Genomic DNA, 461,373 nt, shown 5'->3' with positions numbered 1-461,373 from the left:
GCACCCTGCCCTTCGCTTTCCTGCTGCGAAAGACGAGCGGTCAGTAGCAGCGCCGAGGTAAGATAGGCTTCGAGCAGGTCGTTGCGGCCGCCACGGCGATTGGCGAACTCGCCGCCGAGCCGCTTCAAGGTTCCGGCGACATAGGCCGCATCTGGATCACTCAGATTGAGCCGCGTCAGATGCGGCGCGGCCAGCCATTCGCCAAGCCGGCTGCGATCACCCGGCGCGGCCTTCAGATGCGAGATCAACACGGTGATGACCAAGCCGTCGATATCCCTGGAAAAACGGAAACCATGATTGAGGCGCGGCGGGATGGTGATGACCGCGGGCGGTATGATGGCGTGGCTCTCGCCGTCAAAGATCGCATCGCCAGAGCCGGCATCTATGCACAGGATCTGAAAGAAGCTTTCGTGGCGATGTGGTCGGATTTCCCAATGATGGAGGCTGCTGCGCGATGGGATTGTCTCGCAATGCAGCCAGAAATCCGGCCCTTTTCCCGTATTTTCGCCGTAGAGTTCATAGGTCGGCACTGGTTTCGACAAAGCTACCTCCCTCCATCATGTTCGATTTGTGCAATTAGTTGGGTGAAATGTCCATTGTTGGCGCCCTCGCCGCCGCGCAGAATTGGGAAAAAAGACGAAGCGTGGGAGGACATCATGCGCACTCAGGTCGCCATTATCGGTTCGGGTCCGTCCGGCCTGCTCTTGGGGCAGTTGCTGACGGAGGCCGGGATCGACAACGTCATCCTCGATCGCGTCGGCAAGGACCATATCCTCGGACGCGTTCGCGCCGGCGTCCTGGAAGAAGGTACGGTAGGGCTGATGGACAAGGCGAAATCCGGCGCGCGTCTGCATGCTGAGGGCTTGCCGCATAACGGCTTTTCACTTGCCTTCGACGGCCGCGATCATCGCATCGATCTCCATGATCTCACCGGAGGCAAGCGCGTCACGGTCTACGGCCAGACGGAACTCACCCGCGATTTGATGGCACATCGCGAACAGAGCGGCGCTTTAACAATCTACGAGGCCGTCAATGTTCAGCCGCATGATTTCGACGGAAGCTCACCTTATGTCACCTACGAGAAAGATGGGGTAACCCACCATATTGATTGCGATTTTATCGCTGGCTGTGATGGTTTTCATGGCGCGGGTCGCAAATCGGTTCCGGAGAAATCGATCCGCAGCTTCGAGAAAATCTATCCTTTCGGCTGGCTCGGTCTGCTCGCCGACGTTCCGCCGGTCAATCACGAGCTGATCTATGCCAATCATCCGCGCGGATTTGCGCTCTGCTCCATGCGGTCGATGACGCGCAGCCGCTATTACATACAATGTCCGCTGGATGAGAAAATCGAGAACTGGAGCGACGACCGTTTCTGGGACGAACTGCGCCACCGTCTGCCCACGCATCATGCCGAGGCGCTGATCACCGGGCCTTCATTTGAGAAATCGATCGCGCCGCTGCGTTCCTTCGTCGCCGAGCCTATGCGCTTCGGTCGCCTGTTCCTCGTCGGCGACGCGGCCCATATCGTGCCACCGACCGGGGCCAAAGGCCTGAACCTTGCGGCGAGCGATGTGCATTATCTCTTCTCGGGTCTTGCCGAACATTATCAGGATCGCTCCAATACCGGCCTGGACGCTTATTCAGCCCATGCGCTCGCTCGCGTCTGGAAGGCGGTGCGCTTCTCCTGGTGGATGACGACGGTGATGCATCGTTTTCCCGACACCAGCGATTTCGACCAGAAAATACAGGAGGCGGAACTGGATTATCTCACCCATTCCCGCGCCGCCTCGACCGTGCTGGCGGAGAATTATGTCGGCCTGCCCTATTGAGACGGCCTAGCTCTTCTTTGCCACCTCGGCCGCCGCTTCCCGTATCGTCTGCATCAGGATCGATAGCGGCATGGTGGGGATGGCGTCGGTGCGCATGGTGAGGCCGACGGGGCCTCTGGTCTCGCTGGTATCGATCGGCAGCAGGCTGAGCAGACCGTCCTCGACATCGCTGGCGACGACGCCGGTGGAGATGATCCAGATGGCGTCGCTCGATCGCACAAAGGCGCGGCCGAAGGAATCCGATACCGTCTCGATCTGGTTCGGCAGGCTGGCAACGCCGTTGGCGATCAAGAAACTCTCGACGAAGGGACGTATGATCGAGCCGCGCGTCGGCATCAAGACCGTGTATTTGCCGAGATTGGAAAACAGCGATTGTTTCACCGCCAGCAGCGGGTGCCCTGCCCGCACCACGAAGACGACCTGCTCGGAATAAAGATGCTCAAAGGAAAAGCCGGCCATCTTGTCGGGACCGGCCAGGCGGCCGACGACGAGATCGAGATCGCCGACACGGAGTTGCTCCAGCAGCACCGCGTTTTCGCCGGTGACGATCTTGATGCGGCTCCAGGTTTCCTCCTTCAGGAATAACTCCATCGCCCGCGGCATGATCCGCGTGGAGACCGTAGGCAAGGCACCGATCCGGATCGGCGGCGCTTCGCCGGAGCGCTCCTGCGAAATGGAGTCGAATCCCTGTCTGAGCGCAGTCAGCGCCGCCCCGGCATGGCGCAGGAAGACTTCGCCGTAACGGGTAATCTTGATGCCGCGCCCGTCACGCTCGAAAACCGCGACGCCCAGCGCCTCCTCCAGCTCGCGGATAGTCTTGGTCACCGCGGGCTGGCTGACATGCAGGAGTTCGGCCGCCTTGATCACGCTTTTCTGGCGCGCGACCTCGACAAAGGTCTGGAGATGGCGGAATTTGACGCGGGAGTCGATCATGGTTTTCATAACTCATAGGTTATTGAAAAGCCAAGAAATATCATTTTACCTAACCAGATTAAACCTCCAATCTCGTTGTTAGAGGAGATTTCCAGTGCAGTTCGCCCGTATCAATGATGTCACGATCCACTATCAGATCATCGGCGCTGCCGGCGATAAGCCAGTGCTTGTCTTTGCCAATTCGCTCGGCACGGATTTCCGGATCTGGCGTGATGTGATCGTTCGGCTCGCAGGCGATTTTGCCATCGTTCTCTATGACAAACGCGGCCATGGCCTGTCCGATCTTGGCCAGATGCCCTACACGATGGAGGATCACGCCACCGATCTCGCAGGGCTGCTCGATCTGCTCGCGGTGAAAGATGCCGTTATCTGCGGCCTCTCGGTCGGCGGTCTGATTGCGCAATCGCTCTATCAGCGGCGGCCGGATTTGGTGCGGGCGCTGATCCTTTGCGATACGGCACATAAGATCGGTACGGTCGAGAGTTGGAACAACCGCATCGCCAGGGTCGAGGCCGAGGGCATCGAGTCGATTGCCGACGGCGTGCTCGAACTCTGGTTCACGCCCGCTTTTCGACGTCCCGAGAACACTGCTTTCGGCGGTTATCGCAACATGCTGATCCGCCAGCCGGTGGAAGGTTATGTCGCCACTTGCGCCGCTCTTCGTGATGCCGATTTCACCGAAGCGGCGAAAAGGATTGCAGTGCCGACCATCTGCATCGTCGGCGATCAAGACGGTTCGACGCCGCCGGAACTAGTGCTGTCGACCGCCAAGCTCATTCCGAATGCGCGTTACGAAGTCATCAAGGACGCAGGGCACATCCCTTGTATCGAGCAACCCGAGGCCCTGACCGCGGTCATCCGCGCTTTCATCGATTTTGCCTTGCATGGAGAAAAAGGCCCATGAATGACCCCTCCGAGCGCTACCTTCAGGGCATGGCGACGCGGCGCGCCGTTCTTGGCGACAGCCATGTCGACCGCGCCCAGTCGGGATCGACGGATTTCGACCGGCCATTCCAGGACCTGATCACGGAGGCCGCCTGGGGGCACGTTTGGTCGCGCCCGACGCTCAGCAAGCGTGAGCGCTCGATCGTGACGATCGCACTTTTGGCAGCGCTGGGTCAGGATGAAGAGGTAGCGATGCATGTTCGCGCCACGAGCAACACCGGCGCGACGCGCGACGACGTCTGCGAAGCATTGTTGCATGTGGCGATCTATGCCGGCGTGCCGGCTGCCAATCACGCGATCAAGATCGCCAAGCAGGTTTTCGAACAGATGGACGCCGAGAAAGCGGCCTGAAACGAGGCAGACATGTCCGACAAAACCAATAGCAAACCGGAGACCGGCGCTTTTTTCGCCCGCGACCGTGCCTGGCATCCACCGGCCTTTACACCCGGCTACAAGACCTCGGTTCTGCGCTCGCCGCAGCGGGCGCTCCTCTCACTGGATGGAACGATCTCCGAAATCACCGGGCCGGTATTTGGGCATTCTATCCTCGGCGAACTGGACAACGACCTGATCCATAACTTCGCCAAGCCGGGCGAAAGCGCGATCGGGGAGCGCATTATCGTGCATGGCCGCGTGCTGGATGAGCGGGGCCGGCCGGTTCCTGGCGTTCTGGTGGAATTCTGGCAGGCCAATGCCGGTGGGCGTTATCGCCACAAGAAAGAGACCTACCTTGCCGCTATCGATCCGAATTTCGGCGGCTGCGGCCGCGCCATCACCGACGAGGAGGGCCATTATGCCTTCCGAACGGTACGGCCGGGGGCCTACCCCTGGCCGAACGGCGTTAATGACTGGCGGCCGGCGCATATTCATTTCTCAATCTTCGGTCACGGCTTTGCGCAGCGGCTGATCACGCAGATGTATTTCGAGGGTGACCCGATGATCTGGAAATGTCCGATCGTGGGCACGATCCCTGACAAGGCGGCTATCGAGCAACTGATCGCTCCGCTTGACTGGGGCAACACCATTCCGATGGATGCGCGCGCCTATAAATTCGATATCGTACTGCGTGGCCGCCGCTCGACCCTGTTCGAAAACCGGCTGGAGGGAAACTGATGGTGCAGCAAATCGGCTACCTCAAGGAGACGCCGTCGCAGACGGCCGGTCCCTATGTCCATATCGGCCTCACGCCGAACTATTGCGAGATCGGTGGTATCTACGACACCGACCTCGGCATATCCATGGTCAACGACAAGACGCTTGGAGAGCGCATCACGCTCAAGGGCCGGATTCTAGACGGTGCCGGTGTGCCGGTGAAGGATGCCGTCGTCGAGATCTGGCAGGCAGACAGTGCCGGTCTCTATAACAGCCCTGCTGAAATGCGCGGCACGGCCGATCCGAACTTCACCGGTTGGGGCCGCTGCCCGACCAGCGCCGAAGACGGCGTTTTCCGCTTCGAAACCGTGAAGCCCGGTCGCGTTCCTTATAAGGACGGACGCCGGATGGCGCCGCATATCACCCTCTGGATCGTCGCACGTGGCATCAATATCGGATTGCATACGCGCATGTATTTTCCGGATGAGGCCGAGGCCAATGCGGAGGATCCCCTGCTTGCCCGCATCGAACATCGCGACCGCGTCGCCACCCTGATCGCCCGCAAGGAAGGATCGGTCTATACGTTCGACGTGCATTTGCAGGGCGACAAGGAAACAGTTTTCCTCGATATATAGGCCATGAGTATTTCCGCCTTCGATCACCCGTTCCTCTCCGGCCTCCTCGGCGATGAGGAGGTCTCCGCTTACTTTTCGGCGGAAGCCGATATCCGGGCAATGCTTACCTTTGAGGCGGCGCTCGCGAAAGCCGAGGCGCGGCACGGTATCGTCCCGCAGGAGGCGGCGCAGCGGATTGCCGAGATCTCTACCAGTTTCCAGCTCGATATTTTCAGCCTCAAATCCGCGACGGCGACGGATGGCGTCGTCGTTCCGGATCTTATCAAGCAATTGCGCAAGGCAGTCGGCGACGAAGCCGGGCAGCATGTGCATTTCGGCGCTACCAGCCAGGATGTCATCGACAGCAGCTTGATGATCCGTCTGAAGGCGGTAGCCTTTCTGCTCGCCGGCCGTCTCTTCGCCGTTGCGGCGGCGCTTGAAAAACTCGACAAGCAGCATGGTTCGAACCGCCTGATGGGCCATACCCGGATGCAGGCCGCTATTCCGATTACTGTCTCTGACCGCCTGCGCGCCTGGCGCGATCCGCTGGACAAATATCGCGATCGGCTGACGCAGGAGACCTTTCCAATCCAATTCGGCGGCGCGGTCGGCACGCTGGACAAGCTCGGATCCAAAGCTGCGGACGTTCGAGCGTCGCTGGCACAGGAGCTTGACCTCACTGACGAGCCGCAATGGCAGAGCCAGCGGGCAAGGGTTGCTGAACTCGCCGGTCTGTTCTCGCTGATTTCGGGCAGCCTCGGCAAGATCGGCCAGGATATCGCCCTCCTTGCACAGGCCGGCGACGAAATCGAGCTCGCCGGCGGTGGCGGCTCTTCCGCCATGCCGCACAAGCAGAACCCGGTCGCCGCCGAAGTCCTCGTATCGCTTGCCCGCTTCAACGCCGTTCAGCTTTCCGGCATCCATCAATCCCTCGTGCACGAGCAGGAACGCTCGGGCGCCGCCTGGACGCTCGAATGGCTGCTATTGCCGCCGATGGCGATGGCGACGGCCGCGTCGCTGCGATTGGCGCGGGAGCTGATCAGCAACGTGAGGCGATTGGGAGCGGCTGCTTAGCTCAGGACCTCAAGGCCGTGTTTCTGCACGATCGCCAGCAGTTTCAGCGCCATACCGCTCGGCCGTTTGGTGCCGCTTTCCCATTTCTGCACGGTCGACTCGCTAGTATTGAGATAGCGCGCGAAAACCGGTTGGCTGACGTGATTTTGTTCGCGTAGCGCTTTGATATCTGCCGGCTCGAGCGCTGGCGGAACAGCAAGGCAATCCTCGTCAAAGGAGCGCAATGTTTCCTTGTCAATCGCGCCAACCTTGTAGAGGGCTTCGGCGGAAGTGTGGATCGCCTCAAAGGCATCACTTTTGTATTTACGTGTTTTTGTCATTGCCGATCTCCACAAAATGTCCGATTTCCACCAAACGCTGAAGCTGCTCTTCGGAAAGGCTGGCATATGATTTGGCGAGCTTCCGAAATTTGAGCAATTCATCGTTTTCGATGTTTGCTCGATCCTGTTTCGCGAACAGATATTCGTAGACCCAAAACGTCCAGCGTTTGCCAATATGATCGAGCGATGCATATTGTCGTTCAACCGCTTTTTGAAAACACCGCCTCCGAGATCATCGACCTTGCCTTCGGCAACTTGTTTGATCGCCTTTAGAAGCTCGGTATCCGAAATATGGGCTTTGCGCGCGGCCTTGCCGAACCAACTCGTTTTGAATACTCGGGCGATCATGGATTTATGTAGCACCTGGTCCTACCGAATTCAACAATAGCGATTTCAAAATTTCGCTTCTCGCCCTATGCTTTCCGTCATCCAGAAACATAACTCATAAATTATGAATACGAGCATTTATTTCATTTTACATCACCATTTCACATGCCAGATTGGCAGTTGAAGCGGTTCATCAAGGCAAGCTGGTCCGGGAGCAGGCTGGCTGCGGGAGGAGAAAATATGAGACGGTTCGTTCTGGCCGCGATCGCGGCTATTGCCATGGGCAGTGCGGCCTATGCAGACACGATCAAGATCGGCGTCATCGGTCCTTTTTCAGGTCCGTTCGCCCTGCAGGGTAAGAACTTCAAGGCCGGTATCGACGCCTATATGGCAATGCACGGCAATAAGGTCGGCGACAACGAGATCGAAATGATCTATCGCGATGTCCCGCAAGCCGATCCGGCACAATCGAAATCCTCGGCGCAGGAACTGGTCGTCAAGGAGCATGTGCAGTATCTCGCCGGCTTCTATTTCACGCCGGACGCCATGGCCGTGACGCCGATTCTCAAGCAAGCCAATGTGCCGATGGTGATCTTCAACGCCGCGACATCGGCGATCGTCACCAAGAGCCCGCTGGTGGTGCGTACGTCTTTCACCACCTGGCAGACCTCGACGCCGATCGCAAAGGTCGCGCATGACAGCGGCGTCAAAAAGGTCATCTCCGTCGTCAGCGACTACGGTCCGGGCATCGATGCCGAAAATGCCTTCAAGGCAGGCTTCGAGAAGGCAGGCGGCCAGGTTGTCGAGGCTGTCCGCATGCCGCTGTCGACAAATGATTTCAGCCCGATCATGCAGCGCATCAAGGATTCAGGCGCACAGGGCGTTTTTGCCTTTCTGCCCTCGGGTCCGACCACGCTCGGTTTCGTCAAGGCCTACAACGAAAACGGCCTGAAAGGCGCCGGCATCAAACTGTTTTCGCCCGGCGACCTGACGCAGGAATCCGACCTGCCGGCACTCGGCGATGCAGCGCTCGGCATGCAGACAACGTTCCACTATTCGATCTCGCACGACTCTCCGGAAAACAAGGCCTTTGTCGCTGCCGCGGGCAAGGCGATCGGCAATCCGGCCGAACTCACCTTCCCGGCCGTCGGCGCCTTCGACGGCATGTATGTCATCTACAAGATGATCGAGGCGACCGGCGGCAAGCAGGATGCCCAGAAGGCCGTCGATGCGGTGAAGGGGCTCTCCTGGGTCAGCCCTCGCGGCCCGGTCATCATCGATCCGGAGAGCCGCCATATCACGCAGAATATCTATCTGCGCGAGGTCGCCAAGACGGCTGATGGCACATACATCAACAAGGAAATCCAGACCTTCGAAAAGCAAGGCGATCCGGGCCTTGCCGCAGCGAAATAAGGTCTGCCTTCATTTCATTCTCCCGGTTGCGCAGGAGTGGGCGGATTGCGTCCGCTCCGGTGGAGAAGGATCAAGGCAGGACCAGAAAAGGTAGTCGGACCAGCATCATGCAAACCGTGCTTAGCATAGCAGTGGATGCCCTCGCCTACGGCATGGTGCTGTTCGTGATTTCCATTGGCCTCTCCATCACCATGGGGTTGATGCGCGTCGTCAATCTGGCGCACGGCGCCTTCGCCATGATCGGTGGCTACATCGCCTCCTATGCCGCGCGTGATCTTGGCATCGGCTATGCGGCTGCGGTGCTGCTTGCCGTGGTGGGCACGGTGATCATCTCCATCCCGATCGAGCGGCTGCTTTATCGGCGCATCTACGGGGCGCCGGAATTGACGCAGGTGCTGATGACCATCGGCATCACCTTCTGCATCATCGGTATCGCCAACTATGTCTTCGGTCCGACTTTGAAGACCATTCCCTTGCCGAACGAGCTGCAGGGTTCCGTCAATCTCGGCTTCCGCACCATCGGCACGCATCGTCTCTTCGCGATCGTCTGCGGGCTGATCGTCGCGTTGGCATTGTGGTACACGATCGAAAAGACCTCGTTCGGCGTAAAACTCCGCGCCTCCGTCGACAACGCTTCGATGGCGGCGGCGCTCGGCGTGCGCACGGAGATCGTTTATGCCGTCAGCTTCGCCATTGCCGTCGGGCTTGCTGCTTTCGGTGGCGTTGTCGGTGCCGAGCTGTTGCCGGTCGAGCCCTATTATGCCCTGCGTTATATGGTGACCTTCCTCGTGGTCGTTTCGGTCGGCGGGGCCGGCTCCATTTCCGGGGCGCTGCTGGCCTGCCTCGTCCTTGGCTGCATCGATACGACCGGCCGCTATCTGATGCCGGAATATGGCGAATTCTTCTTCTATCTCGCCGTGATCGCCATCGTCTGTGTCTTCCCACGCGGCCTAGCCGGAAGGGCGAAGTGATATGGCACTGACCATGGATAGCGCGGCCATCGCTGCCGCCAGCAAACGCCGGGCACTTAGTCGCGATGCCGTCGCCATAGCGATCATCCTCGTGTTGGCAGCAGCCGGTTATCTGTTGTTTCCCGACAATCTCGCACTTCTGACGCGGTTGATTGCCATCGCCCTGCTGGTTTTGTCGCTTGATCTGGTGACCGGTTATTGTGGCGTGGCGACGCTCGGTCATGCGGCCCTGTTCGGGGCCGGCGCCTATGCCGCAGGTATCGCATCGGCGCATTACGGCATCAACGATCCCCTGGTCATGACGCTTGCCGGCATCGTCGGCGGTGCAGTCGCCGGATTGATCTGTGGCATCGTCATCCTCAGAGCACAGGGCTTGCCGCAACTCGTGCTGTCAATCGCGCTGATCTATCTCTTCCACGAATTCGCCAATAAGGCCTCGGATTGGACTGGTGGCAGCGATGGACTTTCCGGCATCTCCGCCGATCCTCTGTTCGGTCTGTTCGAATTCGATCTCTATGGGCATACGGCTTATATCTATGCTGTAGCACTTTTATCGATCATATTGATCCTGCTGCGCTTTATCGTACGCTCACCCTTCGGCATGCTCTGCCGCGGTATCAAGGAAGACCCCTTGCGTATCCGCGCCATGGGCGCCTCGCCAAAGATGGTGCTGATCAAGATGTATGTCATCTCGGGCGCTGTCGCCGGCGTCGGTGGCGCGCTGAACGCAATCTCCACTCAGGTTGTCGGCCTCGACAGCCTCTCCTTCACACAATCGGCCGAGGCGCTGGTCATGCTTGTGCTCGGCGGCACCGGTTCCCTGTTCGGGGCGCTCGCCGGCACGCTGATCTTCATGCTGTTCGAAGATTATGTCTCGGCCGCCAATCCCTTCCATTGGCTGACCATAGTCGGCCTGCTGCTGATCGTCGTCGTGCTGTTTGCACCGAAGGGCATCTACGGCACGGCCGCAGCCTATCTCGCACGCAGCCGGGAGGCGCGTTCATGAGCGCGATTTTCGAGGTTGATCATCTGAACAAGGCTTTCGGTGGACTGACTGTGACCAACGATGTCAGCCTGTCGATGGCGCCGGGCGATCGTGTGGCGCTGATCGGACCGAACGGTGCCGGCAAGACCACTTTCGTCAATCTGGTCACCGGCAATCTGCGGCCAGATTCTGGTGCCGTCCGTCTTGGCGGCGAGACAGTGACAAAGGTCGACGCCATCGGCCGCGTCCGGCGCGGACTGGTGCGCTCGTTCCAGGTAACGCGGCTTTTTCAGGACATGACGCCGGCCGAGCATGTCGGTCTTGCCATTTTGCAGCGCTCCGGCCGCTCCGGCCGTATGTTCGGCAATTTCCTGGCCATGCGCGACGTTATGGCGGAGACCAGCGATCTGCTCGGCACCTTGGGCCTCGGCGATCTCATGCACCGCAAGGTCAGGGAGATTGCCTATGGCCAGCAGCGGCTGTTGGAGATCGCCGTTGCCATGGCGTTGAAGCCGAAAGTACTGCTACTCGACGAGCCCGCCGCCGGGGTCCCGCAGAGCGATACCGGCCGCATCGAGCAGGCGCTGGCCGATCTGCCCGGCGATCTCGCCGTGCTGATGATCGAGCACGACATGGATCTGGTCTTCCGCTTCGCCAAACGTGTCGTGGTCCTGGCCGCCGGCACCATCATTTTCGACGGCTCGCCCGCCGACGTCACCAGGGATAAGCGGGTACGCGAGGCCTATCTGGGGAGCTACGCCAATGCCGGCCACGCCGCTTGAAGTGGAAAATCTGTGCGCCGGCTATGGGCCGACGCGGGTGCTCGAAGGTGTTTCCTTTTCCGTTCCCGCCGGTGCGCGGCTTGCCGTGCTAGGCCGCAACGGCATGGGCAAGACGACACTGCTTGCAACACTCGCCGGCCAGACGCGCCGCTATGACGGCCGCATCCGGATGGGGGCGGCCGACGTGACTGGCCTTCCGAGTGCCAAACGAGCGCATCACGGTCTCGGCTATGTGCCACAGACGCGCGACATCTTCCCGACGCTGACGGTCGAGGAAAACCTCTCTGTCGGTTTGAAGGGTCGCCCGAAGACCGCCTTGCAGGAAGCCTACGACATGTTCCCACGCCTCAAGGAACGCCGCAGAAATCTCGGCAACCAGCTCTCCGGCGGAGAACAGCAGATGTTGGCGACGGCACGGACTATCCTTGGCCGCCCCTCCGTGCTCCTCCTCGACGAACCACTGGAGGGTTTGGCGCCCGTGATCTGCGAAGAACTGATGGCCGCCTTCGCCAATCTCGCCAAGACTGGCGATATGACCATCCTGCTGGTCGAACAGCGCATTCAGAGCGCACTCGATTTTGCCGATCAGGTGATCATCCTTGAGCGCGGACGGCTAGCCTGGCAGGGAACGCCTGACGCTCTTTCCCAGGATCATAGTGCCGTTGAACGCCTGCTTGGTGTCGGCGACCTGCACTAAACAATCCCCCTGGCATTGCCGCGAACAAACCAGCCTTGAGTCGGATTCATCGTTGACGATAAAACATCGACGATTTATCGATATTTTATAATCGAAATTCGGGCGGTTTTGATGGAGGCGGTCTTGTCGGGCAGCGTAGCGGGTCATTGGGATTTCTGGATTGATCGCGGTGGCACTTTTACCGATATCGTCGGACGCGATCCCGCGGGAGAACTGCACGCGCGGAAGGTCCTTTCGGAAAATCCGGAGGCTTATCGCGACGCCGCCGTGTACGGCATCCGTCTACATCTCGGCCTGACGAATGGCGAGCCGATCCCCGCCGGCTTGATCGGCGAGGTGCGCATGGGCACGACGGTTGCCACCAATGCGCTTCTGGAGCGCAAGGGCGAGCGTCTGGCGCTCGTGACGACGCGGGGGTTCCGTGACGCGCTGCGCATCGGCTATCAGGAGCGCAAGAAGATCTTCGCAACCGAAATCATCAAGCCCGAAGCGCTCTACGATGATGTGGTGGAGATCGAGGAGCGCGTGCTTGCCGATGGCACGGTGGAGCTCGCCCTCAACGAGCAGGCAGCGGAAGCGGCGTTGCGCGATCTGCGCGCCAAAGGCTATCGCGCCATCGCCATCGTCTTCATGCATGCCTATAAATTCCCGGCGCATGAGGCAGCCGTTGCCAGGATCGCAAGGCGTCTCGGCTTCGAGCAGGTCTCGGTCAGCCATGAGGTCTCGCCGCTAATCAAGCTGGTCGGTCGTGGTGATACGACCGTGGTGGATGCCTATCTCTCGCCGGTGCTCGGTCGTTACATTAGCCAAGTCTCGGAAGAGCTTGATATTGCTCGCACGGGCGCGCGCGTCATGTTCATGATGTCGTCCGGCGGATTGACCGCTGCCGACATGTTTCAGGGCAAGGACGCCATCCTCTCAGGCCCGGCCGGCGGTGTGGTCGGTCTTGCCAAGACCGGCGAGCAGGCCGGGTTCGCCAATGTCATCGGCTTCGATATGGGCGGCACGTCGACGGATGTAGCGCATTTCGACGGCGAGTATGAGCGCGCTTTCGAGACGGAAGTTGCCGGTGTCCGCGTCCGCGCGCCGATGATGCTGATCCATACGGTGGCGGCCGGCGGCGGCTCGATCCTGCATTTTGATGGCGACCGTTTCCGCGTCGGCCCGGATTCTGCCGGCGCTTTTCCCGGCCCCGCCTGTTATCGCAATGGCGGCTCCTTGGCCGTGACCGATGCCAATGTCATGACCGGTAAGCTGCTGCCGGAATTCTTCCCGGCGATCTTCGGGCCGAACCAGGACCAGCCCCTGGATGTCGAAACGGTGCGCGGCAAGTTCGCCGAACTGGCCGCCGAGATCGGCGATGGCCGCAGCCCGGAAGAAGTGGCTGATGGTTTCATCCGCATCGCCGTTGCCAACATGGTCGAGGCGATCAAGAAGATTTCGGTGCAGCGCGGCTATGACGTGACGCGCTATGCCCTCAACTGCTTCGGTGGCGCCGGCGGCCAACATGCCTGCCTGGTTGCTGACGCGCTCGGCATGAAAAGCATTCTCCTGCATCCGATGTCCGGCCTGCTCTCGGCCTATGGCATGGGCCTTGCCGATATCAGGGCTACGCGACAGAAGGCGCTTGGCGTGCCGCTTGACGATACCGCGCCGGCCGCCATCGCCGCATTGGGCAAAGAATTGCTGGGCGAATGCGTGCCGGAGCTACAGGCGCAGGGCGTCGCCACAGGCGATATCCGCACCGTCGAGCGCGCTCATATTCGCTATGCCGGTACGGATACGATGCTGGCCGTCGAGGTCACCTTCCCCGAGATCGACAATTCTGCGCGACTGCGCAGCGAATTCGAAGTGCTGCACAAGCGCCGCTTCGGTTTCGTCGCCGAGGATAAGCCGCTGGTGATCGAGGCGGTCGAAGTCGAGACGATCGGAGGTGCAGCCGCCGAAGTCGACGCCGAGCGGACAGAGGCAGGTCAAGGCGAAGCCGATGCCACTCGCCGCACATCCTTCCATTCCCAGGGCGAAAGCCATGACGCGGCCGTCGTACTGCGCGAGGCGATCCTGCCCGGGCAGACAGTGACCGGGCCTGCCATCGTCATCGAGCCGAACCAAACCATTGTCATCGAGGATGGTTGGCAGGCGATGTTGACTGCGAAGGATCACATCATTCTGACCCGCATCAAGGCCTTGCCGCAACGCACGGCGATCGGCACGAAGGCTGATCCGGTGATGCTGGAGATCTTCAACAATCTCTTCATGTCCATCGCCGAGCAGATGGGCGTGACGCTGCAGAACACCGCTTACTCCGTCAATATCAAGGAGCGGCTGGACTTCTCCTGTGCCGTCTTCGATGCCGAGGGCAATCTCGTTGCCAATGCACCACACATGCCGGTACATCTCGGCTCCATGGACGCCTCCGTCGCGACTGCCATCCGCGAAAACCCGGTCATTCATCCCGGCGACGTCTTCCTGATCAATGCGCCCTATAATGGCGGCACCCACCTGCCGGACCTGACTGTCTGCACGCCCGTCTTCGACGATACCGGTAAGGAGATTCGTTTCTGGGTCGCCAGCCGCGGCCATCACGCCGATATCGGCGGCATCTCACCCGGGTCCATGTCGCCCCTTGCCACCCATATCGAAGAGGAAGGGGTCTATATCGACAATTTCAAGCTCCTCGATCGCGGCCGCTTCTGCGAAAACGAGCTGGCGAAGCTTTTGACTGGAGCCCGCTATCCGGTGCGCACGCTGGCGCAGAACATCAACGACCTGAAGGCGCAGGTCGCCGCCAATGAGAAGGGTGTCGCCGAGCTGAAAAAGATGATCGTCCACTTCGGCGAAGAGGTGGTCGATGCCTATATGGGCCATGTCCAGGACAATGCGGCCGAAAGCGTGCGTCGCGTTCTCGATCGCCTGCCGGATGGCGAGTTCAGTTATGAGATGGATCAGGGCTGCAAGATCGTCGTCAAGATTTCGATCGACAGAAATAAGCGTGAAGCGACCGTGGATTTCACCGGCACCTCGGAGCAACGCGCTGACAATTTCAATGCGCCGCAGCCGGTGACCCGTGCTGCCGTGCTCTATGTTTTCCGCGTGCTGGTCGAAGCCGATATCCCGATGAATGCCGGCTGCCTGAGGCCGGTCCGGATCATCATCCCCGACGGGACGATGCTGACGCCGAAATATCCGGCTGCCGTCGTTGCCGGCAATGTCGAGGTCAGCCAGGCCGTCACCAACTGCCTGTTCGGTGCCGTCGGCACGCTTGCCGCGGCACAGGGGACGATGAACAATCTTACCTTCGGCAATAATGCCTATCAATATTACGAGACGATCTGCTCCGGCGCGCCGGCCGGTCCGGGCTTCAACGGTGCCGATGCGGTGCATACGCACATGACCAATTCACGCCTGACCGATCCGGAAATTCTCGAGACCCGCTTTCCCGTCGTGCTGGAGGATTTCCACATTCGCCCGAACTCCGGCGGACGCGGCAAGTGGAACGCCGGCAACGGAACGCAACGGACCATCCGCACCCGCGAGAAGCTGGAATTTGCGATACTCTCCGGCCATCGCCGCGTCGCGCCGTTCGGCGTCAAGGGTGGCGAACCGGGCCAGACCGGCCGCAATTATGTCCGGCGCAACGATGGTGTGATCGAGGAGTTGATAGGCGCCGCCCATACGGTGCTGGACGTCGGCGAAGCTTTCACCGTCGTCACACCGACCGGCGGCGGTTACGGCAAACCGGGGGCATAAAGACGATTGCCAACAATTGAATCTTATCGATAATTTGTTGACAAAATGCCTTTGTCACATAGTCTGCCTGACGCACTTCAATCCGGATATGTGAGAGCTCTTTGGGCAAGTCGAAGGAACGGAAATCTTCCCGCGAATTGATCGTGTCATCCGCTCATTTGGCGGTTGGCAGTTCTCCGGCCCTCTCCGAGCTGGAGTATGGATTGATCCTCTTTTCGCACGCGTTTAACCGCTGGATGGTGCGCTGCATGGCGGCTGCCGGCGTGCCCAGCCTTTCCCCGATTGAAATTCTGATCATTCATTCGGTGCGGCACCGGGGCCGGCCGAAGACGTTGTCCGATCTGTGCCTCGTGCTCGACATCGAAGACACCCATGTCGCCAATTACGCCGTGAAGAAGCTGGAGGCTGCCGGTCTCGTCAAGACGGGCAAGGCGGGTAAGGAAAAGATGATCCAGGTAACCGACAAGGGCCTGGAGGCACTGACGCGCTATTCCGAAATCCGCGAACGGCTGCTGGTCGAAGCGACCAAGGTTTCCGGCCTCTCTCAGGACGATCTTTCCGACATGGCATCACATTTGAGAGCTCTGTCGGGCTATTACGAACAGGCAGCAAGGTCGGCGGCAACCCTCTGAGCTTGCCGACTGGGACCTGAAGGCATACCGACAACAATCCAACGACATCCATTGCAGGTGTGACTTTCTGCTGTCTCGCCAACACCGAATACCGCTTCACATCGAGGCTCATCACTTGTTGTTCGAGGCTTCATCCTTTTTTTGTCGCATCATACCTATATTAGCTCTGTGCGTTCCGTTGCTGAACATTGGCCGAAGCATTTTGCGTCGATGAAACGGCGGGATTTAGTTTTCACGAGAGTCTGACTTTTGCGAAAATTGCTGGCTTCGCACGATAGGAAAAGTGTGCTTACGTTGACGAAAGGGGAATGGTGTCAAAACTTCTATGAAAAACGATAGTTTCGAGCTTAAATTCTGGGGTGTGCGAGGAAGTGTTCCCGTATCGGGACCGGAATTCGAGCGTTACGGCGGGAATACATCCTGCATCGAATTGCGGCATGACGGCAGGCACATTATTTTCGACGCCGGAACCGGCGCACGCGAGGCTGCACTGTCACTTGCCAAGCAAGGTGTCCGCGACGTCGATGTCTTCTTCACGCACTCGCACTACGATCACATCATAGGTCTGCCTTTTTTCAACCCGATCTATGATCCGAAGGTCAGCGTCGATCTCTGGACGGGTCATCTCGCCGGCAAGACGACGACGCGACAATTGATCGGCCAGTTCATGCGGCCGCCTTGGTTTCCGGTGGAGCCCGATATCTGCCGGGCAACGATGAACTTTCGCGATTTCGCGGCCGGTGACACGCTGAAGCCGCATCCGGGTATCGTCATCCATACGGCCAAACTCAATCATCCAGGCGGCTGCATCGGCTACCGCGTCGAATGGGCGGGCCGGGTCATAGCGCTGGTCTACGATACCGAGCACATGGCTGGCCAGACGGATGAAGCAGTGCTTTCGCTGATGATGGATGCCGACCTCGCCGTCTACGACACGACCTACACCGAGCCCGAGATGGCAAAGCATATAGGCTTCGGACATTCCACTTGGAAGGAAGGCGTCAAGCTGGCGAAAAAAGCGGGCGCAAAGCGTCTCGCCCTCTTTCACCATGCGCCGGCACGCACGGACAAGGAACTGGACGACATGCAGCGAGATGCGCGAGCGAGCTTCCCGGGCTCCTTTGCCGCGTTTGACGGTCAGTTGCTCGAGCTTTGATGCACCTGTCCCAAACTGCAAACAGGTTTTGGGGTAAGATGATGCGTGCTGCTGCTAACCCATGAAGTCGCCGACGTGGCGCCAGTCGATGGCCGCGTGAGCAGCCGTCTCTTCGAATAGCGTTGCAATGAAATCCCACGCCAGCGCGTCATGGACGAGGTGATGGGTGAGGATACCGATCGGCTCGCTATTGCCGTCGAAGCGGTTTTGCAGTTCCCGCACGAGATAACCAACCAGCTCGGCATGCGGCCAGCCGCCATGGGTCCCGTGCCAATCCATGATATCGACATGGGTATTGATCAACGCGATTGGCTGATCCGGCTTTGCCAATCCGTAGACGGAAACAGCACGATATCCGAAAGCGGCCAACCCGGGCAGCAGCGCCTTGTCGATCCGGTTCCACGGCGGGACCAGCATCGGCGCGAATTGCTGGGGATAGAGCGCCTTCAGCTTGTCAAAGCCCTGGCGGAGTTCATCGAGGATGATCGCGTGCGGGCGATGCGGGCCGAGTTCCTGCTTCTTCGCCTCGTCCGGCGCATAATTGTGATGCGTCCAGCCATGCACGGTCACCGTCAAATCTTTCTGGCTTGCCAGTCGCGTCGCTAGCGGCTCGCCCGTATGGGCGGGGATTACTGCCAGGGCGACAGGTACGGAATAATGATCCGAAAGCGCCAGCAACCGGTCGAGCGCCTCGGTCGGATCGATGGCGTCGTCGTCGCGAAACCATAGTTTCGCCCTGCGGCCGGCATCGGCCCAGCGCTGCAATTCATCGCGCAGGGGCTGCCATGCGGCTCTATCGCTCATAATAGGAATCTCCCAAATGCTTTCGCAGGATGGCTTCAAGTCGTTTCGAAGCGGCGGTCAAGGACCGCTCGTGATGAACGAAGCGGTAGGCCGCCTTGCCCATCGCCCGCCGCTTCTGGTCGTCGCCAAGCAAACGCGCAATCGCGTCGGCCTGGGCGCTCAAATCACCTTCGGGTGTCAGAAACCCGGTGACACCATCCACCACCACTTCCGGCACGCCCGCGGTCGCCTGCGCGATGACGGGCAGGCCGGCGGCCTGTGCTTCCAGATAAGCAAGGCCGTAGGCCTCGCCACAGCCCGGCCAGACATAGATGCCCCCTGTCCGCAACGCGGTGACGATCTCGGGCGTTGAACGCTCTCCGAGCCAGGTGATGCGGTCGGCATCGAAGGCGGAGAACAGCGTCCGCACCTCCCCTCGCATCGGCCCGTCGCCGATGACGGTCAGCGTCCACTCGCGATCCCGGATCAGTTCCAGCGCCTGCGCAAGCATCACATAGCTGTCGAACTTGTCGCCGCGCCGCATCATCGCGACGGTTATCAGCCGGTGCGGAGCGGCTTCATCGGCCGGCGGCCCAAAGTGCGCCGTATCGATGAACGGCAGGAAGCGCTCATAGCGCCCCTCGGGAACGGCGTCCAAAAGGCCGATCCGGTCACGCTCGGTAAAACACAGATTGACGGCAGCCTGCCGAACTGCTTCGGCAATCAGGCGCTGGTTTTCGCCCCAGCCGCCGTCATCATGCCGCCTGCTATAGGATGCTTCGGCCGTGACGTAGGGAATGCCGAGCGACGCCGTAACCGGCGGGCCGATCAGGTCGGGCGTCTTGTAGTAGGGATGGTAGGTAAACCATAAATCCGGCCGCGGCTCTGCCCGCCATTTCTCCAGCAATCTGGCCGTCTCATCCGCCGCTTTCCGAGCGATCTCGGCAGACGATGCGTCCTGCGGCGTCGGCCTGAAACTGCGCAACTCGGAGGCGATCTCGACCTTATGTCCTGCCATCTCCAGGGCCGCGATGATCAGGCGCGCCATCAGCCGATCACCCGACGGCACCGGATGATTGGGCGATTTCAATGGAGCATAGAAGGCGATCTTCATGGCACAAGCGAATAGTTGACAAAAACGTGATAGTTTGGCCCGGAAATTGCCTGAATTCCGACAGGTTGCTTGACAATAAGGCTCCCGCTTCAAAAGCCGCATCCTCGACAGCATGCGGCATTGGAGCTAGATGATTTAGGCGATAACCGCTTTCCGTTCTTTTGTGAACGGGCAATATGATCTGGATTTGATGACCACCGAGGCGAGAAAACCCATCATCTCCGATCGTCTTGCGCGAAAGTTCCGCCTCGGCTCCGGTTTGATCATTTTCGTCTTCGTGATCATGCATCTGGCCAATCATTCGCTCGGATTGATTTCGCTGAGCGTCGCCGATCACGCGCAGCACTGGTTCATGGCCGTCTGGCGCAATCCGGTGGGCACCGTTCTTCTCTACGGCGCGCTGATCGTTCATATCCTGCTCGTCCTGCGCATGCTTTACAAGCGCCGCACTCTGGTCATGCCGGCCGGTGAGGCCTTCCAGATCGTCACCGGTTTGCTGGTTCCGGTTCTTTTGATCGACCACATCATCGGTACGCGCATCCTGCATGATATCTACGGCTATCAGGACAATTACCGCGCTATCGTCCACAGTCTCTGGATCACATCGCCGGCAAACGGCGTGCGCCAGGCGGTCGTGCTGGTGGTCGTCTGGATCCATGGCTGTATCGGTATCCATTTCTGGCTGCGATATCGCTCCTGGTATACGGCTATCGCACCCCTCATGCTGTCTTTCGCCATCGTCCTGCCCGTTCTCGCTTTGCTCGGTTTCGCCGCCATGGGCCGAACAGTGTCGCATGAGGCGGCGCAGAATGACGAACGCGGTTTTCGGGGCGGTTATTACAGCGACATGCGCAGCTATGGCGAAGGCGGGTCCATACCCGGCAGGCAGATGGTCAGCGCCATATGGCCCTATCGCGTGGGTTTCTACGGCGCCTTCAGCGCATCGATCATCAGCCTTTTCGCTTTCCGCACTCATCGCAAGCTGCGCGAACGGCAGCATCAGTTCGCGGTCCGCTATGCCGGCGGCGAAGTCGTGTATGCGCCCCGCGGCTTCACCGTGCTCGAAGCAAGCCGCCTCGGCGGCATCCCGCATTATTCCGTCTGCGGCGGCAAGGGCCAGTGTTCCACCTGCCGCGTCCAGATCATCGAGGGCGCGGATAATCTGCCGCCGCCCGAAGCGCTGGAACAGAAGACGCTGAACCGCATCGGCGCCACGCCGGACGTCCGCCTCGCCTGCCAGTTACGTCCGACAGGAAACGTCAGCGTCCTGCCCCTTCTGACGCCGATGGCGGAATCGAACATTCCCGTCTACAGCCAAACGGCAAGCCCTGGCCGCGAGCGTGAGATCGTCGTCTTTTTCTGCGATCTGCGGCATTTCACGACGCTGACCGAATCGCGCCTGCCCTTCGATATCGTCTTCCTGCTCAACCGCTATTTCGCGATCGTCGGGCGTATTATCGAGAGTAATGGCGGCCGGATGGACAAGTTTATCGGCGACGGCGCCATGGCCTTGTTCGGCCTGCGCACCACGCCGCAGGAAGCCAACCGGCAGGCGCTCAAAGCAGCCGCCGAGATCATCAGGGAGATCGGCAAACTCGGCGAGGAGCTGGCAGTCGAGCTATCGGTCCCCCTCGAAGTCGTCGTCGGTCTTCATACTGGCTTGGCCGTGGTCGGTTCGATGGGCTATGGCAACGTCAAGAACGTGACGGCGATCGGCGACACCGTCAATGTGGCGAGCCGCCTGGAAAGCGTCGCCAAAGAATTCAGCCGCGCCCTGGTCTTCTCCGAGCCGGTGGCGACCCTTTCCGGCATCGATATCGCCGGCATCGAAAGCCGGGAGATCGCCGTTCGCGGCCGCGGCGAGCCTTTGCGCGTCTATATCGTTCCGAAGGAGGAGAGCGGTCGCTTTGCATAGGCCGTTCGGGCGTGTAGGGATGGCCACCATGTCCGACCGTAAGATTTTGACCGCCAAGTACTGGAGACGAACCCTTCGCAAGATCAGGGATCGCATCGCCACACGCTTATTCGATACACGTCTCGGCCGTGAGATCCTGATCAGCGCCATCGGCCCGCGCGTGAAGACGATGACGGTCGATTGCGGTGATCATGTTCTAACCTTCTCGCCCGCTGACTACATCGGCCGTAAAGTGTTTCGCAAGGGCCATTTCGAGCGCGACCATGTCGACCGGTTGCTGACGATTCTGCGCGAGAGCGGTCTGCTGAGAAAGGGCACGGTGCTGCTCGAACTCGGGGGCAATATCGGCACGCAGACCAGCTATTTCGCCCTAAGCGGCGCGTATCGCCATATCGTTACCATCGAGCCGGACCCGCGTAATTTTCGGCTTCTGTCCGTCAATATCGCCGATAACGGCATGCAGGATATGGTCACGGCGGTCAATTGCGCCGCTGGCGATCGCGAAGGACAGCTCGATTTCTACCTGAGCCATAAGAACCACGGCAAAAGCAGCGTCTTTCGCCAGAGCGCAAGTGACGAAAAGATCTCCGTACCCGTCCGTCCCGTCGCCGATATTCTTGCCGATGCCGGCGTCGAGGCCGCCGATATCGGGCTGATCTGGATGGATATCGAGGGCTACGAGCCCGTTGCCGTCAGGTCGATGCAGGCGTTGATGGCCCGCAAAGTGCCGCTCTATATGGAGTTTACGCCCACCTTTTACGGCCGGGATCAGGCGATCACCTTCGTCGCCGATCTCGCCGGCTATTACGCCGAATGCCTCGTCTTTTTCGAGGACCGCAGCGTGGCGATGAAGGTTACCGACCTGCCGGTCGAAGGCGACCAGTTCGACGTGTTGTTCCTGCGCTGACGGCTATCTGCGGCGATAGATGAAATAGCGCCCCTCTTTCACACCTGACGGCAAGGACAGTGCTTCGAGATCGGGATGATCGAGCGGCAGGCCGCTGACAGCGAGACCATGCGATGCGAGAACACCGGCCATGATTTCGGGCAGCCAAGTCAGTGTCACCGCGTCCTTGTCCTCGTAACCTGTGCCGATATCGGCATGGGCGAGCGACGCGCCGATACCGATGAAATCTCTGGCGGTATCCTTGATTTCGCCGAGCACGAGATTGCCGTCCTCCGGCATTGACGAGCCGTATGCATGGGCAGCCCGATCGAAGGCGACGACGCGGCGGTCCGGAAAAAGCTCGCGCAGATGATCGAAGGTGCGGCCGTTGCCGAGCCCAAGCTCCAATACGGGGCCGTCCAGCGCTTTGACCTCATCGACAACGGCATTGAGAATATCCCGTTGTGCGGTCAGGCGGCGGATGAAACTATCCAGGCGGCTCATTCGTATACGTCCTTGGCGTCGTGGTGTCTCTCCCGCAGCCGGAGTAGCATGGCGAATGATACCGCGTCGACCGCCTGCTGGTTTTTCGATGCAGTTGTTGTAGGGATATGCGTCGCGCGCTTAAGGGGGATGTCATGGCCGATCTATCGAACGACGATTTCTTCCGTACGTTGCCGGTTTTCACCGATTTCGAAGGCGTCACCGACAGCAATAATTATCAGCCGCTTCCCGATGACTGGCTCCTGGCAGTGGCCGATATCGTCAGCTCGACCAAGGCGATCGCATCGGGCCACTACAAATCCGTCAACATGGCTGGCGCCAGCGTGATTTCAGCCGTGCTCAACGCGCTGGACAATGGCGACTATCCCTTTGTCTTTGGCGGCGACGGCGCTCTGGTGGCCATTCCTCCCTCCGGTGAGGATCGTGTGCGGCAGGCACTGGCCGCGGTGCGGACATGGGTCACGGAGGAGTTGGAGCTCAGCCTGCGTACCGCGCTGGTGCCGATGGCGGACGTTCGCGCCGAGGGGCTGGATGTGCGGGTCGCCCGCTTCAGCCCCAGTGACTTTGTCTCCTATGCCATGTTTTCCGGCGGCGGCGCGAGCTGGGCGGAAAAGCAGATGAAGGCGGGACGCTTTGCGGTCGAAGCGGCGCCACAGGAGACGCGGCCGGATCTGACCGGTCTCTCCTGCCGATGGAATCCGATCGACGCGCATAATGGCGAGATCGTCTCGATCATCGCCGTTCCCGATGCTGCCGGCAACGGCCCCGAATTCCAACGCCTCGTTGCCGATATCATCGCCATTTCCATGGAGCAGAACCGCGGCGGCCATCCCGTGCCGGTCGAAGGGCCGACACCGGCACTTGCCTTCGAAGGCGCCGATATCGAGGCCCGCGCAACGGCGTCGGTCGCCAATCGCTGGCTGCGGAAACTTTCGATCGCCGCCCAGATCGTTGTCATCTATATCCTCGACAAGTTCGGCATTCGCGCGGCAACCTTCGATGCCAAGATCTACCGGCGTGACCTTGCCGCAAATTCCGATTTTCGCAAATTCGACGATGGCCTGAAGATGACCATCGACGTGGACGCCGCGCATCTTTCCCGGATTGAAGCTCGGTTGCGCGAGGCCGAAGCCGCAGGCGTCTGCCGCTACGGCCTGCATCGGCAGCAAAGCGCACTGATGACATGTTTCGTGCCGACGCCGCTGATGCGCGATCACATGCATTTCATCGACGGGGCCAGCGGCGGCTATGCGATGGCGGCTATGGCATTGCGGGAAAAGTTGTGTGCCGCCGTTTCCCCGGCGTTGGATGCACCGCTGGCCTCGCCCGGCACACCATGAGGTTCTTCTCTATGGGAAAATTTTCTTGGATCGCATCGTTTTTGGCCATTGTTTCAGCGGCATGAGAGGCTTATCTAAACAAGAACAAAACGAGAGCCGGCAGTTCTGGCGGCCCTTTTTTGTTGTGCCATGTGTCCACCAGGACGCGTAGAAGGCGCAGCAAATTTTTCACGGCGCCGGCAAAACTCAAACCTTCTGGGAAATGTGCCGTCGTCTGTTGCATGGTTCGCTCATTCGACCTGTGCCAAAATGCTTGGACACGACCTTAACGCCGCGCCCATATCATTTGGTAGATGGCGCGTTGCCGGGTCGGAGCATTTGGGATTGCAAGGAATAGGCCACGGGATGATGACCGTTCATTCGAGTGTTTCCGATATTTTTCTCGACAAGGTCGCCGAATGGCTGACACAGTCGGCGCTGACAGGCGAAAATCTGGAGAGCATCGTTCGCGGCTTTTGCGAACGCATCGCCGCTTCAGGCCTGCCGATCGCCCGCGTGCACCTGACCTTCTCGATGCTGCATCCGCTCTATGATGCCCTCGGCTTCACTTGGCGCCGCGCCGGTGGCCTGACGATCGAAGGCTATCGGCATGTGAACGACAAGCCGGAGCGCTTCGTGCAGAGCCCCTATTATTATCTGCTCTCCAACAATCTCCTGCACCTGCGCCGTCGCGTCGATGTCGACGGGCCGCTGGAGTTTCCCGTCTTCGAGGACCTGCGCAAGGAAAAGATCACCGACTATATCGCCTTCGTGCAGACCTTCGGCGCCGGTTCCGCCCAGGGCATGATGGGCTCATGGTCAACCGACAGCATCAGCGGCTTCAGTGAGGAGATGATCGGCGCGCTGATGCGCATGCAGAATCATCTTGCCATGGCCGCCAAGATGGCGGTGCTTGGCAAGCTCGCCAACAATATGCTCACCACCTACCTCGGCGGCGACGCCGGCAAGCGCGTGCTGAATGGGCAAATCCGCCGCGGCGACGGCGAGACGATCCGCGCCGCCCTCGTCATGGGCGACATGCGGCAATCGACCCTCTATGCCGAGAAAGAAGGGCGCCAAGCCTATATCGATACGCTGAACGAATTCTTCGACGCCATCGCTGCGCCGTTCAACCGTAACGGCGGGGAGATCTTGAGTTTCCTTGGCGACGGTTTCCTTGCCGTCTATCCCTGCGGGCGGCACAAGGACCCCTCCAAGGTCGCCTGCGAGGCGGCACTGTCAGCCGTTTTCCATGCGCAGGGCCGTGTTGCCGCCCTCAACAAGGATCGCAAGACGCGGGGCCTCAGCGAAGTGCGCTACGGCATCGGTCTGCATGTCGGCAATGTCATGTTCGGCAATGTCGGGCTGAAGGATCGCCTGACCTTCTCCGCCTTCGGCGCCGCCGTCAATGAAGTGCAGCGGCTGCAATCGCTGACCAAAAAGTATTCGACGGAGGTGGTCGCAAGCCAGGCCTTTGCGGGCTACACCGGCGGCGAATGGGTAACGCTCGGCGAAGAGAGATTGCGCGGCGTCCGCCAACGCTTCACGGTCGTACATCCGAAAGCCATAGCCGATGCAAATGGGACGACGGAAGTCTTTCATGATGTGGCCGCCGACGGCTTGTCGGAGGCGGAACAGGTCATCCTGCTGCACCGGGATGCCAAGAAGTTCGAGAACCGCCAGCAAGTCGAGAAGTTCATCCAGTGACATTCAGGAGCTCATAGTTGAGCATCCTCCTATAGATCACTGGAAAAGCGACAGTTTTTTAACGGTTGATGCACAGCCCTTTGACTAACTGGACACCCGTTATGGGCTACGTTAGTGTGCCATACGGGGCCATAAGGTCGTGTAAGCGGGAACTACTATAGTATGGCGTCAGGGACTGATTTATTGCGTATCGAGAACCTCGACGTCTCGTTCTCGATCTACGGCGACAAGTTGCGGGTGGTCAAAAGCGCCAATCTCCGGGTGCTTCCCGGTAAGGTAACGGCGCTGGTGGGCGAGTCCGGTTCCGGCAAATCGATCATCAGCCAGTCGATCATGGGTATCCTGCCGACCCCGGCGAAGGCGACGGGCCGCATTCTTTTTACTGATCCGCTCGATGGCGTGACAACCGACGTTCTGCAGTTGCCACGCGACAGCATGGAGATGCGCCAGCTTCGCGGCGCGCGTATGGCCAATATTTTTCAAGAGCCGATGACCTCGCTCTCGCCGCTGCATACGGTTGGCAATCAGATCAGCGAGGCGCTTCGCATCCATAATCCGGCCATCAGCAAGGCCGAGCAGCGCGAGAAGACCGAGGAGATGCTGGGCCTCGTCGGCTTTCAGAACCCGCACCGCACCTTCGACATGTACCCGTTCGAACTGTCCGGCGGCATGCGTCAGCGCGCGATGATCGCCATGGCGCTGATCTGCAATCCGGCGCTTCTCATCGCCGACGAGCCAACGACGGCATTGGATGTTACGATCCAGGCGCAGATCCTCGGCCTGCTACGCAACCTGCAGCAAAAGTTCAACATGGCCATACTGCTGATCACCCATGATCTTGGCGTCGTCGCCAATATGGCTGACGAGGTCGTGGTCATCTATCATGGCGAGATCATGGAGGTCGGACCGGTCGATACGATCTTCCGCCAGCCACAGCATCGATATCTGAAGGCGTTGATGTCGGCGGTGCCGCATTTCGACATGAAACCCGGGGAGCGGCTGAAATCGCTTCGCGACGTGCCGGTCAATATCGGCACGTTCTCGGGCAAGAAGAAATCGGCCAAGACCAACGGCGACGCCGCGCAGATGCTGCTCTCGGTGCGCAATCTCACCAAGACCTATACCTCGAAAGGAAGGGGGCTGTTCGGACGGCGGGCGGGCACGAAGTTCCGCGCCGTCGACGATGTCAGCTTCGACATCCGCCGCGGCGAATGTCTGGGCCTCGTCGGCGAAAGCGGATGCGGGAAGACGACGATCAGCAAGATTTTGATGCGCGCCGTCAGCGCGGATGACGGTTCGGTGACGTTCGACGACGGCGACGGCAAGATCGATGTGCTGGCCGTCAAGGGCGACGATCTCATGGAGCTCCGGACCAAGATCCAGATGGTGTTCCAGGATCCGGTTTCATCCCTGTCACCGCGCATGACCATCCGCAATATTCTGAGCGAACCCCTTGAAATCCATGAGCACGGCGACAGCAGTGAGCGCAAGGAGAAGGTCAAGGGACTTATGCAGGCGATCGGGCTCGACCAGCATTATTTGAGCCGCTACCCCCACAGCTTTTCCGGCGGCCAGCGCCAGCGCATCGGCATCGCCCGCGCCCTGGCGCTCGGGCCGAAGCTCCTGATCCTCGACGAGCCCGTTTCGGCGCTCGACGTCTCAGTTCAGGCGCAGATCCTCAATCTTCTCAAGGATTTGCAGAAGGAACTTGGCCTCACTTATCTATTCATCTCGCACAATCTCGCCGTCGTCGACTATATGGCGGACCGCATCGCCGTCATGGCCCGCGGCCGCATCGTCGAAATCGCGCCGCGGGAGATCATCCTGCGCGATCCTGTCCATCCCTACACCCGCTCTCTGCTCGCAGCAGTCCCCTTCCCCGATCTCGACCGGCCGCTTGATTTCTCCGCCTTGAATGCCGAAGGTCCGGCCGCCAAGCAGAGTTGGGGACCGCAATTTGCAGAGGACGAAGGCGGTGACCTCGCCTACGCCGATCTTGGCGGCGGTCATTTCGTGCGCGCTCGCCGCGGCGCCGATGTTCAGGAATTACGCACGTGGTAACCCGTCGAACCTTTCTCGGTTTTCTTGCATCTTCCGTGTTGCCGCTGCCGGCTGTCGCGGCGGATGCCGACAATGAACCCGACTTCCTGCACGACTGGCTGCGGGCCGGCCAGATGCCGCCGCTGGCGCAGCGCCTGCCGAAGATGCCCCGTATCATCAATCTCGCCGCACTCGGTCGCGAGCCCGGCCGCTATGGCGGCTCGATACGCATGCTCATCGGCGGCCAGAACGATCTGCGTCTTATGAATGTCTACGGTTATGCCCGTCTGGTGGGTTATGATCAGACGCTGACGCTGCAGCCGGATATCCTCGAATCCTACACGGTTGAAAACGACTGTATTTTCACCTTCAAGCTGCGTGAGGGTCATAAGTGGTCGGACGGCCATCCGTTCACATCAGACGATTTCCGCTATTGGTGGGAAGATGTCATTCTGAACAAGAAGTTGACGCCGGGCGGTGGCGCGCTGGAGCTGCGTCCGCATGGCGATCTGCCGCGCTTCGAAGTCATCGATGAGCTGACCGTGCGTTATAGCTGGGACCAGCCCAATCCGTATTTCCTGCCAAATCTTGCCGCGCCGCAAGCCTTGGTGCTGGTCGGCCCCAGCCATTATCTCAAGCAGTTCCATCCGAAATATCAAGACGATATCCGCCTTTCGGCGCTTATGAAGCAGTATCGCGTCAAGAAAGTCGCTGACCTGCACATCAAGATGGCCCGCGTCTATCGTCAGGAAAATCCCGAGCTGCCGGTGCTGGATCCCTGGCACAACACGACCGCACCGCCGGCCGAGCAATTCGTGTTCGAGCGCAATCCCTATTTCCATCGCATCGATGAAAACGGCAAGCAATTGCCGTATGTCGATCGCTTTGTTCTAAACGTCAGCTCATCCGCGATCATTTCGGCCAAGGCCGGCACCGGCGAAAGCGATTTGCAGGCGACCGGTATCGATTTCGACGACTACACCTTCCTGCGGGACGCGGAGAAACGTTATCCGATCAAGGTCAATCTTTGGAAGGCGACGCGCGGGTCGCGCGTGGCGCTGATGCCAAACCTCAATAGCGCCGATCCGGTCTGGCGGCAGGTGTTGTGCGACGTGCGGGTGCGCCGCGCCTTGTCGCTGGCTATCGACCGCCACGAGATCAATATGGCGGTTTTCTATGGCCTCGGCACCGAAAGCGCCGACACCGTGCTGCCGGAAAGCCCGCTCTATAAGCCGGAATATGCCAAGGCCTGGATCGCCCATGATCCGGCCCAGGCCAACACCTTGCTCGATGCCGCCGGCCTCGATAAGCGCGATGCGGACGGCATTCGCCTGCTGCCGGATGGTCGACGGGCAGAAATCACCGTTGAGACCGCCGGCGAAAGCACCCTCGACACCGATGTGCTGGAGCTCGTCATCGACCACTGGCGCAAAGTCGGCATCGCGCTCTTCACCCGCACATCGCAGCGCGACATCTTCCGCAGCCGCGCCATGGGCGGGCGCGTCATGATGTCGATCTGGTACGGCCTCGACAATGGAGTGGCGACCGCCGACATGAATCCCGGCCAGCTTGCGCCGACCATGGACGACCAGATGCAATGGCCGCTCTGGGGCATGTATTATCTCTCCCGCGGCACTCAGGGCACGGCACCCGATCTGCCGGAGGTCAAGAAGCTCGTCGAGCTGCTGGGAAAATGGGGCGAGTCGACTTCATCCTTCGAGCGGGCCGGAATCTGGCATCAGATGCTGGAGCTCTATACCGATCAGGTCTTTTCCATCGGCCTGATCAATGGCACGCTGCAGCCGGTCGTGCGTGCGTCACGTTTGCAGAATGTGCCGGAAAAAGCGCTCTACGGTTTCGATCCGACCTGCTATCTCGGCGTCTATATGCCTGACACCTTCTGGCTGAAGGAGGATCAACCGCGTGTTTAAATATATCCTTTGGCGCCTTGCGGTGATGGTTCCGACGCTGCTCGTCATCTCGATGTTGGTCTTCACCATCATCCAGTTGCCGCCAGGCGATTTCTTCGAAAGCCAGATCGCCGAACTTCGCGCGCAGGGCGAGAGTGCCAATCTGCAAGAGATCCAGGATCTTCGCCACGAATACGGGCTCGATAAGCCCATTGCCTTGCAATATGTCTATTGGGTCGCCGGCATGCTGCATGGCGATTTCGGCTATTCCTTCGAATATCAACTGCCGGTCTCGGAGGTCGTCGGCGACAGGTTGTGGCTGACGATCCTTGTTTCGATGACGACGATCATGTTGACGTGGCTGGTCGCCTTCCCCATCGGCATCTACTCCGCCACCCATCAATATAGCTGGGGTGACTACGGCCTGACTTTCCTCGGCCTGCTCGGCATCGCAATTCCGAATTTCATGCTGGCGCTGATCCTGATGTATTTCGCCAATATCTGGTTCGGCGTCACCATCGGCCATCTGATGGATCAGAAATATCTATCGCAGCCGATGAGCTGGGAAAAGGCGCGCTCGATCCTCTCGCATCTGTGGATTCCCGTCATCATCGTCGGCACTGCTGGCACCGCCGGCATGATCAGACGCCTGCGCGCCAACCTGCTCGACGAAATGCAGAAGCAATATGTCATCACCGCCCGCGCGAAGGGGTTGCACCCGCTCCGGGCACTGGTGAAATATCCACTGCGCATGGCGCTTAATTTCTTCGTCGCCGATATTGGCTCGATCCTGCCGTCGATCATTTCCGGCGCCGAAATCACCGCCATCGTGCTGTCTCTGGAGACGACCGGGCCGATGCTGATCAAGGCGTTGCAAAGCCAGGATATGTATCTCGCCGGCTCGTTCCTGATGTTCCTCGCTTTCCTGAACGTTATCGGCGTGTTGATCTCCGATATCGCCCTCGGCTTCCTCGATCCCCGCATCCGCTTGCAAGGCAGGAGCACAAAGTGAACGCACCCCTGCCGCGCCCAGGCGCCCCGCTAGAGCATTACGTTTCAACCGCCGCCTTCGATCCGGAGCAGTTCGAGGCCATGTCGGCCGGTCAGGCGCGTTACTACCAGGCCTCGCAGAAGCGGCTGATGTGGTGGAAGTTCAAGCGGCACAAGCTTGCTCTCGCCTCCGGCATCTTCCTGCTGCTGCTTTACGCCATGATTCTGATTTCGGAATTCCTGGCGCCCTACGGCCTGCATACCCGCAATGTCGAATACATTCATTCGCCACCGCAGAGGGTGCATTTCTTCAACAACGGCGAATTCGTCGGCCCCTTCGTCTATGGCCGCAAGATGACGCTCAATCTCGATACGTTGCGGCGGATCTATACCGACAAGACTGAGGACGTGCAGCCGATCCGCTTCTTCTGTCATGGCGACGCCTATCGTTTCTGGGGTCTTGTGGACGCGAACATCCATCTGGTCTGCCCCGCCGTCGGCGGCCAAATGTTCCTGCTCGGCACCGACCGACTGGGTCGCGACGTACTGTCCCGTATCATCTATGGCGCGCGCATCTCCCTGACGATCGGACTGATCGGCATCGCCATCAGCTTCGTGCTCGGGATCGTCATCGGCGGGCTCGCGGGCTATCATGGCGGTGTTTTCGACCTTCTCGTCCAACGGGTCATCGAAGTGCTGCAGTCGTTGCCGAGCCTGCCCTTGTGGATGGCGCTAGCGGCGATCATGCCGGTGACCTGGAGCCCCATCATCGTCTATTTCGGCATCACCATCATCCTCGGTATTCTCGATTGGACCGGACTGGCACGCGCAGTTCGTTCCAAGCTCTTGTCTTTGCGCGAAGAGGACTATGTACTTGCTGCACAATTGATGGGTGCAAGCTCGCCGCGTATTATTGCGCGTCATCTTATACCAGGCTTCATGTCGCATCTGATCGCGACGGCGACGATTTCGATCCCCAGCATGATCCTTGGCGAAACCGCGCTGAGCTTCCTGGGGCTCGGTCTTCGCCCCCCGATCACAAGTTGGGGCATTCTGCTGACGGAGGCAAAGAACGTCAGCGTCATCGCATTTTACCCGTGGCTCCTTTTCCCGATGGTCCCGGTAATTTTGGTCATTTTGGCGTTCAACTTTTTAGGAGACGGCTTGCGCGACGCGGCCGATCCCTACAAATAGCGGAAAGCGTGGCCAGAAATGAGTTGCAATTCGAAGAGCGGCCGCGGACGTCGTTTGCTGACAACGTGCGAAAATGACTTTCATTCCTGAGGTTTTGCCCATGAAGCGGCGCTTAGAAGATGCTCGAATCCTCATGTATAGTCATGACACGTTCGGTCTCGGTCACCTCAGGCGGTGTCGAACCATCGCGCACGCGCTTGTCGAGGATTATCGCGGGCTGAACGTCCTGATCGTTTCCGGCGCGACGATCGCCGGTGCTTTCGATTATCGAGCGCGAGTCGATTTCGTGAAGGTGCCGAGCGTCATCAAACTGCGCGACGGTGAATATACGTCGATGGCAAGCCATATCGATCTTCAGGAAACGCTGAAGATGCGCCAGTCGATCATCCGCCACACCGCGGAGACCTTTCAGCCCGACATCTTCATCGTCGACAAGGAGCCGATGGGCCTGAAGGGCGAGGTCGAGGAGACCCTGCAATATCTGAAGGCGCGCGGCACGACGCTCGTGCTCGGCATGCGCGACGTCATGGACGCGCCGCACCTGTTGGAAGCGGAGTGGAAGAAAAACAACGCCCTGCAGAAGATCGATCAGTTTTACGATCGCGTCTGGGTCTATGGCCCGCCGGATTTCCATGATCCGCTTGTCGGCCTCGATGTGCCGCCCGGCGTGCGCCGGAAGATGGAGTTCGTCGGATTCCTGCAGCGTAGTGTATCCACCTTGGGCACGAAGTCGGAACATGTGCCTGACGAGGATTACATTCTGGTCACGACCGGCGGCGGTGGCGACGGCGCCGATCTGGTCAGCGATGTCATCGGCGCTTTCGAGCATGACAATACGCTACAACACAAGACGTTGATCGTGCTTGGTCCCTACATGCCGGCCAAGGAGCGTAACCAGTTGCTGGAGCGCGCGAGTAAAATTGCCTGTCTGCAGGTGATCGAGTTCGACAACAAGATGGAAGAGCTGATCGCCGGCGCCAAAGGCGTCGTCGCCATGGGCGGCTACAACACCTATTGCGAGATACTGTCCTTCGACAAGCCGGCGCTGATCATTCCGCGTACGCGCCCACGCGAGGAACAGTTGATCCGCGCTCAGCGGGCAAGCGAGCTCGGCCTTGTCGACATGCTGCTGCCGGAGGAGTCTGCCGATCCGAAACAGCTTGCGGCGGCGCTAAAGCGCTTGCCAACCCGCGCACCACCATCGGCGAGCGGCGGGAACATGCGGCTGGAAGGTCTGGTCCATATTTCCCGCATCGTCGGCGAATGGTTTGACGACCGCGACCACTATCCGCCACTGTCGATCGTCGCCGAATAGAGCATCGGAACCGATCGATGCGGAAAAAAATCCTGGTGGTCCTCAAGGGCTACCCCCGCTTGTCCGAGACCTTCATCGCACAGGAGCTGCTTGGCCTGGAGCGAGCCGGCTTCGACCTGACGCTGATCTCGATGCGCAAGCCGACGGACAAGAAGCGCCATCCTGTCCATGATGAGATCAAGGCGCGGGTCGTTTACCTGCCGGAATATCTGCACAACGAGCCGCTGCGCGTGCTGCGCGCCTTCCTGGCCGGGATCAGAAAGCCCGGTTTCAAGCCATTGCTGAGGCAGTTCTGGGCCGATCTCAAGCGCGACATCACGCCGAACCGCGTTCGACGTTTCGGCCAGGCGCTGGTGCTGGCGCATGAATGGCCCGACAATGGCGAGTGGCTGCATGCGCATTTCATCCATACGCCAGCCTCGGTGACCGCCTATGCCAGCATCATGACGGGTATTCCCTGGACGTGCTCGGCGCATGCCAAGGATATCTGGACCTCGCCGGACTGGGAGCTGTCGGAAAAGCTCGAACGCGCCCGCTGGACGGTGACCTGCACGCGCAGCGGCTTTGAACACATGTGTGATCTGACCGCAATGCCCGAGAATGTACACCTCAGCTATCACGGCCTCGATCTCGCACGTTTCTCGCCCTTCACAGGCCACCACTCCGATCGCGATGGTTCGCAGGCACTGGAACCCGCTCTGCTGCTCAGCGTCGGGCGTGCGGTGGAGAAGAAGGGTTACGATGTGCTGCTGAGGGCATTGGCGCTGCTGCCCGCCGATCTCCATTGGCGCTTTACCCATATTGGCGGCGGCGATGGGCTGGCGAAGCTGAAGGCGCTCGCCGAGACGCTGGGCATTACCGACCGCATCACCTGGAAAGGCGCGATGGCGCAGGAGGATGTGCTGGCACAATACCGCCAGGCGGATCTCTTCGCCCTTGCCTGCCGTGTGGCGGCGGATGGCGACCGCGACGGTCTGCCGAACGTGCTGGTCGAGGCGTCCAGCCAGCGCCTGGCCTGCCTCTCCACCAATATTTCCGGCGTGCCGGAGCTGGTGACCGATGGCGAAAATGGCTTCGTCGTGCCGCCGGAAGATCCGAAGGCGCTGGCGGCGGCAATGGAACGGGCGATACGCAACCCGGCGCTGCGCCATCGGCTCGGCGACGCCGCCGAGAAACGGGTGCGCGAGCATTTCGACCATCATTCCAGCATCTGGCAATTGACGCGACTGTTCGAGGATCAGTGGCAAAAAGAAGAGCAATGGCGCAAATCCGCATGACGCCCCTCCACACGTCGTCCCCCCGCGTTTTTTTCTATGTTCAGCACTTGCTCGGCATCGGCCATCTCGCCCGCGCCAGCCGTATCGCCAGCGCCATGGCGAAGGATGGTTGCGAGGTAACGGTCGTTACCGGCGGCGTGCCGGTGAACGGCTTTCCTGGTCCGGATGTCACCTCCGTCACCCTGCCGCCGGTGGTGGCCAGCAGCGCCGGTTTCTCCGGACTCGCCGATCAGTTGGGAAATGCCGTCGGCGAGGACTTTCTGGCCGCGCGCCGCGACCAATTGCTGGATGCTTTTCGGACGGCTTCGCCTGATATCGTCATCATCGAGGCATTTCCTTTCGGCCGCCGTCAAATGCGCTTCGAACTCCTGCCGCTGCTCGATGCCGTCGCGAGAGCCAATCCGAAGCCGAAACTCTACACCTCGGTGCGCGATATCCTGCAGCAGCAGAAGAAGCCGGGGCGCGATGAAGAGACGGTGGCGCTGCTGCGGGATCATTTCGATGGCGTTCTCGTCCATGGCGATCCCAATTTCGTTCGACTGGAGGAGACATTTCCGCTCACCTCGGCGATATCCGACAAGATCACCTATACCGGCCTGGTAGCGCCGCCACTGCCGCCCGAGCCGCCCGAGATCTTCGACATCGTGGTTTCCGCCGGCGGCGGTGCCGTCGGGCACGACCTGATCCGCGCCTCGTTGGAGGCGGCAAGCCGCGTGGCCGTCGATCGCCGCTGGCTGCTGGTCACGGGGCCGAACCTGCCGGAGCAGGATTTCGCGGCATTGACGGGGGATGCGCCCGGCAATGTCGACCTCGTCCGTTTCCGCAAGGATTTCCCGTCCTTGCTGAGGGGGGCAGAACTGTCGATCTCGCAGGCGGGCTATAACACGGTCGGCGATCTCCTCGTCACCGGCTGCCGCTCCATCCTGGTTCCGTTCACGGCGGGCGGCGAGACGGAGCAATCGGTGCGCGCCGAGCGGCTGGAGAAGCTCGGGCTAGCACTGGCCTTGCCGGAAGCGGGGTTGACGACGGATCAGCTCGCCGATGCGGTGGAGACAGCGCTGTCGAGGCCGAAACCGTCAAACCCTGATATCGATCTTGCCGGCGCCGAGCGAACCTCGGCGGTCATTCGCCAGAGATAACGGTTGCAGCAATGAATCCGTCACAATACCTATCGTTTTGCCCCCTCGTTTTCTGCGATCCTGTGATATAAATTGAAAAATCAATGAATCGGAAGGGCGCCTGGACGAAAGACCGGGCGACGTTTCGTTTTCAAGATGGGGCGCGCATTCACGATGAACTCCTCCCGCACCTCTGCAACATCGGCGTCAACACCGGCGGCGAAGACTGTTGAATTTGGAAGCATGCAATAAGCGATGGAAAAAAGTCTAGCGCGTTACATCTGGTCGAATACCCGGCTGGAGCAAATCTGGATCCTGACGATCGTCGCCGCTTCGATGATCCCTTACTTTCTGTCCTTCGACTTGCCGAAGCAGATCGTCAATGGGCCAATCCAGGGCAAGGGTTTCGAACGTCCGGGTCAAACCCAGACCTTCATGCACATTTCTTTCGACGTGCCGCTGCTCGGGCACTTCGAAGTCTTTCAGGGCCTGCAGCTCACCCGTTTTTGGATGCTGATCGCGCTCAGCCTGGTCTTCCTGGCGCTTGTTATCCTCAATGGTCTCTTCAAGCTTTATATCAACACCTATAAGGGCCGGCTGGGCGAGCGCATGCTGCGCCGCATTCGCTTCGAGCTGATCGACCGCGTGCTGCGTTTCCCGCCCGCGCATTTCAAGCGGGTGAAGCCGGCCGAAATCGCCACCATGATCAAGGACGAGGTGGAGCCGATGGGCGGCTTCACTGGCGACGCTTTCGTGCAGCCGGCGCTTCTCGGTGGCCAGGCGATCACCGCGCTCGTGTTCATCATCATGCAGAATTTCTGGCTGGGCATGATCGCCGCGGGCATCGTCGCAGTGCAGGCGGTCGTCATCCCGCGCATGCGCAAGCGGCTGCTGGAACTTGGACGTCAACGGCAGCTCACTGCGCGCGAACTGTCCGGCCGTGTCGGCGAAATCGTCGAAGGCATAGGCACCATCCATGCCAACGATACCACCAACCTGGAGCGCGCCGACATCGCCTATCGTCTCGGGCTGATCTTCTCGATCCGCTACGACCTCTATCAGTGGAAGTTCCTGGTGAAATTCATCAACAACTTCCTCGCTCAGGTCACGCCCTTCCTGTTCTATTCCATCGGTGGCTTCTTTGCGCTGCAGGGCCGGCTCGATATCGGCCAGCTCGTGGCTGTCATCAACGCCTACAAGGACCTGCCGGGGCCGCTGAAGGAACTCATCGACTGGGATCAATCGCGCCAGGACGTGCAGGTCAAATACAATCAGGTCGTCGAGCAGTTCAGCGTGGATGGCCTGATCGAACCGAAGATCCAGGTTATCTCGCCCGCGCCCGCCGGCCGCATCACCCATCCGCTGGTCGCAACCAATCTCACGGTGATCGACGACAGCGGTGCCCGCGTGCTGGATCACGTCTCCGTCGAGATCCATCCCGGCGAAACGGTCGCGATCGTCGGCGACAGCGGCGCCGGTGGCGAATACCTTGCCGAAGCGCTCGGTCGACTGGTCTGGCCGGATACCGGCCGCATCTCCATCGATGGCCGCGACTTGCTGGAACTGCCGGAATCGCTGACGGGGCGGCGTATCGCCTATGCCTCGTCGGACACCTTCTTCTTCCACGGTACGTTGCGCAACAATCTTCTCTATGGCCTGAAGCATGCGCCGCTGACCGCGGCCGATTATGACGACGAGGCGGCCACCAAGCTCAAATGGCAGATGGCAGAGGCACGCCGCGCCGGCAATCCAGAGCTGGATCTCAGCAGCGACTGGGTCGATTATGGCGCTGCCGGCGCCACCGGTCCGGATGATATCTATTCGGTCATCCGCCCTGTTCTCGATGCTGTCGCCATGTCCCAGGATATTCTCGACATGGCGCTACGCTCGAATGTCGATACGACCGCGCATGATGATCTTACCTCTCGTATCGTCGAGCTGCGCCAGGCGCTACGCGTCAGACTGCAGGAGGAAAATCTCGACGGGCTTGTCGTGCCGTTCGAATTTGACACCTACAATCCGCAGGCAACCGTCGGCGAAAACCTGTTGTTCGGTACGCTGAAGCGGCCGCTGATGACCAACCGCAAGCTCGCCGCTCATCCCTATTTCCAGAAGCTGTTTACGGATACCGGCCTCGAGACCGACCTCTACGACATGGGCCTGGAGATCGCCGAGAACGCCGTCGAACTCTTCACCGATCTGCCGCCGGATCACCCCTTCTTCCAGCAACTCACCTTCATGACCGCGGAGGATATCCCGACATACGAAGCGTTGCTGCAGAAGCTGAACGGCAAGGGCTTCAGCGCCGCGACGCCCGATGAGCGAGTGGCCATCATCCGCCTCAGCTTCTCCTACATCGAACCCCGTCACCGCTTCGGTCTCCTGACGCAGACGCTGATGGACAAGATCGTCAAGGCGCGCGCCAAGTTCCATGAACATATCCCGGCTGATCTCGCGCGCGTGATCGAGCGCTACGACCCCGAGCGCTTCACCGCCTCGGCGACATTGATGGACAACGTGCTTTTCGGCCGAATTGCCCACCAGCAGGCCGATGCGCCCGAGCGTATCCACACCATCCTGTATGATGTCTTCGAACGGCTGGGCATGCAGGATAGCGTATTGTCGATCGGCCTCGATTTCGACGTTGGTTCCGGCGGCAAGCGGCTGACCAACGTGCAGCGGCAGAAACTCAATCTTGGCCGCGCCTTGCTGAAGCGGGCAGATTACATCATCTGCAACCGGCCGCTGCCGGCGCTCGACCATCGCGTTCAGGATCAGATCGCCCGCGCTGTCCTGACGGGGCTCGACAGAAGCGAATATGCGCCCGCCGTCGTCTGGGTCCTATCCAATCCGGGCTTTGCGGAGCTGTTTGATCGCGTTCTGGTTTTCGATCGCGGCAGCCTGGTTGAAAGCGGCACCTCCACCGATCTTTTAGAGAAAAACGGTATGTTCAAAGAACTGTTATCGTAATATCCTATTGCAACGGTGGTATCTGGGGCCCGACACTGGGGGTTTGAAGCTCATGCTTCTGAAAGACGAAGTTGAAATGCTAAAGCGGGTGCCGATTTTTTCGCGCATCGCACCCGCAAAGTTGAAGCTTTTGGCATTCACGTCGGATCGCGTCAGCTACAATGCCGGTCAAGTTTTGTTTCATCAGGGCGACCAGGGCGATGCCGCCTACGTTGTTCTTTCCGGAACTGCTGATATTCTTGTCGATAGCCCGGCTGGAGAGATCAAGGTCGCCGAAGTCGACATCAACTCCATCGTCGGTGAAATCGCCATTCTCTGCGACGTCTCCCGCACCGCTACCGTCAAGGCGACGTCGCGGCTGGAGGCGCTGAAGATCAGCAAGGAGCATTTCCTGAAACTGCTCAGCGATTTTCCCGAAATGGCCGTCGAAATCATGCGCGTCCTCGCCGACCGCCTCAATCACACCACCTCCGAACTCACCGCCGCCCGCAGCCGCCAGAACCAGCAGCAGTCAGTGTCGACGCATTGAGATTGAGCCGTTGTGCCGACCTTTTCAGGTCTCGCGCGAGTGCATACTTCATCCGCAAGCACCCGCTTTGATGGGCACCTTTCCCTTTACTCATAGCTATGGGCGAGATGATGCTGCGTGCCGCTACCTCCATCGCATGACCACATAAGGAAGGCTTTCCCCTAACGTATGTCTTAGCGGGTGAGGTTTCGGATCTTCGGTCCCATATTTCCTACAACCTTCATACGGATAATGGATGGCTCATTGCCTTGATTGTCACGTTGTCCTTAGTATTCGACGCGCTCAAATTCTCTGATGCAGTAAGGACAGGTCATGGTGTTCATGGCTTTCATCCTTTGCGATCGGAACTATAGAGCGATGACCGAGCGTGAGAAACAGATTGAATTGGATCGCCTCATAGAGATACTTCGGGACGACGGCATGCCCTATCCCAGAACAAGCGGTATGCTTCTCTCCGGCGCTATGCTTGACAAGACGGTTTCGGAGTGTCGCCGGCTTGTGTCGATATCGCGGCGATCTGGACCACATGTTGGATCTTTGGAGCAAAGCCCTGTGCAGCCATACAGCCTTTGAGTGCTTTGTTGGAGGCGCTGGCCCGACAATCCATAGGCTAGCGGCGGCTACTTGGGTTTCTGAAGCATGGCCGTAGCAAATCACCTTTGATTGCTCAAACCGTACCTCCTTTCGCCTGGGTATTATGGCAGCCGAGTCTCCCTTCACGTCTCCATCAAATCAGCCCACGCCCAGCCAAATTGCGCATCAAATGCGACGTTCCAAACGTCCAGGGAGTGCATTCCGTCGACAACAGCACCCGGTTCTTCAATGCGCCGAGCTTGTCGTTCGAAATGGTGACGATATCGCCGACCTTGTGGGTGAATCCCTGACCGGGCGTGTCGCGATCTTCGACGGGTGCAAAGAGCGTGCCCATGAAGAGGACGAAGCCGTCCGGGTATTGGTGATGGCGGCCGATGGTCTGGGAGACGAGATCGAGGGGATCGCGGCTGATTTCCTTCATTGATGAGCGCCCATGCAGCACATAGCCGTCCTCGCCTTCAACCTTGAGGTCGAGATCGGCATTGCGCACGTCGTCGAGTGTATAGGTCTCGTCAAACAGGCGGATGAAAGGGCCGATCGAACAGGAGGCGTTGTTGTCCTTCGCCTTGCCGAGCAGCAACGCCGAGCGCCCCTCCACATCGCGGAGATTGACGTCATTGCCGAGCGTTGCGCCCTTGACACGGCCTTGGCTATCGACAGCCAGCACGATTTCCGGCTCGGGATTGTTCCACTTTGAGATCGGGTGCAGGCCGACATCGGCACCCGTGCCGACAGAGGACATGACCTGCGACTTGGAGAAGACCTCGGCATCCGGGCCGATGCCGACTTCAAGATATTGCGACCAGACGCCCTCCTCGATCAGAGCTGCCTTCACCTTGGCAGCTTCCGGTGAACCGGCCTTCAGGTTGCGAAGACTGTCGCCTATCAGGGCGGTGACCTTGCCGCGGATTGCCTCCGCAAGATCCGGATTGCCGGCGGCGCGCTCCTCGATCACGCGCTCCAGCATCGAGCGGGCGAAGGTGACGCCGCAGGCCTTGATCGCCTGCAGGTCAACGGGGGCAAGCAGATGGAAGACTGACAGGTCGGCTTTGGTGGCAAGCAGATCATCGAGCTTGGCGACGGCTTCGCCCTTTTGTGCGCGGATAAAACCGACCGGATCGTCCTTCTCGAGGAGGTCACGCACGGTCGGCGTGTCTTTCGAGGTGATGTCGTAGAGCGCGCCGTCACGGACGACGACAACAGCCGGGCCTTTAACATCAGGACGCCAGATGCGGCCGACAAAGATTCCCGTGCTGAAAATGTCAGAACTTGCCATGTGTTTGCTCTCTCCCAGGTTCACCCCGTTTTTTTAGCGCAGGCAGAGAGGCTTTGCCACCTTGGATCGGCTCGAAGGATAGCAGGGTTTTGGATTTTCACCTTCTCCATGACGACAAAAAAGCAAGGCCCCGCAGCGATGCTGCGAGGCCTTTCCGGCCGCAAAACCGGGAGAGTGGTTTCAAGCGGCCTGAACCTTGCGGTCGCTGCGCGCCCATTCGGGCAGCCAGGTGCCATGGGTGGCCAAAAGCTCGTCGACCAGCGACCAGATCTGGTCGAGATCCAGCTCGGCGGCCGTGTGCGGGTCCATCATCGCCGCATGATAAATGTGGTCACGATTCTCGGTCATCAAGGCCTGTACCGTCAGCTCCTGCACGTTGATGTTGGTGCGGATCAGCGCGGTCAATTGCGGCGGCAGGTCACCGACGAAGGTCGGCTGGATGCCGGAGGCGTCGACCAGGCATGGAACCTCGGCGGCGCAATTATAGGGCAGCGAAGTGATGCAGCCATTATTGCGGACGTTGCCGTAGATGACCGAAGGTTCGCCGGTCCAGATCGAATTGATGATCGAGGAAGCATATTCCTTCGATTGGCTCACTTCTATCTTGTCCGCGCTGCGATATTCGTCGGCCTGGTTCTTCCAGCGTGCGATCTGCTCGATGCAGCGCTTCGGATACTCATCGAGCGGGATACCGAATTTCTCGATCAGGTCTTCGCGACCTTCCTTGATGAAATAAGGCGTGTACTCGGCGAAATGCTCCGAACTTTCGGTGACGAAATAGCCGAGCCGGGTCAGCATCTCATAGCGGACCTTATTAGGGCAACGCGGGTTCCAACCGGGCTTCGGCGCCCGCCCCTCGCGATAGGCGCGCACGAGATCGGGATAGAGATCGCGATAGGAACCATCCGCCTGGCGATGCTCAAATTTCAGGTAGAAGGCCATATGGTTGATGCCGGCCGAGCGGTAGCGGATTTCGTCATAGGGAATATCGAGATCCTTGGCCAATTCCATTGCCGTGCCCTGCACGGAATGGCAAAGGCCGACCTGCTTGATCGTCGGAAATTTCTCGGCGATTGCCCAGGTGTTGATCGCCATCGGGTTGACGTATTGCAGCATGACCGCCTCGGGGCAAACGGCGAGCATGTCCTCGCAGATCTTCCAGAGATGCGGCACGGTTCTAAGTCCGCGCATGATGCCGCCGACGCCGAGCGTGTCGGCGATCGTCTGGCGCAGGCCATATTTCTTCGGCACCTCGAAATCGGTCACGGTGCAGGGCTCGTAACCACCGATCTGAAAGGCGACGACGACGAAATCTGCTCCGTCCAGGGCCTTGCGCTGATCGGTAAAGGTCTCGACAACGGCCGATGCGCCAAGCGTCGAAGCCAGTTTGCGGGCAACGATGGCGCTCTCTTCCAGCCGCTGCGGATTGAGATCCATCAGCGCGATTTTCGCGCCCGTCAGCGCCGGGCGTTGCAAAACGTCGCCGATGATATTCTTCATGAACACGGTCGAACCGGCGCCGATAAAGGTGATCTTGGGATTGCCTGCCATGTGAAAGTCTCCTGAATGCTTATGAAGCTACCTCGAACGCCGCCTTCACGAGGCGTTCGGTGTAAGCGGTCTTGGGATGGGAAAGTACGTCGTCGACCGGCCCCTCTTCCATGATCTTGCCGTGCTGCATGACGATGACGCGATGGCAAAGGGCGCGGACGACCTTGAGGTCGTGGGAGATGAAAAGATAACTCAGACCCCGTTCGTCCTGCAGCTTGCGCAAGAGATCGATGATCTGCGCCTGAACGGAGAGATCGAGCGCCGAGGTCGGCTCGTCGAGCAGGATGAATTCCGGCTCGAGCGCGATAGCCCGCGCAATGGCGATGCGCTGGCGTTGGCCACCGGAGAATTCGTGCGGAAAGCGCGACAGGATATTCGAGGGCATGCCGGCGCTGACCAGTGCTTCCTTCACCCGCTCCAGCCGCTCCGCCTTGTTGGTACCGATATTGTTGACCACCAGCCCCTCGGCAATGATCTGGCCGATCGGCATGCGCGGGTTGAGCGAGGAGAACGGGTCCTGGAAAACGATCTGCATGCGTGAGCGCAACGGCCGCATCTCGGCCCGCGAACGGCCGTGGATGGCCTGCCGGTCGAAATAGATTTCACCGCTATCGGCGTCGATCAGCCGCAACAGGGCTTGGCCGAAGGTGGTCTTGCCGGAGCCGGATTCGCCGACGAGCCCCAGCGTCTCGTGCCGGCGGAGCTCCAGACTGAGGCCGTCGACGGCGACCAGTTCACGCATATCCGGTTTGAGGAAGGTGCCGTGGCGCAGCATGAAGGCAACCTTGACGGATTTGCCTTCAAGGATGGTGTCGCAATCCGGTGGCAACGGCTTTGCCTGTCCCCTCGGTTCGGAGGCGAGCAGATGCTGCGTATAGGAATGTTGCGGATGGGCAAAAAGTTCTTCCGTCGTATTGTGCTCGCGCATCTCGCCGTGCTGCATGACGTAGACATAGTCGGAGAACTGCCTGACCACGGTCAGGTCGTGGGTGATCAGGATCACCGCCATGCCGAGTTGCTTTTGCAGGTTGCGGATCAGATTCAGGATCTGAGCCTGCACGGTAACGTCGAGCGCGGTGGTCGGCTCGTCGGCGATCAGCACATCCGGATCATTGGCGAGCGCCATGGCGATCATAACGCGTTGGCGCTGGCCGCCGGAAAGCTGGTGCGGGTATTGTTTCAGCCGTGCCTCAGGATCGGGAATCTGGACTTGCTGCAGCAGCGCCAGCGCCCGCTTCTCTGCCTCGCGGCGGCCGATCCTGCGATGGACGCGGATTGCCTCGACGATTTGGCTGCCGATTGTGTAGATCGGGTTCAGCGAGCTCATCGGCTCCTGGAAGATCATCGAGATGCGATCGCCGCGCAATTGCCGACGGGCGCGTTCGGAAAATTTCAGCACATTCTTGCCGTCGTAGCTGACGGTGGATTTTTCCGAGACGACGGCGCGTTTGGTAAGCAACCCCATCACCGTGCGGGCGGTCACCGATTTTCCCGAGCCGGATTCACCGACGATAGCGATGGTTTCGCCACGGTAGAGCTGGAAGGAGATATCCTTGACGGCGTAGACGATGCCGTCCTCCACCTTGAATTTGACGGCGACATTGCGGGCGTCGATGACGGGCGGCACGGTCTTGTTGGCCGCATCAAGCCTGATATCGGGGGCAAAGGGATTGACGAGTGCGAGAGCCATTGTCCGTCTCCTCTCAATAGGGATCGATGGCGTCGCGCAGACCGTCGCCAAGCGCATTGAATGCAAAGACGGTGACGAGCACGAAGGCGACGGGCGAGAGGATCCAGGGATAAGAGCCGATGACCGAATAGGTGGACGTATCCTGCAGCATCAGCCCCCAGGAAATCAGCGGCGGCTTGACCGCGAAACCAAGGAAGCCAAGGAAGGATTCGAGCAGCACGACGCTCGGAATTGCCAGCGTCACAGTGACAATGACATGGCTCATCACGTTCGGGAAAATGTGCTGCAGGATGATGCGCCAGTCCGTCGCCCCTACCGCCATGGCGGCGCGCACATAATCGATCCGCGCCAAGGCCAAGGTCTTGCCGCGCACCTCGCGCGACATCTGCGCCCAGCCGAGCGCCGACATGACGATGATGACGAAGGCGAGGAAGACATTGGTCGGCGCCGTCACGGGGATCAACGAGGTCAGCGCCAGATAAAGCGGCAATTGCGGAAAGGCGAGCACCAGCTCGACGAAGCGCTGGATCCAGGTATCAAGCGTACCGCCGAAATAGCCTGAGACCATGCCGACGGTGGTGCCGACGATCGTGACAATGAAGACGACTGTCAGTGCAATCATCAGCGAGATGCGCGAGCCGTAGATGGCGCGGGAGAGCACGTCGCGGCCGAACTTGTCGGTGCCGAGGAAATGCACGGGCTGGCCGTCGACCGAGCCGAAGAGGTGGCGATTGCCGGGGATCAGGCCAAACAGGTTATAGGGCGCGCCCTTGACGAAAAAGCCGAGCAGACGCGGGTTGTTGTAGTCTGGCCCGACCACCGGCTGAAAGGTGACCGGATCGAGCTCGTCGGTTTCGGCCAGCGCATAGACGCGCGGCTGGAAGAAGAAATTACCGTCCTTGTCGTGGAAGCTGATCACCTGCGGCGGTGCAAAGCCGGTGTCGGTAGCCTTGGGATCGTCTGGGGCGACGAATTCGGCAAAGAGCGACATCAGCAGCAAGAGGATGACGAGGATGAGGCCGCCCATGCCTGTCCAGGAGCGCTTCAGGCGTCGCCAGACAAGCGCGATGTAGCTCTCATTGCCGCTTTTCGATTTGATCTTGTTGTCATCGAGCGGTGGCGCGGATGTACTGAAGGCGAGCATCAGTGGATCCCTCCCTGTTGGCGAACGCGGGGATCGAGCAAGGCGAGCAGCATATCGGCAATGATGTTGCCGATGATCAGCGTCGCCGACAGCACCATCATGAAGGTGGCGGTGACGTAGACATCGCCGACCGCCATCGAGCCGACGATCGCCGGCCCTACGGTCGGCAGCGCGAAAATAATGGCGGTTTCGATCTCGCCGGTCAGCATATAAGGCAGCACGACACCCTGATACATGACGAGCGGATGCAAGGCGTTCGGCACCGCATGGCGCATGACGACGGCGCCGCCGGAGAGTCCTTTCGCACGCGCGGTCTCGACATATTGCGCATTCAGCGTGTCGAGCAGATTGCCGCGCATGACACGCATGTTGTAGGCGAGCCCCCCGAAAGTGGCGATCGCCACGACCGGCCAGACATGCTTGACCAGATCGACGAACTTAGCCCAGGACCACGGCGCGCCGCCATATTGCGGCGAATAGAAGCTGCCGATTTCCGAGACGTTGAGCTGAAAGACGAGGATATAAACGATGATCAGCGCCATCAGGAAGCGCGGCACCGTCATGCCGAGAAATGAGATGCCGGAAAGCAGGCTGTCGATCCAGCTATATTGCCTGGTAGCGGCCCATATGCCGAAGCCGATGCCGAGAACGGAAGCGAAGAGATGGCAAACAAGCGCGAGCGCCAGGGTGCGCGGCAAGCGTTCGCCGACGACATCCGCGACCGGCTTGTTGTAGAACATGCTGTAGCCGAAATCACCCTTGGTGACGATGCCGCCGATCCAGTTGAAGTATTGCACGACCAGCGGCTTATCGAGGCCGTGTTCGCGACGGTAGATTTGCGCTTGCTCATCAGCCTGGGCGAAGGACGCGCCGCCCTGGTTCATCAACTGCGAACGGATGAAATCTGCATAGTCCCCAGGCGGCGCCTGGATGATGGCAAAAGTCACCACGCTCAGAATGACGAGCACAGGTATGGCAGAGGCTATGCGCACGAGCAGGAATCGCAACATGGGACGGTTCGCTTCTCTTCTTGCCGCCGGTGGTCTGCATCCTCTGAGGATAGCACGGACCGGCTGGGTTCACCCTTGCCCGGCTGCACCGCGATGCAGCCGGAATTTTTGCTTGGTTAGCGGGTAGCCGGCCCGTGGGGCCGGCTACCGTTGCTCCGTTAGTTGATCGGGCCAGCGCTGCCCGGCGCACCCGGAAGCTGCTGCGGGAACAACTCGTATTTGCCTTGCTTGTCGGCCGCGACCCACATGCGCTCGCGAATGATGGAGTCTTCTGCCCAGTTGAACATGAAGATCGGCGTGCCCGGAGGAACGTTCGAGAAGCGCTTGTTGATGATGAGCGCGCCCGGATATTCCGTCAGACCGATATTGTAGAGATGCTCGGTCGAGACTTTCTGGTACTGCTTCATCAGGGCCACACGCTCGTCGCTATTCTGCGAGGTCGTGAACTTATTGACAACATCGACCATCTCCTTTTCGAAAGGCATCAGGTCCAACTGGCCACTTTCGGGCGCGCGGTGGTTCCAGCTCGTGCGCGGGCCGACCGGGGCGAGCTGTTCGGTGTTCTGCACGACGGAGGCCAGCTCCGTGGTGTTACGCCGGACCATCCAGTCGAAGCGGCCGCTATAGTTGGCGTCGTCGCGCTTCGGTCCGTCGAGTGCATTGATGATCACGCGAAGCCCGAGCTTTTCCATCTGGGCCACGACGCCCTCGGCAAGGCTCTTGTCCGTGGTGTAGTCATTGTTGACCAAGAGCGTGATCTCGACATCCTTACCGCCGGCGGTGCCGGCCGGGAAGTTGACGATGCCGTCACCATCCGTGTCCTTGAGGCCCGCCTTGGCAAGCAGTTCCTTGGCACCCTTCAGATCGAAGGGATAATAGACGGTCGAGTTGCGATCATAGAAGCTGGTGCCCGAAGAAAGGCCGCCCGGATAGATCGCCGTGAACGGCCCCTTGACCAGGGAGTCACCGATCGCCTTGCGGTCGAGCGCCATGGTCACGGCCTTGCGGAAATCCTCGTTGCGGTTCAGCTCGCGGATTGCCTGGCCGCGTGGGTCCGGGTTGCCCCAGCCATTGGCGGAGAAGTTCATCTGCAGGTTATAGCCGATGAGGCGCGGTCCGAAGGCGAGACGCGCGGGAGCGTCCGGCTGGGCAGCGCGCTTCAGCGAAGCGACGAAGTTTTCCGGCTGCTCCAGATTGGAGAGGTCGCCGGAGCCGGCCACCGCCTGCACGTCGCGGTCCGCCCAAGTCGAAAGCTTATAGTGCAGCTCGTTGAGGTAAGGCAGTTGATTACCCTTCTCGTCGACCTTCCAGTAATAGGGATTGCGGCGCAGGACGATAATGTCATCGGATCGATACTCGACCGGCACCCAGGCGCCCATGACCGGAATGTTCATATATTCCGGTGGGAAAGCATTCTTGAACTGGTCGTAGGTGTTCTTCGAATATTTCGGATGCTGCGGCTTCAGGATGTGCGATGGGCCTGGGCAGAAATTGGGATAGGCCATCGTGTAGAGATATTGTTTCGGGAAGGCATCCTTGAAGGTCCACTCGATGGTGTAATCATCGATCTTCTTGAGGGTCGTGCCCTCGCCGAAAGCTTCCGGCGATGCGCCGCCACCGAGCGGCGAGACGTTCGGATCGATGACTTCGTCTTCCCAATAGAACATGATGTCGTCGGCATTGAAGGGCACGCCGTCGGACCATTTCGCACCTTCGATCAGGTGCATGGTGAGCTTGTGGCCGTCCGGCGACCATTCCCAGCCCTTGGCAAGGTTCGGCAGCGGTTCGGTGTCCTTCGCCTCGACCTGGAACAGCGGCGCGGTGCGCGTCAGGCACTCGGAGAGGCCGATATCGATGCCGCCCCACCCTTGCGTCTGGCCGGCGCCATAGTTCCAGCCTTCCGGCCGGCCGCCGATGACATGGCGCAGCGTATCGCCATAGACGCCGGTGCCGTCAGGCATGTTGCCGGTCTTGAAAACGAGCGGTTCCTTCGGCAGGCGATCCTTGACCGGCGGCAACTTGCCGGTCTTGACGAATTTCTCGGTAACCCAGTCCGGCTCGTGATATTCCGGCAGCGTCTTGAACTCCAGGATGGAATCGCGTGCCACATATTTGATCTTGCCTTCGGCCGGGAAAACTGGCGGTACGGGCGGCACCGTCGGTTCGGACGCGTAGGCGCTCATGGCGATCGCGGATGTGGCAATCGTCAACGCCGCAAGAATGCTGATCGGTCGAAAATGTCTCATCGTTTTCTCTCTCCCATTGTCGCGAGCGCCCCGCGGGTGCGCCGCACTCCTCCATCGAACGGGAACCGGTTGGCTTTGCGCGACGGGCCTCCTCCTGAAAGTCCCGCCGCAGCCAACCTGTCCCGAATGTCCATTCGCTAGCCAGCCTGCTTCACGGCTGCTTTTTCCGCTCTCAGCTCCTCGATCGAGCGTACGTTGCGGCTGGCCGCACCCTTCCAGTCGCGGGTTTTCACCTTGCCGCGCGACAGGCGGTCCTTGGCGCCTTCGACTGCATCCGCATATTGCGGCAACCAGCGAGCTTCGGCCACAATCATTTCGTCCACCATCTGCCAGACCTCTTCCGGTGTCGATACGGCGCCGACCAGCGGATCGTGCAGAACCGCGAGTTTCAGCAGGTCGAGATCGCCGCTGACGGCCGCATGAACCGACATACGCTGAACATTGATCGAGGAAATGCAGGTCGCGGCGCAGGCTTCGGGCAGCGTGATGCCTGCCACCATGTTGATGCCGAAGCGATCGACGAAGCCGGGCGATTCGATGATGGCGTCTGCAGGCAGATTGGTGATGACGCCATTATTCTTGACGTTGAAGTGGCCGCGATAGACGCGGTTGGTCTCCAGCGCTTCGAGAATATGGCTTGCATGCTCGTTCGAGCGCTTGGCGGGGTCGATCGGCTTCGAGGCGCTCTCGAGGATCTGCGGGAACTCCGTCTCGAACCAGTTGCGGGTCTCCGTCGAATGGCGGAGATAGCCGCCCGTCTCGCCGTGGATCCAGTCGGACATGTCGATCCACTTGTTGATCTCGTCCGGCCGCTTGCGATACCAGGGCAGGTATTCCGAAAGATGCCCGTTGCTTTCGGTGGAATAGACGCCGAAGCGCTTCAGCACATCGATGCGCAATTTCTCCTGCTGCGAATAGACCGGATGCGCCTCGAAAGCGGCAATCAGCTCGTCCTTGCCGATCTTGCGGCCGTTGAGACGCAGGTCGACGAACCAAGTCTGGTGATTGATGCCCGAGCAGATATAGTCGAGTTCCGACTTGTCCTTGGCCCCGAGAACTTCGGCGATCTGCTCGGCCCCGTGCTGGACGCCATGGCAGAGACCAATCGTATCGACCTTGCCGTATTCGATCGCCGCCCAGGTGTTCATCGCCATCGGGTTGGCATAGTTCAGGAACTTCGCGCCTGTTTCAGCGACTTCGCGAATATCCTTGCAGAAGTCGAGAATGACGGGAATGTTGCGCTGGCCGTAGAGAATGCCGCCGGCGCAGATCGTGTCGCCGACGCATTGGTCGATACCGTATTTCAGGGGGATGCGGATATCTTCGGCATAGGCTTCCAGCCCACCGACGCGCACGCAACTGATGACGTAGCGCGCGCCATCGAGAGCCTTGCGCCGTTCTGTCGTGGCCGTCACCCGCGTCGGCAACTTGTTCGCCTCGACGATCTTGTCGAGGATCGCCTTGATCATCGTAAGATTGTGCTCGCTGACATCGGTCAGCGCGAATTCGACATCCCGGAACTCCGGCACGCAGAGAATGTCGGTGAACAGTTTTTTCGTGAAGCCGACGCTGCCTGCGCCGATGATGGCGATTTTGAAACTCATGATCCTCACCTTAAAGTCGGTCGAACAATCAGCAGCGGAGAAGAGGCTGGTGTTTTCATTCTATGATCGCAGAGACAGCGCGACACAGTAAAATCAGCACCTTCTCCTCCTTCTGCCGGTCCTCATCGGCAGGTGCATGCTGTTTTCTGAGAGGAATTATGCCTATAATCGTCGGGCCGACCAGAGAACTATTATGCTTTCAAGGGTAATTTTGTGCTGCAAGATTTGATCGCCAACGGCCAGACCATGCGGACCGTCTCATTGCCGCGTGGACGCCACCGGCTGCACGCCATGCCGACCAGCGCGGGCTACGAAATAAGGGACAACGAGCTTTACGATTGGGATGGACGCAGGCGCGGCCAGACGCCATTTACGGTGCTGCAGCACACGATCGGCGGCAGCGGCCGGCTGCGCTATGAAAACCGCAACTACCGTGTCGGCCCCGGTGACACGCTGTTGGTGCTTGTGCCGCACAACCATCGTTACTGGTTGGAAAAAGGTGAGCGGTGGGAATATTTCTGGATATCGATGAATGGCGAGGAGGCGCTGCGTATTCATCGCCTGATCCTCACCGCCGCCGGGCCGCTCCTGAAACTGCAGCAGTCGACGATCGATCATCTTGCCGATTGCAGCCTCCGGCTCGTAAGGGGCGCCACGACGCCAGCCTCTGCCTCGGCGGTGGCCTATGAAGCCGCGATGGCGCTCTATGACGATGTCTTTGGTTCGCATGCCATCGCCGCCGATCGATCCGCCATGCAGACGGTGATCGACTATATCGACGCCAATCTCGACAAGCCCTTGCCGGTCAGCGACCTTGCCAGGGTCAGCGGCCTCAGCCGCGCCCATTTCTCGCGTGTCTTTGCCGACAGCGAGGGTTTGCCGCCGGCGGAATTCGTCCTGCAGCAACGCATGCAGAGGGCCGCCAAGCTCCTGACCAAGGCAGCGTTCATTCCGGTCAAGGAAGTCGCGATCATGTCTGGCTTCGACGATGCCAATTATTTCTCGAAAGCTTTCCGGCGCACCTACGGCATCAACCCTACGGAATTCCGCACCACCGGCATGTACGCGGCAGTGCGGAGCCCAGGAGAGGACATCAAGAATGCGCGGACAAGATAGCTCCGCCTATGCGGAATGCGGATGCAGGTCGTCGTTACCAGGCGTTTCCAGCCGCACCAGCTTTCCTTCTTCCGCCTTGTAGAAATATTGGCTCGCCACCAGCCAGCCCTTCAACGGACGCAGCGGCGGGATGCAGGTGAGCAGCATGAACGGCAGCGTCGTGAAGGCATGCACCCAATAGGGAGCCTGGAAGGCGACTTCGAGCCAGACGGCAAGCGCGACGCTTGGGATGCAAGCGAAGCAGATGACGAAGAAGGCCGGACCATCGGCCGGATCGGCAAAGGAATAGTCGAGGCCGCAGACCTCGCAGGACGGCCGGAGCGTCAGGAAACCTTTGAACAGATGACCTTGCCCGCAGCGCGGGCAGCGGTTGCGCAAACCGGTCTGGAGCGGGGGAAGCGGCGGCCATGAATCTTCGGATGACATTGTTTTGTCCCTTCCAAGAACCGGGCATTCGCTCTGGAGCGCATTGCCCGAGAGCCTCGCGGGCGAAGCGCCCCATGCGGATCGTCCCGAAGCCGGACGGCACTGTGGGCGACCTTCAAGCCGCCTGCCGTCCTGTTGGAAGATGTATGGCACAACATGCATACATTGTCAATTATTGTATGTATATTGTTCAAGTATCTCATGCGGGCGCGGCAATTTGTCCGATCAGATGACGATCGCCGAAGCGGCCGGTGTCTCTGCCAGCAGATCGGCGACAATGCCGAGGCTCTGGCGAAGATGGTCGCGATCTTCCGCAACGCCGAGCCCAAGGCGGACCGCTTCCGGCGCCGGACCAAGGGCAAAGGCATCGCTCGCGACGACGCCAATGCCGGCAGAGCGCAGTCGCGCCGTGAATTCGCCGCGCGACCATTCGGACGGCAGCCGCAGCCAGGCATGGAAGCCTTCCGGATCGACAAGCAGATTGGCGGCAGGCAGCAATTCCGCCGCAATCGCCTGCCGTGCCTTCGTCTCCTGGCGGATCGCCGCCAGCACAGCCTCGGCCGTACCGTCTTCGATCCAGCGGCTGGCGATCGCGGCGGAAAGCGGCGAAGCCATGGCGGCGGTCGCGCGGATGATGCCGGCAAGCTTGGTTGCCGCGCGCAGATCCGGCACAGCGAGATAGGCGATGCGCAGCGCGGGCGACAGACACTTGGCGAGGCCGGCGATGTGATAGACCCGCTCCGGCGCAAGCGCCGCCAGCGGCGCGACCGGCTGTATCGGCAGCGCGCCATAGGCATCGTCCTCGATAACAGCGACATCGTAACGGGCGGCGATGTCGAGAATGGCCTTGCGCCGCGACAGCGGCAACGTGATCGTCGTCGGGTTGTTGATGGTGGGATTGCAATAAAGCGCCTTTGGGCGCCTACTGAGGCAGAACTCCTCAAAAGCTTCTGGAATCAGACCTTTATCGTCGGTTTCTATAGCAGCAACATTAAGCCGCAAATGCGCCGCCACGGAGAGGAAGCCCGGATAGGTCAGCGCCTCAGCGCAGACTGTGTCGCCAGGGGCCGTCAGCGTGCGGGTGATGGCGAGTATCGCGCCCTGAGCGCCGGGGCACACGAGAATACGTTCCGGCCCGATACCGGGCAGCCGGCCTGAGAGCCATTCCGCTCCGGCCGCGCGGTCCCGGACGGCGCCGCCTGGCTGTTGGTAGCGCAGCAGCAGGTCCAGCCCATCGCTGAATTCCAGCCCGCTGATCCCCTGCCACATCCGCTCCGTCAGGGCTTCGTCATCGAAGCGCGGCGGCAGGTTCATGCTCATATCGACCAGCCCGCTGGGAATGGATTTTTGGCGTGGCGGCGCTGCCCGGCCCTGGCTGACATAGGTCCCCTGCCCGACCCGGCCTTCCACCAAACCCCGTTTGCGCGCTTCGGCGTAGGCGCGGGTGACGGTGGTGAAATCGATGCCGAGCGCCTCGGCTAGCGCGCGCTGCGGTGGCAGGCGCGCACCGATCGCCAAGCGGCCGGCGCGGATGTCGGCCTGCAAGGCATCGGCGATCGCCAGATAGACCGGCCCGGCCACCCTGCTGATAGAGGGTGCCCAGAAGGGCGCTGCCTGATCATCGCTCATATCGGTATCTCCAAAGGAATGTATGCATATTGTATGGTTTTTGCGCCGCGAGCAAGAGGGTGACCACCGGGAAATGCCGATCCGGGATCCGATTTCGTTGCACCATCGCGACAGGCCTGTATAGATATCGCCCGGCTGCGACCATGCTTCGCATCGCAACCGCGCCTTTTCCAAGCAATACGCGTTCGTCCAGGCTGCGACGGGCTCCATCGATAGGAATGAACATGCGCTCTGTTGTCGCTTTCAATGAATCCTGGAGTTTTCAGGAAGGTTTTTCGCTTGCCGAAGTTGGCCATCTTCAGGCAGGACAGCCCGTCACCTTGCCGCACACTGCGGTTGAGCTGCCATTCAACTATTTCGACGAGAAATCCTATCAGCGCGCCTTCACCTACCAGAAGATCCTGCCCTGGAGCGCCGATTTCGCCGGGCGCGAAATGTCGCTGGTGTTCGATGCCGCCATGGCCGATGCGGTCGTCTATCTCAATGGCGAGGAGATCATCGCTCACAAGGACGGCTACACACCCTTCGAAGCGCGGCTGACTGGCCGCCTGCGGGAGGGCGACAATCTCCTCACCGTCAAGATCGACGGCAGCGAGAACCCGGAAATCCCGCCCTTCGGCGGCCGTATTGACTATCTCACCTATGCCGGTATCTACCGCGATGTCTGGCTGAAGGTGGCAGCGCCCGTCTCGATCGCCAACATCAAGGTCGAGACCGGCAATGTGCTTGCCGCTGCAAAATCCGCGACCGTTCGCTGCGACATCGCCAATCCGCAGGGCCTCGCCTTCAACGGCGCGATGGAAACCCGCCTCTGCGCAGCGGATGGCACGGTGCTGGCCTCGGCAGTCGCCGAGATCTCGGGCGGCAGCGTTACCTTCGCCTTCGACAATCTGACCGGCATCTCGCTGTGGGAACTCGACAATCCCGTGCTCTATACGATTGATGCCGAGCTGAAAACCAACCATGGATCAGATCGGTGCGCGGTAAATTTCGGCTTCCGCACTGCCGAGTTCACCGCCGAAGGTTTTCTGCTGAATGGCCGCAAGCTGAAGCTGCGCGGTCTCAACCGTCACCAGGCCTTCCCCTATGCCGGCTATGCCATGGGCCGCTCCGCGCAGGAGCGTGACGCCGAGATCATGAAGCACACGTTGAAGTGCAACGTGGTGCGCACATCGCATTATCCGCAATCGACCTGGTTCCTCGATCATTGCGACCGCATCGGCCTACTGGTCTTCGAGGAAATCCCCGGTTGGCAGCATATTGGCGGCGAAGAGTGGAAACAGGAATCGATCCGAAACGTCCGCCGCATGATCGAACGCGACTGGAACCATCCCTCGATCATCATCTGGGGCGTGCGCATCAACGAATCGCAGGATTCCCATGATTTTTACGTCGAGACCAACAGGCTTGCCCGCGAACTCGATCCGACGCGCCAGACCGGCGGCGTGCGCTACATCACCGAGAGCGAGTTGCTCGAAGACGTCTATACGATGAACGACTTCATTCTCGGCAACGAGGAGCTGCCGGGCGCCAACCGCCCGCGCACGCCTCTCAGATCGCAGCAGGAGAATACCGGCCTCTCTAAGAATGTGCCCTATCTGATCACCGAATTCGGCGGCCACATGTACCCAACGAAGATCTACGATCAGGAACAACGGCAGGCCGAGCATGTGCGCCGGCATCTGGAAGTGCTGAATGCGGCCTATGGCGACCCGTCGATATCAGGCGCCATCGGCTGGTGCATGTTCGACTACAATACCCATAGCGATTTCGGCTCCGGCGACCGCATCTGCTATCACGGCGTCATGGACATGTTCCGCGAGCCGAAATTCGCGGCCTACGCCTATATCAGCCAGTGCGAGCCTTCCGACGAGGTCGTTATGAAGCCCGTGACCCAATGGGCGCGCGGTGAGCGCAACATTGGCGGCGTGCTGCCGCTAATCGTGCTCACCAATTGCGATGAAATCGAGCTGCGCTACGGCTCGCTCGTCAAGCGTATCGGCCCGGACCGGGAGAATTTCCCGCATCTACCGCACCCGCCCGTCGTCTTCGACCATCGCCATTTCACGAAGGACGAATTGGGCGTCTGGGGCATGGAATGGGAGGACGCGCATTTTACCGGGTTTATTGGTGGCAAGGCGGTGGCAACGCTGCACATGGTCGCCAATCCCCTTCCGACGACGCTCGAGGTGAAGGCGGACAGCCTGACGCTTCGCGCCGGCGATCGCGACACGACGCGTATCATCGTCCGTGCTCTTGACCAGGCAGGCTCCCGCCTGCCCTTCCTTAACGATGTCGCGACGATAAAGGTCACCGGCCCTGCTGAGGTCATCGGCCCGCAGACGATAGCCTTCCAGGGCGGTACCACCGGCTTCTGGCTCCAGTCGACGGGCGAAGCGGGGGCAATCATCGTCGAAGTTTCATCCTCGCGCTTTGCGACGCGAACGGTCACGCTGGCGGCGAAGTGACGACCTAAAAGCAGGCTCAGGCGATGACGGGATAGCCCAACGTGATCGCCTGCCGCTCCAGCTCGGCCAACGCCTCATAATCGGCATCGCCAAGCACCTCAAAGCGCCGCAACGACAAGGTATCGCGGACATCCGCAAGCGTGGGCTCGCTTGCGATGCCGGAGAGAATTTGGCGCAGCAGCGTCAGTTCTTCCGCCGAAGTTTCCATGCCGGTGATGAACGGCAAGCCCGGCCCGCTGACCGTTTCCGCCAGAATGCGGACACCGGCGACACGGTGGGGATCAAAGCGGTTGGCATTGCCGAAGGTGACGCAGTCAATCGCTGCGACATCAGCTCTGCCGTCGGTCACGGCATCGATACTGCGCAGATGCCCGCCGGTTTCGATGACGCGACCGAAGAAGCTGCTGCCTTTAGCGAGCGGCGCGATGGCCGCACGGAAGAGATTGGAGCCGGAATTGCTGCCGGGATCGTTGATGGCGGCGGTCAGTCCGCGAAGATCGGCAAGCGCCTCTATTGCCGAGTCCTTGCGAACAATGATGAAGCTGCGCATCGACGGGCCATCGCAACCCGGCAGGTCATAGACCGGCGTCGCCACAAGCTGGACCCTGCCTCGCAGGTATTTGACATAGGGAAAGCCGCAAGTCTGCGCCAGCAGCAGCCCAGGCTGCACCCAGGCCTCGTCATGCGTGATGCCCTTCTCCAATGTCTCGGGGACATCCGCCACGCCCGCTTTTCGCAGCCGGTCGCCGATATAGGCCCAGAGAGCGTCCGTCGCGGCAACAAGCGGCGGCTGACCGGTATACATGGCAATGTTGCTGAGGCGCATAACGGGATATCTCAAGAGATCGGCAGGACTTGCTGATCCCATACACCGCTCCGAATGCTGGCGCATCCCGGAAAGTGCATTTGCTTCGTCGAGGCGTCCGCCTTCAATAGTCGGGCACGTCAAGCGTGCCTTCGCCCTGGGGAAAAATGCCTTTCCTCATCGGCATCATCGACATCGGGTCTGGCATCCTCGAGCGCCTGCAGAACTTTCGCGCGCAGCCATGCATCGTGGACAGCGCTGTTGCTGACGAGTTCGAGTGGCAGGGCGCCCTCATTCGCCGTACGGGTCAGCAGGATGCGGATGGCATCCGAGACCGTTAATCCCATGGTCTCGAGAACGGCCGCTGCGCGTTCTTTGATTTCAGCGTCGATTTGAGTCTGGACCATTACATCCGATGCCATTTCAGCCTCCCTCGGCTGAGGAACAATGTCATGCATTTCGAATGACATCTTCCAGTGGCCGAATATAAATCAAAAAGTCGGCGCGTGCACCGTCACCGGGTCGGTCGTGGCGACGCGTTGCGGCGTTTCCGCTGCCGGCGCTGGGAACTGTCCCTCGAACAGGCGTTGGATGGCAGCGGTGCTCCGGTCGTTGCGTGGCAGAACCGGTTTACGTGCCAGCAATTCCTCATCGATTATCGCCTGCATGCCTGTCGTGAAATTGCGAAGGCTGAATTGAGCCGCATGCGCGCGCAGCACGTCCGGACGGAAAGCATCCTCGTGATCTTCGAAATCATGCACCGCGTCCACCACTGCTTCCACGGATTGCTCCCCGAACAATATACCGCTGAGGCCTGGAACGACCGTTTCCAGCGCGCCGCCGCTGCCAAAGGCGATGACGGGACGGCCGCTGGCCATGGCCTCGACCGGAACGATGCCGAAATCCTCTTCGCCCGGGAAAATCAGTGCGCGGCAGCGAGCCAACTTCTCCTTCAGCACCGAGAACGGCGCACGGCCGAGGAAGGTAATGGTCGGTCCGGCCAAACGTTTGAGTTTCTCCATTTCCTTGCCCTCGCCGATGATGACCAGATTGCGGTTCATCTTGGTAAAAGCCCGGACAGCGAGGTCGATCCGCTTGTAGGGAATGAGCTGGCCGGCGCAGAGGTAGAAGTCCTCCGTTGCCGCCGCCGGGATGAAATCGTCCACCGAGACCGGCGGGTAGAGCACGGTTGCTGGGCGACGGTAATATTTGCCGATGCGGGCGCTGACATGGTGGGAGTTGGCGATGAAGCGATCGACGCGCAAGCTGGTGTTGACGTCCCAGGTCCGCAACAGCGGCGCCAGCACCGGCAACATCAGCCGCGAGGCAAGGCCGGCATTGGAGCGATAGAAATGATAGTGGTCCCAGAGGTAGCGCATCGGCGAGTGGCAGTAGCAGACGTGCGTTGCTTGCGGCGGCGGGATAATGCCCTTTGCCGGGCCTGATTCGCTGGAGATGATCAGATCGTAACCGCTGAGATCGAAGCTCTCCAGTGCGAAGGGCATCAGTGGCAGCAGTGACTGATAGCCTTTGATGGCGCCGGGGATGCGCTGCAGGAACGATGTCGTGACCTTGTGTCTCCTGATCTTTTCGGAGACGCGGCTCTCATCATAGACGAGCGTGAAGATATCGGCGTCCGGATACATGTCGCAGAGCGCTTCGACCACTTTCTCGCCGCCCCGCATCGACACCAGCCAATAATGAACGATGGCTACCCGCATCCTTCTTCCTCCGCCGTTGATCGAGACATCATTGTGCGGGCGGCGGGCAATGCGACAGAACCCACATCGGTCCTCCATCGCATCCAAATGGTGGAAGGTCATGACCAAAAGGTCTAGGCGGCCAAAAACAGTTTAAACTCAATGTTATATTCGCTGTTACCCGAACGCTGAGCCCCACCCATTCCTTCCTCAGAAGGGATTAGCCGTAACCCTACGGCAGGGGATTTACTCGAAAAGCGTTCAAGGGATGATCTCAGTCCATAGCGCTGCGGCAGGGTTGGCGGTGGCGCGACCGACACGAAAACGAGATCGCGCCTCATGTTGACAATTTCTGCTCTTCACGCACAAGCCCGCCGGAAGACGCCGGGCACCATCCTCGGCCTGTTCCTCGCCCTGGCACTTTCGGGAACCGCCTTTATCGACAAAGCGAGTGCCGCATCGGACGATGTCTATCACATCAAGCCTCAGACGCGGATGAAGGTAGCGATCGTCGAATGGGTCGCCGCGACCGGCGAATATAAGGAATGGACGGCGCTGAACGGCGAATATGTCGTTTCGCAATCCGGAACGATCTCCATCCCGATGATCGGCGAGATGACGGTCCTCGATAAGACCACTGTAGGTGTCTCCGCAGAAATCGGCGATCGGCTGAAGCAGATCACCGGGCTTGCCACCGCTCCGACGGCGTCCGTCGAAGTGGTGAAATATCCGATGATCTACGTCACCGGTTCAGTCGAGAAGCCGAGCGAGCTGGAATTCCGGCCGGGGCTGACAGTCAAGCAGGCCGTTGCTATGGCCGGCGGCCGCGAGCGCCGCACCAGTCCGACCGGCGAATATAACAATGCGCAGCAGATCAGCTATGCCGGCGAGATTAACCGGATGGAGCTGCAATTGAAGCAGCTCGGCGCTCGGCGCGCCCGGTTGATGGCTGAGCTGAATGACCAGACGACCATCGATTTTCCGATGGAAATCAAGGCGGCGCCCGAAGGCTCGGCCATCAAGCAGATCATGACCAGCGAAATCGATGTCTTCAATGCCAGGGCCGAGGCGATGCGCCAACAGCTTCAAGCTGCCGCCGAGCTCGAAACCTTGCTGCGCAACGAGATCGACATTCTCGACGAGAAAATGACATCCCAGGACGAGCAGGTGAAGATCGCCCAGGACGAATTGCAGGACATTTCCAAGCTGGTCGACACGAAGATCCTCACCACCTCGCGCAAGACCTCCCTGGAACGCGTCGTCGCTGACATGCAGAGCGGCAAGCTCGATCTCGTCGTCGCCTCGATGCAGGCCAAGCAAAAGCTCAGCGAGACCCAACGCGATGCGCTGAACCTCAAAGGGCAGCGCAAGACCGAGGTCGGACAGCAATTGCAGGCGACCGAAACCGAAATCGAAGACACCAAGCTGAAGCGCAACACGACGCTGCAACTGCTGCAGATCGCCGGCGCTTCGCTGTCTCGCTCCCAGAGCATGAAGGCGATCGATCTCCAGCCGCTCGAATATTGGATCACGCGCGGCGGCGATGCAGGCACCACAACCGAGGTGCAAGAAACGACGGAGGTGCAGCCGGGCGATGTGCTGGATGTTCGCTACAACGTTTCCGGCAGCCTGGACGGCACGGTGCTGTCCTCGATCGATCCCACGCAATCCCAATAACCACCATCAAAAGCAAGGTCGGGCGGAAGTATCATGGCAGTTCACGAGATTGGTAAAAGCGTACCCGGAGCTCAATCCGAGGCCAAGCGATCAAACGGAAGCGAATATATTTCCTTTCGCGATATTTGGCGGTTCATGCAGCGTCATGTGCTGATCTTCATCACCTTTACCGCGATGGGGCTCGGCATCGGCTCATACTACGTGATGACCACCCAGCCGATCTATCAGGCTACAACCCGCCTGGTGATGGATCCGGAACAAGGCCGCATTGCGTCCCAGGACGCCTTCAGCGGCACGGTCATCATCGAGGCTGCGGAAATCGCCAGCCAGGTTGAGATCGTCAAATCGGAGGCCATCGCCCGCGCGGTGATCGAGAAGCTCAATCTCAGTGAAGACCCCGAGATCGTCGGGGGCATGTCGTGGCAGGGAGCCCTGCGTGACAAACTGCATAGCATCAGCGCCTATTTCACCCACAGCCACGACGAAGAAGTAAAGCCTGTCCCGACCCAAGACGATCTGATGCGCCGCACTATGGCCTCGTTTCTCTCCAGGGTCTCGGTCAACCGTGTCGGCCAATCCTACATTCTGGAAATCGGCTATAGTTCCACCGATCCGCGTAAGGCGGCACTGGCGGCGAACGCGATCGCCGCCGCCTATATCCGCACGGGGCTGACCGAGCGCGCCTCCGCCGCACAAAGCGGCGCGAAATGGTTGGAGACGCGGCTGATCGAGGTCGGGCGGCAGGCCCGCGAGGCCGCAATGAGCGTCGAAGAGTTCCGTGCCAAGAACGGCATCATGGAAATCAGCGCCTCCTCCTCGCTCGATCAGCAGCAATTGTCCGAAATCAGTAGCCAGGCGCTGGCAGCCCGGGCACAGACGGCCGCAGAATCCGCCAAGCTTGCGACGCTCACCCGGCTTATGGCCGGCGAGAAGGTCGAGGGCGATGTCGACGAGACGATCAACAATCCGCGCATACAGAAACTGCAGGAAGATCTGAGCACTGCAACGACCAAGCTCAACAACCTGACCAGCCGGTATGATGCCGGCAACCCGGCAATCGCGGCTGCGCAGGACGAGATCAATCGGCTGAAAAGCGAGATGCAGAGGGAGTTTTCCCGCATCCAAGCGGTCTATCGCTCCAATCTGGAAGTAGCCCAAACCCGGGAGAAGCTGCTCAACGACGAGCTGGCCGCGCTGACGGAAACCGGTACCGACAAGAACCTGGCGCGTGTCGAACTTTCCGAAATGGAGAGCCGCGCAACGACCTATCGCCGCATGTATGAAAGCATCCTGCAGCAATTGATCGGCGCGCTGCAGAAGGAATCCTTCCCGCTCGGCAATGCCCGCATCGTGACGGCTGCCGCCGTGCCGCTGACGAAGAACTGGCCGAAATCCTCGATCGTCATTCCTTTCTCCGCCATGCTCGGCCTTGCCTTGGGACTTGGGATGGCGCTGCTGCGTGACGGCATGGACCGGCGCGTCAGCTCCAGCGAAAAGCTGCGGCGCGAACTCGGCATCACCTCGCTCGGCCATGTGCCTGTCTATGCCGGCCCGTCCTTCGTGCCCGGCCATATCGTAGGCGGTGGCTCGACGTGGCGACGAACCATGTCACCGCTGAGATCCGTGCTCGATACACCCTACTCGCAATTTTCCGAAGCCTTGCGTGGCGTAAAACATTCGGTCGACTCCGCCTTCCAGCCGAATGCGCCGATGGTGATTGGTATCACTTCGGTCGGCACAGGCGAAGGCAAGACGACGATCGCGACCAATCTCGCTCAGCTCTATCAGAACGAGGGCACATCCGTGGTGCTGGTCGACGCCGATTTCCTCAATGCCCGCCTCAGCGGCGTGGCAATGGAATCGGGCGCGGATTTCGGCATGGATCTGCTGCGCATGAACGAAGTGCCGCGGCGTTATTCAGTCGCACATGAAAACGGCTTGTCCATCGCAACGATCGATCATGATCCGGAGATCGACAGGCTGTCGTCGCAGCCCTATGGCAGCGGCATTCCCGTCGTCACGGTCGACGAGACGGAGAAATCCGTTGCCGCATTCCAGCGCTATGGCCATCTGCCGGCGCTCAAGGCGGAAATCGATCTGCTGCGCCGGCGCTACAAGGTGGTCATCGTCGACATGTCGGCCTTCGAAGACTCCGCCGATACACGCGTCATCTGCTCCTATCTCGAAGGCATCGTCGTCGTTGTCGGCCATACCAACAAGATGACGGTGGAGCGGCTGTCCGACGCGCTTGCAAGCTTTGGTACGACGCCGATCAATATCCTCGGCATCATCGCCAACCGCAGCAGCGAAAAGCGCCGGCATGCCGAGCGCCATCACTGGTGGCGCAAGCCGCAGCCGCGCGAAACCCGCTTTTCCGCCAAGCGGCTCGAAGGCCGTCCGGCTGGCCGCCCGCTCAAGCTGGTCGTCGGCATCGCCAGTGCCGGCCGGCGGGACATCCTGTCCTCGATCCTTCCGCATATGGCGCGCCAGACGCGCAAGCCGGACGAAGTGGTCGTCTGCCTCGCCTCGCCGGAGGACATCGATCCGAGCTGCCTGCGCGATCTCGATTTTCCGGTGCGCGTGCTGATTTCCGAACGGGGACTCTGCCGCCAGCGCAACCGGATCCTCGACAACATTCCCGATTCGGACGTCGTCCTCTTCGTCGATGATGATTTCCTGATGACGCCGAACTACCTCGAGGAGACGGAACGGCTGTTCCAATTCCATCCGGACATCGTCATGTGCACCGGCACGGTGCTTGCAGACGGGATCACCGGCCCCGGCATCTCCGTTCGCGACGGGCTGCGAATGGTGGAATCGAAGAGCCGGCGGCGGTCGGATCCGACGGCCCAGTTCCAGCCGGTCTACAACGCCTATGGTTGCAACATGGCGGTCCGCACCACGATCATCAAAGCCGGCAATCTGCGCTTCGACGAGAACCTGCCCTTCTATGGCTGGCTCGAGGATGTCGATTTCAGCCGGATCGTCGCCCGCTACGGCCAAGTGGTCAGCGCCAAGCAGTTGGAAGGCGTGCATCTCGGCACGAAGGTCGGCCGCTCGGCCGGCGTCCGGCTCGGTTATTCGCAAATCGCCAATCCCGTCTATCTCATGCGCAAGCGAACCATGAGCGTCCGTCACGCGTCCATCCAGATCGGCCGCAACCTAGCCGCCAACCTCGTCAAAGCCTGGCGGCCCGAGCCGTGGGTCGACCGCAAGGGACGGCTGAAGGGCAATGCGATGGCCTGTCTCGATCTGCTGAAGGGCAGGCTTGCGCCGCAAAACGTCGAAGCGCTGGAGTAATCTCGTGAGGCCACCCCGTCCCGATCGGGTCGTCATCATCAACGATCGCTCCGTCAAAGTTGGCGGAGCATCGAATCTGGCGATCCTTTCTGCCGATCTATTGCAACACGCTGGAATTCCAGTCACCTATTTCGCCGGCGACACCGCCGGCGACAATCCGCCGGCGTTGGACACCATCAATCTCGATGGCCTGCCACTGACCCAGCAAGGCCGGATGAACGCCCTCGCCAGCGGACTATACAGCAAGAGCGCCTATACTGCGCTGCAGGATCTCATCACCCGAAAGGACACGCCAGCTACGATCTACCATGTACATGGCTGGTCGAAGATCCTTTCGCCGTCGATCTTTCGGGCGCTGTGGCCGGTGCGCGAGCGGGTCGTGCTGCACGCCCATGACTATTTCCTATCCTGCCCGAACGGCGGCTTTGCGAACTATCGAAAAAACGATGTGTGCCGCCTCACGCCGATGTCGATGCAATGCCTGACGACGCAGTGCGACAAGCGCGGTTATCACGAGAAGGTCTGGCGATCGGCGCGGCATGTGCTGCGGGAGCACTTTTACCCCACTCATCAAACGCCGGCCAATATCGTCATCGTGCACCAGCGCATGCGCGACTATTTCGACCGTAGCGGTATCGAAACAGACAATATCGAGATCATCCGCAATCCGGTCGAACCCTTTCTGAAGCAGCCGATGCAGCCATGGAAGAAACGCGATTTCTTTTTCGTCGGTCGGCTCGAACCGGAAAAAGGATTCGAGGATGCCGCCATGGCGGCGCGGCTTGCCGGCATAAGTCTCCACATCATCGGCGACGGCGCGGGCCGCGCGCTGCTGGAGCGCGACTATCCGGAGGTGGTCATTCACGGCTGGAAATCCAAGGAGGAGATGCGCGACATCATCGGCAATGCCCGAGCACTCGTCGTTTCCTCGCGCGTTCCGGAGCCTTTCGGGCTCGCCGCGCTGGAAGCGGTGACCAGCGGTATTCCGGTCATCCTTCCAGACGCGGCGCTTCTCGGCGACGAAATTGCCGAGCTCGGCTGTGGACTGACCTTTCAAAGCGGCAAGGTAGAAACGCTTGCCGGCGCGATGCGCCGCCTTGCAGGCGATAACATGTTGATCCGCCTGATGAGCGTCAACTGCATGCGCCGGTCCAGTGGTCTTGCCCATACACCGGCCTCCTGGCGGGACGCACTGATCACCCTCTACGACCGCATTCTCGAGCGCACGGCCGCCTCCGCTGCCCTCGCCGAGGACTATCCGGAAGCTGCTGGACAATCACCAATCGGTTAGTTGAGTAGACGAATTACCTGCCGACCTAGCCGTGCTTTCCCGGCTTTACGTCAATGGGACTAGGGCAATACCCGCAGGGTCAATTGTCAAGCTTGAGGGCAACTGGCAGCTTTGTGAAACGGTTCGGCAATGTCGAGAGGTTCAAGAGATGCTGTCGGCTTTTGATGGCTATGCTCATGATGAGCAACCGCTTCGTGATTTGAAACAGACAGCAAGGCGCAGCCGCGCCAAGCGTAGCGTCGATATACTGCTTTCGGCCGTAGGCCTGCTGTTTCTCGCCCCGGCGCTTCTTGTAATCGCCATCGCGCTGCTATTGGTCGATGGCCGCCCCATCATCTACCGCCATACCCGCGTCGGCCGAGAGGGCCGCCCGTTCCAATGCCTGAAGTTCCGTTCCATGCGCAAGGATGCAGACAAGCGCCTGGCTGAGTTGCTGGAGCGGGAGCCGGAACGGAAGAGGGAATGGCTGGCCACGCAGAAGCTGATGAACGATCCGCGCGTCCACTGGCTCGGCAAATATCTGCGCATGAGCAGCGCCGATGAACTGCCGCAGCTTCTCAACGTGCTGCGTGGCGAGATGAGCTTGGTCGGGCCACGCCCGGTGGTGGCCGCGGAACTTGAGCGCTACGGATCGCAATTGTACTGCTACCTGGCACTACAGCCCGGCATCACCGGCCTATGGCAGGTCAACCGCTGCGCCGACACCTCCTATGAGGAGCGGGTACAGTTCGATGTCGACTACTACCATGCATGCTCATTCTGGACGGACGTCGCCATTCTCTGGAAGACCGTCGGCGTCGTGCTGCTTGCCCGCAATGAAAAGGAACGACTCACCAAATGAAGAAGATGGCGACCGCAGCCCAGACCGCGAGACAAAACAGTATCAGCAGCCAACGGAGCACGAATTTCCGGCGCGGAAAGCGCCGGCGCCCGGCTGCCGTGCGATCGGGATCGACGTCCTTCATAACCTGTTCTGCATGTTGTCTCATGACAGTTTACGAAAAACCCTCTGTTGGGCGAACACCAACCAAAAACATCTTCTCAGGCCCAGGTCGCAACTTACGTAACGTTAGGCCGTTCAACGCCAGTTTGCTTAGTTTTTGGAGCGTTCCCCTTGGCGCAAGATTGTGTTCCGAATGGGAACGTTACATGATTTATCTTAAGAAAATCTGGTTTTTCTTAAAGAAACCCACACAATATTATGGGGCCGCGATGAGTCAGCGGTGGAAAAACGGAGGGGTTTTGCCTTTCTTTTCTCCGACGCAGGCGGTGCGCTGATGGACGGGATGCCCCTTCCCCCTCCATCTTCCGGCCGATTCGGTTTGCCGCGATGGCTTCGCCTGCGCTTGCCGTCCGTCATCGGCGACGGTGCTTCGACCTTGGTTTCGAAGATCGTCTCCCAGGTCGTGCAGCTCGTCGTTTTCCTCGTCGCAGCGCGTGTGCTGGAGTCTGCCGAATTCGGCCTCTACGCCTATAGCTCCGCCATCGTGATCCTGCTCGTCGTTGTTGCCGAGGGCGGCTGGGGCGAGTTCATCATGAAAACGGAGTGCACGCGGGACGAGCTCGACCAGGTCGGCACGATCTCGGTCATCTCCGGAATCCTGATAACGATCGTCGGCCTCTCGATTGCCGCGGTCGTCTGGTTTGTCTTCCATCAGCCCTGGGAAGGCATGCTGCTCTGCCTCTTCAGTTGCTGGTTCCTGCCCTCCTCGCTTTCAGTCGTCTATGACGGACTGCTGGTCGCGAGGGGGCAGTTGCGCAAACAGGCGGCAATCCGTATCGCATCCGAGCTTACCGGGCTGGGCGTGACTATGCTCGGCCTGTGGATAGGTTGGAACGTCTTCTCCCTCGTGGCGGGAAGGCTTGCGACACTGCTCGTCGGCGTATTCGCCTCTGCCATCGTCGCACGTTGGTATCCCAAACCACGCCTCACCTTTCCGTTCGCGCGCGAAATCCTCGAGTTCTCGCGTCATATTCTGGCAAACCGGCTGATCATCTTCCTGCGCTCCTATTCGGGCACACTGGCGATCGGCAGCTTTCTCGGTCTCGCGGAAGCCGGTTATTATCGCGTTGCCGAACGGATCATCGCCGCCTTCTCCGAACTCATCGGCGAGCCGGCGCGCATGCTCGCCTGGACGTTGTTCCGCCGGGCGACCGTCAAGATCGATGCCAACGGCAAAACATCCCGCGATGTCGGTCCCGCCGCGACCACCTTCATGACCCTTCTGATGGCGATCTCGGCGCCGATCTATCTCGGGCTGTCGCTGATTTCATCCAGCTTGATCGACGTGGTGCTCGGCGACAAATGGGCGCCGGCAGCGATCCTCGTGACGATCCTCTCGGTCAAGCAGGTGCTGCTGACGCCCGGCTATGTCACCGAGCCGCTGCTTTCTCTGTCCGGCAATATCAGGCATATGCCTGCCGCGCTGTTGCTCAACGGCGCTATCTCGGTCGGCCTGATCGTTCTCTTCGCGCCCTTCGGCGTCGAGGCGGCGGCTGGTAGCCAATGCCTGGCATCGCTGATTTCCTTTGTGGTATCGATGCATCTGCAGCGCAACTATGGCGGCCTCGCATGGAGGCGGGTGATTAGCGACTGCGCCTACGTTGCCGTTGCCATCGCAGCCATGGCGGCAACGGTCTATTCGCTCGGTTATCTCGCCGAAGCGTCTGCGCTGCGGCACCTGGCAACATTGGCGATCCAAGTGGTGTCCGGCGGAGCGACCTACGTTCTCACCCTTGCGATCCTTCAGAAATTGATAGGGATCCCGATCCCGATCTTTGCGGTCGGCCGACGATAGGCCTGACAATTTTCAAAACGAGAAAGGCCGTTCGAGGCCAGTTGAGGACATGACAATGGCGACGGCATCTTTGTCAGAGAACAAGCGCTCGATCCTTGGCGAAACGGTCCGCAGTCTTGGCCGGTCTTTGTCGCCGCTGCGTGCGGCCGGCGGGCGCCTGCGGTATCTATCGCCATTTCCGCGGCGATTTACCGGAGCTTACAGTTCCTACGAAGCTGCCTTTGCCGCCGCCAAGACCATGCCGATGGCCGGTTACGACCACGAGGAAATCACCAATGTCGGCTTTTCCAAAATGTGCCAGGTCTTGCCATGGGACTATCCGGTGATGTTCTGGATGCGCAACCTGATGCAGGAGGTTGACGGTGTAATCGACGCCGGCGGCCATATGGGAACGAAATACAGGGCTTTCCGGCCGTTGTTGCAGTTCGACGACTCCTTCCGTTGGGTCGTCTACGATCTTCCCTCCTTCACCCGCGCCGGACGGCGCTTGGCGGAGCGCGATGGTCTGACCGGCCTCACCTTCGTCGACCGCATCGAGGAAGCCGCCGGCATACCGCTTTTCCTGGGCTCCGGCTTGATGCAATATCTGGATGTGCCGCTCTCCAGCCTGCTGCAGCGCCTGCCGGCGTTGCCCCGGCATGTGATCCTCAACAAGGTCGCCCTCCACAAGAGAGGCACGGTCGTGACGCTGGAACGAATAAGCGGCGCCTATGTGCCTTATCAGATGCGCGACGAAGCCACCTTCCTCGGCGATTTGACACAGCTCGGTTACACGCAGGTCGACCGCTGGGCGATCCCATCTCTGTCTCACCTCATCGACACCCATCCGGAATTGGGACGGAGCGAAAGCGCCGGCTTCTATTTCCGCCTCGGCTAGAGATATTCCCGGAACGCAGTCAAGGGGGTGGCGAGAGCCGCCCCTTCGTGCATGGATCAAATCAAATAGTATTGACTAATCGATTAGTCCTTGCTATTTGATTTCTCATGATCGAAACCGACACCATAACTGCCGTCATGCGCGCCCTTGCCGATCCCACCCGGCGGGCCGTGTTCGAGCGCATCGTCAATTCCGACGAGATCACCGTGGTCGAATTGACCCGCGGCAGCAGTGTCACGCAGGGCGCCATCTCCCAACATCTCAAGTCCTTGAAACAGGCTGGCCTTGTCTGCGAGCGCCCCGAGGGTCGCAACGTCTATTATCGTGCCCAGCCAGATGGCCTGGAGCCGCTGGTCGACTGGATGAGCCACTATGGCGTCTTCTGGCGCGAACGCTTTGCCGATCTGAGAAACCTGCTGAAGGAAATCGACCCATGAACCAAGCCGTGAGTAAAGACACGCAGGCCATTGTGGCCGAAGAAGTTTTCCCGCATGCGCCGGCGATCATCTGGAAGGCCTTGACCAGCGGCGAACTGATCAGCCGCTGGCTGATGGCGCCGAAGGGTTTCGAGCCTGTGGCCGGCTGCCACTTCACCTTTCAAACCACGCCCGCAGGCGAATGGGACGGCACCATTCACTGCGAGGTGCTGGAGGTCGTGCCGAATGAGCGGCTGTCCTATGCCTGGAGGGGCGGCCATGCGGCCAATGATGGTTACGGCTCAAAACTGGACACGGTGGTCACCTTCACCCTCTCCAAGGCCGAGGCGGGCACGCGCCTGCGCCTCGTCCATTCCGGCTTCGTGCTTCCGAAGAACGATACCGCCTACCGCAACATGAGCGAAGGCTGGAAAAAGGTGGTCAAGAGGCTCGACATGGTGGTCGCCGAAGAGGCGTCTTCGCAAACATCGCATTGAAGCAATAGGAGAACGACATGAACAAGCTCTATGTCGGCGGCTGCGCCTGCGGCGCGATCCGCTACGAAATCGCCGGCGAACCAGCCGTCATGGTTGACTGCCAGTGCCGGCAATGTCAGCGCGACAGCGGCACCGGCCATCAATCGCATCTGACTTTTGTTGCGGCTGAGGTGAAGGTCGAGGGAGAAGCGTCGCACTGGCAGACCGTTGGTGACGGCGGAACCGTGAAGCGGCGCGGCTTCTGCCCGACATGCGGCTCGTCCGTCTATATGACGTTTCCCGACATGCCGGATGTGTTCATCGTCACGCCAGCAAGCCTCGATGAGCCAAGCCGCTATGAGCCGCAATTGGTATCCTGGACCGCGGCCGGATATGCCTGGGATCACCTCGATCCTGCACTGCCGAAATTCGACAAGATGCCACCGAGGTGAGACAGCTTGAACCTGAAGATCAATAGAGACATCAGACTGTCTTCACCATGACCGACGATAATCCTTCAGCAATGACATAGGGCCTCTCGATTGCATGCCTCGCCTTAAGATGATCGGCGAGGCGGACTGCCAGCGTCAACAGCATCAATGTCGGATTGGCGTGCCCGCCCGTCGGAAAGACCGAACTGCCTGCGACGAACAATCCGTCGACACCATGGACCATCGCGTTCGGATCGACGACGCTGGTCGCGCGATCGGTTCCCATGCGCGTCGTGCAGGATGGATGCGCCATATCCATGAAAGCCGCGCTGCCGTCGTCATCCATGGCGATCCAGTCGGCGAGTTGCGGCCGCGGCAAGCCGATGCGGCCGAATTCCTTTGAAATCACTTGCGCCAGTCGCTTTATGCTCTTGATTTCGCAAGGCCCTATCTTCCAATCCACTCGAGGCAGAGGCCTGCCGAAGCGATCACGTGTGTGCGAAAGCGTGACCCGGCTTTCGGGGTCAAGCTTTTGCTCCGCCATGACGTCGAAACGCAGCTCGGTCGACCGGTGCGGCAAGCCGCGTTTGCGGATCAGCCTGTTGTAGAGGCCGGATGCGATCATTCCGGGCGATCGTCCGATGGCCGAAAGATCATGCGCCAATGTCCGGTGTGAGCCGTGCGCCACGCGCTTCAGCGCAACCCACGGGTCGTCGTCAGCGTGGATCTGGACCGGATAGGCCGCGCAATTGGTAAGACCTTCCCGCACCTGCATGTCCGGACTGAGAGACAGTCCCTGCAGATAAAAATGCGTTCGCCCTTTATGCGACAGACCATAGAAATTGAAATGCCGGGCGATCCGATCGATATCGCGCCCGGTGACGCGGGCAAGCGACGTGCGGGGATGATCGGCAAGATAGCGGCCGACGACATCCCGGCTGTTGCCAATGCCGGACCTCATCAACGTGTTTGAGGCCAGCAGCAATCGGGCATTCTCAATGCCGCCGCCGCAAAGTACAATCGTCCTGGCGTCGACGATGGCCTTGTTTCCTTCAAGGCTCGTCACATTCAAGGACGTGGCCCGGCGGCCATTGTGGTCGAGAACGACCTCCGTCACCGTCGCATGTGTCAGAAAATCGATATTCGTCGCATTGATCTTGCGCGCGCATCTGTTGAAGCGCATCGGTTCGCCGCGCCGATTCCGCTCATGGCTGAATTGCCAGAAGAACGGACGGAGAAGATCGCTGTTCATGCCAAGATCGGTCGGGCGGGAATGCAGCCGTTCATAAAGGCGCTCGTCGTAAAGATTGGGTCCGAGATTGAGGAGGTCGCCGGCACGATCCAGCGCTATCTGCAGCTCATCGCGCCCGATCGGCCAGCCGGACAGCGACAGCCACGGCCGCCTTGCGAAATCGATCTCGTCGAAAGCAGCACATTTGCCGACCCACGTATGAGTGCTGCCGCCGAGAAGCCGGTTGCGCAGCTCGAAGGCCGGTATCTCGTTCAACCACTCCAAGCCGCCGCTGTAACCGCGCCCAACCGGCTCGATGCCGGCGCGCGCAACAGGCTCGCCGATATTTTCGACCGCGTTCAGTGTCTGCAATTCGGGCTCGTAATCGAGGCCGCCGCTATCGATGACGAGGATGCGAACTGGCGTATTTGCAAATTCCTGTGCGATGGTGATGCCCGCGGGACCACCGCCGACGATGGCGATATCGGCATGTAGCAGCGTATTGTCCCGGGCTGATCTGAGGTCTCGGATCGCCATGATAACATTCTCCCACAATTCCTTGTTTTTCTATCGGAATCGCGGCTTCGCGGATAATCGTCCAATCAGGCATAGATGCGTATGTGAGCTACCGATTTTGGATAGGTCGATTGGCTCTGCACCAAGCCTTTCTGGCCGGAAAGCCATGCTGAAAACAGAGCGAACGGGCGCTAGGCTCAAAGACGAGAGCCGCTGATTTCATCGGGAGCGAAGATATGGCTAAAGTCGGATTGCGGGAATGGATGGCGCTTGCGCCGGTATTTGCGTCGGGAAAATTGGCGCGCTATGGCGACGACACAGGCGGTCCCCTATTGCGGTTCGAGGCCGATTTCTGCGCCAAGTTCGGCGTACAGCATGCGCTGACGATGAGCAGCGGTACCGGGGCGCTGATTTCAGCGTTGGTCGCGGCCGGCATCGGCCCCGGCGACGAAGTGCTGGTGCCCGCCTATACCTGGATCGCCACCGCCGCCGCGCCTCTGGCCGCCGGCGCCGTGCCGGTCCTGGTCGACATCGACCAGACATTGACGATGGACCCTGCCGACATCGTCCGCAAAATCACCCCGCAGACGAAGGCGATCATTCCCGTGCACATGTCGAACATGGTCTGCGACATGGACAGCATCATGCACATCGCCCGCGAGCATAATCTGCTTGTCATCGAGGATGCCTGCCAGGCCGTCGGGCTGACCTACAAGAACAAGCGGACGGGCACGATCGGCGACCTCGGCGCTTATAGCTTCAACCAGTTCAAGAACATGAATATCGGCGAAGGCGGCGCTGTCGTTACCAACGATCCGCAGCTTTTTGCCCGGGCGCGCATGTATCACGACATCGGCTCGCTGTTTCGCGGCCATCTCGATAATGCCAACGAACCGCCGATGCTCGGCGTGAATTTCAAGGCGAGCCAAATCCAGGGTGCCATGCTGCGCGTCCAACTGAAGCGGCTCGATCCGATGATTGCGCGCATGCGCAAGCGCTACGACATGATGACCGAGATCCTGTCGAAGAGTGACAGGATGCGCATCGGTCCGCACAATGATGTCGCCAACGCCGCCGGCTTGCATGTCATCTTCGAAACGCCCGACGACGCCAGACAGTTTGCCGAGGAAAACAGGCGTGGCGTCTATCGACTCTACGATTCCAGCCGCCACGTCTACACCAATTGGCAGCCGGTGCTGCAACAGCGCAGCGGCCACCCTGCAATGAACCCCTATAATTGGACGGATCGAAAGATCGAATATACGCCTGACATGTGCGCGCAGACGCTGGATATCCTGAAGCGCACTTGCCGCATCAGCCTGGGCGAGAACTATCCGGCGGCGCTGATGGCATATTTGGCACGGCGCATGGTTCGCCAAGGCCCGACCGCCAGCGGCAAGCTCTCCTATGCAACAACCTAGTTTCGAAATCATCGGTCCAGACGTTATCGACGTCTGGACCTGGAGCCTCGATGCGACGCCATCTCAGCTCGATGGGTTCGCAGCGCTCTTGTCCGCTGAAGAGCTCACAAGAGCTGCGCGCTTCGTGCGCGAACGAGACAGACAACGGTTCATAGTTGGAAGGGGACGGTTGCGATCCATCCTCGGGCAGTATCTCGGCCTGTCGCCGCAAAAAGTGTCCTTCACGTATAACGACTATGGCAAGCCTTACGTCGCTTTCCCTGGCGGCACTCCCCTCCACTTCAATCTGAGCCACAGCGCCGATCTTGCGGCGCTAGCGATCTCTGATCGCTACGAGCTCGGCATCGATGTCGAGGAAATCCGCTTCCTCAAGGAAGACATCGCTGGTCGTTTCTTTTCCCGTAAGGAATGCCTGACCCTGCGGGCACTGCCGCCGGAGGCCTATCTCGACGGTTTCTATCGCTGCTGGACGCGCAAGGAGGCCTTCGTCAAGGCGCATGGCGAGGGGCTCTCGCTGGCGCTCGACAGTTTCGACGTAACATTCGATTGGACAAGTGAACCGAGACTGGAGCGGCTAGAGGGCGATCCAGACGCGCCTTTCAACTGGCGGATTCTCGAGCTTGAAACACCGGCGACGTTCGCCGGCGCTGTTGTTGCTCTCACAAAGGGTCGTCCGGTCGGCCTGCGCTATCGCAGCGATGAGGATGAGACGCCTAGAGCGCATCGCGATCTCTGGGATTCGCTCCGCGCGCTTTAGGTTCTTTATTTTACGCGTGTCGCTATTGCAAAACCGCGTTTGCCGCCACGAAAGAATTGCCCATCAATCTCCGACATTGAACATTTCAGCCGCGTCGGGCAGTACGGTGTCCGAGTGCAAAAGCAATCGCACGGCGTCTTGCATGATGAGCGGCGGAGCCATCTGTGAGGCGAGCTCGATTATCCGCGCCTGCAGTTTCTGGACCATTTCGGGGTTCTGATCGGCAAGGTTTGTGGTCTCGGACGTATCCTTCGAAAGATCGAAGAGTTCGAGTTTCGGCGGCAACGTCGCCTTCCACACAAGCTTCCAATCGTCCTGGCGGACGGCGGCCGTCATTGGTTCGATGTTGTAGACGATCTCGGTGCGTGGCGATGGCTTTCCTTCGCCAAGCATCGGCCACATGTCCATCCCGTCCAGCGGCTTGTTCTTGCCGAGCTTGGCACCGGCCAGAGCCGCCAAGGTCGGGTACATGTCAACGACATGCATCATTCCGTCGGCGGTAGCAGGCTTGATCTTTCCCGGCCAGTTGACCAGGCCAGCGACGCGGGTACCTCCTTCATAGGTCGTCCCCTTGCCCTCCCGGTAAGGACCGTTGTCGGCCGGAAGCTTGCCCTTGACGTCGCTTTCCCCTGCAAAGAAAGCATTGACCACGCCGCCATTGTCGCACTGAAAGACAATGAGCGTATTCTCGCGCATGCCGCGCATTTCGAGAGCTTCGATGACTCTGCCGATGCCATCGTCCATCACCGAGATCATCGCCGCATAGTTTCGTCGGCTCTCGTCGGCGATATGGCTGTTGCGTTCAATTCCTTCGGCGCCTGGAAGGGCGTATGCGGCGATGTGAAGGCCAGATACAGGAACAAAGGCTTCGACTGATCGTGCTCGTTGATCACTCGCACGGCTTCGGTGGCGAAGAGAACGTTGTCGAATCCTTCCTCCTCGATGGCTTCGTTGTTCCGGTACCAATCCGCATTGCCGTTCGCCGACTTATGCGTGAAGTGATCGATCTCGCCAAGCAGAGCGCCATAGAATGAATCGAATCCGCGCTGGCGCGGCCAGAATGCCGTTTTGGCGTGACCGAGGTGCCATTTGCCGCTCGCGGCGGTGGCATAGCCTGCTTCCTTCAACATTTCCGGCAAGAGATAGTCATCGAGCGCCAAGCCGTAGGTACCGCCCTGGGGAATGACGGCAGTCTGCATGCCGTACCGGAACGGGTAGCGGCCCGTCATGAACGCCGCCCGGGTCGGCGTGCACATGGGCTGGGCGTAGTGTTGCTCAAGCCGGGCGCCTTTTTCCGCCAGTTGGTCGATATTTGGCGTCTTTATGTCAGAGCCGTGAAATCCGACATCCTTCCAGCCCAAATCGTCGGCGAGGATAAAAACAATGTTCGGCTTGGTTGACTGTGCCATCGCGGCCGTTCCGGAAGCAAGCGCTGCGGCCAATCCACCCACGCCCATCCTGCCAGCAATTTGCACCGCCGCCAGTGAACCGCCAGTCGTGAGCACCGCCCGGCGCGTAAACCCTTGTGGGCCGACATGATCGGCCTTGTTGTCAACGTCCTTATCCATCAGTTCTGCCTCCCCCTCGCTGGGCGGCCTTTGTCCAGCATTTCGTGCAAGAACAGTTCGTTGATGATCATCACCCGCGCGACAGGCTTTAAATGCTCAATCTCGCATCCATGATATAGCGCCCGCCCGCTGCATCGAAATGATGGCAGCCGAGAAGCCCGGTCTTGAAGTCCGGCGTGATCGTGCGGATGCAGCGTTCGCGATAATGATCGAGCGTGAGCTCTTCGATTTCCATGATGTTCAGCCCATAACCGTAGAGGCCATGGGAATTTCGCTGCGACGGCCTGTAGATCTTGCCATCCCGCTCGAAGATGCGCCCGGCATTGCGGGCCACGGTGCTGCCGATGACGACGGGATTGCGTTTATGCGGCACGACGCGCTTCAGCTCCGGACCATCGACCTCGAAGACATAGAGCTCGTTACAGTGATCTTCATAGGCGTGATGATCCGAGAGATTGGTGAAGAGCCACCATTTGTTGCCGTGATGCGTCAGAATGCTGTCGGCAGCCGATTGGCCTTCGAGGGCGGTGGAATAAAGCTCCCATTTCAATGGGAATTCGGTGCAGCGCCAGATCTCGAGCCGATGCGACTGATGCGCCTCCGGCATCATGAAGATGTCGTCGCCGTCGCGGAACACGAACGGATAGGAGAGATGGTGCGGGCAATCGAGCGCCACGCCGAGCCGCTCAATCTTGTCGCCGTTGAAGCGGCCAACCGCGATATGCGCCTTGCGGTCGCCGTCCGCATAGGCTTCGTAAAACAGATAGCACTCGCCATCGTGCTGAAAGAGGAAGGGATCGGCCTTGATGTCGCCCTTGGTCGGCGGGATTTCGATCGCCTGGCTAGGATCGAAATCATCTATCCGCCCGCGACCGGTATAGAGCGTCCAGATTGACGAACCGAAACGCAGCTTTGATTTCAATACCTTAAGCGCTTTTCCTGAGAGATAACCTGACAATGCGCCGGTATAGCGGAAGAGATCGCCGAATGATGGGGCTGAAGTGACTGGCGGGCGCGCCAATGCCGTTGTGTCGAGCTGACGCGTATCGGCCAAACGCCCAAGTTCGCGCATCAAAAGCGTCACGCCACGCTCCCGCACGAAAGCGGCATTGCGCGCCGCGCTGAATTTGATGTTGAACGAGGAGGTAGCAATCTGGGCAAGCTGTGTTTCATCGCCGCGCTTGGCATAAAGCGTCAGGTCCGTCACCGGTGCCCTGGCAATGACATCGGCATAGCTATACCAATCGGCATGTTCCGATCGCTGATCGGAGAAATTGAAGGCCCATTCGCCAAACGGCAGTGCCCGGATCGCATCGTCGGGCAAGCCCTCCGGCGTGGTGCGTATGACCAGATCGAGATCGAGACGCTTGAGTAATGCGGAAGCGACGCTGCCATCGGTCGTGTTGCGGCCGCCAATGGCTTCGAGATAGTCGACGCGCTGGCGGCCGGCATCGAAATGCTTCGGGATATAGGCGGGCTGCCGGGCGAGCAGTTTACCCTCCAGCCGTGCTTCCAAGGCAAACAGCGACGACGTCTTCCGGTTACCGAAAGCACGCGGATGAACCAGCAGCGTGACGAGCTCGAAGCGCGGATCGGCAAGAACCCGGTCAAAAACCATCAGCTCCCAATTCTCAAAGCCGTCCTTATGCCCGGCAAGAACACCGATCCTCAAAGGCTTGGTCATATCCATAGTCGCGTTTCCTGTGCGGTTTCGCCGGATATTTTTCGAAGCGGCGCCTTAGGCGCCGCCGAACTTCTTGGAGATGACCGATGCCAGTTCGGCCACCGAGTCCTCATGCCAGCCATCGATATCGAGAACGGTCGTATCTGCCGCCACCGCATCGCCCCAGCCGAACAGCAATTTGCGGGCGCGGGGATGGTTGGCCTGGCTGCGCAGCAAGATAACCGAAGGATCCTTGTTTTGCGCCGGCTTATAGCTGCGCGCAGCCTCCACCAGCAGATCCGTCACCGCCGCATTGGCCTCTTCCTCAGGGGTATATTTCCCAGCCTTGACGCCGAACATTTTCAGGAGCGAGAGCGAGAAATTGAACTCCTTGAGGAACACGATCAGAGGCATCCGGCCCGACAGTACCTTCTTCGTGAAGTAGACGAGGCGTTTGACGCGCCGCTCCCTGTTCCACCGCTTCTGCTCCCTTTTCGGCAGCGAGCGGAAGTAGCCTGGCGCCCATGTATCGATGATCGCAGTAAAGCTGACATCAGCCCCCTTCTCCCGCAACTGCCGGGTTACCTCCATAGCCAGCGTCCCGTTGACGCAGAGCCCGGCGAGGCCAACAGGCCCGGCGCTGACATCGATCTGCATGGCATCGACCGCAAAGCGGGCAATATCCTCGAGCCGCATACCAGCCAGATTTCCGAGATCGGTATTGAACATGTTGACGTTGTGAACCGACACCGTATCCGGCAATTCGTTTGCCAGGCGGTAATAGAGGAAGGGATGGTTGAGCGTGTAAACCGAAGCCGGTCCCGTGCCACGTTTGCAGGTGATCATTTCCCAGGGGTTGGCGATCGCGGCGGCGGGTTCCTCCGCCTTCGGCGTGTCGAAGATCGCGGCGGCAAAGCCTTCAAGCGTCGGCTCCTTGAACAGAAGTTCCAGCGTCGGCTTGACGTTGAATTTGTCCCGCACGGCCGACAGCAGCCGCAGCGCCAGCAGGGAATGACCGCCGAGCGCGAAGAAATCGTCCTTCGGCCGTACCTGCGGAACTTGGAGAATGTCTTGCCAGAGGGCCGCCAGCGCAGCCATCTTCTTCGCCACCGGCGTATCGGCCGAAGCCTGGCTCGCGGAAAGCTCGGTTGCCGATGCGTCCTTGGCGGCAGCAACTGCATGCCGTTCGGGCACGGTCAGGGATGATAGCATTGCCTCGGGATGGTCGAGGGCGATCTCATACGCCTTCTGCCAGAGCTGCAGCAGGCTTTCGATCGTGCGTGCATCGAAGAGATCGGCATTGTATTCGATCGACATGCGCCAGCCCGTCGGCCGGCCGATCATGATGAAGCTCAGATCGTAGATGACGCCGGGCGATTGCGATGGTGAGCTGATCAGCTCGAAGCCGCCATAGCGATGATCCTCCAGAAACGCCTTCTGCAGGTTGAAATTCACCGAAATCAGCGGATTGCGCGAGGGATCGCGGACCGGGTTGATCAGCTCTACCAGCTTGTTGAACGGCATGCGCTGGTGGTTCAGCGCCCCCTCCACCGTCTCGCTGACCGAATGGATATGCTGCGCGAACGAGATGTCGGAAGAAAAATCGAAGCGCAGCACGAGATTGTTGATGAAGACGCCGATCAGGTCTTCAAGATCGGAATGTTCGCGGCCTGCCACCTGCGAGCCGAACATCACGGTCGCGGCATTCGTCAACCGATGCAACATGGCGCTGATGATGGCGGCGCCATAGCTGTATTGCGAGACGCGATGAGCGCGTGCGGCAGCATCCATGCGCTCGCTGAAGGCGAGAGGCTGCGCGACGGAGAGAATATTGCCGTGATTGGTCTTCACACGGCCGCGCGGATGGTCCGGCGTCACTTCGAAGTAAGGCGCGCCGGTGAGCTTCTCCCGCCAGAAGGTCTTCTCCGTCTCGAAACCGTAGCTCTGCAGATATTCCTGCTGCCAGAGAGCATAGTCGCCATATTGGAGCGGCAAATCAGGGAGGACAGGCTGCCGGCCGGCATCGATGGCGGCGGCGATTTCCCCCACTTCCCGTCCGAGCACGCGGATCGACCAACCATCGAAGCAGCTCTGGTGGGCGGTGATGAGGAGAACCCCGCGGTCATTTTCGGCCATCAGCAGCGAGACGCGAAAGAGCCCGGGCTTGCTAAGGTCGAAAGGAGCCTGTGCCGTCTCCTCGCCGATCGACAGGATTCTTGTCTGGCGCTGATCGGCCGCCATGCTGCGAAGATCGATCACCGACATCTTGAAATCGATCCGGTCCACCGCCTGCTGGAAGGGGCGCCCTTCCCTTTCGATGAATCGCGTCCTCAGAATCTCATGACGCTGGATCACCTTGCGAAAGGCCGCCTCGATGGTCGCGGCTTTGAACGCGCCGCGAATTTCCCAGCGAACCGCAACATTGAGCGCTGGATTGCCGGGGAGCAACTGGTCGAGAATCCAGCAGCGCAATTGCGTCTGCGTGCAGGGAAACTCGCCGATGATCTCCAGAGCGGCAACCTGGCCTACGGGGCTGTTTTCAACACTACTCATATTGCCCTCTCCAATCCGCGGCGTGCGCCGTTACGGAAGTCTTTCAATGATGGAACGTGGAACTGAGCCGGGTCAGCCTTGATCTCCCCTTGGCTGTCGGCAAAGGCCGCCAGCTCGGCTACCGAGGGATGACGCAGCAGATGCTTCGCCTCCAGTGGCAGGCCGGTGTCGAGCATGCGGGCGGCGATGCGGAAGATAGTCAGCGAGTCGGCACCCAGCGCGTAGAGATTGTCGTCGACGCTGATATCCCCGAGGTTCAACACCTCCTCCCAGATTGTCAGGATCCGCCGCTCGGTCTCTGTCTTGGGTTGAACCTTGACGACTGCAGCCTCGCGCTGCGGCACGCCGCGCAACTGCAGGGTCTTCCGGTCGAGCTTGCCATTGGCAGTCTGCGGCAGCTCGCTTTCAGTCACCCAGAAGCTCGGCACCATATGGCCGGGAAGATTGGCCTTGGCATGTGCGGCAAGATTGGCCGGCGAAAGCTCGATGCCGCTGATCGTGGGTACGACATAGCAGACGAGAGAGCGGTCGCCCTTCTGGTTCTCCGCCGCGACGACGGCGCATTGGCGAACGCCTTCGGCTTTGGAGACCACGGCTTCGATATCGCCAAGTTCGATGCGGAAGCCGCGAAGCTTTATCTGCTGGTCGCGTCGTCCGAGCAGTTGCAGCGACCCGTCGGCCAGGCGCCGGCCGACATCGCCGGTCTTGTAGAGACGTTTCGGCCTGCCGGTAGCGAAGCAGAATGGCACGAAGGCTTTCTCGGTCAGGTCAAGCCGGTCGAAATAACCGTTCGCCAGGCCATCGCCGCCGATATGCAGCTCGCCGGTTACGCCAATCGGCGCGATGCTGTTGTTCTGGTCGAGAATATAGAGCTGGGTGTTGGCGATCGGGTGGCCGATGGTGATCGGCTGATCCGCATCGGTGATCCGCTGCAGCGAAGACCAGATCGTCGTCTCCGTCGGGCCATACATGTTCCAGAGCTCGCCCCCGATCGCCAGCAGCGATTTCGCCAGCTCCTTCGGCAAGGGTTCGCCGCCGCAGAGCATCTTCAGGTTCGGCCGCTCCTTGAGGCCCGCCTCCGTCAGCATCTGCCAGAGCGTCGGGGTTGCCTGCAGCACCGTCGCATTATGCTCATTGATCAGCCGCACCAGCGCGAAGCCATCCTGCACCTGCATCCGGTTGGCGACGACGACCTTTCCGCCCGATATCAACGGCAGGTAGATTTCCAGCCCGGCGATATCGAAGGAGATCGTCGTTACGGCAATCAGCGTGTCATTGGCGGTGAATCCCGGCTCCTTCGCCATGGAAAGGAGGAAGTTCGTCAGCGCCCGGTGGGACACTTCGACGCCCTTCGGCATGCCGGTCGAGCCGGAGGTAAAGATGATATAGGCCGGAGCCGTGGTGTCGGTCGGCAGGCTCTTCAGGGTGGCCCCTGTCATCGAGCCGATCGCCTTCGCGTCCTTGTCGGTACGGATGATCGGCGTGCCTGAGGCTGCAAGTCGTGCCATCTCGTCGCTATCGCAAATCAGGCCGCCGACGCGGGCGATATCCAGCGTCTGACGCAACCGCGGCTCAGGATGGGCCGGGTCCATGGGCACATAGGTGTGCCCGGCCTTCATGACCGCCAAGAGAGCGACGATCATTTCCAGCGAGCGCTCGACGAGAAGCGCGATGCGCTGCCCGGGTTCGGGGATCGCCATCTGCAGATAGAGGGCAAGCTGGTTGGAGCGGGTTTCGAGTTCGCCGTAGGTGATCGTATGGCCGTCATGTTCGGCGGCGATGGAATGCGGATGTTCTGCTGCCTTGCGGGCGAAGAGCGAGAAGGCAAACTCATCATGATTGTAGTCCATCGCCGTATGATTGAGGCTTTCGATCAGCCAGGATTTCTCGTCCGCCGTCAGCAGCGACAGTTCGGAAACCTTGCGCTCCATATCTTTCGCGAGTGCCGCAGCCAGCGTCGAGAAATGGCCTATCCAGCGCTCGATGGTGGCGCGGTCGAAGACGTCGGCATTGTAGTCGACGTCGATGCGAATGTGATCCGCGGCCTCGATCATGTTGAAGAACATGTCGAAGTTGGAGAAGGCCTTCGCATTCGGCTCGATCGTCGGCTTCAGGTTGCCGAAGGCGCCGCCGCCGGCCATCCGCTCCAGGTTGAACTGGATCTCGGTGAGCGGCAGGCGCCGCGAGTCGCGCTTGATCCCGAGTTTGCGCACCAGCGTGCCGTAGGTGTAGTCCTGATGCTCGAACGCCTGGAAGACCAACTGTTGCGTTGCCTTCAGGTGGGTGACGAAGGATTCTGTTGACGTCACGGTCTGACGCAGCGGCAGGAGGTTGACGCAGTGGCCGACGAGGATCTGGTCACCGACCAGGCTCTGGCCAGCCGAGGGGATGGCGATGACCATGTCCTCCTGGCCGGAAAGCCGCGAGATCGTTACCTGCAAGGTGGCAAGCAGGGTAGAGAACAGCGTCGCACCCGATTTTGCTCCTGCCTTCTTCAGGGCCTTATAGACTTCTTCGCCGATGAAGCCGGTGCAGGTTCCGCCGGCAAAGCTGCGATATTCCGGGCGCGGCCGATCAAGCGGCATTTCCGGCAGATCGGGAACCGTCTTGAACTGGTCGAGCCAGAATTGCTCCGTAGCCCCTGATTTCTCCGGCTTCGGTGCGAAGTCGGTCGAATAGGCGGCGAAGGACAGAGCCGGTTCGAAGTGCGGCATGTCGCCCTGTTGGTAGGCAGCATAGGCGGTCGACAACTCATCGACGAACACGTTGATCGACCAGCCATCGCAGACGATGTGGTGGCCCGTGAAGACGAAGACATGCTTGTCGTGACCGAGCTTCACGATGCTGGCACGGACCAGAGGACCGTTCACGAGGTCAAAGGGTGTCAGCGCCTCATCTTCGATGATCTGACGCAGATGGGCTTCGTTGGCACCATCGACCAGCGGCAGATCGAGTTTGAAATCCGGAATGAAGTGGAAGAACTGGCCGCTGCGATCAAAACGGATATGGAAGGCATCATGACGATCAACGACGGTATCGATGGCTTTGCGGAACGCTTTCTCGTCGAAAGCGCCTTCGAGCTTCAATGAAAAGGATTCGTTGAACGAGCACGAGGCTTCGTCGCCGGCCTGTGCCGCCAGCCAGATTTCCGTCTGCGCCTCCGTCAGCGGTGCGGATTGCGGCCGCGGAGCGCGCGCTACCACGGGTACTTTCGTTTCAACCGATGAGGCTGGTCTATCTTCGGCAGGGGCGAGGATTCCCACCGACTGCAGCGCGTCGAGAGTGTCGCGGAAGGCCTTGGCGATCGTCTGGAAATCGTCTTCGCTATGGGCCGTGGTCAGGAAGCATGGATAGCCTTCCTGGATGTGGACGCCGTTCAGGCGCATCTGGGCGTAGAACAGCGACCCCAGCGAATCCTGGCTGCTGAAGTCGGCGGCGAACCAGCTCTTATAGCCGTGAACGACATCGGCAATGCCGCGCCTTGCGAGTTCCGCCTTCATTTCGGCGACGAGTGCCTGGGTTCGTTCGGCGACGCGTCCATAAAGCTCCGCACCCTCACCCTTGATGTGATGCAGGACGGCATGTGCCGCGGCAAGCACCAGCGGGTGACGTACGAATGTGCCGGCAAAAAAAGTCGGGGCGGTCATGGGAACGGAGTCATCGCCGTAATTCCAGTGGCCGCCGTCGAGAGCATCCATGAAACGTGCGCTTCCAACCAAGACTCCGATCGGCATGCCGCCGCCGACAACTTTGCCATAAGTCGCCATATCGCCCTTGATGCCCCAGATCGCCTGCATGCCGCCGGGATCGACGCGGAAGCCAGTGACGACTTCATCGAAGACCAGGGCGAATTCAGACTTGGTGGCGACATCACGCAGCTCACGAACAAATTCGATCGGCTGCAATTCCGGATGGCGGCTTTGGATAGGTTCAATGATAACGGCCGCAATTTCCTCAGCATTGGCGCGGATGAAATCGAGGCTTTCCGGTGCGCCGTAGCGCAGCACGGTCATGTTGGATACCGAGCCCATCGGAATGCCGGAAGCGATCGGCAAGGCGATCGGCCGGTCGGCCCGATTGCGGCCCTTGACCAGCACTTCGTCGAACTGGCCGTGGTAGTCATTGGCGAAGACCACGATGCGGTCGCGGCCGGTGACGGCACGGGCGAGACGCATGGCGGCCATGACGGCTTCCGAACCGGTGTTGCAGAAGGTGACGCGCTCATGACCGGTCACTTCGGCGATCATTCCGGCGACCTCGCCGGCGAGCGGCGTTTGCGGGCCGATGGCAAAGCCGATATCGGCCTGGGCCTTGATCGCATCGATGACGAAATCCGGGGCGTGACCGAAGGCGGTCTGCCCGAAGCCGTTGACTAGATCGACGTATTTGTTGCCGTCGACATCCCAAATATGTGCGCCCTTGGAATGGTCGCAGACGATCGGGAAAACCATTTCCTTCCAGTCGGCGCGGAAGCCCGAAGCCGTGCGCGGGTCGGCAAGCCAATGGCGATTGTCCTTGGTGAAGGCCTTGGATTTAGCGTTCTTCGCTTCATAGGCGGCGGTCAGGTCGGCGATGAAGGCCCGCTTCGCGTTGGACATTTCCGGCGCAAGGCTCTTTGCGCCCGGACGATAGAGCTTGATGCGTTCCGTGCCGAATTCGGTTTCTGTTGCATCCGTCGCCGGCTTGAGGGCTGCTGGAGCGGCAGCAGGAGCGATGACGGGCGCCGATACCGGCGGCGCGACGGCTGGGATTGCCGCAGCGGCGGCCGGAACCAGCGCCGTACCGCCCTGCAGGATCAGCAACTGTTGGGCAAATAGCGACTGTGCGAGCTGGATCTGCGATTGCAGCACGGCTGCCAAATCCGTCGAAGCGGCAGATATCATCGGCATCGACGCGACGGGAAGAGCCGCCGGAATAGCGATTGGTGAGGGTGCCGCTGCAGCCGGCGCAGCGGGAGCGACAACCTGCGCCGCTACCGGTGCCGCGACTGGTTTCACGGCATCCGGCGGCATCTGCTGGTCGAGATGGAGTGCCAGATCGGCGACCGAGGGAATGTTGCTGAGCAGCTCACGGAAGGAGAGTTTAACCTTGTATTCCTTCTCGATACGCTGCGCGAACTGGCCCACGAACAGTGAGTCGAAACCGAGTTCGAGGAAAGTCACGGCCCGCTCGGTAACCCCCAGCGTCTCCCCTGACATTTCGCTGAGCAAGGTCAACAGGGAGGTTTCAAGTGTGAGGACGCGATCGGAAAGGGAGAGTGGTGTTACGACGTTCATGGCTTTGTTCTCATCGACAAGGTTGACATCGGCTGCGAAAGAGGCAGCGGGCACAGGAACTTGAGCGGGCAGAGCCGGTTGGCTCGCCGCGCGGCGGGAGGATTGCGGAGCGTCGATCCAGTGACGCTGGCGCTGGAACGGATAGGTCGGCAGGCCCAGGCGCTGCTCGGCGCTGGCGGGCAGAGCCGGCCATTCCACCGGGTAGCCGGCCATCCAGAGTTTTCCGTGTGCTTCCGCCAGGGTCTCGGAAGCGGCAAAAGCACGGTCATGCTCAGGCAAGGACTGCACGATGGCGGCAACACCGTCACGGGCAATCGTCTGCGCGGCAAAGACGGATAGCGTTCGGCCGGGGCCGACTTCAAGCAGCACCGGTTTGCGGCCGCGGCAGAGCGTCATGAGCCCGTCGGCGAAGTGAACTGCGTCGCGGCAATGCGTTGCCCAATAGTCCGGCGAGGTTCCGCGTTCACCGGTCTGCCAGTCGCCGGTGACGCAGGAAATATACGGCATGGTGGCAGTGCCATAGGTGGTCTTTGCCGTCTCTTCGCGCAGGGCAATAACGGCTTCATCCATCATCGCCGAGTGGAAGGCATGCGAAGTATGCAGCCGGCTGAAGGCAATGCCGGCGGATTCGAGCACGGTGCAGACCGTATCGATATCTTCGAACGGCCCCGAAATGACGGAGAGTTTCGGGGCATTGATCGCAGCGATCTCGACCTTGCCCCGCAGATGCATGGCGACGGTTTCGGCATCGGCGCGAACCGACACCATTGCACCCTGCGGCTGGTTCTGCATCAGCCGCCCCCGGTTGGCGACCAGCCGCAAGCCGTCTTCGAAGGAGATGACATTGGCGAGCGTTGCGGCGACGAATTCGCCGACGCTATGGCCGATCATCGCATAGGGCTTGACGCCACGGCTCATCCACAGCCGCGCCAGCGCGTATTCGACGAGATAGAGGCAGGGCTGAGCGATGCGCGTCTCACGCTGCTCGTCGGCCATGGCCTGGGTCACCGGACCGGTGTGGCAGATATAGTCGCGCAGATCGACGCCGAGTGTCATCTTCAGCAGCTCGGCGCCGCGGTCGATCCAGCGAGCGAATTCCGGCTCCGCGCTATAGAGGCCGGCGCCCATGCCGGCATATTGAGCGCCCTGCCCCGGAAACATGAAGGCGACGGGTGGTTGATCCGCGGCAACGAGCGGCTGGTAGCGCTCCGCCGTCAGGCGATCGATCGCCTCTTCCGTAGTGCTGGCGGCAATGGCAAGGCGATGATTGAACTCACGCCGGCCGGTCTGCAGCGTATGAGCCACCTGCGCTAGAGGCAGCCCGGGATTCTTGGCGAGATGGTCAGCGAGGTTAGTGCGCATGGCCGACAGGGCGGCCGGATTGGATGCCGAAAGCGGCAGAAGATATGGTCCTTCCTGCTCATCGACAGACTCATCGTGACGAACCGGCGGCTCCTCGACGATGACGTGAATGTTCGTGCCGCCGACACCGAACGCACTGACGCCGGCGCGGCGCGGCCCTTCCGTTTCCGGCCAATCGATCATTTCTGTCGGAATGTAGAAGGGGCTGTGATCGAGATCGATGCGCGGATTCGGTTTCTCGTAGTTGGGCATGGGTGGTATTTTTGCCTTGCCCAGCGCCAGCGCGGTCTTGATGAGGCCGGTAACGCCGGCGGCGGCGTCCGTGTGGCCGATATTGCCTTTTACCGATCCAAGCGCGCAGCTTGCCGGCGCGGGCGGATCTTCCGAAAAAGCACCCTTGAGACCGCTGAATTCGATGGGGTCGCCGAGCGGCGTCGCGGTGCCGTGGCATTCGACATAGCCGATGGTTGCTGGTGAGACGGCGGCGTTGGCAAAGGCTGCCGAAATCGCTTCGGCCTGGCCTTCGACGCTCGGTGCGACGAAACCAACCTTGTCGGAGCCATCATTGTTGACGCCATAGCCTCGGATAACCGCATAAATATGGTCGCCATCCCGCAGCGCATCTTCCTGGCGCTTCAGAAGGACGACGCCGGCGCCGCTCGCGAAGACTGTCCCGGCGGCGTTCGCATCGAAGGGGCGGCAGGTGCCATCAGGCGAGGCCATGCCGCCTTCCTGATAGATATAGCCACGCCTTTGCGGAATGGTGATCGAGACACCGCCGGCAAGCGCCATGTCGCAACTATAGGTCAACAGGTTCTGGCAGGCTTGCGACACGGCCAGCAGCGAGGTCGAGCAGGCCGATTGCAGCGTGAAGGCGGGGCCACGCAGATTGAATTTATAGGCGATGCGTGTCGCAAGCGTGTCGTTGAGTGCACCGACAAGATGTTGGAAGCAGCCGATCTGATAGTTGGAGGTAAATTCCTCCGCCTTGGCGCGATCGCCGAGAACATTGTTGATCAGATAAGTCGGCATCGAGGAGCCGGCGAAGACGCCGATCATTCCCGGATAACGCTGCGGATCGTAGCCGCCATCTTCGAGCGCTTCCCAGCAGATTTCCAGGAAGACCCTGTGCTGGGGATCAGTCAGCGCCGCTTCGCGCGGATACATGCCGAAGAAATCAGCATCGAACAGCTCGACATCACGAAGATGCGGCCGGGCCGGAACAAAATTCGGCTGCGCGCGCTCCTCGTCGGTAAAGGCATCTTCGAGTTCTTCCGGCGAGAATTGCGAGAAGGCATTCCGCCCTTCGCAAATCAATTGCCAAAGCGCTTCTACCGAAGGCGCTCCCGGAAAGCGACCGGACATGCCGATAATTGCGATACCGCCCGAATCCTGATTGTCCCAATCCTGATTGCTATCGAAATCACTCTCATCGCCATTGGCATGACCGGTTTCATAATCTCTCGTCATGAAGAACTCCTGCGGAATTGGGACATGGTCTTTCTCTGAAGAGCTGCGCGCTGGGCGGCGGCGATTGCCCGTGCCGAACCCGAAGCCTTGCCGTCGACGTGGCGCGCCAATTCGCGGATCGTCGGATGCTTGAACAAGGCAACGACGTCGACGGAACGTTCGAGCTCGGCCTCAAGGCCTGCATGGATTTCCATGAGCTGCAGCGAGGTTCCGCCGAGGTCGAAGAAGTTTCTGTCGAGATCGATTTTTCCCGTGCCCAGCGCGTCCTGCCAGAGCCTTGTTAGAAGTGTCTCTGTCTGGCTCTTGGCGATGGCATCAGGCGCAATCTCGATCTGCTCCATAGGCGGCGGCTGAAGCTTGGAGCGATCGACCTTGCCGGCCGGCGTCAGCGGAAATGCGTCGACGACCACGGCCGCGCTCGGGATCATGTAGGCTGGAAGTGCCGCGCGTAGCGCTGCCATGACGCTTGGCACGAAATCGGGACCTGCGCTCCCCTGACGGGGGCACAGGTAGGCGACGATGCGCTTCAGCGTCGCGCTTTGGACGTGGCAAAGGACGATGCCGTCGGCAAGGCGCGGATCGCGTCTTAGCGTGGCCTCGATTTCATCGAGCTCGATACGTTTGCCATTGATCTTGACCTGCCGGTCGCGACGTCCCTTGAAGGCGACCATGCCGTCCGCATGCAGAACGGCGAGATCGCCGGTCAGATAGTACCGCTTTTGTCCGTTGTTCGTGCCGATCGTCACGAACTTCTCCGCGGTCATCTCCGGACGTTTGAAATAGCCGATCGCAAGCCCGTCGCCCGATATCGCTAACTGCCCCTCGGTCCCGTACGGAACCTCCCGCAATTCCTCGTCGAGAACGGCAATGCCCGTATGTGCGATGGCTCTGCCGATCGGCAATTCCTGCCCTGAGAAGTTCGGAGGCACTTCGAATGCTGTCGCGAAAACCGTCGTTTCGGTCGGTCCATAGGCATTTGTGAGCTTGCAGCCTGGAAAGCGGTCGAGAAAACGGCGCGCATGAACTGCCGATCCGACGTCGCCGCCGAACAGGACATGGCGAAGCTGCGGCAGGTCGCCGTCCGCATGATCGGCAAACACGTTGAAGAGCCCTGTCGTCAGGAACATGATGCTGACGCCGGTTTCGCGTATGAGGTCGCAGAGCCGAGCGACGGAGAAGCTGGTATCCGGCATGCCGACAAGCATGCTGCCGTTGAGCAATGCCCCCCAGATCTCCAGGGTCGCGGCGTCGAAGGCGATCGTTGCAGTGTGCAGGACCACATCATCCGGCCGAAATTCGACATAGGTCTGATCCAGGACGACGCGGGCGATACTGCGATGTGCGATCGCGGTGCCTTTCGGGCGGCCGGTCGACCCGGAGGTGTACATGACATAGGCCACATCATCGCCGCCGATCTTGACGGACGGCCGTGGCTGGGGCGGACGGATGGTCATTTCCGCAATGATGGCGCTCGCCTCGATGACGCGGCCGCGCATGCTGGGAACGATGCTGATCTTGTCGCCGTAGGCCGAATCGACAAAGACCACCTTCGGCTCGCATTCGCCGATGACATGATCGAGGTGCTCGATCGGAAAAGCGGGATCGAGGGGAAGATAGGCGCCGCCGGCCTTGAGAATGGCGAGCTTGCAGACGATGGCATTGAGGCTGCGCGGCAGGAACAGGCCGACGATGTCGGCCTTGCGGATGCCGAGTTTTACGAGATAGGCCGCCAATGAGTCGGAGAGCCGGTCAAGTTCGCGGTAGCTGAGTGCCGAATCGCCGAAAACGACTGCGGTGGCGTGCGGCGCGGCCAGGGCCTGTTCATGCACCATGTCATGAAGGTTGCGGTCTCGGTCGTAATGCATGATTACGGGAGAATTGGCTTTCTCTTCAGAATCGAAATCGATCATCGCTGTGCTCCGGGCTACGTTTGCTGCCTGCGACGGCACGATATCTGTGCCTTATCGTCGCCTGCAGAATTTCACGCTGCCGGAAAATCACCAGTTGATCATTGGGATGACTGCCCTCCTCCACGAAAGTCTTAAGCCTTAGCCGACGTAGACATTTCGTCGGAGGAGGCCGCCGAGGCGGCCGCGAGCTGGCCAAAAGCATTACGGGCGAAGGAGACCGGGCGGGTCGTGCGAACGCACCCCGCCTCAAAAGGAAGATTCTTTATTTCCGCGCATATTAAGGAGTGCAGGCTACGGGGCGCCTCTGCAGAGAAAATGCACCAAGGCCAGGCGCCTATTTGAATTGATAGGCCCTGACATAATCGACAAACATGAAGCAGGGATCCGGGGCGACCATTTTGGTGACGCTGTCGACGATGCCCAGATTCAAAAGAATATACATCGGCTGGCGATGTTCCGGCAGGACTTTGGTCTTCCAAACGAATTTGCCGTCGAAATACATGCGTATGAAATCGGTATCGATCTTTACGCCGTAGGTATGCATGTCCGTCGGGCTTGTCGTTTCATAGACATTGATGCGCGAAAAATCGGACTCATGCTTGCCGCCGCGGTGCCAGACATGCACAGTGGAGGAATAGGCGCCCGGCTTGTCGCCATAATATTCGATGACATCGATTTCGGCCGTGGATTTCGAGCGGTCCTTGCCGATCAGCCAGAAGGCCGGCCAGACACCGGGGCCGTCCGGCAAGCGGGCGCGCATTTCGAAATAGCCGTATTCCTGTGAAAAGCCGTTGCCCTTCGCATCGACCGAAGCGAGCAGACCGGAGCGCCACTCGCCTTTGCCGTCGCGCGCCGCCGTGATGCGCAACATACCGTCTTCCGTCTTGAAGGGGAAATCGCCCTTGGGGTCGGTAAAGCGCGCGCCGCCGAAATCGCCGTTCCAGGGTGTGTGCGCGATCCAGCGGGTGCCCGGCCCCCAGGGTGAGACGCTGAGGCTATCGAAATTATCCTCGAAGGTCAGCGTCATATTGCTGATGTCGAGCGCGTCTCCCGTGTCGCCCGCTTGCGCGGCAAGATCGCTGCCGAGCAATGCAAGCGTGGCGCCAAAGCCTGCACGCAGAAATCCGCGGCGGCCGATCGACCATGATCGTCTATGTTTGAACAAGTGATCCATGCTCTGACGCTAACGCGGCGGCGCCTATCCGGTACAGAACCCATTTCGGTTTATGCGGTACCCCAAAGGGCTTAAGCGCGGCGGAAATACAAGCCAGCCGGCGCCGTGATAGTTTTTGTCCTGATGAAATAGACGATATTTCGGAGCGGACGGCATATGAATTTCATGGGTTTACTAACGTTTGTCGTCGGCGTGGCCATGCTGGCTGCGCCCGTTCGATGGTCGTTTACCGTCATGATCCTGTCTACGGTGTTCGGCGCGGCTGCCGCCTTCAGCGTGCCGGGCCTTGGCGGCGCATCGGTTCTGGTGCCGAGCCTTTTTCTGCTGTTCTTCGGCATGCGCTTGTTCCTGGCCTATGGCGAAGGACCGCTCTTTGCTGCCTTGGCGCCGCCGCGTCCCGGTTTCTGCCTTCTGGTGCTGACCCTCTTCGGCTTGGCAACAGCCGTCTTTTTCCCAAGGCTGTTCCAGGGCATGACGGAGACGATGACCGTCGAGCGGGCGGTAGGCGGGCGCAACTTCATTTCGCTGGTGCCGCTGAAGTTTTCGTCAAACAATATCACTCAATCCGTCTATGCGATTGGTGGCCTCGTCTGCTTTGCGGCCACTTTCGCCTTCATTCGCAAAGGCGGCACTCCCACCAATCTGATCAATGGAATGCTGGTGGTCGCCAGCGTCAATCTCGGTTTCGCCCTTGCTGACATTATTACGTATTTCAGCCACACGGAATTCCTTCTCGGTTTCGTGCGAACCGCCAACTATGCGCTGCTGACCAACGCCGAGAAAGGCGGACTGAAGCGGATCTCGGGGACATTTCCTGAAGCGTCGGCCTTTGCAGATTTCACGCTCGTGCTTTTTGCGATGACGGCCAGTCTATGGCTAAGCGGCATCAGATCCCGCGCGACCGGCATTATCGCCGGCCTGCTTCTGGTGGCCCTGATCCTCTCGACATCGGCGACAGCCCTCGTCGGCCTTGGCCTGGTCCTGCCGGTGCTTTGCCTGCAATCTTTCCTGGCTTCGCGCAACGAACCAGGCACCGGGCGGCCCGTCATGATCGTCGCCATCATGGCGGCAATGCCGCTTGTCATTCTCTTCGTTCTGATCGCCATGCCCGATCTTGCCAACGGCTTGCACGACTTCCTCGACGAGATGCTGTTCTCGAAAGCCGACAGCCAGTCCGGTCGCGAACGCTTCATGTGGAATTCCATGGCCTATCAGACATTCATCGACACCCAAGGCTTCGGCGCGGGACTGGGCAGCGCGCGTGCATCGAGCTTCGGCCTCGTGCTGCTTTCCAATCTCGGCATTCCCGGCGCGCTGATCTTTGCGCTCTTCGTGCTGCTGATCCTGAAAGCCGATACCCGGGCCAGGAACCTGCCATCCCGGGAAGCCGCGGCCGTTGCCCGGGCCGCGAAGGCCGGGTTCATCACCGTGCTGGTGTCCGCGGCCACGTCGGGCACCGTCTATGATCTCGGATTGATGTTCTACATTCTCGCAGGCAGCGTCTCCGCCCTCACGGTCCCAACTCTGGTGCGCACGAACGACGCGCCGGTGGCGCGCATGCGGCAAATTAGTGCTGTCGGGAGATTGCCGTGAAGATTGTCGTATTCAACGTCAAATACAGCGAAAATCTTGGAGACGGTCTGCTGGCGCAATGCGTCGAGGCTGGGCTGACCAAGGAAGGCGGCCATATCGAGGTGGAGACGATCGATCTCGCCGGACGGGAAGGTTTCGGGACGAGCGGAGGAAGCGGCCGGCGTCAGCAGGCTCTGAAGGTGCTGCACCGGCTGCCCGCCTTCGCACGGCGTTGGGCCGTAGGCTATGTTCTCGGGCGCTCGCTTCGGAAATTGCGAGGCCGATGGGATGCCAAGATCGCCGCTGCGGATGCGGTGGTGATTGGCGGCGGCAATCTCTTTCAAGATGACGATCTCAATTTTCCCCTGAAGGTCGGCACCGTGCTCGATAGCGTCCGGCGCCACAATCGGCCATTGGCGATCTATGCAGTCGGTGTCAGCGGCCATTGGTCCGCACCGGCGGCGCGCCTCTTTGGCCGGCTGAAGCAGACCAATCTCGTCCACCTCTCGGTGCGCGACAGCTTCGCCCAAGACAGTTGGCGCCGGCACTTTCCTAATGGGCCGGAAGCGACGGTCGTTCACGATCCAGGATTGCTCGCTCGGACGCTCGTCAGTGATGATTACAGTCCAGCGTCGCCGAAGCGCCGGCCAATCATCGGCCTGTGCGTGACGGAGCCGGTCATTCTGCAACGGCATGCCAGCCAGAAGGCCTCTGCCATTCCGCTGCAGGACATCGCCGAATATCGGGATCTCATTCGACTGTTGGTGCAGGATGGATATCGCGTGTGCTTGTTCTGCAACGGCGCCAGCGAGGACCAGATCTTCGCCCAACGAATAATGGACGAGGTCCTGATGCACCGTCTCGCCCTATCCGGCGCGCTGCAGCTCGCCCCGCGTCCACGCGCGCCGGAAGAGCTGATTCGGATCCTTCGGTCGGCCAATGTCATCCTTGCCCATCGGCTGCATGCCTGTATCGCCGCCTATTCCCTGGGGATTCCTCATGTCGGGCTGGGCTGGGACAAGAAGGTCGAGGGCTTCTTCCGATCGGTTGGCCGGCAGTCCTACTTCCTCAACGGCAGTGGGACGTCGGTATCCGATATTGCCCGATTGTTAAGGGCGGCTGATTCGGAAGGAATCGAATCGCACTACCATCGGGTGATTATGGCCGAGGCAGAAGCTGGAATTGCCGATATGCGTCGGAATCTCACCCGGAGGGATCAGAATATCGCCGCCGAGATGTCATCCGTAATACGAAATGATCATCGCGCAACGGCGTCGAATTAATACTAAGAAATTCCGGGGTAATTACCATGTATAATGAGCGATGTTAGATGCTTTAATCATATGACAGGCAAATTAACCGCCGCGTGATTTCGAAGAGAATTCACATAAGCAATATAGACTACGAGCCACGCCGAAAGTTGCGTGCTATATACTTGCCATACGTAACGTGATATACCTTCAAGGGACAGGTTATTGAGAACCTTCCCGATATGGTATTTGGTTCGGGGGCACGTATGACAACGCAGGTTTCCATAGGGCGTCTACAACAGGCCGTGAGTCCTGATCTATATCGTCAGAAATCAGAACTGACGGGCGGCATTCCGCGCACATATGCCCCCGGTGAAACCATCTACGATTATGACGACGATACGCCGCGTCTTCTTTTTCTCGTCAGCGGATGGGCGGTTTCCAGCAAGATGCTGCCAAACGGCACGCGCATCGTCATCGAGTTTGCGCTCCGTGGTGACATGATCTCCACTCCTTCGGTAGAACTGGCGCGCGAGACGGTACAGGCTCTCTCCAAAGTCACCGTCATGGAATTCCCGGATTTCACCTCCCATACAACCCTGGACGTTTCTTCGCGACTCTATCGCATCGTACTCACCGAGATGATGCGGCGGCAGGCGCGCATGTCCGAGCGGCTCGCTAATATCGGCCGCCGTGACGCTCTGGAGCGCACTGGCCACCTGCTGCTCGAGCTGGCGACCCGGCTTGGTCCGTTGCGGCTAAAGCCGAACTTCGATGGTTTCGAATGCCCGCTGACGCAAGCCGATATCGGCGATGCCGTCGGCCTGTCGACGGTACATATCAACCGCGTCCTCAGGGATATGAGGTTGGGCGGACTTTTGTCGTTCCGCAATGGCATCGTCGAATTTCTCGACCGCCACAAGCTCGCGGAACTCGTCGATTTCGACGAAACCTATTTCACGCCGCATATGATTTAAAGCCCGGCGCGAGCGCGCTCGCGTTATTTCAAGTCGATAACAATCGTGAGGCGAATATTTTTAGACTTTATTAACATATGTTAATGTCCGACTAAATAGAATCAGCGATTATCCTTCTTGTGATCAGGTAAGTTACATTTCAAGGACAGGAGGAATGCTATGAGTCAACACGAAATTTATCGGTTTGGTTCGGTATATCTATTCAGTTACTTTGAAATAATACCTACTCATATGGATTCTGAAGAATAGAGGCCAAGTGTGGAGTAAGGAGTAACGGCCATGGACAGGCAGTCTTTAGCGAATGAGAAATTTGGGACAGAAACAGCAACCCGTCTTATTTCAGTCCGCGCGTCGGATTCATTGCGGGCTTTCACCGCGGCAGGCGCGGTAAGCACCGACGAATGCGAGGACTATCTTCTCCTAATCGATGCCCGAGCTTTGGACAGGGAATGCCTGTCCCGGAGCCTGACGGAATATGACGAAAGCATGAATATCGTCACCGTCGGATCATTCGAAGAATGGCAGAAGCGCCGTATGCAGAGCGAACCGTCCGCAATTCTTTTCATGATCGGCGGACGCAAGGTTTCGGATGCAGACGTCTGCGATAAGATCTCCGCCCTTGCGGAGAGGTTCAAGGCAAGCCCCGTTATTGTCGGGGCTGAGAGCGACGAACTTGCGCAACTTCTCAAAGCGCTGGAATGCGGCGCTCGCGGTTACATCCCGACCAGCGTCGGAATCAATGTCGCCGCCGAAGCCGTAGCGCTCGCCCGTGCAGGCGGCGTGTTCGTGCCGGCCAGCAGCATTCTCGCTGCCAAGGAGGTCATCGCCTCTGTAACCAGCGGAACACGCTGCGCCGACAGTCTGTTTACGCCGCGTGAAGTCGTCGTCGCCGAAGCTCTTCGGCGCGGCAAGGCCAACAAGATCATCGCCTATGAAATGGACCTTTGCGAAAGCACGGTCAAAGTACATATCCGCAATATCATGAAGAAACTGAATGCGACGAACCGGACGGAAGTCGCCTACAAGATCAGGGAATTCGTGAGATAGTATCAGCTTCGCGCCAACAAGCTTCGCCGGTGCCGTTTAAACGCGGCGCTGGCGAAATATTTTTTAACCTCGAATATTCGGAACGCTTGAACCTACAGCCTCGCTTGAATTCTGCGGAATGGATTGCAGCAGCGTCTGTCGCGCCGAGGCAAGATGGGTGCGGCAAGCCCTGTCGATCCGCTCCAGATCGCGGGATTGCAACGCCTCGATATAATCGAGATGTTCGGTGATGGCGCGCGCATTGCGCTCTCGAGCGAAGGCCTTGTTCCACTGATAGTGATAGTGAAAAACGATGGCGATCGCGTCGTAGAAATCGGCGATGAAGCGGTTGTTGGAGGCGCGATGGATGAGAAGGTGAAAGCGCTCGTCGAGCTGCGAGAAATCGCGATAACGCGCGTCGAAATCCTCTTGCAAGTCATAGTGCTCTTGCTTGATGGCCGCCAGAGCGGCCCAGGCCGGATGCCCTGCCGGCAGGCGCCCGAACTCGGCAGCCGAATGCAGCTCGAACATTTCGCGCACCTCGGCAAGCTCCAGAGCGAATTCGCTGGTAAACCCCTTCAGGATCCAATGACTGTTCGGCCGCTTTTCGATCAGACCGAAGCGGCTGAAGCGGATGAGGAATTCGCGCACGACAGACGTTCCCGTGCCGATTTCGCGCGCCAGCTCCAATTCGTTGATCTGCATTCCGGGCTGCGCTTCGTCGGAGAGGATGCGCAGCATGAAGCTTCGCTCGATGATGTCGTGCAGCGAATTGGTCTCTTCTTCCGGAAAGAAATCGGCTTCGGTCGGCTGACGCAGCACGGTCTTCTGCCGCTTGTTCCAGCGGATGATGCCAGCGTCACTTAGACGCAGCAGAATGGCGCGCGCCGTGCTGCGGCTAATGCCAAGCTCGGCAGCGATTTCAGGCTCGGTCGGCAAGGCGGCGTCCAGCTTCAGTCCGGCGACATAGCGATTATACGCATCCTTGAAGAGCGTGTTTTGTCTCGCCATTTTCCCCCTCTTTTATAGTCCGCGGCTCCACGTCGACGGCGATGTCTGACCCATGCTCGAGTGGCAGTCAAATTCGGGAATCCCGCCGGATGCGCCGCGGTCGTGTCCTCTCCTGTCGCGCCCGACCTCCTCCCAGGTTGGTGAGCGATTTCCTCGTTGACACCAAAATGTTTATTGTAGATAAAAAACAAAATCAATCGGCAATGGCCTCCAAGCCAACGCCGAAAAACAAGATTGTTCAGGGAGAGGACATTGAACAGCCAACCTTGGATCCTTCTGTCGGAAGGCGACAATGTTGCGGTGGCGACGGCCGCGATTGCGGCTGGTGCTACGGTCGCCAATGGGGTTGTGACACGCGACAAGATCGATCCCGGCCATAAGTTCGCCATTCAAGACATCGCCATCGGCATGCCCGTCGTGAAATACGGCCAGGCAATTGGCCGCACGACGGCCGAGGTCAAGGCTGGCGATCATGTCCACAGCCATAACCTTCACTTCGAAAATGATCGCCTTGCTGCGACCGCCAACGCGGCGCCGGAAGCAGCAACTGAGGCCGACAAGGCTCGGACGTTCATGGGCTTTCGCCGTGCCGACGGCCGGGCGGCAACGCGCAACTATATCGGCATCATTGCCAGCGTGAACTGTTCCACAACGGTTTGCCGCGCCATTGCAGAAGAGGCAAACCGGACGCTCCTGCCCCATTATGACGGCATCGATGGTTTTGTGCCGATCGTCCACGACCAGGGTTGTGGCATGAGTTCGACCGGCGACGGCATGCAGACGCTGCATCGCACGCTTGCCGGCTACACCCGTCATGTGAATTTCGGCGGGGTGCTGATGATCGGCCTCGGCTGCGAGGTCAACCAGCTCACGCTTTATGGCCAGAGCGGCGCCGGCGCCAGCAAGCGGCATTTCAACATTCAGGATGCCGGCGGCTCGCGCCGTGCCGTGGCGCTTGCCATGGGTGTCCTGAAGGAGATCGCTGAGGAAGTGGGTCAGGCCCGTCGCGAGCCCATCTCGATCAGCGAGATCATCGTCGGCCTGCAATGCGGCGGCTCCGATGGTTTCTCTGGCATCACCGCCAATCCGGCGCTGGGTGCCGCGGCCGATTTGCTGGCGGCTGCGGGCGGCACAGCGATACTGTCAGAGACCTCCGAAATTTATGGTGCGGAGCATTTGCTGCGCAGCCGCGCGGTTAGCGACTCAGTCGCCGCCAAACTCGATGCGAAGATCGACTGGTGGGAAAAATATGTCGCCATGCACGGCGCCTCGCTCGACAACAACCCCTCACCCGGCAACAAGCGCGGCGGGCTTACGACCATTCTGGAAAAGTCGCTCGGCGCTGTCGCCAAAGGCGGGCGCTCGCAGCTGACCGCCGTCTACAGTTACGCCGAACGGGTAACGGACCATGGCCTCGTCTTTATGGACACGCCCGGTTATGATCCAGTTTCGGCAACCGGCCAAGTGGCGGGCGGAGCGAACATGATCGCCTTCACGACCGGCCGCGGCAGTTGTTTCGGCTCTCGTCCGGCGCCATCATTCAAGCTGTCGAGCAATTCGGCGCTTTACCATTCCATGGAAGAGGACATGGATATCGATTGCGGTACCATTGCCACCGGCGAGGCAACGATATCAGGCAAGGGCCGTGAGATCTTCGAACTAATCATCGAGATCGCATCGGGCAAGAAGACGAAAAGTGAAGCCTTCGGCTATGGCGACAACGAATTCGTGCCGTGGCATCTCGGAGCGACGCTTTAGACAAGCAGTGCATGCCATGCCGCGGCGCCCAGGCTCCTCGATGAGCCAGGTGCGGCGGAACCGAACGACAGTCATCACAAGGGAGAGGTGATGAAGAGAAGAAGAATCGGCAGGACAAGCCTGGAGGTCACCGAATTCAGCTTCGGGGCCGCAGCGCTCGGCGGTCTTTACCGCACCTGCCCACGTGACCAGGCCATGAACACCCTGCAGGCGGCGTGGGATAGCGGCATCCGCTATTTCGATGTTGCGCCTTGGTACGGCTTCGGTCTCGGTGAACGCCGCGTCGGCGATTTCCTGCGCGACCAGCCGGAAGACAGCTATGTCCTTTCGACCAAGGTCGGGCGGCTGATGCGGCCGGTTGCGAGCGACAAGGTCCCGAACTACGGCTATGTCGACCCCCTGCCCTTCGATGCGGATTACGATTATTCCTACGACGGTATCATGCGGTCGGTCGACTTCAGCTATGCCCGCCTCGGCCTCAACCGCATCGACATTCTCTACGTCCACGATATTGGCGGCTACACCCACGGCAAGGCGCTGAATGAATATCACCTCGGCCAGCTCCTGGGCTCCGGGCTGAAGGCATTGGAGGAGCTGAAGTCCTCGGGCGCGATCAAGGCTTATGGCCTCGGCGTCAATGAAGTGCCTGTCTGCCTCGACGTCATGCATGAGGCCGACATCGACTGCATTCTTCTTGCCGGCCGCTATACCCTGCTCGACCGTTCGGCGGTGGCCGAGCTGCTGCCGCTCTGCGAGAAGAAGGGCACGTCGCTTGTGGTTGGCGGCGTCTTCAATTCCGGCATTCTGGCGACCGGCCCCGTGCCCGGCGCGCATTTCGATTATCTTCCGGCGACAGCGGATGTTCTGGCCAAGGTCAAGACGATGGAAGATATCGCCCGCCGCCATGACTTGCCGCTTGCCGCACCGGCGATCCAGTTTCCGCTTCGCCATCCGTCGGTGGCTTCGGTGCTGATCGGCACGGCGAAACCGGAAAGTCTCATCCGCAATATGCAGCTCGTGGAGCCTGAGCTTCCGGCCAGCTTCTATGCGGAATTCGAAGGATTGACCCTGGTCGCGCCACCCTTGGGAGACGAAGCTGTCCGGGTTTGAAAAAGAATAAGGAGCTATCGGGCCGCCGCGAGAGGCGGCTCCGAGGAGGAGGAAAGCCTGTTTTGGCGTGGATGGTACCGCGTGGTCCCGAAAAATATGAGGATTGCGCAACGAACATCTCCGCGATGCGTGAGCCCGTCAGGGCTCACGATACCGAGCCGCAAGCGTTCAACGGCCGGTATGCAGGAGCAGAGCGCGTTGAGAGGAGAAATCAATGAACATCGCCAAATCCCTTCTGTCCCGCCGCACTTTTGCCGGTCTTGCCGGCGCGGCGATCATTGCCGTCGCCATGCCGGTGCAATCCTTTGCGGCCGATGTGACCATCCCGATCATCGTCAAGGATACGACATCCTTCTACTGGCAGATCGTTCTTGCCGGCGCTCGCCAGGCGGGCAAGGATCTTGGCGTCAAGGTGCCGGAACTCGGCGCCCAGTCGGAATCCGACATCAACGGTCAGATCAGCATTCTCGAAAACGCCGTTGCCGGCAAACCGGCAGCCGTCGTGATCGCGCCGACCGAACGCAAGGCACTCGGCAAGCCGGTGGATGAGGCCGCGAAGTCCGTGCCAGTGGTCGGCATCGACTCGGCCGCCGATTCCAAAGCCTTCGTATCCTTCCTGACGACCGACAATACGGCCGGCGGGCGCATCGCCGCTGACGGTCTTGCCGCAGCGATCAAGGGTATGACCGGCAAGGAAGAAGGCGAAGTTGCCATCATCACCAGCCTGCCGGGTGTCGGCTCGCTCGACCAGCGCCGCCAGGGCTTCCTGGACGAGATCAAGAGCAAGTATCCCGGCCTGAAGGTCGTCGCCGATAAATATGCCGACGGTCAGGCCACGACCGGCCTCAACATCATGACCGACCTGATCACGGCCAATCCGAAGCTTGTCGGCGTCTTCGCCTCGAACCTGATCATGGCGCAGGGCGTCGGCCAAGCGATTGCCGAAAACAAGCTCGGCGACAAGATCAAGGTCATCGGCTTCGACAATGACGACAAGACGGTCGGCTTCCTGAAGTCCGGCGTTCTCGCCGGCCTCGTCGTCCAGGACCCCTATCGCATGGGTTATGACGGCATCAAGACGGCGCTCGCCGCCTCCAAGAAGGAAAAGGTCGAGGCTAATGTCGACACCGGCGCAAACCTCGTGACCAAGGCGAATATGAGCGATCCGAAGATCGACGCCTTGATCAATCCGAAGGTCAAGTAACCAGCTGAGGGTCGCGCCTGGGAGGCCGGGCGCGGCCTGTTTTCATTCCAGCTTCGTTTGCGGAGACGAACGGAGCGAGTGATCGGTTAAGGGAGGAGAGCCATGACGAACCTCGAAGAGATCAGTCATCGACACGATGACAATATCCGGACGGAAGCAAACCGCGTTCCGGCGGGTTCGCCCATCCTCGAACTCAGAGGCCTGCAGAAGCGCTATGGCTATGTCGAGGCGCTGAAGCCCGCGACGATCACCTTCCTGGCGGGCGAGATCCACGCCATTGTCGGCGAAAACGGCGCGGGGAAGTCGACGCTTATCAAACTCCTGACCGGCGTCATCACCAGGACGGCGGGTGAAATATTCTGGTGCGGTCATCCGGTCGGACTTTCCAATCCGAACGAGGCGATCGCCCGCGGCATCAATGCCGTGCATCAGGAGGTGGTGCTCTGCCCCCATCTGACCGTCGCGGCCAATCTTTTTCTTGGCGATGAGGTCAATCGCTTGGGGCTGATGCGCAAGAAGCAGATGGAGAAGCTGGCGCAGACCGTGCTTGACGATCTTGGCTTTGGCCTGCCGGCAGCCGCGCTGCTAAGCTCGCTCACCATCGGCCAGCAGCAGCTCGTGGCCACCGCCCGCGCCGCAATGCGCGGTACCCAATTCCTGATCTTCGACGAGCCGACGGCTTACCTTACCCGCAAAGAATCCGCGCAGCTCTTCAAGCTGATCCGCCGCCTGCAGGCCGAGGGCGTCACCATCGTCTATATCAGCCACCGTATGGAAGAGGTCTTCGAACTGGCGGACCGTGTCTCGGTCTTGCGTGACGGCACCCATGTCGGCACGCGCGCGGTCGGCGAGACCAATGAGGACGAGTTGATCAAGCTGATGATCAACCGCTCGATCGAGCAGATCTATCATAAGGAAGAGATCCCGATCGGCGAGACCATCCTGGAAACCCGCGGTCTCTCCGGTCCCGGCTTTGAAAATGTCTCACTGAGCGTCCGGGCCGGCGAGATCGTCGGGCTCTATGGCTTGATCGGCGCCGGCCGCAGCGAATTCGCGCTTGGGCTTTACGGCCGTCAGCCGCTGTCGGCGGGCGAGATCTACTGGCACGGCCGGAAGGTCGATATTCGCAGCGAACGGGATGCCATGGACCTCGGTATTGCGCTCGCGCCGGAAAGCCGCCGCGATCAGGGGCTTTGCCTCAACCTGCCGATCGGACTCAATATCAACTTGCCGGTGTTTAAGCGACTGAGCCAGGGGCCTATCATCAACAATAGCAGCGAAGCGGCCAATGCCGATCGGCAGATCCGCGATCTCAGCATCAAGACGCCGAGCCGGCGGGTTCTCGTTTCAGCCATGTCTGGCGGCAACCAGCAGAAGGTCGTCATTGGCAAGTGGCTCAGCCACGGCGCCAAGCTCTTCATTTTCGACGAGCCGACCGTGGGCGTCGATGTCGGCACCAAGGCGGAGATCTACCGGTTGTTCGCCAAGCTCTTGCGGGGTGGCGCGGGCATCATCGTCATCTCCTCCTACCTACCGGAGGTCTACGAGCTCGCCGACCAGCTCCATGTCTTCCGCCGCGGCCAGCTCGTCGCCAGCCATGATTTTCACGCTGCCACGCACGAGGAAGTCCTCGGCGAGGCGATCGGCGTCTGAACGACACATAAGATAAGAATAGAAAGAGGGAGAACAACAATGGCCGCAAATACTACAGAAGGCCCCACCGTCGCACCGCGGCGCAAGATGAATATCCTCTTCAGCTTGACGCTAATCCTTCTTCTACTTGCTCTTTGGGTCGTCCTGGGCTTTTGGACCGACAAATTCTGGACGCCGCTCAACATCACCAACCTGATGCGCCAGGGCTCGATGACGGCGATCCTGGCCCTCGGTCAAACCTTCGTCATCATCACGGCGGGCATCGACCTATCCGTCGGCGCCATTGTCGGCTTCTGCACCGTTATCATCGCCTGGCTGCTGCAGGCCGGATTTCCGGTTTCCGCCGCCATTCTCATTACGCTGGCCTTCGGCGTGCTGATCGGTGCATTCCACGCCTTCGGCATCGTCCGCATGGGCCTGCCGCCGTTCATCATCACGCTGGCGACATTGACGTCCCTGCGCGGCATCGGCCTGCTCATCACCAACGGCTCGACGATCAACATCGTCAACGACGATTTCACCAATTTCGCCGTCGCCGATTTCTTGGGGATTCCGAGCCTGTTCTGGATGGTCATCCTCGTGGCGATACCGGCTTTCATCTTCCTGCATCTCAGCCGCTGGGGCCGCTATCTCTTCGCCGTCGGTTCGAACCGCGAAGCCGCGCGCCTCTCCGGCGTAAACGTCACCTGGATGATCTACCTCGCCTATATTTTGTCAGGCACCTGCGCCGCTTTCGTCGGTGTCCTGCTCGCCTCGCGCATCGCCATTGGCAATGCGACGCAGGCGGATGGCTGGGAATTGCAGGCAATCGCCTCTTCGGTCATCGGCGGCACCAGCCTTTTCGGTGCCGTCGGCTCCGTCTACGGCCCACTGATCGGCGCCTTCATCCTCGCCACCATCAACAACGGCGCCAACCTGCTGAACCTGAATTCCTTCTGGCAGCGCATCATCACCGGCGTGCTGATTATCGTGATCGTCTATTTCGATCAGTTGCGGCGGCGGCGTCTCTGAGGACTGTCAAAATCGAATAATAGTGTCGGCGGGCCGAATGGCTCGCCGATTCACGTTGGCATCACGTGGTCAAACATTTCGAAGATGCGGCTACCAGCGTCACCTAGGCGAGCGACGGCATGGGCTATAGCTCCTCGGCCCCTCGACATCGAGGGATTTGCATCCCCTAGCGAATGACATCCGGCATCAGATTGAGACTAAGGTTTGAGCATCGATCACGCCGGCGATGGGCGTGACCTTTGCCAGCTCAAGTTCCTCAACAGATTGCGGAGCGGCTTTTCGACCGCTTCGTAGGCGCAGATGCCGAGTAAGGTACCCGAGATGACGCCGAGGAACGTCGCGACGTCGTAGGGCATCTGCGTGGACGCAACCATTTTGATGACCACCGAGATCGCCAGCGTGTGCCAGAGATAGATCGAATAGGAGCTGTTGCCGAGATAGGTGAGCAGCGGAATATTTGGCAGCTTACCGCTTCTCTCTAGCGATACCACGCCAAGCACGAGCGCCACGGCGAGCGGTGCGCAGGTCACTTCATTGAAGTCGAGGCCGATAAGCTCGATGGCGGCAAAACCCGACAAGGCGGCGATCGCCAAGGCAAGGCCAAGGCCGGCGCCGGGTGTTCTCCCCGCTAGCCACAGCCGGCCAAGGACTGCACCGGCGACGAACTCCAGGATGATTGGCTGCGTATAGGTGATAAACAGGGAGGATTGCGGATTGAAAATGTTGCCGGCGAGGACGAAGGCGAGGAAGATGGCGGCCATGCTGGCAAGCTGCAGACGGCGCGGCAACAGCAAGGTCGCGGCGAAGATGACGTAGAAGAACATCTCGAAATTCAACGTCCATCCCTGCACGAGAACCGGCCAGATCTCTCCATTGCTCGGCGAGCGCACGGGGATGAAGAACAGCGAGCCTAAGACATGCCCGGCCGTCAGCTTCATATTCGGAAACAGGCCGGCAAGCCCACCCGCGATCATGATGCTGGTGACGATCCAGTAAGACGGGGCGATGCGCTGCAAGCGATCGAGCAGGAAACGCAATGGCGTCACCGGCCGGCGCTCGCTCATCGTCCACATGATGAAACCGCTGATGACGAAAAAGACGTCGACGCCAGCCGCCCCAATGCGGAAATGGCTGCCGGTGCGCTCTGCGGCGTGGAACAGGACCACGGCGAGAGCGGCAAAGCCGCGCAGATATTGAATGCCGTAGAGGGTCTTCATCTGCTGATCCGCGGCTCCCAATTCATCGATGGCGTAAACTCCATCCGATCGTCGGGAATGAGCGGGGCGGCCTTCGGCGCCCGCGTCTTCATCGTCAGCTTGCCCGCGGTGAAGTAAAACAGGAACGAGCCGATCTGGTAGGGATTGAGAATGTCGATCTCGACGAAGGCGCGGATCAGAAGCAGCGTCGCAATGCCGATCAAGACATAGGATTCATCGTTTCTAATGTCGTTCAAAAATCGCTTGAGATGGCCAACGAGGGCGGTGAGCAGCATCACGGCGAGCAGGGAGACGCCGATCAAGCCAGTCTCGACGGTTGTTTCGATGAAGGTGTTATGGAAATGGAAGCCGGTGCGGGAAGCTATGTAGAATTCGTCCCACAACCGCTCCGGCTCGGAAAAGCCCTGCACCCAATAGGCCTGATAACCGACGCCAAAAAAGGGATGCTGCGCGGCCGCTTCAAAGCCCTGTTGCCACAGATAGGTACGACCCGTCAGTGTCGAGTCCTTGCCGAAGGCACCGAGCACGAGATCGACGCCGCCGAAATTGACGCCGGCGACAGTGACCGCGAGACCGGTTATGGCCAAGACGGCAAACAGCCTCTTCCGCTGCCGAGGCGACAAAAACAGGATGGCCCGCAACCCGATACCGAGCACGACGACCAACCCCGTCGTCAATACCGAGGTCGCCGATTGCGAAGCCAGCAGACAATAGGCCGACAGCAGACCGGAAACGCCCGCCCCGACCAGCCAGATGCGGCGCTCGCCGAGGATAAAGACGGCGGCGAAGGCGAAATAAATGCCGAGCGAGGCGTAGAAGCCAAGCTGGTTCTTTGAATCAAAGGCGCCGACGAAACTGTAGGTGTTGTCGAGCGGGTCATAGGCGTAGTAGCCGAAGAGGATCGAATAGAGCAGCACGAGCACCGCTCCGGCAATTGCACCGCGTGTTAGCGTGCGAATATCGAGCGTGCGCATGGCGATCAATGCGCAAATGATATGCGTCATATACTGGATCGCAGCACGAGACGTAATCGAGGGTACGGCAGACCAGAAGATGGAAAGGCAGGCAAACACGCCGAAAGCGAAGAGCCAGAGCTGCCTTTGATAGTTGCCGAGCGTGCTGCGATAGCCGACCAGCACCAGCGGAAACCAGAGGCCATAATAGGCAAGGATGGAGACCTGCCCGAAACGGGAGGAATAAGCGAAGACAAAGAAAGAGAGGGCAACAGCCACCGTGCCGAAGGTGGCGTTGCTACCTGGACGAATAAAGGTCGATTTCGCGATCTGCATCGACCCTCCTCAGCGCATGGCAAGACCGGTGCTGACCTTGATGAGGTCGCCCGGCAGAACCTGGGTGTTCTCTTCCGCCGGAATTTCCTTCGCCTGGCCGTTGTCGTCCCGCACGATGGTATAGACGATGTTGACGTTCTGCCCGTTGGCATCGAGGTTGCTGGCATCGGCCGATTGCGCGACCGCTTCCTGCATCAACGCCTGGCTCGTGGAGAGCTTGAGTTGCAGTGTTTCCAATTGGGTATCGGTGTCTTGCAAATCCTGCGCGAGCGAGTTTTGCCAGTCGTTGCGCAGCGTATTTTCATCCTGGTCGGCCTTGCTGATGCTCTGCTTGGCATTCAGCGATGCCGTATCGGTATCCAGCAGATTGGTCTCCACGTCGGAGGCGCGCTGTTCGGCAGAGATCCTGCGGGAGGCAAGCTCCAACCCTCTTTCGGCCAGACTCTCGACCTTGTCGCGGTCCGCCTTGGCCAGGTCAAGCTGGCGGCTTAGCGTATCGGTCTTCTTTCCAAGCGCCTCGACCTCGCTTTGCAGCAGCACTTTCAGGTCTGCCAGCGCCTGCAACTGCGTCTTCATGCGCTGGCTGCGCGTTTTCATCAGGGCCTCTTCGCTGGCGAGCAGGTCGGCCGATTGCGGCAATTTCTGCAGCTCAGGGGGAACATCGATCTGATCTTTGCCGGCAACTTCCGCCAGCAGACGCGCCTTGCGGATCAGCAAGCGCCCACGCTCGGCCATGAGGACGACGGCATCGCCCTTGGCATTGATGTAGTCCCGGGCAAAGCGCTGGCCGGCATCAGCGCGGTGCAGGCCGCCGCCAAGACTGACCGCCTTAAGGACAGTGAGGTTGGGCACAAATGGAAATTGGCCCGGATTCTGAATCTCGCCGGTGAGATAGATGGGCCGGAACTGCGAAAGCTCTACGGAAGCCGAAGGCCGGTCGCGCAGGCCGAATTGTTTTTGCAGCCCGATGCCGATCGCTTCGGCGATTTCGTCCGTCGTCTTGCCGCTGGCCGGCATATCCCCGATGAAGGGAATGGAAACCGAGCCGGAGGGGCCGACGGTGTAATCACCCGATATCATCGACCAATCGCGGACCGAGCCCTCCGCGGTCTGCCATTCGGCAACGCGAATGTGCAGCTTGTCCATGACTCCCAGGTGATATCCAGGAAGATTATCGGCACGGGCATTACCCGACACCATGCACAGGCTGAGAAGCATAAGAGCTGCGCAACGAAAAGGTGTGGCCGCACCAACGGACTTACCAGGAGATTGAATTTCAATCATGCAGGATCTTCCCTGTTACTTGTTTGCAGCCCGCAGTAGCGGGAAAACCGCAGGCGCTTCCCTGCGGTATCTGCGTTCGTCATCAGTAGCTGCCACGCGATAGGCAGACTGCAGGAATGGTTTTGGCGATGATGACCACGTCGCTGCTGAGCGACCAGTTCTTGACGTAATGCGTATCGAAGGCGACGCGGCTGGCATAGGACACGTCGTTACGACCGCTGACCTGCCAAAGGCCTGTCAGGCCGGGGCGGGACTGGAGGTAATAGATCGCCGAGGTTTCGTAGAGTTCCAGCTCGTCTTCGACGACGGGACGCGGCCCGACGACGCTCATTTCACCGCGAATGATATTGATGAGCTGCGGCAGCTCATCAAGGCTGAGTTTGCGAAGCACCGCGCCGACAAGGGTGACGCGAGGATCGTCCTGCAGTTTGCGTGTTGCACGCCATTCTTCCATTGCTCGGGGATTGGCCTGCAGATAGGCCTTCAGAACCCTGTCGCCATCGACGACCATGGTGCGGAACTTCAGGCAACGGAAGGTCTTGCCGTTATGTCCGATACGGCGATGTCCGTAAAAGACCGGACCTCGATCCGAAAGCTTTACCAGGAGCATAAGCATTAGGAAGATGGGGCTGATGAAAATCAGCGCCGTCAGAGCGGTTGTGACGTCGAATGTCCTCTTTAGGATTCCACCTGTTGGCGGAAAGACGTCGCTTTCCGGAGCGCTGAAAAAAGCCGATGTGGCCGATCTCGTCGCAGACTTCATAGAGATGACTCCATTCATGTTGGCGAATTGGTCGGAAATGTCTCGGGCGCCTAGTTAGGGCTATGCAGTGAGGAGTGTAGGTGGCGATTATGATTTTTTAAGCCAAATTTTTGTGGCGATGCGGAATCGCGGCAGGGTTTTACCCCCAATGCATTAGATTTCTTAAGTTTAGACATTCCTTATATAGGATTTATACTAAAGAAGGTATTGTATAAGAGGCTGGAAAAAGGGCATCTTACGTTACGGGTGGCTGCGGGACAGAATGTTAACGGCTATAGCTCCGATTTGTTCATCCGGTCTTGTTGGAATAGGCTTTGCTCACTCTTGATCGTTCATGCACAATCTTGATTTTTCATCGAAAATATTGCGTTGCAGCACCATATTGCGGCGCACATATTGGCGGCCGCGAGATCCGAACTTTGTAATAAAAGTTGATTGAATTGATTAAATTCTGAATCGGTTGCACTAAATCGCTAACATCATTATAATTGTATATGCTTACAAACAATACAACTTAAATGAGAAACATGGAGAAAGTGAAAAGAGATGGACTGCAATTGCACGTATTATGGAGGAGTAGTTTTAACAGGTGATGCGCTAAAGTCGTATTCGTTCAAAATCGTAAACAGACCGCCGTCATTTAGTTGAATCTAAAAGATTCATTAAATATATTTGGCGTGTGGGTCTATTAAGGGAGGCAAGACCTTGATCGCTCTTTTCCTGATGACTGTGGGCGCGAGGTAACATCATGTATGCGCCACGCGTTTTCATCAGCATGCTCGGCGCCTTGGCCGTATTTGGCATCGCGACCTACTTCCTGACGCAATCTTTTTCGACAACGTTGATCGAAACGGTAATTTGCGCCGTGCTGCTCCAGATCGGCTACTTTATCGGCATCCTCTTCCTCGTCTGGAAGGAACGCAGTGCCCGACAGGCATTATCGCGTCAAAACGCGGCTGCCATGCCGTTACGTGATGATGACAAGGTTACGGGCCTGCCCGCCGCAAATCTCAATCGCACTGAGCGCTTCAATCCCTGAGGTCGGCGCCAGCGCATCTTTTGACGATGGCGTGGTTGCCTATGGCTAATGTCGTCCTAAGTCTCCGGCAGAATAATGGAGGCTGATGTGACTGACAGTGCCGATAAGAATGTCTGCGTAATTATTGCCGCGAAGAATGCCAGCGACACCATCGGTCTTGCCGTCGCTTCCGCACTCCGCGAGCCTGAGGTGGCCGAAGTCGTTGTTATCGACGATGGTTCGATAGACGGCACCGCCGCCTCCGCTGGTCTTGCCGACGACGGCAGCGGCCGTCTGATCATCCATGTATTCGAGAAAAATCGCGGCCCAGCGGCGGCACGCAACCATGCGATCAAGGTTTCGCGCGCTCCCCTGATCAGCATCCTCGACGCCGACGATTTCTTTTTCCCGGGGCGGTTCAAGCCATTGCTCGCGAGCAATGATTGGGATTTCGTCGCCGACAACATTGCCTTCGTCAATGCCGATACGGTTCCGGACGCGATTACAATGCTTGATCATTTCGATCCGAAGCCGCGTTTTCTCGATCTGGTTGCTTTTGTGGAAGGCAACATTTCCAAGCGCGGCGTTCGCCGCGGCGAGATCGGTTTCCTGAAGCCATTGATGCGCCGAACGTTTTTGGATGAGCACGACCTGCGCTACAACGAAGCCCTGCGCCTCGGTGAGGATTACGATCTCTATGTGCGGGCGCTTGCCAAGGCTGCGCGCTATAAGGTCATCCATAGCTGCGGTTACGGCGCCGTGGTGCGCAGCAACTCCCTGAGCGGCCAGCATCGCACTGAGGATCTGCATCGGCTTTACCAAGCCGATCGGGCGATCCTCGCCGCCGGTGGGCTCTCACCGGCCGACGCAGCCGCCATCCGCCGCCATGAGGAGCATGTTCGCAGCCGCTACGAGCTGCGGCGTTTTCTCGATATCAAGGGACAATCGGGTCTGGCTGCGGCCGCCTCTTACGCATTGGCCAAGCCCGCCGCCATTCCGGCCATTGCCGGCGGCATTTTTGCCGATAAAACGGAACGTTTCCGCAAGGGCGGCGGCGTGCCGATTGCACATTCGGGAACGAACGGCCTGCGCTATCTGCTGCAGGCCGCTCCTGAATAATGCTTCTCTATATCAGAAGTAGTCGCGGCGTACGCCTTCGATAACGTCGAAGAAGCGTTGCTTGCGGCTGGCAAGTGCGGCGTCGGCGCTCAGTTGCGGCTTCGCCTTACTGGCCTGCCAAAGTGCAAGCGCCGAGGGCACAGCAAGCGCCTGCTTCGCTATCACCCGGAGACGGGTCTGCTCAGGGTCGGCGAGTACCATCGTTCCTCCTTGCCGATCCTTTTCCAGCTCTCGGACGCTCTGCTCGTCGCGTTCGAAACCAACCCCCCAGAACCGCGCACCCTTGGCGATCGCTTCCGCCCGGGTGGAAACCGGAATGTGTTTTGGCGCATAGGTGACGCCGAGCGAGCGAGCCCAGTCGTTCCACTTGAAGCTATTGATCGCCCGTGACGTACTGACGGCGATCCACGGTACCCGGAAGGCATCGGCCAGGATCGCGCCATGCATGGACTCGGCGACGATCAGCTCGGAAGTCGCGATCTCGCGGATCACAGCTTTTGCCTCGCCGCGCGGATCGAGATAGGAGAGGCCGACGGTCTTGCAGATTTCCGGCCAGAGACCGGCTGCCGCCGACTCCCAATGCGGCACGAACGTGCGGCGATTGGTTTTCGGCAGGTTTTTGAATTCCGGCATTTCGGTCACCATCGCGGCCGGATCGATGATGCCCATGTCCTTCGGAAGGCCTACCTTTTCCGCCGTCAACGGACCGCGAACGCTGCGAATATCCCATTTGGTCTTATCGCCCATCTCCGGAAGCGAGCCGTAGCCGAAGCCGCTGCCGATCACGAGCTTATGGCCGTCGAGCGGCAGGATCAGGGTATTGAGAACAGTGCCGACCCCGACAAGCAATGTTTCGTTATGCACGTCGCGCAAGCCCGGGAGCAGAAAATCCCAGAGCCAGAGATTGAGATCGTCACCGAAATTGCCATGGGTGGATTCCCAGTGGAACGGCTTCATACAAGTCTCCTTGGTAATTTTGGTAATGGCCTAACACACTGGCTCTGTAAAAATCCGGGGCATGTCAGCTTTGCTGCAGTGCGAAAGCTAGGGCGTAAACTTGCTCACGGCAAGCTGCACCGCACTCTGCAATATGGCAGGATCGCGCCATGCCCATTTCGCCAAAAGCCCGAATTGCGGAAATCGCCGCCGGCGCAACTGTCCCACCTGACTCCATATCGCCTGTCTTCGGGCGCGATTTTTGTACGAGCGGATGGACGCAATGTCCTGTGGCCGCTGTGAAAATCGTTGTTCCAGCGTGTTAAGTGCCGTCCAAGTGTTGAACTGCTGTCGCAGGAACTGCGGCGAGGCGCTATCGATACTGTGAAAAATATTCATTCCTTCCCCACGCAAGGCACCCACATCTTCGCAGAGCAGCACGCGCTTGGCAGCCAGAATGCAATCACAGAAGAACAGCACATCCTCGGCCGCCAACCGCAGCTCGGCCTCGAAACGGATTTTTTCGAACAGCGGGCGTCCGATCACCATGCAAGACAGGTGCAAAAAAGCCCAGTCTTTCAGCATCACGCTCGCGACGTCGGGGACTTCGATCAGCGAAGGCTGAGCGGAAAGCCTGGTGGCATCCGGCGATTTGGCCAACTCCGCGATGCCGAAATGATAAGAAAACCCCTCCCCGCCTTCGATCGAGCCCCAATAACAATCGGCGTCATAGCGTGTCAGCGCTTCAAAGGCGTTGCTCAGGTGCAGCGGTGCCCATTCGTCGTCGGAATCGAGGAAGGCAATAAAACGGCTTGATCCCGGCACATTGTCGAGACCAGTATTGCGCGCGCCGCCCGGACCTGCGTTGGCCTGACGGATGACCCGAATTCGCGCCCGATCCTTGTCCCCAAGCGTTTGAAGTTCGTTTTCAGCCGGAAGCGGCGATTCATCGTCGACTATGAGAATATCGAAATCCTGAAACACTTGCTTGGATATCGACGTCAACGCACGCTGCAAAATACCTGCCTGTCTTTGGTAAAAGGGAATAATAATCGTAATTGCCGCCATTTTTGAGCCTGTACGGTTTTTCAACAAAGAGTTTGTGGTCCCTTTTTTATAGGGACCGGCATTTTCGACAATCCATCGCTGATTTTCAGCCGGTCCCGAGAGACAGGATGTCGCCGTGGCCCCAACAGTTAGTGCCCGATCGGTTCGGAACAATGACGGGTGATGCGTTTTATCGAAGACGAGAGCATTTACCCTCGTCGGCGTCGTAACCGTCGTCGGCTGATGCAGAATATTAAAAGCGGAATAGCAACCAGTAAGTGAGCTACCTTATTTTCACTTTCTCAAAAGGCTTGTATCCTCGCCCCATTTTCATCACGATTGATCGCGGCACCTGCGGCAATGCAAAAAAAATCCTGGGCAAGTGGAAAAAATTTTGGTGCTGCTAGAGCGTGTAATTCCATGCCATCTTGAGAATATGACACTCTCCTTAAAACCATTTAATACCAAACACCTATACCAGAATTAATCCGATTGAATTAGAGATTTGTTGATCTCTTTTCGTCGCGGAAGGAGAGGCCCGCGGAGGCGTCCACACCGGTTTTTTGCTGCAGCGCCATATTTCCTTTCACCAGACCGCCCTAGCTTACGTCTGCGGGCTCAAGTCTGCTCTGGTTGAAACGGCCGCAGGGGGGAGCGGTCCGAAAAAGGGGTGACTGATATCGTGAATGTGACTGCCAACGTGTCTTCGCGGATCAATCTCATGCGTATCGTGCTCATCTCGGGCATCGTATTTGTACATATCCCGTTTGATACGGATTCCAGCCCATTCAACGGCGCCTACGGCCTCTTTGACTGGCTTCGGGTCTTCCTGCGCGACAGTGTGTTTCGCGTCGGCGTTCCCTGCCTAAGCGTCATTTCCGGCTATCTGCTTTTCCGCAACGGCGCCGCGCTGGACTATGGCAGGACCATTCGTCGCAAGACAAGGACCGTCCTTCTGCCATTTCTCTTGTGGAACTCCGCCTTCTTTCTCTTTGTGCTGATCCTGCAAAACAACGGCGTCGGCGACGGCTATCTGCCGGATCTGACGAACGTCAGCCCACGCACCCTCGCTACACTTCTGTTTGCGACCGAAGGTGCACCGATTGATTTGCCGCTCTATTTCTTGCGCGACCTCTTCGTTTGCATCCTGCTCTCGCCGCTGCTCGCGATGTTTATCCGGCGCTACCCAATGCCGACGCTGGTATTTTTGCTGCTGCTTGCGGCCTTGCCAATATCGCTTGGCATCGTTCTCAGGAACTCCATCCTCTTCAGCTTCAGTTTCGGTATCTATCTCAGTCTTCATCGCATCGATCTGACAATTCTTGACCGATACGCGGCCTTCATCGGCGCAGCCTTTCTGGGGCTCGCGGCTCTGTGGACCACGGTGGCGTATATGACCGCCCCAGAACCGCCTGCATGGCTCGAATTCAGCCGAGATATGATGGTACTCGCTGGCATTCCAGGTTTTTGGGCGCTTTCGGCAATTCTGATCAAAAGCAAACCCGGTCAGCGGTTGGCGGAAACCGGCAGCTTGAGCTTCTGGATCTTCTGCGCCCACCACCCGGCGCTGTTGACCCTCTGGATTTTGTGGAACCGCACGGGCGCGGATCTTTATCCCGTCTTCTACCTGTTGGCGGCCGCCATCACTCTGACGGTGCTGCCCTTGACCAACGGCATGGCGCGTTACGCCCTGCCCTCTTTCTACAACCTACTGACGGGCAGCCGCACGCGGCGGCTCGCCGAAACCCTGGCCGTTGATGGCCGGCGGGTGACCTCCGAGTAAAGGTGACACATGACGAACTCGATCTTCCCTTCGCGTGGACTTAACCTTGTTTCATTCGCAATCCTGAGCGTCGGCCTCATCCCTTGCGCGGTTTCCGCGCAGGAAGATCAGCCGAACGGCAAATCTTTCGTCGACAACTTCGACAAGATCGACAACGGCCGGTGGTACATTTCGGATGGCTGGAATAATGGCCCGCACCAGAACTGCAGCTGGTCTAAGAAAGAGGTCCGTGTTGAGGGCGGCATCCTGCAGCTTCAATTCACCCAGGCCAAGACCGGCCAACGCGATTACGCCTGCGGCGAGATCCAGACGACCAAGACCTATGGCTATGGCACATATGAGGCGCGTTATCGCACCGCGACTGGCTCCGGCCTTAATTCGGCTTTCTTCACCTATATAGGTCCGACCGACAAGAAACCGCACGACGAAATCGATTTCGAAGTGCTCGGCAAAAATCCCGCACAGGTTCAGCTCAATCAATATATCGGCGCAAAAGGCGGCAATGAAAAATTTGTCCCGGTCGCCGGTGGCGCCGATCAAGGCTTCAACGATTATGCCTTCGTCTGGGAAAAGGACCGGCTCCGCTATTACGTGAACGGCAAGCTTGTCCAGGAGGTCACCGATCCTTTGAAGATCCCGACGCATGCCCAGAAGATCTTCTTCAGCCTTTGGGGCACTGACACGTTGGGCGACTGGATGGGCAAGTTCAACTATGGCGGCGCGCCGGCGACCATGCAGATCGATCGCGTAGCCTTCACGGCGGCGGGCGACAAGTGCCAGTTCCCGGAATCGATCGCCTGCAAGACCAACTGAAACATTCCGGCTGCGACGCGATTTCGTAGCCGGGGAACCTGATGTGACACGAACGAAACGAGGCGCCTGGCATCCGGCCGGGCACGAAGCGGAAGTTTTCATGCTGCATATTCTTTATTTCGTCCACGATCTCGCCGATCCCGCCGTCCGCAGGCGGGTGCTGATGTTGCAGGCGGGTGGGGCGAAGGTGACGCTGGCGGGCTTTCGACGCGATGACAACGCATTGGCCGCCGTCCACGGTGTCGAACCGATCGAACTCGGCCGGACGCGTGACGCGCAGTTCGCGCAGCGTATCGCCGCCGTTGCCAAATCCGCTCTGCGACTGCGTGGATTGCTTCGTTCGATCGAAAAGCCGGACGTGATCATCGGCCGCAATCTTGAGATGCTGGCCGTGGCCAAGCGCGCCAAGTCGATCTTCGGCGGCGATATGCCCGTTGTCTACGAATGCCTCGATATTCACCGGCTGCTGCTGCGTAAGGACGTGTTTGGCAACGCTCTTCGTGGCATTGAGCGCCGTTTCGGCGCGGATGCGGCGCTGCTGCTGACCAGCTCGCCGGCTTTCGTCGAGCATTATTTCCGCTCTCGTTCCGGCCTCGACCTGCCGATCCTCCTTCTCGAGAACAAGGTCCTGGCGATCGAGGGTATGAGAGCTGAAATTGCCATTACTCCCCGATTGCCGGCAGCCAACGAGCCCTGGAAAATCGGCTGGTTCGGCGCGCTTCGGTGTCGCAAATCTCTGGAAATGCTTGCTGAATTTTCCCGCCAGATGGAAGGCCGCTTCGAGATCATTTTGCGCGGCCGGCCGGCCTATTCAGAGTTCGGCGATTTCGATGGCTTCGTGCGCGATGCGCCTTTCATGCGCTTCGGCGGTCCCTACAAAAATCCCGAGGACCTCGCGGCGATTTATGGAGAGGTACAATTCTCCTGGGCGATCGACTTCTTCGAAGAGGGACTGAATTCCAGTTGGCTGCTGCCGAACCGTCTTTATGAAGGCGGCCTGCATGGCGCCGTACCGATCGCCGTCGATGGCACCGAGACTGCACGGTTCCTGGCAAAGCGAAAAATCGGGCTGACACTCGAAAAGGCGGATGCTGCCCACCTTGTCACTCTCCTGGGCGACCTAAATAAGGACCGCTACCTCGCCGCTTTCAACGCTTCGGCCGCGCAGGATCGCAGGCAATGGATGACCGATCGCGCCGAATGCCAAGGGCTGGTGCAGCGGCTGGCGTCCCTTACCCACGCCAGCGGCCAAATCGCCGAATTAAAGGCCCTCCCACAAATGCATCGCAATAGAGGTGGATTGCAATGAAGACCGGAATTCCGATGGATATGCGTTGCTTAATCGTTATCCCCTGCCTCAATGAGGAAAAGCATATCGAGCCGCTGATCGCCAAGCTCGGTAGTGCTCTGGACGAACTTGATGCCCGAATCGTGGTTGCTGATGGCGGCAGCACGGATAGAACGCGCGACATCGTCAAGGAGATCGCCGCGGCCGATCCGCGCATTCTCCTGCTCGACAACCCGAAGCGGCTGCAAAGCGCTGCGATCAATCTCGCCATCCAAACCTTCGGCCGCGACTACGATTATTTCATTCGCATCGACGCCCATGGCGATTATCCCAGCGATTACTGCCAGATCCTGGTGCAGGAGGCGCAAGCGACCGCCGGAGCGGATTCCGTCGTCGTCGCCATGCGCACCATGGGCTTCAGCGCTTTCCAGAAGGCGACGGCGGTAGCGCAGAATTCTAAGCTTGGCAATGGCGGCTCGAAGCATCGCGAAGGCGCCAAGGGGCATTGGGCCGATCATGGCCATCACGCGCTGATGCGCGTCACTGCCTTCCGCGCGGTCGGCGGCTATGACGAAGCCTTCAGTCATAATGAGGATGCCGAGCTCGACTATCGCCTGCGGAAAGCCGGCTATCGCATCTGGCTCACCGACAAGACGGCAATGACCTATTATCCGCGCGCCAGCGTCCCGACGCTTTTCCGACAATATCTCGGCTATGGCCGCGGGCGCGCGCGCAATATCCTCAAGCACCGCAGCATGCCGAGTGTCCGCCAGATGCTGCCGCTGGCCGTGGTCCCGATCTTCGTCGGCGCATTTCTGGCAATCCTCAATTGGATCGCGGTCGTTCCCGTTAGTATGTGGGCTTTTGCCTGCGTAGCCTATGGCTTCTGGATCGCGCTCGGCGAGCGCAATCCTTACGGACCTCTCGCTGCCGTCTCGGCCATGGTCATGCATTTTGCCTGGTCGATGGGCTTCTGGATGGAAGTCCTTAGCTTCCGCGGACGCAGGGTGATATCATGACACCGAACCGAGAGCGCCGACCCGTGATTATCGATATCGCCGTCTGCACCTATCGTCGTGTCGAATTGGACCAGACACTGCTGTCGCTGGCGGTCTTGACCGTGCCAGCAGGCACTGTCGTCCGTATCATCGTTGCCGATAATGACATCACGCCGAGTGCGCGCGACCGCGTCGAAGCCATGCGTTCGGCGGTGCCTTTCGAGATTTCTTATGTGCATTGCCCCGCGTCGAACATTTCGATCGCCCGCAATGCCTGCCTCGAGCATGCGACCGGCGATTTCGTGGCCTTCATCGACGACGACGAGACCGCGTCCGAGGGTTGGCTGGCCGAATTGCTTGTGACGGCGGATACCACCGGCACCGACGCGGTGCTCGGCCCCGTGCGCGCCGTCTATCCGAATGTCGCGCCAAGCTGGATGCGGCAAGGCGATTTCCATTCGACATTGCCGGTCTGGGTCTCCGGCGATATCCGCACGGGCTATACCTGCAATGTCCTGCTGCGACGCAATGCGCCGTCGCTCGCCGGCCGCCGCTTCAACATCGCACTGGGTCGCAGCGGTGGCGAAGACACGGAATTTTTCGCTCACATGCACAGGGCCGGCGGAAAGATCGCCTTTGCCGAGGATGCCATGGTCTATGAACCCGTGCCAAACGGGCGCGCGACGTTTAGCTGGCTCACGAAGCGGCGTTTTCGCATGGGCCAGACGCATGGGCGGATGCTGCGGGAGACGTCGGCCGGCCTTGGCCGGTGGAAGGCAATTGCGCTAGCCGGCGCCAAATCCGGCTATTGCTTTGCCGCCGCCGCGCTTCTCGCCGCCTTTCTCGTACAGCGCTATCGCTACGGCCTGCGCGGCATCATGCACGCCGGTGTCGTCAGCGGCCTGTTCGGTGTCCGCGAAATCGAACAATACGGAAGTTTGGAGAAAGCACCGCAATGACGGATTTCATCCCTGATGTCAGTTTCGTCATCGCGGCCTATAACGCCGAGGACACACTGGAGCGCGCCATTGACAGCGCGCTGGCGCAGGGTGCCGTCAGCATGGAGGTCATCGTCGTCGACGATTGTTCCAGCGACAACACCCCGACGATTGCCGGCAACCACCCCGATCCGCGCGTTCGGCTGGTTGCCATGCCCCGCAATGGCGGTCCCGCCGCGGCACGCAACGCCGGCCTTGAGGCCGCACGCGGCCGTTGGGTGGCCGTGCTCGATTCCGACGACGCGCTGCGCCCGGACCGTATGGCACGGCTGATTGCACGAGCCGAAAAGGCAGAGGCCCAGATCGTCGTCGACAACCTAGATGTCATCAGGGGAGCGGATGAGGCGGCGGGCACGATGTTTCCGGAGGCCGTACTCGCGCGCCTGCCGGTTCTGACGCTGGCGAAATTCATTATGTCGAACATGATTTTCCGCTCGGAGCATAATTTCGGCTACATGAAACCCGTCTTCGAGCGCGCCTTCCTCGAGAAGCACCACCTGCGCTTCGACGAGGCACTCAGGATCGGCGAGGATTATATTTTTCTGGCCTCCGCATTGGCCAAAGGCGGCATCTGCGCCGTCGAGCCGACGGCCGGCTATCTCTATTACATTCGCGAAGGTTCGATCTCGCGCGTGCTGAGGCGGCAAGATGTCGAGGCGATGATTGCCGCCGACCAGCAGTTTTTCTCTACACATCCTTTCGGTGCCGCCGCTCTGGCCGCCCAACGGCGACGGACGCGCAACCTGAAAGAAACACTATCCTTCCTGATGCTTGTCGACAGCCTCAAGGACGGTTCCCTGGCGAACGCGCTGAAAATTGCCTGCTGCAATCCAGGCGCTGTTCGTCATTTGCGCATGCCGATCGCGGCCCGTCTTCGTCGCCTTGCCGCCCTTTTCCGGGGCAGCGGCGAGACAACCGTCCTTCAGGGCGGCGGCGAAGTGGCGGCGGCATCTCCGATCTCCCCCTCCCTCCCCAGTTTGGGCGCAGGCCCTCACTCTAACAAAGGATAGAGCTATGGACCCTAAGCATCGTGTGAGAAAAGCAATCATCCCAGTTGCCGGCAACGGAACCCGTTTCCTGCCAGCCACCAAGGCGATGCCCAAGGAAATGTTGACGATTGTCGATCGTCCGGTGGTGCAATACGCCGTCGATGAGGCCATCGAGGCCGGCATAGAGCACATCGTCTTCGTCACCAGCCGCAACAAATCGGCAATCGAAGATCATTTCGACGACACGCCGGAGCTTATCTCCTCGCTGCACAGGGCGGGCAAGACAAAGCAGGTCTCGGAACTCGAACGTCTTCTGCCGCAGGCCGGCTCGATCAGCTTTACCCGCCAGCAGGCGCCGCTCGGCCTCGGCCATGCCGTATGGTGCGCGCGAGACCTGATCGGTAATGAGCCCTTTGCGCTGCTGCTTCCCGACATGGTCTGCCATGGCCTGCGCGGCTGCATGGCCGGCCTGATGGAACTCTATGACGAAGTCGGCGGTAATATCGTCGCGGTCGAGGAATGTGCACCGGAAGAGACCTCTAAATACGGCATTATCGGCCGGGGAGCACCGGTTCGCCACGGCTTCGGTGTGACCAAAATGGTTGAGAAGCCACATCCTTCGGAGGCGCCTTCTAACTTTTACCTCAATGGGCGCTATATTCTTCAGCCTGAGATCTTCGATATCCTGGCGCGGCAGGAACGCGGCGCCGGCAACGAGATCCAGCTAACCGACGGCATGCTGCGCCTGTCTCAAACACAGGGCTTCCATGCCCAGGCCTATGGCGGACGGACTTTCGATTGCGGATCGAAGCAAGGCTTTATCGAGGCGAACGTCGCCTTCGCGCTGGCTCGTGCGGATATCGGCGGCCTGGTTTACGACTCGATCCGAAGCTTGGTTCTGTCGCACGAAGCGCAGATGACCGCAGCTTAAGCCGCTTCACACTTTCGCCTGCGGTCTCGATGGCCGCAGGCCATTGCCGCTATTCATTCAGGCTTCTCCGACAAGGTGGTCGCCATGCATCAGAAGAATTTCACCTTCCACAGCGCTCTTCCAAAGGAGGAGCAGGATGGTTTCATTGACCTAGACCGGCTGATGGCGGTCATTATCCGCCGCATCCGCACCATCATTACCGGTGTGGTCATCTTCGTCGCACTGGCGATCGCTTATCTGTTGACCGCGCCTTCGACCTATACGTCAGCGACACAGGTATTGCTCGACGAAACCATGACCAAATATGCGGAGGACCAGCCGCCGCAGGCCAGCAGCCAGCAGGCTGATATGGAGATTGCCAGCGCCGTCGAAATCCTGAAATCCAACGAAATGGCGTTGCGCGTCGTCGATGCGGCTGGCCTAGTCAACAATGATGCGATCCTCAATCCACCGCAATCGCCGGTAGCGCTGATCAAATCCGGCGTGAAGCTGATCGCCAGCGCTTTCAAACCGGCGAAGCCGCCGCGAACAGCCGATGAGGCGCGCGAAGCGCAGCGTCAGCAAATCGCCGCGACATTGCAGGACGCTCTGAAAGTGGAGCGCGTCACCCGCAGTTCCGTCGTCTCCTTATCGTTCGGCTGGACCGATCCGCAATTGGCGGCCAAAATCACCGCCGCCTATGCGGACGCCTATCTGACGGATCAACTCAATGCTAACTTCGATGCGACCGAACGGGCATCCGTATGGCTGCAGGAACGGCTGAACGATCTGCGGGAGCGTTCGCAGCAGGCGGCGCTTGAGGTCGAAAAATACAAGGCCGAGAACGGCTTGACCTCGACCGGCGGCGAGCTGATGTCGGAGCAGCAAATCTCCGATCTCAACAAGCAACTGATCATCGCTCAGGCCGACACCGCCAGCGCCTCGGCACGCTATTATCAATATAAGTCGATCATCGATCAGGGACCGGACAATGCGGTGAAAAACGCGACGATCTCGTCCAGTCAGACCGACAATAGCGTATTGCAGGATCTGAAGACGCGTTATCTCAATGTGCAGAAGCGCGAGCAGGACGTGACGCAGAATTTCGGCGCCAATCATCCCCAGGCCGTGGCGCTGAAGGCGGAGCGCGAAGACATCACGCGGCAGATTTACCAGGAACTGCAGCAATTGACGGCGAGCTACAAGAATGAATTCGACGTAGCGCAGTCGCGTGCCACGTCGCTGCGCAACAGCATCGAGGGCGTGGTCGGAAAGAACTCCGAGGCCAATAAATCCCTCGTGCAGTTGAACGCGCTTAACCAGAAAGCGACGGCGCTGAAGACGCTCTACGAATCCTATCTCAGCCGCTATGAGGAGGCATCGCAGCAGCGCTCATTCCCGATCGCCAAGGCGCGCGTCATCTCCGCCGCCGGCGTGCCGACCGCGCCGTCCAGCCCGAAAAAGACGCTCGTTCTGGCACTTTCTATCGTACTCGGCTTGATGGCCGGTGGTGCGTTTGCCGCCCTTCAGGAATTCCGCGACCGCTATTTCCGGGTCGAAGCCGATGTGCGTGCAGCGCTCGGACTTAAATTCCTCGGGTATCTGCCGTTGCTCGGCCAACAGACCCTCGACAAGAAGAAGAAGGGTCGCAGGCTTAAAGTCGGGCCGGCAACGGCCGAGGATGCCGAGACCGGTGTCGCTTTCGAACGGATCATGCGTGTCTCGGTCGAGGCCCCGCGCTCGATATTCGCCGAAACCCTGCGCAACGCCAAACTTGCCAGCGATGTCATGCTGCAAGGACGGGCTGACCGCGTGATCGGCGTTGTCTCCGCATTGCCCGGCGAAGGCAAGTCGACGACGGCCGCCAATTTTGCCGCCCTGCTCGCGAGCAGCGGCAAACGCACGCTGCTGATCGATGCCGACTTGCGCAATCCCGGTTTGAGCCGGATGCTGAAATCACCGCCGCAGACAGGCCTCATCGAGGCGGCTCTCGGCGAAATTCCCTGGGCAAGCGCCGTCAGGGTCGATCCGCGCACTAAGCTTGCTATTCTGCCGGTGGTTCTTCGCGATCATCTGCTGCATACCAGCGAGCTCCTGTCTTCTCAGGGCATGCTGAACCTGATGGAAAGCGCGCGGAAGATGTTCGACTACATCGTCGTCGACCTTGCGCCACTGGGCCCGGTCATCGACGCCAAGGCATTCGCGCCGCAGGTGGACGCTTTCCTCTTTGTTGCCGAGTGGGGTGCGACGCCGACCAATCTCGTCAGGGATTTGCTGGAACAGGAGCCGCAGATCAATTCGCGTGTTCTCGGTGTGATCCTCAACAAGACGGACATGTCGGAACTGTCGCGCTACAGCGACTTCGGTGGCACGGAGCGCTACCGACAGAAATACACCAGCTACTACACCGAGGAACAACCGAAGGCAGAAATCGACGCCTAGAGCAATCCAGGAAAGTGCGAACCGGTTTTCCGTCCGGAATGCGTAAAAACAAAGTGATAGAGCGGGAAGGCGATTCCGTAAAACGCTGAACCGCTCTCCCTACGCTTTCAACGTCCTGGCACCGGCGCGTGCCAGGACGTGTTCGCGCCAAATCGTGAAGATGCCCGCGGCCACGACGATGATGGCTCCTATCACAGTATAGACATTGAGCGTCTCGCCGAAGATCGATACGGCGATGATCGCCGAGAATACGAGCTGCAGATAAGTGAGCGGCTGGATCACCACCGCGTCGAGAAGGTCATAGGCGCGAATGAGAAAATAGTGGCTCGACATGCCCGTGAGGCAGAGCACACCCAGGAAAGCCCAGTCATACGGCACAACCGGTGCCCAGAAGAACGGTCCGACGCAGCTCATGGCAACGGCGCCGACGACACCGGTGTAAAGGAAGCTCGTCATCGCGGAATCGTCCCGGCTGACATAGCGGGTGAGAACGACATACAGCGAAAACAACAGGGCACCGGCAAGCGGCAGCAGGAAACGAATGTCGAAAAAGCCGCTTTCCGGCTTCAGGATCAGCAGCACGCCGACGAAGCCGATGCAGATCGCCAGCCAGCGCCGCCAACCGACCCTTTCGCCAAGGATCGGCACGGACAACAACGCGACCATCAATGGTCCGGATGAGAAGATCGCCTGCGAACGGGCAAGGCCGACGACGACGAAGGACGAGATGGCGACCACGATCTGCGCGGCTAGCAGCAGCCCTCGGGCGATCTGCAGGCGCGGCCGTTTGGTGCGGATGGCGACACGCAAGCCGCCGGGTGAGCGCGATGCCAACGCGACGGCAAAAAGCATGAAGGCCCAATAGCGGATCATCGCCACAAAGAGCGGCGGATAGGCACTCACCAGATGTTTTGAGATGCCGTCTTGTATGGCGAATATGCTGATCGCCAACAGCGTGAAGACATAACCGGCAGTATTGGATTTCATTTCGGCTCGAAGGAAGGATGGTATGCGGCCCCGGAAGCGCCGGCCGAACCGACGCTGCCGATCACAATAGGATATTCGATCCTTCGATCATAGGCTCCCGCATCTGCCTTACTACACGAAATGTGTCGATCAGCTTTTTTGCGTGCTTTCGATAAAGGCGGCGAAACCCTCGACGAAAGCGGCGAGGTTCTGCTTCACTTTCTCGTCGACGATTTGACCTTCCGCATCGAACACGCTGCCGGCGCGAGACACCATCAGCCGGCCGCCGAACCAGGGATTGGCGCCGAGCGTGCGCAGAACGGGCAGCCAGGCAGTCTGGCTAAGGATGGTGCCGAAATTGCCGGGCGAGGCGCCGAGAACGGCGACGGGTTTTGCCCGGAAGACGCGGGGAATATCGCTGGGTGGCCTGCTCATCCAGTCGATCGCGTTCTTGAAGACGCCTGGAAGCGAATTGTTGTATTCCGGGGTGAACAGGATCAGGCCGTCGGAGGCTGCGGCCAGCTCCTTGAGGTCGCTCACCTTTTCCGGAATACCTTCGGCCTCGACATCCGCGTCATAAAGCGGAATGCCATGGATCGTCCCGGCGATGAGTTCAACGCCGGGCGGCGCGAGCGCGACAGCGGCGTGCAGCAGTGCCGTGTTGAATGAGCCCTTGCGAAGGCTGCCTGATATGCCGAGAATTTTCATCGCGTCCCCCATAAGAATTGGATGGGGAGAGATTTATAGCTCGATACCATTCGTCAAGGACCGATGCTCATGTGAATGCGGATAGCCCAAGTCAAATATCGCCTGCCCCTCATATATCGATGAAAACGGCGCCGTTTTCGACCTTGACGGGATAGGTTTTGAGGTTGACGCAGACAGGGGCGCCCTTGGCCTCGCCGGTGCGGTAGTCAAAGCGGCCGTTGTGCTTAGGACATTCGATGATGTTGTCCATCACCAGCCCGTCGGCAAGATGGACCTGCTCGTGCGTGCACAAACCGTCGGTGGCAAAATAGTCGTCTTCCGGACTGCGATAGATGGCGAAGGTCTTGCCGCCATGGTCGAAGCGCATGACGTCCTCCTCGTCGATCGCATCCGCCGCACAGACCTTAATCCAGTTGCCGCTCATTCCTGCCTCCCTGTATGTGCCGTTGTATATGCCGTTCTGGCTGAGGTTGTTGCCTGCGGTTATTGTGCCGCTTCGGCAAGCCCGGTGTGGAATTCCTCGCGATAGGGCCTCGCCGTCGGCGGCAGGTCGCGCTTCAGGAAATAATCCTCGTTGCGCAACTGCCGCAGGAAGGCCGGGATCATCTCGCGGTAGCCCGACCAGATCGACGGATTGGGCCGCGGCAGATCGTGTTTGATCATCGCATGCAGCTTCGGCAGCGCATGATAGGGCACCATCGGGAACATGTGGTGTTCGACATGGTAGTTCATGTTCCAATAGATGAAGCGGCTTACCGGGTTCATCAGCACCGTGCGGCTGTTCAGCCGGTGGTCGATGACATTGTCGGCAAGCCCGCCATGCTGCAACAGGCCGGTCAGCACATGATGCCAGGCGCCATAGAGCCGCGGCAGGCCGATCAGCACCAGCGGCAAGAGCGAGCCCATGGCAATAGCGGCGGCAATCGTGGCGATATAGATGAGGCTCCAGATGCGGGCGATACGGATCGCCTTCGGCTGCTCCATCTCGGGAATGAAGGTCTTCTCCGTGGCGCTGATGATGCCGAAGGCATTGCGGACCATGTCGAGCATCGCATAGAAAACATCGACGATGCCGAAGAAGTTCAGGACCAGGCGCACGAGATCCGGCGGCCGCATGACGGCGATCTCCGGATCGCGGCCGACGATGACGGTGTCGGTGTGATGGCGGGTATGGCTCCAGCGCCAGGTCACCGGATTGCGCATGATCATGAAGCAGGCGATCTCGTAGACCGCATCGTTCATCCAGCGGGTCTTGAACGCCGTGCCATGGCCGCATTCGTGCCAGCGGCTATCAGAGGCCGAACCGTAAAGCACGCCGTAAGCCAGGAAGAAGGGGACACAAAGCCAGGAGCCCCAGAAAAAGATGCCAAGGCCGGCGAGGATCGCCATGCTGCCGAGCCAGATGATCGTGTCGCGGATGGCGGCCGCATCGGAGCGCTGCATCAGCGCCTTCATCTCCTTGCGGGCAATCTCGGTATGATACCACTCCGCCGCCGCCAGTCCGGCTTCGACCGCCAGCCGGCTGCTGGGGCCAAGCAGGCTGTAATCACGCTTTCCCGTCTCGCTCATTCCTGCCTCCCGCGACGCACACCAGCGCGCCGCACCTGATGACAGGAATGATAGGTCGAGTTTTTGCTTGCCTCAATGCAACGATGATGGAATCTAGCATATTCCATCAACCGCCCATCTCATTCATGATGGAATACCTCAGGACCATCCATGCGCAGACCAACCATCGCTGATCTCGCTAGAGCGTGATGGAGAGCGGCTGCGCCCAATGAGCAGCGGATCAGACATTTTTCCTTTTGAGGCCTCCTACTTGGGAAATATTCGAATGATAGAATTCTATCATTCAGACCGAAAATTCTTCCACGAAGAAGAACCAAAGCGCTCCTTCGCCCAAAAATCACCTGACCCCAAAAAGTCCGCGATTTTTTTTGGGAACCTTTTTCTCTCAACTCTATCCAATGGCTAGTTCCGACACGAGACCAACGGACGAAGGACGGCACTGTGTCCAATGTCCGCTCCGGATTAACAACGAACGGGAGACAAATCATGTTCAAGCACATTCTGACCGCGACATTCCTGGTCGGCTTCGCCAGCACCGCAGCAATCGCCGCAGATGCGAAAATCTCCGATCCACAAATCGCCCATATCGCCTACACCGCCGGACAGATCGACGTCACGGCTGCCGAGCAGGCGGTGAAAAAAAGCAAGAATCCGGAGGTGGTCGAATTCGCCAAGACTATGGAGCGCGACCACAAATCCGTTAACGAGCAGGCGCTGGCGCTGGTCAAGAAACTCAAGGTCACGCCTGAGGACAATGACGTCAGCAAGTCGCTGAGTGCCCAAGCCAGCAAGGAACTGGCCAAGCTCGGCAAGTTGGACGGCAAGGCCTTCGACAAGGCCTATATCGACAATGAAGTGGCCTATCACAAGGCGGTCAACGACGCGCTTTCCAAGCAACTGATCCCATCGGCAAAGAATGCCGAACTCAAGTCACTGTTGGAGACCGGCCTTACACTCTTCCAGGAACATCAAACGCATGCGGAACATCTTGCCGCGGCGATGAAATGAACCGGCGATGGGCGCGATGAATACAAAGCGTCTATCGGTGATTGTCGTGGGGTTGCTGCTCATGACGGTCAGCACGGTGACGAAGTCGGCCGAATATCAAATCGCCATCGCGAATATGAAATTCGGCCTGCCGCCGGCCACGTTGCACGTCGGCGACGTGATCGTCTGGCGTAACGATGATATATTCCGCCACACGGCCACCGCGCGCGATGCCAGCTTCGACATCGACCTGCCGGCCAAGTCGCAAAAGAAAATGACCATCGAACGCACCGGCGACGTGAAATTTTACTGCCGCTTTCATCCGATGATGATCGGGGAACTGAATGTACAGCCGTAGGGAGAGAGAGGAGCCACGATGACTGCCGTCTCCGCCGCAGCCAAGCGACAACGGCCGGATCCTTCCACCTATTCGGAAGCCGAACTCATCGCTCGCGCCAAGGCTGGCGATGAGGATGCCATCCGGATCATTGTCCAGCGCAACAACCAGCGCTTGTTTCGAACGGCGCGCGCCATCGTCGGCAACGATGCGGAAGCGGAGGATGTTGTCCAGGCAACCTATGTGCAAGCGTTTATCAACCTCGCCGCCTTCCGCGGCAGTTCCAGCCTATCGACCTGGCTGACGAGGATTGCGCTCAACGAAGCATTCGCTCGCGTGCAGCGACGACGCGACTTTACCGGGCTTGAGGAGATCGACATGCAGAACAAGGCGTCAGGCGGCGGTTTGTTGCACTTCCCCTCCTCGCTCGCGCCAGCCGATCCCGAGGCTGAATTGGCGCGAAATCAGACGAGGCGTCTGCTGGAACATGCGGTGGATGCCCTGCCCGCCGAGTTCCGCACCGTCTTCATTCTGCGCGACGTGGAAGGCTTCAGCACGGAGGAAACGGCGTTCCTCCTCAACATCAAACCGGAGACCACCAAGACCCGGCTGCACCGTGCCCGCAAGATGATGCGGCTTTCGATAGAAAAGCAGTTTTCCGGAGCATTTTCCGCCCTCTTTCCCTTCGATGGTGCCCGCTGCGCCGATATGGCCGACCGGGTGATTACAGCGCTGCGCACAATACACGCGGGGAAAAGGGATTCCTCAATACCATCGCAGTAGAAGGGGTCGTATCAGGACTTGGGTGTCGCATGCTGCCTGCCGAGAAATGTCATTTCCTCGTGCTTCACCCTGTTCTCGTCATCGAGAATCGCACGCCACATGCGGTTGCCTAGTCGCAAGGAAAGGCGCTTCGTTCCCGCGTGATCTTCCGTGCCCACCTCCACGGAAGAGGTGACGGAGCCGCGCTGCATGTAGCGGCGAAATTCTGCAAGCGAGAGACCAAACCGAGCGGCGATTTCCGAAGAATCGACAATAAAATCCCCATTTTGCGCGCGCTCGACGAACATTGCTTCACCACTTCCGCAGATATACACGCTCATATATCAAACCGAAATGGAGAACGACCACCGGCGGGAGAATCGTTCCCGCCTCCGATCAAACGCTTTGGCGTCTACGGCGTTCGCATCCCTGCGGAAAACGCAATCTCGGCACGATGGAGACAAGCTGGGCCGACAAAAGCGATATCACCGAAATCAGCACCAAAAAGCCTCCGATATAGATCCACGGGGACATGTGATCGCTGTGGACGAAGTGCTCATATATTTCGGTAAAGCCCCTGTGACACATATAGATCGGATAGGAGAGGTAACCGAGAAATATGCCAATCGGCTGAATCCTCTCGGGAATTTCCAGATATGTGCCGGCAAGGACGATAAGTGGCGAGATGACGATGCAGAAGAACAGGGCGAATTTCAGCGAATAGGTCGGCAGAAACAGCAGAGCGAAAATCAAGACGATCGGCAGGACCGCAAAATAGGTGGTGACGGGACGCCTGTCTTTCTGAACCCTGAATATGATCATGCCGACGACAAAGGAGAAAAAGACGCGAGCCAGTCCGCCGTCGACCGATCGCCATTCCCAGCCGAGGTCGAGCGACCGGTGCATGGAAACGGATGCAATCAAACACGCAAGCGAAGCCGCGGCGAGAATAGCCAGATATTTCGTTCTCATCCTGAAAAGCATCAGGGCGAATACCAGATTGACGAGCAGCTCCCAGAACAGCGACCACGCAGGCCCATTCAAAGGGTATAGCGGCCACAAATCCGTTGCGGATCTCGTCAAAAAGCTCGGGGACGGCAGCATGAATGCTGTCGAGATCAAGCTTGCGAGCAAATCGCCGACACTGTCGGTCGACCAATTCCAATGGGCCAGCAGTTGCACCAATCCGTAGAAGGTTCCGAGTATGAACAACGGATAGAGGCGTGCGTAGCGAGCTTTCATGAAGGCGCCCAGCGGCATTCCGCTGGCGAGCTTTTCGCTATATGCCCTTGCAATGACGAAGCCACTGAGAACAAAGAAGAAATCGACCGCGACATAGGCCAAAGGCGCATAGGGCCGTTGAAGGTGATAGACAACGACCGCAAATGCAGCGAGGCCCCGCATCGCGTCGAGCGATGCATATCGATGGCTTGTCCGACCCGCCTGAAGCGAGCGTCGCTGCGGTGGGACAGGGATCGACCTAAGGTCTTCTCCCGTCGCTGAACTATCGGATGCTTTCACAACTGATCACCATTTCACGTTGTTGGCACTGGCAGCACCGAAAAATTCGTTGCGCAGGCCGCGATCGAGCGGACGAACCCGCGTGAGATTGCGAAGAAGTTGGCTAGGGCGCCGAAGCGCGCGGGTATTGAAAAAATAGGTCGACAGCAGACTGGCGGACTTGCTGTGCGCGCCGCTATGCCCAACCCGGTAAATGGCACCGCGAAACGGCAGCGCCTCGAGCGGCGTGCCGCGCTCGGCCAATATGTTTGCGATGCGCACATGACTGCCCAGCATCGACTTCACATAGTCGATATCGGCAGCCGCAAGTGTCGCTGGAAGGTCGTAGAGGCGCGATTGCACGATCAATGATGTGCCGCAGTAGTTCGCGAAATCATCGTAATGCATGATCAACCGGCCGCCTTCGTTCCAGAGGTAGCCCTTGTCGATCTTCCAGCCGTTCGTATCCGGGTGCTGCGCAACGTAGCTGACGATATTGGCGCTGACGAAATCGTCATCGTCTACGATCATGAAAAACCGCGAATCCCGGGCTGAAAGCATACCGCTCAGCACGCGGCGGCCCTTGTCCAGGCGGAACGCGTCGTAGACCCTTTCTCTATCCGCGCTATCCAAATCGTGGAGCTGGTTCGGGGGAAACGTAACGCGTTCGACTGAAAATTGCGGCGGCAGATCGGGAAGGTCCGCACCCTCATTCGCGACGATAACGGCGCTCCAATCGGGGTTCGATTGACCGGCAATCGACGCCACGGTTTGGGACAACCGTTCTTTCAGCGCCGGCCAATCCTTGGCATTGTCCTGGTGTCGAACCGGAATGATGAACGTAACGAGTGACATAATTCCCTCTTTTGCGATCGCATCGGCCCTGCATCCGACAGGGACATTGGAATAAACAATCGATTTCGATGCTCGGCCGCTGAGCCGAACGAAAGTTAGCGCCGCCGGAGCATTGTCTTTGCCAGGAAAAGAGCTCTCTCCCGGCAAAGGATGAAGATCAGGCTCGTATAGACGATCGCGCCGACGGATATTTCGATCGCCAGGCGCGAGGCCGGGCTCCAGTCCTGCAGCAATGCCGAAGCGCCGAGCACGGCGGCAAGCATTCCGACATAGGCAGCTATCGGCCTAAGGAACTGGGCGAAATAAGCTCCGACGCTGAGTGCAATCAAGCGCGAAACCATCCAGAGCGTTACCGGCCAAAGAAGCAGCACTTCGAGCATCAGCGCGAAGACGATGGTGGTCACGCCATATGGGTAAAGCAGCAGCACGGTGATGATCGTGACGATGTTTCGCACGAGCTGGTAGTAGAACCACCAGTCCGACTTGCCCTGGCTGGTAATCAAGGATGCCTGGACAACGCCGATGCCGCTCATCAATCCGATGACGCAGAAAAACCGCACCGGCCAGATCGCAGCCGCCCAGTGTTGCCCGAAGATCAACGGAATGGCGTCGTCTGCTACGGCGGCAAGACCCATGAAGGCCGGAAATGACACCAGCGAGCAGCCAAACGTTGCCATGAGGAATGCCTCACGGACCTTATTCTGATCATGCTGCAGCGACGACAGGAGAACGTGCGTGACCGAGGTCAGCCCCCCGGCAACGACGTTGTTGATCATTTCGAAAAGCCGCCGGGCGAAATTATAGATGCCGAGCGCGGCCGGGCTGACGAGCGTGCCTATGATGAGCTGATCGAGGCTCATGGACTGGAGGAAGCGATTGCCGGACGCAAAGACGCCGTAATGCAGGAGCTCGCGAAGACTGCTCCACTTGATCCGCACACCCGGCAGCCAGCCCGCACCCCAGAAGGCGGCTATGCATCCGGCGGCAGGTGCGGCGATCTGAGCGATCGCCAGCGCCCAAAGGCCGAAGCCGGCAAAAATCAAGGCCAGGCACACGAGGCCCGATACGACCGTGGCGATTGCCGTGCGGACGGCGGCGAGATGAAAGGACATCGTGCGGCCGATAAGGGCATTGGGAACGATGATCATCATGTCGAAGAAGATCTTCAAGCCAATAATCATCAGCAAGCTGACGATTTCGTCATGGCCCAAGGCATGGGCAATATAGGAGGATCCAGAGAAAAGCACGAGGTAAAGGATCGCCGCCGACGCGAAGGACAGCCAGAACACGGTATCGAGATGGCTTTGGCGAATGGTCTTCTGCTGGATCAACGCTTCGCCGAACGCGGTCGGCCCGAGGCCGGCGGCAAAGCTCACGATGCTGAAGGCAAGCGCCACAAGACCAAAGTCCTGCGGCAGCAGATATCGCGATGTGACAATGAAAACGAGGCTGTTCAGCGCCGTCGGTATCAGCGTATCCAACGCCGACCAGAACGCCCCTTTCAGCGCCGCGCCGGATCGGTTTTCGCTCAAGTGTTCGAAGACGACTTCGTCCGACTCGAGAATGGCGCTTCCCGTTTCCCAGGAAGACGGCGATCTCAAGCTTTCATCCGATTCATTAGCGATGTTACAACTCCATCTGGTTCCCGCCGAAGCAGCCGTGCAAGGTCACGAAATCGAAGGCTGGGGCTCAAATGGCGCCGAAATCGAAATGGTCAAGCGCCCGCCTTGCGCAGCGCAATGCATTTCACATCTTTTTTGCTGCAGCGCACAGTTAGTGACGGCGCTGAGCGATGATATTGCCCTCACGTTTCGTTATTGGCTGATGGCTTGGACATAAATGTGACGGCCATACCCTGAGGCATTGGCGGCCATGACATGCTCAAGCGTCGACCAGCGCCGCCGCGTTGTTGTTTGACAAAAGCCGCGCCATGGCACTCAGAAGATCCGTCTGCGATATCAGGCCGAGGACACGGCGGTCATCGTCCACGATAATCACCGCATGCGTGCGCCCGTCAGTCAGAACAGGCAACAGCGATAGTGCAGGACCCGCTGCGTCCGCCACGGCGGGCTTCGATATCGCGCCCGCGATGCTATCGATGCTGTCAGACAATTCACGCAGGCCGATCGTACCGATCAAGCGACCTTCCCGATCCTTTACCGGCAGTGTGCGGATGTTGTGCTTCAATAGAAGGTGCCGGGCCTGATCGGGCTCGGTGCCCTCGCCGATGGCGATGACATCGCGTGACATGATGTCGGCGCAGCTTATGTTGCCGTGCGAGCGCACCGCTGCCTGCAATTCGACTTGCCGAAGCAGGCGGCTGAGATCTGCCCGATCGATATCGAAGGTCTCATCGAGCGCTGCCAGAGCTGCATCGACGTCTTCTTCCCGAAAGCCCACACGCAGGACCGACGGCAGGTCACGCGTCTGATGGGTGTTCTCCGCCGGCTTTGCGACAACATGCGGATAGTTGCGTTTGGAAAACCTATGAAACAGCAGGCCGAGGCCGACCAGTATGCAGGAGTTCAAGGCCACGGGGATGAACGGAAAGAAGAAGCCCCAACTTGCAACGACCGGGCCGCCGAGAACGGCGGTCAGAGCTGCCGCGCCGCCGGGTGGATGGAGGCATCGGGTGAAAGACATCGCGCCGATCGCAAGTGAGACGCCGACCCCGATTGCGACAATCGGATCATGAATGAAATAGCCTGCAATGATGCCCATCATGGCGGAAATGGTGTTGCCGCCGATAATCGACCAGGGCTGGGCAAGCGGACTGGACGGGACCGCGAAAAGAAGCACCGCCGATGCGCCCATCGGTGCGACGATGAGCGGTAGATGGGGTCCTTGCCCGAAGAGATAGCCGCTGATGACGCCGGTAAGGCCGATACCGATCAAGGCGCCAAGGCAAGCCATCAATCGTTCATGCAGGGTTGCCCCAGCGAGGATTGGCGAAAACAAGCGGAAACGGCTCGGCCCCACCTTAGGGGAGTCTGGGTGCTGCATGATGAAACCAGTTTAGGATAGATTGTTTGTGAGTGGGTGGAGGCGCCGTTTAGTTCGTCACCAGCCGCGGATCCCGGCTCTTGGCCGCGCTGAGGACTTCGTGAAACGCTTTGAAGGCGGTTGGCAGATCATTCCTGCGATAGATGAGGATCGTGTCGACGGCTCCCAGTTGATGGGTTGGGGAACTTGTCGGCCAGTGCATGAGATCGAGAACCGATTTCGGCATGACACCTGCCGCGCTCCCGGTTGCCACGCTTGCCAGTATCGCGTGGTAGGAGCCAAGCTCTCTCGTCTGCAAGCCACTCGATTTTCGCGCCCAGCTTTCGGCAATCCTTCGATAAGTGCATCCGGGTTCCAGTGCGGCGAGCGATCCGACCCGCAAGTCGGCGGCAGATTGAATGGGCGGATGCCCGGACGGTAATACGAGCAATAGATCCTCGACAAAGACAGGTTCTACTTCAAGGCTCTCAAGCTCGGCATTAAAATCCGCGTCTTTGTCGAGCATCGTTTTCGGCGGACGGGCGATCAGCGCACAATCCAATACGTCACCAAGAACGTCCCGGGTGAGATCACGCGATGCACCCAATGTCAGATGAAGGGACACATCGGGCCACATCCGGTTGAATTGGGTGAGCGCTGCCGGCAATCGGCTTGCCGCCGTGCTCTCCATCGTCCCGACACGCAGCGTGCCGGAAGGCTGCAGGGGCCTGACGGCCTGTCTCGCTTCCAGCGCCAAGGCGGCGAGGCGATTGGCATAGACCAGAAATGTCTCGCCTTCTCGCGTCAAAGTCATCTTTTTGCCGTCGCGGCTGAAGAGCAGGACGCCGAGATCATCCTCCAACTGCTGAATTCGGGTCGTTACATTCGACGGCGCGCGGCCGACGGCTTTGGCCGCCTTGGTCACGCTGCGGTCGCAAGCGACGGCGAGGAATATCTCGATCGATGAAAGGTCCAAAAAGATCTCGATTCAGGAATTAAATTGCCATATCGTTCCCTATATAAAAATCATTGCCGCGGCTCAAGCGGGTTTTCGCCTCAAACCGTCAAGCGGGAGAGATCAAAGAGCGGATGACAAAATCAGATCGATCGGAGATGGACGAAGAAACCCATGAATACGCGTCGCCTGCGTGCATGCTTCATGAAATCGATCCCGCCTATAGTGGTATTTCGCCCAACTTTGCCACGGACTCAGAGGTCTTTGCCTGGCGAAAGCCGGAACGGCAGAAGTTGATCGATGAGCGCAAGGCCTTACCGGTGGCGCAACGCAACGACTATACGCGCGCCATCGCGAGCCATCTTGACCAGATTGTCACCAAAGTTGCCGGTAAACACATAAGCCTGTTTTGGCCGTTCCTCGGAGAACCCGATCTCCGAGGATGGATGGCCGCCTTAACGGCCCGTGGCGCCATTTGCCTGCTGCCGGTGGTCGTCGCCAAAGCCGAACCATTGATATTCCGGTCGTGGAAAATGGGTGACCGGCTTGAACGTGGCGTTTGGAATATCCCGGTGCCAGCGGAAGGTGCGCAAGCCGTTCCGGACATCGTCATAGCGCCCCTCGTCGGCTTCGATGCTGAATGCTTCCGGCTTGGTTATGGGGGCGGCTTTTTCGACAGAACACTGGCTAGTTTCGACCGCAAGCCCTTTACCATCGGCGTCGGCTTCGAGTCCCAGAAGATCGCCACCATTCATCCCCTTGCTCACGACATTCCCATGGATGTGGTCGTCACGCAAACCGAGTTGCGATACCGCTGAGCTCTCAGGCCTTAGCCGTAATGTCCAACTTGAATGCCGAAGAGAACGGCAAATCGACTTCCAAACAGGCAGCCAACCTTGTCGGCGTCCCGACTTGCCCTTGCGAAATCGCAGTTTCTCACCTTTGGCACATGGATTGCTTCTCTATGATCGACATCAGAAGAGACGATATTTCATGTGGCATGTTCTCCCCTCCTTGCTTCTAAGCATTTCTCTCGGGCTGAGCTGGAACAGATTCCTGCTCACCTTCACAAGCCGAAGCGAGCCTCTTCAAAACCAGATGCCGGTAACGATGGTCGCCGCGGCCGTCTGCCTGTCCGCCCTCGCGCTCTCCGTTGCCGACAAAGGGTTGCTGCTAGGAGGAATGATCGTCCTGCTCGGCCTGGCACTTGCGATCATCAGCAAGGGCCTCGCCCATCCCGTCATCATTGTCGGACTTTCGGCTGTCAGCCTTGCCGCCTATCTGCAGTTCACGGTTCACGCTCTTTAGCGGCCGCCAGTGCTTTCGCGCTGAATGAACAAAGAGCATGAGGTCGCGTTAATGGCGTAAGAGAGTCCGGTACGGAAGCGAAGCGCCGTGGGAAAAACATTCAAGGTTGGCGATCATGTGAGCTGGAACTCCGAAGCGGGCCATGTCAGCGGCACGATCACCAAAATTCACACCTGCGATTTCGATTATAAAGGCCATACACATCGCGCTTCGGCCGACGATCCGCAGTACGAAATCAAGAGCGATAAGACCGACCATATTGCAGCGCATAAGGGGAGCGCGCTTCAGAAGATCCACTGACCACGCAGGGCGCATACCAGCATCAGCTTCTCCGTCGTCCAGTCATTTTACCGCGCAGACGTCCTCGCCATGAGACTGATGATCGTCTTCCAGTGCAGCAGCAATCATATCGCGGTGGCGGCGGTGTATTTGCAGCATTTGGTTGAAGATCACCAACATTCTTTCGGCTCCTTCAGTGTCGATGTGCCCGATGCGGAGTTTGGTGATCATGATCTCCTGATCCGAAATGTGCTGCTCACCCTGCGCGATGTGGCGCTCGGTCATATCAAGATCAGCTTGTGTGTAGGCCATGTTGAACTCCTGGGCTAAGCGGCATCCGTTGGAGGCAGCAAGCTTTGAGCGAGGCGCACGATGGTAGGGTCTCGAGAGACAAAGCGCGTCGCGCATTTCTGACAACGGCTGAAGAAGCCCGGTTATTCCTTCAACGAGTGATGTCAGACGCGACAGGGAACGTTGGGATAAGGCGCATGGCGTATTTCCCTGCCGCGCTCTATTGAGAGCTACCGTTGATAAGTGGAAAGGGCGCGAGGTCAACGGCAGCTCTCTGACGGCCGCCTGCTGGAGCGGCGTTGGCGGGTCAAGGGACGAACTCGCCACGCACCAAACATCCAGCCGCTTCATTTGTTCCCGGCGCTCCATGCCATGCGATTTCGCGGGGTGGCAGGCAGACTGAACTCCGTTCTTACCGTGGAAGGTGCCCATCGACTGGAACGCTGTGTTTGCCGATGCGTTAGCAAATCACGACCTTAGGAGTTCCCATGTCCCCGAATAAGTCCGCCTCAGCCTCTGATCTAGAGCCGCGCAAGGGCAGTCCCAGCCCGAGATTGAGCGAACACGCGTTCAAACAACGTTTCCTCAACCAATTTCAAGACCCGGCTTACGGACGGCTGCAGGCAGAACTTTCGAAGCTCGCATCGGCCGCTTGGGACGCCTACGCAAATTCAAGAAAGAGTCCGAAGACCAGAAAGGCAGGCCCCGGCTTCGCCGATCCCGACTATGAGCTGGCAGTGGACTGGCTGGCGGCGCGGGAAGCCATCACCAATGCCCAACAGCGGCATGACGACTCGAACGGGCCGATCCGCCTGCTTCTCATCAACGGCTCGCCCCGCAGCGAACATACCTGCCCGGGCGAAGTATCCAAAAGCTACCGCCTGCTGGAAATCGCGAAGGCAGCGCTCGAACAGCGGCCCAACACCAAGATCGAGATACTCGATCTCAGCCGATTGGCTTCTGAATATGGCCGGCAGATTCATCCCTGCAAGGCCTGCTTTTCCACATCCGCGGCACTCTGCCACTGGCCTTGTTCCTGCTATCCCAATTATTCGCTGGATCAGGTCCACGACTGGATGAACGATATCTTCCCGATGTGGGTCGAGGCACACGGCATCATGATCATCACGCCGGTTCACTGGTACCAGACCCCCTCGCCCCTGAAGCTGATGATGGACCGGCTTGTTTGCGCCGATGGCGGCAATCCGGATCCGACCAGCACCCACGGCAAGCATGCCGGGGAAGCAAAAGAACTGGAGATGAAAGGCTGGGGCTATCCCCGACATCTGGCAGGCCGATCGTTTTCCGTGATCGTTCACGGTGATACGGAAGGCGCCGAGAACGTTCGCAGAAGCCTTGCCGATTGGCTGAAGTCGATGGAACTCGTTTCGGCCGGCCCGCTTGCGGAGATCGATCGCTACATCGGCTATTGGGAGCCCTATGCGACGAGCCATGTGGCCTACGAAAACGATCAGGCGATGCAAGAGGAAGTCCGCAACGCCGCTCGGACACTCTACGAAGCCGTCGCAGCAACGCGCCAGGGACATCAGATTTCCGTGGGAGCAGATTTACCGCAACCGCGTCAGAAGTAGCCGACATGAACAGCTATGTCGTCACGCTCTTCATATTCGGCGTCGTCGTGCTGCTGACGGCGTGGCTGCCCATGGTGCTGAAGCGCATACCACTCTCCTTTCCAATCTGCTGCGTCATCATCGGAATGCTTCTCGCCTGGTCGCCATTCACGCCACTCCCCCATATGAACCCGCTCGAGAACAGGGAATTGACGGAACATCTCTCCGAACTGGTCGTGATCGTGGCTCTCATGGGTGCGGGATTGAAGATCGACAGACCGTTGGGCTGGGCAAGATGGGCGTTGACCTGGCGCCTTCTCGGCATCGCCATGCCGCTTTCGATATTCGCGATAGCCTTCCTCGGATGGAGCCTTCTCGGATTGGGAGCAGCTTCGGCACTTCTGTTGGGAGCCGTACTTGCACCCACGGATCCGGTGCTTGCGGCTGACGTCCAGGTAGGCCCGCCACTAACGGGCGAGGAAGATGAGATCAGGTTTGCCCTGACATCAGAAGCTGGCCTGAATGACGGCCTGAGCTTTCCGTTCGTCATGGCCGCGATCGCAATTGCCTCTCAATCGCCGGCGGCTGACTCCGGTGCCGAATGGATCTGGCATTGGCTCGCCGTCGACGTCCTCTGGAAGCTGGCGGCGGGGATCGGCATGGGGTGGCTTGTCGGCCGGCTCCTCGGATACCTGACATTCAAGGTTCCAAAGGCAGGACGGATCGCCAAGACCGGAGATGGATTGGCCGCACTCGGCTTCACATGCCTTGCCTACTCAGCCACGGAACTCGTTCACGGCTATGGTTTCGTTGCCGTCTTCGTAACGGCGCTCACCCTGCGCAGCATCGAAAGGCATAGCAGCTTCCATGGCGAACTGCATGATTTCGGAGAGCAGCTCGAGCGCTTGCTGATGATGCTCCTGCTTGTCTGCTTCGGTTCCGTTATCGCCGAAGGGTCGGTTTTGTCTCACATCGATTGGCGGATCGCGGTTGTTGCCGTAATGACGTTGGCGGTCGTCAGGCCGATTTCGGGGTGGATCAGCTTGATCGGTGGCGTCCAACCACATTCGGAAAAGGCGATCATCTCGATTTTTGGCATCAGGGGTCTCGGCTCAATATATTATCTTGCCTACGCTTGCGGAAAGACGTCGTTCGAGAACATCGAGATCGTCTGGGATACCGTTTTCCTGATTGTCCTGATCTCCGTCGCCGTTTATGGCATAGCCGTCACGCCGGTCATGCGATGGATCGATAGCGCGCGAGGCGTGGACAGCATGCAACCCTTGAGGCGACAAAGTCGATAATCTCGCCCAGCACTGTCTTTGCCGAAGCCTTTGAAAAAAACGCCGCGCTCCCTGGTGGAACAGATGCCGGTCTCCACCGTTGTTGACACATCAAGGTAATGACCCCGGCGGAAGAGCGGTGACGTGCCGAAGGCTCAGATCGCTCGCAGACACCCCGGTGAAGCAACGGATGGTTCAAGCAACATCGCACCGTTGCGTTCCTACCCACATGAGCACCGGCTGTCCGCTTTGGATGCGAAGAGGATGAAAACATGTCCAATGTCGTCGAAACAGAAGGAACCGACCCGAACAATGCGACCAGCCGCACCACGTTCGGTCGGTCGGTCGAGAGCCATGCCCAGATAGAGGATGCGCAGATAAAAGGCGCATCGGCGCCCGGTGAACTGCTCAACATCTATCGCCTCATCCCTATCGCAGAGCCCGACGATCTGAATTGGCAAAACGCGCCTTCCCATGGCGAGGTGGTGGTGGCAGCCCGTACCGCCGGCGACGCCCGTATTGTCGCGTCCTCGTGTGAATTGGATTACATGGAAGTCGATTCAGCGCCAGCCGAGGATGTCAGCACGGCAAACGCCAGCGCATTTCGCAGCGAGAAGCTCTATACGGTGGTGGAAATCGAACACGGCCGGAACGACTTGCGCCGCGGCGTTCTGGAAGGGCAAGTGCGCACGGACAATATCAGGCCAACGGAGCCATGAGGCGGCGGATGTCTTCGCGGCCAGTGAGACGCTCGGACTTGCGAGGCGCCTGACGTTATCTGCTGAAGCCAATCACCAGAATTTCACGCCGATACCGACGACAACGGCGTTCTGCTTCAGATCGACTTTCACGCCGTTGATATCCTTGTCGCCGAAGTCGGTGTAGCGGTATTCCAAGCGTCCGAAGACCCGATCGGTGAAGGCATAATCAACGCCGGCGCCAACCGTCCAGCCATTGAAGGTCTTGGTGTCTTTGCTGCCCGTGTCGATAAACCCACGCGTCGCTTCCCAACCGCCTGTCGCATAGATCAGAGCCCGATCGAAAGCATAGCCGAGGCGGGCGCGGACCGAACCATCAATGTCCGTCCCAACATCGATGCCGGGTGCGATAGTATCTTTGTTCCAGTTATAATTGAGGTCGCCTTCGAGGCCGAGCACAACATTATTCTCAAATTGCCAATTGTAGCCGATGAAGCCACCGACCAAGCCGCCACTCAGATCTTCAGACGTGCTTGCGCCGGGAATGCTGAAATCCCCATTGACCCAATTGCCGCCGCCACGAATACCGGCATAGGCACCTGCCCAAGTGAAACCTGCCGGAGTTTCGACACAGGCGCTTCCGGTGCCTGGGTTACAACATCCGCGGCCGACGCCGCACTGAATCCAACGATACTGGCAATCGCGGTAGAGATGAGTAGCTTATGCATCGGTGTATCCTCGATTGTTGTTATGGGTCGGGATATAGGTCGGCACCGTTCAAAGGCTGTCGCAAAACTATCACGTTTTTACTTGGAAGCCCATTGCCGCTTCGCGATGTCACAGACGCCGCCATTTAGAGCATCGTTCTTCGCGCTGTCCCTTCGGTTCTGTCGCACCTGCCCGTGACTGCGAACGAACCACCGAAGCGGGCATCAACAGGGCGACCGGTTTGGAACATTCTCCGTGGCCGCAGGTTCGAAATTGCACCACAGGAGAGCATCATGAAAAAGATTGCCTTCACCGCCGCCGCCTTGCTGTTTGCAGCACCTGTCCTCGCGCAATCGGCCGCGGAAAAAAGCGGCGTCAACTCGCTCGTCGGCATTGCCCCGAAAACGGAGGATTTCGTCAAGGAAGCTGCCACAAGCGACATGTTCGAAATCGCATCCAGCAAGCTTGCGCTCGAACGCGCCGATGACGCGACGAAGTCATTCGCACAGCAGATGATTGCCGACCATCAGAAAACCACGAGCCAGCTAAAGCAGATGGTAACGAGCGGCAAGGTAAAGGCTCCCCTCCCGACCGCGATGTCATCCTCTCAGCAGAAGATGCTGAATAAACTCAAGGGGCTGCAGGGAGCCGATTTCACCAAGCAATATCACTCAGATCAGGTCTCGGCTCACAAGGACGCTGTCGACCTTTTCAAGCGGTATGGGAACAAGGGCAAGAATGCCGATCTGAAGACTTGGGCTGCAAGCACAGAGCCGGCTCTGGAACACCATCTGCAGATGGCGCAGGATTTGAAATAGGGCTGGTGACCGCAACAACCGGACATATTTCAGCGGGCGCTCAAAACCGCCGCGCGATGTTGCGACGGCGTTTGCCCAAATGTGCGCTTGAATGTCCTCGTGAACTGCGACGTGTTTTCAAATCCGACATCCAGCGCGATCTCGATGAGAGGCGCCTTCGACCGGGCAAGAATCGACTTCGCCCGCTCCATGCGAACACGGTTGTATGCCTTGGCAGGAGACATTCCCGTCTTTTCGATGAAAATTCTCTCCAGTTGCCGCCGTGACAGTCCAACCTTGGCAGCCAGCTTGGGAATCGGCAGGCTGCCATCGACGAACTGTTCCATTGCGATCATTGCGGCCTTCACGCGGGCATCGTCATAGTCTTCGTACAGCGGACGACGGGGCTGGATGTCCGCGGTGGTTCGGGCCTTCTCGATCTGCAGGACCTCCAGCGCATTTCGCTCCGCGTCACGGCTGATGTATTTCCTGACCAGCAATGCCGCCAAGTCGGCGGCGCTGCTGCCGCCTGCGCACGATCCTCGCTGGCGATCGAGGTTGAACAGCCGGTCGGAGCGGACCTTCAGCTCGGGGAAGCGCTCTCGAAACTTCTCGTAATGCAGCCAGCTTACACAGGATTCGTGCCGCTTCATCAGGCCGCCCGCGGCAAGAATGAACGACCCGGTGCACACGCCGATCAGTGGCACCTTCTTGGCGTCCGCCTGCTTGAGATATGCGATTGTCTCCTGGTCGACGGGGTTTTCGACGGTCAGAAGGCCGCCGACGACCACGATGTAGTCGAAACGCGAGGGATCAACGAGATCCGACGTCGGAGCGACCTGGACGCCGCAGCTCGAGGCTATGAGGTGCCTCGTGCTTCCAATCACCTGCCAGTCCGCAAGAACCCTTCCGGAACGATCCTGTTTGTCGCTTGCAAGCCGCAACGTATCCACGAAGAGCGCGAAGGCGGACAAGGTGAACGACCGCGCCAAGATGAATCCCACCTTGAGACGGCTGGCGGACGTGACGACGTCATCTTCCGGCCGATATTTCTCAAGCATCTTTCTATCTCCCTGCCGCTTCCAAAGACTGCAAAGACCTATTTTATCGGATCTGGAAGCCGTGCGCGAGTGGATCGCGTTCATCGACAAAAATCGTGTTGTGGCCGATGACGCGTGCCCAGCCTCCGATGCTCGGAAGGATGCCTTTATAAGCTCCGATACTAACCTCGGCTTCGATCCGGCCTTCGAAGGTGGTCCCGATCAGGCTTTCATGACGGTAAGCCGATCCGACAGCCAGACGTCCCTTTGCATGCAACTGCGCCATCCGCGCTGATGTGCCGGTGCCGCCCGGCGACCGATCGATGGCCTTTTCACCATAAAACACCGCGCAACGGCCATCGGAGGCATCGTTGACCGGACGATCGCACCATATTGCATGGTGAACTCCACGAATGCGGGCATCATCCGGATGGATCGGATCACATATGCCCGCGAGAGCGGTCCTGAGCTTCTGACTGCAGCCGACGATATCAGCCGCAGTCATGCCGTCGAGACCGCTCCAGTTTTCTTGCGGCTCCACCACCGCGTAGTAGTTGCCGCCATAGGCAATATCGACACGCAAACGTCCCATGCCAGGCACACTCACCTCAACATCCGCTGCGTGGAGATAGCTCGGCACATTGAAGAGCCGGACGGAATCGACATGATTTCCGCTCGTCTCGAACGTGACATCCACCCTTCCAGCGGGGGTTTCTATCGAGAGCTTCCCAGGCTCGCGCGGCTGAACCAGACCTTCCTCGATCGCAGCGGTAACAAGCCCGATGGTGCCTGCCCCGCACATCGGCAGACAACCGCTAACTTCGATGAACAGGACCGCTATGTCGCAATCATCGCGGTAAGCCGGATATATGATCGCGCCGGACATGATGTCGTGCCCCCTCGGCTCGAACATCAGCGCCTTGCGAACCCAATCATGATCCCGAAGAAATATCTCTCGCCGCTCGCCCATCGGTGCGTGCGGCAGAAGCGGACCGCCGCCTGTGACCAGCCGCACGGGATTTCCGCAGGTGTGCGCATCGATGCAGAAAAAGCTGTTTCTCATCGTGGGTGTCCTTAATGTCATTTCGACGCTGGAAGCTTGTCACGGTCCAGCAGACCGCGGGACAGCCTGTCGAGGAGCAGCGCGACCGCCACGATTGCCAAACCAGCCCTGAGACCGAGACCCATCTCCATGCGTGTCAGACCGCGCGTGACCTCCGCGCCGAGGCCACCTGCGCCGACCAGACCGGCCAAGACCACCATCGCCAGAGAGAGAAGAATGCACTGATTGAGGCCGACCAGAAGGGTCCGCTTTGCCAAAGGAATTTCAATCTTCCAAAGGATGGCACGGGGATGCGCACCGATGGCGCTGCCGAGCTCCTTGAACTCCCTCGGGACCTGGTTGAATGCGAGCGTGGTCAACCGGAGCATCGGCGGAATGCCATAGACAATGGTGGCTATGATTGCCGGCACCCGCCCAAGGCTGAAGATCATCACGGCCGGAATGAGGTAGACCCACGGCGGAACGGTCTGCATCACGTCCAGTATCGGCCGCACCGTCGCTTGCAGGGCCTTATAGCGGGAGCAGAGAACACCGATCGGAAACGCGATGAGGACGGATATCAGGACGGCGACTGTCACCAAGGCAACGGTCTGCATGGACGCCGTCCAGAGTCCGACGAGAAGGCAAAACCCAAGGCAAAGGCCCGACAGGATCGCGGCGCGGAGCCCCACGGCCACAAATGCCAGAGCGACAACGATCGCGATCAGCGCATAGGACGGCACGAAGAGCAGAGCCGCCTCGATCCCTGAAAGGACCGCCTCGATGATGGTGCTGATCGCCGCAAACAGCGGATGAAGGTTGGTGTTCAGCCAATCGACCGCCGGGGCAAGGAAGGCGCCTGGTGAAAACTGCAGGATCGAAGGGCTCATGGCTTCCTCCCCGTACCGAAGCTTGCGGCGCTCTGGGTGATCCGATCAATCACCATCGTCAGAACGACGATTGCGATCGCACCGTTGATGGATGTTGCGATATCGAGCGTGCGGATCGCACCGTAGATCGTCTCCCCCAGCCCGCCGGAGCCGACGATACCCGCGATGACGACCATCCCGAATGCCATCATAAGGCTCTGGTTGATACCGGCCATGATGCTCGGAAGAGCAAACGCCAAGCGAATCTTGAAGAACATCTGGCTCGGCCTGATGCCGCTCGCCTCGCCGAGTTCGATGAACTCCTTCGGCGTCATCCGGATACCCAGCGATGTCAGTCTGATGGCCGGCGGCATCGCAACGACGATCGTGGCGATCAGCGCGGTCGCCGGCCCGTAGCCGAGCAGCGCGATTGCCGGCAGCAGGTAGATATATGGCGGAAGCGTCTGGATCAAATCGAGGCCGGGCTCCATGAAGCGATCCAGCGCGGTGAAGAACCCGGCGGCGATGCCGATCGGAATTCCAAGCGCTAGCGCGAGTACAGTCGCGGTGAGCACCAGAGCCAGAGTGCTCATCGTTTCCGGCCAAAGCCCCATGGAAAAGCAGAGGGCAAGCGCAACGCCGCTGAGCACGGCAAACCAGATATTGACCAGCCGCCAGCCGATAAGGGCGACGACAAGAGCAACCACATAGAACGGTGGGAGCTCGAGAAGCCATAGGATTGCACCGTAGAGCCCTTCGAGAACCCATCGAACATTGTCGAAAAGGGACTCGCCATTGTCGCTCACCCAGCCGAGGGCGGAGTCCGTCCATTCGTCAAAAACATCGGTAAAGCCTGAACTTTCCATGTCGCTGAACTCCAGTTAGGTGTCACGCCGCGGCGAGATTGCTGGTGGACGTTCCCTTGACGCCCATCAGCAAGCTTCGCGGTGTGACGACGCCGATCACCTGACCATTGTCCACGACAGCAATGGCGTCGCGGTTCGACTGCATCGTCAATGTGATGAGCTCGTCGATATCGGCGTCCGGTGTCGTGCGTGCCAACGAAGAAATGTCGGAATTCGGCTGACTCTGCTGGAACTCGGCGACGCTGCGCATGACGGAATGCGCCTTGATCAGATGAAGGCGCGATATCCCGGCAACGAATTCTGCGACGTAGTCGTCAGCGGGATTGAGGATGATCTCCTCGGCGGTGCCGGTCTGGATGATCACGCCATCCTTCATGATTGCGATGCGGTCGCCGATCCGGATGGCCTCGTCGAGATCGTGGGTAATGAAGACAGCGGACTTCCCGAGAGCCTTGGTAAGCTGCCGGAATTCGTCCTGAAGCTGACGCCGGATCAGAGGATCCAGTGCGCTGAACGGCTCGTCCATGAGAATGATTTCGGGATCGGCAGCTAGCGCGCGAGCAAGGCCGACGCGTTGCTGCATGCCGCCGGAAAGTTCCTGGGGATAGCGGTTCGTCCAATCAGCAAGGCCGACCTTCTCCAAGGCCGCGCGTGCCGTCTCGTTTCGCTCGGACTTTGGAATTCCCTGCACCTCGAGGCCGAAGGCCGCATTCTCCAGGACCGTCTTATGCGGCAAGAGCGCGACGCTCTGGAAGACCATTCCGATATGCCGGGCGCGCATCTGCCGCAGATCGACGGGAGATAAGGCCGCCAGATCACGTCCCTTGACCAGAACCTTTCCGGCGCTGGGCGTAATCAGCTTGTTGAGGAGACGGATCAGCGTCGACTTACCGCTGCCCGACAGGCCCATGATGCAGAAGATTTCCCCGCGCCGAACCTCGATGCTCGCATCGGAGACGCCGACGACACAGTTGAACTCCTGCAGGACCTGCTTTTTCCCGAGACCGCGCTCTGCGATGGACTTCATCGCGGCGGCGGACTTGTCTCCGAAGACTTTCCAGACGGATTGGCAGTCAATCAGAACTTCATTGGTATCGACATTTGTTTTCATAGCGATCCCCTTTGAGCCAATTGGTGCTGGCTTCTCTCGTTGGGCTTCAGGATGGCCGCCCGGCGAGCCGGACGGCCAGGATACGATTAGTTTTTCTTGATGTTTTCCCAGCGCTTGATCAGGTCGGCATGGGCCCCGATCCAATCCTGGACGGCCTGATCCATGGTCTTGCCATCGCTGACAGCGCCGTTCATCGCCGTGATATCAGCAAGCGGAACATAGACGCTGGCGATGACTTCGCGAGCATGTGGATTGTCAGCCGAAAAACCCTTCTTGCCGATCCAGTAGTAGCTCTGCGGAGGCGGGAACACGCCCTTCGGATCCTTGAGGAACTTGACCGGATACTTCTGCATCATCCAAGACGGTTCCCAGATCGTAACGGCAATCCATTCCTTGCGATCAATGGCCGATTTCAGAGCAGCGGTCATAGCTGCCGTGCTGCCTTCCACGAGTTGCAGCTTGAGACCGTATTCTTTGACGGCATTGGCCGCGTCACGCATCAGGCCCGAGCCCGGCTCGATGCCGACGATCTTGCCGCCGAACTTGTCGGCATTGTCGTTTAGCTGGTCAGTAGAGTCGATCGGAACGTAATTGGGGACGGCAATGGCTTGGTAAAGGCCGTGGGAAACCGGCGAGATTTTCTCCAGACGGTTCTTGTTCTTGTCCCAATAGTCCTGAGCAACATAATCGGTCTGAGATGCGAGGATCTGAATGTCACCCTTGCTCAAGGCAGCGTAGGCGATACCCCATTCCGAAAAGGGCAGAACCTTGACCGTATAGCCCGAATCTTCGAGGACCTTTTTGGTGATGCCCGTGATAGGGGTCAGATCCTCCCAGGACATGGTGCCGATGGTGATGGTCTTTTCTTCAGCATGAGCAGGAAACATGCTCATTCCGATCATCGCAGCGGCGCAAAGCGCCTTCCACAAAGCCTTCATTGTTTTTACTCCTAGTTCTCGTTCCCATTCTTCTGAAGATCTGCTCTTGGCTCGATCCTCATTATTGCGCGGCGAGGGATCATCCCTCGCGGCCTGCACGCAACTCCTGCAGCCGGATGACCGAGTTCACGCCGAGCCATGCGATCGGCTCGGGCGGCAACTTGCTCGGCTCCGGTTGATTTCTGTATTGTTCGAGTTCAGGGCTACCCGCCCCTGTCGCCAGATCGGCAGCCATCATCCCCGCGAGTGTGCTCTTGACGGTGCCGAGGCCATTTTCGCAGCAGGCAGAAAAGAGCCCTTCTTCGACCTCACCAAATGCTGGCACATGGTTCCGGCTGAGGCACAGCGCACCGGCCCAGCTATATTCCAGGGGCAGGCCTTTCAGTCCGGGGAAACGGGCGTCGAATGACCGGCGCTGCTCGGCAGCTATGCCGGCGACACGCCTATCTGACACCTGGAGGCTTGGATCATATGTGAACCTCGTCCTTATGACGATCCGGGACAGGCCATTTGTGGTGATCTTGCGTACGGTCGCGCCCATGGGGTCTGCGGGCAGAAGCGCCCAGCGGTCCGCGCCGGTAACGCCGCCATATTCGTTCTGTGAGAAGGCGGTGGTCATCGATGCGTAGGTAAAGATGTGCATCAAGCGGCGGCGAAAGTGGCCGAAGCTTTCGATGTGGCCGTTCACTCCGAGAATGACCTTCGGCGCAGACACGGATCCGCGGTTTGACTTCGCCTTCCAGAACCTGCCTTCGCGCGAAAGCTCCAGCACCGGCGAATGCTCGTAAAGATCGATTTTTGATCGCAATCCGCGCGCCAAGCCGCGGATGTACTCCGCCGGCTGGATCAGCACGGCCCCTGGGGTATAGAGCCCTCCTCGATAATAGTGCGAGCCGGTCATTTCCCGCATCTGATCGGCATCGAGAACGCGATAATCTTCGCCGATCTTCTCGAGGGACTTTCTGTAATTCTCGTTGAGCCCCAAGCCCCTGTCCGAGGCAGCGGCGTTCGTCTTGCCCGATGGATCGAATGTTTCCTTGGACAGGCCATACTCGGCCGCAACGTCAGCGGCGAAGGCGATTGCCAAGCGGTTCTGTCTGATCTCGTCCTTGGTGGACTGCTCGTCGGCAACCGAGTACTCGCCGGACGAGAGATTGTGCGGCACGTCGATCATGAAGCCGGAATTTCGTCCGGCCGGTCCTTTTGCGAGTTCACGGGCCTCAAGAATGACAATCTTGTCCTGCGGCCGCAATTGCGAGAGGCGTCGGGCCGCAGATAGCCCGGCGAATCCAGCGCCGATGATCAGCCAGTCCGCAGTAATGTCGTGGTCAAGCGCCGTCACGGGATAGGCGCGTTCGCTAATCGCCTCCCATCCCGAAACGCCAGTATCAATCGGTAGGCGCTTGATCACATGCCGGGTCATCGGATGGTCTCGTCGAGGGAGCGATCGGAGATGTCGATCCAGATGGTCTTGAGTTCGCAGTAGTTGTCGTGTGCGAAGATCGACTTGTCGCGGCCGCCGAAGCCGGATTCCTTGTAGCCGCCGAACGGGGTCGTCGCGTCGCCTTCGCCGAAGCAGTTGACCGTGACGAGGCCGGCCCGGATGTCGCGCGACAGGCGGATCGCATGCTTCAGGCTGGCGGTATAGACCGATGCCGTCAGGCCATAATTGGTATCGTTGGCAAGGGCGACGGCCTCGGCCAGTGTGTTGAACGTCGTCACCGACAGGATCGGCCCGAAGATTTCTTCCTTGAACAGCCGGCTGGAGGAGGTGACGCCGTCGACCACCGTCGGCTCGACGAAGATGCCGCCATGTGTTTCACCGCCATGAGCGATCGTCAGCTTCTCGCTTTTGACGTCGTCGAGGAAGGAGGTGACCTTCTCATAGTGGTTCTTGCTGACCAGCGCACCGACGCGGTTTTCCGGATCGAGCGGATCGCCCGTCTTCCACTCGCGCATATAGGCACCGATGCGCTTCAAGAGCTCGTCCTTGATCTTGGCATGGACGATGAGGCGCGAGGAGGCCGAGCAGTTTTCGCCCATATTCCAGAAGGCGCCGTTCACCACCTGCTCGGCGACGAGATCCAGATCCTCGGCATCCTCCAGCACCACGGCCGGGTTCTTGCCACCGCATTCGAGCACGACCTTCTTCAGGTTGGAATCGGCGGAATAATGCAGGAAGCGTCGCCCGGTCGGCGTCGAGCCGGTGAAGGCCACCATGTCGACATCCATGTGCAGGCCGAGCGGCTCGCCGACCTCCCGGCCGCTGCCGGTGACGACATTGAAGACACCGGCCGGGATGCCGGCTTCATGCGCAAGTTCGGCAACCCGGAGCGTCGTCAGCGTCGTCTCCTGTGCCGGCTTGACGACGACCGAGCAGCCGGCGGCCAATGCCGGGCCGATCTTCCAGGCGAGCATCAAAAGCGGGAAGTTCCAGGGCAGGACGCAGCCGACGACACCGATCGGCTCGCGCACCACCATCGCCAGCGCATTCGGGCCGACCGGATTGGTGTTGTCATAGAGCTTGTCGATTGCCTCGGCGTGCCAGCGAAGGGTGTGGATGGTATCGGGCACGTCGACGGTCTGGCATTCGCGAACCGGCTTGCCGCTGTCGAGGCTTTCCATCACCGCCAGTTCATGGCGGTTGTCTTCCAGGAGCTTGGCGAACTTGATCAGCGTCGCCTTGCGCTCGCCGGGCGACAGTTGCCGCCAGCGGCCATCCTCGAACGCCTCTCTTGCCTTGAGGACGGCGTAATCGACATCGCTTGCATCACAGGCGGCAACGTCCGCCAGAAGTTCGCCGGTCGCCGGATTCGTCGTCTTGAACGTCTTGCCGGAATTGGCCGGACGGAAGCTGCCATCGATGAAGGCATTGGTCGGGAACTGAAGGCCGGCGGCGATTGCCTTGTATTCGGCTGCGGTCAAGGGTTCATGCATGATTGGCTCCCGAGGTGATCTGGGCGACCGTGCGCTTCAAGGTGGACACAACGGTCTCAAGGGTTCTTTTCTCTTCGGAGTTCAGTCCGCGCAGCGGCGCGCGGACCGGACCGGCTTTCAGGCCGATGATCTCGCAGCCATGCTTGATCGACTGCACGAACTTGCCGCATTCGAGGAAATCCATCAGCGGCAGCATTGCCGCCATGATCGCCCGGCCCTTGTCGAAGTTCTTTTCGAGCACGCAGGCCTCGTAGAGCGCGACATGTTCGCGCGGCAGGAAGTTGGAGCCGGCGCAGACCCAGCTCCTGGCGCCCCAGGCGAAGAATTCGAGCGCCTGGTCATCCCAGCCGCAGGACAGCGCGATGTGCGGGAACTTGCGGGCGAGCCGATGCAGGTTGCCCATGTCGCCGGAGCTTTCCTTGATCGCCACCACGTTCTTGGATTTGCCGACGCGGGAGAAATACTCCTCGCCCATCATCACACCCATGCGGGCGGGATAGTTGTAGAGCATGATCGGCAGGTTGGCGGCGCGGTCGACGGTCAGTGCATGAACGGCGTTTTCGCGCTCGGTCGGCAGGGCATAGGGCGGCGACGACACCAGGATCGCATCGGCGCCGATGTCCTTCGCCGCCTTGGCATATTCGACGGAGTCTTCGGTGCGCGTCGCGCCGGTGCCGATGATCAGCGGCAACCGGTTGCCGATCACCTCCTTGGCGTAGGCGCCGAGCTCGAAACGTTCCTGGCAGGACTGGGCGTAATATTCGCCCGTCGATCCGCCGACGATGATGCCGTGCACGCCGGCATCGATCAGGGATTCCAGGACCGCAGCAAACCCGGCCCGGTCGATCTGCCCGTCCGAGCTCAGCGGCGTGATCGCAGGCGTGTAGATACCTTCAAACTTCACGGCAGTTTCTCCAATGATTGCACGCTCGGACCGCCGATCATGGCGTCCGACTTAAGTCCTTGTGGCGCTATGAACATTTCCATGTTCTCGCGGGACAGTTCCCAATGTTCGAAGACCAGGTCGACGACGGCGTCTTCGTCGTGAGCGCTCAAGGCCTCGATGAAGCTGTCATGGTGCTCGACCGCCACCTGCAGGCGGCGCCGCATGTCCTGGTTTCTCGGACGGAAGAAGGTGTGCCCGATGCGCGCATGGTCGATGAGGAGCCGGCCGAGGCTCGGCTGCAGATAGACGTTGGCCGACATCTCGCCGAAGATTTCGTGGAAACGATTGTTCTCGAGAACCATCGTAAACGCGTCCATGTCCACGCTGGCCTGGCGAAAACGCTCCTGCGTCTCCTTCAGATCGGCAAGCTGGGCCGGCTTGAAGTTCTGTACCGCGAGGCGGCCGATCGCCGCGTAAATCATCGGCGCAACCAGGAAGAAGTTCCTGAGCGTCGCGTGGTTCATCGGAATGACCCGAGCCCCGCGGTTCTCGCGAATATCGATATAGCCCTCCCCCGCCAGCCGCCGGAAGATGTCGCGAACCGGGGTGCGCGAAAGACCGTAACGCACGCTGAGGCTCACCTCATCAAGATCGGCATCGGGATCCAGCTCCATCGTCAGGATCTGGCGCTTCAAGTCCTCATAGAGGCTGCTCTTAACGGTCTTCGCCATGGGGAAAACTCCGCTTCTCTTTCCTGATGAGGGGATCATGGCACGCACAGCCGCTCGTGTCAATAATTGTGTACTTGTTGTACACAATGAGTGTTTAGTAAGAATACAATTATGAAAGCGCCAGCCGCCGGGAAGCCATCTTCCCGAGAGTGAAGTCCGATGCGTCAGGCAAATTCATCCAGCAACCGCGTAGCAAAGGCAGGTATTCGGCCACTGCGAAGCCAAGGGAGCCGGATCCAATGATGGGCGAATTGAGGTCACGCAGAGGCCGGCGAGCAAGCCGCCAAAGTCTTCGGTGGCCCTTTGATGTCAGGACCTCTTAAGCGGCGTCGGTCTGGAGCGGCGCAATCGAAGGAACTCCATCTTGAGGGCCGCGTTAACTCGCCAGCATGCCTCTTGAACAAGAAAGAGCCCATGGCGATCAGATATAGCAAGCCTCAATGAGCAGGACATCGGCGCAAGACGTTGAATGCATTGAGAGGTTTCCCAGTCGAAACGACATCTGAGCGCTTCGTCCAGCGAGCTAAATACCTCGCCTGCTAGCCCCTTCACTATCGACACTCGTTCGCGTCAGGTTCTCCGCGGTGAGCAAGGCCCCCATGAGATCAATGAACCTCGGAAAGCGATACTCAGGTCCGATTTTGATCAGCCTGCTACTTTATGCAGGCATTGCGACATCGGCTTTCGCCGCGAATGGAGGCCATACCGCCGTGCCCTCCGAAGGACTTTTCCTTATTCAAATTGTCATCCTAGTCATCTTCGGGCGATTGCTTGGGGAACTTATGGTGCGCATCGGGCAACCATCGATCATGGGTCAAATCATCGCTGGGGTATTGCTTGGTCCGTCCGTTCTCGGCGCGATCTTGCCTGATTTTCAGGCCATAGTGTTTCCCGCCGACGATGCGCAAAAAAGCATGATCAACTCGGTGGCGCAGCTAGGCATACTTTTTCTACTTCTGTTGGCCGGAATGGAGACCGACCTCGGCTTGGCGCGACGGATGCGGCGGGCAGCAATTGGCGTCTCGTTCACGGGCATCGTCGTCCCCTTCGCGGCGGGTTTTGCGCTTGGCGAACTCCTTCCGGCGAGCTTGCTTCCCGACCCCGAAAAGAGACTTGTGGCCTCGCTGTTCCTGGGCACGGCGCTTTCCATCTCGTCGGTGAAAATCGTCGCCTCCGTCGTTCGCGAAATGGACTTCATGAGGAGAAATATCGGTCAGTTGATCGTTGCATCCGCCATCATCGACGACACGGTTGGCTGGGTCATCATCTCGGTCACCTTCTCCCTTGCGGAAAAAGGAGGAGTCGAGCTGCCGACGCTTGCAAAGAGCGTGATCGGCACGCTTCTGTTCATGGGAGTGAGTTTTACGATTGGACGACGTGTCGTCTTTGAAATAATCCGCTGGACGAACGACCGCTTCAAAAGCGACCTGCCCGTCCTCAGTGCCATTGTCGCGATCATGGGCGTCATGGCGATCATCACCGATTTAATTGGCGTTCATACGGTCTTGGGCGCGTTTGTGGCAGGCATCCTCGTCGGACAGTCGCCCATCCTGACACGTCAAATAGACACGCAGCTTCGGGCGCTGACGACGGCTCTTTTTATGCCGGTGTTCTTTGGTCTGACCGGGCTTCAAACAGATCTCACTGTCCTGCGGGATCCGGCAATACTGTTGCTGGCAAGCGGCTTGATTGTCATCGCCAGCATAGGAAAGTTCGGCGGCGCATTTCTCGGTGGCCGTTTCGGGGGCTTCTCAAATTCGGAAGCCATTGCGCTCGGCTGCGGTATGAACGCGAGGGGTTCGACCGAGGTGATCGTTGCTGCCATCGGACTTTCCGTCGGCGTCCTGGATCAGCGGTTGTTTTCCATCATTGTAGCAATGGCCGTCGTCACAACAATGCTCATGCCGCCGACTTTACGATGGGCGCTTGCTCGATTGCCGGTTCGGGCAGAGGAGCAGAACCGGCTGGAGAGCGAGGAGTTCGAAAAGGCGAGCTACCTCGGCAAATTTGAACGCATATTGCTGGCGGTCGATCTGTCTAAAAATGGCAACCTGGCCTCCAGAATCTCAGGGTTCCTGGCCGCGATCAGGCAGATGCCGGTGACGGTGCTGCGTATTGACGACGAGGCAAAGAGCGAGACGAGCGAGCAGCGGTCGGACGCAGACGGCGTCGCAACATTTGTAGATCGCGTCAAGGCAACCGCTACGAAATCCGTGGCGCAATCTGATGCCGATTCCGCCACACCCTCGGACGTCCACGTCACCGGCAGAAAGAAAGGCGGCGATCTAGAGCGAGCACTTTCCGAAAGCGCTGAGCAAGGACATGACCTGATGATAATCGGGGCCGAGCCAGCGATCGCCGACGCCGGGGGGCTGGACGAGCGTTTTACAAAGATGACGTCCTCGTTTCAGGGAACCGTAGCCATTACCTTCAGCAGAGGGCGGGTACCCGAAGAGGATAGTAAACTCCGCATCCTCGTTCCAGTCTCAGGGACGGAGCGTTCCACCCGCGCCGTCGAGTTCGCTTCGGCAATCGCAAAAGCTGCCGGTTGTGAAATCGCCGTCGTATACGTCACCGATCCGCAGCAACTCCTTCGGCGCCCCCGCCTCAGCGATATGAGCGATCTTCATGAAGAAGCTTTCAAACGCGTCGACGAAATCGCGGCAAATTATGGTCTCGACATTCAGAAAACCGTTGAACGAGGGACATCGCCGGAGCTGGCTATATTGCGAAACGCCAGGCGCCGCCGCGCAAATCTGATAGTGCTGGGCGTCAGCAGGCAAGCGGGCAAAAGGCTTTCCTACGGAGGAATTGCCAATTCACTGATCGACGCCGCAGACAGATCGATCGTCGTTGTCGAAGCTGAAAAATAGCATCCGGTGGCCCTTGGGTACCGCGCGTCGTTCCGCACGGCGTCCGGCGCATCTTTTCGGCAGGTTAAGCGTTACCGCAAAGCGATGGGCTGTCTGATGGAGTAACCTGATGAGAAAGCGTGTCCGCCATGGTCGTCCGAAACGCACGGCTTCTCTATTCCAAACAACTAGCATTGCGATCCTCGCCTTGCTCGTGGCTCGTGCATTCGTGAAGCGAGAACATATCGAAGCCGGGCCTGCCAAGGTTGGAGACCACGCGCTCCATCAGGAGCTCGGGCGATTTGCAGCCGTTCCGGAGCAAATACCGGCCCTCGGCTTGCGCGATGTGTTTTGGCGCGTCATCCACGAGGTCAGCGACGATCGCATTACGCTCGTTGCCGCAGGCGTGACCTTTTATCTTCTGCTTGCGCTCTTTCCCGCACTTGCAGCACTCGTTTCGCTCTATGGCTTCTTTGCCGATCCCGCGAGCATCAGTGATCATCTCCGTTCACTTGCCCTTCTCCTTCCCCCCGGCTCCTTTGACATGATCGCCGATCGGCTGAACGATCTCGTCGAGCGGCGGAGCGAGACGCTGAGCGTGGCGTTGTTTCTCGGATTGGGGGTCGCCTTGTGGAGCACGCATAGCGGAACATTGGCACTCTTCGATGCGATGAATGTTGCTTATGAAGAAGCCGAAAAGCGCGGGCTAGTCCGCCTCAATCTCATCGCGCTCTGTTTTACGCTATGTGCAATATTGGCGGCCATATTGGTCATTGGATCGGTCGCCATCATGCCGCTGGCTCTGTCTTTGCTTTGGCTCGACCAGTGGAAGGAGAACCTCGTGCTGATCCTGCGCTGGCCAATTCTGTTGGTTCTCATGATCATTGCCGTGACGGCAATCTACAGGTTCGGTCCGAGCCGGGAACCGGCGAAGGTGCGATGGCTCACCTGGGGAGCCGCACTGGCGACCGCAGGCTGGATCGCCATGTCTCTGCTGTTCTCTATCTACCTCAAGAACTTTGCCAACTACGATGCCACCTATGGCACGCTTGGCGCTCTGATCGGCTTTCTGATCTGGATCTGGCTGTCGGTGGTGATCTTGCTGGTCGGGGCAGAAGTCAACGCGGAACTGGAACACCAGACGGCGGTTGACACGACCATCGGCCCTGCCCTTCCCATGGGCAGTCGCGGCGCTCACGTTGCCGATACGATCGGGAAATCCTTCACCTGAGCGGCAGTGAAATATTCGATGATGTTGCGGTCAAAATGTCTGGCCGCTTGCCACTCGACGATCCTGGTCTTATATAGTCATTATAGTTACAATGGTCAGGAAGAAACGAGCAATGCGACCAACACCAAGCGAGCAAAATTGGACGGTCGCCAGCGCAAAGGCGAAGCTTTCCGAGGTCATCGAGTGCGCGCAATCCGCGCCGCAGACAATTACGCGAAACGGCAAGCCAAGTGTCGTCGTCGTCTCTGCCGAAGAGTGGCATCGGAAGACTGCGCGCAAAGGCACGCTTGCAGAGTTTCTGATGGGGTCACCCCTGCGCGGCGCCGATCTGGACCTCGAACGTCAGCGCGACGACCCGCGTGATCTTTCGCTGTGAGACTGCTGCTAGACACCAATGTCCTGTCTGAGGTGACAAGACCGCGCCCTGATGCGCATGTTTTGAAATGGCTAGATGGTCTCGACGAGGATCGCTCCTTCATCAGTGTCGTATCGATCGCGGAGATCCGGCGCGGGGTAGCACTGATGGATAGCGGGCGGAAGCGCGACGCGCTGACTGAATGGCTTGCCCAGGACCTGCCGCAACGCTTCGAGCATCGTGTCCTCCCTGTGAACGAACCGGTTGCCGTGGCCTGGGGCGATCTGATGGGCCTCGCAAAGCGGAACGGCCGCGGCCTGTCGTCCATGGACGGCCTGATCGCTGCCACGGCGATTGCCCATGATCTTACCCTTGCAACGCGCAACATAAGAGATTTCGAAGGCTTTGGGATTGAGCTGGTCGATCCGTGGGTGGTATGACATCCATAGTGGACGGCAACGCTGGAAGCTCGCGCATGCCGGAATATGGCAAGCATGGCCGCCGCCTCGAATGCGCCAATTCAGATCGGCCGCAGAACCGCTAAGCTTCGGGCTTCGAGTTGCAGGCTTTGCTCGGCGATTGCTTCTACACCCCTCGCCATCGGATCCGAAGTGGTGAGCTCCAAAACCCAGCTTTTGTCATCGGGCAGGCTGAAGTCGACATTTTCATCCTGAGGATTGAACAGGAGCAGCACGTCGTCCCACCCTTCCTCGAAGGGGTGCTTGCGTGACAGACGCAGTCCGATGGTCGTGCTTGCCTCATCTTCCCAATGTTCTTCGGCATGCTCGCCACCGCCGGGATTGAGCCAGATGACGATCAAGCCATCGCGCCAATTCTCCCGCCTGAAGATCGAATGATCCTGTCGTAAAACTATCAGACGTTTGGTGAAGGTGCGCAGGGCTTCGGCACTCTCATAGGGTGCCTCCCAATGTAGCCAGCTAAGCTCGTTATCCTGGCAATAGCCGTTATTGTTGCCCATCTGGCTGCGGCCGAACTCGTCGCCGGCGAGCAACATCGGCGTCCCATGCGACAGGAACAAGGTCGCCATGAAATTCCGCTTCTGACGATCTCGCGTCGTGTTGATGCCCTCGTCTTCGGTTGGCCCTTCGGCACCGTAGTTGAAACTGCGGTTGTCGTTGTGGCCGTCCTCGTTGTCCTCCCCATTGGCCTCGTTATGCTTGTCGTTGTAGGAGACGAGATCGTTGAGGGTAAAGCCGTCGTGGGCCGCAATGAAGTTGACGCTCGCCCATGGTCGGCGCCCGCGTAGATCATAGACATCGCCCGAGCCGAGGATGCGCGCGGCGAAATCTCTCGTCGTGCCCGGGGTGCCGTTCCAGTAGTCGCGGATCGTATCGCGATATTTGTCGTTCCATTCTGCCCATCCAGGCGGAAAGCCGCCGACATGATAACCGCCGGGACCGATATCCCACGGCTCGCCTACAAGCTTGATTTTGGAGAGCAGCGGATCTTGACCGACCGCATCGAAAAAGCCGCTACGCTGGTCGAAGCCTTGCGGCTCGCGGCCGAGAATCGTGCCGAGATCGAAGCGGAAGCCGTCAACCTCCATCTCTTCCGCCCAATAGCGAAGTGAGTCCGTCACCATCTGCAGTACGCGTGGGTGAGACGTATTGATGGTGTTACCGGTGCCCGTGTCGTTGATGTAGTAGCGTGGCGTGTCGGGCAGAGTGCGATAATAGGAAAAATTGTCGATGCCTTTGAACGAGAGGGTCGGGCCAAGCTCGTTGCCTTCGGCCGTATGATTGTAGACGACGTCCAGGATCACCTCGATACCGGCGTCATGGAGGGCGCGCACCATTTCGCGGAAGCCCGCGAAGCCTTTCGGACCGTAATAGCGCGAAGCCGGTGCAAAAAAAGCGAGCGTGTTGTAGCCCCAGTAGTTGCTGAGGCCCTTGTCGAGCAAATGGCCGTCATCCGGAAAAGAGTGGATCGGAAGCAGCTCGATCGAGGTGACGCCAAGGCTTTTGACATAGTCGACGATCGCTTTCTGGCAGAGCCCGTCAAACGTGCCGCGCAGTTCCCCTGGAATTGCCGGATGCAGCATCGTCAATCCCTTGACGTGAGACTCATAAAAAATCGTTTGCGACCATGGAACGGACGGCTTTGGGTAGGGAGTTTTATCTCTGCCGTTGAGATTGATGACGCGGCACTTCGGCATGAAGGGCGCACTATCCGTCTCGTCGAAAGACAGATCTTTCAGCTCGTCATCCAGAATGTAGCCGAATTGCGCTTGCGACCATTCGACATTGCCCACCAATTCGCGGGCGTAGGGGTCGATCAGCAGCTTGTTCGGGTTGAAGCGATGCCCCCCATCCGGATCAAACGGCCCATGAACACGGTAGCCGTATAGGGCACCGGGTTTCAGGTCCGGAATATAGCCATGCCAGATCTCATTGGTGAATTCGGGTAAAACAATCCGCTCGATCTCACGCATTCCGGTCTCGTCGAAAAGACAGAGTTCCACCTTTTCCGCATAGGCGCTGAAGAGCCCGAAGTTGACGCCCTGCCCATCGTAGTTCGCTCCAAGGCGCGTGAAATCGCCGGGCTCAATTGCATATCGCTTTCCGTCTTGTGTCATGCGGGCCTCTTCATCGGTGCACCCACAAACCCCGCAACGACACGTTTTGTTCCGGCGCACCAACGGCTGTGGATTGGCCGACAAAAGAGTTAGTTGGATGTGACAAGGAAGGAGACGGGAAGTTCCTCAAACAATTGCGCCGCGGAAATACTGCCCGCAACCAGTGACTGACCAGTCAGCAGGTCACGCATTTGCCCGCCAAGTCGCGGCGGTATCGACACCGCCGTGTTCTCCCAGAAATCAGTTCCGGTACCGGCAGCATCCACCAGCCTCGGGACGATCGTGATTGCCGCCTCCTGGTGATGAACTCGGGCAAAGGCGACGAGGTTGTCCGACCGCTGTCCCTTGACCTCAAGGGGATGATAGCTGCCTTCGAGAAAGAGTTGAGGATGGTCGTTTCGATGGCGCAGGACGCTCCGGATGATCTGCCGTTTCAGGGATGTGGCCCACGGCTTTTCGAAGGGAGGTAGGACTTGCGCCGCGCCGGCTGCACGATAATCGATTGGCCTTCGGTTATCCGGATCGACCATACTGAAATCGAGACCCTCAGCCCCCTGGTAGATGTCGGGGATGCCAGGTGCGGTGAGCTTGATCAGCAACTGAGACAGGCTGTTGGAATAACCAAGCTTGATAAACGGTTGCACTGTCTCCCTAAAATTATTCAGGAAGTCGTGGTTTTGAGGCGAAAGCAAAGCGGCGGTGTAATCCAAAACTGCCTTTTCATATTCGGGCTTTTCCTCCATCCAATCCGTTCGCAACTTCGCCTCGCGTATCGCCTTCAACACAAAGGCCGAAAACCGGTCTTTCATCGCATCCATGTCGCTTTGCTCGGGATCATCAGGCCAGATTCCCGCCAATGCCTGATACAACATCCATTCGATATTGGGTTCCGGCGCCGGTCCGTCCGCAAGATCGGTGCGAAAGGTGGCGTTCAAAGCACGCCACCGTGCGACGCCATCGATCCAGGCGTCCGGATGCTGTGAAAGGCTGTAGAGACGCGCCCGCGCATCTTCCCCGCGTTTCGTGTCATGCGTCGACGTTGCGGAAAGCCCATACGGCTGGCGCTGAAGTCGATCCGCCATCGCTTGGTGAAAGGCGGCAACGCCACGCGGCGGCTTTGCGGGTTCGCCACCGACCTCATTCATCGCGATCAGGCGATTGTACCGATAAAACAGCGTATCTTCGACGGCCTTTGCCATGACCGGACCGCTGAGTTGCTGAAATCTGGCTCGAAACTCCACAACCCGGTCATCGGCGATTTCCCCGCGCAATAGGCTGCCGATCGCGTCCAAAGCGTCCGCCGCCGGCAATCTGGCTCGCGCCTTTTCTATCGCCATACAAAGGACCGCATCATCCGACGCAGACAGAGCTCCCCGGCAACCATAAGTACGATAGACCGGAAAGGCGACCAACAGCTCCCGAAGCGCTGACGACACTTCCGCTCCGCTGACTCCAGGAAAAATCGACTTCCCCAGCTTGCTCAGGCGTGCCATCTCGCCGGCGAAATTGCGCTCGACCATCAGCAGCTTCGCGTTGCGCAAACCAGTGGCAAAGTCGGAATGCTCACTGTCGACGGTCGCGTATGCTGCCTCGATTTTTTGTAAGCCCTCGTCTGCAATGAAGAGGTCCGCCATGGCGGAGATGAATTCGTATCCGGTGGTGCCCGACACGGGCCAGTCCGTCGGCAAGGTCTCGCCGCGGCCAAGGATCTTTTCGACCACAATGAACGTGTCGGCACCGACCGCCCGCCGCAGGCGTCCAAGATAGGTTTTCGGATCCGCAAGCCCGTCGATATGATCGATGCGCAAACCCTGCACTTCACCGGAACGGACCAGTTCTATCGTCAGCCGATGCGTGTCTTCAAAGACCCGCTCGTCTTCCACCCTTATGCCGACCAAACCTGCGACCTCGAAGAAGCGGCGGTAGTTGAGGTGCCGGGCGGCATCTTTCCAAAAGAGCAATTGCCAGTGCTGCTTTTGGATCAGCTCTTTCATTTTCGCGGCATCCCGTGAGAAAGCCTGCAATCGCTCGGTATCCCCGCCTGTCTGCGCCATCACAAATTGGGCGCTGCCTTCGGAGAGCTGAAAGCAATGGTCGAAATAGGCCAATTGCAAAAGGCCATCGGCGGGATCATAGCGAAGCCGAAGCTCGCCCTCCGCGAGGGCTTCTTCAACAGGCTTTCCGAGCCTCGGCAATGTCAGCTTCTCGGTCCAATCGATGTCGAAATGGCCTGCGTAAGCGCTCTTCGGCCCACGTCGCAGCACGTCGCGCCACCAGGCGTTTTCAAGTGAGGCTGCCATATGGTTCGGTACGATATCGAGGATGAGGCCGAGCCCGGCTTTCTGCAAACTTGCCGCCAGCATGTCGAACCCCTTGCGGCCGCCTATCGCCGGATCGATCTCGTTCGGGTCGGTGATGTCATAGCCGTGGGTCGACCCCTTGGTGGCGGTGAAGATCGGCGAGAGGTAGAGGTGGCTGATCCCGAGGTCTTGCAGATAAGGAACAAGTTCGCACGCCCGGTCGAAAGTGACATCGCCGCGACATTGCAGGCGGTAGGTGGAGGTCGGAGCACGCATAGCTTTCCCCTACATAAGAATGGCTTTTATCAACGGAACCAAACAAGATCTGTTCCGGCTGAGGAACACTCGCCGACAGGATGCGTTGGAGGACGTGCAGAATTCAAAGCGACGACACGGGCGGAGAGGACATGCAAAACAGCTTCACATTCGGGCCTGATATCAAGGCGCATTCCGTCACGTTCCGCCTCTGGGCGCCGTTGCAGGACCGTGTGAAGGTCAGGATCGAGCAGCACGGGGAATGGGAGATGCGCCGGCAGCAGGACGGATGGCATATCGCCGATGTACCGCAGGCACGCCCGGGAGATCTTTACAAGTTCATGCTCTCCGATGGTCTGGAAGTGCCGGATCCGGCATCGCGTTTCCAGCCAAACGATGTTCATGGCCCCAGCGAACTAATCGATCAGACGTTCGAGTGGCGCATGGAGCGTTGGAAAGGCCGGCCTTGGGAGGAAATCGTCATCTACGAACTGCATGTCGGAGCGTTTACGGAGGCCGGCACCTTCCTGTCCGCCATCGAAAAGCTCTATCATCTGCAGCGGCTCGGCATCACGGCGATCCAGCTCATGCCGCTCAGTGATTTTTCGGGGCGATATGGCTGGGGCTATGACGGCGTTCTGCCCTATGCGCCGGACAGCAGCTATGGTCGTCCCGAAGATCTGAAAATGCTCGTCGACGCGGCACATGAGCGTGGCATCTGCGTTTTCCTGGACGTCGTCTATAACCACTTCGGCCCGGACGGAAATTACCTGCCCACCTACGCACCGATCTTCAGCAACCGGCACAAAAGCCCCTGGGGAAATGGTCTCAACTATGATGGCGAGGGCAGCCGCTTCGTGCGCGATTTTGTCATTCAAAACGCCATCTACTGGCTGAGCGTGTTTCGCATGGATGGTCTGCGGCTCGATGCCGTTCACGCAATCAAGGACGACAGCGATCCGCATGTCCTGAACGAGCTTGCCGACAGCGTCAGACAGGCGCTCTCCGATCGCCACATCCATCTCATCCTTGAGAATGAGGACAACAATTCAGGTCTTTTGGCTCGCGATCCTCATGGCAAGCCGTCTCACTTCACGGCCCAATGGAACGACGATATCCACCATGCCCTCCACGTGGCAGCGACCGGCGAGACCTTCGGCTACTACCGCGACTATGTCGATTATCGATCGCACATAGGCCGGGCGCTTACCGAGGGCTTCGTATTTCAAGGGGAACACATGGGGTATCGAGGGCGATCCCGAGGATCGCCCAGCGCCGGTCTGCCGCCAACGGCCTTTATTTCCTTCATGCAGAACCACGACCAGATCGGCAACAGGGCCATGGGCGACCGTATGGTCACTTCCCATTCGATTGAAGCCATAAAAGCAATCGCGGCCGTCTATCTACTCTCGCCGCAAATCCCGATGCTGTTCATGGGCGAGGAATGGGGCGCCACCACACCTTTTCCCTTCTTTTGCGATTTCGACGAGGAACTGAACAGCAAGGTGAGGCTCGGCCGAAAGGAGGAACTATCACGCCTACCCGGCTTCGACGCGGAAGATGCGCCCGACCCGACCTCAGAGGCCACTTTTCGCAGCGCAAAGCTGCGTTGGGACGAGGCGGAGCAGGACAAGGCACTCAACGCGTATTACGAGCGGCTGATAACGCTCCGGCGCGAAAAGATCGTGCCACTTCTCCCACACGCCCAAGGTCACTCGGCCGTCCACGCCAAAAGCGGATCGCTGGTGCAGGTCACCTGGCGACTGGGCCAGGCAAAGCTCGGTCTTATTGCCAATTTGTCGGACCAAGCCATCGCCGCCCCAATCCCTGCCGAAGTACAGACGCTCTTCACATCAGGAAATATTGCCAGCGCTCAAATCGACCCTTGGGCAGTCGCTTGGGGCCTGTCGTCTTGATATCCGATTCAGCCGAGCATCGGAGAGGCCGGTCACCAGATATGCTTGGCCCCATAGCCGACGTTAGGCCGCTCCGATTTCGCAAGACGGCTACACTTTAAGTGCCCCCGCTGTTATGGTCATCGCGACTTGGTTGAGGAGGAAGAGTGATGTCTCTGCTTGCCTTGCATCATGTATCGATCGTCACCACCGATCTGGAAAAGTCGCTGCCTTTCTATTGCAAGGTGTTCGGGCTTGTTCAAATTCCGCGGCCGAATTTTCCGGTGGATGGGGCTTGGCTTGCCTGTGGCAGCCTGCAGATCCATCTCATCGTCAATCCCGAAGGCACGTTTCGCAAAAATCCCGCGATCGACCGCAATGATTGCCATTTCGCCTTTCGTACGGATGACTTCGAGGGTGTTGTCGAACGGCTGAAAGCCCTCGGCTTTCGAGAGGACCTGCCTCAAGGCGATCCAAAGCGCCTGCTGATCATTCGCACCGGCCATGCTGATTTCCCGCAGCTCTACCTTCGCGATCCTGATTTGAATATTGTGGAGGTCAATGGAGCGCCGTAGGCGGCGCGATCCGAGATAGGGCGGGTTAGCGCCGCACGCTCTCCTTCATCGTCGATGGAACAATGTGTTCCGGCCGTGGGTTACATTCACCATGGCGGGATCGAAGAGCGCTGCTCACCTCCCGGCGGCGAGACCGGCGAAATGCCGGAACGCCAGTTCCATAGGAGACCAGCGATGAAACATCAGCAACCACGTGACGGCGCGCCGGGAACGACCGACCAGTCCCCGAGATGGGAAGGCCCGGCCGGCTCGAAGCCCTCAGGCTATCTTCCAGCCAAGGATGGCGGGGAAGCGGCGCGAGACGCCAATGACGAGAATATCAATCATCCGCGCAAGCGGAAGGTCTCCGATGCGCTGAAGCAAAAAGGCGATGACTGAGAGCGGCCTGCAATTGGGACAGGAACCAAGTACCGTCGACACCGGCGCAGCATGCGCCGGAGTCCCGTTCGCACGTGGGCAATTGCAGGTCGCTGCTGATCCTACTCCACCGGGGGCAACCTGCTCGAAAGCCCCGACAGCGATCGGAGACGAATCCGAAGTCTTTTACCTCGCCGCGTTGGACAGTGGCGTAACCCGCAGGAAGAGCCGAAAAGGCTTTCTCTATTTCGACGAGCGGGGAACCCGGATTACCGACGAGGCAGAACTCGAACGTTTTGCCGCGCTCGCCATTCCTCCCGCATATACCGACGTCATTATTTCACCCGATCCAAGATCACACTTGCAAGCCGTCGGCCGCGATGCCAAGGGGCGCAAACAATATCGTTATCATCCAAATTGGATTGCAGAGCGCGATCGGGAAAAATTCGCGCAACTGGTGGAGTTTGCGCGGGCATTGCCTAATATTCGCAAACGGATCGATATCGATCTCCGCCGCAGGAAGCCGGGATTGGCCAAGGCGCTCGCCACTGTCGTCTGGCTAATGGACAAGCTTTTCATCCGCATCGGCAACGAGGCCTATGCTATGGAAAACGGCTCCTATGGGCTGACGACCTTGCGCAGCAGGCACGTCAAACTGGTTGGCTCGCGCGTGCAATTTCGCTTCAAGGGCAAATCCGGCAAGGAATGGCGGTTGAGTTACACCGACCGCCGCATCATACGCGCCATACGCATGTTGCAGGAACTGCCCGGCCAGCATCTGTTTCAATATGTTGATGAGAACGGTGTTCTCCACCCAATCCGCTCGCAAGACGTCAATACCTATATTCGCGAGGCCGCGGCTGGCAACTTCAGCTCACGGCAATTCCGGATCTGGGGCGCCACGCGGATGGCAGCTTCGGCCCTGGCGATCATTGAGCCCGGCAGCAGCGCCGCAGCACGGGCAAGGCAGGTCAACGAAATCATCGATGCAGTGGCAGGGAAGCTGGTGAACACCCGCGCCGTCTGCCGCGGATCCTACATACATCCAAGCGTTTTCGAAGGTTTCGAGGACGGCAGTCTCGCAAAAATCGCCAAGACTAAGGTGAGGAAGAGTTCCAGCATCCTGAAATGGCTGAATGAAGACGAGGTGGCAGTGCTGCGCTGGCTGGAAGAATTGGAGTGACCATCCCTTTGCGCAGTGGCGGACAATGTATGCTGCGCGACTTGCAGCATACGGAGCCATGTGCTGCGGGCGTTGTCGATGGCGAATGATATGCGCGGTCGTCCATCACTTCGTGGAAACACCCATCAGTGATCAGCTAGTAGTCTATGATCGTGCAAACCAAAAAGGCTTCATCGCGGCGCCCTTGAGCTGCGCCGTCCGGCTCAGGACTTGGAGGCGTGCATCGGCTTTCCCTTCTCCTTGGTGGACGCCATGTCGTGAAGTTCCTTCTCGCTCATGGACTCGACCATGCTTTTGGAAGCGCCTTTCAGTTCGCTTTTTTTCTTTTCGCCGCGCTTGGCGGCAAGGGCCGCTCCGGCAGCCTTCTGCTGAGATTTCGATTTTGCAGGCATCGTGAACCTCCTTCGATGATTGGTCCTCCGGCAGTATCCCGCTTTCAGGTGGGATCACCTGAAAGCGGATAAGATGAATTAAATTCAAAGACTAGAGCGATCTTTTGCATGTTCAAATGAACGCACGCGTTCTAGCCATCAGGACGCCGGTTGCCGGCGTGATCGTGATTTTGTTCGGTCTGCACATTTCTGCTGTCGAGGCCCCTCTCCTTGGAATGCTGCGCTTTATCTCTGTTGGAAAGCACGGCATTTTCCCTGACGCGACAATCGTCCAGCGTCGAGCGGGCGCCTGAGGCATCGCCTTTGCCCTGCGCTCCGCGTCCGATGTGCTTCTTCCCTGCATGGGCCATTATCTTTCTCCTTCAAGGCTGTTCAAGTTTCCTTATCCGGCAAATCGCAGCAGCAGGATTACGACAACCACCGCCACTAGGCCACCGAAGAAAACCAGACGCTGCCAACGGCGCTTCAGAATTATCTCGCCCTGGCGGACATGCTGAGCCGCGAACGTCGGAGTTCTGCTCGCTTCTGGTCTGTCTTCTTATCGTCATTCATTTTCGCTTCACCTCTGCTTCGGCGAAGTCGCGATCTTACATTCCCGCCATCTGTCGGCAGGTCTCGGCGCACTTGCGGCAGGCATCCACACACTCCGCCATATCGCCGATCCGCTCACAATCGGCAGCGCATTCGCTGCAGATTTCCGTGCATTCACGGCAGACATGCGGATGGTGCCTGGAACTAATCAGCATGAAATGCGCGGACGTACGGCATATCTCCGCGCACGCCATCATCAGCCTGAAATGCTGCGGCTTGGTATGTTCGCCGCCAGCTTCCAGGCAATGGTTCATCGCCGTGGACAAACAAACGCTGTAGCAGCGCAGGCAGTTTTCGACACATTGCTGCATCTTGCTGTCCAAATGCATTGTCGTCTCCTTTGGGCTATTGCGTCTGGTACGTGCCAGTGACACTCGCTTCCGCGAGCACATGCTTCTTCGCCTCAGCCCACATGGCGCTTATGCCGGCGGCATCGGGAATCGAAAGCCTCGGGACGTCGAGAGCGACAAGGCGGAAAATGTAGTGATGGGGACGATCGCTACGCGGCGGTTGGGGGCCGTCATAGCGTGAATTGCCGAAATCGTTTTTGTAGAACCGCGGCGCCCGATCCGGTGCCGTATCGACGCTTTCGGCCAGATCGGTCCATTGCGCAGGGATGTTGGCGATGCCGCAATGGCGAAAGGTGCCACTCGGAGCGTCCGGATCTTCGACGATAAGAGCAAAGCTCCTGGTTCCATCGGGAGCGTCGCTCCAGGCAAGCGGCGGAAAGAGATTCTCGCCCGCTCGCGCATATTTCCTGGGGATCGGCTGATCCTGCGCAAAGGCTTTGCTGATCAATGTCAAAGCCATGACGTTCTACCTTTTACTGCTGGTGATGACGCCCTTTCCATGCCCGCTTCGCTGATTGACGCCACGAACCATGTTTCGATCCTTGTTTCCGGTGTCGGAAGTGGCCTTTAGATCGCCGCCTTTCCGAAAAGCTTCCCTCGCCTGCTCATTTCGGTGCAGATCTGCGGTCGGGTCGAACGTCTTGTCGGCATTTGCCATTTTCTCGCGTTTTTCGATGACGCGGAGTTGCTGTTCATGAGTTTTCTTGCCGGTCATGCTATTTTCCCTTCTCAAGGTCGGCGCATTCCCACGCTCCCAACGAACTTGCTCGCGGCCGATCGCCACGGGCGTATCTTGGTCGTTGACTTGGATTCGGAGTCGAACCCCTCCGCGTTCTCATTGTTCCCCTGCAAACCGCAGGAACGGCATTCATTGCCGGAGATAATCATCAGCGCCTCCCGACGCGGCTGCGATCGCCTATTCTGATCGTCGAGCACTTAAAAGAAACGTTTCTACGAGGGGCTCTGAATCTTACGGGACTGTGCGATATTTCCGCGACGCCGCGGGAACATTCCGCGTTCAACAGAGTTGCATTTGCATCCGAGAGAAAGAACTAGATGCAGAACTTTGGCGACGACGAAAAACAAGACAGGAATGATCCGATAGTATCTCAAGCCAAAACCCCGGCAGATCGAAGCACGAAACGTCGTGCCGGATATCTGTTCGTGCTTGCAATAGTCATAATTTCGTTGATTGTTCTTATGGAATGGCTAGTGAACGGAACAATAATGCTTTCGAAAGCGCAATAAGCCGAACAATCCTCCCAACCATCAAATATTACTCGCCGCAGCGGAGGCTGCGGCGACCCAGTTACTCACCTTGTATGTCAGTGGCGACTGACGAATTTCGTGAACCAGCTAGTGTCGCCGCTTTCCGTCTTTTCCTGGTAGAGAAAGGCGAGCTTGTTCTCGTCGAATATTCGGAAGAACTCCTCCCAGGAAATCTCTTCGAGCGATTCTTCAGGCTTGCCGAAATCAATCCGCAAAATGCCGCCCTTCTTCGCGCCCTTGACCCGGGCTGGGCGACCATTCCTCGCCTTGACCCAATTGCGGATTTTGTCGTGTTCGGTCGTCGTTTGAGATGCGCTCATCTCAGCCTCCTCTTTATTATGACCACCCGGTCTAAGCTGGCAGGCCCATCATTGTTCCCGGCCCTCGGCATTTTGATTGCGATCCATGCAGCCGAAGACGCCGGAACCGACGCTCGTCGCCTCCCACAGGCAACAAACGCCCCCCTGATGGGTTTGGTCCAATAAACCGAATAGAACAGGAGTTTTGGTGATGACCGTTATCAAGTTTTCGAAGGCTTGGCGGGAGGAGAGCAATCCGGAGGCCGAGTTTCGCACCATCGATGACTTCGGGCGGCACATGTTTCGCTTCCTCGCCGAATACGAGTTCGACGGCCGCATCTTCAGCATCAGCTTTTGGGCGTATGACATAATCGATGCCGAGCGGCGCGTTGCGCGCATGCGGGGCGGCCTCAACCTTCAGGGACAGATTTTTTGTGAAGCGTGAAGTAACCGCTGCCGGCCTCGATCCAAGAGAGGTGCCCTCGGGAACAAGACGAGCTGCTGGCGGATTTATATGTCTGACACCTCATAGCTTGAATTTCACGCAGCAATGCTGCGCAGCATTTCCACAAGGAGAATTTCCGATGCTCAGGTCCCTGTTCAGAGAATTCGCTGGGGCAGGCGGCAAATTGGATGATCCCTGTCCCAGCCTCGCATCGTTTCGCAACAGGTGTAACGTCCTCGTGATCTTCGAGGGCTCCAATGATGACCGGCCAATCAGGCAGGAAGAGGAGCTGCTGCATCACGAAAGGAACCTGACCGATCGTGACGTGGCCGTGCTGAGGGTCGCCGGTGGAGGCGTCTTTCAGCTCTTCGAGGAGCCGTATGAGCTCAATGCCGACGACATCCGCCGTGACCTGCAAGGTCCGGCCGATGACGAATTCGAAATGGTGTTGGTCGGATTGGACGGTATGACCAAACTGAGATCCTATGCGCCCCTGCCGACTATCGTCATTCTGGGCGTTCTCGATGCGCTTCCCCCGTCAACGTCATAATTGAAGCGATGAAAGACCGGCATTGAGGGCCATCGGTTCGTGACGGAATATCCAGGAATGCCTGATGTGGGAGGTTTTGATGACAAGCTCTGAAAGGAGAGGTGGACCGCGCAGACGGCGACGGGCGTTAGCAGAAGGGACAAGTTCCACGCGATCCGGCTTTCGAACCAACGGCGGCATTGAAGGTTCCCGGACGGAAAAAGAAAATCGCACGCTCGCCGGCTTGACGACCGAATTATTCTTTGTGCTCAGGTGAAAGGCTTACCGGCCCGAGGCCGTTACGCGCCAAACGGTATTGCCGACATCATCAGCAACCAGCAGCGCGCCGGCTTTGTCAACCGCCAGACCCACGGGGCGGCCGCGGGCCTCGTTATTGGCATTCAGAAAGCCGGTGACGACATCCTGTGGCATCCCATTGGGGTGCCCGTCGCGAAACGGCACGAAGATCACTTTGTATCCATTGAAATTGTAACGATTCCAGCTCCCATGCTCTCCAACGAACGCGCCGCCACGATAGGCTTCAGGCAGGTTGGTGCCGGTGTAAAATGCCATGCCGAGAGGCGCCACATGCGAGCTCAGCGCATAGTCGGGCACGATTGCCTTGGCGACCAGATCAGGTCGCTGCGGCATGACTCGGGGGTCGACATTCTGACCGTAATAGCTGTAGGGCCAGCCGTAAAATCCGCCCTCCTTCACCGAGGTCATATAATCCGGCACGAGATTAGGGCCCAATTCGTCGCGTTCGTTGACGACAGTCCAAAGCGCCTGCGTCTGCGGCTCCCAGCTTAGACCGTTCGGATTCCTGAGCCCGTCCGCGAAAATGCGCGAATGTCCCGTCGCCCGATCAACTTCCCAGATGGACGCACGGTCTTTTTCGGCCTGGATGCCGTTTTCCGTAATGTTGCTGTTGGATCCGACGCCGACGAAGAGCAACGATCCATCGGGGCTGGCGAGAAGGCTCTTGGTCCAGTGATGATCGATGGGACCGCCGGGCAGATCAGTGAGTTTCGTACCCGGTTCGGTAATGCTCTTCTCGCCCGGCTTATAGGGATAGCGCATGATCGCGTCGGTGTTGGCGACATAGAGATCGTTGCCGACGAGTGCGACGCCGAAGGGCGAATTGAGATGGTCGAGGAGCACGTTCTTGACCTCTGCGACGCCGTCACCGTCGGCGTCCCGCAGCAGAGTGATGCGGTTGCTTACTTCATTGCCATCACCCGACGTCGCAAGCGATTCAATCCACCCCATAATGAAGTCTTTTGGACGTTTTGCGGATGCCTCCGGCGGTGCAATCGATTCAACTGCAAGCACGTCCCCGTTCGGCAGCAAATAAACCGAACGCGGATGCTTTAGGTCCGTTGCGAATGCCTGGATTTGCATCCCTTGCGCGACCGTCGGCTTCTCGCCGTTCTTCCATCCGACGACGGAGGCGACATGCATCGGAGGGATTAGATATTGCGTTTGGGCCGGCAGCACCGGATTTGGTCCGATCTCCGCGCTCGGGTCCGGCTCGTCACGGCTGCAGCCGGAAAGGACCAGCATCGTGCCGCATACGAGCGCTACTCCCTTGAAGCGCGTTGTCACATTCGTCCGATTGTTGAACATCAGTCGACTCCCACATGGTAACGGTAGACGAGCGCCCATCCCATCCAGCCGGTGAAGAGGATAATCGCCACCACCACGGCGGAAAGGATGAGACCCGTGGGGACAACTGAGGTCCAGGCGTCGCGGCTGTGCACCAGGGCGTTGAAGAAGGATAGGATCAGAACGAGGACATTGCCCAAAACATGCGGCCAGGCGGGCCAAAGCGCTCGAATGAGCCGGTCGCCGAGGAAATCGATCAGACCTGCAATGGCTGCGAGCAGGCCCATCAACAAGCCGGCCGTCAACAACCACGCAGAGAAATTTGCCCACATCATTTCGGCCGTTCGCCAGTAAGCCAGATCCGTCAAGAGAGTGCCGACGAAGCAGGCGATTGGGTAAGGCACCAGCATGGGATGAATTGGATGTTTGGCGATCCGAGCAGTCGAGTGAAGGGCTTGATTGGTCATATCGATTTGCCATAATGCTAGTTGGAATGCGTATCGAACATCTGCAGAAACCCGTTGTTCCCGGAGCCCTTCTCATCGATCTGCGAATCACGCAATTGCGATTGCCGAAGGGTTGATCAGCGGCCGATCCGCAGACGATGCGCGAATGCACGCAGCCTCGATATCAGACGCGGCAACAGCGGCGTTGAACTGTCGAGCGGCGGCAATACTGGTTGTGGCTACCTTCGCGTGTGGACAGGGTGGGTCCGTTACGACCTCTACCGTCCGGGAGATGATGATGGGGAAAGGAAAGGCGATGATGGCCGACGAAACGGTTTCTTTGGCCTCCGTGTCAGCATCAGATTCCGAGGGGGCAGCGAACGAAATCGAACCTACTCCGAGTAGAAGCTTGAGCGAGAATCTCACCCACCAATTGGGCCCGCATGCACCTTCGGCAGATGCCTGGCTGGTTGCGATTGTTGAAAATTCCGATGACGCGATCATCAGCAAGACCCTCGGCGGCATCATCACGAGCTGGAACCTGGGCGCCGAACGCCTGTTCGGATTTACGGGGGCAGAAATGATTGGCCAGCCGATTACCGTTCTGATCCCGGATGAGCGACTTCACGAGGAAACAACGATCATAGGGCGAATCCGTCAAGGCGAACGGGTCGATCACTATGAAACGGTGCGCCGGCGCAAGGATGGCAGCCTGGTCGATGTCTCCCTTACCGTGTCGCCGATCCGCAATGGGGACGGGGCGATTATCGGAGCGTCGAAGATCGCCCGGGACATTTCCGAGCGCAAACGTGAGCGCGAACGCCAGACGCTGCTCCTGCGGGAGATGAACCATCGTATCAAGAACCTGTTCGCGATCACCAATGCGCTTATCACCATGAGCCAGCGATCGGCCACGAGCGCGCAGGATCTCGCCGACAATCTGCGCAGACGGATCGTTTCCTTGGCTCGCGCTCATGATCTGACATTGCCGGATCTTTCCGGAGATGTAACTGCTCGATCGTCGACCAGCCTCTTTTCCCTCTTTGACGCGGTTCTGGCCGTTCATCGGGAGGATGACCGGCAGAGAATACAGATTCATGGCTCGGATGCCCCGGTTGGAGGTTCCGCGCTGACATCCTTGGCATTGCTGCTACATGAATTCGCGACCAACGCGATGAAATACGGCGCGCTTTCCCTTCCAGAGGGACAGATCACGATCGAGCTGGTGACGGACGGCGAGCTCAGTCTCATCTGGACAGAAACCGGGGGCCCGGCTGTTACGGCGCCTGGGCCGAGCTCCGGCTTCGGATCCCAGCTTGAGCGGGTGACCGTCGAAGGATCGCTCAATGGATCGATCACGCGGGAATGGAGGCCGGAAGGGCTTCGAATTCATTTGCGCGTCCCGATTGACAACCTGACCCGCTGATATCGCTCGGCACACGAAGCGCCGGGCATCCGACTTTAGCTGACGGCGCTATGCACGATCATGCACGCCCTCGATAAATAAAGGCAGGCGGTTCGCTTAGGCCATCCGCCTCCGCCTGGTCCAAGATATGTGTATGCAGCGGCGAACGGATACAGACGGGATCGGTTGCATCTGCATGACCCGCAAGTGCCATAGCCTGGCAGCGACAGCCGCCATGATCGATGTGTTTGCGGGCGCAACTGCGGCAGGGTTCCTGCATCCAATCCTCGCCGCGATAGGCGTTGAAAGCGCTGCTGCGATACCAGATTTCCGCCAGTGGCTTGTTACGCACATTGTCGAATGTGAGGAACGGAATCGTCTCGGCGGCGTGGCAAGGCAGTACGCGCCCCGACGGGGTAATGTTGAGCCCGGTGCGGTCCCAGCCTCCCATGCAATCCTTTGGATAGCGCGAATGGTGATCGGCGGGAACGTAATCGATGACGAGGATGCCCTCCAGCCTTCTGCGCTCTTCCTCGATAAGCGCCTTCGTCCTTTCGACCTGTGCGCACGTCGGCATCAAAGCAGCGCGGTTTTTTTCGGCCCATCCATGGAATTGCACGGTCGCGACCTCTATCCGGCGCGCACCTAGCTTGACTGCCAATGCGATCATATCGCCAACCTGATGTATATTTTGTTTGTGGCAAACAGCATTGACGGTCAGTGGAATGCCAATCTCGCCTATCCAGCCGGAGACCGCCAGTTTGCGGGCATAGCCGCCTGCGTAGTTGCTGACATGGTCGGCTACCTCCACAGTCGCACCCTGGATCGAAAGCTGGATGTGATCCAATCCGGCATTGGCCAGTTCGGCGAGGCGAAGCTGCGTCAATCCAATGCCGGAGGTGATGAGATTGCTGTAGAGACCGCAAGAAGCAGCTCCCGCCGTCAGGGCGACCAGATCGCGACGGGCGGCCGGTTCGCCGCCGGACAGGTGCAGATGCAGGACGCCCAATTTAGCCGCCTGCCTGAAGGCGGCAATCCATTCTTCCGTTGCCAGTTCGTGCCGGTTTTGCGTCAGCTCCAGCGGATTGGAGCAATAGGGGCAGGCAAGCGGGCAGCGATGCGTCAATTCCGCCAGCATGGCGATCGGTGGCGGCGCAGCGATGATGCGCTGCTTCTCATCTCCTTGAAGATACTCGCTCATCAGCTTAACTCCAGCATCCGCCTGGTTGCGAACTCGCGGACGAAGGCAATCATGTCGTTGAGGATCTCATCCTTCGGCGCCTGAAATTCCTGCGCAAATCCGGCGGCGATTTCATCCAGCGTTCTCACGCCGTCGAGGGCCTTGATGATCGCCACCGCAATCTCGTCGAGCGCGAGCGCGCGTTCGGGTGCAAGCAGGATCGTCTGCCCGCGAGCGGCATCCTCGCGGAGCCTGACCCCACGCGCGAGCCCGGCGATTGTCAGTCCATCGATCTTGGGGGCACCCTCTTCGCTCATGATGCTCTCCCCTCGTTCTCCCCTTCCTGCATAGCGGTCACACCTTCGCGGCCATCCCAGCCGCCGGGCGGAATGTGTCCCGGACTGACATAGGCATGGGAGAGCGCATCGAGCTGCGACCACAGGACATCAGTCTTGAACGTCAGCGCAGCGACAGTCGCATCCTGCTTTTCAAGCGTGTCGGCGTGATCGAGAACATAGTTGAGACCGAACGCAACTTCTTTCGGCGCTTCGTTGAGGCGCTGCCGGAAGTATGCGAGCGCGCCTTCATTGGCGAAGGCATAATGTTCGATCAGGCCGGCGATGCGGTGGGCGTGGATAGCCGGGGCGAACATCTCCGTCAGCGACGAGGCGACCGCTTCCAGCATCGGCTTCTCGCGGACGAAATGAACATAGGCATCCACGGCAAATCGCGTGCCAGCAAGCACGCCGCGCATCGAGGCAACATAGTCTGGATCCAGGCTTACGGCCTCGGCGAGCTTCAACCAGCGGCGAATCCCACCTCCATCTTCAATGCCGCCATCGTGATCCTCGATGCGCTTGCGCCATGCCCGCCGCAACTGCGGATCCTCGCAGCGCGACAAGAAGGCGGCATCCTTCATCGGAATATGGCTCTGATAGTAGTACCGGTTGATGACCCAGGCTCGGACCTGCGTCATGTCGCATTGGCCCGCGTGCAGTTGCTGGTGAAATGGATGCTTGTCGTGATAGCGAGCCTCGCCCACTGCGCGCAGGCGCGCCTCGAACGCTTCTCTATCGGCAGCCTGTCGCAAGCGTGACCTCCATTCCGTCATAGCCGACGGCGAAACCGTGTCGCTCAAGTTGCGCTCGTTCCGCTCCGGCCCGCCAAACAGGGTTGGTATTGTTGACGTGAATATAGATGCACCGCCCGATCGGCAGACGCGACAGTGCCTCGAGGCTGCCGCCGGGACCGCTGATCGGGACATGTCCCATTCGCCGTCCCGTCTTCTGGCCGGTGCCCATCCGGATCATCTCGTCATCGGTGAACACCGTGCCATCGAAGAATAGCAGTTCCGCGCCAGCAATCCGATCCGCCAAGGCCACGCTTACACCGCCGCAACCGGGAATGTAGAGGACACGCTGCGCGCCAATGCGGAATTCGACGCCCACGGTCTGCTCGCTTTCGACCCCGAGTTCCGGCTCATCCTTTTCGAGATAGAGCGGAACCTTGCCGGCGACGGCGAAGAGCCTCGCCTCCAGATCATCGAGCGGAAAAAATGGCGTTTCGAGCTCGATCGGATTTTGGCGCACATGAAGAGGATCGAGCACCCCGTAAATCGGATTTTGCTCCAACGTCTCCAGCAAAGCGCGGGTCGCGAACAGCTCGAAGGGCTGCTTTTCCCGCAATGTCAGCAGACCGGCGACATGGTCGATATCGCCGCTCGTCAGCATAATGCTTTTGAAGGGGCTGTCGCGTAATTCCTGCGGCCACAGCTCAGGCTGATTGCGCAACTGCTGGCAGATATCCGGGGACGCGTCCACGACCAGCCAAGCGCGACCATCGACGCTCACGGCCAATGACGCTTGCGTCTGCGGAGCAAGATCGCCCAGCCGCGCCGCCACACAGGTCGGACAACCGCAGTTCCACTGCGGCAAGCCTCCGCCTGCGGCAGCACCTAGGACAAGAAATCGGGTCGTCAACCTGTTGCTTTCAAATGATCAAGGATAAGAACAGCACCGGCTCGGAACCATCGGCGGGCGCATACCGGTTAATTTCCATGCCGCAGCTTACCTCTACGAATTTCGGAACATGCCACTTCATAGATCCATCCTTTCATAAGAATCTGTAGGGCAAAACTCAGCGCCGACCGGACAGTTCAGCCGATCGTCATGTTCCTAATCTCGTTTGCGCTATCCCGTTCCCGCTTTCCCCGATCACATTAAGTTGCTCGACGCGGCTCAATGCTCCAATTCGATGATGGCGCAGTCATAGCCAGCGAGATCGAGACCGCCCACAACGGCTTTTCCACTATCGAGAAGGTTCTTGCCGGGCGCCACGGCGGTGAGGCTTGCGGGCTGATCGGTGTAGTTTTGGATGAACAGTAGCCTGCGTTCGTCATTCATGCGCATGGTGACCTCGACGCCATCAGGAAGATCGTCCACCAGCGGCTGCACACCTGCCGCCGGGAACAGCCGTTCGGCCAGTGCAGCCGTCAGCTCGGGCGTGAGATAGGTGCCGACATAGACGACCTGACCCTTGCCGACCTTGCGCGACGTCGCCATGGGTAGACCGTCCGCATAGCGATTGGACCAGGCGGAGACGATCTCGACATCCGGGTCGACCAAGAGATTTTCGTAGAAGTGCCCGGCGGGCAGTTCCTGGTTGCCGATCTTGAAACGGCGCGTCCTGCGATGGGATTCAGCGGGCTTGTTTGGCGGCACCACCAGGCCACCGGATCGTTCCATCACGTCGAACAGTCCGTTGGCGCCCGGGGCAGCAAGACGACCGAAGTCTTCGACCCGTACGCCAGTGAGGTTGGAAAGAGACGTGCCCGGGGCCGTCTGCCGGATGACGTGATTGTCCTCATTCCGCGTTCCGGTACGTGCGCCGATAACGACAGTGCCGCCCTGCTCCGCGAACGCTTTGAGTTTTTCGGTCCATTCATCCTTCCACATCACCCAATGCGGAACATAGAACAGCTTCAGCTTCGACAGATCATCCTCAGGATGGATGAAGCCGCAAGCGATGCCGCGATCGTAGCAATATTGATGCAGAAGAACCGCGTCGTCCTGCGGGCTTGGCAGTCCGATTGCGTAGGTCTTATGGGCTTCCTGATTGTCAAAGTCCGAGCCGGCGATGCCTACATCCATGCGAACATAGGTACCCAGGATCTTGTCCTTCAGCGCCGTCATTTCGGTCGCAAACTGCTTGGCTTCCTCATAGCGATGGCGCCCGACGTCGTCGTGGTCGATGATGCCCATCCAGTAGATCTCGGCGCCGAAATGGGCCGGACGCCAGCGGAAGAACATCAACCCGTCCGCGCCGTGTGCGACCGATGACATGGCCATGCGCCGAAGCTCGCCCGGCTCTGGCGTCAGCGTGCAGAAGCCCGGCTGGCTGCCGAAGCCGGACTGTTGCTCCGGCACGATGTAGTTCCCCGAAAAGCCGCGGCATATATCCAGGTGCAGTGCCTGAACCTTTGCGTGATTTCCGATGCGCTGAAACTCATCGTAGAGCATCGGATAGATGTCGTAGCCGACGAAATCGAGATCCGTGGTGAACTGACCGCGGAAGTCGATATCCCGCAAGCCGCCGAGATTGTGGAAGACGAACCACGACGGGTTCGTGGCCCGCAGGATCTCGACCTGATCGTGCTGAAACCGTGCGGTCGCAAACGCAAGGAAGCGGTGGTAATCCTGCACATGGCCGGGACTGGGGAAGGTCGGGCCGAATTCGATCGGAAGCACGACCTGGTCGAAACTATCATAGGCAGTTGCCCAGAAGTCACCGCCCCATGCAGCGTTCAGCTTGCCAATATCGCCGTACTTCTCGGCGAGAAAGATCTGAAATTCGCTCAATGTCCCCTTTGAATAGCTCTCCGGCATGCTCGTGTTTAGCTCATTGTCGGTCTGCCAGCCGACAACATGCGGATTGTTTCGATAGTGTTCGGCCATTGTCTTGGTAATGCGCCGGCTGTGTTCGCGGAACACAGGGCTTGCCGTATCGCAATGCTGACGCGATCCATGGCTCATGGGACGGCCTTTGCCGTCCACGCGCAGGATCTCCGGATGAGCAACGGTCAGCCAGCGCGGCGGCGTGGCCGTAGGCGTGCACATGATGGTATCGATCCCGTGCCGCCCGAGCATGGCTATGGCGCGGTCGAACAGATCAAAATCAAAGGTGCCAAGCCTGGGCTCGAGGATATGCCAGGCGAATTCCGCCATTCTCACCACGTTGAAGCCCGCCTTCGCCATGCGTTCGGCATCGCGCTCCCAGTAGCTTTCGTCGACATGCTCGGGATAATGCGGGGCACCGACGAGAAAGCGGTCGGTTTTAACGGTATTCCAAGCGGATGGGGTCGCAGCAATGTTCTTGTCAGACACGGTCTTATTTCCCGAATTCATTTGTCTATGATGGTTTTGCGGGCACTGATCGTGCGTCCGCCGATCGATGAGAAGAGATAGAGCTCCCTGGCGTCGAGCTTCAGAGCCACAGCCTGGCCAGATGTGAACGGCGCGACATAGCTAAGCTGGACGGTGATATTTCCGGTGCCGCTTTCCGAGGCGATGGTACGCAGGCTGCCGGCATCAACATAGAGGATGGTCTCGCGACCGAGGTGCTCAACCAGTTGCACCTGCCCTTCGATCGCACCACCATGCGCGACGTCGGTGACGATCGATATGTTTTCCGGCCGGACACCCAGCGTCAGATCGGCGCCCTTCTGCAGGGCCACTCCATCGGACAATTCGACCGTCAGCGGGACGATGCCTGGAGCAGAGACCCGAACCTCTCGACCGGAGACTTCGTCCACGGTTACGGCAAGGAAGTTCATTCTCGGAGCCCCAAGGAAGCCCGCAACGAAGAGATTTTCCGGATTTCGGTAGAGCTCCAGCGGTGAGCCTACCTGTTCGATCACACCCTGGTTCAGCACCACGATCCGGCTCGCCATGGTCATGGCCTCCACCTGATCGTGGGTTACGTAGACCATGGTCGCGCCGAGTTCCGTATGCAGGCTGCTCAATTCGACGCGCATCTGCGTCCTCAGCGCCGCGTCGAGATTCGAGAGTGGTTCATCGAAGAGGAACACGTCGGGAGAACGGGTAATGGCACGGCCGATGGCAACGCGCTGCCGCTGGCCGCCGGATAATTGCTTGGGCCGCTTCTCAAGCTGATCGGTGATGCGCAGGATCTTGGCGGCGCGTGCGACGGCGGCATCGATTTCTGCCTTGGGCCGCTTGGCCATGCGCAGGCCAAAGCCCATGTTCTCCGCCACGGTCATATGCGGGTAAAGGGCATAGGACTGGAAAACCATGGCGATGCCACGATCCCCCGGCTCTTCCTTGCTGACGTCGCGGCCATTGATCAGGATCTGGCCGGACGAAATCCCTTCCAGACCGGCAATGGTCTTAAGCAGGGTCGACTTGCCGCAGCCGGAAGGTCCGACCATGACGATGAACTCGCCCTGCTCCACGGCAAGGTCGATCCCGCGCAATGCATGGTATGCACCATAGTTCTTATTGATCTGTCGCAGTTCGAGGCTGGTCATGTTTCCTGGCTCTCTGCTGTTGGACTCTTGAGTTCTGGGAAAGGAAATGCCGTCTCGCTCATCCTTTGACGGCCCCCATGGTCAGACCGGCGATGAAATGGCGCTGCATGAGGAAGAACATGACGACAGGCGGCACCGCGACGACGATCGTGCCTGCCGAGATGAGGTTCCATGCCGAAACCCATTCCCCGCGCAGATTGGCCAGACCGGCAGTCACGGGCTTCACGGAGTCGCTGACCGTCAGCACCACCGCCCAGAAGTAGTCGTTCCAGATGAACGTAAAGATCAGAATGGCCAACGCCGCGAGAGCCGGCCGGACCAGCGGCACCGCAACATGTATCAGCGTCTGGATAGGTGTCGCGCCTTCCGCGCGGGCAGCCTGAAAGAGTTCATCGGGCAAGGCCGCGATGAAATTCCGCATGAAAAGCGTCGCAAATCCTGTCTGGAAGGCAACGTGGAAGATGATCAGCGCCGACGTCGTATCGATGAGATTCAGCCGCACCATAAGATCGCGCACGGGGATCATCATGATCTGGTGCGGCAGGAAATTGCCGCCGACGAAGAGCGCAAAGATCAGCATATTGCCCGGAAAGCGGTAGCGGGAGAGAACAAAGCCCGCGAGCGTGCTCAGAACCAGGACGCCGATTACCGAAGGAATGGTAATCGTTAGGCTGTTCAGGAAATACTGGGCCATCGGGGTCTGGGTGAAGACCGCGGTATAATTATCGATCAGACCAAGCTCGGTCGGCCACCCCCACAGATTGCCACTCATGACATCGGTCGTCGAACGGAACGACGTCAGGATGATCGCAAACAGAGGGCAGAGCCAAAGCAGGAGAACAAGCAGCACCGCCAGCACATAAAACCGTCGCTGCCAGATGGCTGTTTCCGGAATAGGGCGAGGATACATCAGCCACCTCTCTCTTCTGTGCGAATGATGCGTGACAGGTACCAGGCGATGAATGCGGCCATGATCACGAAGAGAACGGATGCGATCGCCGCTCCGTAGCCGAAGCGATAGGAGAAGATCGATTGCTCGTACATCTGATAGGCCAGCACGGAAGACGATCCGAACGGGCCGCCGGCCGTCATGACGGAGATCATGTCAAAGGATCGAAGCGCGCCGACCACCGTCACCGCGATGGCGATGAAGGTCACCTGCGTCAGTTGAGGCAGGACGATGTGCCAAAGCATGTTCCATCCCCTCGCCCCGTCCACGCGGCCAGCACCTATGAGCTCCTCGCTCAGATTGTTCAGCCCCGCGAGATAGAGAACCATGCAGAACGTGACCTGCGGCCAAAGTGCTGCGATGACGATCGCAAACGTCACGAAATGCTCGTCCGAAAGAACGGCTGGGGCGGTCGCGCCAAATGCCTTGAAGATCAGGGCAAGAAGTCCGAACTCCGGCGTATAGACCCATGTGAACACGATCCCGACTGTGACCGAAGCCAGCACCAGCGGGATGAAGAACAGCGACTTCAGGAAGCGCATGCCCCTTATTTTCTGATTGACCAGCAATGCTATGGCCAGCCCGAGCGGCGGTGCGGCCATGAACATGATCAGCCAGATGAGATTGTTCTTCAGCGAAACGTAAAATTGCGGATCATTGTAGAGTTCGATGTAGTTCCCGAAACCGATCCAGTTCATCGGGCCGAAGCCGTCCCACTCGTGAAAACTGATCCAGACGCTCCGCACGGCCGACAACAGGATGACCGTGAAAAAGAGCAGGATCGCCGGCGCGATAAGCAAAGTGGGAGTGAGCCACCAACGTTGGCGGCGCCAAATCATCAACATATCCAGAGCCTCATTGGAGTTATGAGGGAGCGGAAGCGCGCTTCCGCTCCCCGGTCACCGGGAGGAGAACTAGAGTTTGTAGATGCGCTTGCGGGTCCCTTCGAGGCGCTGAAGAATGGAGTCGCGCCGATCAGGCTTCGCCATGAATTCCTGGAAGCCGACAAGGCCGGCCTGGGCCATATCGGGGTCGCTGTCGCGATCGTAATACTGAGAAGCTCCCTGCAGCTTCTTCAAGGTCTCGACTGCCACGTTGACGAGCGGGTCCTTGCTGGGCGGAAGATCGTTGCGCGGTGGTACGTTTCCGCCGGGCTCCAGATAGGCCGCGAGATTTTCCGGTTTATAGAAATAGGCAAGGAATTCGCGAGCGCCCTGCTTGTTCTTCGCGTTTGCGGGAATATGGATCGAATTGACCGAGAATTCTTCGAAGTGACCGACCTTCGGGTCCAGAACCGGGAAAGTGGCATAGGACAGTTGCGGCAAATCCTCGGCGGTGAAGGCAGACTTCAAAAAGGCGCCGAGATTCATCATGCCGGCCTTTTTCTGGGCAAGCAGCGCTGCGGCCTCCTGCCAGCCGAATGACGTGTGATTGGCGGTGAAGAACTCCTTGTTGATCATCCCTTCCCATTGATCGAAAACCGGCTTCAGGGATGGGTCGAGATAGCTCATCTCGCCGTTCATCAGCGCCATGTGCTTGTCGAGGCCATTGATGCGCAGGTTCATTTGATCGAACCAGCCGGCAGCCGGCCAAAGCTCCTTGGTTCCCATGGCGATCGGCGTGAGACCGGCGGCCTTGCACTTGTCGCCGTAAGCCACAAATTCCTCGGCCGTCGTCGGCACAGTCAGGCCATGCTGATCGAAGACATCCTTACGGTAGAACATCCCCCAAAGGGTGCCGCCGGTCGGCAGGCCATATTGCTTGCCTTCGACCGTAACCGTTCCCGTCGTTGCGCCGAGCACATCCTTGTATTTTTCCTTCTCGAACAGATCGGAAATATCATCGAACAGGCCGCGTTTTACGAAAGCACGCATGCGATTGCCCGAAAACCACGTGCAAATGTCAGGCGCACCGGCAACAAGGTAGTTGCGAATGGCCGTCTTGTGGGCCTCGTGATCCATGTTGTTGATGACGACGCTGACCCCGGCTTCCTTTCCGAAAGCCTCGGCGATTTTCTTCAGCGCTGCAAGCGCCTCCGCATTGTTCTCCGCCGAGATCACCGTGACCTTCTGCGCCTGGGCAATAGCGGGTGCCGACAGGCCGCCCGCCAAAGCGGCCGCTGATATTGCGCCTGCGCCCTTCAGGAAATTGCGGCGGGTGGACGGAAAGATTTGTTTTGAATGCACCATTGAATTCCTCCCAGTTGATCCATCAACACGTCCTGGCGAGCCCCTCCTCCTCGGGATGCAAGCCAGGCATTCAACGCGCCGATTTGTCGCTATTCTCAGGGCGGAAACCGCTTCCGGAGTTGATCGGCGGGTGAACTTATGCATAGATTGCGGGAGCTTTGCAATAATTAATTTACAAAATTAAGGAACGGAAGTTGAAGCTAAAAGGCGACCAGAGCACTGCAAGGGCGCTAAATCGACGCCTGATCCTCAATCTCCTGCGGAGAGAGGGACCGAGAAGCCGCGCCGATATCGCGACAGTCACAGGGCTAAGCCCTGCGGCTGTGACGTTCGTTGTCGGCGACTTGTGCGAGGAAGGCATCGTTGTCGAAGGCCAAGCCGTAACCGGCCTCACCGGCAGGCGCCCGATCCCGGTACAGATCAACTATGAGCACGGGCTCGTGGTCGGGTTCAAGTTGATGGTGGATTCCGTCGAATGCGTCGCAACAGACCTTGCGACCAATCCCGTGGCGGCCATGCGGATCCCCCTTGCCGGTCACCAGCCGGACTACGTTGCCGACCTGCTGGCCAGCACTGTTCCCGAAATGGTCAAGCTCGCCGGACGACCGCATGCCAAGCTGGCAGGGATCGGCATCTCCATGCCCGGCGTTATCAATGATGAACAGACCGCATGCGTCCGCAGTCATCGCTTCAATTGGGACAATGTTCCCCTCGCCTCGCTTGTGGCGAATCGCGCCAACGTGCCGGTCTGGCTGGAAGACGACACCAACGCCTATGCCATCGCCCAGCAACTTTTTGGCTTGGGGAGGCAGCATCGCAACATGGCCGTTCTCGCTGTCGGCGTCGGCATAAGCTGCGCGCTCGTCATCGAGGGAAAGCTCTATCGCGGCGCAAATGGTGCGGCCGGCAAGTTCGGGCATACGCTTTATGAAGAAAATGGCCGGATATGCGAATGCGGCAAACGCGGCTGTCTGATGGCATATCATTCCGAAGCGTCGATCTTGCGACGTTGGCGCGAGGCAACCGGACATGGCGAGGATCGAGGCCTTCCTGAACTGCGCAGCGCTTTGGCTGCCGGCGATCCGACGGCAGTCGCGCTTGTCGAACATTCCGGCAAAAGCATAGGAACGGCGCTCGCCAATCTCGTCAATGTCACGGACCCGGAAGTCATCGTTGCCGGCGGCGAAGCCGTCTCGCTTGGCGAACATTTTCTCGGACCACTTCGGGAAGCCCTTGCCGCCAGGACCTTCAGAACGGCGCCTCCCCTGCTTCCGGACTGGGAAGATAATTCTTGGGCCCGCGGCGCGGCCGCTCTGGTAACCCAAAGAATGTTTGATTTTGAATCATCGAGCGGCTTTACCGACATTAGCCGGACATATACCGGCAGCACGCAGAAATCCGCCAGGTAGCCGGGCTTGCCGCCCCAAGAAGGAGCGGCTTTGTTCGAACGAGGGCCGCCTTCGAGGTCGTCGGTGACCGCGCGCCGTAACAGCCGTAGAATAACCGGGGAAAACATCGCGCAAGGTAACGGTGTTGTAAGCACAATAATCGACGTTATGACTATTGTGACAGAGCTGAAGGGGCGCGGCGCGGAAATTGGAGGGGAATGAATGAGACGCACAAAGGAGGAAGCGGCTGAAACCAGACGTGAGATATTACGCTCGGCGGAGGCGCTGTTTCTCGACAACGGCTACGAAAATGTCACGCTGGACGAAATAGCCTCGGCGGCCGGTGTTACCCGCGGCGCAGTTCACTGGCATTTCAAGAACAAGCAAGGTCTCTTGTTTTCGATCCGCGACAAGGCGCAGCAGCCCTTCCAGGAACTTGCGGAGCGAATTGCCGAAGGACATCCGCCCAATCCGCTTGAGCTGCTCATAGATACGATTTCGGCGACGTTCGCAGAGCTTCAGCAGGAGCCTCGCAAACGCGGGCTACTGAAAGTCATCATGTATCTCGACATGGCATTTTGTGATGATGCGGCGGACAGCACGGACTCATTCCGGCATGATATGCAGGAGCATTTTGCGAGAATTTTCCACTCCATGGATGCCGACAAGCCGTTGCCTCCGCCGTGGTCGGCAGATACCGCCGCTTCCGCTTTGACTGCGGTCATTGGAGGATTGGTCGCCGAATGGGCTCTCGATAAAGGCGATTTTGAATTGGTTCCCTGTGGGCAAGCTCTTATCAAAATGATCCTGACCACATGGTTTCCGACGCATTAGGTAGGCGACAGCGGAGCGCCTAGTGAAAAGGGTTCGGCAGGGAAAGCCGAACCCTTTCCGTATTTGATCGGAGGTCAACCGATCAGTGTGAGAAGCCCACAGGATTGGAAACCGCAGGCTTCTCTTACCCGGCAAAGGGGGGCCGGATAATTTCAGATTAGAAGCTACGCTGGAAGCGCAGGATACCGGCCCACTGGTCCTGATTGACCGAATCCCAATCGGTGTAGGAGACTTCGGGTTCGATCAGCAGGTTCTTGACCGGGTTCCACTTGATGTTCGTCGTAGCGGCGAAGATCTTGGAGTCGGTGTAAGCGAGCTGCAGGTTCCACTTCAGCTTGTCGTTGATCGGAACGCCAACGCCGCCCCAGACAGCCCAGTCACCCCAGCCGCAAAGATCAGGACGGCCTGCCGGGCAAGCGGAACGATCCAGGTTCGTACCGGCGTACTTGTTCAGCTTGTCGCCGTCCGTGTTCCAGCCACCCATCAAGAAGGCAGAGAAAGCGCCGAAGTCGGCGTCGACGCGAGCCTTGACGGCACCTTCTTCGACGATCGAATCGTAACCGCCGACGACCTTGACACCCCAGATGCCGGACTTGAACCCTGCACCGGCAACGACGTCAGGAGCGTAGTGATCCGCCTTGTCGTCACCCCACCAGCTCGCTCCATAGGATGCATCCGAGCCGCTGGAGTAGCTATCTTCGACCGAGATCACAGCCGTGAAGCCGTTGCCGGCGTCATAGTTGTAGGTCAACTGGTTGAGTTCATACGGGCCGTCATAGATCACGTCGTCGTTGATGACGTCGCCGGCGTAACCGATGTACGAGTTGTACTGGGAGTCTGCCTTACCGACAGTGAATCCGCCGAGGCTGATATTGGCAAACAGCAGCTTGGTGCTCGTCGAATTGCCTTCACTCCAGTCCCAACGGAGAACCGTGTTGGTCTTCAGAGGGCCGTATTCAGTGTCTGTTGCGGTGTCGAGGCTCAGCTCGGCGCGGGTGTGCCACAACGTTCCGGTCTTGTTCGTCGGGCTGTAGGCATCGTACCATTCACCTTCGGTACGAACTTGGCCGCCGATCTTCAAGCAAGTCTCGGTACCCGGAATGAAGAAGTAACCAGCACCATAAGCGTCGCAAATGCGAACGTACTGAAGAGGCTCCGGCTCGGCAGCGACAATAGCGTCCGCGGCATGGGCCCCGGAAACTGCTGCGAGCGAAGCAGCAGAGCTGATCAGAAGGCTTTTCAAATTCATTTTAAACTCCTGGTTGCAATATGCATTTCAGAGATTCCGCACGCATGGAGGTTCACTACCAACCCCATGCAGAATTGACCTCGCATCAACGCGATCGAACAGATCTGCGATTGCCCTGCTTGATGCTGGCTTGAGTCCCTCTTGTTCCGCCCAATCAGCCCCGCGACACGGCCCTGAAATACCCTACCGATGCGGCCGACGCTTCGACCGCAAGACATATTCATGTCCTGAGGTTTGTTTACAAACCAACGGTATGTTTGTCAATTATATGAAGGTCCCCTTACTACAAGCTTCGGGCGCTGTGACCAATATGCAACTATCAGCTTCACGCTGCCACCTGGGTCGTCAAGTGCCGCGGCGGGTAGCACATTTTATTCAACGGCATTTGGTGTCGGCGCTTACGAATTTTAAATCGTCGCAGACCGATCCAGACGCGTGATTCGGCGTCTGTCGCATTCTGTCTGCACTATTGTGGAAGACGATCGCCGAGCGGCTGATCGGCGAGATCAAGCAGCTCGAGACATTTCCCGAGCAGGAGCTTTGGAAGACCGAGCTGATCGTGCGTGCTTCGACCGGCGTGGCGCCGGCCGATTGATATGATTTACTTGGCGTGATCAGAACCGCGGCGCCGGCTTGCCGGCAGCACGATGGGCGGCAATCACCGTATTGGCCATCAGCATGGCGATGGTCATCGGCCCGACGCCGCCCGGAACCGGAGTGATGGCAGCCGCCACTTCCGCCGCCTCGGCAAAGGCGACATCGCCGACCAGCCGGCTCTTGCCCTCGCCGCGTTCCGGTGCGGCGATGCGGTTGATGCCGACATCAATCACCGTCGCACCCGGCTTTACCCAATCCGCCTTGACCATTTCCGGCCGGCCGACCGCCGCCACCAGAATATCGGCACTGCGGGCAACCGCCGGCAGGTCCTTGGTGCGGGAATGGGCCGTCGTCACCGTCGCATTGGCATTGAGCAGCAATTGCGCCATCGGCTTGCCGAAGAGGTTCGAGCGGCCGATGACGACGGCATTCAATCCCGACAGGTCCTCGCCATGGATGCGGCGCACCAGCAGCATGGCGCCGGCCGGCGTGCAGGAGATCAGCCCGGTGGCAAGATCGCCGGTCGCCAGCTTGCCGGCATTGACCACATGCAGGCCATCGACATCCTTGTCCGGCCGGATCGACTGGATGATCGCTTCGGCATTCAGATGTTTCGGCAGCGGCAGTTGCACCAGGATGCCGTGAATGCCGGCATCCTCGTTGAGGGACTGGACAAGCTTTGCCAGCTCGTCCTGCGTCGTCTCGGCCGGCAGCGTATGCTGGATGGAGGTAAAGCCGCATTCCTTGGCCATGCGGCCCTTGGCGCCGACATAGGTGTGACTGGCCGGATCATCACCGACGATGACGACGGCAAGGCCGGTCTTCACACCCGTCTCTTTTTCCAGTGCTGCGGTCGCCGTCTTCACCGCATCAATTACCGAAGCAGCCACCTGCTTGCCGTCGATGATGTCAGCCATCGCCTACCCCATCCGCTCCGAGGCATAGCTTCCGGGGCTTGCCGGGAAGACGATGGTGCGGTTGCCGTTGAGGAAGGTGCGGTAGTGGATGTGGGCATGGATGGCCCGCGCCAGTACCTGGCTTTCGACATCGCGGCCGATCGAGACATAATCCTCGGCCGACTGCGCATGCGTGATGCGGGCCGTGTCCTGCTCGATGATCGGACCTTCATCGAGATCGCCGGTGACGTAATGCGCCGTCGCCCCGATCAGCTTGACGCCGCGCTCATAGGCCTGCTTGTACGGGTTGGCGCCCTTGAAGCTCGGCAGGAAGGAATGGTGGATGTTGATGATCTTGCCCGACATCTTCTTGCACATGGCGTCCGACAGCACCTGCATGTAGCGGGCGAGCACGATCAGTTCGGTGCCGGTCTGCTCGACGAGGTCCAGCAGTTGCGCTTCGGCCTGCGGCTTGTTGTCCTTCGTCACCTTGATGTGGTGGAAGGGGATATCGTGGTTGACGACCACCTTCTGGTAATCGAAATGGTTGGAGACGACGCCGACGATGTCGATCGGCAGCGCGCCGATCTTCCAGCGATACAGCAGGTCGTTGAGGCAATGGCCGAAGCGCGACACCATCAAGAGCACCTTCATGCGCTTCTGGGCATCATAGATCTCGGCATCCATCTCGAATTTCTCGGCGACCGGCTTGAAACCTTCGACCAGCGCCTCCTGCTTGACCCCTTCCTCGGAGATGAAGGAGACCCGCATGAAGAACTTGCCGGTATCGAGATCGTCGAACTGGCTGGAGTCGACGATATTGCAGCCCTGGTCGGCCAGATAATTCGCTATCGCCGCAACGATCCCGCGCGTCGATTTGCAGGATACGGTCAGTACGAAATTTTTCATCTTATGTCGTCCGATTGGAAAAAATCATGAAACGCCACCTATGGCGTTATCGACCGCCTTCGGAAAGCAGCCGGAGAAACGCCTGTAGCTCCCCTTCGTCGATTGCGACGAGATGCCCTTTTGCCGGATAGGCGCCCGAGCGAACGTCCTCGGCAAATTCCTTGAAAGCGGCGGTGCGTTCATTCTGCAGCCGGTCATATTCGGCCGCAAAATCGCGATACACCTTGGCGTGACGCGGCCTATGACCGCGATTACTGCCCAGCACATCGTCGGCAAAGAGATATTGGGCATCGCATCCGCTTCCGGCACCCATGGAAATCATCAGCATCGATGTGTTCGCGCTGATCGCGGAAGCGACATCGCCAGGCACGACTTCAATCTCCGCCGCAAAGGCGCCCGCCTCTTCCAGTGCCTTGGTTTGGCGCCAGATCTCGAAAGCGCTTGCCGCGGTCTTGCCGACGGCGCGAAAGCCACCCGTCCAGGTCGCCTTAGACGGAATGAGGCCGACATGGCCGCAGACCGGAATGCCCTCTTCGCGCATCCGCCGAATCGTTTGCAGCCCGGCGGCGCAATAAACGGCGTCGCCACCGGCCTTCAGCGCCCTGAACGCCTCCCGCATGTACTCTTCCGCCGAGACGTAATCGCCATATTCGAGGCCAGGAACAGCAAAGGGGCTCGGAGCAGCCTCGCGGAATACGGGGCCAAGCAGCGCCGGCGGTACGGAAAGCATATCAATCCCGGCCTTTTCCGCCGCTTCGGCTTCCTCCAGCGAGGTGACGCGCAACATGGTGAGCTGCCGCTGTCCTTTGAGCGCCAGCAGGTCGGCGACCGTTGCACGATTATGTTTCTTCATTGGAAACTCCTGGGGTAAGGGCTCTTCACGCGGCAAGAAGCGATTTGAGTTTGACATGGCTCGCCGTCAGCGCTTCCGGATCGGGATGAGCGCGGGCGGCAATCAGCATTTCGGCGAGACGAATATCGCGGGCGACGGCATTGCCGCGACCGATGCCGCTGGCCGCCAGCAGCCGGCCGGTCTCATCGAGATGGAAGAGGATGAAGGCTCCTTCGCCAAGGTCACGCCTCAGCATCGTCGTCGCGCCATCGGCAAGGCCGGCAATTTGCAGCGTCAGATCATATTGATCGGACCAGAACCACGGCACGGCCGAGATGCTGTCCCCCGCGCCCAGCAAATTGGCCGCAGCCAAAGTTCCCTGTTCCTGTGCGTTGCGCCAGGATTCCAGGCGAACCCGCCGCCCGCCATAAAGTGCCAGCGGAAAGGAGCAGCAATCGCCTGCGGCGTAGATATCGGCTCCAGAGGTTTCCAGCCGCTCGTTGACGGCAATGCCGTTGTCGACCGCAAGACCCGCTTTCTCGGCGAGCGCGACATTCGGTTGAGCACCGATGCCGATGAGCACGAGATCGGCGGAGAGTTCCTGCCCATCGCCCAGGCGAACAATCGCACCGGTCGCAGCTTCCTCCACTGCCACAATGGTCTCGCCGCAGCGGATATCGACGCCTTCGTCCCGATGACGTTGGGTTATCACCTCGGCAACCGCTTCCGGCACGCCCCGTTTCAGGACGCGCGGCAGGCCTTCGATCACGGTGACATCGGCGCCAAGCTTGCGCGCCGTCGCCGCCAGCTCGAGACCGATAAAACCGCCGCCGATGATGGCGCTATGGCGGCCGGGGAGAAGCGCCGGCCGCAGCCCCGTGGCATCGGCATGGGTGCGGAGCATGCGAATGCGCTCGCCGGTTCCCACAATGCCGGGAAAGCTGCGCGCAGATGCGCCGGTCGCCAGCAACAGTTTGTCGTAGCTAAGTTGCTCTCCGTCCGAGAGTGTGACCACCTTGCCGATCGGATCGATGTCGGTCGCATGCGTGGCGAGCCGAAGGTCGATGCGCTGGTCGGCATAGCGTTCCAAGGCGGCCACGAACTTCGGCTCATGCGCGAGGACAAGTCCCTCCTTCGACAGTGGCGGACGTTCATAGGGCGCAACCGGCTCGGCGCCGATCAGTGTGATGTCACCGTTAAAGCCCTTTTCCCTGAGCGCAAAGGCGGCGCGGGCGCCGCACTCTCCAGCCCCGATAATAACGAAATGCAGCATGGCTTTCCCCTTATAGCGCAATGAACACAGTGCCGTTTTCGACCTTGACGGGATAGGTTTTGAGGTTGACGCAGACGGGGGCGCCCTTGGCCTCGCCGGTGCGATAGTCGAAGCGGCCGTTGTGCTTGGGACATTCGATGATGTTGTCCATCACCAGCCCGTCGGCAAGATGGACCTGCTCGTGCGTGCACAGGCCGTCGGTGGCAAAATAGTCGTCTTCCGGACTGCGATAGATGGCGAAGGTCTTGCCGCCATGGTCGAAGCGCATGACGTCCTCCTCGTCGATCGCATCCGCCGCACAGACCTTAATCCAGTTGCCGCTCATTCCTGCCTCCCTGTATGTGCCGTTGTATATGCCGTTCTGGCTGCGGTTGTTGCCTGCGGTTATTGTGCCGCTTCGGCAAGCCCGGTGTGGAATTCCTCGCGATAGGGCCTCGCCGTCGGCGGCAGGTCGCGCTTCAGGAAATAATCCTCGTTGCGCAACTGTCGCAGGAAGGCCGGGATCATCTCGCGGTAGCCCGACCAGATCGACGGATTGGGTCGCGGCAGATCGTGTTTGATCATCGCATGCAGCTTCGGCAGCGCATGATAGGGCACCATCGGGAACATGTGGTGTTCGACATGGTAGTTCATGTTCCAATAGATGAAGCGGCTTACCGGGTTCATCAGCACCGTGCGGCTGTTCAGCCGGTGGTCGATGACATTGTCGGCAAGCCCGCCATGCTGCAACAGGCCGGTCAGCACATGATGCCAGGCGCCATAGAGCCGCGGCAGGCCGATCAGCACCAGCGGCAAGAGCGAGCCCATGGCAATAGCGGCGGCAATCGTGGCGATATAGATGAGGCTCCAGATGCGGGCGATACGGATCGCCTTCGGCTGCTCCATCTCGGGAATGAAGGTCTTCTCCGTGGCGCTGATGATGCCGAAGGCATTGCGGACCATGTCGAGCATCGCATAGAAAACATCGACGATGCCGAAGAAGTTCAGGACCAGGCGCACGAGATCCGGCGGCCGCATGACGGCGATCTCCGGATCGCGGCCGACGATGACGGTGTCGGTGTGATGGCGGGTATGGCTCCAGCGCCAGGTCACCGGATTGCGCATGATCATGAAGCAGGCGATCTCGTAGACCGCATCGTTCATCCAGCGGGTCTTGAACGCCGTGCCATGGCCGCATTCGTGCCAGCGGCTATCAGAGGCCGAACCGTAAAGCACGCCGTAAGCCAGGAAGAAGGGGACACAAAGCCAGGAGCCCCAGAAAAAGATGCCAAGGCCGGCGAGGATCGCCATGCTGCCGAGCCAGATGATCGTGTCGCGGATGGCGGCCGCATCGGAGCGCTGCATCAGCGCCTTCATCTCCTTGCGGGCAATCTCGGTATGATACCACTCCGCCGCCGCCAGTCCGGTTTCGACCGCCAGCCGGCTGCTGGGGCCAAGCAGGCTGTAATCACGCTTCACTCTCTCGCTCATTCCTGCCTCCCGCGACGCACACCAGCGCGCCGCACCTGATGACAGGAATGATAGGTCGAGTTTTTGCTTGCCTCAATGCAACGATGATGGAATCTATCATATTCCATCAACCGCCCATCTCATTCATGATGGAATACCTCAGGACCATCCATGCGCAGACCAACCATCGCTGATCTTGCTAAGGCTTCCGGCGTCAGCGTCGCAACCATCGACCGCGTGCTGAACGGACGTCATCGCGTCCGGGAGGAGACCGCTAAGCGCGTCTACGAGGCAGCACAATCGATCGGCTACCATGCCGTGGGCTTGCTGCGGCAGCGTGTCTTTGAGGATCTACCCCAATATCGATTGGGGTTCCTGCTGCAGAAACCGTCCCAGCCCTTCTATCAGTCGTTTGCCAAGGAGATCGGCGCGGCGGCACAGGCGCTCGCAACCGCGCGCGTCCATGCACATATCGATTTCGTCGCCGCATCGACCCCGACGGCAATTGTCGAGAAGTTGAAAGCTATGGCGGCGCGGAGCCAGGCGATCGCCCTGGTTGCGCCGGATTACCCTGCCGTGACGACGGCAATAGAGGAGCTGAAGGAAAAAGGCATCCCGGTCTTTTCCCTGCTCTCCGATTTCGCGACAGGTGTTCGCGAAACCTATGTTGGCGTCGACAATCGCAAGGTCGGGCGCACCGCCGCCTGGACGATCGCCCGATCTGCCCGCCATCCAGGCAAGGTCGCCTGCTTCGTCGGAAGCCATCGCTTTCACGGGCATGAACTGCGCGAGATTGGCTTTCGCTCCTATTTTCGCGAGAACGCCCTGGATTTCGAGGTGCTGGATACGCTGATCAATCTGGACACGGCGGAAATCACCCATGAGGCAACGCTCAACCTGCTGCAGAAACATCCCGATCTCATCGGCTTTTATGTCTGTGGCGGCGGCATGGAAGGGGCGATTTCCGCCATTCGCGAGGAAGGGCTTGCCGGCAAGCTGATCGTCGTCGTCAACGAGCTGACACCGGAATCGAAGGCGGCACTCGCTGACGATGTCGTTACCATGGTTATCGGCACCCCTCTCCCTTCGCTCTGCAAGGAACTCATGGATTTGATGATCGGTGCCATCGAACGCGGCGAAGCGGCAATGCCGGGGCAATCCTTCTTGCCCTTCGACATTTTTGTTTCGGAAAATATCTAGCGGATGTGATGGAATCCCATCATCGGCCAGAATATTTCTATCATGGATGATGGAGGAAGCCGGTGCTCGCCTGTGGATCGGCCGCGTGATTGTCGATAGTCATTTCCTGAAAACGCACGGTCGATCGACGTCCTGTCGGGCCGGCGACTAAGAGGAGGAATGCCTGTCATGAGTTCCATTCGTTTCGCGCTCAATCATATGTGTGCGCCGTCCCTCAGCCTGGAATCGTTCTTTTCCGCGGCGAAAACACTCGGCATCGACAGCGTCGAAATTCGCAATGATTTGGCCGGCAATGCGATTCTGGACGGCACACCGGCAGCAGCGGTCAAAGATCTTGCGGCGCGTCATGGGCTGACGATCATTTCGATCAACGCGCTGCAGCGTTTCAACGAGTGGAACGAGGCACGCGCCACGGAAGCGGCAGAACTCATCGGCTATGCGCGGGATTGCGGCGCAAAAGCGCTGGTGCTTGTCCCCGTCAACGACGGCAGCGGCAGGGAGCCTGAGGCGCGCAGGCAGAACCTCGAAACGGCGTTGACGGCGCTGAAGCCGATGCTGGATGCCGCTGGGATCATTGGCCTGGTGGAACCGCTTGGCTTCGAGATCTGCTCATTGCGCTCGAAGACCGAAGCCGCCGCTGAGATCGAAAAGCTTGGCGCGCAATCGACCTTCCGTCTTGTTCACGACACCTTCCATCATCATCTCGCTGGCGAGACGGCGATTTTCCCGGAACTCACCGGCCTGGTTCATATCTCCGGCGTCAGCGATTCCGCTGTCTCGGTTGCCGATATGCGCGATCCGCATCGTGTCCTGGTCAACGCCAGCGACCGTCTTGACAATGTCGGACAGATGCGGGCGCTATTGTCCGCCGGCTATGCCGGCCCCTTCTCCTTCGAGCCCTTTGCGCCGGATGTGCACGCGCTGAAGGAACCCGTCGAAGCTTTGAAGGAAAGCATGGCATATCTGGCCGCACACGTTTGATTGCGGCGTGACCAACGAGACCACTGCGTCTCGTTGGTCAATCGCGCAAGTGCAGCCTACGATTATGCAAGCCATACTCTGACGGAATGATATGCAAATTCCCGAAGCGCACGCCGCCGTTATTCCCTGCCTCGGAAGCGGCGCTGATAGGCGGGATCATAGAGCGAGCTTTCGCGGAAATCGCTGGCGGCAAGCGATGGGCCGACGAAAATCAACGCCGTACGTTCGATCGGTTCAGCCGCCACCTTTGCCACGATCGTGCCTAGCGTGCCGCGAAGGACGCGTTCGTCCGGCCAGGAGGCTTTAACAACGATAGCCACCGGGCAATCCGCGCCGTAAAGCGGCGTCAGATCCTCGACCACCTGCCCGAGTGCGTGGATCGCCAGGTGTATGGCGAGCGTCGCGCCCGTTGCGCCGAATTTTTCCAGCGTTTCATTGTTTGGCATCGGCGAAGCGCGGCCAGAAACACGTGTCAAGACAAGGCTTTGTGCGACGGCGGGGATGGTCAGCTCGCGCCCGAGCGCAGACGCCGCCGCTGCAAAGGCGGGAACGCCGGGGGTCAGTGTATAGGAGATGCCGTGCTTTTCCAGACGGCGGATTTGCTCGGCGACGGCGCTCCACACGGAGAGGTCACCCGAATGCAGGCGGGCGACATCCTCGCCCGATGCCGCCGCCTTTAGATATTCGGCCTCGATTTCGTCCAGCGACATTGGTGCAGTGTCGACAATACGGGCGTCGGGCGGGCAATATTGCAGGAGTTCGGGCGAGACAATCGAGCCTGCATAGAGGCAGACCGGGCACTTGCCGATCAGGTCCCTGCCGCGCACGGTGATCAGGTCCGCAGCTCCGGGCCCCGCTCCGATGAAATGCACCGTCATTCCGCTACCTCGTTTTTCATTTTTATGGTTTGACCCAGGACCATTGCGTCACCGGCATGGCCGGTCGCCAGCCTGTCATCGTGCCGACGGGCGCGACGCGGGCAATATCGATACGGATCAGCGAGCCGCCGCGACGGGCATGTTCGGCAAGCAGGACAGCCTCCATCTCGGTGGTCACCGCGTTGGCGACCAGCCGCCCTCCCCTTTTCAATCCGGCAATGGCCGCATCCATGACGCCGGCTTCACTACCGCCCCCGCCGATGAAGATCGCATCCGGTGCCGGCAGGCCGGCAAGCACTTGCGGCGCCTGTCCTTCGATGATGTTAAACCCTGGAACGCCGAAGCTTGCCGCATTGCGGCGAATACGTGCAGCGCGTTCGCTGGAAGATTCGACGGCGACGGCGCGCATCGAAGGATGCGCGAGCATCCATTCAATGCCGATGGAACCGGAGCCAGCGCCAATGTCCCACAGCAACTCCCCATGGCGCGGCGCCAGCGCTGACAAGGTCATTGCCCGGATTTCCCGTTTGGTGATCTGGCCATCATGCTCGAACAGGCTGTCATCGAGCCCGGCGCTGAACGGCAGGATGCGAGCACCATCGCCTGCCGCAACTTCGATGCCGCAAAGGTTCAAATCATCGATGCCGGAAAGCGTGAAATCCGCCGCCCGCTGCGTCGAAACCCGCTCACAGGGGCCACCCAGGGCTTCGAGAACTGTCAGCGTCGATTGACCAAATCCGCTCTCCAGCAACAGACGCGCCAGATCGACGGGACCTTGACCATCCGACGTCAGGGCAAGAATCTTGCGACCGGGATGGAGATGTGGGCGGACGAGGTTGAGCGGCCGGCCATGCAGGGAAAGAACGGTCACGTCCTGCAAAGGCCAGCCGAGGCGCGAGGCGGCAAGGCTGAAGGAAGAGGGTGCCGGAATGACGGTCATCTCAGATGCCGGAACATGCCGCGAGAGCGTGGCGCCGGCGCCATAGAAGAAGGGATCGCCGGAGGCAAGAACGACGGTCGGCATTCCGCGTCGCGCCAGCACGGCTTCAACGGATTTCTCGAAGGGGCTCAGCCAGCTCCGCGCTTCGCCCTTGATCAGCGCCTGCATCAGTTCGATATGCCGCGTGCCGCCGAAGACGACGGGCGCCGCAGCAATCAGACGTTTCGCATCGTCGCCAAGCCCGGCTGGACCGTCCTCGCCGATGCCGATAAGAGTGAGCCAGCGTTGAGTGGAAGGCATCTCAAACATGGGCAAGACCCGCATTCTGATCTTGGGCGGCACGACGGAAGCCCGTCAATTGGCGGAGGCGCTGGCGGCGCGCGCTGATCTCGATGTCGTGTTGTCGCTGGCCGGCAGAACCGTCGATCCGGCTCCGCAGCCGGTTGCCGTGCGCAGCGGCGGGTTCGGCGGTGCTGAGGGGCTTTCCCGCTATTTGGTGGATGAGGCGATCGATCTGCTGATAGACGCGACCCATCCCTTCGCCGCCCGCATTTCCGCCAATGCCGCGGAAGCGGCTACCCTGAGCGGCATCTCCGCCTTCGCACTTCGCAGGCCAGCCTGGCTGCCCGTCGAGGGCGATCGTTGGCGCTCGGTGCAAACTGTTTCGAAGGCAATTGCTGCGCTTGGTCCGACCCCTCGTCACGTCCTCCTGGCGATCGGCCGACAGGAGGCGCATTACGCCAATGCCGCGCCCATCCATCATTATTGGGTGCGCAGCGTCGATCCGGTCGAGCCGCCGCTGACAGCGCCCAACGTCACCTATATCCATTCCAAGGGTCCGTTCCGGCTGGCGGACGAGCTGGTCATGTTGCGGCACCATCGTATCGACGTGATAGTGACGAAGAACAGCGGCGGCAGTGCGACCTACGCGAAGATCGAGGCGGCGCGGAAACTCGGCATCGAAGTGATCATGATCGAGCGCGCACCCGTTGCCGATATGCCGGCGGTCAAGACTGTCCAGGATGCGCTGCGTCGTATCGATCATCTTGCCCCGTCCTTGATGAAGCGCGGCGTATAGACCAGATCGGGTTTTGTCTCCCTGGCAATGACACGCGTCTCGGCCGAACCGATGATGACGCAGGTCGCCATATCAGCGCTCGACGCTTGCGCGTCCGCCAGCCTTGCAACTGTCATGCGCTCATCCGGCCGGCCCGCAGCACGGCCGAAAATGACGGGAACCTCAGCGGGCAGAACCCCACGCAAGATGTCGAAGGCTTTGCCGAGCTGCCAGGGACGCGCTTTGCTGATGGGATTGTAGAGGGCGATCACAAGCCCTGCTTCCGCAACCAAGCGCAGTCTATTTTCTATTATATTCCAGGGCTTTAGATTGTCCGATAGCGAGATGGCGCAGAAATCGTGCCCCAAGGGCGCGCCAATGCGAGCCGCGACGGCGAGCATGGCGGTGATACCCGGCACGACGACGAGATCGACATCCCGCCATTCGCTCGGTCCATTGTCGATCGCCTCGCAGACTGCTGCCGCCATGGCAAAAACGCCGGGATCGCCACCCGAAACGACGCAGACATTGGCGCCGGCGACCGCACGCTCCAGCGCCCTCTTGGCGCGATCCAGCTCCTCGCGGTTGTCGGAGGCGTGGCGAAGCTGATCAGGCCGTAGCGGCAGGCGGTCGAGATAGGGGCTATAACCGAAAAATTCCGCCGAGTCGGCCACAGCCGCCAGCGCTTCCGGCGTCATCTGCGCCGGATTGCCGGGGCCGGTGCCGACGACATAGAGACGGCCGCTCATGGCTTGTCTTTCCAGCCGGGGACAAGGATCAGCGAGAAATAGGGGGCTTCGGCATCCCCCCTTTCCGCGAGGGGTGTGACCGCGCCATTCGCCATCGTTCCGCGCTCGACATAGATTGCCTCGTCAAGGCGTCCTGCAGCTTCAAGGGCACGGCGGATTTTCGGCAAGTTGCGGCCGACCTTCATGATCACCGCCGCCTGGGTGTCAGCGAGGCGGCGGGCAAGTTCGGCTTCCGCCATAGTGCCCGGAAGCACGGAAAGAACATCATCCCCCTGCACCATCGGCATGCCGGCCAACGACCAGCAGCCCGACATCGCCGTTACGCCAGGAATGACTTCTGTCGGATAGCGGTCGGCAAGCCGCACATGCAGATGCATATAGGAACCGTAGAACAGCGGATCGCCTTCGCTGAGCACGGCTACCGTCTTGCCATCCTTTAGGTAGGCAGCGACCATCTCGGCGGAGGCATCGTAGAAATCGGTGATCTGTCTCTTGTATTCCGCCTCGTTCTTGTCGATTTCCGTCGTCACGGGATAGTAGAGCGGCAGCAGCGTCACGTCGGTTCTGAGCACATCCCCAACGACGCCGCGACCATTGCCATTTTTACCCTGTTTGGCGAAATAAGCGACGATTTCGGCTTTCTCCAGGGCTTTGACTGCCTTGACCGTCAGCAATTCCGGATCGCCAGGCCCGGTGCCAACGCCGATCAGCCGGCCAGTAGACTGCGCGCTCATAGGCCAGACCTCGCCAATGCGTTGATCGCGGCGGCGGTGATGGCGCTGCCGCCAAGACGGCCACGAACGATGGCATAGGGAACGCCATAGGAATTTTCCGCCAACGCGTCCTTGGATTCAGCAGCGCCAACGAATCCGACGGGCATGCCGATGATAGCGGCCGGCTTCGGCGCGCCGTCGCGCAGCATTTCGAGGAGATGGAACAACGCCGTCGGCGCATTGCCGATGGCGACGACAGCGCCTGCCAGGCGATCGCCCCAGAGATGCATTGCGGCTGCCGAGCGTGTATTGCCGGTCGTCTTCGCCAGTTCCGACGTGCGGGGATCATGCAGCGTGCAGATCACTTCATTGGCGGCCGGCAGGCGTGCGCGCGTGACACCATGGGCGACCATTTCGGCATCGCAGAAGATCGGCGCGCCGTTGGCAAGCGCCGCGCGGGCAGTCGCAACGAAATCGGGAGAGAAGACGAAGTGTTCAGATGCTTCGACCAAGCCACAGGCATGGATCATACGCACCGCAACGTCGGCCTCAGCTTCCGAAAAGCGCGACAGATCGGCCTCGCTGCGGATGATCGCGAAGGAGCGCTCATAGATCGCATTGCCCTCGCGGATATAATCATAGTCCGGCATTCCTACCCCTGTCGTAGTGCTGTAACGATCGCGTCGGTGCCGAGCCGTGTAAGACACTCCTCCGCCGATTCGCCAGCAACTTTGTTATTCCGCACCAGCCTGTTCATCTCTGCCAGAACGGATTTTAACTCTTCTTTCCCGATGTAGGCCACAGGCTCGCTCGATGCGGACCCATTTACGACAACCCCATAGCCCATTGGCGCACCGACAATGGTGACTGCACTATTGCCCGGATGTGCACAGCCTTTGCGGCAGCCGGACAAATGCACCGTGAGCGAGCCATCGAGCAGCTCGGGAGCCAGGTCGAGAAGATCCGCCGCCGCGGATTTCGTCGCGTAGAAAGCGGAAGCGCAAGCCCCTGCTCCGGCGCAGACGTCCAGGTGATTTGACGGATCATCGGCACACGTCCGAAAACCGCAATCGGCTGCGGCCGACTGAACCGCTTTCGCTGCATCGAGACCGAGACCCAGCACCAACATGGTGTGCTCCGGCGCAGCGCGGATTTCGCTTGCTCCAGCGGCCTCGGCGATGGCGAGAAAGCGGAGAATGTCTCTCGCATGGATCTGCCCGAAGGATGGGCGCAGGCCGAGCGCGAGACGATCGCCGCCGAGAGAATGGATGCCGATTGGTGAAATATGCGGATCGGCTGTGCCGAGTACGCTGGCTGCCGGCGACTGATACTCTATGCGCAGGCTGTCCACATCGAGATCGCGGCCGCGTGCGCGCGGTCCGACAAACGCCAGCGTTTTCAGCAGCTTGATGACCGCCAATATCGCTTGTTCGGCAGACAAAGATGCGGCGGCCTTCGCCGTTTGCGCGGTACCGCCAAGTGCGAGAATCCATGCCGTCGAATCGTTGGCGGTTCTGGTCGCCTTCAACCTAATATCTGCGGTGATCGCATCGAGGTTCAGCCGCCCGCCGGCATCGATGATAATGGTCAGCTTGGGTGCCAGTATCGGCTGAGGATCGAGCGCGGCGATCTGCTGACGAAGCCGGGTGGCCAACTCCCTGGTATCGGCGATCTCCAGCGGATCCAATCCGCTGAGCGGCGGGGTCTCGATTGTAACTCCGGTTTCCGGGACGATGTCGGCACGGTCGATATCCGCCGCAACTCCGGTCATGCTGTCCGCAGTCATACCGCGCAGTTGAAGATTGCCGCGCGCCGTAATCTCTATCAATCCGTTCCCATGTCTCTCTGCCGCCTGGGCAAGCGCCCGGAATTGCCCGATCGTCAGGCCCGGCGTCGTCGGACGCAGCCGCACCAGCAATCCGTCACCGGTGATCATCGGGGCACTCAGCGACGGGCAGGCGCCGCGGGCCATCGACGACGCGCCCGGAGCGCAGGCAATGGCATCGATATCCTTCCGCAAGGAAATATCGCGCTCTTCCATCAATTGCCTGTCGGCCTTCGCCATAGGACCATCCTTCCCGAAGGACATGTCCTTACATAATCCTCATCGACGGGCAAACAATTTGGCGGCGGCAGAGTGCCTCACGCCTGATCATCGAAATCTGAGCCTTTGCGCAGCAGATAGATGTCCATGATCCACCCATGCTTCGCCCGCGCTCCGGCCCGGGTCGCCACGATACGGTTAGACACATCGGCAAGCCGGCCCGAAATGGTGATTTCATCCTCGGTGCCGAGATAGGCGCCCCAATAAATATAGGCATCGGGATCATCTATCTTGCTGAAGGCCTGCTCGCCATCGAGCATGACGACGGCTGTCTCGACCATACCCGGAAAGCTCTCGGTCAGCCTGCGGCCCGTGGTGATGTGCACCGGCTTTCCGACAAGATTGAGTGGGATGCGATGGCTCGCCGTCAAAGCCTGGATGCTGGTGATTCCGGGTAGGACGCTATAGCCGAGGGCAACGCGGTCCCGTGACTTGACCCGTTCGATGATGCGGATCGTGCTGTCGTACAGACTGGGATCGCCCCAGACGAGGAAGGCAGCGCTTCCATGCTCCGCCATATGATCCTGGAACAACGCTTCGTAGGTCGACGAAATCTGAGCGTGCCAATCATCGACGCTCTGAACATAGCTGCGATCCGCCGTCTGGCGTACCGGCACGGCATAGTCGACGAAGCGGACAGCCTTGTTGGTCACATATCGCTGGCAAATGTCTCTCCGCACATCGGCAAGCTCGGCCTTGGCCATACCTTTGCTGGGAATGAAAATGACATCCACCTTGTTCAGCGCATTGATCGCCTGAACGGTCAGGTGCTCGGGATTACCCGTTCCGATGCCGACTATGTAGATGTGCCTCATTTCCACGCCCTCGTTCTTTCGGCTGTTTGCCGGAAGCAAGGGGCCATTTCAAGTGCTGAAATACTCGGTGCAGATTCAAGACGACGCGTCTCTAAACGAGCTTCTGTCGCCCATAGAGCAGCAGCATGCAGATGATGACGACACCATAGATGAGCTGCCGTCCGGCTTCTTCGATCTGCATGACGGATAAGATGGATTGAAGAAGGGTGATCAAGATGACGCCGGCGACGGTTCCGAGATACGAACCTTTGCCGCCGAGCACATGAGTACCCCCGAGGACGACAGCGGCAATCGATGGCAAAAGATAGGCGTCTCCCATCGATTGCGACGCCTTGGACGCGTAGCCCGCCAGCAGTACGCCGCCAAGGGCGCTGAGCGCGCCGGAGATGACGAATGCCAGCAAGGTGATGCGGCGCGTGTCGATCCCCGACATATAGGCGGCTCTCTCCCGATTGCCGATCGCATATAGCGAGCGGCCGAATGTGGTCCTGACAAGCAGAAAAACGGCCAGAATACCGACAACCAGCCAAACGAGCACACCATTCGGAATCGGAGAGATGACATAGCCGGTCGCAAGGAAACGCATTGCCGGAGATGCGGAATCCTGGGGCGCAAACCCGCCGGTGTAGACGACCATCAACCCCTGAACCACCGCATTCGTCGCAAGCGTAATGATCATCGACGGAATGCGAAGATAGGCGACCGCTAGGCCATTAACCGCGCCGATCACCGCGCCACACAAGATCCCGAAGGGGATGGCCAGAAATGATCCGACGCCGCCATAGGCAGTTGCCGCGCAAGCCATCATCGCCCCGGCGGCGACGACCCAGGGAACGGAGAGGTCGATCTGCCCTATGAGAATGACCATCATCATGCCGGTTGCGATGACGCCGAGAAACGAAGCGACCTTCAATTGTTGCAGCAAATAATCGGGCGACAGGAAATTCGACGAGTAGATCGAGCCGCCAAGAAGCAGCAGCAGGACGCAGCCGAAAGCGATGGCCACCGCCGGATCGACGCGGCGCAGGCGCGCGGGTAGGCCGGATCGCCGCATAAGGGATGCATCCTCGCTCATTGAAACCACTCCAGACGATTGCGAACGCGCGCCAAGCCCATGCTGCCTATGCTGATCGCCAGCATGAGCACGACGCCCTGGAACAGCGGTTGCCAAAGGGGATCGAGATCGAAGACGAACAGTAGGTCGCCGATCGTCCGGAACGCCAATGCGCCGAAGACGGCCCCGACCGCGCCACCTTTTCCACCGGCCAGCGAAACGCCGCCTAGCACCACGGCCGCGATCGAATAAAGCGTGTAGGCATTGCCGCTCGCGAATGCGGCTTCGCCGGTATAGGAAAAGAAGGTCAGATAAAGCCCGCCAATGGCGGACATCAGTCCCGCCAACGCGTACGATGCGAACTTCGCGCGCTTGATCGGCATGCCGGACATATAGGCGGCGTTTTCGGCGGATCCCGCCGCATAGGCGGCCCTGCCCAAAATCGAACGGCTGAACGGAACCCAGAAGATCAGCAGGGTGGCGGCAAGCACAACCAGGCTTGCGGGAATGATGCCGAAAAGCTTGGAGGTAAAGGCATCCGCCAGCGTCTCGTTCACCGCGCCGCCAGGGGTCGGACGCAACAACAGGGCCAATCCAAAAAAGATTGCGCTCGTCGCGATCGTGGTTACGATCGGCTGCAGTCGCCCGAAGATGATGATCAACCCGTTCAGCATGCCGCAGGCGAGCCCGGTCAAAAGCACGGCGGCGACACCCAATGCGGTCTCAAATGGCGTTCCGACCACGAGCCATGAGGCAAGACAATTACACAGGATGAGGATCATGCCGACCGAAAGATCGATGCCGGCAGTGATGACCACAAAACATTGCGCCATCGCGACGAAGGCGAGCAATGCTGCCTTGTTCGATGCGGTCTGCACGACATTCGGCGTAAACCCCGCCGGGTGGTTGGAGACATAGATCACGAACATCACGGCAAAGAGCACCGCGGCCAGCAGCGTGCCCTTGTGTTGCGCATACCAGAAGCGCCATTCGCCGTGCGGTATCTCTTTCATTGGCCGACCTTCTGTTCTCTAAGGTGTGCGCCGATGTTAAGCGCACTGCCAATCAATTCGCGTTCATTGATATCAGTGCCTTCCAGCACACGGACGATGCTGCCGTCGTACATCACCAGCACCCGATCGCAGCAGCCGATCAGCTCGTCATAGTCGGTGGAATAGAAGATGAGCGCGACGCCGGCTTCCGCGAGCTTGCGGAGCAGGACGTAGATTTCCTGTTTGGTGCCGACATCGATGCCGCGTGTCGGATCATTCAGTAAAACGATTTTCGGCTGGTTCATCAACCATTTTGCAATAACCACCTTTTGCTGATTGCCGCCGGAGAGCGCGCCGACCGGCATGTCGATCGTCGCGGCTTTGATTGCCAGCAATTTGAGGAGTTCGTCGCTCCGCTCTGCCTCGACGGCGCGGTCGATAACGCCCCTGCTGGACACGCTGTCGAGGGCTGCAATCGAAAGATTTTCGCGCACGGTCATGGGCAGCATCAGCCCTTCGGTCTTCCGGTCCTCCGGGATAAGCGCAATTGATGTCTCCGTGGACTTCGCCTGTTTCGGACTTTTCATCGTCACGCTTCGGCCCGCGATCTGCACATCGCCCCTGACATCGCGCAGCACGCCGAATAGCGCCAGCAACAGCTCCCGCTGCCCCTGGCCGTCCAGTCCGCCGAGACCGGCGATTTCGCCCGGTCTGACATCGAAGCTTATGGCGGAAAGGCGATCGCCCCAGGAAAGATTCCGGCAGGAAAGGATCGGCGCAAGCCCGTTCTCGGCTACGTGTTTCGGCGGAAATACGCTCCTATATTCACGCCCGATCATCAATTCGATCACCTGCTGGTCGGTCTTTGTTCCGGCCGGATAGGATTCGATGCTGCGGCCGTTGCGAAAGACGGTGCACTCGTCCGCCAGTTCGGCAATCTCATGCATGCGATGCGAAATATAGATGAGCGCCATGCCCTCGGAACGCAGCCGCTTCAGCACGCTGAACACCTTTTCGACGTCCGGTTGGGTCAACGCTGAAGTTGCTTCGTCGAGGATCATGATCCGTGGCTTGCGGGCAAGCGCCTTGGCAATCTCAACCATCTGGCGGCGGGAGAGCGGCAGATCCTTGACGAGAGAGGACGGGTGGATATCGGAAGCGCCGGCACGCGCCAGGGCTTCCTCAGCGATCCGTCTCTGCCTGCGGCGGTCGATCATGCCGAACCGCAATGGCGGATTGCTGATCACAACATTATCGGCCACGGACAGATCCGGGATCAACGACAGTTCCTGGAAGACGCAGACAATGCCGGCGGCATTGGCCGCCGCGGGAGTTGCGAAAGCCACCTCCTTGCCGTCGAACAGCATACGGCCTTCGTCCGAGGCGACGGCGCCTGCCATGATCTTGATAAGGGTAGATTTGCCTGCACCATTCTCACCGAGAACGGCGTGTATGGCTCCCGGCCGAATGGCGATATTGGCCTCCTTCAGCGCGACGACACCGCCATAGCGCTTGGATATGCCTTCCATCCGGAAAAACGGTTCGGATAAACTCACGCGCCCAACCTCCCATCGGGTGCCGCAAGAACGAGACTGCGGACATAGTTGGTCCGCAGTCTAGCGTCGAAAACAAAGGCAATTACTGATTTTCCTTTGTCTGCCCCATGATCTCCTGAGCCGTGAAATTGATGCCGCAGGTGGGGAAGGAATTGCCGACGAAGAAGTTGTCGGACTGCTTCGGATAATAATCCTGGCCTTCCTTGAAATCCGGATCAGAGACAAGGGCCGTCGGCAACTTCACTGCTTGGGGTACGACCTGACCTTCCAGAGCGGCGATCGCGGTCTTGATGGCAACCGCAACCTGGGCCGGCCCGGTTCCCGCGGACGCACATTTCAGGCCGTCACCCGCATGTGCGGCGCAAAGCTTGCGAAAGCCGTTTTCCGTCTCACCACCGAACGGTACGAAGGGATGCTTGGCATCCATGATTGCCTGCACGACACCGGTGTCGCCACCCTGCGCCGTGATACCATCGAAGGGACCGTTGGTCGCGATCGCGTCGGCTGTGGCCTTTTGCGCGACGCCGTCATCCCATTTGCCGACAACTTCCGTGACATTGAACTTCTTGCCGGATGCGCCCAGTGTCTCCTTGATGCCGTTATGGCGATCGGTATCGACGGAGGTGCCGGCAACGCCTCGGACTTCAAGGACCTTGCCGCCGTTAGGCATATGCTTCACGAGCCAATTGCCCCAGATGACGCCCAGACCCTTTTGATCGACATTGACGTTGATGGCGTCCTTGGTATCGAGGATGTTGTCGAAGGCAACCAGGATGACCCCGGCCTCCTTGGCACGCTTGATGACAGGACCGAAGGCGGTCGGGTTCTGTGCATCTACGACGATCGCATCGTAGCCTGCGTCAATGAAATTGTTGATTGCCGATATCTGAGCGGGAACATCTTCCCCCGTCGATACGACCTTGAACTCCTTCAGCTTGGCTGCAACATCGGGTTGGGCGGCGTAGGCCTTGGCCGTCTGCACCATCTGAATGCGCCAAGTATTGGCGATGTAGCCGTTCGCAAGCGCGATCCGATAGGGACCTTCTTTTTTCGGAAATTGCAGAAACTGAGTATCGGCTGCCCAGGGCGTCATGCATTTCGGGTCACCCGCGGGCCCGGATACGACTTTCGGTTCCGCGTAGGCCACACCACTGAGCAGCGCGAGGAACGGTACGGAAAACACGGCGATCCGAGCGGATCTTACTTTGATAGCTCTCAGCATAGAAGTCCTCCTCCTCGGGCGAATTGGCTCGCCCTTCCATTTTTGATCGGCATGATTGAATCCGGTAAGGCTCCATCCCATTCTTTTCCGGTTTCGTGAAAAGGTAACATGGTTGACAGCGCTGTCAAATTCTATTTGCTAGCGCTGTCAACTGTGGAGTATCTATAGATATTCTTATTCTTCAGAAATCGAATTCAACAACACGTGAATGATACTTTATGCGCCGAATAACCTTGGATGATGTGGCAAACCTGGCTGGCGTCAGCCCCATCACCGTGTCCCGTGTTCTGAGGAAGCCCGGAGCGGTGTCGGAGGGATTGCGCCTGCGCGTCCACGCGGCGGTAAACGAACTTGGTTATGTGCCGAATGTTGCGGCGAGCAGGCTTGCCTCGTCGCGTACGCATACGATCGGCGTCATCGTGCCGACACTCTATAACGTGATCTTCGCCGAATACCTTTTTGCCCTGCACGAAGTTCTGATCGATGCCGGTTTCCAAGTGCTGGTTGTCAACAGCCGCTATTCCGAAATCGAAGAAGAAAACGCAATCAAAGCGCTGCTGGGACAAAGGGTCGAAGCGATCATCATCGCCGGCATTCACCACACGGCGCTTGCGAGGCAGCTTCTCCTTCAGGCAAACCTGCCGGTCGTCGAAACCTTCGAACTTTCCGACGATCCGATCAATCTCAATATCGGAATGTCTCAGGAGCATGCCGGCTACATGGCGACCCACCATCTGATCGAGCGCGGCTTTCGTCAGATCGCATTTCTGACCGGCAATCTTGATCACCGCGCCAAATCGCGCTTCGACGGGTATCACAAAGCCATGCGAGAAGCCGATATGCCGAGCAGCGAAATCATCGCCCAAAAGCCGCGACATAGTTCGGTTGCGCTGGGATCGGAGCTCTTTGCCACGGCGCATGAAGTCGGCAATATTCCCGAAGCCATATTCTGCACGGATGACAGTCTGGCTCTCGGCGCAATGCAGGAATGCCGCAAGCGCGGCCTCCGGGTGCCGGACGACATATCGATTATTGGCTTTCACGATCTCGAATTCGCGGCCTGCGTCTCCCCGTCGCTCTCCTCCATCGCCACACGGCGCTATGAAACCGGAAAGCTCGCAGCGGAAAAGGTTCTTTCCGCGCTGAGGGCGGGAGCCAAACCTGCTGTGGATCAGACAGATCTCGGATTTTCACTGTTGCCCCGTGAGAGCACCGGCGCCTGAAAAGCACGAGCCATTTTACGAGCCTCTTTCCCCTGAAGTGCCCGCAGTCATCGAGCCCGAAATCGCGCCGAGCTGTGCCCAGTAAGCGCCGCCCGGAAGACGAAGATCGCCGTGCCAATTGACCATGCCATTTGACAGATATCCTACAAGCGGATATGTAAGCTTCTTCTCCATTACGAATATGCGCGGAAGAAAACGAAGATGGCCTTGAAATCGATGAAGCCCCTGACCCGTGCACCCCTGCTGCATGTTTCCGTGCAGGAGAGTTTGCGGGCCTACATCGACGAAAACGGTTTGGCGCCCGGCACACTCCTGCCGGCCGAAGGAGAGCTCGCAACGCAGCTCGGCGTCAGCCGGAATTCGCTGCGGGAGGGGATTAAGGCGCTGGAATCGCTCGGCGTGCTGGAGACGCGCCGCGGTGTCGGCATCTTCGTGAAGGCTTTTTCATTCGAACCGTTGCTCGACAATCTCGCCTACGGGCTGGGCGGAGCGCTGCGGCAAATCGAGGAGGTCCTCGAAATCCGCCGCACGCTGGAAGTGGGATTGATCGGCAAGACGATCGAGATGATCGGCGAGGAAGACATCGCCGAACTGCGCAGCACGGTCAACAGGATGCGCGTCCATGCTGAGCGCGGAGAGACCTTTGCCGAAGACGATCAGCTCTTTCACCGGCTGCTCTTTCGCTGCCAGCACAATGAAACGCTCGTGCGGCTGATCGATGTCTTCTGGCTCGCTTTCTACAAGGCTTCGGACTTCGTGAACTTGGAGAACGTCGATCCGATGGCGACCTGGCGCGATCATGCCGCGATCGTGGATGCAGTGGAAGCAAAGGATCTGGAGGAGGCGCGCAGACGCCTGGATCGGCACTACGAAGGCATTGCCCGGGTGATTGCCAACAACAAGACAAGTTCAAATGTGGGAGGAACACATGAGGAGAGCATATAGACTATCCGTCATCGCCCTTGCAGCCATGCTGCCGACGACCGCAATTCCGGCCCTTGTCGGCCAGGCGCGGGCCGCGACCCTTTCCGGCGGCTTCGATGTCGGCCCGGGCGGCTTCCAGGGCAACTTCAATCCTCTTGCCGCAACGGCGGGATTCACCTGGCTCAGCATCTATTACGAACCGCTCGTCGCCTATGACGAGAAGCTGCAGAAAGTCGTCGGCGAACTCGCTAGCTCCTACGAGGTGAGCCCGGATCAGAAGACCTACACATTCAAGCTGACGAACGCCAAATGGCATGACGGCCAGGCATTTACGGCCAAGGACGCCAAGTTCACCATCGGCCTCGCCATGAACGCCAAGACCGGTTCGGTACTCGCCGCCCGGCTGCAGAGCATTTCATCCGTCGAAACACCGGACGAGCACACGGTTGTGGTCAAGCTGAGCGCGCCGACCGGCAGCTTTCTCGACACCATGACGAAGGTCATGATGTTGCCGGAACATGCCCTGTCCTCGATACCGGCCGATCAGTTGGCCAAGAGTACATGGTGGTCCACCACGCCGATCGGCACCGGACCTTTCAAGTTCACGAAATACGTATCCGATCAATATGTCGAGCTCGCCGCCAACACCGAATACCGCGCCGGCAAGCCTGCACTCGAACGCATCATCAACCGCTATTTCGCCAATCCGGCTGCGGCGATCGCGGCTCTGAGATCCGGTGAAATCCAGTTCACTTACGTCGATTCCAATGACGTACCGACTTTCAAGGACGATAAGAATTTCAAGGTCATCGAAGGCGATTCTTTCGTCGTCAACTATCTCGGCTTCAACCACGATTCCCCCATCTGGAAGGATCCGCGCGTCCGCAAGGCGGTGATGTACGCGATCAATCGCGATGCCATCATCAAGAGCCTCTATGGCGGCGCAGCCAAGCCTGCCAATTGCGCTTATGTTGCCGAGCAACTGATACCAAAAGGCGTCGACGGCTATGCCTACGACCCGGCAAAAGCCAAGCAGTTGCTGACCGAAGCGGGATGGGATCAGATCAACGGCAGCAAGCCGATCACGCTGCTGACCTATTACACGACGCCGCTCGCGACCAATGTGCTGGCTGCCGTCCAAGCGATGCTCGCCCAAGTCGGCATCAATGTCGTCCCACGCGCCGTCGATGCGCCGACTTACAACAGCATCGTGCTCAACGCGAAACCGGATGTCGCGCAGTTCCAAATGGTCTACGCCGGACTTCAGAACGGACCGGATGCCGGAAGCATCAATGTCGGGCTGAACGAAAGCCAGATTCCGCCGGCCGGAGCGAATGTCGTTCGAGCGCGCATGCCGGATCTGAGCGCTGCGCTCAACGCCGCACTGACCGAGACCGACAGTTCCAAACGCGACGGCCGCTATCAGGACGTCTGCAAGGTGATGAATACCAACCTGCCCTGGGCAACGCTCTGGGTGGCAAAGCGCTATGGCATCGTCTCGTCCAAGGTGAAGGATTTCGTCTGGACGCCGGCGCCTGGCGGCGGGCCTTATCAGGCCAATCCGCAGAAATGGTCGATCGCCGAATAAGGCGTTTCCTTCCAAAGCCTTGAGGGCGGCCTCGGCCACCCTGACAGGACGGATTTACAATGCTTCGATACAGCCTTCGACGCCTGGCCATAGGGGCTGGCATGCTCATCGCCCTGAGCATGCTGATCTTCCTCCTCTTGCGTCTGACGCCCGGCGATCCGATCGACGCCTATATCGATCCGAATGTCCCGATGTCGCCGACCGACCTTGCGAACCTACGCAGGAGTTTGGGGCTCGACCAGCCCTTGCCGCTGCAATACCTTGGATGGCTGCAGAACGCGCTGACGGGCAATCTCGGCTATTCGATCAAACGTCTCGACCAGCCGGTTCTCAGTCTCGTGCTGTCACGGATCGGACCGACCGTGCTCCTCATGGGTTCGGCGCTGGTGATCGCCATTATTGCCGGCATTGCCGTGGGCGTTTTCAGCGCTGTTCGCCGCAATTCGCTCGCCGACCTGTCCTTCTCGGTGTTCGCGCTTGCCGGCATTTCCAGCCCCGCGTTCCTCAGTGCCCTCATTGGCCTCTATGTCTTCTCCGTTCGCCTGCATTGGATGCCCTCCGGCGGCATGCTGACGCCTGGCGAGGAATTTTCGATCGGTGATCTTATTCATCACCTGATCCTGCCCGCCGCGCTGCTTTCCATCGCGCAGGCCGCATTGATCACGCGCTACATGCGCGCTTCGCTGCTCGAAGTCCTCAACCAGGATTATGTGCGCACGGCCCGCGCCAAGGGGGTAAAGGAGTTCTGGGTCATCACCAAGCATGCGCTGCGCAATGCCCTCCTTCCCATCGTAACCCTCATCGGCTCGACCGTCGGGCTTGCGATCGGCGGCGCCATCTTTATCGAGAGCGTCTTCAACTGGCCGGGTATGGGCCTGCTTCTCGTCAATGCAGTGGAGACGCGGGACTACCCCGTCATCATGGGCGCGACGCTCGTCATCGGCATCTGTGTCATCATCGTCAATCTTCTGACCGACATCACCTATGCGGTTGTCGATCCGCGCATCAAGGTGGGCTGACGATGTTTGCTCGCTCCACGTCCCGCCGCAGCCCCGGGCCGCTCGCTCGCGCATTCGAACGCTTTCTATTGAACCACGCCGCCGTCGCCGGCATTTGCGTCGCCATTCCAATGTTGCTGCTGATCCTCTCCTATCCGCTGTGGTGGAGGTTTCAGCCGAACGATATCGATCTCCTGGCCATGAACAGCGGCCCGACGGCAACGCACTGGTTCGGAACCGATGGAGTCGGCCGCGACGTGTTTGCGCGTGTTCTGGAAGGCGGGCGGATTTCGCTGCTCGTTGCCGCCGCATCGACCGCCCTTTCGGCGATCATCGGCTTCCTCTTCGGCGCCGTCTCGGCACTCGCCGGCCGGTGGGCTGATGCCGTCTCCATGCGCTTCGTCGATCTGGTGATGACCTTGCCGCCTGTCATCTTCCTGCTGGTGCTCGCCTCGATCGCCGGCACCGGCATCTGGCCGACGGTGCTCGTCATCTCACTGCTCTCCTGGCCGCTTCTTGCGCGCATGGTCCGCTCGCGGCTTCTGGAACTCCGCGAGCGCGATTTCGTCATGGCCTCGCGCGGTATGGGCGCCGGCATTGGACACCTGCTTTTTCGCCATGGCCTGCCGAACGCGATCGACATCCTCGTCGTCTACGCAACGCTGCAGATCGCCAATGCCATCCTGCTGGAGGCCGGTCTGTCCTTCCTCGGTCTCGGCATTGCCCCGCCTGCCGCAAGCTGGGGCAACATGCTGAATGCCGCCCGGTCGACCGCCGTGCTCGAACAATATCCGTGGCAATGGCTCTTCCCCGGCGGAGCGCTGATCCTTGCCGTGCTCGCAATCAACTTCATCGGCGATGGCCTCAGAGATGCCTTCGATCCCCGTGCCGAACTGAACTGACAACCGAAAGAAAGCGAAAATGACCAAATTCAAGGGTGTCGTCCCCCCCGTCGTAACGCCGCTCAATCCGGATTTCACCGTCGACTATCCGTCCTATACGCGGGTTCTTGAACATCTGATCGATGCCGGCTGCCACGGTGTCTTCGTGCTCGGCTCGACGAGTGAAGTCGTCTTTCACGACGAAAAGACGCGGCGCGAGATCATCGAGCATTCGGCAAAGGTGGTGAACGGCCGCGTGCCGCTCATCGTCGGCGCGATCGATCCGACGACCGATCGCGTCATCGCGCACTCGAAGGTCGCGAAGGCCGCGGGCGCCGACGCGGTGGTGGTCACGGCCCCCTTCTATACGGTTACCAGCCAGCCCGAGATCCTTGATCATTTCCGCTATATCAGGGATGCGGTGGACGTCCCGTTGGTCGCCTACGACATTCCCGTCTGTGTTCATGTGAAGCTGCAGCGGCAGACTGTCGTGACGCTCGCCAAGGAAGGCACCATCATCGGCCTCAAGGATTCAAGCGGCGACGACGGCAATTTCCGCTATGCGCTGCTCGATCTCGCCGACCACGAGGATGTCTTCCTGATGACCGGCTCCGAGATCGTCGTCGATAATGCCTTGCTGATGGGCGCTCACGGTGTCGTTCCGGGCATCGCCAACGTCGACCCGCATGGCTATGTGCGCCTGTGGGACGCCGCACAGCGCGGCGATTGGGCCGCCGCTCGAAAAGAACAGGAGCGCCTTTGCCGCCTCTTCGAAATCGTTTGGGTCGCCCAGGGCCGCGTTAGCGGCGGTGCATCCGGTATAGGCGCTTTCAAAGCCGCCATGCGCAGCCTCGGCATCATCGATACCGCCATCATGCCGCGGCCACGCGCTGCGCTGAAGGAGGCTGAAACCGCACGGATCGATGAAATCCTCCGCGCAACCGGTCTGCTGAACTGAGGCGCATAATGGAGCCGGCCGCCAATCCCGTTCTCGACATCAAGGGGCTGCGAACGATCTTCCGCATCCGCGGCAGCGAGATCACGGCTGTCAACGATATCGATCTGACCGTGGCCGCCGGTGAGACCCTGGCGCTCGTCGGCGAATCCGGGTCCGGCAAATCGGTGACCAGCCTTTCCGTCATGCGTTTGCTCACCCGCAATATCGGCAGGATCGCCGCGGGCACTATCCACCTGAAGCGCAAGAACGGCGCGGTCCACAATCTGGTCTCTCTTGACGATGAGGATATGCGCAGGATCAGGGGCGATGATATTGGCATGGTGTTTCAGGAGCCGATGTCGAGCCTTAATCCCGTCTTCACGATCGGCGACCAGATATCGGAACCGATCCGCATTCATCGCGGCGCGGGTCGGAAAGCCGCGATGAATGCGGCCGTGCAACTCCTCGACAGCGTCGGTATTCCGGATGCGAAGCGACGCGCCGGCCAATATCCGCATGAACTCTCCGGCGGCATGCGGCAGAGGGCGACGATCGCCATGGCGCTGGCGTGTGATCCGACATTGCTGATTGCCGATGAACCGACAACAGCACTGGATGTGACGATCCAGGCGCAAATTCTCGATCTGCTCCTTAGGCTGCAGCGCGAACGCGGCATGGCCATGCTGTTTATCACGCACAATCTCGGCGTTGTTGCCGAGATCGCCCATCGCGTTGCGGTCATGTATGCGGGCCGGATCGTTGAACATGGGCCGGTCGGCAAGGTCTTTGGCAATCCGCGCCATCCCTACACGATGGGCCTTCTCGCCTCCATGCCGCGTCTTGGCGATGCCGCGCGGATGAAACAAGCCGGCGAGAAGCTCGCCGCCATTCCGGGTGTGGTTCCCAGCCTGATGAACATGCCTGCCGGTTGCGCATTTTCCCCGCGCTGCAAATTCGCGATCGATGCCTGCCGCGTCGCCGTTCCGGTGCTCGAAGAGGTCGGTCCAGGGCACCGCAGCCGCTGCATAAGATGGCAGGAGATCTAGATGAGCGAGCCTTTGGTCTCCGTTCGCGATCTCGGGAAACACTATACGTCCCGAGGCACGAAGCTGAATGTTCTTCAGAATATCTCCTTCGATATCGCCAAAGGCGAGGTCGTCGGGCTTGTTGGCGAATCCGGCAGCGGAAAAACCACGATCGGACGTTCGGTCCTGCGCCTTGTGGAGCCGTCGGCAGGCAGCGTCCGCTTCGACGGCGTGGAATTGACCACGCTTTCCGCCTCCGCTCTAAGACGCACGCGGCCGCGCATGCAATATATTTTTCAAGACCCTTTCGCCAGCCTCTCGCCGCGCATGACGATTGGCGAGATCCTGACGGAAGGGTTGAAGATCCAGCGCATCGGAACCGGCAAGGAACGGCTCGATCGGGCGCGCTCCGCCCTCGCCCAGGTCGACCTGCCTGGCGATGCGATCAATCGCTATGCACACGAATTTTCAGGCGGCCAGCGCCAGCGCATCGGCATCGCCCGCGCCTTGACCCTTTCGCCGGAATTCATCGTGGCCGACGAGCCGGTCTCGGCACTTGACGTGTCGATCCAGGCGCAGATCATCAATCTGCTGCGCGAATTGCAGATGCGCCTCGGCCTGACCATGCTCTTCATTTCGCATGATCTGGCCGTCGTCGAATATATCTGCGACCGGGTGATCGTGCTCTATCTCGGCCACATCATGGAAATTGCGCCGAGTGCCGATCTCTACGCCAGCCCACAGCATCCCTATACGAGCGCGCTGCTCTCGGCGATTCCCTCGACCAATCCCAATCTCCGGCGCGACCGTCAGATCCTCAGAGGTGACATACCGAGCCCGGCCAATCCACCCTCCGGCTGTGTCTTCCGCACCCGCTGTCCGCACGCATTGGACGCCTGCGGGAAGACGATACCGGAGCTGAGAGAGGTCGCGCCGGGTCATTTCAAGGCCTGCATTCGCGACGATTTGAATTGAGGGGCAATCAATGACTGCAAAAATCGGCATACCGTCGCCGGCAATTGGGCGACCCTTCTCCTGCCGATCGGGGTGGATGATGACATCGAATTCGCAAAGCTCGGCGAGGAAATCGATATCCTGATCGCGGCCGGTGTCGACGGCATCTATTCGAATGGTACGGCGGGGGAATTCCATAGCCAGACCGAAGACGAATTCGACCGCATTCAATCGATGTTGGCCGAACGATGCGCTGCGGCCGGCATGAACTTCGTCATCGGCGCTTGCCAACCGGATGCTCGCATCATGCTGGAACGGGTTCGGCGTTCGGCGCTCCTGAAACCGCTGGCGATTCAAGTTATCCTGCCCGACTGGTGGCCTGTAACGGATCGGGAAGCGATCGATTTTTTGAACCGGGCTGTCGATGTCGGAAGCGGCATTCCGCTGATCCTCTATAACCCACCACATGCCAAGCGTGTCCTGACGCCGGAAGAACTGGGCAGGATTTGCGCTGCGGTACCAGGCGTCATCGGCGCCAAGGTGGCTGATGGCGACAAGCAATGGTACGCGGACGCGCGCCAGCACCTTTCGGAACTCTCACTCTTTGTCCCCGGCCATCATCTTGCAACCGGTATTATGGAGGATATTGCGGCGGGATCCTTTTCCAATGTCGCCTGTCTAAGCCCCCGAGGCGCACAGATGTGGACCGCATCCATGCAGGACGACATCCATGCCGCACTCGCTTTGGAGCGCCGAATTTGCAAGTTCATGGAAACCCATATCGTCCCCTATCGCCAGCGATTAGGCTATTCGAACGCAGCGCTCGACAAGCTTCTCTGCGCCATCGGCAACTGGGGACCCTTCGGCACGCGCCTGCGCTGGCCGTACCGCTCGATCGACATGAGCGAGGCAGAAAGGCTCCGCGATGTCGCGCGGACGGAGGTGAGCGAACTTTTTGCGTAATTAATATCACCGCGAATATCCGCAGTATGCAAGTGACACTGCTCATCCGCCCGCTGCGGCGAATCCACGAATTTGCCGGTCTGCCGACTGCAACAGCTCGAAAGCCCGATAACGGTTCCTGTGTAGCGTCTCGATCGTGCCGCCTGCAGGCGAGAAGACTGTCGAGAGGCTCGACATTGCTTTCATTGCCTCCAGCAGCGAAACATAGCGTCCGGCGGAAACAGCTCCCAGCATCGCCGCGCCAAGCAATACCGGCTCCTCGGTATTGGCGATCGCCACCGGGGTGTTCGTCGTATCGGCCAGAAGCTGCCGCACGAGATTGCTTTGCGCGGCGCCGCCGCTCGCAACAATCGTACCAATGTCGATGCCGTCTTTTGACAGCGTCTCCAGAAGCTGCCTGAGGCCATAGCCGATACCGCAGAGACCGGCGACATAGAACGAAATCAGGTCGGCGATCTCGGTCTCCAGTCCGACGCCTGCGATCACCGCGCGGGCGTCGGGATCAGCATGCGGTGACCGGTTTCCGAGAAATTCCGGAACCACATGGACAGACTTTGCAAGCTCGACGGTACGCGTCAGGTCAGGGCACAATTCGGTCGCCTGACGGTCAAGCCATGCAACAAGAGAGAGGCCTTCCATTTCCGCCTTGACGCGCACCTCGGCAGACGCGGGATGCATCGTAACCAGATGATCGATCGCCGCTCCCGCTGCCGACTGGCCGCCTTCGGTCAGCCAGAGCCCTGGTATCATTGCCGAGTAATATGGTCCCCATACGCCCCCGACAAAGACGGGATTATCGCTCGAAGCCATCGAGCAGGCCGATGTGCCGAAGACATAGGCAAGTCTGTTTTGCACTTTCGATTGGCCATCTGCGCCGTCCCCTCCGAGCGTGCCGACGCCGCCCGCATGGGCATCGATCAGCGCCGCTCCGACGGAGGTTCCGATCGGCAATCCTAGATCACGTGCAGCAGCCTCGGTCAGCCCGCTTGCCAGTGCGGCGCCGGGTTCCACGATATCAGTACCGAGTCTCGAAAAGCCTTCGGCTGCCAGCTCTTCCAGGCCGATAGCCTTGAAATAGTCCGCATCCCAACGCTTCTCATGGGCAAGATAGGTCCACTTACAGGTAACGGTGCAGACCGATCGGCTGAGCGAGCCGGTAGCACGCCAGGTCAGATAATCCGCAAGGTCGAAGAAGTGATAGGCAGCCGCAAAGGATTGCGGCAGATTGCGCTTGAGCCAGAGAAGCTTGGGCGTTTCCATCTCGGGCGAGATAGCGCCTCCAACGTAACGCAGAACCCCGTGATTGCCGCTGTTGATTTCGGCCGCTTCGCCGGCAGCGCGATGGTCCATCCAGACGATGATGTTGCGATCCGGATCGCCGGACGGCCCGACGGCAACCGGCGCGCCGTCAGCTTTGACGGCGACGAGAGAGCAGGTCGCGTCGAAACCCAGCCCGGCGACGGCCGTGGCCTGGATTCCGGCCGAGGCGACGGCTTCCTTGACGCTGTCGCAAACCGCTCGCCATATCTGTTCGCTGGATTGTTCGACAATGCTGCCGGCCCCATGCCAGATCTTGATCGGGCGTTTTGCCGAAGCCAGGAGATTGCCGTTCTCCGTGAAGACACCCGCCCGGGCGCTGCCTGTACCGACGTCGACACCGACAAAATATTGCGTCATCTTCAGAGGTCCGTGCTGTTCGGAAGGATGACGAGATCGCGGATCGTGACATTGCGCGGCCTGGACAGCATGAACAACACCGCCTCGGCAACCTCCGTCGCTTCCATTAGTCCGCCTGCCGCGATGGTTTCATCGAGCTTTGCCTTGGGCCAGTCGCTGATCAGGGCCGTTACCACGGGGCCGGGAGCAACTGCACCCACGCGAATACCATGTTTGGCGACTTGCCTTCGCACTGTATGAACGAAGGCCTGCACCGCATGCTTGGAGGCCGTATAGATCGGCTCCCAGACGACGGGAACCAGGCCGGCGATGGAACTGGTCATGATGATATCGCCGGTTTTCCTTTCGACCATGTGCGGCAATACTGCCTGGACCGATCTGAAGGCCGCGTTGACGTTTAGGTTCAGCATCCTGTCCCAGGCGTCTGGATCCCCATCGACCACCTCGCCGCCGATATAGGAGCCGGCATTGGCATGAAAGATATCGAGCTTTCCGAACCTCTCCAATATCTGCGGCATCATGGTCGCGACGCTGGCGGGATTGGTGAGGTCGATGACCAGAGGAAAAGCCTCCGGACCAAGCTCGGAGCATATGTTCTTCAGGGACTCCTCGGCCCTGTCGACGAGGGCAACGCTGACGCCCTCTTGCAATAGCGATTTAGCGCATTCAAGGCCGATCCCCGAGGCTGCCCCGGTGATCGCCGCGACCTTTCCAGAAAGTTCCTGTCTCATATCATTCCTTACCTTGGTCGTTGTATCAGGCCCGGCCGTGGGAGACTCTCGACCGGCGCGCCAGCGAGTCGACGATGACGGCAATGGCGAGGACAGCACCGGTGATCATGTAGCGAAGCGCCGAGGACAGATCGAGCATCGTCAGTCCGCTTGCGATCGACTGGATGACGATGATGCCGAGCAGCGCCGAATATGCGCTACCGCGGCCGCCGAAGAGGCTCGTTCCGCCGATGACGGCAGCGGCGATCGCATTCAAATTGACGTCGCCGGTGCCAGCCTGCTGGCTTGCCGAAGCCAGCCGCGCCGCCGCGAGTACGCCGCCAAGCGCTGCAAACATCGCGCAGAGAACGAAGGCGCTCGTATAGATGAACCGGACATTGATGCCCGCGCGCCGCGCCGCCTCACGATTGCCGCCGACAGCCGCCATTGATCGGCCCCATTGGGTCCGCGTCAACGCATAATTCATGATGATGGCGAGCGCTACGAAGAGCGCGAACATCCACGGGATGCCACGGTCCTGATTGAGGTAGAAGGCGACGAATTCGAGCGCGACGGTGATCGCGACAGCACGCACCACAAGGCCGCCGATGGAACGAGAGGAGAGATTGGCCTCGCGGCGGCGCAGAGCCGCACGATAACCCGAAACCAGCATCACGATGCCGGGAAGCAGCGCGAAGACATAAGCGAGCGGACGCGGGATGACCATGAGCTGGCCGAAGTTCACGATCGCCGACCCATAGGGCAGGTTGATCGAACCCGTGGCGCCAAGCAGGTAGAGCTGCATGCCGAGCACCGCCAGCAGGCCCGCCAAGGTCGAAACGAAGCTCGGCATTCCCAGGCGATTGAAAAGCAGGGCATAGAGCGAACCGATCAACCCACCGACGAGAAGTGCGGCGATAACGGCAATCGCTACCGGCCAGCCCTCGTTGACCCAGAGCATGCCGACCATGGCGGAAGCAAAGCCGCTGATCGAGCCGACAGACAGATCGATCTCCCCCACCATCAGAACGCAGACGATTCCGAGCGAGATGACGCCGACCGTCGATGCATCGAACAGGAGGTTCGCAAGGTTGTTGCTCGAAAGGAATGTCGGATTGAGGGTGCCGAAGACAGTCCAGATGATGATGAGACCAACGACCACTGGCAGCGAGCCGAGATCGCCCGAGCGCACCTTGTCGATCGACGCGCGGATCGTACCGCTAAGACCGGCTTCGTGTTTCACACGAATATCGCTGCGGTCGAGGAGCGGTCCCGCCTGTTTGATGTCGCTGGTCATATCTGACCCTCCTGCCCTATTTGCCGCTGTGCCTGACGGCGGCCAGCGCGGCGCGAAACGGCATTTTCCGTGGCGCCGGTAATCGCGCTGACCAGTTCCTGGTTCGATGCGTCAGGGTAGAAAATTCCGTTGTTCCGGCCGAGCCGCAACACGACGATGCGATCCGCCACGGCGCGGACGTCTTCCATGTTGTGGCTGATCATGACCACCCCGAGCCCACGGTCGCGGACGCGCTCGATGAGGTTCAGAACCTCGGCCGTCTGGGCGACACCAAGGGCTGCTGTCGGTTCGTCGAGCAGGATGAGTTTCGGCTCCAGAAGCAGCGAACGGGCGATCGCCACCGTCTGGCGTTGCCCGCCGGAAAGCGATGCGATCGGAATACGGACACTTGGGATGCGGGCCGAAAGTTCGTTCAACAGCGTCCAGGCACGGACCTCCATCGCGGTCTCGTCAAGTCTTAGCGGGCTAAGTTCCCGCCCGAGGAAGATATTGGCGACGACATCCAGATTTTCACAGAGCGCCAGATCCTGGAAGACGGTGGCAATGCCCAGATGCAGGGCGGTGCTGGGATCACTCAGCGTCACCTTGGAACCGCGAAAGGTGATCGTGCCGGCACTCGGCTGGTGGACGCCGGCGAGAATCTTGACGAGCGTCGACTTGCCGGCACCGTTGTCGCCCACGAGAGCGACGACTTCGCCCGCATGCACATCCAGATCGATATCGGTCAGCGCCGACACCGCGCCGAAATGTTTGGAGATGCCTCGCAGGCTGAGCACCAACTCGCCTGCCGCGGCTGTCTGGTCGGAAGCGTCAGTCATATGTCGCGAGCCTTTCTATATGAACGGAACAGGATGAGTTCCCGGTCCTCCGGCCGCCCGTAAGCGGCCGGAGGAATTGGCGGGAGGATATGATCACTTCGCGATACCGAGCTTCTTGCAGCCTTCCGCATAGCGATCTCCGCAGAGCTGCTCCGCAGTCTGGATCGGCTTGTCGTTGACCTGCTTGTCGATGATCTCGGCCTTCAGGTTCTCCGCGGTAACGAGTGCAGGCACGAAGAGTTGCGTCGGCGTGTCGAAGAGTTTCGTATCAGCCTTCGGCGTTTCGCCCGACAGCAACTGAATTGCGACATTCGCCGCTGCCGCAGCAACGATCTCGCTCGGCTTGGAGATCGTGTTGTACTGGTCGCCGGCGATGATGAGCTGCAGGCCTGCGATCGTCGCGTCATTGCCGGTGACCGGCGGCACGGGATCGATGCCGGCGGCCTTGAAGGCGGCAACAGCCGCACCGCCGGTGCCGTCATTGGCTGCGACAACACCCAGGATCTTCTTGCCGAAGCGGGTGATCTGGCCGCTTGCCCATTGCTGTGCCTTCGGCGGCGCCCATTCCGGGGTGTCGAACTCGGCAAGCACCGGATAACCGCCTTCAGCAAGACCGGCATGGATGCCCTTCTTGATCAGGCCTGCCGCCGCATCGGTCGGCGAACCGTTGATTTCCAGAAGGCCGCCATCACCAGCCTTCACGTTCTTCGCCTTCAGATGATCGACCAGCGATTTGGCGATCATCTTGCCGATTTCCTCGTTGTTAAAGGAAACGTAATAGTCGGCCACCGCCGACGGGATCGGACGGTCATAGGCAATGACCTTTACGCCCTGGCTCTGCGCCATCTTGACGAGAGACGCTGCGGCCGTCGAGTCGACCGGATCGAGCACGATTGCCTTGGCGCCCTGAGAAATCGCGGAGTTGAACTGCTGCTGCTGACGCGAAGCGTCGCCGTTTGCATTCTGATAGATGACCTTGCAGCCGGCGCAGAGCTTCTTCATCTCCGCCTGGAAACCCGGATAGTCATGCTCCTCGTAGCGCGTCGAGCTCTGATCGGGCATCAGGAAAGCGACCGTCGCGTCCGCTACTTTCGCGGATTGGGCAAATGCGGACGTGCCGCTCAGAAGGCCGATGGCGAGTGTTGCAGCGCCTGCAAGTTTCAATGCGAATTGGGTCATTGGAATTCCTCCGCTCCAAATGATAGTTGTGTCGATGAAGCCTCGGCTCATGTCCTGAGCGCGATGCTGATGAGCTGATTTCCGGGCAAAGGCTCCCCTTCGGGTCATTCGCATGACCCGGTCCTCCTTGCCCCCGATTGTCTGGTCTCTCCTCCCGGTCCTCCTTGTTTTACGCGGCCTCCACCGCTCTTACGTTCTGTGCCAGCAATGTTCTGAAGCGCGAGGGCGCCATGCCCTTCTGATCTAGAAAACGACGATTGAAATTCGAGATATTGTTGAAACCCGCGGCAAAGCAGATGTCGGTTATCGACATTTCGGCTTTGCTCATCAGCAGGTGGCAGGCGAAGTTGATCCGCAGCCGATTGACGTATTGAACGAGCGCCATGCCGGTATGCCGGCGGAAGCTGCGGGAAAACGAACTCGGACTCTGGCCGGTCAACTCGGCAAGATCAGCTTCGCTGAACGGCTCCGTCAGGTGCGTGTTGATATAGGACAATGCATGGTTGACCCCGGCCGACATGAACCCCGAAGGATCGGGATGATAACGCGTGCTGGCGAGAGTGCTGGCATTCTGGGCGCTGCTCAATGCATTGAGCACATTCATGAAAAGCTCGATGCGACGAATTCCCTTCGCTTCGACCAATTCGCCGAGGATCGGCCCGACAACCGCTGCAGTTTCCGGCGTAAACAGCACGCCACGACGGCTCATCTCCAGAATGTCTATACATCCGGAAAGCTCGGGAAAAACCCTGTTTGCGTCAGCAAAGAAGGATTCGGAGAACTGAAGGACCCGGCAGCGCAGTGGCAGGCATGTGCCCGGAGGTACATCGCTCACCCAGTTGTGCGGCAGGTTCGGGCCAGTGAGCACGAGATTTCCCGGCTCGAATTCCCCGATGAAATCACCAACGAAATATTGCCCCGTCGTTGCGACGACATGGTGGATTTCATATTCGGGATGGAAGTGCCAGCGGACCGTGCGATAGGGATAGCCATGTTCCCATGCCTTGAAGGACTCGGCGCTGCCGATCGCGACCACTTCCAAATCTGGATTCATGTCGTCCTCCTGCCTGCACTCGGCTGGGCTTATTCCCCGCCGGCACCTCCTCCCAGAGGCCATTGTTTCTTTTCCGACAATGAGACTTTACGCGCGGATATCCATGGCCGCTACTACGCCATCGACGCAAGACTGATACTTTTTTGACAATTCTTCGGCGATTTGTTGTCTGATCGCATAGTAGCAGAGGTCGGCCCTCCGCAATGGATAGTTGCTTATCTGCGGTGATGGACACAGCTTTGGAGGCACAGACGAGGCCAACCGCAGCGCAGGCGCTAAGCCGGACTTGCGGAATAGGCGCACTTCTCGCGCCAGCCGACAGGCGTCATGTCGGTGACACGGCGGAACTCGCGGTTGAAATTCGATTTCGTCAGGAAACCGGCTTCCAGCATGATCTCGGTTACCGATCGCTCGGTTTCGACCAGCAGGCGGCATGCCTCGGCGATGCGATAATCGTTGACATATTGCGAGACGTTCTTGGCCATGCTCCGGTTGATGGCGGCCGAAATGCGCCGCGACGGTATACCTGCCTTACGGGCCAGACGCTCAAGATTGAGATTGGCGTCGCGGTAGAGCCTTTTCTCCTGCATCAACTCATGGATTTTGGCGATCGTATCCTTGTCTTCGGCGAGGTCATATGGAGGCGCGGCCTCCAAGCTTTCGGTGGGCGTGGAGTTGCGGCTGGCCGCGGCTGCCGCAATGCCGAGCATGAACAGGCCGAGAAGATTGGCGATGCTGATAATCATGCCGGCATGCGCGCCACGGGTCGATTCGAAATCGAACAGCACCAGCGCGTCGACCATTGCCGAGAAACATAATGCGCCAGCGGCAAAGACGAGGGCCCGATGGGCCGGCTGCGCCGCTTCGAAGGGCGCAAGGCGCAGCACGTCGGGACCGGATCGGACGAGCCAGAGCAGTGCGAGGGCGTAGGCCACGTAAATCGCGATCATCGCGATATCGATAGCCTCCGGCCAGACGACGACCAGCAAGGCGATGACAACAGCAGGGAGACCATAGAATATCAAAAGAACGGGCCAGCGGCGGCGGCTGTCCGCACCCAACCTGCGAACACCGGCATAAACAAGAGGCGGCATGATCGTCGCCAAGGCGAGCGTCAGATGGCCGACCTCCTGCAAGCCATAGCCCCAGCGCAGCCCGACGAAAACCGACTGCAAGGCACAAGCCAGAAGCAGGACGAGGAAAGGGCGGTTTGCCGCCAGCTCGTCATCACGCCGCACCACTGTCAGAAACAGCAGAAGAAGCATGAAGGCGACGACGAACGGCAGCGGCACGAACAGCATGAGACCCTTCCCCGGGGCAACCATATTTGCAGCCACTATGGCCTGACTCGCGGCTCCCGGCGATCCAGATCGCGATCTGAGACGTGCTGAATCATGATCGAGGTCGCCCAATACGCCTCGGTGGCGGACATTGCCGCCGTAAACGTCTGGAGACCCGCCCATGAATTCTGATGCGAATATCGCAACTCGGCTTCGGTCGCTATCGATCGAACGCGTTGAGCCGCCTCCCCGCGCCTCACGCCCCACCGGCCGATTGCGGATGCTCGGTATGATACTGGCAGGCACGGCCGCAACATTCGCGGCCGTCTATTTCACCCCCGTGCCATCCAATGCGCCTTGGAAACCTTTCGCGGCGAGAATTGTCACCGAGCCGGCAAAAGGGACCGAAACGTCCTCACAAAGCAAAGCTCCCACCGCCCAGGAGCAAACTGCAAGACCCCTACCCCAAACCATTGTCGGGTCCGGCTATGTCGTTGCCGCGCGGATAATCACCCTGCGGCCGGAGATCGGCGGCAGAGTGGTCGACCTGCCGCTGGATGTCGGCGATCATTTTCTGGCGGGACAGGTCATTGCCCGTCTGGATAAGACGACGGATGAGATCGAGCTGAGGATTGCCAAGTCCCAGGCCGCTGCCGCCGTCGCAGCGGCACGCCGCGCCGAGGTCTCGCTGGAGCAAGCCCGCAAAACCCTCGAGCGCACCAAGCTCCTTCTCGAGCGCGGTGTCGTCGCGACCAGCAGCCTCGATGCCGACAGTCTGGCGGTCGTACAATTGACCAGCGATCTCGACTCTGCACGGCAGGCAACCGAGACCGCGCGACTGCAGGTGGAGAAGCAGGAAAGAACCCTGTCGCTCCATAAGATTGTCGCGCCTTTCGATGGCGTAGTCGTCACCCGGCTGGTTGGCCTTGGCGATATGGTTGCCTCGGGAACGGATGGCGGCGCGCCGCGAGACGGGATCGCAATCCTTCTCGACCCGAACTCCCTGACCATCGATGCCGATATCGCGCAGTCCAATGCCGCACGGATACAGCCCGGCCAGACGGCGGTCGCCATTCTGGACGCCTTTCCAGACCGGCCATTCAAAATGCGGGTGCGGACCGTCGTGCCGGCGGCTTCGCTGCAGAAAGGCACCGTGACCGCCCGGCTGGAATTCCTGACGCGACCTTTCCGGGTGCTGCCAAACATGGCGGCAAAGGTGACTTTGGACGCTCCGGACCTGCAAGCAAACCTGAAAGAAGGAGGATTTTGAGATGGATGAGAGCACATCGACGCCGGAAGACGGCAGCATTTCGATCAACAATGTGCGCAAGGACTACCGCATCGGAAAGAATGCCGTGACGATCTTTTCGGATCTGACCATGACCATCCGAGGGGGCGATTTCGTCGCGATCGTCGGCCCTTCCGGCTCCGGCAAATCCACCCTTTTGAACCTTATCGGCGGCATCGACCGCCCCGATGCCGGCAACATCAATTTCGGCCGTGCGCGCATCAGCCGAATGAGCGAAAGCGCCCTGACAAAGTGGCGAGGCGCCAATATCGGCTTCGTGTTTCAGTTCTACAATCTGATGCCGATGCTGACAGCGGAGCAGAATGTCGAGCTTCCGCTGCTGCTGACAAGTCTGACCGGACGCCAGCGTCGCGAGCGGGTCGAGACGATCCTGTCGCTCGTCGGCCTCACCGACCGGCGCAAGCATCTGCCGTCGGAGCTTTCGGGCGGCCAACAGCAGCGCGTGGGGATCGCCCGGGCGCTGGCAAGCGATCCGAAACTGCTGCTCTGCGACGAGCCGACCGGTGATCTCGATCGCGAGTCCGCTGAAGACGTGCTCGCCATGCTGCGCATCCTCAACTCGGAGCTCGGCAAGACCATCGTCATGGTCACCCACGACGATGCGGCGGCGCGCTCCGCCAGACGTGTGCTGCGCCTGGACAAAGGCCATTTTGTCGAACGCGAGGCTGCGTGATCATCATGAGCCGCTTCACTCTCATTCGCCGGACCATGGCACGCAAACCAATGCGCAGCGCCCTGCTGATCGCGAGCATTGCCATCGCCTTCTTCATCCACCTCATTCTGACGAGTTTCGAATATGGCTTTTTGGGTGGTGAGGTAGATTCGGAGCGCCTGATCGTGACCAACAAGGTTGGCGACACGCTGCCTCTCCCGATCAGCTATTACGACAAGATCCTGGCCCTTCCCAATGTCGCTGCGGCAACCTACATGGCGCGCAGCCGTGCGACCTACCGGACACCGGCGAATTTTCTGGGCCTGACGGCGGCGGAGCCCGGCACCTTCGCCGGCTTCATCGGCGATCAATACGATATCCCCGCCGATGCTCTCAGCCGCTTCGCCCAAATCCGGAACGGCGCCATCGCCGGCCGGAGCGTCGCAACACAGGAGGGTTGGGTGCTGGGGCAGAAGATTACGCTGAATACCTCCAGCTTCTTCAAGCCGGACGGCAGTTCGGACTTCGATTTCGAAATCGTCGGCATATTGGATGGCAAGCAATCCGCCGACACTCATTTCGTGATGGCGCGGTATGACTACGTCAATTCCGAGCGCAGTACCGACCGCGACACCGTCAGCAGCTTCGGCATCGTGCCGAAGAACGGTGTCCGCGCCGACGACGTCATCAAGGCCGTCGACACCCTCTTTGCCAACTCCGCTTACGAGACACGGACGAGGACGGAAGCCGAGTTCATGCGGGCCTTTATCGCACAGTTTGCCGATATCGCGACCATCGTGCGTCTGGTGATCGGCGTGGCATTCGTGACCATCCTGATGATCGTCGCCAACACCATGTTCTTCGCCATCCGCGAACGGACACGGGAGATCGGCGTGCTGAAGGTCCTCGGCTTTTCGCGGCGCTTCATCCTCTGCAATATTCTGGCTGAGACTTTCGCCCTGTTTGCGGTAGGCCTGAGCTTCGGCCTCGGTTTTGCCTTTACGGCTGTCATGTTTCTGCGCGAGCCGCTGCGCACGATCGTGCCGGATCTCGTGCTCACCCCCGCGATCATTCTCGAAGCAACCGGCCTCGCTGTCCTGCTGGCGCTCGCAACGGGTGTCGCGCCGGCCTTCAATGCCATTCGAGTGCCGCCCAACACCGCTTTAAGAGAAAGATGAGACGATGAGCGCAATCATCAATCAATCCATGGCCTTGACCATATCCAATCTGAAATCGCTTCGCCGCCGGATATGGCTTTCCCTTTCCCTGGTCTTTTCCGTTGCGATGGTCGTTACGGTTCTGCTCGGCTTCCTGGCGATGTCGAACGGCTTTCGGACTTCCCTGCTGCAAGCCGGCTCCAAGGATATCGCCATTGCTCTGGGAAATGGCGCGGCGACGGAGCTCGGCAGCCGGATCGAACCGTCCCAGCTTCATTATCTCGACGGCGCTGCAGGTATTGCCACCGATGCCACAGGAGCTTCAGTGATGTCGCCGGAAATGGTCGTCCCGGTGGATGTGCCGGAGAGGATCGGCGGATTGCTTTCAACACTCTCCTTGCGCGGCATCGGTCCGTTCGGGCTCAGCCTGCGCCCGAATGTCAGGATCGTTGATGGCCGGATGTTCAATCCTGGCGCCAGCGAAATCGTGGTCGGACGTCGGCTGAACCTTGACTACAAGGGATTGGCGCTTGGCGAACGGCTCACGCTCGGCACATCGAAATGGACCGTCGTCGGTATTTTCGACGCCGGCGGGTCTGTTTTCGAATCCGAAATGCTGGCGGATATCGGCGTGGTGCAGACGTTGTTCAACCGGCCTAATCTGGTTGAGAGCGTCAGGATCAAGCTCACAGCGCAGGAAGCCTTGCCGGCGCTACAATCCATGGCGGCAGATACGCCGCAGATCGGGCTGAGTCTGCGGTCGGAACAGGATTATTTCGCAGCGCTCGCAGAACGCACGTCGAAGCTGATCCTCCTTCTCGGCTGGCCGCTGGCGGCGATCATGGCCGCGGGCGCTGTGGTCGGCGCGATGACGACCATGTTCAGCTCGGTGTCGGATCGCAGCACCGAGATTGCCACCGTCCGCGCAATCGGCTTCAGCCGGCGGGCTGCCTTTGCCGGTACTTGGATCGAGGCAATGATCCTGACCTGCTTCGGATGCCTGATCGGCGTCGGCTTTTCTTATGCCGTCCTCAACGGCTGGACCGCCTCAACGATGAGCGCCGATCATACGCAGATCGGGTTTCAACTGGTCCTGTCTCCCGCCCTGGTGACGAAGGCCGTTTGGCTGTCCTTGATCATCGGCGCCGTCGGCGGTGCATTGCCGGCGGTAGCTGCGACGCGCATTCCGCTGCGGCTGGCGATGAGCGGGCGAACGGAGATTGGCTGATGGATGGACGCGGCGAACGCTATCTCTTTGCTTTCGCCCGCCTAAGCTTTCGGTCAGCCACCAGAAGAAGGCCCTTGAGCTCCGGTTCGCGCACGCGGTTTGCAGCTTCGATGAAGGAGACCCATGCGTTGCGGCGTTGGCCTCTTTCCGGAAAATCCTCGTAGATTTTTTCGACTTCGAGCAAATGCAGTTGCACAATGCAGGGAACGCGGTTGCCGTCGGCGAGTTGCTTCAGATAGGTGAAATAGCCGAAAGGTTTCTTCTTGATCTTGCCGCGAACGCCGGCTTCCTCGAAAGCCTCGATCGCGGCCACCTCATGCGGCTTTTTCCCTTTTATCGGCCAGCCCTTCGGAATAACCCAGCGCCCGCTTTCGCGGCTGGTGACGAGAAGCACTTCCGATATGCCAAGCTCCTCATTTCTCCGGTAACAAATCGCCGCACATTGCTCATATATGGGGCCGTTAAAGAGCTCATCCGCATGGGAGGCGAGATCGGAAAGAAATCTGTCCGTTCCTCTCGAGGATTTTGTCTGCCCTGAGGTCAAAGGTGCCATGTCGTCAGCCACCCCTGATCGAGTTGCGCCACACGAGATCGGCATGAAGACGGATGGCATGTACCCGTCCTTCAGGCTTCGCCGCCTCCTTGCTCTCCAGCCACGCGACCGCCTCCCGCGCCATCGTGGCAAGCGGCTGAGCAAAGGTCGTTAGTTGGTAGGATGCCCAGGAGGCCTGCTCGATATCGTCGAAACCGGCAACGCAGAGCTGGTCGGGAACGGAAATGTGAAACTGGTAGCGGGCGGCATCTATGAAGCCGCAGGCAAGCAGATCGGTCGCGCAGAAGACGGCATCCGGGCGCTCATGAAGGGTAAGGAGCCTCTGCGCAAGGACCCTGCCGCTCTCATAGCTTGTCCACCCGTAGCGCTCGACGACGACCTCCAGACCATGCGCCCTGGCCGCAGCGACGAAGCCGTGCTCCCTTGCCATGAGGCTCGGCGTGCCGGCCTCCGAATTGGCGAAGGCGAGCCTGCGGCAGCCGGCACGAAGGAAGGCGGTGACGACGCGGGCAGCAGCCTCTTCGTCGTCGAGATTGATCCGCAAGGGCCCGTCCTGCTCGTCATCGCGGTTGATCAATACCAGACGCTGGCCACTCTTCAGGCAGAGCTGCGTGATCGACTTATCGGGCATCCCCGAGATGATGATCGAGGCATCGGCGCGGTAGCGGATCGCCTGGCGCAACGCGAGGTCGACACTGCCGTCCAGCAGATCGGTGTTGACGAGCATGGCAATCTTGCCGCTGTGCTGCAGTTCCTGCGTCAGCGCCTTGATCAGGCCGGAGCGATGTGGGGTGGCCATGTCGGACACGATCAGGCAGACGATACCGCTTTCATTGCGCATCAGCCCACGGGCGAGATGATTGACGTGATAGCCAAGTGCGTCGGCAGCCTCGAGCACCTTTCGCCGCGTCTCCGGCGATACGCTCGCCCCTGGTGTGAACGTGCGCGAAACGGCCGAGCGGGACACCCCCGCGCAGTCCGCGACTTCTTGTGCGCTCACGAACACTTTCTGCGACACGCTTCTCTCCAGCCGGCATGCGGCTTTGCTCGGTTTTGCAATTGCGTGCATCATCCTGTGAGCCGATGTCATGACAGTTTTATGAAGAAAGCTGTTGATGGGTGCCGTAAGGTCATGCGGCATTTGCACGCGTTTGCAAGATGAACGAATACAGAGAGGGCGTGCGTACTTCGCGGCAAAAGCAATGTGATCAATTATAGTCTTCAGTTCCGCCGTGCTCGCTGATCAGCGGCACGAAAATCACGGCGCCGAGATTTTGGGTGGTAAAATTATCCGGGCCTTTCCGCACAATTTTCAGAAGCGTCTGCCTGCTCTCTTCCGGCCCTACGGGGATGACCAGCCGGCCGCCTACGGTCAATTGTTCTTTCAGGGCCTGGGGCACCTCCGGCGCGGCGGCTGAAACAAGGATGGCGTCGAAGGGGGCGGCCTTCGGCCACCCCTTTGAACCGTCTCCGCAACGCAAATCGATATTGTCATAGCCAAGACGCTGTAGTCGTTCGGTCGCTCCGGCCGCAAGCGAGGCATGGCGCTCCACGGCAAACACATGAGCCGCCATGCGGCTGAGGATAGCGGTCGCATAGCCAAGCCCCGCGCCGATTTCGAGAACCGTGTCGCTGGACTTGACTTCGGCTGCCTCGATCATCAGCGCAACCATGTAGGGCTGAGAGATCGTCTGCCCCTTGCCGATCGGCAGCGGACAGTCGTTATAAGCAAACATCTCGAAGCCCTTTTCGACGAAGTTTTCCCGTGGAATCAGGCGCATGGCATTCAGCAGCGCCGGGTCGCGAATGCCGCGCCCGGCGATCTGTTTTTCCACCATATGAAGACGCCCGTGCATGGCCGGCTGTCTCCACTCCCGCACAAGCCGCCGTTCACGCCGTCTGGCTATGCTCGCCACCATGGCGGGAAATGCCGCTCAGCGCTTGGCCGGCACTACCGTTGCTTTGCGACAGGGCGATATCGCCGAGCGAGAGGATACCGACCAGCCGTTTGCTGTGATCCAGCACCGGCAAGCGACGGACCTTGATGTTGCCCATGTTCCGGCAGACCTCGTCGATCTCCTGATCATCGAAGCAATATTTGACTTCCGATGTCATCACATCGCGGACCTTCGCGTCCGGCCCCTTGCCATTGGCGATGCCGCGAATGGCGATATCGCGATCGGTGATCATGCCGACTAGGCGGTCATGGTCGCCGACAGGCAGGACACCGGCGTCGAGATCCGCCATCGTCCGTGCAGCCTGCAGGATCGTTTCGTCAGGATTGGTAATGCGCACGTCGTGCGTCATGGCGTCTCGAACTTTCATTGGTTCCTCCATGAGCGGACGCTTCGTCCGGCCTTTAGGCACAGGACAATCTCTCCGGCGACCTTAGATCGGGCGGCGCCCGGCACCCCACTGGTCGCGGTGCCCTCCGCTGAGAGCCCGCTACAACAACAGGCGAAGCGCCGATCTGTTCCCGTCCACAGCGCGGATAATCGAAATTACATCGCGAATTCGTCGTCCTCATCGGCAGAAAGCAGATCGACAAGCGTGGCTACCTTGCCGCTCGGCAGAGTCCTGCCCTCGCCGATCAGAGCCTCGTCATTGTTGACCCAGGCCCAAGCCTCCGCAAGCTCGCCCAGAGTTGCGCCGGTCGCGGAGATATCGGCCATCAGAGTCTCATCGACTGGTCCAAGAACGGAGACGATCTCTTTTGCAGTCATGGTCATATGCATTCTCCTGAGGTTTCATAGGCCCGGAATCGCGGCGAGCCCTTTCATCTCCTTGAAGGCGGAACGAAATCCTTTCAGCTTTGTTCCGGCATTCAAGCCGGCCACGAACGTCAGGAGGGTGCGATGCCGAGTACGATGATCGAGCTCATGCCTTTGAATCCCACTTGGATGGATATCGCGATGCGCGTCCTATTGGTCGTCGCTGCCGGCGGGCTGATTGGCCTCAATCGCGAGGCAGGTGGGCACGCCGCCGGATTTCGGACGACGATCCTGGTCGGATTGGCGGCATGCCTGACCATGATTCAGGCCAATTTGCTGCTCCCCATGACGGGCAAAACATTCCAATCATTCGTCTCCATGGACATACTGCGTTTTCCGCTCGGCGTGCTGACGGGCGTCGGCTTTATCGGCGGTGGTGCCATCCTCAAGCGCGGCGATCTGGTCACAGGCGTGACAACAGCGGCAACGCTTTGGATCATGACGGCAATCGGCCTGTGCATTGGCGGCGGGCAACTTGTGGTCGGGTCCGCCGGAGCTATGGTGGCCTTCATCGTGCTCACACTCTTTAAATGGTTCGATGAGCTGATATCGCATAAGCAAAAGGCGCGCGTGGTGATCGAGCTTGCCGACAGCGCCGATATTGCAAAGATCGAAACGGCCTTCGCTCCACTCGGATATTCCTTCTGCTTTGTCGGCAAATCGATAAATGAGGCCGACGGCGCGGCTCATGCCGCCTATCAGGTGCGATGGAAGCATGGGGGTATCAGCGGCGGCGCGCCAAAACTGCTGGCTGATGTCGAAGAGCGCTACAAAGTAGTCTCTTTCGAGATGACGACGACGACTACATGACCATGAAATGCACAAGAATGCTCACGGGGAACATTCTTGACTGGCGATGGTTTGCCCTTCGAACAAAAGGAGGATGCCATGGCCAAAATGAGAGAGATGGAAACCAACGCCACCCCCTCCGCTGACGCCGATATCCGCACCCAGCAGGCGCTCGATCAGGCTGCCGGCGGCTCCGGAGACATCGATGCCCTTGCGCCTGATATGGAGGGGCTGGAAGTGAACTTCACCTACGCGGAGCCGGGCACGGACGACTTTCGGTCGGCAGATACGCCGGATTGTGACAGGCAACGCAAGCAAGCCCTGGATGCTGCCGCCGGCCGGATTGCGGAGGCGGTCAGAGCCTCGCAGCCACGAGAGCACCGCACGATGCGCAATGTTACCATGCTGGCAATCGGCGGCCTCGCTGGCTTTTTGCTGCACGAGGTCCTCAGGAGTCGATAGGCGGCCCGGGGCTGCGAGATGGAACCTTATGGCGTTTTTCATGTTGCATTTCATGAACCCAACGAAGGGAAAGCGTCATGCGACGTCAGCCCAAGACATATGCGTCGTCGACAAAGCCTGAGAAAAACCCGTTCAAGGCGTCCGAATCGCAGTGGCGGCCGGATGCGGAGATCCGTGCAGAAATCCATAGGAAACTGAGCGAAGACCCGCTGCTGGATATCTCCGGCGTCTTCGTCACCGTCAACAATGGCCGCGTTCTCATCGAAGGATCCGTCGAAAACGACGAGGCCAAGGGACGCGTCGAGACCCATTCGCGGCAGGTAAGCGGCATCAGCGGTCACGACAGCAATCTTTGTGTTCGTAGGCCGCGATAGAAAGCGTAGGCAAGCATGCGCGCACTGTTGATCATCATTATCGGATTGATGGTCGCCTCGATCCTCAGCATCCTCGTCATCAAGCCGTTCGTGACCGGAAAGAACCAGGATTCGACTGTCGCTCAGAAGACCATCGAGCAACCGGAACCCAAGCCGTAGAGTTCCCAAAACGGATTATTTGGCTTCCGGCGTCTGCTGTTCCTGCTGGCCCGGGACCTCGCTAGGCGGAATAACCGGCGTCTTGCCGCCACGCGGCGCAGGCTTTTCCATAGCGCTGTCTCCAGTCACAGGCGGCTTCAGCACACCGCCGCAATCCGAAAGTTTATCGTCGTTATCCTGAGGATCAGCCAATGCGGTTTGGTTTTCACCTTGGGTCTGGCTATTGGCGTCGGGAGCCCGGCAGCGTTCGCTGTTCGGCATCTTGAGCTGTTGCGCGGACATGAGTCCCGGCATTGCAACTGTTAGCGCAGCCGCCAGCAGCAGGAACCGTCCAAGCGATCGATGCTTGGCTTCAGACTTAGGTGAAGTTGATGGCGTGGTCGTTGCTCGTACCGGCGATGACACCACGCTCGTGATGTGACCGGCATCGCGATTGCCAACTGTTGCGATCGGAACCGGCCGACAAAGCTTGAAGCTCTCGTCCATGCTGTTCTCCATCGATGAAAGTGCGGGCTGCAGACCGGATGGATTGGAAGCTCGCCTGCCATTTCGTTGGCCATGGAGAGAAAACGGAAAAATCTCCATGTTCTTCAGCACCATCACGTCCGTTTGGCACGGCCTGCAGTGTCAATGGAAAACGTCTGTTGGCGGCCGATGTTCCGGTTTAATTCAGGGTCCAGAAACTGAAAACGGCCTCCCATGAAGGGAGGCCGTTCGCATTTTCCAGAGATGCCGATAGCGTCGTTATTCCGCTGCCTGCAACGCCGGCGGATCGACGTCACTGGTCAATCGCCCAGCCATGGCGGCGGCAAACTTAGTCTGGTCGAGTTCGTTTTCCCAGCGGGCGACGACGATAGTCGCAACGGCATTGCCGACGAAATTCGTCAGGGCGCGGCATTCCGACATGAAGCGATCGATGCCGAGGATGAGCGCCATGCCGGCGATCGGAACCGACGGCACGACGGCAAGGGTAGCGGCCAGCGTGATGAAGCCGGCACCGGTGATACCGGCAGCCCCCTTGGAGCTCAGCATGGCCACGAGCAGCAGCAAGATCTGGTCAGTGAGCGAGAGCGAAGTATCGGTCGCCTGCGCGATGAACAGCGCCGCCAGGGTCATGTAGATGTTGGTGCCATCGAGGTTGAAGGAATAGCCTGTCGGGATAACGAGACCGACGACCGAGCGCTTGCAGCCTGCGCGTTCCATCTTGTTCATCAGGCCGGGAAGTGCTGCTTCCGACGACGAGGTGCCGAGAACGAGCAGCAATTCTTCCTTGATGTAGCGGATCAGCGCCAGGATCGAGAAGCCGTTGTAGCGCGCGACGGCGCCGAGAACGACGAGCACGAACAGCAGCGATGTAGCGTAGAAGGTGCCGATCAGGAAGGCCAGGTTGGCGATCGTGCCGATGCCGTATTTGCCGATGGTGAAAGCCATGGCGCCGAAAGCACCGATGGGCGCGAACTTCATCAACAGGGCGACCATGCGGAAGATCGGCGTGGTCAGTGCCTGCAGGAAGTCCTGTACAGGGCGGCCGCGTTCGCCGACAGCGCCGAGTGCGATACCGAAGACGACCGAGAAGAACAGCACCTGGAGGATGTCCCCCTTGGCGAAGGCGCCGACGATCGTGTCCGGAATGATGTTCATCAGGAAGCCGACCACCGTCGCGTCATGAGCCTGAGCGGCGTAATTGTTGACGGCCTTCGTATCCAGCGTTGCCGGATCGATGTGCATACCAGCGCCGGGCTGTACGACGTTCGAGATGATGAGGCCGACGATCAGTGCCAGCGTCGAGAAGGTCAGGAAGTAGATGAACGCCTTGCCGACGACGCGGCCGAACTTCTTGAGATCCGACATGCCCGCGATGCCGGTGGTGACCGTCAGGAAGATGACCGGCGCGATGACCATGCGGACCAACTTGATGAAGGCATCGCCGAGCGGCTGCAGAGACGCACCGATCTGCGGATAGAAATGTCCAAGCAGGATGCCGGCGGCGATCGCGGCAAGAACCTGCACATAGAGATGCCTGTAAAAGGGAATTTTGCCGTGTGTCTCGGCAGCGACGGGTGCAATCATGATATCCTCCGTTATGCCCAACCGATCCTTCGGCCCTCCGGGCAACGACTACTGATCTTCAACAGCCTCCGACTGTTTGACGGATCGTTGCAACGGGCGTGCCAAATGAAGGATTTCCTAATAATTTATTGATATAAAAGCAGATTTTATGAAGGTCGGTAGCTAGATCTCCAAATCTGTGCGGCAATCCGCACAGATCGAATTGCGATACGCGCGAAATCATGCACAATGTCATGATGCTGCAGCGGCCAACCATGGAACGATTTTCGACGCCAGAGCAGCTAGGCCGGCGCTCTCGCCGTGTCTGGTTGGTCTTTACGGCTTTCTGCGCGATCCTCATCGCAGCCGCGCTCTATGGCGCCGGCGTTTACGGCCGCATGACCGCAATCGAGGCATTGCAGGTCCAGGGTCGCACCGACGCGAACCTGAAGGTCGCACTGCTGAGAGCCGTCCTCGAACGGCCCCGCGCCTTGCCGCTTCTCCTCGCGGACGACCAGCAGGTGCGCGACGCACTTGCGGCGGCCAAAGGCGATGCCGTTACCACGCTCGACCGTAAGCTCGAAAGCCTCGTCTCCGGTACCAAGGCCTCGGTGCTCTACGTCACCGGCAAGGACGGTGTCGCGATCGCATCGAGCAACTGGCGCGAACCACTGAGCTTCGTCGGCAATGATTATTCCTTCCGTGATTATTTCCGGCGGGCGATGGAGGCGGGAACGGCGGAGCATTTCGCGCTCGGCAATGTCAGCAACCGCCCCGGGCTTTACATTTCCCGCCGCGTCGGCGACGCGGAGAACGCGCTGGGTGTCGTGGTGGTCAAGATGGAATTCGACCAGCTCGAAGCCGATTGGCGGGAAGCCGGCCGTCCGGCCTATGTCACCGACGAGCATGGGGTCGTGCTGATCACCAGCGTTCCCTCCTGGCGCTTCATGACGGCATCGCCGCTGCCTGCTGAAAACCTCGCCGCCATCCGCAAGAGCCTGCAATTCGGCGATGCGTCGCTGACACCTCTGCCGATCGCCCGCCCCGAAGCGATCGGTCCGGATGTCTCGATCGTGCGCGCGGTCCTACCGGGAAGCAGCGCTGCGGAATATCTGCGGCTGAGAACAGCAATCCCCTCGACGCCCTGGCAGTTGGACTATCTCGTCCCGACGGATCAGGCAATTTCTTCCACGGTCCGCGAAACGCGCTTCCTCGTCCTGACTGTGCTGGTGCCGATCCTGGCGATCGCCGCCTTCCTGCTAAGGCGCCGCCACGTATCCGTGATGCAGATCGCCATCAGCAGGGTCGCTCGCGAGGAGCTGGAACGGCGCGTATTGGAGCGCACCGAAGATCTCAGCCGCGCCCGGGATCGGCTCGAAGCGGAAATTGCCGATCACCGCACGACGGAGGCGAAGCTGCAGGTCGTGCAGCAGGATCTGGTACAGGCCAATCGCCTAGCAATCCTCGGCCAGGTCGCCGCCGGCGTCGCCCATGAGATCAACCAGCCGGTCGCGACCATTCGCGCCTATGCCGACAATGCCCATATCTTCCTGGAGCGACAGCAGATCGCGCCGGTAAAGGAAAATCTTACTTCCATAGCGGCCCTGACCGAACGGATCGGCACGATTACCGAAGAGTTGAAGGCATTTGCCCGCAAGGGACGAACCGCGCCGGAACCGGTGGAACTGAGGAGCGTCATCGAAGGCGCCGTGATCCTGCTCAGAAGCCGCTTTGCCGGCCGGCTCGATGCGCTGGCGATCGATCCTCCGCCCGCCGGATTGGCGGTCATCGGCACACGCGTTCGGCTCGAGCAGGTGCTGATCAATCTCTTCCAAAACGCGCTCGAAGCGCTGGAAGGGCGCGAACAGCCGAAAGTCGAGGTTTCGGTGCAGGAAACGACCGACGGCATTGCTGTCATCGTCTCTGACAACGGCCCCGGTATTCCGCCGGCGATCCTCCATTCGCTGTTCACGCCGTTCAATACATCGAAGGAAAAGGGCCTCGGCCTCGGTCTTGTTATCTCCAAGGACATCGTCGCCGACTATGGCGGCCGCATCGAGGTTGAAAGCGGCGAGAACGGCACCCGTTTCACCATTCATTTGCGCAGGGCAATTTCATGAGCGACGTTTCCGCGGTCTTTCTAATCGACGACGACAGGGACCTGCTGAAAGCGACGAAGCAGACGCTAGAACTCGCCGGCTTTTCCGTTTCCGCCTTCTCCACCGCGGCCGATGCGCTCGGCGCGCTGGAGGCCGGTTTTGCCGGCGTGATCGTCTCCGATATCCGCATGCCGCAGATGGATGGACAGCAGCTATTCAGTCGCGTCAAAGAGCAGGATGCCGACCTGCCGGTCATCCTGGTCACCGGCCATGGCGATATTCCGATGGCGGTCAAGGCGATCCAGGACGGCGCCTATGACTTCATCACGAAGCCCTTCGCCACCGACCGGTTGGTACAAAGCGTGCGGCGGGCGGCGGAAAAGCGCCGGCTCGTTCTGGAAAACCGCGCGCTCCGCATTGCGGCCGAACAGGCACAGGGCGATCTGCCGTTGATTGGCCAGACCCCTGCGATGGAGCGGCTGCGTCATACGCTGCGGCAGATCGCGGATACGGATGTCGATGTGCTGGTGACCGGCGAGACCGGCAGCGGCAAGGAGGTGGTCGCAAGCCTCTTGCATCGCTGGAGCCGGCGCGCCAAGGGCAATTTCGTGGCGCTCAATTGCGGCGCGCTGCCGGAGACCGTCATCGAAAGCGAGCTTTTCGGCCACGAGCCCGGCGCCTTTACCGGCGCGCAGAAGAAGCGCATCGGCCGCATCGAGCATTCAAGCGCCGGCACGCTGTTTCTCGATGAGATTGAAAGCATGCCGCCGGCAATACAGGTACAGATGCTGCGTGTGCTGGAAATGCGGGAAGTGACCCCGCTCGGCACCAACGAGGTGCGTCCTGTCGACCTCCGCGTGGTGGCGGCCGCGAAGGTCGATCTCGGCGACCCGCGCCAACGCGGCGACTTCCGTGAGGATCTCTATTACCGCCTCAACGTCGTCACCATATCCATCCCGCCGCTGCGCGACCGGCGCGATGATATCCCCCTGCTCTTCGGCTATTTCGCGGATCGCGCCGCCAGCCGCTTCAAGCGCGAAGTGCCCGCCATGTCCGCCGCTATTCGCCATCATTTGCAGAGCCACGATTGGCCGGGCAATGTTCGAGAGCTTTCGCATTTCGCGGAGCGTTTCGTTCTAGGTCTGGAATCGGCGGCGGAGCCGAAGGCAAGCGAAATCGTCTCCGCAGATAACACATTGCCCCTGCCCGCCCGCATCGAGCGCTATGAGGCCGAGCTGATCCGCGAGACCCTCGCTCAAAACGGCGGCGATGTCCGCCGTACGATCGAGGCCCTCGGCATCCCGCGGAAGACTTTCTACGACAAGCTCCAGCGCCATGGCATTGTTCGGGGAGATTTTGCAGGCTTCGATGGTGACGACCGACGACCACGCGTGGGTGATTAGAGCATGTCTTCGGCCCTGCGACAAAACCGCCATGCCGGGGCGCCGATCAAAGCGATCAGGAACTGATCTTCTACCCAAACGTTACCGACCCTATGGCCAACAGATATGAGAGTTGTGCCGTGGTCGATGATCAGCATCTCGCTCAGAAAGACAACCAGACCGAACCTCGGATTGAACGTGTCCATCCCGGCAACGATCACCAGACTGACCGGGCGGAGAAAAAGCGTCCGTCATTCGTCCGCAGGCATCCCCTTTGGATCCTGCTTGGCCTGATTGTTGTCGCTGCCCTTGCCGCCGCCACGTGGTTCGCCTGGCAGATCTATTTCCAGCCTTATGAATCGACCGACGACGCCTTCATCGACGCTCGCAGCTTCTCGCTTGCCATGAAGGTTTCCGGCTATGTCACCGATGTTCCCGTGACCGACAATCAGCATGTTCAGGCTGGCGATGTCATCCTGAAGATCGATCCGCGCGATTACCAGATCACCCTCGACCAAGCCAACGGACAGGTAAATGTTGCGGCCGCCGCGCTCCAAAGCGCCGGTGCCCAGATCGACGCCGCAGGCGCCGCGATCGATGTCGCAAAGGCCCAGCAGAACTCGGCAGCGGCGGCGCTGCAATATGCCGAGCAGGAGGCCGCACGCCAGCAGCAACTGGTCAAAAGCGGTTCCGGCAGCGTGCAGGCAGTGCAGCAGGCGACCTCCAACCTGCAGCAGAGCCAGGCGAGCCTTGCACAGGCCGAGGCAAACATAACCTCGGCGCAGAAGAACAAGGCGGTTGCCGAAGCCCAGAGGGCGAGTTCTGCCGCGAGTTTGAGCCAAGCGCGGGCTCAGGCCGAAGAGGCGCAGCAGAACCTCAAATATACGACGATCGTCGCGGCCCAACGCGGCCGTGTCGTCCGCCTCACTGGTGCCAAAGGGCAATACATCGAAGCCGGACAGGCCATCTCGATGTTCGTTCCCGACGAAATCTGGATCACCGCGAATTTCAAGGAGACGCAGTTGACCGACATGCGGCCGGGGCAGCCGGTGGATGTGACGATCGATGCCTATCCGGATCACAAGCTGCACGGCAAGGTCGCATCGGTTCAGCCCGGCTCCGGCACGGCGTTCTCCCTGCTTCCCGCCGAGAACGCGACCGGCAACTATGTGAAGGTCACACAGCGCGTGCCGGTGAAGATTGTCGTCGACAATTGGCCGGCGGATCTCTCGATCGGCCCTGGCATGTCCGTGGTCCCCACGGTCACCGTCCGGCCGAGGCGCTGACATGAGCGGCGCAAACACAACCGCTGGCAGAGCGACCACCCCCGCCGCGGGCGCCACCAATCCATGGCTGATCGCGGTCGTGGTCTCGCTTGCGACCTTCATGGAAGTCCTGGACACGACGATCGCCAATGTGGCGCTGCGCTATATTTCGGGCGGCCTTGCAGTCAGCGCCGACGAGGCTTCCTGGGTGGTTACGACCTATCTCGTTTCCAACGCAACCATTTTGGTCGCCAGCAGCTTCATCGCCGAACGATATGGCAGACGTCGCTTCTATCTCTCTTGCCTCGCGATCTTCACGATCGCCTCCGTTCTCTGCGGACTGGCGTGGAATCTCCAATCGCTTCTCATCTTCCGCGTCATCCAGGGATTTGCCGGCGGCGGCATGGTGCCGACGTCGCAGGCGATCCTCGCCGATTCATTTCCGCCGGCAAAACGCGGCCAGGCATTTGCGATGTTCGGCGTTGCGGTCGTGGTGGCGCCAGTGATCGGCCCCACGCTCGGCGGCTATCTCTCGGATAATTATTCATGGCACTGGTGTTTCCTGATCAACGGCCCGGTGGGCGTCTTTGCCTTCATCCTCGTCTATTTTCTGGTGGAGCGATCGCAGGAAATGCGCCGAAAACGGCAGGAGCTCCGCAGGCAAGGCATCCGCTTCGATCTTGTCGGCTTCCTGCTTGTGGCAACGTTTCTGGGTTCGCTCGAACTCGTTCTCGATCGCGGCCAGACGGAAGACTGGTTCGATTCGAATTTCATCATCGCCATGACGGCGCTTTGTGTGTTGGCCTTTGCACTGGCGATCCCCTGGGTGCTGACGAAATCGAACCCGATCATTGATGGACGGCTGCTTGGAACCCGGCAGTTCGGATCCTGTTTCATCGTCATGATGGCAACCGGCGCGATCCTGATCGCGACGACGCAATTCCTTCCGCAGGTCCTGCAGCAGGATTATGGATACACCGCCACCTGGGCCGGCCTCGCGCTATCGCCGGGCGGTCTCGTCACCATGGTCATGATGTTCGTCGCGGGTCGCCTGACCACGGTGGTCCAGCCGAAATACATGATCGCCACCGGTGCATTGATCATTGCAGGGTCGATGTGGTGGCTGACGCGGCTCAATCCCAACCTCAATTTTGCGTTCTTCGTCTGGTCGCGGCTTTATATCGGATTGGGCCTGCCGTTGATCTTCATCGCGATCACCTCAGCCTCTTATTACGGCCTGCGGCCGGACCAGACCAATCAGGCCTCCGCCATGATCAACGCGGCGCGCAATATCGGCGGCTCGATCGGTGTCTGCATTGCCTTGAACGTTCTGGCACATCGCGAGCAATGGCACCAAAGCCGGCTCGTCGAACACATAGTCCCATCCGCCCCAGCCTACCAGGAGACCCTCCAGACCATGACGCGCTACTTTGCGCAGAAAGGCGCGACCATGGCCGACGCGCAATCGCAGGCGACAGCATGGATCGGACAACAGGTTCAGATGCAATCGAGCTATCTCGCCTATATCGACGTTTTTTACGTGCTGACTCTCATCGCCCTCTCGGCAATCCCACTTGCCCTGATCCTCAGCAATATCGACCTTGGAAAAGGCGGCGGTGGAATGCACTGAAGGCTCAAGGCATCTTGCGTTGAACCGGTTATGAATTACCGAAGGCAGCGGATGTTCGCTTCGGGGCCGAGAATATGGGAGAGAACAGGTAGCTGAGCCTTTTCGAGGTAGTGGCTGTGATGTGGTCGGCATCCTTATAGAGCGGCATGCCGTCTTGTGTCGCGTCGCAATGCCCATCGTGGCAGATCGCAGGCAGCGGGTCGACTATAGCCGCGCCGTATTTGGCCGCTAGACCAGCCAGAATAGCGCGCGACAATGCCTGCCGTTTCGCAACGTAACTCCACGGCGGGGCAACCTCCGTCGATGTCTTGGTCATCACAGCCTTGGCGACGGCTTCCGGCATGTACCGGCCCATTTCCGGCACGTCCATGACCAGCACAACCTTGGTTCCCTGCTGCGTCAGCTCCGCCACCAGCCTGTCGAGGGATGCCGTGACTGGTGCGGACTTGTCCTCTAATGGCGGCGGCACCGATGGGTCGAAGTAGACGCCCTCATGCGGCAACTCGGCATCATGCACATATTTCGGCCAGTAGGCGATCAGGAATACCAGCGGAATATGCTTCGATCTAACGAGATCACGGACGGCTGCATTGAACTCGCCGCACCGCTTCACATCACCGCGAGCCGGAAGCTGCGCATCCGGCAATGGCGGACATGACGCATGTCCCGCAAACAGACCGGAAACGCCAGCCTGTTTCGCCGCCTCGTCAATCGCCGGAGACATAGCTCCGGAATGCGAATCTCCCCAAACAAGGAAGGAAGGAGAGGCCGATCCGTCAGCGCCGAGCGGACAAAGTTTTCCCGCGCGTATGTCTGATAGAGACGGGCCGGTCGTATCGGAGTCGGCAAAACATGGCGGTGCGCCGTAACGGCTGATGTCATATGTTGCGGCGTAGACCTTCTGTACATCGGCCGGGAGGCGGCTCGGCGCACCATTGTCGCGAATGACGTAGCTACCGAATCCGACCACCGCGACCATGACCACTGCTGCGGCCGCGAATAAGGGCCTTCGACCCAAACGACTGCCACGACCGCGAAAAGGCTGCTCGATGAACCGCCACGAAAATGCGGCGAGAGCGAGCGAGACGACGACGATCAAGCCACTCTGGACCGGGGAAAGCTCGCGGCCAAAGATTTCGCGTGTGAAGACGATGATCGGCCAATGCCAGAGATAGAGGGAATAGGAAACCAGGCCGACGAACACTAGCGGCCTCGCCCGCAGCGCTCGTCCGGCCAATCCATGTTCCGCTCCAGCATAGATCACCAGGGCCGCACCGAGGCAGGGCAGCAAAGCGGCAGGGCCGGGAAATAGAGTATGATCGGTGAAACCGAAGACGGCGATGGCGATCAGGATTACGCCGAGGGCCGCAAGGCTCTCCCGCACCACAGGCCGGGCCGGTCTCGGTATCACATGGAAAGCCAGCAAAGCGCCGATCAGCAATTCCCAGGCGCGGAACTGCAAAAGGTAGAATGCCGCCGCAGGCGTGCGGAAGACCGTCCAGGCACTCGCCGCGAACGAGGCGATCAACAGGCCAAGCAGAATGGGCACCGTATAGCGCCGCGCAAATCGGTTGACCGCCAACAGCAGCAGCGGAAACAGGATGTAGAACTGCTCTTCGACTGCCAGCGACCAGGTGTGCAGCAGCGGTTTCAACTGCGCGCCGATGTCGAAATAACCGCTCTCCTTCTCGAACTGAATGTTCGAGGTGAACAATGCGGCGGCCTTTACACTGCGGGCGAAATATTCCAGCTCGACCGGCATCAGAAGCAACCATGCCGCTATGGACGAGGCTGCAAGGACGGCAAAGAGCGCCGGAAAAATTCGCCGTATTCGCCTCTCGTAGAAACGCACGATGCTGAAATCGTCGCGAGCAACCTCACCCGAGATCAGCGAAGCCATCAGGAACCCGGAGATGACGAAGAAAACATCGACGCCGACGAAACCGCCGCTGAACCCCGGAATGCCCGCGTGATAAAGCACGACTGGCAGGATCGCCAGCGCGCGAAGCCCGTCGATATCGGCGCGATATTTTAAATGGCCTGGAATAGGCTGGCGCACGAACTCCGGAACAGGAGAATCACGCAGTACTATGAGATTCAATCTTATTCTCCGAAGGCCACGAGGGTTCTGCGTCTGGCGTGGCCAAGCTGTTATCGCGGCGAGCTGACGTTAAACTGAAAACTCACCGCAGCGACTTAGGTTCAGCCCATATTCGTCTTGTTCGGTCGCTTAGCTGAGGTTTGGTGGATTTCAGCGGGTTGTAAGGAAGACCTAATAGCTCTCGATAAGCTGGGGTCGGCGAGGAGTGTGAAGAGCTGATATGACCAACATTACACTCCGCAACGTGGTCAAACGTGTGGCGCTTCTTAACCTCGGCTATTTCTGTGTCGAGTTTGTGGTCGCGCTGTCCATCGGTTCGGTATCGCTCTTTGCCGACAGCGTCGATTTCCTCGAAGACGCGTCGGTTAATCTCCTGATCCTGATGGCACTAGGCTGGAGCGCCCGCAATCGCGCCCGCGTTGGCATGGCTCTTGCCGCGATCCTGCTCGTTCCCGGGCTGGCGACCATCTGGACCGCCTGGAAGAAATTCATGATGCCGGTTGCGCCGGAACCACTGCCCCTATCGCTGGCGGGCCTCGGCGCGCTCGCCATCAATCTTTCCTGCGCCATGATGCTGGCCCGTTTTCGCGCGCATGGCGGCAGCCTAACCCGGGCAGCGTTTTTATCGGCTCGCAACGACACGCTCGCCAATGTCGCCATCATTGCGGCAGGTCTCGTGACCGCATTTCTCTGGAATTCCGCCTGGCCGGACCTGATCGTCGGCATCGCCATCGCCACCATGAACGCCGATGCGGCGCGTGAGGTATGGACGGCGGCCAGGGGCGAACATAGTGCCGCCGCCTGAGATGCCCTGCTGTCGCCGCTTCGGTGGGATGCTAGGCTTGCACGCCTGACGTGCGGGCCATGCTCGGCTGGGATGCCAATTGCGCGGCCATGTCAGCCGTTCGATCTAGGACCGTCATTGCCTGTGAGATGAGCTCATCAAGCGCATCGGCACTCTCACAAGCCCGCACGATCAACGGCGCACTCAGGCATATCCTCAAGGCACTGGCGGGCATATCGCCGAAATCGGCGCAGCGAACGGGCTGACCGAGACGCACCGGTATAAGGCCGTTCTGCTCAACGGCAAGGTTCTTGTATACCGCGGCCATCTCCGTCGCCGTCAGGATGCCGTCCTGATGGGGATTGCGCAGATAGAATGAGAAGATCGAAGGTATTTCATCCCAGCCCGGGGCGTGCGAGTCGCCGCACAGGCTCTTCCGGTCTATCGGTCGGCTATCGAGCAGTTCGAAGGCCCTATCGTGCTTCAGCCGCTCTCCGACCGCCTCTGCAAAAGCGTTCAGCACCGAAATCACCTTTTGCTCAGGCATGCCAACGAAGCGCTCCAGTTCCAACAGCGCCGCCTTCCATCGCAGCAAGAGGCCGAAATTGGCGTGATCTGGCAACGCGTCCCGGGCCACCCAGCCTTCCGGCCAATCCGCTTTCGCGCAATAATCGGCAAAAGCCGGAGACAAAGGCCGCTGTTTCAAGCGATCCGACATCCGAGGCGGACACAGCAGCGCCCCGCTGAAAATCGGACCGGCCAGGAATTTGGAGCCGGTGACGGCCACAAGGAAATCATGGGCCAGATAGGCACGGATCGTTGCCCCGGAGACGCGAAACTGGCAGGCGTCGATCATGATATCGAGCATGGCGCCGAAGCGCGCTTTCAGGCGAAAGACCGTTTCGAGGCCTGGCGCCAGCAGGCTGGTCTTGGAAACATCCGTGACGACCAAAAGGCATCTGAGTTCAGCCGCGCGGGCAAGCTCGATCAACCCCCTCAATTCCAATTCTATCTCTTCTTCGCTCCGCAACGTGCCATCCGGATTGCGCACCGCGACCGTCGTATTTCGCGTGGCATGTCCCGGGCTTAGTTCCTCACCCTTGGCGACGGGCCTATTACTGCTGACGCGGCTCATGAAGTGGCGCCCGGCTGCCGCGGTCATCACCCCGCTCCCGGTCTCGTTGCCCATCAGCGTGATGGTCATCAAGGTTCGATCGTCCTGGCGCGCCAGCAGCTCCGCAGCGAAAAGATGGATATCGGTGCCTGACGTCGCCATGACGGCATCCACCCGCGAAGGCCCTGAGCCTTGATCGAGGCCAAGCAGATGCAGCAGTTTCGTCCGCATCCGCGCGATCTCCCGCGCGTAGATGTCGGCCGCAGGCCGCGTTTCCATCTCCCGCAAAAGATCAGCATAATAAGCGCCGACCGCCGCGAAAGCCGGTGCGGAAATGGTCGATGCCGTCGAGGAGCCGAAGGCCAGATCCTGCGGTCGGGGCGATGGCCCGTAACCATACATGTTGAGACCGGTTGCAGCGTCGCACTCCAATCTCTCGTCCCCACCGGAAATCAGGCAGGTGAGAAGCGCATCCTTGTCCTTGCCGGACGGCTTTAACGGCGCGCCTGCGGTCTCAGCCATTTTGCCGTTCGAGGCAAGGCCGGGGGCGTAGTCGTCAAAGGTCTTCAGCATGCGGAAACATTCCTCTCACAGTCCTGAGATCGAAACGCGTCAAGCGCCGCGATCTGCACGAGGCCCGCAGGATGATTTCGGGCACGGAACATTAGGACAAATAAGATGGAGCGAAGCTGACTTGCCGATGGGACGCAGATGGCGGCACCAACGATTGCTCGATATTTTCCGCACGAATGGGTCATCCGGCAAGCGCAGGCGCGGCCCCTCTACGGCGAAAAGCTCATTGAGCTCATGACAACATCGAGAATCGATCAACTCTCCCTGCTGTTGCCGAAGCTCCAAACGAAAAAGCCTGCCGCGGGAGGAGGTGCGGCAGGCTTTCGAAAAGAACCGAACAGTAGCTGGGAGGAGGAGTGCTACTGTTCCCGCAGACGACCTTGGGAGGAGGATAAGGGCGCCTACATCACGAAGGGATGCGGGAGGAGGTGCATCGCTTCGATAACCAAGATCATATCGCAGATTTGCTCAGTTCATAGGCATTTCTTTGCAGGGCAGGCATGCGTTGTGCGAAAAGCGGGATGCTCCATTAGCATCGACTTACATTGAAAATGCGGGAAACCGCCGACAGCGTGCGCAAAACAAAAGCGCCCGCTCGGGAGGAAGCAGGCGCTGACGAAAAGTCGAAGTTATGGCGTTTATGAGCCGTTAGCGAGCAACCGCACCGCGAGCGATGTTGCGGATGTCGCCGCGGCCGATACCGAGGTCATCCAGTTCGCGCGTGGACATACGGCCCAGTTCGGCGACCGTTTGACGATACTTGCGCCAGTTGTTGAAAGAGCGTGCTACGTTCATGATGATCCCCTTTCTTCGGGCATTCGAAGCCGAGCTGCCGTCCGTGGCGCTCCCCTTTGCTTCGATGAGAGGTATATAATACGGCACCCTCGGTTATTGCAGCGCCAAGGCTTCACTGCACCCATGCAAGTAGCGCATGGGTCTGAAGGCGGCCCATTCTGTCACTTCAAATTCTCTCTCCGGACCAGGCCAACCGAAACATCTTTAGGGTTGACCTTTGTCAGCCCATTAGCATTCTTGCCGGTGAGCAACCGGCAAGAATTGCAGGCGCGCGTTGCTCAGACAATCAATGGCGCAAAAATAATTCGCTGCACGTGTCGTAATCTCACGCGGCCGTTCGTCATAATCGGGAAAGCGCCAAGCGGTTCACCGTTCCAGGCAATTCGATTGCCCTTCTGAATTCAAACTCAAGGCAGCACCATGACGACCGAAAGCCAGACTTTTGCCGATGTGGAACAGGATATTCCCACCGTGGAAGACCATAGTGCCCGCAACAAACTCGTTATAGCCCTGCTGCTGGTGTCGGCTTTTGTCGTCATTCTCAACGAAACCATCATGGGTGTTGCGCTCCCCCATCTGATGGCGGATCTCGATATCACCGCGAGTGCCGCTCAGTGGTTGACCACGGCCTTCATGCTGACCATGGCCGTCGTCATCCCGATCACCGGATACCTGCTGCAACGGCTCAACACCCGGCCAGTATTCATTCTCGCCATGTCGCTCTTCAGCGCCGGTACGCTGATCTCGGCGCTGGCGCCGGGTTTCGCGGCGCTTGTTCTCGGGCGGATCGTGCAAGCCTCGGGCACGGCGATCATGATGCCACTGCTGATGACGACAGTGATGACCTTGGTGCCGCCGGACTCCCGCGGCAGGACCATGGGTAATATCTCGGTCGTCATTTCCGTGGCGCCGGCCATCGGGCCCACCATTTCCGGCCTCATCCTTTCGGCGCTCGAATGGCGCTGGCTGTTCCTCCTGGTCTTGCCGATCGCGTTGGGCGCATTGACGCTTGGCGCCTTGCGGATGAAGAACGTGACGGTTCCAACCACCGCGCCGATCGATATCTTTTCGATCATCCTCTCAGCCATCGGTTTCGGCGGTTTCGTCTACGGCCTCAGCGGGCTCGGCGACGCAGCACTTCGCGCGCCCGTGGTGTCGCCATGGATTCCGCTCCTGACCGGCGCTGTCGTCATCGCGGTTTTCGTATTGCGTCAGTTGCATTTGCAGAAACAGGATAGAGCGCTGCTCGATCTGCGCACCTTGACCACAAAGACCTTCACGATCGCCGCCGCCATGATGGCCATTCTGATGATGTCGATGTTCGGCGTCTTCATCCTGCTGCCCATCTATCTGCAAAACGTGCTGGGATTGTCGACGCTGCAAACCGGACTGCTGTTGCTGCCTGGCGGGCTGATCATGGGCCTTTGCGCACCGACCGTCGGGCGCCTGTTCGATAAATACGGTCCAGCACCGTTGATCATTCCGGGGGCCATCATGCTCAGCATGGTGATGGGCGGACTGGTCTTCATTCAGCAGGATACGCCGTTTTGGATGCTGTTGATCGCCCATATCGTGCTCAGCATCGGTCTTGCGCTGATGTTCACGCCGCTATTCACCGTCAGCCTGGGATCGCTACCGCCGAACCTCTATTCGCATGGCAGCGCCATGCTCGGTGCGACCCAGCAAGTCGCCGGTGCCGCCGGCACCGCGCTGTTCGTCGCGATCATGACGCTCCGGTCCACCAGCCTCTCCGCTAGCGGCGCCAGTATCCTTACGGCAACGACTGGCGGCATTAAGGCGGCATTTCTCTGTGGGACGATCATCTCGCTGGGAGCGATCGCGGCGGCCTTGTTCATCAGAAAGCCAGAACACGGGCCGGAGGTGGGCCACCACCACTAGAGACATTTAACGCTGCGGAAGCTCGGTCATCTCGATACTGCGATTTGCTGGTGACAGGGCGGTCTTTCTCTGCGAAAAAGACGGTGATGAGAGACAGGGGCGCCCGTCGCGTGATGGGCTGAGAAGCACCCTTTGAACCTGAACCAGATAATGCTGGCGGAGGGAGTCGCTCGGGGTCTCGGCGTGCTCTTGTCGTTGTCCCCTTCGCGTCTCGCCCCGCCCGAAAGGGGCGATATGCAAGATAAAACCACTCCCGGCGCGCTGCTGACGGCCATGCGGACAAACCCTCCACTGGTGCTATGCATCACCAACTTGGTCGCGACGGCGTTTGCCGAAACGGAGGTCGGCGAATTCGCCGCAATCTCCGGTGCGTTGTCTATCGGCTGGATCAGAAAGGCACGCCCATGATCCGAAACGTCCTCTCCATCGCCGGCTCCGACCCCTCCGGCGGCGCCGGCATTCAAGCCGACCTGAAGACATTTTCGGCACGCGGCATCTACGGCATGGCGGCGCTGACCGCGTTGACGGCCCAGAACACGCAAGGCGTTTCCGGCGTTCACCCCGTTCCTCCGCAGTTCGTCGCCGATCAGATCAAGGCGATCTTTGCCGATATACGCGTCGATGCCGTCAAGATCGGCATGATTGCCAATGCGGCAATCGCCGAAGCCGTTGCCGATGCGCTCGCTCCCCATCGAGGCGTGCCGATCGTGCTGGACCCCGTCATGATCGCCAAGGGCGGTGCAGCGCTGCTTGCCGCGGATGCTGTCGACGTCCTGACCAACCAGCTTCTTCCCCTGGCCACGCTGCTGACGCCCAATCTGCCGGAAGCGGCGGCGCTTCTGCACGAACCCGTTGCCGAAAATCGCGAGACGATGGCGCGGCAGGCAGAAAGCTTAGCAAAGCTCGGCCCGCTGGCCGTTCTGGTCAAGGGCGGGCATCTTGCCGGCAATGAAAGCCCTGATGTTCTCGCAAGCCCGGAGGGGCTGACCTGGTTCGAAGCCGGTCGCATGCCAACCAAGAATACGCATGGAACCGGCTGCACGCTGTCCAGCGCCTTGGCGGCGGAGATTGCAAAGGGTTCGACACTGACGGAAGCTGTTGCCACCGCCAAGCATTATCTTGCGGGCGCGGTTGCGGCGGCCCAAACGCTCACCGTCGGCACCGGTCATGGGCCGGTCCAGCACTTCTACGAGCTTTGGCCATAAAGCTGAACGGCGACATATGTCGACTAACAGGCGAACATACGTCCTTTGCCACGCAGTTGACGCAAGTTTTAAGTGCGACATAATTAAAAATCACCACCATTAAAAGAGTGAACACATGATCAAGTTCTTATTGATGATGAGTGTCCTCGCTTTTGGAATTGCTGGTTTTGTCGTCGTTGACGAGAACCGAGCAATGGCCGCTGGTCCCTGCAATTCATCAGCTCAAAACTGCCCCTGAGAGATAGACCTCGGACGCTTGGCGATGAACGATTTGATCTACGCGGGCGCCATTGCAGCCGGAGCGGTGACGCTGCTGATCGAGGCATCTCGGAATTTCAACTCGCAAACCGGCGACCATCCATTCTCGCTGCACCCGATTCTCAAAGAAGTCGAGGTGAGGAACCTCTGCACGACCGGCGAGATTATCGCTGGTTTCACCTTCTATGCTGGCTTGTACCTTATCGTCTACGCCGTGGTCTTGGGGTCGGCAGAGGTGTATGACCTGTTATTGAGCGCGAGCAAGGCCAGAAGCGAAATCGGTGCAACCGACAACGTCCTGTTGCCCGCAAGTGACCCGTCGGTACTGTCTGCGACGAGCTACGGCAAACCCATCTTCGTTTCTGCCCTCTTAATTTCATTCCTGTCGATTGGTGCTGTCAAACCCATCGAAGCGACGATGAGAAGTCTTGCTCATCGGATGGCCGGCATCCCCCGGGGCGTCTACAGGGTCATAGAGAGTCTACGCAGCGTGGACTATGAGGAGTTCCTAAGAGATCAACCGGGATTGTTGGTCACAAGTTTTCGCGACGCGACTGAATCAATCAAGAATAGTATCGGTTTAGGCAGGAAAATAGCGGAGATCGAGTCATCGTTGGCCACAATTGACTATCTCTCAGTCGCTACAAACGCGAATAATCGAATGCTATACTTCCCGCTATATCAAATGTCTGAGCTGGAAGCACTGTCGAACAAGCTCGACGGGCAGCTCACCGCCTTGCATGACCTCATAGCTGCTTTACAAAAGAAGCTTCAATCCGGCAGCGAAGACGGAGCCGCAAAGCCCGATATACATGAAATATGGGACGCGCTTTCGAATCTCCAGCGCGAAGCGGCGATCGCGCGATCGAATACGATGGCAGTGTTCGCCGTCTTATTTGTGCGCAATAACCGGTCAGTCTTCAGCCAAAGCGGCTTGCTCCGCAGGCGCCCTCCGAAACTCGGTCAGAAGTCTCAAAGGAAAGAAGAAACAAGACCTCTGAGCCCGATGGAAAAAACCATAAAGCGAATCCAGGAAAAATATAACGCCGAACAAAACTCGTTCGCGATCAGCATGATGGTTGGCTTGGTCCTTGGCGCGATCGCGACTTTTCTCATTTACAACCAGTGGCGTGACTGGAAAGTGCAAAGTGATCCAGGCGTGTATAGCGAACAAACACGCGTCTTAGAGAACGAAATTGCTAATCAAGTGAGAGCAAACAATAATGCAAGCGCGAACAATGATAAATTAAATACAAAGGATACCATCGCCCAGCCTGTTTGTTCTCCAGCTGACGCCGACTGCAAGACGAAGGAAGCCATTCACCGATATAATCTTTCCCAACGGCCCATTTTTATCGAAACGACAGCCTGGGATACTCTTCATTCGGGACTTCTGGTTCTCTTGAGCGTTTTCTTTGTGCTCGTCGCGCGCGAGGTACGCATCGAGCAACAATCATGGCGAACGGACTGGAAATTCTATCAATTTCCGTTCCTGACGCTGCTTGGCATGTCCTTGCTGTCGGGGCTTATCGCAGTTTTTGCGTCGGCTGCGGTCAACTTTGCTAAGTTGGCATGGGCCGTAAATTTTCATCTGACACAAACGCAAATCATTTTTTTATTCGAACAATCGGGAGAGTTTTTTGCCCTCCATTTTGGGGCCGGGTTGATCCTCTCATTCGCGGCCCTCGTTATTATGGATAAGCACAGGCATCTCAGTGTTTTTTGGACAGTATTAATCAGTATTATTTTCTCTGCAGTATATGCGGGATATATGTGGCTTGCGATTTTCCTGACCTATGGATCTGCACTTCCCTCAGCACCAAAAGCCGCTTTGTTCTCTCAACAAACGAGAGACACGTTTATTTTTTGCTTCGTTCCATTTCTATTTCTTCTGACATTTGCCGTTATGCTTGAGATTACGGAGGCTGGAGACGACGACGCGAAATAGAAACTGAACTAAGGGGGCGATCAATGAATACTGCACTGCTCAGTTCGCTTTTTGCGTGTTTTACCTTTATTGCGGGAGGGGTCGCGGAAGCCGAGCCTCCCCAGCAACCGCCAGTCACGACATGCAACGAGAAGACGCAGCTTTGCATCGGGGTCCGAAGCGATGCCCGGCCCTTTTCCTATAGGTCCAGCCTGCCCGGCGAGAAGGCATCCGATGCGGCACGCGGTCCGTTGGAACGAGCCGGTTATACGGGCTACATGGTGCGAATATGTGATGCCGCCCTCGCCGAGATGATACTGGACGCAAAGCCAGGCGAATTGACCTTCAATGACATCGGCATCTACGACATTGACGAGGCGCGTGAAAAAGAAGCTTCAGCAGGTGCGACCACCGTTGCAGGCAAAGACGCCACCACGAGCAACACTATTTCCCCGATAAACGATTCGCGTTTCCTCGACCTTGGCGTCAAGTTTGACATACTTTGCGATCCGGCAACGATCACCAATGAACGGCGCAACGGCTTCATAGTTTCTGCGCCGCTCTTTTTAACCGGGATAAGCTACATCACACGCAAGGGGGAGGATCCGCCGGATAAAATCTGTTCCTACCCCAAAAAGCCACTAATCGGTCTTGTAGGTGGGACGACAGCTCAGAATGAGGGAATCAACGCGCTTCTGATTGCGCATGAGCTTCCCAAATTCGAAGACGCGCTAATCGATTACTTGCGCGGCGATCCGCTGAATCCGGATTCAAAGCCTTTGTGCGGAGAAGGTACTGAAAACAGGGTCAAGTCCTATAGCGGGTATACAGCCGCGGCAAACGCATTCTGCCATGATGATTTTCACTATTTCGTGGGTGATCTCGAAATCATTACCGAAAACGTCAAGATGATCCCGGGATGCGCATATGACAACGGCACGAGGACTTATACTAACGATCGCTACGCAGTCTTCGGGAAGGCTAGGCCCGAGAATGACAATAGGGGTACCGCGCGTCAGTTGCTGGTCGCCAGTTTTTTTGAGTTTCTTTCACAAAAGGTCGTGTTCAACCCCTCCATCCTCGACAAGGCTTTCGGTGATACGTTCCAAGGCGCAACTCCCAGCCACAAGCTCGACGTATTTTACTGGAGTGTCCGCGGGGAGCGCGAATAAGACGCCCGTCACCACGACAAGATCCCTATCGCCAGTGGGATGACTCGTGTGAGGTCCAAGTCATTATCAATATCGGTCGATCCGGAGGAAAACGTCCGGCTCTACGTCCGCATTTCACTGGTGCGCTTTATTGCTTCAATTCTCGCTCGAACGCTTCGATCTGCCGGAGCACCCATGGATCATCGGCGGAATAGTGAACGGTCTCCTGCTCCGCCCGCTTCCGGCATCGCTCCGAGAGCCAGTCAATCAAAGCGAGAAGCAGCCGCATGCGAGTTATCCGTGCTGTCCAGGGACTTGAGAGGCCCGGCCACCTGCCTCGTGAGCTGTCAGCAGCCGAGCCTCGATCAACCGCAAGGCGTTGCGGCGATTGTTTATTTGCCTTCCGCTAAATGAATGTTAGCTGAACAAATATACAGCTTATAAGAGAATATTTATATTCGTCATGGAGATCGCTGAGGTCATATTGCTCCTCTCGGTCTAGCGTCTGGTTTCAAGCGTGATACCTTCCAGATCTGGTCTTATGGGCATGTTGTTCTAGGCTCTGGGCTGCGCCGGCTCTTCTTGAGATCGATGAACGTGTGCCAGAGGACGGTGGCAAGGATGATGGCGCCGCCGACGAAGGTGGCAAGCGGCGGTTTTTCGGAAAAAAACAGCCAGACCCAGAATGGCGTGAGCACAATCTCCATCGTCCCGATAAGAGCGGCGTCCGCGGGCGGCATGCGCTTCGCGCCGGCGAGAAACAGGACGAGCGCAAAGGAGAAATTGGTTGCTCCAAAGGCGGCAAGCACCAGCCAGTTGTGTAGATCGAGCGAACCGACCGAGCTGAACGGCGCAAAGATGACGAGTGTCAGGAAGGCACCGATGATAGTCGGCGGCAGGCTCGGTACACTGCGGTCGATGCGCGGAATGATGATGACCAGGGCGAATGAGGCCGTCATCCCGAGCGCTAGGAGATCGCCGAGACCGGTGCCGCCGCCGATCGAGGAGGCAACGATGATCGCCACGCCGAGCAGGCAGACGCCGCCTGCAATCAGCGTTCTCCGCGGCACCCGCTCCTTCAAGATCGCCCAGCCGAGGAAGGCGGCGATGAAGGGCGCCGTGGCATAGATCATGGTCACATTCGCGACGGTGGTCATATAAAGCGCGCCGATGAAGCAGGCCTGGCTGAAGGTTTGGCAGGCGATCATCGCAAGCCCCGACGGGTGAAAGACCGAGCTCCATTGGCGGCGCGAGAATCCGCCTTCAAGAAAGAAGCTCGGGATCAGCAGGAACAATCCGCCGAACAGGGACCGCCAGGCGATCGCCGTCCAGAGATCCGTCGTCAGCAGCCGCGCATAGACGCCGCTGGCGCTCCAAGCGAGCGTTGCCGCAACGACGAGGGCGACGCCCTTTTCGTACTCATTGGCAGAGAATGATCTGGCGGGGGCCTGAATGGTCATGTGCGGTATCTCGGAAGCGAAGCACCTGAACGGATCGCCCCTGTGTGCGCCGATATTTGACATCAGACAAACGAATAGTAGAGATATATGCCATCGGAAATTTTTGTGGCTTGCCCATGCGCGAACCCATCGAAAGCGATTTGCTCCGGACGTTTCTCATCATCACCGAGACGTCGAATTTTTCCGTTGCCGCACAGCGCATTGGCCGCACGCAATCGGCCGTCAGCGCCCAAATCAAGCGTCTCGAAGAAATTGTCGGCGAGGCGCTATTCGAAAGAAGCGCACGTGGGGTCGTGCTGACCCGGCCGGGAAATCAGTTGCTGCCCTACGCCCGACGGATCGTCGACCTGTTGAACGAGGCCGCTGCGACGATCCGCACCAAGCCGTTGAATGGACCTGTGCGGATCGGAATTCCAGAAGAATATAGCCAAACCGTCCTGCCCGCGGCGCTTGCCGCCTTCGCTGTCCGGCATCCAGCCGTCGAAGTGACCGTTTCCTGCGACTACACCGCTCGAAATCTCAGCGCGCTGGAGAAGGACGAACTCGATATCGCTGTGGTCTTCGACTGGAGCAATCAGACCACCGGCGAGGTGCTCTGCATCGATCCGACAGTCTGGGTAACATCGTTGGTGCACCGCTTGCATGACGCGACGCCGCTGCCTGTTGCGACATACCGGAACTCGACCTGGGCGCGCGACTTTGCCCTGCGTTCCCTGGAGCAGCAGGCGCGGCCCTATCGCATCGCCTTCGTTGCCGATACCAGTTCCGGCCTGAAAAACGCCGTCTCCGCAGGCCTCGCCGTCACGACGCTATCCCGCAGTAACATTCCGCATGGCTGCCGGGAGCTGACGAGCGACGACGGCTTTCCGCCGGTCGATTCCTCGCGCGTCGTGCTTCGCCGCAATCCCTATCATTCCAGCGAGGCGATCCAGGAGCTCGCGGAAATGGTGCGTGAAGCCTTCCAGCCTATGTCGGCTCTGCTGCAGCCGTAGAGCGCCCGCGCAGGCGCCGCCGCGTGCCGGAGGGACTTTCCGAAAAACTGGCGCGATAGCTTCGGGAAAATGCCGAAGCCGAGTTGAAGCCGGTTGCCGCGGCAATCTCAGCGAAAGAATCCTTGGTCTCGATCACCTTGCGGCGCGCAGCATTGAGCCGAAGGGCGAGATAATGCACATGCGGAGGCGCGCCGATGCTTTCCTGAAAGAGCGCCTGGAGATGGCGAGCGCTGAGGCCGATGCGCCGCGCCAGGCGCGTCAGGACCAGCGGTTGCTCGATGTTTTCCTCCATCAGACGAATGGCCTGTGCAACGCGCGGGTCGCGCATCCGCAAGCCGGCGGTCGAGGGCGAAAGCTCAGCCGCGCTCCGCGTATTGGCCGGCTCGTAGATAAAAAGCCTGCTGACTTCGAGCGCAAGCGAATAGCCCTGCCGCCGCCGGATGATCTCCAGCATCAGGTCGACGGTCGGCAGCGAGCCGGCGGTGGTGATGCGCTTGCCGTCGATCACGAAACGATCCTTGACGGCACGGACCTGCGGATAGGCTAGCGCGAAATCGTCGAAATCCTCCCAATGAACAGCCGCCGAAACATCGTCGAGAAGGCTTGCCTCGGCGAGCAGCCAACTGCCGGATTCGATGCCCGCCATCATCGAACGGTAGCGCGCCGTCTGCGACAACTGCATCTTCAGCGCCTGCGTCGCGCTGCCCCGCCAATTGTAGCTCGCCAGCACGAAGAGCGGAGTGGTGTCGCTTGTGGGGCGGAAGCCGCCCGACGCAGGAACCGGGATATGGCTCGTCGTTTCGACGGGCGCGCCATCAAGTGTAAACAAGCGCCAGCGATAGATCTCGGCTCCGGAGATACGATTGGCCCCACGCAACGGTTCGATCACCGAAGCAATCAGGATCAGGTTCGTTTCCGGAAGCACCAGCAGATCGATGTCGAGTGGTGTGTTGGACGAAGTCAGCACGGGCATTCCCTGATATTTCCGGTAATGTATCGTTCTCTTCCGAAAATGCAAAGCATGGGAACGTCGCATGCCTCGTAATGGGCTCAATACGAGGGAGAACAAAAATGCCTCTTGCGATGAACCGCGATGTCTTCATCACCTGCGCCGTCACCGGCGCCGGCGACACGGTTTCCAAATCCAGCCATGTTCCGATCACTCCCAAGCAGATCGCGGAATCCGCGATCGATGCCGCCAAGGCTGGTGCCGCCGTCGTCCACTGCCATGTCCGCGACCCCGAGACCGGCGCCGCGAGCCGCCGCAACGATCTCTACAGGGAAGTGACGGATCGCATCCGCTCTGCGGATGTCGATGTGGTGCTCAACCTGACCGCCGGCATGGGCGGCGACCTGATCTTCGGCGATGTTGAAAGCCCCCTGCCCCTTAACGCCCGCGGTACTGACATGGCAGGCGCCTCCGAGCGCGTCAGCCACGTCGCCGAATGCCTGCCGGAAATCTGCACGCTCGATTGCGGCACGATGAACTTCAGTCTCGGCGACTATGTCATGACCAACACGCCCTCCATGCTGCGGGCGATGGCAAAGAAGATGACGGATCTCGGCGTGCGTCCCGAGATCGAAGCTTTCGATACCGGTCATCTCTGGTTTGCCAAGCAGCTTGCCGAGGAGGGTCTTATTGAGGACCCGGTCCTCATCCAGCTTTGCATGGGCATCCCCTGGGGGGCGCCCGATGACCTCAACACCTTTATGGCGATGGTCAATAACGTTCCCGAAAGCTGGACCTTCTCGGCCTTTTCGATCGGCCGTAACGCCATGGCCTATCCGGCGGCGGCGATCCTTGCCGGCGGCAACGTTCGCGTTGGGCTCGAGGACAATCTCTATGCCGGAAAGGGCATGCTCGCGACCAATGCGCAGCTCGTCGAAAAGGCGGTGCAGGCGGTCGAAGGCATGGGCGCGCGCATCATCGGCCCCGAGGATGTCCGCAAGAAGCTAAAACTGACGAAGCGCTGAGGCCACCATGACCAGGATCAACAAGGCAGCCTGCATCGGCGGCGGCGTCATCGGCGGCGGATGGATTGCCCGCTTTCTGCTGGCGGGTATCGATGTCGATGTCTTCGACCCGCATCCGGAAGCGACCCGCATCGTCGGCGAAGTTCTGGCGAACGCGGAAAAAGCCTATGCGATGCTGACCGGTGCGCCGCTTCCACCGCGCGGCAAGCTCACTTTCAGGGACACGCTTGAAGCGGCCGTCGGCGATGCCGACTGGATCCAGGAAAGCGTGCCCGAGCGGCTCGACCTCAAACGTAAAGTCCTGACGCAGATCGATGCGGTAGCAAGGCCCGATGCCCTGATTGGCTCATCCACTTCGGGGCTGCTGCCAACCGATCTGCAACGCGATATGCGTCATCCGGAACGCCTCTTCGTCGCCCATCCCTATAACCCCGTCTATCTGCTGCCGCTCGTCGAAATCGTCGGCGGTGAAAAGACTTCGATGGAAACGATCAAGGCCGCCATGGCCCGGCTGCCGCCAATCGGCATGAAGGGCGTGCACATTGCCAAGGAGATCGAAGCTTTCGTCGGCGACCGTCTGCTGGAAGCCCTGTGGCGCGAGGCGCTTTGGCTGATCAAGGACGATATCTGCACGGTAGAGACGCTGGATGACGTCATCCGCTATTCCTTCGGCCTGCGCTGGGCGCAGATGGGTCTGTTCCAGACCTACCGCATTGCCGGCGGCGAAGCGGGTATGCGGCACTTCCTGGCGCAGTTCGGCCCGGCCCTGCAATGGAACTGGACGAAGCTTATGGATGTCGTCGATCTCGACGACGCCCTTGTCGAAAAGATCGGCCAGCAGTCGGACGAACAGGCGGCAGGCCTGTCGATCCGCGAGCTGGAGCGCATTCGCGACGAAAATCTCGTCGGCATCCTGCAGACGCTGAAGGGCGGCCATGGCGGCAAGGGCTGGGGCGCCGGCAAGCTGCTTAAGGAATTCGAGCACGGCCTCTGGGCCTCCGCCGGCGGCGACAAAAAGCTGGCGGATCTCGCGCAGCCTCTGCGTCTGATCGAAACCAAAGTCAGCCCGGCATGGGTGGACTACAACGGCCATATGACGGAACACCGCTATCTGCAGGTCTTCGGCGACACGTCTGACGCGTTGCTGCGTCTGATCGGCGTCGATCTCGATTATGTCGAGCGCGGTCACAGCTACTATACAGTGGAGACTCATATTCGCCATCTTGGCGAAGCCAAGCTCGGCCAAGCTATCCATTCCACCTGCCAACTTCTGTCCGCCGACGAGAAGCGACTGCACGTGTTCCATACGATCTACGACACGATAACCGGCGAAGCGATCGCCACCGCCGAACAGATGCTGCTGCATGTCGACGCCAAGGCCGGCAAAGCCGCTCCCGCACCGGAGGAGGTGCTGAGCAAAATAAGGCCGATTGCCGAGGCCCACGCAAGACTGCCTGTGCCTGAAGGCGTCGGGCGTCATGTCGGACAAAAGCGTTAGGAGGGGAGCGATCATGAATTTCGGGCTCAACGAAGAGCAGGAGATGATCGTCCAGACGGTCCGCGACTTCGTGGAGACGGAGATTTATCCGCATGAAAACGAGGTCGAGCGTACCGGCCTCGTGCCGCCTGAGCTTGGGGACGAGATCCGGCGCAAATGCATCGAGCTCGGCTTCTATGCCTGCAATTTCCCCGAGAAAATCGGTGGCGCCGGGCTTGATCACGTCACCTTCACCCTTGTCGAGCGCGAGCTGGGTCGGGGCTCGATGGGGCTCACCGTCTTTTTCGGCCGTCCTTCCGGCATTCTGATGGCCTGCGAGGGCGAGCAGCGCGAACGCTATCTTCTGCCGGCCGTGCGTGGCGAGAAGATTGACGCGCTCGCCATCACCGAACCCGACGCCGGCTCCGACATGCGCGGCATGAAATGCGCAGCCCGGCAGGATGGCGACGATTTCGTTCTGAACGGCACCAAACATTTCATCTCGCACGCAGACATCGCCGATTTCGTCATCGTCTTTGCCGCAACCGGCGAAGAGGAAACGCCGAGGGGCGTGAAGAAGAAGATCACCGCTTTCCTGGTCGATCGCGGCACGCCGGGGTTCGAGATCCTCAAGGGCTACGATTCAGTTTCCCATCGCGGCTATCACAACGTGATACTGAGCTTCACGGATTGCCGTCTGCCTAAATCCCAAGTGCTGGGTGGGGTACATCGCGGCTTCGATATTGCCAATGAGTGGCTTTACGGAACGCGTCTGACGGTCGCCGCGAGCTGTGTCGGGCGGGCCCGGCGCGTTTTCGATCTGGCGCTGCCCTATGCGGCGGAGCGGAAACAGTTCGGCAAACCGATAGGCGCCAATCAGGGCGTGTCGTTCAAGCTTGCCGACATGATCACGGAGATCGACGCCGCCGACCTGCTGACACTATCCGCCGCGTGGAAACTGGATGCCGGCATCCCGGCCAATCGCGAGATTGCGTCCGCCAAGCTCTACGCCTCCGAAATGCTTGCCCGCGTCACCGACGAGGCGATCCAGATTTTCGGCGGCATGGGCTTGATGGACGACCTGCCGCTTGCCCGTTTCTGGCGCGATGCGCGCGTCGAACGCATCTGGGACGGAACCTCGGAAATTCAGCGTCACATCATCAGCCGCGATCTGCTGCGGCCATTCGGAGCGTGATCGGATGACGCAACGCCCGCTCGATCGCCTGATCAGACCGCAAACGATCGCCGTCTTCGGCGGCCGTGAGGCGCGCCGGGTCATCGAACAATGCGATCGCATGGGTTTTGCCGGGGACATCTGGCCGGTGCATCCGACGCTCGATAACGTACTTGGGCGCCGCTGTTATCGATCGGTGGAAGACCTGCCCGCCGCACCGGATGCCGCCTTCGTCGGTGTTAACCGGATGCTGACTATCGATATCGTGCGCGCGCTTTCAGCCAGAGGCGCCGGCGGCGCCGTCTGCTACGCCTCCGGCTTCAGCGAAGCCGTCGCCGAACTGGCCGATGGTGCCACTTTGCAGGAGGCCTTGGTCGATGCGGCCGGCGACATGCCGATCGTCGGGCCGAATTGTTATGGCGTGATCAACGGTCTCGATGGCGCCCTGCTCTGGCCCGATCAGCACGGAATGGTGCGTGTCGAACGCGGTGTTGCCATTCTCACCCAATCCTCGAACATCGCCATCAATCTCTCCATGCAAAGGCGTGGCCTCCCCATCAGCTATCTGATGACGGCAGGCAACCAGGCGCAGATCGGATTGTGCGATCTCGCCCTCGCCGTCCTGGAAGATCCTCGCGTTACGGCGATCGGCCTGCATATCGAGGGGTTCGGCAACGTCCAGACCCTTCAAAAACTTGCCGTGCGTGCGAGGGAATTGCGCAAACCCGTCATCGCTCTGAAGGTCGGCAAATCCGAACAGGCGCAGCGCGCCGCCGTTTCGCATACGGCATCCCTGGCCGGCAGCGATGCGGTTGCCGATGCGGTTCTCGCTCGCCTCGGCATCGGCCGGGTCGCGACCCTGCCGGAACTCGTCGAAACGCTGAAACTGCTGCACGTGACTGGCCCACTGCAAAGCAATGCGATCTCTTCGATGAGCTGTTCCGGCGGGGAGGCCTCGCTAATGGCCGATGCTGCGACCGGCCGGGCGGTGGATTTTCGCGCTCTGAAACCGGAGCAATTGCCGGCCTTGCGGCACAGCCTCGGCGAGATGGTGACGCTCTCCAATCCTCTCGACTACCACACCTTCGTTTGGGGCGATCTTTCACGCCAGTCGGAGGCCTTCACCGCCATGTTCGAAGGCGACTACGCGCTCAATCTGATCGTCCTCGATTTTCCGCGCGACGATCGTTGCGATGCAGCGGACTGGATGACGACGGTTGCCGCCGTTGCTGCTGCGGCAAAACGCACTGGCGCCCGCGCTGGCATCCTGGCGACGCTGCCGGAAAACATGCCGGAAACGATTGCTTTGCAGCTAATGCGGGATGGCATAGTGCCTCTCTGCGGCATTAGCGAAGCCATCACGGCGGCGGAAGTGGCAAGCCGGATCGGAATGGCCTGGCGTGCTCAATCCCCGCTACCGCTGCTCGATATTCCCGTGATCGCAGGCGAGATCGAAACCTTGAGCGAGGCGGCGGCCAAAGCGGAGTTGTCCGCCGCCGGTCTCGCCATTCCCTTAGGCGAAACGGCATCCAATCCGAGCGAGGCCGCAGAACAGGCGCGCCGTATCGGCTTTCCTGTTGCCCTGAAGGCGTTGGGCGTCGAGCACAAGTCCGAGGTCGGAGCCGTCGCACTCAACCTCTGGGATGTGGAGGCGGTGCAAAGAGCGGCGCAGCGGATGGTTCCGATCGCCTCCGGATACCTCGTCGAACGGATGGTCGAGCGCCCCGTCGCCGAGTTGATCGTCGGCGCCGTGCGCGATCCCGTCGTCGGATTGGCATTGACGATCGGCGCGGGTGGAATCCTAGTGGAATTGCTTGAAGACTCCGTTATTTTAGCCCTTCCCGTGACGAAGACAGACGTGTTGGACGCCATATCGCGGCTGAAGGTCAGGAAGTTGATCGAAGGCTATCGTGGCGGGGCGAAGAGCAGTCTCGATGCAGTTGCCGACGCCGTCTTATCAGCGGCAGAATATGTCGTAAAAAACGCCGCACGACTGGAAGAACTGGACATTAATCCATTGATGGTTCTGCCTGAAAATCGTGGCGTCATTGCCGCGGATGCCCTCATCCGGCGAAGGAGGTAGCGGAAGTTGCACAGCCCCATTGGCACAAGGCGCGACAACGGTATCTTGGAGGTCATCATCGACCGGCCGAAGGCGAACGCCATCGACCTTGGGACAAGCCGCGAGATGGGGCTGATCTTCCGCGATTTCCGTGACGACCCCGATCTGCGCGTGGCGATCATTTCCGGTGCCGGCGAGAAGTTCTTTTCGGCCGGCTGGGATTTGAAGGCGGCTGCCGCCGGCGATGCGGTCGACGGCGACTATGGCGTCGGCGGTTTCGGGGGTCTGCAGGAGCTTCGCGATCTCAACAAGCCGGTGATTTGCGCCGTCAATGGCATCTGTTGCGGCGGCGGCCTGGAGATTGCCCTTTCCACCGATCTGATCATCGCCGCCGAACACGCGACCTTCGCCCTTCCGGAAATCCGCTCGGGGACCGTCGCAGATGCTGCATCGATCAAATTACCGAAGCGCATTCCCTATCATATCGCCATGGACATGCTCCTGACCGGCCGCTGGCTTGACGTTGCCGAGGCTCATCGTTGGGGCTTCGTCAATGAGATCGTCGCTGCGGACCGATTGATGAGCCGAGCCTGGGAACTTGCCCGGCTTCTCGAAGGCGGCCCGCCGCTCGTCTACGCAGCCATCAAGGAAATTGTCCGCGAAGCGGAGGGAACGACGTTTCAGACTGCCATGAACAAGATCACCAAACGGCAATTTGCGACCGTCGATGCCCTCTATTCGAGCGAGGATCAGTTGGAAGGCGCAAGGGCATTCGCGGAGAAGCGAAGCCCAATCTGGAAAGGAAAGTGAGAAGGCGGCGACAACCGCATTATTTTCCCGCATGATCGCGGGCAATCGAGCTTCCGGCGGAGAGGAAACCGCATCCGAAGCTTTGCCCGAAAGTTCTATCAACGCATCAAGAAGAAGGAACAGGGGAATGAAAGATTACACAAAACACTTGGCAAGCCGTGTGACCTCCGGCGGTCTCAGCCGTCGCGAATTCATGGGGCGCGCCATGGCGGCCGGTATGACATTGGCACTTGCCGATCAGCTTTTCACCGAAAGCGCGATGGCAGCCGAACCAAAACGCGGTGGCCATCTGAAACTCGGCCTCGAAGGCGGTGCCGCAACCGATTCCAAGGACCCGGCAAAATTCCTGTCACAGTTCATGTTCTGCGTCGGCCGTTGCTGGGGCGACATGCTAGTGGAATCTCACCCCCTGACCGGTGCCGCCGTGCCGGCACTTGCCGAATCCTGGGAGCCGTCGAAGGACGCTGCCACATGGACCTTCAAGATCCGCAAGGGCGTCAAGTTCCACAATGGCAAGGAGCTAACCATCGACGACGTCGTCGCCACCCTCAAGCGCCACACCGACAGCAAGTCGGAATCAGGCGCGCTCGGCGTCATGAAATCGATCAAGGAGATCAAGGCCGACGGCGACAATCTCGTCCTGACGCTGACCGAAGGCAACGCCGACATGCCGTTGCTGCTCTCCGACTACCATCTCGTCATCCAGCCGAATGGCGGTAATGACGATCCCCTCGCTTCGATCGGCACCGGTCCTTACAAGCTCGTCAGTTTCGAGCCCGGCGTGCGCGCGACGTTCGAGAAGAACAAGGACGATTGGCGTACTGATCGCGGTTATGTCGACTCGATCGAAATCATCGGCATGAACGATGCGACGGCACGTATCGCCGCGCTGTCGTCCGGTCAGGTGCACTACATCAATCGCGTCGATCCAAAGACCGTGGACCTGTTGAAGCGCGCGCCCAATGTCGAAATCCTCTCGACCGCCGGCCGCGGGCATTACGTGTTCATCATGCATTGCAACACGGCGCCGTTCGACAATAACGACCTTCGCCTGGCGCTGAAATATGCCATGGACCGCGAAACCATGGTGAAGAAGATCCTCGGCGGCTACGGCAAGGTCGGCAACGACTTCCCGATCAATAGCACCTATGCCCTCTTCCCCGAAGGCATCGAGCAGCGCAGCTACGATCCCGACAAGGCCGCCTTCCACTATAAGAAGTCCGGCCACAGCGGCTCCGTGCTGCTGCGCACCTCGGAAGTCGCCTTCCCGGGCGCCGTCGACGCCGCGGTCCTCTATCAGGAAAGCTGCAAGAAGGCCGGCATCAACATCGAGGTTAAGCGCGAGCCGGGCGACGGCTACTGGACCAACGTCTGGAACGTCCAGCCCTTCTCCACCTCCTATTGGGGCGGCCGCCCGACGCAGGATCAGATGTATTCCACCGCCTATCTCTCGACGGCGGACTGGAACGACACCCGCTTCAAGCGTCCGGACTTCGACAAGCTTCTCCTGGAAGCCCGCTCGGAACTCGACGAAGCCAAGCGCAAGGAGCTTTATCGCAGCATGGCGATGATGGTCCGCGACGAGGGCGGCGTCATTCTGCCGATGTTCAACGACTTCGTGAACGCCTCCACCAAGCAGGTGAAGGGCTATGTCCACGACATCGGCAACGATATGTCGAACGGCTACGTCGCGACCCGCGTCTGGTTGGAGACCTGATGCTCGAAGCAGGGCAGAAACGCCCTTATCTCTAACGGAACCGGGATCGCGGAAAACCTTCGCGGTCCTCCAGACGTTTCAGCGCGAGGCATCAGTCATGTCCAATCTACAACCCAGCACAGTGCTGCCCGGATTGCGGTTCAAGCAGCGCTTCCCGCTGCTTTCCCTCATCATCGAGCGTTGCCTGCTCAGCCTCGTGCTGCTTTTCGCGGTCTCGGTCCTGATCTTCGGCGGCCTCGAAGCCTTGCCGGGCGATTTCGCGACCACCTATCTCGGCCAGTCGGCAACGCCACAGGCCGTCGCCAATATCCGCACCGAACTCGGCCTCAACCGGTCTGTCACGACCCGCTACGTCGAATGGCTCGGCAACGCCGTGCAGGGCGATTTCGGTACATCCTGGGCCAGCAAGAATTCCGTCAGCGAGCAGATCGGCAAACGTCTCGGCAATTCGCTTTTCCTTGCGGCCTGTGCCGCAGTAATCTCCGTACCACTCGCCGTCGGGCTCGGCATGCTGGCCGTGCATTTCCGAAACCGTTTGCCCGACAAGATCATCAACGTGATCTCGCTGGCGGCGATTTCATTGCCGGAATTTTTCATCGGTTATCTGCTCATTCTGTTTTTCGCCGTGAAATTCGGGATCGCGACCTTTCCGGCGACCGTCTATGACGGTATGGGCTTTATCGACCGATTGAAGGCCATCGCCTTGCCGACGGCGACGCTGGTGCTCGTCGTCCTCGCGCATATGATGCGCATGACACGGGCAGCGATCCTCTCGGTCATGTCGTCCGCCTACATGGAAACGGCGGAATTGAAGGGTCTCAGCGCCTTTCGCGCGATCGTCAAACATGCCGCCCCCAATGCGCTGGCGCCGATCATCAACGTCGTGGCGCTGAACCTTGCCTATCTCATCGTCGGTGTCGTGGTGGTGGAAGTCGTCTTCGTCTATCCCGGCATGGGTCAGTACATGGTCGATGCCGTCACCGTGCGCGACATGCCGGTGGTCCAAGCCTGCGGCCTGATCTTCGCCGCCGTCTACATCCTGCTCAACATGGTTGCCGATATCCTGGCGATCGTCGCAAACCCGCGCCTGAGGCATCCACGATGAGATTGAGAGACATCCCCATCACCGCCTGGGTCGGCATCATCGGCATTCTGCTGGCTTTCATCTGCGCGATCTTTGCCCCCCTGATCGCGCCCTATGGCGAAACCGAAGTCGTCGGCAATGTCTGGCAGCCAGCCGACGCGCAATATTTCTTCGGCCTTGACAATCTCGGCCGCGATATCCTTTCGCGGCTTATCTACGGCGCCCGCACCACGCTGTTCGTGGCGCTGACCGCGACGATCATTTCGTTTTCGCTCGGCATCATCCTCAGCTTCACCGCCGCTGTCTCGCGTGGATTGATCGACACGGTCTTCTCGCGTTTCAACGATTTGATGATGTCCATCCCGACCTTGATCTTCGCGCTGGTGGTGCTCGCCGTGCTACCGCAGAATCTCGCCGTGCTCATCCTCGTCATGGCGATCCTCGATTCCACGCGCGTCTATCGCCTCGGCCGCGCGGTCGCGCTGGACGTGGCGGTCATGGAGTTCGTGGAAGCCGCCAAACTGCGCGGCGAAGGCAAGGTCTGGATCATCTTCCGTGAAATCCTGCCGAACACGCTCTCGCCATTGCTGGCGGAGTTCGGCCTGCGTTTTGCCTTTTCGATCCTGTTCCTGTCGACGCTGTCATTCCTCGGGCTCGGCATACAGCCGCCGTCGGCCGATTGGGGCGGCATGGTCAAGGACAATAAGGACGGTATCATCTTCGGCATTTCCGCCGCTCTCGTGCCGGGCTCCGCGATTGCGGCGCTTGCAGTCTGTGTCAATCTGGTGGTCGACTGGCTCTTGAAGCGCACCTCCAGCCTCAAGGGAGGACGTGGCGATGCCTGAGCTTCTTTCCGTTCGCGATCTCAAGATCCAAGCGACCAGCTACCCGCCCGGCGAACCGCCGAAGCGGGTCACGATCGTCGACGGCGTCTCCTTTGACCTACAGAAGGGCAAGGTGCTCGGCCTCATCGGCGAGTCCGGCGCCGGCAAATCCACCATCGGCCTCTCGGCGCTGGCCTATGGCCGCGGCGGCGCGGAGATTACCGGCGGCGCAGTGCTGCTCGACGGCGTCGATATTCTTCCGCTCGGGAAATCGGGCATTCGCAGGATTCGCGGGGCACGCGTCTGCTACGTCGCGCAATCGGCTGCAGCCGCGTTCAATCCGGCCCACAAGCTCGGCGAACAGGTGATCGAAGCCTCCGTCAAGCATGGTCTGATGACGAAGGACGAGGCGAAGAAACGCGCGCTTTACCTCTTCCGCGTCCTCGGCCTGCCCAGCCCGGAGACCTTCGGCGATCGTTTTCCGCACCAGGTCTCCGGCGGCCAGCTTCAACGCGCAATGACCGCGATGGCGCTCTGCTCCAATCCCGAACTGATCGTCTTCGACGAGCCGACCACCGCACTCGACGTGACGACGCAGATCGACGTGCTTGCGGCGATCAAGCACGCCATCGAGGAAACCCATACGGCAGCCCTCTACATCACCCATGACCTTGCCGTCGTCGCGCAGATCTCCGACGACATCATGGTGTTGCGGCACGGCAAAAAGGTGGAATACGGCCCCGTGCAGCAGATCATCGAGGCGCCGCGGGAAGACTATACTCGCGCCCTCGTCAACGTTCGCCAGACCGCACGCGAGGAGGCGGTCGATCAATCCGACACGCTTTTAAAAGTCGAACACGTCAGCGCGCAATATTCGAACGGTTTCAAGGTGCTGCACGATGTTTCTCTACATGTACCAAAAAGTCAGACGCTTGCCATTGTCGGTGAATCCGGCTCCGGTAAATCGACGCTTGCCCGTGTCATCACCGGACTGCTGCCGCCCAGCGATGGCGGGATTTCTTTCGACAAGAAACCGCTGACACCGGCTCTCAGAAACCGCTCGCGCAACGAGCTGCGGCGTATTCAACTGATCTACCAGATGGCCGATACGGCCATGAATCCCCGCCAAACTGTGCGCGACATCATCGGTCGTCCCCTCACCTTCTATTATGGCCTGCGGGGCTCGGCAAAGACGGCGCGGGTGAAAGAGCTGCTCGACCAGATCGAGATGGGCAATGGTTTCATCGACCGTTATCCGGCCGAGCTTTCGGGGGGCCAGAAACAGCGCGTCGCGATTGCGCGTGCCCTTGCCGCCAAGCCGGAACTCATCCTCTGCGACGAGCCCACCTCGGCGCTTGATCCGCTGGTTGCTGAAGGCATCCTGAAACTGCTGATGCGGCTGCAAGAGGAATCCCAGCTTTCCTACATCTTCATCACCCACGACATCGCTATCGTGCGCGCCATCGCCGATAGTGTCGCGGTCATGCATCGCGGCAAGCTCGTGCGCTTCGGGCCAAAATCGAAGGTGCTTTCGCCTCCTTTCGACGACTACACCGATCTGCTGCTGAAGTCCGTGCCGGAAATGGAGATCGGCTGGTTGGAGCGCGTGCTGGCGACGCGGAAAATGGAGAGCGCCGGAAATTGAAGGCTCGTTGCCGATATCGATATCGTCAATACTCCGCCGGCACCGCATATACCTCAGCGGAGGGATCGGCGAGAAACGAGCGTACCGTCGGTGGCAGCAGGCGCGACGATAGCGGCAGAGGTCCGCAGCGCGAAAGAAGTTCACGCAGATCCGGCTCGGCGCCGACATGCCGCCAGATCATCCGCGACGCATAGGGGAGGTTTTCCTTTCGCCAGGAAACTCCCATTGTCGTTCCACGCAAGTAGACGCGCTGGTACTCGTCGAATGGCAGGAGGATCGTCTGTGACAATATGGGGTTCGGGCCGACGACGCGCTCCGTAATGAAGATCCGGTTTCGATAGAAGGCGGCCAAGCCCACATATTTCGAAAACTGCTGGATGCCGTTTCCAGGGTCCCGCAGACGCTCCATTGATTTGACATGCACCAGCCCGCCCTGCTCGATAAGGCGGCTGCACGAACACACGACCATTCCAGGCCAGGACGGCGAGCGATGATACGTCTGGAAATAGCCGATATGGCGCCGAAGCGCGGTCAGATCTCCAGGGAACGCTTTTAAGAATTCGGAACTTTGATTGAAGTCTAGGTTCGGTTTGCGAAGCCGCTCGCGAAAGAGCCTGGGAGTGAGACCAAAGTCGGCCGAATCGAGATCGAAATACTTGGCTATGCGCGCTAGATTATGGGCAGACGGTTTCGTCTGACCGTTGATGTATCGGTTGAATTGTTGCCGGTTAATATCGATTGCACGGCACAGATGCGAAATGGAACGCTGCGTTGCACAGGCAATTTTGAGGTTCTCGACCAAATGAGACATCAGCTACTCCGTCTTGGAAAGACTAGCGTAAACTCGCTCAAAGACGCGTCAAGTCGCGAAATTGCGTCAGCCGGCCTGACCTCTACGTTCCCACCTACAAAATGGAAAAACGAGGGACCGGTCATGACTCATGAAAAGGATCAATCTTCACAGATGAAAATCGGCCGCCGCCACTTCCTCGGCGGTGCCGTCGCGCTCGGCGCTTTGCCTGCACTTGCCTCCGGCCTGCTGCTGCCGCGCGAAGCCCGCGCGCAGGAAGCAAAGCATGGCGGCCATCTGAAGCTCGGCCTCAAGGGCGGTGCCACCAGCGATGCGCTCGACCCGGCGACATACAGCGCCTCCGTATTGTTCGTCATTGGCCGCCTATGGGGCGATACGCTAGTCGAATCCGATCCCAAGACCGGTGCACCCCTGCCGTCGCTGGCAACGTCCTGGACGCCGTCTGCCGACGCGTCCGTCTGGACTTTCAAGATCAGGAATGACGTGCAGTTTCACGACGGCAGCAAGATGATCGTCGCCGATATCGTCGCGACGCTGAAGCGGCACGCGGACAAGAATTCGCAATCGGGCGCTCTGGGGCTGATGGCCTCGATCACCGGTATTGAGGAAAAAGCGGGCGATCTCGTGCTAACGCTTTCGGAAGGCAATGCGGATCTGCCGCTCCTTCTCACTGACTACCATCTGATCATCCAGCCGAAAGGTGGTGTCGACAAACCTGCGGCCGCTATCGGCACCGGCCCTTACATTCTGAAAAACTTCGAACCTGGCGTTCGTGCCGCCTTTGAAAAGAATCCGAAAGACTGGCGCGCCGATCGCGGCTTTGTCGACAGCGTCGAAATACTCGTCATCAACGACAACACCGCCCGCATGGCAGCACTTGCCTCCGGCCAAGTCCATTTCATCAACAATGTCGATCCGAAGACGGTCCCGATGCTGCAGCGGGCCCCGAATGCCGACATCGTCCGGAATGCCGGCAAGGGCTTCTATTGCTTTTTGATGCATTGCGACATGGCGCCTTTCGACAACAATGATCTTCGGCTTGCGTTGAAATATGCCATCGATCGCCAGTCGATCCTGGATAAGGTTCTAGGCGGCTATGGAACCATCGGCAACGACTATCCGGTCAATTCCAACTACGCCCTCGCGCCGACCGATATCGAGCAGCGGCCGTATGATCCTGACAAGGCCGCCTTCCACTTCAAGAAATCGGGTCTCGACCGTCCCGTTCAGTTGCTCACCTCCGATGCAGCCTTTCCCGGGGCCGTGGATGCGGCGATCCTCTTCCAGCAAAGTGCGCGCAAGGCCGGCATTACGATCGATGTCAAACGCGAACCGGAAGACGGCTATTGGACAAATGTCTGGAACAAGCAGCCCTTCTGCGCCTCCTTCTGGGGCGGCCGCCCGACGCAGGATTCGCGCTACTCCACCTCCTATCTATCAACAGCCGAGTGGAACGATACGCGTTTCAAGCGCCCTGACTTCGACAAATTGGTGCGGCAGGCGCGGTCTGAGCTCGACGAAGCCAAGCGCAAGATGCTTTATCGACAGCTCGCTCTGATGGTGCGAGACGATGGCGGCCTGATCCTGCCTGTCTTCAACGACTACATCATGGCTTCCTCGAAGACGCTGAAGGGATATGTCGACGATATCGGCAACGATATGTCCAATGGCTATATCGGCAGCCGCGTGTGGTTTAATGCTTAAACCTCTTCGGGATATGTGACCATGACCGAGCGCAGTTTCACCACCATTGAAAATCAATGGATCACCCTGAAGGATGGGACGCGGCTTGCCGCACGCATCTGGATGCCGGACGGCGCGGAGAGCGACCCCGTGCCGGCAGTCTTCGAATTTCTGCCTTACCGAAAGCGTGACGGAACGAGCCCCCGCGATGAATCCACCTACCCGGTCTTTGCTGCAGCCGGGATCGCGGGCGTGCGCGTCGATATCAGAGGTTCCGGCGAATCCGATGGCGTTATCGACGGCGAATATACGGAGTTGGAGCTTGCCAATGCCTGCGAGCTGATCGCCTGGATTGCGGCGCAACCGTGGTCGAACGGCTACGTCGGCATGATGGGCATTTCCTGGGGCGGCTTCAACAGCTTGCAGGTGGCGGCCTTGCGCCCGCCGGCGCTCAAGGCGGTGATATCGATCGCCTCCACGGTCGACCGCTACAATGACGATATCCATTATAAGAACGGCTGCCATCTCTCGGCGCAACTCTCCTGGGCTGCCACCATGCTCGGTTATCAGTCGCGCTCTCCCGACCCCGAGATCGTCGGCGACCGCTGGAAGGATATGTGGCTACAACGCTTGGAGAACGAGCCTTTCTTCATGGAGGAATGGCTCCGGCATCAGCGCCGTGACGATTTCTGGCGGCATGGCTCGATCTGCGAGAATTTCGCCGATGTCGAAATCCCGGCCCTTGTCATTGCCGGTTGGGCGGATGGCTATCGCAATACGCCTCTGATGGCCGTCGAAGGTCTCGGCGATACGGCGCAGGCGCTGATCGGCCCGTGGGTCCACAAATATCCGCATTTTGCCTGGCCGAAGCCCCGCGCCGATTTTCATGGCGAGGCGATCGCCTGGTGGAACCGCTGGCTGCGCGGCGACCAAAATGGTGTAGAGGGCATGCCGCAGGTGCGCGCCTATATTCTCGATGCTGTAAGGCCTGCGCCGCGCCGCGATTTCGACCCCGGCTTCTGGATCGCCAAGCAGGATTGGCAAAAGCCGGAAATGCAATGCTTCTTTGTCGAACAGTTCGGCACGCTGATGGAAGGCATGCCGATCCCGCATGCGCCGGAACATGCCGTCTATCTGTGCTCGCCCCTCGATACGGGGACGACTTCGGGCGAATATTTCACGCTGAAACCGGATGCCGAAATGGCGATCGACCAGCGCCTCGACGACGCCGGCTCGCTGACTTTCCAGACCACGCCGCTGGCCGTCGATCATGATTATCTCGGCCGTCCGGTCGTCACTCTGTCGCTACGCTGCGATGCCGAAACGGCCAATCTTTGCGCCAGGCTCATTGATCTCCACCCGGACGGCACAGCGACACGCGTCTCTTTCGGCGTGCTCAATCTCGCTCATCGAGAGGGCAATGCCGAACCGCAGCCCCTGAAGAAGGGCGAACGCACCACAATCAGGCTGACGCTGGATGCCTGCGGTTATCGCTTCCGAAAAGGCCACCGCATCGGCCTTTCGCTTTCGACGGCATACTGGCCGATGATCCTGCCGCCGCCGGAAAATCCGGGCCTGACGATCGACATCGCCTCCATCGGTTTCGGCCTGCCAAAGCTCGGCGAACATGAAACCATCGATATCAAGCAGCCGGACAATCCCGATCAACTGCCAAAATATATCGAACATGCCCCTGCCTCGACGAAGCGTCAGGTCGTGCGCGACCTCTCCGCCAACAAGACCCTCTATGAAATCCGCGAGGACACCGGCCTTTTCGAACATCCGGGCACCGGTCTTTCCACGCGCCAGCTCCGCGAAGAGGTCTGGTCCATCGCGCCGGACGATCCGCTGTCGATGAGTGGAACCTCGATCTGGACATGCGACATGGGGCGGCCGGGATGGTATGTCCGCACGGTGGCGACGGCGACGATTTCTTGCACGGCAGCCGAATGGATCATCCGTGCGTCCGTCATCGCCTTCGAAGGCAATACGCAAATTTTCGAAAAAATCTTCGAGGAAAAGCGAATTCCGCGCGATCTGATGTGATCAGTTCGATCCGGAAAAACGGCTCGCTGCCTCGCATATGGCGCGAAAACCGGCGCTCGCGCCATCGCTCATATGCCGGGCACGCAGCCAGGCATGCACCATCTGCGGCTCCTCGCGAAACCAGACCTCGACACCCGCCGCGGCAAGCCTTGCCGCATAATTGCGGCCATCGTCCCGCAACGGATCGAAATGCGCGACCGTTATAAAAGCCGATGGAAGGCCGGCGAACGACGATGACGCAAGAGGCTCGGCGACCGGATCGCCGGCGGGTGCCTGCAACACGCTGCGATAATAACCGACGTCGGCGGTCGTCAACCCCGGCGCATTCGCCATCTCCTCGTAGGAGCCGGAAACAAGATCCCCGCCGAGCGCCGGATAGATCAATATCTGCCCGACAACGCCGGAGAGCCGCTCACCCTTAGCCCGAACGGCGAGCCCCGCCGCCAGATTGCCGCCGGCGCTATCGCCGATCAGCACGACGGTCTTTCCTTCGGCAAGCAACTGCTTGAGAACAACAAAACAATCGTCCGTCTGCGCCGGCCAGCGATGCTCTGGCGCCAGACGATAATCGACCGACACCAACTCGGCCCCGACATGGTCGGCGATCTCAGCACAGATCGCATGATGGCTCTCGAGCGAACCGACCACGAAGCCGCCGCCGTGAAGGTAGAGCAGGCAGATCGAGGTCCGAATCGTTGCCGGCTGATAATGCCTCACCGGAATTCTGCCCGCCACGACTTCATCCCGTGTGTACATGCCGTCGGGCAGCGGGCGGTTGAAACGGCTGCAAAGTGCGTCATACCATTGGCGCTGCTGCTCTATGGAAGCCGCCACCGCTTCAGGCGGATAGAAGGAATCGCAGATCTCCATGAATTGCAGAATACCCGCCTCGGTCGGTCGGGGTTGCGGGGAAGAATCCATGGAATATCCTCAAGACAAGGCTCGCTCTGTAACGATAACATCACCGGCGGCTAAACGATATGTCCAGGTACGGCCCGCGACACCGCGACGGCGACACGGGCACGAAAGCCGCGGCCATCAGAGGGCAACCTGGTGGCCGGGTGAGATCTCGACATACTTTAGCGGCTGCATCGTGTGGTCCGGCGACCGGATCGGGCTTTTCAGCTCGTCAGCGGCGATGCCGTGCTTCAATTTCCGCCGGGCCGGGTCGGGAACAGGAACCGCCGACATCAGCTTCTTGGTATAGGGATGCTGCGGGTTCTCGAACACCGCCTGCCGCGGCCCGATCTCGACGATTTCGCCGAGATACATCACCGCGACCCGATGGCTGACGCGCTCGACGACGGCCATGTCATGCGAAATGAACAGGAATGCGAGGTTCAGGCTTTGCTGCAGGTCGAGCAGCAAGTTGATGACCTGCGCCTTGATCGAAACGTCGAGCGCCGAAACGCTCTCATCGGCGATGATCACCTTGGGATCGAGTGTGAGTGCGCGCGCAATACAAATGCGCTGGCGCTGCCCGCCGGAAAACTCGTGCGGATAGCGCGTCGCCATATCCGGCGAAAGGCCGACCTTGACCAAGAGGTCGGCAACCTTGTCGCGCGCCTGTTTCGCCGTTCCCATCTTGTGTTCGAGATAGGGTTCGGCGACGGCAGCGCCGATCGTCATGCGCGGATTGAGGCTGGCGAAGGGGTCCTGGAAGATCATCTGCACCTTGCGGCGCATATCGCGCAGACCCTTGCGATCAAGAGCCAGCATCTCCTCGCCGTCGACAAGTACCGAGCCGCTCTGCGGCTCGATCAGGCGCATGATGGCGCGGCCCGTTGTCGACTTGCCGCAACCGGATTCACCGACCAGCGATAGCGTCTCGCCGGCGTGCAGATCGAAGGAGACGTTTTCGACGGCGTGCACCCTGCCCTGTAGCCGCCCGAAAAGACCGGAATGAATGTCGAACCGTTTGCAGAGGTTTTTCACCTCCAGCACCGGCCGCTGCGCCGCCGCGACGGTATCGGCCACCTCCGTCAATGGCTCAGCCTGACCGGTCTCGCTGTTGAGGACCGGAAACCGCAGGGGTCGCTCCCGCCCCTTCATGGATCCGAGCACGGGGACAGCCGAAAGCAGCGCCCGCGTGTAGGGATGCTTGGCGTGGAAGAAGACCTCGCTTGTCGCGCCCGTCTCGACCTGCTCGCCGCGATACATGACGATAGTGCGGTCGGCGATCTCGGCAACGACACCCATATCGTGGGTAATGAACAGCACGGATGTTCCCTGCTCTTCCTGCAACATCTTGATGAGATCGAGGATCTGGCCCTGGATAGTGACGTCGAGCGCCGTTGTCGGTTCGTCGGCGATCAGCAGCTTTGGGCGCGAGGCCAGCGCCATGGCGATCATCACGCGCTGGCGCATGCCGCCGGAGAAGCGATGCGGATATTCGTCGAAGCGCGAGGCGGCCGATGGGATACGCACGCGCTCCAGAAGGCGGATCGTCTCGGCCCTCGCTTCGGCCCTGGACATCTCACCGTGGCAAAGCAGCGCCTCGGAAATCTGGTCTCCAATGGTAAAGAGCGGATTGAGGCTAGTCATCGGCTCCTGGAAGATCATCGCGACATCCTTGCCGCGGACTTTGCGCATCTCAGCCTCCGACAGCGCCAGAATATCCCTGCCGCCGAGCGTGACGCGGCCGGTGATCCGGCTCATGTCCTGCTGCAGCAGCCGCATGATCGACAGCGACGTGACGCTTTTGCCGGAGCCGGATTCCCCGACGATCGCCACGGTTTCACCTGGCGCCACGGTGAAAGACACGTCACGCACCACCGGCTTCCAAGTCCCCTCCACCAGGAAGGAGGTCGTCATTCCCTCCACCGAGAGCACTGGCTCGGTGAGCTGTGAAGTCTGGGCGTCGCTGCCGGCCATCATCGTCCCCTTATTCACCGTCTCAATCCGGCCAGCGCAACAGGCCGTCGAAACGGCGGCGGCTGCGATCTTCGAGTGAGGTAGCGATGATCTCGTTTGAGGCTTGCGCCCTGTCGAGTTCTTCGCCGATACGGGCGGCCACGATTGTCTCCTCGCCGGGATGCAGATTGCAGGGATCGAGGTAGAAATAATTGTGCTCGACTTCGTGGTCGCGAACGATAATCGGCGGGGTTCCCCGGGCCAAGGCGTCGGCGAGGTCCCAGGCGGTGATGTGGGCCTCGCGCGCTTCGATGGTGAGACGCAGGCGGTCGAGCGGATTGTTGGTCGGGTCGGGCTCGATCACCGCCTTAACGCCGGGACGGCCGTCGAAGCGGTTGTGCCAGAGATTGAGATAGCCGGTCTCGCGCTCGCGTATGCCGGCATGGTCGCGCGTCTCCCAGGCTTCGAGCGCCGCCATGACGCCGAAGATGCTTTCCTTGCCGACCTTCATGCCACGGCCGATGCCGAGGTTCTGCAGGAAGGTGTTGCGCACCATGTCCTTGCGTCCCGCGACGATGCCCGAGGTCGGGCCGCCCAGGAATTTGTGGCCGGAATAAAGAACAAGATCCGCTCCCTGCTCCAGAAAGATGCGCAGATCATATTCGGAAGCCGCATCGACGATGACAGGCACGCCCTTGGCGTGGGCGATCTCGCAGAATTCCTTGAGGCTCAACATCCCATAGTCAACGACATGATGCGAAACGACATAAAGGGCGGCCGCCGTCTTCTCCGTGATCGCACCTTCCAGATGATGCCGGTAGGTCGAGGTCGCCTGGCCGATCAGCACGACCTTGCCGCCCGCAAGCCGCACCGCCTGGTCGACCGGCGCGCCGTAGCTCACCACATGTCCCATCTGAACGATGACTTCGTTCTTATCGCCGCGAACATCGGGCAGACGCTCGATTGCGGCGAGGTCGTTGCCGGTGATGGCGGCGGCGACTGCCAGGCTGATGCCTGCCGAGCAGGAGGCCGTAACGAATCCCGCTTCGCCGCCGGTCAGCCGCGCGATGACCGCACTCGCCTTGCGCTGCAGGTCGTTGATCTCCACGAACTGCGGCAGAATGGAGCCCATTGCCGCAATCGCCTGGGGAACCACGATCGATGCCCCGAGGCTCGTCATCGTGCCCGAGACATTGATGACGGGGCGAAGTCCGACGGACGGACGAATGTCTTCATTCGGCATGGGAACCTCCAGATTTTTTTGCTGGCGGGGCGGCACTTGCAGTACCGGACCATCGACAGCTATGCCATAATTATGTAACAAACCACCGATTTGAACGGGAGTTCGGTTTTTGGACGCAAAGACATCACCCATCGGCTACTCCGAGAGCGAGACGGCCAATGAAAACGACGCCGCCGCCGTCAAGGGAGCGCGGCGCTCGCGCGTCAGCGGCATCGACCGGGCGCTGCAGGTCATCGATCACCTCTACGAAACCGGCACGTCCTGCGGTGTCTACGCGGTCGCCAAGGCGATCGGCGCACCGCTCTCGACCGTCTACGTCATCGTCGACGACCTCGTTGAGAAGAACCTGCTTAGCCGCAATGCCGACGGCACGATCTGGCTCGGCTCCCGCCTTTATCACTACGGCCTCGCCTACGCCCGATCGCTCGATTTCATGAGCGTTGCCACCCACGAAATGCACGATCTCTGCCGGCAGGCCGGCGAAACTGTTCAGGTCTGCGGCCGCGACGGCGACCATATGCTCGTTCTCGCCATGGCAGATGGTCCAAGCCACTTTCAGGTCGCCTCGCGCGTCGGCACGCGGGTGCCGCTCAACTGGACGGCGTCCGGCCGCCTGCTCGTCGGTCATCTGCCGGAGGAAGAGCGCATCGCGCTTTTCAGGCACTGCGCACGCACCTCTCCGACCGGCCGCGCCGATGTCGACCCGGTGACGCTGTCGACGGCTGCGGCGAAAGCGCTGGAAGCCCGTCTGTCGATCCAGGCCGGAGAATCCGACTATGCCGTCGCCTGCATCGCTTCGCCCGTATGCGACCGCGATGGCCAGTGCGTCGCCACCATCTCCATCGTTCTGCCGGAGCAGAAAGCCTTTTCCGACGAAGGTCACTACGTCGCGCAGGTTCGAAGCTCGGCGGAAAAGATCGAGAGATTGATGGGTTGGCGCGGCCATTGACGTTCTGTCCCTTCCTCAGCCGTGCAAAGCCACGATCGCTTCGATCTCGACGGTGATATTGCCCGGCAACGAACCGAAGCCGACAGCCGAGCGTGCATGTTGGCCGGCCACTCCGAAAACCTCGATGAAGAGGTCGGAACAGCCGTTGATGACGCTAGGATGATCGGCGAAATCGGGCGTGGCGTTGACCATGCCCAAAAGCTTCACCACCCGCTTGACGCGCTTGAGATCGCCGAGCGCATCCTGCATGACGGCCAGCAGATTGATGCCGGTCAGCCGCGCATCGGCGTAGGCCTGTTCAATACCGACCTCGGCGCCGACCTTGCCGAAATGCAGAGTGCCGTCGGCCTCGCGCGGCCCCTGGCCGGACAGATAGAGCATGTTGCCCTCGCAAACATGCGTCACGAAGTTGGCGATCGGCGGCGGCGGCGGCGGCAGCACGATGCCGAGGGTGGAGAGGCGTTCATAGGGCGAACCCTGTGCGCTCTCGGCGGTGGCGGAAGACTGGTTCACGCAAACTCCTGTCGTACAATCATTAAATTCGGAACTCAGCAATCAATGGCAGTGGCCGTGAGGCGTCAGCTTTCGCGCCCGCGGGATGTAACGGCTCGCGGCAAAAGCGTCAGCGCCGATGACTGCGAAGCGCGGTTCGAAAAGCTGTTTCAGCACGGCCGCATCCCCCATCGAATCCACCGCCTCGATATCGGACTCCACAAGGTCGAAGATCGTGAATTCGGCCCGCTCCCCGACCGCGAGCCGATCGATGAGCGGCAGTTTGATGGCCGAGGCCGGTGCATGCGTGACCGCTTCGATTACTTTCTCGAAGGGCATGCCGACCGACAGCAGCTTCGACATCGTCGTCGCGAGATCCCAGACCGGGGAATTCAACGACCGGTTATGCAGATCGGTGGAGATCGAGAACGGCAGAAGCCCGCGCTGGATGGCGGCCTCGGCGACGCGGAAGGAGAAAGACGCGCCGCCATGGCCGATATCGAGGCGGATGCCCTCACCAGCGCAACGCTCGGCGAGATTGAAGAGATCCTCATCCTCTATGAGGCTGCTACCGGCCTTGCCGTTGAAGCAATGCGTAATGATATCGCCGGGTCCGAGGATCTCCAGCACCTCATCATAGAGTGCCGGCGGCTCGCCGACATGCACCATCATCGGGATCTTCAATATCTTGGCGATCTTCTTGCCAAGCTTGACGGGCGTAATCCCCCACGAGCCGGTGATGACATGGCTCGCGCGCACCTTGATGCCGACAATATGCTCGCTGTTGTCGGCATAGACCTGCAGCATGCGGTCAAAATCGATCGAGCGTATGTCTATCAATTCGCTGACGCGATTGCAGGCGACGAGACCGATCGAACCGAGATTGAGAAACGCCTTGATGCGTTCGCGCGCCGGCTGGATGATATATTCACGGAAGCCATGGAAATTCGCTTCACCCGCCGAGCCGGCATCGACCAAGGTCGTCACGCCGCGTTCGACGCCGCATTCCGATGGGCGAAGGGAAATATCCGTGCCGCCATGCCAGATATGGACATGCAGATCGATCCAGCCCGGCGACATCCAAGCACCCTTGCCATCGATCCTTTCGACATCGGCCGAGACGGCAAGCGATGGTCCGACCTCGGCGATACGCCCATCCGCGCCAACCAGCACGTCAGTGACGCCGCCTGACGTCGCCAGACCGAAAGCCATCGGCTTGACGTTGGCGATCAGCAATGGCCGCTTCGGTTCATATCCGGAAGACATGGGCTACAAGTCCTTTCGAAGTCTGGGATCGAGAATGTCGCGTAATCCGTCGCCGACCATCTGCAACGACAGGACGGAGAGAATGATGGCAAAGCCCGGAAAGAGCGTCATCCAATCGGCCTGATCGAGATATTGCCGGCCGGCGGCGATCATCGTTCCCCAGGTCGGAATATCCGGGCTCACGCCAAGGCCGAGGAAGGAAAGGCCGGCTTCGGCGAGCATGGCGTTGGCAAACAGGAAGGTGCCCTGCACCAGGATCGGCGACAGCAGGTTTCTGAGCACATGTCGCGTCATGATATGCAGGGTCGAGACGCCGAGCGCGCGCGCCGCCTCCACATAGGGCAGTTCGCGGATAACCAGCGTCGAGGCGCGGACGATACGCGCCAGCCGCGGCGCGTAGACGATGCTGAGCGCGATGATGACCGTCGTCAGCGACGGCCCGAGGGCCGCGACCAGCGCGATCGCCAGCAGGATATCGGGAAATGCCATCATCGCATCGACCAGCCGGGCGATCGGCGTATCCAATTGCCTGAAAAAGCCGGCGAGCAGGCCGAGCGTAACGCCGATCACCGCAGCCAGTGCGACGACCGCGCCACCGACCAGCAATGACAGACGGCCGGCATAGATAGTGCGGGTAAAGACGTCGCGGCCGAACTCATCGGTTCCGAAGAGGTGGATGAAGCTTGGCGGCTTCAGCCGGTTGACGATGGACAGCTTGCCTGGCGCATAGGGCGCAATCAACGGCGCGAAGACGGCGAGCAGCACGAATATCGTCAGCACGGCGACACCGAAGACGACGGTTTTGCGCTTGAAGAGACGTCTGGCGAATTTGCGGCGCTCGGCGCCGGCGCTTGTGTCTGAAATCGCGGCCATCAATAGCGCACCCTCGGATCAACCAGCAGATAGAGCATGTCGATCGCAAAATTGATCAGGACGTACAGCCCGGCAATGACGAGCAGTGCGCCCTGGATCACCGGGTAGTCGCGTCGGAGCACGGCCGACACCACGAGATTACCAATGCCCGGCAGGCTGAAGATGGTCTCGGTCACCACCGCGCCGGAAATGAGCACCGCCGCGGTCAACCCGATGACGGTGAGGATCGGGATCAGCGCGTTTTTCAGCGCATGCTTCAGGATCACCTTGCGCTCGACAAGCCCCTTGGCGCGGGCTGTGCGGATATAGTCGTCACCGAGCACGTCCAGCATCGAGGCGCGGGTGAAGCGCAGGATCAGCGCCGAGGAGACGACGCCGAGCACGATCGAGGGCAGTGCCAGGTGATACATCCGGTCCACGAATGACGAACCTGGACCGCCATATCCGGAGACGGGAAAGATACCGTGGCGAACGGCGAAGGATTGAATGAGGATCAGGCCGAGCCAGAAACTCGGAATACTGGCCGCCAGCATGGCAAGCGCCGTCGCCGCCTGATCAAACAACGAGCCCCGGCGATAGGCGGAATAGATGCCGATCGGCAGGGCGATGATGCTAGCGATGACCAGCGAGAACACCGTCAGAAAGAAGGTGGGCTCGGCGCGCTCGACCAGCGCCGAGGTCACCGGCTCGTTCAGAAAGATCGACTGACCGAGATCGCCCCGCAGAAGCTGACCGAAGTAGTAGAGGTATTGCAGGGCTAGCGGCTGATCGAGGCCGAGCCTCGTTCTGAGGCTCGCAATGTCCTGCGCCGTCGCATCCGGACCGAGCATGACGGCAGCCGGATCGCCGGGAGTGACGCGCACGATCACGAAGACGATCGTGACCACGAGGAACATCACGACGATCATGCCGAAAAGGCGCTGGAGGATATAGCGTATCATGTCTTGTCCGATCCTCCGGCCGCTTCCATCGCGGCCGGAATGACGAGCCTATGGGCTGCTACTTCTTGACCGACGCGTTCCAAAAATACGGCCAGGGCGCAGCCTCGACCCCTTCGAGCTTCTGCGATTTGGCAGCCAGCGCATTGAAGTCGCCAATCTTGATCAGCGGTACTTCGTCGTACATCACCTTTTGGACATCAGCCCACCGCGCCACGCGCTTGTCAGGATCAACGGCGGAATTGAAGGCATCGACCGCGACCTTTCGGGCCGGCGTGTCCCACCAGCCGGGCGCGCTCGTCGACATCTGCCCCATCAAAGCCGGCTCGGGCAGGAAGGGGCTGTGGGAGATATAGATGTCCCACAGTTTCGGATCGGCACGGCGCTGCGTTAGCGTCGCCCAATCAACAACCTGCAAATCAACATTGAAGCCGGCCTGCTTCAGATATTCGGCGGCAACCTGCGCCATCTTGTAATGGAATTCGTATTGACGGCTGGTGAGGATACGCAGCGGCTCGCCGTTATAGCCTGCCTTCTTCAATAGCGCACCGGCGGCCTCGGGATCGGCGACATTATAGGCGCCATCCGTGCCGGCATCCGTGTTCCAGGCGTAGGACTTTGGATAAAATGCGGCATCGAGCGCATAGAAATCAGTGCTGCCGAAGGCAGCGGCCAGCATGTCCTCCATGCTGAGCGCTGTGCGTACCGCTTTGCGGATATCGATATTCTTGGTGATGCCGTTCGCCGTGTTGAATACGAAGACCGGATAGCCGAAGGGCTTCAGCATGACCGGCGCGGAAGCGGTCGAGCCTTTCAAGCGGTCGAAGGATTCGACCGGCAGCGAGTCGACATAATCATATTGACCGGCAACCGCCGCCTCGACGCGGGTATTGGCGTCGGGAACAGGCACGAAACGGATTTCATCGAGATATTGATGCCGGGCGCCGCCATAACCATCGGCCTCGCCGCTGCGGGACTTATAACCATCGAAGCGCACCAACTGAATATATTGGTCAGCCTTGCGCTCCTTCAGCATATAGGGACCGGTGCCGATGAAGGTGGTCATCGGATCTTCTTGATGCTTGGCCGGAATGATGATCGCGGCCGAATTGTTGAAGGCGAGCAGGGAGAGAAGCGGCGCATAGGGTTGCTTCAACACGATCTTGACCGTCGAGGGATCGACCGCCGAGATGCTGTCGATCATAGCCGCGGTCTGCTTGCCGCGTGAGGCGATCTTGGTCCAGCGATTGAGCGAGGCAACGACATCTTCCGATGTCATCTCGCTATTGTCGTGGAACTTGATGCCGGTGCGAAGCTTGATCGTATAGGTTTTGCCGTCAGCGCTGATGTCGGGCATGCTCTCGGCCAGAAGCGGCGTTACCTTCCAATTCTTGTCGAAGGTAAAAAGCGTTTCGAAAATATGCTGCGAAACGATGCCGACCAGATCGGCCGTCGAAACCATTGGATCCAATGTCGGCGGCTCACCAATTGTCGCGACATTGATCACGCCGCCCTTTTCCTGCGCCAGAAGCGCCGATGGCATGATGAGAAGAGCTGTTCCCAGCAGAAAGGCAAATTTGCTTCGCACGATATCATTCCCTTGTTTATTCCCTTATTACGGAACATTAAATTTTATAATGGAATGATAGCGGTGGGAAAGGTGATGTCAATATAGCCCGGAACATTGGAATGCGTGATTGAAGTCGTGGCTAGGAGCGAGTGACGCCGACATCGATCGGTGTTCCTCATCACCGCGATCTCGACAGCATCTATGTTGGAAAACCCAAGGCGTGGAGACGCTACGAACCTCGGCCATGCGGCGGAGGCGAAAGCCATCAAACGTAAGAGATAAAGAAGAGCAATATGCTATGGGGGAACACGTCACCACCGGAGTGCTCGCCGATGGGAATATTAGTGCCCCCGCTGGTCGGCTCTTGCTGGGGGGCAAGGCCGACCAGATTCTTTCAAAATTAAACCGCCAGGAACGCTGACGGCGGAAGCTGAAGTGCATTGGCGATCCGCTTCAGTTTAGCCGGATCAATATCTGCGCCATCTTCGATGCCTATGATTTCCTCATTGGCGAGACCACAGGTCACCGCCAGATCTTCAATGCTGTAGCCCACGGTTTCACGGGCTGCCTTCACACGCGCCGCGACATCGTCCGCATGCACGGCTTGCGGTGGAACCTCATTGAAATTATTGAGTGAAATGGACATTATCGTCTCCTTCTCTACATAGATTCTTGCGAAGTCTTTTTTGAGTCTTGGGACAGGCGCCTGTTAACGCGCCGATAACCTTTTATTTCAGCAATGTAATATGAACAAGCAAAAATCGTCGCGCAGCGCCGGTCGAGCCTATGGCCACGCGCAGACGCTGGTCATGCGTCCATGGACGACATCTGACGAACGATGACCAAGCAACGGATAGTTAACGGATTTTTCACCGCTCATAGAGCGCGCAGTAACGGCAATGGAGAAGTCGGCGCCGGCTTCTCGTTCCCGGAAAATCTGTGAATATGGAGGGACGGGAAAACCAATTGATGCGCAAAGCCGCCCGGATGGCTTGCCTTTTCGAACGACATCCACCTTCGATTCGCCTGACGCGAAACATCCGCTCGGCATTCGCTAAACAGTTTTGAGGGCCGCTAGCCTTTGGGCTTGGGCGCGCGGCTTGGCCGGCGGACAGCTCTCACCTTACCGCTGCCTCCACCGCCGCAGAAGAACTGATCTCCGCCATCGGACTCCAGTCCCGACACACCCACTCCAGCCGGCATGTCGAGCCTTTCCAGGACCTTTCCCGTTTCGGGATCGATCCGCCTCACATCACTCTCGTCACCTTCCCAGGTGCCGTGCCAGAGTTCGCCGTCGACCCAGGTGACCCCGGTTACGACGCGGTTGGACTCGATGGTGCGGAGGATTGCCCCCGTTTGCGGATCGATTTGATGGATCTTCCGGCCGCGATGCTGCCCAACCCAGAGCGTCCCCTCGGCCCATGCGAGCCCGGAGTCGCCGCCATGGCCAGGCGCCGGGATCGTAGCGAGCACGCGACCGGTCTTCGGATCGATTTTCTGGATGATATTCTCGGCGATCTGAAACAGATGCTGACCGTCGAAGGCCGTTCCCGCATGAGAGGCGACTTCGATCGAATGCAGCAGCTCCTCCCCCTTTGCCGGATCGAAGGCGTTCAACCGGTCTCCGGAGGCAAACCAGACGTGCTGGCCATCGAAGGTGACGCCGTTCACGCGGTCGGCGCCGGGAAAGGGTCCATATTCATGAAGAATTTCGGCTTGAGATCGTTTCATGCTGTCATCCTATTCATTCGGCAGAGGACCGGGGAGTAACAAGATTGTCGGGAATCCGAGCACGGGCGGGGTCATCCAGCGGCGTGCCCTCCCAAGACCCAATGACTGTACCTTGCCTGCTTCCGCAAGCTGTTCGAGCGCACGCTGTACCGTGCGCGGGCTCGCTCCAAGTGCAATCGCCAGCGCAGAACTCGACCAGGATTCGCCGTCGGCAAGAAAGGCGAGCAGCGCCGCATGCTGTTCTTCGACGGGCGGCGCCAGCACGGCGATTTCGCTTGCGCGGCGCGGCACCAGCGCAAAGCCACGTTTCGTAGCCCGAACATCCGCCAGCGTCCGAAGCTCAGCGCGAAGCCGCCCTATTTCGACACGCAGTCTTGCACGATGCGATTCATCGGCATGTTTGGCCCGAAAGGCGCGGGTGAGAAGTGTGCTTCTCGGCACATCTGCGGGCCAGGCTTCGCCCAACGCGCGTGCAAGCGCGAACAGGACCGGGCGCGTCGCAAGCGAAACCACCGCCCCTGCATTCCGGACGACGTTACGACATGCGTCCACCACTACCGTCCCCGACTCCAGAAGCGTTTCCACCTCTTCAAGCAGGAGCGGGCGCTCCTCGCCACGCAGGATCAGGCGCGCCGCAGCCGTGTTCAGCACGAGCGAGGCGCTTTCGACCTCCGCCGTCAGCGCAGGAATATCCGCTGCACTTGCGGCCTGCCCTGCCCGCGTAAGTGCTGCACGCGCTGCCTTCGTCTGCAGGCGGCGAATGGCGATGCCGGCAACGACCAGCTCGTAAGCCGCCCTCGAGGCGGGAGGAAGCGGTGTCGGGTCAAGCTCAGCGAGCACGCGCTCGGCTTCGTCGAGATGGCCGATCAGGAGCAGGCGCCGGACTTCGAGATTGCGGGCATGGGCGGCATTCACGCGGTCGCCATGTGCCTCGAGGGTCGCCCGCGCCGCGGCAAGCGCTCTGGCGGGCCAGGTAAGGTCGCGCGAGACGAGTGCGATCTCCGCTTCGGCGACGACACACCGGGCGCGGGCCATGCCCTCCTTTGGCCCGAAGGCGCGCGCCGCATTCTTGAGGAGCACCTTTGCGCGGCCGAGATCACCGAGTTGCGCCATCGCGATGCCCCTCAGCGCGAGCGCCGGCGCATCATCGCGCAGGGCAACTCGCTTCAACGCGCCGAGAGGATCGCCCGCCGCAAGCGCATAGGCCGCAGCGGTGATCATCGAGTCCATCGAAATCCCGTCAAACTTGTAACTCCCATCAATTCGATAGCCGGGCGTAGTTTACTACCACCAAACAGCACGTCGCATCTTGAATGATACGGCGGCAGATAGCCAAGGGAGAAAAATGATGACCGCACATATGACAGCGACACGCAAAGAATGGCTGGCTGCACGGTTGGACCTGCTCGCGGAGGAGAAGGAGCTGACGCGGCGAAGCGACGAATTGGCGCTGCGTCGGCAAGCCCTCCCCTGGGTACGGATCGAAAAGGACTATCGTTTCGAGACGGAGAATGGCAGAGCCTCGCTCGCCGATCTCTTTAAGGGACGCTCGCAGCTCCTCGTCTACCACTTCATGTTCGGTCCCGACTATACGGCCGGCTGCCCATCCTGCTCTTCGATCGCGGATGGATTCAACGGCTTCGTCGTCCATCTCGAAAACCACGATGTCGCCTTCTCGGCGATATCGCGCGCACCACTTGCAAAGCTGCAGGCATTCAAGCAGCGAATGGGGTGGACCTTCCCCTGGGCGTCCTCGTTCGGCAGCGATTTCAATGGCGATTTCAGCGTCTGCTTCACCGAGGACCAGCAGCGCGAGGGCGGCATTGAATATAATTTCAGACGCGAGGCGCCTTCACCTCAACCTCGGCAGGAGCGCGGCAGCGAGAAACCGGTCTCGCAAATGGCGGCCATGACCGGAACCGACGCTGCCACATTTACGCGCGAAAGGCCGGGCCTCAGCGCCTTCGCGCTCGATGACGGCGTCGTTTACCACACCTATTCCAGCTACGCGCGCGGGCTGGATGGCCTCTGGGGCATGTACCAGTGGCTCGATCGTGCCCCCAAGGGACGCAACGAGAATGGGATCTGGTGGCGCCATCATGACCAGTACGGCCGGAGCTGACGTGTCGATGTTTAGTGAACCCACCCCTTCGAAAGACGGCTTTCTCGCCGGCGGCGGGTCTGCCGGTGACGCTGTCGCCGTTGGCATCTCTCACTGGCTGTCCCTCGCCGCGGCGCCGACATTCGCGATCATGGCGCTGCTGACCGCCGCTGTCGGCGATCAGGATATGATCTGCTCGGCCATGTCGGGGGCTTTACCACTTGGCGGAATGGTCCCGATGTATTTGCTCATGAGCGTCTTCCATTTGACGCCTTGGCTGAGGCTTCTGTCCCGCCAACAAAACGGTGCACGCCGGCCCTGATCCGGCGTGCACCAGACCAAACACCACGAAACCCGATTATTGACCCGTAAAGATTGGATTCAATCTTTTTTGGTAATTCTCCATTAGCAATTCATGTCGGCGGGTGTCCGACTACATGGATTCTGCCGTCGACTGTTGTTTTGCGTGCGGGTTCATATGCGTCTAGCGGCTGTGTCAGCAATCTTTCTCACCTCCTTGATCTTGTCGGCATGCGCCGCCAGCTCCGGTCCGGAAGACATCCCGGTCGCGCCACCGTCGCAGGAGACGACCAATTCCATCACCCGCTCGAGCGGACCTGTGCCGACCGCTGAGGTCGGCAGCACCGCTCCGCAAGTGGTCAAACAGCAGCAGCAACGGCAAGCGCTGACATGGACGGAAACACCTCCGGAGCCGCAGGCGTTCGTGCCAACAGCCAAGACCGACGGCGTGCCCGTTCCCGCGGAAAAACCGGTCGCTCTGCTCATGCCGGTGAACCCAGCGATCAGCGCCGCGCCGCAAACGCGAATGCAAATCTACAGCCGTCGCTTCCGGGACGCCAAGCCCATCAACTTCGGCAGTTCCTCACCCAGAAAACTCGCCGTGCACGGCGTCGACGTTTCACGCTGGCAGGGTGACATCGATTGGGAGAAGTTGCAGGCGCAGGGTGCGAACTTCGTCTATTTGAAGGCGACGGACGGCGGCGATCATCTCGATCCCATGTTCAAGAAGAACTGGCGCAGAGCCAAGGAGGCGGGGCTGAAGCGGGGTGCCTATCATTTCTTCTACTGGTGCCGGACTGCCGGCGAGCAAGCCGATTGGTTCATCCGCAACGTTCCGAGGGAGGCCGGCGCTCTGCCGCCGGTGATAGACGTCGAGTGGAACGGGGAGTCGAGCTGCAGGAGAAAACCCTCACGCGAGCACGTTCTGGAAAAAATGCAGGTTTTTATGGATAAGCTGGAGCGGTATTACGGCCAACGCCCGATCATCTACACCGCGCCGGATTTCTACCGCGACAACTTGCGGGGCGAATTCACCGACTATCCCTTCTGGCTGCGCTCGGTGGCCGCACATCCCTCCCAGGTCTATCCGGGACGGAAATGGTTGTTCTGGCAATATTCGGGTTCCGGCCTGACACATGGGGTCGAAGGGCGGATTGACCTCAATGCTTTCCACGGCAGCGAGGAAGAATGGCATAGCTGGTTGGCGTCGCGGTCGAATTGAGCCGAGGGCGGATCAGGACTCGATCCATAAGCTTTCAGCCTAGTCGCACCCAATCTACGGCCTCGAGCACATAGGGCGCGAACAGGAAATCTCGGATCTCAATGATCCGGTTTTCCGACCAGCCGATCAGGACAAAATGCGCGGGTCTGTCCATCGGGCCAGTGCTGTCGAAGACCAGCATGGCCGGCTGTCCTTCAATGGCGCCGAGGGCGAAGCGCCATCTCGTCTCTTCCGAATAACGCGTGAAATAGATGCCAATCTTGTCGCGGCCCTCCAGCCGGAGCCGGTTCACCAGATCGAGCTTCACCTCGTCAGCGAGCATGGCGCGGATCGCGTCGAAATCGCCACCGCGAAACAGATCGACGTAAGCGGTGATCCTCCGCCGATCCGGGTCGGATATCAGCGGCAATCGGAGGTCTTCGGGCTCTTGTGCGAGTTGCCGTAACGCCGCTCGCCCGCGTTGGAGCGCCGATTTGGCGGCGGCCGGAGAGCACTCGGCAATGCCCGCGATCTCCTCCACCGAATGACCGAGGACATCCTTGAGGATCACCGCGCAGCGCTGAAGCTCAGGCAGCCGCAGAAACGTCTGGAAGCTGATCGCAACGATATCCGCCTCGGGTATCGGCGCCGCTTCCATGTCTTCGGTGAGCGGAACGACCGCCTTGCGGGACCTGTCGCGCAGGAAATCGAGGCTCGCATTGTGGGCTATGCGAAACAGCCAGCCCTCGAGATTATCCACCTCGGCGCCCTGGGCCCGCGCGTGAAGAGCCTTGACGAGGGCATCCTGCAATACATCCTCGCCACTGACGGCCGATCCCGTCATGCGCGCGCAATAGCGGTGAAGGCGTGGCCGCAGCGCTCTCAAACGATCTTCGAATTCGTCGGTGCTCATGTGTCGAAACCTACGGCGCTTCCGCGCGCAACTCTATCCCACGCCGAACGGTTGTGCCAACCATTGCGGATGAGGACCAAAATTACTTTGGTTGCTGGCATCGCTCAGCCCTTTTTGCCTGATTTGCGATCTTTGCGACCTGTATAAGCGGCCACCATCGTTTCCCCTCGCCCGCGGGACGAGGGGGATGGGCTCAAACTTCCCGGTTGTCGAAAAGGAACATCTGAACGCCCGAGTCATCAGGCGCAAAAAGCTGGCGATCCGCCCTGGTCGCCTGTCCCTCCGGGCTGGCAAATGCCCTTTCGATCGCCGCGAGGTCGTCGAAATACAGCGTTCCGATCCGATGAATCGTGGAGCCTCCAACCACCGTTGCGATGGGTCCGTCGCTGACCTCGTATTTCCTGAGACCCGGAATTTTCTTGGCGAGGGGCACGTGGACTTCAAAGTAATGCCGGTCAAATTCCTCGATGTTCTTCGGTGTCGGGTAAATAACGACCATCCGAGCCATTGCAGTTCTCCTTAGTTATTTGTTTAACGCAAATTTACTTGTGCACTCATCCTTATCGGCTTTCGCTCAAAACCACCGAGCCTGCCGTGGAGTCCAAGCTCGCCAACTCAGCAATCTTTGGAAAATAGGCTTGCATGCGCGGATCGCCGCGCATCGCCTCGACGGCGGCGAGGGTCTCCCACTCGGAGTAGATGACGACGCTGGCGCCATCCTTTGCCGCGATCAGCCGGGTCGTCTTCCAGCCATGGAGCGTGCGGATCACTGTGTCGATGTTCTGCTTCAAGAGCGCGATCAGCGCCTCCTGCTGCCCAGGTTTGACCTTCAGCAGATTGATCAAATGGACTCGTTGGACATGCCCTGTCTCCTTCTGTTTCGGACACAGCAAAGACGACTCCAGGGACAGAAACGGATCGCCGCGTAAAAGATTTTTTCGGAAAATCAGCGCCGCAGACGTGGTCCGACCAACAATCGGATGCTGCCATCAGCAACGAACTTGCCGAACACATATTGCCCCAGGCTTCTTCCGCTACATCTAGAAAGCGAAATAATCTGCTTGCTCATCCTCGGGTGCTCAGAACATCCGGATAAAATTGTGGGAGAAACAGCCATGGTCGACGAAAAACAGCTCGTCTCTAAAATCACCTGGCGTCTGATGCCCTTTCTGGGGCTCCTGTATCTGGTCGCCTATATCGACCGGCAGAATGTCAGTTTCGCCAAGCTGCAGATGGTCGATGCGCTTGGCATGAGCGAATATGCCTATGGCCTTGGCGCATCTCTGTTTTTCATCGGCTACTTCATCTTCGAAGTGCCGAGCAATCTGATGCTGGAACGATTTGGCGCCAGCAGATGGTTCGCCAGAATTCTGATCTCCTGGGGCATCGTGACGACGCTGCTCGCCTATACGCAGAATGCGACGATGTTCTACATCCTGCGCTTCCTTCTCGGCGCTTGCGAGGCAGGCTTCTTCCCCGGCGTTCTCTATCTTCTCACGCTCTGGTTTCCGTCCGCCTATCGCGGCACGATGGTTGGGCTGTTCATGATCTTCAGCGCAATCGCCAACGCCGTCGGCGCGCCGCTCGGCGGCATGCTGCTCGATCTCGACGGGCTCTACAATATCGCCGGCTGGCAGTGGGTGTTCATCGCGACGGGCATTCCGGCCATCATCTTGGGCGTGGTGACGATATTCTATCTGTCGGATCGGCCGGAGCAGGCGCACTTTCTCACCGACCAGGAGAAGCGCTGGCTGCAGGATAAGCTTACCTCGGAAAATGCCGGCATGGACAAGAACGCTGATAACGGCTTCAAAGCCCTTGTCGATCCGCGCGTGCTGCTGATGGCGCTCTGCTACATCGCCTTTCCACTCGCAGCATATGGCCTCAGCTACTGGCTGCCGACGATCGTGAAAAGCTTCGGCGTCGGCAACACCGAGAACGGTTTCCTGAACATCATTCCATGGATCCTAGTCGCAATCAGCCTCTATGTCGTTCCCGCCATGGCGGCAAAGGCGAAATCGAAGACGCCCTATATCGTCATCCCGGCCTTCGTCGGAGCGCTGTCGCTCCTGCTTTCCGCGCTGATCCCGGACCATACGCTGCAGTTCGCGTTTCTGTGTATCGCTGCTGCCGGCATCTTTTCCGGTCAGCCGGTCTTCTGGAGCCTGCCCTCACGGTTCCTAAGAGGCGCCGGCGCCGCGGCGGGCCTCGCGGCGATCAACTCCGTGGGCAATCTCGGCGGCTTCATTGCCCAGAACGTCGTGCCATGGATCAAAGACGCAACGGGAAGCACGATTGCCCCGATGTTCTTTCTGGCCGGATGCCTGGCCATCGGCGGCCTGCTCGTCTTCGTCGTGGAACAGCAGATATCGCGAAAAGAGCGGGTCGCCAGAGAAAGAGAGATCGGGGCCGCAACATCCCCGAAGATCTGATCAACCCATCACCTGCGATTTGGCCGCGAGCACGAAATCGTGCTCGACATCCCAGAAAGCTCCCTGAAAGCCGTATTCTTTTGCGCGTGAAGGATCATTTGTCCGCTTGAACCGAGCAAGCAGGCTCTCCTTCACGCCAAAGACAGCATCGGAATTGATGTAAGGATCATCCGGATCGAAGATGTGGGTTACCAGGGGCTCGAAACCCCTCGCCTTGATGATGTAGTGCAGATGCGCCGGACGGTAGGGATGGCGGCCGAGCTGGCCGAGAAGCTGGCCGACCGGGCCGTCGTCGGGGATTGGGTAATATTTCGGCTTCACCGCCCGGAACCAATAACGGCCATCGGCACCAGTGCGAAAAACGCCGCGCAGATTGAAATCAGGTTGTACCCCCTGCTGCTGGACATCGTAGAAACCTTCATCATTGGCCTGCCAGACATCGATAACAGCGCTTTCGATCGGCCGTCCGTCGGTGTCGAGAATGCGGCCGGAGATGAACATGTCCTCGCCCTTCTCGTCGAGGCAGATGTTGGCGCCCATCTCCAGCTCCGGCGCGCCATCGACATGGAATGGCCCCAATACCGTGCTTTCCGAAGCGCCCGATGGCTTGCGGTTGTTAATCGCGTCCACCAGCATCGAGACGCCAAGCACATCGGAGAGCAGGATGAATTCCTGTCGCCACTCGTTGCAGATCTGACCGGTGCGGGTGAGGAACAGAATGGCCTGCAGCCATTCGTCCTGTGTCGGCTCGATCTCCTTCACCACCTCGTGCACTTTGCGGGTGATGACTTCCATCACCTGTTTCAGCCGTTCGTTCTTGGCGTTGCGGTTGCGGCCGGTGACGACCTCGACCGAATTCCCCTCGGTGAAGAATCCCTTTTCGTGCACATCCATGTCCATCACCCTCATTGGCCCAAAATTGATGCGAAGACGCGGCGCAGCTCGGCGGCCGGATCGTCAGCATGATGTTACTGCGGTCGCCTGCCCTCCCAGGCATCCTGCAACAGGCAGCGAATGGATTGCCGGTCGATCGGCCGCGGGTTCCAATAGGGGTTCTCGGTCGCGATCTCAGCGGCGCGATCGAGATCCGCTTCGCTGAGCCCCAGATCCCTCAGCGCCATCGGGGCGCCCACAGCCCTAGCGAAATCCCAAAGCCCGCCGCCGACCGAGTCGCCGAAAATCGTCGCGGCCGATGCCAGCAGCTCCGGCACCGCGCCCGCGTTGTACGCCGCTGTATGCGGCAGCATGATCGCATGCGTTTCGGCATGCGGCGTGTCGAACGTACCGCCGAGCGTGTGGCAGATCTTGTGATGCAGCGCCATTCCGACCGTGGCGAGCACGGTGCCGCAGAGCCAGGCGCCGTAAAGCGCATCCGCCCGTGTGTCGATATCCCCAGGCGATGCAATGATCGCCGGCAGGCTGGTCTTGAAGGCCCGGAGGCCCTCGACGGCCATCAACGTCGAAATCGGGTTGCGGTCCTGCGCATACAGGGCCTCGATGGCATGCGCCATGGCATTCAGCCCGCTGGTGACGCTCATGCCGACGGGCAGACCGAGCGTCAACGCCGGATCATAGATCACGACTTCCGGCAGGATGCTGGCATGGCGCACTGTCGTCTTCCGCCCGCCCTCGGTCTGGCCGAGGATCGGGGTCACTTCGGAGCCGGCATAGGTGGTCGGGATGACGATCTGTGGCAGGTCGGTGCGAAAAGCGATCGCCTTGCCGAGGCCAGTCGTGGAGCCGCCGCCAAGTGAAACGACGCAATCGCAACCGGTCTGCCGGACGACCTCCATCGCCTTTTCGGTGACATCGACCGGCGTATGCATGACAGCGCCGGCAAAGACGCCCGCCGCAAGCGGCCCGAGGCGCGCCGCCAAAGCCTCAGCATCCGGCTTCCGCGGGGGCGTGGACAGGACAAGCGCGCGCCTGCTTCCGAGCTTCTCCACCCATTCTCCGGCAAGCGCGCTTTTGCCTTCGCCGAACACGATATGGGCGGGGCTGCCGCTATAGACGAAATTGCGGCTCATGCTTCGGCTCCCTGTTTTGCGCGCGCCATGACAAAGGTGAATTCGAGCCGCCAGGACGGCGCATCGCCGATGCTCACGCGCTCGAAGTCACGGATCAACTCCGGCTTCACGCGGAAAATGGTATCCTCGCCGACTGTTGGTCGCTGCCGTCATAGATATGTGTGGTGATCATCTCGAAACCCAGCGCCTTGACCATTAAATGCAGATGCGCCGGTCGGCGCAGCGGATATTCCGCCTGTCGCAACAGGCTACCGACCGGTCCGTCGTCAATCACGGCCTTCGTCAATCGATAAGCTTTTTCGACCGCAGATGATCGAGATAGACGGGATCGATATCTTGGAAAATCTCGCCGCCCTCCAGCATGTAGGTGCGCAGCAAAGGGTCAGTGCTCTCGTCCCGGCGACCTAGATCGTAGAGACAGGTGCCGAAGCCCAGCAAGACGAAAGGGTTGGCATAACCATCGCCACAGGCGAGCGCCGTCTGAAAAGACTGCAGTGCGGCAGCCTTTTCATTGGCCTGTCTTTGTGCATCGCCGATCGACGCATAAAGCCACATCGCCGCTTCCCACTTCGTCTGCGGCTCGGGCAATAACTCCAGCGCAGCTCGCCACGCCTTGATCGCACCGTGCGGATCGCCTCCCTCAAGCAGCACATTACCTTGCTCGGAAAGCTCCGTCACTTTCTCATAGAGATCATCAGGCAGCTCGTCGTCTGCATCGTCAACCACGGTTGGCCCGCTCCTTCAGATAGAATTCAAGATACTGGAGTTGCTCACCTTTGAAGCCTTCGCGGCCGAAAAGCGTATAGATCTTTTCAAAAACACCATAGGCCTCGTCCTTGAGATCGAGCCTATAGAGCGAACTGCCCTCCAGCATTAAAACGTAGTGGGAGGAATGACTGGGATCGTCGTACATCTCATAAGTTGCGTCGATCCATTTTCGGGCAGCGTCTACGTCGCGCAGCTCCGTGTAGTCCTCGACGAATCCGCTTGACAGGCTTTGTGGGTAATAGTCCCATTTATTCTTCGGATTGGGGATGAGATCCCAAGCTTTCTCTGCGACTTTCAACGATTCTCGCAAATCGCCCTTTTGAAAAAGATCTCCCGATTCTTTCAGGATCTGATCTATCTGCTTACTGATTTGCTGATCGATTTTTTCCTTAAGCATGCCGGTCATCCTTAATTTTCCGGTGGAAGATATCTGGAGGTCGTAGCACCTCCGCGAGCGGAATTTAGTGGTCCATATTCAAAACGATAATTGTTCGGATCCAACATCCACTGCCGGACCTCAGGTGATCGCTCTCCAAGATAGCGATCGGTTTCATTCCAATAGTCAACTGCGTCAACTGGATAATGTCCCATATGCGTTTGCGGCGAATCGACCGGATACCAATTACCATCTTCCGCCAAGAATTCGTCCTGCCCTCTTCGATTTGTTCGGAGCGTTCCTTCTTCTCTCATTCTTTCGCGAACTTGCCGCCCAGTCTTGCTTGCCTTGCCCGGCGTGCGGCCGAGATAACGGTCACGTAGGCTCTTGAATGTGCGTGTGCTGCGCGCCCCTTCCTCGCCGCTTTCAACCGCCCTCCCGACATTGGCTCCTTCTTCGACAATGTCGTCACCGACTTTGGCCGTCTTTGCGATCGTCCCGGCCTTGCCGATACCGGCGGCGATTGTACCGGCACCACCGCCTACCGCCTGGGTCATTCCAACGACATTCTCAACGGTCTGCGCCGTCTGAGGCGATCCTCCAAATGCAGTAGTTATTTGCCCGGCGGCCTGGGCGATCGCAGTTGTTTGAGTTTCCCCGGTCCAAAGCTGCTTTAAGCCGGTTGAGAAATTATCATAGCCGTTGACCGCGAGTGCGGCCCCTCCAATCATGGCTGGAACACCCGGCGCCGCTCCGACGCCGGTTGCAGACGCTGCGCCGCCGACACCAGCTAGACCGGCGCCAGCGACACTCTCCGCAGCACCACCTATGGCCTGCAGCCCTCCCATGCCGCGTGTTATGACGCGACCGTGGCTTTCGTCAAACTCATGGATAGCCTGCCCGGCGTCATGAAGCTTCTCGCCGGTCCAATCCCAAGCCTTTTCGTACCAAGCCTTGTCGTCCTTGTCGTTGCCGTCGGGCGCCTTCTTCGTGTCAGTCGACTGAATATGGACGTATTCGCCTTCGGTATTGCCGTTGTTCAATGTGCAGCGATCGTTGTGGCGCTGGACCCAAATGCCATTTGCACGCACGATTCCCGAGGATGTAACCGGTTCGACAACATCTCCAACCGTGCCGGATTTGCATCCCAATCCAACGCCCGGCTCATCGCCATAACAGCATGAAAACTTGGAATCCTGGCGCTTGATGACCATACCGTTCGAGCGGACATCCGGCGAATAGTTCAGATCGTCTGAGGCTTTGCCCCAAGACATGTAGGGAACCGGCTTGTCCGGTGATTTGCACACGTCCGGCGACAAACAAACCGCAATCGCCTTGCTGTCGTCGGGAATGAGCTCAGGCGGTGGGGGATCGGCAGCGGTGGGACATGGCTGCTCCACTGCCTTGGTCGCCTCCTTCTTCGGAGGCGGCCAAGGGCCGTCATAGCTGAGCATGGGATTGCTGCCGTCCGGCGTCTTGGTGAGCAAAGTGCCCGACATCGGCGGGCCGATAATTCTCGTATCGGCAGGAAGCCCGTAGAGGGCGGCGAAATCGCTATCATAGATCGGGTCGGGAAATTGCCTCTCGCCCATCAAGCCACTCCTTGGGCGGAACTTGCGAAGACAAGGCGCGGCAGGCCGCGGCGCTCCGGCCATGGGAAGCCAATTCGCCAGGTCAGGAAAACGCGCCCGACACCGGGCCGCATGTCGAAATGAACGCCGTCTAGCACCATGGGACCGCGCGCCGGCCCTGTGCCTCGATCGATCGCGACCTCAAGCCGGACATCGGGCAGACTGCCGCGAAACACTCCCATTCCTGGCAGGAGGTGATCCAGTTCGAAGGGTTCGTTGCCCTGCAGCCAAGGATTTGCCACCAGGTCAGGATGCGCCGCCTGCCAGAAGGAGAAATCGAAATCGTGGGGAAGCAGCGGATGCCTGTCCTTCAGCCAGGCGTCATCGTAGGTGCCGGCCTTCCGGCTCCGATCCTCCCAGAATGGCGAAAGTGGACCAAGGCCCGCCGGCGCCGGCCTGTCGCTGACGGCGCGAATGGGCGCATCAGCATCCTCGATTTGCGGCGCCGGCCACTCCGGTCTTTCGCGAAAGCGGTCCTCGTCGACGAGCCCGATCCCTAGCGGGTTTCGTTCAAATAGCTCGCCGCCCTCGATCCTACCGCCGAAGGCAAACCGCCAGTCGATCGGGACATAGGTCACCGCTTCTCCCGCGGTCAGTTCCCAGCCATCAAGGGCATCCTCTTTGTCCTTATCGACCAGCCCGCGCCAGGTCTTGCGGGTCTTCGCACGCCAGAAACGCGGCCCATGAACGCGCAGACGCTTTTGAACGGGTCCGACTTTCAGACCGCACGTCCACGAAGAAGCTGCCACGCCACCCGGAGCAAAGCCGGCGCCGATAAAGGTTACGTCCGTGCCCGGCTTGAACGGTGCCAGATCCGTGCAAGCCATTTGCGGCGTCTGGTGCGGGTCGCCATCATAGGCATCCGACATGACCAAAGGCCGCTGGACATCATCCACGACCAGCGGGCCGCCATTCGCGAGCTTGAACGTGCCTCTGGCAACAACGACGCCGAGGAGATCGCCCGACAGGTTGTATTGGCGAAAGGCGAGCGCAGGAAAGGGCGTACGGTTGTCGACCGACATCGGCGCGTCAGCCCTGCGCCGTCGTATCCGACGACGTCGGCGATGCTTCGGCAAAGCCACCACCCGGCTTATTGAGATCGACGACCTTGCCGTTGATCTGTGTCGGTCCGGATGCCGTGAAGTTGAAATGCGTCCCCAGAATGATGACCGTGCCGTCTTGCCGCATGATGAACTTGGAAGCGCCGCATTCGATGACGAACTCTTCGCCGACGATCACCTTCTTGAATTTGCCGACCTTTTCGAGGGATGTCTGGCCGACATTCGTAACCTTGCTCACCCCGATTTGCTCAGCCCGGGCAATGCCAACAGTGTCCGATTTGAAAGACCCGACAATGGTGTTCATGATCCCCGACAACGGGAAGAGGTCCGATGCGGCGCTTCCGACGCCAGTAATAAAGGCATGGCAGAAATATCAACCATAAGGCGGGAGGCAATATGCGAGAGGATCAAAAAACAAATTATGACAGCTTCGAGCCGGTGGCTGTGACCTATTGGTCCTGGAAGTCGCTCGTTCCGCCTCAGGATTCGGGCTTCGTGGCCTGAGACATCTGGATCTGTTGAGCTCCTTAGCTCCTTTAAAAATAATGGAAATCGACAGGGACGGTTTCCACTTACCGTTTGACGACGCTGCCATATATTTATGAAAATGAATGCTCGGCGAACGATAGCGCAGTGTTTGAAGCTTTGGCGACGAATGCCGCCAATCCTCGCCTTGATGCTGGCTCTGGCATCAGCGTTCGGCCTAACCGCCTCACCGACATTCGGAGCAGAGCGCGTTGCTATCGTCCTCAAGGTGAACGGCGCCATCGGCCCGGCGACATCGGACTATATACGGCGCGGCCTTCAACGTGCCAGCGCAGATGGCGCGAACCTGGTCGTCCTGCAGATCGATACTCCAGGCGGTCTCGACACATCGATGCGAGACATTATCAGGGCGATCCTTGCCTCGCCTGTGCCTGTGGCGGGATTCGTGGCGCCAAGTGGCGCCCGGGCCGCCAGCGCCGGTACCTATATTCTCTATGCAAGCCATATCGCGGCGATGGCGCCGGGCACCAATATCGGCGCGGCCACTCCGATCGCCATCGGCGGCAGCCCTTTTGGCGGTACGGAGCCCGATAAGGACACTCCGAAAAAGCCGGATAGCACACAGGGACAAGTCCCCCGCAGCGCCAGCGAAGCGAAAGCGATCAACGATGCCGTCGCCTATATTCGCGGGCTGGCTGAACTGCGCAATCGCAACGCCGATTGGGCGGAACGGGCCGTGCGAGAGGCCGCGAGCCTTTCTTCAACCGCCGCCGTTCACGAGCACGTCGTCGATTTCACGGCGAACACCATAGAAGACCTTTTAACTCAGTCGCAAGGACGCACGGTTCGTGTTGGCCAGACGGATGTCCGTCTCGATACCGCCGGCCTTACCCTTCGCGAATTCGAACCGGACTGGCGTACGCGTCTCCTATCCGTGATTACAGATCCTAACATCGCGCTCATCCTGATGATGGTCGGCATCTACGGCATCATCTTCGAATTTCTCACCCCTGGAACATTTGTCCCCGGCACGATCGGCGGCATATGCCTGCTGCTCGGTCTCTACGCCCTGGCATTGTTGCCGGTGAGCTATGCCGGCGTCGGATTGATCATCATGGGCGTGGGCCTCACCGTTGCCGAAGCGCATTCGCCCTCCTTTGGCGCCCTTGGCATGGGCGGTGGAATTGCACTCGTGCTCGGGGCGGCCATTCTGTTCGATACGGATATTCCAGGCTTTGAAGTGTCCTGGGGCGTACTAGGCGGTATCGCCGTCGCAGCCTTTGCATTCAGCCTCCTCGTCGCCCGCCTCGCGATCCTCTCCCGCTGGCGCAAAGTCGGTACCGGCACGGAACAGATGATCGGCATCCCGGGCAAGGTCGACAGTTGGACGGGCACCGCAGGCTATGTCATCGCCCATGGCGAGCGCTGGAAGGCAGTGTCCTCGGAGCCGCTTGCCACCGGCGACGCCGTTACAGTGACCGGCCGCGACGGCCTGACGCTCGAGGTGATCCGCAGCACTTAGACAAGCGGCAGCTCCGGAAAGCAGGAGGAAAAATCATGGGCATGTTTGCAGATCTCGCCTTCTATCTTGTGGTCATCCTGATCTTGCTGCTCGTCCTTGCGTCCGCGATCAAAATATTGCGGGAATACGAGCGCGGGGTGGTTTTCACGCTTGGCCGCTTCACCGGCGTCAAGGGACCCGGCCTGTTCCTGCTCGTCCCCTATGTCCAGCAGATGATGCGGGTCGACCTGCGCACAAGGGTGCTCGACGTGCCCGGCCAGGATGTCATTTCGCATGACAACGTCTCGGTCCGCGTCAGCGCCGTGATCTATTTCCGCGTCATCGATCCCGAGAGATCGACGATCCAGGTCGAGGACTTCATGATGGCGACAAGCCAGCTCGCCCAGACGACGCTACGCTCGGTGCTCGGCAAGCACGACCTCGATGAGATGCTAGCGGAGCGCGACAAGCTCAACAGCGACATTCAGGAGATCCTCGATGCCCAGACGGATGCCTGGGGCATCAAGGTCGCCAATGTCGAGATCAAACATGTCGATATCAACGAAACCATGATCCGCGCAATCGCCCGCCAGGCGGAGGCGGAACGCGAGCGGCGTGCCAAGATCATCAATGCCGAAGGCGAGCAGCAGGCGGCGGCGAAGCTGCTCGAAGCAGCCGAGGTTTTGGCCAAGCAACCGGAGGCCATGCAGCTTCGCTACTTGAGCACGCTGAATGTCATCGCCGGTGAAAAGACGTCGACGATCCTGTTTCCCTTCCCGATGGAATTAGCCAATCTGCTGCCGCCCAAGACGAACAAGCCACAGCAGTAACACGGCCCGATCCGGCGCCCGCTATTGCTTGGCGCGAGCCTGCATCTTCCGCGGCGCAAGGAAATTCTCCATCGCCTCGAAGGAGAAGGCCGAGATCGGTAGCCTCGTGCCGCCCTCCATCGCGAGATCGGCAAGAATTTCTCCGACGACGCTGGTGAATTTGAAGCCATGGCCGGAACAGGGTGAGGCAACGACGACATTTGGCTCGCCGGGCATGAGATCGATCAGGAAATCCTCGCTCGGCAGCATCGTGTAGCGGCAGGTGATGGCATTGACGCGAATGCCCGCGGCGGCTGGCAGGCGCTTTGCGATGAAGTTATCCAGGAGCGCCTTGTCCCTGTCATTGACGGGCGGGTTCGGCTGGTTCGGATCGATCGGCTCCATGAAATGCGCATGGCGGCCAATCTTGACGCCGTCGACGCCGATGGCCGGGAAGCCGAAATAGGAACCGTCCTCCCCCTCGTCGCGGAGGAAGGCGGGCATGCGATGCGGCTGCGTCACGAAGCCGTCCCGCGGTTGATACCAGGCAACGACCTGGCGGATCGGATTGGCATGCTCCCTCAACTGCGGCACCAGTTCGGCGATCCACGAACCGGTCGAGACGATCACCCGTCTGGCGCGATAGCGGCCTACATCAGATGAAATCGTCACGCCGGCATCGTCGGGCTCGATTGCCGTCACCTTCTCGCCGAAATGCAGGACCGCGCCATCCTCGGCCGCGAGCTTCAGATAGCCCATGACAGCCGCTTCCGGACGGAGATAGCCACCTTGCGGATCGAGCACCGCAACTTCGTCTTCGTCCAACGCAAAGGCCGGAAAGCATGTCGCCATCGCCTTCCGATCGAGTTCATCATAGGGCAAATGATGCAGCTCGCAGGAGGCCCGGGTGCCGCGGACGATCTTGCTGTCCGGTTTGCCGATCTGCAGGACACCGGTGATCGTCAGGATATCGGCGCGCAGCCGCGCTTCCAGCACTCGCCAGTTCTCATAGGCGCGCCGCAGCAACGGCACATAGGACGGGTCCTCGAAATAGCCGAGGCGGATCAGCCGGCTGTCGCCATGCGACGAACCCAAGGCATGGGCGGGAAAGTGAGCGTCGATGCCGATCGCCTTGACGCCACGCGCCGAGAGAAAGGAAACTGCAGCGCTCCCCATGGCGCCGAGGCCGATGACAGCGACGTCGAACTGAGCGGTCATAAAGCTATCCTATTTGGCAAAATCGGGCGGCAGCGTCTCGCGAACGAGGTTTCGCAAGGCTTCCATATCGCCGCTCAAGGGTCGGTCGTCGCCATAGTGCGGAATGCGGTCGCGCACCATACTGTAGATCGCGTCCGTGCCAGCGGCGCGGCCTCCCGCGGCACTGAGGAAGTCATGCGCCTGCGCCGCCGCCATCAATTCGATCGCCAGGATATATTCGGCATTGTCGATCACCGCGAGCAGCTTGTTTGCCGCCGCTGTCGGATGCGCCAGGAAATCCTCCTGCAGGCCGGAGGTCAGGCCGCCGTCGGTGCTGGCGGGTGCCGCCAGCCGACGGTTCTCGTTAACAAGCGCTGCGGCCGTATACTGCGCGATCATGAAACCGGAATTGCTGCCGGCGTCGCTGGCGAGGAAAGCCGGCAGGCCGCTGACGAGCGGATTGACCAGCCGATCCGTGCGCCGCTCGCTCATCGCCGCGATCTGGGCGAGCGCGATGGCGAGGCTGTCGGCTGCCTGGCCGAGCGCGGGAGCAACCGCATGCGCCTCCGACGAGACTATCGGGTTCTCCGGCGTGCCGGAAACCGCCGGATTGTCGGTGACGGAAGCAAGCTCTTGGTCGACAACATCTGCGGAATTGTCGAAGACGTCGCGTGCCGCGCCATGGGCATGCGGAATGGCGCGCAGGCTGAGAGCGTCCTGGGTACGCCGGCCCAAAGCCGCTGCAATCAGGCCGCTACCTTGCAAGCGGGCGCGCAGCGATGCGCCGACCGTGGCGATGCCCTTGGAGGGGCGCAGCGCCAACACGGCGTCATCGAATGCCGCCGCCTGACACCCTGCGGCTTCCAGCGTCAGCGCGGCGATCGCATCGGCCCAGGCGAGCAGGCGCTCGGCGCGCGCCAATGCCACGCTGGAAAGTCCAGTGGCGCAGGCCGTGCCGTTGACGAGGCTCAGTCCTTCCTTGGCGCCGAGCACGAGCGGTTCAAGACCGATCGCCGCCAATGCCTCACGACCGGACATGGCTTTACCGGCGACCTTGGCACTGCCCTCCCCGATCAGCACCAGCGCTATATGGGCATTGTGCGTCAAATACCCGGCCGAACCTTCCGAGGGCACGTCGGGAATGCAATCCTTTTCGAGAAAGGCCGCGAGATGACTGACGATCTCCAGCCGCACGCCGGAATGGCCATGGGCGAAATTGGCAATCTGCGCGGCGATAATGGCGCGCACTTCACGCGGTGCCAGAAGCTCTCCGACGCCGCAGGCGTGGCTGAGGATGATATTGCGCGACAGGCGGCTCTGGGATTCACGATCGACCACTGTGTCCGACAGCGCGCCGACACCGGTATTGATGCCATAGGCGCGCACGCCGGTCTCGACGATGCGTTCGACAATCCGGCTCGCATAGGTGATGCGCTCCCGGACGGCGGGCGCAAGCGACAGAGGCGCGCCCTCCGCCACGCTGGCAATATCCCGCCAACCGAGCACCGTGCGAAGCGTGATCGTCATGTCGGGGTTCCGAAATATCCGATGAACTGGCGGAAGGCCGGCGAGGCGCCGCTGCCGAACATTTCCTGCGGCGGGCCGCTGCTTTCGATCAGGCCCTCGCGCATGAAGACGACACGGTTGGAGACGTTGCGGGCAAAGCTCATCTCGTGCGTGACGACGAGCATGGTCATGCCCTCTTCCGCTAGGGAACGCATGACGCGCAGCACTTCGCCGACAAGTTCAGGATCGAGCGCCGAGGTCGGTTCGTCGAAGAGCATGACCTTCGGCTTCATGGCGAGCGAGCGGGCGATCGCCGCGCGCTGCTGCTGGCCGCCGGACAGGAGCGCCGGATAGGCATGACGCTTGTCGGCGATGCCCACCTTTTCCAGCAACGCTTCTGCTTCGGCAATGCACTCGGCCCGCGGCCGCTTCAGCACATGCACCGGCCCCTCGATGACGTTCTGCAGGATCGTCATGTGAGACCAGAGATTGAAGGACTGGAACACCATGCCTAGCTCGGAGCGGATATGATCCACTTGTTTCTGGCTCGCCGGCTTGGTTTTGCCGCCCTTGTGCACCATGCGGATCTGCTCACCATCGACCCAGATTTCGCCATCCGTGGCGGTCTCCAAGAGGTTGATGCAGCGCAGGAAGGTGGATTTGCCCGAGCCGGAGGCGCCAAGCAGCGAGATGACGTCGCCATCCTGTGCATCGAGGGAAATGCCGCGCAGAACCTCGTGCGTGCCGAAGCTCTTGCGGATATTACGGACCGAAAGTCGGGTGACGCCGGGCATGATCTCTCCAATCCAGATCTAGGCCAGTTGCCTCACGCCTTCAGCGCCGCCGGAACGGCGCGACGATGGCGGGACAGACGATATTCCAGCAGGCCGAGCGCCTGCAGAATGATGAAATTCAAGATGAGGTAGATGGCGGCTGCACAGAGGAAGACCTCCATCGTGCGGTAGGTATGCGAGATCAGCCGCTGGGCAACGCCGGTCACTTCCCAGACGGTGACGAGACTTGCGAGCGCCGTCGACTTCATCATCAGCACGATTTCGGTCGAATAGGCGGGCAATGCGTGACGGAAGGCGATCGGGGCGAGGACACGCCGCACCAGCAGGAAGCCGGACATGCCGATCGAACGCGCCGCCTCGATTTCACGCGGCGAGACTGCACGAATGCCGCCCCGGAAGATCTCCGCCGTATAACCGGCGGTGCAGAGCGCCAGCGACAGCACGGCACAGACGAAAGGCTCGCGCAGCAGCGGCCAGAGGGGCCCGTAACGGATGAAGCCGAACTGGGCGAGCCCGTAAAAGATGAGGAACATCTGGATGAGCAGCGGCGAGCCGCGAAAGATGAAGATGTAGCCCTTAGCGATGGCGGTGAAGATCGGATTGCCGCCGACCCGCATCCAGACGATCAGGATTGCGAGGACGCCGCCGATGGCGATCGACAGGAAAAACAGCGCCAACGTCGTCGGCAGAGCTTCGAGCAGCGTGAGCATGGTCTGTCCGAGAAAAGCGAAATCCATGATCGATCCTCAGGCCTGGCCCATTGCGGAGGGCATGCTGCGATTGGCGCGCCGTTCGGCACCGTTGAAGATGCGATCCGACAGGCTCGTCAGGATGAGATAGAGCGCGCCGCCCACGATGAAGAACAGGAAATATTGCCGCGTCGAACCGGCGGCGACCTGGCTGGTGCGCATCAGCTCGGCAAGGCCGGTGACGGAAATCAGCGCGGAATCCTTGAGGCTCAACTGCCAGACATTGCCCATGCCGGGAATAGCGTAGCGCAGCACCTGCGGCATGATGATGCGCCGAAATCTCAAGCCTTTATGCATCCCGATCGCCGAGGCGGCTTCAAGCTCGCCCTTGGAAATAGCGAGATAGGCGCCGCGGAACACTTCCGCCTGATAGGCGCCGGAGATGATGCCGACGGCGAGCGCACCGGCAGCAAAGGACGGCATCCCCAGAAACCCTTCATAGCCGAGGGATTTGCCGATGCTGGTTATGGCGCTCGAGCCGCCGAAATAGATAAGATAGATGATGAGCAGTTCCGGCACGCCGCGGAAAACGGTTGTATAGACGTTTCCAAGCGTCTTCAGGATGAGATTGCCGGAAAGCTTCGCCGCCGCGATCATGGCGCCGAAGACAGCGCCGATCGCCAATGCGACCGCGGTAACGCATAGCGTCATCAGCGCCCCGAGCAGAAGCAGAGCGCCCCATCCGGTCGAGCCGAAACCGATCAATTGAAATATCGCCATCTCGTTCGTTCCCCGTACCGAGCGGTCTGTTTTCTTGATTAGCCAAACATAACATGCGGGAAGCGGCATTGAAGCCGAGAGCCGGCGCCTCCGTCCTCCGGAAGCGCCGGCGAACGATCATTCCTGCGGCGAGACGTCCGTCTTGAACCACTTCATGGAGAGGTTCTTCACGGTGCCGTCGGCAAGTGCCGACTTGATTGCCGCGCTGAACATGTCGCGCAGGTCCGTGTCGGACTTGCGGACGCCGAGGCCTTCGCCGACGCCCCAGATCGGGCCGGCGACTTGCGGGCCGGTGAAGGCGAGTGCGCCGTTGGCGGCATCGAAAGCGGTCTGGAAATAGACGGCATCGTCGAAGCCGAGATCGATGCGGCCGTTCTGCAGATCGAGGTCACGGTCGGCGCCGGTCTTGTATTCGCGGATCGTCGCGACGTCGCCGAAGTTGTCGTAGATGAACTTGGCGTAAACGGTAGCGGCCTGAATGCCGATGGTCTTGCCCTTGAAGGCTGACTTCAGCGCGTCGATCTCCTTAACGCCGGTCTGGCCGGGCGTCATCTTGACGGTTGCGCCGGTGCCGGCAGCATTGGCCAGCGGGCTGTCCTTTGCGGTCGCGAAAGCGGCCGGTGTCGCGGCATAGGGAACGGTGAAGTCGATGACCTGCTTGCGCTCGTCGGTGATCGACAGCGCATCCATGATCACATCGAACTTGCCGGCGTTCAAAGCCGGGATCATGCCGTCCCAATCGGACGCCACGAGCTTGCATTCAACCTTCGCCCGCTCGCACAGCACCTTGGCCAGCTCCGGTTCGAAGCCGCCGAGCGTGCCGTCGGAGTTTGTCAGGTTCCACGGCGCATAAGCGCCTTCGAGCGTGATGGTAACGGTCTTCCAGTCCTTTGCCTGGGCCGCAGGGCCGGCGAGAACGGCGAGCGCCAGGGCGCTGGAAAGAAGGGCATGTCTAATCTTCATCGATGTTCTCCTCTTGAGATCGAAATAGCAAATTTCTTTTTACGCCAGTCTTCGCCGGCTTGCCGGTCGCGGACCTCATTTGCTGGTCACATCGATCGGATAGTTGTATATGGTACCATATGTGATATTTTGTGTTATGCAAGTGCCAAGTCGATTTACAATGCGAATTTCGCGACTGCACAAGGATTAGGCAATGAAACGCGCTACCGATCGGAAACGTGAGCTGGCCGAAAACGACTCCGGCCCGCTTTACGCCGGCGTCAAGCAGATGATCCTGGATCGAATCCACAGCGGCGAATGGCCGCCGAAGCATCGCGTACCCTCTGAAAACGAGCTGGTCGTCGAACTAGGCGTCAGCAAGATGACCGCCAACCGGGCGCTGCGGGAGCTTGCCAATGAAGGCGAACTCGTTCGCATCCAGGGCGTGGGCTCCTTCGTCGCCGAGCGCAAAGGGTATTCGGCATTATTCGAGGTGCGCAACATAGCCGATGAGATCGCCGAGCGCGGCCATGTCCACGAGGCCTCCGTCGTCGTTTTGGCCCGGGAAACCGCCTCTCCCGAGGTTGCGGACGCGCTGGAGCTGGAGATCGGGGCGGCGGTTTTTCACTCGCTGATCGTCCACAGCGAAAATGGCGTTCCGGTGCAGATCGAGGACCGTTTCGTCCACCCGGAAGCAGCGCCCGAATATCTCGAGCAGGATTTCACGACGCTGACGCCGAATGCCTATCTGACGGCTGCCGCCCCGCTCAGCGGTTCAGAACACATCGTCGAAGCCGCGATGCCGCAACCCTGGGAATGCAAGCTCCTGACCGTCCTGAAAACCGAGCCGTGCCTCGCGATCCGCCGGCGCACTTGGTCAGCGCGACAGGTCGTCTCCATCGCCCGCCTCGTCTATCCCGGACACCGGTATCGGCTAGAAGCACGCAGCGGCAAGATGTTCGAGGAATAAAAATGCCGATTAACTTGTATATGGAAGATCATGCGCTTGTGCGATGAGTGCGTTCGAGAACGCACTCAGCCACCGCCTCGCCTCTCCCTGCTCTTCACGGCCGGATCCGGCAGCACCGTGCCGAACACGTGATCCCAGAAAAGCGACGAAACACCATAATTCCCCTCGTCGGTAGAGGCATGATGCTGCGCGTGCCAGCGCTTGGCGCGGTAGAGATAGGTACCGTGCGGAATCCGCCAGTGATGCATGGCGTGATGCATCGTGCCATACGTGAGATAGCCAAGCGTCATGCCGACGGTGAAGCCTGACGCCACGCCGAAGCCGAAAGCCCACCACGACGGCAACAACACGCCCGCGGCCATGAAAGACAGGCTTAGCCAGATCGGCGTGTCGATCAGCTCGGTCGGCGCGTGGTGATGTTGGATGTGCATATCGCGCACATAAACGACATGATGCAGCACGAAGCGGTGGATAAGGTACTCGACCAGCGTCCATGCGGCTGCGCCGATCACGATCGCGGCGAACCAGATCAAAGGCCGGCCATCATAGCCCCAAGCAAAATAGGCAGCGCTCAGTCCGGCAGTGATGATCGGGTAGACGACAAAATCCGTATAGTAAGCGATCGCATTTGGTTTTCGCGAGAGAGAGCGCCTCATGTGGCTTGCTCGCTGCATTGACTGCGAAGATTCGTCATAAGATTCTTCTTCATTCTCTACAGGCAGAAACGATTCACGTGCCTCTGTCGCCGTTTGATTGAGAACGCGCAAAGAAGCGAAAGCACTTTAATATATCTGCATATGAGTGGGATTCGCCCTCATGTGCAGGCCGCTTCAAGGCCGAGACAGAGCGGCCAGCCCATGGCTAAACCGCATTCCACTCCATTTAGCTCGCAAGAAGCCGGCGCTGAACCCGCTTACCGCGAAGCAGCATAGAAGCATGCCGAACAAGATGTCTCTTAAAAAAATGACAGGCAAGTGACGCACCGCCGAGGTCTGGCAATATCGGCCATACCAGGCAACAAAAGAGCGACCAACACGATTGGGCGTGTTGGTCGCTCAGCGTAGCGACGAGTGCTTCCGGTTGGGGGGCCTATTCGCACCCGCCGCAGCGGCCGTTCAATCATCCGGATCTGTTACGTCGTCCGATGGCGCCGGTGTCGATGCTTCCAACGCATCGCGAACCTGATCTATCTTTCCGACGGCGGGGCCGACACCCAGGACATCCTTGGCCTCTGCCAGCGTTCTATCTGTCACGACGCCATTTTTCGAAGCCTGAGCAAGCGCCGAACGAAGCGCGTCATCACTGAGGGCTGGGTCTGTCGGTATAGCATTGGTTCCGTACTGCATTTCGAATTCGGCATAGTCCCTGACATAGGCCGCGATTGCTGCGAATTTCGGATCCTTGGAATTCATGTAGGCATGATAGTTCCGCTTGAGGGAATTGAGGCTACCGAGCTCCGCCGCCTGCGTTTTGACCTTGGTTACGCTGCGTTTCTCAAGCTTCTCATTGGCAACAGCCGATTTCGAGACGTGAGGCGCGTGCTTGACGTGGCCCACATTGGTATCCACATCCCCATCCGTGTCGCTTGAATCCGCGTCATCGGACTTAGCATGGCTCGAATTGGCGCTGCCGTGGCTTCCGCTATTGCCATTACCGTTGCCGTTTCCATGGCCGCCGCCATTGCCATTTCCGTTTCCGCCCTTGGCATATGCGAGGCTTGTGAGACCCACAACGGCGCCACCGGCCGGAACAACGGCGAGCGTCATGGCGATAATGGTCGTCCCGAAGACTGATCCGAATTTCATATGCTTCTTCCTTTCATTCCAAACGTGCGCCCTTCCGGTGCTACGCAACGGTGATGAGGGACGAGGGACGAGCAACGGGCAAACACGCCGCTCGCCCCACGCAACCGCGACGCGGGACGAGCAACGAGCAACCGCGTTGATCGCCACAATATTGCTAGAAATGAAAGTTTCTACATTGGTCAGACCAATGCCATCGGTGATCGGACCTTAGCCTGATCGCCGATATGGCCGAAAGTCTCATCGGTTCAACGGGGCTCGGGGGACGTCAATTCCGAGACTTGCCGGTGAGATGAATTTTTCGCCATTTGACGCGCTGCCCGGCTACGATAGGTATGCCGTATTGGGTGGTTGTCGCTGAAAGTAGCCAGACATGCAGACGAGCCTTAAATCAATGCTGTCCCCGGTTCGTTTACTCGCGAGCTGGAATTCTCAATCGCTGGCGAAACAATTTCTGCTGATCGGCGGTTTCGTTTCCGCCTGCGCGCTGCTTCTCGTCGGCGCTTTCGTCACCAACCTTATCGAGGAAGCTGTCACGCGCAACTCCGCCGCCAGCACCGCTCTCTATGTCGACAGCGTCATTGCGCCTTTGCTCCCCGACATGCAGACGACGGAGGTTCTGGATGATACGGTGACTCACGCTCTCGACGAAACACTCGGCGAGGGTGCGCTTGGCAGCCGCCTCATGTCCTTTCGCCTGTGGCGTAACGACGGCACCATCCTTTATTCCAACGACAAAAACCTCATGGGCAAACAGTTCCCGCTCAGCAATGACCTGAAAACGGCATTTGCCGGCACGATGGTGGCGCAGTTCAACCAGCTTGATGACGTCGAAAGCATTGCCGAGCGCAACAGTGGCAAGCCACTTCTGGAGATCTACAATCCGGTTCTCCAGCCCTGGTCGGGCAAAGTCGTGGCCGTTTCCGAATTTTATGAGGTGGCGTACGATTTCGAGCGCAGCCTGAACCAGGCGCGTTTCAGAAGCTGGGTCGCTGTCGCCCTGTTCACGCTGACGTTCTTTCTCATTCTTTCCGTTATCGTCCTTCGCGGAAGCCGAACAATCGAAAGCCAGCGCAGCGCCTTGAAAGCACGCATCGGCGAACTATCAACGCTTCTACAGCAGAACGAGATTTTGCACGCCCGGGTTCAAAGAGCCTCACAACGCGCTGCTTCCCTCAATGAAAGCTACCTGAGGCGTATCGGTGCCGATTTGCATGATGGTCCCGCCCAACTCGTTGCCTATGCATCGCTGAGATTGGACAGCGAGGCCCTGATCAATCCACGCACTCCGGCGCGCGAGCGAGAGCAATCGCTTGCCGCAATCAAGTCGAGCCTGGACGATGCGATGGCAGATATTAGAAGCATCTGCAGCGGGCTGGTGCTGCCGCATATCGAATCGGCAAACCTGCCCGAACTATTGCAGCGTGCCGTGCGCTCCCATGAACAACGAACCGGCATTGCGGTCGGCTTATCCATTTCCGGCACGACGCAAGAGCTTTCGACATCCACCAAGATATGTATATACCGCTTCGTTCAAGAAGCGCTGAATAATGGCTATCGCCATGGTAAAGGCGCAGCACAGCAAGTGAAACAAACAATCGACGGCGGGCAGATCACAATAGCAGTATCGGATGAGGGACCCGGCTTCGATCCGGCCTATATACCGCCAAGCAGCATCGGTTTGGCAGGCCTGAGAGAGCGGGTGGAAAGCCTCGGAGGCACTTTCGAATTAAAGTCTTCCGAAAGTGGCACCGTGGTTCAAATGTCGCTGAACGCAATGGAAATGGAGCAGATATGACGACGGCAATCAGTCTGGCAGTGATCGATGATCATCCGCTGTTCCGGGAAGGGGTCATTCGCAGCCTTGGCGAGATCGACGGCTTTGCGATCGTTGGCGAAGGCAGCACGAAGGAAGATGCGATCCGAATATCCGAGAACGAACGCCCAGACGTTTTGTTGCTGGATATCTCCATGCCTGGCGGGGGCCTGAATGCACTTCCGCTGATCCTCGAGCGGGTGCCCGATCAGAAGATCGTTATGCTGACGGTTTCTGAAGCAAACGACGATGTGACGACGGCTCTAAAGAGCGGAGCGAAGGGATATGTGCTGAAGGGGGTAGGATCGAGAGCGCTGGCTGACATCCTCCGCACCGTGGCTTCGGGAGAAAGCTATGTCGCCCCCACTCTTTCCGCTCGCCTGATCTCCGGCGGCGGCAACGCCTCCTCGAAAAAAGCAGAGCTTCTTCGCGACTTGACGGGCCGGGAAAGCGAGGTCCTTCAGCTCGTTGCGGAAGGTTTGAGCAATAAGCATATCGGGCTGAAGCTCGATCTCCACGAAAAGACGGTGAAGCATCATATGACCCAGATTTTCGCCAAATTGGGTGTTGCAAACCGAACGGAGGCTGCGATGGCCTTTCGCGATGCGCTTGAAAGCCGGGGTTAGAGCAATTCCAGGAAAGGTGCGAAGCGATTTTCCGTCCGGAATGCGTAACAACAAAGAGATAGGGCGGAAAAGCGCTTCCGTGAAACGCTGAACCGCTCTAGTGAAGGAAGGACTTCAGTCTCCGCTGATCGGCTGCGGTCGCGCTACGATTGATGATGGTGCGACCCTTCGAATCCTTCATGACATAACGTCCATTTTCTATTTCTTCGCTCATGCCGTCATCGTGGCGCACCGTCATCGATGCGTCATCATCGGTTGAGTCGTCCGCGTCGGTTTGGGTCGAGGTAGCGCTTTTTCCGTTGGCTTTGCCATTGCCGTTTCCACCGGCATTTCCATTGCTGCCGCCGTTCCCGCTATTACCGCCGCCGTTACCATTGCCCCCGCCGTTACCATTGCCCCCGCCGTTGCCATTACCCCCGCCGTTGCCGCCGCCATTACCATTGCCACCGCCGTTACCATTGCCTCCGCTTTTTGCATCCGCGGTTTGCGCGACAAGCCCGATGGAGGATCCACGAATCTCGACGGTATAAGGCGTTGCCACAAGCACAAGCGTAAAGGAAACACCGAGAAAAACGGCGATCGACTTTCCGCGTAAAGACATAGCTGGCCTCCTACACGTTTATGAACGCACACTGCGCGAAAAAGATCGTGCAGTCACCAAATTGAAAACAGCCTTCCGCCACGACATCACATCGTTTTTGCGGACGGAGCCGTCAACCTTTGTCTCGGCAAAAAACGCCAATCTCGGACTTCTGCAATTTCCACTAAGACCTTGGTCCCAGCTTGCTATTGGACAAAGGTCGGAGGAAGGCTGGACTGAAGCCTGAATGGGGAACACCGCGATTGAAAGGGCGCCCGCCCTGCGCTTACAACTGCTTGGAAAGATAGTGACCACACTGACGAAGGGGTGGGGATAAATGTCTTTCGTCACGCTCTGCGACAGATGGGAAAGGGGCCATCTGTCGGGGGCACGCTCGACAACTCGTTTGTTTTGATCGCAGTCGCAGATGCGGCGCGGAGCACGCATGGCGCCCGGACGGGCGCCAGCATAGAAATTCCCGACGGCTTTTCCGGTTTATATCGAGGGGACCGGGTGCGAAAGGCATCAAAATGACAACACAGTGGAAGACGTACCTGGATCAGACGAAACCACCCGGCGCCATTGTCGATTTCTCAGCCGCTGCTTTCGTCCTTCAGGTGGCGATCAATCTCCGATTTGCCCTGAACTTTGTCGAAGCGACTCCTGAATGTCATTACCTCGCGGAGCGCGTTATGGCATCTGCGGAAATATATGGCCAGGCGAGACAGGCAGGTTCGGCGCCCTCATTTACCGATGCGGAGAAGGCATTGGCAGAGGCCGTAACGCTTCTCGCCATCGAAATGCACCATTGTCCTTCAGCATCGCACCGTGCCGACGTCCCCTTGAACCCAAGCTATCCAGCCGCAGCGTCTCAGCCGACAACGATCGACAGAAATCCACACGGACACGCATCCTTGTAGCCTCCATCCCGGGAGTGCGTCGGCAATATCTCTCGCACTCTTCCATGCCGGCAAGGCTGGTCACTCCGACAGCAGAATTTGCGTGCTTTGGCTGATCGCCGACAGCAGCAAACCGTTATTCGATGACGCGCGCCCTCAATTCGCTAGAAGGCACGAGGCAGGTCTCGTATTTGCCGGAAAGGCGGTATCTATGTCTGGCGATCAGATCATATGCGGCGTTGGCCAGCCGCCGTGGCATCAGGTTCACCACCGCAAGCAGGCTCCAGGGAAAACCGAGACATCGCATGGCGGTGGCGAAGGCGTCCATCTTCGTGTGCAGGATGCCGTCGACGACTACCAAGTTGGTCGATAAATCCGTCGGATCGAGGCCGTAGTGCCGATAAAGCGCCTGTCCAAGCGGAGACTGCGCGGCCGTGAACAGGAAACGACCGGAAGGGTCGTGGGCGAAGACAAAGCGGATAAACGACGAACAGAAAATGCACTCGTGGTCGAAAACGATAAGACCCTTGTGATAATCGTGAGGCGGCACGTCCGGGTCGTTCCTGAAACTGTATGAGGCAAGTTCGGTCATCAGCATGATCTCCGAAGCGGAGTGAACGTCGCGGCACGTTTCGCGTCAAGTGAAAGCTGCAGCGGCGCTTCATTTCGGCAAGACCTGACACCTCCAGCCTCACGGCTGACTTTCTCCCGGCATTGAAGGCAACGCCGTCCGGAACGGCGCATCAAACCCAAAAACCTTCCCGACGAGATAATCCAAGGACAAACGTCCCGGCCCCCAGGCCATGAGGCCGAGCGCCATCGCCGCCCAGGTGATATGAACGGGCCATCCATCGGGAACGGTCAGTTCCACGATTGCGGTCATGGCGAGAAGACCGGTCGCGGCAAAACGCGTGGCAAGGCCGAGCACGAGGAGGGTTGAAAATACGACCTCCCCCGAACCCGATAGGAATGCCATGACCGCCGGCGCAGGATAGGGATATGGCCCGCCTGGAAGATGGAGCATGAACTCATCCGAGAAGAGCTCCACGGCGGTATCGCCCAACTGCAGGAATCCGTCCCATTTGAGGATGCCGGAACGCCAAAATGGCACGGCCAATCCGACACGCAGGACGAGTTGCACCAGGGATGGCTGCGCGATCGTCTGTATCAACCGGCTTACTTTTTCGACCAATCCGACGATCGGTGCGAACGGCTTGCCGGCAACCGAAGTGTCAAGTGTTTTCGACATCGGAATTCTCCACGTAAATCTCAGTAAAAGCGCCTGCTTCGATCATCTCGGCGATCATGCCGGCGAGATCGAAGGCAGGATTGACGTTCAGAGCTGCTGCCGCAGCCGACCCCAGGCTACCGCCGTCGGCGAGACATATGAGGAACGAGGCACCACCGGGCTGCAGCAGCCGAACCACGACGTCGAATTCCGGCCGCGTGATCAGCGCGTCCTCGGGAACGACGCACTCGATGCGCTCCACCGGCTCGGAGCCTCGGTTGGCGACGAAGATCGTCACGGCCGGAAATTTGGAAGATAGAACTCTCATCGCCGGATGGGCGCGAAATCGAAGCTCGGACAACTCGTGCGGCGCGACGGCGGACAAAGCATCTGCCGAGATGACCGGGCAATCGGCGGCGTGATAGGCGTCCAGCCAGGCCCGCTCCAGCCGCGCGACATCGCCTAGCCACGGCATCGGCTGTGCGTATTCGTAGGCATCGATGAAAGCGGGAAAGTCGTGACCATATTCGAACAAAAGCGGCGAGGTCGGCGGCGTCTCGCGAATGTGGAAGCGCGCCATCGCACGAAAGAAATCCGGTCCCGTTAGGCGCTGGGTCGCCGGAAAAATCGCCGCCAGTGCCTCGATCAGGCTTACGGTGACGTTGTTGCGGTAAACGTTGTACCGCTTGTCGGCAGCTTTCCCATGCGGGCCGACAAGGGAAGCCGGCGTTTGTTGTTCGGGGTTCAACAGCGACTTGGAAAACGTCGAAGCGAATGACGGGTCGCCGCGCCCGACGGACAGAGCCTCAGCGGAACGCATGGGATTTGCCCACGGTTTGAGATTGCCGATCGAGGATCGCTTGCGCTGCGACAGCCTCGGCCCTCAAGACCGGCCAATCGGGAATTTTGCTGTCCCATTCGACCAGCGAGGGCATCGCACCGCATCGCCCGATGACGATCTCATAAAGACGCCAGACCGCGTCAGCGACAGGCCCATCGTGACTATCGATCAACAGCAGCTCGCCTTCATCATCCGTCTGCTCCGCATGACCTGCGAGATGGATCTCACCGACTTTCGATAGGGGGAAATCGGCAAGATAGTCCAGCGCCGAATAGCCGTGGTTCGTCGCCGAAACAAAGACGTTGTTGACGTCGAGCAAAAGACCGCAGCCGCTCCGCGTTGCAATCTCACCGATAAAATCCGTTTCGCTCATGGAGGATTCGGCGAAAAGCACGTAAGTCGATGGATTTTCCAGCAGAATGGGACGTCCGATCGCCGTCTGCATTTCGTCGATGTGATCGCAAACATGCGTGAGCGTGGCGCTCGTATATGGCAGGGGCAGCAGATCATTCAGATAGGTATTCTCGTGGGTCGACCATGCCAGGTGCTCGGACACGAGGGCTGGCTCATATCTGATCACCAGCTCACGAAAACGCCGGAGATGGTCCTTGTTCAAGGGTTGCGGCCCACCGAGAGACATGCAGACGCCATGGAGCGAGATCGGGTGGTCTCGACGCACAAGCTCAAGGGCGTGATGGGGCGGGCCGCCGGCGCCCATATAGTTCTCTGCATGAATTTCGAAAAACCCTTGCCGCCCTGTTTCCGCGAGTATGGCAGGCAGATGTTCCGGCTTGAAGCTCGTGCCCGCCAAGCCATGAACAGAATAGGAGGGAAAGCGGAGCTCGGCACCCGCTTCGACGACAGGAGCGACGGTTCGATTGTGGGCGTTCATCATGTCTTCTCCGCTTTCCGATAGCCTGGTCGATCAGAGGTCGCGCTTGAGGGGCATTAGCGAGCCATGGCGGCCGCCGGGAATGTCGAGCGAGGCGCAGGTGCCACCCTGAACAAACTTCCAGGAATTGCCCTGGAAATCGACGGTCGACGTACCCTGGCAAGTGGTTCCCGGGCCGGCGGCGCAATCGTTTTGGCCCTTCAGCGCAACACCGTAGCACTTCTCCTTGTGAGCCGCGATGGCAGCACTGGCTTCAGCCTTCGTCAGCGGTGCGGCGGCGGCCATGGACGCAAGCGCCGTCGTAACCGCGCCGGCGAGCAGGACAGAACTCACAGTAGCTTTCAGCATGAACTATCTCCATTTGGGTTCGTTAACGCCCCTGTCTTGGGGGCACGTCAGGTACTCGTTCGCAGGAGGAGATTCGTTACAGCCGAGATTGTCACGAAGGCGTGATCGCCGGCACGTCGGCCAATCGGGTGGCACGGCGGGCGATCGAGGGATGCTGTTCGGGAAAATTGCCGCGCAATATATTGGCGACCGCGCGCCATGGCGGAGCAGAGGACGGCATTGGGCCGCATTGCCTGGAACGGCATAGATGTCACGAACCGCCGGGCGCAAAACCCGGCGGTTAGGATGTCTCTCTTACAAGCCTACAGGCACCCGCTGGCCCATCCCGTGGGCACGCGGCGAATACGTTCCTTGAAGCGTTTATCTAGCCGGGCGCAATTGCAGCCTCGACACACCGGCAGCAACGTTAAGTCCCGTACCAGCTTCGCCACTCAGCGGCTGCAGACCGAAATTCTTCGAAGAGCCGCCAACGAGCGCGTTTGCTCCCAAACCAACGCCCACTGCAGCGCCGGCGGATGCGCCGACATAGCTGCCGGCCAAGGCGCCTTCTCCGGCCCGAGTCGGATGGATACTGTAGACCACCCAGCTCAGATAGGACTTGCCTGTCACGCCGATGTCGACCCCGAGCTTGCCGATGGAACCGACATAGTGCTCTGACGGACCTGAACTCCGCTTGAACCTGCAATCGACGGATTTATTGGAGCCGATAATCATACCGACGCCTCCCGCAACTTGGCAGGAAAGTGTGCCGAGGCGTTCCTTAGGGCCTGCCTCGACCTGTTCCTTGTGGGTGTGTTTTTGCGACCGATGCACCGTCGCTGCGTCGGCGGCAGGAACGGCGAGCCCGAGCGAGACTGCGGTGACAATAAGAGCAAGCTTTTTCATAAGGTTTCCTCCTAGATCATTCGCACCTCCCTCAACGCACCGGACGGAAGTTCGTTCGCAACATTCATTCCCCATGCGTGATCTTGCGCCACAAACCAGACGGAAGACATCCCGCCATCGGCGTCAGATCAAGCCATACTGCTTCGCCTTGTTGCGCAGGAACGGCAGGCCGTTGCCCATGACTTCCTCCTCATCCTTGGCGACGGGGCGCCAGACCGACAGCCCGTAGGCCAGCTCCGGCGGCATGTTGATGAAGCTTTCCATCGCAAGCCCGCCCTTGAAGCCGATAGCGGCAAGCGTCGCGTAGATCTCATCCCAATCGCAGGTGCCATAGCCGGGCGTGCCCCGGTCGCTCTCCGACAGGTGGATGTATTTCAGGTGATCGCGCGCCGCCAGGATGCCGTTGCCGACGCCCTTTTCCTCGATGTTCATGTGGTAGGTATCGAGATGGACGAACACGTTGTCGGCGCCGACACGCTCGATCATCTCGACCGCCTGGCGGCCGGTATTGATGAGATGGTTCTCGTAGCGATTGACCGCCTCGACGCCGAGCTCGATGCCTCGGCCCTTGGCATGTTTGGCTGCGGCCGTCAAAACCCGGGCGATGTTGTCATATTCCCTTTGCGTCGGGGGCACGCCGGTGCGCTCGCCGATGCCTCCATAGATCACGCCGGAAAGGGCCTCACCACCAAGATCGGCCGTCTTGTCGATTGCGATGGTAAGATGGTCGATCGCCGCCTCGGGGCGGACGGATGCCCAGGCGCGCTCGGGAAGACCGAGCGAACAAACGGCCCGAAGCCTATGTTTTTCCAGCAATGCCTTGGTATGGGCCGTGTCGACTGCGGGCGGATTGAGCATGGGGATTTCGATGAAATCCACCTTGTATTTGACGGCGGCGGCGACGGACCGCTCGGCCCCTGCCCGGTCCCAGTTCATCGTCCACATGCTGGTATGAACACCGAAGCCTTCCATAGCTTTCATCCTTTTCTGTTGTTGAGAAATTTGTAGTGGGAGGCGACCCAGCGCAGGAACATCACGCCGACGAGGAGCAGGCCCCAGACAGCGGTCGCCAGATGCTGGTTGGCTCCCATCAGGTTCAGCCCTGAGGACAGAAGCTGCAGAACGACCAGCGCCACGAAGACGGGGATCACGCGGCCGAAGCCGCCGAACGGATTGACGCCACCCAGGAAGCAGGCGAGCACCGTTATCAACAGATAGGATTCGCCGTGGCCGACGCGGACGGAATTGAAACGCGCCAGCATGATGATGCCGGCCACCGCGCACATGGCGCCGGAGAGCGTGTAAACGAGGACGACGACCTTGCGCGTGTTGACGCCGGAGTAGCGGGCGGCTTCGATATTGGAGCCGATCATATAGGTATTGAAGCCGAGCTTCATGCGCGTCAGCAGCAGGTGCCAGAGGAGAACGCAGACGATGAAGATGATCAGGGGCACGGGGATGCCGAGCAGCGACCCATGCCCCAACGGCCTGATGAAATCCGGAAAGCCGGATACGTCACCGCCCCGGGTGAGAAATTCGCCAAGGCCGCGCAGGAAGATCATCATCGAAAGTGATACGAGAATGGGATGAGCGCGCGTATAGGCGATGACGCAACCCATTATCACGCCGCTCGCCGCCCCTGCCGCCAGCGCCAGCACACATCCGAGAGCGAATGCCAATGGTCCGGCGTCCACACCGCCGTTCGCCTGCAGCACCCAGGCAACCGTCAATCCGGCGATATTCGCCGTGAACGTTATGGCCAGGTTGAGCCCGCCTGTCAGAATAGGCAACAGCATCGCCAGCGTCAGGAGGCCAAGCTCGGGCAATTGGAAGGCGACCGAACCGAAGGTCGCCTGGCTCAGAAATTGCGGCGAAGCGAGCCCGAAAAAAATCATCACGGCAATGAAGGCGAAGAAGGGGCCAGCCATCTCCGGGCCTAAGCGTTTCTGGAAACTTTCGACGAGAACGGTCATCGTGTTTGCCCCTCCCTGCGCAGGAGCGGCACAAGCTTGTCGATCCGCGTATTCGATAGCGTGATGGCGACCAGGATGATGGCGCCGATGATCATCTTGAACGCAAAGGGCGAGACGCCCATCAGATTGAGGCCGTTCTGCGTGATGGAGATCAGCAGCACGCCGAGAACGCAGCCGAGCACCGATCCCTTGCCGCCGCCGAGACGCGCACCGCCGAGAACTACTGCGGCGAGCACGTCGAGCTCACGACCGTAGAGCGCATTCGGGACCACTTCCTGCGCATAATGCGCCTGCACAAGCCCGCCGATGCCGGCCATCAATCCCAGCCAGCCGAAAGCGATGAATTGCATCGCGCCGATATTGATGCCGAAACGGCGCGCCCCTTCGGGATTGTCGCCAAAGGCATAGAGCTGCCGGCCTATGGTGGTGCGGGTGATGAGTACCCAGGTGGCGACGACGCAAATCACCATGACCAGGACAGGAAGCGTGATCTCGATCCAGGTGCCGTCGGGCATCTCATGCTCGAACAGCACGACCTTGTCCGTGAGCCAGTCGGGCAGGTCGTAGATCGACACGCCCTTGGTGAAGAACATGAGAAGCCCGAAATAGATGTTGAAGGTGGAGATGGTCGCGACGATCGAAATGATCCGGAAGCGATGGATCAGGAAGGCGTTGATCGCTCCGAGCAGGATGCCGATCGACCCGGCGATGATGAGGCCCGAAACCCAGCCTCCCCCGCCGATCCAACCAAGCGCGATCGCCGTCACATATTGCACGACGGACGCACCGACGGCGAAGGAGATATCGATGCCACCGGCGATCAGAACGACCAGCAGGCCGACGGCGAAGATGATGTTGACGGCGCTGATATTCAGGAGATCGAAGGTATTGCCGAGGGAGAAGAAATTATCCGTGGCGAAAGACAGGAAGGCACAGATGACGATCATCACTGCCAGCAGGGAAATTTCCGTCGCATGGGTGCTGATGAAATTACGCATAGACGGCAGCCTCGATATCGTGAAGGGAACATTGCCGTGGATCGAACGCGCCGATGATCCTGCCCTGCGCCATGTGCAACACGCGGTCCGCATTGAAATAGACCTCGGGCACCTCATCGGAAATCAGGATGATCGCCAGCCCGGTTTCCGCGAGCTTGGCGACGATATCGAAGATGCCGGCCCGCGCGCCGACGTCGACGCCAACGGTTGGCGCATCGAGGATCAAAAGCTTCGGGTCGGTCGCCAGCCATTTGGCGATGGCGACGCGCTGCTGATTGCCGCCCGACAATGTCGAAATCGCATCCTCCGGCAAACCGATCTTGATACCGAGTTGGCGGATCCAGCGGGCGACAAGGCTTTCCTTCCTATCCTCTGAGAGGAAGCCGCTGGAGAGTATCTTGCGCAGCGACGAGATCACGAGATTGTCGGCGATCGATTGCGGTTGGATGAGCCCGAGCGACAGGCGGTCCTCGGAAAGATAGGCGATGCCCGCCTGGATCGCGTCGCGGTTGGAAGAGAAGCGCACTGCCCTGCCATCAAGCGCGATCGTACCGGAATCCGGTCTCGTCATGCCGAAGAGAGCAAGGGCTAGCTCCGTCCGTCCGGCGCCGAGTAGCCCGGTAATGCCGAGCGTTTCGCCACGCCGCACCGTCAGCGAAATATCCTCGAACTGACCGCGCCGGCTGAGCGACCGGACATCGAGGACAACGGGCTGCTGATCCTTCGGCGCCGCCCGAACATGTGTGTCGAAGGTCTTTCCCGTCATCAGTTCGGTGATGCGGGATTGCGTCATGCCCTTGGTCGGATAAACGCCGACAAGCGCACCGTCCCTAAGCACCGTCAACCTGCTCGATATGTCGAGCACTTCCGCAAGCCGGTGGCTGACGAAGACGACAGCGACGCCGGAAGCGGAGAGATTGCGGACGATCCCGAGAAGATGATTGGTTTCGGACTGGGTGAGCGAGGCCGTCGGCTCGTCCATGAAGACGATCTTCGCTTCGCCGACCAAGGCACGGGCAATGGCCACGATCTGCCGTTGGGCGATTGCGAATTCCTTGAGCGGCAGATCGACATCGAGCGCAACGCCCAGCCGTTTCAGCGCGTTCATCGCAAGCTGCCGCATCTGTGCGTAATTGACGAGGCGAGGCCAGCGACCGAGCACCGTCTGAAACGCGATGTTTTCGGCTACGCTCATTTCTGGGAACAGCGCGAGATCCTGCCAGATGACCTGGATTCCCTTCGCCTGCGCGGTCACGGGCGACATATGGGAATAGGTCTGGCCGTCATATTCGATGATGGCGCCGGGCGCCGGACGATAGACACCGGTGATGATCTTGATCAGCGTGCTTTTGCCCGAGCCGTTCTCGCCGGCAAGGCAGTGAACCTCGCCCGGATGGACCTCGAAGGCCACGTTCTTCAAGGCTTTGACGCCACCGAACGTTATGTTGATGTCGCGAAGCGATAGCAGCGCTCCGCCGCTCGCATTCGCGCTTTCGATCTCAGACATGCGGATCCGCCCGTCATACCTTGGATGGGTGAGGACATGCCGGGCCAGCCGAAGCCGGCCCAGCCTGCCGGGAGAACCGGTCTTGTTTCAGAGGCCCATTGCCGCGAGATCGGCAACCGTCTTCTTGTTGATCGGAACGAGCTGGTCCACAATGATATTGTGCTTTTCGAAATCGGGATGGATCGTGCCCAAGCCTTCGATCTGCTCGCCGTCCTTGATCTGTTCACCCTTCATCAGCTTCTGCGAAAGTGTCACGAACACCTCTCCCGCCTGCTTGGGGTTCCACATGAAGCCGCCGGAAATCGCGTCCGATTTCAGGAGTTTCTGTCCTTGTCCGGGGGAGAACGGGCCAAGCACGAAGATCTTGCCGACCTTGCGACGCTCTTCGATCGCGCGGCCTGCGCCGATCGGACCCTGACTGCCGAAGGCGAGGAAGCCTTTGAGATCCGGATGGGCGGAAATGAGATCGAGCGCCGTGCTGCGGCTCTTGTCGACGTCTTCTGCCACGCCGTAACGATCGCCGACGAGCTTCATATCCGGATAATTCTTCTTGAGATAGGCAATCGCCGCATCGGCCCAGGCATTGTGCAGCGGCACCGTCAGCGAACCGACGAAGACTGCATATTCGCCCTTGCCACCCATTTTCTCGGCGAGAAGCTTGGCATGCGCTTCACCGAAGCCGGTCGAGGAGGCAAGCTCGAAGTCCCAGTCCGCGCCCTTCTGGCCCGGCGATTCATGCGTAATGACGATGATACCCTTTTCCTTCGCCTTGCTGAGAACGGGCTCAAGAACCTTGGCGTCATTGGGAACGACGCCGATGACCTTGACGCCCTGAGCGATCAGATCCTCGATGGCGCGTACTTGAAGCGCCGGATCGGCGCTTGTCGGACCGATCATCGAGGCATCGACGCCGAGTTTCTTTCCCTGCTCCTTGATGCCGGCTTCCATGGCATTGAACCATGGGATGCCGCCGATCTTCACGACGATGCCGACCTTGCCGGTGTCCTGCGCAAAGGCCATTGTGGCGGTCGCAAGCGACAGCGACGCTGCGAGCGCAGCCACGATAAATCTCTTCATGATCTTCTCCTCCACAGTTCCCCTCGGGGAACAAACAGGCGCGCCTAGACCGACGGCCTTCCTCCGGCGTGGGTGGCGAATAAGTGCCCCGCCACCCTTTGGCAGCCGCTTCCTCAAACGGCACCATTGTTGTGCACAATCGATCTTTCTTTTTTGCACAATCGATGGTGCAATGAATATCGATGAGATCTATCCTTTCGTCAAGAGGACTCGGACGCTAAGAGGAACCGAGGAGACGCTGATGAAGAAAGACAGTCGAAAGAAGGCCACGATCTATGACCTATCTGTGCTCTCCGGAATTTCTCCCTCGACCGTCAGCGCGGTCCTGAACGGCACCTGGCGCAAGCGCCGCATCAAGGAAAGTACCGCCGACCTCATTCGCGAACTCGCGGAAAAGCACCAGTATACCACCAACCGGCAGGCCCAGGGGCTGCGCAGATCCCGCTCGGGATTGGTGGGGCTGATGCTGCCCGTTTATGACAATCGCTACTTCTCCTCGATGGCTCAGACTTTCGAAGCCCATGTGCGGCAACGTGGCCAATGTCCGATCGTGGTCAGCTCCAGCCGCGACCCCCAGGAAGAGCGCGAGACCGCCGAGAACCTGATCTCCTATTCCATTGACGAGCTGTTCATATGCGGCGCGACGGACCCGGACGGCGTGCACGAAGTCTGCGAAGCCGCAGGGCTGAAACACATCAACATCGACCTTCCAGGCACGAAGGTCCATTCGGTCATTAGCGACAATTACCAAGGCGGCCGCATCCTGACGGAAGCGATCATCCATCACTTTGCCCCCGAGGATCCCTTAAGCCCCGATGAACTCTTCCTGTTCGGCGGGCGAAACGATCACGCCAGCCGCGAACGCATCCGCGGCTTCCGGGAAGTCAAACGCGCGCTTCTTGGAGCCGATCCGGAAGCGTCGATTCAACCGACCGGCTATTCCCCCAACACGGCCCGAATTGCCTTCGAGACGTTTTTCGAGAAGGCTGGCCGTCTGCCGCGCGCACTCTTCATCAACTCTTCGATCAACTTCGAAGGGCTGCTGCGCTTCATGTCGGCCCATCCGCACGAAACCTTCGCGGATCTGGTCGTCGGCTGCTACGACTATGATCCGTTCGGGTCCTTCCTCCCCTTCCCCGTCATCATGATGCGCCAGGATGTGGAGGGCATGATTACCAAGGCGTTCGAACTGATCGAGGAAACGCGGACACCACCGAAAATCCACCTGATCCGCCCGGATCTGGTGCCGCCGCGAACGGCCCTGACCGGGCCGTTGGATGGGCTCAAGGACATCGTTTAAGCTGTCGTATAGCCGATACCCAAGGACATCGTTTAAGCTGCCGTATAGCCGATACCCACAGCTCAAAGCTCGGCGGAACGAAGTTATAACTTAACCGTTGGGTTTCATCAGCAGCCGCGGAGGAAAAGGCAATGGGTATCGAGCAAGCACCTACAGAAAAAGGCAGGCAAGCCGCGCGTGGATTGAGGAGGAGCGCAGCGAAAGAAGAGAAGAAGGTGGAAGCCAAAAAAGGTTCGAGCCTCGCAAAAGGCCCCGAGCGCTTCGAGGAACGTTCGAAAAGCTCCGATGGCAAAAGCGCCGGAACAAAGCAACGGCTTTAACTGCCATTCGGCCTGCGATTGTTTGATCCAGGTTTTTCATGCCCCTGATTGTCAAACCGGAAGGCATGGGCGAAAACTAGCCGCATGACGATCGCAAACGGCAAGTTTCTTCTTCAAGGCCCGGAAGACGCTGGTGTCACCATTCTCCTCGCGCATGGCGCGGGTGCGCCGATGGATTCCGCTTCGATGAACGCTGCCGCTGGCGCCCTCGCCGAACGCAATATTCGTGTTGCTCGTTTTGAATTCACCTACATGGCCGGCCGCCGCAGTTCCGGCTTACGAAAACCGCCGCCCCGGGCGGAAACGCTGAAGGACGAATATCTGGCAGCGATCACGGAGCTCGGCGCCACCGGTCCGCTCATTATCGGAGGCAAATCAATGGGCGGCCGCGTAGCAAGCATGATCGCCGATGAACTCTACGCGGCCGGCAAGATCGCCGGTCTGCTCTGCCTGGGTTACCCCTTTCATCCGCCGGGAAAACCCGAAAATCTGCGCACGGCGCACCTTGCCGAATTAAAGACTCCGACCTTGATCTGCCAGGGCACGCGCGATGAATTCGGCACTCGTGAGGAAGTGGCGTGTTATGTGTTGTCGGACGCCATTGAAATAGTCTGGCTCGAAGATGGCGATCATGATCTGAAGCCGCGTAAGGCAGTTTCGGGCTTCACGGCCGCCGACGACCTGAGGACGGTGGCCGAGACCGTGCGGGCGTGGAGTGCCCGCCTTGGCAATCGAAAAGCACCCGACTGAACGCACGCGTGACAGTGCGCTCAATTAATGGAGCCGTTACGCGGCCATCTCGCCCCTTACGCGGCGCGGCGCAACGGATTGCATCGCAGCCGCCTGCAGCTTGAACTGCGAGACGAGATCGCGAAGCTTGGCCGCTTCCTGAGCAAGGCTCGCCGATGCGGCCGTGGACTGTTCGACCATCGCCGCGTTCTGCTGCGTTGTCTGATCCATGGAATTGACGGCGACGTTGACTTCGGCAAGCCCGGTCGATTGCTCCTTGGCGGAGGTGGCGATCGCGTCCATATGCTGATTAATGCCCGCAATTTGTCCGCTGATGGTCTTTAGAGCCTGACCGGTATCGAGCACCAGCTTCACGCCGCTTTCGACCTCGTCCGAGGACTTCTGGATATGTCCTTTGATTTCCTTGGCGGCTTGAGCCGATCTTTGTGCGAGTTCACGCACCTCTTGCGCGACGACGGCAAAACCCTTGCCGGCCTCGCCTGCGCGAGCAGCTTCGACGCCTGCGTTCAGCGCCAGAAGATTGGTCTGGAAGGCGATTTCATCGATAACGCCGATAATGCTGGAGATCTGTTCTGCGGAAGCCTCGATACGGCGCATTGCTTCTTCGGCATGCGACACGACTTCGGCGGATTTTGCTGCACTATGGTTTGCTTTCGTCGCCTCTGCGCGAGCTTCGTCCGTGCGCTTGCTCGAATTCGACACGTTGACCGTAATCTGATCGAGTGCCGCGGCCGTCTCTTCAAGCGATGCTGCCTGTTGTTCGGTTCGTCTGGAAAGATCGTTGGCGCCCGATGCGATCTCCCTGGTGCCGTCGTCGATCGCCGTGATCGCCATTGAGATGGCGCTCAACGTATCTCCAAGTTGCTTCACCGAGCTGTTGAAATCATGGCGAAGGCTCTCGAAGTCCGGAGAGAAGGGCTCATCGAGTTGAAATGCAAGATCGCCGGCAGCGAGCCTCTTCAACCCGGCACCGAGGCCCGATGTGGCGGCACGAAGGCGCGCGCTAGCATCTTCATCGGCCTGCTTTCGCGACGCGATCCGGTCGGCTTCGGCTTCCTCGCGAGCTGCCTCGGCGTCGTGTTCGAGCTGCTTGTTGGCAATTGCTGCCCGTCGGAAGACTTCGACAGCCGATGCCATGGCGCCGATTTCATCCGAACGACTGGCACCTGCGGAGGTGATGTTGGTGTCGCCGCTCGCAAGTTTCTTCATGTCGCCGGAAAGAGCGAGCATCGGCTTGGTAACCGTCTTCCGGGTCAGCCAATAGAGACCGACCGAGAACAGCGCGGTCAATCCGAGAATCACTTTCAAAAGCGTGTCGACAAGAGCTTGCGTATCAGCGCTGCGCTTTGTGATCTCTTCGGAGACCGCGTTGATCTGATCTCCAGTCTGTTCCATCACAGTTTCCAACGCGGAAAACTGGTTCATAAATTCTGGCAGCGATTTCATGGCCGCGGACTGATCTTTGCCTGCAAGGTCGACCATCTTCTTGGCGCTGTCGATATAGGCAAGAAGCGGCGGCTCGAGACCGGCAAGCACATGTTGCGTGGCCGCATCGGTCGCGAGTGCCTTGTTGGCCGCGATCATTTCCCGGAACGACGCCTCGTGTTCCGCCAGATCCGCCTTCACCGCGTCCGCCGCCAAACCGGCAGCCGGATTGGTTGCCAGCAGAGCGGCAAGCACGTCAGCGCGAAGCGCGTCATGCATCATGTCGGCCTGCATGTGATTTCGAAGCACTTGTGCCGATCGGGCAACTTCGGCGTTGTTTCCGGATAGGATGGATGTCGACCATACGCCAACGCCCGTCGCGCCCCCTGCCAACACGAAAATCGCGACGCTTGCAATGATGATTTTATTCTGAATTGACGCCATGGGTGCCTCACCGTAAAGATCGAACACGAGGCTACACAAACATGCTTAATTATTTGTCATTTGCCGATTTACCACAGTAAATTGCATTAAAAGAGCACGATATACTATCCTTGCGAGAATCGTTGAGAGGACCTGTGGAAGTGTTCTATCAGGAGACCAGACTAGGCGACCGGGATATCCTTAGGGAGAAGGAATTAAACGTGAGCGCGACGGGTGACTTCACGCGATCGAAGAGCCGCTCTATCTTTTCTTCCCTTAAGCAAACGTCAGACTAGATTCTTTGATCACCAGAATGATGCAGGCTGACAGACCCCGTAGTTGCCGGGTATAGCTGAAAATATTTTTTCTCTCAAAGAGCCTTGCAGCCCTTAAGCTAAGAATCTGTAGCCGACATCATAACGCAACAAGGGCTGCATAGGGAGCCAGTCCACTGGAATGAAAGGAGAGTTGACCTTAAACCCTCTTCGCCGGCTGGCCGACGACCGGGGACGGGAATGCCGGCACCGATCAGGCTGAAGCCGTAGCTCGTTGAGAAGACCGACATCGAATTGTCGCTGTTGGATTAAAGGATCTGATTGGGAGTCAGATCGTTGTTCTAGGGATCTGCACTGGAGCCGATGAAATCGCCGACTATCTCGATGGTGTGTACTGACGTGATAGCCGCCGGAACCGGTAAAAATGCCGCTCTGCTGTGATACATTGGCGTAATCGCCCGTGATTGTGCCCTGGTTGTAGCCACCCGAGCTGATGCCAAGTTGGGCGCTCTTCGTCTTCTCGTCATAGGATGCGATATCCTGGCGGCTCTCGATATTGATACCATTGGCGGCGCTGGCATTGACCGTGTTGCCGGAAAGCACGCCACCCGCCAGCGTCAGCGTCTCCGGCGAAACGATCGTAACCATGTCCATGTCGGAGACGTTCGAATTGAGCTGGGTACCGAATTGCTGGTCTCCTTGCCGGAGCTAAAGCTTGCGTTGGCGGTTGGGCCACCGCCCAAGATATTGCCACCAGCGTCAGTTCCAGCGGCCACACGAACGCTGATGCTACCGGCCTTGTTGCTGCTCTTGCCGCCGCTGGTCGCCTGCGCACTTTCGAGATCGACATTGCCGGCCGCGGAGATCAATACATTGCCATTGTTGGGATCGTCGGTCGTCGTCGTAGCTTGGCCGTCTTTGCCGACTCCAGCGCTGATCTGTACGCCACGGCCGACGACATCGCCGGATTGGGCAATGATGGTGACCGAGCTGCCACTGATCTCGGGTGGAACGGCGATAGATGTCGTCGATTCCGACGAGCTTTCGCTAAAGCTGTAGCCGGCGGTCAGCGAGATCGACGCGACCGCGGGGCGGAGACCAGTGTCCGGATCCGGCTTAGCCTTAATGGCGGCCTGTCTGGGATATCGCCTCGTAGCCATTGACGCCGGCCGACACCGCTGGAGCGATGCCGTAGACGCCGTTGTCACCCGAACGCAAGCTGGCAGCCTGCACCCCGAACTGAGCCGCACTGATCAGTTGCGACGACACCGTGACGCTGACACCGGCAAAGCTCTTTTTTTGCATCTCCGAGGCATTGGTGACGTCGTTGATTGAGAGAATGTTGACGCTGTCGCCGGCAATCAGATCGACTGCGCCGTTGGCGGTGGCCGGACTGATCGTTGATGTTGCGATTGGCCGTGATGGTGATGCCGCCGTCGCTGTCGGCGAGCTCACCGCATTGATATTGCCATCGTTCGAGCGCTTCTCCTCCGAGGTGCCGACGCCGATGCCAATCGAGACGCTGGCTTCGGGATGGGAGTCAACGTCGGCATGGGTTTGAGGTAAACGAATTTAAAACAAAAAATCTGTTATTTGGTCGATCGCGGCGGCTCCAGATTGTGCCGCGATCGCACAGTTCGCTTTAGTCTCTCTTGGCCGGTGGCGTCTTCACACCGCCGTCGAGCCTTTTATAGACCTCGCCCAATTGCGACTTGGGCGCCGGGCACTTTCTCGAACGGGCAAGGTCGGTCAGCACCTGGTTGCGATTGCGCAAGGCGTCGATCTCGACCTTCTCCGGTGATTTGGGATCCATGAAGAATAGCGCCGGCCAGAAGAGAAGAACGCCGGTGGCGCCTAGAATGACGTTTTTGCCTTGCGCTTGCGAGCGCTCCTTGACCGTTGCAAGAATCTGGCGTTCGTTGGCTGCGAATTCGCGCGAAACCCCGCCGCAATCAAGCCCACCGTCGCCAACATTGGTCGAGGCGATTGGGTGCGCCTCGCGGCCGCCGCAGCTCGAGAGCGCGATTGCACAGCAAAGAAGTGCAGCCGCAGAACGTAACGCCAAAGGCGCTGTCTTGTTGTCTTTTCGAATGACTAAATTCATGATTTTCCTCTTTATATTGGTTACCACCGTACGGAGGAGCTAACGAAAAGCAGTCCCGTATTCTTTTTATCGACAGTGCTGGCCAGCACGTCGGAATAGCCGATGTCGAGATTGAGATTGCCGCCTGCGAGCTTCGCGCCAACGGTCCAGCCGAGCATGTCGCCGCCCTCGATTTGATAGCGCGTCTGAGAGGCGATCCGCCCGTAGTCGAGCCCGAGATAGGGGCGGAACTCGCCGAGCATTTTTGCCAGGGCGGCATTGTCGGCGAAGGGCTGCGTCCGCCAGACGAGATCATTGCGGATGAAAAAGCCGTCATTGCCGTAAAGCGTGCTCTCGCGCGTACCGCGAACGGTGGAATTGCTGCCGAGCGAGATCTGTTCGGCTCCAAAGAGATTGTCCGGTGAATATTGTCCGGTCAGGATCGAATTCACCTCGAAGCTCTGTTCGCCGAGCTGGAGTGGCCGGGTCAAGGTGATGGTGCCGGTGAACTTTGAGAACCGCGGATCGGCATTGCCTGCCCCGGCATCACCGGGGTCGACGGCATCAAAGAGGTTGAGACCCTGGTTGTAGGAAAGATCAAAGACCCAGAGACCTCCAAGCATGCGCCGCGAGTGCGAGATGCCGAGGTCCCCGACGGTATATTTGCGGCTGCCGACCTCGATCTTGCTCCCGAGCAGGAAATTGTTGGTTTCCTTGTAGGTCAGGCCGCTGTTTAAGGTGGTGATCGAATCCTTGTCGCGGAGGATGACGCGGTCGGCGCTGATCCCGAGCTGCTTGGAATTGCCCGACGTCTGCAAGGTCCCGAAATTGCCGGGAACCGAGCTGTCATAGCCGTACCAGGCGCCGTTTACCGAGAGCGTCCAATAGCCGTAGGGGACGCTGACATTGCCGGTCAAGCTATCGCTCCGGCCCTGGCCGTCATCGCGCCAGGGATAGTTCGGCCCCGTATGCTCGTAGCCAAAGCTCCACTGATCATTGACGCCGAAGAGGTTGTCGTAACCGACAGAGGTCGATGTCTTTGAGTATCCCGTCTGCTCTTGGCCGAAGTTGCTGTTGCCGAAGGAGACGTGCCAGGGATAGCTGGGCTTGTTCTCGATATTGAGGATAGACGTGCCGCTGGTCTTACCCGGCAGCATTGCCGTCTTGGCGTTGTTGGAACTTAGCCGATTGATCTGGTCGAGGCCCTGCTCGATGTCGCGCAGGTTGATGATATGGTCCTTCATACCGGGAAAGGCGGTGGCAAGCATGCCGGAGCCCGGAGCCGGCTTGCCGTTGATATAGATGTCGGAGAGATCGCCCTCGACAGCGACCAGACGCAATGTCTTCGCCTTGGCAATGTCTTGCGCCGGCACGTAGACACGCGAGGTGACGAAACCCCTGTTGAGATAGAGATAGGTCAGATCGCGGAGCAACGTGTTGATGTCACCGACACCGATGCAACGGTTGCGATAGGGTGCCGTCACCTTGTCGATATCGGCGGCCGGGAATTGTTTGACCCCCACCACCTCAACATCCGTGACCGCGAAACAGGGGCCGCCTTTTTTCGCTCCCGCTTCTTGCTGCTCGGTTGGCACCTCCGAGGGCTTCGGCGTGCTCTTGCGCAGCGCATCGAGGCGCTGTTCTTCATTCTGCTGCGCATGACGGCGGGCGAAATCGTCATTTGGCGATTGCTGCGCAACCGCCATCGACGCCGTCAAAGCTGCGATAAGCAACACAAGGATACGCATGATGAAGGAGGACGCCGTGGAGGCAAGGCTGCGTGGATCAGCCGTCGGTTGGCGGGCCGAGGTCATGAATCGTTCAGTCGTGCCGTCAGTTGGAAGCCGGTTTCCGCAACGCGTCCAAAGCCGCGTCCAAACCCTTCAGTGAGAATTTGATATTGACCTTCTGGCCATTCATCATCTGCACGTGACCGATCCCGTCCGACGACTTTGCAAGTGCCGAGACCATCTTCGCATCCAGCTTCTGCTGCGCCCAGCAACCGGCCTGGTTGCAATTGCGATAGGCAAGCTGAACGACGGGCTTATCGCTCGCGTCGATGCTGAGCCCCGCCGGCAGGTACATGTTGAGTGGCACAAGCGTCGTCAGCACGAGATCGCTCGCCGCCTGCTTCCCGCCTTTCTGCGTGGGCGCAGGCGTTGCAGGCGCTTTCGCAATCGCCAAGGTCAGTATGTTGACGTCCTGCTCGCCCTGCTTCACCGTAGCGATCTGCGCCACTTCGCAATTCGTCGTCGCGGAACCGTCCGCTGCCTTGCCATCGACGCAGCGATAGTACCAGTCGTCAAATTTCTGCACACGGGCTTGCGGCGCCGGCTGCTGTTGAGCCGCAGGGCTCGCAGCGGAATTCTGTTGCGTGCCAGCATTGGTCGACCCTGCCGCGCCTGCCGCCGGCTGCTCTTGAGCCATGCCCGAAGACGCACACAGGATGGAGGACACGAGAATTACGGATGCGAGGCGCTTGGTGGAAAACATGTCATTCAAGACGGCAAACGTCATGCAAACCTTCCTAAGGTCAAAACTACTCGATTGAGCAAGACAGCGCCTTGCCCACCGACACATTATCGAATTCATGAAACAGCACCTAAGACAGTGCAGCCGCTCATCGGCCTGACCTGTTCCATAGCAGACTTCATTCGGCACACGGATAGTTAGAACTCAGATAGGCGCATATTCGCGCTTGTTTTTGATCAGCGACGTGTATTTTTGCAACATTTGCGTTTGTATTCGTCGAATGCAATTTAATCGCTTAATAAAAGTTAATTCCGCTTTGAAAGCAGGCGACCGGATGAAACTGACAATAGCCACCCAGATTGCTCCCGCAGACAGACCCGATGATCTCTGACCAAGGAGGACCCATCCGCCTGGTCCTGACGATGGAGCGAATAGCCTCGTGGAACGTTCTTCTGTCAGAGAGGTTTGAACGGCAAATCAAGAAGATCATGCCGTTCTCCCGCCTAAAAAGGAGAACGAATATGCCGACAAATGCACCGAAATCCGACGAGATGCCTCGTGATTCCAATCCATCGTCTGGAGTGTCTGATCGCACCCAGGAGAAGCCGCCAGTGACGCCAGCAAAGAATCCGGAAGACAGCAAAAATCCGAACGATCCGCCGCTTGATCCAGCATTGTTGCCAACCGGCGATCCGTCCGGAGCTGCGTAGACAGCGCTGGCCACTCCGCAATGTCCTTGGATCGAGCTTGCGTGAGAAATTCAGTCTCTAAGTTCGATCCAGACCGGGGCATGATCGCTCGCATGAGGCAGAGCGCGAATCGACTTGTCGACACCTGCCCGAATGAGGTCATCTGCCAATACGGGGCTGAGCAGGACATGGTCTATGCGCAAGCCCGCATCTCGTGCGAAGGCGTTGCGGAAATATTTCCAGAAAGTGTAGATGCGCTTATTCGGGTAAAGATGGCGCAACGCATCCGTCCACCCTTGAGCAACAAGATCCCGGTAAGCTGCCCTCACTTCCGGTCGAAACAGCGCATCATCGCGCCAGCGCTCAGGCGCATAGACATCGAGATCGGTCGGCATGACGTTGAAGTCGCCGACGAGCGCGACAGGAATCTGAAGCGCGAGCAGTCCTTCAGCATGAGCAGTCAGGCGCCGGAACCAGCGCAGCTTGTAATCAAACTTGGGCCCGGGCACCGGATTGCCGTTCGGAAGATAAAGGCATCCGATGAGCATCCCGTTGACCGCCGCCTCGATATAGCGGCTGTGCGTATCGTCTAAATTGTCTGGAAGCCCGCGGCGCGTCTCGATCGGCTCGTGTCCCTTCGCCAAAATCGCAACGCCGTTCCAGCTTTTCTGGCCATTCCAGATCGCCCCATATCCGGCCCTTTCGAGAGCCCGCTGAGGGAATTTCTCGTCAGGTGCCTTCAATTCCTGCAGGCAGACCACATCCGGAGAAGCCTCCGCCAGCCAATGCAGGAGAATGTCGAGGCGGCCGTTGATGCCGTTGACATTGAAACTTGCGAGCTTCACAGACGTCAGCGCTTCGACTTGCGGTCGCCGCGATCGCCTTCGCCGGGCTTAGCTTCCTGCTTGGCCTGATGGCGGCGATCCACCGAGAGCGATCGACCAACATCAACACTCTCCTTGAATTGACCCTTTTCGTTTCGGCGGACGTAACGCTTGTCGGTGCCGGTGTCGATGAGTTCACGCTTGCTCATGAGGTGAGTCCTATTCAGATCACTGCATCTGCATAACGCGTAGGCTGGGAAAAAGATGCAGGCGTACCGTGCAGGAGCGCTGGGCTGCTGGGGTCAGTGCCACATCGTCTGGTCGTGCTTCCGTCGTCGGATAATCACAGGCCCGAAGCTTCGTGGCCATCCATTAAATATTTAGAGGCGATTTTTGAGCAGGTCCGCCGTGACGTTCCGACCGCGCCGGAAAACACCAAGGATCGTAACTTGGTCACCTTCGACGATAAAAGCGATCGAGGTGGTGCGGCGGCAGCCTACGATACGCAGTCCCGGTACCGGCCCCTCGCGGACGGTTCCGCGCTCCGGAAATGTCGGGAAACCGTCAATCATGTTATAAATGCCGCCGATGTAGCCGGCGATAATCGGCCCTGCTTCGGCAGTGATATCGTCAAAGATCTTATCAAGCTCGGCCTCGGCCAGCTCGTGCAACCGGATGCGATAATCCATCTGCTACTTGGCTTTCGCCAACGCGTCGCGGTGTTTGCTTTCGAAGCGGGCTCGGGCATCCTCGAACGAAACCGCCTTGGATGGATCGCGCTGCAACTCTGCGAAACGGCCCGGAATTTCCTCGTTGATCCAGCGCTTCGGTCTCGTCTCATCATTCTTGCCGGCGAGAGATGCTCCGCTATGTGGGTTAGGATGGATGTTGAGGAGAATAAAGTCTCGGTGAGTTCTGACGCGCCCACACAGATGCCACTCCAGGCGCAAAACCCAAATATCATGGCTGAGGTGGAACGCTTTCTGAAGGGGCGTACCCGTGATATTCGCCTAAAGGGCGAGCTTTATCGCCTCTTTCAGGAACGTTCCTGGTTTCGAACGGCGAAGATCATCCGTTCCTGGATGATTTGGGTCGCTCTGATCGATGCACTGACATGGGGCCTCAACGCAATCTTGCTTCCAAAGGCGATAGCGATGGCGATGCTTCCGCCGGCCTGCATCCTTCCTCCGGCCGCGTTGGTCACGGCCTTTATCTGGAAAATACCGCGCGCTTTCCGGCTCCAAAGGATTGTCCTGATCGCAGGTATGTTCCTTATACTCCTGTCAGTTGCACTGGTTGGCGTGAATGCGGGAGGCGAGTTCTACGAAAGACATTTGAACATCATGCTGTTCGTGGCCATTACCGCGATCATCATCTTTGGCATACCGCTGGCGTGGACGACGATGATCGCAGTCATGGCGCTTGGTCTCTATTTGTTTTTCCAAATGCGGAACCCAGGTGTCGAATTGGGAAGCTTGGAGGCGGCCACGCTGTTCTTCGCCAGCGGCATCGTCGCAACAGTCGTCGCCCGGCGCACCATTACGATTTTGGCGCAGAAGACCTTCCTTCTTGAGTTGCGAGACAAGAGCCGAGTGGCGGAATTGGCCGATGCGAATGCTCGGCTCGAACTTCTTGCGAGAACGGATCCCCTGACCGGCATCGCCAACCGACGATGGATGATGGAAATGCTCAATCGTCTCTGGAGCGGGGAAAGCCCACGCACGGAGGGGATTGCCATGCTGATGTGCGACATCGATCATTTCAAGCTGCTGAATGACAGTCTCGGTCATGGCGAGGGAGATCGCTGCCTAGTAAAGGTTGCCGGCATTATTCAAAGCAGCATGAGAAAAAATCGCGACCGTGTGTCACGCTATGGCGGCGAAGAATTTCTCATTGTGCTTCCGGGCGTAAACGAAGAAGAAGCAATCGCAGTTGCCGAACGAATTCGCGAAGGGGTTGAAACTGCCTCCCTCCCGAACCCTGCGTCCGTAATGTCGCCATGCGTCACCGTCAGCATCGGGGTAGTCCACGTACCGGACGTTGGGATCGTCTCACCGGAGCAGCTTCAGAACCAGGCTGATGAGGCTCTTTACCTCGCCAAGCAATCCGGTCGAAACCGAGTGGTGCTTTACAAGCCAAGCTCGCCGAACCAATAAGCTGAAACTGCCTATGACAACGAGGTCCAGCGCTCGGACGATGGTCGCCGCTGCGACCCTGATGATGCTGCTGTCAATTGTCCTGCTCGTGGTCGCAAGCCTGCTGGCAAGACGAGGAGGCAAGGCAAGCAAGCCTCAGAGCTGACAAACTTGCCGGATGTGGTACACAAACCTCGCGTCAGTGCAAAGGTTTGACGGGTGTCGCAGCGAAGGACTCGATACCTTCGAGTTCGACCGTCTGAAGGAATTGTTCAAACGCCTCCGTGTCGGTGTCGAACACGTCCATCCAAACCGTGATGTCGAGCCCTTCATCGACGACTTGAAGGTTCCATCCGCAGTCCTCACCGAACGGCCGGAAAATTTCGACGATCACGCTTATCCCGTCGGCAATAAATGGCCGAGACAGGGGAGAATATTCAAAGTGCGGATTACAATCATTATCCACACCGGCCAAACTGTCGGTCATACCGTCTCTCCCGGCTAGTTCCATGCCCGCGAATACAGCAGCTCACGGAGCTGGCTTTGCTTTGTCACACCGATCTGAAACCAATAGACAAGCTCTCGCGCCGCCTCCTGAGCTTCATCGCCCGCGTTTTCGCAACGCCGGTCCTCGCAATAATCTCTTAGGAGCGTTTGCATCATCATAACGTCCTCCGGATAAAGCGGCGGCGTCCGGCGGCCAAATGCCTGAACCATCTCATCCTCCTACAAAGGTCACACCGCCTTCAGACAGTAGGCATAAAATCCGGTTCGCCAATTAACTTTGACATAGTGGGCATCATTCCTCGACAACGGAACCTCACCCGAGCAGAGCCGCCCAACGCTCACCTAGATTGAATGCGCTCCTTATTGAGGGCACGTTCTATCAATAGAAAATGTAGGCGAACGCTTACATGAGAGAAATTCTGCACACTGGGAATGTCATGGAGGATGGCGATCGCCTCTTCTTGCCCTTTCAGCGGCCACCTTTTGAAAACCCGAAGGCTTCGAACACGTAGACGAAGCTGAGCATGGCGCTGGTGCGCTGAGCCGGCAACGAAGGCCGGCTCAGTGCCGATGCGACACTAACTACGTGGCGAAGACGTATAGGGACGAGTGTCAACGTCCGCGTCGACATAAGGATCGAGCGTATCGTCAAAACGCTGCCATCCCTGTCCTGCATAAAGTGCCCGACGCTCGCTGAGACTAACGCGCGGTAGACGTTCAAGGATCCGGTTTGCGATAGCGATCTCGTCGCCTTCAACGCGCGCTACGACGAGCGAAGCGCCGCGTCGAATACTCTCCGCATAGACATTCGCATCCTCCTCCGGCACCCCGGACTTTATCAAAGCACCGACAATGCCACCGGCCGCGCCGCCGACGACGGCACCGCCTGCCGCGCCGGCCAGAGCGGCGACAAGCCAACCTGCGGCCACGACGGGGCCGACACCAGGGATGGCAAGCATTCCAAGCCCAGCAAGCAGGCCGCCCGCTCCACCGGCCATCGCGCCAATACCTGCTCCGGTGCCCGCGCCTTCGGCGGCTCTGTTGCCTTGCTCCTCGACCTTGCGGCCCTCGACGGTCCTGCTGACAATGCTGATATTGTCCGACGAGATGCCGGCGTCTTCCAACTGCTCAACGGCACGTTTGGCATCGTCATGGTGATCAAAAAGTCCAGCTACAGTTGCCATGAGATATTCCTTTCTTCGTGTTCTTGATTGTGACGGCCATTCACTTCGTGACGATGTTGCCCTGGTAATCCAGCGCAACCTGGACTGTCTTCGAGCCCTTCATCGCGGATGCTCGCCACACACCTTGATCATCGAGCTGCAGGTTGGTGATGTTGGTATAGCCGGCCTCTTCCATTCGCGATTTAGCCTGGCCTTCGGTGAAGCTGTTCTTGCCCTGTACCGGTGCTCCGGGGTTCTTTGTGTCGGGGGTCGCGACCGCGGGTGTCTCCTGCGTGGTCGTCGGCTTCTGGCTTTGTGCGAAGCCTGCCGAAGCGGCCATGAGAAGAGCGGCCGACACTAGTAAGATTTTCCTCATTGGATTCCTCGCTGTCGTTCCTCTGAATTGGGGTGCGCAGACCTAATCGGTTGAGAGAATGTATGTTCCCGGGGGCGACCGAAGAATCTGCCGAAGGCTCAACCCCTCCCAACCAGGAAAGGACCTTAGGAATGATGTCTTTTTGCCCTGGTGGAGTCAGCGCGTGTTCGGGATTTCATTTTCCGGAACTCGCGTTTCAGCGGTGCGGCATCATAGGCCGCCGCTGCGCCCCCATGATCCCCCCGATCATCAATAAAAGGCCAGGGAACCGCGAGCCGTCAGCCGAGTTGTGTTCTCATGGCAAGGAGCACAAAAATGCATCTCACGGACACCAAGGTCATCCGCGAAGGAAACATGCTGAAGGTCCAGTTCTCCGGCGAGGGAGGCGAAGCCGTTTCCGTTCAGATCAACAGCGGCGGCGTGCAGATGGATGATATTGCAGCGATCGATCAGGCCAAGGTGATGATGGTTCAGCTCACTGCATTCGGCACGCGGGACGGCGGCGGAAGCCTCAACGCCTATGATGCGCTCAGCAATGGCAATTTCGATCCGGGTCAACCGTATCCACCGGTCGATGGGTCGGAGACGAAACACTGACTGCCCACGGCGAGGAGATAATGAATGCAATGTCGTTTGCCCGGCGGGCGCGAGGTCACTCGGCGGCGTCATACTGCCGGCCTCGGCCATTCTTGAAGGAGAGCAAGTCATGCCAGACAACTCGAAAACATCCCCTGCAGTGGAATCCATGAAGCTGGAGCAGGCCGCGCAGCGGCGAAGGGCCAGCAAGGGTCAGCTCCAACAAGGTCTCGAGGATACCTTTCCGGCTTCGGACCCGGTGTCTGTTACCCACAGCGACATTCCATCAGGCCGCGCTGATGCGGAGGAGGCCCAGCGGGTGAAACGTCAAGCTGATTTCTCGGCCGGTCCCGACGGTCGGCTGACTGACGACCAAGTTCGCCAGAGGCGAAGTGGGCGGCAGGGACTTTTCTCTCACGAGAGGTCCTGGCGCGACCCCGAAGCGGAATCTCCATCAACGGCGGGCAGCATGCTCGACAATTTTCGGGAACGCGTAAGGGAACGACCTCTTCTAGCCGTCGGCACCGCCGCGGTGGTGGCATATATTTATGCGCTCCGCTCTTATCGGGAGTGAAGCGGCAAGATAGGATAGGATAGCCGGTGGCGGTGGTTTCCGGCTGCGGGGCTGAGTTTCAGAAACCTTCAGTTGCGACAAATTCCGCATATCGAACGCGCAAGTGGTGGCAATTGCTTATCTTCGCGCGCAATCCTGCCGGAGCAGCGCTACGTTCCAATCGAGCGCTGTTACGATTTTTCGTCAGGCCAACTCATGATCAGCGGTATCGCTACACTTGCGATCCTTCCGAGCGGCAATCGTTTCAACAGGCGGACGGAGACAAAGGTCATTGCCATCGCACCTGCAAGTTTTGCCCATGGATAGGGGCCGAGCTGGGCGTGGGCGCTCGCATCTGCCCAATCGAGGTTCGTTCTGACGACGGTTGTCGCCTGCTGGGCAACGGCAGCCAAGCGCTCACGCAAATTTTCGATCTCGTCTCTGACATCGGCGATATCGCTTTTGAGAGCATCAAGGCGCTGGCGTTCGCCACTCATATCGTCGATGGAGTTTTGAAACCCCTCTTCCGCCGGCGCATCAGCCTCGAGCGCGGCGAGATGCGCCTGCAGCTCGGCATCCGTGCTAAAGCCTTCCGGCTGCCTAGAAGCGTTCATCTCGGGCTCCTTCATAGAAAAGGTATCACAATGGTCGCAAGCATCGCCCTCATGCGGCTTTGCTGGATCACAGGAGAACGCGCGACGATTCAAAAGGATGCATAAAAACGCGCTGGGCAGCGCGGCTACTCGCGACCAATAAGGAAGACAATTTGTCGATTGTGCCGTCCGCCGAGCGTTGATCGCAGGGAACTTAGCTCACGGATATTCATTTATAAGCTGCGGTCTTCGTGGCCGCAGCTCAAGGTGTAGCGCGGGTCACCGGAGCTTGAGCCCGCCGCGCTTGTAGCACGCGGCGGGCTCAGATATTTCGCAGTTGTTTTGCCTAAGCGTTAAGACGCCATTGCATAGAGCCGGTGCGTGGATTGAGCCGCACTGCGCGTCCTGAATCGTTGCACGAGGTCGGCAAGGTTCTCGGTCTCTTGGGTCAGGCTCTGGGCGGCTGCCGTCGTCTCTTCCACCATGGCTGCGTTTTGCTGGGTGACCTTATCCATTTGATCACCGGCAGCCGAGACTTCTCTCAAGCTTGCCGCCTGCTCACGAGCCGCAACAGCGATCTGGGCGACGGTTGAGCTCATGGCAATGACCTGCTCGACGATTTGTTCGAGCGAAGTGCCGGATTCCCCGACAAGCTGCACACCGGTCGTGACTTGGGCGGAAGAGGTGGAGATCAGTTCCTTGATCTCTCTCGCTGCACTGGCCGACCGCTGCGCGAGTTCACGCACCTCTTGGGCGACGACTGCAAAGCCCTTGCCTGCCTCTCCCGCACGCGCCGCTTCCACGCCAGCATTGAGGGCGAGCAGGTTGGTCTGGAAGGCAATTTCGTCGATAACGCCGATAATATTGCCGATCTTGGACGAGGAATTTTGAATCTCGGTCATCGCGTCAATCGCGCGGGCGACGATCGCGCCGCCGTTCTCCGCATTGGCACGGGCGGTCGCCACGGCGCTCTGAGCATGACTTGCCCCTTCCGCCGTGCCATTGACTCCCCGTGTGACATCGCCCAGGGCCGCGACCGTTTCCTCGATCGAAGCGGCTTGCTGTTCCGTACGGCGTGCAAGATCGTGGGATGCGGAGGAGATTTCCGTGAGGCCCGACCTGATCGTGCCGACAGCGCGAATGACGGAGTCCACCGCCTCCTCCAGGCTGGAGACGGCGCTGTTGAAATGATCCCGAATGCGGACGTAACGGCGGTCAACCTCACCGACACGCACCGTAAGATCACCCTTCGCGAGTGCATCGAGACCGAGAGAAATCTGCTGGAAGGCATGTTCCATCACCTGGGCATCCGAAAGCCGCTCGGCTTCCTGGCGCAGGCGCTCTTCTTCGGCCGCGAGCCGAGCGCGCTCGGCATTGGCTTCCGCGACGACCTTGGCATGTCCGGTCTCTTGGAAGACCTTCAGCGAACGTGCCATGGCGCCGAGCTCGTGACGATGTTCAGTACCTTCGATCGTCATTGTGTCGTCGCCACGGGCAAGGCGCTCCATCGTCCATGCCATCTTGCGGACAGCAGAGGAAATCAGTCGCCCGATGAAATAGGCGAGTACGAGACCGATCACTATCAGAAGCCCGCTGATTACCAGCGTCGAGCGGGTCGCAGACGCAACCGTGGTATCGACCGAACCGTCGAGAGCCTTCTGTGCATCCATGACCGTCGCCTGCAGATCTCTAAAGCCGGTGGCGATTTTCGGCGCCAGAACATTAAGTTCGTTATCGCGGATCTTGTTGGTCGCCAGCATCACGTCCCTGACGTCGCCAAGGCGGCCTGTATAGTTCTGCATGAGCCGACCGGCACCGAGAATACGTTTGTGCTGCAGTTCGCCCTTCGCAGCCTTGGCGGCGTCGTCGTTCAAAGCCATGGCGTCGTTCAGCGCCGCCTGGGCAATGTCGTAGGACGCCAGATCACCTGAGTGGATAAAGCGCTCGGAGAAATAGAGGCTACGGTTCAAGGCTTCGAGCGTCGCGCCGGTCATATGCAGCAGCGTCACATCGTTCTGCCTCCATGCACTGCGCATCACGTCGTTGAGCGCAATGCTGGTCCAAGGACCGAACTCGGTGACCTTGGCGATCAGGGCGTCGCGCCGGGAGTGAAGGGTTACGACCTGCTCGAAAGCCTTGCCATAGGCGTCAACATCCTGGCGGATGGTCGCCATGCCCGTCTCCAGAGAACTGTTGCCGGCAAAGCGTTGGTCTTCAGCGGCAAATGCCTTAACCCCTGCGCGGAAGCGGTCCACGATTTCCTGTGTCGGGTTGGATCTGAAAGCTTCCACCGACATCTGGATTTCGTGGAGCTGGTTGCTGTGATCCGAAATGGCAAGGCTCTGACCCGCGGTACCGCGATAAGAGGAGAAGATGGACGAAAGTCCGCCCATACCGGAAATCGCGTTGACCGACAGCAAGCTCATGAGCAGGATCAGCGGCAGGAAACCGGCCGTAATCTGTGCGCGGATGCCAAGTTTATTCCAAAAGCGCAACATCATAATCCTCTTTTGCTCACTGGCTCTTCGGCTGGTATTGGGCGATATTCTGGGGCGTGACGAGTTCGAACGGCACATTGTTGACGCGCGGCACTTGCTGGCCATTGATGAGCTTGATTGCCGCATCGACTGCCGTCGCGCCCTGTCCGACCGCACTTTGAAGGATCGTCACATCGAGATCGCCCGCCTCCATCGCGGCGAGGGCGTCGTCGGTTGCATCGACGCCTGCAACAATGACATCTTTCATCGACATGCCATTCCGCTTCATGGCCCGGATCGCGCCGAGCGCCATCTCGTCGTTATTGGCGATAACCGCGTCGAACTTCACCCCGGCCGTTAGCCATTCCTGCATCTGCTGATCGGCATAATCCCGCGACCAATAGGCGGCTTGCCGCTCGACGACCTGCAGGCCTTTGCATTCAGGCGTGGCAATGACGTTGTCGATATCCTGAGTGCGGGCCCGGGCGGCTTGGTGGAAGGGCTCGCCCATCAACACCACGACACGTCCCTTGCCCTGCAGGAGAGAGCAGACCTGCTTGGTTTCCAACGTTCCCGATTCCGCTTCGTCGGACGCGACGACAACCTGATTTTCCGGCAAGTCGGAGAGATTCGAAGGAACGTTATTGATGTAGATCAACGGGATATGGGCGTCCGCCGCAAGCTTGGTCATCTGCGGTCCGAGGTCGCCGTCGGAGACGGCAATGATGATGGCGTCGACCTTATCGGCGATCATCTGTTGGACCTGCTTCTTCTGAAGCTCGTTGTCGCCCTTGGCATTTTGCGAGACCAGCTTCAGCCCGGAAATCGTTTTTCCATGCGAAAGGACGCCGTTCAGCACCATCGCCCGGAATTTATCCAGATCGGACATTGCTACGCCGATCGTTTGTGCGCTCGCAGTGGAGGCGCACATCGCCATCACGAAAGCAGCAAATATGGTTTTCCTCATTATCCACCTCTGTCAGGCATTCACCGAACTGAGGACTTTTAATAAGTTTTTAGTTAAATTTTACTTTATGATAACCAATGATTTTAAGAATAGCTCCACCCAAAACCTCAACCTCATCAGTACATCTCCATTATACGAATGAGCTTTCACTGTATTATTGATTTATAATATTCGTTCACTTAGGAAACACTGACCATTAGATTATCCTACTTGAGCTTGAAATCCCATTTCCTCATCCTGAAATCAGCGCCCTCAGCGCGGAAAAACCCTGCCGTCGAACAGCTTTCGCGCAGTACGGATCGTGCCTGCTCCCTTTATCTCTCCCTGACTGTCCAGATCCAGGAACACCTCCATGCTTCCCGTCGGATGCTCGATCTCGTAGCGACCGTCTGCCGGCGCGTTCACCATTTTTCCTGCCGGGCTATTCTTCAGGCGTGTGGCCGTCGCGACCGTCACCGCCGCAAGCACACCGACGGAAGCATGGACGCGGTGCGGGATGAAACTGCGCGTGGATATGGCGCCGCCATTTTCGGGCGAAGAGACCAGGATCATTTTCGGAACGGATGCGATCGTGACCTCGCCGAGTTTCATCATAGGTCCGCTCTTGAGCCGGATAGCCTCGATCCGCGATTTGACCTCTGCCTTCGCCTCAAGTTCCTCGCGACTCTCTTTTCCAGTCAGGCCGAAGTCGGACGCCCGCATGATCACGCAGGGCATGCCGTTGTCGATGAGAGTTGCTTCGACGCCATCGATGATATCGATCTCGTTGCCTGTCGGCAGCAATGCGCCGCACATCGCTCCCGCAATGTTCGTAAACAGCAGCGGAACGGCGGCATGCGTGCCCGGTACGCCCGCAATCGAGGCGGTTCCGGCGTAGTTCACCCGCCCGTTCGGCGTCCCGATCTTGGCGACCGCGACCTCGCCCGAGTTGAGCATGTGGATGCGAACTTCAGTAATATCCCCAGTCGGTTTCACCAGACCGCGCTCTATGGCGGCGGGGCCGACACCTGCAAGGATGTTGCCGCATCCCTGCGCATCGCTCACCAGCGCCTGATCGACGAAGACGTGCAGGAAGAGGTAATCCACATCTGCGTCTGCGCGCGTGGACGCAGACAGCACGGCGACCTTCGAGGTCAGCGGGTCCGCCCCGCCAATGCCGTCGATCTGGCGCGGATCGGGCGAGCCCATGATCCTGAGCAGGAGATCGTCGCGTTCCGCCTTGTCGGTCGGCAGGTGCTCGGCGAGAAAATAGGCGCCCTTCGACGTGCCGCCGCGCATCCACAAGCAGGGGATGCCCTCCTCATACATATTTGAGCCCCTTTGCCGCCAGCGCTTCGCGCATGCCGTAGATATCGAGGCCCAGTTCACCAGATGCCAGACGCTTGCGTTTGGCTTCTTCGTTGGCAAGCCGCTTCTCCGCCGCTGCCACCACGTCCGCCACTTCGGCCCGCTTGACGACGCAGACGCCGTCATCATCTGCAACGATGACATCGCCAGCCTCGATATGGGCGCCGGCGCAGACGACCGGGACATTCACCGAGCCAAGCGTCTCCTTGACGGTCCCCTGCGCGGAGACCGCCTTCGACCAGACGGGAAAGCCCATTTGTGTCAGGTCCCGCACATCGCGAACACCTGCATCGATCACAAGACCGCGGCAGCCGCCCGCCATGGCCGAGGTCGCGAGCAGATCGCCAAAATAACCATTGTCGCAAGGCGATGTCGGCGCAAGGACAAGAATGTCTCCTTCCCTGAGCTGCTCGATCGCCACGTGGACCATCCAGTTATCGCCGGGAGGCGCTGAAATCGTCACCGCCGATCCCGCAACCTGCGCGCCGGAATAGATCGGGCGCATGTAGCTTGCCAACATTCCCTTTCGGCCCTGCGCCTCGTGGACGGTCGCAACCCCTGCCCTGGCAAGCCTTCCGATCAGGTCAGGTTCAGTGCGCGAGATGTTCTGAACGACGACTCCCATCAATGGTCTCCTTGCTTCTTTGCGGGCGGTGTCCCGTGCGTATGGAAAGTTTCGATTGTCTTCAGACCCCAGGCCTGGCCCTTCTTTCGCTCGGCCTCGGTCCAGACGACGGGTTGCCAGTCGGGTGCGAGGATCAGCCGTGCGCCGGAATTGGCGAGCTCGACCCGGTTGCCTGCCGGCTCCCAGACATAGAGGAAGAAAGTCCCCTGGATCGCGTGCTTGTGAGGCCCGGTCTCGATGTGGATGCCGTTTTCGAGGAAAATGTCGGCCGCACGCAGGATTTCCTCCCGCGTGTCGGTCGCATAAGTTACATGGTGGAGGCGCCCATCGCCGCCGCCGTGTTCTTCTGTGCAGGCAAGGTCATAGGTCTTGTTGTTGACCGTGAACCAGCACCCGCCGAGACGGCCATTGTCGAGCTGGATCATTTCCGTCACGCGCGATCCGAGACAGGTCTCCATGAACTTGCGGAACTCGGACACGTCGGCCGCGAGCAGGTTCAGGTGATCGAGACGGCGCGGATGGCAGCCCCGCGCATGATAACGCTGGGCGAGATTCTTGAGCTTCGGCCGCTCCTCCGGCGGCGGATCGTAGCGGACCGTCTCCCAATAGATTTCGAAGACATGGCCGAAAGGATCCTTGAATCGGAACGCCCTGCCATGGCCCATATCGCCGTCCACCCAGCCGAGCACATCGAAACCGCTTGCCTCGATTGCCTTGACGCGCCGTTCAAGCGCTTCCGGCGACGAGACCCTGTAGGCAACGTGCCCAATCCCGGTCGTCTCATGGCGCGTCAGTTTCAGCGTGTGGAACTCGTAGTCGTCCCAGCCACGCAGATAGGCAGAACTTTCGTCCTCGCCCGCCAAGGTCAATCCGTAGACATTGACGAAGAAATCGAGGCTCTCGTCATATTTGTCGGTGAACATCTCGACGTGACCGAGATGGGCGATGTCGAAACACGGTTCCATTTCAAGCTCCTCCCGAGAGCGTCATCAGAGCTCGTCGACCGTGCGCGGGAAAACCGACTGAAAACCTTCCGCATATTGGGCCGCACGGCCGCCGGATTGGCCGCCGGAATTGCGCTGGAAATGGTTGGCGCGGTTCTGGGCAACACGGGTATAGAATTCCCAGAGATGCTCCTGCCCTTCCATGCACTCGATGGCAGCGCGCTTCTTATCCCAGACAGCGGTGATGTCGAGGAACACGTCCGGCTTCCAACCCATCTGCTCCGTCTGATGCGGTTCGAACAGGTAGAGCTGCGGCGCGCCGAGGATGCTTTCGCCGGGATTGTGACCCCAGGCCTGCGCGATCATGCGGGTTTCGAGCGCGATCTGCGTCGCATACATATGGTCGGTATTGTAGGGATCATATTGCGAGTGGCTCAGCATGAAGGAGGGCTGCACCTTGCGGATGACGTCGACGAGGCGATACTTGTCGTCGTCCGTCATGCGCAGGGGATAGTCGCCGAGGTCGAAGCAGATCAGGTCATGGACGCCGAGCGCCTGCGCGGCCTTTTCCGACTCGGCACGCCGGGCAGCCTTGACGCGCTCGAGCGTCATGTCCTTCTGTTTCCAGAGCTTGGCGGACTCGCCGCGCTCGCCGAAGGACAAGCAGACGACGGTGACCTCATAACCCTTGTCGGCATGCAGGGCGATCGCCCCTCCACAGCGCCAGACGAAATCTGCAGCATGGGCGCTGATCACCAACGCGGTGTTCTTGTCGGACATCGAAACCTCCTGTTTTTCGAAACCGTATGTCGCTCCGAACCACCAGTTTGCCAATTTTCTTTCGGCGCCTTGTCCATAAGTTTTTGCTATAACGAATGGCGAGGCGATCTTTGTTGGTCTAAAGCGAGCACTGATGGATTGGTCGCGGGATTGACGGATGATGAACCACTTCAAGATCAGCATGATCGGATTCGGCGAAGCAGCATGCGCATTTGCATCGGGCTGGACACGACCTGACGGCGCGGTTGTTGTCGCCTATGACATCAAGATCGCCGATTCGCTCAGCGCCGGCCAAATCGTAGCGGCCTGCGCCGAACTCGACGTCCAACATGCCTATGAAGCCCGGCAATCACTCTCTGACGCCGAGATCATCTTCAGCCTCGTCACAGCCGATCAGGCTTTGCCCGCCGCACAAGAGGCGGCCAAATGGCTCAAGGCCGGCGCTCTCTATTTCGACTGCAATTCTTGTTCGCCCTCCGCCAAAATCATCGCAGCCGAAGCGATCGAAGCGGCAGGCGGTTGTTATGTCGATGTCGCCGTCATGTCGCCCGTGCATCCGGCCCGCCATCTGACGCCACTTTTGGTTTCCGGTCCCCATGCCGAAGCGGCGATCGAGGCGCTTGAGCATCTCGGAATGAAGCCGAAGCCTGCGGGTGAGAAGGTGGGGCAAGCATCTTCGATCAAGATGCTGCGTTCCGTCATCATCAAAGGCCTGGAAGCACTGACGGCTGAATCGATGCTCGCCGCCCGCCGTGCCGGCGTGGAAAACGCCGTTATCGCTTCGTTGCAGGCTTCCGATCCCGGCATAGATTGGGCCAAGCGCAGCTCCTACAACCTCGAACGAATGATGGTGCATGGCGCCCGCCGAGCGGCCGAGATGCGGGAGGTTGCCGCCACTGTCCGTGACCTCGGGCTTCCGGACAGGATGTCGGCAGCCATCGCCGATTGGCAGGATGAGATTGCAGCACTCTTCGCCCCGGCGGATATCGACGACGACCTTGCCAGCCGAGCCGACAGCATCCTCAAACGGATGGATGAGGAAAGGGACAAGGGAGCTGCGGCGATCCGATGAGGCACAATCTGCGGCACCTGCGCGTTTTCCTGGCCGTCGTCGAAACGGGCTCCGTCACACGCGCCGCTGACATCTGCTACGTATCCCAGCCGGCGGTCACGCAGGCCATATCCAAGATCGAAAAGACGCTTGGATATGCGTTGTTCACGCGTTCGCCGCATGGCCTCTTCATCAACGATGAGGGCAAGCTCCTGGTTCTGCGCGTGAGGCGTGCCTTCTCCTATCTAGATCCCGCGCTGACCGAGCTCGCGTCCAGGCTCAAGGTTACGGCCACCTCGGCGCAGCTCGAAGCCCTGGTCGCCGTCAGGGAGCTCGAGAATTTTACGCTTGCGGCACGGCGGCTCGGGGTGGCGCAGCCGACCGTCCATCGCGCCGTTAGCCAGCTCGAAAAGGAGGCCGCGCGTCCCCTGTTCGAGAGAACGTCCTATGGAATGGTTGCCACGCGCCTGGCGCAGAACCTGGCGCAGGCGACCCGCCTCGCCTTCGCCGAATTGCATCAGGCAGAGGCGGATCTTTCCGAAGCCCGTGCACAGGAGGCCGGGCTGATCGTTGTGGGCGGCATGCCCCTTTCGCGCTCCTTCATCCTGCCGTCGGCGATCGCCCGGTTTCGCAAGAAGCGGCCGAAGCTGCCGATCAAGGTAGTCGAGGGCGTCTATGCCGAACTGCTCGGTGGCCTGCGGCGCGGCGAGATCGATTTCCTGATCGGAGCGATGCGCAATCCCCTTCCCATCGATGATGTCGAGCAGGAAACGCTGTTCAACGACATCGTGGTGATCGTCGCGGGCAAGCGTCATCCGCTCGTCGGAAAGTCCTCGATATGCATAGGCGATCTGGCATCCTACCCTTGGGTTGTCGCAACCAGCGGCACGCCGATAAGAGCCCATTTCGACGCCTTGTTCCAAGGGCAATCGCCGGGACCGAAAAGCGTGGTCGAGTCCAGCTCGCTGATCCTCATGCGCGAGCTACTCGACCAGAGCGATCATCTCGGTTTCATCTCGGGCGGCCAGGCGGCAGCGGAGATCGAGCGCGGCCTTATGGCATCCCTGCCCTTCGATCTCGCCCATACCGAACGGCCGATCGGGATCACCATACGCAAGGGATGGCTGCCCACAGCGGCTCAAGCCGCTTTTCTCGACGAGATCCGTGAGGAAGCCGGCGCGAGACAAAGCCGCCACCTATAGCCTACCCTTAAGACGCTTTTCTCGAACGCATACCACAGGGTATATGCGCCGCCTCAATCTGCGTCTGCATGATACGGTTCCTTCAAGAGGTGGGACGATTCCTTAGCCGCTCGGCGTTGCGACGCGGCATTGCGAAGGCTTGGACGGTTTCGATTTTGCGGAACCACCTCACAGCGAGCGCTGGCACTCTATAGCCCCTGCTTATACCCCGGACCTCTGATTGGATTGGAGGTGATGGTGCAAGACGCGTACTGCTTGGCCCGTCAACGAAGCGCGAGGGGCAGAGGAGGTTGACGGCAAGCGTCGATCAAACGCTTTCGCAAAGCCATTCCTCGAGCGGATCGATGCCTGGATGATCCAAGCACAACGCTGTTCGAGAGCGCCCGGCCATCAGCCTCGTGCGGACACGCGCAACCATCATGTCGGAGGAGTACATGACACAGCCAGCCGTCCTGGAGATCAGGTCTTACATCAACAGCCGCCCGATGTCGCGAATGCAATGGACACTGACTGTTCTCTGCTTCCTCATCGTCTTCTGCGACGGCATGGACGTCGCGATCATGGGCTTTCTTGCTCCCGCCATCACGGGCGACTGGGGCATCTCCAAGCCCGCCTTTGGCTTTGTTATGGCTGCGGCGCCGGTTGGCCTGGCCATCGGCGCGATCTTTGCAGGTTCGTCTTCCGATTGGTTCGGACGCCGCCGCGTATTGCTCGGCTCGGTCTTCGCCTTCGGCGTCTTAAGCCTGCTTACGGCGCTCACTCAAACTCCCACTGAGATGGCGGTACTCCGTTTTCTGACCGGCCTCGGCCTAGGCGCCGCAATGCCCAATACGACAACGCTGCTGTCGGAATATGTGCCAGAGCAAAAGCGCTCCGTTATTCTGGCGATCATGTTCACCGGCTTCAACTTCGGCTCGGCGATCATCGGCTTTGTCGCGGCATACCTGCTGCCGACGTTCGGCTGGCATTCGGTGCTCGTGTTCGGCGGCATCGTGCCGCTCGCGCTTTCCGTGATTTTGTTTTTCGTGCTGCCGGAATCGGCCCGCTTCATGGTCGTCCGCGGAGCTCCCACCGATCGCATCCGAAATCAGCTCGCCGGCGTGACCGGTCATGACCTGAAAGCTGTATCCGAATTTACGCTGGATGACGAACCGGTGACCGCGGCGCAGCCTGTTGCGCTCCTCTTCACACCCACGTTCATCATACGCACGCTGACGCTCTGGCTGTGCTACTTCATGGGTCTGCTGGTCATCTACCTGACGACAAGCTGGTTGCCGACCATGATCAAGGATGCCGGAATGCCGATCGAAACCGCAGCCAGCGTCACCGCCATGTTCCAGCTCGGCGGCACGATCGGTGCGGTTGTCGTGGGCTTTGCCATGCACCGGATCGGGTCGAAGAGCGCGATCTCCCTATCCTATCTGCTTGGCGCCGTCGCTCTGATCGTGCTCGCATTCACCGGCCTGACCTCCGTTGCCCTCGCGCTGATTGTCGGCATAGTCGGCTTCTTCATGAGCGGCGGCCAAACTGGTCTTAACGCCTACGCTCCCGGCCGCTATCCCACCTTTGCCCGTGCGACCGGTGTGAGCTGGATGCTGGGCGTCGGCCGGCTGGGCAGCATTCTGGGGTCATCGATCGGCGGTTTGCTGCTCGGCTTCGGCTGGGATTTCCGCGGCATCTTCTGCGCGCTAGCCGTTCCGGCGGCAATCGGGGCGGCCGCCATCTTGCTGAACGAACTGCGTGCCGCCCCGCAGACCCAGGAAGCCACGCGATGAGATGTGCCGGCTCGATCAACGCGTTCGAGCCGGCGAAAAATGATTTTTCAATAATGTCAGACACGACAGGGAACAGTGGGAAGGGCGCATGGCGTGTTCCCTGCCGTGCTTTATAGAAGGCTGCATTGACAGCGGAAGCGTTCCGTAGACAGTCTTCTGATGGCCGCACTGGGAGCGGCACGTTGGAGAGCTAAGGGAGAAGCTCGCCGCGCATCGAACATTCGGTAGCGTGCTTTTGTTCCCGGAAAGCGGACCTGACGGCAAATTTAGAATAATCCAACTATGCGGCCGTTGCCTGATCGCCGGCTGCTGCGATGCAATCACGGCCCTTCGTCTTGGCACCATAGAGCGCTTGGTCCGCAGCCCGCACCAGATCGGCGACACTTGCGAATGTCGATCCATCTGACATGTTCGCCACGCCAATGCTGGTCGTCACGATCGATTTGCTGCTTGCCCGGTGTGGTATTGCAAGTTGATTGAGGGTCGAGCGCAGAACCTCAGCGAGGCTCAAGGCGCCGTCTCTGTCCGTTCCAGGGAGAACGATCGCAAATTCTTCGCCCCCAAAACGGGCCGCAAGGTCGGACGGTCGTGTGACAACCGAACGGAGAATGTCGCCGATGGCCTTGAGGCATTTGTCGCCCTCAAGATGACCGTAGGTGTCGTTGAAGCTCTTGAAATGATCGATATCTATGAGCAGCAGACTAAGGGGAGAGCTGTTTCGGCGTGCGCGGGCAAACTCCGTTAGGATCACTTCGTCGAATACCCGGCGATTGGCAATACCGGTCAATGCATCGGTATAGGCAAGCCCGGTCATCTTCTGAGCAAGCTGCTTCAATTGTTCCTCGGAATGCTTCATCGACGTGATGTCCGAGACCACCACCAGAGCGGATCCATCGGACGCCAACCGAGTGCGCAGGCTGAGCCAGCGTCCGTCGAACAGAGGAATTTCAGTGTCGCGCGTCAGGAAAAGCTGCGCGGCGGAAGCCTGTATCCATTCTTCGTTGACGTCAGGGCTGACATCGATCCTCTCCGCATTTCGCACCACGGCTCGGACAATATCCGAAATGTGCGCACCCGGCTTTCTGGCATATCCCGAGCGAGGAAATGCGGCGCGGTACTGATCATTGCAGAACACCAGCTTGCCGTCCGGATTGAACATGGCGAGCCCGTCAGACATTTCCGCCATCGCCTGCGAAAGCACATTCTTGCTTTCGACGGCTTCTTGTATCAGGCGCTTTTCCTCGGTGATGTCACGCGTCACTCCGGCAAGTCCGATCAAATTGCCATAGCGATCTCGCAAAGGCACCTTTGACGTCAGAAACCAGCGCTTTCGGCCGTCTTCGACGACATAGGGCTCCTCGAAATCCACCATCGGATCTCCCGTCGACATGATCTCCTGTTCGCGATCGAAAAACGCCTGCGCCATTTCGCTAGGATAGAGATCGAAATCGGTCAGACCGGCCATGTCAGACGATTTCGTGCGACCGTGGTTTCGTGCGACGTTCAGGTTGGCTACCAGGAAACGGCTCTTGCGATCTTTGACATAATAGAGGTCGGGCGCTTGAGTAAGTGCAGCCCGCAAGATGTCTCGCTCGACGGTGAAGGCGTGGAAGTAGGTGATAACAGAGGCCGCGACCAAGGTTGCAACGAACCCCATAGCGATGAATCCGAGAGCTGTGATCGGGGAGCCATTGCCGCGATATGCAAGGCTCATTGCCACGGAAACCGAAGCTACAGTGAAGGCGGAGGCGGCAATTCTCTTGAAATTCATCGGCTGCCGGCGAAACAAGAAATGCATCGACGTCCCGAGGAGCGACACGACCGCGATCGAGATCAGGCCTGGCTGAAGGCCTGCACCACCCATGGAGATTCGGTAGATTGCCGTAAGCATGCCGGTGACCAGGATAGCCAGCGGCCCGCCATAAACAGCCGAGACGGCGAGCAAGGTCGAGCGCAGATCGACATAGTAGCCGCTATCGATCTCTACCGACAACACCATGGAAACGATCGCTCCCAGCCCCATCATCAGACCGAAGGCGATTTTGGCCTGGACCTCAGAAAGACGATAGAGCCGGTAGTGGAGGTGCATCCACACCGAAATGAGAAGCGAAACGGCTGCAACATTGCCGATCAGAACTTGCCAGGCCACAATCATTTATCCAAAATTTTAAAAGAACTTAGCTTGGATTCTTTGATGAAGTCTGAATCTTTGCGGTTGCACGAATTCCTCCAGAACTCTCCGTGAAGGCACGTAGCGACAAATCGCAGGTTGCTCCATCCGTCATTCCGTCCATATCAAAGCCTGGACGAACAAACGAAGAAAAATTTTGTAATGAATTTTTGCTGAGAGGGTTACAGCAAACTTCGTTCGCAACAATCCCCCGCGAAGAAATACTTGGAAACATAAAGACGCATGCCGTTTATATGCTCCGACTAGTTTTGCATCAGTGAATTGAAGCGAATTCGAAGGCACTGATCATGAGGCACTTGCGTATTGTCGCAATCTTAGTGTCAACAACCATCGGCGGCATGATTGTTCCGGCTCTTGCCCAGGAGTCTCCAATCCCGACCATGGAACAGGGCCCTGTCGGTGCTGAGAGGATGGGACCTCCGCCGGCTTGGATGGGATCGGAACGAGGGCCATGCCCCGGCTTTCGCGGCGACCCTCGGTTGGGCGGCCCTATGATGGCATTTGGCAACGGTTTGCCCTTCCCGCCGCCTCACGCGCCGCCTCCCGATTTCCCCCCTCGGCCGGATCACGCATGGGAGCTTGCAAGCAGGCTATCGGCGATGGAAACGCTGATCGGTATCCATGTCGCCCAGCTTGATGCCTGGAGGGACTATACCGCCGCATTGACAGACCTTCTCGATGTTCCCGAGCAAATGCCACCGAAGCCCGTTTCGGAGACCGAAACCAAACCATCAACTCCTGATGCCGGTTCGAGTAAACCGTCCGAATTGTTCGGCGAAGAGATCGCCGATCATATGCTGGACCGTGCTGCCAAGGCTCGTGTGCTGAAAGATAAAGCGGCGGCACTTCGCTCCGTTTTGACCGCTTATCAGCTCAAGAAGCTTGAGGATGCTGAACGGTCGCTCGATCCAGGTCCTGGCCGGTTCCACTAGGAGCCGAAGCTTCCGCCTTTATGGACAAGCCATTCTATCTCCACCCGACAGGGATTGCCCCCCCGGACGTAAGTTGTCCGATCTCTGTCAGTTGGAAGGAGCGACAACCCCAGAAAAGGCGGCATGGTCCGGGGAGCCCCGCCCCGGCATCCCCGGACCAATCCCTTATCAAGAATACCCACCGAACGCTCGCTTTACAGTGCGGAAGAAGCCCTGATAGAGAGCCCGGCGTTGATCGCCACCGATTATGTCGCCCTCGGTTCTGGGCGGAGGCTGGGAGGCGAGGTCGGTACCTTCGAACCCGCCGTGGTCGACGCCAGCAGCGGTCCGCGCCCGACCGCCGCCAGATAATTCCATGCTGAACTCCCTAAGCCCGATGACGATACGCACCGAACTGAAAGAAGCTCACCGAGCCTTATTGCGCGCGCGGCCACTGGGGACCCCGCGAAAAAACCGGTTTCGGCGGCCAGGCTTGGCTTTAGCCATATTCGCTCTGCTTGCCGCCGCCGCTGCATTCCTGTTTCACGGCGGTATCTTCGCCCATAAGGGCTCGTCCGCCATCACTGCCGCGGTTGCGCGAGGAGATGTCGAGGAAGCGGTGCTTGCGTCGGGGACGTTCAAACCGGTCAAGCTGGTCGCGGTCGGCGCGCAGGTCTCGGGGCGGATTATCGCGCTGAATGTCAAGCTCGGCGATGAGATCAAGAAGGATACGCTGATTGCCGAGATCGACTCCACGACGCAAAACAACGACCTGAAAACCGCTCAGGCCTCGCTTGCCAATGTCAAGGCGCAGCGCGAGGAAAGCGAAGCCGACCTTACCAATGCACAACAGACGCTGACGCGGCAGCAGACGATTTTTCGCAAGCAAGCCGGCTCCAAGGCGGACCTCGACAGTGCGGAGGCCAGCGTCAAGAAGATCACCGCCCAGATCGCTGCGCTCGATGCGCAGATCGTTGCAGCAGAAGTCGCGGTGGAGACAGCACGGGCAAATCTGTCCTACACACGCATCACCGCGCCGATGGACGGGACCGTGCTTGCCATCGTCAACCAGCAAGGCCAGACGGTCAATGCGGCCCAATCGGCGCCGACGATCGTCATTCTCGGCCAGCTCGACACAATGATCGTTCGCACCGAGATATCGGAGGCCGACGTCGTCAGGACCAAGGTGGGCCAGCCGGTCTATTTCACCATCCTCGGAGATCCCGCCACCCGCTACGATGCCGTGCTGCAATCGATTGAGCCGGCACCGGAATCGATCACCAGTGACAGCAGCGTCACGTCTTCCAGCACGACCTCATCCAGCAGCACGTCGACCTCCTCCTCATCGTCGTCTGCGATTTACTACAACGGCATCTTCGCCGTATCGAACCAGGACAACCGCTTCCGCACCTATATGTCGGCTGAAGTTCATATCGTGCTTGGCGCGGCGAAAAATGCGCTGGTCATTCCATCATCGGCGCTTGGAGCGAAAGCCGCTGACGGATCCTACAATGTGCAGGTGGTCGCAGCGGACGGACAGCAGACCTCCAGAAAAATCACCATCGGCCTCAACAACAACGTTACCGCCGAGGTGCGGTCGGGCCTTTCGCAAGGCGAGCGCGTCGTTATCGGCGAAGCAAGCACAAGCACGACGACCAGCAGCAGTGTCGGCGGGCCACCGCCGCCCATGGGGTTCTGAGCGATGGCTGCCCCACTCATAGAACTGAAGGGAGTGAGCCGGGAATACCAATCCGGCGACCGTACCATTGCGGTGCTGAAGGACATCGATCTGTCGATCGCCGAAGGAGAGATGGTCGCCATCGTCGGCCCTTCCGGTTCCGGCAAATCGACGCTCATGAACATCATCGGCCTGATCGACCGCCCCACCGACGGCGCCTATGCGATCGCCGGTGCTGAGACGCATCGGCTCGACAGCGATGCGCTTTCGACGCTGAGGCGAGAGCATTTCGGCTTTATCTTCCAGCGCTATCATCTGCTTTCCGAGCTGAGCGCGCTTGGCAATGTCGAAGTCCCGGCGATCTATGCCGACCAGCCAAATCAGGCGCGGCATGCCCGCGCCGCAGCGCTACTTGACCGGCTTGGCATGGGCGACAGGACCGGACACAAGCCGGGTCAGCTTTCCGGCGGACAGCAGCAGCGTGTTTCCATCGCGCGTGCCTTGATGAACAACGGCAACGTCATTCTCGCCGATGAGCCGAGCGGCGCGCTCGATCAGCAAAGCGGCGATGAAGTGCTTGGCATCCTCTCCGAGCTGCATGCCGAAGGCCATACCGTAGTGATCGTCACCCACGATATGAAAGTCGCGGCCCGCGCGCAGCGAGTCATCGAGATTTCCGACGGCCACATCGTCGCCGACAGGCGCTCATCCGCCAAAAATACGCGGGTTTCTAGCGATCGCGGCTCCATGCCCGAGAAGGAGCGCGGCAACGGCTGGCGTGAGCTGGGCAACCGGTTACGCGAGGCCTTTCTCATGGCGATCCTCGCCTTGAAGGCGCATCGGCTGCGCACGTTCCTCACCATGCTCGGCATCATCATCGGCATAGCCTCGGTCGTTTGCGTCGTCGCGCTCGGGGAAGGATCGCAGCGCAAGGTCTTGGCCAATATCAACAATCTCGGCACCAATACGCTGGAGATTTTTCCTGGCAAGAGTTTCGGAGATATCCGTTCAGGGCGCATAAAGACCCTGGTGGTCGCCGATGCCGATGCCCTGGCCAAACTGACCTATGTCGCCGCCGTCACGCCGACCGTTTCGACCAGCAAGACCGTCCGGTTCGGCTCGACGGAGGCCAATGCGCTGATCAATGGCGTGGGCGACGCTTATTTTTCGGTCAAGGGTTCGAAACTTGTGGCCGGACGGCTGTTCGACGCAGACGGCGTGCGACGGATGGTACAGGATGCCGTGATCGATCAGAATACGGCGACAACGCTCTTTGCGAGCAAGGGTCTCGACCCCACCGGGCAGGTGATATTCGTTGGCCGGGTGCCTGTCCGCGTCATCGGTGTCATCGCCTCGCAGCAAGGCGGTTTCGGGTCCAGCGACAATCTTTCGGTCTATCTTCCCTATACCAGCGTGCAGGCCCGGTTCCTCGGCGATATGTCGCTGCGCAGCGTCACTGTGCGCGTCAATGACGATACCGAAAGCACGCTCGCCGAGGCCGCGGTGACGCAATTCCTGGAGCGCCGGCACGGCACCAAGGATTTTTTCGTTCTCAATACCGACGACATCCGTCAGACGATTGCAAGCACAACGCGGACGCTGACCCTGCTTGTCTCCGCAATTGCCGTCATCTCGCTGCTTGTCGGGGGTATCGGCGTCATGAACATCATGCTCGTCTCGGTGTCCGAGCGTATCGCCGAGATCGGCGTTCGCATGGCAGTCGGTGCCCGCCGACAGGATATACTGCAGCAATTCCTGATCGAGGCCGTGCTGGTCTGCCTCCTGGGCGGCACGCTCGGGATTGCCCTTGCGCTTGGCTTCGGCCTTGCCTTCAACCGGTTGGGGTCGAACTTCGCCATGGTCTATTCGGGAAGTACCATCGCACTCGCATTTACCTGTTCCTGTGCGATCGGGCTTACCTTCGGCTACCTGCCGGCGCGCAATGCGTCAAGGCTCGATCCTGTGGCAGCTCTTTCACGAGACTGATCGTGGCTGATTAGAATGTCAGTATGTAAAGATTGATCATTCGTCTCATAGAAAGAGAAACCGGCTTCGCCATTCATGTTGGGGGCGTCTGACGAAGCCGGCATGCGGGTGACCAGAGCATTTGAAGGCTCAGGACCGCATATGAATTTACAGCAACTATCGTCGAAAGTGTTTCCGAACGTTGCGGAAACAAGGCATTTTTAGGAAATTTCTTGTCCGGACGTTTCCAATATAACCGGCGCCCCTTGTATTTATCCAGTACATCTTTCGATGCATCCATATATCACTCTGGATTTATTGATATGTTTTGCAGATTTTTCGAATACATCATTCGCTACGCGAAAAATTACATTCGATTTCGCGCGTTCGACTATTTACGCTCAATTAATGCACTACGCATCATGGTCTGGCTTCCGAATAACGAAGACGTAAAATGGCCAGCGCAATCTCTGCAGCGACAACGGGATCTCAGTTGAGCTCCACCTCCACAACTTCCTCAGCCTCGGCCGATGCCGCGAAGATTGAGGCACAGATCGCCGCGAAGAAGGCGCAGCTTGCCAATACAAAAGACCCTGACGAGGCTGAAACGCTGCAAAAGGCCCTCGCCGCCTTGGAGGCAAAACTGGCCAAGCTTGAAAAATCCGCCAGCGACCAGTCGAGCACCGCCGGTCAATCTACCGAAACTGGCACCGCTTCGAATACCAGCTCCGAGTCCACCTCTTCGAACAGCAAGCAGCAATCATCGCTTTCGGGCGAAAGCGATCGCATAGGATCAACGAATTTTGACAAGGATAGCGAATTTGGAGACCGGACGGCCTATGTTTGACAAAAGGCGCCCACGTTGAAACGGGACTCCGCCGTTGAACAATGGCGGTCTCTCAACCAGCGGCGGGCCTATCGCTGCGGTTCTTGAATGCGACCACCTGCTCCAAACCTCTCGGGTGCCGATTGCGCACGGTGATCTCTCCCTCGAACCTGGAAATGATTTCCTTGGCGATGGCCATGCCAAGGCCAGCCCCCGGGAAAGACCGCTGCCGCGCAATATCTATCCGAAAAAATGGCTCGAACACTTGGCTCAAGCGTTCTTCCGGAATGCCAGGCCCTGTGTCGACAATTGTGACGATTGCCTTGTCGCCGGAGCGAGTGACGGTAACGATTGCCGATTGACCATGCGTTGCGGCGTTGATCAAAAGGTTGCGCAGAGCCCTTGTGACCGCCAGAGAGCCAGCGCAAATCGTCGCGGGCTGCAGTTCGCCGGCTTTGACAGCCATGCGCATCGCCGTCAGCTCCGACACGATGTTTGCCACGATCGTATCGAGTCTTACGCACTGCAGGCTGTCCTTGGAGATTTCCTCGCGTACCAATCCGATGGCGCTATCGGCGATCGTGTCGAGTTCTTCGAGGTCGGCGAGCCATTTCAGCCGATCTTCATCGTCCTTGATGAATTCGGCGCGCAATCGCATACGCGTCATGGGTGTTCTTAGATCATGCCCGGCGGCTGCGACCAGCCGCATCCGGCTCTCGGTTGCAGCCTTCACCCTTGCCGATAGTTCGTTGAGTGCACGTGCCGTGACGCGAATTTCGCCCGGACCGGTTTCCGGAACATGCGGGAGCGTCCCGTCTGGACCAATTTCGGCTGAAGCGCGCTCAAGCAAGCGAAGCGGCTTCATTATCTTCGATGCGGCAAATATTGAAATCAGGACACTGCCTGCGATGATGAGGCCGAGCCATCCCGCCAGGATCTTCCATCCTCCGGGCGGCGGGCCGAGTTCCGGCAACGGCATCACCATCCACTTGCCATCGGGAAGATAGAGAGAGGCAATCGTAGGACCGGTCGGTTGGCGGGACACGGTCGCCACCCGAACGTCGCCGGTTCGGCGTAGGCTTTCCATCAGAAACCCCGAAAGCGGTTCATCGGGTTGCCCGTCTGCCGGAGCAGCAGCTATGACCACGCCTGCAGCAATCGCCGAAGCCCTATCTTTTTCCGCGAGCTTTGCAAGTATGGAGAGTTGATGGGCCATCGGCTCCATGGTTGCTTCCGGCCGCGGCCCCCGCATGACCAGGTTTGCTGCAAAAGACGAGGTGATGACCACCAGAACGATAGCCGTCAGCAAGAGAATCGCCAGCCGGGCGCCTAGAGACCTCATGGATCGCCCTTAACGGCCGTCACCGGGACAACGAGCTGATATCCGCCGTTTCGGATCGTTCTGAACACTGGCTCCTCGGCCGTTTCCCCCAGCTTGCGGCGCAATCGGCTCATCAGCACGTCGATCGAACGATCGGCCGGGTCGCGATCACGCCCCTGCGTCAAGTCGAGCAGTTGGTCTCGCGACAGCAGCCGGCCGGCTCGTTCGATGAAGGCCTTGAGCAGATCGAATTCGGCTCCGGTCAATGAAATAACCTCGCCGTTGTCCCTGGTGACGCGGCGTAGCTGCGGATCGAGGGTCATCCCGGCAAAAAGAAAGCGACGCTGCTCCGGCTCGGAGGAGGGATCCTCGTTTACCCGGCGCAGGACAGCCCGAATACGCGCTGCCAGCTCTCGCGGGTTGAACGGTTTGCCGAGATAGTCGTCCGCGCCGATCTCAAGCCCCAAGATCCGATCAATGTCTTCCTTGAGAGCGGTCAGGAGAATTATCGGGACACGAGGACGGCGGTTTCGCAAATCACGGCAAAGATCAAGGCCCGATCCATCGGGCAGCATGACGTCCAAAACGAGGAGATCCGGGGGGCGCCGATTAAGAGCGTCGTTGCAACCACGAAGATCGCTTGCCGTCGAGACACGAAAGCCCTGCTCCTCGAGATATCGGCTCAGAAGCGCACGAATTTCGTGGTCGTCGTCGACAATCAAGATGTCAGGCGCGGTGGTCACAGTCATAGGCAATATTCCGTTTCTTCAGACTTTTATACAAACTCCTCTCCAAAAGAAGGTTTTTCGCTGGCGAAACCAGCAAAAATTCTTGCCGGAAACATTGGTTTACAAAATTCCTCAGCGGGGAAACGTTGGGCAAAAAACTGGGCCGTAAGCGCGCTCAGGGAGGCCTCGTAGGCGGCGATGATCACGGCCGAGCGAAGGCCTGCCCGGCGACTGCTTCAAGCGCGATTCCAACCGTTTGACAAAGGACGACTGTTGCCGGATCGTGAATGCGAGATATCTGAAATAACAGACGTCTCGTAAGCCGGCCGCAGGAACGCGGCCCGGGAGTTCGAAGCCAAACATAGTCTGCACGAATCTGGGAGGATGACGTGAACGATCATGTCTATAAGAAAGTGGAACTAATCGGCAGTTCCAGGACCTCGGTGACCGACGCGATCGAAACGGCGATTTCGCGCGCCTCGAAGACTATGAGGAACCTCGAATGGTTCGAGGTGGATCAAATCAGGGGACACATCAAGGATGGCGCGGTCGCGCATTATCAGGTGGTGATGAAGGTCGGGTTTCGGATCGACGATTGATCCTTGAGCGATCCGTTCTTCGCAAATACGAGCTAGCCGCCGGGGTGAGCGCTTGCCCCGATAGCTGCGCGTTTGTAGATGTTAGACGCCACGATTTCACAACCAACGAATGACATCAGCGCCGAGGCTAGGGCATATTCCCGCCTGCCGGCCGTGGATAGTGTTGTCGACGACCATCGGCAAGCACGGTAGAAGCGCTCTGAACGGCAATAAGGTATTTGGAAATGTCCTCACCCAGATCAGTTTATCATTTCAACTCCGCCATCGTTCGCGAGCCATCGCGCTCGGTCGTTGACGGCCTGCGTGCCGGGGAGCATGCCGGCCCGACTTATGAAGGAGTGAAAGCGGAGCATGACGACTATATCGCCGCTATGCGCGACGCTGGCGTGAAAGTTACTATCCTATCCGCGCTGGAGGCATTTCCCGATTCCATATTCGTCGAGGATCCGGCACTCGTCTTCACCGAAGGTGCGATCCTGCTTCGTCCGGGCGCCGCAAGCCGCGCGGGCGAGTCAGCGGCCATCGCATCCACCTTGCGTGACATGTTCGACATCGTCCTCGATCTCCCGGGTCACGGGTTCGTCGACGGCGGCGATGTTCTGACGACACCGAAGGGTGTCATGATCGGCCTTTCGGCGCGAACCGACAGGGCGGGCGCCGAGGCTCTTGCCGGCTGCATAGACAAGCTCGGCCGCAAAGCCGAACTGGTCGCCACGCCGGAAGGCGTGCTTCATTTCAAGACCGACTGCTCGCTGCTGGACGAGGAAACCGTGCTCTCGACTGCCCGCCTTGCACGCTCCGGCGTCTTCAAGGATTTCAAGCAGATCATCATTCCGGAAGGCGAAGAGCCGGCGGCGAATGCCCTGCGTGTCAATGACGTCCTGATGGTCCCTTCCGACTATCCGCGCACGCTGGAGATGCTCGATAAGCTCGGTTACAGGATTGCACCGATGAAGACCGCCGAAATCGGCAGGATCGATGCAGGTCTCTCCTGCCTGTCGCTGCGCTGGTATCGCGATGGCAAATAGTGCCGATGTGCCCGTGCCCGTTATCGTCCAACGGCGCGAGGCTTAGCCGGGTTCCTGATCGTCGGATTTTGACGCAATCTCGCTCAAAGCCTTCTGAACCGCGCTGATCAAGGATGGCATCGAATAGGGTTTCTGCAGCCAAGCAAGCGGGCACGCCGGGCCGGCGCGTTGGATGATGTCGTGGTCGGCGTGAGCCGTCGCGAAAATGCAGCGAATACCGTGGTCTCTGAAGAGCTCCAGCGCCGCATCCACGCCGTCGCGTTTGCCCGAAAGCCTTATGTCCATGATCGCCAGAGCCGGTCGACGCGCAACGGCGAGCCGGATCGCCTCCTCCGCCGAGGAGGCGATGCCCGCGAGCGAATATCCCGCAGCGGTCAGTGTCGCCTCAACGTCCATGGCGATAAAAAAATCATCTTCGACGATCAGAATGGTATCGTTACTCAAGATCAGCCCTGCCTCTCAGCCATTCGCGAAAACGCGACACTGCAGCGCGTCGGCGAACCTGAGCTTACGGTGAAAGTGGCGCCGAGCTGGCGGGCAAGGCCTTCAACCAGCCGAAGGCCGGATGATCTGTGACGCACCGAACTCAGTTCGAAACCCGGTCCGTCATCCTCAACGGAGAGAACGTCGGCCTCCCCTTCCTGAAGCAGCGAGACCCGAACGTTAAAATCAGCATCGGCGGCACCGCCGTGCTTGAAGGCGTTGGTGACCAGCTCGTTGATAATCAGCGCAAGTGGCATGGCGGCGTCATTGGGAAGCTCGCCGGCATCGGCCTTGCGGGTAATTGTTGCGTATGATGGCAGGGTCTGTTGCACGGCAAAGCAGACGGCATCCAGAAACTGCGGCAGACTGAATTTGGTCGCATCGATCGTATCGTACAAGACGCGTTGGGCAGCCGCCATCGCGCTGATCCGGCCTGTCGCATCCTCGAGGATTTGCCGCGCCTCTTCGCTCTGGCTCCGCCTTGCGGCGCTTGAAAGCAAAGACTGCAGCATTTGCATGTTGTTCTTGACCCGATGGTTGAGTTCGTTGAGCAGCATTCTCTGCTGTGTTTCGGCTTGCTTGCGCTCGCTGATGTCCACCAGCATGTTGATGCCGCCGACAATATTGCCATCCGCGTCGTATATCGGCGTCGGGTGGGGAATGAACGGAACACGCGTGCCGTCGGGCCGTTCCGACACGGCTTCGACACCGCGCACCGCCCGCTTCTCCTGGAGGGCGATCGCCATGGGGCACTTTTCATGCGGCAGCGGCTTTCCGTCCGGCCAATAGAGCTTCCAACTGATAGCCCACGCATCGCTGCCGAGCGTCGGAGTGCGGCCGGCGAACTCCACCGCCGCCTGATTGAAATATGTGATCTTACCCCGTGCGTCCGTCGTATAGATCGCCGCCGGAATGGCTGCCAGGAGATCCTGAAGCTGCCGTTCGCTCGCTCGAATCCTGGTCTCCGCTTCCTTGCGCTCGGTAATGTCGCGGGCGATCTTGGAGGCTCCCACAATCCGCCCTTTGGCGTCGCGGACCGGGGATATGGTCAGCGAAATATCCACAAGGCTGCCGTCCTTGCGCCGTCGCACGGTTTCGAGGTGATCGATCATTTCGCCGGTGCGGATGCACCTTAGAATTTCCGTCTCTTCATCCATCCGGTCCGGCGGAATGATAATGGTGATCGATTTGCCGATCACCTCATTGGCGGCATAGCCGAACAGCCGTTCCGCGCTGCGGTTCCAGGTGGTGATTATGCCATCAAGATTCTTGCTCACGATCGCATCGTGCGAGGATTCGACGATCGAGACCAAATGCTGCGCCGCCTTCTGAGCCCGCATTCGCTCGATGCCGAAAGCAAGCTGACGCGCGAGCGCCAACCCTATGTCGATCTCCCCGTTCGTGAAGACATGCGGTTTATCGAAATATGCCATGAACTTCCCGACAAGCTTTCCACTATCCAGCAGGGGAATGAAGGCCATAGCCCGTATCTCTTCAGCGAGTATGGTTTTCTTCAAAGATTCCGGGAGCGCTGCCCGCCTGATGTCCGCAATGTAGATGGGCTGCGGATTTTCCTCATTCGCTTTCCAAGGCGAATGGCCTTCAACAGCCGCACGATAGGCGTCGGACAACCCCCTCCAAGCCACGAATTGCAAAATCGAGGCGCTGTCGTACAAAAGGATCGATGAGCGTTGGCACCGCAACGCCTCTTGAATGGCATCCAGAGCCAGTTCGTAGACATCACCAAGGGATCGCGCATGCTGCAACCTGTCTGTGAGCCGGTAGAGTGCCGCCTGCTCCTGGATGCGGGCGGCGAGCTCCTCCTGCACCTGCTTGCGCTCGGTTATGTCGTGCTGGACGCGCACCGCATAGAGAAAGCGTCCGTCCGCGTCGCGAACGCTCGATGAGGTAACCGAGGTCCAGAAGGAGCTGCCATCCTTTCGTAAAATCCGCTTCTCGACGGAGTATCGATCGATGTTGCCGGCGACCTGACGCTGAAACTGCTCACGATCATGCTCGACATTCTCAGAAAACGTCTCGTCAAAGATCGACCGGCCGATGAGCTGGTCGGCGGTCAAATCCATCAATTCACAAAGCCGCAAGTTGACGCGCAATAGTCGCCCGCCGGCATCGATCTCTGCGATGCCGCTACCGGCATGCTCGTAAGTGGTTGCAAGCCTGCGCTCCTGCTCGTGGAGAAGAGCCTCGGCCTCGGCCCGATCGGTGACGTCGATCATAAAGCAGCGTGTGCCGGTTGCTCTCCGATCGCGGGCGCGGCCGTTCGACGTTATCAATACATGGCGGACCGAGCCATCCTTTGCCTGCAACTTGGCGGGATACTGGCTGATCGGCCGGTGATTGCGCAGGCAATCGAGAATGTCACCGATGACTGACGGATCGAGATGATAGTCCTTGATATTGTGGCCAACATATTCGCCTTCGGCATAGCCAAGCATGGCGAGTTCGGCCTGGTTGGCGCGGAGTATCACTCCGTCATCGGCTACGACATGCAGACCGACGGCGCTGTTCTCAAAAAATTCGGAGAGATCTTCGTTCGCGTTATGAAGGGCTGTGGTTTCGTGGAAACAGTTGATGGCGCCGATCAATTTGCCTGTTTCGTCTTCCACCGGGTCGATGTGAACCATGGCCCAGATGGAGGAGCCGTCAGGCCGCTCGACTCTTGCTTCGACACCATGCACCGGAGCGCGGGTGCGCAACACGGTTGCCATCGGTGTTTCGTCCCGACGAATTCGCCGGCCGCCAGTGTAAAGGCGGTATGAGCCGCAATATTTCTCACTGTCATCGCCGATGAGAGGCGAGCGGCCCCATAAAGTAGCGGCAAGTGAATTGAACCAGAGGATACGACCGTCGGCATCGCAGGCGTAAATTGCCACGGGCAGCCTTTCGATGAAGTCCTGGCTGACCTGCAATGCCGTTGGATTTCCAACAAAGGAGAGGAAATTTGCCGAGGCTGGCGCTGAATTTGATTCCATGCTCATCGCCATCCCCCCATATAGGCAGAATAACGACGATAATGCCGGTACCGTTGAAAGGTTCCATTGACGCCACCGGTCACCGCGGAAGCAAATTCCCAAATACAGTCATCAGGTTCAGGCGACATCAGCGGAGCGACCTTCGACCATCTTTCTGATCGTCGAAGCACCTGGTCAAACCAATCGTCCTCCGTTCAGCTTCATGCCCCGTGAGGCGTGATTTGATTTTCTCCCCTCATCCGCATGTCGCGGGCACGACCCAGGGCGTCGGCAACTTGCTTATCGCTGAACGGCTTTGGAATAATCGCAAAGGCGCCGCCGAATCCCTGCCGGATCGCCTCGGGTATTCCGGTTACGAAAATAACCGTTGTATGAAAGCGATCGATCAGTCGGCGGGCGAGCTGGGGGCCGCTTTTTCCCTCCGAAAGGCCGACATCGACCAAGGCAATATCGGCGCGTCTGGCATAGGCCAACGCCTGCTCAACGCCGGATGCCGGGCCGAGAACCGAAAACCCGGCATCGGCCGCTATTTTCTTAAGTTGGAGGGCGACGAGTCCCTCGTCTTCGACAATCAACACGTTCATAGTGCATACTCCTCCTCCATAATTATCTAGGTGCTGACCGCCGCTTTTCCATTTGTGGAAGCATTTCATCGGTCGGGGCAGCTCCCTTGCGTCGGTTTCACGCAGGAACGGCGCTGTTGCAGATATGACTGCCGGCTGACGTAAATCTTTGTGCTGCGCTTTCGGACGGCGGTGATGCCGAACTGCCGGTCGACCAGACGCACGTCCTCCACAATGCCACCTTTATATCGCCACGGGGAAGCATGGTTTTGGGACGGCTTCAGTCTATCGCAACGGTGCAGGCAGCAATGTTGCTTCCGGTCTATTGCCGTCCCTGCGGCAGCGGACAGCTCAGGCCGCATCCGCCGATATCCGGAAGGCAGTAGCGCAAGCAACAGACTTTGCGGCGTTTGAATGGAAGGCCACTCTCGTCCTGCATGCTGCGCAGGGTACCACATAACGGGTTCTTCTCGCCATCAGGAAACGTGGGATCGGAAAACAGCGGCGCCCCTTCCTCAGCCAATGCGGGAGCGCTTTGACGGCCCGTTTCATCGATGATCCAATCGAGATAGCCAGCCGCATTTCCCCAGAGCAGCTTGCCGCTTAGATGGGCATGATGGGAAATCGCATTGGCCAAGGGTTCTATGTGCTGCCGCACAAGGGGTCTTATTGCGGCGTGTATGTCGAGTTCCCGCACCTGTCCGAGATTGGGCAGAAGAAACGATACCGGCGTTGCCGTTTCCCGGTCGAGGCATAGCGAGACCTCGTCAAGCGAGACCGGCAGACAGCGTCGCAGCTCGAGCCATGCGAGCGCCGTGTTGATGGTCAAGATGCTGAAGTAATAAAGGGTCCAGAGCGACACGATGGCGCGGCGATCGGCCGGCAAAAATTTCGCCCCGTATCGGTCGATGATGCTGTTGAAGCAATCTGCTTCGCAAAGCGCCGAGCACGCGATGACATCGCAGCCTGCCGGCGCGTCCAGCAAGAATTTCCCGCGGCAGAAACCGTATTTCTCTCCGCCATGGTGGACCAACAGCGCACCGAGATCGCGCTCGCCGTCCGCATCCTTTGATGCGGACGGTATCGGTTGCTTCGATGAGGCTTGGGCGGAATTCAATCGCTCGCTCAATGTCTCACCAAGTATATTTCAGTGTTCCAATGACCTTGCGTCGATCGCCGTAGTACTCGGTCCCATAGTAGCTGGTCGCGACATACTTGCGGTCGAAGAGATTTGTGGCGTTGACCGCAAGCCTGACGTTCTTGGTCACGTTGTAGGTGACCGCCGCGTCAAACACGGTATATCCCCCGACGGAGACCGTGTTGGCGTCGTCGCCATAGGTCTGCCCGATATAGCGGACACCGCCGCCGAGGGTCAGATCGCCGCGCTGCCCTTCGCCGGGGATGGTGTAGTCGAGCCAGGCCGAGGCAAGATGTTTCGGGACGCGCTGTGGCCTGTTGCCGATATTTCCGCCCGTTCCATCTTCACGGATCTCGGCGTCCCAGTAGGAATAAGCCAGCGTAAGGTTGACACGATCGTTCAGGGCCGCCTTGCCCTCCAGCTCGATGCCGCGCACGCCCACTTTGCCGATCTGCTCCTGAATGAGCGGCGTCACGTAGGTCGGCACATTGGTCTGCGTCAGATCGAACAGGGCGGCGCTGAACAGTCCATCGAAATTGTCGGGCTGATATTTCAGGCCGACTTCATACTGCTCGCCCCGCTGAGGCTTGAGCGAACCGCTCAATGCATAGCCATTGGCGGATGGCGTCACGAGAGGCTGGAAGCTTTCAGAATAATTCACATAGGCGGCAAGATTGGAATTGATCTTGTAGGTCAGTCCGGCGCGCTTAGTGAATGCGGATTCGGTATTGTCGTCCCTAGTGCCGAGGTCAACGTAATCCGCGGTCGTGTGGACATGGTCCCAGCGCCCGCCAAGCGTGGCGATCCAGCGATCGTCGAAGGTCAGTTGCTCCTGCGCATAGAGCCCGACGGCCTGCTGCTTGACGCGCCAGTTTACGAAGGGATTGGGATTAATGCAGGAGAGACCGCAGTAGACCGGATTGTAGATGTCGATCGGCCCGGCTGTGCCATATTGGATGTTTTCGCGGGTGTTGTCGTTGGCATAGTCGATGCCGACAAGCGTCTTGCTGTCGAAAGCATTCCAACCCGTATCGTATTGAAGCTGGTTGTCGATCACGTAGCGGTTCGACAAGCCATCCACCGAGAAGGCCTGACGGTCGGCAGTCGGATCGAGGGAGGCTCCATAAACCTCGGCATAGTCGAGGCTGAGATGCGTGTAGCGGGCATTGGAGCGGAAGGTCAGGCCGTCGCTGATTTCATGCTCGAACTGGTAGCCGATATCGCTTTGGCGGGTGTTGAAGCGGTTGAAATCCGGTTCGCCCAGGAAGGTATTGATGTTGAGGTTGGCACCGGCCGGAAAACCGCGCGCGCCGGTTCCATTCCGCTTGTAGTAGTCGGTCAGAATGGTGAGCGACGTTCCTTCCTCGGGTTTGATGGTCAGAGCCGGCGCGATATAGAGACGATCGTCCTTGGAATAATCCCAGCCAAGGTCTCCATCCTTGGCGAGCGCCGTAAACCGATAACTCCAGACGCCGTCGGCATCGAGCGGCCCGCCGAAGTCGGTCCCGACCTCCTTGGTTCCGTCGCCGAAGGATGTGTAGACTTCACCCTGCTTTTCCTCTGGCGGCCGCTTCGTGATCGCATTGATGAGACCACCCGGAGCGTTGAGACCAAAAAGCGTCGAGGTCGATCCCTTCAGTACTTCCACGCGCTGCAGGCCATAGGGCTCCAGGCGGCTCGCCGTATACCAGGCGGGAACGCGGGCCGCGAGACCGTCGCGATAGGTGCCGAGCGCCGTCTGGTCGAAGCCGCGAATACGGAAATAATCATAACGGTCGTCATTGCCGAACTCGTCGGAGAGGACGCCTGCCGTGTAGGCCACGGCCTGTTGCAGGTTATCGACGTGGCGCTCTTCAAGTTCCTTTCCCGTTACGACCGAAACGGCCGCCGGGACATCGATGATCGGCGTGTCCGTCTTGGTGCCGGTGGTCGTCTCCTTGGCAACGATGGTGGCATCAGGACCGATTGCGCGGTTGGACTTGCCGACCACGACGATCTTCGGAAGTTCGGTTGCGGAATCCTGCGCCCAAGCCGCCGGCGCCAAGGCCAAGGAAACGGCTGTCAAAGCACTGCTGGCAATCAGATGTTTCGTTACACGACGCCCATCCGCGCAGTTTAAGGACGCGCGAAATCCTGCCTGCCGGATGATCACCATGCAAAGCCACTCCTGTCTGTCATTTTCTGGTCACGCAGCGGAGCAGCGGTCCCCGGCGATCCACCTGCGTTGCGCGCAAAATATAAACATAACCAAAAGAGTCAACTTAAAAATCCAATGCCCCACGCTTCGCTGAAAAGGCAGGCGAGACGTGTTAAGCAGGGATCGCAGAGGCAGAAAATAATACTTGATAACACAAGTCATCTTTAGTACCGACAGCACCTTGCCGCGAGGGACGACACGTGGAAAATCACAACGACATAGCTGGCGCAACTGCCTCGACCGAGGCGTTCGCAGCGCATCGCATTCGGCTTTCGATCGACGGAAACGACATCCTAAGCGATGTTGATCTGTCGTTTCCAAAAGGTGAGTTCGTCGCGCTTGTCGGGCATAACGGTTCGGGAAAATCCAGCCTGCTGAAAATCCTCGGCCGGCAGATCCTACCGACGGCGGGTTCGGCGAGCTATGCCGGGCGGGATATCAGGTCATTTCCGGAACGCGCCTTTGCGCGCTCGGTCGCCTATCTGCCGCAGGATGTGAGCGCCAGCGCCGACATGACGGTTCGGGAGCTGGTACGCTGCGGGCGCTATCCTTGGCATGGCCCTCTTGGGCGCTTCTCCAGGACAGATGGGGAAAAGGTGGAGCAAGCGCTTGCCCTGACGCATCTCGAACCTCTGGCAGACCGCACCGTGGCAACGCTTTCCGGCGGCGAACGGCAGCGAGCATGGCTCGCCATGCTGGTCGCGCAGGATACCGAGTGCCTGTTGCTGGATGAACCGACCGCAGCTCTCGACATTGCCCATCAGATCGAGGTCCTGTCGCTGGTGCGCAGGCTCTCCCATGAAAAGGGCCTCAGCGTGATCATCGTCCTTCACGACATCAACATGGCTGCTCGCTTCTGCGATCGCATCTGCGCACTAAAACGTGGTCGCGTCGTCGCCAGCGGAAAGCCGGATGAGATCCTGATGCGTGAGCGACTGCAGGAAATCTACGGCATCGACATGGATGTCATCGCCGCGCCGAAGACCGGCTATCCGCTCGCCTATGCCTGCTGATCCCTTTTCCTTTTCCGCGCTGTCACGTCGGGCCATGCTGCGAACAATGGCGGCCGTGGCGGTGGCGGGCAATGCCCCCGCTTTTGCGCAATCCGCACCGCGGATCGTCAGCCTCGACTACGGTCTCGCATCGACGCTTCTGTCGCTTGGCGTCGTGCCGCTGGCAGTTTCCGATCTTGCCGACTGGGATAAATGGGTAGTCGAGCCGGCAATGCCCCAATCCGTCGTGAACCTTGGCAGCTCGTGGGAGGTCAATTTCGAACTCCTTGTTGCCCTCAAGCCGGATATCATTCTGACGACACCCTATCTCGACGAACTCCTGCCGAAGCTAAAGCAGGTGGCAAAGGTCGTCCGCTTCGAGATCTACGCGCCCGGCATTGGCCCGATACTGCCGGCGGCCATCGCGGCGACAAGAAAACTCGGGACTGCGATCGACCAGGACGCGGAGGCAGAAGGTTTTCTCGCGCGTGCGGATGCTTTCTTTGCCGAATGCCGCGCCCGTCTTGCCGCGAAATCTCCTCCTCCCGTTGCGCTCGTCAACTTCATGGACGCGCGCCATGCCCGAATCTATGCGAGCCCGGGTCTCTATCATAACGTTCTCGAGCGCATCGGCGTGCGAAACGCCTGGACCGAGGAATCGAATTATTGGGGTTTCCAGACGATCGCGATCGAGAATCTCTCCCGCGTCGCCGATCCCGATGCGCGTCTGGTCGCCTTCGAGCCGATACCTGCTGATGTCCTGCCTAAAATCATGCAAAGCCCTCTTTGGCAAAGCCTGCCTTTTGCCCGGCCGGGACATCTCTCGATCCTTCCCCCTGCTTTGATGTTCGGCATGGTCAATGAGGCGATGCGGTTCGCCCGCCTGTTGACCGACCTTTTGGATCCCAAGGAATGAACAGGATTTTTGGAAGGTTCGCATTCGGACCCGCAATCGTGGCGCTGGTGCTTCTCGGCGTCGGTGCCCTCCTCTCATGGTTGCTCGTCGCCCATTCGCTCGAAGCGAAAAACCAGGCTGGCTATGACGTGCCGAGAATGGTCCTTTTCTATTCGACGCTCCCTCGCCTTGCGACGGCGCTGCTCGCCGGCGCGGCGCTTTCGCTGGCCGGCGCTCTCCTCCAGCAGGTTCTGCGCAATCCCCTTGCCGATCCGACGACACTCGGAATTTCCGCCGGTGCCAATCTGGCGCTGGTCGTCACGACCTTGTTCTTTCCGGGCTTGCTGGGACTGGGCCGGGATCTGGTCGCGCTCGGGGGAAGTGCGGTCGTCGCCTGCATCGTCATGAGCCTCGGGGCGCGGCGCGGCTTCTCACCCTTTTCGCTGGTGTTGTCGGGTCTCGTCATCAGCCTATGGTGCGGCGCCCTGTCGGCGATCCTCACCCTCCTGAACGAGCGTTATCTCGTCAGCCTCTTCATCTGGGGCGCGGGATCGCTTGCGCAGCAGAGTTGGGTCATTCCAGTGTCGCTTCTCTGGAAGACGGCGATCATCGCCATTATCTGCGCGCTCGTCATGCGGCCGCTCTCCCTTCTCGATCTCGGCGAAGGCACGGCATCGGCCCTCGGGGTTCGCCTTGTCCGGCTGCGCTTTATCGTCGTTGGTGGTGCGGTCGCGCTTGCCGCAATTGTAACCAGCGCGGTCGGGGTTATCGGCTTCATTGGTCTGGTCGCGCCGACGATTGCCCGGCTTTCCGGGGCGCGGCGACCGCAGCAATTGCTGTTGTGGTCGCCCTTGATCGGCGCGGGGCTGTTGCTGATTGCTGACGCCGTCATCCAGCTCGTTGCCGGTGAATTGGGAGAATTCTTGCCCACCGGTGCGGTGACGGCGATCTTCGGCTCGCCGCTGCTTTTACTGCTGCTTCCCCGGCTGAAGGTCCGGCATCGGGCGTTGCAGATGAAAGAACGCGCGCGTTCATGGGCACCGGCCGGAACGAACCCGCTTGCCGTCGCACTCTGCCTGTTATTCGTGGCGCTCGTCGTCGCTGTGTTCGTCGGACGCGGCATCGATGGAAGCTGGGGCCTCCCGCATGCGGCGCTCTTTGGCGAGATTATCCCGATGCGGCTGCCTAAGGTCTTTGCCGCCCTCTCCTCCGGCGCAATGCTCGCCGTCGCGGGCGTCATTCTCCAGAGAATCACCGGCAACGAGATGGCGAGCCCGGAAGTGTTGGGCATCAGCGCAGGCGCGACCTTCGGCGTCGCCATCGCCGTCTTCATCTTCGTTCCTGGATTGGCCGGACAATTGACCTTCGCGGCCATTGGCGCGCTTGTCGTTCTGGCCGTGATTCTCCTCAGCTCCATGCGCACGGGACTGGCGCCGGAGCGTGTCCTGCTGGCCGGCATCTCCTTGAGCGCCATGGTCGATGCCATTGTCGGCGTCCTGAGCTCTACGGGCGATCCGCGCGCCGTTCTCCTGATGCGCTGGATGAGCGGTTCGACCTACGGCGTCGACGGCCGTTCCGCCGCGACCGTTACCATTGCGGCCGCAATTCTGACCGCGGCGGCTTTCCTTGCCCGGCGCTGGCTGGATATCCTACCGCTCGGTCCATCGCCGGCGCTCGCCGTCGGTATTCCGGTCCGCAAGTCCCGTTTCCTGCTCTTCGGACTTGCCGGGCTGATGAGCGCGGCAGCGACATTGAGCGTCGGCCCCCTGACATTCGTCGGCCTCATGGGGCCTCATCTGGCACGGGAAGCGGGGCTTGTCCGCGCGCTGCCGCAAATGGCGGGAGGGGCTGCCATCGGCGGCGCGCTGATGGTCCTTGCCGACTTCATCGGCCGTACCATCGTCTGGCCATACCAGATACCCGCCGGCCTCGTCTCGGCCCTCGTCGGCGCGCCTTTTCTTATGATGATGCTGCGAAGAAAGAGCTGACCAGCCCTCATTGCCGGCCAGACATGGGGTTAGTCGACGGATCGTTCAGCGATTTATCGCAAGTCCCGCTTCTTCAGGCCTTTAAGGTTTCGTAGCGCGGCTGAGGATTGCCGGCGAAACGATGGGCGCCGGTGTGGCTGAGCTTGCTGCCGGTATCGAGCCAGATCTCTCCGCCAAGAGCACGCCAGCGATGACAGAAGGCAAAGTCCTCGCTGAGATAGATGCCGGTTTCTTCCTCGATAAGGCATTCAAACAGCGCATATTGCGTGGTCGGCGAGCGTTTGGTGCCGGGATAGGCGTGGATCGCGTCGTAGCGCAGCCCGGGATAGGCGGCGATCATCTTTTCGATGACGGCGCGCTTGATGAGAAGCATGCCGGTGCCGGCATAGATCGCGGTGACGAAATCGCCGTCCCATTCAGCGTAGGGACCGGTCAGCGGGGTGCCCACATAATGCAATGCCGCTTCCGCCAGAGTTTCAGCATTCCGCAGAGGTGCCTTGGCAGCATTGCCCCAGTCGTAGTCCTTGATAGGATACATGGCGGCGACCACATCCTTGTCGGCATCCAGCAGCCGCATCACCTGCTCCGGTTCGAAGCTGATGTCCGCATCGATGAACAGCATATGAGTCGCCGCAGTATCATTGAGAAAATGCGAGACGAGCGTGTTGCGGCTGCGGGTGATCAACGCATCGTTGCCGAGCAGCGCCAGCGTCAATTGCACGCCAAACTGCCCGCCGACCTGCATCAGGGAAATGATGGATTGCATATAGTCCTTGGCGACCATGCCCCCGAAACAAGGGGTGGCTATGAAGACAAGCCGATTTTCCGTCATTCGCCAAATATCCCTTTTCCGCCGCGCATGCCGCACGGAATCTAGGGAGATTCGATGTTTCTGTGTGTACCGAATTATTGAAATTTGTTTCCCGAAAACTCGGCTTGGCAATCTGATGTGGTCCTCGCTCTCGTGGAGGTGGAAACGGGCGTGCCGGCGGGACTTTACAAGGTTCGCGCAAGTTTTCCTGTGCAGGTTCAGGCCGTTGGGGAGTACCAGACGAGAACGTGGACTGCCAAAGACGCCATGATGGCGACAACTGTCGTGGCTTATCTTTTCATCCGTCTTCCGGTCGCGCAGTCGCGCAAACGAGGACCCTGAACAAGTTTAGCCTCCAGTATTTGGTATCCGTCTGCATTGATCTCGAAAGATGCGCTACCGCGTTCATCGAACGCAGCACGGCGCCAAGAGTAACATCAGTAAGCGTAAAAACCCGGAGTCCATGTCAACGCTCGCATCTGGAGGCCCCCTTGACGAGCATTACATCCGTATTATCAAATAGTTATTACCAATATCAAAAATCCGGCTCGACATCTTCCTCGTCGGACGATTCGATCGCGTCGATTCTGGGCAGCAATTCGTCCAGCAAAAGCTCGTCGTCCTCTTCATCTTCTTCGACGGATGATCAGTCCCTGACATCGTCGGCTGAGCAACTGGTTGCGCAGCTCATGAACATGATGCTCAACCTGCAGTCGGGCGCTTCCGGCGACGATTCCTCGTCGGACTCGGATGACAGCTCCAGCAGCACCTCCTCGGCTACTCAACAGTCTGCCGGCCCGAATGGCAGCCAGAGCGACATGATCAGCGCGATGGATACGGATGGTGACGGCAATATCAGCGAAGCCGAATTCGTCGCCGCAAGACCATCCGATGTAAGCGAGGATCAGGCGACGACACTGTTTAAAAGCTTTGATACCAGCAACACCGGATCGTTGACGGAAGACCAGTTGGCAAGCGCAATGCAGTCCAATGAACCGCCGCCGCCACCGCCTTCCGGGGAAACGCCTGATGACAGCGAGATCTCCAGCATGTTCACCTCAATGGATACGGACGGTGACGGCAGCGTCAGCGAAGCGGAATTCGTCGCCGCACGTCCGTCCGACGTGAGCGAGGAGCAAGCGACAACCCTGTTCGATAGTCTCGATACGACAAGCTCGGGTTCTCTGACGGAGAGCCAGCTTGAGAGCTCGATGAAGGCGCAGCCACCGCAGCTTCCGGACTTTGGCTCGCTGTTTGGCTCAAACTACCAGGATGATACGACGAGCGACCTGCTTACCGTCTGATCAAAAATGACGGCAGCGGCTTAAACTCGGTCGTTTCTATCTGTCGGCAACTTGAGCAGTCAGGTTATCACCTTCGCGCTGAAGTTTGCCGGCCGTTCTTTCATCAAGATTTGTGCCATATACCGGTAGCTCGATTTCTACCGTCTTCGCCCATGGAAACTGGGCGAAGCAGCGACTGGAAAATCTTCCAAGCAGTTCTCTCAGAACTTGTAGCTTGCGCCAAAGGTAATCTTTTGCTGGTCGGCGTTGACTTTTCCGATTTCAGAGCCAAAATCCTGGTTCCCGAAATCAGAATAGCGGTATTCGGCGCGCACGAGGATATTGTCGGTAAACGCATGCTCGATGCCACCACCTGCCGTCCAGCCGATCAGGATATCATCCTTTTTGCCGGCTCCGGGGACATCGACCTTGCCGCCTGCCGCTGCAAGACCAGCCGTCGCGAAAACCAGATTTTGATCCAGCGCGTAGCCCACACGGGCACGGCCGGAGGCATCCCATTCGAGATTTGCTTCCTTGCCTTTTTCGAAGTTGTAGTTGAAGTCGTTCTCGATGCCGTAAACTATGTTTCCGTGCTGAAAATTATAGCCGGCATGAGCTCCAGCCGATCCGCTGTTGATGTTCTGGTCCAGGCCCAAATAGGTCGCTTTGTTCCAAGTATATCCTCCCTGGGCACCAATATAGAAACCGGACCAGTTAAAGGTCGAATAGTTCTGCTGCTCCGCCTGCGGCGCAGACTGCTGCAAGGTCATATCGGCAGCCATGGCCGGCGTGGCCAGGGAGAGAACGACGGCGCCGAAAGCGAATATTCTGAAATGCATGGAGATGCCCCATCTTGTTTTGCAAGGGAGAGGGCGATGCGAAACGCTCGACCCGCTCGTGACGATGCACCATGCTCCAGGCCGATATTGCGGAGTGTCTTTTGATGTTAAGTTATGTTGCGGGGCCGCATCCGAAGGCTATCCGATCGCTTCTTGGCCATGTGGAACCGGATCGCGATTTTGCACTGATTGGCACCGAGATCAGCAAGCTCCGTAATATATCTCAATATTTCCACACACAGCTCCATAAATTCCTTTGCTATCTTCATGAACTTCCGGTCATCGGAACTCGGTGAGCTGTATCAATATTGCGATTGACGGTGCCGTCATCGCGGCAGTCCATGAGAGGGCAATGTTTAGTTGGAGTGCTGGCGTGACCCACGCAGACAGAATGATTGCTGAAACGGAAATGACTCGAGGCACTCACTCGAATCCGTGGGAAGGTATCTGAAATGGCGCCTTCCGAGCAATCCAATATCCTGATCGTTGAAGACGATGCCGATATCGCAGCTATGCTGGTCGAGCTGATCAAAGACAACGGCTTCAATGCCTTAGCGGTGGCAAATGGCGCCGAGATGGATCAAATGCTCCGTCAATACAGGTTCGATCTGATCGTTCTTGACGGTATGCTGCCGGGCGAGGATGGATTTAGCATTTGCATGCGTCTGCGGGCAACGAGGTCTATCCCCATTTTGATGTTAACCGCACGGCGGGAGGATATCGATCGCGTCCTTGGACTTGAATTGGGTGCTGACGACTACGTCACCAAGCCCTTCAACTCCCGAGAACTAATCGCCCGCATCAAAAGCATTTTGCGCCGAGCATCGTTTTCCCGGCGAGAAGAAGAGATGTCCGGGCCGCTAACGTTTGCCGGCTGGCGCATCGATCCCAACAGCCGGCAGCTCTTCGACGCTGAAGGCGATGAAGTATCGATGACAACCGCCGAGTTCGACCTTCTCTGGGCGTTCTGCACCAATCCCAACAAGGTGCTGACCCGCGACCAGCTTCTGTCCATGACGCACGCAGGATCGGCCGGTCCGGTCGAACGCAGCATCGACGTCCATATCAGCCGGATACGACAGAAGATCGAACCGAACCTCAAGGACCCGGCTTTCATCAAGACGGTGCGGCTGGGAGGCTACCTATTCGCAGCAATGGTGGAGAAATTGCCGTGAAAAGTCTCCGCATGGCTTCCATCCGCAGTCAGATTCTCGTGCTGGCGCTCTTGCTGATCGTTCTCGTCTCGGTGGTTGCTGCGACGACCGAGCCGTTCATCTACGGCCGTCATGACAAGGGCATCGCGATTGGTTTGCTGGCGGGGCGAATCGAGCGTGTGGTCGACCAATTCCGAGACGCACGATCTCCTGCAGAGGAAGAGGCAGCCTTGAGCTTGGCTGCGAGATTGCAGATCCCGGTGGAAAAACTGCCGGTAAGCCAGATCTCTCCGCGTGATGAGACAGAAGCGACATCGGCCGACATTCTGCAGAGGACGCGCCGCGCTCTGGAAGATGATTTCCTCGGAAGTCTGCGCCACCTCTTTGACAAGGAAAAATCCGTTCCTCTCATCGTGATGGTCGATAAGGAGCGGGCTCTTGTTTTCCATATGCCGGTCTTCCCAAGATCCTTGTGGTTCTTTCCCGCGGTCGCAAGCGGAGTTCTGAAAATTGTCATTCCCTTGATCGTGCTTGCCTATGTCAGCAGTTGGCTGATCACCAGGCCCATGGGCCGCTTCACGGCGGCGGCGGAACGCGCAAGTACCGATGATAGCCTGGAAAAGCCGTTCGTAGCGGAAGGCAGCGCTGAAATTCGAAGCCTTGCCGCATCGCTGAACATTATGCGAAGCCGGATCTTGCAGATGGCGGAAAGTCGAACGCGAATGCTCACATCGATCAGCCATGATCTGAGGACACCACTGACGCGATTGCGAATGCGCGTGGAGCGCTGCGAGCAGCCCGAGCTTCAGCACAAGATGCTCCATGATCTGACGGTCCTGGATGGCATGATAGATGAGAGTCTGGCGTTTCTCACAAACGCGATCCACAACGTACCGTCTCGAAAAGTGGACCTGTCCAGCCTGCTGCAAACGATTGCAACGGATTTCTCGGAAACCGGCATCGATGTCCGGTTCTCCGGGCCACGGCGGCTAAAATATATGTGCAGACCCTCGTTTACGAGAGCAATATCCAATCTGGTTGAAAACGCTTCCCGCTATGCGACGCAAATCGACATCGAATTGCAGGATGCCGGCGATGACGGGATATTTATAAGGGTGAGCGACAATGGTCCGGGCTTGACGGATGAGCTCAAGACCCGGGTGCTGGAGCCCTTTTTCAAAGCGGACGAGGCTCGCACGACCGGAGCGGGAGGCGGTTTTGGCCTCGGCCTCCCGACAGCGGAAGGCATCATCAGGAAAGGACATGGCGGGAAACTAACCTTGCTGGATCGAGTGCCGAATGGTCTGGTGGCGGAAATCGTTCTTCCTCTTGTCCCCGAAAGTGGCTCCGGCGGCCTTTCGGTAACCTCCGGCCCCACATTTTCGATCACCTGAAGTCTGCCTGACGCCCCTCAGGTGAGCGACATTTCATCCCTCCAATATTGCAGGGAGCCGTTCGCGAAGCTCCTTAACCAGCACACGCTCATTTTCCGAGTAGTCGACCGGGACGTTCACCAGATGAACGCCAGATCCAGAGAATGCATCTTCGAGAGCCTGTTTGAACTGGTCGATGTCATCTACCCTGATTCCCTTGGCACCGTAGGATTCGGCATATTTCACGAAGTCCGGATTGCCGAACGTCATTCCGAAATCCGGGAACTCGTCCACGGCCTGCTTCCAGCGGATCATTCCGTAGGCATTGTCCTCGATCACGAGGATGACGAGGTTGAGCTTCAACCGGACGGCAGTCTCCAGTTCCTGGGAGTTCATCATGAAGCCGCCGTCGCCACAGATCGCCATGACGCGCCGCTCGGGATAAAGCATCGAGGCAACCATCGCCGATGGAAGTCCAGCCCCCATGGTTGCAAGAGCGTTGTCCAGCAACAGCGTGTTCGCCATCCGCGTCCGGTAGTTGCGGGCAAACCATATCTTGTACATGCCGTTGTCGAGCGCAAGGATACCATCATGCGGCATCACTTCCCGGATATCATGGACCAAGCGCTGGGGCGTAAAACGATCTTCCGTCGCCCGCGCCGCGATGCGTTCGAGAATGCGCTCCCGCAGATGAAGAAGAGCCTCTGCGTTCGGCAGTTTGCCCTCGAGGCGATCCGCCAGCGCCTTGAGCGATGGGCCGATATCTCCGATAACTTCTGCTTGCGGGAAATAGACCTGTTCGACGGTGGCGGGCTGATATCCGACATGGACCACATGCGGACCGTCCTTGCCCATGATGAACGGCGGTTTTTCGATTGTGTCATGGCCGATGGTGATGATGAGATCGGCCTGTTCGATCGCCTCGTGCACATAATCGCGTTCAGAAAGCGCGGCGGTGCCCATGTAGAGCTCGGTACCGCCCGGAACCGTTCCCTTCCCCATCTGCGTCGTGAAGAAGGGGATGCGGGTTCGTATCACAAATTGCGCGATGTCTGACGTCGAGCGGGGGCGCGAGGCTGCAGCTCCAAACATCAGAAGCGGACGCTTGGCTGCAGTGATGAGAGCGGCGGCGCGGTCCAGCGCCGCGTCGCTTGCGGTCGGCAGTTCGAGCTGATGCGGCGCGATGAGTGCCATTTCCGGGCATTCTTCGGCTGCGATGTCTTCTGGAAGCTCGAGATGAACGGGTCCTGGTCTTTCTTCCTGCGCGATCCTGAACGCTTCCCTGACCATCGTGGGGATCATCTGCGGTGACACGATCTGCCGCGCCAGCTTGGTAAGCGGTTTCATCGACGCAACGACGTCGACCACCTGGAATCGCGCCTGACGAGACGAGAGGACACCCTTCTGACCCGTGATCATCACCATCGGCATCGCACCGAGCAACGCATATGCCGCCCCCGTCGAAAGGTTCAGGGCACCCGGTCCAAGCGTCGTCAGGCACACTCCCGGCTTTCCCGTCAGGCGGCCGTAGGTCGCTGCCATGAAGGCGGCTGCCTGTTCATGCCGGGTGAGTACCAACTGGATTGACGATTTGCGGATGGACTCGACAACGTCAAGGTTCTCTTCGCCGGGAATGCCAAAAATGCGGTCGACACCTTCATTCTCAAGTGCGGCCACTAAGAGATCAGAGCCTTTGGTCATGGATGAACGTCCGTGCTGGTTGGCGGATCGACCGGTCGGGGCTTACCGAATTGGAAGAAGACCTTGAAGATAGCTTCTTTTGGGAAGCTGTCCAATCGTAGTTTGACGCCAGGCTTGAAGGGCAATGCCAGACACCGCTGCCTGCCACAATGACGACAATTTGCCGGTAGACTTGCTGACGGCGCCGCACGCACCCCCGTCTCCACCGTCATTTCCAAAGCGAAGTTTGGTATGCAAGAAAATACTTCAGCCAAGGACACGCATGATCCAGTCGACGCCGCAATGCAGGCGGGCGGGCTGGCGGAAATCCTTGCGCCTTGCCTCTCCGTGGTTTTCTGCGGGTTGAATCCAGCCCTTTCCGCTGCTCGGGACGGCCATAACTTCTCGAACCGAAGCAACCGCTTTTGGCGTGTATTGCATCTCGCCGGATTTACACCCCGCCTGCTGCGGGCGGACGAAGAGCGCGAGATGCTGACATATGGCCTGGGCCTGACATCGGCGGTCTCACGGCCCACCAAAAGCGCCAGTGAGCTTAAGAACCACGATTACGTCAACGCGGCTCCTGCACTGGAAAGCAAGATAAGAAACTTCGCACCGGCAAATCTCGCCTTTCTGGGAAAGGCAGCATACGCGGCGATCAGCCTCCGAACGCATGTCGAATGGGGCAGGCAGCCGGACGAATTTGCGGGCGTTTCAATCTGGGTGCTTCCAAATCCAAGCGGGCTCAACAAGGCCTTCAACCTGGCGAGATTGACGGAACACTACCGCGAGCTGAAATTGACGCTTTAGCTGGCATGACAATCAATTCCATCGAGCCGCCGTAGTGCAACGCTGAGGAACCTTCCCTGTGGAACAGGGGCCTCCGCTTCCTGCAAAAGAGACTATATGCCGCCCAAACAGACGTATTTCAGCTCGGTATATTCGTCGATGCCGTGGCGTGAGCCCTCCCGACCCAAACCGGACATTTTCACGCCGCCAAAAGGCGCCTCAGCGGTGGAAATCAGACCGGTGTTGACGCCGACCATTCCGTATTCCAACGCTTCCGCCACCCGGAATACGCGCGATAAATCGCGCGCATAGAAATAGGAGGCGAGCCCGAACTCGGTGTCATTTGCCAGTTCGATGACGTCGCTTTCGTCGCGGAAGCGGAAGAGCGGCGCGACTGGCCCAAAGGTCTCCTCACTGGCAAGCTGCATGCTGCCGTTAACGTTGCGAAGGACTGTCGGCTCAAAGAAATTGCCGCCAAGAGGATGACGATTGCCGCCTGAGAGGACCTGGGCGCCCTTGTCCAACGCGTCGCGAATATGCGCCTCAACCTTGAGGACGGCGTTCTGGTCGATCAGCGGGCCAAGGACGACACCTTGATCCAGCCCGTTGCCGACCTTCAGTTTTTCAACCGCAGCGGCGAGCTTGGCTGCGAAAGCTTCATAGACACCATCCTGGACATACAGCCGGTTGGCGCAAACGCAGGTTTGCCCGTTGTTGCGAAACTTGGCGATGATCGCCCCCTCGACTGCAGCGTCGAGATCCGCGTCGTCAAATACGATGAATGGGGCATTGCCGCCAAGCTCGAGGCCGAGCTTCTTGATCGTCGGCGCGCATTGCCGGTAAAGCAGTTCGCCCGTGCGCGTGGAACCGGTGAAGGTCAGAACCCTGATGGCTGGGCTTGCAGTCAACGTCCCGCCAATTGCGGCGGCATCACCGGTGACGATGTTGAGGAGGCCCGGTGGCAGGCCCGCGCGCTCAGCAAGAACGGCAAGCGCTATTGCGGAAAAAGGCGTCTGCGGCGCCGGCTTGAGCACGACCGCGCAGCCGGCGGCAAGCGCCGGGCCGACCTTGCGGGTCACCATGGCATTTGGAAAGTTCCAGGGCGTGATGGCAGCGACAACGCCTGCAGGCTGGCGCAGGACAAGGATCCGCTTGTCCTGCTGATGGCCGGGTATGGTCTCGCCGTTGATGCGCCTCGCCTCTTCGGCGAACCATTCGATGAAGCTCGCGCCATAGGCGATTTCCCCCTTGGCCTCGGCCAGGGGTTTTCCCTGCTCCAATGTCAGGATCATCGCCAGGTCATCGAGATTTTCGATCATCAGGCGGTACCATGCCTTCAATGTGGTGGAGCGCTCCCCCGCGGTCTTCTTTGCCCAGAGCTTCTGAGCGATGACGGCGGCGCGGATGGCGTCCTCTGTTTCAGCAGCACCCAGATCCGGAACCGAGCCGAGTGCCTCGCCTGTGGCCGGATTGCGGATGGTTGTCGCCTGATGATCCTTCGCCTCTATCCAATTGCCCGCGACGGGACAGGCCTGACGAAACAGTGACAAATCATGGAGCTTCATGTGACGACTTTCAGCAAAATACGTGAGCGGCATCCGGATCGAAATCCAGATGCACCTGTTCGCCACGGCTGAGCCCGGTAATTGCTTCATGGCCGAAGGGAAGACGCACGGCCAGGGCCTCGCCTGCGGCGGTTTCGGTGGCAACGTGAACGTTATTGCCGAGGAAAGTGATATCACTGACAGTCGCCGCAAGGCTGCCTTTCTGCACTCGGTTTCGCGACAAGCGAATGCGTTCGGGCCTCAGCATCAACGCTCCCCTCTTTCCCGAGATGGCCTGGCCATGCACCGGAATTCTGAAGACCGCGTCGCCACCAAGCGAGATCGTCGCATGTCCATCCGTCGATGACAGCAGATCGCAGGAAATGAAGTCGCTATCGCCGATGAATTCGGCAACAAAGCGGGTGCGTGGATTGGCGTAGAGTTCCGGTCCGGTTCCGATCTGGTCGATGACGCCCTTGGAGAACACCGCAATGCGATCGGAGAGACGCAGGGCCTCCTCCTGATCGTGCGTGACGTAGAGGATCGTCACCTCGGTCTGCTGGTGAATCCGGCGTATCTCGTGCTGGATTTCTTCGCGAAGCTTCTTATCGAGTGCCGAAAGCGGCTCGTCCATCAAAAGCACCGGCGGATCATAGGCGAGAGCCCTGGCGAGCGCGACGCGCTGCTGCTGGCCGCCCGACATCTGCGCAGGCTTGCGATCCTCAAATCCCTCAAGCCTGACAAGCCGCAACATTTCCTTGACCTTGCTGTCGACTTCCGCCTTGGACTTGCGCCGTACCTTGAGCGGAAAAGCGATGTTTTCACCGACCGTCAAATGCGGAAACAAGGTGTACCGCTGGAAGACCATGCCGATATTGCGCTTATGCGACGGGGTCGAAAGCAGCGTTTGCCCGTTGAGGCTTATGTCGCCTTTCGTCGGGTTTTCGAAGCCCGCCAATATGTAGAGGGTCGTGCTTTTGCCCGAACCGGACGGCCCGAGAAAGGTCAGGAACTCGCCACGCTGGACCTCGAGATTGACATCTTGCACCGCGACGACAGGACCGTATTCCTTGCGGATGCCTCTGATCTGTAGGAAAGATTCGTTCATGATTTCAGTACCTTGCGTGCGATTGCGACAAGCGCCATCAAAGTGATCGTCAAGAGGATGAGAAGGGACGATGCCGCAGCGATGACCGGCGTCAGATCTTGCCTGAGGGTGGACCATACCTTCACCGGCAGCGTCTGCAGTGTGGGGCTCGCCATGAAGATCGCCACCACCACTTCGTCCCAGGATGTCAGGAACGAGAAGACAGCCGCGGAAAACAGTCCATGGCTGATGGCCGGCAGGGTCACCCTGATCTTCGCCTCAAGGGGCGACGCACCGCACAGCACCGCGGCATCCTCGATGGATTTGTCGAAGCCTTCGAGCGCATTGGATATCGAAAGGATGGAGAAGGGCAGCGCCAGCACGAGATGCGAAATGACAAAGCCAATCATTGTGCCGCCGAGACCCATCCTCAGGAAGAAGGCATAGAGAGCAACGGCGAGGACGACGACGGGCAGGATCATCGGCGTCAGGAAAAGCGCCTTCAGCGCGTCACGGAACAGGAAAGTTCCGCGCACCAGACCGAATGAAGTAACCAGCCCAAGCAGCACGGAAAGAACCGTGACGATCGAGGCGATCCTGAAGCTCGTCCAGGCGGATCCCAGCCATTGCGGATCGGCGAAAAGCTGGCTGTACCATTGCAGCGTCCAGCCCGGAGGCGGAAAGATCAGCCACTGCGAAGATCCGAAGGAAAGCGCCGCGATGAAGAGGATTGGCAGCAGCAAGAAGGCTGCCGTCAAGACGGTCACCGCCACAAGCGCATATTTCCACCAGCCGAGGCGATCGAAATTGAGCAGCATGTCAGCGCCCTCCCGTGTTCTGCACGCCGAACAGCCGCAACTGGACCGCATAGAGCGAAAGCGTGACGACGAGGAGAACCAGGGCCGCGGCGCCGCCCATTCCCCAGTTGACCAGGGACTGCACGAACTGGGCGATGAGTTCGGCCAACATCATGTTCGCCGTGCCGCCGAGAAGCGACGGAGTAACGTAATAGCCGAGGGACATGACGAAGACCATCAAGGCACCCGCGACCATGCCTCGCGCAGCTAAAGGCAGTAGGACGCGCGTAAGACATTGCCAGCGGTTCGCGCCGCAAAGTGCCGCCGCCTGCAGGATGGCCGGGTCGATCTTCTTGATGACGCCATACAGGGGCAGGATGATGAAAGGCAGCATGATATAGGTCATGCCGATCGTTACACCGGTCAGATTGTTGACGAGCGGCAGCGGCCGGTCGATCAGTCCCATTCCAATCAACATCTTGTTGATCAGCCCGGTACGCTGAAGCAGGACCATCCAGGCATAGGTTCGTGCTAGTAGATTGGTCCACATCGACAGCAGCAAGACTGCGAAAATCACCGAGGCCAGCCTTGTCGGCATGATTGCCAGCGTCCAGGCGACGGGAAAGCCGATCAGCAGCGAAATTGCCGTGACAAGGCCGGAGACGATGAAGGTGTTGGCGAATATCTTCAGATACGTCGCCGACCCCAATAGTTCGGCATAGTTGCCGAAGCCCACAACCGGTTCCAGCACGCTTCGCAGCAAAAGGGCGACGACCGGTACAATGAAGAAGATCCCGACAAAAATCAGCGCCGGCATGATTTCGCCTAAGCCCGCAGGCCTGGCGGCCTTGGACGTAGTCGCAGTTTCACGGGCGACGTCAATGTAAGTCGACATGGCAATCCTTTCCCGCCGTAGGATCAGACAACGGCGCCAGCTCCGAGGAAGATTTCGAACCTGCGTCAGACACCGCGGGCGGAACAACGCCCGCGGTGAAGCCTCGGAGTTTCTTCAACTTATTTGGCCTGCCAAGCATACCACCGCTTGCCGATTTCATCGCGGTTTTCAGCCCAATACTTCATGCTTGCATTGACCTGGCTGGCGGTCTGCTGATCGGGTAAAGTCTTGGCCGTTGCAGGGTCCATCAGCTTGGCCGAGTCGATGTTGATGGGTGCGTAGCCGGTCGCCTTCGCCAGATCGGCCTGCGGCTGGGCCGACGTTGCAAGCGCAATGAACTTCATCGCGGTTTCAAGGTTCGGTGCACCCTTCGGAATGACGAGCGAGTCGGCCGCCGTGATGTTCTGTTCCCAGGAGGTTTCCGTCTTGATGCCACTGGCGGCGAGCGCGGTCATGCGGCCATTCCACAGGCTGCCGAAGGGAGCCTCGGCGGATGCGAGAAGCTGCTGCGACTGGGCGCCGCTGGACCACCAGATGATGTCGGACTTGATCGTATCCAGCTTCTTGAATGCCCGATCGAGATCAAGCGGGTAAAGCTTGTCGGCAGGAACGCCATCGGCCAGCAACGCCGCCTCGATCACGCCCGGGGCCGACCATTTGTAGAAGGTACGCTTGCCGGGAAACTTCGCCGTGTCGAAGAGATCGGCCCAGGTCTTGGGGCAGGCACTCACGGCGTCCGCATTGCAGCCGATCACGAAGGAATAGTAGAAGCTGCCGACCGAATAGTCCGTGACGAAACGGGGATCGAGCTTGGACTTGTCGATAACGGAGAAATCCAGTTTTTCCAGCAGTCCGTCCTTGCCCGCCTGGGCGGCATAGTCGCCCTCGACATCGACGACATCCCAACTGACCTGGCCCGCTTCGACCATGGCTTTCAGCTTGCCGTAGTCGGTAGGTCCATCCTGTGCGACGACGGTCCCGGTCTTGTCTGCAAACGGATTGGCCCAGGCGACCTTCTGTGCGTCCTGCGTGGTTCCTCCCCAGCTCGTGAAGACCATCGTTTCGGCCTTTGCGGTCCCGGACACAGCCATTATTGCGGCAAAAGCCGCCAGTGCGATTGTACGTTTCATGTTCCCTTGTCCTTATACTTGGTGTCTTACAGGCATGCCTTATGCGGCTGGCGGGCTCTTCCCCAGAGGGGAGAAACCTGCCGGCTTCATAATCTTGTTCTCGGCCACTTCGATCAGGTCGCGTATCTTCGGCAGGAAGGCCTGCCATTGCGGATCGGTCGCCAATCTCTGGCGCCTTGCCTCGCGATCATCGAGGCTTTCATAGGCCCAGATGTGAACGATCTCGTTGATGGTCCCGATCTCCGAAAAGAAATAGCCGACCAGATTGCCGAGATGAGCTTTCTGAATGGCGATCCCTTCTTCCTCGACGACCTTCAGATATTGCGGGATTGCACCGTTCTTCAGCCGATAGGTCCGGATTTCATAGAACATCGGCGTCACCTTATGACGAAAGGATCGGGGATCGGATCGTCCGACGTCCTGAGCCAGATTGTCTTCGTGCGGGTAAAATCGAGGGCCGCGGCCAGGCCGCCTTCCCGGCCGTGGCCGGAAAGGCCAAAGCCGCCGAAAGGTGCGATCGGCGATACGGCGCGATAGGTATTGACCCAGACGATACCGGCCCGGATGCCCTTCATCAGGCGGTGGGCTCGCGTGAGATTCTGGGTGAAAACGCCGGAGGCAAGGCCATAGCGCGTATCGTTGGCAATCTTCAGCGCTTCTGCTTCAGTTTCGAACGACACGACCGACAGAACCGGACCGAAGAACTCCTCGGCAAGCGATGGCGAGGCGACATCGTCGCAATCGAGGATCGTCGGCGGGAAATAATAACCCGCGCCGTCAGGCCGTTCGCCGCCGGTGACAAGGCGGGCGCCGCTCTGCACGGATCGTTCGACGAGCGCCGCAACATGATCCTGCTGACGTTTCGTTGCCAGCGGCCCCACTTCCGTCGCCATGTCCAGCGGCGAGCCGATGCGGATCGCCTCCGCCTTGGCCTTCAGCATCGCCAGGAAGCGTTCCTTGACGCTTCGCTCGACGATTAGCCGCGAGCCGGCGACGCAGCTTTGTCCGGTTGCCGCGAAGATACCGGCAACCTGCGCATTGGCGGCACTTTCGAGATCGGCATCGGCAAAGACGATGAAGGGCGACTTGCCGCCGAGCTCAAGCGAGGTGGAGGCGAGATTTTCCGCCGAATTGCGCACGATATGACGCGCCGTTTCCGGCCCGCCGGTGAATGCGATGTGGGCGACCTTCGGGTGCCGGCTGAGAGCGGAGCCGCAGGCGGGGCCGAAACCGGTAATGATATTGACGACGCCGGCGGGAAAGCCTGCCTCGTGGACGAGGCGCGCAAACTCCAGAAGCGGCGCCGGTCCGTCCTCCGATGCCTTGACGACCATGGTGCAGCCGGCGGCCAGCGCCGGGCCGATTTTGACGGCCGACAGGAAGAGCTGGCTGTTCCAGGGCACGACCATGGCGACGACGCCGATCGGTTCGCGGCGCAGCCAGACATCCATGTCCGGCTTGTCGATCGGAAGATAGGAACCCTCGATCTTGTCGGCGATCCCGGCATAATAGCGATAATAATCGGCAACATAGGCGATCTGCGCCGAAGTCTCGCGAATGATCTTGCCGGTATCACGGGTCTCCAGCTCGGCCAGCTTCTGCGCATTGGCTGCAACTAGATCGGCAAGCTTGTAAAGGAGCTTGCCGCGCTGGGTGGCCGTCAATTTCGACCAGGGTCCGTCATAGAGCGCCTTCTCCGCCGCATCGACGGCACGATCGACATCCTTCTCGCGCGCCTCCGGCATCTCGGCCCAGATTTCGCCGGTCGCCGGATCGACGCTTGCAAACCGGGCCTCTCCGTCTACGAATTCGCCTTCGATGTAGGACTGGAAGCGTTGCATGGGGGTTTACTCCGCAAATGCCGGCATGACCTCGGCGATGAAGCGTTCGAGCGAAGCCTTCTTGCGCTCGAAGGACATGCCCGTGTCGATCCAGAAGGAATATTCGTCATAGCCCATGGATTCGTAGGTCTTCAGGCGGGCGATAACGGTTTCGGCATTGCCGACGACGTTGTTGGTGCGCATGACCGCATCGGAGAGCATCGGGTTCGCGCTGATCTCCTCCTCCGGGATCCGCTCGATCAGGCCCTGCTTGACAGGCTTCTCGTTCTTGAACCAGGCGAAGAAGTAATTGTAGTAGACGCTCAGTTCGTGGGCTGCCTGCGCGATGTCCTCCTCGGACGAGCCGACATAGGTATGGCGCAGCAGCATAATCTTGGGTCGGTCGATATCGGGGTTCTTGGCGCAGGCATCGTTGAAGCGACCCATCAGCGCCACGACTTCGTCATCGCCCTGCCAGAGCGGCGTCACCTGAACGTTGCAGCCATTGGCAACGGCGAACTCATGCGAATTCGGGTCGCGTGCAGCAACCCAGATCGGCGGGTTCGGCTGCTGCAGCGGCTTCGGCGCCGAAGTGGTCGACGGAAATTTGAAAAACTCCCCGTCATGGGCATAGTCGCCGTTCCATATGCCCTTGACCGCCGGGATGAGCTCGCGCATCCGCTGGCCGGCACCCCAGGCGTCGAGACCGGGAAGCAGCCGCTCGTATTCGAAGGAATAGGCGCCGCGCGCAATGCCGATATCGAGCCGCCCGTCACAGATGATGTCGGCCATGGCCGCCTCGCCGGCGAGCTTGATCGGATGCCAGAACGGCGCGATCACCGTTCCCGTCCCAAGCCTTGCCCGCGATGTGCGGCGCGCCAGATCGGCGATGGTCACGAAAGGATTGGGCGCGATGGTGAAATCCATGCCGTGATGTTCGCCCGTCCATATGGCATGCATGCCACCCTTATCGGCGATTTCACAGAGAGCCACGAACTCGTCATAGAGGCTCTTGTGGCTCTGGCCGGCGTCGAGACGCTCCATATGAACAAAGAGAGAGAATTTCATGGCTGTGCTGCCTTTGCTGGAACCGAACGGACCGTGCCGACGGTCTCGTCGCCGAAATAAACGCCAAAATTGCCGAGCTGGCTCTCAACCGCGAAGCGCGCAACGATGTCGGCGGTCGAACTTGTCTTGAAATGGGCCTTGGCCAACGTGTCGGGTTTCAGGAACCTGCCATTGCGCGGCTCGCCTTCCGAGGCGAAGGCGCGGTAGACGATGTGTTGCTTTCCATCGCTCTTGCCTTCGTAAACCGAGTAGAGGAAGCCGATCGTCACCGAAAGCCCCGTGAGCTCTTCCAGATAATCGCGAAGTATGTCGGCAGGGCTTCCCTCCTTGCCATCGCAGCTCGGCAGCGAAAGGATCTCATCACCGATGAGAAGAACCTCGCCGTGATGCTCCAGAACGGCTGCGAGTTCGATATTGCCTTCGGCTGCAGCCGAAACGGCCTTGCTGGCGAGGATTGGCGTAAAGTAGCCGCCGCGGGCATAACCCAATCCGTTCAGCCCGCTGTTTTCGAAGGCTTCGATCCGCCCCATCAGGATGACGTGGTCACCGGCTTCGACCAATTTTTCCAGAGCGCACTCGAACCACGCCGCAACGTTCGCCAAAATTGGGCAGCCTGCGGCGCCCGTTTGCCAATCGACCAGCGCGAACCGATCTTCGACCGGGCGCGCAAAGGTGTTGGAAACATCCTTCTGGCTTTCCGACAGAACGTTGACGGCGAAATGCTTCGCGCTCGTCATGGTCGTGTAGTTGCGGGAGGTCTTGGCCAGGCAAACAAGCAAAAGTGGCGGATCGAGCGACACCGACGTAAACGAATTCGCCGTGAAGCCGATGGGTTTTCCGTCCGCATCCTGGGCGGTCACGACCGTTACCCCTGTCGCAAAGGCGCCGAAGGCATCGCGAAGCGCTCTTGGGTCCGCAAGCTGTAGGGTCATTTCACATCCTCCCCCTCTGAAAGCCATTCGGCGAGCAGCGCATTTACGGTGTCGGGTGCAGTCAGATTGACCATGTGACGATGGCCCTCGACGATCCGCGCCCAGCCATGGGGCGCAAGCGCCGCCATTTGGGTCGCCATCAGCGGCGTCGAATTGGGATCATCCGATCCCGTCAGAAACAACGCCGGACCCTTGACGTCCTTCCAGCGATCCGCATAGGTCTCGTCCCCTTCGGCAAATGCCGAATAAGCGACGGCATAGCCCTGCGGATCGACAAGGCTCAGCCATTGCCGCGTCAGGTCGCGCGCGACGACACTGTCGGGATCGTCGCCGAACCATCGAAGTAACGGGCCTTCCTTGTCCACACCCGTCAGGGGAATGGCTGCTGCGCGCGCGAGCACGGCCGCCTTTGCCTCGGGGTCACGCCGGTAGACGCCGTTGAGATATGCCACACGCTTGATACGGCTGCCGAACGTTGCAGCCGCCCCTCCGGACACCAATGCACCCATCGAGTGGCCGGCAACATTTGCGGTCTCAATCGCCATCTCGTCCAGGAAATGCCCAAACCAGGCGACGAATTCCTCAAGGCGGCTTCCAACCGGCAATCCGGCACTTTCACCATGCCCGGGCATGTCGACGGCGATTACGCGATGGCTTCCAGCAAAGGCTGATATCTGCGGCGCCCACGCTTCAAGCCGCATGCCGACACCGTGGATCAGGACAAGCGGCTCACCGCTTCCGGCTTCGTAATAAGCCGTTCCACGAGCAGTCTTGTTCCTCGCGAAGACCCAGTCGATCTTTCGGGAGGCGTCTTGCGTGTTTGATCCAACGGTCAGCATATCAGCGCCCAGCCTTTCAAACGCCGGCGGGGTTGGCGACGTCTTGGCCCAGATCCTTGAGATCCTGGTAGCGATCGCCAATGCGATGATGCGGACGCCCGCCCACGGACGCACCAAGCGCGACGACAATTTCGTCGGCGGCCGGTGCATCTGGAATTGCGGTCTGGATCGTCAGGTAATGCGAGCGGCGCCCTTCATCGTTTTTGTCCATCAGCGGGATCATGATCGGAGAATTGGCGGGGCCGCGCGTGTTGCAGAAGGCGAGATAGGATTTGGCGCCGACCGCATGGCGATAATGATTGCCGAAGCGAAGCGTGTGAATCAGTGCCGAGGCATGCTCGAGTTCGCCATCCAGGCCGACCACCGCTGATTTTCCGTATGCTTCGACGGCATCGCCGGAGCCAACGGCCTCGATGATCATCTTCGTCAGCAGCTCACCAAGGATCGGGGCGACCACGTGAATTTCGGGCTTCAAGTCTTCGACGAAGCCGCGTCCGGCCCAGGGATTTTTCACAACGGCGTAGGCGGAAAACAGCTTCAGGGGAACCTGTGCCGGCTTACCTCCCTCGATCAGCGTCGTCTCGATCTGCAGCCCGGTCTTACGAATTTGGATAGTCATCGAACACCTCAGTTTTGACGTTAGATATTATGGTATGCCATAATATTAAAGTGTCAAGCCGATTTCTCCCGGCCAAGAAGATTCAAGGTGAATGTCAGAAAAAATTGCATAAAAACAAATAATTAGGTTTAGCGCTCGGGCTATGCCATCTGCAACGAACTTCTCAGATCGCTCAGCATCGGCCACTCAGGCCCTCGAACGAGTAGTGGCTAGGCTAGGTTCGTCGCAGCAGGCCTGCAGCGCTTCAGTGGTGTCGATGAATGTCAGATAAGCGATGGGCAGGCACGGCGATGCATTTCATATGACGATCCACCTTAATACTTATTATGGCATACCATCACATTGAGCAAAGTTGGGTGTCAAGCTCGCAGTACGGGTTTGCCATTTTTGCGGAGTCGTAGGAGCGCCCACGAGAGAACTCGCGTGCCAAATCAGATCGAAATTGACGATCGAAAGAGGTTCCAATCGGTCCCGGACTGCATGCAGGGAGCGTTTACAGGCCTACTCGGCGGATTCCTTAGCGGAGAGAACCGCTTCCGCAATGGCGCTGGCGGCGGCGACATGGTCCATGGCGGCCTTATAGGCGCCCTCCCCGTCACCACGGCGGATCGCGTCCACGATCTTCGCCATTTGGCGCGGACCCTCGATGTCGCGATTTTCCGTCTTGATCGTCATCGACCGCAGATGGTTTATGCGCACGGTGAGGAGATTGACGACGCCCCAGGCGACATGCCTGTCGACCATCGTGAACAGCGTCTGATAGAAAGAAGATGTGTGCGCGAGCACTCCGGGCATGTCCTTGTCGCGGTAGCTATCGCGGATACCCTGCAGCGATGTTTCCAGCGCTGCGACGATCTCCGGACTTCCGCGCTGCGCGCACAGTCGAGCCGCCATACCTTCGAGCACACCGCGAATTTCGTAGATCTGCTTGGCCTCGTCGAGATCGAGCTGGGCGACGATCGGGCCCTTGTTTGGCAGATTGGCAACCAGCCCTTCCGATTCCAGATGCCGCAGGACCTCTCGCACAATTGTCCGGCTCACGCCAAGCTGAGCACACATGTCGCGTTCGACAAGTCGATCTCCCGGGCGAAAATACCCGCTCACGATGGCTTCGCGGACCTTATCGAGCGCGAGCTCGCGCAGCGTTTTTGCGGGGCGCTCCACTCTGATCGCCGCGTCCTTTAGAGCACCGCTCATTCTTGCACCTCAAGCATTGGACGTGTTTCGCACGCTCGACTTCCGTTCGGCAATCGACTTTATTAGAATCGTATTATGGCGTACCACACACTGTCGGCGGTTGGCAATTCAACCGGCGCGCAAGACTGTCCGCCCATGCGTTCGGATGCTTACGCTTCCTGCCGGCCAATCCGCCTTTATCGAGCAGACCGAGCAAATTGCGCTGCGCCTAGCCGATTCGCGCAGGTTTTTTTGCGGAGGCTACGCTGCGCTGGGCGCCGTTAATAATGGTTTATGGCTTCGGATGGTAGAATTGAAAGGCAGCGCATAGCGGACATGATGTCTCCTGCCGTCCCCCCAAGGCATGACCTGTCAATCTCAGTTTGCGTATCCTCATGTCTTCCAATCAGACGCCCCGCCATTTCCGTGCCCAAACTTCTTCCGTGATCGCGATAACGGTGTGCTTCATCGCCGTCGCGTTGGTGTTGACCGGCCTCGTGGCGCATGTGGTCGCGACGATGACACGGTCAGCGAATGAAATCGACGATGCGCGGGCAGACCGCGCCGCGCATGCCGCGATCGTTTCATTCATGGCCAAGCTCGGCGCCACGATCAAAGACAATGCCGTCTGGGACGATGCCTATAAAGCCGTTGGCTCGCCTGCCGCTGCGGATTGGGCCTTTGAGAATTGGGGCAAAACCAGCGCGGATTATTCACTCTATGATGGTGCCGTTGTAATCGGGCCCGATGGCAATACGGTTTCTGCCTATCTGAAGGGCAAACCCTTTCAGCCGCGCGACTATTTCGGAGCCGGCTTCGACCGCCAGATTGAAGCTGCCGCCAAGCCGCAACCAGCACCCTTGCTCAATTTCTTCAAGACTGAGGCGGGAATCCTGCTTGTGGCATCACAGGCAATACAACCCTTCGAAGCGAAGGGCGAGCTTCCGAAGCTCAGCGTTTTGACTTTCTTTAAAGAGCTGACACCAGAGGTCATCGATGCACTCTCGGATGAGCACGAGCTTGACGGTCTACGGCTCCAGGCGACGCCCGAACCGAACCAGTTGAATTCCCCGATCAAGGACATGGGTGGCACGGTCATCGGCTATCTCGTTTGGCCTAGCAAGGCTCCGGGGAACGCCATTTTTAACAAGGTCTCTCCCTATGTGACTGCCGCTGCCAGCATCCTCGCCCTTTTCCTGGCAGCCGTCTTGCTTGCAGGCGCGTCCGAGGCCGGGCGTCTCCACCGTTTGGCCGAGGCGGCCAGATTTGAAGCAGGTCATGACAGTTTGAGCGGCCTGCTGAACAGACACGGCCTTCTTGGGATGCTGGATCAACTGGACAATACCAGCTTGCCAGCATCGCTCTACATGATCGATCTCGACGGTTTCAAAGCTGTCAACGATGCGTGGGGACATGCAGTCGGAGACGAACTGATCCGGATTGTCGCAAAAGCGCTGCAGGGCTGTCATCCCGAAATCCATGATTCTGCAAGGTTAGGCGGTGACGAGTTCGCGTTGGTGCAGGTCGGATCCGCTCCACATCGAGATATAGAAGAATCCATTCTCAAACTTTTTCGCAATCCCTTCAAAATTGGCGGTCGGACGATCGAAGTCGGGACGAGCATTGGCGTGGCGTGCCGCATCGGCAATATCGCGCCACTGGAGCTTCTGCGCAGAGCCGATATCGCTCTTTACCGCGCCAAAGAAAATGGGAAGGGCCAGGCCGTTACCTACGATCTCGAACTGGATCGCGAGCGCCAGCGTATCGCCGAACTGGAAGGCGAGCTGAGAAACGCTATCAATAGCGGCGCGATCGAACCGGTTTTCCAGCCGCTCGTGTCGGCATCAACGGGTGCAATCATTGGTCTTGAGGCTCTCGCACGCTGGCGGAGTGCGACTGGAAGCATCAGCCCGGAAGTCTTTATTCCGCTTGCCGAAAAGTCCGGCCTGATCGATGCATTGGGCGTTCATATGCTACGGACGTCGATCCAGCATGCGAAGGCCTGGCCGTACCTGGCGCTTTCGGTCAACGTCTCGCCCATCCAGCTCTGCAATCCGGACTTTGCCGCACAAGTCACGGCGGTTCTTGATGAATCCGCTTTCGATCCGACCCGCCTGACGCTGGAAATAACCGAGGGCGTCCTGATGACCAATCCTGACCAGGCGCGCCGATCAATCGATGTGCTCCGGCGCATCGGCATCAAATTCGCGCTCGATGACTTCGGCTGCGGCTATGCAAGTATCGGCGCCTTGCGGCAATTCGGATTCGATCGCATGAAGATTGACCGATCGCTGGTGTTGGGCCTGGAAGAGAACGCCAACGGCATCGATATTCTGCGCGCCACGGTCGCTTTGGCAACGGCGCTTGAAATTCCGGTGACGGCCGAGGGGATCGAGAATCTTCGCCAGGCGGAAATACTGCGAGACTCCGGCTGTGACCAATTGCAGGGCTACCTGGTCGGCAAGCCCATGGCGCCTGGTGAGATTGGCGAGAAGCTCCGTCAGCGCAACTCAGCCGCGTGATCTATCAGCCTCTGAGCTAATCGAGCGTCGAGATACAGTCTTCGACGTTGGACCTATTCCGGTTGATCGATCAGCCGCTGCGCGGTGAATTTGTCGGTCACCAAGGTATCAATCACACCTATACGCAGTGCGCCTGCGATAGCGGCGGTCTTCTTTTCGCCTCCCGCAAGCGCAATCACCCGGTCAACTTTGGCAAGCTCATCAAGCGAGATACCGATCACCCTCTCGTCCAGGGGCGTTTTGACCGGTTTTCCCTTGCCGTCGAAGAAACGCAGGGAAATATCGCCGACCGCTCCGGCATCGGCCAAGTCAGCCAATTCGCGCGACGAGAAGATATTGCCGGACCGGGCCAGAAGCTCGGACGGTTCGACCGCGCCGATGCCGACGATTGCGACGCTGATCGCCCCGAAAAGCTCGATCGTTTCCCGCACGAACGGATCAGCCATCATGAGCAGCTTGGCCTCCCTTGAACTTGTCACGCCTTGGACCGGAAGGAGTTTGGGTTCGGCGCCAGTCAAACGGGCGAGCCTTGTGGTTAGCTGCGTCGCATGGGTCTGAACGGAAGGGTCGCCCATGCCGCCGAGGGTCTGAACGATATATTTTGCCTGGGCGCTTTTTTGCGGGTGGATATTCTCCACCATCTTGAAAATCGTCTGGCTCCAGCTTGAAACGCCGATAATTTCGCCCTCGGAAAGGGTGACCTCGAGAAGGTGAGCGGCGGCTTCGCCGATCCGCGCCATGATGGCGCCTTCCCGGTCTTCGGAACATTCCACGACGATCGCTTCGGGAAGATTGAAACGTTCCCGGAGCGCGGTTTCGAGTTCGGTATAGGTTCCCACAGGTGGGATAACGGTGGTCCGCACGATGTCTTCGGCTTCCGCCCGCTTAAGCATTCGAGAGACGGTCGCCTGCGACAGCCTCAGGTGCTGGGCAATATCAGCCTGTCTCTTGTGCTCGATGTGATACATCTGTGCGACACGAGAAATCAGGCGAAGCTCGTTGATCCGTCCCATGCTTGTTCCATCAGTGAATTTTTATTCACCAATAGCGGGCGGCGGTTCGAACGTCGAGCGTGCAATCGCATCATTCCACGTTTTAAACTTTTCCGCGTTGTGGTTTGCCCGCGGCTTGATGATTGTGTTCTGTCGAGGAAGGCGACCGATAGCGTCAAGATCCGCCCATATGCCCAACGACAGGCCGGCCAGATAGGCGGCACCCAGCGCCGACGCCTCCGGCGCTGCGCATTGAATAACAGCGTGCTCCAATAGATCCGCGACACACTGCATGAGAAACGTATTCTGACTGGGTCCACCGTCGACATAAAGCGAGCCGATGTTTCCTCCATTCTGCTTCTGCATCGCCTGGAAGACATCATGCACCTGCAGCGCAATGGAATCGGTAACGGCCCTCGCCAACTGCGCGCGGGTGGTGCTGAAGTTGATTTGGGAAAACAGCGCGCGGGCATCCGAATTCCAATGGGGCGCCCCGAGGCCGACAAACGCGGGAACGAAGCCGGGCCCACCCGGCTCGGCGGTCGCCGCCAGCTCGACGAGTGCGGTGACGTCGGAAAGCCCGAGAATTTCTGTCATCCACGGCAGGCTTGCCGCTGACACGAGGATATTGCCTTCGAAAGCGAAGGTCGGTTTTCCCGCAATGCGCCAGGCAACGGTCGTCGTGATCCCATGTTGCGGCGCGATGAAGTGCGGCAATGTCGTCATGACCGACGAACCCGTGCCGAACGTCACTTTGCCGTCTCCCGCCTTATGGGCCCCATGCCCGAAGAGAGCGGCGTGGCTATCGCCGATGGCAGCGCAAACGGGCGTTCCGTCCAGCACGCCCGGGAGGCTCGTGGTCGTTCCGAATTGCCCGGCGCTGTCAAGAACTTCGGGAAGCAGGCCTTTGTCCACGCCAAACAATGCGCAAAGCTCGTCGCTCCAACGCTGGGCTTTCAGGTCGAAGAGTTGGCTGCGGGCTGCATTCGATGCATCGCAGACATGCTTCTTACCACCCGTCAGGCAGTGGATAAGCCAGCTATCCACGGTGCCGATTCGCACTGCGCGCCCGGCCGGGGCGCGATCCAGCAGCCATTTCATCTTCGAGCCGGGAAACATCGGATCGATCGGCAGGCCAGTAGTCTCCTCCACCCACTGCGAATGCCCGAGCCCGATCAGCTTTTCGCAATCGCCGGCCGTGCGGCGGCACTGCCAGCTCACGACGGGACCGAGCGCCTCGCCGGTATCGCCATCCCAGATCGTTACCGATTCCCGCTGGTTGGAAATCGCAACCGCTTGGATTGCAGGCTTTGCCGGCGCAGCTTCGATACAAGCACGTACCGCCTCGCATACCGATTGCCAGATACGATTTGGATCCTGCTCGACCCAGCCTGGTTGCGGATAGCTGATGCCAACGGGCGCAGCACCGCGGGAAATCAGCTCGCCCTTTTCCGATACCAGAATGACCTTGGAATTCGTCGTGCCCTGATCGATTGCCAGGATGGCTCGCATAAAATGTTTCCTCCAAGAATGGGTCGGGGCATTCAGCACAACGCCTCGGTAAGCGCGATCACTTCCTCTTGAGAAGCGCCAACGCCGCCTGCGCAATAGCGTCCGGAGCCATTCCGAATTCATCCAGAAGGAATTCCGCCGAGCCTGTCGGAGCATAGATACCAGGAACGCCCAGACGCTTCATCGGAACAGGCGCATTATCGACGACGACTTCGGCGACCGCAGAGCCGAGACCCCCGTAGATCGAATGCTCCTCGGCCGTCACGATAGCGCCGGTTTCCTTTGCGGCAGCAATGATGGCCTCTTCATCGATCGGCCGTACGGTTGCCATGTTGAGAACACGGGCGTCGATCCCCTGGGTTGCGAGTATCTCTGCCGCCCTGACAATACGATGCGTCAGCGTGCCATTGGCAATCAGCGTCACGTCCCTGCCCTCGCGCAGCACATTGGCTTTGCCGAGCTCGAACTTATGATCGTCCGGCAGCAGGTCCGGAACGCCGACGCGCGACAGGCGCAGGAAGCAGGGTCCGGCATAGCTTGCCGCCCATTTCACGGCAGCAGCCGTTTCAATGCGATCGCATGGCGCGATGACGGGAAGATTTGGCAGGACACGCGTCCAGGCGAAATCCTCGATGGAATGATGCGTCGGGCCGAGTTCGCCATAGGCCATGCCGGAGGAAATGCCGATCAGTTTGACGTTCGCATTCGAATAGGAAATATCGGCCTTGATCTGCTCCAGAGCACGGCCGGTCAGGAAGCACGCGGCCCCACAGACGAATGGGATCTGTCCGCCGTTCGCCAGCCCCGCTCCGACGCCGACCATGTTTTGTTCGGCAATGCCGACATTGACCAATCGTTCCGGAAATTTGGATTTAAAGCCGCCGAGCTTGGATGAGCCGACGGAATCGTTGCAAACCGCAACGATCGCCTGCTCGCTGATCGCCATCGCCTCCAAAGTCGCAGCAAAAGCGTCACGGCAATCGTGAAGATTGATGTTCGAGTTGGGCGCGTCCATTAGAGTGCCTCCGACAGTTCTACGACTGCTTGTTCGTATTGTTCCTTGTTCGGCACCTTATGATGCCACTCCACCCGGTCCTGCATGAAGGAGATGCCATGACCCTTGTTGGTGTGGGCAATAATGCAGTGCGGGCGCGGGCCACGATGTTCCAATGCGGGAACGATTTGCGTCATTTCGTTGCCGTTGATTTCGCTGACTTCCCAGCCGAATGCTTCGAGTTTCGGTCTGAGCGGAGCGACATTATTGGTATCGGCGAGTGCCGCGCCTTGCTGGAAGCGATTGTGATCGATGATCAGGGTCAGATTGTCCAGATTGAACTGCGATGCCGCCATGATGGCCTCCCAGTTCGATCCCTCTTGCATCTCGCCGTCCCCGGTCATGACATAGGTGTGATAGCCGGCGCCATTCATCTTGCCGGCCTTGGCAATGCCCACGGACACAGGCAATCCGTGCCCCAACGGACCGGTGTTGGTTTCGACACCCGGCACCTTGTTGCAATTGGGATGGCCGTTGAGCCGTGAATGCGGCTGCAAAAACGTCGAGATCTCCTCTTCCGAAATGAACCCGCGCTTTGCCAAGGTCACGTACAGCGCGCAGGCCGTGTGGCCCTTTGACAGAATGAACCGATCACGATCAGGCCACTTCGGTTCGCTGGGATAGATCTTCAGAACGCGAAAATAGAGAGCCGTCAGGATGTCGATCGCCGACATCTCACCGCCAATATGTCCCGCACCTGCGTCATAGACCGCTTGCAGGTCACGCAGGCGTATCTGACGCGCGACGCGTTCAAGTTCCTTAACTTGCATGATGCTCCCTCGTTGCATAAATATTCTATCACAGATATTTTTGCACAAAAGACCATTCAGTCAAGCCCATTTATTGATTGCCTCTCGCTTTGGCAGAAAGCTATGCGCCTTTTTCAGTGCTTGACAGGCCAAATATCAGTTGATAATGAATTTTCCAACATGAATGCATAAATATGCAAGCTTGAAGGAAAATCACCTGGAGCAAGCATAAGGAGTGGAGGAGCCATGTCAGCCTTGGGCGTTAACGAGCAAAGCCGCCAGCCGCGAACCTCACTTGCATGGCTTAGCGGGGCCACGGGTCCGCTGATCGGCTTGCTGATACTCTGCGTTTTCCTGAGCGTTGCGACGGACCGGTTTCTTTCGGTGCGCAACGCGCTCAACATCCTCGATCAAATCACCGTGCTCGGCGTCATGTCCGTTGGAATGACCTTCGTCATTCTGATCGGCGGCATTGATCTTTCCGTCGGCTCGGTCCTTGCGCTGTCGATGATGGTCATGGGCTGGGTTGCCAATGTTGCGGGCTTGCCGATGGCTGTCGCAATCCCCTTGGCGCTCCTGGCTTCAGCTTTCAGCGGCCTGATTGTCGGCTTGATGGTCACGAGTTTCCGTGTGCCGGCCTTCATCGCTACCCTTGCGATGATGTCGGTCGCCCGTGGCATTGCCAATATGATTACCGATGGCCAGCAGATTGTCGGCTTTCCCGACTGGTTTACGATGCTGGCGATCGACCGTCATTTCGGCGTCCTGACCGCGACCGTCTTCCTGATGCTGGCGATCGTCATCGTCTCGTGGCTCTTTCTCAAATACCGCTCCGAAGGCCGCATGCTATACGCAATCGGTGGCAATCCCGAAGTCGCCCGCCTGGCCGGTATCAATGTGCCGGTGGTCACGATCGGCGTTTACGTCGTGTGCGCCATATTGGCGGGCGTTGCCGGGATCGTCCTTGCTGCCCGCCTGGATGCCGTCCAGCCTTCAAGCGGCTTTGGCTATGAACTCGACACCATTGCGGCCGTCGTCATCGGGGGAACGTCTCTATCGGGCGGTGCTGGCGGCATCGGCGGAACGCTGATCGGCGTGCTCATCATCGGCGTTTTGCGCAACGGCCTGAACCTGCTCAACGTCTCACCATTCCTGCAACAAGTGATCATCGGCGTCGTCATCGTTCTTGCGGTCGGCGCTGAAACGCTGCGCCGGAGGAAGGCATAAGACGAGCCACTAAGGCCGATAGCCAGAATTCCCCTTCCGCTGCACGGACGGGGATTGTGAAAGCCCGAGGGCGGAGGACGTATCCAAGGGCGGATTGAAACCAAAGGAGGAACTCATGAAACTTTCCCGTACTCTCTTGACCACGGCAGCCATACTCGCACTGTCGCTGGGCTCGGTTCAGGCCAAGGAAGTCAAGAAACTCGGCCTCGCGGTCGCCAACCTTCAGGCAAACTTCTTCAACCAGATCAAGCAGGCCGTCGAAGCGGAAGCCAAGACCCGCGGCATCGAAGTCATCACCGTTGACGCGAAGGGCGACGGTCCGACGCAGGTCAACCAGGTCCAGGATCTTCTCACGCAGAACATCGATGCGCTCATCTACATTCCCGCCGGTGCCGCCGCCGCAACCATTCCGGTGAAGCTCGCCCATCAGTCGAACGTGCCGGTCATCAACGTCGACCGCAACGCCGACGGTGCACCTGGCGACACCTTCCTGGCCACGGATTCCGTTGCATCGGCAAACGCCGTCTGCAAGTACATCATCGAGAAGGCCGGCGGTAAGGGCAACATGGTGATCATCCATGGCCAGAAGGGCACGACGCCGGAAGTCGATCGCACGAAGGGCTGCATGGATGCCGTCAAGGCAAATCCGGGCGTAAAGATCGTTGCAGAGCAATGGTCGAACATCTGGAGCCAGGATGAAGGCTTCCAGATCATGCAGAACATGCTTCAGGCAAATCCTGACGTTTCGATCGTCTTCGCGCAGGCTGATGCGCTCGCCCTCGGCGCTGCACAGGCCATCAAGGTCGCAAACCCCTCGCAAAAGATTGCTCTCGGCGGCTTCGATGGCGACACCGCGGCGCTCGAAGCGCTGAAAAACGGCGTCTTCGACGTAACCGCGACGCAGCAGACCCAGAAAATGGGCCGCGATGCCGTTGCCAATGCTGTAAAGATCGTCGGCGGCGAGAAAGCGCCCCCGGTCCAGCTTATGGATGCGACCCTGACCACAAAGGATAACGTGGCCGGCTTTATCGCCAACCATCCGTAAGCATAACCAAGGGAGCGGTGCGATGACTGATCCGGTGCTCACACTCAGAGGTATTTCCAAGCGCTACGGCCCTCTGGAAGTCCTGAAGAACGTCAGTCTCGATGTCTTCCCGGGCGAGGTCGTCGCCTTGCTCGGCGAGAACGGCGCGGGCAAATCGACCCTGTCGGGCATCATCGCCGGATCGCGCACGCCTTCCGAAGGTTCCATGACATGGCAGGGGCAGCCTTATGCCCCTGCCAATCCGAGAGAGGCGATCGACAAGGGCGTGGTCCTGATCCACCAGGAGCTTCAACTGCTTCCCGAGCTGACGATCGCCGAAAATGTCTTCATCGGTCGCTGGCCGATGAAGAACGGCGTCGTCGACCGGACACAAATGGTCAAACGCGCTCAAGAACAGCTCTCGCGCCTGAACCTGCATATTCCTGCGACGCGCAAGGTGGCGGGACTGTCGACCGCCAACCAACAGCTCATTGAAATTGCCAAGGCCCTGGCGCTCGATGCGAAGCTGCTGATCCTCGACGAGCCGACGGCAGCACTCGGCGGCGCGGAAACCGAGGCGCTCTTCGAGCAGGTCAGAAAGCTGCGCTCCGAAGGCGTCGGTATCATCTACATTTCGCACCGCATGGAAGAGATCAAGCAGATCACCGACCGCATCGTCGTTCTTCGCGACGGCGAACGTGTTCAGGAATTTGCCGATAGCTCGACCCCCGTGCGCACGATCGTTGAAAGCATGGTTGGCCGCTCGCTCGATAGAATGTTCCCGACATTGCCGGTGCCGCAGGATCGTCCGGTGTTGCAGGTCGACGCTCTGACCTCGGTGGACGATTCATTCCGCGATATTAGCTTCGAGGTCAGGGCCGGAGAAATTCTGGGTATAGCCGGCCTGGTCGGCGCGGGGCGAACCGAATTGGTGCGGGCCATCTCCGGAGCAGATCCGGTAAGGTCCGGCGCTGTGCGCCTCAATGGCGAAGCGTTAAAACTGCATAGTCCGGCTGACGCGGTAGCGAGAGGCATCGTTATGGTGCCGGAAGACCGCAAGCTGCAGGGATTGGTCGTCAGCCACCGCATCGCTGAAAACCTCGTTTATCCAAACCTCGATCGGTTCGAAAGCCGCTGGATTACGTCGGCCATGAAGCGGGATTTCGCGAAGAGAGCCATTTCGACATTTGGTATCAAGGGCCGTGCTGATCAACTGGCCTCCGATCTCTCCGGCGGCAACCAGCAGAAGATCGTCATCGCAAAATGGCTGATGCGCGATCCCAAAGTGGTCGTGCTCGATGAGCCGACCCGAGGCATCGATGTCGGGGCCCGTGCCGGCATCTATGACATCATCGTCGGCCTCGCGAACAGGGGCGTGGCCGTTATCGTGGTCAGCTCCGATCTGGAAGAGGTTCTCGGTGTATCAAACCGGATACTGGTTCTTGCGCAAGGCAAACAAGCGGGAATTCTGGAGCGCGACCAGGCGAACGACGTCTCCGTCATGGAATTGGCTACAATCTAAAATGACATCAAGAAAGGAAGAGCGATGCCTGACATCACTCTGAATGCTCCCAAGCTTTTCGACCTCTCCGGCCAGATTGCCTTTGTGACCGGCGCCGGTAGCGGTATCGGCCAGCGCATCGCGATCGGTCTGGCTCAATGCGGCGCAGATGTCGCATTGCTTGACCGCCGCAACGACGATGGCCTGTCGCAGACCGCCGAATTCGTTCGCAAGGCTGGACGCCGTTCGATCCAGTTTGCCGCGGATGTGACCAACAAAGCAGCGCTTGCCGAAGCGGTGGAACGGGCGGATACCGAACTTGGTCCCCTCTCCCTCGCCCTCAATGCCGCAGGCATCGCGAATGCGAATCCTGCCGAGGAGATGGAAGAAGAGCAATATCAAACGCTGATGGACATCAACCTCAAGGGCGTCTTCCTGTCCTGCCAGGCCGAAGCGCGCTCGATGCTGAAGAGGGGCAAGGGATCGATCGTGAACATCGCGTCCATGTCCGGCGTCATCGTCAATCGCGGCTTGAATCAATGCCATTACAACGCGTCCAAGGCCGGCGTCATCCACATGTCGAAGTCGCTGGCAATGGAATGGGTCGGCCGCGGAATTCGCGTCAACACGATCTCCCCCGGCTATACCGCGACACCGATGAACACCCGGCCGGAAATGGTCCACCAGACGAAGCTGTTTGAAGAGCAGACGCCGATGCAGCGCATGGCGACGGTCGATGAGATGGTTGGTCCCGCCGTATTTCTGCTTTCCAACGCGTCAAGCTTCGTCACGGGTGTCGACCTGCTGGTCGATGGCGGCTTCTGCTGCTGGTAATGACGATGCCTCGCAAGTTGATCGCCGGAAACTGGAAAATGAACGGGCTGCTCTCGGACCTGAACGAGATTGTCGCCATCGCGGCCGCCGCCGATGACGCCAAGGCCGAAGCTATCATTTGCCCACCCGCCACCCTTATCGACCGCGCCGCGTCGATAGCGAAAGGCTCAAAATTGCTGATCGGCGGACAGGATTGTAACGCCTCGCTGTCGGGCGCCCACACGGGCGATGTTTCCGCGGACATGCTGGCCGATCTTGGAGCGACCTTTGTGATCCTCGGCCATTCGGAGCGTCGGGCAAACCATGGTGAGACCAGCGCTCTCGTCGCCGCAAAAGCGGCGGCGGCTTACCGCGCCGGACTGACGGCCATCGTCTGCGTCGGCGAGACCGACGATGAGAGGACCGGCGGCATGACGCTTGCGGTCGTCGAAAGCCAGCTTTCGGCGTCAGTTCCGGACAGTGCTTGCGCTGCCAACACCGTTATCGCCTACGAGCCGGTATGGGCGATTGGAACCGGCCGCGTTCCGACGGAGGCCGAGATCGCCGAAGTTCACGCCGCCCTGCGCGGGGCCCTGATCAAGCGATTTGGCGCGGAGGGCAGCGAGATACGGCTCCTTTACGGTGGTTCTGTGAAGCCATCGAATGCGGCGTCGCTATTTGCCATTGCCGGTGTCGACGGCGCGCTTATCGGGGGAGCCTCGCTGAAGGCAGCGGATTTTGCAGCGATACTTTGCGCAGTTCCTTAAAGGCGAGATCGATCGCTTGTCGGGCCTCAGGCAGGCGCCTTAAAAATTGACTTTGATAAGCGCCGTTCGCGAGGAAGTACGGCGATTGACCGGGAGACATCCGAATGAACCGCTTCGAAAACAAGACCATCGTCATCACTGGAGCCAGCCGGGGTATTGGTGCCGCCATCGCACGGCGCTTTGCGAAAGAGGGCGCAAATCTCGTGGTTTCCGCCAATGAGGAGTCGGTGCACTCCGTCGCCGAAGAGATCAAGAAGGATGGCGGCAAAGCGATCTCTTTCGTCGGCGACGTCACGGATAAGGCAAGCGTGAAGGTCCTTTACGATGCTGCGGAAGATGCCTTCGGTACTGTCGATGTCTCGATCCAGAATGCCGGCGTCATTACAATCGCGCGGATTGAAGACATGACCGAAGGCGAGTGGGACAAGGTCATGGCGGTCAACACCAAGGGTGTCTTCCTGTGCGCGCAGGAAGCGATCCTGCGTATGCGCAAGCATGGTCGCGGCGGGCGCATCATCAACACCGCATCGGGGCAGGCACGAGACGGCTTTATTTACACGCCGCACTATGCCGCCTCGAAGATGGGCGTGGTCGGGATCACGCAGAGCCTCGCAAAGGAAGTCGCCATCGAAAACATAACCGTCAATGCCTTCTGCCCCGGCATCATCGAGACCGACATGTGGACCTATAATGATCAGGCCTGGGGTAAGCTCCTCGGCAATTACGGTCCGGGCGAATTGATGAAGGAGTGGGTCGCAGGCATTCCGATGAAGCGCGCCGGTTCCGGCGAAGACGTCGCCGGCCTCGTCACCTTTCTCGCGAGCGATGATGCGGCCTACATCACAGGTCAGACGATCAATGTGGATGGCGGTCTCATCATGTCCTGAGTTCCGTCAGGCATGAGAAAACAATCTGTTCACCGGTTGTGTCGCAGAAAAGACAGTGAGAGGAAAACTGCCCTCTTGCGGGAGGCCATATCGATCGCCTATCTTATCAGCGTTCTCAGGGCGGGGTGAAACTCCCCACCGGCGGTATCGAGGAAACTCGGAGCCCGCGAGCGCCTCTGCAAATCGTGGAGGGTCAGCAGACCCGGTGAGAGGCCGGGGCCGACGGTTAAAGTCCGGATGGAAGAGAGCAATCGTGCGAACGCCACCGGTGTCGTGGCGTGTCCGCAGGCTTGTTCGCCCAAGGGATAAACAGTGACTTCGAAAGAAGTCTTGGATGCTGCGAAGGCAGCTAACCCTTGAAAGGCAAAGTGCATGGCAATTTCTAAAATCGAAGATGCAATCGCGGCGATTTCACGCGGCGAGATCGTTGTTGTTGTTGATGATCAGGATCGAGAAAACGAGGGCGACCTTGTGATTGCGTCCGATGCCGTAACGCCTGCGGCAATTACCTTCATGATGAATTATGCGCGCGGACTGATCTGCGTGGCGATGGAGGGTGAAAGGCTGGATGAGCTCGATATTCCCCTCATGGTTCCGCGCAATACCGAGGTTCTGAAGACCGCCTTCACGGTGTCCGTGGACTACATTCCCGAAACGACGACAGGGATTTCTGCAGCCGATCGCGCGACGACGGTTCGTGCCCTTGTTACGCGGGGCACGCAGCCTGATGATTTTGCCCGCCCTGGGCATATTTTTCCGCTGCGCGCTCACCCGGCTGGCGTGCTTGGACGTCCCGGCCATACGGAAGCAGCCGTCGATCTCGCAAAGCTTGCCGGACGCTCCGGATCTGGCGTGATTTGCGAAGTCGCCAATGACGACGGCACCATGGCTCGCCTCCCGGACCTTGAGAAGTTTGCCAAGCGGCACGGTTTGCTGCTGGTGACGATCGAAGATCTGATCGCCTACCTGACTGATCAGCGCGATCTGGCGACACCGGAAATGTCGGCCGCCTAATCGTTCAAACTAGATGCCAACATGGCGCGTTCTGTTGCAAAAGATTGTTGTGTGTCTGCGATTGGCGGAGGCACCTTTCTAGACAAGAGCTCTCGCAATCCGCTCGCAACAATCGCGCCTTTGCTTTCGCTAAAGATCGGTGTCCGGCCTCTCTTCCATCTCTTCATCGGCAATGGAACTGACCAGCGCCACGACGCGGCTGCGGACACGCGGCGGAAGCAGCAAAACGTCCTCGATGAGGCGACGGCCTTCCGCGGTGGAGATGTAGGCAATGCGGTCATCGACCTCAGTCACGATTTGCGGGTCCGCTGCGCCTTCGGGATCTGGAAGGCCTTCGAAGAATTTGGCGACAGGCACCCTCAGCCGTTTGGCGACCTCGTAGAGCATGGAGGCACTGACGCGGTTCCTGCCGTTTTCGTATTTCTGCACCTGCTGGAAACTGACGCCAATGCCGGCGCCAAGGTCGCCGAGCGATACATTCGATTGTATTCGGCGGATACGGATCTGTTGTCCGACATGCAGATCGACGGGATGCGCGGACTGGATTTCAATGTTCGGCTGCTTGCTTTGCTGTCTTCTCGCCGATCGGACTTGTGCGGCGGCTGTACGACGATTCATGATCGACACCCCGAATGGAGAGTTTCATGCGGTACGCCCCCGCTGAAAACTCGCTCAACCCACTGATCGGGGAGTGCAAACCGTGCTAGACGGCCCTATGGCCTTTAGCTCCGAGGAACCTGGACATACGCCACAGGCTCCCCGACCGCAAGGTCAAGGAGTGTGGTGCCGTACCGGCCGACACCAACCGCTAGCAGGGGTTTGCAGCCCCAAGGCAGCGCGTACTGCCTCGCAGAAAAAGATAGTGGAATTCGATTAGCTGCGCAACCGAATTCTCTACAAGATTCAATGGCTTCACCTTGGAAACACGCGGTACTTCGCAGAGCAGCAGATCCGCGCTTTGCAGATACTATGACGTGCTGAGCTATTCGAAGCGCGATAAGGAAACCTACCATTTGCGACGATGCGCTCGCGACACCCCGCCGTGGCTCCTGTGCTCCTTCGTGGACGGAACTTCCTGCGTCCAAGCGACCGCTCGTGCAACAACGCCGCCCGCCGGCGCCCCCTTCCTTCTCAAAGACTAAAACAGCGGCCATCCGATCTCACGGTCGTGGAGATTGACCCAGATGTGGTTCTGGCGTTCCTTGATCATGTCGAAGGCGAACGTGGCAATGCGGCCCGATCACAAGACGTCCCTTTGCAACGACCCGATCGTTCTTTCGCCACCTTGAGTACAAGGCACCGGCATGTCTTGAGCACGCATTGCGGATACGGCCGTTGCCCATGAAGCGAGTTGTGGAGAAGCTCACCCATAGGGCAGCCCTCCTCCCGGCAGTTGCGCGTCGATCGCGCCAACCCCGAACGGCAGGACACTACGATGGCGCAGGCCGGCTCCTTCCAGGCTGGCGATTTTCTCGCGCAACTCGTCGAAGACGGCATTCGAAGTGGCGACTGATGTGGTCATAATCTCCTTACGGCAACCCGTCTTGACTTGCGAAAATGCAATATGTTCTTTATTTGTTCTCAAAGCAAAAACGAGTCAATGCGCGCCGGACGCGTTCAAGTTGAGCGGGGCGCGGACCTGACGGATTCCATAAACGGATTCAATTCGATGGCTGAATTGGGTATTTTTTCACATGGCCCGACCAGACCGGTTGAGTGATGTGAGATTGAAGGATTATCGTGAGCCGGTTATCGAATTCAGCTGTCGGCAATGTGACCGCCATGGGGCGATCGAGCGCAAGCTGTTGGTGAAAGCGTTCGGCGCCGATGTGAGCTTCGCGGTACTCCGCCGGCGGATGGCCATGGGCTGCGAGCGCATGCAAACGCCGGAGGGTGAGAAATGCGGCGCGCACTTCCCATGTCTGAGGGACACAGATGGTCCTGATGGAAGCCAGTCATGACAAACGATAAAAGTCACGAGCGGCCGCGCAAGATCGTCCATATCGACATGGACGCCTTTTATGCGTCGGTCGAGCAGCGCGATAATCCAGAATTGCGCGGCAAGCCGATTGCCGTCGGTGGATCTGCCGCTCGCGGCGTGGTCGCGGCGGCGAGCTACGAGGCGCGCGCCTATGGAGTCCACTCCGCGATGCCGTCGGTGACCGCCAAGAGAAAATGCCCAGAGCTGATATTCGTGGCGCCGCGGTTCGACGTCTACAAGGCGGTGTCGCAGCAGATCCGTGAGATCTTCGCCGAATACACGGCCGTCATCGAGCCGCTTTCTCTCGATGAAGCCTATCTCGACGTTACCCATAATCTCAAGGGCATGGAAATCGCCACGGAGATCGCACTGGAGATCCGTGCCAAAATCAAGCAGGCCACTGGGCTCAATGCATCGGCGGGGATTTCCTACAACAAGTTCCTCGCCAAGATGGCGAGCGATCTCAATAAGCCCAACGGCCAGGCGGTCATCACCCCGAAGAACGGGCCGGCTTTCGTCGAAGCCCTTCCCGTCAAGAAATTTCATGGCGTCGGCCCAGCGACGGCCGACAAGATGCACCGGCTCGGAATCGATACCGGCGCCGACCTTAAAGAGAAGACACTCGAATTCCTGGTGGAGCATTTCGGCAAGTCCGGCCCCTATTTCTTCGGCATCGCCCGCGGTATCGACGAGCGCCAGGTCAAGCCGAACCGGGTGCGCAAGTCCGTCGGCGCCGAGGATACCTTCTCACAAGACCTTCATGCCTATGAGCCCGCACGCGAAGGGCTTCAGCCGCTGATCGAAAAGGTGTGGGCTTATTGCGAGGCCAATGGGATCGGCGCCAAGACGGTGACGCTGAAGGTCAAATATGCCGACTTCAACCAGATCACCCGCAGCAAGACAATTCCGGCACCTCTCGCAGCGATCACCGATCTGGAGGACATCGTTGGCCTGCTGCTGGCGCCCATCTTTCCGACCCGAAAGGGCATTCGCCTGCTCGGCGTTACCCTATCCTCTCTGGAGCGGCGGACCTCCGGGACGGAGCCGCAGTTACAATTGGCGCTTTAGATCGCCAGCATCGGCTGGGCAGGCGCGCCGGCGTGGCGATTGATCCGAAACGTCCCCGCCGGCAGCGGCCGCAGGATTTTCTCTTCGGGAAGAAGTCCGTCGAGCCAGGCCATGCGTTGGTCCCGTGTCAGCACCCCCATCTGCCAATCGTGGAACGGCGCGATATCGGCACTCGCCTCGATGGTCAGGATGGCATAGGCTTCCGGCCAATCGCCGGCCGACAGATTCCCGCGAAAGAACCAGTCGCCATGGGCGAGCGAAAAGCTGAAGCTCCTATGGCGAAACTCCGAGGCCGGCACCAGGAGGCGGTGGCTCGGGAACGTCCTTCCTTCCGATCGGACGATGAAACTATCGCGTATTTCAGATACGCGATAGTTTCATTTTCTTGAGTTTTCAAAAATGATGGTGTAACTTTTCCGTATTTGAAATACGCGAAAGTTACATAACATGCCTCTCCATCTCGTCGGCGAAAACATTGATAAAATGCGCGGCCATCGCCAGGCGGAGGCCGGTAAGCTGGTCCAGCTAATGCGCGGTATCTATGTCGATGCCGACGACGATATAGACCAGACGGTGCGGACCCATGCTGTACGCATCGCCAGATATCTCTATCCGAACGCTTACCTGTCGGCGGCCAGCGCCGTTCTGCTTGGCCCGATGCGCGATGGCCGCCTTTTCCTTACCGGACGCCGCGTGCAACGACAGCGCATTAGGGCGCTCGAAATCATTCAGAACAAAGCGCCAGACTACCCTTCCATCGCGCAGGCGGCGGTCGGCGACGACATGGGCGAGTTCCGCGTGAACGTGTCTTCACTGCGCCAGCGTTTTCTGGAAGCCTTCCGCCTCCGCAGTGAACATGCGGCCTCCTTCGACGAAGATATGAAAGAGGCAATTGCCGCGCGGCTGATTGAAGAATACGGAAGTTCGGAGAGCGCCGCCGATGCGGTGTTTAAGCTTGCCCGCGACAATGACTGGCTTCCCGAAGGCAGCGCCGCCGAGCGTTTCCTCAAACGAAAGCCAGCAACCGCTGTCGCCGTTGCCAACCAGGCCGCGCTCGACCTGACCGTGGCATGGCACGGCGCACCGATCGGCAACCTTGCGCATGATGGCTTCGAATGGCGATGGAAGGCGTCCGATCCGGACGGCCCGCCGCTTGTACGCCAGACTACGCCCGGCAGATTGCCCCCCTTCATTGAATCGCTGCTTCCAGAAGGCTGGTTGAACCGGGTGCTGAACAGCCCCGACGAGCGGGCAGAACTGCGCACCGGAAAGCGGTATGTGTCGAACATCACGATTGTAGAGCGGGCAAGCGAGCTGACGGCGCTTCCGGCCGATATCCTACTGACGCGGTTGAACAGCTTCGTGGCAAATCACTTGTTCACAGGGGGTTACGCCGGCCCCAGCCGCGGCGATATCCATGATACGTTCGAACAGAACCTGGCGAAAATCTTCGCGACGGGCGCGACACCGCGCCTGTCAGGCGTGCAGATCAAGGCGCCTATGTTCCTTGATGCGGACGGCATCTTGATGCCCAGCACGAACAAGCCGTTCACGCATATTCTGAAGCCCGCCGGAACGTCGGGATTTGAGGCGCTGCCCGCAATCGAATGGCAATCCATGGAGCTCGGCCGGGCGGCCGGGTTCATAGTCCCCGCCATCGCGCTCGTCGCTATGCCGGACGGCATGCCGCACGCCCTCGCGGTCGAGCGGTTTGACATCCGGACAAGCCTTGACGACATGCGTCGCCTGGCGCTCGAGGACATGGCATCCGTTCTCGGCGTGCGGGCGGAAGATAAGTACACTGGCACCATGGAGCGGATCGCGGCCGCCCTTCGCCCACTTTCCACTGACGCGGACGCTGACCTGCTGCTGGTCTTGCGGCGGGCACTGTTCGCGTGGCTGATCGCGGATGGCGACATGCATCTGAAAAACATGGCTGTGCTGAAAATCGCGGAGCCAGGCAGAGGAGATTTTAGTTCGGTCCGCATGGCGCCACTGTACGACGCAGTGACGACGCGGGTATTTCCCAATCTGCAGAACGACCACATGGCGCTCAAAATCAGCGGCAAGGATGAGCGGCTGAAAAGAGTGGATTTCAGGCGTTTTGCGGCGACGGCGGGTATTCCGGCGGCGGCGGCGGATACAACTATGGATGAACTCGCAGCGGCGCTTGAGCGCGGCCTATATGGTCTCGTTCTGCCGCCGCCGCTAGCAGATGGTTCAGTCGGCGCCGAACGAGCGGCGCAGATGCGGGAAATTGTCCGCGAGCGTCTGGCCACTTTTGAATAGCGTCAGCTATTTCAATTCGACCGTGAGCCTCGACTCGTCCGGCTCATTCCGTAGCAATACAAGCGTATAGGTGACACGGGCAATGCGACAGGTCAGAGACGCACCCACTGCCCGCACGGATGCCCCGGCCGCGATGGAGGCGGAGACGGTGAAGGACACCTTGGGCTAACCTAGTCGTGTAGAACGTGACTGAGAAACGCGCTGACCTGATCATCGAATGTACGATGAAATGCCACACGATCAAAGCCATATTGATCCACGCGGATCGCTGGCGCGCTTGCCATCAAGTCCGGCGAGCACGGTGAATCCGTGGTTACGAGGCGGTCGCGAGAAGGTCGCCCGGCATCCCGGGCGATCCGGTGACATTATCTTGATGCAATTGTCCTCGGCTTGGCCCACCCGAGCAAGCCGCGTGCGCTCTTGACCATCACTTTGAGGTGAGCGGGATCATGGACCCCCTGCCGATAGAGCTCGATCACGACGGCGCCGATGTGTTCGGCCTCTTCGGAAGCCTTAGCCACACCGATTTCCTTCAGCAGCTCGTCGAAGACAAACTGGCAGGCAGCGAGGTCACGATCATCGAGGAAAACCGCCTTTTGAATGTCGATCGTTTTCATTTCGAGGTTCCTGAATGAGAGGTGCCGCCCGAGAGCGAGCGGCACCCACTGCCTTTAGGCAACCTGTTTTTCGGCGTCGATCTGAAGCGGCATAGCCTGCGGCTGGCTGCCGATCTCGATCTTGCGCGGCTTCATAGCATCCGGGATTTCGCGCTTGAGATCGATGCTCAGAAGGCCGTTCGTCAGCGCGGCATTCTCAACCCTGACATGGTCGGCCAGTTCGAACCGGCGCTCGAAAGCGCGCCCGGCAATGCCCCGGTGCAGATATTCGCCGTCTTTCTGTTCGGCCTTTTGGCCCTTGACGATCAGCACGTTTCGCTCCTGCGTGATGTCGAGGTCGGCATCTGCGAAACCAGCGACAGCCATCTGGATGCGGTAATCATCCTCACCCGTCTTGATGATGTCATAAGGCGGCCAGGTCTCGACGGCCTGCAGGCGCTGGGCACTGTTGAGAAGATTGAATACCCGGTCAAAGCCAATGCTAGACCGATAGAGCGGTGCAAAGTCGAAGTCGTTTCTCATAACCAAATCCTCCGTAAAGCGAGATGGAGAGGAGACGCGTCGGAAACCTGCGTCTCCGGCTTTCCGGCTCCCATCTAGGCTGCCGGTAGCATCGATTTGGTTTGCCGTTTTTTCAGATTCAAGACGATCTGCAAAATTTTTTTATCACCTGATCGCCGTATTAAATACATGCCTTTTTGCCATTCGATTGTTGGAGCGCTTGCCTGTTGCCGTTGGCAGAACCGCTCTCAACTGACGCTACGAAAGCGCCAGCCTCGCTGGCACCTAATTTAAGCAATAATGATGTGAACGTGGGGCCACAGCGGAAACGACGCGCCATCTTCATAACCTCCGGCCATAGAGCTTCCAAAGCATCCAGGAACAACGCCGCGATCTTCGACATGGGGGAGAACCGACCGGAACATTGCGACCCGCAACTAGTTTCCTGAGAACCTCCCCCAATCGCTTAGGAGACCGATCAAGTCCCCTGGACCATTGACCACATTGCTCGCGGTGTCGGCTATCGCCGGCTATCAGAACCGCGATAAGATAGCGGAAGTTTTAGAGGGAATTGGACGCCCGCACTAAGCAGCGAGACCTGCGCCGACGGCACGCACTCTAGCACCGACGGTATTGGTGACCTGCTCGGCAATCTCGCGCGCGGTGGAGGTCTCTGCGATCTTTTTGGCAACAGTTCGGCCGGAGGCATTCTGAGCGGCGGTCTCGGAAGCCTGCTGGAGCAGTTTCAACGCAACGGTCAGGCGACACAGCCGAATCCTGGGTCAGCACAGGCGATAACAAGCCGATAAACGGTCAGGAGCTGAGCCAGGCACTCGGCCACGATATTCTCAGCGAGCTTGCCGCCAAAACCGGCCTCTCGCGGCAAGAAATTCTAAGCCGACTGTCTCGAGATCTTCCGAAGGCGGTGAACGAATTGACCCCGAACGGCAGCGTGCCGACGGAAAAGCAGGCTGATGCGTGGACTTCAGCTTAATCGTCCAGGCCCAGCCCAGGCGGCACATCCGCCTGACATTTGTGGCAAGGATGAGCAGCCGGCGTCGTTGCGAGTGCTCGCTCGCCGTTTTGGGGAGGCACCTTGAAAATTACGCCGCCGGTCTTGATTTTCCGAGACGCTTAATAGCCTGTTCGAGCGGCCACTTGCCATCACAATAGTCCTTCCAGGCTGAGCTTTTCGCAAGAAGCGTCGGCACCGTGCGGACGGTGAAGCGCTTTGGATCGAGATCGGATTTCACTTGCGCCCAGGTCAGCGGCATCGACACGGTGGCACCGGCCCGGGCGCGCGGCGACAAGGGCGCAACAGCCGTCGACATGCGATCGTTGCGCAGATAATCGAGGAAGATGCGGCCGCCTCTCAGGCTCTTCGCCATCTTGATGAGATAAAGATCGGGATTGTCCCATGCCATCTGCTGACAGACATCGTGGGCAAATCCCTTTGCTGCAGCCCAGGAGAGCGGCTTGCGCTTTTGGACCGTAAGCGGGGTAACGACATGCAGGCCCTTGCCGCCTGTCGTTTTGCAGAAGCTGATCAGCCCCAATGCGTCCAGTCGGTCGCGCATTTCGCGGGCAGCCGCAACGACGGTTGAGAATGGCACGTCCGGACCCGGATCGAGATCGAAGACAAGGCGGCCGGGCACTTCCGGCTGATTAGGTTCGCAGTTCCAGGGATGCAGCTCGACGGCGGCGACTTGTGCAACGGCGGCAAGCCCCTCGATGCGATCGATTTGCAGATAGGGCTTTTTGTCACCGAACACCTTGACCAGATCGAGCAAGTTCGATTGCCCGGGCATCGCATGGCGCTGGAAGAATTGCTCACCGGCAATTCCATCCGGCGCACGGATGATTGAGCAGGGTCTGCCCTTGATATGCTCGATCATCCACGATCCCACCGCCTCATAATATCGCGCAAGGTCCTCCTTGGTGACCGGTTCATCATCGTTGGCGTCTGGCCATAGCGGCTTATCCGGATTGGAGATCAGCACACCCATGACGTCGGCCTTTGCCCCTTTCCGTCGCGCCGGGCTTGCCTTTGCACGGAAAGCCGGTTCCGGAACGGCTTTCTCCGCAGGCAGCGCCGGCCGTTCGACCTCGACTTCCTTGGCCGGTTTGTCTTCGCGCAGCCCCTTGAACGCTGCCTGACGAACGAGTCCGTCGGTGGTCCAACCCGCGAACTCGATTTCGGCGACGAGTTCCGGCTTCAACCAGACGACCTCGGGTTCCTTCTTCGGCGCGCCAATGCCTGTGAATGGAGATTTTAGCGTCTCCAGCGCCTTCAGCTTCGGCAGCAGCGTTTCGACTTTCTTTGCGCCGTAGCCAGTTCCGACGCGACCGACATAGACGAAGCGGTCGCCACGATAGACACCCACTAACAAGGACCGGAATTTGCCGTTGGTCTTAGCATAGGCGCCGATTACTACTTCGTGGCCGGCCCGGCATTTCGCCTTCGCCCAAGTTTCCGTGCGGCCAGACTGGTAGGGTGCATTCGCCTTTTTGGAGATGATGCCTTCGAGCGAGAGTTTGCAGGCGGACCGCAAGACAGCATCGCCGCCGGTCTCGTAGTGTTCGACGAAGCGGATCCGCGGATCTTCGCCGGCCTCGATGAGAAGCTGCTGCAGCCGCTCCTTCCGCTCAACGAGAGGCCGCGAGCGCAGATTCTCGCCGCCGTCATAAAGCAGATCAAAGGCAAAGTAGACGAGACTTGCGGTCTTCCGCTCTGAAAGCGCCGCCTGCAGGGCAGCGAAATCCGGCGCGCCGTGATCGTCGAGCGCGCAGATCTCGCCATCGACGATGCAGTCCGGCAGCGTCGACGCTGTCTCGGCAATCTCGGGGTATTTGCCGGTCCAGTCGAGACCTTTCCTGGTCTTCAGCGTCACCTCGCCGCTGAGCACGCGCATCTGGATGCGGTAGCCATCGAACTTGATCTCGTGGATCCAATCCGAGCCGGCAGGCGGACGCTGCAGGGTTTCGCATAGCTGCGGCGCAATGAAGTCCGGCAGATCGACAGTGATGACAGTCTTCGTCCTTTTAACGCGTCGCGCTTCGGATTTGCGCTCCTCGGCGGCAAGACCATGATTGCTGTCCCAGACCGCATCAGCCTCGATCGTTCCACCTTCGACCATGAACGGCCTGGGTTTGCGGCCCTTGCCTTCAGCAATCATCTCCATCGAGCGTCCTGACGCCACCGATGTCGCATTTTCCTCCAGGATCGCGGCGCCATTTTCCTCGACCGAAAACTCATCATGGTGCTTGATCAACAGCCAGTTTGTGCGCTTGCCACGGTCGCGATCATTGCGCATCCGCACGAGCACGAAACTGCCATGCAGACGCTTGCCTTCCAGAGTGAACTTGAAATCCCCTTTAGCCAGCGCCTGCTCGGGCCTCTTCCTGCCCTCCGGCTCCCAATAGCCGCGATCCCACAGCATCACCGTGCCGCCGCCATATTGGCCCTTCGGGATAGTGCCTTCGAAGTCGCCATAGTCGAGCGGGTGGTCCTCGACCTCGACTGCCAGGCGCTTGTCATGCGGATCGAGCGACGGTCCTTTGGTGACGGCCCAGCTCTTGAACACACCATCGAGTTCGAGGCGCAGATCGTAATGCAAACGTGTGGCGTCATGCTTCTGGATGACGAAGCGCCGGCGGTTGGTCTTTTTGATCGGTTCCTTGCCGCTCGGCTCAGCGGTTTTCTGAAAATCTCGCTTTGATTTGTAAGTCGATAACTTGTCGCTGGCCATGGCGATTCTCGGACGTAGGTCGCCAACAGAATGCCCATCAAGCCATTATTGTTCCAGTTGCGGCAAGATCGTTAGCCGGCGATCGTTCCGACAAACGAGAATGGGCGCTCAAGCCTATCAGGGAGCGCCCTTTCCTTCGAACCCGGACCGCCTCAACGAAAAGCCCTCCAGTCTCCTTTGCACCGCGATTGGGGGGGCGCACGGGTGTCGATGACAGTCGAGTTGTCTCACGCATCTTCCATACTACACCACGATCTACAATCGCCGGAACCGATGAAGCCGATAGGGCCTGCGGGAGGGCATTTCCTACGCACGAACCGGTTCCACGGGTGTGATTACCCGCGCTGTGGATTCCACCTCCATCAAATCCCATCGCTCAGCGGCCGCGCCGCGGCGGACGATTCGGCTGCAAGCGCGTTGCGCAGACGCTCCTCCTGCTCCGGCGAGAGCGACGTTCTCAAGATACGCGCATGTTCGCCCTGGAATTCCTGCAGCACCTTTTCCGGCTGAACCTTCCGGATCAGCAGAAAGAGGGCTGAGCTGTTTACCGGGATAGTGTCGGCCAGCCGCTTGATGAGGTCGTCGTCGATGCCGTAGTCCGTCATCGAGCCTGCCAACGCGCCGGAACCTGCCCCGAAGGCACCGCCGAGAACCATGCCCGCAAGAGGATTGAGGAACAAAAGGCCGACAAGCGATCCCCAGATGGCACCTGACAACCCGCCACTCGCCGCGCCGGCTGCTGCCAGATTGACACTCTGCTTGAGACGAACCTTGCCCGAAGCGTCGCGGATCGCAACGACGGAATCTTCGAGATCGACCAGATATTCCTTTTGAAGCTGAATGAGGCGATTGAGCACAACGTCCGCCTGGTCGGGGTTGTCAAAGCCGAGCACTACGAGTTCAGACATCGTTTTTTCCTTCGGTTTGCTGTTGCGGATACTGAAATTCGGCGAAGTTGTCCGTGGGACAACTACCTGTCCAGCCTTAATCCGATATTTTACCACGGCCGTGTGAGGATGCGATGAAAGAGGCTCCCGCTTGCCGTCTTTGGCCAATAATTTAGAAAGTGGCCTCGCTGACCGGCCAGAAACACCACCCGCAGTTCGACCACAAAGAGTACGGCCTGCCAGGCGACAAAATGCCCGTCTTTACCGACCTCATGGAAATTGCTGAGGTTCGGGTCGTGCCGGCTCATGGCTCGCGACAATATTCCGATTCAGGTTCCGCTCATGTCATGGATCTCAAGTTTTCGTTCGACCGCATTGCATGATACTACGCGCAATTTTCGCTTCTGCCGGGCCAACCGGTTTCTCTGGAGCCCGCCCTTGCCCTAACACGCGGTGCTTTTGCTCCGCCTGGAAAGCGCCGCCCCCTTGCTCGCCGGCGCGTTGCCACAAACACACTCCGGCCCTAGTTACTAGCGTAGGAGGAAACGTTCATGAACATGAAATCAATGCTGGTAGCTGCCATTATTGGCCTTACCGGGCTCACCTTGTCGAGCTGCGTCGAAGAAGGCCCATACCGCACAAGCGGATATAGCCCTGGCTATTACAATGGTGGCGCCATCTTTATCGGCGGCGGCGATGGGTACCGATATCGCTATGATCGGAACCGCTACTATCGACATCGCTATCATGGTCATCACGAATATCACCGATCAGGCCGGCCGGAATACCGGAGCCATCGTGAATACCGGAGCCATCGTCAAGAGTATCGCGGTCATCCGGGCGGACACCACCGGATTATCTTCAACAAAAACCTAAGCCGATAAGACGGCTCACTCTCATCGCGCGAATCGAATGTGGCGGTAGGCGACCGGCTGAAGCTCACATTAACGCTACCGTCAGGTCTTGTTCATCCCTTCGGAATTAAGTTCGAACCAACGTCCCCAAGCGACGTTATAGGACAGCAAAATGCTGCTAACCGGAGAAAACCCGTGAACAAGTTCTTTATCGCCTCTGCAATCGCCGCCGCCTCGCTTGCAGCCACAGCCCTTCCATCCCACGCTGCTTCGGTTGAGGTTATGACCGACGGCGGTCCCTATTATCATCATCGCCATCACTACGACGACCGCGACGACGGGTACTATGGCCGTCACAATCGCCACTGTTTTACAAAGGTCGTAAAGGAATGGCACCATGGCCATAGGGTCGTCACGGAGGAGCGGGTCTGCCGCTAATTCTCCGCAGAAGGCCCGGTTTCGAGCCCGGGCCTTTTCACAAGCCGCCTGCATCACCTGATCGCCGGCGATGCGGTCTCCGCCTCAATGACGACGACAATGTCTGCATCTCCGCCTCGTCTTTGCTGTCTTTGCGGAAATACGCTCCGCCTGTTAGGACGCCGGCAATCAGAAGCGCCGTATCGATGGTGGAAAGCTCACATCCGCCAGACGCGCCGTCCCACCTTCATATCCAGAAAATGATAGTAGTGTCCGGGCCAGACGATCCGTTTGCTTCTTTCCCTTGCTATCTTGAATTGACCCGGCTTCATCTAAAGCTCGCGCCGCCTAGCCTCCATCGCTAGCGGGGAAAGCCAATCATATCGCTGTTGGGCGCTAAGAAGCGATATTGGGTCCGGTGCGCGCGGCTCTTTGACGCGCCGGCCCTGCGGCACGTATGAGATTGAAGGCCGTATTAACGAGGCCGACGTGTGAGAAGGCCTGCGGGAAGTTGCCGAGCAACTCTCGGGACGAGGGCTGATATTCCTCCGCGAGGAGGCCAAGGTCATTGCGCACCGAGAGCAGCCGCTCGAACAGCGCCTCGGCTTTGTCAATTCGCTTCGACATGACATACGCGTCGGCAAGCCAGAACGAACAGGCAAGGAATGTGCCTTCGGGTTGCTGGTATGGGTCGACAGTGTGCTCGGGACGATACCTGAGTAGGAACCCATCCCGCAGGAGGTCGCGCTCAACAGCTTTGACTGTGCCGAGGATGTGCGGATGGTCCTCAGGGAAGAAGCCGACCTGGGAAAACAGCAGGAGGCTCGCGTCGAGAGCTTTCGAACCATAGGACTGGACGAAACTGCGCAGACGGGGGTCGAAGCCTTCGGCACAGATTTCTGCGTGGATTGCATCGCGCTCCGCCCGCCATCGATCGACGGGCCCGTCCAGCCCAAACCGCTCGACTGCCTTGATAGCGCGATCGAAGGACACCCAGCACATGAGTTTCGAATGCGTGAAGTGTCGCGCCGATTCCCGCATTTCCCAGATGCCTTGGTCCGGCTCGCGCCAGATCTGGGCAAGATGCTCGAGCAAAACCTTTTGCAGTTGCCAGGCGTCCGGAGCCGAGGCGAGATCCGCCTCCCGCGCGGTGTGAAGCGTGTCGAGCACTTCGCCGAAGACATCTAGCTGCAACTGCCGGGCGGCGCCGTTGCCAATCCGGACTGGCCGACTGTCCCTATATCCAGCCAGCCACGGAATTTCATGCTCCGGCAGCCAGCGCTCGCCGGCGAGACCGTACATGATCCGAAGCTGGTCTGGTCGCCCGGCAATGGCGCGCAGAAGCCAGCGCCGCCATTCCTCCGCCTCCTCTCGATACCCGGCGTTAAGAAGGGCGTAAAGGGTCAGCGCCGAATCGCGGAGCCAGCAGTAGCGATAATCCCAGTTTCGCTCGCCGCCGGGCGTTTCCGGAAGGGACGTGGTTGGGGCGGCGATGATCCCGCCGGTGGGGCGGAAAGTGAGCAGCTTGAGTGTGATGAGCGATCGCACGACCGCTTCCCGCCAGTCCTCTCGCGATGGGTCGAACGAACAGCGTTTCGACCATTCCTGCCACCAGCTTATCGTGTGTTTCAGTGCCTCGTCGCGGTCCGGCACGAAGTGCGGCCGCCGGTGCGACCGATGATAGGATAAGGTGAATGGAACGCTCTGACCCTCGGTGACCTCAAAGCGGGAGAGGGTCTTCATGTTCTGCCCTTCCAGCGGTGCCTGGGTGTGAAGCTCGACCGCGTCCGGACCAGCCACGGCACTCAGGCCATAGTCGCGCCGGCGCACCCAAGGCACCACGAGCCCATAATTGAAGCGCAGGACGAGTTCCATCTCGACGCCTACGCGCCCGCGCTTGCCGCGCACGATCCGCACTATATCGCTTCTCTCCTCATCCTCGGCGAGAGGCATAAAGTCGATAAGCTCAAACACACCGTCTTCGGTCTCAAACGTGGTTTCGATGACCGCCGTGCCGGGGAGATATCGCCGGCTGCTGCGCCTTGGCGTCAAGGCGGGCGCGATGCGCCAGCGGCCGTTCTCCGGCGTACCCAGAAGCGAAGCAAAACATGCCGGTGAATCGAAACGGGGCAGGCAAAGCCAGTCGATGGAGCCATCGCGGCCGACGAGGGCAGCCGAGATCATGTTACCGATCAAGCCATAGGCGGCAATCGGCCTGCAGTCGTTCTTTAGCGCTTCAGTCGTTCGGCGATCCAAGTCGGAAGCCTCCACGTCTTTGCAGGACGTTCCCACCGCCTGACGAGATCTCATGCCAGCTCACAAGCCACTGCACGGCAGCATTTTCGCAATCGCGACTGATGGTTCCTTCCGTCCTCACGGGAACAGAAATGAACTACGCCGGCATCGAAACCACCGGGCGTAAGATGCCGGCATCGGTCTTGATCCTGACGAGTTCGCTTCGGAGTTCCGAAAGCCTCTTGAGTTCGGAAACCGTCTCGGTATCCAAATATTCAAGCCCATCCTTTTGTTCCCGTGGCTCGGATGCTTCCTCTTTGATCTCAGCCCTTCAAGACGCAGTCGTTGCTTAACGGTGGTGTCGCCGCTGGCCAGCAAGGCTAGAGTGGTGCGTGATCTCTAGGTTTTCAGAATGAATCGCGATCTGTCTGGGCCCGCTGCATCTGGAGAACTTGATCTGCCATAAACAGCCGGACAGATCACTGCGTGCTTTCCGTTAATTCCGCACATGTCTCTATCAAAACAATTTGAAGGTTGGAACGTTAAGCTTTTCAAGCCTCTGATGAGATGAGCGATGATGGCCACATGAGATATTCGGCGAAGGAGGACGTTAACGGCAGTTGGTCGGTGGTCGATGCTGTCACTCAGGACGTGGCCGAGATACTTGGCGTGCCGCTCATCGGTATTGGCAAAGAGCTGGCCCAAGATACGGCCGATCTGCTGAATTTAGAGGAGAGCAAGAAGAAACCGGGATTGGAAGATTGAGGTTTCCCGCGTGCAAAAGCCTGCAGTCAAAAGGAACTGAGATCGTCAACACGAACCCTGAAGGAAACCAAAATGAGCTTTCCAATTGCCGCTCACTACATCCTGAGGCCCGAGCGAGGGAACGCGTGGACCGTTTTTGACACGGCCACCAGCCGGCCCGCGGAGTTCCGTGGGATCATCCTCGAAGGGCTGGATCGGGATGTTGCCAGCTTTATGCTAAATGCGCTCCTCCGCGAATCCCCACCAGAATACACAGGCACCAATAGGCCTGATACAACCGTGACCGTTTCCTCATGCCGAGCCCATAGTGTCTGAAAGCAGCGACTGCAAATGCTGGCTCGTGCTAATTTATGAACCTGCGACACGGTCATCCTGCCGGTAGACACGGTTGGCTGAGAGGCGCTTCAGATCCGTGATCGGCCGCCGGTGGCTATAGGGCTGCGCTGCCGCTGCTCGTTCCGTTTCAGAATTTTTGGTGCAATCGTCGGAACACTTGCTCGCGATCGCGGTTCGCGTCGATAGGGATCGATCATGATCTCGACCAACGAAGGAGTTTTAACATGCCATCTACCAGTGGAACGCATGGCAGCAAAAGCGGCTCCAAGTCTGAAGGACGCAAAGGCGCTTCGGGCAAGGAAAGCTCGAGCTCGATCGGCAAGCAGGGTGGTTCACACGAGCAGCATGTCAAAGCTGGCGAACAGAGCCACAAGAACTCCAAGTGAGCAATGAAAATGAAAGAGCCCGTCGGCGGGCTCTTTCTGCGCCGTGAAGGTTTGGCGTTAGATCATGATGATCATCGGGCGCCTACAGGGTATCAAGGACCTTCAGCAACTACTGCAGGTGAGATCACTACCGAATGATAAGGATCCAAGACGCTGGATCTCCGCAGTGGAATCGAGAACATCCGAGTGAGGTAACGCACCTCACATCGGCTGGCGCTTTTATCCCGAAGGCTTCGTTCGGACTGTGCATGGGAAAATCGTCTATACGGCGCTGCCTCTGCCTTCACGCTAAGCTCCCTTGTGTAATGTGCCTTGCGGCGGCCTTGAACGGACTAGAAGCTCTTTAGTCAGATCAGGATTTACATCCACCAGATCTCGAAAGAGACGCGAAAGAGCGCCATGCGATGGATCAGCTTGATCTGGCGATCGCTGACCGCTAGGTTGCCACCGCGAATAAATTGCAACGACACGGGGATTTTCATGCCGAGTGGCAAGGTTAAGTTTTTCAACGCCGACAAAGGCTTTGGTTTCATTACGCCGGAATCCGGAGGAACGGACGTTTTCGTGCATGTTTCCGCCCTGCAATATGGCGATGTGCTCAGAGAGGGCCAATCCGTATCCTACGATCTCGGTCAGGATCGGAAGACCGGCAAGTCAAAGGCGGAAAACGTCAGACCGCTTTGAGCACGGCAGACGAAGCCAGACCCGAGATGTCTCGGGTCGTGGCTGCTTTGGGGTTTTGCGGGGGTCGATCTGCTCGGTGGGATAATGAGGCAGTTCGCCGGTTTTGTTGACAGCACGCTTCATCTCCCACGGGGTTCTACGCTATCACCTTGCGAGATCGACAAGGCAGATCACCAACACCCACTGCCCTATCATTTTTCACAACGTCCAACGGGAAGCTGAGGCGGTCATCTAAGATTGTTGCAATGTCATTTCGCCCCTACCGGAACCGCCCTCGGTTGATTTGTCAGAGGGATCAAAACGGCCTCACGTGACGATTGGCGCGGCGACTGGGATATCCAATCCGTTTGCCTATGGAACGCACATTGATGTTGCACTCCAACTTGCTCATCCTCGAAGACAATGAAATCGCGATCGTTACGACCATCGTCAAACTCTGGTGCGAAAAGAACCACATCGACCTCGACAGCGATGTGGCAAGTCTGCAATGGCCGCTGCAGTCAACTGCGTAATCGCCGGTGAGAAAACGCCTGAAGCGCTTTACGAGGCGATTACGATCCAAATGCACATCGAGCAGTACAGAAATCCACTCATTTGAATTCGCGAAATCGCGCTCGCATGGAGCGCACCACGACGGCAGAGCCTCTGGCTTGCGATTGTCCTTCCCGGCACAAAGGGGTGGGAGGCGTTTCCCAACGACCGCCACCTCGCTACATTAGCCGGCGCGTGGCCGCCGCTGTTGGCCAATCCCTTCATGGTCTCATTCGTCACTCGACAGCCGGCTTAGGCAACCGCCCTTTCCTGGTGAACATCAGATGGGAACAACGTTTCGCTTCTTTGGTTTGACGTCGTGGCCGGGTTGGTCGGCTCACCATGACGTTCACCTTACAAAGGCGAGCGGTATTACCCGCCGCCCGCACTCATCTAGGGCGGCGGGCGCTACTGCCGAAGGGGACCGAACGTCTCTTAGCACCTCATGCTGAATGTCGTCCCGCGCTGAACTGTACCACGCGATGGATGGTCCCTGCGAACATTCGCCCAAAACTTGGTTTTGCCAGAAGTCAACTCTACTACGGCAGCAATCGGTGTAAAGCCTACTCGCGCGTCCCGTGCGATCACTTGCCTTAGTGCGAAAAGCCGAATTGAACTAACCACGGAACAGGCCGCTGAATACCGGCAGGGGCATGATGTAAAAGGCGAATCCCTTTCGTCCGGTCCCACGCAATACGGGTGGGGTGAGTGCCGGGTTCCATGCGTCTCATACTTGTCAATGACGTCTCAATCATTCGCGGCGGTGCGACCAAAGTGGCGCTGCAATGCGTCGATGCGAGCAGGCAAGCAGGGCTGAATTGCGCCATCCTGGTCGGTGATGACGGCGAAGGACTGAAGCCGCGCTTTGCGGGCATCCGCACGGTTGCGCTTGGCGAACGCCCCCTTCGCGACGGTCCCACTTTCACCGATGTCTTCGAAAAGCATTATAACAAGCGGGCCTACGAGGCGTTGGACGGTCTGTTGAAGGAAACGGACGAGGAGACCGTCGTGCATGTGCATGGCTGGTCGCAGATTCTCTCGCCGTCGATCTTCTACGCGCTCGCCAAACACAAGGCCAAGGTCATCATCACAGCGCATGATTTCTTTCTGAGTTGTCCCAACGGAGGGTTGATCAATTTCCAGAGCGGAACGGTCTGCGATGTCCGCCCGCTGTCGGCAGCATGTCTTGCGACCAATTGCGACAAGCGAAACTATCTCCACAAACTCTGGCGCTTTCGACGCACGCTGACACAACGCGGCGTCGGCGAGGAGTTCTGGAGCCGCGTCGGCATCGTGCTGGCGCATGAAAGCATGGAGGCCTATCTACACTCGGGGCCGCTGCAGCATTTTCTGACCTTGCGCACGCCGACCGAGCCGTTGACGCCGACGCCCGTGGAGGCTTGGCGCAATCACCGCACCGTTTTCTTGGGACGGATGTGTTGGGAAAAGGGCGTCCGCACGCTTGCTGATGCGTTGAACAAGACCGGGCGAACGGCGACGCTGATCGGCCGCGGACCGCTGCTCGATGAGATGCAGCGGGCCTTGCCGCATTGTTGGGTTCCGGGCTGGCTGGCCGACGAGGAGGTGACGGCGCTCGCGGGTGAGGCGCGCGTCTTCATCATGCCCTCCCGCATGCCCGAACCCTATGGACTGGTAGCCGCCGAGGCGCTGATGTCCGGCATTCCTGTCATTGTCAGCAGCAATGCGCTGATAGCCGCCGAGGTAGAGCGGAACGGCGCGGGACTGGTCTTTAAAAGCGGCGATGCCGGTTCACTGGCGGAACGTTTGGCGAGCACCGATGACGACCGGCTGATGCAGAGCCTTTGCGAAGGGGCGCGCGCGCTTGGCCAGCGGATTGCGCCCAGCAAGGCGGAATGGGGACGGCGCATGGTCGATATTTATACAGGCAGGAGCGGCTTCTTCGCTCAATAAAAAAGGATCAGTCACATGACGCGGGCTTTGGTAACGGGAGGCTGTGGTTTTGTCGGAAGGCATCTCATCAGGCGGCTTTTGGCCGAAGGGTTGGATGTCGTCTGCGTCGATCAACTGGTGGAAGGGACGGGGGCACGGCATCCCGATCTCTGGCAGCGCTTTCCCGGATCGCGCTTTACCTTTTTCGAGGAGGATTGCCGGACCTTCTTTTTCCGTCCGCTGGAACGCTTCGATTATGTTTTCCATCTGGCCGCATTGGTTGGCGGCCGCGTGACCCTGGAGGCGCGCTCGCTCGACGTTGCCGAGGATTTGGCGGTGGATACGGAATTGTGGAAATGGGCGGCACGCGCCAAACCCGGCTGTGTCGTGTTCTTCAGCTCCAGCGCAGCTTATCCCGTCTCGCTGCAGACGGCTGCCAACCATCGGCTGCTTTCGGAGGATATGATTTCTTTCGAGGCCGCCATCGGCGTGCCCGATCTCAGCTATGGTTGGGCGAAACTGACCGGCGAATATCTAATGAAGCTCTATGTCGAGCGTTACGGCAACCGGGCGGTCGCTTACCGGCCGTTCAGCGGCTATGGCGAGGATCAGGATCTTGCCTATCCGTTCCCTGCCATCTGCCGGCGCCTGCTTGACGAAAGAGGCGCCGCGGAAGTTTTCGTCTGGGGTTCCGGCCGGCAATGCCGGGACTTCATCCATATTGATGATTGCGTCGATTTCATCTGGCAAACCAAGGAATTATTGCCGGATGGCGCCAGCCTCAACCTTTCGACCGGCAGGGCTACCTCCTTTATGGAGCTGGCGGAAATCATCGCTCGGCAAATCGGCTGGAATCCTGTCGTAAAAGGCCTCTGCGATCGCCCTGAAGGCGTTTTTTATCGCTGCGGCGATACGGCCCTTCAGCGCTCCTACGGGCTTGCACCGCACATCAGCCTGGAGGAGGGAATTGCGCGGATGCTCGATCATCTGCGCATGGAGCAGGAGCAATACGCCATCGCTAGCTTAACGCTGCGCTGAGCGGCGGTTTAACTTAGATGGCCGGTCGGCGCGTCGGAAAGCGGCATTTTCGGAAGGAGTTTCCCGATCAGTCTGTTCCGCGACGGCGGGATTATTCTGCGCGAACCGAGCGATGGCCGTCGTTATTTTCGACTAAAGCGACGAGCTCGTGTTCGTCATGGATCCCTTCTCTAAAGAGCTCAATGATGATTGCTGCGACTTCCTCGCCTTCTTCGCTTTCGCGCGTAATATTCCTTTTGAGCAAGATGGCATCGAAGGCGCGCTGACAGGTGTCCAGATCAATCGAATCAAGAGCGAAGTCGCGCTCGCTGAGATATCTGCTGGTCATTCCTCCTTCTCCTAGCGTATTTGCCCTGCCGAGAACCATTTCAACAATTATCGGCGGGAAATCGCGCAAATCAGGTAAAAATCATCCCTGTCACCAGAAGTTGCTCTGGTGACAGGTGTGTCGACGACATGGATGGCAGTGATATCGACGACAGGGCAAAACATAAATATCCCAATCGAAATGCGTTGAACATGGACCTTGGTCTGATCAAAACCCGCCTCTCGCGCCTCAAGGATGGCTGGAGAGCGGCGTTTTATACTGCGTCAAGCCACACGGAACAGCGCCATGAGTATGGTTCGATGGTTGGCAGATGTATTCGAAACTACAATGAAAGCTTGGAACAGGAGACCTGGCAAACTATCAGCGCGCCTTCGAGCAAGTTCTCTCAAAGTTGCATCTTACGAAGAAAGTAGATGAAGCCGAACACGTCATCAGATGCACACCTCGCCAAGGGGCCGCCCCGCCGCCTGCCCTCCTCTGCAGGTGGCGGGCTCCCATGTCGCTATGGGGAGATTTCACTGATCACTCAAACACAAACCAAACGGTGGTTGCTCTTGCCATTCTGGAGGAGCGATGACGTATTTTGTTCTTAATTTCCTGCATATCATTGGAGCGAGTGTTCTCCTCGGAACCGGCGCAGGCATCGCCTTGGTGGCATATCGCACTGGGGATGCGAAGGCGGTTGCCGCTGTGGCGCGGATCGTGGTTATCGCCGATTTCATCTTTACGGCTACGGCCGTTGTGCTCCAGCCAATCACCGGTGTCGCGCTCGCGTGGACGGCGGGTTACTCGCTTTGGGAGAAGTGGATCGTCTGGTCGATCATCCTCTATCTCCTTACAGGTTGCATTCTGGCCGGCCGTTGTTTGGATGCAGATCGAAATGCGCAATATCGCCTCCAAAGCGATTGCCGCAGGCGAGCCATTGACGCGGCGTTATCATCGCCTCTTCTGGACTTGGTTTTATTTCGGCTTTCCCGCTTTCGCCGCCGTGCTTGGCATCATCTGTCTGATGATTACGCAGCCGGCATGGGATTCAACCAAACCCAGGCGCTCCGAACGTTGCGGCTTAGCCTGAGTCCACATTTTATGTTCCTGGATTCCGATTGCTGTCGCCAGGTCTTGCGATGGTCACGTGCATTTTAAGGACCAAGGGCGGATCGCTGTCGGTGCACAGGGCCTTGGTTATCGTCAGGCCGATTTTCGGAGTAGATCAGCCTAATCGGCTCCGTCGAGGCGCATTCGGAACAAGCAATCATCTCGATTTTCGGCATGCGACCCATTGGGACCACAAAGCCGATGATCTCATCGTGCGTGTCAATGAAATTCACCGCAGTTCACCGCATGGCGGCATCGGTGAGCTCCGCCTGGAGTTCCTGTGCGCGGTGAAGATGGTCGAGAACGACGGGAAGCGTAGCGGCCGCGAAGCGCTGCATCTCTGCATCCTCTCCCATCGATATTTCCCAGGCCAGCAATTGCGCTGCCTTCTGATGATCGACGATTTGCATCTTGATGTAGGCGACATCATAGGCCGTGTCGCTTAGTTTCTCCAATTTTTCGCGTGCGGCTGCATGATCGGGGTCCAGTTCGTCCGGCAGCGGGATTTTCGCACTGTCGGAAAGGGTCTTGAGCTTCGCGTTGGCATCTGAATGGTCCCTGACCATCATGTTGGCAAACTCTTTGACGGCGTCTGCGTTGGCCTTGGCGGCCGCCATCTTGCCGAATTCGACTTCGGCCAAACCGCCTGCGGCGGCCAGTTGCGCAAAGAGACGATCCTGATTGTTGGTCTGATGCGGCGCCGGAACGCCAGGCTCGGTCATCCTCGTATCCGCGCCCATTCCGGCAGGGTTTCCGATCTGAGCAAGCGCAGGGCAGCCGAGCAAGGTCAGGGCGGCCAAGGTCACGACATGGCGGTTCATTGTTTTCTCCATGGTCCAGCTAAAGCGTCAGCATGTATGCAACGAGATCATCCTTCTCCTGCTGGTTCAATTTCACGCCGAGGACGAGATTGAAAAACTCGACCGTGTCGGCAAGCGTCATCAGCCGGCCGTCGTGCAGGTATGGCGGCGAATCCTTGATGCCACGCAATGTGAAGGTCTTGATGGGGCCGTCCGGGAGCGCAACAAAATCATTGACGGTCTTGCCCACAGCGTAAAAACGCTCGAGCTTCAGGTCGTGCATGTTGTTGTCCATGAATGCCGTTTGAGGAATATGGCACTCGCCACAGCGTCCTTTGCCCATGAAGACACGTTCGCCAGCGAGCTCGCGAGGGGTTGCGAGAGCGGGATCCAGCCTGCCGAACGGGTCAAGTTTCGGCGCGGGCGGAAAATCGACGATGTTTTGCATCTGCGCCATCATCGCGACTTGGTTGGTCCGGTCCGGAAGATTGGCACCCTTGCGCATGGCGCTGACATGGTCGCCGTTGAAATAGGCGGTCCTTTGTTCGAACTGAGTGAAATCCTCGACCGAACGCAATGAGCGCTTGGAACCATGAATCTGCTGGTTGAACAGCCCGCGCAGGCTTGTCGTATCGAGCCGGAAGCGATCTGCCTGCGGCCGCACATCCGGGGTCAGATGAAAGGCGGCGTTAGTATGGAAGTTGGCGTGGCAGTCGAGACAAGCGACGCCGGTGCTTTGATCCGCCACCTTCCGATCTTCCGTCTGATTGAATTCCTCCTGCGGAAACGGCGTCAGCAGAAGCCGTAGGCCCTCCATCTGTACCGGTGTAATGATGCCGTTCATCAGTTCGTAGAAATTCTTGATCGTCAGCAATTGCCCCCGCGAAACATCACCAAGCTCTGGATGGGTCGTCAGGAAGATGGGTGGCGGAAACTCGGGGGTCAAACTGTCGGGCAAATCGAAATCGACATCGAAGCGGCGCAGATCCCGCATCTCTTGCGCGTGAATTTCATCGATTTCCCGGTTTGGGAAAACCTGCCCGCCGGTTGCCTGCTTTACATGCGGCAAAGGCATAAAGCCCTCCGGCAATAATCCTTGGGCTTTGATATCGGCCGGTGTCATTGCCGCCAGCTTGTCCCATGTGATGTCGCCTGGCAGTTTGACGCGCACACCGTCCTGAACCTGTTTCATGCCGCCGGACATCATCACGCCGCTCATCGGTCGATCCGAGAGGTCATAGCGTTGCTGCAGAAGATCCGCCTGGCGTCTCATCACCGCCGGTTTTTGCGCTTCGTCGATTTTTCGTGCTTGGGAAAACGGCATTGTGGGAAGCGGTCGGTAGGTCGTGTCAGGGGGAAGTGGATCCGACAGCGCCCTGACACCAACTCCAACTGTGACGACGACTGCCAGCGGCGCGGAAGCCAGCGCAATCAATTTTGCAAAAACTCGCATTATCCCCTCTCCTCCCCGTCATCCAGATCCCGAATGAGCAGATCACAGACGCAACCCCGAACATTTTGCGCGTAAAAAGGTTCCATCTTCAAAGACCCAATCCGCGTCAGGCGCAAACGTCCGACGTTCAGAATATCCAGAGGCGCCCGTGGCAATATGCGCGGCGACGTCCCTCAGTGGTGGTCGAAAAAAAGTAGTAGCGAATTCGCTAGATCGACGGGATTCTCTTCAGCGACATGGTGTCCGCTTTTGATGCCGTGGCCTGTGACATTCGTCGCCCAAGATCGCCAAATTTCTCGCGGGTCACCGAAGAAATCTTCCAGATCGTCCCGTGTCGACCAAAGGCAGAGCAGCGGACACGCAATCCGTCTTTCAGCAGCCCGGTCCCGTAGTTCGTCTTCCCGATCGACTGTCAATCCAGCCCTGTAGTCCTCGATCATTCCATGGACGACCGCCGGACTGTGGATCGCGGTCATCAGATCCGCGTAGGCTTCCTCGCCCATGAAATCCGGCCGTATCGTCTTATACCATGCCTTCGGGTCGGCATTGATCGCCAGTTCCGGCTTTTCCGGCTGTGCGAAGAAGAACCAGTGGAACCAGTCGCGCGCGAATTGCCAATCCATTCGTTCGAGATGCTCTATGATCGGGATGCTGTCTATCACGACGACCTTGGTGACGATCTCCGGATAATCCATGGCAAGACGGTAAGCCACGTAGCTGCCTCGGTCATGTCCCGCCACCCCAAATGTCCGATACCCTAGCGCTCGCATCAGTTCTACACAGTCAAGCGATTTCGCCCGTTTTGATGAATGGCGGCTGTCTTCGCTATCAAGAGGTTGGAAGGACTGTCCAAATCCCCTGAGATCCGGACAGACGATCGTGAAGCGCGCAGACAAGAGATCCGCGACATGGCCCCAGGTCATATGTGTTCGTGGGTGGCCATGAAGCAGCAGCAATGGCGGGCCGTGGCCGCCATGACGCACACGCAAAAGGCCCTGCCCCACGTCGACATAATCGAGTGCCATTCCGCTGAACACTCCAGCCTCCCTGCATATTCAGTCGACTGCTCTTACGTTTACCGCGTCGAATTGTTCCGTCTTCGCGGATCCTCCCGCGTGCAAATGCGTCACAAGTTGCCTACGACAGACTTGTCCGCGGGGCGTTCCGATCGCCTTGCCGTTCCGGTATTCCCCCGCTGCATACTCAATCGTCTCCCTCGGCCATCCTCCGCGCACTCAGGTGATCAAGCTTTCAATCCGGATTGGCAATTCACGGATGCGCTTGCCCGTGGCATTATAGACAGCGCTGGCAATTGCCGCCGCAGTGCCGACATTGCCGAGTTCGCCCAAGCCCTTGACGCCGGCGGGATTCACCTCGTCGTCGACCTCGGGCACGAGGATGACCTTCAGATCCTTGACATCGGCATTGACGGGCACGAGGTAGTCCTGCAGATCGCGGTTGACGACGCGCGCCTCGCGGCGATCAAATTCGGTCGCCTCGTGCAAGGCAGAGGAAATGCCCCAGATCATCCCGCCCATGAGCTGGCTGCGGGCGGTGCGAGTATTCATGATCCGGCCGGCGGCGAAGGCGCCGACGATGCGTGGCACGCGGATTTCGCGTGTGCGCCTGTGGATGCGGACTTCGACAAACTCGGCCCCGAAGGAATATTTGACCTTCTCGCCCGAGCCACCGGCCACCATCTCCAACTTACCCTTGTAGAGATTGGCGACGCCCTGCGGGCTCGCTCCGTCCGGCAGGAATTCGCTATATTGCTCGATCGCGCCCTCACCGCTGCGCTGCAGGGCGTCGATGATGTCCTCGCTTGCCGTGGCAGAGACGATCTTGCCGTCGTGCATTGTCAGGCCGGTAGTCGCCTGCCCGGCGAATGGCCCATCATTTGCGGTCACCGCGGCATGGAGGAGTTTGCTGCGGATCGCTTCGCAAGCCTTCATCACCGCCGAACAGACGCTAGCCGTCGAATTTGAACCGCCGGCCACCGGCGCCGGCGGCAGCGACGTATCGCCCATTTCAACATCGACATTCTCGACGGGAACGCCGAGTATTTCCGCTGCCGTTTGCGCGGCGACGGTACGCACGCCCGTCCCAATCTCGTGCGACGCCGTCTGCACCCGGACGCGACCATCGCCGGTAAGCCGCACCCGGACAGCGCATGGCGCAACATTGGTGGGATAAACCGCACTAGCGCAGCCCATGCCGATCAGCCAATCGCCGTCGCTCATCGAACCCGGTTCGGGTTTGCGCGCCGACCAGCCGAACTCCTTCGCTGCTTCGTCAAAACATTGCACGAGGGAACGGCTGGTGAAGGGGCGTTTCTTGATCGGTTCGGCCTTGGCGTCATTGATGCGGCGGAATTCGACCGGATCCAAGCCGAGCGCCACGGCCATTTCGTCCATGGCATTTTCCAGCGCATAGATATAAGGCGTCTCCGGCGGCGAGCGCATGTAGCCCGGCGTCGGCCGGTCGGCCTTGACCAGCGATACCTTGGTTAGCACGGAGGCGTAGTCATACATGCTGGCCGTCGCCTCGGTGCCAGCAACTGCGTAAGGGTCCGGCCGCGACGTAACCTCCCACGCCTCGTGCTTGAAGGCGGTAATCTTGCCGTCCTTCGTCGCGCCCATGGCAATGTGATGCCTCGTCTCGGCGCGATAGGTCTGCGTCGTGAACGCCTGCATGCGCGAGACGACGCAGCGGATCGGCCGTCCGAGCTTCTTCGCCGCATAGGCGATGATCGCCGTACGTGGCGTGATCGGCCCCTTGGAACCGAAAGCGCCGCCGATAAAGGGACTGACGACACGAACGTGATCAGGATCGATCATCAGCTCCTTGGCGATCTCTATTTTCCAGCCGCTCACGTTCTGGCTGGGTTCGTGGATCACGACCTCCTCACCATTCCAGATCGCCGTTGTCGAAAAGAGCTCGATCGGATTGTGATGCTGCGTCGGCATCAGGTATTCCGCGTCGATCTTCACCTCGGCAACAGCGAAATTCCTGTCAAAGTCACCGACTTTTGGGTCTTCCTTGTGTCGCTCGGACACGTCCTTTGCCGCGACCGTCTCAACGCCGGCGGAACCGAATGTCGTACTCGGCTCTTGCTTGAGATAGTCGGCCTTGACCAGCATCGCGCCTTCGCGCGCTGCCTCGAACGTCTCGCCGACCACGACAGCGATGATCTCGCCATCGTGCTGGATCGTCGAATCCTGCAGCGGCGCGATCGAGGTTGCAGTCGAGCCTCCGAACTTAGGTCTGGCGACCTTGCCCTTCACATCCGCCTGGGTGATCACATCGATCACCCCCGGCACCTTGCGTGCCATGTCTGTCTCAAGCGATTTCAGCGTGCCGCGGGCAATCGTGCTTGTCACCAGCACACCATAAGCGAGATTGGAGACGGGAATATCGGCGGGATAACGAGCTTTGCCCGTGACCTTCAGCCGACCGTCGACGCGAACGACCGGCTCGCCCATGTTCTCTTTTGGGGTCGGTGCTGCTTCGATCATGATCAGACCCTCATGTCATTGGTTTCGAGGAGCGCCCGGACCAATGTCTGCTGGCCGAGCGCGATCTTGAAAGCATTGTGCTGCCGGGATTTTGCTCCAGCGAAGGCAGAGGCTGCCGCCTTGGTTGCCATTTCTTCGTTCAGCGTCTGGCCCTTGAGCGCCTCTTCCGCCTCTCTTGCGCGCCATGGCACTGTGGCGAGGCCGCCGAGACCGATGCGGACGTCCCGCACCCGGCCGTCCGCGACATCGAGGGCAACTGCGACGGAGGCAAGTGCGAATGCATAGGATTGCCGGTCGCGGATCTTGAGGTAGCGCGAGCGTGTCATCCATGGCTCGATCGGGATTGTGATTGCGGTGATCACGTCGTCGGCCTGGAGATTGGTTTCGATCTCCGGCGTGTCAGCCGGCAGACGATGCAAGTCCGCGAATGCTATGCGCCGCTTACCGCCATGTCCCGCAACCTCGACAATGGCATCCAGCGCCACCAGCGCCTGGGCAAAATCGCCATGATAGGTGGCGATACAGGCGTCACTACCGCCGAGCACGGCATGCTGGCGATTGAAGCCTTCGAGCGCCGCGCAGCCGGAACCCGGATTGCGTCTGTTGCATGGCCAGGACGTCTCCCGGAAATACTCGCAGCGCGTCCGCTGCAGGACATTGCCGCCGATGCTCGCCATGTTGCGGATCTGGCGCGAGGCGGCAAGTCTCAGACTATCGGTAAGCACAGGAGCGCGCTGTTGAATATCCTTGTTGTCTTCGACTTCGGCCATGCGTGACAAGGCGCCGAGGCGGATCTGGCGGTCAGAGACGGTGACGGAGCGGAGCTCGCTCTCCTCCAAGCCATTGAGGTCAATGAGTTCGGCCGGCCGTGTGACGCCGAGCTTCATGTAGTCGAGCATATTGGTGCCGCCGGCGATGAACTGGGCATTGGCCCGCGTCGGTTCTCTTCGGTCATTGCGTCCGAGAGCTATGGCGCCATCGACGTTAGCCGGTTTCTGGTAACTAAAGGGAAGCATGATCAGGCCCTCCCCATTTTGTCACGGGCCTGTTTCACCGCTGCAACGATGTTGGGATAGGCGGCACAGCGACAAAGATTGCCGCTCATATATTCACGGATATCATCGTCGGTCGAGGCGTGACCTTCATTGATACAGGCGATGCCCGAGAGGATTTGCCCCGGCGTGCAATAACCACACTGGAAGGCGTCATGATCCAGGAAAGCCTGTTGCATCGGATGCAATTCACCACCAGCGCTTTCGAGGCCCTCGATGGTCGTAATCTGTTTGCCTTGGTTCATGACGGCAAAGCTCATGCAGGAAAGCTGCCGCTTGCCGTCGACGAGAACTGTGCAGGCGCCGCACTGGCCATGGTCGCAGCCTTTTTTGGTCCCGGTCAGCCCGGCCGTATCTCGCAATGCATCCAGCAGGCTCGCTCGCACGTCAACATCAAGCTTATACTGCTGCCGGTTGATGGTGAGCGAGATGGACGCAGTACCATATGCTTTCACCGTCTGGACGGCACTCGGCGCCGCCGATGCATCACTGCCCCATACCAAGGGTACGGTGGCGACGCCGAACAAGGTTCCCTTGATCAGGGCGCGGCGGTTGAAATCGAGCGTGGAATCATGAGCGGCTTCGGTCATCGTGCACGTCCTTTTAATTTCAGGTGGCATGGCCGGTACGCCTTCGGGCCGGCTTGACGGTCAGAACTTCAGAGGCGCGGATGCGTTCCCAACAAAGTTCCCCTGCGTCATCTTGGTCGCGCAAATTTGAACATCAGCCGATTGCTGAGCGCCACCGCGGGCGCGGCGAGGACAAGTTCGCCCACCGCGCTGCAACCGACCCTTGTCACTTCAGTCGCATCACTGAGGCTGGTGCGCCGAATAACGACAAGTTTCGCTTAGTGCACGATATGTGATGCCTCGAAAACGAACGGCTTGCTAGCCGCGATCAGCCGAGCCGCCTCCTCGGTCGATTTGTCAGAGAGATCAAAACGGCGTAACGTGACAATCGGCGCGGCGACTAGATATCCAGGTCCGTTTGCCTCTGGAACGCACATTAATGTTGCTCTCCAACTTACTTACCCTCGAAGATGATGAAGTCGAGATAGTTGCGACGGTCGTCAAACTCTGGTGCGAAAAGAACCACGTTGACCTCGACAGCGATTGTGGGAAGTCTGCAATGGCCGCTGCGGTTAACCGCGTAGTCGCCGGTGAGAAAACGCCTGAGGCGCTTTACGAGGCGATTGCGATCCAAATGCACATCGAGCAGTATAAAAATCCACTCATTTGAATTCGCGAAATCGCTCGCATGGAGCACGCCAGGGCGGCCAGAGCCTCTGGCTTGCTGATTGTCCTCCCGAGCGCAAAGTGAGTGAGAGGCGCGTGTGGGTGAAGCGAGAAAAAGAAAGAAATCTTCGCAGGTCTTTTCCAGACGTGTGGATACACCGCCGCCAGTCCTTTACGCGAAACTTGAGTTACTGCTGGCGGCAGTTGCTGTCAAAGCCAAGTAGGCGTCGACATTACGGGAAGCGGGAGCGCTGTTTCCCTGAGTAATTCAACATTTTCGGCCAGCTGTTATTCCATAAAATATGCTCGAAAAATTCCTATGGACCTGCCGAAATCTGCAACACGATTCCGCGATTTCGTACCCGGTCCGTTATTTCTCTTTTTGTGGCATTCTCAAAACCGCAGATGGGCCGGTCGGTTCAGAAAGAACCTTGTGTCGTCTCGCCGCCATCATCGGTTACCGACAGGAGCGTGACGGATGATCTGCGCGGGTCAGTGGGATGGGGTCGTACAGAGAGTGACTATGAAGAGCGACAGCTAATTTGCGTTGAAGGCATGGGCTCAAGCACGCAATGCCCGCAACTCGTAAGACGGCACGCGCCGGCGCGTGCCGTCATCATCCCGATAAGCGGCAACCCTGCTCAAAAGAGGTGGAATAAAATCTACTTCCTCGAAGGTTACGGGGATTGTGTAAAGGACCGCGGCGTTTTCGTTCGCCCATTTCACCTCACGCCTTGTGATGGATGGAGGCGCAACGCTGAGCAGGACACCTAGCGCGGATAGCGCCATCGTCAAAGTGAGCAATGCGAATTCAACTGTCATGACGAACGGCGGAAGCGGTCCCATCAACGCACCAAGGATTGCTCCAGCCAGAAAAACCACAGCCGGAGCAGCCATAGACCAGATTGTTATCGGCGAGCGGAGCACATAATTCAACATAGCGGCAACTATCCTTAATGCTGGGATTTTGCAGAAAATTGATCAGAACGGCGACTGCGCAAGCAGCCAATCCCGACGATAGCCCACACTTCCAGGCGACCGTCAGAGCGCGACCTCATCGATTCTGACAAGTTCGGCGCCTAACGTGCAGTTGGCCAAGCGCATTTGTTCGTAGACGGCGGCCCTAAGATTTTGGACCAGACGAAACCGATCAGCGACCTGACGGGCCTGCGGAGGACCCTCCTTGCAGCCTGCGCAAAGAGGCAGCAGCGATCTTGGGCTCACGCCGAGACTAACAGGAGATGGCATATGGACTCGCCCTCACTTGTCATTTTGACCCGGTTGATATCGCGTCGAAGCCTGCTATGTTCTCTTTTTGTTTCGGCGTGAATTTTTCATGTCGACGCAATCGCCATCTTTGAAGCCGTCATGAACGACATGCGCACGGCCATTGCCCGAAAAATCGCCCATATCGACATAGACGCGTTTTATGCGTCGGTCGAGCAGCGCGATAATCCGGATTTGCGCGGCAAACCGCTTGCCTTTGGCGGATCGGCCGCCCGCGGCGTGGTGGCGGCGAGCTACGAAGCTCGCAAATTCGGCGTCCACTCGGCGATGCCGTCGGTCACCGCGAAGCGCAAATGCCCCGACCTGATCTTTGTGCCGCCGCGCTTCGATGTCCACAAGGCGGTCTCTCAGCAGATCCGCGAGATCTTCGCCGAATACACGCCGGTGATCGAACCGCTCTCGCTCGACGAAGCCTATCTCGATGTCACCGAAAATCTAAAGGGCATCGAGACCGCCACCGAGATCGCGTCGGAGATCCGCGCGAGGATTACGCAGGTCACCGGCCTTAACGCCTCGGCCGAGATTTCCTACAACAAGTTCCTCGCCAAGATGGTGAGCGACCTGAACAAGCCAAATGGTCAGGCAGTCATCAGCCCGAAGAAATGGGCCGGACTTCGTCGAGGCCCTTCCCGTCAAGAAATTTCATGGCGTCGGCCCGGCAACGGCCGAAAAAATGCACCGGCTCGGAATAGATACCGGCGCGGACCTCAAGGGAAAGACACTCGAATTCCTAGCCGAGCATTTCGGAAAGTCCGGACCTTATTTCTATGGCATTGCCCGCGGCATCGGCGAGCGTCAAGTCAAGCCGAACCGGGTGCGCAAATCCGTCGGCACCGAGGATACCTTCTCACAAGACCTTCATGCCTATGAGTCCACACGCGAAGGACTTCAGCCGCTGATCGAAAAGGTATGGGGTTATTGCAAGGCCAATGGGATCGGCGCCAAGACGGTGACGCTCAAGGTCAAATACGCCGACTTCAACTAGATCAACCGCAGCAAGACGGTTTCGGCACCTCTGCCAGCGATCACCGATCTGGAGGACATCGTCAGCCTGTTGCTGGCGCCGATCTTTCCGCCTCGAAAGGGCATTCGCCTGCTCGGCGTTACCCTGTCGTCGCTTGAACGATGCACCCCAGCCGCAGAACCGCAGTTGCGCCTGGCACTTTAGATCGTCAGCATCATCTGGGCAGGCGCTCTCCCGTGCTGCTTGACGCGCAGCGTCCCTGCCGGCAACGGCCGCAGGATTTCCTTTTCAGGCAGAAGGCCGTCAAGCCAGACCATGCGTTGGTCTTGTGTCAGCACCGCCATCTGCCGGTCATGGAGGCGCGATATCGGCATTCGCTTCGATGGTCAGGTGGCATAGGCCTCCGGCCAATCCTCAGTCGTCGGCCGCCAGATCCCCGCGAAATAAAACCAGTCGCCATGGGCGAGCGAAAAGCTGAAGCTCCTATGGCGAAACTCCGAGGCCGGCACCAGATAGCGGTGGGTGGGAAATGTCCGTCCTTCCGATCTGACGACGTTCACCGCCCGGGGACCGCCATCGCGAGGGCACAGTCCCTACGGCAGTTCCACCATCTCCACATCGCCGTCATGGCGCTTGATGATGACGCGGCGCTCGTCGAGCGGGGCATCCGACTGGAAAACGGCTGCGTAATTGGTGGCACATATCAAGAACACAAACATTAGACAAGGCCGATGGATAATTGTGTGCGGATAGCCGAAAACTGCTAGTCTCAATGGATGCGCCCAAATGAGACCGAACTTCAGCTGGTCATGCGGCACGTACGCGATGGCGCCATCGTCGCGCGGCAAGCTTTACTTATCAAAAGATTGGTCGCGCTCCGAATCGCGATCACCCTTGAGGCGAGTTGGACGTCGATGCTCCGGTACCCGCAGCCCACGATGTTTGCGAGAAGGACCATAGATGGCCTGACAGTTGACCGCCGTGCGGAAAGCCCAGCAGTGCAAATGGCTCGTTGAAGCCGTGTTGATTATTGAGGCTCCGGACGTGCGGATATCCATCTTGGCCACGGCATGACCGTGAGACGGAATACGGTAAAGCAGACTCTGCAGGAATCTGAAAATTCTACTTGCGAACAGGGCGGGCCATACGTTTGCACTGATGGGTTAGGCCCCTCGCGACGCGGACGCGCAAAACTGAGATGTGCCGTCGCTTGCGTTCACGTCGCGCGGCACTCCCTGATCCATTGCCTCAGGCGGCACATAGCGTCATTTGGTGAAGACCCGACTTTGTCTGAATGGAAGATTGAATGGTTCTGTCCCTGAAAGGCGTCAGCAAGCATTACGAAACGGCGGAGGGCCCTCTGGCCGTCCTCAGTGACGTTGATCTCGACCTCGCAGCGGGGAACAGTCTCGCGCTGACAGGCGAATCCGGCAGCGGGAAGAGCACGCTTCTCCACCTTGCGGCCGGTCTTGACAAGCCGGACCGTGGGCGAATCGAGGTTGCCGGGCAAGCTGTTTCGGAGATGGACGACCGGGGACGAGCCGCTCTGCGACGCGGCATCGTTGGATTGATCTTCCAGCAGTTCAATTTGATTCCGTCTCTTGATGTGGCGGCTAACCTCTCTTTTCACGCGCGTCTGAGCGAGCGCTCGGACCCTGCTTGGGAGACGGAGCTGGCGGAACGATTGGGTCTTTTTTCTGTCATGCGCAGGTACCCCGAGCAACTATCAGGTGGCCAACAGCAGCGCGTCGCGGTCGGCCGAACCTTGGCGAGCAGGCCATCGCTCATCCTGGCGGACGAGCCGACCGGGAATCTCGATGAGGCCAATGGCGACGCCGTCATGACACTGATGTTGGAGTTGATCGCCGAGACCGGCTCTGCGCTGCTGATGGTCACCCACTCGACACGTTTGGCGGGCCGCCTCGATCGACAGGTGAAGCTCACGCAGGGGCGGATCGTCCCATGATCTTCTCCGGCCTGCGTGCTTTGCTTTCGCACTGGCAACGCCACCCGTTGCAGCTAGCAATGCTCTTACTGGGCCTGTCCTTGGCGACCGCCCTCTGGTCGGGCGTCCAGGCGATCAACGGAGAGGCACGCGCGAGCTACGACAGGGCGGCTGCCATACTGGGACAGGACAGGTACGACCAACTTGTTCCCACCAGCGGCGAGGAGGTGAGCCAGGAAACGTTTGCCCGCTTAAGCCGTGCCGGCTGGAAGGTCTCACCCATTGTCGAGGGCGAGTGGCGGATTGGCCCAAGCCGCATCCATCTTATTGGGGTCGACCCCGTGACCTTGCCGACAGGAGCATCGGCCCCAGCTCTGGGTATCACATCCGATCTCCTGGCCTTCATTACACCTCCGGGCCTTCTCTACGTTTCTTCCGAAACTGCCCAGCAACTCAAGGGCAATTCCACGCCGCCTCTCAAGGTCAGTCCGGGGATGCTTCCGAGTATTGCGATCGCCGACATCGGTATTGCCCAGGGTCTGCTGGAAAAGCCTATGCTGGTTTCCCGATTCGTCGTCTCGCCGGACCAGCCAATGGGGAAGCCGGAGCTCTCCGTGGTCGCACCCGAATTGTCGCTCAAAACGCCCGACGTGCAGGGCGACCTCAGCCGGCTGACGGATAGCTTCCACTTGAATCTGACGGCCTTCGGTTTTCTCGCGTTCGCGGTTGGCCTATTCATCGTCTATTCGACGATCGGGCTGGCGTTCGAGCAACGTCGCCCGACGTTCCGGACATTGAGGTCCCTGGGGGTCCCCGCGACGACGCTTATGGGCTTGTTGCTTGTCGAGCTTTTGGTCTTGGCGGTGTTCTCCGGCCTAGTAGGCGTTGCTCTTGGATATATCCTCGCGTCATTCCTTCTGCCCGGCGTCGCCGCGACGATCCGTAGCCTCTACGGCGCGAGCGTCGATGGAGCATTGACGTTCCGAAGCGGTTGGGTCTTGAGCGGAATGGCGATCGCGGTCGCTGGCACGCTCCTGTCTGCGGCGAAAAGTCTCTGGCAGACATCGCGCATGCCACTTCTCGCGCCAGCTCAACCGAGAGCCTGGGCCAGGGCGTCCGAGCGATTGATTTTGGCGCAGTCGGCGGCAGCCCTCGTTCTGCTCATCGCCGCCGCCGCTCTCTCGCAATGGGGCTCCGGGCTTGTCATGGGCTTTGCGGTTCTCGCATGCCTGCTGCTTGGCGCAGCCTTGCTGCTGCCTGGCGTACTCTCGGGCTTTCTCGCTTTGATGTCGCGCACGTCCGCGCGACCCGTAGCCCGCTGGTTTTGGGCCGACACCCGGCAACAGATACCCGGCCTAGCGTTGGCGCTGATGGCACTGCTGATCGCCCTGTCGGCGAATGTGGGGGTCGGCACAATGGTTTCCAGCTTCAGGGAGACCTTTACCGGTTGGCTTGACCAGCGATTAGCCGCCGAGCTCTATCTCACGGCGAGAACGGACGAGGAGGGAGACAGGCTGGCTCGCTGGCTCCGGCCCAGAGTCGATGCGGTCCTTCCGGTTTGGAACGCCGAAGGCGATATCGACGGTCAGCCCGGCCAGGTCTTCGGTGCTGTCAACCATTGGACCTACCGCGATAAATGGCCGCTCCTCGAGGCCGTGCCGGATGCCTGGGACAGGATCGTCAGTGGTGACGCTGCACTGGTCAACGAACAACTGTTTAGACGAGGCCACCATAGTCTCGGCGATATCATCTCGCTGCCACGCGGCTGGAAGGTCCCGATCGTCGGCGTCTACTCGGACTACGGAAATCCCACCGGCCAGGCCATCGTCGCTATCGATGCCCTGACTCATCACTATCCCAACGTCGCGCGCCTGAGGTTTGGCGTGCGCGTTGACCCCCAAAAGGTTTCTGGACTGAGGCGGGAGGTCGTGGACGTCTTCGGACTTCCCCCGCAGAACGTCGTCGATCAGGCGGACCTCAAGCGGCGTTCGGCCGAAGTATTCGAGCAGACGTTCTCGGTGACCGCCGCCTTGAACGTCTTGACCCTTGGCGTGGCTGGGGTCGCGCTCTTCGCGAGCATGACCACGCTCTCGGGAATGAGGCTCCCGCAATTGGCCCCGGTCTGGGCGATGGGTCTGACCCGGCGGCGGCTGGCTCAGCTGGAGCTTTGGCGAACGATGCTGCTTGTCCTCGTAACCTTTGTCCTGGCTATTCCTGTTGGCATCGCGCTCGCCTGGGTGCTTCTCGCCGTAGTGAACGTCGAAGCATTCGGATGGCGGCTGCCTCTTCGTCTTTTCCCGGCAGACTGGCTTAGACTTGGTGGGGTCGCAATTTTGGCGGCGCTTGTTTCCGCCCTCGTTCCATTGCGGCGGCTTTCGAAGGTCACACCCGCCACGCTTTTGAAGGTGTTTGCGAATGAACGCTAAGTTATGTCTCTGCGTCGTCCTGACGTTTTACCTGGCCGAGCTTGGCGTTGCCAAGGCCCAAGGCTTCGCCGGACTTGGCACGAAGGCCGAAGGTTTCGCTCTTCCGACACCTGGCGGCAGGTTCGACTTCCCCAAGGACCATGGCCCACACCCAGATTTCCGAATCGAGTGGTGGTACGTGACGGCAAATCTGAAAGGATCGGACGGCATTGACTACGGCGCGCAATGGACACTTTTTCGGTCGGCTGCCGCGCCTGGCGATAAGTCGGGATGGTCCAGTCCCCAGGTCTGGATGGGCAACGCCGCCGTGACGACGCCCGACAGGCAGTTCTCGGCAGAGCGGCTCGCCCGTGGCGGTGTCGGTCAGGCCGGGGTGAACGCATCTCCCTTTTCCGCATGGATTGATGAATGGAACCTAGCCGCGCGGAAGCCTACGTTGGGAGGAGACGAGCTTTCGCATTTGATGATGTCCGCAACGGGTCCCGATTTCTGGTACCGGTTTGATCTCGATGCGAGCGGGCCGATCGTGCCACAGGGAGACAACGGATTTTCAGTCAAATCGGCAGACGGGCAAGCGAGCTACTATTACTCTCAGCCGTTCTACTCGGTCTCCGGTGCGCTACACCTGCCTGGCAAGGAGGTTGCAGTGACCGGGAAGGCATGGCTGGACCGGGAATGGTCGAGCCAGCCTCTCGCGGCAAACCAGATAGGCTGGGACTGGTTCTCGCTCCATTTTGATAGCGGCGAGAAGTTGATGGGGTTCCGCCTGCGCGATAGTGTTGGCGGAGGCTTTACCTCGGGTACCTGGATATCGGCGCAGGGTAAGCCAACGACGATCCCGCCCAACCAGCTCAGGCTAACGCCCGGAGCTACCGCGTCGGTTGCTGGCCGAAACGTTCCCGTGAGGTGGCGCCTTGAGCTGCCGGAAAGGGGTGTTGATGTGAGTGTGTTCGCCATGAACGACCAGGCGTGGGTGGCAGGCCAGTTTCCTTATTGGGAGGGGCCCGTACGAGCGACAGGGTCATTCAACGGGCTAGGCTATTTAGAGATGACGGGCTATCGGTAGTGAATTCTAGTCTCGACCAGGGTGCATCCCTGAGAGGGAGCCACGTTACTCATTACGTGTCCGGAGCGCCACCCTGCGGCGTCAGGCCCGAGCGTTTTGGTGATTATGCCTGTCGAGACCAACGGCCAAGAGATCACGAGATCGGACCGCTGGTCCTATAATGAACCTCTCTCCGAACCGCAATTTGCAGACTAACCGGGGCTGCGCCTGCGCAACAATTTCAACGAGGACTCCTGCACCGTGAAAGTCTGACGAGGCATCCGCCGAACCCGGCCGGATTTTGGCTCGATTGATGGCCTTGTAACTTTTATTGCTCGTATGCGTTTAGGCTAAGCATGGCGAGAAGTTACAACGCCTCAATCCGCATTCAGCCTTGATCAACTCTCTTCGCTCACAGGTAGGTTCCGACAAAGACATGCATCAGTCGCTGATTAGCCCTCCGGTACATTCGGACGCCCTCTGGACAATCGAGCGCGGCATCTCCCCAATCGTCGCGACCGCCATCCACGAAGGGCACTCTGTTCGTAAGGAGCTGGAGAGCTTGTATGCGCTTTCATCGGACGAGCGTCTTCGCGAGGAAGATCCATTCACGGAGTTCACCACACGCGACGTCCCGAATCGGATCGTTTTCCATAGGTCTCGTTTCGAAGTCGACATCAACCGCAGTCGCGATGCGGCGATTTACTTCGCGCCGGAACAGGCCTGGGGGCTGAAGGTCTGGAAGGACGAGCTTTCATCCAACCACGTCAAGGCCTCCCTCCAGACCCATGACGAATATTACGAAATGCTGCTGGCCTTTTTGAAGGGTATCGAGCGCTGGCACTGCCGGTTCGTGGTTCTCGATATCCATAGCTACAATCATCGTCGAGGAGGAGCCGCGGCGGCTCCAACGGAACAGGCAAAAGCGCCGCATATCAATATTGGCACGTTCTCCATCGACCGTGTCCGCTGGTCGCACGTGATCGATATCCTCACGGACCATTTCCGGTCTTGCGAGATCAACGGCTGCCGGCTCGACGTCCGGGAAAACATTGCCTTCCAGGGGAAGGGCGAGCAGACCCGCTTCATCCATGAGCATTTTCCCCTCTCCGGCTGTGCCATCGCAGTCGAATTCAAGAAGTTCTTCATGGATGAATGGACGGGTGAACCGGATCTCGATGTCCTCGAAAAGCTCCGCGGCATCGTCGCATCCGCCGTTCCCTTGCTGGAGCAAGCGGTGGGATCAAGGCGATGAGCAAGGCGAGTTCGCTCAGCCGGCAGGACGAGCCGGATTGGATAGGAGATATCCTGACCTGTATCCGCGAAGGCAAGTCGATCCGCCGCGAGCTGCCCGGCGGCGGCCGCCTACATATCGACCGGCCCTTGCCGTTTCTGTGCGTCCATATCGCGAAAGAGGGTGCCGAACCCACCGCCCGGGACGTTGCCCAAGCCAATGCCTCCTACCTGGTAGCGCCGCATGCGGCCGCGGCCATACCGTTGATTGAGGCTGTCGCGAGTATCCTAGAAGAGCGATTTGGCGCTTTCATGCTCCTCGACGTCGGCGAACTGTCACAGGACAGGTTTTTGACCGACGACGCGCCTTTCCTGCCGCCCTTCGAAGTGTCGATCTGGTCGAGCGCTGATGCGATTGCAGCAGCCGACGCATTCTCAACGGCGGTCAGCGACAGCGAAGCCCGGTTCCGTACGCCGCGCGTAGAAAATATGGAGGCCGCTCCCTCGCGCGATGACAAACAGCTTGCTCGCGAACTCGGCTGCTCGGCGATCGCCGTGAGGTTTGCACCGATCTACCGCCAACCCAACTCCGAAGAAATTTATCCGGAACTTCGCGAACAGCTTGTTGGCATGCTCTTCGATGCGGGCCTGCAGGCTTTCGCCTCCTTCATAGGCTCACATCAGCTCTTCAAGCTGACCACACATAGGGCGCTGGGACGCAAAGCGTTCATCGACGCGGTTTCCAGGGTGGACCGTAGCGTCGATGAGGTCGCGTCGACCTTCGATTTTCTTCTGGCGGTGACACCCATTAATGCGGAGGCGGCGTTTGAAGGCTTTAAGGCCGATGGCCGCGAGGCTCAGCCGACCTTTCTCTACCGCCCGCTCGGATTGCAGGTGGAGGCGATCAAGCGGAAGCTTTTCTCAATCTCCTTCGAGCATCTCGAAGACCCTGTGCTCCATCAACTTTATCGCGAAAAGCAGCAGGAGCTCGATCTGCAACTCTCACTGCTGTCGTCGCGGCAGAGCCCGAAGTTCGTCGAGTTCAGCCGTGCACTCTATGAGCCGGTCGAGCGGCCGCTGCTGCGCGAGGCCAGGACAATCCTGACAGCTTTGGCCGGAAACGAGCGGAGCGGCGATGACGGCGCGGGCGTGGAAAACAGGATTGCCGACTGTTTCCAGGTGGAGCGGCAAGCCAAAGCTATGATCGCTGCTTATCAGCGGCAGGGAAATGACTTCGAGGCGTCGGTCGAGGTTCGCGACGACTTGCCCTCCGGCCTGATGGTGTCCGGACATCGTTTGCTGATCGCCCGTAGCACGCTGATGGATATGCGCCGCGTCGAACCCCTCCTGTCGCATGAGATCGGTGTCCATCTGCTGACTTATTTCAATGGTTCGGCCCAGGGACTGCGCCTCTTTCGCACAGGGCTTTCGGGATACGAGGGTATGCAGGAAGGCTTGGCCGTTTTTGCCGAATACCTCTCCGGCGGCATGACGCCGGAGAGGCTCAAGCTGATTGCGAGCCGGGTCGTTGGATGTGCGTGTATGCTCGATGGTGCGACATTTGCTGAAACCTATTCCGTGCTCGTCAACGACTATAACTTCTCCGAACCGGCGGCCTTCAACCTCGTCCTGCGACTCTATCGAGGCGGCGGCCTTGCAAAGGATGCGATCTATCTGCGCGGACTGCTCGCCTTGCTCGACCATCTCGAAAATGGCGGTGCTCTGGAGCCTTTCTGGATGGGCAAAATTGCTGCGTCGCATTTCAAAGTCATGCAGGAGCTTGCCGAGCGCGGACTTCTCCGCTTGCCGGCGATCCACCCAATCTTTCTTGACAATGACGGCGGGCGTGCGCGGCTGGAACGGGCCAGAAGCGGCATCCGCCCGCTCGACTTGATCCAACGACAGGAGCCGTGAATGCGGATTGCATTTTTTGTGAATTCCATCAAAGGCGAAGCCGGTTATTACACGACGACCGCGCTCGCGCTTGCCGGCATGGCTCGCGGTCACGACGTTTCTTATTTGACGCCAGGCGACTTCGTGCTTCACCCCGACGACAACCTGATGATCCGCGCCACTAACCTCAAAAACGGCAAGCCCAAAAAAGCCGATGCTTTCATCAGTGCATTGCAGGGCGATCAGGCGGAAATTCAGACCATCAACGTCAGCGAGATCGACGTGCTGTTCTTACGAAACGACCCATCTGAAGATGCCGATGAACGGCCGTGGGCGGCACATGCTGGTGCGATCTTCGGAAGGCTTGCGGCCGAGCGCGGCGTGCTAACCGTCAACGATCCCGAAGGACTGATACGCGCTCAGAACAAGCTCTATTTTCAGGATTTTCCGCAAGCCGTGCGGCCGACCACGCTGATATCGAAAAGCTTCGAGGAAATCCGCGTTTTCATCGATGAGCAGAAACAGGGTGTCATCCTGAAGCCGCTGCAGGGCTCAGGCGGCAAGAACGTTTTCAAGATCGCCTCCAGCAAGGAAGCGAACCTCAATCAGATCTTCGAGGCGGTCAGCGGCGAAGGGTACCTGATTGCACAGGTCTATCTTCCCGACGCGACGGCCGGCGATATCCGGCTGTTCCTGATGAATGGCCGGCCGTTGCAGCGTGACGGCGCCTATGCCGCCTTCCGGCGCGTGCCGGCAAAGGGCGAGGTCCGTTCCAACATGAATGCGGCAGGCACCCCCGCTGCCGTCGAAATCACGCCCAAGATCCTCGCGGTCGCCGAATTGGTACGGCCCAAGCTCGTCGAGGACGGCATGTTTCTCGTCGGCCTCGATATCGTCGGCGACAAAATCCTCGAGATCAACGTTTTCACGCCCGGAGGCCTGCCCGATATTGCTGAACTTTACGGCGTCGATCTGACGCCAGAGGTCATCATCGCGCTGGAGCAGAAGGTGGAGATGAGGAAGAATTATGCCGGCAGGATTTCAAACCGGAGGCTGGCAACTCTTTAGTCTGTCGACCTGAGAAACAGGTGACGAATTGTACCGGAGACATGGGTCCCACGCTTTTGCTTTTACCGGAGGACATGCAATACGCTGGGCAACGCCATTGCCGCAGCGAGCCCGTAGGCGCCGCCCCGACCGCAGTCGACGATGTGAATTTGCTGCTGCCTGAACCTTGCATGCCGATGCGATTTCGGATGGATCGGCGACTATCGCCATGCGACGCATCGATGATGCGACTGCAGATGCTAATGGCCTTGATGGCCGTCTGCATCGACGCGTCGGCCTGCGGAGTGGACGGGTATATCCCTCGCCTTTCCCTTTCTCTGTCGTGCCCTTGAAATCGATGTATATTATGGCAATATACATCAATGATTAATTGGGACCAGATCACCGGCTTCGACTGGGACGCGGGAAACGCCCGCAAAAGCGCTGAAAAGCATGACGTCGGCCAGGGCGAAGCGGAGCAGGTGTTTTTTAACGAGCCGCTCCTGATGGTTCCCGACGCAAGGCATAGCGCCGAAGAGCGACGCATCCACGCTCTCGGGCGCACCGACGATGGAAGGCTGCTGCATATCACCTTCACGCTTCGGCATAACCAATCGAAGATACGAGTGATCTCGGCCCGGGATATGAGCCGCAAGGAACGGAGCAATTATGAGCAAGACGTTTAAGCCAGTACCGGAATTCAAGACGGAAGCGGAAGAACGCGCCTTTTGGGAAAGCCAGGATTCCGACGATCATGTCGACTGGAGCAAGGCTGAACGTGTGCGCATGCCGAACCTGAAACCATCCTCGACATCAATCTCGCTGCGGCTGCCGAACGCGCTGCTTGAACGGATCAAGATCGCGGCGGGCAAACGAGACGTACCCTACCAATCGCTCATCAAGATCTGGCTCGCGGAAAAGGTCGACGCTTCTGGCGCGCAACGATGACGTTTGCGGGATTGACGAGAACACGGTGGAGCGCACGGCGGCGAAGTGATCCATGGTCACCTTCCTTTCATTTCAGACCCGGCACAGATGGCCGGTAAAAGCGACTAGAAATTATCACTTAGATAGTCAGCCTTCAGTCGTATAAATTTACAAGCGCACCTGTCACCCCGCACCTGGGTGCTGATGAACGCTCTTTTCGGTCACCCGGCTCTGCCTTGCCCCACGAGGCGGAGCCGGTGGTTCTTTCTTACTTTGTGCGGCGCGGTGGCAGCATTCGTGCCCTGAGCAGTTCAGGACCTGCCCTACCAAAAATTGCTCGCCCGAGGGTCTAGAGGCGGTTGATCTGACCTTCGGCCTGCCGTTGCTCCAACGGCAGTTCGATGGCGTTGTTCACCGGGTGGATGTCTCTGCGCCGGACGCGAGGGAATGTAACGGCCCGATTGCTACCGCGGGGAATATGGCTTGACGCGTGCGGCGATCTCTTCGTCGAGGACAAAGCAATCGAGGAACTCCTGCCATTTTTCGGCTGACCGACGCGCCTCAGTCAGCATCTGCCTAAGTTCGTCGATGCCATCGTCTGTCAGAGCGGGTGTGCTCTCGTCATCTCCGGTCACGACGCTGATGATATTCCCATAGGTCAGGTTGTCATCATTGCTGATGATCTCCCTGAGGAGGTCGACGTCCTCATCGAGGATTTCGGCGACATAGTCGATGGTGAAGACGAAGCTGACCGTTGCCATCAAGCGGCCTCGGCGCAGATGATTGCCGCTGTCGGCTTCCAGTTCCATGGAAGCAGCTCCGCGAGGCGATTTATCTTGTGATCCTGAATGCGGTCGAGCACATCAGCCAGATAGGCCTGCGGATCAAGGCCATTCATCTTGGCGGTTTCGATAATCGTCATGGCCCGCGCCAGGGTTTCTGCTCCAGTGTCGGCACCCGCGAAGAGCCAGTTTCGTCTTCCAACGCCGATAGGACGCAACGCCCGCTCGGCGGCGTTGTTATCGATTGCGACACGGCCATCTTCCAGGAACAGGCAGAATGAAGACCACCTGCTCAAGCCGTACCGGAAAGCGCCCGCCAGATCGCTCTTGCCGGGGATACGGGTCAGTTGCGCTTCGGCCCAGACGCGGAATGCTTCGACCTTTGCCTTGCTGTGCTTCTGGCGCGCGGCAAGACGGATATCGGCAGACTTGCCTGCAATGCCGCGCTCGATGTCGTAAAGCGCGCCGATACGGTCGAGAGCCTCGCGGGCAATCTCGGATTTGTTCGAGGTCCAGATATCGTGGAAGTCGCGCCGCCAATGCGCCCAACATGAAGCCTCCCGGAAGCGGCGTTTCCCGTCCGTTCCGGCCTCATATAACTTCGCATAGCCTTTGTAGCCATCGGCCTGAAGGATGCCGCTCGCCTCCTTGAGGTGACGGTGAACGTGCTCTTCCTTCCAGTCGGGAGCAAAATAATAGACCGCACCGGGCGGAGCTATGCCCGCCCATGGGCGCTGGTCCCGGACATAGGTCCAGAGCCTGCCCTTCTTCACCCCTTTCCCCAGCCCCTTGTCGCGTAGAGAACGATCCAGAACCCGGATCGGCGTGTCGTCGGCGTGGAGAAGGTCGCTGCTCATGATCGCGGCTTCGATCAACTCGATCAGCGGCAGGAGCACCTGCATGGCGCGGCCACACCAATCGACCAACGTGCTGTCGGGGATATCAACGCCCATGCGGGCGAAGATTTCGTTCAGGCGATAGAGCGGCAAGTGGTCGTCGAACTTCGAGACCAGGATATAGGCCAGAAGACCAGCGCCCGCCATGCTGCCCGATATCGGACGGCTGGGCGCGGGCAACTGCACCATCTTCTCGCAGCAGCGGCAGGACTTCTTCAGCCGGGCGATCTCGATGACCTTCATCTGTGCGGCGATCATGTCGAGGATTTTGCTGACGTCTTCGCCGACAAGCCGCAGTTCGCCACCACAAGCGGGGCAGCACGTTCCGGGATCAAGTTCCCTGCGCTCGCGAGCGGCCTTGTCCGACACGCGCGGACGGCGGCGCATGGTCTTTTCAGGCATGCTTTCCTCAGGCGCGGCAGGCTCCGTTTCTTCGTCCTCGGCGAGTGGCTCGCTGCTGCCTTCCGAAGCGGCAATCATCAGGTCCTCGAGCGCCAGTTCCAACTGCTGGATTTCCCGTTCGATCTTTTCCGACGACTTGCCGAAGCCATGTTTCTTCAGCCTGGCGATGCGCAGCCGCAGGGACTGGATCAACTGATCATGCGCCTGCAAGGTCGCAGACATCTTCGCGTTCTTCGCCTCAAGCGAGGCGATCATCGCCTTCAGGAAGGCCGGATCATCGGGAAGATTTTGGCTCGCGTTTGACATGAACCTGACTACCACAGGTCAGGGTCAATATCCATAAAAACACGCAGATTCAGGGAGATAAAGTCAACCGACACGGGCCGGAGGAACGCCCCAGTCGGGCCGTCGCCAATCAATCCCTTCCCACAGCATTGCCAGTTGAGCAGACGTCAACCGGGCTGCTCCATCTGCTGCCAAGGGCCATGGAAACCGCCCTTTCTGCAAGATTTTGTAATAAAGGCAGAACCCCTGGCCGTCAAAATACAATAGCTTCAAACGGTCGCCCCGCTTGCCCCGAAACGCGAAGACCGCACCTCCCGTCGGCTTCTGGCGCAGCACATCCTGGGCAAGAGCAGCCAGCCCCTCTATCCCCTTGCGCATGTCCGTGACACCGCAGGCGATATAAACCCGAACACCTGTCCCAGGCCCGATCATGCCGCCTCGATTGCCCGGATCAGGCGCTTCAGTGCAACCACATCAACATCGCCACTGAAGCGAAGGCTTCGTCCGCAGCGCAGTTGCAATTCCATCATTGCAGGCAAAACCTGCATGCCTTCAAAAGCCCGAGCCTCTTTGCTGTCCCCTGCCGGCGGCATGTCCAGCGGCAGAAACACCGTCGTCGACGGCGGCGACAGCAGGCCCTTCTTCCGCAATTCACGCCGCCAGGTGTAAACCTGCTGCCGCGTGACCGAATACCGGCGCGCCACCTCTGTCACCGACGCGCCGTCGACGCCTACCGACAGCACGACCTCCAGCTTGCTCTCATCACTCCAACGTCGGCGACGTTCATCGCCGAGAATTTCCACGCGCATCACAGGTCTCGCCTAAAGCACGTCGCTAACGACGTCGTTATAGACGGGTCATAAACAAGTAAGCCGATCTCCGACAGGCGGCCACAATCGGGCGGTTACGAGGGAATCGCATAATAGGAATGAGTTCGGTGTCGATTGCATCATCGATCTATGCAGCCAGTGGTCCCGATCTCTTAGCGCATAACCAGGGGTCGCATCTCGGCAAAGGCCACACATCCTTGCTATGAGCAGGATGGAAGCGCCAGCAATTGGGCGACGAAGAAAAACGATTCGATCAATCACAGCATCATTCGGCTCATAATTGAAGAGGCATGACTGGCGACCCGGTGCAAGGCGAGGCTCACCGTGCCTTCCAGAATGCGTTGGGCACCAGGCGCCAAGGCGAAGTCCGCGATCTAGCCCTCCCGGAACCGTCCCCTCTCGGATACATGACCTTTCCCAAGCAGCATTGGGCAAAGCTTCATTCGACAAATCCGATCGAGCGTCTCAACGGCGAGATCAAGCGGCGCACAGAGGTCGTCGGTATCTTCCCCAACGACGACGCCATCGTCAGGCTGGCCGGAGCCTTGCTCCTGGAGCAGAACGACGAATGGGCCGTCCAGCGGTCCCGCTACATGACACTTGAGACAATCGCCACGATGAGCGATGATCCGCTCATCAGCTTGCCAGCCGCAAGCTGATCAATTCCCGGCCCTGTCCGGAAGGCACGGCGACCGCCGAAGCTACACCAATCCATGGGACACGATCTGTCCTTGTCAGCGTGCGTTGCGACTTTACGATCATTTAGGGCCAATGATTGCCTTGAAGGGATTTGAACCAGAGTGCCCTTTTTCATTGAAACCGTCGAATTTTTAAGCAATGTACGGGTTTGGAATTTGAACCGAAGTTCGCATGCCCTAACGCCACAATGCGGAAATAGGCACGGCGTATAGACGTTCTCCAAAGGGGACCACCTTTTGATGGTCATACAAGACAAAGCCTGAAACAAATCTTTCTCCAGATGTCTCGGCCAGAATTCGCAATCCAGAAAAATCGGTGCTTGAGACGGTAGCTGCCGCCTTTATCTCGATGCCGACAATATGTCCTCTTCTGTCTTCGATAACGATATCGACTTCATTTTGCTGCTTGTCGCGAAAGTGTGAGAACTCAAAGCGTTCTCCCCCGCCACTCGCGAGTTTAAGAATTTCGGCGAAGACGAAGGTCTCCAGCAATGGTCCATATTGTCCCCTCTCTGCCCGTAGCCGGTCGAGGGAGAGGTCTCGGAGGGAGGCAAGAAGACCAGAATCAAGAAAATGTATCTTGGGTGTCTTGATGAGGCGTTTGAGCTTATTGGAAAACCATGGTTGCAAGGTTCGAGCGAGGAATAAGCTCTCGAATATGCCAACGTATTTTTGTGTTGTGATGTGATTCATCCCGATAGCGGCACCGATACCAGAGTAGTTCACGAGTTGACCCGAATGCTCCGCAAGAATGCGTAGCAACCGCGGCATTTGAGTGATCTGCTCGATTTGTGCCACATCGCGAACATCGCGCTGAACGATTGCCTGGATATAATCCGCATACCAGTCCTGTCTTCGGGTCGAGGTTTTGCGACCCAACGCCTCGGGATATCCACCGCCCAGAACTGCAGCCATCAAGTCGTCGCCGACGACGGAATCCCCAGCTTTTGCATCGTTTCGAAAGGCATCGAGCAAGAATCTGCCGCCCGCCGCCCTGATTTCGCTTTGAGCGAGCGGCAGTAATCGGACGACCTCCATGCGTCCTGCCAGTGAGTCTGCCACGCGTGGCAATGTCATGAGATTGGCTGAGCCCGTCAGGAGGAAACGTCCCGGACGTTGGTCGGTATCCACGCTTTCTTTGATTGCCAGCAGCAGCTCGGGAGCGCGCTGAATCTCGTCGATGATGGCCCGGTTCATTCCTCTGACGAAACCAACGGGGTCTCGCTGAGCTGCTTCCAGAGTCGTCGCATTGTCGAGTGTGTAATATTCCATCTCTGGACTGGCCATCTTCCTGGCCAGCGTCGTTTTGCCGGATTGTCGGGGACCGACGATCAATACGACGCGTGTATCTGATATCGCGTCGTTAATCCGCTGCTCGGCGAGCCTTGGATATATCGCCATAGATTTGCTCCCGGTGACCATTTGAAACTATGGCATTGACTAATTGAAAGTCAACATATGACGATTTGAAATTTATATAGCGCCCATTTGAAACCAGAAACCCAAAAAATCAATCTATAATTGGCGAGAGCATCAGCATCTAGGATGACAACATTACGGATTATCTGGTTGCCTCAAATCGATTTGTTGCCAAAACGATAAAAGACAAAACTGAAGGTGGCTGGGGCCCGGTCCTCGATTTCGAAACGCCAAAGCCTCAACTCCACGGGAACAATCCCCTTTTTAGGCAGATTCTCCGGCGCGTCTATCTTGAAATTGAATGTGCCGTATCCAGCCTCTCCCGCTGTCGTACCGTCGAAGAAAAAACGTTTTTGAACATTTTCTTCTATGTTTTGATCAGGCGAGACAAGACTTGCATAATCACGACTGAAGGAGAGGCCTCACACGTCTCACTTTTTTCCCAGTGGATCGATCTGTCGCATTTTAGCTTATTGCGACAAATAGAGTTGCATGGCCTTTTCTGCCGATGCTCTTTGAGCGAAAGCCGAACGTTCCTCCCGGTGGCCCAACGCTTGCTCTGGAGTTCGGATGCGTCGGAGTTTCTTGAAGCCTCGCATCATTGATTGCTTTGTGGTTCAGACAGCCGCTAATGCCCGATGAAAGATACTTCGGTTAAGAAGGGCCAGCCGCTGTTTTGCTCGCGAACCACTGCGTTCTCGACGATCTGCAAGCTTTCGGGTGCGGACTTCGGCCTGTCCAGCTCTGGCCGTGGACCGGTCGCCAAGCCACGCAACACCTTCGGCGACAGCGTATCGGCATGCAATGGCGGTTTGCGAATACCCAGTCGATGGGCGAATGGTGGTCGCCGGGGCCGCTGGTCCCCCAGCTCAATTCTCTGTGTCGGTCTCTGCGGCCGCAAAAAAATCAGAGTCTGCAGAAAACGGACTTTTTCAATTGACGATTCGCTGTTTGCCGCTTGCCCGCGGGCTCATGTGAGGCCATTCTTAGATCGGATCCTGGCGGCGCGGTAAGACGAGAGGTCAGGCCTGCAACGCTCAATCTCGACCTCACAGTACTTGACGTGGCGCCTTTGCTCGACTGATCCCCGAGCGAGGAGGTTGTCCATGTCCCCGTCTTATGTCGACCATCCGCTACAACCGGGCGACCGGGTCCCGAACGTTGAGTTCGATGCGATCTCGCGCGAAGGGAAGATCGCACTTGACGATTTTCGTGGCCGCAGCCCATTGTTGATCGGTTTGTTTCGAGGCTTGCATTGCCCGTTCTGCCGGCGCCACGTCGCTGCCATGGCATATCTCAGCCCGATACTGCGTGAGAAAGGCGTCCAATCCCTGGCGGTGGTAAACACCCCGGTCGAACGCGCGCGGCTCTATTTCCGTTACCATCCGATACCCGATCTTCTCGCGGCTTCCGACCCGGCACGGGCTTCGCACCAAGCGTTCGGCTTACGCGAGGTCGGGCTCGACATGGTCATGGCAATAAGGATCGAACTTCCGGGCGAGTTGCCCGAGCCTATGGGCGTAATGGCAATGGACGAATTTCTTAACGAGAAGGAAGGATATCAAATTACGGAAGCCGATGAGCAGATGATGACTGCCGACCACGGGCAGCTTGTCGGTCAGTTCCTAATAGACCGAGAGGGCATCGTGCGCTGGAGCTTCACTGAAGTTCTGGAGGCTGGGCTTCAGACATTCAAGGCACCTAATTCCCAGGAATTGATGTCGGTCGCTTCGCAAGTCGCACTTTAATAGAGATATGCGCTAAGGGTCCCGGGTGTCTGAATCACCTGTTTTTCGCACATCACCGAGATCGGAAGGGTTTGGGGACTGAACCGCTATTTCGTTCACCCGCTGAGCGCGCAGGTCGTCTTGTCGCGACCTTCGGGGAGCAGCCTTTGATGCGCTTGAAAGCGGTTCCGAATGCACTTTGAGATGCATAGCCGAGCGTTGCAGCCACCTCAGCGATGTCCAAACCGGAAAAAAGACGGGAAGCTGTCGACCGACAGCAATGATCGCGAAATGATCCAGTATCCTGAGTTCCTGGAAGGCGATGGAGGCCCGGGAAGCGGTGGCTAACCAGACAATGCTCATTCGTCGGAAGCATCCCAGCGTCGGCCGTCTCCAGATGTTCCGAGCTAAGTCAGGATCGCGAATGATTTCGAAACCCCTCCACCCGATGTCGATCTAACCGCTTAGCCTACTCGCCCCGGCGAGACGGTCCCTTCCATTGATGTAACGCTAATCGGCGCCTGTACCAAACATACCTATTTTTCCTTTGCCAAGAGGGCGGCCAAGAAGATGCAGCGTATTCAATGGAATGAACGGGATTCGGAAACCGAGAGCTGGGCAGGTGCTAAGCTATTGACGTTAGATTCTTTTGACTCGGAACAATAAGTGGAGTGATTCTGTTGACTCGCATTGGTTGCTGGAGGAGTGCGATGAAATGGTGGCCCCGCGGGCAAATTGGAAAGGGTACATAAAGTTCGGCGAGGTGGCGTTTCCGGTCGCGCTTTATACGGCTGCATCCTCCTCCGAACGGATCGCCTTCAATACGCTGAACCGAAAGACCGGCAATCGCGTCCGACGTGAATTCGTCGACAGCGAAACCGGTGATCCCGTCGAGCGGGAGGATCAGGTCAAGGGTTTCGAGATCGAGGACGGACGCTATGTCGTCCTTGAAGCGGAAGAAGTCGCCGCCGCTATTCCCGAAAGCGACAAGACGCTGAAGATCGAGGCTTTCATTCCCTGTGACGACGTCGACGACATCTATTTCGACAAACCCTATTACTTGGCGGCCGACAAGATGGGCAGCGACGCATTCAAGCTGCTGCGCGATGGCATGAACAAGGCCAGGGTTGCGGCGATCGCCCGGACGGTCCTCTTCAGACGCCTGCGCACGCTTCTCATTCGCCCGCACGGCAAAGGATTGGTCTGCTCCACCTTGAACTTCGATTATGAAGTCCGGTCGTCCGAGAAGGCGTTCGACGAAATGCCCGATCTGAAGATCGAAGGCGAAATGCTGGACCTTGCCAAGCACATCCTCAACACCAAGAAGGGCGCGTTCGATCCGAAGCAGTTCGATGACCGCTATGAGGCGGCCGTCGCCGAACTGGTGAAGGCCAAGACCGAGGGCCGGACGCTGCCGAAGAAAAAGGCGCCGCCGGCTTCGAAGCCGAGCGACCTGCTGCAGGCGCTGCGTGAGAGCGCCGGCATGTCCGCACCAGCAAAGACAAAGCGCACGGCCGCCAATGGCAATGCCGGCAAGAGCAGGCAAAAGACCGCACGGGCAACCGCATCGAAGCCGCGCAGTTCCGGCGGCCACCAGCAGCGCCGCGCCGGGTAATCGGAGGTTGCCATGGCGATCCGCCCTTATTGGAAAGGTTATCTGAAACTCTCGCTCGTCACCTGTCCGGTGCAGATGATGCCGGCCACCTCCGAAAACGAGAAGGTCCGCTTTCACACGCTGAACAGGCAGACGCAGAACCGCGTCGTCAGCCACTATGTCGATTCCGTCACCGGCAAGGAGGTCAAGGAACAGGACGAAGTCAAAGGCTATCAACGCGGGGAAAATGACTATGTCATCCTCGAAGACGAGGAGTTGGAGAACGTCGCGCTCGAAAGCACCAAGACGATTGACATCGAGGTCTTTGCACCGAAAGACAGTGTAGAATGGATCTGGCTCGATACACCGTATTATCTTTCTCCCGACGATCCGGTCGGCCTGGAAGCGTTTTCGGTCATTCGCGATGCCATGGCGGCCGAGAACATGGTGGGCATTTCAAGGCTGGTGATTTCGCGGCGCGAACGCGCCGTTATGCTGGAGCCGCGCGGCAAGGGTATCGTGCTCTGGACGCTGCGTTACGGCGACGAAGTGCGGGATGCGGAAAACTATTTCGAGCGGGTGGACGATGAGCCGGCCGATAGTCAGATGATGCCGCTCGTACTGCAACTGATCAAGAAACAGACCCGACCCTGGACCCCGAAAATGGCCTCCGACCCGGTCCAGGATAAGCTGCTCGACATTATCGCGGCCAAGAAGAAGCAGATGAAGAAGCCGATCAAATCGAAGCCCAAAGGCAAGGAAAAGGCCGGACCCGAGCCAAGCAACGTCATCAATATCATGGATGCTCTGCGCAAATCCGTAGACGCTGAAAACCGCTCCGGCAGGCACTGAGCGATGATCCGACCGCGCCTGCCCTCCGCTCCTCTTTTACGTGACGCGAATTCGACAATTCAGTCGCGACCAATCCGGCGGCGCGACCCCGATCAGCCAAGCCTGCCCTTCGATCCGATGCCTTCGCGCGTGGAGCCCTGCCTGGCGCTACTGAAGCCAACTGTGCCGCAAGGGCCAGATTGGCTTTACGAGGTTAAGTTGGACGGTTACCGCTTGGCAATCCACATCGAACCAAAGAGTATTCGGATCCTCACGCGTGGCGGCCATGATTGGACCCATCGGTTTCCGACGATTGCAGCCGCGGCGAGAGGCCTCGGGATCACAACGGCTATTCTCGACGGGGAGGCCGTCGTGCTTGACGAACAAGACCGGTCGGATTTCGGGGCGCTGCAGCGATCGCTCGGCGGCCGGGGCGGCAAGCGCATCTCGACCAAATCCATCCTATACGCCTTTGACCTGCTTTATCTGGATGGGCACGACCTGACACGCACCGAGCTCTCGCTGCGGCGTCACCTGCTTGAAGGTTTGATTCCGGAGAATGCCGATGGCGCCCTGCGCCTTTCGGAGGAACTACAGCTCGATGGCGAGGAACTGCTGGACTACGCATGTCACCTTGGTTTGGAGGGCATTATCGCCAAGCATCGCGATCGGCCCTACCGCGGTGGCCGCCTTGGCGACTGGCTGAAGATAAAATGCGTTCAAAGCGAAAGCTTCATGATCGTCGGTTACGAGGAGTCCGCCACCACGCGCGGGGGTCTTGGAAGTCTTCTGCTTGCGGGGCGGAAGGGTCACGGCTGGATCTACGTCGGATCCGTCGGAACGGGCTTCAATCGGAAGGAAGCCGAAGATCTGCGCAGAACATTGGATAGGCTCAAGACGAAGACGCCGGTCGTGCCGTTGAAAGGCAAACGCCTGGTGTTCGCGCAACCGACCTTGATTGCCGAGATCGAGTTCCGCGGTTGGACGAATGAGGGAAGCCTGCGTCATCCCTCCTATAAAGGCCTGCGTGAGGTTCAGGACAATGCCGCTGTGTTCAATATGACGGATGCGCCTTCCACGGCAAAATGAGCTTCTACAGTCGGTTCCGGCTAGCGCAGGACCAATTCCCCGGATTCGCTTTTGTCAGGGCGAAGCGGTTGAGATACCGAAGTCCTCCCCATCCCATGCGCAAGCAGGCCCAATAGATCGCCACAGAGTGCGAGTGCGGCAAGTCCGTGGTTGCGAGGACTATCTCGCAAAGGTCGCCCGACATCCCGGGCGACCTCGGTGACACTATCTTGATGCAGATCGACGTCGATGGTCTTCTCTAGGGGAATGGGTAGCCGGAAGGCGAGACCGGGATCGATCAGAACGCGAGCCGGATTGCCAAACCTGGTGATGATGGTCGCGGCCCCCGATCTCACCTGCACGAGGCAAGCGCGACCAGAATGATGGCGACGACGATTATCGCGACGACCAGGCGAGACCATCGAAAGGGCATTGCTTCCTCGTGATCGTCGTCATGAGAATGATGATGATCGTGCTCTTGATGGTCCGAGGCCGGATGGGCGTGCACGTCAGTCATGGGTCGGTTTCTTCGCTTTGATGTGGAGTGCCAGATTCGACACTTGTGTCGGGATCGACCGGGGACATCACGCTCCGGAGATCAAGGGTCGGAGCAATGCTTCCGCCGATGCGGTGGTCGAGGACGAGAGCCTTCGAGTGGGATACCCCATTGCCGTAGGGCGCGAAGGCAAGCAATGGTACGGATCAACCCGGGTCGTATCCAAGCGAATGCATCCCGAATGGCGGCCAACGGCGAGCATGCGACAGAAGAACCCAAGGCTTCCAGCGGTCGTGAAGGCTGGCCCTGCCAATCCGCTTGGCACCCGCGCGATTTATCTGGCGGACGGGCTGCTGGGCATCCACGGCACCAACGATCCGTCCTCCATCGGAACCAATGCTTCGAGTGGTTGCTTTCGGATGTACCGCGAAGACGTCGAGGAACTTTACGATTTGGTCCAGCCGGGGACCCGAGTGATCGTCCGGCGGTGATCCCTGAGTTATCTATCGGCGCTCGACTGCGGCGCGAACACCGAAGCATGGTTTGAAATCTTCGAGCGGCCTGGGATATCGATGACGACGCCACGACGACACCAGTGCTCCGGCAGGTTTGCCGCGATCATACGCAAGGTTTCAGAGCACGTGGTCGGCAAACTGACGCTCGAAGTCAGCGAGGGCGCAACCGGGCAGCGTTGTGAAGAGGGAGCTTTGCAGGGTTTCATAAGTGACCCCGCAGTCCCAATTGCCGTCGGCGTTGAAGAATATGTCCTGCCACTCAGTGAGAGGTGATCGCGCGACCGCTTGACGCGAGATGCTCTGTAATGGCACGCCGGATTTCGGTAACCGTGTCAAAGAGCCTGTTGTCCAAATCGATGACATTGAAGCGGACAGCGATGAATTTGAGGCGGTTTTCGACAGGGATCGCGATCCCGACTTCCTGACCATTGAATACGACAGCTTGCTTTTGCATAACAAACCTCGGGCGCGCCACACGGGAGCACCATCTTAGAAAAGTGGTAAAGGCTTTACGCGCGTCAGATTGACGTCGTAGGTCGGTATCGGATCGAGACTAGATCACGCACTCGCTGCACCGTTGCGAAGAAACGAAGTCGGAGAAACAACGCCATCATCCTCCCTCAAGCGACGCCAAACGACCGCTGAGTATCGCCGGCAAGGACCGGTATTTATGAACTCTTCTGTAAAAAACGTAGTCGAGAAACTTCGAGCAAGCAACTGATTTTTGTGATTGTTTAGCGTTTTGAATTGTATGATAATTACCGCAGATGCGAAGTAAAAATGATGTACGTTCGTCCAACCCCTCGAAGGCCCGTCGACGGCTCACCCGGTATTGCAGGCTAGTTGGCGTCTATTACATTGCATCTTCCAGCCTCTTTCAGACTGGGCAATCAAACGGTCACTTCTACTCTTAAACCTAGATAGCCTTTGTTGCAGGTCCTTCTCACCGAAAGGATCACGGACCTGAGATGTTTAGAGACCGACAAACCCAAGGGTTCGCAAGTTGTGACGGAGGATATCCCATTAGGAACCATCGCAAAGCCCTG

Annotated in this window: 410 protein-coding genes, 16 pseudogenes and 2 riboswitches (1 of these 428 only partly in view); of the genes and pseudogenes, 198 read left to right on the top strand and 228 right to left on the bottom strand. The window is 59.2% G+C overall.

The genetic code is table 11. The features are described from left to right. Positions 1-542, bottom strand: partial view of a helix-turn-helix domain-containing protein gene (locus NXC24_RS28315; protein ID WP_104826696.1) — the 5' portion only. The gene continues 346 nt to the left of window position 1, outside the view; the window shows 542 of its 888 coding nt (coding positions 1-542); its start codon is at positions 540-542; its stop codon lies off the left edge, out of view. 114 nt (positions 543-656) lie between these two features. On the opposite strand from NXC24_RS28315, the gene pobA reads away from it, so the two are divergent. Then, entirely contained in the window at positions 657-1,829 is a 1,173-nt protein-coding gene (pobA, locus tag NXC24_RS28310; protein ID WP_104826695.1) for a 4-hydroxybenzoate 3-monooxygenase, read from the top strand. Positions 1,830-1,835: 6 nt separating this feature from the next. Here pobA and pcaQ read toward each other — a convergent pair whose 3' ends face one another. Further along, positions 1,836-2,762, bottom strand: a complete 927-nt coding sequence (pcaQ, locus tag NXC24_RS28305; RefSeq protein ID WP_104827876.1) for a pca operon transcription factor PcaQ — start codon at positions 2,760-2,762, stop codon at positions 1,836-1,838. Between the two features lie 94 nt (positions 2,763-2,856). On the opposite strand from pcaQ, the gene pcaD reads away from it, so the two are divergent. The 5 genes from pcaD to NXC24_RS28280 are packed head-to-tail and all read left to right on the top strand — an operon-like array spanning position 2,857 to position 6,487. Beyond that, a complete protein-coding gene (pcaD, locus tag NXC24_RS28300) occupies positions 2,857-3,666 on the top strand; it encodes a 3-oxoadipate enol-lactonase (RefSeq protein WP_104826694.1) in 810 nt (269 codons plus the stop codon). Continuing rightward, entirely contained in the window at positions 3,663-4,058 is a 396-nt protein-coding gene (gene pcaC / locus NXC24_RS28295; RefSeq protein ID WP_104826693.1) for a 4-carboxymuconolactone decarboxylase, read from the top strand. Before pcaD ends, pcaC begins: the two co-directional genes overlap by 4 nt. Before the next feature lie 12 nt (positions 4,059-4,070). Next, complete coding sequence (pcaH, locus tag NXC24_RS28290; RefSeq protein WP_104826692.1) at positions 4,071-4,820, top strand: protocatechuate 3,4-dioxygenase subunit beta; 750 nt, start codon at positions 4,071-4,073, stop codon at positions 4,818-4,820. 2 nt (positions 4,821-4,822) lie between these two features. Further along, positions 4,823-5,434 (top strand): protocatechuate 3,4-dioxygenase subunit alpha, encoded by a 612-nt coding sequence (gene pcaG / locus NXC24_RS28285; RefSeq protein ID WP_199773659.1) that lies wholly within the window; start codon positions 4,823-4,825, stop codon positions 5,432-5,434. Positions 5,435-5,437: 3 nt separating this feature from the next. After that, positions 5,438-6,487 (top strand): 3-carboxy-cis,cis-muconate cycloisomerase, encoded by a 1,050-nt coding sequence (locus NXC24_RS28280; RefSeq protein ID WP_104826690.1) that lies wholly within the window; start codon positions 5,438-5,440, stop codon positions 6,485-6,487. Here NXC24_RS28280 and NXC24_RS28275 read toward each other — a convergent pair. Together NXC24_RS28275 and NXC24_RS28270 are read right to left on the bottom strand one after the other, a co-directional pair. Next, complete coding sequence (locus NXC24_RS28275) at positions 6,484-6,807, bottom strand: DNA-binding transcriptional regulator (protein WP_104826689.1); 324 nt, start codon at positions 6,805-6,807, stop codon at positions 6,484-6,486. The two genes, NXC24_RS28280 and NXC24_RS28275, sit on opposite strands and share 4 nt — an antisense overlap. Beyond that, positions 6,791-7,155: pseudogene (locus NXC24_RS28270) on the bottom strand (type II toxin-antitoxin system RelE/ParE family toxin). Before NXC24_RS28270 ends, NXC24_RS28275 begins: the two are co-directional and overlap by 17 nt. A 219-nt stretch (positions 7,156-7,374) precedes the next feature. Between NXC24_RS28270 and NXC24_RS28265 the strand changes: the two are divergent. The 8 genes from NXC24_RS28265 (at position 7,375) to NXC24_RS28230 (ending at position 17,520) form a co-directional block, all read left to right on the top strand. Further along, on the top strand, positions 7,375-8,547 hold the full coding sequence (locus NXC24_RS28265) for an ABC transporter substrate-binding protein (protein ID WP_104826688.1): 1,173 nt from the start codon (positions 7,375-7,377) through the stop codon (positions 8,545-8,547). A 107-nt stretch (positions 8,548-8,654) separates the two neighbouring features. Further along, the gene (locus tag NXC24_RS28260; protein WP_104826687.1) at positions 8,655-9,518 is read left to right on the top strand and encodes a branched-chain amino acid ABC transporter permease; all 864 of its coding nucleotides are present in this window, start codon (positions 8,655-8,657) and stop codon (positions 9,516-9,518) included. 1 nt (position 9,519) lies between these two features. Next, positions 9,520-10,524, top strand: coding sequence for a branched-chain amino acid ABC transporter permease (locus NXC24_RS28255; protein WP_104826686.1), 1,005 nt, complete (start codon positions 9,520-9,522; stop codon positions 10,522-10,524). After that, positions 10,521-11,285 (top strand): ABC transporter ATP-binding protein, encoded by a 765-nt coding sequence (locus tag NXC24_RS28250; RefSeq protein WP_104826685.1) that lies wholly within the window; start codon positions 10,521-10,523, stop codon positions 11,283-11,285. The genes NXC24_RS28255 and NXC24_RS28250 overlap by 4 nt, the downstream gene beginning before the upstream one ends. After that, the gene (locus NXC24_RS28245) at positions 11,266-11,982 is read left to right on the top strand and encodes an ABC transporter ATP-binding protein (RefSeq protein ID WP_104826684.1); all 717 of its coding nucleotides are present in this window, start codon (positions 11,266-11,268) and stop codon (positions 11,980-11,982) included. The genes NXC24_RS28250 and NXC24_RS28245 overlap by 20 nt, the downstream gene beginning before the upstream one ends. Before the next feature lie 111 nt (positions 11,983-12,093). Next, positions 12,094-15,732 (top strand): hydantoinase B/oxoprolinase family protein, encoded by a 3,639-nt coding sequence (locus NXC24_RS28240; RefSeq protein ID WP_104826683.1) that lies wholly within the window; start codon positions 12,094-12,096, stop codon positions 15,730-15,732. Positions 15,733-15,833: 101 nt separating this feature from the next. Further along, positions 15,834-16,364, top strand: a complete 531-nt coding sequence (locus NXC24_RS28235) for a winged helix DNA-binding protein (protein ID WP_104826682.1) — start codon at positions 15,834-15,836, stop codon at positions 16,362-16,364. 325 nt (positions 16,365-16,689) lie between these two features. After that, positions 16,690-17,520, top strand: coding sequence for an MBL fold metallo-hydrolase (locus NXC24_RS28230; RefSeq protein ID WP_104826681.1), 831 nt, complete (start codon positions 16,690-16,692; stop codon positions 17,518-17,520). A gap of 54 nt (positions 17,521-17,574) precedes the next feature. Here the strand turns inward: NXC24_RS28230 and NXC24_RS28225 are convergent, their stop codons facing one another. Further along, positions 17,575-18,324, bottom strand: coding sequence for a polysaccharide deacetylase family protein (locus NXC24_RS28225; protein ID WP_104826680.1), 750 nt, complete (start codon positions 18,322-18,324; stop codon positions 17,575-17,577). Further along, positions 18,314-19,417, bottom strand: a complete 1,104-nt coding sequence (locus tag NXC24_RS28220; protein ID WP_104826679.1) for a glycosyltransferase family 4 protein — start codon at positions 19,415-19,417, stop codon at positions 18,314-18,316. The genes NXC24_RS28225 and NXC24_RS28220 overlap by 11 nt, the downstream gene beginning before the upstream one ends. 190 nt (positions 19,418-19,607) lie before the next feature. Here NXC24_RS28220 and NXC24_RS28215 point away from each other — a divergent pair, with 190 nt between their 5' ends. Both NXC24_RS28215 and NXC24_RS28210 read left to right on the top strand, forming a co-directional pair. Beyond that, on the top strand, positions 19,608-21,332 hold the full coding sequence (locus NXC24_RS28215; protein ID WP_104827875.1) for an adenylate/guanylate cyclase domain-containing protein: 1,725 nt from the start codon (positions 19,608-19,610) through the stop codon (positions 21,330-21,332). A gap of 28 nt (positions 21,333-21,360) precedes the next feature. Further along, positions 21,361-22,239 (top strand): FkbM family methyltransferase, encoded by an 879-nt coding sequence (locus NXC24_RS28210; protein ID WP_104826678.1) that lies wholly within the window; start codon positions 21,361-21,363, stop codon positions 22,237-22,239. 3 nt (positions 22,240-22,242) lie between these two features. On the opposite strand, the gene NXC24_RS28205 is transcribed toward NXC24_RS28210, so the two are convergent. After that, positions 22,243-22,722 carry a class I SAM-dependent methyltransferase gene (locus tag NXC24_RS28205; protein ID WP_104826677.1) on the bottom strand — a complete coding sequence of 160 codons (480 nt, stop codon included), beginning with the start codon at positions 22,720-22,722 and terminating at the stop codon, positions 22,243-22,245. 134 nt (positions 22,723-22,856) lie between these two features. Between NXC24_RS28205 and NXC24_RS28200 the strand changes: the two genes are divergently transcribed. From NXC24_RS28200 to NXC24_RS28150, 11 genes are all read left to right on the top strand, one after another. Further along, positions 22,857-24,062, top strand: coding sequence for a DUF3095 domain-containing protein (locus NXC24_RS28200; RefSeq protein ID WP_104826676.1), 1,206 nt, complete (start codon positions 22,857-22,859; stop codon positions 24,060-24,062). Positions 24,063-24,407: 345 nt separating this feature from the next. Next, entirely contained in the window at positions 24,408-25,748 is a 1,341-nt protein-coding gene (locus tag NXC24_RS28195; RefSeq protein ID WP_199773648.1) for an adenylate/guanylate cyclase domain-containing protein, read from the top strand. A gap of 162 nt (positions 25,749-25,910) precedes the next feature. Beyond that, positions 25,911-27,809, top strand: a complete 1,899-nt coding sequence (locus NXC24_RS28190) for an ABC transporter ATP-binding protein (protein WP_104826675.1) — start codon at positions 25,911-25,913, stop codon at positions 27,807-27,809. Next, the gene (locus NXC24_RS28185) at positions 27,803-29,719 is read left to right on the top strand and encodes an ABC transporter substrate-binding protein (RefSeq protein ID WP_104826674.1); all 1,917 of its coding nucleotides are present in this window, start codon (positions 27,803-27,805) and stop codon (positions 29,717-29,719) included. The genes NXC24_RS28190 and NXC24_RS28185 overlap by 7 nt, the downstream gene beginning before the upstream one ends. Beyond that, a complete protein-coding gene (locus NXC24_RS28180) occupies positions 29,712-30,710 on the top strand; it encodes an ABC transporter permease (protein WP_104826673.1) in 999 nt (332 codons plus the stop codon). The genes NXC24_RS28185 and NXC24_RS28180 overlap by 8 nt, the downstream gene beginning before the upstream one ends. Continuing rightward, positions 30,707-31,882 (top strand): ABC transporter permease, encoded by a 1,176-nt coding sequence (locus NXC24_RS28175; RefSeq protein ID WP_104826672.1) that lies wholly within the window; start codon positions 30,707-30,709, stop codon positions 31,880-31,882. The genes NXC24_RS28180 and NXC24_RS28175 overlap by 4 nt, the downstream gene beginning before the upstream one ends. Before the next feature lie 100 nt (positions 31,883-31,982). Beyond that, positions 31,983-33,197, top strand: coding sequence for a glycosyltransferase family protein (locus tag NXC24_RS28170; RefSeq protein ID WP_104826671.1), 1,215 nt, complete (start codon positions 31,983-31,985; stop codon positions 33,195-33,197). Between the two features lie 17 nt (positions 33,198-33,214). Next, the gene (locus NXC24_RS28165) at positions 33,215-34,474 is read left to right on the top strand and encodes a glycosyltransferase (RefSeq protein WP_104826670.1); all 1,260 of its coding nucleotides are present in this window, start codon (positions 33,215-33,217) and stop codon (positions 34,472-34,474) included. Further along, complete coding sequence (locus NXC24_RS28160) at positions 34,456-35,613, top strand: glycosyltransferase (protein ID WP_245464182.1); 1,158 nt, start codon at positions 34,456-34,458, stop codon at positions 35,611-35,613. The genes NXC24_RS28165 and NXC24_RS28160 overlap by 19 nt, the downstream gene beginning before the upstream one ends. Before the next feature lie 234 nt (positions 35,614-35,847). Then, positions 35,848-38,562, top strand: a complete 2,715-nt coding sequence (locus tag NXC24_RS28155; protein ID WP_104826669.1) for an ABC transporter ATP-binding protein — start codon at positions 35,848-35,850, stop codon at positions 38,560-38,562. Positions 38,563-38,614: 52 nt separating this feature from the next. Then, positions 38,615-39,091, top strand: coding sequence for a cyclic nucleotide-binding domain-containing protein (locus tag NXC24_RS28150; protein ID WP_104826668.1), 477 nt, complete (start codon positions 38,615-38,617; stop codon positions 39,089-39,091). A 727-nt stretch (positions 39,092-39,818) separates the two neighbouring features. Here NXC24_RS28150 and NXC24_RS28140 read toward each other — a convergent pair. From NXC24_RS28140 to NXC24_RS28110, 7 genes are all read right to left on the bottom strand, one after another. Further along, entirely contained in the window at positions 39,819-40,961 is a 1,143-nt protein-coding gene (locus tag NXC24_RS28140; protein ID WP_104826666.1) for a fumarylacetoacetate hydrolase family protein, read from the bottom strand. A gap of 180 nt (positions 40,962-41,141) precedes the next feature. Further along, entirely contained in the window at positions 41,142-42,512 is a 1,371-nt protein-coding gene (locus NXC24_RS28135) for an alpha-glucosidase/alpha-galactosidase (protein ID WP_104826665.1), read from the bottom strand. A gap of 19 nt (positions 42,513-42,531) precedes the next feature. After that, the gene (locus NXC24_RS28130) at positions 42,532-44,202 is read right to left on the bottom strand and encodes an ABC transporter ATP-binding protein (RefSeq protein WP_104826664.1); all 1,671 of its coding nucleotides are present in this window, start codon (positions 44,200-44,202) and stop codon (positions 42,532-42,534) included. 13 nt (positions 44,203-44,215) lie between these two features. After that, positions 44,216-45,346: an ABC transporter permease gene (locus NXC24_RS28125; protein WP_104826663.1), complete on the bottom strand. Its 1,131-nt coding sequence runs from the start codon at positions 45,344-45,346 to the stop codon at positions 44,216-44,218. After that, the gene (locus NXC24_RS28120) at positions 45,346-46,356 is read right to left on the bottom strand and encodes an ABC transporter permease (protein ID WP_104826662.1); all 1,011 of its coding nucleotides are present in this window, start codon (positions 46,354-46,356) and stop codon (positions 45,346-45,348) included. The genes NXC24_RS28125 and NXC24_RS28120 overlap by 1 nt, the downstream gene beginning before the upstream one ends. Positions 46,357-46,514: 158 nt before the next feature. Next, complete coding sequence (locus NXC24_RS28115; RefSeq protein ID WP_104826661.1) at positions 46,515-48,602, bottom strand: ABC transporter substrate-binding protein; 2,088 nt, start codon at positions 48,600-48,602, stop codon at positions 46,515-46,517. A 137-nt stretch (positions 48,603-48,739) separates the two neighbouring features. Further along, complete coding sequence (locus tag NXC24_RS28110; protein WP_104826660.1) at positions 48,740-50,206, bottom strand: alpha-glucosidase/alpha-galactosidase; 1,467 nt, start codon at positions 50,204-50,206, stop codon at positions 48,740-48,742. 246 nt (positions 50,207-50,452) lie between these two features. Between NXC24_RS28110 and NXC24_RS28105 the strand changes: the two genes are divergently transcribed. Continuing rightward, the gene (locus NXC24_RS28105) at positions 50,453-51,322 is read left to right on the top strand and encodes an AraC family transcriptional regulator (RefSeq protein WP_311319465.1); all 870 of its coding nucleotides are present in this window, start codon (positions 50,453-50,455) and stop codon (positions 51,320-51,322) included. A 6-nt stretch (positions 51,323-51,328) separates the two neighbouring features. Here the strand turns inward: NXC24_RS28105 and NXC24_RS28100 are convergent, their stop codons facing one another. Both NXC24_RS28100 and NXC24_RS28095 read right to left on the bottom strand, forming a co-directional pair. Then, positions 51,329-51,748 (bottom strand): DUF983 domain-containing protein, encoded by a 420-nt coding sequence (locus NXC24_RS28100; RefSeq protein WP_104826658.1) that lies wholly within the window; start codon positions 51,746-51,748, stop codon positions 51,329-51,331. A gap of 225 nt (positions 51,749-51,973) precedes the next feature. Further along, positions 51,974-53,377 (bottom strand): PLP-dependent aminotransferase family protein, encoded by a 1,404-nt coding sequence (locus NXC24_RS28095; RefSeq protein WP_104826657.1) that lies wholly within the window; start codon positions 53,375-53,377, stop codon positions 51,974-51,976. Between the two features lie 224 nt (positions 53,378-53,601). On the opposite strand from NXC24_RS28095, the gene NXC24_RS28090 reads away from it, so the two are divergent. Continuing rightward, positions 53,602-55,845: a glycoside hydrolase family 2 TIM barrel-domain containing protein gene (locus tag NXC24_RS28090; protein ID WP_104826656.1), complete on the top strand. Its 2,244-nt coding sequence runs from the start codon at positions 53,602-53,604 to the stop codon at positions 55,843-55,845. Between the two features lie 16 nt (positions 55,846-55,861). On the opposite strand, the gene NXC24_RS28085 is transcribed toward NXC24_RS28090, so the two are convergent. The 3 genes from NXC24_RS28085 to NXC24_RS28075 form a co-directional block, all read right to left on the bottom strand. Next, positions 55,862-56,713: a PhnD/SsuA/transferrin family substrate-binding protein gene (locus NXC24_RS28085; RefSeq protein WP_311319464.1), complete on the bottom strand. Its 852-nt coding sequence runs from the start codon at positions 56,711-56,713 to the stop codon at positions 55,862-55,864. 77 nt (positions 56,714-56,790) lie between these two features. After that, the gene (locus tag NXC24_RS28080) at positions 56,791-57,072 is read right to left on the bottom strand and encodes a type II toxin-antitoxin system RelB/DinJ family antitoxin (RefSeq protein ID WP_104826654.1); all 282 of its coding nucleotides are present in this window, start codon (positions 57,070-57,072) and stop codon (positions 56,791-56,793) included. A 69-nt stretch (positions 57,073-57,141) separates the two neighbouring features. Next, positions 57,142-58,371, bottom strand: a complete 1,230-nt coding sequence (locus tag NXC24_RS28075) for a glycosyltransferase (RefSeq protein WP_104826653.1) — start codon at positions 58,369-58,371, stop codon at positions 57,142-57,144. Between the two features lie 318 nt (positions 58,372-58,689). Here NXC24_RS28075 and NXC24_RS28070 point away from each other — a divergent pair, with 318 nt between their 5' ends. The 9 genes from NXC24_RS28070 to NXC24_RS28025 all read left to right on the top strand — a co-directional run bounded on the left by NXC24_RS28070 (position 58,690) and on the right by NXC24_RS28025 (position 69,637). After that, on the top strand, positions 58,690-60,027 hold the full coding sequence (locus NXC24_RS28070) for a polysaccharide biosynthesis/export family protein (protein WP_104826652.1): 1,338 nt from the start codon (positions 58,690-58,692) through the stop codon (positions 60,025-60,027). A gap of 33 nt (positions 60,028-60,060) precedes the next feature. After that, entirely contained in the window at positions 60,061-63,327 is a 3,267-nt protein-coding gene (locus tag NXC24_RS28065; RefSeq protein ID WP_245464181.1) for a glycosyltransferase, read from the top strand. 4 nt (positions 63,328-63,331) lie between these two features. Further along, complete coding sequence (locus tag NXC24_RS28055; protein WP_104826651.1) at positions 63,332-64,618, top strand: glycosyltransferase family 4 protein; 1,287 nt, start codon at positions 63,332-63,334, stop codon at positions 64,616-64,618. Between the two features lie 148 nt (positions 64,619-64,766). Continuing rightward, the gene (locus NXC24_RS28050; protein WP_104826650.1) at positions 64,767-65,459 is read left to right on the top strand and encodes a sugar transferase; all 693 of its coding nucleotides are present in this window, start codon (positions 64,767-64,769) and stop codon (positions 65,457-65,459) included. Between the two features lie 436 nt (positions 65,460-65,895). Further along, entirely contained in the window at positions 65,896-67,416 is a 1,521-nt protein-coding gene (locus NXC24_RS28045; protein WP_104827871.1) for an oligosaccharide flippase family protein, read from the top strand. A 55-nt stretch (positions 67,417-67,471) separates the two neighbouring features. Then, positions 67,472-68,293, top strand: a complete 822-nt coding sequence (locus tag NXC24_RS28040; protein ID WP_104826649.1) for a methyltransferase, TIGR04325 family — start codon at positions 67,472-67,474, stop codon at positions 68,291-68,293. A 107-nt stretch (positions 68,294-68,400) separates the two neighbouring features. Further along, positions 68,401-68,730 carry a metalloregulator ArsR/SmtB family transcription factor gene (locus NXC24_RS28035; RefSeq protein WP_104826648.1) on the top strand — a complete coding sequence of 110 codons (330 nt, stop codon included), beginning with the start codon at positions 68,401-68,403 and terminating at the stop codon, positions 68,728-68,730. Then, positions 68,727-69,206 carry an SRPBCC domain-containing protein gene (locus NXC24_RS28030; RefSeq protein WP_104826647.1) on the top strand — a complete coding sequence of 160 codons (480 nt, stop codon included), beginning with the start codon at positions 68,727-68,729 and terminating at the stop codon, positions 69,204-69,206. Before NXC24_RS28035 ends, NXC24_RS28030 begins: the two co-directional genes overlap by 4 nt. A 17-nt stretch (positions 69,207-69,223) precedes the next feature. Beyond that, positions 69,224-69,637, top strand: coding sequence for a GFA family protein (locus NXC24_RS28025; protein ID WP_104826646.1), 414 nt, complete (start codon positions 69,224-69,226; stop codon positions 69,635-69,637). Positions 69,638-69,668: 31 nt separating this feature from the next. Here the strand turns inward: NXC24_RS28025 and NXC24_RS28020 are convergent, their stop codons facing one another. Beyond that, positions 69,669-71,384, bottom strand: coding sequence for a GMC family oxidoreductase (locus NXC24_RS28020; protein WP_104826645.1), 1,716 nt, complete (start codon positions 71,382-71,384; stop codon positions 69,669-69,671). Positions 71,385-71,599: 215 nt separating this feature from the next. On the opposite strand from NXC24_RS28020, the gene NXC24_RS28015 reads away from it, so the two are divergent. Both NXC24_RS28015 and NXC24_RS28010 read left to right on the top strand, forming a co-directional pair. Next, complete coding sequence (locus NXC24_RS28015; protein WP_104826644.1) at positions 71,600-72,784, top strand: DegT/DnrJ/EryC1/StrS family aminotransferase; 1,185 nt, start codon at positions 71,600-71,602, stop codon at positions 72,782-72,784. Next, a complete protein-coding gene (locus NXC24_RS28010) occupies positions 72,771-73,541 on the top strand; it encodes a 4'-phosphopantetheinyl transferase superfamily protein (RefSeq protein ID WP_104826643.1) in 771 nt (256 codons plus the stop codon). The genes NXC24_RS28015 and NXC24_RS28010 overlap by 14 nt, the downstream gene beginning before the upstream one ends. A 63-nt stretch (positions 73,542-73,604) precedes the next feature. Here the strand turns inward: NXC24_RS28010 and NXC24_RS28005 are convergent. The 6 genes and pseudogenes from NXC24_RS28005 to NXC24_RS27980 all read right to left on the bottom strand — a co-directional run bounded on the left by NXC24_RS28005 (position 73,605) and on the right by NXC24_RS27980 (position 90,508). Next, positions 73,605-74,950: pseudogene (locus NXC24_RS28005) on the bottom strand (arylsulfatase). A 247-nt stretch (positions 74,951-75,197) separates the two neighbouring features. Further along, positions 75,198-76,799 (bottom strand): hypothetical protein, encoded by a 1,602-nt coding sequence (locus tag NXC24_RS28000; RefSeq protein WP_104826642.1) that lies wholly within the window; start codon positions 76,797-76,799, stop codon positions 75,198-75,200. Positions 76,800-76,847: 48 nt separating this feature from the next. Then, positions 76,848-79,325, bottom strand: a complete 2,478-nt coding sequence (locus NXC24_RS27995; protein ID WP_104826641.1) for a condensation domain-containing protein — start codon at positions 79,323-79,325, stop codon at positions 76,848-76,850. Further along, the gene (locus tag NXC24_RS27990; RefSeq protein WP_104826640.1) at positions 79,322-87,433 is read right to left on the bottom strand and encodes a hybrid non-ribosomal peptide synthetase/type I polyketide synthase; all 8,112 of its coding nucleotides are present in this window, start codon (positions 87,431-87,433) and stop codon (positions 79,322-79,324) included. The genes NXC24_RS27995 and NXC24_RS27990 overlap by 4 nt, the downstream gene beginning before the upstream one ends. Next, on the bottom strand, positions 87,430-89,343 hold the full coding sequence (locus NXC24_RS27985) for a non-ribosomal peptide synthetase (RefSeq protein WP_104826639.1): 1,914 nt from the start codon (positions 89,341-89,343) through the stop codon (positions 87,430-87,432). The genes NXC24_RS27990 and NXC24_RS27985 overlap by 4 nt, the downstream gene beginning before the upstream one ends. 334 nt (positions 89,344-89,677) lie before the next feature. Next, positions 89,678-90,508 (bottom strand): glycoside hydrolase family 16 protein, encoded by an 831-nt coding sequence (locus NXC24_RS27980; protein WP_245464180.1) that lies wholly within the window; start codon positions 90,506-90,508, stop codon positions 89,678-89,680. Between the two features lie 174 nt (positions 90,509-90,682). Between NXC24_RS27980 and NXC24_RS27975 the strand changes: the two genes are divergently transcribed. From NXC24_RS27975 to NXC24_RS27960, 4 genes are all read left to right on the top strand, one after another. After that, positions 90,683-92,110, top strand: coding sequence for an O-antigen ligase family protein (locus NXC24_RS27975; protein WP_104827870.1), 1,428 nt, complete (start codon positions 90,683-90,685; stop codon positions 92,108-92,110). Continuing rightward, positions 92,107-93,372: a polysaccharide pyruvyl transferase family protein gene (locus NXC24_RS27970; protein WP_158704568.1), complete on the top strand. Its 1,266-nt coding sequence runs from the start codon at positions 92,107-92,109 to the stop codon at positions 93,370-93,372. The genes NXC24_RS27975 and NXC24_RS27970 overlap by 4 nt, the downstream gene beginning before the upstream one ends. Positions 93,373-93,644: 272 nt before the next feature. Next, positions 93,645-94,316, top strand: coding sequence for a Crp/Fnr family transcriptional regulator (locus NXC24_RS27965; protein WP_158704567.1), 672 nt, complete (start codon positions 93,645-93,647; stop codon positions 94,314-94,316). A 486-nt stretch (positions 94,317-94,802) separates the two neighbouring features. Then, positions 94,803-95,363: a response regulator transcription factor gene (locus NXC24_RS27960; protein ID WP_311319463.1), complete on the top strand. Its 561-nt coding sequence runs from the start codon at positions 94,803-94,805 to the stop codon at positions 95,361-95,363. Between the two features lie 63 nt (positions 95,364-95,426). Here the strand turns inward: NXC24_RS27960 and NXC24_RS27955 are convergent, their stop codons facing one another. Further along, positions 95,427-96,353 (bottom strand): GntR family transcriptional regulator, encoded by a 927-nt coding sequence (locus NXC24_RS27955; RefSeq protein WP_104826634.1) that lies wholly within the window; start codon positions 96,351-96,353, stop codon positions 95,427-95,429. Between the two features lie 252 nt (positions 96,354-96,605). On the opposite strand from NXC24_RS27955, the gene NXC24_RS27950 reads away from it, so the two are divergent. The 5 genes from NXC24_RS27950 to NXC24_RS27930 all read left to right on the top strand — a co-directional run bounded on the left by NXC24_RS27950 (position 96,606) and on the right by NXC24_RS27930 (position 103,089). Then, positions 96,606-98,111, top strand: a complete 1,506-nt coding sequence (locus tag NXC24_RS27950) for an altronate dehydratase family protein (RefSeq protein ID WP_104826633.1) — start codon at positions 96,606-96,608, stop codon at positions 98,109-98,111. 90 nt (positions 98,112-98,201) lie between these two features. Further along, positions 98,202-99,221: an aldo/keto reductase gene (locus NXC24_RS27945; protein ID WP_104826632.1), complete on the top strand. Its 1,020-nt coding sequence runs from the start codon at positions 98,202-98,204 to the stop codon at positions 99,219-99,221. 214 nt (positions 99,222-99,435) lie between these two features. Beyond that, entirely contained in the window at positions 99,436-100,425 is a 990-nt protein-coding gene (locus NXC24_RS27940) for an ABC transporter substrate-binding protein (RefSeq protein WP_104826631.1), read from the top strand. Between the two features lie 102 nt (positions 100,426-100,527). Continuing rightward, complete coding sequence (locus tag NXC24_RS27935) at positions 100,528-102,078, top strand: sugar ABC transporter ATP-binding protein (protein ID WP_104826630.1); 1,551 nt, start codon at positions 100,528-100,530, stop codon at positions 102,076-102,078. A 39-nt stretch (positions 102,079-102,117) separates the two neighbouring features. Continuing rightward, complete coding sequence (locus tag NXC24_RS27930; RefSeq protein ID WP_104826629.1) at positions 102,118-103,089, top strand: ABC transporter permease; 972 nt, start codon at positions 102,118-102,120, stop codon at positions 103,087-103,089. 215 nt (positions 103,090-103,304) lie between these two features. On the opposite strand, the gene NXC24_RS27925 is transcribed toward NXC24_RS27930, so the two are convergent. From NXC24_RS27925 to NXC24_RS27910, 4 genes are all read right to left on the bottom strand, one after another. After that, positions 103,305-104,306 (bottom strand): acyltransferase, encoded by a 1,002-nt coding sequence (locus tag NXC24_RS27925; protein ID WP_104826628.1) that lies wholly within the window; start codon positions 104,304-104,306, stop codon positions 103,305-103,307. After that, entirely contained in the window at positions 104,303-105,595 is a 1,293-nt protein-coding gene (locus NXC24_RS27920; protein ID WP_104826627.1) for an O-antigen ligase, read from the bottom strand. The genes NXC24_RS27925 and NXC24_RS27920 overlap by 4 nt, the downstream gene beginning before the upstream one ends. A 9-nt stretch (positions 105,596-105,604) precedes the next feature. Further along, positions 105,605-106,795, bottom strand: coding sequence for a polysaccharide biosynthesis/export family protein (locus NXC24_RS27915; protein ID WP_245464192.1), 1,191 nt, complete (start codon positions 106,793-106,795; stop codon positions 105,605-105,607). Between the two features lie 166 nt (positions 106,796-106,961). Then, entirely contained in the window at positions 106,962-107,642 is a 681-nt protein-coding gene (locus tag NXC24_RS27910; RefSeq protein ID WP_104826625.1) for a sugar transferase, read from the bottom strand. A 748-nt stretch (positions 107,643-108,390) separates the two neighbouring features. Between NXC24_RS27910 and NXC24_RS27905 the strand changes: the two genes are divergently transcribed. Together NXC24_RS27905 and NXC24_RS27900 are read left to right on the top strand one after the other, a co-directional pair. Then, positions 108,391-108,681 carry an exopolysaccharide production repressor protein gene (locus NXC24_RS27905; RefSeq protein WP_104826624.1) on the top strand — a complete coding sequence of 97 codons (291 nt, stop codon included), beginning with the start codon at positions 108,391-108,393 and terminating at the stop codon, positions 108,679-108,681. A gap of 87 nt (positions 108,682-108,768) precedes the next feature. After that, on the top strand, positions 108,769-109,779 hold the full coding sequence (locus NXC24_RS27900; protein WP_104827869.1) for a glycosyltransferase family 2 protein: 1,011 nt from the start codon (positions 108,769-108,771) through the stop codon (positions 109,777-109,779). A 12-nt stretch (positions 109,780-109,791) separates the two neighbouring features. On the opposite strand, the gene NXC24_RS27895 is transcribed toward NXC24_RS27900, so the two are convergent. After that, positions 109,792-110,736, bottom strand: coding sequence for a polysaccharide pyruvyl transferase family protein (locus NXC24_RS27895; RefSeq protein WP_104826623.1), 945 nt, complete (start codon positions 110,734-110,736; stop codon positions 109,792-109,794). 87 nt (positions 110,737-110,823) lie between these two features. Next, positions 110,824-111,783, bottom strand: coding sequence for a glycosyltransferase family 2 protein (locus NXC24_RS27890; RefSeq protein WP_104826622.1), 960 nt, complete (start codon positions 111,781-111,783; stop codon positions 110,824-110,826). A 649-nt stretch (positions 111,784-112,432) separates the two neighbouring features. On the opposite strand from NXC24_RS27890, the gene NXC24_RS27885 reads away from it, so the two are divergent. From NXC24_RS27885 to NXC24_RS27850, 8 genes are all read left to right on the top strand, one after another. Next, positions 112,433-113,545 (top strand): acyltransferase, encoded by a 1,113-nt coding sequence (locus tag NXC24_RS27885; protein WP_245464179.1) that lies wholly within the window; start codon positions 112,433-112,435, stop codon positions 113,543-113,545. A 9-nt stretch (positions 113,546-113,554) separates the two neighbouring features. Continuing rightward, on the top strand, positions 113,555-114,358 hold the full coding sequence (locus NXC24_RS27880; protein WP_104826621.1) for a glycoside hydrolase family 16 protein: 804 nt from the start codon (positions 113,555-113,557) through the stop codon (positions 114,356-114,358). 100 nt (positions 114,359-114,458) lie between these two features. Further along, entirely contained in the window at positions 114,459-115,667 is a 1,209-nt protein-coding gene (locus tag NXC24_RS27875; RefSeq protein WP_104826620.1) for a glycosyl transferase family 1, read from the top strand. Further along, positions 115,664-116,665, top strand: a complete 1,002-nt coding sequence (locus NXC24_RS27870) for a glycosyltransferase family 2 protein (protein ID WP_104826619.1) — start codon at positions 115,664-115,666, stop codon at positions 116,663-116,665. Before NXC24_RS27875 ends, NXC24_RS27870 begins: the two co-directional genes overlap by 4 nt. Then, a complete protein-coding gene (locus NXC24_RS27865; RefSeq protein ID WP_104826618.1) occupies positions 116,662-117,603 on the top strand; it encodes a glycosyltransferase family 2 protein in 942 nt (313 codons plus the stop codon). The genes NXC24_RS27870 and NXC24_RS27865 overlap by 4 nt, the downstream gene beginning before the upstream one ends. Further along, complete coding sequence (locus NXC24_RS27860; protein ID WP_104826617.1) at positions 117,600-118,652, top strand: glycosyltransferase family 2 protein; 1,053 nt, start codon at positions 117,600-117,602, stop codon at positions 118,650-118,652. The genes NXC24_RS27865 and NXC24_RS27860 overlap by 4 nt, the downstream gene beginning before the upstream one ends. Positions 118,653-118,656: 4 nt before the next feature. Next, positions 118,657-119,562: a UTP--glucose-1-phosphate uridylyltransferase gene (locus NXC24_RS27855; RefSeq protein ID WP_104826616.1), complete on the top strand. Its 906-nt coding sequence runs from the start codon at positions 118,657-118,659 to the stop codon at positions 119,560-119,562. A gap of 84 nt (positions 119,563-119,646) precedes the next feature. Further along, the gene (locus tag NXC24_RS27850; RefSeq protein ID WP_104826615.1) at positions 119,647-121,983 is read left to right on the top strand and encodes a polysaccharide biosynthesis tyrosine autokinase; all 2,337 of its coding nucleotides are present in this window, start codon (positions 119,647-119,649) and stop codon (positions 121,981-121,983) included. A gap of 99 nt (positions 121,984-122,082) precedes the next feature. On the opposite strand, the gene NXC24_RS27845 is transcribed toward NXC24_RS27850, so the two are convergent. The 4 genes from NXC24_RS27845 to NXC24_RS27830 form a co-directional block, all read right to left on the bottom strand. Further along, positions 122,083-122,970, bottom strand: a complete 888-nt coding sequence (locus NXC24_RS27845) for a DMT family transporter (RefSeq protein ID WP_104826614.1) — start codon at positions 122,968-122,970, stop codon at positions 122,083-122,085. A gap of 129 nt (positions 122,971-123,099) precedes the next feature. After that, complete coding sequence (locus NXC24_RS27840) at positions 123,100-123,657, bottom strand: NADPH-dependent FMN reductase (protein ID WP_104827867.1); 558 nt, start codon at positions 123,655-123,657, stop codon at positions 123,100-123,102. Between the two features lie 109 nt (positions 123,658-123,766). Continuing rightward, a complete protein-coding gene (locus NXC24_RS27835; protein WP_104826613.1) occupies positions 123,767-124,081 on the bottom strand; it encodes a MocE family 2Fe-2S type ferredoxin in 315 nt (104 codons plus the stop codon). Between the two features lie 59 nt (positions 124,082-124,140). Then, positions 124,141-125,226, bottom strand: a complete 1,086-nt coding sequence (locus NXC24_RS27830) for a fatty acid desaturase family protein (RefSeq protein WP_104826612.1) — start codon at positions 125,224-125,226, stop codon at positions 124,141-124,143. Positions 125,227-125,712: 486 nt separating this feature from the next. Here NXC24_RS27830 and NXC24_RS27825 point away from each other — a divergent pair, with 486 nt between their 5' ends. Genes NXC24_RS27825 through NXC24_RS27815 form a run of 3 tightly spaced genes read left to right on the top strand, consistent with a single transcriptional unit; the run spans position 125,713 to position 127,333 of the window. Continuing rightward, a complete protein-coding gene (locus NXC24_RS27825; protein WP_104826611.1) occupies positions 125,713-126,234 on the top strand; it encodes a DUF4142 domain-containing protein in 522 nt (173 codons plus the stop codon). Between the two features lie 7 nt (positions 126,235-126,241). Continuing rightward, positions 126,242-126,571 carry an amicyanin gene (locus NXC24_RS27820; protein ID WP_104826610.1) on the top strand — a complete coding sequence of 110 codons (330 nt, stop codon included), beginning with the start codon at positions 126,242-126,244 and terminating at the stop codon, positions 126,569-126,571. A gap of 18 nt (positions 126,572-126,589) precedes the next feature. Beyond that, positions 126,590-127,333: an RNA polymerase sigma factor gene (locus tag NXC24_RS27815; RefSeq protein WP_104826609.1), complete on the top strand. Its 744-nt coding sequence runs from the start codon at positions 126,590-126,592 to the stop codon at positions 127,331-127,333. An 11-nt stretch (positions 127,334-127,344) separates the two neighbouring features. Here the strand turns inward: NXC24_RS27815 and NXC24_RS27810 are convergent, their stop codons facing one another. The 4 genes from NXC24_RS27810 to NXC24_RS27795 all read right to left on the bottom strand — a co-directional run bounded on the left by NXC24_RS27810 (position 127,345) and on the right by NXC24_RS27795 (position 131,199). Continuing rightward, positions 127,345-127,620, bottom strand: coding sequence for a DUF6522 family protein (locus tag NXC24_RS27810; RefSeq protein ID WP_104826608.1), 276 nt, complete (start codon positions 127,618-127,620; stop codon positions 127,345-127,347). An 88-nt stretch (positions 127,621-127,708) separates the two neighbouring features. Next, complete coding sequence (locus tag NXC24_RS27805) at positions 127,709-128,833, bottom strand: acyltransferase (RefSeq protein WP_245464178.1); 1,125 nt, start codon at positions 128,831-128,833, stop codon at positions 127,709-127,711. Between the two features lie 6 nt (positions 128,834-128,839). Then, positions 128,840-129,667, bottom strand: coding sequence for a galactosyl transferase (locus tag NXC24_RS27800; RefSeq protein WP_104826606.1), 828 nt, complete (start codon positions 129,665-129,667; stop codon positions 128,840-128,842). 95 nt (positions 129,668-129,762) lie between these two features. After that, positions 129,763-131,199: a lipopolysaccharide biosynthesis protein gene (locus NXC24_RS27795; RefSeq protein WP_245464177.1), complete on the bottom strand. Its 1,437-nt coding sequence runs from the start codon at positions 131,197-131,199 to the stop codon at positions 129,763-129,765. 31 nt (positions 131,200-131,230) lie between these two features. Between NXC24_RS27795 and NXC24_RS27790 the strand changes: the two genes are divergently transcribed. Next, on the top strand, positions 131,231-131,506 hold the full coding sequence (locus NXC24_RS27790; RefSeq protein WP_104826605.1) for a hypothetical protein: 276 nt from the start codon (positions 131,231-131,233) through the stop codon (positions 131,504-131,506). Positions 131,507-131,548: 42 nt separating this feature from the next. Here NXC24_RS27790 and NXC24_RS27785 read toward each other — a convergent pair whose 3' ends face one another. Together NXC24_RS27785 and NXC24_RS27780 are read right to left on the bottom strand one after the other, a co-directional pair. After that, entirely contained in the window at positions 131,549-132,670 is a 1,122-nt protein-coding gene (locus NXC24_RS27785; RefSeq protein ID WP_104826604.1) for an HPP family protein, read from the bottom strand. 49 nt (positions 132,671-132,719) lie between these two features. Then, on the bottom strand, positions 132,720-133,625 hold the full coding sequence (locus tag NXC24_RS27780; protein ID WP_104826603.1) for a LysR substrate-binding domain-containing protein: 906 nt from the start codon (positions 133,623-133,625) through the stop codon (positions 132,720-132,722). 137 nt (positions 133,626-133,762) lie between these two features. On the opposite strand from NXC24_RS27780, the gene NXC24_RS27775 reads away from it, so the two are divergent. From NXC24_RS27775 to NXC24_RS27765, 3 genes are all read left to right on the top strand, one after another. After that, positions 133,763-134,422: a 5-formyltetrahydrofolate cyclo-ligase gene (locus NXC24_RS27775; RefSeq protein ID WP_245464176.1), complete on the top strand. Its 660-nt coding sequence runs from the start codon at positions 133,763-133,765 to the stop codon at positions 134,420-134,422. 175 nt (positions 134,423-134,597) lie between these two features. After that, complete coding sequence (locus NXC24_RS27770) at positions 134,598-134,912, top strand: hypothetical protein (protein ID WP_104826601.1); 315 nt, start codon at positions 134,598-134,600, stop codon at positions 134,910-134,912. Positions 134,913-134,999: 87 nt separating this feature from the next. Next, on the top strand, positions 135,000-135,212 hold the full coding sequence (locus NXC24_RS27765; RefSeq protein ID WP_104826600.1) for a DUF2945 domain-containing protein: 213 nt from the start codon (positions 135,000-135,002) through the stop codon (positions 135,210-135,212). A 42-nt stretch (positions 135,213-135,254) separates the two neighbouring features. Here the strand turns inward: NXC24_RS27765 and NXC24_RS27760 are convergent, their stop codons facing one another. Beyond that, complete coding sequence (locus tag NXC24_RS27760; protein ID WP_104826599.1) at positions 135,255-135,503, bottom strand: hypothetical protein; 249 nt, start codon at positions 135,501-135,503, stop codon at positions 135,255-135,257. Between the two features lie 467 nt (positions 135,504-135,970). Here NXC24_RS27760 and NXC24_RS27755 point away from each other — a divergent pair, with 467 nt between their 5' ends. The 3 genes from NXC24_RS27755 to NXC24_RS27745 all read left to right on the top strand — a co-directional run bounded on the left by NXC24_RS27755 (position 135,971) and on the right by NXC24_RS27745 (position 139,055). Next, positions 135,971-137,074: a flavodoxin family protein gene (locus NXC24_RS27755; RefSeq protein WP_104826598.1), complete on the top strand. Its 1,104-nt coding sequence runs from the start codon at positions 135,971-135,973 to the stop codon at positions 137,072-137,074. 5 nt (positions 137,075-137,079) lie between these two features. Next, entirely contained in the window at positions 137,080-138,357 is a 1,278-nt protein-coding gene (locus tag NXC24_RS27750) for a cation:proton antiporter (protein ID WP_104826597.1), read from the top strand. Positions 138,358-138,608: 251 nt separating this feature from the next. Further along, positions 138,609-139,055 (top strand): hypothetical protein, encoded by a 447-nt coding sequence (locus NXC24_RS27745; protein WP_104826596.1) that lies wholly within the window; start codon positions 138,609-138,611, stop codon positions 139,053-139,055. Between the two features lie 72 nt (positions 139,056-139,127). On the opposite strand, the pseudogene NXC24_RS27740 reads toward NXC24_RS27745, so the two are convergent. Further along, positions 139,128-139,762 (bottom strand): annotated as a pseudogene (locus NXC24_RS27740) (outer membrane protein). Positions 139,763-140,035: 273 nt separating this feature from the next. On the opposite strand from NXC24_RS27740, the gene NXC24_RS27735 reads away from it, so the two are divergent. Continuing rightward, complete coding sequence (locus NXC24_RS27735) at positions 140,036-140,560, top strand: DUF4142 domain-containing protein (protein WP_104826595.1); 525 nt, start codon at positions 140,036-140,038, stop codon at positions 140,558-140,560. Between the two features lie 29 nt (positions 140,561-140,589). Here NXC24_RS27735 and NXC24_RS27730 read toward each other — a convergent pair whose 3' ends face one another. The 10 genes from NXC24_RS27730 to NXC24_RS27685 all read right to left on the bottom strand — a co-directional run bounded on the left by NXC24_RS27730 (position 140,590) and on the right by NXC24_RS27685 (position 150,959). After that, a complete protein-coding gene (locus NXC24_RS27730; RefSeq protein WP_104826594.1) occupies positions 140,590-141,600 on the bottom strand; it encodes a GlxA family transcriptional regulator in 1,011 nt (336 codons plus the stop codon). Positions 141,601-141,643: 43 nt separating this feature from the next. Next, on the bottom strand, positions 141,644-142,642 hold the full coding sequence (locus NXC24_RS27725; protein ID WP_104826593.1) for a 4-hydroxyproline epimerase: 999 nt from the start codon (positions 142,640-142,642) through the stop codon (positions 141,644-141,646). A gap of 17 nt (positions 142,643-142,659) precedes the next feature. Continuing rightward, on the bottom strand, positions 142,660-143,511 hold the full coding sequence (locus NXC24_RS27720; RefSeq protein WP_104826592.1) for an ABC transporter permease subunit: 852 nt from the start codon (positions 143,509-143,511) through the stop codon (positions 142,660-142,662). Beyond that, the gene (locus NXC24_RS27715; protein WP_104826591.1) at positions 143,508-144,356 is read right to left on the bottom strand and encodes an ABC transporter permease subunit; all 849 of its coding nucleotides are present in this window, start codon (positions 144,354-144,356) and stop codon (positions 143,508-143,510) included. The genes NXC24_RS27720 and NXC24_RS27715 overlap by 4 nt, the downstream gene beginning before the upstream one ends. A 22-nt stretch (positions 144,357-144,378) precedes the next feature. Beyond that, on the bottom strand, positions 144,379-145,467 hold the full coding sequence (locus tag NXC24_RS27710; RefSeq protein ID WP_104826590.1) for a glycine betaine/L-proline ABC transporter ATP-binding protein: 1,089 nt from the start codon (positions 145,465-145,467) through the stop codon (positions 144,379-144,381). 86 nt (positions 145,468-145,553) lie between these two features. Further along, on the bottom strand, positions 145,554-146,405 hold the full coding sequence (locus NXC24_RS27705) for a glycine betaine ABC transporter substrate-binding protein (RefSeq protein WP_104826589.1): 852 nt from the start codon (positions 146,403-146,405) through the stop codon (positions 145,554-145,556). A gap of 79 nt (positions 146,406-146,484) precedes the next feature. Then, on the bottom strand, positions 146,485-147,828 hold the full coding sequence (locus NXC24_RS27700) for an FAD-binding oxidoreductase (protein ID WP_104826588.1): 1,344 nt from the start codon (positions 147,826-147,828) through the stop codon (positions 146,485-146,487). Continuing rightward, positions 147,825-149,342, bottom strand: a complete 1,518-nt coding sequence (locus NXC24_RS27695; RefSeq protein ID WP_104826587.1) for an aldehyde dehydrogenase — start codon at positions 149,340-149,342, stop codon at positions 147,825-147,827. The genes NXC24_RS27700 and NXC24_RS27695 overlap by 4 nt, the downstream gene beginning before the upstream one ends. Next, the gene (locus tag NXC24_RS27690; RefSeq protein ID WP_104826586.1) at positions 149,335-150,246 is read right to left on the bottom strand and encodes a dihydrodipicolinate synthase family protein; all 912 of its coding nucleotides are present in this window, start codon (positions 150,244-150,246) and stop codon (positions 149,335-149,337) included. The genes NXC24_RS27695 and NXC24_RS27690 overlap by 8 nt, the downstream gene beginning before the upstream one ends. Then, positions 150,243-150,959 (bottom strand): GntR family transcriptional regulator, encoded by a 717-nt coding sequence (locus NXC24_RS27685; protein ID WP_104826585.1) that lies wholly within the window; start codon positions 150,957-150,959, stop codon positions 150,243-150,245. The genes NXC24_RS27690 and NXC24_RS27685 overlap by 4 nt, the downstream gene beginning before the upstream one ends. Positions 150,960-151,558: 599 nt before the next feature. Here NXC24_RS27685 and NXC24_RS27680 point away from each other — a divergent pair. The 4 genes from NXC24_RS27680 to NXC24_RS27665 all read left to right on the top strand — a co-directional run bounded on the left by NXC24_RS27680 (position 151,559) and on the right by NXC24_RS27665 (position 155,837). After that, positions 151,559-153,832 (top strand): cation:proton antiporter, encoded by a 2,274-nt coding sequence (locus NXC24_RS27680; protein WP_104826584.1) that lies wholly within the window; start codon positions 151,559-151,561, stop codon positions 153,830-153,832. A gap of 109 nt (positions 153,833-153,941) precedes the next feature. Then, positions 153,942-155,042: a YihY/virulence factor BrkB family protein gene (locus tag NXC24_RS27675; RefSeq protein WP_104826583.1), complete on the top strand. Its 1,101-nt coding sequence runs from the start codon at positions 153,942-153,944 to the stop codon at positions 155,040-155,042. A gap of 112 nt (positions 155,043-155,154) precedes the next feature. Next, positions 155,155-155,418 carry a type II toxin-antitoxin system prevent-host-death family antitoxin gene (locus NXC24_RS27670; protein WP_104826582.1) on the top strand — a complete coding sequence of 88 codons (264 nt, stop codon included), beginning with the start codon at positions 155,155-155,157 and terminating at the stop codon, positions 155,416-155,418. Next, a complete protein-coding gene (locus NXC24_RS27665) occupies positions 155,415-155,837 on the top strand; it encodes a type II toxin-antitoxin system VapC family toxin (protein WP_104826581.1) in 423 nt (140 codons plus the stop codon). Before NXC24_RS27670 ends, NXC24_RS27665 begins: the two co-directional genes overlap by 4 nt. 80 nt (positions 155,838-155,917) lie before the next feature. Here NXC24_RS27665 and glgX read toward each other — a convergent pair whose 3' ends face one another. Both glgX and treY read right to left on the bottom strand, forming a co-directional pair. Further along, entirely contained in the window at positions 155,918-157,993 is a 2,076-nt protein-coding gene (glgX, locus tag NXC24_RS27660) for a glycogen debranching protein GlgX (protein ID WP_104826580.1), read from the bottom strand. Between the two features lie 89 nt (positions 157,994-158,082). Beyond that, a complete protein-coding gene (gene treY / locus NXC24_RS27655) occupies positions 158,083-160,569 on the bottom strand; it encodes a malto-oligosyltrehalose synthase (protein WP_104826579.1) in 2,487 nt (828 codons plus the stop codon). Between the two features lie 131 nt (positions 160,570-160,700). Between treY and treZ the strand changes: the two genes are divergently transcribed. The 4 genes from treZ (at position 160,701) to NXC24_RS27635 (ending at position 164,558) form a co-directional block, all read left to right on the top strand. Then, on the top strand, positions 160,701-162,464 hold the full coding sequence (gene treZ, locus NXC24_RS27650; RefSeq protein WP_104826578.1) for a malto-oligosyltrehalose trehalohydrolase: 1,764 nt from the start codon (positions 160,701-160,703) through the stop codon (positions 162,462-162,464). Between the two features lie 149 nt (positions 162,465-162,613). Then, on the top strand, positions 162,614-163,018 hold the full coding sequence (locus NXC24_RS27645; RefSeq protein ID WP_104826577.1) for a VOC family protein: 405 nt from the start codon (positions 162,614-162,616) through the stop codon (positions 163,016-163,018). 174 nt (positions 163,019-163,192) lie between these two features. Further along, positions 163,193-163,396 (top strand): hypothetical protein, encoded by a 204-nt coding sequence (locus NXC24_RS27640; protein ID WP_104826576.1) that lies wholly within the window; start codon positions 163,193-163,195, stop codon positions 163,394-163,396. Then, positions 163,389-164,558 carry a DNA topoisomerase IB gene (locus NXC24_RS27635; RefSeq protein ID WP_104826575.1) on the top strand — a complete coding sequence of 390 codons (1,170 nt, stop codon included), beginning with the start codon at positions 163,389-163,391 and terminating at the stop codon, positions 164,556-164,558. Before NXC24_RS27640 ends, NXC24_RS27635 begins: the two co-directional genes overlap by 8 nt. 203 nt (positions 164,559-164,761) lie before the next feature. On the opposite strand, the gene NXC24_RS27630 is transcribed toward NXC24_RS27635, so the two are convergent. From NXC24_RS27630 to NXC24_RS27600, 6 genes are all read right to left on the bottom strand, one after another. Beyond that, a complete protein-coding gene (locus NXC24_RS27630; RefSeq protein WP_104826574.1) occupies positions 164,762-164,950 on the bottom strand; it encodes a DUF3008 family protein in 189 nt (62 codons plus the stop codon). Between the two features lie 131 nt (positions 164,951-165,081). Continuing rightward, positions 165,082-165,300, bottom strand: coding sequence for a hypothetical protein (locus NXC24_RS27625; RefSeq protein ID WP_104826573.1), 219 nt, complete (start codon positions 165,298-165,300; stop codon positions 165,082-165,084). A gap of 237 nt (positions 165,301-165,537) precedes the next feature. Further along, a complete protein-coding gene (locus tag NXC24_RS27620; protein ID WP_104826572.1) occupies positions 165,538-165,870 on the bottom strand; it encodes a four-helix bundle copper-binding protein in 333 nt (110 codons plus the stop codon). A 16-nt stretch (positions 165,871-165,886) separates the two neighbouring features. Next, positions 165,887-166,351, bottom strand: a complete 465-nt coding sequence (locus NXC24_RS27615) for a YbhB/YbcL family Raf kinase inhibitor-like protein (RefSeq protein ID WP_104826571.1) — start codon at positions 166,349-166,351, stop codon at positions 165,887-165,889. A gap of 6 nt (positions 166,352-166,357) precedes the next feature. Continuing rightward, positions 166,358-166,606 carry a hypothetical protein gene (locus tag NXC24_RS27610; RefSeq protein WP_104826570.1) on the bottom strand — a complete coding sequence of 83 codons (249 nt, stop codon included), beginning with the start codon at positions 166,604-166,606 and terminating at the stop codon, positions 166,358-166,360. A gap of 610 nt (positions 166,607-167,216) precedes the next feature. Then, on the bottom strand, positions 167,217-167,480 hold the full coding sequence (locus tag NXC24_RS27600; protein WP_104826568.1) for a hypothetical protein: 264 nt from the start codon (positions 167,478-167,480) through the stop codon (positions 167,217-167,219). A 190-nt stretch (positions 167,481-167,670) separates the two neighbouring features. Here NXC24_RS27600 and NXC24_RS27595 point away from each other — a divergent pair, with 190 nt between their 5' ends. After that, positions 167,671-167,904, top strand: coding sequence for a hypothetical protein (locus NXC24_RS27595; RefSeq protein WP_104826567.1), 234 nt, complete (start codon positions 167,671-167,673; stop codon positions 167,902-167,904). 139 nt (positions 167,905-168,043) lie between these two features. Next, positions 168,044-168,454, top strand: coding sequence for a DUF4174 domain-containing protein (locus NXC24_RS27590; RefSeq protein ID WP_104826566.1), 411 nt, complete (start codon positions 168,044-168,046; stop codon positions 168,452-168,454). Between the two features lie 261 nt (positions 168,455-168,715). Here NXC24_RS27590 and NXC24_RS27585 read toward each other — a convergent pair whose 3' ends face one another. After that, entirely contained in the window at positions 168,716-170,059 is a 1,344-nt protein-coding gene (locus NXC24_RS27585; RefSeq protein WP_104826565.1) for a sorbosone dehydrogenase family protein, read from the bottom strand. After that, positions 170,059-170,505: a DUF2231 domain-containing protein gene (locus tag NXC24_RS27580; protein WP_245464175.1), complete on the bottom strand. Its 447-nt coding sequence runs from the start codon at positions 170,503-170,505 to the stop codon at positions 170,059-170,061. Before NXC24_RS27580 ends, NXC24_RS27585 begins: the two co-directional genes overlap by 1 nt. Positions 170,506-170,893: 388 nt before the next feature. Between NXC24_RS27580 and NXC24_RS27575 the strand changes: the two genes are divergently transcribed. Next, a complete protein-coding gene (locus NXC24_RS27575) occupies positions 170,894-171,910 on the top strand; it encodes a PAS domain S-box protein (RefSeq protein ID WP_245464174.1) in 1,017 nt (338 codons plus the stop codon). A gap of 58 nt (positions 171,911-171,968) precedes the next feature. Here the strand turns inward: NXC24_RS27575 and pqqE are convergent, their stop codons facing one another. From pqqE to NXC24_RS27525, 10 genes are all read right to left on the bottom strand, one after another. Continuing rightward, entirely contained in the window at positions 171,969-173,090 is a 1,122-nt protein-coding gene (pqqE, locus tag NXC24_RS27570; RefSeq protein WP_104826564.1) for a pyrroloquinoline quinone biosynthesis protein PqqE, read from the bottom strand. After that, complete coding sequence (gene pqqD, locus NXC24_RS27565) at positions 173,090-173,386, bottom strand: pyrroloquinoline quinone biosynthesis peptide chaperone PqqD (RefSeq protein WP_104826563.1); 297 nt, start codon at positions 173,384-173,386, stop codon at positions 173,090-173,092. The genes pqqE and pqqD overlap by 1 nt, the downstream gene beginning before the upstream one ends. Then, positions 173,383-174,159, bottom strand: a complete 777-nt coding sequence (gene pqqC, locus NXC24_RS27560; protein ID WP_104826562.1) for a pyrroloquinoline-quinone synthase PqqC — start codon at positions 174,157-174,159, stop codon at positions 173,383-173,385. The genes pqqD and pqqC overlap by 4 nt, the downstream gene beginning before the upstream one ends. Then, positions 174,140-175,003: a pyrroloquinoline quinone biosynthesis protein PqqB gene (gene pqqB, locus NXC24_RS27555; protein WP_245464173.1), complete on the bottom strand. Its 864-nt coding sequence runs from the start codon at positions 175,001-175,003 to the stop codon at positions 174,140-174,142. Before pqqB ends, pqqC begins: the two co-directional genes overlap by 20 nt. A 55-nt stretch (positions 175,004-175,058) precedes the next feature. Beyond that, positions 175,059-175,169, bottom strand: coding sequence for a pyrroloquinoline quinone precursor peptide PqqA (gene pqqA / locus NXC24_RS27550; RefSeq protein ID WP_104826560.1), 111 nt, complete (start codon positions 175,167-175,169; stop codon positions 175,059-175,061). Between the two features lie 137 nt (positions 175,170-175,306). Then, on the bottom strand, positions 175,307-177,451 hold the full coding sequence (locus NXC24_RS27545; protein WP_104827863.1) for a beta-galactosidase: 2,145 nt from the start codon (positions 177,449-177,451) through the stop codon (positions 175,307-175,309). 17 nt (positions 177,452-177,468) lie between these two features. Continuing rightward, a complete protein-coding gene (gene ugpC / locus NXC24_RS27540; protein WP_104826559.1) occupies positions 177,469-178,614 on the bottom strand; it encodes a sn-glycerol-3-phosphate ABC transporter ATP-binding protein UgpC in 1,146 nt (381 codons plus the stop codon). Between the two features lie 58 nt (positions 178,615-178,672). Then, positions 178,673-179,524 carry a carbohydrate ABC transporter permease gene (locus NXC24_RS27535; protein ID WP_104826558.1) on the bottom strand — a complete coding sequence of 284 codons (852 nt, stop codon included), beginning with the start codon at positions 179,522-179,524 and terminating at the stop codon, positions 178,673-178,675. After that, positions 179,524-180,408 carry a sugar ABC transporter permease gene (locus tag NXC24_RS27530; protein WP_104826557.1) on the bottom strand — a complete coding sequence of 295 codons (885 nt, stop codon included), beginning with the start codon at positions 180,406-180,408 and terminating at the stop codon, positions 179,524-179,526. The genes NXC24_RS27535 and NXC24_RS27530 overlap by 1 nt, the downstream gene beginning before the upstream one ends. A 69-nt stretch (positions 180,409-180,477) precedes the next feature. Next, the gene (locus NXC24_RS27525; protein WP_104826556.1) at positions 180,478-181,752 is read right to left on the bottom strand and encodes an ABC transporter substrate-binding protein; all 1,275 of its coding nucleotides are present in this window, start codon (positions 181,750-181,752) and stop codon (positions 180,478-180,480) included. 194 nt (positions 181,753-181,946) lie between these two features. On the opposite strand from NXC24_RS27525, the gene NXC24_RS27520 reads away from it, so the two are divergent. Next, on the top strand, positions 181,947-183,161 hold the full coding sequence (locus tag NXC24_RS27520) for an ROK family protein (RefSeq protein ID WP_104826555.1): 1,215 nt from the start codon (positions 181,947-181,949) through the stop codon (positions 183,159-183,161). A gap of 201 nt (positions 183,162-183,362) precedes the next feature. After that, the gene (locus NXC24_RS27515; RefSeq protein ID WP_104826554.1) at positions 183,363-183,974 is read left to right on the top strand and encodes a TetR family transcriptional regulator; all 612 of its coding nucleotides are present in this window, start codon (positions 183,363-183,365) and stop codon (positions 183,972-183,974) included. Positions 183,975-184,131: 157 nt separating this feature from the next. On the opposite strand, the gene NXC24_RS27510 is transcribed toward NXC24_RS27515, so the two are convergent. Beyond that, entirely contained in the window at positions 184,132-185,223 is a 1,092-nt protein-coding gene (locus tag NXC24_RS27510) for a porin (protein ID WP_104826553.1), read from the bottom strand. Positions 185,224-185,704: 481 nt separating this feature from the next. Here NXC24_RS27510 and NXC24_RS27505 point away from each other — a divergent pair. After that, positions 185,705-185,818, top strand: a pseudogene (locus tag NXC24_RS27505) (transcriptional regulator); the annotation flags it as partial. Positions 185,819-185,837: 19 nt separating this feature from the next. On the opposite strand, the gene folD reads toward NXC24_RS27505, so the two are convergent. The 6 genes from folD to NXC24_RS27475 are packed head-to-tail and all read right to left on the bottom strand — an operon-like array spanning position 185,838 to position 191,200. Beyond that, complete coding sequence (gene folD / locus NXC24_RS27500) at positions 185,838-186,737, bottom strand: bifunctional methylenetetrahydrofolate dehydrogenase/methenyltetrahydrofolate cyclohydrolase FolD (RefSeq protein ID WP_104826552.1); 900 nt, start codon at positions 186,735-186,737, stop codon at positions 185,838-185,840. 3 nt (positions 186,738-186,740) lie between these two features. Next, positions 186,741-187,625: a formyltetrahydrofolate deformylase gene (gene purU / locus NXC24_RS27495; RefSeq protein ID WP_104826551.1), complete on the bottom strand. Its 885-nt coding sequence runs from the start codon at positions 187,623-187,625 to the stop codon at positions 186,741-186,743. A gap of 46 nt (positions 187,626-187,671) precedes the next feature. After that, positions 187,672-188,478, bottom strand: a complete 807-nt coding sequence (locus tag NXC24_RS27490) for a 3-methyl-2-oxobutanoate hydroxymethyltransferase (protein WP_104826550.1) — start codon at positions 188,476-188,478, stop codon at positions 187,672-187,674. A gap of 25 nt (positions 188,479-188,503) precedes the next feature. After that, on the bottom strand, positions 188,504-189,730 hold the full coding sequence (locus NXC24_RS27485; protein ID WP_104826549.1) for an FAD-dependent oxidoreductase: 1,227 nt from the start codon (positions 189,728-189,730) through the stop codon (positions 188,504-188,506). A gap of 10 nt (positions 189,731-189,740) precedes the next feature. Then, positions 189,741-190,055: a MocE family 2Fe-2S type ferredoxin gene (locus NXC24_RS27480; protein WP_104826548.1), complete on the bottom strand. Its 315-nt coding sequence runs from the start codon at positions 190,053-190,055 to the stop codon at positions 189,741-189,743. Positions 190,056-190,114: 59 nt separating this feature from the next. Beyond that, a complete protein-coding gene (locus tag NXC24_RS27475) occupies positions 190,115-191,200 on the bottom strand; it encodes a fatty acid desaturase family protein (RefSeq protein WP_104826547.1) in 1,086 nt (361 codons plus the stop codon). A 150-nt stretch (positions 191,201-191,350) separates the two neighbouring features. Here NXC24_RS27475 and NXC24_RS27470 point away from each other — a divergent pair, with 150 nt between their 5' ends. Both NXC24_RS27470 and NXC24_RS27465 read left to right on the top strand, forming a co-directional pair. Then, positions 191,351-192,379, top strand: a complete 1,029-nt coding sequence (locus tag NXC24_RS27470; protein ID WP_104826546.1) for a LacI family DNA-binding transcriptional regulator — start codon at positions 191,351-191,353, stop codon at positions 192,377-192,379. 168 nt (positions 192,380-192,547) lie between these two features. Next, positions 192,548-193,360 carry a TIM barrel protein gene (locus tag NXC24_RS27465; protein WP_104826545.1) on the top strand — a complete coding sequence of 271 codons (813 nt, stop codon included), beginning with the start codon at positions 192,548-192,550 and terminating at the stop codon, positions 193,358-193,360. A 119-nt stretch (positions 193,361-193,479) separates the two neighbouring features. Here NXC24_RS27465 and cobM read toward each other — a convergent pair whose 3' ends face one another. Together cobM and cbiE are read right to left on the bottom strand one after the other, a co-directional pair. Further along, positions 193,480-194,238 (bottom strand): precorrin-4 C(11)-methyltransferase, encoded by a 759-nt coding sequence (gene cobM, locus NXC24_RS27460; protein WP_104826544.1) that lies wholly within the window; start codon positions 194,236-194,238, stop codon positions 193,480-193,482. Between the two features lie 22 nt (positions 194,239-194,260). After that, entirely contained in the window at positions 194,261-195,487 is a 1,227-nt protein-coding gene (gene cbiE / locus NXC24_RS27455) for a precorrin-6y C5,15-methyltransferase (decarboxylating) subunit CbiE (protein ID WP_199773647.1), read from the bottom strand. Here cbiE and NXC24_RS27450 point away from each other — a divergent pair. Further along, the gene (locus NXC24_RS27450; protein ID WP_104827862.1) at positions 195,486-196,256 is read left to right on the top strand and encodes a cobalt-precorrin-6A reductase; all 771 of its coding nucleotides are present in this window, start codon (positions 195,486-195,488) and stop codon (positions 196,254-196,256) included. The two genes, cbiE and NXC24_RS27450, sit on opposite strands and share 2 nt — an antisense overlap. Here NXC24_RS27450 and NXC24_RS27445 read toward each other — a convergent pair. The 9 genes from NXC24_RS27445 to NXC24_RS27405 form a co-directional block, all read right to left on the bottom strand. Beyond that, on the bottom strand, positions 196,220-196,984 hold the full coding sequence (locus tag NXC24_RS27445) for a precorrin-3B C(17)-methyltransferase (protein ID WP_104826542.1): 765 nt from the start codon (positions 196,982-196,984) through the stop codon (positions 196,220-196,222). The genes NXC24_RS27450 and NXC24_RS27445 overlap by 37 nt on opposite strands. Then, the gene (locus NXC24_RS27440) at positions 196,981-197,718 is read right to left on the bottom strand and encodes a precorrin-2 C(20)-methyltransferase (RefSeq protein WP_104826541.1); all 738 of its coding nucleotides are present in this window, start codon (positions 197,716-197,718) and stop codon (positions 196,981-196,983) included. The genes NXC24_RS27445 and NXC24_RS27440 overlap by 4 nt, the downstream gene beginning before the upstream one ends. After that, positions 197,715-198,347, bottom strand: coding sequence for a precorrin-8X methylmutase (locus NXC24_RS27435; RefSeq protein WP_104826540.1), 633 nt, complete (start codon positions 198,345-198,347; stop codon positions 197,715-197,717). Before NXC24_RS27435 ends, NXC24_RS27440 begins: the two co-directional genes overlap by 4 nt. 2 nt (positions 198,348-198,349) lie before the next feature. Then, on the bottom strand, positions 198,350-199,762 hold the full coding sequence (gene cobG / locus NXC24_RS27430; protein ID WP_104826539.1) for a precorrin-3B synthase: 1,413 nt from the start codon (positions 199,760-199,762) through the stop codon (positions 198,350-198,352). A 77-nt stretch (positions 199,763-199,839) separates the two neighbouring features. Then, on the bottom strand, positions 199,840-200,616 hold the full coding sequence (cobF, locus tag NXC24_RS27425; RefSeq protein ID WP_104827861.1) for a precorrin-6A synthase (deacetylating): 777 nt from the start codon (positions 200,614-200,616) through the stop codon (positions 199,840-199,842). 91 nt (positions 200,617-200,707) lie between these two features. Next, positions 200,708-201,691 carry an ABC transporter permease gene (locus NXC24_RS27420; protein WP_104826538.1) on the bottom strand — a complete coding sequence of 328 codons (984 nt, stop codon included), beginning with the start codon at positions 201,689-201,691 and terminating at the stop codon, positions 200,708-200,710. Then, a complete protein-coding gene (locus NXC24_RS27415) occupies positions 201,688-202,683 on the bottom strand; it encodes an ABC transporter permease (protein WP_104826537.1) in 996 nt (331 codons plus the stop codon). Before NXC24_RS27415 ends, NXC24_RS27420 begins: the two co-directional genes overlap by 4 nt. Then, positions 202,680-204,218 carry a sugar ABC transporter ATP-binding protein gene (locus tag NXC24_RS27410; protein WP_104826536.1) on the bottom strand — a complete coding sequence of 513 codons (1,539 nt, stop codon included), beginning with the start codon at positions 204,216-204,218 and terminating at the stop codon, positions 202,680-202,682. The genes NXC24_RS27415 and NXC24_RS27410 overlap by 4 nt, the downstream gene beginning before the upstream one ends. 82 nt (positions 204,219-204,300) lie before the next feature. Further along, positions 204,301-205,440 (bottom strand): sugar ABC transporter substrate-binding protein, encoded by a 1,140-nt coding sequence (locus NXC24_RS27405; protein WP_104826535.1) that lies wholly within the window; start codon positions 205,438-205,440, stop codon positions 204,301-204,303. 218 nt (positions 205,441-205,658) lie between these two features. Here NXC24_RS27405 and NXC24_RS27400 point away from each other — a divergent pair, with 218 nt between their 5' ends. The 9 genes from NXC24_RS27400 (at position 205,659) to NXC24_RS27360 (ending at position 214,933) form a co-directional block, all read left to right on the top strand. Next, positions 205,659-206,663, top strand: coding sequence for a LacI family DNA-binding transcriptional regulator (locus NXC24_RS27400; protein ID WP_104826534.1), 1,005 nt, complete (start codon positions 205,659-205,661; stop codon positions 206,661-206,663). 201 nt (positions 206,664-206,864) lie between these two features. Then, positions 206,865-207,608, top strand: coding sequence for a FadR/GntR family transcriptional regulator (locus NXC24_RS27395; protein WP_104826533.1), 744 nt, complete (start codon positions 206,865-206,867; stop codon positions 207,606-207,608). Next, positions 207,592-209,175 carry an ABC transporter substrate-binding protein gene (locus NXC24_RS27390; protein ID WP_104826532.1) on the top strand — a complete coding sequence of 528 codons (1,584 nt, stop codon included), beginning with the start codon at positions 207,592-207,594 and terminating at the stop codon, positions 209,173-209,175. The genes NXC24_RS27395 and NXC24_RS27390 overlap by 17 nt, the downstream gene beginning before the upstream one ends. Positions 209,176-209,234: 59 nt before the next feature. After that, the gene (locus NXC24_RS27385; RefSeq protein WP_104826531.1) at positions 209,235-210,194 is read left to right on the top strand and encodes an ABC transporter permease; all 960 of its coding nucleotides are present in this window, start codon (positions 209,235-209,237) and stop codon (positions 210,192-210,194) included. Between the two features lie 2 nt (positions 210,195-210,196). After that, entirely contained in the window at positions 210,197-211,075 is an 879-nt protein-coding gene (locus NXC24_RS27380; RefSeq protein WP_104826530.1) for an ABC transporter permease, read from the top strand. 19 nt (positions 211,076-211,094) lie between these two features. After that, positions 211,095-212,012 (top strand): dihydrodipicolinate synthase family protein, encoded by a 918-nt coding sequence (locus NXC24_RS27375; RefSeq protein ID WP_104826529.1) that lies wholly within the window; start codon positions 211,095-211,097, stop codon positions 212,010-212,012. An 8-nt stretch (positions 212,013-212,020) separates the two neighbouring features. Further along, entirely contained in the window at positions 212,021-213,037 is a 1,017-nt protein-coding gene (locus NXC24_RS27370) for an ABC transporter ATP-binding protein (RefSeq protein ID WP_104826528.1), read from the top strand. Further along, on the top strand, positions 213,038-213,991 hold the full coding sequence (locus tag NXC24_RS27365; protein ID WP_104826527.1) for an oligopeptide/dipeptide ABC transporter ATP-binding protein: 954 nt from the start codon (positions 213,038-213,040) through the stop codon (positions 213,989-213,991). It begins immediately after the preceding gene. Positions 213,992-213,997: 6 nt separating this feature from the next. Continuing rightward, the gene (locus NXC24_RS27360) at positions 213,998-214,933 is read left to right on the top strand and encodes a dihydrodipicolinate synthase family protein (protein WP_104826526.1); all 936 of its coding nucleotides are present in this window, start codon (positions 213,998-214,000) and stop codon (positions 214,931-214,933) included. Between the two features lie 42 nt (positions 214,934-214,975). Here NXC24_RS27360 and NXC24_RS27355 read toward each other — a convergent pair whose 3' ends face one another. The 7 genes from NXC24_RS27355 to NXC24_RS27325 all read right to left on the bottom strand — a co-directional run bounded on the left by NXC24_RS27355 (position 214,976) and on the right by NXC24_RS27325 (position 222,969). Beyond that, positions 214,976-216,610: an FGGY-family carbohydrate kinase gene (locus NXC24_RS27355; protein ID WP_104826525.1), complete on the bottom strand. Its 1,635-nt coding sequence runs from the start codon at positions 216,608-216,610 to the stop codon at positions 214,976-214,978. Positions 216,611-216,612: 2 nt separating this feature from the next. Further along, positions 216,613-217,341, bottom strand: coding sequence for an SDR family oxidoreductase (locus tag NXC24_RS27350; RefSeq protein WP_104826524.1), 729 nt, complete (start codon positions 217,339-217,341; stop codon positions 216,613-216,615). A gap of 25 nt (positions 217,342-217,366) precedes the next feature. Beyond that, a complete protein-coding gene (locus tag NXC24_RS27345) occupies positions 217,367-218,617 on the bottom strand; it encodes an ABC transporter permease (protein WP_104826523.1) in 1,251 nt (416 codons plus the stop codon). Next, positions 218,614-219,435 carry an ATP-binding cassette domain-containing protein gene (locus NXC24_RS27340; protein WP_104826522.1) on the bottom strand — a complete coding sequence of 274 codons (822 nt, stop codon included), beginning with the start codon at positions 219,433-219,435 and terminating at the stop codon, positions 218,614-218,616. The genes NXC24_RS27345 and NXC24_RS27340 overlap by 4 nt, the downstream gene beginning before the upstream one ends. 93 nt (positions 219,436-219,528) lie before the next feature. Beyond that, positions 219,529-220,614 (bottom strand): sugar ABC transporter substrate-binding protein, encoded by a 1,086-nt coding sequence (locus tag NXC24_RS27335; protein WP_104826521.1) that lies wholly within the window; start codon positions 220,612-220,614, stop codon positions 219,529-219,531. A 169-nt stretch (positions 220,615-220,783) separates the two neighbouring features. After that, a complete protein-coding gene (locus tag NXC24_RS27330; RefSeq protein WP_104826520.1) occupies positions 220,784-221,668 on the bottom strand; it encodes an AraC family transcriptional regulator in 885 nt (294 codons plus the stop codon). Between the two features lie 275 nt (positions 221,669-221,943). Further along, positions 221,944-222,969, bottom strand: coding sequence for an AraC family transcriptional regulator (locus NXC24_RS27325; RefSeq protein ID WP_104826519.1), 1,026 nt, complete (start codon positions 222,967-222,969; stop codon positions 221,944-221,946). A gap of 160 nt (positions 222,970-223,129) precedes the next feature. Between NXC24_RS27325 and NXC24_RS27320 the strand changes: the two genes are divergently transcribed. Genes NXC24_RS27320 through NXC24_RS27305 form a run of 4 tightly spaced genes read left to right on the top strand, consistent with a single transcriptional unit; the run spans position 223,130 to position 227,294 of the window. Next, positions 223,130-224,218 carry an efflux RND transporter periplasmic adaptor subunit gene (locus NXC24_RS27320; protein WP_199773646.1) on the top strand — a complete coding sequence of 363 codons (1,089 nt, stop codon included), beginning with the start codon at positions 223,130-223,132 and terminating at the stop codon, positions 224,216-224,218. Position 224,219: 1 nt separating this feature from the next. Beyond that, entirely contained in the window at positions 224,220-224,930 is a 711-nt protein-coding gene (locus NXC24_RS27315) for an ABC transporter ATP-binding protein (RefSeq protein WP_104826518.1), read from the top strand. Between the two features lie 5 nt (positions 224,931-224,935). Next, a complete protein-coding gene (locus NXC24_RS27310) occupies positions 224,936-226,087 on the top strand; it encodes an ABC transporter permease (RefSeq protein WP_104827859.1) in 1,152 nt (383 codons plus the stop codon). Between the two features lie 4 nt (positions 226,088-226,091). Further along, positions 226,092-227,294 (top strand): FtsX-like permease family protein, encoded by a 1,203-nt coding sequence (locus NXC24_RS27305; protein WP_104826517.1) that lies wholly within the window; start codon positions 226,092-226,094, stop codon positions 227,292-227,294. Between the two features lie 19 nt (positions 227,295-227,313). Here the strand turns inward: NXC24_RS27305 and NXC24_RS27300 are convergent, their stop codons facing one another. From NXC24_RS27300 to NXC24_RS27280, 5 genes are all read right to left on the bottom strand, one after another. Then, a complete protein-coding gene (locus tag NXC24_RS27300) occupies positions 227,314-227,847 on the bottom strand; it encodes an NUDIX hydrolase (RefSeq protein ID WP_104826516.1) in 534 nt (177 codons plus the stop codon). Between the two features lie 4 nt (positions 227,848-227,851). Beyond that, a complete protein-coding gene (locus tag NXC24_RS27295) occupies positions 227,852-228,865 on the bottom strand; it encodes a LacI family DNA-binding transcriptional regulator (RefSeq protein ID WP_104826515.1) in 1,014 nt (337 codons plus the stop codon). Between the two features lie 190 nt (positions 228,866-229,055). Further along, on the bottom strand, positions 229,056-229,703 hold the full coding sequence (locus NXC24_RS27290; RefSeq protein ID WP_104826514.1) for a protein-L-isoaspartate(D-aspartate) O-methyltransferase: 648 nt from the start codon (positions 229,701-229,703) through the stop codon (positions 229,056-229,058). Positions 229,704-229,737: 34 nt separating this feature from the next. Continuing rightward, positions 229,738-230,172, bottom strand: a complete 435-nt coding sequence (locus NXC24_RS27285) for a CBS domain-containing protein (RefSeq protein ID WP_104826513.1) — start codon at positions 230,170-230,172, stop codon at positions 229,738-229,740. A gap of 176 nt (positions 230,173-230,348) precedes the next feature. After that, on the bottom strand, positions 230,349-230,576 hold the full coding sequence (locus NXC24_RS27280; protein WP_104826512.1) for a hypothetical protein: 228 nt from the start codon (positions 230,574-230,576) through the stop codon (positions 230,349-230,351). 126 nt (positions 230,577-230,702) lie between these two features. On the opposite strand from NXC24_RS27280, the gene NXC24_RS27275 reads away from it, so the two are divergent. From NXC24_RS27275 to NXC24_RS35590, 4 genes are all read left to right on the top strand, one after another. After that, positions 230,703-231,428, top strand: a complete 726-nt coding sequence (locus NXC24_RS27275) for an MgtC/SapB family protein (RefSeq protein ID WP_104826511.1) — start codon at positions 230,703-230,705, stop codon at positions 231,426-231,428. A 78-nt stretch (positions 231,429-231,506) separates the two neighbouring features. Further along, the gene (locus NXC24_RS27270; RefSeq protein WP_158704566.1) at positions 231,507-231,869 is read left to right on the top strand and encodes a hypothetical protein; all 363 of its coding nucleotides are present in this window, start codon (positions 231,507-231,509) and stop codon (positions 231,867-231,869) included. 77 nt (positions 231,870-231,946) lie between these two features. Next, a complete protein-coding gene (locus NXC24_RS27265) occupies positions 231,947-232,243 on the top strand; it encodes a BON domain-containing protein (protein WP_104826509.1) in 297 nt (98 codons plus the stop codon). A 15-nt stretch (positions 232,244-232,258) separates the two neighbouring features. Then, positions 232,259-232,402, top strand: coding sequence for a hypothetical protein (locus tag NXC24_RS35590; RefSeq protein ID WP_199773645.1), 144 nt, complete (start codon positions 232,259-232,261; stop codon positions 232,400-232,402). A gap of 15 nt (positions 232,403-232,417) precedes the next feature. Here the strand turns inward: NXC24_RS35590 and NXC24_RS27260 are convergent, their stop codons facing one another. Next, the gene (locus NXC24_RS27260; RefSeq protein WP_245464171.1) at positions 232,418-232,888 is read right to left on the bottom strand and encodes a hypothetical protein; all 471 of its coding nucleotides are present in this window, start codon (positions 232,886-232,888) and stop codon (positions 232,418-232,420) included. Positions 232,889-233,146: 258 nt separating this feature from the next. Beyond that, positions 233,147-234,472, bottom strand: a complete 1,326-nt coding sequence (locus NXC24_RS27250) for a dicarboxylate/amino acid:cation symporter (RefSeq protein ID WP_104826506.1) — start codon at positions 234,470-234,472, stop codon at positions 233,147-233,149. Positions 234,473-234,693: 221 nt separating this feature from the next. Between NXC24_RS27250 and NXC24_RS27245 the strand changes: the two genes are divergently transcribed. The 4 genes from NXC24_RS27245 (at position 234,694) to NXC24_RS27230 (ending at position 240,827) form a co-directional block, all read left to right on the top strand. Further along, positions 234,694-236,571, top strand: coding sequence for a sensor histidine kinase (locus NXC24_RS27245; RefSeq protein ID WP_104826505.1), 1,878 nt, complete (start codon positions 234,694-234,696; stop codon positions 236,569-236,571). Beyond that, complete coding sequence (locus NXC24_RS27240; protein ID WP_104826504.1) at positions 236,568-237,953, top strand: sigma-54 dependent transcriptional regulator; 1,386 nt, start codon at positions 236,568-236,570, stop codon at positions 237,951-237,953. The genes NXC24_RS27245 and NXC24_RS27240 overlap by 4 nt, the downstream gene beginning before the upstream one ends. Before the next feature lie 272 nt (positions 237,954-238,225). After that, the gene (locus NXC24_RS27235; protein ID WP_245464190.1) at positions 238,226-239,218 is read left to right on the top strand and encodes an HlyD family secretion protein; all 993 of its coding nucleotides are present in this window, start codon (positions 238,226-238,228) and stop codon (positions 239,216-239,218) included. Position 239,219: 1 nt separating this feature from the next. Beyond that, entirely contained in the window at positions 239,220-240,827 is a 1,608-nt protein-coding gene (locus NXC24_RS27230; RefSeq protein ID WP_104826502.1) for a DHA2 family efflux MFS transporter permease subunit, read from the top strand. A gap of 28 nt (positions 240,828-240,855) precedes the next feature. Here the strand turns inward: NXC24_RS27230 and NXC24_RS27225 are convergent, their stop codons facing one another. Beyond that, entirely contained in the window at positions 240,856-242,928 is a 2,073-nt protein-coding gene (locus NXC24_RS27225; RefSeq protein ID WP_245464170.1) for an acyltransferase family protein, read from the bottom strand. Positions 242,929-243,148: 220 nt separating this feature from the next. On the opposite strand from NXC24_RS27225, the gene NXC24_RS27220 reads away from it, so the two are divergent. Then, a complete protein-coding gene (locus NXC24_RS27220; RefSeq protein ID WP_104826501.1) occupies positions 243,149-243,733 on the top strand; it encodes a cation diffusion facilitator family transporter in 585 nt (194 codons plus the stop codon). A gap of 31 nt (positions 243,734-243,764) precedes the next feature. Here NXC24_RS27220 and NXC24_RS27215 read toward each other — a convergent pair whose 3' ends face one another. Together NXC24_RS27215 and NXC24_RS27205 are read right to left on the bottom strand one after the other, a co-directional pair. Further along, entirely contained in the window at positions 243,765-245,399 is a 1,635-nt protein-coding gene (locus NXC24_RS27215) for a hypothetical protein (protein WP_104826500.1), read from the bottom strand. A 648-nt stretch (positions 245,400-246,047) separates the two neighbouring features. Further along, complete coding sequence (locus NXC24_RS27205) at positions 246,048-246,194, bottom strand: DUF1127 domain-containing protein (protein ID WP_104826498.1); 147 nt, start codon at positions 246,192-246,194, stop codon at positions 246,048-246,050. 420 nt (positions 246,195-246,614) lie between these two features. Here NXC24_RS27205 and NXC24_RS27200 point away from each other — a divergent pair, with 420 nt between their 5' ends. From NXC24_RS27200 to NXC24_RS27180, 5 genes and pseudogenes are all read left to right on the top strand, one after another. Continuing rightward, positions 246,615-248,093 (top strand): DHA2 family efflux MFS transporter permease subunit, encoded by a 1,479-nt coding sequence (locus tag NXC24_RS27200; RefSeq protein ID WP_104826497.1) that lies wholly within the window; start codon positions 246,615-246,617, stop codon positions 248,091-248,093. An 85-nt stretch (positions 248,094-248,178) separates the two neighbouring features. Then, positions 248,179-248,275, top strand: a riboswitch (TPP riboswitch). 52 nt (positions 248,276-248,327) lie between these two features. Beyond that, positions 248,328-248,474, top strand: a pseudogene (locus NXC24_RS27195) (hydroxyethylthiazole kinase); the annotation flags it as partial. 23 nt (positions 248,475-248,497) lie between these two features. Beyond that, the gene (thiD, locus tag NXC24_RS27190) at positions 248,498-249,298 is read left to right on the top strand and encodes a bifunctional hydroxymethylpyrimidine kinase/phosphomethylpyrimidine kinase (protein WP_104826496.1); all 801 of its coding nucleotides are present in this window, start codon (positions 248,498-248,500) and stop codon (positions 249,296-249,298) included. 262 nt (positions 249,299-249,560) lie between these two features. After that, complete coding sequence (locus NXC24_RS27185; protein ID WP_104826495.1) at positions 249,561-251,504, top strand: hypothetical protein; 1,944 nt, start codon at positions 249,561-249,563, stop codon at positions 251,502-251,504. A 23-nt stretch (positions 251,505-251,527) separates the two neighbouring features. Beyond that, positions 251,528-252,655 carry a transporter substrate-binding domain-containing protein gene (locus tag NXC24_RS27180; protein WP_104826494.1) on the top strand — a complete coding sequence of 376 codons (1,128 nt, stop codon included), beginning with the start codon at positions 251,528-251,530 and terminating at the stop codon, positions 252,653-252,655. 518 nt (positions 252,656-253,173) lie between these two features. Here the strand turns inward: NXC24_RS27180 and NXC24_RS27175 are convergent. Further along, complete coding sequence (locus tag NXC24_RS27175; RefSeq protein ID WP_104826493.1) at positions 253,174-254,094, bottom strand: DMT family transporter; 921 nt, start codon at positions 254,092-254,094, stop codon at positions 253,174-253,176. 116 nt (positions 254,095-254,210) lie between these two features. Between NXC24_RS27175 and NXC24_RS27170 the strand changes: the two genes are divergently transcribed. Next, complete coding sequence (locus NXC24_RS27170; RefSeq protein ID WP_104826492.1) at positions 254,211-255,086, top strand: LysR substrate-binding domain-containing protein; 876 nt, start codon at positions 254,211-254,213, stop codon at positions 255,084-255,086. Here the strand turns inward: NXC24_RS27170 and NXC24_RS27165 are convergent. Continuing rightward, entirely contained in the window at positions 255,061-256,059 is a 999-nt protein-coding gene (locus tag NXC24_RS27165) for a GlxA family transcriptional regulator (protein ID WP_104826491.1), read from the bottom strand. The two genes, NXC24_RS27170 and NXC24_RS27165, sit on opposite strands and share 26 nt — an antisense overlap. Positions 256,060-256,157: 98 nt before the next feature. Here NXC24_RS27165 and NXC24_RS27160 point away from each other — a divergent pair, with 98 nt between their 5' ends. The 9 genes from NXC24_RS27160 to NXC24_RS27120 all read left to right on the top strand — a co-directional run bounded on the left by NXC24_RS27160 (position 256,158) and on the right by NXC24_RS27120 (position 267,853). Beyond that, the gene (locus tag NXC24_RS27160) at positions 256,158-257,060 is read left to right on the top strand and encodes a 3-keto-5-aminohexanoate cleavage protein (protein WP_104826490.1); all 903 of its coding nucleotides are present in this window, start codon (positions 256,158-256,160) and stop codon (positions 257,058-257,060) included. A 7-nt stretch (positions 257,061-257,067) separates the two neighbouring features. Further along, positions 257,068-258,558, top strand: coding sequence for a carnitine 3-dehydrogenase (locus tag NXC24_RS27155; protein WP_104826489.1), 1,491 nt, complete (start codon positions 257,068-257,070; stop codon positions 258,556-258,558). 13 nt (positions 258,559-258,571) lie between these two features. Beyond that, a complete protein-coding gene (locus NXC24_RS27150; protein ID WP_104826488.1) occupies positions 258,572-259,732 on the top strand; it encodes an acyl-CoA dehydrogenase family protein in 1,161 nt (386 codons plus the stop codon). Positions 259,733-259,736: 4 nt separating this feature from the next. Beyond that, positions 259,737-261,794 carry an acetate--CoA ligase family protein gene (locus NXC24_RS27145; RefSeq protein ID WP_104826487.1) on the top strand — a complete coding sequence of 686 codons (2,058 nt, stop codon included), beginning with the start codon at positions 259,737-259,739 and terminating at the stop codon, positions 261,792-261,794. 6 nt (positions 261,795-261,800) lie between these two features. Beyond that, positions 261,801-262,583: a carnitinyl-CoA dehydratase gene (locus tag NXC24_RS27140; RefSeq protein ID WP_104826486.1), complete on the top strand. Its 783-nt coding sequence runs from the start codon at positions 261,801-261,803 to the stop codon at positions 262,581-262,583. Between the two features lie 127 nt (positions 262,584-262,710). Further along, entirely contained in the window at positions 262,711-264,300 is a 1,590-nt protein-coding gene (locus NXC24_RS27135) for an ABC transporter substrate-binding protein (protein ID WP_104826485.1), read from the top strand. 97 nt (positions 264,301-264,397) lie between these two features. Then, positions 264,398-265,405: an ABC transporter permease gene (locus NXC24_RS27130; RefSeq protein WP_104826484.1), complete on the top strand. Its 1,008-nt coding sequence runs from the start codon at positions 264,398-264,400 to the stop codon at positions 265,403-265,405. Further along, complete coding sequence (locus tag NXC24_RS27125; protein WP_104826483.1) at positions 265,402-266,229, top strand: ABC transporter permease; 828 nt, start codon at positions 265,402-265,404, stop codon at positions 266,227-266,229. Before NXC24_RS27130 ends, NXC24_RS27125 begins: the two co-directional genes overlap by 4 nt. Then, a complete protein-coding gene (locus tag NXC24_RS27120) occupies positions 266,222-267,853 on the top strand; it encodes an ABC transporter ATP-binding protein (protein WP_104826482.1) in 1,632 nt (543 codons plus the stop codon). The genes NXC24_RS27125 and NXC24_RS27120 overlap by 8 nt, the downstream gene beginning before the upstream one ends. Before the next feature lie 25 nt (positions 267,854-267,878). Here the strand turns inward: NXC24_RS27120 and NXC24_RS27115 are convergent, their stop codons facing one another. Further along, positions 267,879-268,664, bottom strand: coding sequence for a helix-turn-helix transcriptional regulator (locus NXC24_RS27115; protein ID WP_104826481.1), 786 nt, complete (start codon positions 268,662-268,664; stop codon positions 267,879-267,881). Between the two features lie 123 nt (positions 268,665-268,787). On the opposite strand from NXC24_RS27115, the gene NXC24_RS27110 reads away from it, so the two are divergent. Further along, on the top strand, positions 268,788-270,368 hold the full coding sequence (locus NXC24_RS27110; protein ID WP_104826480.1) for an ABC transporter substrate-binding protein: 1,581 nt from the start codon (positions 268,788-268,790) through the stop codon (positions 270,366-270,368). A 21-nt stretch (positions 270,369-270,389) separates the two neighbouring features. Next, positions 270,390-272,393, top strand: a complete 2,004-nt coding sequence (locus NXC24_RS27105; protein ID WP_104826479.1) for a CocE/NonD family hydrolase — start codon at positions 270,390-270,392, stop codon at positions 272,391-272,393. On the opposite strand, the gene NXC24_RS27100 is transcribed toward NXC24_RS27105, so the two are convergent. The 3 genes from NXC24_RS27100 to NXC24_RS27090 all read right to left on the bottom strand — a co-directional run bounded on the left by NXC24_RS27100 (position 272,394) and on the right by NXC24_RS27090 (position 276,489). Next, a complete protein-coding gene (locus tag NXC24_RS27100) occupies positions 272,394-273,314 on the bottom strand; it encodes an alpha/beta hydrolase (protein WP_104826478.1) in 921 nt (306 codons plus the stop codon). A gap of 117 nt (positions 273,315-273,431) precedes the next feature. Further along, entirely contained in the window at positions 273,432-275,267 is a 1,836-nt protein-coding gene (locus NXC24_RS27095) for an ABC transporter ATP-binding protein (RefSeq protein ID WP_104827857.1), read from the bottom strand. 22 nt (positions 275,268-275,289) lie between these two features. Then, positions 275,290-276,489: an aminotransferase class V-fold PLP-dependent enzyme gene (locus NXC24_RS27090; protein WP_104826477.1), complete on the bottom strand. Its 1,200-nt coding sequence runs from the start codon at positions 276,487-276,489 to the stop codon at positions 275,290-275,292. 109 nt (positions 276,490-276,598) lie between these two features. On the opposite strand from NXC24_RS27090, the gene NXC24_RS27085 reads away from it, so the two are divergent. Further along, a complete protein-coding gene (locus NXC24_RS27085) occupies positions 276,599-277,438 on the top strand; it encodes an IclR family transcriptional regulator (RefSeq protein ID WP_104826476.1) in 840 nt (279 codons plus the stop codon). Positions 277,439-277,453: 15 nt separating this feature from the next. On the opposite strand, the gene NXC24_RS27080 is transcribed toward NXC24_RS27085, so the two are convergent. The 8 genes from NXC24_RS27080 to NXC24_RS27045 all read right to left on the bottom strand — a co-directional run bounded on the left by NXC24_RS27080 (position 277,454) and on the right by NXC24_RS27045 (position 285,538). After that, complete coding sequence (locus tag NXC24_RS27080) at positions 277,454-277,951, bottom strand: RidA family protein (RefSeq protein ID WP_104826475.1); 498 nt, start codon at positions 277,949-277,951, stop codon at positions 277,454-277,456. Between the two features lie 42 nt (positions 277,952-277,993). Beyond that, complete coding sequence (locus NXC24_RS27075; protein ID WP_104826474.1) at positions 277,994-279,196, bottom strand: amidohydrolase/deacetylase family metallohydrolase; 1,203 nt, start codon at positions 279,194-279,196, stop codon at positions 277,994-277,996. A gap of 3 nt (positions 279,197-279,199) precedes the next feature. Then, positions 279,200-280,069 (bottom strand): ABC transporter permease, encoded by an 870-nt coding sequence (locus tag NXC24_RS27070; protein ID WP_104826473.1) that lies wholly within the window; start codon positions 280,067-280,069, stop codon positions 279,200-279,202. Then, the gene (locus NXC24_RS27065; RefSeq protein WP_199773644.1) at positions 280,069-281,010 is read right to left on the bottom strand and encodes an ABC transporter permease; all 942 of its coding nucleotides are present in this window, start codon (positions 281,008-281,010) and stop codon (positions 280,069-280,071) included. The genes NXC24_RS27070 and NXC24_RS27065 overlap by 1 nt, the downstream gene beginning before the upstream one ends. Positions 281,011-281,068: 58 nt before the next feature. After that, complete coding sequence (locus NXC24_RS27060) at positions 281,069-282,595, bottom strand: ABC transporter substrate-binding protein (RefSeq protein WP_104826472.1); 1,527 nt, start codon at positions 282,593-282,595, stop codon at positions 281,069-281,071. 382 nt (positions 282,596-282,977) lie between these two features. Further along, positions 282,978-283,223 (bottom strand): helix-turn-helix transcriptional regulator, encoded by a 246-nt coding sequence (locus tag NXC24_RS27055; RefSeq protein ID WP_104826471.1) that lies wholly within the window; start codon positions 283,221-283,223, stop codon positions 282,978-282,980. 428 nt (positions 283,224-283,651) lie between these two features. Then, positions 283,652-284,308 carry a PQQ-binding-like beta-propeller repeat protein gene (locus tag NXC24_RS27050; protein WP_104826470.1) on the bottom strand — a complete coding sequence of 219 codons (657 nt, stop codon included), beginning with the start codon at positions 284,306-284,308 and terminating at the stop codon, positions 283,652-283,654. A gap of 9 nt (positions 284,309-284,317) precedes the next feature. Next, positions 284,318-285,538 (bottom strand): helix-turn-helix domain-containing protein, encoded by a 1,221-nt coding sequence (locus NXC24_RS27045; RefSeq protein WP_104826469.1) that lies wholly within the window; start codon positions 285,536-285,538, stop codon positions 284,318-284,320. 118 nt (positions 285,539-285,656) lie between these two features. Between NXC24_RS27045 and NXC24_RS27040 the strand changes: the two genes are divergently transcribed. The 3 genes from NXC24_RS27040 to NXC24_RS27030 all read left to right on the top strand — a co-directional run bounded on the left by NXC24_RS27040 (position 285,657) and on the right by NXC24_RS27030 (position 287,931). Then, positions 285,657-286,430, top strand: coding sequence for a thioredoxin family protein (locus NXC24_RS27040; RefSeq protein ID WP_104826468.1), 774 nt, complete (start codon positions 285,657-285,659; stop codon positions 286,428-286,430). After that, positions 286,408-286,731, top strand: coding sequence for a hypothetical protein (locus NXC24_RS27035; protein ID WP_245464169.1), 324 nt, complete (start codon positions 286,408-286,410; stop codon positions 286,729-286,731). The genes NXC24_RS27040 and NXC24_RS27035 overlap by 23 nt, the downstream gene beginning before the upstream one ends. 156 nt (positions 286,732-286,887) lie before the next feature. Next, complete coding sequence (locus NXC24_RS27030) at positions 286,888-287,931, top strand: GH25 family lysozyme (RefSeq protein WP_104826467.1); 1,044 nt, start codon at positions 286,888-286,890, stop codon at positions 287,929-287,931. Positions 287,932-287,965: 34 nt separating this feature from the next. Here NXC24_RS27030 and NXC24_RS27025 read toward each other — a convergent pair whose 3' ends face one another. The 3 genes from NXC24_RS27025 to NXC24_RS27015 form a co-directional block, all read right to left on the bottom strand. Beyond that, positions 287,966-288,823: a sigma-70 family RNA polymerase sigma factor gene (locus NXC24_RS27025; RefSeq protein ID WP_104826466.1), complete on the bottom strand. Its 858-nt coding sequence runs from the start codon at positions 288,821-288,823 to the stop codon at positions 287,966-287,968. A 193-nt stretch (positions 288,824-289,016) separates the two neighbouring features. Continuing rightward, entirely contained in the window at positions 289,017-289,331 is a 315-nt protein-coding gene (locus NXC24_RS27020; protein ID WP_104826465.1) for an EthD family reductase, read from the bottom strand. Between the two features lie 52 nt (positions 289,332-289,383). After that, complete coding sequence (locus NXC24_RS27015) at positions 289,384-289,668, bottom strand: antibiotic biosynthesis monooxygenase family protein (RefSeq protein ID WP_158704565.1); 285 nt, start codon at positions 289,666-289,668, stop codon at positions 289,384-289,386. A 270-nt stretch (positions 289,669-289,938) separates the two neighbouring features. Here NXC24_RS27015 and NXC24_RS27010 point away from each other — a divergent pair, with 270 nt between their 5' ends. Further along, positions 289,939-291,255, top strand: coding sequence for an MFS transporter (locus NXC24_RS27010; protein WP_104826463.1), 1,317 nt, complete (start codon positions 289,939-289,941; stop codon positions 291,253-291,255). On the opposite strand, the gene NXC24_RS27005 is transcribed toward NXC24_RS27010, so the two are convergent. The 8 genes and pseudogenes from NXC24_RS27005 to NXC24_RS26970 all read right to left on the bottom strand — a co-directional run. Beyond that, a complete protein-coding gene (locus NXC24_RS27005) occupies positions 291,256-292,149 on the bottom strand; it encodes an intradiol ring-cleavage dioxygenase (RefSeq protein ID WP_104827854.1) in 894 nt (297 codons plus the stop codon). It lies immediately after the preceding gene. Positions 292,150-292,223: 74 nt separating this feature from the next. Next, complete coding sequence (locus tag NXC24_RS27000; RefSeq protein WP_104826462.1) at positions 292,224-293,282, bottom strand: maleylacetate reductase; 1,059 nt, start codon at positions 293,280-293,282, stop codon at positions 292,224-292,226. Between the two features lie 106 nt (positions 293,283-293,388). Further along, on the bottom strand, positions 293,389-293,568 hold the full coding sequence (locus NXC24_RS35960; protein ID WP_245464168.1) for a hypothetical protein: 180 nt from the start codon (positions 293,566-293,568) through the stop codon (positions 293,389-293,391). After that, positions 293,565-294,008: a tetratricopeptide repeat protein gene (locus NXC24_RS26990; protein ID WP_245464167.1), complete on the bottom strand. Its 444-nt coding sequence runs from the start codon at positions 294,006-294,008 to the stop codon at positions 293,565-293,567. Before NXC24_RS26990 ends, NXC24_RS35960 begins: the two co-directional genes overlap by 4 nt. Next, positions 294,001-294,456 (bottom strand): hypothetical protein, encoded by a 456-nt coding sequence (locus tag NXC24_RS26985; RefSeq protein WP_104826461.1) that lies wholly within the window; start codon positions 294,454-294,456, stop codon positions 294,001-294,003. The genes NXC24_RS26990 and NXC24_RS26985 overlap by 8 nt, the downstream gene beginning before the upstream one ends. Positions 294,457-294,458: 2 nt before the next feature. Next, positions 294,459-295,880 carry a PAAR-like domain-containing protein gene (locus tag NXC24_RS26980; RefSeq protein WP_158704564.1) on the bottom strand — a complete coding sequence of 474 codons (1,422 nt, stop codon included), beginning with the start codon at positions 295,878-295,880 and terminating at the stop codon, positions 294,459-294,461. A 137-nt stretch (positions 295,881-296,017) separates the two neighbouring features. Then, positions 296,018-297,079, bottom strand: coding sequence for a DUF2169 domain-containing protein (locus NXC24_RS26975; RefSeq protein WP_104826459.1), 1,062 nt, complete (start codon positions 297,077-297,079; stop codon positions 296,018-296,020). Between the two features lie 7 nt (positions 297,080-297,086). Next, positions 297,087-297,470, bottom strand: a pseudogene (locus NXC24_RS26970) (type VI secretion system tip protein VgrG); the annotation flags it as partial. Between the two features lie 303 nt (positions 297,471-297,773). On the opposite strand from NXC24_RS26970, the gene NXC24_RS26965 reads away from it, so the two are divergent. Together NXC24_RS26965 and NXC24_RS26960 are read left to right on the top strand one after the other, a co-directional pair. Then, positions 297,774-299,126, top strand: a complete 1,353-nt coding sequence (locus NXC24_RS26965) for a nodulation protein NfeD (RefSeq protein WP_104826458.1) — start codon at positions 297,774-297,776, stop codon at positions 299,124-299,126. Between the two features lie 35 nt (positions 299,127-299,161). After that, positions 299,162-299,935 (top strand): slipin family protein, encoded by a 774-nt coding sequence (locus tag NXC24_RS26960; RefSeq protein WP_104826457.1) that lies wholly within the window; start codon positions 299,162-299,164, stop codon positions 299,933-299,935. A gap of 21 nt (positions 299,936-299,956) precedes the next feature. On the opposite strand, the gene solA is transcribed toward NXC24_RS26960, so the two are convergent. The 6 genes from solA to NXC24_RS26930 form a co-directional block, all read right to left on the bottom strand. Next, positions 299,957-301,132, bottom strand: a complete 1,176-nt coding sequence (gene solA, locus NXC24_RS26955; RefSeq protein ID WP_104826456.1) for an N-methyl-L-tryptophan oxidase — start codon at positions 301,130-301,132, stop codon at positions 299,957-299,959. Between the two features lie 9 nt (positions 301,133-301,141). After that, entirely contained in the window at positions 301,142-302,638 is a 1,497-nt protein-coding gene (gene hutH, locus NXC24_RS26950; protein ID WP_104826455.1) for a histidine ammonia-lyase, read from the bottom strand. Next, complete coding sequence (locus tag NXC24_RS26945) at positions 302,635-303,411, bottom strand: ATP-binding cassette domain-containing protein (RefSeq protein ID WP_104826454.1); 777 nt, start codon at positions 303,409-303,411, stop codon at positions 302,635-302,637. The genes hutH and NXC24_RS26945 overlap by 4 nt, the downstream gene beginning before the upstream one ends. Positions 303,412-303,443: 32 nt before the next feature. Continuing rightward, positions 303,444-304,148 (bottom strand): ABC transporter permease subunit, encoded by a 705-nt coding sequence (locus NXC24_RS26940; protein ID WP_104826453.1) that lies wholly within the window; start codon positions 304,146-304,148, stop codon positions 303,444-303,446. Between the two features lie 9 nt (positions 304,149-304,157). Beyond that, positions 304,158-304,880 (bottom strand): ABC transporter permease subunit, encoded by a 723-nt coding sequence (locus NXC24_RS26935; RefSeq protein ID WP_104826452.1) that lies wholly within the window; start codon positions 304,878-304,880, stop codon positions 304,158-304,160. Between the two features lie 117 nt (positions 304,881-304,997). After that, positions 304,998-305,843, bottom strand: coding sequence for a transporter substrate-binding domain-containing protein (locus tag NXC24_RS26930; RefSeq protein ID WP_104826451.1), 846 nt, complete (start codon positions 305,841-305,843; stop codon positions 304,998-305,000). 193 nt (positions 305,844-306,036) lie between these two features. Here NXC24_RS26930 and hutC point away from each other — a divergent pair, with 193 nt between their 5' ends. Further along, the gene (gene hutC, locus NXC24_RS26925) at positions 306,037-306,792 is read left to right on the top strand and encodes a histidine utilization repressor (protein WP_104826450.1); all 756 of its coding nucleotides are present in this window, start codon (positions 306,037-306,039) and stop codon (positions 306,790-306,792) included. 65 nt (positions 306,793-306,857) lie between these two features. On the opposite strand, the gene NXC24_RS26920 is transcribed toward hutC, so the two are convergent. After that, positions 306,858-307,448, bottom strand: coding sequence for a sterol desaturase family protein (locus NXC24_RS26920; RefSeq protein ID WP_158704563.1), 591 nt, complete (start codon positions 307,446-307,448; stop codon positions 306,858-306,860). 459 nt (positions 307,449-307,907) lie between these two features. Further along, entirely contained in the window at positions 307,908-308,597 is a 690-nt protein-coding gene (locus NXC24_RS35295; protein ID WP_158704562.1) for a hypothetical protein, read from the bottom strand. 370 nt (positions 308,598-308,967) lie between these two features. On the opposite strand from NXC24_RS35295, the gene NXC24_RS26905 reads away from it, so the two are divergent. Continuing rightward, positions 308,968-310,392: a sensor histidine kinase gene (locus NXC24_RS26905; RefSeq protein WP_104826446.1), complete on the top strand. Its 1,425-nt coding sequence runs from the start codon at positions 308,968-308,970 to the stop codon at positions 310,390-310,392. Then, positions 310,389-311,036, top strand: coding sequence for a response regulator transcription factor (locus NXC24_RS26900; RefSeq protein WP_104826445.1), 648 nt, complete (start codon positions 310,389-310,391; stop codon positions 311,034-311,036). Before NXC24_RS26905 ends, NXC24_RS26900 begins: the two co-directional genes overlap by 4 nt. 97 nt (positions 311,037-311,133) lie before the next feature. On the opposite strand, the gene NXC24_RS35585 is transcribed toward NXC24_RS26900, so the two are convergent. The 13 genes from NXC24_RS35585 to NXC24_RS26835 all read right to left on the bottom strand — a co-directional run bounded on the left by NXC24_RS35585 (position 311,134) and on the right by NXC24_RS26835 (position 322,264). Beyond that, positions 311,134-311,637 (bottom strand): hypothetical protein, encoded by a 504-nt coding sequence (locus tag NXC24_RS35585; protein WP_199773643.1) that lies wholly within the window; start codon positions 311,635-311,637, stop codon positions 311,134-311,136. A gap of 1,014 nt (positions 311,638-312,651) precedes the next feature. Then, complete coding sequence (locus NXC24_RS26885; protein ID WP_104827852.1) at positions 312,652-313,107, bottom strand: DCC1-like thiol-disulfide oxidoreductase family protein; 456 nt, start codon at positions 313,105-313,107, stop codon at positions 312,652-312,654. Positions 313,108-313,206: 99 nt separating this feature from the next. Further along, positions 313,207-313,764: a DoxX family protein gene (locus NXC24_RS26880; RefSeq protein ID WP_104826444.1), complete on the bottom strand. Its 558-nt coding sequence runs from the start codon at positions 313,762-313,764 to the stop codon at positions 313,207-313,209. Then, positions 313,748-314,563, bottom strand: a complete 816-nt coding sequence (locus NXC24_RS26875; RefSeq protein ID WP_104826443.1) for a DNA-binding domain-containing protein — start codon at positions 314,561-314,563, stop codon at positions 313,748-313,750. The genes NXC24_RS26880 and NXC24_RS26875 overlap by 17 nt, the downstream gene beginning before the upstream one ends. After that, positions 314,550-315,476 (bottom strand): DUF692 domain-containing protein, encoded by a 927-nt coding sequence (locus NXC24_RS26870; protein ID WP_104827851.1) that lies wholly within the window; start codon positions 315,474-315,476, stop codon positions 314,550-314,552. The genes NXC24_RS26875 and NXC24_RS26870 overlap by 14 nt, the downstream gene beginning before the upstream one ends. A gap of 33 nt (positions 315,477-315,509) precedes the next feature. Further along, positions 315,510-315,824, bottom strand: coding sequence for a DUF2282 domain-containing protein (locus tag NXC24_RS26865; RefSeq protein WP_104826442.1), 315 nt, complete (start codon positions 315,822-315,824; stop codon positions 315,510-315,512). Positions 315,825-315,915: 91 nt separating this feature from the next. Further along, a complete protein-coding gene (locus tag NXC24_RS36210) occupies positions 315,916-316,044 on the bottom strand; it encodes a hypothetical protein (protein ID WP_281060739.1) in 129 nt (42 codons plus the stop codon). 140 nt (positions 316,045-316,184) lie between these two features. Continuing rightward, on the bottom strand, positions 316,185-316,709 hold the full coding sequence (locus tag NXC24_RS26860) for a DUF992 domain-containing protein (protein WP_104826441.1): 525 nt from the start codon (positions 316,707-316,709) through the stop codon (positions 316,185-316,187). Between the two features lie 123 nt (positions 316,710-316,832). Continuing rightward, positions 316,833-317,681, bottom strand: a complete 849-nt coding sequence (locus NXC24_RS26855) for a sugar phosphate isomerase/epimerase (RefSeq protein WP_104826440.1) — start codon at positions 317,679-317,681, stop codon at positions 316,833-316,835. Positions 317,682-317,686: 5 nt separating this feature from the next. Beyond that, positions 317,687-318,682, bottom strand: a complete 996-nt coding sequence (locus NXC24_RS26850) for an ABC transporter permease (RefSeq protein ID WP_104826439.1) — start codon at positions 318,680-318,682, stop codon at positions 317,687-317,689. Further along, positions 318,679-319,680, bottom strand: coding sequence for an ABC transporter permease (locus tag NXC24_RS26845; RefSeq protein WP_104826438.1), 1,002 nt, complete (start codon positions 319,678-319,680; stop codon positions 318,679-318,681). Before NXC24_RS26845 ends, NXC24_RS26850 begins: the two co-directional genes overlap by 4 nt. Beyond that, positions 319,673-321,187 carry a sugar ABC transporter ATP-binding protein gene (locus NXC24_RS26840; RefSeq protein WP_104826437.1) on the bottom strand — a complete coding sequence of 505 codons (1,515 nt, stop codon included), beginning with the start codon at positions 321,185-321,187 and terminating at the stop codon, positions 319,673-319,675. Before NXC24_RS26840 ends, NXC24_RS26845 begins: the two co-directional genes overlap by 8 nt. A gap of 87 nt (positions 321,188-321,274) precedes the next feature. Beyond that, positions 321,275-322,264: an autoinducer 2 ABC transporter substrate-binding protein gene (locus NXC24_RS26835; RefSeq protein WP_199773642.1), complete on the bottom strand. Its 990-nt coding sequence runs from the start codon at positions 322,262-322,264 to the stop codon at positions 321,275-321,277. A 241-nt stretch (positions 322,265-322,505) separates the two neighbouring features. Here NXC24_RS26835 and NXC24_RS26830 point away from each other — a divergent pair, with 241 nt between their 5' ends. The 3 genes from NXC24_RS26830 to NXC24_RS26820 all read left to right on the top strand — a co-directional run bounded on the left by NXC24_RS26830 (position 322,506) and on the right by NXC24_RS26820 (position 324,634). Further along, positions 322,506-323,564 carry a LacI family DNA-binding transcriptional regulator gene (locus NXC24_RS26830; RefSeq protein ID WP_104826436.1) on the top strand — a complete coding sequence of 353 codons (1,059 nt, stop codon included), beginning with the start codon at positions 322,506-322,508 and terminating at the stop codon, positions 323,562-323,564. A 131-nt stretch (positions 323,565-323,695) separates the two neighbouring features. Next, entirely contained in the window at positions 323,696-323,884 is a 189-nt protein-coding gene (locus NXC24_RS26825; protein ID WP_104826435.1) for a hypothetical protein, read from the top strand. A gap of 84 nt (positions 323,885-323,968) precedes the next feature. Then, positions 323,969-324,634, top strand: a complete 666-nt coding sequence (locus NXC24_RS26820) for an alpha/beta fold hydrolase (protein ID WP_104826434.1) — start codon at positions 323,969-323,971, stop codon at positions 324,632-324,634. 36 nt (positions 324,635-324,670) lie between these two features. On the opposite strand, the gene NXC24_RS26815 is transcribed toward NXC24_RS26820, so the two are convergent. The 6 genes and pseudogenes from NXC24_RS26815 to NXC24_RS26785 all read right to left on the bottom strand — a co-directional run bounded on the left by NXC24_RS26815 (position 324,671) and on the right by NXC24_RS26785 (position 331,357). Further along, entirely contained in the window at positions 324,671-326,503 is a 1,833-nt protein-coding gene (locus NXC24_RS26815; protein WP_104826433.1) for a methyl-accepting chemotaxis protein, read from the bottom strand. 368 nt (positions 326,504-326,871) lie between these two features. After that, a pseudogene (locus tag NXC24_RS35955) lies at positions 326,872-327,917 on the bottom strand (hemagglutinin repeat-containing protein). Next, positions 327,880-328,212 carry a hypothetical protein gene (locus NXC24_RS26800; protein WP_104826430.1) on the bottom strand — a complete coding sequence of 111 codons (333 nt, stop codon included), beginning with the start codon at positions 328,210-328,212 and terminating at the stop codon, positions 327,880-327,882. The pseudogene NXC24_RS35955 and the gene NXC24_RS26800 overlap by 38 nt, the downstream one beginning before the upstream one ends. A gap of 187 nt (positions 328,213-328,399) precedes the next feature. After that, on the bottom strand, positions 328,400-328,861 hold the full coding sequence (locus NXC24_RS26795; protein WP_104826429.1) for a hypothetical protein: 462 nt from the start codon (positions 328,859-328,861) through the stop codon (positions 328,400-328,402). Between the two features lie 20 nt (positions 328,862-328,881). Then, positions 328,882-330,654: a ShlB/FhaC/HecB family hemolysin secretion/activation protein gene (locus tag NXC24_RS26790; RefSeq protein ID WP_104826428.1), complete on the bottom strand. Its 1,773-nt coding sequence runs from the start codon at positions 330,652-330,654 to the stop codon at positions 328,882-328,884. A 19-nt stretch (positions 330,655-330,673) separates the two neighbouring features. Then, the gene (locus tag NXC24_RS26785; RefSeq protein WP_104826427.1) at positions 330,674-331,357 is read right to left on the bottom strand and encodes an invasion associated locus B family protein; all 684 of its coding nucleotides are present in this window, start codon (positions 331,355-331,357) and stop codon (positions 330,674-330,676) included. A gap of 476 nt (positions 331,358-331,833) precedes the next feature. Between NXC24_RS26785 and NXC24_RS36305 the strand changes: the two genes are divergently transcribed. Further along, a complete protein-coding gene (locus NXC24_RS36305) occupies positions 331,834-332,022 on the top strand; it encodes a hypothetical protein (protein WP_104826426.1) in 189 nt (62 codons plus the stop codon). 50 nt (positions 332,023-332,072) lie between these two features. Here the strand turns inward: NXC24_RS36305 and xth are convergent, their stop codons facing one another. Together xth and NXC24_RS26770 are read right to left on the bottom strand one after the other, a co-directional pair. Next, entirely contained in the window at positions 332,073-332,846 is a 774-nt protein-coding gene (gene xth / locus NXC24_RS26775; RefSeq protein ID WP_104826425.1) for an exodeoxyribonuclease III, read from the bottom strand. Between the two features lie 5 nt (positions 332,847-332,851). Then, positions 332,852-333,034 (bottom strand): hypothetical protein, encoded by a 183-nt coding sequence (locus tag NXC24_RS26770; RefSeq protein WP_104826424.1) that lies wholly within the window; start codon positions 333,032-333,034, stop codon positions 332,852-332,854. Positions 333,035-333,706: 672 nt separating this feature from the next. Here NXC24_RS26770 and NXC24_RS26760 point away from each other — a divergent pair. Beyond that, positions 333,707-334,981, top strand: a complete 1,275-nt coding sequence (locus NXC24_RS26760; RefSeq protein ID WP_104826422.1) for a diguanylate cyclase — start codon at positions 333,707-333,709, stop codon at positions 334,979-334,981. Between the two features lie 178 nt (positions 334,982-335,159). On the opposite strand, the gene NXC24_RS26755 is transcribed toward NXC24_RS26760, so the two are convergent. The 4 genes from NXC24_RS26755 to NXC24_RS26740 all read right to left on the bottom strand — a co-directional run bounded on the left by NXC24_RS26755 (position 335,160) and on the right by NXC24_RS26740 (position 337,006). Beyond that, entirely contained in the window at positions 335,160-335,447 is a 288-nt protein-coding gene (locus NXC24_RS26755) for a hypothetical protein (protein WP_245464166.1), read from the bottom strand. Positions 335,448-335,461: 14 nt separating this feature from the next. Beyond that, on the bottom strand, positions 335,462-335,677 hold the full coding sequence (locus NXC24_RS26750) for a hypothetical protein (RefSeq protein WP_104826421.1): 216 nt from the start codon (positions 335,675-335,677) through the stop codon (positions 335,462-335,464). A 368-nt stretch (positions 335,678-336,045) separates the two neighbouring features. Next, a complete protein-coding gene (locus NXC24_RS26745) occupies positions 336,046-336,651 on the bottom strand; it encodes a general stress protein (RefSeq protein ID WP_104826420.1) in 606 nt (201 codons plus the stop codon). A gap of 40 nt (positions 336,652-336,691) precedes the next feature. Beyond that, on the bottom strand, positions 336,692-337,006 hold the full coding sequence (locus NXC24_RS26740) for a hypothetical protein (protein WP_104826419.1): 315 nt from the start codon (positions 337,004-337,006) through the stop codon (positions 336,692-336,694). 315 nt (positions 337,007-337,321) lie between these two features. Here NXC24_RS26740 and NXC24_RS26735 point away from each other — a divergent pair, with 315 nt between their 5' ends. Both NXC24_RS26735 and NXC24_RS26730 read left to right on the top strand, forming a co-directional pair. Next, positions 337,322-337,603, top strand: coding sequence for a hypothetical protein (locus tag NXC24_RS26735; RefSeq protein WP_104826418.1), 282 nt, complete (start codon positions 337,322-337,324; stop codon positions 337,601-337,603). 109 nt (positions 337,604-337,712) lie between these two features. After that, a complete protein-coding gene (locus tag NXC24_RS26730; protein WP_104826417.1) occupies positions 337,713-338,156 on the top strand; it encodes a hypothetical protein in 444 nt (147 codons plus the stop codon). Positions 338,157-338,326: 170 nt separating this feature from the next. On the opposite strand, the gene NXC24_RS26725 is transcribed toward NXC24_RS26730, so the two are convergent. The 7 genes from NXC24_RS26725 to NXC24_RS26695 form a co-directional block, all read right to left on the bottom strand. Beyond that, positions 338,327-338,749 carry a hypothetical protein gene (locus tag NXC24_RS26725; RefSeq protein ID WP_104826416.1) on the bottom strand — a complete coding sequence of 141 codons (423 nt, stop codon included), beginning with the start codon at positions 338,747-338,749 and terminating at the stop codon, positions 338,327-338,329. Positions 338,750-339,081: 332 nt separating this feature from the next. After that, positions 339,082-341,226: a methyl-accepting chemotaxis protein gene (locus tag NXC24_RS26720; RefSeq protein WP_104827848.1), complete on the bottom strand. Its 2,145-nt coding sequence runs from the start codon at positions 341,224-341,226 to the stop codon at positions 339,082-339,084. 16 nt (positions 341,227-341,242) lie between these two features. Then, positions 341,243-342,172 (bottom strand): substrate-binding domain-containing protein, encoded by a 930-nt coding sequence (locus NXC24_RS26715; protein WP_104826415.1) that lies wholly within the window; start codon positions 342,170-342,172, stop codon positions 341,243-341,245. Between the two features lie 252 nt (positions 342,173-342,424). Beyond that, positions 342,425-343,480: a 4-oxalomesaconate tautomerase gene (locus tag NXC24_RS26710; RefSeq protein ID WP_104826414.1), complete on the bottom strand. Its 1,056-nt coding sequence runs from the start codon at positions 343,478-343,480 to the stop codon at positions 342,425-342,427. Next, a complete protein-coding gene (locus NXC24_RS26705) occupies positions 343,473-344,144 on the bottom strand; it encodes a 4-carboxy-4-hydroxy-2-oxoadipate aldolase/oxaloacetate decarboxylase (RefSeq protein ID WP_104826413.1) in 672 nt (223 codons plus the stop codon). The genes NXC24_RS26710 and NXC24_RS26705 overlap by 8 nt, the downstream gene beginning before the upstream one ends. Then, complete coding sequence (locus tag NXC24_RS26700) at positions 344,144-345,109, bottom strand: VOC family protein (protein ID WP_104826412.1); 966 nt, start codon at positions 345,107-345,109, stop codon at positions 344,144-344,146. Before NXC24_RS26700 ends, NXC24_RS26705 begins: the two co-directional genes overlap by 1 nt. A gap of 24 nt (positions 345,110-345,133) precedes the next feature. Beyond that, positions 345,134-345,868 (bottom strand): PIG-L deacetylase family protein, encoded by a 735-nt coding sequence (locus NXC24_RS26695; RefSeq protein WP_104826411.1) that lies wholly within the window; start codon positions 345,866-345,868, stop codon positions 345,134-345,136. Positions 345,869-346,025: 157 nt separating this feature from the next. On the opposite strand from NXC24_RS26695, the gene NXC24_RS26690 reads away from it, so the two are divergent. The 3 genes from NXC24_RS26690 to NXC24_RS26680 all read left to right on the top strand — a co-directional run bounded on the left by NXC24_RS26690 (position 346,026) and on the right by NXC24_RS26680 (position 349,896). After that, a complete protein-coding gene (locus NXC24_RS26690) occupies positions 346,026-346,940 on the top strand; it encodes an NAD(P)-dependent oxidoreductase (RefSeq protein WP_245464165.1) in 915 nt (304 codons plus the stop codon). Further along, positions 346,937-348,121 (top strand): LysR family transcriptional regulator, encoded by a 1,185-nt coding sequence (locus NXC24_RS26685; protein WP_104826410.1) that lies wholly within the window; start codon positions 346,937-346,939, stop codon positions 348,119-348,121. Before NXC24_RS26690 ends, NXC24_RS26685 begins: the two co-directional genes overlap by 4 nt. Positions 348,122-348,555: 434 nt before the next feature. Then, positions 348,556-349,896 carry an MFS transporter gene (locus tag NXC24_RS26680; RefSeq protein ID WP_104826409.1) on the top strand — a complete coding sequence of 447 codons (1,341 nt, stop codon included), beginning with the start codon at positions 348,556-348,558 and terminating at the stop codon, positions 349,894-349,896. 280 nt (positions 349,897-350,176) lie between these two features. Here NXC24_RS26680 and NXC24_RS26675 read toward each other — a convergent pair whose 3' ends face one another. Next, positions 350,177-352,051 (bottom strand): diguanylate cyclase, encoded by a 1,875-nt coding sequence (locus NXC24_RS26675; protein WP_245464164.1) that lies wholly within the window; start codon positions 352,049-352,051, stop codon positions 350,177-350,179. 635 nt (positions 352,052-352,686) lie between these two features. Between NXC24_RS26675 and NXC24_RS35940 the strand changes: the two genes are divergently transcribed. The 5 genes from NXC24_RS35940 (at position 352,687) to NXC24_RS26650 (ending at position 357,488) form a co-directional block, all read left to right on the top strand. Further along, positions 352,687-353,019: a hypothetical protein gene (locus NXC24_RS35940; RefSeq protein ID WP_245464163.1), complete on the top strand. Its 333-nt coding sequence runs from the start codon at positions 352,687-352,689 to the stop codon at positions 353,017-353,019. A gap of 123 nt (positions 353,020-353,142) precedes the next feature. Then, a complete protein-coding gene (locus NXC24_RS35285; RefSeq protein ID WP_158704561.1) occupies positions 353,143-353,370 on the top strand; it encodes a hypothetical protein in 228 nt (75 codons plus the stop codon). A gap of 4 nt (positions 353,371-353,374) precedes the next feature. Further along, positions 353,375-354,697 (top strand): efflux RND transporter periplasmic adaptor subunit, encoded by a 1,323-nt coding sequence (locus tag NXC24_RS26660; protein WP_245464162.1) that lies wholly within the window; start codon positions 353,375-353,377, stop codon positions 354,695-354,697. Positions 354,698-354,700: 3 nt separating this feature from the next. Continuing rightward, positions 354,701-356,662 (top strand): MacB family efflux pump subunit, encoded by a 1,962-nt coding sequence (locus NXC24_RS26655; protein WP_104826406.1) that lies wholly within the window; start codon positions 354,701-354,703, stop codon positions 356,660-356,662. 433 nt (positions 356,663-357,095) lie between these two features. After that, positions 357,096-357,488, top strand: coding sequence for a hypothetical protein (locus NXC24_RS26650; protein ID WP_104826405.1), 393 nt, complete (start codon positions 357,096-357,098; stop codon positions 357,486-357,488). Positions 357,489-357,540: 52 nt separating this feature from the next. Here NXC24_RS26650 and NXC24_RS26645 read toward each other — a convergent pair whose 3' ends face one another. Both NXC24_RS26645 and NXC24_RS26640 read right to left on the bottom strand, forming a co-directional pair. Further along, positions 357,541-358,809 (bottom strand): ATP-binding protein, encoded by a 1,269-nt coding sequence (locus tag NXC24_RS26645; protein WP_104826404.1) that lies wholly within the window; start codon positions 358,807-358,809, stop codon positions 357,541-357,543. After that, on the bottom strand, positions 358,806-359,537 hold the full coding sequence (locus NXC24_RS26640; RefSeq protein WP_104826403.1) for a response regulator transcription factor: 732 nt from the start codon (positions 359,535-359,537) through the stop codon (positions 358,806-358,808). Before NXC24_RS26640 ends, NXC24_RS26645 begins: the two co-directional genes overlap by 4 nt. Before the next feature lie 368 nt (positions 359,538-359,905). On the opposite strand from NXC24_RS26640, the gene NXC24_RS26635 reads away from it, so the two are divergent. Continuing rightward, positions 359,906-360,115, top strand: coding sequence for a dodecin (locus NXC24_RS26635; protein ID WP_104826402.1), 210 nt, complete (start codon positions 359,906-359,908; stop codon positions 360,113-360,115). A gap of 224 nt (positions 360,116-360,339) precedes the next feature. After that, positions 360,340-361,143 (top strand): arginine deiminase family protein, encoded by an 804-nt coding sequence (locus NXC24_RS26630; RefSeq protein ID WP_104826401.1) that lies wholly within the window; start codon positions 360,340-360,342, stop codon positions 361,141-361,143. A gap of 42 nt (positions 361,144-361,185) precedes the next feature. Here NXC24_RS26630 and NXC24_RS26625 read toward each other — a convergent pair whose 3' ends face one another. The 5 genes from NXC24_RS26625 to NXC24_RS26605 form a co-directional block, all read right to left on the bottom strand. After that, positions 361,186-361,587 (bottom strand): response regulator, encoded by a 402-nt coding sequence (locus NXC24_RS26625; RefSeq protein ID WP_245464161.1) that lies wholly within the window; start codon positions 361,585-361,587, stop codon positions 361,186-361,188. Positions 361,588-361,589: 2 nt separating this feature from the next. Next, positions 361,590-364,619: a PAS domain S-box protein gene (locus NXC24_RS26620; RefSeq protein ID WP_158704560.1), complete on the bottom strand. Its 3,030-nt coding sequence runs from the start codon at positions 364,617-364,619 to the stop codon at positions 361,590-361,592. 200 nt (positions 364,620-364,819) lie between these two features. Beyond that, positions 364,820-365,203: a response regulator gene (locus NXC24_RS26615; protein WP_104826399.1), complete on the bottom strand. Its 384-nt coding sequence runs from the start codon at positions 365,201-365,203 to the stop codon at positions 364,820-364,822. A 301-nt stretch (positions 365,204-365,504) separates the two neighbouring features. Next, the gene (gene fhuF, locus NXC24_RS26610) at positions 365,505-366,311 is read right to left on the bottom strand and encodes a siderophore-iron reductase FhuF (protein WP_158704559.1); all 807 of its coding nucleotides are present in this window, start codon (positions 366,309-366,311) and stop codon (positions 365,505-365,507) included. 4 nt (positions 366,312-366,315) lie between these two features. Further along, positions 366,316-368,475: a TonB-dependent siderophore receptor gene (locus NXC24_RS26605; protein ID WP_104826397.1), complete on the bottom strand. Its 2,160-nt coding sequence runs from the start codon at positions 368,473-368,475 to the stop codon at positions 366,316-366,318. A gap of 260 nt (positions 368,476-368,735) precedes the next feature. Between NXC24_RS26605 and NXC24_RS26600 the strand changes: the two genes are divergently transcribed. The 3 genes from NXC24_RS26600 to fhuB are packed head-to-tail and all read left to right on the top strand — an operon-like array spanning position 368,736 to position 372,392. Further along, positions 368,736-369,530 (top strand): ATP-binding cassette domain-containing protein, encoded by a 795-nt coding sequence (locus NXC24_RS26600; protein ID WP_104827843.1) that lies wholly within the window; start codon positions 368,736-368,738, stop codon positions 369,528-369,530. A gap of 34 nt (positions 369,531-369,564) precedes the next feature. After that, on the top strand, positions 369,565-370,425 hold the full coding sequence (locus tag NXC24_RS26595; protein ID WP_245464160.1) for an iron-siderophore ABC transporter substrate-binding protein: 861 nt from the start codon (positions 369,565-369,567) through the stop codon (positions 370,423-370,425). Continuing rightward, positions 370,422-372,392: a Fe(3+)-hydroxamate ABC transporter permease FhuB gene (fhuB, locus tag NXC24_RS26590; RefSeq protein ID WP_104826395.1), complete on the top strand. Its 1,971-nt coding sequence runs from the start codon at positions 370,422-370,424 to the stop codon at positions 372,390-372,392. The genes NXC24_RS26595 and fhuB overlap by 4 nt, the downstream gene beginning before the upstream one ends. Positions 372,393-372,465: 73 nt before the next feature. Here the strand turns inward: fhuB and NXC24_RS26585 are convergent, their stop codons facing one another. Then, on the bottom strand, positions 372,466-373,224 hold the full coding sequence (locus NXC24_RS26585; RefSeq protein ID WP_104826394.1) for a hypothetical protein: 759 nt from the start codon (positions 373,222-373,224) through the stop codon (positions 372,466-372,468). 668 nt (positions 373,225-373,892) lie between these two features. On the opposite strand from NXC24_RS26585, the gene NXC24_RS26575 reads away from it, so the two are divergent. Beyond that, on the top strand, positions 373,893-374,507 hold the full coding sequence (locus tag NXC24_RS26575) for an EF-hand domain-containing protein (RefSeq protein ID WP_245464159.1): 615 nt from the start codon (positions 373,893-373,895) through the stop codon (positions 374,505-374,507). 200 nt (positions 374,508-374,707) lie between these two features. On the opposite strand, the gene NXC24_RS26570 is transcribed toward NXC24_RS26575, so the two are convergent. Further along, positions 374,708-375,325, bottom strand: a complete 618-nt coding sequence (locus NXC24_RS26570) for an outer membrane protein (protein WP_104826391.1) — start codon at positions 375,323-375,325, stop codon at positions 374,708-374,710. Between the two features lie 452 nt (positions 375,326-375,777). On the opposite strand from NXC24_RS26570, the gene NXC24_RS26565 reads away from it, so the two are divergent. Together NXC24_RS26565 and NXC24_RS26560 are read left to right on the top strand one after the other, a co-directional pair. Then, positions 375,778-376,500 carry a response regulator transcription factor gene (locus NXC24_RS26565; RefSeq protein WP_104826390.1) on the top strand — a complete coding sequence of 241 codons (723 nt, stop codon included), beginning with the start codon at positions 375,778-375,780 and terminating at the stop codon, positions 376,498-376,500. After that, positions 376,497-377,873 carry an ATP-binding protein gene (locus NXC24_RS26560; RefSeq protein ID WP_104826389.1) on the top strand — a complete coding sequence of 459 codons (1,377 nt, stop codon included), beginning with the start codon at positions 376,497-376,499 and terminating at the stop codon, positions 377,871-377,873. Before NXC24_RS26565 ends, NXC24_RS26560 begins: the two co-directional genes overlap by 4 nt. A gap of 33 nt (positions 377,874-377,906) precedes the next feature. On the opposite strand, the gene NXC24_RS26555 is transcribed toward NXC24_RS26560, so the two are convergent. After that, the gene (locus NXC24_RS26555; protein ID WP_104826388.1) at positions 377,907-379,553 is read right to left on the bottom strand and encodes an acetolactate synthase large subunit; all 1,647 of its coding nucleotides are present in this window, start codon (positions 379,551-379,553) and stop codon (positions 377,907-377,909) included. Between the two features lie 282 nt (positions 379,554-379,835). On the opposite strand from NXC24_RS26555, the gene mug reads away from it, so the two are divergent. Continuing rightward, entirely contained in the window at positions 379,836-380,342 is a 507-nt protein-coding gene (gene mug / locus NXC24_RS26550) for a G/U mismatch-specific DNA glycosylase (RefSeq protein WP_104827842.1), read from the top strand. 92 nt (positions 380,343-380,434) lie between these two features. On the opposite strand, the gene NXC24_RS26545 is transcribed toward mug, so the two are convergent. The 12 genes from NXC24_RS26545 to NXC24_RS26490 form a co-directional block, all read right to left on the bottom strand. After that, positions 380,435-381,886: an NAD-dependent succinate-semialdehyde dehydrogenase gene (locus NXC24_RS26545; protein WP_104826387.1), complete on the bottom strand. Its 1,452-nt coding sequence runs from the start codon at positions 381,884-381,886 to the stop codon at positions 380,435-380,437. A gap of 10 nt (positions 381,887-381,896) precedes the next feature. Then, positions 381,897-382,973 carry an ABC transporter ATP-binding protein gene (locus NXC24_RS26540; RefSeq protein WP_104826386.1) on the bottom strand — a complete coding sequence of 359 codons (1,077 nt, stop codon included), beginning with the start codon at positions 382,971-382,973 and terminating at the stop codon, positions 381,897-381,899. Continuing rightward, positions 382,970-383,770, bottom strand: a complete 801-nt coding sequence (locus NXC24_RS26535) for an ABC transporter permease (protein ID WP_104826385.1) — start codon at positions 383,768-383,770, stop codon at positions 382,970-382,972. Before NXC24_RS26535 ends, NXC24_RS26540 begins: the two co-directional genes overlap by 4 nt. Before the next feature lies 1 nt (position 383,771). Beyond that, the gene (locus NXC24_RS26530) at positions 383,772-384,644 is read right to left on the bottom strand and encodes an ABC transporter permease (protein ID WP_104826384.1); all 873 of its coding nucleotides are present in this window, start codon (positions 384,642-384,644) and stop codon (positions 383,772-383,774) included. A 119-nt stretch (positions 384,645-384,763) separates the two neighbouring features. Further along, positions 384,764-385,774 carry an ABC transporter substrate-binding protein gene (locus NXC24_RS26525; protein WP_104826383.1) on the bottom strand — a complete coding sequence of 337 codons (1,011 nt, stop codon included), beginning with the start codon at positions 385,772-385,774 and terminating at the stop codon, positions 384,764-384,766. A 39-nt stretch (positions 385,775-385,813) separates the two neighbouring features. Next, positions 385,814-386,146, bottom strand: coding sequence for an NIPSNAP family protein (locus NXC24_RS26520; protein ID WP_104826382.1), 333 nt, complete (start codon positions 386,144-386,146; stop codon positions 385,814-385,816). A 5-nt stretch (positions 386,147-386,151) separates the two neighbouring features. Beyond that, positions 386,152-387,615 (bottom strand): aldehyde dehydrogenase, encoded by a 1,464-nt coding sequence (locus NXC24_RS26515; RefSeq protein WP_104826381.1) that lies wholly within the window; start codon positions 387,613-387,615, stop codon positions 386,152-386,154. Between the two features lie 6 nt (positions 387,616-387,621). Further along, positions 387,622-388,662 carry an LLM class flavin-dependent oxidoreductase gene (locus NXC24_RS26510; RefSeq protein WP_104826380.1) on the bottom strand — a complete coding sequence of 347 codons (1,041 nt, stop codon included), beginning with the start codon at positions 388,660-388,662 and terminating at the stop codon, positions 387,622-387,624. Next, on the bottom strand, positions 388,659-389,594 hold the full coding sequence (locus NXC24_RS26505) for a flavin reductase family protein (protein ID WP_104826379.1): 936 nt from the start codon (positions 389,592-389,594) through the stop codon (positions 388,659-388,661). The genes NXC24_RS26510 and NXC24_RS26505 overlap by 4 nt, the downstream gene beginning before the upstream one ends. After that, positions 389,591-390,433, bottom strand: a complete 843-nt coding sequence (locus NXC24_RS26500; RefSeq protein ID WP_104826378.1) for an alpha/beta fold hydrolase — start codon at positions 390,431-390,433, stop codon at positions 389,591-389,593. Before NXC24_RS26500 ends, NXC24_RS26505 begins: the two co-directional genes overlap by 4 nt. Before the next feature lie 16 nt (positions 390,434-390,449). Next, positions 390,450-391,052, bottom strand: coding sequence for an amino acid synthesis family protein (locus NXC24_RS26495; protein ID WP_104826377.1), 603 nt, complete (start codon positions 391,050-391,052; stop codon positions 390,450-390,452). A 501-nt stretch (positions 391,053-391,553) separates the two neighbouring features. Next, complete coding sequence (locus NXC24_RS26490; protein ID WP_104826376.1) at positions 391,554-392,249, bottom strand: GntR family transcriptional regulator; 696 nt, start codon at positions 392,247-392,249, stop codon at positions 391,554-391,556. Positions 392,250-392,623: 374 nt separating this feature from the next. Between NXC24_RS26490 and NXC24_RS26485 the strand changes: the two genes are divergently transcribed. Next, positions 392,624-394,750, top strand: a complete 2,127-nt coding sequence (locus NXC24_RS26485; protein WP_104826375.1) for a bifunctional diguanylate cyclase/phosphodiesterase — start codon at positions 392,624-392,626, stop codon at positions 394,748-394,750. Positions 394,751-394,803: 53 nt separating this feature from the next. Here the strand turns inward: NXC24_RS26485 and NXC24_RS26480 are convergent, their stop codons facing one another. From NXC24_RS26480 to NXC24_RS26465, 4 genes are read right to left on the bottom strand one after another with little or no spacing between them, the layout of a single operon-like run. After that, positions 394,804-395,763: a sugar-binding transcriptional regulator gene (locus NXC24_RS26480; protein ID WP_104826374.1), complete on the bottom strand. Its 960-nt coding sequence runs from the start codon at positions 395,761-395,763 to the stop codon at positions 394,804-394,806. A 21-nt stretch (positions 395,764-395,784) separates the two neighbouring features. Then, complete coding sequence (locus NXC24_RS26475) at positions 395,785-397,254, bottom strand: FGGY-family carbohydrate kinase (protein ID WP_104826373.1); 1,470 nt, start codon at positions 397,252-397,254, stop codon at positions 395,785-395,787. 58 nt (positions 397,255-397,312) lie between these two features. Then, entirely contained in the window at positions 397,313-398,269 is a 957-nt protein-coding gene (locus NXC24_RS26470) for a transketolase family protein (RefSeq protein ID WP_104826372.1), read from the bottom strand. Next, positions 398,269-399,078, bottom strand: coding sequence for a transketolase (locus NXC24_RS26465; RefSeq protein WP_104826371.1), 810 nt, complete (start codon positions 399,076-399,078; stop codon positions 398,269-398,271). Before NXC24_RS26465 ends, NXC24_RS26470 begins: the two co-directional genes overlap by 1 nt. Positions 399,079-399,303: 225 nt before the next feature. On the opposite strand from NXC24_RS26465, the gene NXC24_RS26460 reads away from it, so the two are divergent. The 7 genes from NXC24_RS26460 to ribB all read left to right on the top strand — a co-directional run bounded on the left by NXC24_RS26460 (position 399,304) and on the right by ribB (position 406,290). Beyond that, positions 399,304-400,284, top strand: coding sequence for an ABC transporter permease (locus NXC24_RS26460; protein ID WP_104826370.1), 981 nt, complete (start codon positions 399,304-399,306; stop codon positions 400,282-400,284). A gap of 115 nt (positions 400,285-400,399) precedes the next feature. Next, positions 400,400-401,329, top strand: coding sequence for a sugar ABC transporter substrate-binding protein (locus NXC24_RS26455; protein WP_104826369.1), 930 nt, complete (start codon positions 400,400-400,402; stop codon positions 401,327-401,329). 22 nt (positions 401,330-401,351) lie between these two features. Beyond that, complete coding sequence (locus NXC24_RS26450) at positions 401,352-402,830, top strand: sugar ABC transporter ATP-binding protein (protein WP_104826368.1); 1,479 nt, start codon at positions 401,352-401,354, stop codon at positions 402,828-402,830. Between the two features lie 24 nt (positions 402,831-402,854). Then, positions 402,855-403,643, top strand: coding sequence for an SDR family oxidoreductase (locus tag NXC24_RS26445; RefSeq protein WP_104826367.1), 789 nt, complete (start codon positions 402,855-402,857; stop codon positions 403,641-403,643). Continuing rightward, on the top strand, positions 403,643-404,389 hold the full coding sequence (tpiA, locus tag NXC24_RS26440; protein WP_104826366.1) for a triose-phosphate isomerase: 747 nt from the start codon (positions 403,643-403,645) through the stop codon (positions 404,387-404,389). The genes NXC24_RS26445 and tpiA overlap by 1 nt, the downstream gene beginning before the upstream one ends. Before the next feature lie 104 nt (positions 404,390-404,493). After that, positions 404,494-405,276 (top strand): glucose 1-dehydrogenase, encoded by a 783-nt coding sequence (locus tag NXC24_RS26435; protein ID WP_104826365.1) that lies wholly within the window; start codon positions 404,494-404,496, stop codon positions 405,274-405,276. A gap of 107 nt (positions 405,277-405,383) precedes the next feature. Then, positions 405,384-405,529, top strand: a riboswitch (FMN riboswitch). A 119-nt stretch (positions 405,530-405,648) separates the two neighbouring features. After that, positions 405,649-406,290 (top strand): 3,4-dihydroxy-2-butanone-4-phosphate synthase, encoded by a 642-nt coding sequence (gene ribB / locus NXC24_RS26430; RefSeq protein WP_104826364.1) that lies wholly within the window; start codon positions 405,649-405,651, stop codon positions 406,288-406,290. 129 nt (positions 406,291-406,419) lie between these two features. Here the strand turns inward: ribB and NXC24_RS26425 are convergent, their stop codons facing one another. Together NXC24_RS26425 and NXC24_RS26420 are read right to left on the bottom strand one after the other, a co-directional pair. After that, on the bottom strand, positions 406,420-406,908 hold the full coding sequence (locus tag NXC24_RS26425; protein WP_104826363.1) for a helix-turn-helix transcriptional regulator: 489 nt from the start codon (positions 406,906-406,908) through the stop codon (positions 406,420-406,422). A gap of 748 nt (positions 406,909-407,656) precedes the next feature. Then, a pseudogene (locus tag NXC24_RS26420) lies at positions 407,657-407,812 on the bottom strand (damage-inducible mutagenesis protein); the annotation flags it as partial. Between the two features lie 172 nt (positions 407,813-407,984). Between NXC24_RS26420 and NXC24_RS35935 the strand changes: the two are divergent. Continuing rightward, a complete protein-coding gene (locus NXC24_RS35935) occupies positions 407,985-408,251 on the top strand; it encodes a hypothetical protein (RefSeq protein WP_104826362.1) in 267 nt (88 codons plus the stop codon). Then, entirely contained in the window at positions 408,248-409,339 is a 1,092-nt protein-coding gene (gene dinB / locus NXC24_RS26410; protein ID WP_104826361.1) for a DNA polymerase IV, read from the top strand. Before NXC24_RS35935 ends, dinB (NXC24_RS26410) begins: the two co-directional genes overlap by 4 nt. Here the strand turns inward: dinB (NXC24_RS26410) and NXC24_RS26405 are convergent. Next, positions 409,336-409,683: pseudogene (locus NXC24_RS26405) on the bottom strand (SOS response-associated peptidase); the annotation flags it as partial. The gene dinB (NXC24_RS26410) and the pseudogene NXC24_RS26405 sit on opposite strands and share 4 nt — an antisense overlap. 103 nt (positions 409,684-409,786) lie before the next feature. Here NXC24_RS26405 and NXC24_RS26400 point away from each other — a divergent pair. Further along, positions 409,787-411,628 carry a type II toxin-antitoxin system HipA family toxin gene (locus NXC24_RS26400; RefSeq protein ID WP_104826360.1) on the top strand — a complete coding sequence of 614 codons (1,842 nt, stop codon included), beginning with the start codon at positions 409,787-409,789 and terminating at the stop codon, positions 411,626-411,628. A 365-nt stretch (positions 411,629-411,993) separates the two neighbouring features. On the opposite strand, the gene NXC24_RS26395 is transcribed toward NXC24_RS26400, so the two are convergent. From NXC24_RS26395 to NXC24_RS36300, 3 genes are all read right to left on the bottom strand, one after another. Next, positions 411,994-412,245, bottom strand: a complete 252-nt coding sequence (locus tag NXC24_RS26395) for a hypothetical protein (protein WP_104826359.1) — start codon at positions 412,243-412,245, stop codon at positions 411,994-411,996. 54 nt (positions 412,246-412,299) lie between these two features. After that, on the bottom strand, positions 412,300-412,767 hold the full coding sequence (locus NXC24_RS26390; protein ID WP_104826358.1) for an Hsp20 family protein: 468 nt from the start codon (positions 412,765-412,767) through the stop codon (positions 412,300-412,302). Between the two features lie 563 nt (positions 412,768-413,330). Then, entirely contained in the window at positions 413,331-413,495 is a 165-nt protein-coding gene (locus NXC24_RS36300; protein ID WP_199773641.1) for a hypothetical protein, read from the bottom strand. On the opposite strand from NXC24_RS36300, the gene NXC24_RS36295 reads away from it, so the two are divergent. After that, positions 413,420-413,740: a YidB family protein gene (locus NXC24_RS36295; protein WP_348632783.1), complete on the top strand. Its 321-nt coding sequence runs from the start codon at positions 413,420-413,422 to the stop codon at positions 413,738-413,740. The two genes, NXC24_RS36300 and NXC24_RS36295, sit on opposite strands and share 76 nt — an antisense overlap. Before the next feature lie 109 nt (positions 413,741-413,849). Here NXC24_RS36295 and ligD (NXC24_RS26380) read toward each other — a convergent pair whose 3' ends face one another. Together ligD (NXC24_RS26380) and NXC24_RS26375 are read right to left on the bottom strand one after the other, a co-directional pair. After that, entirely contained in the window at positions 413,850-416,495 is a 2,646-nt protein-coding gene (gene ligD, locus NXC24_RS26380; RefSeq protein WP_104826357.1) for a DNA ligase D, read from the bottom strand. A gap of 362 nt (positions 416,496-416,857) precedes the next feature. After that, positions 416,858-417,403, bottom strand: coding sequence for a DUF1269 domain-containing protein (locus tag NXC24_RS26375; RefSeq protein ID WP_104826356.1), 546 nt, complete (start codon positions 417,401-417,403; stop codon positions 416,858-416,860). 158 nt (positions 417,404-417,561) lie between these two features. Between NXC24_RS26375 and NXC24_RS26370 the strand changes: the two genes are divergently transcribed. The 3 genes from NXC24_RS26370 (at position 417,562) to NXC24_RS26360 (ending at position 418,674) form a co-directional block, all read left to right on the top strand. Then, positions 417,562-417,765 (top strand): hypothetical protein, encoded by a 204-nt coding sequence (locus NXC24_RS26370; protein ID WP_104826355.1) that lies wholly within the window; start codon positions 417,562-417,564, stop codon positions 417,763-417,765. Positions 417,766-418,078: 313 nt separating this feature from the next. Further along, entirely contained in the window at positions 418,079-418,258 is a 180-nt protein-coding gene (locus NXC24_RS26365) for a hypothetical protein (RefSeq protein WP_104826354.1), read from the top strand. A 173-nt stretch (positions 418,259-418,431) separates the two neighbouring features. Then, positions 418,432-418,674 (top strand): hypothetical protein, encoded by a 243-nt coding sequence (locus tag NXC24_RS26360; protein ID WP_104826353.1) that lies wholly within the window; start codon positions 418,432-418,434, stop codon positions 418,672-418,674. A gap of 375 nt (positions 418,675-419,049) precedes the next feature. On the opposite strand, the gene NXC24_RS26355 is transcribed toward NXC24_RS26360, so the two are convergent. Continuing rightward, entirely contained in the window at positions 419,050-420,909 is a 1,860-nt protein-coding gene (locus NXC24_RS26355) for a glycoside hydrolase family 15 protein (protein WP_281060734.1), read from the bottom strand. A gap of 564 nt (positions 420,910-421,473) precedes the next feature. Between NXC24_RS26355 and NXC24_RS26350 the strand changes: the two genes are divergently transcribed. From NXC24_RS26350 to NXC24_RS26330, 6 genes are all read left to right on the top strand, one after another. Then, positions 421,474-421,653, top strand: coding sequence for a hypothetical protein (locus NXC24_RS26350; RefSeq protein WP_158704557.1), 180 nt, complete (start codon positions 421,474-421,476; stop codon positions 421,651-421,653). 560 nt (positions 421,654-422,213) lie between these two features. Then, positions 422,214-422,375 (top strand): hypothetical protein, encoded by a 162-nt coding sequence (locus tag NXC24_RS35575; RefSeq protein ID WP_199773640.1) that lies wholly within the window; start codon positions 422,214-422,216, stop codon positions 422,373-422,375. Between the two features lie 480 nt (positions 422,376-422,855). Next, on the top strand, positions 422,856-423,059 hold the full coding sequence (locus NXC24_RS26340; RefSeq protein WP_104826349.1) for a cold-shock protein: 204 nt from the start codon (positions 422,856-422,858) through the stop codon (positions 423,057-423,059). Positions 423,060-423,427: 368 nt separating this feature from the next. Further along, positions 423,428-423,571: a hypothetical protein gene (locus NXC24_RS35275; protein ID WP_158704556.1), complete on the top strand. Its 144-nt coding sequence runs from the start codon at positions 423,428-423,430 to the stop codon at positions 423,569-423,571. A 739-nt stretch (positions 423,572-424,310) separates the two neighbouring features. Then, the gene (locus NXC24_RS26335) at positions 424,311-425,522 is read left to right on the top strand and encodes a glycosyltransferase family 4 protein (RefSeq protein WP_104826348.1); all 1,212 of its coding nucleotides are present in this window, start codon (positions 424,311-424,313) and stop codon (positions 425,520-425,522) included. A 15-nt stretch (positions 425,523-425,537) separates the two neighbouring features. Continuing rightward, positions 425,538-426,539 (top strand): NAD(P)-dependent oxidoreductase, encoded by a 1,002-nt coding sequence (locus NXC24_RS26330; protein ID WP_104826347.1) that lies wholly within the window; start codon positions 425,538-425,540, stop codon positions 426,537-426,539. 91 nt (positions 426,540-426,630) lie between these two features. On the opposite strand, the gene NXC24_RS26325 is transcribed toward NXC24_RS26330, so the two are convergent. After that, complete coding sequence (locus tag NXC24_RS26325; RefSeq protein WP_104826346.1) at positions 426,631-426,867, bottom strand: hypothetical protein; 237 nt, start codon at positions 426,865-426,867, stop codon at positions 426,631-426,633. 573 nt (positions 426,868-427,440) lie between these two features. On the opposite strand from NXC24_RS26325, the pseudogene NXC24_RS26320 reads away from it, so the two are divergent. Next, positions 427,441-427,942 (top strand): annotated as a pseudogene (locus NXC24_RS26320) (DUF2269 domain-containing protein). A gap of 259 nt (positions 427,943-428,201) precedes the next feature. On the opposite strand, the gene NXC24_RS26315 reads toward NXC24_RS26320, so the two are convergent. The 6 genes from NXC24_RS26315 to NXC24_RS26290 all read right to left on the bottom strand — a co-directional run bounded on the left by NXC24_RS26315 (position 428,202) and on the right by NXC24_RS26290 (position 435,372). Beyond that, positions 428,202-428,783: a DUF4142 domain-containing protein gene (locus NXC24_RS26315; protein ID WP_104826345.1), complete on the bottom strand. Its 582-nt coding sequence runs from the start codon at positions 428,781-428,783 to the stop codon at positions 428,202-428,204. Positions 428,784-428,802: 19 nt separating this feature from the next. Beyond that, positions 428,803-430,215 (bottom strand): cytochrome B6, encoded by a 1,413-nt coding sequence (locus tag NXC24_RS26310; protein ID WP_245464158.1) that lies wholly within the window; start codon positions 430,213-430,215, stop codon positions 428,803-428,805. A 173-nt stretch (positions 430,216-430,388) separates the two neighbouring features. Beyond that, positions 430,389-431,240: an alpha/beta hydrolase gene (locus NXC24_RS26305; RefSeq protein WP_245464157.1), complete on the bottom strand. Its 852-nt coding sequence runs from the start codon at positions 431,238-431,240 to the stop codon at positions 430,389-430,391. 210 nt (positions 431,241-431,450) lie between these two features. Beyond that, positions 431,451-433,730: a xanthine dehydrogenase family protein molybdopterin-binding subunit gene (locus NXC24_RS26300; protein ID WP_104826343.1), complete on the bottom strand. Its 2,280-nt coding sequence runs from the start codon at positions 433,728-433,730 to the stop codon at positions 431,451-431,453. Between the two features lie 2 nt (positions 433,731-433,732). Further along, positions 433,733-434,746 (bottom strand): xanthine dehydrogenase family protein subunit M, encoded by a 1,014-nt coding sequence (locus NXC24_RS26295; protein ID WP_104826342.1) that lies wholly within the window; start codon positions 434,744-434,746, stop codon positions 433,733-433,735. A gap of 2 nt (positions 434,747-434,748) precedes the next feature. Further along, positions 434,749-435,372, bottom strand: coding sequence for a (2Fe-2S)-binding protein (locus tag NXC24_RS26290; protein ID WP_104826341.1), 624 nt, complete (start codon positions 435,370-435,372; stop codon positions 434,749-434,751). A 418-nt stretch (positions 435,373-435,790) separates the two neighbouring features. On the opposite strand from NXC24_RS26290, the gene NXC24_RS26285 reads away from it, so the two are divergent. After that, the gene (locus tag NXC24_RS26285; protein WP_104826340.1) at positions 435,791-436,021 is read left to right on the top strand and encodes a hypothetical protein; all 231 of its coding nucleotides are present in this window, start codon (positions 435,791-435,793) and stop codon (positions 436,019-436,021) included. Between the two features lie 1,364 nt (positions 436,022-437,385). Beyond that, positions 437,386-438,472 (top strand): annotated as a pseudogene (gene dinB / locus NXC24_RS26275) (DNA polymerase IV). On the opposite strand, the pseudogene NXC24_RS26270 reads toward dinB (NXC24_RS26275), so the two are convergent. Next, a pseudogene (locus NXC24_RS26270) lies at positions 438,469-438,987 on the bottom strand (SOS response-associated peptidase). The pseudogenes dinB (NXC24_RS26275) and NXC24_RS26270 overlap by 4 nt on opposite strands. 587 nt (positions 438,988-439,574) lie before the next feature. On the opposite strand from NXC24_RS26270, the gene NXC24_RS26260 reads away from it, so the two are divergent. The 8 genes from NXC24_RS26260 to NXC24_RS26220 all read left to right on the top strand — a co-directional run bounded on the left by NXC24_RS26260 (position 439,575) and on the right by NXC24_RS26220 (position 448,805). Continuing rightward, a complete protein-coding gene (locus tag NXC24_RS26260; protein WP_104826338.1) occupies positions 439,575-440,234 on the top strand; it encodes an ABC transporter ATP-binding protein in 660 nt (219 codons plus the stop codon). Further along, complete coding sequence (locus tag NXC24_RS26255) at positions 440,231-442,639, top strand: FtsX-like permease family protein (RefSeq protein WP_104826337.1); 2,409 nt, start codon at positions 440,231-440,233, stop codon at positions 442,637-442,639. The genes NXC24_RS26260 and NXC24_RS26255 overlap by 4 nt, the downstream gene beginning before the upstream one ends. Beyond that, positions 442,629-443,705 carry a lipocalin-like domain-containing protein gene (locus tag NXC24_RS26250; protein ID WP_104826336.1) on the top strand — a complete coding sequence of 359 codons (1,077 nt, stop codon included), beginning with the start codon at positions 442,629-442,631 and terminating at the stop codon, positions 443,703-443,705. Before NXC24_RS26255 ends, NXC24_RS26250 begins: the two co-directional genes overlap by 11 nt. Positions 443,706-444,120: 415 nt before the next feature. Beyond that, positions 444,121-444,939 carry an N-formylglutamate amidohydrolase gene (locus tag NXC24_RS26245; RefSeq protein ID WP_104826335.1) on the top strand — a complete coding sequence of 273 codons (819 nt, stop codon included), beginning with the start codon at positions 444,121-444,123 and terminating at the stop codon, positions 444,937-444,939. Continuing rightward, complete coding sequence (locus NXC24_RS26240) at positions 444,936-446,831, top strand: flavohemoglobin expression-modulating QEGLA motif protein (protein ID WP_104826334.1); 1,896 nt, start codon at positions 444,936-444,938, stop codon at positions 446,829-446,831. The genes NXC24_RS26245 and NXC24_RS26240 overlap by 4 nt, the downstream gene beginning before the upstream one ends. Continuing rightward, positions 446,832-447,878 (top strand): glutathione synthase, encoded by a 1,047-nt coding sequence (locus NXC24_RS26235; RefSeq protein ID WP_104826333.1) that lies wholly within the window; start codon positions 446,832-446,834, stop codon positions 447,876-447,878. A 362-nt stretch (positions 447,879-448,240) separates the two neighbouring features. Next, positions 448,241-448,543 carry a BrnT family toxin gene (locus NXC24_RS26225; protein WP_104826331.1) on the top strand — a complete coding sequence of 101 codons (303 nt, stop codon included), beginning with the start codon at positions 448,241-448,243 and terminating at the stop codon, positions 448,541-448,543. Further along, positions 448,527-448,805: a BrnA antitoxin family protein gene (locus NXC24_RS26220; RefSeq protein WP_104826330.1), complete on the top strand. Its 279-nt coding sequence runs from the start codon at positions 448,527-448,529 to the stop codon at positions 448,803-448,805. The genes NXC24_RS26225 and NXC24_RS26220 overlap by 17 nt, the downstream gene beginning before the upstream one ends. 247 nt (positions 448,806-449,052) lie before the next feature. On the opposite strand, the pseudogene NXC24_RS35570 reads toward NXC24_RS26220, so the two are convergent. The 5 genes and pseudogenes from NXC24_RS35570 to NXC24_RS26195 form a co-directional block, all read right to left on the bottom strand. After that, positions 449,053-449,238, bottom strand: a pseudogene (locus NXC24_RS35570) (ISL3 family transposase); the annotation flags it as partial. A 10-nt stretch (positions 449,239-449,248) separates the two neighbouring features. Continuing rightward, positions 449,249-449,545 carry a hypothetical protein gene (locus tag NXC24_RS26210; protein WP_104827840.1) on the bottom strand — a complete coding sequence of 99 codons (297 nt, stop codon included), beginning with the start codon at positions 449,543-449,545 and terminating at the stop codon, positions 449,249-449,251. Then, positions 449,545-451,170 (bottom strand): IS66 family transposase, encoded by a 1,626-nt coding sequence (locus tag NXC24_RS26205; RefSeq protein ID WP_104826329.1) that lies wholly within the window; start codon positions 451,168-451,170, stop codon positions 449,545-449,547. The genes NXC24_RS26210 and NXC24_RS26205 overlap by 1 nt, the downstream gene beginning before the upstream one ends. 63 nt (positions 451,171-451,233) lie before the next feature. Beyond that, positions 451,234-451,581, bottom strand: a complete 348-nt coding sequence (gene tnpB / locus NXC24_RS26200) for an IS66 family insertion sequence element accessory protein TnpB (protein ID WP_104826328.1) — start codon at positions 451,579-451,581, stop codon at positions 451,234-451,236. Beyond that, complete coding sequence (locus tag NXC24_RS26195) at positions 451,578-451,958, bottom strand: transposase (protein WP_104826327.1); 381 nt, start codon at positions 451,956-451,958, stop codon at positions 451,578-451,580. The genes tnpB and NXC24_RS26195 overlap by 4 nt, the downstream gene beginning before the upstream one ends. Before the next feature lie 425 nt (positions 451,959-452,383). Here NXC24_RS26195 and NXC24_RS26190 point away from each other — a divergent pair. Beyond that, positions 452,384-452,638, top strand: a pseudogene (locus NXC24_RS26190) (transposase); the annotation flags it as partial. Positions 452,639-452,854: 216 nt separating this feature from the next. Here NXC24_RS26190 and NXC24_RS26185 read toward each other — a convergent pair. Further along, complete coding sequence (locus NXC24_RS26185) at positions 452,855-454,078, bottom strand: ATP-binding protein (protein ID WP_104826326.1); 1,224 nt, start codon at positions 454,076-454,078, stop codon at positions 452,855-452,857. A 1,124-nt stretch (positions 454,079-455,202) separates the two neighbouring features. On the opposite strand from NXC24_RS26185, the gene NXC24_RS26180 reads away from it, so the two are divergent. Next, positions 455,203-455,844 carry a peroxiredoxin-like family protein gene (locus tag NXC24_RS26180; RefSeq protein WP_104826325.1) on the top strand — a complete coding sequence of 214 codons (642 nt, stop codon included), beginning with the start codon at positions 455,203-455,205 and terminating at the stop codon, positions 455,842-455,844. Positions 455,845-455,896: 52 nt separating this feature from the next. Here NXC24_RS26180 and NXC24_RS26175 read toward each other — a convergent pair whose 3' ends face one another. Continuing rightward, positions 455,897-456,199, bottom strand: coding sequence for a helix-turn-helix domain-containing protein (locus tag NXC24_RS26175; protein ID WP_104826324.1), 303 nt, complete (start codon positions 456,197-456,199; stop codon positions 455,897-455,899). Between the two features lie 339 nt (positions 456,200-456,538). On the opposite strand from NXC24_RS26175, the gene NXC24_RS26170 reads away from it, so the two are divergent. From NXC24_RS26170 to ligD (NXC24_RS26160), 3 genes are read left to right on the top strand one after another with little or no spacing between them, the layout of a single operon-like run. Then, complete coding sequence (locus tag NXC24_RS26170; protein WP_104826323.1) at positions 456,539-457,438, top strand: Ku protein; 900 nt, start codon at positions 456,539-456,541, stop codon at positions 457,436-457,438. Positions 457,439-457,450: 12 nt separating this feature from the next. Beyond that, positions 457,451-458,269 carry a Ku protein gene (locus NXC24_RS26165; RefSeq protein ID WP_104826322.1) on the top strand — a complete coding sequence of 273 codons (819 nt, stop codon included), beginning with the start codon at positions 457,451-457,453 and terminating at the stop codon, positions 458,267-458,269. Between the two features lie 3 nt (positions 458,270-458,272). Beyond that, positions 458,273-459,337, top strand: a complete 1,065-nt coding sequence (gene ligD / locus NXC24_RS26160; protein WP_104826321.1) for a non-homologous end-joining DNA ligase — start codon at positions 458,273-458,275, stop codon at positions 459,335-459,337. A 215-nt stretch (positions 459,338-459,552) separates the two neighbouring features. Here the strand turns inward: ligD (NXC24_RS26160) and NXC24_RS26155 are convergent. Further along, positions 459,553-459,833 (bottom strand): annotated as a pseudogene (locus NXC24_RS26155) (protease modulator HflC); the annotation flags it as partial. Positions 459,834-459,976: 143 nt separating this feature from the next. Here NXC24_RS26155 and NXC24_RS26150 point away from each other — a divergent pair. After that, a pseudogene (locus NXC24_RS26150) lies at positions 459,977-460,303 on the top strand (L,D-transpeptidase); the annotation flags it as partial. A gap of 283 nt (positions 460,304-460,586) precedes the next feature. On the opposite strand, the gene NXC24_RS26145 reads toward NXC24_RS26150, so the two are convergent. After that, entirely contained in the window at positions 460,587-460,781 is a 195-nt protein-coding gene (locus NXC24_RS26145) for a hypothetical protein (protein ID WP_184340863.1), read from the bottom strand. Positions 460,782-461,373 lie beyond the last annotated feature (592 nt).

It is taken from the genome of Rhizobium sp. NXC24 (assembly GCF_002944315.1).
Lineage (GTDB): Bacteria > Pseudomonadota > Alphaproteobacteria > Rhizobiales > Rhizobiaceae > Rhizobium.
Note: the sequence above shows the minus strand (reverse complement) of the source record. Positions and strands in the feature narration are given on the sequence as shown.

What these genes read in the sequence shown, in the direction of transcription:
- NXC24_RS28065 (WP_245464181.1), top strand. Translation starts at nt 60,061, where the DNA reads ATGGCAGTTCACGAGATTGGTAAAAGCGTACCCGGAGCTCAATCCGAG.
- NXC24_RS27405 (WP_104826535.1), bottom strand. Translation starts at nt 205,440, where the DNA reads ATGCTGAGAGCTATCAAAGTAAGATCCGCTCGGATCGCCGTGTTTTCC.
- NXC24_RS26750 (WP_104826421.1), bottom strand. Translation starts at nt 335,677, where the DNA reads ATGGTTCAGGCATTTGGCCGCCGGACGCCGCCGCTTTATCCGGAGGAC.
- NXC24_RS26720 (WP_104827848.1), bottom strand. Translation starts at nt 341,226, where the DNA reads ATGTTGCGCTTTTGGAATAAACTTGGCATCCGCGCACAGATTACGGCC.
- NXC24_RS27050 (WP_104826470.1), bottom strand. Translation starts at nt 284,308, where the DNA reads ATGAAACGATCTCAAGCCGAAATTCTTCATGAATATGGACCCTTTCCC.
- NXC24_RS26900 (WP_104826445.1), top strand. Translation starts at nt 310,389, where the DNA reads ATGACGACGGCAATCAGTCTGGCAGTGATCGATGATCATCCGCTGTTC.
- NXC24_RS26905 (WP_104826446.1), top strand. Translation starts at nt 308,968, where the DNA reads ATGCAGACGAGCCTTAAATCAATGCTGTCCCCGGTTCGTTTACTCGCG.
- NXC24_RS28155 (WP_104826669.1), top strand. Translation starts at nt 35,848, where the DNA reads ATGGAAAAAAGTCTAGCGCGTTACATCTGGTCGAATACCCGGCTGGAG.
- NXC24_RS26875 (WP_104826443.1), bottom strand. Translation starts at nt 314,563, where the DNA reads ATGCGTTCCGCTGAGGCTCTGTCCGTCGGGCGCGGCGACCCGTCATTC.
- NXC24_RS26505 (WP_104826379.1), bottom strand. Translation starts at nt 389,594, where the DNA reads ATGACCCTACAGCTTGCGGACCCAAGAGCGCTTCGCGATGCCTTCGGC.
- NXC24_RS27245 (WP_104826505.1), top strand. Translation starts at nt 234,694, where the DNA reads ATGCACAATGTCATGATGCTGCAGCGGCCAACCATGGAACGATTTTCG.
- glgX (WP_104826580.1), bottom strand. Translation starts at nt 157,993, where the DNA reads ATGACACAAGACGGAAAGCGATATGCAATTGAGCCCGGCGATTTCACG.
- NXC24_RS27945 (WP_104826632.1), top strand. Translation starts at nt 98,202, where the DNA reads ATGAAGAGAAGAAGAATCGGCAGGACAAGCCTGGAGGTCACCGAATTC.
- tnpB (WP_104826328.1), bottom strand. Translation starts at nt 451,581, where the DNA reads ATGATCGGGCCTGGGACAGGTGTTCGGGTTTATATCGCCTGCGGTGTC.
- NXC24_RS26335 (WP_104826348.1), top strand. Translation starts at nt 424,311, where the DNA reads ATGCGTCTCATACTTGTCAATGACGTCTCAATCATTCGCGGCGGTGCG.
- NXC24_RS27355 (WP_104826525.1), bottom strand. Translation starts at nt 216,610, where the DNA reads ATGACGCAATATTTTGTCGGTGTCGACGTCGGTACAGGCAGCGCCCGG.
- NXC24_RS26330 (WP_104826347.1), top strand. Translation starts at nt 425,538, where the DNA reads ATGACGCGGGCTTTGGTAACGGGAGGCTGTGGTTTTGTCGGAAGGCAT.
- NXC24_RS36210 (WP_281060739.1), bottom strand. Translation starts at nt 316,044, where the DNA reads ATGCCGTCCTCTGCTCCGCCATGGCGCGCGGTCGCCAATATATTGCGC.
- solA (WP_104826456.1), bottom strand. Translation starts at nt 301,132, where the DNA reads ATGACCGCTCAGTTCGACGTCGCTGTCATCGGCCTCGGCGCCATGGGG.
- NXC24_RS26835 (WP_199773642.1), bottom strand. Translation starts at nt 322,264, where the DNA reads ATGAAGAGATTTATCGTGGCTGCGCTCGCAGCGTCGCTGTCGCTTGCG.
- NXC24_RS26865 (WP_104826442.1), bottom strand. Translation starts at nt 315,824, where the DNA reads ATGCTGAAAGCTACTGTGAGTTCTGTCCTGCTCGCCGGCGCGGTTACG.
- NXC24_RS27465 (WP_104826545.1), top strand. Translation starts at nt 192,548, where the DNA reads ATGAGTTCCATTCGTTTCGCGCTCAATCATATGTGTGCGCCGTCCCTC.
- NXC24_RS26525 (WP_104826383.1), bottom strand. Translation starts at nt 385,774, where the DNA reads ATGAAACGTACAATCGCACTGGCGGCTTTTGCCGCAATAATGGCTGTG.
- NXC24_RS26740 (WP_104826419.1), bottom strand. Translation starts at nt 337,006, where the DNA reads ATGAGGAAAATCTTACTAGTGTCGGCCGCTCTTCTCATGGCCGCTTCG.
- NXC24_RS27585 (WP_104826565.1), bottom strand. Translation starts at nt 170,059, where the DNA reads ATGTTCAACAATCGGACGAATGTGACAACGCGCTTCAAGGGAGTAGCG.
- NXC24_RS27310 (WP_104827859.1), top strand. Translation starts at nt 224,936, where the DNA reads ATGAGCCGCTTCACTCTCATTCGCCGGACCATGGCACGCAAACCAATG.
- hutC (WP_104826450.1), top strand. Translation starts at nt 306,037, where the DNA reads ATGAAACGCGCTACCGATCGGAAACGTGAGCTGGCCGAAAACGACTCC.
- NXC24_RS26960 (WP_104826457.1), top strand. Translation starts at nt 299,162, where the DNA reads ATGGGCATGTTTGCAGATCTCGCCTTCTATCTTGTGGTCATCCTGATC.
- NXC24_RS27755 (WP_104826598.1), top strand. Translation starts at nt 135,971, where the DNA reads ATGTCCCCGAATAAGTCCGCCTCAGCCTCTGATCTAGAGCCGCGCAAG.
- NXC24_RS26495 (WP_104826377.1), bottom strand. Translation starts at nt 391,052, where the DNA reads ATGACTATCCAAATTCGTAAGACCGGGCTGCAGATCGAGACGACGCTG.
- NXC24_RS27920 (WP_104826627.1), bottom strand. Translation starts at nt 105,595, where the DNA reads ATGCAGATCGCGAAATCGACCTTTATTCGTCCAGGTAGCAACGCCACC.
- NXC24_RS26250 (WP_104826336.1), top strand. Translation starts at nt 442,629, where the DNA reads ATGAACGCTAAGTTATGTCTCTGCGTCGTCCTGACGTTTTACCTGGCC.
- NXC24_RS27330 (WP_104826520.1), bottom strand. Translation starts at nt 221,668, where the DNA reads ATGAATCCAGATTTGGAAGTGGTCGCGATCGGCAGCGCCGAGTCCTTC.
- NXC24_RS26870 (WP_104827851.1), bottom strand. Translation starts at nt 315,476, where the DNA reads ATGAACGCCCACAATCGAACCGTCGCTCCTGTCGTCGAAGCGGGTGCC.
- NXC24_RS26225 (WP_104826331.1), top strand. Translation starts at nt 448,241, where the DNA reads ATGATTAATTGGGACCAGATCACCGGCTTCGACTGGGACGCGGGAAAC.
- NXC24_RS28210 (WP_104826678.1), top strand. Translation starts at nt 21,361, where the DNA reads ATGTCCGACCGTAAGATTTTGACCGCCAAGTACTGGAGACGAACCCTT.
- NXC24_RS27250 (WP_104826506.1), bottom strand. Translation starts at nt 234,472, where the DNA reads ATGATTGCACCCGTCGCTGCCGAGACACACGGCAAAATTCCCTTTTAC.
- NXC24_RS27935 (WP_104826630.1), top strand. Translation starts at nt 100,528, where the DNA reads ATGACGAACCTCGAAGAGATCAGTCATCGACACGATGACAATATCCGG.
- NXC24_RS26885 (WP_104827852.1), bottom strand. Translation starts at nt 313,107, where the DNA reads ATGACCGAACTTGCCTCATACAGTTTCAGGAACGACCCGGACGTGCCG.
- NXC24_RS27850 (WP_104826615.1), top strand. Translation starts at nt 119,647, where the DNA reads ATGCATCAGAAGAATTTCACCTTCCACAGCGCTCTTCCAAAGGAGGAG.
- NXC24_RS27045 (WP_104826469.1), bottom strand. Translation starts at nt 285,538, where the DNA reads ATGGACTCGATGATCACCGCTGCGGCCTATGCGCTTGCGGCGGGCGAT.
- NXC24_RS27320 (WP_199773646.1), top strand. Translation starts at nt 223,130, where the DNA reads ATGAATTCTGATGCGAATATCGCAACTCGGCTTCGGTCGCTATCGATC.
- NXC24_RS26485 (WP_104826375.1), top strand. Translation starts at nt 392,624, where the DNA reads ATGTCTTCCAATCAGACGCCCCGCCATTTCCGTGCCCAAACTTCTTCC.
- NXC24_RS28245 (WP_104826684.1), top strand. Translation starts at nt 11,266, where the DNA reads ATGCCGGCCACGCCGCTTGAAGTGGAAAATCTGTGCGCCGGCTATGGG.
- NXC24_RS26725 (WP_104826416.1), bottom strand. Translation starts at nt 338,749, where the DNA reads ATGAACGCTTCTAGGCAGCCGGAAGGCTTTAGCACGGATGCCGAGCTG.
- NXC24_RS28100 (WP_104826658.1), bottom strand. Translation starts at nt 51,748, where the DNA reads ATGTCATCCGAAGATTCATGGCCGCCGCTTCCCCCGCTCCAGACCGGT.
- NXC24_RS26630 (WP_104826401.1), top strand. Translation starts at nt 360,340, where the DNA reads ATGTCCTCACCCAGATCAGTTTATCATTTCAACTCCGCCATCGTTCGC.
- NXC24_RS27845 (WP_104826614.1), bottom strand. Translation starts at nt 122,970, where the DNA reads ATGAAATCCAATACTGCCGGTTATGTCTTCACGCTGTTGGCGATCAGC.
- NXC24_RS27090 (WP_104826477.1), bottom strand. Translation starts at nt 276,489, where the DNA reads ATGCCGAATGAAGACATTCGTCCGTCCGTCGGACTTCGCCCCGTCATC.
- NXC24_RS27215 (WP_104826500.1), bottom strand. Translation starts at nt 245,399, where the DNA reads ATGCTGAAGACCTTTGACGACTACGCCCCCGGCCTTGCCTCGAACGGC.
- NXC24_RS26585 (WP_104826394.1), bottom strand. Translation starts at nt 373,224, where the DNA reads ATGACGGAAAATCGGCTTGTCTTCATAGCCACCCCTTGTTTCGGGGGC.
- NXC24_RS26240 (WP_104826334.1), top strand. Translation starts at nt 444,936, where the DNA reads ATGAGCAAGGCGAGTTCGCTCAGCCGGCAGGACGAGCCGGATTGGATA.
- NXC24_RS26500 (WP_104826378.1), bottom strand. Translation starts at nt 390,433, where the DNA reads ATGCTGACCGTTGGATCAAACACGCAAGACGCCTCCCGAAAGATCGAC.
- NXC24_RS27610 (WP_104826570.1), bottom strand. Translation starts at nt 166,606, where the DNA reads ATGACCGGCAAGAAAACTCATGAACAGCAACTCCGCGTCATCGAAAAA.
- NXC24_RS27010 (WP_104826463.1), top strand. Translation starts at nt 289,939, where the DNA reads ATGGTCGACGAAAAACAGCTCGTCTCTAAAATCACCTGGCGTCTGATG.
- NXC24_RS28250 (WP_104826685.1), top strand. Translation starts at nt 10,521, where the DNA reads ATGAGCGCGATTTTCGAGGTTGATCATCTGAACAAGGCTTTCGGTGGA.
- NXC24_RS27530 (WP_104826557.1), bottom strand. Translation starts at nt 180,408, where the DNA reads ATGTTGATGATTTGGCGCCGCCAACGTTGGTGGCTCACTCCCACTTTG.
- NXC24_RS26285 (WP_104826340.1), top strand. Translation starts at nt 435,791, where the DNA reads ATGTTGCTCTCCAACTTACTTACCCTCGAAGATGATGAAGTCGAGATA.
- NXC24_RS28220 (WP_104826679.1), bottom strand. Translation starts at nt 19,417, where the DNA reads ATGAAGATCGCCTTCTATGCTCCATTGAAATCGCCCAATCATCCGGTG.
- NXC24_RS27365 (WP_104826527.1), top strand. Translation starts at nt 213,038, where the DNA reads ATGAGCGAGCCTTTGGTCTCCGTTCGCGATCTCGGGAAACACTATACG.
- pqqD (WP_104826563.1), bottom strand. Translation starts at nt 173,386, where the DNA reads ATGAGCGAAGAGGGTGCCCCCAAGATCGATGGACTGACAATCGCCGGG.
- NXC24_RS27975 (WP_104827870.1), top strand. Translation starts at nt 90,683, where the DNA reads ATGGGTTTACTAACGTTTGTCGTCGGCGTGGCCATGCTGGCTGCGCCC.
- NXC24_RS27955 (WP_104826634.1), bottom strand. Translation starts at nt 96,353, where the DNA reads ATGGCGAGACAAAACACGCTCTTCAAGGATGCGTATAATCGCTATGTC.
- NXC24_RS26245 (WP_104826335.1), top strand. Translation starts at nt 444,121, where the DNA reads ATGCATCAGTCGCTGATTAGCCCTCCGGTACATTCGGACGCCCTCTGG.
- NXC24_RS26365 (WP_104826354.1), top strand. Translation starts at nt 418,079, where the DNA reads ATGGGTACCGATATCGCTATGATCGGAACCGCTACTATCGACATCGCT.
- NXC24_RS28120 (WP_104826662.1), bottom strand. Translation starts at nt 46,356, where the DNA reads ATGTTGCGATTCCTGCTCGTGCGCATAGCCTCTGCCATACCTGTGCTC.
- NXC24_RS26180 (WP_104826325.1), top strand. Translation starts at nt 455,203, where the DNA reads ATGTCCCCGTCTTATGTCGACCATCCGCTACAACCGGGCGACCGGGTC.
- NXC24_RS27725 (WP_104826593.1), bottom strand. Translation starts at nt 142,642, where the DNA reads ATGAGAAACAGCTTTTTCTGCATCGATGCGCACACCTGCGGAAATCCC.
- NXC24_RS27525 (WP_104826556.1), bottom strand. Translation starts at nt 181,752, where the DNA reads ATGGTGCATTCAAAACAAATCTTTCCGTCCACCCGCCGCAATTTCCTG.
- NXC24_RS26185 (WP_104826326.1), bottom strand. Translation starts at nt 454,078, where the DNA reads ATGGCGATATATCCAAGGCTCGCCGAGCAGCGGATTAACGACGCGATA.
- NXC24_RS36305 (WP_104826426.1), top strand. Translation starts at nt 331,834, where the DNA reads ATGCCGACAAATGCACCGAAATCCGACGAGATGCCTCGTGATTCCAAT.
- NXC24_RS27645 (WP_104826577.1), top strand. Translation starts at nt 162,614, where the DNA reads ATGTCTCTGCTTGCCTTGCATCATGTATCGATCGTCACCACCGATCTG.
- treY (WP_104826579.1), bottom strand. Translation starts at nt 160,569, where the DNA reads ATGCGTGCTCCGACCTCCACCTACCGCCTGCAATGTCGCGGCGATGTC.
- NXC24_RS26435 (WP_104826365.1), top strand. Translation starts at nt 404,494, where the DNA reads ATGAACCGCTTCGAAAACAAGACCATCGTCATCACTGGAGCCAGCCGG.
- NXC24_RS27095 (WP_104827857.1), bottom strand. Translation starts at nt 275,267, where the DNA reads ATGGCCGGCAGCGACGCCCAGACTTCACAGCTCACCGAGCCAGTGCTC.
- NXC24_RS27285 (WP_104826513.1), bottom strand. Translation starts at nt 230,172, where the DNA reads ATGAAAGTTCGAGACGCCATGACGCACGACGTGCGCATTACCAATCCT.
- NXC24_RS27815 (WP_104826609.1), top strand. Translation starts at nt 126,590, where the DNA reads ATGACTGCCGTCTCCGCCGCAGCCAAGCGACAACGGCCGGATCCTTCC.
- NXC24_RS27930 (WP_104826629.1), top strand. Translation starts at nt 102,118, where the DNA reads ATGGCCGCAAATACTACAGAAGGCCCCACCGTCGCACCGCGGCGCAAG.
- tpiA (WP_104826366.1), top strand. Translation starts at nt 403,643, where the DNA reads ATGACGATGCCTCGCAAGTTGATCGCCGGAAACTGGAAAATGAACGGG.
- NXC24_RS26305 (WP_245464157.1), bottom strand. Translation starts at nt 431,240, where the DNA reads ATGGCACTCGATTATGTCGACGTGGGGCAGGGCCTTTTGCGTGTGCGT.
- NXC24_RS28195 (WP_199773648.1), top strand. Translation starts at nt 24,408, where the DNA reads ATGATGACCGTTCATTCGAGTGTTTCCGATATTTTTCTCGACAAGGTC.
- NXC24_RS27340 (WP_104826522.1), bottom strand. Translation starts at nt 219,435, where the DNA reads ATGACTGACGCTTCCGACCAGACAGCCGCGGCAGGCGAGTTGGTGCTC.
- NXC24_RS26570 (WP_104826391.1), bottom strand. Translation starts at nt 375,325, where the DNA reads ATGCATTTCAGAATATTCGCTTTCGGCGCCGTCGTTCTCTCCCTGGCC.
- NXC24_RS26555 (WP_104826388.1), bottom strand. Translation starts at nt 379,553, where the DNA reads ATGACCAAAGGCTCTGATCTCTTAGTGGCCGCACTTGAGAATGAAGGT.
- NXC24_RS27005 (WP_104827854.1), bottom strand. Translation starts at nt 292,149, where the DNA reads ATGGATGTGCACGAAAAGGGATTCTTCACCGAGGGGAATTCGGTCGAG.
- purU (WP_104826551.1), bottom strand. Translation starts at nt 187,625, where the DNA reads ATGAAAAATTTCGTACTGACCGTATCCTGCAAATCGACGCGCGGGATC.
- NXC24_RS26640 (WP_104826403.1), bottom strand. Translation starts at nt 359,537, where the DNA reads ATGACTGTGACCACCGCGCCTGACATCTTGATTGTCGACGACGACCAC.
- NXC24_RS28045 (WP_104827871.1), top strand. Translation starts at nt 65,896, where the DNA reads ATGGACGGGATGCCCCTTCCCCCTCCATCTTCCGGCCGATTCGGTTTG.
- NXC24_RS27240 (WP_104826504.1), top strand. Translation starts at nt 236,568, where the DNA reads ATGAGCGACGTTTCCGCGGTCTTTCTAATCGACGACGACAGGGACCTG.
- cobM (WP_104826544.1), bottom strand. Translation starts at nt 194,238, where the DNA reads ATGACGGTGCATTTCATCGGAGCGGGGCCCGGAGCTGCGGACCTGATC.
- NXC24_RS26170 (WP_104826323.1), top strand. Translation starts at nt 456,539, where the DNA reads ATGGTGGCCCCGCGGGCAAATTGGAAAGGGTACATAAAGTTCGGCGAG.
- NXC24_RS27675 (WP_104826583.1), top strand. Translation starts at nt 153,942, where the DNA reads ATGAGAAAGCGTGTCCGCCATGGTCGTCCGAAACGCACGGCTTCTCTA.
- NXC24_RS27875 (WP_104826620.1), top strand. Translation starts at nt 114,459, where the DNA reads ATGCTGCATATTCTTTATTTCGTCCACGATCTCGCCGATCCCGCCGTC.
- NXC24_RS26475 (WP_104826373.1), bottom strand. Translation starts at nt 397,254, where the DNA reads ATGCGAGCCATCCTGGCAATCGATCAGGGCACGACGAATTCCAAGGTC.
- NXC24_RS26255 (WP_104826337.1), top strand. Translation starts at nt 440,231, where the DNA reads ATGATCTTCTCCGGCCTGCGTGCTTTGCTTTCGCACTGGCAACGCCAC.
- NXC24_RS27535 (WP_104826558.1), bottom strand. Translation starts at nt 179,524, where the DNA reads ATGTATCCTCGCCCTATTCCGGAAACAGCCATCTGGCAGCGACGGTTT.
- NXC24_RS35935 (WP_104826362.1), top strand. Translation starts at nt 407,985, where the DNA reads ATGGCCCGACCAGACCGGTTGAGTGATGTGAGATTGAAGGATTATCGT.
- NXC24_RS26540 (WP_104826386.1), bottom strand. Translation starts at nt 382,973, where the DNA reads ATGAACGAATCTTTCCTACAGATCAGAGGCATCCGCAAGGAATACGGT.
- NXC24_RS27115 (WP_104826481.1), bottom strand. Translation starts at nt 268,664, where the DNA reads ATGTCTCATTTGGTCGAGAACCTCAAAATTGCCTGTGCAACGCAGCGT.
- NXC24_RS27580 (WP_245464175.1), bottom strand. Translation starts at nt 170,505, where the DNA reads ATGACCAATCAAGCCCTTCACTCGACTGCTCGGATCGCCAAACATCCA.
- NXC24_RS27840 (WP_104827867.1), bottom strand. Translation starts at nt 123,657, where the DNA reads ATGAAAATTCTCGGCATATCAGGCAGCCTTCGCAAGGGCTCATTCAAC.
- NXC24_RS26840 (WP_104826437.1), bottom strand. Translation starts at nt 321,187, where the DNA reads ATGTCTGAGATCGAAAGCGCGAATGCGAGCGGCGGAGCGCTGCTATCG.
- NXC24_RS27730 (WP_104826594.1), bottom strand. Translation starts at nt 141,600, where the DNA reads ATGCTTGAGAAATATCGGCCGGAAGATGACGTCGTCACGTCCGCCAGC.
- NXC24_RS27260 (WP_245464171.1), bottom strand. Translation starts at nt 232,888, where the DNA reads ATGGACGAGAGCTTCAAGCTTTGTCGGCCGGTTCCGATCGCAACAGTT.
- NXC24_RS28115 (WP_104826661.1), bottom strand. Translation starts at nt 48,602, where the DNA reads ATGAGACATTTTCGACCGATCAGCATTCTTGCGGCGTTGACGATTGCC.
- NXC24_RS27870 (WP_104826619.1), top strand. Translation starts at nt 115,664, where the DNA reads ATGAAGACCGGAATTCCGATGGATATGCGTTGCTTAATCGTTATCCCC.
- NXC24_RS27220 (WP_104826501.1), top strand. Translation starts at nt 243,149, where the DNA reads ATGACCAACATTACACTCCGCAACGTGGTCAAACGTGTGGCGCTTCTT.
- NXC24_RS26715 (WP_104826415.1), bottom strand. Translation starts at nt 342,172, where the DNA reads ATGAGGAAAACCATATTTGCTGCTTTCGTGATGGCGATGTGCGCCTCC.
- NXC24_RS27150 (WP_104826488.1), top strand. Translation starts at nt 258,572, where the DNA reads ATGAATTTCGGGCTCAACGAAGAGCAGGAGATGATCGTCCAGACGGTC.
- NXC24_RS35295 (WP_158704562.1), bottom strand. Translation starts at nt 308,597, where the DNA reads ATGAAATTCGGATCAGTCTTCGGGACGACCATTATCGCCATGACGCTC.
- NXC24_RS27910 (WP_104826625.1), bottom strand. Translation starts at nt 107,642, where the DNA reads ATGAAGTCTGCGACGAGATCGGCCACATCGGCTTTTTTCAGCGCTCCG.
- ribB (WP_104826364.1), top strand. Translation starts at nt 405,649, where the DNA reads ATGGCAATTTCTAAAATCGAAGATGCAATCGCGGCGATTTCACGCGGC.
- NXC24_RS26165 (WP_104826322.1), top strand. Translation starts at nt 457,451, where the DNA reads ATGGCGATCCGCCCTTATTGGAAAGGTTATCTGAAACTCTCGCTCGTC.
- NXC24_RS28140 (WP_104826666.1), bottom strand. Translation starts at nt 40,961, where the DNA reads ATGGCAAGTTCTGACATTTTCAGCACGGGAATCTTTGTCGGCCGCATC.
- NXC24_RS27480 (WP_104826548.1), bottom strand. Translation starts at nt 190,055, where the DNA reads ATGAGCGGCAACTGGATTAAGGTCTGTGCGGCGGATGCGATCGACGAG.
- NXC24_RS27315 (WP_104826518.1), top strand. Translation starts at nt 224,220, where the DNA reads ATGGATGAGAGCACATCGACGCCGGAAGACGGCAGCATTTCGATCAAC.
- NXC24_RS28160 (WP_245464182.1), top strand. Translation starts at nt 34,456, where the DNA reads ATGGCGCAAATCCGCATGACGCCCCTCCACACGTCGTCCCCCCGCGTT.
- NXC24_RS27485 (WP_104826549.1), bottom strand. Translation starts at nt 189,730, where the DNA reads ATGCTGCATTTCGTTATTATCGGGGCTGGAGAGTGCGGCGCCCGCGCC.
- NXC24_RS26205 (WP_104826329.1), bottom strand. Translation starts at nt 451,170, where the DNA reads ATGTCAAACGCGAGCCAAAATCTTCCCGATGATCCGGCCTTCCTGAAG.
- NXC24_RS27370 (WP_104826528.1), top strand. Translation starts at nt 212,021, where the DNA reads ATGGAGCCGGCCGCCAATCCCGTTCTCGACATCAAGGGGCTGCGAACG.
- NXC24_RS27100 (WP_104826478.1), bottom strand. Translation starts at nt 273,314, where the DNA reads ATGGATTCTTCCCCGCAACCCCGACCGACCGAGGCGGGTATTCTGCAA.
- NXC24_RS27350 (WP_104826524.1), bottom strand. Translation starts at nt 217,341, where the DNA reads ATGAGACAGGAACTTTCTGGAAAGGTCGCGGCGATCACCGGGGCAGCC.
- NXC24_RS27625 (WP_104826573.1), bottom strand. Translation starts at nt 165,300, where the DNA reads ATGGCCCATGCAGGGAAGAAGCACATCGGACGCGGAGCGCAGGGCAAA.
- NXC24_RS27450 (WP_104827862.1), top strand. Translation starts at nt 195,486, where the DNA reads ATGGGCAAGACCCGCATTCTGATCTTGGGCGGCACGACGGAAGCCCGT.
- NXC24_RS26295 (WP_104826342.1), bottom strand. Translation starts at nt 434,746, where the DNA reads ATGCTTCCCTTTAGTTACCAGAAACCGGCTAACGTCGATGGCGCCATA.
- NXC24_RS28225 (WP_104826680.1), bottom strand. Translation starts at nt 18,324, where the DNA reads ATGAGCGATAGAGCCGCATGGCAGCCCCTGCGCGATGAATTGCAGCGC.
- NXC24_RS26770 (WP_104826424.1), bottom strand. Translation starts at nt 333,034, where the DNA reads ATGAGCAAGCGTGAACTCATCGACACCGGCACCGACAAGCGTTACGTC.
- NXC24_RS27120 (WP_104826482.1), top strand. Translation starts at nt 266,222, where the DNA reads ATGCCTGAGCTTCTTTCCGTTCGCGATCTCAAGATCCAAGCGACCAGC.
- NXC24_RS35940 (WP_245464163.1), top strand. Translation starts at nt 352,687, where the DNA reads ATGGAAACGCTGATCGGTATCCATGTCGCCCAGCTTGATGCCTGGAGG.
- NXC24_RS28260 (WP_104826687.1), top strand. Translation starts at nt 8,655, where the DNA reads ATGCAAACCGTGCTTAGCATAGCAGTGGATGCCCTCGCCTACGGCATG.
- NXC24_RS27000 (WP_104826462.1), bottom strand. Translation starts at nt 293,282, where the DNA reads ATGAGCCGCAATTTCGTCTATAGCGGCAGCCCCGCCCATATCGTGTTC.
- NXC24_RS27290 (WP_104826514.1), bottom strand. Translation starts at nt 229,703, where the DNA reads ATGCACGGGCGTCTTCATATGGTGGAAAAACAGATCGCCGGGCGCGGC.
- NXC24_RS28205 (WP_104826677.1), bottom strand. Translation starts at nt 22,722, where the DNA reads ATGAGCCGCCTGGATAGTTTCATCCGCCGCCTGACCGCACAACGGGAT.
- pcaH (WP_104826692.1), top strand. Translation starts at nt 4,071, where the DNA reads ATGTCCGACAAAACCAATAGCAAACCGGAGACCGGCGCTTTTTTCGCC.
- NXC24_RS27995 (WP_104826641.1), bottom strand. Translation starts at nt 79,325, where the DNA reads ATGAGTAGTGTTGAAAACAGCCCCGTAGGCCAGGTTGCCGCTCTGGAG.
- NXC24_RS26985 (WP_104826461.1), bottom strand. Translation starts at nt 294,456, where the DNA reads ATGACCGGCATGCTTAAGGAAAAAATCGATCAGCAAATCAGTAAGCAG.
- NXC24_RS27915 (WP_245464192.1), bottom strand. Translation starts at nt 106,795, where the DNA reads ATGGTGTCGGGTAATGCCCGTGCCGATAATCTTCCTGGATATCACCTG.
- NXC24_RS27415 (WP_104826537.1), bottom strand. Translation starts at nt 202,683, where the DNA reads ATGAAAGAGATACCGCACGGCGAATGGCGCTTCTGGTATGCGCAACAC.
- NXC24_RS28265 (WP_104826688.1), top strand. Translation starts at nt 7,375, where the DNA reads ATGAGACGGTTCGTTCTGGCCGCGATCGCGGCTATTGCCATGGGCAGT.
- ugpC (WP_104826559.1), bottom strand. Translation starts at nt 178,614, where the DNA reads ATGACCAGCCTCGAACTGCGACAGATCAATAAGAACTATGGTGCATAC.
- NXC24_RS26535 (WP_104826385.1), bottom strand. Translation starts at nt 383,770, where the DNA reads ATGCTGCTCAATTTCGATCGCCTCGGCTGGTGGAAATATGCGCTTGTG.
- NXC24_RS26745 (WP_104826420.1), bottom strand. Translation starts at nt 336,651, where the DNA reads ATGGCAACTGTAGCTGGACTTTTTGATCACCATGACGATGCCAAACGT.
- hutH (WP_104826455.1), bottom strand. Translation starts at nt 302,638, where the DNA reads ATGACGATCACGCTTCGCACGGTGCTCGGTTGGCGGGATATTGCCAGC.
- NXC24_RS27070 (WP_104826473.1), bottom strand. Translation starts at nt 280,069, where the DNA reads ATGGCCGCGATTTCAGACACAAGCGCCGGCGCCGAGCGCCGCAAATTC.
- NXC24_RS27710 (WP_104826590.1), bottom strand. Translation starts at nt 145,467, where the DNA reads ATGAAAACAAATGTCGATACCAATGAAGTTCTGATTGACTGCCAATCC.
- NXC24_RS27160 (WP_104826490.1), top strand. Translation starts at nt 256,158, where the DNA reads ATGCCTCTTGCGATGAACCGCGATGTCTTCATCACCTGCGCCGTCACC.
- treZ (WP_104826578.1), top strand. Translation starts at nt 160,701, where the DNA reads ATGCAAAACAGCTTCACATTCGGGCCTGATATCAAGGCGCATTCCGTC.
- NXC24_RS28050 (WP_104826650.1), top strand. Translation starts at nt 64,767, where the DNA reads ATGCTGTCGGCTTTTGATGGCTATGCTCATGATGAGCAACCGCTTCGT.
- NXC24_RS26400 (WP_104826360.1), top strand. Translation starts at nt 409,787, where the DNA reads ATGCCTCTCCATCTCGTCGGCGAAAACATTGATAAAATGCGCGGCCAT.
- NXC24_RS26860 (WP_104826441.1), bottom strand. Translation starts at nt 316,709, where the DNA reads ATGAAAAAGCTTGCTCTTATTGTCACCGCAGTCTCGCTCGGGCTCGCC.
- NXC24_RS26755 (WP_245464166.1), bottom strand. Translation starts at nt 335,447, where the DNA reads ATGACCGACAGTTTGGCCGGTGTGGATAATGATTGTAATCCGCACTTT.
- NXC24_RS35275 (WP_158704556.1), top strand. Translation starts at nt 423,428, where the DNA reads ATGTTGCACTCCAACTTGCTCATCCTCGAAGACAATGAAATCGCGATC.
- NXC24_RS27705 (WP_104826589.1), bottom strand. Translation starts at nt 146,405, where the DNA reads ATGAAGGCTTTGTGGAAGGCGCTTTGCGCCGCTGCGATGATCGGAATG.
- NXC24_RS26615 (WP_104826399.1), bottom strand. Translation starts at nt 365,203, where the DNA reads ATGAACGTGTTGATTGTCGAAGACGAGGGACTCGTCGCCCTCCAACTT.
- NXC24_RS28230 (WP_104826681.1), top strand. Translation starts at nt 16,690, where the DNA reads ATGAAAAACGATAGTTTCGAGCTTAAATTCTGGGGTGTGCGAGGAAGT.
- NXC24_RS28130 (WP_104826664.1), bottom strand. Translation starts at nt 44,202, where the DNA reads ATGGCTCTCGCACTCGTCAATCCCTTTGCCCCCGATATCAGGCTTGAT.
- NXC24_RS27960 (WP_311319463.1), top strand. Translation starts at nt 94,803, where the DNA reads ATGAATATCGTCACCGTCGGATCATTCGAAGAATGGCAGAAGCGCCGT.
- NXC24_RS27985 (WP_104826639.1), bottom strand. Translation starts at nt 89,343, where the DNA reads ATGATCGATTTCGATTCTGAAGAGAAAGCCAATTCTCCCGTAATCATG.
- NXC24_RS26425 (WP_104826363.1), bottom strand. Translation starts at nt 406,908, where the DNA reads ATGAATCGTCGTACAGCCGCCGCACAAGTCCGATCGGCGAGAAGACAG.
- NXC24_RS27270 (WP_158704566.1), top strand. Translation starts at nt 231,507, where the DNA reads ATGGCCAAAATGAGAGAGATGGAAACCAACGCCACCCCCTCCGCTGAC.
- NXC24_RS28200 (WP_104826676.1), top strand. Translation starts at nt 22,857, where the DNA reads ATGGCCGATCTATCGAACGACGATTTCTTCCGTACGTTGCCGGTTTTC.
- NXC24_RS27040 (WP_104826468.1), top strand. Translation starts at nt 285,657, where the DNA reads ATGACCGCACATATGACAGCGACACGCAAAGAATGGCTGGCTGCACGG.
- NXC24_RS26510 (WP_104826380.1), bottom strand. Translation starts at nt 388,662, where the DNA reads ATGAAATTCTCTCTCTTTGTTCATATGGAGCGTCTCGACGCCGGCCAG.
- NXC24_RS26975 (WP_104826459.1), bottom strand. Translation starts at nt 297,079, where the DNA reads ATGTCGGTCGACAACCGTACGCCCTTTCCTGCGCTCGCCTTTCGCCAA.
- NXC24_RS27065 (WP_199773644.1), bottom strand. Translation starts at nt 281,010, where the DNA reads ATGATACGCTATATCCTCCAGCGCCTTTTCGGCATGATCGTCGTGATG.
- NXC24_RS27205 (WP_104826498.1), bottom strand. Translation starts at nt 246,194, where the DNA reads ATGAACGTAGCACGCTCTTTCAACAACTGGCGCAAGTATCGTCAAACG.
- NXC24_RS27275 (WP_104826511.1), top strand. Translation starts at nt 230,703, where the DNA reads ATGCCGAGTACGATGATCGAGCTCATGCCTTTGAATCCCACTTGGATG.
- NXC24_RS28025 (WP_104826646.1), top strand. Translation starts at nt 69,224, where the DNA reads ATGAACAAGCTCTATGTCGGCGGCTGCGCCTGCGGCGCGATCCGCTAC.
- NXC24_RS28275 (WP_104826689.1), bottom strand. Translation starts at nt 6,807, where the DNA reads ATGACAAAAACACGTAAATACAAAAGTGATGCCTTTGAGGCGATCCAC.
- NXC24_RS27185 (WP_104826495.1), top strand. Translation starts at nt 249,561, where the DNA reads ATGAACGATTTGATCTACGCGGGCGCCATTGCAGCCGGAGCGGTGACG.
- NXC24_RS27445 (WP_104826542.1), bottom strand. Translation starts at nt 196,984, where the DNA reads ATGAGCGGCCGTCTCTATGTCGTCGGCACCGGCCCCGGCAATCCGGCG.
- NXC24_RS28080 (WP_104826654.1), bottom strand. Translation starts at nt 57,072, where the DNA reads ATGGCATCGGATGTAATGGTCCAGACTCAAATCGACGCTGAAATCAAA.
- NXC24_RS28240 (WP_104826683.1), top strand. Translation starts at nt 12,094, where the DNA reads ATGGAGGCGGTCTTGTCGGGCAGCGTAGCGGGTCATTGGGATTTCTGG.
- NXC24_RS26695 (WP_104826411.1), bottom strand. Translation starts at nt 345,868, where the DNA reads ATGTCCGACAAGAACACCGCGTTGGTGATCAGCGCCCATGCTGCAGAT.
- NXC24_RS26920 (WP_158704563.1), bottom strand. Translation starts at nt 307,448, where the DNA reads ATGAGGCGCTCTCTCTCGCGAAAACCAAATGCGATCGCTTACTATACG.
- NXC24_RS27470 (WP_104826546.1), top strand. Translation starts at nt 191,351, where the DNA reads ATGCGCAGACCAACCATCGCTGATCTTGCTAAGGCTTCCGGCGTCAGC.
- NXC24_RS27200 (WP_104826497.1), top strand. Translation starts at nt 246,615, where the DNA reads ATGACGACCGAAAGCCAGACTTTTGCCGATGTGGAACAGGATATTCCC.
- mug (WP_104827842.1), top strand. Translation starts at nt 379,836, where the DNA reads ATGCAGGCGGGCGGGCTGGCGGAAATCCTTGCGCCTTGCCTCTCCGTG.
- NXC24_RS26820 (WP_104826434.1), top strand. Translation starts at nt 323,969, where the DNA reads ATGACGATCGCAAACGGCAAGTTTCTTCTTCAAGGCCCGGAAGACGCT.
- NXC24_RS26850 (WP_104826439.1), bottom strand. Translation starts at nt 318,682, where the DNA reads ATGACCGTTCTCGTCGAAAGTTTCCAGAAACGCTTAGGCCCGGAGATG.
- NXC24_RS26845 (WP_104826438.1), bottom strand. Translation starts at nt 319,680, where the DNA reads ATGCGTAATTTCATCAGCACCCATGCGACGGAAATTTCCCTGCTGGCA.
- NXC24_RS28090 (WP_104826656.1), top strand. Translation starts at nt 53,602, where the DNA reads ATGCGCTCTGTTGTCGCTTTCAATGAATCCTGGAGTTTTCAGGAAGGT.
- NXC24_RS26935 (WP_104826452.1), bottom strand. Translation starts at nt 304,880, where the DNA reads ATGGCGATATTTCAATTGATCGGTTTCGGCTCGACCGGATGGGGCGCT.
- NXC24_RS27750 (WP_104826597.1), top strand. Translation starts at nt 137,080, where the DNA reads ATGAACAGCTATGTCGTCACGCTCTTCATATTCGGCGTCGTCGTGCTG.
- NXC24_RS26760 (WP_104826422.1), top strand. Translation starts at nt 333,707, where the DNA reads ATGGATGTTGAGGAGAATAAAGTCTCGGTGAGTTCTGACGCGCCCACA.
- NXC24_RS27835 (WP_104826613.1), bottom strand. Translation starts at nt 124,081, where the DNA reads ATGAGCGGCAACTGGATTAAGGTCTGTGCGGCGGATGCGATCGACGAG.
- NXC24_RS26490 (WP_104826376.1), bottom strand. Translation starts at nt 392,249, where the DNA reads ATGAGCGGTGCTCTAAAGGACGCGGCGATCAGAGTGGAGCGCCCCGCA.
- NXC24_RS27685 (WP_104826585.1), bottom strand. Translation starts at nt 150,959, where the DNA reads ATGGCGAAGACCGTTAAGAGCAGCCTCTATGAGGACTTGAAGCGCCAG.
- ligD (WP_104826357.1), bottom strand. Translation starts at nt 416,495, where the DNA reads ATGGCCAGCGACAAGTTATCGACTTACAAATCAAAGCGAGATTTTCAG.
- NXC24_RS28110 (WP_104826660.1), bottom strand. Translation starts at nt 50,206, where the DNA reads ATGAGTTTCAAAATCGCCATCATCGGCGCAGGCAGCGTCGGCTTCACG.
- NXC24_RS27515 (WP_104826554.1), top strand. Translation starts at nt 183,363, where the DNA reads ATGAGACGCACAAAGGAGGAAGCGGCTGAAACCAGACGTGAGATATTA.
- NXC24_RS27735 (WP_104826595.1), top strand. Translation starts at nt 140,036, where the DNA reads ATGAAAAAGATTGCCTTCACCGCCGCCGCCTTGCTGTTTGCAGCACCT.
- NXC24_RS26795 (WP_104826429.1), bottom strand. Translation starts at nt 328,861, where the DNA reads ATGAATTTAGTCATTCGAAAAGACAACAAGACAGCGCCTTTGGCGTTA.
- pqqE (WP_104826564.1), bottom strand. Translation starts at nt 173,090, where the DNA reads ATGAGCGAGTATCTTCAAGGAGATGAGAAGCAGCGCATCATCGCTGCG.
- NXC24_RS28095 (WP_104826657.1), bottom strand. Translation starts at nt 53,377, where the DNA reads ATGAGCGATGATCAGGCAGCGCCCTTCTGGGCACCCTCTATCAGCAGG.
- NXC24_RS26530 (WP_104826384.1), bottom strand. Translation starts at nt 384,644, where the DNA reads ATGTCGACTTACATTGACGTCGCCCGTGAAACTGCGACTACGTCCAAG.
- NXC24_RS26175 (WP_104826324.1), bottom strand. Translation starts at nt 456,199, where the DNA reads ATGCTTCCGACGAATGAGCATTGTCTGGTTAGCCACCGCTTCCCGGGC.
- NXC24_RS27640 (WP_104826576.1), top strand. Translation starts at nt 163,193, where the DNA reads ATGAAACATCAGCAACCACGTGACGGCGCGCCGGGAACGACCGACCAG.
- NXC24_RS27860 (WP_104826617.1), top strand. Translation starts at nt 117,600, where the DNA reads ATGACGGATTTCATCCCTGATGTCAGTTTCGTCATCGCGGCCTATAAC.
- NXC24_RS27345 (WP_104826523.1), bottom strand. Translation starts at nt 218,617, where the DNA reads ATGACCAGCGACATCAAACAGGCGGGACCGCTCCTCGACCGCAGCGAT.
- NXC24_RS27440 (WP_104826541.1), bottom strand. Translation starts at nt 197,718, where the DNA reads ATGAGCGCGCAGTCTACTGGCCGGCTGATCGGCGTTGGCACCGGGCCT.
- folD (WP_104826552.1), bottom strand. Translation starts at nt 186,737, where the DNA reads ATGGCTGACATCATCGACGGCAAGCAGGTGGCTGCTTCGGTAATTGAT.
- NXC24_RS26310 (WP_245464158.1), bottom strand. Translation starts at nt 430,215, where the DNA reads ATGCGAGTTTTTGCAAAATTGATTGCGCTGGCTTCCGCGCCGCTGGCA.
- NXC24_RS26465 (WP_104826371.1), bottom strand. Translation starts at nt 399,078, where the DNA reads ATGCAAGTTAAGGAACTTGAACGCGTCGCGCGTCAGATACGCCTGCGT.
- NXC24_RS28190 (WP_104826675.1), top strand. Translation starts at nt 25,911, where the DNA reads ATGGCGTCAGGGACTGATTTATTGCGTATCGAGAACCTCGACGTCTCG.
- NXC24_RS26220 (WP_104826330.1), top strand. Translation starts at nt 448,527, where the DNA reads ATGAGCAAGACGTTTAAGCCAGTACCGGAATTCAAGACGGAAGCGGAA.
- NXC24_RS27635 (WP_104826575.1), top strand. Translation starts at nt 163,389, where the DNA reads ATGACTGAGAGCGGCCTGCAATTGGGACAGGAACCAAGTACCGTCGAC.
- NXC24_RS27630 (WP_104826574.1), bottom strand. Translation starts at nt 164,950, where the DNA reads ATGCCTGCAAAATCGAAATCTCAGCAGAAGGCTGCCGGAGCGGCCCTT.
- NXC24_RS26705 (WP_104826413.1), bottom strand. Translation starts at nt 344,144, where the DNA reads ATGGGAGTCGTCGTTCAGAACATCTCGCGCACTGAACCTGACCTGATC.
- NXC24_RS26830 (WP_104826436.1), top strand. Translation starts at nt 322,506, where the DNA reads ATGAAGAAAGACAGTCGAAAGAAGGCCACGATCTATGACCTATCTGTG.
- NXC24_RS28020 (WP_104826645.1), bottom strand. Translation starts at nt 71,384, where the DNA reads ATGGCGATCCGAGACCTCAGATCAGCCCGGGACAATACGCTGCTACAT.
- NXC24_RS27435 (WP_104826540.1), bottom strand. Translation starts at nt 198,347, where the DNA reads ATGCCGGACTATGATTATATCCGCGAGGGCAATGCGATCTATGAGCGC.
- NXC24_RS27035 (WP_245464169.1), top strand. Translation starts at nt 286,408, where the DNA reads ATGACCAGTACGGCCGGAGCTGACGTGTCGATGTTTAGTGAACCCACC.
- NXC24_RS28070 (WP_104826652.1), top strand. Translation starts at nt 58,690, where the DNA reads ATGTTGACAATTTCTGCTCTTCACGCACAAGCCCGCCGGAAGACGCCG.
- dinB (WP_104826361.1), top strand. Translation starts at nt 408,248, where the DNA reads ATGACAAACGATAAAAGTCACGAGCGGCCGCGCAAGATCGTCCATATC.
- NXC24_RS27135 (WP_104826485.1), top strand. Translation starts at nt 262,711, where the DNA reads ATGAAAGATTACACAAAACACTTGGCAAGCCGTGTGACCTCCGGCGGT.
- thiD (WP_104826496.1), top strand. Translation starts at nt 248,498, where the DNA reads ATGATCCGAAACGTCCTCTCCATCGCCGGCTCCGACCCCTCCGGCGGC.
- NXC24_RS27390 (WP_104826532.1), top strand. Translation starts at nt 207,592, where the DNA reads ATGAGGAGAGCATATAGACTATCCGTCATCGCCCTTGCAGCCATGCTG.
- NXC24_RS26595 (WP_245464160.1), top strand. Translation starts at nt 369,565, where the DNA reads ATGCTGCGAACAATGGCGGCCGTGGCGGTGGCGGGCAATGCCCCCGCT.
- NXC24_RS28125 (WP_104826663.1), bottom strand. Translation starts at nt 45,346, where the DNA reads ATGCTCGCCTTCAGTACATCCGCGCCACCGCTCGATGACAACAAGATC.
- NXC24_RS27820 (WP_104826610.1), top strand. Translation starts at nt 126,242, where the DNA reads ATGGGCGCGATGAATACAAAGCGTCTATCGGTGATTGTCGTGGGGTTG.
- NXC24_RS26930 (WP_104826451.1), bottom strand. Translation starts at nt 305,843, where the DNA reads ATGAAGATTAGACATGCCCTTCTTTCCAGCGCCCTGGCGCTCGCCGTT.
- NXC24_RS28015 (WP_104826644.1), top strand. Translation starts at nt 71,600, where the DNA reads ATGGCTAAAGTCGGATTGCGGGAATGGATGGCGCTTGCGCCGGTATTT.
- NXC24_RS27895 (WP_104826623.1), bottom strand. Translation starts at nt 110,736, where the DNA reads ATGAAGCCGTTCCACTGGGAATCCACCCATGGCAATTTCGGTGACGAT.
- NXC24_RS27265 (WP_104826509.1), top strand. Translation starts at nt 231,947, where the DNA reads ATGCGACGTCAGCCCAAGACATATGCGTCGTCGACAAAGCCTGAGAAA.
- NXC24_RS27880 (WP_104826621.1), top strand. Translation starts at nt 113,555, where the DNA reads ATGACGAACTCGATCTTCCCTTCGCGTGGACTTAACCTTGTTTCATTC.
- NXC24_RS26675 (WP_245464164.1), bottom strand. Translation starts at nt 352,051, where the DNA reads ATGATTGTGGCCTGGCAAGTTCTGATCGGCAATGTTGCAGCCGTTTCG.
- NXC24_RS27020 (WP_104826465.1), bottom strand. Translation starts at nt 289,331, where the DNA reads ATGGCTCGGATGGTCGTTATTTACCCGACACCGAAGAACATCGAGGAA.
- NXC24_RS27075 (WP_104826474.1), bottom strand. Translation starts at nt 279,196, where the DNA reads ATGTCTTCCGGATATGAACCGAAGCGGCCATTGCTGATCGCCAACGTC.
- pqqA (WP_104826560.1), bottom strand. Translation starts at nt 175,169, where the DNA reads ATGAAGTGGCATGTTCCGAAATTCGTAGAGGTAAGCTGCGGCATGGAA.
- NXC24_RS27695 (WP_104826587.1), bottom strand. Translation starts at nt 149,342, where the DNA reads ATGCATGAACCCTTGACCGCAGCCGAATACAAGGCAATCGCCGCCGGC.
- NXC24_RS27760 (WP_104826599.1), bottom strand. Translation starts at nt 135,503, where the DNA reads ATGGCCTACACACAAGCTGATCTTGATATGACCGAGCGCCACATCGCG.
- NXC24_RS27130 (WP_104826484.1), top strand. Translation starts at nt 264,398, where the DNA reads ATGTCCAATCTACAACCCAGCACAGTGCTGCCCGGATTGCGGTTCAAG.
- NXC24_RS26210 (WP_104827840.1), bottom strand. Translation starts at nt 449,545, where the DNA reads ATGGCAACGGTCAGCTTCGTCTTCACCATCGACTATGTCGCCGAAATC.
- NXC24_RS27890 (WP_104826622.1), bottom strand. Translation starts at nt 111,783, where the DNA reads ATGGCGGCAATTACGATTATTATTCCCTTTTACCAAAGACAGGCAGGT.
- NXC24_RS26660 (WP_245464162.1), top strand. Translation starts at nt 353,375, where the DNA reads ATGCTGAACTCCCTAAGCCCGATGACGATACGCACCGAACTGAAAGAA.
- NXC24_RS26325 (WP_104826346.1), bottom strand. Translation starts at nt 426,867, where the DNA reads ATGACCAGCAGATATCTCAGCGAGCGCGACTTCGCTCTTGATTCGATT.
- NXC24_RS26445 (WP_104826367.1), top strand. Translation starts at nt 402,855, where the DNA reads ATGCCTGACATCACTCTGAATGCTCCCAAGCTTTTCGACCTCTCCGGC.
- NXC24_RS26685 (WP_104826410.1), top strand. Translation starts at nt 346,937, where the DNA reads ATGAGGCACAATCTGCGGCACCTGCGCGTTTTCCTGGCCGTCGTCGAA.
- NXC24_RS27165 (WP_104826491.1), bottom strand. Translation starts at nt 256,059, where the DNA reads ATGCCCGTGCTGACTTCGTCCAACACACCACTCGACATCGATCTGCTG.
- NXC24_RS27175 (WP_104826493.1), bottom strand. Translation starts at nt 254,094, where the DNA reads ATGACCATTCAGGCCCCCGCCAGATCATTCTCTGCCAATGAGTACGAA.
- NXC24_RS26605 (WP_104826397.1), bottom strand. Translation starts at nt 368,475, where the DNA reads ATGGTGATCATCCGGCAGGCAGGATTTCGCGCGTCCTTAAACTGCGCG.
- NXC24_RS26315 (WP_104826345.1), bottom strand. Translation starts at nt 428,783, where the DNA reads ATGAACCGCCATGTCGTGACCTTGGCCGCCCTGACCTTGCTCGGCTGC.
- NXC24_RS26290 (WP_104826341.1), bottom strand. Translation starts at nt 435,372, where the DNA reads ATGACCGAAGCCGCTCATGATTCCACGCTCGATTTCAACCGCCGCGCC.
- cbiE (WP_199773647.1), bottom strand. Translation starts at nt 195,487, where the DNA reads ATGTTTGAGATGCCTTCCACTCAACGCTGGCTCACTCTTATCGGCATC.
- NXC24_RS26390 (WP_104826358.1), bottom strand. Translation starts at nt 412,767, where the DNA reads ATGAGAAACGACTTCGACTTTGCACCGCTCTATCGGTCTAGCATTGGC.
- NXC24_RS27770 (WP_104826601.1), top strand. Translation starts at nt 134,598, where the DNA reads ATGTGGCATGTTCTCCCCTCCTTGCTTCTAAGCATTTCTCTCGGGCTG.
- NXC24_RS35575 (WP_199773640.1), top strand. Translation starts at nt 422,214, where the DNA reads ATGCCATCTACCAGTGGAACGCATGGCAGCAAAAGCGGCTCCAAGTCT.
- NXC24_RS27110 (WP_104826480.1), top strand. Translation starts at nt 268,788, where the DNA reads ATGACTCATGAAAAGGATCAATCTTCACAGATGAAAATCGGCCGCCGC.
- NXC24_RS26145 (WP_184340863.1), bottom strand. Translation starts at nt 460,781, where the DNA reads ATGCAAAAGCAAGCTGTCGTATTCAATGGTCAGGAAGTCGGGATCGCG.
- NXC24_RS28215 (WP_104827875.1), top strand. Translation starts at nt 19,608, where the DNA reads ATGACCACCGAGGCGAGAAAACCCATCATCTCCGATCGTCTTGCGCGA.
- NXC24_RS27905 (WP_104826624.1), top strand. Translation starts at nt 108,391, where the DNA reads ATGTATGCGCCACGCGTTTTCATCAGCATGCTCGGCGCCTTGGCCGTA.
- NXC24_RS27305 (WP_104826517.1), top strand. Translation starts at nt 226,092, where the DNA reads ATGAGCGCAATCATCAATCAATCCATGGCCTTGACCATATCCAATCTG.
- NXC24_RS27855 (WP_104826616.1), top strand. Translation starts at nt 118,657, where the DNA reads ATGGACCCTAAGCATCGTGTGAGAAAAGCAATCATCCCAGTTGCCGGC.
- NXC24_RS27940 (WP_104826631.1), top strand. Translation starts at nt 99,436, where the DNA reads ATGAACATCGCCAAATCCCTTCTGTCCCGCCGCACTTTTGCCGGTCTT.
- NXC24_RS28170 (WP_104826671.1), top strand. Translation starts at nt 31,983, where the DNA reads ATGAAGCGGCGCTTAGAAGATGCTCGAATCCTCATGTATAGTCATGAC.
- NXC24_RS28105 (WP_311319465.1), top strand. Translation starts at nt 50,453, where the DNA reads ATGCGGACCGTCTCATTGCCGCGTGGACGCCACCGGCTGCACGCCATG.
- NXC24_RS27590 (WP_104826566.1), top strand. Translation starts at nt 168,044, where the DNA reads ATGCTCAGGTCCCTGTTCAGAGAATTCGCTGGGGCAGGCGGCAAATTG.
- NXC24_RS27400 (WP_104826534.1), top strand. Translation starts at nt 205,659, where the DNA reads ATGCGCCGAATAACCTTGGATGATGTGGCAAACCTGGCTGGCGTCAGC.
- NXC24_RS27990 (WP_104826640.1), bottom strand. Translation starts at nt 87,433, where the DNA reads ATGACGAGAGATTATGAAACCGGTCATGCCAATGGCGATGAGAGTGAT.
- NXC24_RS27385 (WP_104826531.1), top strand. Translation starts at nt 209,235, where the DNA reads ATGCTTCGATACAGCCTTCGACGCCTGGCCATAGGGGCTGGCATGCTC.
- NXC24_RS26965 (WP_104826458.1), top strand. Translation starts at nt 297,774, where the DNA reads ATGCCGCCAATCCTCGCCTTGATGCTGGCTCTGGCATCAGCGTTCGGC.
- NXC24_RS27865 (WP_104826618.1), top strand. Translation starts at nt 116,662, where the DNA reads ATGACACCGAACCGAGAGCGCCGACCCGTGATTATCGATATCGCCGTC.
- NXC24_RS26645 (WP_104826404.1), bottom strand. Translation starts at nt 358,809, where the DNA reads ATGAGGTCTCTAGGCGCCCGGCTGGCGATTCTCTTGCTGACGGCTATC.
- NXC24_RS27785 (WP_104826604.1), bottom strand. Translation starts at nt 132,670, where the DNA reads ATGCAGCACCCAGACTCCCCTAAGGTGGGGCCGAGCCGTTTCCGCTTG.
- NXC24_RS26790 (WP_104826428.1), bottom strand. Translation starts at nt 330,654, where the DNA reads ATGACCTCGGCCCGCCAACCGACGGCTGATCCACGCAGCCTTGCCTCC.
- NXC24_RS27825 (WP_104826611.1), top strand. Translation starts at nt 125,713, where the DNA reads ATGTTCAAGCACATTCTGACCGCGACATTCCTGGTCGGCTTCGCCAGC.
- NXC24_RS27145 (WP_104826487.1), top strand. Translation starts at nt 259,737, where the DNA reads ATGACGCAACGCCCGCTCGATCGCCTGATCAGACCGCAAACGATCGCC.
- NXC24_RS35590 (WP_199773645.1), top strand. Translation starts at nt 232,259, where the DNA reads ATGCGCGCACTGTTGATCATCATTATCGGATTGATGGTCGCCTCGATC.
- NXC24_RS26515 (WP_104826381.1), bottom strand. Translation starts at nt 387,615, where the DNA reads ATGCAACGCTTCCAGTCCTACATCGAAGGCGAATTCGTAGACGGAGAG.
- NXC24_RS28030 (WP_104826647.1), top strand. Translation starts at nt 68,727, where the DNA reads ATGAACCAAGCCGTGAGTAAAGACACGCAGGCCATTGTGGCCGAAGAA.
- NXC24_RS26480 (WP_104826374.1), bottom strand. Translation starts at nt 395,763, where the DNA reads ATGGGACGGATCAACGAGCTTCGCCTGATTTCTCGTGTCGCACAGATG.
- NXC24_RS28000 (WP_104826642.1), bottom strand. Translation starts at nt 76,799, where the DNA reads ATGGATATGACCAAGCCTTTGAGGATCGGTGTTCTTGCCGGGCATAAG.
- NXC24_RS28085 (WP_311319464.1), bottom strand. Translation starts at nt 56,713, where the DNA reads ATGGGATCAGCAAGTCCTGCCGATCTCTTGAGATATCCCGTTATGCGC.
- NXC24_RS26300 (WP_104826343.1), bottom strand. Translation starts at nt 433,730, where the DNA reads ATGATCGAAGCAGCACCGACCCCAAAAGAGAACATGGGCGAGCCGGTC.
- NXC24_RS26350 (WP_158704557.1), top strand. Translation starts at nt 421,474, where the DNA reads ATGAGATATTCGGCGAAGGAGGACGTTAACGGCAGTTGGTCGGTGGTC.
- NXC24_RS26565 (WP_104826390.1), top strand. Translation starts at nt 375,778, where the DNA reads ATGGCGCCTTCCGAGCAATCCAATATCCTGATCGTTGAAGACGATGCC.
- NXC24_RS27720 (WP_104826592.1), bottom strand. Translation starts at nt 143,511, where the DNA reads ATGAGCCCTTCGATCCTGCAGTTTTCACCAGGCGCCTTCCTTGCCCCG.
- NXC24_RS27300 (WP_104826516.1), bottom strand. Translation starts at nt 227,847, where the DNA reads ATGGCACCTTTGACCTCAGGGCAGACAAAATCCTCGAGAGGAACGGAC.
- NXC24_RS28165 (WP_104826670.1), top strand. Translation starts at nt 33,215, where the DNA reads ATGCGGAAAAAAATCCTGGTGGTCCTCAAGGGCTACCCCCGCTTGTCC.
- NXC24_RS27830 (WP_104826612.1), bottom strand. Translation starts at nt 125,226, where the DNA reads ATGAGCGAGACGGGAAAGCGTGATTACAGCCTGCTTGGCCCCAGCAGC.
- NXC24_RS27125 (WP_104826483.1), top strand. Translation starts at nt 265,402, where the DNA reads ATGAGATTGAGAGACATCCCCATCACCGCCTGGGTCGGCATCATCGGC.
- NXC24_RS27170 (WP_104826492.1), top strand. Translation starts at nt 254,211, where the DNA reads ATGCGCGAACCCATCGAAAGCGATTTGCTCCGGACGTTTCTCATCATC.
- NXC24_RS27925 (WP_104826628.1), bottom strand. Translation starts at nt 104,306, where the DNA reads ATGAAGACCCTCTACGGCATTCAATATCTGCGCGGCTTTGCCGCTCTC.
- NXC24_RS26455 (WP_104826369.1), top strand. Translation starts at nt 400,400, where the DNA reads ATGAAACTTTCCCGTACTCTCTTGACCACGGCAGCCATACTCGCACTG.
- NXC24_RS35585 (WP_199773643.1), bottom strand. Translation starts at nt 311,637, where the DNA reads ATGTCTTTACGCGGAAAGTCGATCGCCGTTTTTCTCGGTGTTTCCTTT.
- NXC24_RS27105 (WP_104826479.1), top strand. Translation starts at nt 270,390, where the DNA reads ATGACCGAGCGCAGTTTCACCACCATTGAAAATCAATGGATCACCCTG.
- cobF (WP_104827861.1), bottom strand. Translation starts at nt 200,616, where the DNA reads ATGAGGCACATCTACATAGTCGGCATCGGAACGGGTAATCCCGAGCAC.
- NXC24_RS26710 (WP_104826414.1), bottom strand. Translation starts at nt 343,480, where the DNA reads ATGTATGAGGAGGGCATCCCCTGCTTGTGGATGCGCGGCGGCACGTCG.
- NXC24_RS26730 (WP_104826417.1), top strand. Translation starts at nt 337,713, where the DNA reads ATGCCAGACAACTCGAAAACATCCCCTGCAGTGGAATCCATGAAGCTG.
- NXC24_RS26735 (WP_104826418.1), top strand. Translation starts at nt 337,322, where the DNA reads ATGCATCTCACGGACACCAAGGTCATCCGCGAAGGAAACATGCTGAAG.
- NXC24_RS26855 (WP_104826440.1), bottom strand. Translation starts at nt 317,681, where the DNA reads ATGGAAGGCTTCGGTGTTCATACCAGCATGTGGACGATGAACTGGGAC.
- NXC24_RS27155 (WP_104826489.1), top strand. Translation starts at nt 257,068, where the DNA reads ATGACCAGGATCAACAAGGCAGCCTGCATCGGCGGCGGCGTCATCGGC.
- pcaC (WP_104826693.1), top strand. Translation starts at nt 3,663, where the DNA reads ATGAATGACCCCTCCGAGCGCTACCTTCAGGGCATGGCGACGCGGCGC.
- NXC24_RS28075 (WP_104826653.1), bottom strand. Translation starts at nt 58,371, where the DNA reads ATGCGGGTAGCCATCGTTCATTATTGGCTGGTGTCGATGCGGGGCGGC.
- NXC24_RS27615 (WP_104826571.1), bottom strand. Translation starts at nt 166,351, where the DNA reads ATGGCTTTGACATTGATCAGCAAAGCCTTTGCGCAGGATCAGCCGATC.
- NXC24_RS26395 (WP_104826359.1), bottom strand. Translation starts at nt 412,245, where the DNA reads ATGAAAACGATCGACATTCAAAAGGCGGTTTTCCTCGATGATCGTGAC.
- NXC24_RS27055 (WP_104826471.1), bottom strand. Translation starts at nt 283,223, where the DNA reads ATGTCCATTTCACTCAATAATTTCAATGAGGTTCCACCGCAAGCCGTG.
- NXC24_RS28150 (WP_104826668.1), top strand. Translation starts at nt 38,615, where the DNA reads ATGCTTCTGAAAGACGAAGTTGAAATGCTAAAGCGGGTGCCGATTTTT.
- NXC24_RS35285 (WP_158704561.1), top strand. Translation starts at nt 353,143, where the DNA reads ATGGTCCGGGGAGCCCCGCCCCGGCATCCCCGGACCAATCCCTTATCA.
- NXC24_RS26470 (WP_104826372.1), bottom strand. Translation starts at nt 398,269, where the DNA reads ATGGACGCGCCCAACTCGAACATCAATCTTCACGATTGCCGTGACGCT.
- pobA (WP_104826695.1), top strand. Translation starts at nt 657, where the DNA reads ATGCGCACTCAGGTCGCCATTATCGGTTCGGGTCCGTCCGGCCTGCTC.
- NXC24_RS26945 (WP_104826454.1), bottom strand. Translation starts at nt 303,411, where the DNA reads ATGCCCGGCGTCACCCGACTTTCGGTCCGTAATATCCGCAAGAGCTTC.
- fhuB (WP_104826395.1), top strand. Translation starts at nt 370,422, where the DNA reads ATGAACAGGATTTTTGGAAGGTTCGCATTCGGACCCGCAATCGTGGCG.
- NXC24_RS28135 (WP_104826665.1), bottom strand. Translation starts at nt 42,512, where the DNA reads ATGGCAGGCAATCCCAAGATCACCTTTATCGGCGCCGGTTCGACCGTG.
- NXC24_RS26650 (WP_104826405.1), top strand. Translation starts at nt 357,096, where the DNA reads ATGGCCAGCGCAATCTCTGCAGCGACAACGGGATCTCAGTTGAGCTCC.
- NXC24_RS27180 (WP_104826494.1), top strand. Translation starts at nt 251,528, where the DNA reads ATGAATACTGCACTGCTCAGTTCGCTTTTTGCGTGTTTTACCTTTATT.
- NXC24_RS27775 (WP_245464176.1), top strand. Translation starts at nt 133,763, where the DNA reads ATGGACGAAGAAACCCATGAATACGCGTCGCCTGCGTGCATGCTTCAT.
- NXC24_RS26340 (WP_104826349.1), top strand. Translation starts at nt 422,856, where the DNA reads ATGCCGAGTGGCAAGGTTAAGTTTTTCAACGCCGACAAAGGCTTTGGT.
- NXC24_RS26450 (WP_104826368.1), top strand. Translation starts at nt 401,352, where the DNA reads ATGACTGATCCGGTGCTCACACTCAGAGGTATTTCCAAGCGCTACGGC.
- NXC24_RS28280 (WP_104826690.1), top strand. Translation starts at nt 5,438, where the DNA reads ATGAGTATTTCCGCCTTCGATCACCCGTTCCTCTCCGGCCTCCTCGGC.
- NXC24_RS27510 (WP_104826553.1), bottom strand. Translation starts at nt 185,223, where the DNA reads ATGAATTTGAAAAGCCTTCTGATCAGCTCTGCTGCTTCGCTCGCAGCA.
- NXC24_RS27745 (WP_104826596.1), top strand. Translation starts at nt 138,609, where the DNA reads ATGTCCAATGTCGTCGAAACAGAAGGAACCGACCCGAACAATGCGACC.
- NXC24_RS26520 (WP_104826382.1), bottom strand. Translation starts at nt 386,146, where the DNA reads ATGTTCTATGAAATCCGGACCTATCGGCTGAAGAACGGTGCAATCCCG.
- NXC24_RS27490 (WP_104826550.1), bottom strand. Translation starts at nt 188,478, where the DNA reads ATGAAGAAACATAATCGTGCAACGGTCGCCGACCTGCTGGCGCTCAAA.
- NXC24_RS26655 (WP_104826406.1), top strand. Translation starts at nt 354,701, where the DNA reads ATGGCTGCCCCACTCATAGAACTGAAGGGAGTGAGCCGGGAATACCAA.
- NXC24_RS26815 (WP_104826433.1), bottom strand. Translation starts at nt 326,503, where the DNA reads ATGGCGTCAATTCAGAATAAAATCATCATTGCAAGCGTCGCGATTTTC.
- NXC24_RS27680 (WP_104826584.1), top strand. Translation starts at nt 151,559, where the DNA reads ATGAGATCAATGAACCTCGGAAAGCGATACTCAGGTCCGATTTTGATC.
- NXC24_RS27475 (WP_104826547.1), bottom strand. Translation starts at nt 191,200, where the DNA reads ATGAGCGAGAGAGTGAAGCGTGATTACAGCCTGCTTGGCCCCAGCAGC.
- NXC24_RS26375 (WP_104826356.1), bottom strand. Translation starts at nt 417,403, where the DNA reads ATGTCTGAACTCGTAGTGCTCGGCTTTGACAACCCCGACCAGGCGGAC.
- cobG (WP_104826539.1), bottom strand. Translation starts at nt 199,762, where the DNA reads ATGGCGAAGGCCGACAGGCAATTGATGGAAGAGCGCGATATTTCCTTG.
- NXC24_RS26980 (WP_158704564.1), bottom strand. Translation starts at nt 295,880, where the DNA reads ATGCTCAGCTATGACGGCCCTTGGCCGCCTCCGAAGAAGGAGGCGACC.
- NXC24_RS26700 (WP_104826412.1), bottom strand. Translation starts at nt 345,109, where the DNA reads ATGGAACCGTGTTTCGACATCGCCCATCTCGGTCACGTCGAGATGTTC.
- NXC24_RS27025 (WP_104826466.1), bottom strand. Translation starts at nt 288,823, where the DNA reads ATGAGCACCGACGAATTCGAAGATCGTTTGAGAGCGCTGCGGCCACGC.
- NXC24_RS26825 (WP_104826435.1), top strand. Translation starts at nt 323,696, where the DNA reads ATGGGTATCGAGCAAGCACCTACAGAAAAAGGCAGGCAAGCCGCGCGT.
- NXC24_RS27715 (WP_104826591.1), bottom strand. Translation starts at nt 144,356, where the DNA reads ATGGAAAGTTCAGGCTTTACCGATGTTTTTGACGAATGGACGGACTCC.
- NXC24_RS26460 (WP_104826370.1), top strand. Translation starts at nt 399,304, where the DNA reads ATGTCAGCCTTGGGCGTTAACGAGCAAAGCCGCCAGCCGCGAACCTCA.
- pcaQ (WP_104827876.1), bottom strand. Translation starts at nt 2,762, where the DNA reads ATGATCGACTCCCGCGTCAAATTCCGCCATCTCCAGACCTTTGTCGAG.
- NXC24_RS26575 (WP_245464159.1), top strand. Translation starts at nt 373,893, where the DNA reads ATGAACATGATGCTCAACCTGCAGTCGGGCGCTTCCGGCGACGATTCC.
- NXC24_RS26880 (WP_104826444.1), bottom strand. Translation starts at nt 313,764, where the DNA reads ATGTCGAAAACACTTGACACTTCGGTTGCCGGCAAGCCGTTCGCACCG.
- NXC24_RS27600 (WP_104826568.1), bottom strand. Translation starts at nt 167,480, where the DNA reads ATGAGCGCATCTCAAACGACGACCGAACACGACAAAATCCGCAATTGG.
- NXC24_RS28255 (WP_104826686.1), top strand. Translation starts at nt 9,520, where the DNA reads ATGGCACTGACCATGGATAGCGCGGCCATCGCTGCCGCCAGCAAACGC.
- NXC24_RS26195 (WP_104826327.1), bottom strand. Translation starts at nt 451,958, where the DNA reads ATGCGCGTGGAAATTCTCGGCGATGAACGTCGCCGACGTTGGAGTGAT.
- NXC24_RS26545 (WP_104826387.1), bottom strand. Translation starts at nt 381,886, where the DNA reads ATGAAGCTCCATGATTTGTCACTGTTTCGTCAGGCCTGTCCCGTCGCG.
- NXC24_RS28010 (WP_104826643.1), top strand. Translation starts at nt 72,771, where the DNA reads ATGCAACAACCTAGTTTCGAAATCATCGGTCCAGACGTTATCGACGTC.
- NXC24_RS27230 (WP_104826502.1), top strand. Translation starts at nt 239,220, where the DNA reads ATGAGCGGCGCAAACACAACCGCTGGCAGAGCGACCACCCCCGCCGCG.
- NXC24_RS27800 (WP_104826606.1), bottom strand. Translation starts at nt 129,667, where the DNA reads ATGTCACTCGTTACGTTCATCATTCCGGTTCGACACCAGGACAATGCC.
- NXC24_RS26785 (WP_104826427.1), bottom strand. Translation starts at nt 331,357, where the DNA reads ATGACGTTTGCCGTCTTGAATGACATGTTTTCCACCAAGCGCCTCGCA.
- NXC24_RS27375 (WP_104826529.1), top strand. Translation starts at nt 211,095, where the DNA reads ATGACCAAATTCAAGGGTGTCGTCCCCCCCGTCGTAACGCCGCTCAAT.
- NXC24_RS27700 (WP_104826588.1), bottom strand. Translation starts at nt 147,828, where the DNA reads ATGACCCGGCATGTGATCAAGCGCCTACCGATTGATACTGGCGTTTCG.
- NXC24_RS28035 (WP_104826648.1), top strand. Translation starts at nt 68,401, where the DNA reads ATGATCGAAACCGACACCATAACTGCCGTCATGCGCGCCCTTGCCGAT.
- NXC24_RS27420 (WP_104826538.1), bottom strand. Translation starts at nt 201,691, where the DNA reads ATGAGCGAGGATGCATCCCTTATGCGGCGATCCGGCCTACCCGCGCGC.
- NXC24_RS26680 (WP_104826409.1), top strand. Translation starts at nt 348,556, where the DNA reads ATGACACAGCCAGCCGTCCTGGAGATCAGGTCTTACATCAACAGCCGC.
- ligD (WP_104826321.1), top strand. Translation starts at nt 458,273, where the DNA reads ATGATCCGACCGCGCCTGCCCTCCGCTCCTCTTTTACGTGACGCGAAT.
- NXC24_RS28040 (WP_104826649.1), top strand. Translation starts at nt 67,472, where the DNA reads ATGGCGACGGCATCTTTGTCAGAGAACAAGCGCTCGATCCTTGGCGAA.
- NXC24_RS27620 (WP_104826572.1), bottom strand. Translation starts at nt 165,870, where the DNA reads ATGCATTTGGACAGCAAGATGCAGCAATGTGTCGAAAACTGCCTGCGC.
- NXC24_RS27790 (WP_104826605.1), top strand. Translation starts at nt 131,231, where the DNA reads ATGGCGCTTCCCGTTTCCCAGGAAGACGGCGATCTCAAGCTTTCATCC.
- NXC24_RS27325 (WP_104826519.1), bottom strand. Translation starts at nt 222,969, where the DNA reads ATGCTGTTCGTGCCGCTGCCGTTCGTCGTCGCCTTCATGCTTCTTCTG.
- NXC24_RS27380 (WP_104826530.1), top strand. Translation starts at nt 210,197, where the DNA reads ATGTTTGCTCGCTCCACGTCCCGCCGCAGCCCCGGGCCGCTCGCTCGC.
- NXC24_RS26940 (WP_104826453.1), bottom strand. Translation starts at nt 304,148, where the DNA reads ATGGATTTCGCTTTTCTCGGACAGACCATGCTCACGCTGCTCGAAGCT.
- NXC24_RS27335 (WP_104826521.1), bottom strand. Translation starts at nt 220,614, where the DNA reads ATGACCCAATTCGCATTGAAACTTGCAGGCGCTGCAACACTCGCCATC.
- NXC24_RS27280 (WP_104826512.1), bottom strand. Translation starts at nt 230,576, where the DNA reads ATGACCATGACTGCAAAAGAGATCGTCTCCGTTCTTGGACCAGTCGAT.
- NXC24_RS26690 (WP_245464165.1), top strand. Translation starts at nt 346,026, where the DNA reads ATGATGAACCACTTCAAGATCAGCATGATCGGATTCGGCGAAGCAGCA.
- NXC24_RS26260 (WP_104826338.1), top strand. Translation starts at nt 439,575, where the DNA reads ATGGTTCTGTCCCTGAAAGGCGTCAGCAAGCATTACGAAACGGCGGAG.
- NXC24_RS27595 (WP_104826567.1), top strand. Translation starts at nt 167,671, where the DNA reads ATGACCGTTATCAAGTTTTCGAAGGCTTGGCGGGAGGAGAGCAATCCG.
- NXC24_RS26235 (WP_104826333.1), top strand. Translation starts at nt 446,832, where the DNA reads ATGCGGATTGCATTTTTTGTGAATTCCATCAAAGGCGAAGCCGGTTAT.
- NXC24_RS27810 (WP_104826608.1), bottom strand. Translation starts at nt 127,620, where the DNA reads ATGTTCGTCGAGCGCGCGCAAAATGGGGATTTTATTGTCGATTCTTCG.
- NXC24_RS26620 (WP_158704560.1), bottom strand. Translation starts at nt 364,619, where the DNA reads ATGGAATCAAATTCAGCGCCAGCCTCGGCAAATTTCCTCTCCTTTGTT.
- NXC24_RS27030 (WP_104826467.1), top strand. Translation starts at nt 286,888, where the DNA reads ATGCGTCTAGCGGCTGTGTCAGCAATCTTTCTCACCTCCTTGATCTTG.
- NXC24_RS27670 (WP_104826582.1), top strand. Translation starts at nt 155,155, where the DNA reads ATGCGACCAACACCAAGCGAGCAAAATTGGACGGTCGCCAGCGCAAAG.
- NXC24_RS27395 (WP_104826533.1), top strand. Translation starts at nt 206,865, where the DNA reads ATGGCCTTGAAATCGATGAAGCCCCTGACCCGTGCACCCCTGCTGCAT.